Raw genomic sequence first — 373,160 nt, 5'->3', positions numbered from 1 at the left:
CCGTCGCTAAACACATCAAAGTTTGGATCGGACGGGTCGGCGTTTGCGTCTGATACGCTGGCAACGGCGTAGAGGTTCTCGCTCAGCTTTACCCCACCGGCAATACCAAGGCCTTGGTTGGGCGTGTTGATTGTCGGGTTGGTATTGAAAGACAGGTTTTGAAAACCACTGTAGGGGCTTACCAACCCGTAGATATCCACAAAGTCCGTTACATCAATCTGGCCGACTTGCAGCGCCCACGACCCATTCTCAGCCCTTTGGGTCCAGAACAAATTGGTCAGAAGCAAACCGTTGTCATTGAAGGCTGTTCCCGTGATTGAAAGGGCTCCGCCATCCAGCCCGAGAAATTGCGGAGCAACGTCAGTATAACTGTGCCTGTCTTCGATCTTGAATGTCAGAGACCCCCGTTCAGTTGCCTGCCAACTGCCGTAGAACCGCGCAATTCCGCTGGCTGCTTCGCCGGTTCCCAGATCAGCATCCGTGGTTTGGCCCAATGCCAGGTAGTCAATGTTGAACCGAAAACCACCCTCAGCCAGTCGGTCTTTCCGCTGAAACCAACCCGGTGCGATGTTGCGTGGAAAATCGGAACGATATTGCGGATCGGTGAGCCCGTCTCCGGGCGCAAGATCGGCTTCGACTGAAGATGGCCCGGATAGTCCCTGAGCCGACGCTGCGCCAGCAAATGCAATGCTCAATGCGGCAACCAGAAGTCTTATCATTTTGACGCCTGTGCCCCACCGGTCTTGCGATTTCCTGCCGCGCGGATGCGATCAGCAGCACGCTGCTTCCATTCCAACCTGTCTGCCTCGGTTTCCAGAGTTTCGACACGTTCCGCCTCTAGCTGGAAAGTCGCATTCATAGGCATGAGGCCATCCACAACCATCATATTATGAACGGAAGGATCGATAGTCAGCGTGCCTGTCAGCCGAACGGGTTCGTGGAAATAGCTAGGCGCCCAGTCCCCGTTCAACCGCACACGGATCATCTGGTTAGGCGGAGGTGGAGGCATGTGGCTGCACATCCCTCTTTCTGGCACCAAATACGCCACAGGCCGGCCGTCCGGATCGCTCGGAGCAGGAATGGCAAAGCCCGCGAGTGTGATTGTTCGGCCGTCGAATTGCGGGTTTCCGCTCGTTCCAGCCTTTCTTCGACGTTCAGTCACAACCTCGCGCTGATCGAGTAACCAGTCGACGTCAATTCCGTCTGACACCAAGGCGTCTTCGGTCTCTGCTAAAAGCAATTGCCATTTCTGCCGTTCTTCGGCGCTGCCAACCTCCTGCTGCAACCTGCCGCGTATACGCACAACGAAAAGAACATCGTCGAACTGTTCAGGGCTGAGATCACGATAGGGGTCATCAAAGACCTGCGCAGACGGATCTAGCAGGTCTGCCCAGTCCAACGCGGTTCCAGGCGTCGCCGCAGCATCATAACCGCACAAAACCAACCCTGCGAATACTGCGGAGCAAAACCAATTTCGCATGAATGCTCTCCGGCTGCTTTATCTGGTCAATCCAGTGTGTTTTTGTAGATCACACCGTCCTTCATGATCAGGCGGATTGTTTCCGGGCTGTCCGGCCTCGGGTCCGCACCAAACCACTGATCACCCGTTCCGACGACAGAGAAGTCTTCGAGGGGGTTGCCGTCTATCAGCAGGATGTCGGCATAGGCACCTTCTTCGATCACACCCAGTTTGCCTTCCGGATAGGGGTTCATGAAATCACCGCTAAGTGCCGCGATCTCGCCACCTACCGAAGTTAGGGTTACCATCGACGCATAGGGGCCGAAGAAATGGTTATTCAGATGTTTCTCGTAGGCGATCTGGATGTTGCACGCTTCGACCGACCCGACGCAATCGGTTTGGAACCCTCGCGGCGCCGGGCATTCCTTCATGCTTGGAATATAGGCTTCGAAGGTCGCCGAGGCCGATTTGGCCTTCCTCAAACTGTTGGGGTTGTTTTTCACGGACGGAACATCAAGTAGGCCTGGATCAAATGCTGTGATGTTCGTCGTGATGTACGCTCCTTTTTCTTTCATCAAAGCAGAAATCTCGCAGTCAAAGTGAAATCCGTGTTCAATGGTTCTGACCCCTGCATTCAGGGCATTGATGATCGCTTCTTTGCGGTAGGAATGTGCCATGACATAGGTGCCGTACTCGTTGGCAACCTGAACAGCGGCCTCGATCTCTTCTTTCGAACCGGCGAGCAACTGCCATGGATCGAATGCCGAAATCACCCCACCTGATTGCATGAACTTCAATTGCGTGGCACCCATGCGCAGGTTGTTGCGGCCATACATGTAAATTTCGTCAACACCGTTGACCTGTTGGGCCATATTCAGAGTCCCAAAGTTGGTCACCCCACCCGGCGGAGATGTGAAGGATGCGAAATCGGCGTGACCACCACGTGTTCCGAGAAATGCCCCGGAAGGATAAAAGCGGGGGCCGACGATCTGGCCGGCGTCAATTGCGCGCCGCAGCCCGCCGCCAGCGCCCCCGGCATCGCGAACGGTCGTGAAGCCCTGCATCAGGTACATTTCGGCCATCCGGGTCCCGTGGATGGCGAAATCCTCCCAGGTCGAGTTGGTTTCCATCTCGGCAATCGATGGCCCCATGAGCATCAGGTGCGCGTGATTCTCTATAAAGCCCGGTGTCAGAGTGCGCCCACCGCCGTCGATAACCGTCGCGCTCGGCGCATCAATGGCATCGGTTGAGACGGACTTGATCAGATTGCCCTCGACCAGAACACTGGCATTTTCAATGCGTTGCTCATTCACACCGTCGAAGACATGCACGTTGGTAAACAGCGTTTGGGGTTCTTCTTGATCCTGAGCCTGCGCGGTCGCCGAAAAAGAAAGAACTGCCGCGACAATTGCCGTCGAGCAAAGAGACATTCGTAAGCCGGACATAAGTACTCCCTTCATATTCATGTTTTGCCAACTATAGTCTGGAATTCATTGGCTCGGTTGCCCCTTTTGAATTAGGATGTACGAATGTGACTGCAAAAATGGCCACTTCTTAAAGCTAATCCAACAAGGGTTATGAGCTTGCCTTTCAACTCCACCTCCCGAGAGCATAGCGAGGGCTTTGTTCGCCTCTCTTTAGCCGCTCCCTTTCTGCAATATCTCACCGAACGTAAGATCAATCCGCAACCAGCATTGGATCAGGTCGGCTTGAAAGCTGAACTGATGACTAACCCATCCGTGTTCGTTCACTCCGAGTTGGTTTACGGCTTGGTAAATGCTTTCTCAGAAGTATCAGGGGATCGATACCTAGGACTGAATGTAGGGGAAGCGTTTGACCTACAAGGATGGCCGCCCTTCGCTCAAGCCTTGCAATCTACAAAAACGCTGTTCGAGTTTTTTACCCGCTTTGTTGAGCTCGTGCCGCAGGAGTCCAATTCTGTGCGGCACAGCCTTGTCATTGAAGCAGACAAAGCGACTTATCGTATCGAGAGGCAACAGGAACCAACCGTCCCACCCATTCAGGTGACCGGTTTTGGTGCCGCAATCTATGTACGCCTATTGCAGACCGTCGTCGGAGAGTCCTGGGACTCTTCCCGTGTGCGATGGGAAAGCAGATACATCAATGGGCTGCCTATCGACTACAAAGGGATCGAGGTTGGCCTTGGGACTGATCCCGGAATGCAAATTAGTTTTCCTGTGGAATGGTTGTTTTTGCACCACGTCTCTGAGGGTTCTGCCAAGCCCATAGCATCACTTCGACAAGATGAAGAAGTAACCGTGGTGGCAGCTTTGCGATCTGTCTTACGCGACAAACTGGATGAAACCGATTTGGGACCAGAGATGGTGGCTGGAATGCTGGGAATACAACCGGAACGGTTTCTGAAAGCGCTTCAAAAACAAGGCACAACGCTACCGCGCGAAATCAAACGGCTGCGTATCGATGTCGCCAAGGAGCACCTCAAACAAAACCAGATGACAATTGCAGAGATCGGACTGATGCTCGGCTATTCTGACAAGTCCCATTTCACTCGCTTTTTCCGAGGTCAGACCGGAATGACACCGACCAAGTTCCGAAGCAAGTAAATGTGGTCGAGCCAAATGAACGCTTCGAAGATTAGGTCCTCGTGGGATCAGTTCGGAGAAGTTGTAGTGCGACGTTGAACAGGTTAGTCGACGACATGAATGGTTGGTTGCCACCGCCGATACAACCTCTGCAACTGGCCGTTTCGTTGTGTATTTCGGAGTTAGCAAAGCTTGGTTGCGAAGGTCCGCTTCGGGCTGACTGCGGCCTATCGCAAAATTTCAAAAACCGGCGACACTTACCCTTGTTAGAACTGACTTGGGGCGAGTTCTCCTCACTCATCCGCGCTCATGCTTTTTCGCTTTAGCCCATCTTCTGAGGCGAACTGAGCTGCTTTGACGAGGAGAAAGGCCACCGTAATGACGTCTACCTCGCAACGTTTCTCGAATTCTTCGGTCGTCTTATTGGGCCTTTCTTCCGACATTCCCATCTGTATCTGACGCTTTCGGGCAATTGGCTAACTTTGCATAATAATTCGTCGCTCTAGGAAAGCCAGTTCTCGGGCGTGCGAGCGCTTCTTCAGGAGAGGCTCTATTTCCGTCCTCCAGCGCAAGTGATTTGCAATGGTGTAGAAGGACGGGAGACCGGCTCTGATACTTCTCATTGTTCGTTTGGTTGGGTGTCATTTGACAATCCATCCTGCTCATCGTCAGACGTTGTTTCATTTTCCCGAATTGCCATCTCTGCGATTTTTCGAACCAGATACCAAACGCTACTTCGGCGCATGTGACCCTTAATCCAACCGGTGACATCCTTGGCCGGGATATCGAGATGCGGTGCTTCGTCTTCGAATACTCTGACCTTGTCGTCGGAGATATCCTGGTCTTCCCCCAGTGAAGTGGTCCTCCACTATGTTTAGGAAAACGGAGGGATCACATGGCCGACAAGTGACCCAAGCCAGAGGAAATTGTCACGAAGTTACGACAGGTTGAGGTCCTTACTGGGCAAGGTATGCCGCGTCTGGATGCGATCCGGCAAATTGGTGTGACTGAACAAACCTATTACCGCTGGAAGAAGAAATACGGTGGTATCCGCGAAGGCTGACCGCCCATATCGCTTGTTTAAACGAGGCGTCATGAAGCTGTAAGACTCAATTCATGACGGTTTCTACCGTGATCCGAACCATTTGCCTGTGCCTTGTGCTTGCACTCAAAGCACAGGCCAAGTCCTTGATTGCCGAGGTGATTTGCTAGCCCGCCGCCCGGATACACGAAAAACTTGAACGTCAGTTCGGTTGGGAACGCGCGGCGACCGGCACTCGCGGGCCTGAACAATTGATGGAGGTCCGGACCAGAAACCCGGTGACTGGACCATGTTGGTCACCTATGTCACCGGGACATCTTGCTTCGTGGCGATGGAACAAGACTGGTAACTCATGCCAAAGTCGACCCGGCGCGAGGCTAAGGTTCTCTAACCTTTGAAGATTGGCCAACGGCCGGTAATTGGCCGTTGGCCTGTTTTGATAACCCGCAGAATGCGGTTGTTTTACAGTGGCTTCAAATCAGCTGCCATTTGGCGGCCGTCGCGTCCGTCTTGCAGCTCGTACGAGACTTTCTGATTGTCAGCGAGCCCGGTCAGACCGGACCGTTCAACGGCCGAGATATGAACAAATACGTCCTTGCCGCCTTCATCGGGGGCAATAAACCCGTAGCCTTTCGTGGTATTAAACCATTTCACGGTGCCAGTTGGCATTTCCCGTGTCTCCTTCTACTTTCACGTTGTCCCACAAAATTGGTGGGGTAGTGGTTGACGCCGCCGCAACACATCACCGCATCGCCCACACGATACAGCCCGAATTGCGTGTTTCGTCTTTTTCAACATTGCACGGTGAAGTAAAAAATCAAGAATTACCGAAACGATCAGGCGAAATTGCCGAGAATTGAACCAGATACAGGAGAACTCCGCAGATGCGCCTCTATGGCCTGAAGACCTGTGATACGTGCCGCAAGGCATTGAAATCACTTCCAGATGCTGAATTTGTCGACGTTCGGGCCGAGGGTGTGCCGGATTCGGTGCTTGCGCGGGCTTTTGACGCCTTCGGCGAGGCTTTGCTCAACACTCGCTCTACAACCTGGCGGGGATTGGGTGATGCGGATCGCGCGCGGCCTCCGCTAGACCTGCTGGCCGATCACCCGACTTTGATGAAGCGTCCCCTGGTCGAGCGGAACGGCACGCTGTATCTGGGTTGGACGGCTGAAACGAAGGCAGGGCTTGGCGTTGCGTGAACGGGTAACTATGTGAATTGACGTAAGTTAGAGGGTTTTAAATGCGCAACGCAGCTATGATTCTAGGCGTCATTGCCGGTCTGATCGGTATGATTGTGGGCTTTTTTGGCTATGGCCGTATCGAACTGATCGAGCACATCGGAGAGATCGACGGACTACTGGAGCAGTCGAAAAACCCGGGGTTTATTCAGGCTGTGTCGATCTTGGCGCCTCTTCTGGCCATCGCAGGTGGTGCGATGGCTCATGCACGAGCCTTGGTCGGAGGCGTGTTGTTGTTGGTTTCGGCAACGGGGATGTATTACGCCTTTGGTTTCAACGTTTTCACAATGTTCCCGGTGGCGTTTGCGGCCGTGGCGGGCTTCCTTGGGCTGGCCGCAGGTAAACCGGACGAGCCCAAGGCACATTTCTAAATCACTTGATCCGCAGGACGCGGTCTAGCGACAGTGGGCCTGCGCCGTTGATCACGATCACCAGCAGTAGGAATGTCCACAGTGTCCGATCGTCCAGCAAGCTCACGGCGTTGGTAAAGTAGCTGCCCAGTTCGGTGCCATGCCCGTTGACGTCCACGATGGTCTGAACCCAGACAAACGTGACCATGCCCAAGGCTGCGAACCGCGACAGCAGACCAATCACGATCAGAGCGGGCAGCAGGAATTCGGCCCATGTTCCTGCGACCGCTATGGCCCAGTGACCAATACCCAGTTGCGAGCTGTCATAACCGACAGCTTCCATTGCCTTGGGGAAGATCTGTACGTAGGCACCGTCCGACGGGGACAGGAAGCCAAAGAAGCCGCTGCCCAATTTGGTTTTCGCCGAATTCCAGTAGTACACCAGCAATGTTGCTGCAAAGACCAGCCGGGCCAGGGTTGGTGTCAACCAGCCGGCGGTCATTTCCAACCGTCCCAGGGTGTTGTTGTGCAATGAGATCAGGGCAGTCATGTTGCCAGCCTTTCGATAGTCACAGAGGTTATTGCGCCGCCCTGCAAAAGCAGCGCCAGAGTGGCCCCAAGGTCAAAATCGGGGAATTTGGCCGCCGTTTCTTCAAACGCGTCGCCAATTGTTTGCCCGGCCTGAAGTCCCGCAATCCAATATGCACCGCCCGTCGGCAGCAGGTGTGGCGCCGGATCATAGTCGGGCCGAGTGATCAGAACGGACTCGGGGCCGGGTTCGGGTTTGGGCGCGGTCTCTTCAGTGTTGAAGTGCCAGATCGAGAAGACCGGCCAGTTCGAGTTCAGAACCTGCATCGACGGGGCAAAACCCAGCCGTGCCCGCATGATATCTTCCGGCGGCACGGCCAACGCATCTTCCGGGGCGGGTGTGCTGTCCGCCGCATGGTATGACCGCCGCAATGCCAGTTCCAAACGCGCCACGTCGGGCAGGTAGCCCAGATGGGAAAGCTGTTCCATTCCGGTCAGGAAGTCCGGAAACGCCTCGCCATAGAACATCATTAGGGGCGAAGAGGGAGGATGCTTGCGCAGAAATATTCCCGACAGACCATCCATGTTCTGCGTTCCCAAAAGCTTGGTGATCACCGGAAAGGCCTGATGCATCGCCTCTGTCAGCGACACAGCCACGTTGTTCCGGTAGACGCTGAACCGGCGTCCGGCGGGTTGAGTGGCGGCGTCCAGCAGCCCTTCGGGTATGGCTGCCGACGGGTCCAGCAGCGCGGTATGGAAGGTTGTTTGCGAAACACTCATGCCGGGATGCGGTCCAATGCCGCCTGCGCGCGGTCTGCCTCGGCCCGCAGAATGGGCCAGTCGGGGACGTCCGTGTCCCATTCGATCAGCACCGGTTTCGGGCCCGAGCGTTCCAGTACGTAATCCAGTAAGGCCCAGACCGGATCGACCACTTCGCGCCCGTGGCTATCGATCAATAACGGGTGGCCGTGGTCGTCTTCATCCTCATCATGCCCGCCAAGGTGAATCTCGCCAACCTTGTCCAGCGGATAGGCTTCGATATAGCCTTGCGGTGAGAAATCCAGATTGGTGGCCGAGACAAAGACGTTGTTCACATCAAGCAATAGACCGCAGCCCGTGCGACGCGCGATCTCGCGCAGAAAGTCCGGTTCGGACCATGTGCTTTCCTCAAACGCCAGATAGCTGGAGGGGTTTTCCAGCAGCATCTGCCGCCCCACGGTTTCCTGAACTTGATCGATATGGTCGCAAACGCGCTCCAGTGTTTCATCAGTATAGGGCAGGGGCAGCAGGTCATTCAGGAAATGGCTGTCATGGGTGGACCAGGCCAAATGCTCGGAAAAACTGGCGGGGTTCAGCCAGCCGACAAGGTGTTTCAGGCGCGCAAGATGGTCAGGGTCCAAGGGTCCTTCGCCACCGATTGACAGGCCGACACCATGGACGGAAATTGGGAACTGCTCTGACAGGTGCCGCAGCTGTGCAATTGGGCGACCGCCATCGCCCATGTAATTTTCGGCATGAATCTCAAGCCAGGCGACGGGGTTTGCGTGATCCAGAATCTGCGCAAAGTGCTGTGGTTTATAGCCAACGCCCGGAGCGGCCGGCAGCCTGTTTGGTCTGGTCGAATTGTCCAACATGTGCGCGCCCTCCAATCACGAAAAAGAGGCGGACGATATGGCCCGCCCCTTCGGTTCTCGAAAGCTTGGGCTTATGCCGGCAGGTCGCGGTCCAGCGGTTCCAGCGAACCCTTGCGGTTGTCCGGCAGTTCGATATCGGCGCAAGTGCCCGCGTCGACCAGAGTCCAGGCGTTGCCCTGATAATCCACTGTTGAGGTGCCCGCGCAGGTGGTGCCGGGGCCAGCTGCGCAGTCGTTCTGACCGGCCAGCGATACGCCATAGCATTTCTCTTTGGCTTGTGCGGTGGCAGTAGTGGCGGCGCCCGAAACGGCGGCTGCGACTGCGCTTGCGATAACCAGTGTTTTTGCGGTGTTCGACATCTCGGTAATCCCTTTTGATGACTGCGTATGTCTGCTTGTGACAATGACAAAGGTAGTGCTTGCGAGGCTGCAGTTGAATTCACGAGCCCGTGTCTCACAACCCCGTCAGGACATGACATGCCCCCTTGAAGGTTAACAAACTGTTTTTGAAATGAAAAATGGTAAATGTTTCAATCCGGCCCCAAATCCGGGGCCGGATTTCCGGCAATTTGATGCCGAATGTTACAGCAAGTCGGGCGGGGTTGCCGCCTGGGAAAGCTCATTTGTTACAACGTCAAGCGGTTGAACCTGCGTCTGTTTTTCGCCCAAACGGCGGACACTGACGGTGCGCTCCTCAACTTCACGGTGGCCAACGGCCAGAATGACCGGCACTTTGCCGACCGAGTGCTCGCGGACCTTGTAGTTGATCTTTTCGTTGCGGATATCCGCCTCGGCGCGCACGCCAGCGGCCTTGAGTGTTTCGACCACTTCCAGCACATAGTCATCGGCCTCTGAGGTGATCGAGGCCACAACGACCTGACGCGGAGCCAGCCAGAAAGGTAATTTACCGGCGTGTTCTTCAATCAGGATGCCGATAAAGCGTTCGAAAGAACCCAGCGTCGCCCGGTGCAGCATGAACGGACGGTGCTTGGCGCCATCTGCGCCGATAAAGCTGGCGTCCAGACGTTCGGGCAGGTTGGGGTCAACTTGCAATGTTCCGCACTGCCACGTCCGACCGATCGCGTCGGTCAGAGTGAATTCCAGCTTGGGCCCGTAGAACGCGCCTTCGCCTTCAAGGACCTCATAGTCATAACCGGCTGCCTTACAGGCATCACCCAGCGCCTTTTCGACCAGATCCCAGCTTTCATCCGATCCGATCCGCTTTTCCGGGCGGGTGGACAGTTTGATCGTCCAGTCGTGGAAGCCCAGATCTGCATAAACCTTGGACAGGAAAGCGATGAACTTGGCGGTCTCGGTTTCAATCTGATCCTCGGCGCAGAAGATGTGCCCATCATCCTGCGTAAACCCGCGCACACGCATGATCCCGTGCAACGCCCCCGACGGTTCGTACCGCGCGCAGGATCCGAACTCGGCCATGCGCAAAGGCAGGTCGCGATAGGATTTCAGACCCTGATTGAACACCTGCACGTGGCAGGGGCAATTCATTGGTTTAAGTGCGTTGATCGCCTTTTCGCGGGCGTGTTCCTCGTCGACTTCGACGATGAACATGTTTTCCTGATACTTGTCCCAGTGGCCCGATGCTTCCCACAGCTTGCGGTCAACGACCTGAGGGGTGTTCACCTCGACATAGCCGTCGCGCTCTTGCATCCGCCGCATGTAGTCCTGCAGCGTGGTGTAGATTCGCCAGCCGTTCGGATGCCAGAAGATCTGGCCGGGGGCCTCTTCCTGCATGTGGAAAAGGTTCATCTCGCGACCCAGCTTGCGGTGGTCGCGCTTTGCGGCCTCTTCCAACATATGCAGGTGAGCTTTGAGCTTTTCTTTACCGGTAAAAGCGACGCCATAGATACGCTGCAGCATCGCGCGGTCGCTGTCGCCACGCCAATAGGCGCCAGCGATGGACATCAGTTTGAAAGCGTCGCCAGGCAATTGGCCGGTGTGCTGCAGGTGCGGACCACGGCACAGGTCTTGCCAGTGGCCGTGCCAATACATGCGAAGTGGCTCGTCACCCGGAATGGACTCGATCAACTCGACCTTATAGGGTTCGTTATTGGCCTTGTAGAACTCGATCGCGCGCTGACGATCCCAAACCTCGGTGGTGACTGGGTCGCGCTTGTTGATGATCTCTTTCATCTTTTTCTCGATGAGGCCGAGATCTTCGGGCGTGAACGGTTCCTCGCGGTCAAAGTCGTAGTACCAACCGTTCTCGATGACCGGGCCGATGGTGACCTTGGTGGCTGGCCAAATCTCCTGAACGGCACGGGCCATGACATGGGCCAGATCGTGGCGGATCAGCTCATTAGCCTGTGCTTCATCCTTCATGGTGTGGATGGCGATATCGGCATCGGCGTCGATGGGCCACTGCAGGTCCCAGTGCTGACCGTTCACCGTTGCCGAGATGGCCTTTTTCGCCAGCGATGTCGAGATATCGGCAGCCACCTGCGCTGGCGTGACGCCTGCGTCAAAGGAACGTGCATTGCCATCGGGAAAAGTCAGAGAGACGGATTTTGAATCCAGGGCCATATCGGCTCTCCTCGTCGGTTCGGCGCCCACTGAACGCCCGGTTGCGGGTTATATGTGTTGGGCTGATTTGGCAGGTGCAGCATAACCTGTCAAGAGCGGAAGGGGCGGGTACTAACGCAGCGGGACATCTGAATTCGGGAATTGCGACCACTGGGCTGCCGTGCATGATGTCACTCAAAGAGGAAGAGGGATTTATGGCAGCGACGGATTTTCTGGAAACACCGCAGGGGCGGCGATTGGCCTATCACAAGAGCGAAGGCACTGGTCCGACCATCGTTTTCCTGGGTGGTCTCAAGTCGGATATGGAAGGCACCAAGGCCGTACATCTTGAGGCTTGGGCGCAGGCACGGGGACAAGCATTCTTGCGCTTCGATTATTCCGGTCACGGCGAAAGCTCAGGGACGTTTGAAGAAGGCAGTATCGGTGACTGGCATCAGGACACGGTGGCGGCCGTTTCCGAACTGACCGAGGGACCGCTGATTCCAGTCGGATCCTCAATGGGCGGGTGGCAGGCGCTGTTACTGGCCAAGGCGATGCCCGCGAGGATTGCGGGAATGGTGACTGTTGCAGCCGCGCCGGACTTTACCGAAGACGGCTATTGGGCGTCGTTCAGTGACGCGCAAAAGGCGGCTCTGGATACCGTCGGTCATGTGGAGCTGCCCTCGGACTATATGGAGCCCTACATCATCACCAAGCGGTTGATCGAGGACGGTCGGCAGCAACTGGTTTTGCGGGACGCGCTGGAGCTGCCATTCCCGGTCCGGTTCCTACAAGGCACGGCAGATACAGCAGTAACCACCGAAACGGCCGTGCGTTTGCTGAACCACGCCAGCGGGGAAGACATGCGCCTGTTGCTGGTCAAGGATGCCGACCATCGCTTTTCAGACGGTCCTTGTCTTGGGTTGATCGAAAACGCGGTGCTTGAGGTGATGAGGAGTACCTGATGCAGCGTTTGGGATGGATAATTGGCCGTCTGCTGCTGGGGCTGATTGTCCTCGGCGGGTTGATCTACTGGTTCGGACCGCGCGAGGAAGTTGATCTGCACCCGCGCTTTGATCCGCGCAAATTCGGGGAGGGGGTTCAGGTTTATTTCGAAAGCACCGAGTCCAGTTTTGACGACATCGTTCCGGGTGTTGAAAAACGGGTGGTCTGGCAGGACGGTTTCAAAGAACAACGTACGCCGATCTCGGTCCTTTATGTGCACGGCTTTTCGGCTTCGTCCGAGGAAATTCGGCCCGTGCCTGACTTGGTGGCCGATGCTCTGGGGGCCAATCTGGTTTACACCCGGTTGCAGGGTCACGGACGGGATGGTGCTGCGATGGCCGGGGCAACGGCGTCAGGTTGGATGCAGGACATGGCCGAAGGGCTGGCCGCGGCGCGGGCCGTTGGGGACAAGGTTGTGGTCATGTCCACCTCGACCGGCGGCACGCTGGCTGCAGCCGCCGCCTTGGATCCGGAGCTCAGCCAGGACGTTGCGGCGATGATTTTTGTTTCGCCAAATTTCGGAGTGAACACGCCCGGCGCGTGGCTTCCCGGTTTGCCATGGGCGCGCGACTGGTTGCCGTTAGTGATGGGAGAGGAACGTGATGTCTACAGCCCGGACCCCGAAAAGAACACCTATTGGACGTCGGTCTACCCATGGGAGGCCGTGGTGCCGATGACCGTGCTGGTTGAAACCGTCTATGCGCTGGACTTTTCCGGCGCACAGGTGCCAGCGTTGTTCTGGTTCTCGGATGACGATCAAGTGGTGCGACCGGATCGGACGCACAAGGTGGCTGACAGCTGGGGCGGATCCTCGACGGTCAATATTGTGACGATGGGGCCGGGGGACGATCCCGCGTCGCATGTGATTGCCGGGCGGTTGATGTCACCGGGACAGACAGACGCTACTGTGACGGGCATTCTGGACTGGCTCAAAGGGATAGGTGTGGAGTAGCGATGCGCAAGCCGGGCAGCATGTGGAGCCTTGAAACGCTTGGCCGCGTGCGCCTGTCCCGGCATTTCTTCATGCGGGATTTCCTGTATTCCGAGATCGGGAATTTTCATGAAAAACAGAACCTTCCCGACAATCCCGATCTGGCCATCGAAACCGGCCGCGCGTTTTGCCGGACCCTGCTGGACCCGCTTGAGGAAACCTTTGGGCGCGTTGCGGTCCGGTCAGGGTATCGCTCGCCCTCGCTGAACCGGTTCGGGAATGAGAACCGTCTGAACTGCGCCCGGAACGACAACCCTCTGGAATGCCATATATGGGATCGGGGGGAGGGCGATGCTCGGATTGCAGGCGCCTCGATCGTTACTCCGTGGTTTGCCGATCAGTTTGAGGCCGGGCGAGATTGGCGGGATCTGGCGTGGTGGATGCACGACCATTTGGACTACTCTGAAATCTGGTTCTTCCCCAAGCTCTGCGCGTTCAATCTGGTTTGGAGGCCCAACCCTCTCCGCCGCATCGACAGCTATATCGTGCCGCGCGGCTGTTTGCTGCGCCCGGGAGCCGAGCCGGATGAGGATTTGCGGACGCGTCGTCAGAGATACGCGGATTTTCCAACGTTCCGGGGCATAAATTACCCCTGAAGTTTAACTTGCCCGAAGCAACAAAACGTCTCATCCTGTTAGCAATGAGTACAGGCCGAAAAGGTCGAATAATACGAGGCCCCGCGTGATCGAGCCGCTGGTTTTATTGCCCGAAATGATGTGCGACGCACGGATTTTTGAACATCAGGTCAATTGTCTGTCGCGCCAGCGCGCTGTGATGGTCGCGCCGGTTTCACTGGGGGAACGAATAGAAGAGATCGCCTCGACCCTGCTGGATCAGTTGCCGCATCGCTTTGCGTTGGGCGGGCTGGGGATGGGTGGTGTGGTGGCGCTTGAGCTTATTCGCCGCGCGCCGGACCGGGTGTCGCGCCTGTGCCTGATGGCGGTGGATGCTCAGGCCGATACACCTCAACTGGCAGCCGCGCGCGAGGAACTTCTCGTCGGGGCTAAGGCGGGGCGGCTCGAGGACGTGATGCGGCGGATCATTGGGTCAGACACGCTGGCCCCCGGGCCAATGCGCATTCCCATTCTGAACGGGCTGATTGAAATGGCGCTGGATATGGGGCCTGCGGTGTTCGAGCGTCAGATCCGTGCCTTACAGCGGCGCCCGGATCAGCAGGGCGAACTGCGACGCATCACGGTGCCGACACTGGTACTTTGCGGCGCGCATGACACGCTGACACCGCAGCGAAAACACGCATTCATGGCGGACCTGATCCCCGACGCTGAGCTGAAAGTCATCGAGGGGGCTGGGCATCTGCCGACGCTGGAAGCGCCCCATGTTGTGAATGACTCTATGGCCCAATGGTTGAGAGCGCCCGCGCGGGCGGCCTATGTGTAATACTTCGCGCGCTCAGCCTTGCTGAGGATCGTTGGGGTTGCCACGGGTTCACCCTTGTCGATGTCGAAGAACGGTGTGTTTCTCCAACTGCCCGACACCCAGGATTTCGTCAGGCGTGTCAGTAGTCCAACCACCGCATAGCGCATTTTTTCTTGTGACTGCTTGCCGTCCGGCTGCGGAACAAAGCCACGAGTGGTGATCGGGCCAAGCGCGCCGGGATCGGCGATGCGTTTGACGATGAATCCGGCGAAGGGGACCTTGGCAGTTCGCGACGTCGTCGCAATAGGGGCATTGCAGCAATCCGCGTACCATCGCAGCATCCCCTTGGGGCTGAGCTGCATTAGCGCAAGATATTCTGCGCCATTGTCGATGCGGATTTCTTCGGGGCTCATTTGCAGAATATCGACGGGGCCGGGGGCCGGATCGGGTTGCCCGAAATACAGCTGAGCTGCACGGCAGTCATGGCAGTAGCACACAACATGGGTGCCGGTTCGAACACCGGCAGCCGTGATATGCCCACTCAGGGTGCCGCAAGTACAGGAGAAGGGCGTCGTCTCTGCCGCTCTCCTGCGCATGGGGGTCAGGCGACCTTGTTGCTGTTGGCGGCGCGGCGCGAAGACTTGCGGGAATTCGTATTCATGAAGTCGATCACCAGCGGTCGGATATTGTCGCGCCAGCTGCGCCCGGCAAAGATGCCATAGTGACCGGCGCCGGGTTCAACATGGCTGGCCTTTTTCGAATCCGGCAAACCGGTGCACAAGCCCAGTGCCGCGATGCACTGGCCCGGGGCCGAGATGTCATCATTGGCGCCTTCGACCGTTTTGACTGCAACATCGGTAATCTTGCCGATATCGACCTTGTGGCCGGCAACCACAAATTCATTCTTCGCGATCTCACGGTTCTTGAAGATACGCTCCACCGTAGACAGATAAAACTCGGCGGTCATATCCATGACGGCCAAATATTCGTCGTAGAACCTGTTATGGGCATCGTGATCCGAGGCCTCGTTGCGCATCACGCGCTGGATCTGGTCCGAGAACGCCTTGGAGTGGCGATCCGCGTTCATCGACATGAAAGACGCCAGTTGCAACAGGCCGGGATAGACCATGCGGCCAACACCCTTGTATTTGAAACCAACGCGCTGGATCATGGTTTCTTCCAACTGGCCCATGGTGACGCGGCGGCCAAAGTCGGTCACGTCTGTGGGGGTAGCGTCAGGATCGACCGGGCCACCGATCAGGGTCAGGGTGCTGGGCTGCGCCTTGGGCTCGAGCTCGGCCAGATAGGCGGTCGCGGCCAATGTCAGCGGAACCGGCTGGCAGACGGCCACAACATGGGTGTCCGGGCCAAGTTCTTTCATAAAATCGACAAGGTATAGAGTGTAATCCTCAACATCGAACTTGCCTTCGGACACAGGGATGTCGCGCGCGTTATGCCAGTCGGTTATGTAAACCTCGCAGTTGACCAGCAGGCTTTTCACAGTCGACCGCAGCAGCGTTGCATAATGGCCCGACATCGGCGCAACCAGCAGAACCTTGCGGGGCTGTTCTTCGCGACCGTTCACCCGGAAATGGACAAGATCACCAAAGGGGCGTTCAACGACAGTGGTGACGTCGACCAGGTGATCCTTGCCGTCTTCGCAGGTGAATGTGCGAATGCCCCAATCGGGTTTTGCGACCATGCGTTGGAATGTCCGCTCGGTCACCTCACCCCAGGCAGCCATCATGCTAAATGCGGGGTTGGGCACCATGGAGAACATAGGATAAGATGCAATGGCGCTGGCAGTTGCGCCCATCCATTGGTTGGTGTTGCGCATCGTTTCCATCAAGTCGTATGTCATCATGTAGCGCATGAAAAAGGGGCCTCCTGCGTGTCAGCCTATTATGTTCGGACCATTCGCCGCTTTGCCCCCCGAGACACACGACGTTATTCTGCATAGCAGCAAGGTTAGGGGGGAATTGTTAAAATGACAACAAGTGAAGACCAGATGCCAGAAGTGACCGAAGAAAACATTGAACGCCTTAAAGAAAACATGGAGAAGGTCGAAGAACTCTCCAAACGGTTGATCGATGTCATGGCGGTGAAAACGCCGCATACCCCTGCCTTGGACGGCCCGAATCAGGATCTTTTTGCAAAGGCAGCATCGGCCTATTGGACCGAAGCATGGCAAAATCCCGCCAAACTACTGGAGCAGCAGATAGAATACTGGGGGAAATCGGTACTGAATTTTGCCGAAGCGCAACAGGCGTTGACCAAGGGCGAGGTCGAAGACGAGGAACCCAAACCCGATGACAAACGGTTTTCCAACCCCCTTTGGGAAACCAATCCCTATTTCCGCCTGATCCGCCAGCAATACCAAACCAATTCCGAAGCCATCGCCCAGGCTGTCGCCTCGGTCGAGGATATGGATGCAAAAGACAGGCAGCGCCTGCGGTATTTCTCACAGCAGATTGTCGACATGATGGCACCCACGAATTTTCTGGCAACGAACCCGGACGCGCTGCAAAAGGCCGTCGAAACAGAGGGCCAGTCGTTGATCAAGGGGCTTGAGAACCTCGTCTCGGACCTTGAGGCCAACGATGGAGAACTGGTGGTGAAGCTGGCGGACGAAAGTGCATTCGAAGTCGGTGGCAACCTGGCGACGACCCCTGGAGACGTGGTGTTCCGCAACCGCATGATGGAACTGATCCAGTACAAGCCTGCGACCGAAACGGTCCATGAAACGCCGATCGTCCTGTTCCCGCCCTGGATCAACAAATTCTACATTCTCGACCTGAAAGCGCAGAACAGCCTGATCAAATGGGTGACCGAGCAAGGCTATACCCTGTTCGTCGTAAGTTGGGTCAACCCGGATGAAAGCTATGCGGACACCGGGATGGAGGACTATATTCAGGACGGGTTCCTGACCGCGATCGAAGAGGCCAAGAAGATCTGCAAGGTCAAGCAGGTCAATGCGATCGGATATTGCATCGCTGGCACCACGCTAAGCCTGACGCTGGCTCTGCTGAAAAAGCGCGGTGACAAATCGGTCAAGTCGGCCACATTGTTTACCGCGCTGACGGATTTCTCCGAACAAGGTGAATTCACGCCCTTCCTTCAGAACGACTTTATCGACGGAATCGAGGAAGAGGTGAACAAAGTGGGTGTGCTGCGGTCGTGGATCATGGCGCGCACCATGTCCTTCCTGCGCTCGCGCGACCTGGTCTATGGCCCGGCGATCCGCAGTTATATGCTGGGTGAGGTGCCGCCGGCCTTTGATCTGCTGTTCTGGAATGGCGACGGTGCCAACCTTCCTGCCAGGATGACGGTTGAGTATCTGCGCGGCCTTTGCCAGCGCAACGAATTCGCCACAGACGGGATTGAGCTGTTCGGGCACAAGTTGAAACTCAGCGACGTGGATGTGCCGCTGATGGCGATCACCTGCGAGACGGACCATATTGCGGCGTGGAAAGACTGTTATCGCGGTGTCCAGAAGATGGGGTCGCGGAACAAGACTTTCGTAGTTTCGGAATCCGGCCATATCGCGGGCATTATCAATCCGCCCAGCAAGAAAAAATATGGTCACTACACAAATCCGGAATTGAAGTCGGATGCCGACACCTGGCTGAAAGAGGCTGATTTCCACGAAGGCTCGTGGTGGCCCCTGTGGGAAGCGTGGCTGAAGAAACGTTCGGGCAAGCAAGTGCCCGCCCGCGATACCGGTGATTCGGACCATCCTCGTTTGGCCCCGGCACCTGGCACCTATGTTATAGCCAATCCAAACGGCTGATTTCATTTTGAAACTTAAGAAATTCTGCGGCGCAGCAAGAAAAAACTTGAAATGCTGCGCCGCAGCATTCATATTGTCCTCAAGCTGATGAAAGCCGGGGTGGGCCCGGTTCGGCAAGAAGGATTAATACAATGGCAAAGACTCAAGACTTTACCGCGACCATGAAAGAAATGATGGGCGCGTTCCCCGTTGACACGACTGCTCTGGAAGGTGCTTTCAAATCGACCGCTTCGCTGAACGAAAAGCTGTCGGGCGTTGCTCTGGAAGCTGCTGAAAAGTCGGCTGAAATCTCGAACAAATGGACCAAGGACACCCTGGCCAAACTGACCGAGATGTCGAAAGCAAAGGCCGAGCCGGCTGACTACGCAAAAGCCGCAACCGATTTCGCCAGCGCTTCGGCTGAAGTTGCTGCTGAAAACATGGCTGCTTTCGCTGAAATCGCGAAAAAACTGCAGACCGAAACCGTCGAGCTGCTGATGGCTGCAGGCAAAGAAGCTGCTGAAGACGCAACCGCCGCCGTCAAGAAAGCAACCAACGACGTGACAGCTGCTGCCAAGAAAGCTGCAACTGCTAAATAAGCAAGGCCGCGAGGCGCACCCGTTCCTCCCATCTGGTGCAATCGCGTTGGGCAGGTCTTTTGACCTGCCCTTTCTTTTTGTTCTGCACTCGCATAATCTCTGCTGCAACGCATCATCCTTGGGGAGGGCAAACGGTGTCACAACAAGAAAAGCCACTGTTGATCAAACGCTATGCAAGCCGTCGGCTGTATAACACCGAGACCAGCGACTATGTAACGCTGGAGGATATCGCGGCCTTTATCCGCGACGGGCGTGAGGTGCAGATCATCGATCTGAAAACCGGGGACGATCTGACCCGGCAATACCTGCTGCAAATCATTGCCGAGCACGAAAGCCGCGGCGAGAATGTTCTGCCGGTGAATGTGCTGAATGATCTGGTACGTAGCTACATGATCCCGGGCGGTGGGATGATGCCGCAATTCTTGCAAAGCTCGTTCGAGATGCTGCGCGAGAGCCAAAGCAAGATGATGGAAAACATGAACGCCATGAACCCGATGTCGCAGATGCCGGGGTTCGAGGCGATGCAAGCGCAGCAACAGGCATTTCTGAAGGCGATGACGGGTGGTTTGTCGGGCAACTGGTCCGGGCCGGACAAGGATGGCGACGACAAACCAGAGTCAAAAGAAGATCTGGACGACATCAAGAAGCAGCTTGCTGAGCTGCAGAAGAAACTCTCCAAGTTGAACTGACCGCGCCAAGGATGCGCTGGCTGGTTCTGAGTATCGCGTTACTTTGGATGCAGCCCGCGCTGTCGCAGGGTGTCTATTCGGAAAACTGGTCTCCGGTCTGCAGGCTGGGTACCCAGTCCGGGGCGGGGTGTGACGCTATTCGCAGCCGCGAGATTCTGGATGCGGATCAAGCCCCGTGGCGCGCCATCGGGCGGATCAACTTTGCCAGCCGGGATCAGAGGTCCCATTGCACCGGTGTTCTGGTGTCGGATCGGCTGGTTCTGACTGCTGCTCATTGCCTGTATAACACCCCACGACAGCGGTGGATTCCGCCCTCGAGCATCCGGTTCGCCGCCGGATATCAGCGCGGATCAGCCGCCGCGGTGTCCGAAATAGCAGGGTATCGGTTACATCCCGAGCAGGGCATTGACGGGGCGTTCGACGATCGTGCTGATCTGGATTGGGCGGTTCTGGAACTCAGCGAGCCGATAGGTCAGCAGGTCGGGTTTTTGCCGCTTGCGAAAGCTGAGAATAATTCGGCCTTTGTCTCAGGGTATCCTGGGGTGCGGCCACATATACTCAGTCGAACCGAAGCCTGCCCGCCGCGCCGATATCAGGGCGGCGTTATGTCGGCGATCTGCCCTGTGATGATGGGGGATTCCGGTGCGCCGCTTTTGGTGGAAACGGCTACCGGTCTGCAGGTGGCCGCAATCCTGTCCCGAGTTGCCGCAACCCCCGACGGTGTCACAGCGTTTTTCCTATCGACCGAACTGTTCGATCTCGGCTCGCAATAGCCGTCAGGTGCCGTAGACCGGGACCGGACCAGTCACTTCACCCACCGAGGCCAGCAGGATATCGGCGATCACGTCCAGTTCTGCGCGTGTCAGACGAACCGGCAGACGCACATCGCAGGCCTTCATCAGCATGTCGCGTGTCTGCGGCAACTCGAAGGTCTCGGGCAGGAATTGCCAGTTCCAGAAGGCGCGGGCGTTGTCCTCGCTCAGCCCGAAGACCTGAACCTTTACACCGCGTGTTTCAGAGGCCGCGGCAAAGGCGCGGATTTCCGCCTCATCCATTCCAATCAGATTGAACTGGATCGAGTCCGGCGCGCGGCGCTCTGGCGCCAGCGGGGCAGGAACGTCGATGTAATCCGACGTGTTCAGGCGATCCGCCACATAGTCGTGGTTCGCCAACCCGTCCCGCACGCGGCGTGCCAGTTCCGGGATTTGTGGCCGGATCACAGCGGCACTCAGGTTGCTCATGCGCAGGTTATACAGCGGCAGTTGGTTCTGCCAGCGGGCGAAAGCCTGTTCCAGCTCGGGCGAGTTGTCACCGTGCGGGCCTTTGTGTTTCTTCCAGTTATGTTCATAAGCGCCTGACATGATCACAGCGCGGGCCACCAGATCGGCGTCGTCAGTGATCAGGATGCCACCTTCGCCGGCGTTGATCATCTTGTAGGACTGGAACGAGAAACAGCCGACCTTACCAATGGTGCCAATATTCTGCCCGTGCCAGGTAGTGCCCAGCGAATGGGCCGCGTCCTCGATCACCGGTATGTCGCGCTCGTTGCACAGGGCCATGATCGCGTCCATGTCGGATGTATGGCCGCGCATGTGACTGATGATCACCGCCTGCACGCCGTCCAGCTTGGCGGCGAAATCCTCCATGTCGATCCGATAGTTCTCACCCACTTCACACAGAACAGGAACGCAATCCGCATGCACGATTGACGACGGCACGGCGGCAAAGGTGAAGCCGGGGATCAGAACCCGCGCGTCCCGCGGCAGGCCTAGTGCTTTCAACGACAGGAACAAAGCGGCCGAGCAGGAAGAAACCGCCAGCGCGTATTTCGAGCCCAGCAGTGCGGCGAATTCCGCTTCAAGCAGCGCGACCGGAGCATCCTGCGGCGCGGTATAGCGGAACAGGTCGCCCGACTGCATCAGGGCGTCGATGGCTTCGCGGGCGGCTGCGGGGATGGGTTCGGCGTCATGAACGTTTGGAGGAAGCGTCATATTTGGTTTTCCCGAATTCTATATTTGGGAAAGATAAAGCTAATTATCGGGCAATAAAACCCCTCAATCGCCTTATGGGCGAAATTTCACCAATCTGTCGCAATTTCTTAAGGTCAGACCCCGAGGCGATCCCGCAAGGCGAACCACGTCATTGCCAGCACCAGCAGGGGACTGCGCAGGGCGGGGCCGCCGGGGAAAGGCAGGGCGGGCACGCGGGCCATGGCGTCGAACCCTTCGGCCTGCCCCTGAATGGCCAGCGCCATCAGTTGCCCGGCATGGGTCGCGGTGCCGACCCCATGGCCGGAATAACCCGAAGCGGACAGGATGTTCGGTGCAACCCGCGCCAAATAGGGCATCCGCCGCATGGTAATGGCCAAAGTTCCGCCCCAGGCGTAGTCGATCTTGATGTCGCGCAGATGCGGGAAAATCTCGGTCATCGGTTTGCGAACCTTGGCCGCGATGTCAGTGGGGAAGCGGTAGCCATAGCTCTCGCCGCCGCCGAACAGCAGACGGTTGTCAGCGCTTAGGCGGAAGTAGTTTACCACGAACTTGGTATCGGCGACCGCAACATCGCGGGTCAGAACGCGGGCGGCGTCTGCGCCCAGAGGCTCGGTCGCCGCAATGAAGTTGTTGATCGGCATGACGCGCGTCGCCACTTTGCCGTTCAGATCGCCAAGATAGCCGTTACAGGCCAGAATGACGTGGTCGGCGGTCACTTTGCCCTGCGCGGAATGCAAGATGGCCTGAGTGCCTTCCTCAATGCCTGTGACCTCGGTGCATTCGTGGATGCGTACACCGGCTTTCACGGCGGCTTGAGCCAGCCCCAGTGTGAAATTCAACGGGTGCAAATGCGCGGCCCCCATGTCCAGATAGCCGCCGCGATAAGCTGGCGAGGGGCACAGAGCGTGGCCTGCGCCTTCGTCCAGCAACTCCATCTGGTCATAGCCGTACCGGTCAGACAGATGCGCCGCATGGTCATGTAGTTCTTGTTGCTCGCCACTGCTCAGGCCCAGAACCGCCACGCCGGGTTTCAGGTCACAATCGATCTGATGCTTGGCGATCAGTGACTTGACCAGATCCTTGGCATCCTCGGCCAGATCCCAGAGCTTCGCTGCGTCGTCGTTTCCGACCAGTCGCTCAAGGTCTTCCTGATCCATCCGTTGTGCGCTGCCCAACTGACCGCCATTGCGGCCCGACGCGCCGAACCCTACCCGATGCGCTTCAAGCAGCACAACATCGAACCCGGCTTCGGCCAAATGCAGCGCGGCGGAGAGGCCGGTATAGCCTCCGCCCACAATGCAGACATCTGCTTTCACTTCCCCCGTCAGCGCGGGATACTGGTCGATCGGATTGGCCGTCGCGGCATACCAACTGGCCGGATACTCGGCTTTGCGGTCATTGGAATAAAGCAGGTTCATCGTGCGCCTCAGACGTTCATCAGCAGATGCTCACGCTCCCACGGAGAGATGACCTGCAGGAATTCCTCATACTCGGCGCGTTTGACTATGCCGTAGACGCGGGCGAACTCGGGGCCGAGAACTTCGTGCAGCGCGGTGGCCTCGTCGAACAGGTCCAGCGCATTGCCCATGACCTGCGGGATATCTCCGTCGCCTTCATAAGCGTCGCCATAGAACTGACGGCGCGGGCGTTCCTGCTGAGTCAGGCCCAAATAGCCACAGGCCAGCGACAGTGCGATTCCCAGATAGGGGTTGCAGTCCATTCCGGCGATGCGGTTTTCGACACGGCGTGCTTCGGGGCCGGACAGCGGCACGCGGATGCCGGTGGTACGGTTATCGCGCGCCCATTCCAGATTGATCGGCGCGGCGTGGTCCTTCACATAGCGCCGGTACGAGTTCACATAAGGTGCCATCACCGCCAGACCCGCGGGCAGGTGGTTCTGTAGCCCGGCAATGAAGTGATAAAAGGCGTCTGTCTCTCCGCCTTGTGGCCCCGAGAAGATGTTTTGCCCGGTTTCCATTTCAATGATCGAATGATGGATGTGCATGGCCGAACCCGGTTCATCCTCGATCGGTTTCGCCATGAAGGTGGCAAAGCAGTTGTGGCGCAGGGCGGCTTCTCGGATCAGGCGTTTGAAATAGAATACCTCATCGGCCAGCTTGACCGGGTTGCCATGGCGCAGGTTGATCTCCAACTGGCCCGCACCGCCTTCCTGAGTGATGCCGTCGATTTCGAAACCCTGATGTTCGGCGAAGTCATAAATGTCGTCGATCACGGGGCCAAATTCGTCCACTGCGGTCATCGAATAGGCCTGACGTGCCGCCGCCGGACGGCCCGAGCGGCCCATCATCGGCTTGATGCCTTGCGCCGGGTCGACATTGGGCGCGACCAGAAAGAACTCCATCTCAGGCGCGACAACCGGCTTCCAACCCTTGTCGTGATACAGCTGTACAACGCGTTTCAACACGTTGCGCGGGCTGAAAGGGATCGGGTTGTCGTCCCGGTCATAGGCGTCGTGGATCACCTGCAGCGTCCAGTCGCCGGTCCACGGCGCGGCGGAGGCGGTCGTAAAGTCGGGTTTCAGGATCATGTCCCGCTCGATGAACCCGTCCTCGCCCGCAGCCTCACCCCAATCGCCAGTGATGGTCTGGTAAAAGATGCTGTCGGGCAGGTGGAAATAGGCCTGTTTCGCAAATTTTGACGCAGGCACCGCCTTGCCGCGCGCGATGCCGGGCAGGTCCGAGATAATACACTCGACCTCGTCCAGTCTCTGACCTTCAATGTAGGTCCGGGCTGCCTGTGGCAGCTGATCTTTCCAGTCGGCCATCAGGCCCTCTCTTTCTTCAGAAACATTGCCATATGTTGCCCGATCTTGGGGTTGTCATCCTTGGCGGGCAGACGGTTGGTCGCGGCCTGCATCAGGTCATCGGGTACTACGCCCTTGCCGCGTGTGTCCATCAGGCCCTTGATAAAGCCGTCACCGTATTCCGGGTGCGCCTGAACGGTCCAGATCGTGTCACCATAGGCCACCATGGCATTTCGGCAGAAGGCGTTCGAACCGGTCACCTCGGCACCTTGGGGTAATTCGACGACCTGATCCTGATGCCAAGCGTTCAGGGACACGGTCTGCCCTTCATAGTCATAATCCGTCCGCCCGACGGCCCAGCCGCCCGAGAACTTTTCGACTTTGCCGCCAAGTGCCTGCGCGATGATCTGATGGCCGAAGCAAACGCCGATAAGGGGCTGCCCGCCTTTCTGGATTTCGCGAATAAGCTTTTCAAGCCGAGGAATCCACGCGTGGTCCTCGTAGGCTCCGTGACGCGAGCCGGTGATGATCCAGCCATCTGCCTGATCCGCGCTTTTGGGGAACTGGTTATCCACGACCGCAAAGGTCTCGAACTCAAAGCCGTTGCCGTCCAGAAGCGTGCGAAACATCGCGTCATAGGCGCCGAACTGGTTACGCAATTCGTCAGGCGGGTGGCCGGTCACTAGGATGCCGATTTTCATGGGTCACCAAATTTGATCAAATTTATTCTAGCCCACCGAATTAAGGCGGGCAAGGGGGTCAAACCGCTTCGAGATAGCTGAGCCAGTGCTCATCCGGCGGGCGCTCATCAAAGCGACGGATTTCCTGCCTTTTGGTCATAGCGAAAAAGCGGATCAAGTCGGTGTGAAAGATGCGCGCGACCAACGGGTCACTTTCAAAGGCGGCGATCGCCGAGGCCCAGTCACCAGCCAGTTGCGGCAGGCCGTCGATTTCATATGCGTTGCCTGATATCGGGGTGGGCGGTTCGGTCTCGCCCTCAATCCCGTTCATCGCGGCACCCAGGACGGCGGCCAGCATCAGGTAGGGGTTGATATCACCGCCCGCAACGCGGTGCTCGATCCGCCGCGCGGCGGGAGCACCGCCGGGGATGCGGATCGCGGCAGTACGGTTTTCATAAGCCCAACTTGCTCCGGTCGGGGCGTGCGCGCCGGGAACAAGGCGGGTGTAAGAGTTTCCGTGCGGTGCGAAGATTAACGTACATCCTGGCATTGCAGCCAGACATCCGGCAACCGCCCAACGCAGCAGATCGGTGCCCTCGGGGCCGCCATTGTCGAACACGTTTTGCCCTTGATCATCCACGACCGAGAAATGCACATGCATTCCGTTGCCCGCATCGTCTGCGTAAGGCTTGGACATGAACGTGGCGGTGAACCCGTGCTTACGGGCGAGGCCGCGCGTCAAGGTCTTGAAAAGCCACGTATCATCCGCGCAGCGCAGGGCGTCCTGATGATTCAGGTTGATCTCGAACTGGCCGATGCCGCTTTCCGAGATCGCCGTCTGCGCGGGAATGCCCATCGCGGCGCAGCCGTCGTAAAGTTCGGTGAAAAAGGCGTCGAACGCATCCATCTCGGCCATCGACAGGACCGATTCACCCACCAGCCTGCGCCCGGTCACCGGGTTGATCGGAGGCTGTGGCTGCGCGCCTGACGCATCCAGCAGGGTGAATTCCAGCTCGGTTGCTGCGATGACGGACCAGCCGCGCTGGGCGTAGCGCTGCAATACCGTGGCAAGAGCGTGCCGGGGGTCACCTGCAAACGGCGCGCCCTTGTCATCGTACAGACACATCGGTACCAGCGCGGTATCCGCCGCCAACCACGGCATCGGTACCGGGCCACGATCCGTCGGCAGCAACATTCCATCAGCATCGCCGGATTCGAAAACCAGAGGACTGCCGTCGATGTCTGCGCCCCACAGGTCCACGTTCAGCGCGGAAAACGGCATCCGCACCGTCCCTTTGCTGAGCTTGTCGGCGTAAGAGGGCGGCACGCGCTTGCCGCGCATCTGACCGTTGAGGTCACTGGTGGCGACGCGAAAACTGTGCAGGGCGCTCAGGTCCATTGGGGTCTCCATCACTCGGGATGTCCGAGATGTAATCGAGACCGCGCGCCTTGTCACGAAATTTGATCAAATTATTCGATCGCGTTTTTCAAGCGATACGCTCCGCGCCAGAGGGGGATGGCGCGGAGCGAGAGGGCGTCAGACGAAATTGACGCCGTTTTCCACCATCGGCAGAGAGGTAACCTTGACGCCCGAAAGCGCCCGGATCGCGTTGGCAAGGGCAGGGGCCGAGGGAGGGGTGCCGGGCTCGCCAACTCCGGTCGGTGCTTCGGCGGACGGCACGATATGGACGTCGATTTCCGCAATGTCACCGATCCGCAGAGGCTCGTAATCAGGGAAGTTGAACTGGTCTACGGCCCCACCGGTCAGCGTGATCTGGTCGCGCATGACGTGGCCGATACCGTAGCCGATGCCGCCCTCCATCTGCGCCCGCACCACGTCGGGGTTTACGGCGATGCCGCAATCCACGGCACAGGTGACCTTTTCGATCTTGATTCCGTTTTCCGGATCGCCCGAAACCTCGACAACCTGCGCGGCAAAGGACCCAAAGGACTTGTGCACGGCAATGCCCTGTGCCCGACCTGCCGGAGGGTTGCCCCATCCCGCCTTTTCAGTGACCAGTTTCAGCACTCCCGCTTTGCGTTGCTGATCCGCGTCGCTGGTGTCGGCCAGATGCGCCAGGCGGAACTCGACCGGGTCGCGGCCTGCGGCTTCGGCGACCAGATCCATCATGGTCTCCATCGTATAGCCGGTGTGGGTATGGCCAACCGAGCGCCACCACAGAACCGTCGTGGCTTTCGGTGTATCGGTCAGCCCCAGCGACATGCCGGGGATCATGTACGGGCTGTCGGCAATCCCTTCGATCGAACTGTGATCGATACCGTCATGCACCAGAGCTGCCTCGAACGGTGTACCTTTAATTACCGATTGCCCGGCGACCTGATGCTGCCATCCGACGATATTCCCGTCGGCATCCAGACCCACGCGGACCTTATGGCCGAAGGCGGGGCGATAGTAACCGCTGCGGATGTCATCTTCGCGCGTCCATACCAGCTTCACCGGGCGCGAACGATCAGTGACGGCAAAGGCCAGCGCGGCCTCGACCTGATAATCCGCGTCCGGGGTTGCGCGACGTCCGAACGAGCCACCGGCCAGCATCGTCTTGATGTGAATTTTTTCGGGTGGCAGTTGGAATATCTGCTGATAGGCCATATGCGGCCCGGTCGGCATCTGCGCGCCATCATGCAGAACGATATCACCTTCGGCGGTCTGCTCGATGGTGCAGTTCAGCGGTTCCATCGGCGCGTGGGCCAGCAGCGGGAAGTAGAAGGTCTTTTCGACGACCTTGTCCGCCCCGTCGATAGCCGCCGACACCGCTGCCATATCCGCCTTGTTCACGTTATAGGTGGGTTCGGCGTCCAGTGCGGCCATGATCTCGGCTTTGATCTGGTCCGAGTCGCGGGTCTCAGAACCGGACATGTCCCATTCGACTTCAATCGCGTCGCGCGCCTGAATTGCGGCCCAGGTGTTTTCGGCATAGACCGCGATGCCTGCCTGATTGGGCAGAACGGCGGCGTTGATATAGCCTTTGACCTCTTTTGATGCGCTGTCATCAAAGCCCTTGGCAATGCCACCCTTCGATTCTGGTCGCTTGATCATAGCAACCATCTGGTTCGGCAGGTGAACGTCCATGGCGTACATCGCCTGGCCGTTCCCTTTGATCGCCGAGTCCTTGCGGCGGACGGCTTCGTTGCCGATCAGACGGAACTCGGACGGGTCTTTCAGGCGCGGTTCGGTTGGGGCTTCCAACTGCGCGGCGGCGGCCACGAAGTCCGCAATCGGGGCCGACTTGTCGCCTGCCTTGACGATGCCTTCCTCGATGGTGATGCCGGATGCATCAACGCCCCAACTGTGGGCGGCGGCGTTGATCAGCATCTCGCGTGCGGCAGCACCGGCCTGGCGGTATTGCAGCCACGAGTTCGCCATCGCGGTCGAGCCACCGGTTCCCTGGAAGGGGCCGAACAGCAGGTTGTTATAGACGTTCGGATCAGAGGGCGCGAATTCGTATTCGATCTGATCCATGGTCAGGCCGATTTCCTCGGCAATCAGTGTCGGCAGGCCAGTCGCAGGACCCTGACCCTTTTCAAAGTGTTTGACGATGGCGGTGACGGTGCCGTCCGCATCAATCTTCACGAACGGGTTGAACTGAGCGGTCTCGGATGTCGCCGCCGCAAGCGCCCCATCAGGGCGCGCGCCAACCAGCAGAACGGCACCGGCAGCAGCGGCACCTTTCAGAAATCCACGGCGGGAGGTGTTGATGGTCATGGATCAGGCCTCCAGAATTTCAGATGCGCGTTGGATACCGGCGCGAATGCGTTGATAGGTGGCACAGCGGCAGGCGTTGCCAGACATGTATTCGTCAATTTCTTCGGCTGACGGTTTCGGGTTTTCCGACAGCAGGCCGACCGCCGACATCACCTGACCCGACTGGCAGTAACCGCATTGAATCACGTCCAGCTCGACCCAGGCCTGCTGGACGGCCGCACCAATCTTGTCGTCACCGACCGCTTCGATCGTGGTAACCTCGGCATCTTCGACGTCTTCCACAAAGGTCTGGCACGAGCGCACAGGCTCACCATTCAGATGCACGGTGCAGGCACCGCAGGATGCAACACCGCAACCGAATTTGGTTCCGGTCAGCTTAAGTTCATCCCGGATCACCCACAGCAGGGGTGTGCCGGGTTCGGCATCGACCGTGTGGGTCTCGCCGTTCAGTTTCAAGGTCAAGGCCATGAGGGGACTCTCCATGTTGGGCTGGTTACCTGAGTCGGTAAACTGGCGGGTTTACCATATGCTACGTTTCCTCCAGTGTAAACCCGTGAGTTTACCTAGTGTTTGACCTTGCTCTGTCAATGGGTCTATAGCTTTGAAACATGAGCGATTGTTGCGCACCGAACGCGTCCAAACAGGCCCAGATCATCGAAGCCGCCGTGGCCGAATTCCAAGAGAAGGGGTTCGCAGCCGCCAGCATGGACCGCATATCCACCCGCGCCGAGGTTTCCAAGCGCACGCTGTACAAGTACTTCGAGAGCAAGGAAAACCTGTTTCGTTCGATCGTGATCGAACTGTCCAATCGGTTTGCTGCCGTGCTCGACATCAGGTACCAACCAGGCCGAGATATCCGCGAGCAATTGACCGAGCTTGCCTGGGCCGAGGGGCGGATTCTGATGATGCCCGAGGTTATCGCCATGGCGCGGATGGTGATCAGCGAAACTTTGCGCAACCCCGAGATGGCGGCAGTAGCTCAGGGCAAGCTGGATAAGACGAGGATCTTTGTCGCTATGCTGAAAGATGCCGCAGATGACGGGCAACTGCAGATCGAAGACCCGGAACGAGCCGGGCAGGAATTCATTGGCCTGATCAAAGCCAAGGCCTTCTGGCCGATGATGTTCACCGGTGACGTGCTGAGCGAACCGGAAATGACCGCCACCATCGAAAGCAGCGTCGACATGATCCTCAGCCGCTATGGTTCACAGGTGTCAAAGTAGGTGCGCTGTAATCAGCCCAGTCCTTCCATGCTCAGAAACCAGTCCGTCTCAACGTTAAAGAGCAGGAAACCTTGCCGCAGCTAAACGACGGGATCTACTCGTCGGCTCCGTTGCTGAAAAGCGAAGACGCCGTGTTTGTGTCGGCGGCGGTGTTTATGTCGGTCCGCTACTTTCAGGCCGATCCAGGCTGAACACCCGAGGATGTGTTGGACGTGCATCACGTTTTGCTGAACCTGAATCCCAAGCCGCACGGTGACATTCGAAAACGAAGATGCAACGCTGTCGGACATGCTCATCCTGCCCTAGTGAATGAGGAGCAGAAACTGCCGGTCGTTGTCGTGACCGCTGCCTGGACATCCGCGGTGCCGCGAACGCCGTTGGCCAGATCATCCAGGCAGCCGGTCCCGAAGATGCCGAATGCACCAAAGCCATCGTGCGCGCCTTTCTAAAGGCTTAGGAAGCTGAAGATGCGGCTGTCGTTGCCGCTTTTTTTTGCTGAGGGGGAACGTACATATCACCGCCTATCACTGCGGTGTCTTTCCAACCGGCGCCAAAGGTCGATTTGCGATTTAGGCCTGTTAGTCGCGGACCTTCTCGAACTTTGAAGGCATGATCTTCCCGGTCCACGAGCTCTGCGCGATGGATTACGGGCAGGGGGTGTTCGTTCGCAACACCGGTCAGATCAAGCTGAAGAATCACGCGGGTTGGTGCAGCAATAAGTAATACTCAACCTTCAAATTCAACAAATCCGATAAGATCATGGAATACGTTGAGGTTTTCAATCCGGTTGTAGCCGCGCAGGGGGTTGGTCTGATGGACCAGTTGGTCGGGCAAGGCTGGTCGCTTGTTTACTTCGATTTCGGAGAGGGGAAAGCCGGTTCGATCACGGTGAAGAAATCCCGAGTTCAATACCTGTTTCTTAAAGTGAGAATGACGACGGGAGGTGCGGTGCCCTGCACCGGTGCCCGCCGTCCGCTCCCGGTAGATACCGGAATGCATCACATTTTTCTCAGGGGAGAAGGAGCAACGAAACGCAGCTTTCGATTGCTGCCCTGTGTCATTTCGAAGGTTTCCCGATTGCCGAGGCACAATGTGCACCAAAGTCGGACAAGTCATCGCCCAAGTCGCTGTCACCGGTCTCGGCAGCCATTCGGTCGAAGAAAGGAACGTAGGCCACCGCTTCGGACCGCGCCACTTGGCAGAAGAAATCATTCAGAATAGTGGCGTCGCAAAGCTCGGTTCTGTGACAGAAAGTCACCTGACTGTAGAAGTTGTCCAACAGGACAAGCGCTTCGCGTATCTGGTGATCGGCCTCGTGCCGGAAAACCTCCTGGCTGAGAGCGGCCCGGTAAGCCCTCTCTGAAATTCTGCCATTTATCAGCAACTGGACCAGTTCCGGACGCTCGGACCAGAATTCATGAAGGGCCAGACGGGCTGCCACATATCTCTCGCTGCCATATTCTTCGATATAGGACAGGGATCTGCTTTGGGCTTCTTTATGAGCGATCTCGCTGCGCTCCTGAAAATAGCGTACTCCGCCAAAGCAAATCGCTATGATGCTGAAAACTTTGAAGCAGATGTCTGCGATCTTGTCGAAGCTGGCGAGTGGTTTGCTCATGGTGCCCTAACCACCACGCGGCAGCCATCTGGATAAAAGGCGACGAGGTTTGCAACGACTGGCAAGGTTTGACCCGCGATACAGGCGAGGTCTTCGCGGGTCAGAACAACGACTTCGTCGGGAATATCCTGCTCTTCAACGATCCTGATGTCTGGCGCGGCATTCAACGTCATCTCCATGAAGCTAATAGTCTCGCCGGTTCGCTCGGATCCGCAGTCACCAGGCCTGATGAACAAAGTGTCCTCAGAGGAAGACAGGTAGCGGTCCGCATTTCTGGCAAGGCAATCGATTTGAGCGCCAGACATGAGGAAGAATGCGTCGTCCTGTGCGGCGGCAAGGCCCGGCACCAGAGTTGTGGCGCTCAGCAGTAAAATCCTGACAGAAGATATCATTCTGTAAACTCTTCCATGGACTTGTATCCGGCCACGCTGAAGCTGCCGATGCAAAACATGCGCTCCGTTGCGCTGCTTAGCCAACAATCTTTGTTGAGCCAGCCATCTTCAGGAGCAGTCAGGGTCTGGGCCGCATCGTTGATCGCCTTGTTTGTTTCTTCCGGCAGGTCCCAGCTCTCGATTTTTTGCGCCGGTGATCCGTTCAACGTGTCGGCCTGACTGGTCCCGGATATAGCCTTTTCCACAACAGTCTGGCTGCCCGATGGCCAATGGAACCGCCAGACGTTTTCTACGGACAAATCAGCGAGCCTGGTCTTCACGGCCTCCCAACGGCAAGGGTCCTGATCACTCAACCTGCCATCGGCGAAAACCAGGCAAACAGCCTCGGCATCTATGCTTTTTTCAATTCTCGCAATTCGGGCAGGTGGCTTACCATCGGGGTTGTAAAGCGTGGTGATCGGGGTTTGCGGATCGTACATTTGGTAAGGATAGACCCCTTCATACTCGGTGATCGAGTGGATTGCGCGATGTGTCAGAGGCCCATAGCGATCATATTCCGAGACTGCTGACTGGAAGATTTGGCAAGGCATCGCCCGCTCTCCGCGAAAACCGTCGGGCAGCGTGCCGGTCGTCGCCGAGCCTTCGCTTTGGATCGCCACTTCTTCTGCTTTGGCAAAAATCGGCAACAGGTTGTCCTGGAGAAAATATTCATGGTTGTAGCAGGCATTGATCACTGAGACCGCATCAAGCTTGTCTTGCGGCGCGACAGGGGCGATGGCAATACCCCAACGTGAGGCTTCACCAACGGTTCTCACGAAAAGCATGTCGTCGCTGGGCGTGTTCAGCATGCGCAAGACGAGACTGCGCTGAATGTTCATCTGATCTCCTCGTTCCAAGAGGAAGCCAATGTTTGCCAGCGCCACTTCGAATGCCTGCTGAACAATCTGTGCCGAGTACTCCCGCTCAGGGACCTCGATAAAAGGTGCGTGGAAGCCCAAGCTGCCAAGTGGATGCAATTGGCGGAAGGGAATTGGGCCCCCATCGCCTTGCGTATCATTTGTTCCACCCATAAACGCCACCGCGCAGGCCGAAAGGCATTGGGCATCTTTTGGAACGGCACTTCCGATCTGCTCGCTCAACAAATACTGGGCGATCTTCACACCTTCTGAAAAACTCCCCCCGGGGCTATCGAAACAGACTTTCTTCCAGCTGTTCATCGAATTGGGGTAGTAAAGGTTTGCCTCTTCGGGGTGGTCGGCAGAAAAACTTGCCATGGCTTCGCGAATTCTGTCAGCGTCTCCTGCTTCGATCGGACCTTGAACCGACAGATAACAACGCATTTCCTCATTCGGGGTTTTGGCTAATTCTGCGGCATGAACGGTGGCGAGCGGGAACAACGTGGGTAAAAGAAGAGCGGTCGAAAGATAGAAGCGATTGGTCACAGAATAGTTCTCTTCCTTTTTGGCATGCCTTTGCTTCTAAACGCGAAATCTGAATGGAATCAACCATACATTGCAATGGCGGGAGGTAATCATCCCTTTCGTGAGGGTTTGAATTTGCTTAAATTGCTTTGCGTCGGTGGCACACTAGTTTCGCTATCCCACGCATGATGCTGTCATCCATCGCATCACGCGTTGCCGCCTCTTCCACGACGTGCCGGATACTCAGACGGGTACATCTTGTTGGTTCTTTGCTGGGCAAGGTGTTTTCGCGGGAGGTATGACAAAGTCCTGCAGAAACACCTGCACTTCAAAGTCCCGCCAACTGAATCTTGTCTTACAGTAGGAGATTGGACGGAGCACGGATCTGCAACAGCGGTTTGGCGGCTTCGCGAAACATGCGCTTCGGGGTGTCACATTCGCCGAAGGAGCAGCCTCGATTTTGGAAACATCCGTCAGCGCGCAAACGCTGGTAACTGGGTCGCGTTCTCGGCCACGAGTACCATTGATGGCCCTAAAGCATTTGAAGTTGGACCGTTCCCGGTGGGGGCAATCAGTCTCAGAGTCGACACGGAAATGCAAATTCAGGAATAACTGAAACCGAGTCCAAAAGCGCACGTTTCTCAGAGCGCCCGCAATTGCCCTTTGCAAATACGACATCCTTTCCCCAACCTGTACTTCGATAGTTTGCGTCAGATGTCTAAAATTGGGATTTTCTGTCCGGCACCTACTGTTAAGCGAACGACCAATCTGCGCATTCTACTATGAGTTTCGCGGTCAAAGCGTACGTCCATAGGACGTGGTCAACTGAATAGTCGTTGGGTCTACATCTTCCGGTTTTCAGCTTTCTCACTAACGATCTCGAGTATCCTGTTTCTTTGGATTTTTCCCGAGGGGCCTTTGGGAAGATCAGACAAGATATGAACTTCATCGGGGGACTTGAAACGACCCAGTTGATCTTCGCAAATTCTCGATAGGCTTTGCGGCGTCAGTTCAGAACCCTCTCGAATTTTTACAGCGGCTTCGACAGTTTCACCGTAGCTTTCGCAGGGGCGTGCAAAAGCTGCGGCTTCAACAACGTCGGGATGAGAATAAAGTGCCTCGTCTATTTCACGCGGCGCGATGTTTTCACCGCCCTTGATGATCAGCTCTTTCAGCCGACCGGTGACAAAAACGTAGCCGTCTTCGTCCATGCGTGCGAGATCACCGGTTCGCAACCACCCATCGGAACTAAACGTGCCTGCAGTTGCATCGGGGTCGTTGAGGTACTCCAACATCACATTTGGCCCACGAATGACCAATTCACCTTCCGTTCCGTGAGGAACAGGTTGAAGGTTCGCGTCGAATACTGCTGCCTCGTTCCCAAATGCGATACCCGGAGAACCAATCTTGCGAACGCCCGGTGGCAGAGGATTGGACAGTATCTGCGCGGCGGTTTCTGTCAGCCCCATAGTTTCCACAATCGGTATTTCGAAACGGTCTTCAAAGGCCCGCTGCACGTCCGGTGCCAATGCTGATGATGCAGAACGACCGAAACGCACACGTTGGCGGGTGTGCGTATCCGGATTTGTATCCGAGTGCAGCAAGTGAGAAATGATGGTTGGTACGACCGAAAACCATGTTGCCTCAATCTTACCCAGATTGTCCCAGAACCGACTGGCAGAAAATCGTTCGCACATGGCCAAAGACCCGCCTGAAACAAGCGTTCCCATGATTGTCACACACAGCCCGTTAATGTGGTAGATCGGCAATACGCAAAACCCGCGATCAACCTCGGTCAACTCGTGAGCAACTGCCGTCGTCCAGCCCCCTGCCAGCAGGCTGGAATGCGTGTGAACCACGCCCTTGGGACGCCCGGTTGTTCCGGATGTGTACATCAACAGAGCATGACTGTCGGACGAGATGCTGTGCAAGTTACCATCGGCATCGGCAACGTCTGTAACGTGCAACTGGGTGATTCCGGAGGGATCGGCTGTCCGTTCGAACAATTCCATTTGTCCGGGATGCACAAAGGCACAACGTGCCCCACTATGCTCCAGCGCATAGGATACGGCGCTGTCGCCTGCGACAAGGTTAATCATCGTTGCCCGGAATCCGCCGTAGAGAACGCCGAACAAGACCTCTAGCGCTTCGCGGCAATTGGGGTAGAGGATCGCAACGCTTTCACCTTTTGCCACACCTGATCCGGTCAACATGACCGCTATTCGGCGGGCTGTTTCGCGCAATTCACCCCAGCTCAAGTCCGGTGCCCCATCCGGGAAAACAAAACCGGTTCCTCCCTGGGTAGCTCTGTATTCCAGCCAATCTCGGACAGTTCCTTTGGGCGGTTCCATCATCGGCCGACCTCCGACCAATAGTCGCCAAAAATCTCCTTCAAGTCTGGTTCACGCGGAGGCGTTTCACGCACGATCTTGGTGGTTTGGACGAAATGCCGCCAATGCAGGTTGGTATCGATGGAATTCCCGCCCCAACTGCCGCAGCCCATCGAAAGCGAAAAGGGCATTCCATTGGTGAAACTGCCACCTGTGGCAAAGGTATGCGCCTGGTTTACGATGACCCGACAGGTGGGCAAGTCACGTCCCAACCCAACAGCGCGGGTGTCGTCATCCGTGTGGATGCCGACCGAATGTCCTGCCCCCTGATGCTCCAGAATGCGAGCGGCAATTCCCTTGGCCTCTTCGAAATCTGCCGCGCGATAGAGAGCCAAAACCCGACTAAGTTTTTCGCCGGACAGTGGATGATCCGGACCTATCCCGTCCGTCTCCACGGCCAAATACTTGGTCCCTTCAGGCACTTTTCCCGCCATCCCCAAAGCTTTGAGCATTTTGTCGGCATCCTGCGCTATGGCAGAACGGTTGAGATGACCATTAGGCCAAAGCCGGGCCACGATGTCACTTGCTTCGGAGGATGGCACCAAGGCACCGCCTTCGCTGGCCATCGCGGCAACGAACACATCATAGATTGCATCAACAACGACCAAGGCATTTTCAGAAGAACAGGACGTCGCGTTGTCAAAGCACTTTGAGGCCGTAATCTTGGCCGCGGCCGCCTGCAAGTCAGCAGTCTCGTCAACAATCACTGTCACGTTGCCAGCACCAACCGCCACAGCTGGCGTACCGCAGGATTGCGCGCGGTGAACATTGTTCTGGCTTCCAGTGCAGATCACCCGATCAACAGTTTCCATCAACCGTTGCGTCTTAGTCTTGGATCCGGGCGCGGGGATCATCTGCACCAGATTGCGATCCAACCCCAGCTTGTCGAATTCAGAGTGGATGTAGTCAATCAACATCTCGCATGACGCCACGCCTTTGGGTGACGGTGCCACCACGATGGAGTTGCCGCTTTTGAGCGCATTGATGATATTGTTCGCAGGTGTTGCCGCAGGGTTAGTCGATGGCACAACCGCGCCGACCACGCCAATAGGACGCGCAATCTCGGTAATGCCGGTTTTCGGGTCGTCGCTGATGATGCCGTGGGTTTTTACTTCAGCGATATCTCGCAAAAGACCCAATGTCTTACGGTGGTTTTTTGTGATCTTGTCGAGAACATTACCCAGCCCGGTGGTTTTAACGGCGGTCTCGGCCAACCTCCGGTTGCGTGCTGGCTCCATAGTGGCCCACCCCACTGCGAGAGCTGCTTTGTCATAAAGCCCCTGACTGCCATGAGCTTCAAAGGCCTCCTGGGCCGCACGAGCTTGCGTTACGATACGATCTACTTCAGCGATTTCTGGGGAAATCTCGTCCTGAGCGTTCATCTTGGTCCTCGATTTTTTGTTCGGGGCGGATCTGCTCCGCCCCGTTTTGATCACCGGATCAGAGGCCGGCCAGCAATTCGTTCAGCGTTTGTTGGCGCTTTGCCCACATCTCGATCACTTCATCACGTGTCATGATGTGCATGGGGGACCCACCGGCCTCCATTTTTTTAGCCACACGGTCGTTGGCAAACATCTCCGGGACCGTCGCCGCCAGTTTATCGATCACCTCAGGCGGTGTACCTTTTGGCACCATCACGCCCCGGAAATTGACCGATGAGTTGTCAACCTCCAGCCCCTGTTCCATCATCGTCGGAACGTCCGGCAGGAACGTGTTGCGTTCAAGATCTGCGACACCAAGGATTTTGACGTTGCCCGCCTCTTGCGCGCGGTACGCATCCGACAGGTTGTTGATACCGCCCATGACTTCACCCGCGATCACTGCTTTCATGGCCGCGGCCCCGCCGCCTTTGGTCGGAATGTAAGCCATTTTGGTTCCTGCTGCTTTGTCGATCTGCAGGGCTGCAATGTGGTGGCCCACAAACAGGCCCGCTCCGGATACCGTCAGCTTGCCGGGGTTGTCCTTTGCATATGCGACCACATCTTCCATCGAGTTGAACTCGCTGTCGGCACCCACAACGAAGACTGCCGGGTCGGCGCCCCAGTTTGCAATGGGCTCAAAGCTGTCGGTCGAATATTCCACACCGCCTTTGATCGACTGGGCGATGAAATGCGGGACGTTATAGGCCGCCAGTGTATAGCCATCCGGGTCGGCTTGAGTTGCAAACCAGTTCCAACCCACGCGCCCGCCTGCTCCAGGTTTATTGATGATTGCGATGGGCATTCCCAGCGCATCCTCGTTCCCGGACGTCATGGTGACAATCCGCGCCTGAAAATCTGTCGCACCGCCCGCGCCATAGCTAACCATCATCATGATCGGTCGTTCGGGGTATTCTTCGGACGCGACGGCACCTGTCAGGCCCATGAGGGCCAATGCGGCTCCTGCAAGTATTTGTTTCATTTGCGTTTCCTCCCTTATTTAGCTCACCCGCATCCTGTGCGGTCAGAACAGAATTTCCCTTGGCGTGTAAACGTTCAGAAGCATGGCGAAGAGCCCGTACATGACCGCTACAAAGACTGCGGTGATGACGCCGCGCTTGACCCAGGTTTTGGCTTCGGAATGCGGGGCTGGATCATAGATTGACAGCAGAATGAAAAACGCGATGGTCGTCGCGGTGTAGAAACCCAGCGATTTTGCCGCCCAGAAAACGTAGATCAACGTTACGATCAGCCCCGGCAGCATGTTTATGAACATTGTACGCGTCAAGCCGTTCCCAACCTTGGACAATCCCAACACCGCTTTGCCAAAGGTCCAGCCAGCCAGAACCACAAAAACCGATGCAATAAGACGCGGGAAAAGGAACGCCTCAGCGGGTTGCTGGGTATAGCTGACCCAAGTCACCCAAAGGCCAACAGCAAAGACCAGACCGGACCCAATCATATGTTGCGAGCGGTTCATGCCTGTGCCTCCTCTTTGGTGGTGTAGCGACGGTGGCGCAGTTCCATCCAAACCGAGTAGGCGATTGAGGCCAGCACCACTGCGATCAGCAACAGGTTCAACCCACCGGTCAGGAAATACGAAGCTTTGCCCACGGTCGCATCAGCGATCATCCCGCCTTGAATGAAGTTGGCTTCAGCGATGGGGCCAAGGATCAACCCCAACACCAGTGGTGCTGCTGAAAAACCAAAACGCTCAAGGAAAAACATGCCTATACCAAGGCAGGCCATGACATAGACATCACCCATCGAGCCCTGCACCGAATAGGCCCCGAAGACCGACAGCGCCAGAACGATGGCTGCCATAACCGACTGTGGAACCTGCGCGACGCGGGCGGCCAGACCGGCGACATAGAGGCCAAAGATACACATCAGGACTTGGCCGATCAGCATGGAATTGATGAAGGTCCAGGCCACGTCAGGGTGGTTGTCGAAGAGGTCCGATCCCGGAAAAATTCCATGGATTAGTAACCCACCGAGCAGAACGGCGGCTGTTGGGCTACCCGGGATCGACAAGGTTAGCAACGGCACCAAGGACGGGCCGACCATCGCATTATTGGCGGATTCCGCAGCAATCACGCCTTCGGAATGGCCCGTACCGAACCTGTCTTTCTCGGCTGAGAATTTCTTGGTCTGATCATAGGCGACCAACCCGGCGATCTGTCCACCAACGCCCGGGATCAGGCCGATGATGGAACCTGTCAATGTGCCGATGCTCAGAGCGCGGGTTCGGCTGAACAGTTCGCGAAACGCAGCGAGGATCGAATGGCGCTGCACTTCGATGACTTCGGCGCCCGTGTTACGGCGACCCTTTGCAAACATCGTCAGCACCTGGGGGATCGCGAACAGACCGATCAGCGCGGCGATAATGTTGATGCCTCCACCCAAAGCAGGGTGAAAGATGAAGCGTTGCGCCCCCATGATGTCGTCAAACCCAATGGTAGCCAGCCACAACCCGATACATCCCGAAAGCAAACCTTTGACCACCGAGGAGGAATCCAGTGTCCCGATCACCGTAACACCCAGAATGGCTAACCAGAACAAGTGCGAGGGACCGAATGCCAGCGCCCATTTGGCCAAAACCGGGGTCAGAAAGATCAACAGGAGCACACCAAAGATGCCGCCCACCGCCGATGCCAGAAACGACAGTTGCAGCGCCCGCGCACCCTGACCCTGTTTAGCCATGGTATGTCCGTCCAACGTCGTCGCTATGTTGGCCGGCGCGCCGGGGATCTTGAGCAATATGGCGCTAACCGCACCACCAGCAACGGTCGAGGTATAGGCGGCGCCCAACAGGATTAGCCCCTGTGCCGCCTCGAGTTGGAAGGTGAAGGGGATCAGAAGAGCGACCGCCATCGTAGGTGACAAACCCGGCGTCGCCCCCAGAATCAGACCCCCAATCGTGCCGCCCAACAGCAGCAAAAACGACAGCGGCGTGAATACGTCTCCGAAGTAATAAATGAATTCCATTCAGGGCCTCCCAACCCGTCGGTCCACACTTTTACTTTTGTTGACAAATCAGGGTAGGCGATGAAAATAGTATTGCAAATGTTTTCATAAATTCGACTGGATGGAAGAATATTATGGCTATTTTTCAAAAAGGTAAGGTAGATATTGTAGCGGTCGCAAAGGCCGCAAAAGTATCGCCATCCACGGTTTCTCGTACCTTCAATCACCCTAACTTGGTCAGCCCGGCGACTCGGAAAAAGATCAACCGAGCGGTGCAAAGGCTGGGGTATATCCGCAATCGGGCTGCGCAAACGATGCATGGCAAGCGATCAGGCACTGTCGGTCTCGTTGTTCCTACGATCAACCACGCCATTTTCGCCGAGGTCATTCAGGCCTTTTCAGATTCCATCGATAAAGCCGGGTTCAGCCTGTTGCTGGCGTCGCATGGGTATGACCTCGATCGGGAATACGCGATGGTTCGCAAGCTTCTGGAGCATCGTGTGGACGGAGTGGCTCTGGTCGGATTGGAGCATTCCGAACCTACCGCGCGGCTGATCGAACAACAGAAAATACCTGCTCTTGCCATTTGGAACTATTCGGAGAATTCCGATCTTCCCTGCGTTGGAGCTGATAATCGGCTGGCGGGGCGTCTGGCGGCTGAGCATCTGCTGGACTTGGGGCATCGCGATATTGGGCTGATCTTTCCCAAAACCTCGGGCAATGACCGAGCTCAACATCGGTTATCTGCCGTCCGTGATGCGTTGAGCGAAATTGGTATTTCCGTTCCCAGTGAACATGAGTCGGAGGCCCCGTACAGTGTATCTCAGGCCAAGCAGGCAGCCTTGTCCCTTTTGTCTGAATGCTCTCGCCCTACGGCTCTGCTGTGCGGGAATGACGTCATCGCACAAGGTGCACTGTTTGCAGCCCAGAACCTTGGTTTGAAGGTTCCTAATGACCTTTCAATAATCGGTATTGGTGATTTCAAAGGGTCCGCGGACGTTGAACCGGGGCTCACCACCATTCGCATCCCTGCAGAAACCATCGGAAAGCTGGCTGGCGAAAGGTTCACTGACTACATTACCTCAGACGATCCAGAGCCATTTAGAATCTGCTGCGAATTGGAGCGTGTCGTGAGAGGAACATCTGGTCCGGTGGCGGATTGTTAATCGTCCAAGGCAAGTCAATTTCCCCGTGGAACATACGCGGATTGAACGCTTGGCTAGAAACAACAAACAATCGACTTGGTATGATTGATTGACTGGAAAACTAATGAATTGAATGTCGTTATTATTGTCGAGCCAAGTCTTGTTACACTTGCAGTAATTGTCAGGTTCCCGCCCTGCGGTGACAAGTTTGCATGTCGGCTTTTTGGGGGGGTAGCAGCCCTATCGGTGGGCGAGAAAACAGACGCTTTGTTATGCGATGCATAAGTTTGCTTGGCCTCTCACCTCGCGGGGAACGATTGGAAGTATAGTGGGTTGCGACCGCAGTATTTAGGTTGGCTAATTGATGTCGGTTCTGGGCCGACTTAAACCTGATTGCAGAACTGGAGTGCGTTAATTGATTTGGACCACCGATATGTTTGAGAAACGGAGGACCAAGAATGGTAAACAAGAGAGACAAGCCGCTAGAAATAGTTAAAAAGCTGCGGCAAGTTGACGTGCTTGCCGAACCGACGAAGGCAAAGCGTTCCGAACGTTGAACATTGAGCAGCCTCATCTGACTGGACCAATTTGATTGTTAGTGCATCATTGGCCGGTGATCCATCAGGATGTCGCACGGCTCGGCCAAACTTTCTAGTGGGGTTGAAGCTCTTGTTGTGTTCCATGAAGAACCACAATGAGGTGCCAAACCTCGCAGGCGTATTTGCCACTTCGCGTTCATAGAGTTCCGCGAGGCGCTTGTGAAACCCTGCCATGAGTTGTTCGAGATGCACTGAACCTTCGCGATTGCGGTCAAGTAGATGCGTTCTCAAAGTGGAACCGCCAAAGGCCCGGATGTACCCAACACAATATTGGGCATAGGTAGGGAATCGTCGGTGTGATCTTTGAACAAGTCGCAGCCCGCGACCTGGCGGCGTATCAGGGGCTGGAAACGGCAGGAGTTTCCAGGGTCGCCGTCGCCTACGTCAGTGCAAATCCGGTCAGGATCATCAAAGGTGCCGTTATTGTCAAAGCTGCGACTCGTGCTTCCGTAGCTTCCCAGACTGCTTTTCATCGTTTGATGGTGATTGAGGTGCGAGCATGACAAGTGGTCTCTACGACGGTTTGAGACGACAAGCTACAGAAGCCGGAGGAGTTAGGCACAATTGCTTGCGTTGAGCGATCGGGTACAACCGTAAGCTTTATGGGCGGAGCACATGCACCGAACACCGAGCGTGGCGAACGACGAGGGCTGCAGTTGATCCCAGAAAGAACTCCTTCATCCCGGGTTTATGCGACGCAAGGACAATACAGTCGATACCATGCTTGTTCGCGTACTCGGTGATTGCCCGACCGGCGGATTGACTCTCAAGAAGAACTGAAGAAACCTCGGTTTCGTCCTTCAGGCGTTCAGCTAAGCGCGCCTTTGCTTTTTGGAGAGATTTTTCGGCGATCCCGTCATCCATATAGTACATTATCTGTCTGTTTGGTGGTTCGTGAATATGTGCCGCTATGATCTTTCCACCTTCGGATACAAGGGCGTGTGCCGCCGAAAGTGCGTGATCACTGATGCCATGCTCAAGAGACAGCGCTACCAAGATGTTATTGTACATTTCTAATCCCTTGTTGAAGGTTTTCGGTTTTCGTCCACAAGCAAGTCTCTCCGCACTTCCATTTTGAGAGAGCTCTCACACACCCCAACCGTAAGAACGGGGTGCGCGCTTTTTTGGTTGTCTTGCGTTTGTTGGTTTTCCCGCGGCTACCTACTGAGCAGCAGGTCCGGCAAGAAGAGAGCCAACTCTGGTACGAAGGTTGTCAGCATCAAGGTTGGAAGCCAGGCAAAGACAATGAAGATTAATGTCGGCCACAACATGCGGGAAACCGGCTCATCACAAACCTGAGCACCAAGATAGAGCAGGGGTGCTGTGGGGGGTGTAATGTTCGCCATACCCAGGTTCACACCAATCACAGCCGCGAAATGGATCGGGTCCATTCCAGTGCTCTGCGCAATGGGCAGCAAGATCGGTGTCGCCAGAAGAAGACCCGAAATGTCATCCATCAGCATCCCGATTAGGATCATCACGACGTTGATCATCAGAAGTATGACGACCGGGTTGTCCGACACGGAATAGACCAGGTCCTTGGCCAGCTGAGGCGCGCCCTGCGAGATCAGGTTGTCCGACACGATCAGAACCATGAAGATCATGACCATGACCACGCCAATCGTAACACCTGAGTTCTGGATAGTCTGAGCCAGCGTTTTCCAGGTCAGGCCACGGTAGAAGTAAATCGCGATCGGGATCGAGTAGACCACTGCAATGCCCGCAGCCTCAGTTGGCGTCATGATGCCTCCATAGATACCACCCAGAATGATCAGCGGCATCATCAAAGCCGGGCCGGCCAAGCGCGCCTGTACCCCGAATGTCGGCAGAAACGGCTTGGGGCGTTCCGTCAGATTGATGCCGTCGTATTTCCGCAGCATGAACTGATTGACCACAATCAGAAGCGTGATCAGGATGATGGCGGGAATGACTGTGGACAAGAAGCATTTCAGTACGTGCTGTTGCGCAACCCAGCCATACAGGATGTGCGACGAGCTGGGCGGGATCAACAGGCCCAACGGACTGGCCGCCACGATCAGCGCAGCCGATTGCCCACCGGGATAGTTGGCCTTTTTCAGGTGGGGCATCATGATGCCGCCAATACAGGTCAGCGTCGCATTTGCACTACCAGAGATGGAGCCGAAAACCCCACAGGCCAATACCCCCGCGGCGCTCAGACCGCCTTTGATATGGCCAATGAACATTTCAGCCAGTGAGACGAGCGGGGCGGCAATTTTACCTTTTTCCATGATGCCACCTGCAATCATGAAGAGCGGGATCGCCAGAAGTACCAGTGAGCGGATGCCTGTGGAGCCGGTCGGCAAATAACCGGTGATGGATTGATCCCCGACAATGGCGATGAAAATCAAAACCGATCCGAATGCTACATATACGCTGACGCCCAATAGCAGCATGAAACAGACAATAAGAAGACTTCCTCCGATGATCATTGGGTTTCTCCTTTTTGCATTTCCGATCTCAAGGGAAGGCCAAGCCCCTTACGGATATGCACGTACAAGTATGCAGCCGTGAACGTTGCCATGAAGCCAAAGGCAATCATGATTCCAATCCGCCAGGTCACAAACGGAATACGCAGCACCGGGGTTGCGCGCAGTCGAGGGAAAGAGAAGTCATCGATGAGCGAGACGTAACACGCATACATAAGAAACAGAATTACCAGCACCTCGACTGTCAGAACGACAAAGCCGCGCCACCAGATCAATCGGGGGTTTTGGATCACAATGCCAAGAATGTCCGCGTTGATATGCAGGTTGCGGGCAGAAGCCAGAACAGCACCTGCAAAAAAGCCGATGATGCTGATGCCCAGAAGCCATTCTTCATAGGCAAAAAGATCGCCACCAAATCCATACCGGATGACAACAACGGCCCCAAACGTGAATGCCATCAGGAAACCTGAAAACATAACGATCTGTCTCATGACGAACGCCACTGCTTTCAATGGATACCCAATTACGACCGGCAGCTCGTCAGTGATTTTTTGAGAGCTTTTCTTTTCTGCGCTTTCGACGACCAATGGACGTTCAGCTTCTGTACTAGACATCTTTCTCCCTCCCTTTGTTGAGCTAAAGACCAAAAAAGGGCCAACTGATTTGCTGGCCCTTTTCTTTAGGTTTATTGCTGTTCTTTAGCTGCCAGCAGGCGGTCGACGATGTCCTGACCGACGTTTTGTGCCATCGCGGGCCAGACCGTTTCCTGAACATGAGCGGCCATCGCAGCCTGTTCTTCGTCGCTCAGGCGCAGGATGGTGTAGCCTTTGTCGAGCAATTTCTGACCGAAGACTTCGTCATTCTCACGGTTGTATGCAAAGAAGTCTTCCGAGGCTTTGGTCATCGCAACTTGCAGCGCGGCACGCTGTTCGTCGTTCAGTTTGTCGAGTGTCCGCTGCGACGCGTAGAATGTAGTCAGCTCTGAGATCGAGTTGTATTCGACAAAATGGGTGCCAACATCCGACTTGGCGAAGATTGAGTAGGTCGCGGTCTTGGTGCAGCAGATCGCCCCATCGACGATACCGGCCTGAAGTGCGGGAAAGATGTCGCCCCATGCCATGGTTGTTGCCTGGTAACCCAATTCTTCAACCATCGACTTCACGACGCTGGACGACCAGACACGAATGTTCATGCCCTTGTCGTCAAACGTGTTCCAGTTCTCGGGCTCTTGCGACGAGACAATCCCAATGAAGCCTTCAGGGTTCTGCGCCATCACGCGGACACCGTATTCGTCGGTGATCTCTTGCAGGATGGTGTTGAATTCGGAATCCATGTTGAGCATGGTATTCTCCATGTCATCCCAACCCCCAAGCAGGAACGGCATGGATAGAAACTCAAGACGCGGATCCGTGTCGGCATAGATAAACGCCGAGGCCAGATCGATATTGCCACGTGCAACATCTTCGAACAGCGCCTCACCGGAACCCAACTGGTTTGCCGGGAAAACCTCGACCTTCAGGCCGACATCCGCAGCTGCAACATCCGCTGCGACCTGTTCCATCATCTTCGTGCCCTGATGATCGATCGGGAATACGCCGGCAAAACGCAGGGTCATGTCTTCCGCGAATGCAGCAGTCGACATTAGGGCGCTCAGTGCTCCTGCTGCCATACCTGTGGTAAACTTACTAAAACTCATCGGTTATCTCCTCCTGGTTGACGAGTAACGCCCGCCCAGCGGCGTGCTGGAGCGGGCGTTGATTTGCTGATGTCAGCAAAGTTCCGGGGCGATGAACTCGTATCCAAGGTCATCGGCCACAGCCTTGTACGTCACCTTTCCGTGGGCCACGTTCAGGCCATTCATCAGGTGACGATTGTCTGCAAGCGCCTGCTTCCAGCCATTGTTGGCGATGGCCAGAGCGTGCGGGAGCGTTACGTTGTTCAGTGCGTAAGTTGACGTTCGGGCGACTGCGCCCGGCATGTTGGCGACACAATAGTGAACAACATCGTCGACAACATAGGTGGGCTCGGCATGAGTGGTGGCTTTGGACGTTTCAAAACAGCCGCCCTGGTCGATCGCCACGTCCACGACGACCGCACCGGGTTTCATTTTCGAAATCAACTCACGTGTGACCAGCTTGGGTGCAGCAGCACCCGGGATCAGAACCGCACCCACAACCAGATCTGCGTTGGTGACCTCTTCTTCCAGTGCAGCCTTGGTCGAATAGACAACTTTGGCCGACGCCTCGAAATGGTTCTCCAGCTTTTCCAGAACCGCAGGGTTGCGGTCCAGAATGGTGACGTCCGCGTGCAGGCCGACGGCCATCTGGGCCGCGTTGAAGCCAACGACACCACCGCCGATAACCACGACCTTGCCGGGCTTCACGCCGGGCACCCCACCCAGCAAGACACCCAGACCGCCCTTTGCCTTTTCCAAAGCACTTGCACCGGCCTGGATCGACATGCGACCGGCAACCTGGCTCATCGGTTTCAGCAATGGCAGCCCGCCATTGTCGTCTGTGACGGTTTCATAAGCAATGCAGACCGCGCCCGAATTGACCAGATCCTTAGTCTGCTCCGGGTCGGGTGCTAGGTGCAGGTAGGTATATAAAATCTGACCTTCACGCAGCATGGCGCGCTCTACCGCCTGAGGTTCCTTCACCTTCACAATCATCTCAGCATTGGCAAAGACGTCGCCTGCGGTTGCGGCGATCTCCGCACCAGCGGCGCGATACGCCTCGTCATCCGCACCAATACCAGCCCCGGCATTGGTTTCGACAATGACGTTATGACCATGCGAAACCAATTCCGCGACACTCTCGGGGGTCAAGCCAACACGGTATTCGTGGTTCTTGATTTCCTTCGGAACACCAATGAACATGTTCTTCACTCCTCTGACCGAATGATCATTTTGCGGTTGGCATGACGAACTCGGCACCGTCCGAGATGCTTTCGGGCCAACGCTGCATGATGGATTTCTGCTTGGTGTAGAAACGAACGCCTTCTTCGCCATATGCGTGCATGTCGCCGAACAGGCTCTTCTTCCAGCCGCCAAAACCATGCCAGGCCATCGGAACCGGGATCGGAACATTGACGCCGACCATGCCGACCTGAACCTGCTTACCGAACTCACGCGCTACATTGCCGTCACGGGTGAACAGTGACACGCCGTTGCCAAACTCGTGGTCGTTGATCAGTTGCAGGCCTTCCGCGAAACTCGAGACGCGGACGCAGGACAGAACCGGGCCAAAGATCTCTTCCTTGTAGATCTTCATGTCCGGCGTAACGTTGTCGAACAGGGTGCCGCCAAGGAAATAGCCTTCCTCGTGCCCTTCGACGGTATAGTCGCGGCCATCGACCAGCAGATCCGCACCTTCTTCGACGCCATAGTCTATGAACCCTTTAATCCGGTCCCGCGCGGCGGCGGTGACAATCGGGCCCATCTCGGCGTCTAGCTCAAGACCGTTTTTGACCTTCAAGGTTTCGGCGCGTTCTTTCAGGACCGGCATCAACTTGTCGGCGGCATCGCCAACCAGCAGGGCAACCGAGATCGCCATGCAGCGCTCTCCGGCCGAGCCATAGGCCGCGCCGATCAGTGCGTCGGCGGCTTTGTTCATGTCAGCGTCCGGCATCACCAGCATGTGGTTCTTTGCGCCACCCAGCGCCTGAACGCGCTTGCCGTGACGCGCACCGACCTCGTAGATATAGTTGGCAATCGGTGTCGAACCGACGAAGGACACAGCCTTGACGTCGTCATTTTTCAGCAAAGCATCAACGGCGACCTTGTCACCCTGAACGACGTTGAACACACCGTCGGGGAAACCAGCCCTCTGCATCAGGTCCGCATAAAACAGGGATGCGGACGGATCGGTTGGTGACGGCTTCAAGATGAACGTATTGCCTGCGGCGACGGCGATCGGGAACATCCACATCGGCACCATGACCGGGAAGTTGAAGGGAGTAATCCCGGCGACAACACCCAACGCCTGACGCGTGGTCCAGTTGTCCATGCCGGTGGATACTTGCTCTGTGTAATCGCCCTTGAGGAGTTGCGGAATGCCGCAGGCAAACTCGATGATATCAATACCGCGCTCAACCTCGCCCTGAGCGTCGGTGAACACCTTGCCGTGCTCGACCGTGATGGCGCGTGCCAATTCGTCCTTATGTTCGCGCACCAGGGCCAGGAAGTTGTTCATCAGGCGGGCGCGGCGGATCGGTGGTGTGTTCGACCATTTTGGGAATGCCGCTTTGGCGGCGGCCACTGCATCGTCCACCGTTTGGACACTCGCCAGTGAGACTTCACCGGTTTGAGCACCGGTTGCGGGGTTGAACACCGGCTGAGTGTTTTCGCCGGAAGGAACAGTGATTTGGCCATTAATGTAGTGGCCGATCAAAGCGATCGGGGATGCATCTTTCATGATGTCAGTCCTTTTTGGGGTTAGTGGTCAGAGGTCATGGCAGGTCAGCCAATACCTCTCCAAGCGTTTGGCAAAGGGTCATTATTTCAGGTTCAGAGATGATCAGTGGCGGTGACAGGGCGATGATGTCACCAGTAACTCGGATCATGATTCCAGCTTCCCAAGCGCGCTTCATTGCATCATAGCCTCGGGCGCCCGGAGCGCCGTCACGTGGCGCGAGTTCGATGGCTCCGACAAGGCCCAGATTGCGAATATCAGTGACATTCGGCAGGCCTTTGAGGCTATGAAGTTGATCTTCCCAAGGCTGAGACAGCAGGGCGGCGCGTCGGAACAAATCATTCTGTTTGTAGCTTTCCAGAGTCGCCAGCGCTGCGGCACAAGAAACCGGATTGGCGGAATAGGTATAGCCATGGAACAGCTCGATTGGCGCATCGGCGTTTTCCATGGCCGAGTCATAGATCTTGTCGGACACTATGACCGCGCCCATCGGAATAACGCCATTGGTCAGGCCTTTGGCGGTCGTGATGATGTCGGGCTTTACATCAAAATACTCTGATGCTGTCGCTGTACCCAAACGACCAAAAGCAGTAATGACTTCGTCGAAGATCAACAGGATACCGTGACGGTCACAGATTTCCCGCAGCCGCTTCAGGTATCCTTTCGGCGGCAGAAGCACACCGGTGGACCCGGCCATCGGTTCGACGATCACCGCTGCAATGGTCGAGGCATCGTGAAGCGCGACCAATCTTTCCAGGTCATCCGCCAACTCAGCGCCATGTTCCGGGCAGCCGCGTGAGAAGGCATTTTTCTCCAGGTCATGCGTATGACGCAGATGGTCAACTCCAGTCAGAAGCGTTCCGAAGTGCATGCGGTTCTTGACGATGCCGCCAACCGATATGCCGCCGAAACCAGTGCCGTGGTAACCCCGCTCACGCCCTATCAAACGGGTGCGCGCGCCATCGCCGCGCATCCGGTGGTAGTGCAGCGCTATCTTGAGCGCCGTATCCACGGACTCGGAGCCGGAGTTGGTGAAGAAGGCGTGGTTCAATCCCTCAGGCATCATCGCTGTCAGTTTTGCCGACAACTCAAACGCCTGAGGGTGGGAGAACTGGAAATTCGGTGCGTAATCCAGCTCGTGCACCTGCTTCTGCACCGCTTCAACGATCAGCGGATCACGGTGACCTGCGTTAACGCACCACAGTCCGGCGGTCCCGTCCATGACCTTGCGACCATCAGAACTGGTGTAATACATCCCCTCGGCTGACTGAATCATGCGGGGCTCGCGAAGGAAATCACGATTGGCCGAAAACGGCATCCAAAATGATGACATTGTGTTGGGTTGATCGAGCACGTCCATTCCTCGTGAAGCAGATTTTCATTTGGTGCCAAATCCTTGCAGAGTTACGGCGTTCCGCACACCCGGCTTTGTGGGTTTCTGTAAGTCATTGAAAAACAGACCCACCCCTCCTAAAGTGCTTTCGATCAAAAGCAGGAAATCACGATGGCTGACTCTTCGACATCTGATCTGGAAACAGCCCGGCGGCTACGATTGATTCGAACTTCAAAGGGCCTCAGCCAGCGCGAGATGGCCAAGCGCGCAGGAGTAGGTAGCGGGACGATTTCCCAGATCGAAAGCGGGTCAACTCAGCCTTCCGTGGCACTGCTCAAGAAGATCCTCGCGGGCGTTGATGTCAATCTGGGGTTCTTTTTCAGCTTCGAACTCAAGAACGAGGACAGCTTTTATTTTCCCCACAGCAGCATGCGCGATCTTGGATCAACAGGTGTTTCGTATCTTCTTGTTGCGGGTGAACGCCGAAATCGGAAGTTGCAGATGCTGATAGAGGAGTACGATGTCGGTGCTGACTCGGGTCGGGCTGAACTGTCGCACGAAGGAGAGGAATGCGCGGTTGTGATAGAAGGTCGCCTTGAAGTGACCGTAGATGGGCAGTCCAGGGTGCTGGGCCCCGGAGACGCATACTATTTCTCGAGTATACTGCCGCACAGGTTTCGAAATGCAGGAGACACGCCTTGCAAAGTTATTAGCGCGTGCACTCCTTCGTCGTTCTGATGGATCACAAGCTCCCTATTCCAAGGATGTTTCTTAATCTCAGAACAGGCACAACTGATGAACATTTCAGAATGAAGTAGTAAATTCCACGTTTACGATACTGTGGTCAGAAGCTCGCGCCCAGACCGGCGCGCGGAAGATACCATTTAGGCGGGCAGCGGCATGTACCAGGACCACGCCTATATCTTCATCACATATGCTCGCAAGATTGCCCTGCCAACGCGCTATGTCCCGGGCTACCTGATGATGAGCGAAGCCGAGACGCAGGATGCGGTTCATGCCTGGGTAGAGGTACACCAGGATGGGGTGGGCTGGGCCGGTTTCGACGTTTCGAACGGAATTTGACCTGATGATTGGTATGTTGCTGTCGCAACTGGTCTGGACTATGCGCAGGCTTCCCGGTTGTAGGAAGCAGAATTCGGGCAACGGGCGAGCAATTGACGGTACAATAGAAGGTCGTACAGCAGCAACGGAGTCTTCTATGACCTACGCATTGGGTGTGCGGTTGAACTGCGGGCTGGTTTTTATGTCCGACACACAGGGACGAATGCGGGTGTCGACAACATTTCTACCTTCAACAGAGTGTTTAACTGAACGGTAGAAGGTGACCGGGCCATAATCTTGTTGGCGGCCGGTACTCTGACAACAACTCAGGCCACGATCAACTTGATGGGAGAACGAAGGGAGGTACCGGAAGAACGCTCGCCATCGGTCCTTGAAGCACCGACCATGTTTCAATTCGCACTGTTGGTGGCGGAAACCTTGAACGGTGTAGTTGAACAGCTCGCTCGAACTGATCAGCAGGCTGTCGGCACATTTCACGCCACTTGTGTTTTGGGTGACCAAATCAAAGGCGGGCCGTCGCGTTGACAACTGCATTGTTGAACCTTCCAGAATAAGCTTCGCTGGCGAAGTAAGCCGATAGGATATCCTTTTGGTTCGTGATCGTCTTTTTTTGGAAGGGCTCGTCATTAGGTGAACAAAGGGTTTGTGAAGCTCGCGCCCAGGAATAATCAATCGCCTTCAAGTACTTAGAGGCCGTCCCGAGGTCATTCGTCTTTCCGGCCGGAAAACCGGGTCTGGTCAGTATTGCCTTGGCGTCGGAATGTCGGTTCCCCCATATGATGGTTGGGGGCATGGGACACTCTGCAATAAGAGGGGCTGGTGGTGCACCGCCTGAGCATGAATTGTTTGGACAGTGCGCGCAGCAGGTTAGTTGCGGTCTGCTCGGATGAGGTCGGGTTCTGACCGGTTGTTAATGAAATACCTTAGACCACGTGGGCGCCGTGACGGCAGAGGCTGTTTGGGGTGTTTTTTTGATGCAAACCTAGCCCAGAGTCCCGGTTCACTTTTTTCATTTCCTTGCCGATATTTTTGTCGTCCAAGCGCATACTTGATTTGATGTCGCGGTCTGTCACTATATCAGCCGCAATGCCTATAACGCGCAACAACACCAAATTGCTTTACGACACAGGCGATGTCGACTGTGCAGAAATCATCGAGTCGCTTTGTGAGAAAAACGCGACCTATCTCAGGCGGCGTAGACTTCTTGATGGGCCCGGTGCTCATGCAAAAGACCTGGTGATCGAATGTGCAGAAACCATAAAGAAAAACAACGATCAGGGTTTGTTGAATCGGTTTGTCGCACAGGTATTGAACAACGCGACAGAGCACGAGATTTTGACTCTGTTGGTCGCCGGGTGGCTCGAGCTTCAGAAGGGGAAATGGCAGGCAACCGAAACACTTGGGCGCGAGGTCGTAAGCCGCGATCACCATGACCTAATGGCGCAGCGGCTCATTGATGCTGCCCGCGAGACGTCGACGGATCTGGAAACCGAAACCGACCGCTGGCTTCGGACGCGCACCTGCCCGGCGCCTTTTCGAGAAATGGAAACGCGGACTAACGGTGAAGTGCATTTTTGCTGTTCGGCATGGCAACCGGTTCCGATCGGTCGCCTAGAAACGGCGGACGAGGGCGGATTCTGGAATTCCGACAGGGCACGTGAAATCAGGCGATCCGTCCGTGACGGTGATTTTTCCCATTGCAGCCGGTGGCATTGTCCACAGATTGCCGGTCGCAGGCTCCAGGCCCGCACCCCGGAAACGCAAAACTTGAAACTGGAGCTGGAGCAAGGTCCCGATCGGGTCATCCTGTCTCATGACCGGTCCTGCAACATCTCTTGTCCCAGTTGCCGAACGCAGTTGATCAACCTGCCGCACAAAGACACGGAACGTTTGAATCATGTCTTTGAAGACCACCTTCTGCCGCTGGTCAGCAAGGCCACGAAAATCAAGGTCACCGGGTCGGGTGATCCATTTGGCAGTAGGCACTTTCGCCATCTCCTGGGGAGGCTTTCTCAGTCAGGCCCGCCCGGGCGGCGCATTCAACTGCACACCAACGGGTTGCTGGCCAATGAAAGGGCATGGAACGATCTAGCGCTATGGGACAAGGTCTCGTCTGTCTGGGTGTCCATCGACGCGGCGCAGGCCGACACGTACAGCGTGCTGCGCCGTGGAGGCAATTTCTCGATACTGAGAAGGAACCTGCGCTTCCTCGGTGACCTGAACGCGCGTGGTGATATTGACACGTTGCGTTTGGACTTTGTCGTGCAGACCGCAAATTACAGAGAAATGCCTGCCTTCGTCGATCTTGCCCATGAAATGAACGCTGATGGTGTCTACTTCCTGAGGCTGCGCAATTGGGGGCATGTCACACCGCAGGAATTTAAAACCCAGGATGTGTGTTCATCCGACCATCCTGAACATGAAGACCTACTTGAGGTGCTGGCCGACCCGCGCATGGCCTGGAGCGGTGTCGACCTGGGCAGCCTGAACTCCATTTGATCGGTTGTCTCGTTTAGGGGACGCCGGTTCAATACTCTTTTCGGATCAGGACGTCGGCCAGAAATGAACAGGAGTCCTTTGCACACCGCAGACACCTCGGTAGATATCGCCATTCCCTCTGACCCGAAGTGGGTCCAGCCCGACACTGCAGCTGAAAACGCGTCAGCGGTTCCTGCCCCTGAGAAGGAACTCATTTGGGGGCAACGTCTTGCACTGCCCGGACCGTATGGTCGCGCGCATCAGAGAGTGCGGCTTTTCGTCAAACGGAGCGTATTTCGAGGGCAGTCCTTCCGAAAGTACCCGCATCTGGTCATCGGCGTAGTCGTATATCTTTGCACCGAGTTCCTGCCGCAACGGCTTTAACGAGATCGACGCCGTCGGCAGCGCCGCGCGCAGCACCCGGGCGTCTTCAAGGGTTTGGTCAAAGCGGTCCGGGTGCATCGTGACGTTGATATGGACCACCATCATTTTCGCTAAGCGGATGAAGTGGGTCAGCTCCACGAACTCTGCGTGATAGGTTAGGATTAAGCTGTTCAGACACTCGCCTATCTTTTCCGAAAACCGGGGTGTCCGCGACGCATTGCTGATCAGGCTGACTTTGAAATCAATTGCTGACGCCTGCGCAACAGAACGATGTTGCGGAAATGCATTGTGGGTTCGCCGCCCGTGAACCGGATCCAGACAGTCTCGTCCCGCTCATCCACATAGTGACGTTTCATCCAGTGAAAAAATGCAAACGTCCTTGGTCTTTTGCCGTCTGACCGAGCCGTCAGGCAAAGACTCGGGGCAAAAGCTGCACGCGTTCCACAGCACCCTATCCACCACGACCACTTTGGCATGAACGGAATCGGAGTGATGATCAGAGTAAGTGCATCCAGTTCGTTCCGAATTGGGTCCATTCATACCCAAGTGTTTTGAGAATTGGTTACCCAAACAACTCCAGGAACGGCGCAACAGCGTTCATGTGGCTCTTACCCTTTACCTTAGCCAAGCTTGAAATTGTCGTGAGACTAAAAAACTACGCTGAAATTGGGGTCTGGCGGGGTAAGCTCAGCAATCCTGACCTTGACTGGGGGTGTTCACATTCTGTTTGGCGGAACCGGTTGACTTGTCAGAGAGCGGTCAGTTTTTTATACTCCACACTATATTTTTTAGCATTTTTGACGCGCCGGCCTGTGCTCGGGATTGCCAGGCTACAACAGCTTAGAGCTTATTTCGCCGGCCAGTCGGGGGTAATTCATGACGAAGGCGAGCGGCCAAAAGACTCGACCAGAAGTTGCCAAGAAACGCGCTGCTCAGGCGCCGGGTAACTATGACTTCGTTCAATCCCCTGAATGGCAGAAGGTACTTGAAAAAGCTCGGATAGAGCGAGAGAAGAACATTTCGGCGCGCGGTCAGAAAAGCAAGGAGACGCAAGCCCCCAAACCGGGTCAACGTAACGATGCTCAATCAACCACAGGTGAGCCATCTCCGGTCGGGCAGAAAGCGTGGTCAACTCAGCTTGAAGAAGCCAGGAAGAAAAGAAATGCGGCGTTTGCCGGGCGCAGGGGTGAGTCGGAAGAACTCGAGTCCGGTGTGCCTAATGGTGACCGTAAGACCAAATCTGTTGAAAAAGCCGGAGGAACTTTCAAATCCCGGAGAGGCGATAACAGCTCGGCCGACGCCGATCAGACAGATGCAGGACTGAGTTTAAGGCTTTCCAATGAAGAGATTGACTTTCGCCTATCCAAGAAGATTCTTCAAAAACTGGAAATTCAACAACGCGCGCGCCGAAAGGTTAGATTGGGTTTAATCGCCCTCGGCTGCGCCATTGGTGCGGTTGCCTCTTCTTCGGTGTTTTGGGTTCTTTCTGGACCAGACCCACGAGTGGCAACTGGATCAGAAGCTGCGGGTGTCGAGATTAGCTCTCCGTTGCAAGATGAGGGCGTCGCTCCGTTGCAGCCTGATTTGTCGACGTCCGCGCAAAGTGAAATCGTCATTTCAACCGATGTGGTCAACACTTCGGCCCGATCGGCTTCGCCCGATAGCAGTTTGGCAGAGGGAGAGGATCTGAACAGTACTGCATTGCTGACACCCCCTGTTTCGGGTTTGACCGAGGCGGCAGAGCCTCCCGAACTGAAAACACCAAATGTCGCTCCACGCGTTCTGGCGTATGTTCCTGCCCTTGAGCAGCCGTTTTTGCCCGTGAGTGGACCCGGTTATCTGCCAACTCGAGAGGCGAACCCAAGTTTTCTGCCCTATGAAAACGTACCTGAGATTTTTAACCCGGTGGTCGCGCTGGCTGCTGTAGCTGCAGAAGGATTTGTTGATCCCATGGAAATAGCAGCAGATGCGTTTACTCCACCGGTGCGATCGCCTGATCTTGCGATTCAGCCCGTCTTGTTCAGACAACCTGCGCTTCTGCCACCCGCGGCAGAGCCTGGGTCTCTGTCAGAACAGATTTGGGCCATCCAGCCGGATTTGCCCATATCGGTCGATCCGATTGAAAACGCATTGACGACCGTGGCATTGGACCCATCGGCGCAGATTGAAGAACCCGGAGTTGGCCCGGAGGCGCTGCAAACACCCATTCAGACGCCGCGAGCTGAGCCCTCGGGTTCAGTGCAATTTGCGGCGCTGCCTGGCGCTGATGTCGAGCCACCAGAAGCGAGTTCCGGCGCAACGGGCGCGGCGTTCAGACTGTATGCACCCAACAAACTGCCGCAGGATGTAGTAGATTCTGTTGTTACCGATCTAACAACGACAGGTCATGAGTTGAATGGGACGGCGCGCGTTGGGTACAAGGTGTCCCAGTCCAACGTTCGATTCTATCACAGGCAGGATGCCGCCCAAGCCGCGGCCCTAGCAGAAGATGCCGGCGCGTTATTGCGCGACTTCACCAATTCGAAAACCAAAACTACCAGCGGAGTGGTGGAGTTATATCTGGCCGGGAACGGCTATAGCAGTTCTCCGATCAAGCGAACAACCAAACGAAGCAGTCAAAGCGCTACGGCAAACAACCCGATCAACCAGCTCAGAAGCCAGGTTCTGAAAAAACTTCGGGCAACATCGAACTAAAATCGCTATTCTTGTTCATGAGTGCGAAAGACTGAAACAGATGGTGAGTGTAGTTAACAAGTATTGATAAGGTTCTTTTAAATGACTGATAGCAGACTCGTCGGCATTGTAACTGCGCTACTTATTTTAGCGACGACAGGGGGTGCGCGTGCTGAGATCACGCTTGAGCACCTGATCGCTATCGATCAGCTGTTGTCAACCAACGACACGAGGGCGCTGCGATCCTATCTTGAGAGGAACCCGGAGTTGCTGACGGGCGATGATGAGCTATCGCGGGAATTGCGCGATTTTTATGGCGCCGCGTCTGCCGGCAGTTTGGATTTCGGCTATCCCGCCAATGTGCCGGACAATCCGTTTGACACCCCGACTGGGACAACCGCGCGCGCAAGTTCGCTGCAGCACTAGGCCCCATGTCCGTGTTTGACACCATCAGCTGTCCCTCGCGCCCGAAAATCGCCTACATCATTGAACCACGGTTTTCCGGCGGTACGTCGGCGGCTGTCGCTGCCGAACTTCGAGTGGCCATTGAGTTCGGAGAGTTGGAGGTTCACGCGGTAACCTCAAGGACGTTCGGAGACGACCAGTACATAGCGCCGGTGCTGCGTCGTGTACTTGACGAGCTGCGCATTCCGCTGATTTGGGATGCTCCTCGGGTTAGTGCAGATTTTGTGATCTTGCACAATCCGGCATTTCTGAAGTTTCAGGACGCTTTGAGTACAAGAATTTTTGCGCGGGACCTGATCGTGGTAACGCACGAGAATTTTTTGCGTCCGGGCGGAGAAGAAGGGTTCGACGTTTCATCCTGCCTGAACCAGATTGAGGCGGCGGCTCTTGCGCTCAGAAAAACGCTTGCACCGATTTCGCCGTATAATCGGAAAACCGTAACCGATTGGTTGGTCGGGTCCCGTGTGGCCCGGCAATGGGAGGTTTTGGGTGCGGACTGGTTCAACATCTGCGAAACCGAGATTGAGTCCCCGTGCGACGTGCCCGAAGACCGCCGCGGCAGGCATTCACGCCCCGGGTTTGAGAAGTTTCCGACTCTGGCCGATCTCGACAGGTGTTTTCCCGAACATGCGCAGAACAACGTTATCCTGGGTGCGGACGCATTGCTGGATGCCAGTGTCTTCCGCCCGCATTGGACCTTGCTTCCTTTCAACGCCATTCGGGTGGACGAGTTTTTTGAAATGATTGACTTTTTCGTTTACTTCACCGCACCGACTTGGCAGGAAAGCTTTGGCCGTGTCATTGCCGAAGCTCTGACCGCTGGCAAAGTGGTTCTTACCAATTCGGAGATAGGGGTCACGTTTGGCGACGCAGTGCTCAGTTGTCGCCCAAAGGACGTAGACGGGATTATTACCGGTCTTATCGCGCAGCCGCATAGGTATCACGAACAGGTATCCAAATCGCAATCAGCGCTGGCGCGCTACTCCGCCGACAACTTCAGGGCGCAACTGTCCAATGTCATTCCCGCTGATAGCGGGGTCCTGAAATGATTTTCGTTGAGGCCGGTTCGCGTTCCTTACGATCCTTCGATGCGCAGTTGATCTTTGCCGAGCAACTTGCCGCGAGCGGTTTCACCTGCTGTATCGATGCCGAGTATCTGCCGGGAAACGCAGGACGCGGTAGAGTTTATGAGGCGGCCAGATTTCTTGTCGATCCGGCAGAGCACGAGGCTGAATCCGTCTTTGTGCTTGGTGCCGAGGATATCGATGATCTGCTTCTTGCATCCCTTCGACAAAAGCAGCTTGATACCGACGTGCCGGTGATTGCTACGGGTCGTTTCCTGAGCCAGCAAAGCTACATCGGGGCAAAAGCGCGTCTGGCCTATGCGCTTGGGCGCGAGGCAACGGTGATCGACCTTACGGATTTTCAGCCGCGTTCGGTGATGCCTTCGGCGATCAGCCCTCTGGTTGCGGACGTTCGGCCAACGCCCCGGCCCGCACGTGGGATGCCGAATGTGACGGTTGTTTTAGGCTCCATGGAACTGGACAATCCCGAGACTCTGTCCTGCTTTTCCCGAATGAGTAACCGGGGGGGATACAATCTGCGACTGGTCGTAAGCGGGGCGCAGAACGAGGCGATCAATGCGTCGCCGTTCCATGATTTGCCGACCAACCTGTATACCGATCTTTCATCGCTTACGCTGGCAAATTCGACGGACATTCTTGTGATGTTCGGTCACGGCATCGCCGGCGTTCGTATGGCGGCGTTTGCAGTCGAATTGATGGCTACTGGGGGCGTTGCGATAGATTGCACGGATGACGAGGCTCTGGTGTCCTCCGGCGCGCCCGCGTTGCTTGGGCCCAAGACGCCATTTTCTCTGGATGGGTATCTGACAGGTAAAATACTTGGCAACACGTCGCAAATCGCGGAACAGGCCAGAAAATCTCAGTGGCTTCATAATGTGGACATTTCCCGTCTGGAAAGCGCTGCAGGTCTTACACCCAAAACACGCGAACCTGTTCGGACCGCACAGAGAACTTTGTTCTTTCCGACAAATGGCGTGGGATTGGGGCACGCTCAGCGGTGCGCCGTGATCGCGAACGCATTGCCGGACAACATGCCGTCGGTATTTGCGGCCTTTCCCAGTTGCGTGCCGCTTATCCGCCGCGAAGGCATTGATTGCATTCCGTTGGTTTCGCGGATCGATATGTCGGATAATCCTGACGGCAACGATATCCTGACATATCGTCGACTTGGTGCCGCGTTGCAGGACAACGACAGCCTGATCTTTGACGGCGGCCATGTCTTCGATTCCGTCTACCGCGTAATTCTCGAGCGAAACCTGTCGGCAGTTTGGATTAGACGGGGCCTGTGGCCCGACGGGCGACCCCGACAAAAGATGCTCCGACGAGAGGGTGTGTTCGATCGTGTCATCGTACCCTCCGAAGCCTTCGACGAACTGAACGATGCCTACAGCTATGGCGACCACGTCCACTACGTCGGTCCGATTTTTCGCAAGGTGGTTCAGTCCGAAAACGAGCGTGACCGGCTTAGGGAGCGGCTGGCAGAACGGTTCGGGCGAGAGTTCAAACAGTTAGTTGTCAGCATGCTGGGTGGCGGTGTGGCGTCTGATAGATCGGCTCAGCTGCAAGCGATATCCGGGATGCTGGAGGATCGGACGGACTGCCTGCATCTTGTCGTGACGTGGCCGGGCAGCAAGGTTCAGCCTGCCACGTTCGGCTGGACAAATACACGCGTGGTCCAGACGTTTGAGGCAACATCCCTGTGTCTGGCCGCGGACCTGGTAATTTCAGCGGCGGGGTACAATTCCGTTCTCGAAATTCTTTACCACCAAATCCCCGCGATCCTGATCCCGCAATCGGCCCCCTATTTGGACAATCAGGAGCGACGCGCCAGAGCTTTGGCTGATCGCGACCTTTGTGCGATCATCACCGAAACAGACCTCATGAAGCTGGAAAGGACAGTCTCGGAATGTCTGGATCACGATGAGGTGGAACGCTATCGGTCTGCGTTGAATGGGATTCAACTACCTGAGGCGGGGGCGTCGAGGGCAGCTGAAATCCTAGCAGAGGTTAGGCGCGAAAAATGACAGACATCTCTTGGTTCGAAATTCTTGGCAGGACATCGCCAAAGCGGCCGGTTCAACTGGATGCTTTGATCACGGACAATCGCAAATCCAAGCCGTACGGGAAAGTTGTGTTCCCCGAGATGGACCTGACACCATCCATTGCCCTTTGGGAGCATGACAAGGCCGGCCCCACGTATATTGGTATTCGGGTTCTGAAACCTCTTGAATCCGCACATAATGTCGCGAGGCTTCTGGCCGCTGCGGCACTGGAACGAGAGGTCTTTCCGGTCATACTAAGCCGTGTCGAGTACAGCGGGTTCGAACAGTTTGGGTTTCGTGTCGAGCGCGTCCCCGACGAACCGGCCGCGGCGCTGGCCGCCGAAGCGGAAATCAGAAAGTTCTGGGATCTCGCGATCATTATCGACGGAGACGAAATCGGTTTTTGGTCGGGCCAGAAAAACGGAACCTGATGCGGGTAGGGACCCTGTCTGAATACCGAAATGGCCAGCTTTTTTTCAAGGGCATCAAAACACAAGTCTTGAAATCATCTGCTGTGTGGTAGTGCTGTGATTCATGACACGATCGGAATTACCCCAACCTGAAACAACACCAAGAACGCGTGCAAAAGCACGACATATTCTGGATAATTACTATATCGGACCTGCTCGAAACGCTTCGGTTCTTGAGATCTGGGGGTATACGGATCGCATGACCTATGCCCCGGGTGACCTGCTGGCATTGCGGGTGTCCACCACGGCAGAACGCTGGAACCTTGAGATTGGCCGTGATGGTGCGCGTTACGAGCCGTTGTTCTCGGAGACGGATATCGCAGGGGTGCATCAGACTACACCCGAGGATTGTTCGGTTGTCGGCTGCGGGTGGGATGTCGCTTACGAGTTCACGATCCCCGATGACTGGCGCGCAGGTGGATATCTGGTGACCCTGACCGCTGAACGCGACGGGGACCGCGTCGAGGAACACCATCTCTTTATGCTGCGCCGCGCGGTCAGCAAGCCGCCTGCACCCTATGTATTGATCTGCGCCACGGGAACCTGGCTGGCCTATAACTGCTGGGGCGGGTCCAACCACTACGAAGGGATAACCGGCCCGGACAGCAATGCGTTTTCTCCGGTGGTTTCAACACAGCGCCCGTGGACGCGGGGGTTCTGCAAGCTTCCCGAAGGAATACCACGCGCGGTGCCCGACATGCCGCACCAATCGGGCACCATGGTTCGGTATCCCTATATGGAGTGGGCCTATGCCTATGGGTATTCCAAGAAGTACGCCTCGGCCGGATGGGCAAGTTACGAACGTCACTTTGCAGCTTCGGTTGAAGAACAAGGGTTCGAGTTCGATTTCGCCACACAGCATGATCTGGAGGATGATCCCGAACTTTTGAAACGCCACAGATGCGCTGTCTTCGTGGGGCACGACGAGTACTGGTCAACAAACATGCGCGACGCGGTTGATCGGTACACCGCCGAGGGTGGCCGCGTGGCACGGTTTGGGGGCAATTTCCTCTGGCAAACCCGCATCGAGGATGAGGGGCGCACCCAGGTTTGTTACAAGTACACGGCTGATCAGGACCCGCTTGTCGGTTCGGATCAAGAGCATCTGGTAACCACCGCATGGGAAACCGCCCCGGCAAACCGTCCGGGCGCGCAGACCTTTGGGGTCAACGGGCTGAAAGGGGTTTATGCCGGTCTGGGGCGCTGTGTCGGGCAGGGCAGCGGGGGCTTTTCGGTGTATCGGCCCGGCCATTGGGCGCTGGCGGGTACTCAGTTGGGGTATGGCGATCAGCTGGGGGCCGCGTCCCGAATACTCGGGTACGAAGTCGATGGGGTGGATTATCGGATTGAAGACGGCCTTCCCATTGCCACCGGATCGGATGGGGCTGACCCAACGCTTGAGATTGTGGCGATGGGTTTGGCGACCAATATTGAGCCTACGCAAGAGGTTTGGGGTGAGACCGCTTATATCGCGGACGCGGACGCGATGTTCAATGCCCGCGCCCTGTTCGGAGAGATTTCGCCCGAGACATTGGATCGCAGCAGCCGCGGCAACGGCGCGATCGTGCATTGGCACCGGGGAGAGGGCGAGGTCTTTACCGCAGGTACTTGCGAATGGGTGATGGGTTTGACCCGGCGGGACTGGCAGGTTGAACAGGTCACGCGCAACGTACTTCTAAGGTTTGGCGGTGCGGACAGGACTGCGCCTTAGACGAACCAGTAGATGCGGTTAAGGTTCACGCTCGAGCAGATCCAGATTTTGATCCAGTATCGCGCGGACCTGCGCTCCGATCTGCGGTGCCTCGGACGCTCGGGGACCCGCGATGTTCAGAACCGACGATTGGGTGGATTGCAGCCATTCTCGTACTTGCCGCGTGCAGGCTGACGTTCCATCCCTGATATTGACTACCAGATGAGGTTTCCCGGCCTCTTCGGCGAACGCGATAGTTTGCTGCGTTCCCGGGCTTGGCGACTCATCGACAAAGATCAGCGTGGCATCGCTTGAAACGACATTGGCGAGGGTTCTTTCTACAACTTTTTCGGTTTCCGTCTCGGTCAGGCCGGTGAAATACTCCGGAATCCGACCCGCTTCATTCGTGCGGCCATTGGGAACCCATCCACCATAAGCCAGGCCGTTTTGCCGCGCGAATTCCAATGCCGCCATATCCACACCGGTTTGCCCGCCAGAGACGATTTTCATAACGCATGCCTTTGTCCTGAGAAGAGCTTATCCGGTCAAAGCAACACGAGGAACTGGTGGAATTCAGGACTTGTGCCGTGGGGCTTAAATCCGGTTCATGAGTTCATGAATGGCACGGGGCAGCGACGCGAAATAGCACGTCCCAGACCTTAGTTTTGTCATAATAGAATTCGTATCTGGCTAAGAGCGGAAATTTACGGGAACAGGAATTGTTAAGCGCCATTTTCAGCGCCGCATCTCAGCGCTACATGGATGTACGTCTGAACGCCTCGGGCGGGTATCGGGTTCGCATAGTTGAACGCCCGAGTCTGTGGATGTCTCCGTCCGAATTGGATGAGCTGGTTGCAGACTTGCGTCGGGTAGCGTCGAAAACGCTGCCCGCCGGAGAGTTGAGCTATGGGGTCTTTGCCGGTGATCGCGACAGGCTGGGGCAGTCGGTGATCACGCTCGTATCGCGCCGCGACGATCAAACGCCGGTGGCCTTCAATGCTCTGGCCCTGATGGAGGTCGACCTGGGGCACCGGTCCGAGGAAGTGCTGCATCTGGGGTTGGTCATGGTTGATCCCGGTCTGCGCAGTCAGGGGCTCAGCTGGGTGTTGTACGGGCTGACCTGCGTGTTGATGCTGTTTCGCAATGGGATGCGGCCGCTTTGGATTTCGAATGTAACGCAGGTGCCAGCGGTCGTGGGGCTGGTTGGTAGCGGGTTCGCGCGTGTTTTTCCGGCGCCGGAGGGCGGGGCGCAAAACCGACGCAGCCTTCTGCATCTGTTGCTGGCCCGGGAAATCATGCGTCACCACCGCCATGTCTTTGGTGTCGGCCCCGAGGCCGGTTTTGACGAAGACTGTTTCGTGATCTCCAACGCTTATACGGGTGGTTCGGACCATTTGAAGAAGACCTTCGCCGACGCCCCCAAGCACCGGGATCAGGTGGTGAATGACTATTGTCGGGATCAGCTGGATTACGATCGGGGTGATGACGTTCTGCAATTGGGTCAGATGGATACGCCAACCGCGCTGTCCTATGTTGGGCGCGAGGTTCCGCGCGGCTCATTCGCTGCTGTCGCGCTGGCCGTTTTTGCGGCTGTATTGCAGCGTCTGGCGATGCCGTTGTGGCAATGGGCCGACACACACCGGGATTTCGGCATTTTGCGCGCCAGGGAACAGGGTAAATGAGCACGTTTTCATATCAGGAATTCACCACGCGCAATATCGGCTTTGTCTCTCAGGCCGAGCAGGATGGACTGCGCAACGCTTGCGTTTTTGTCTGCGGCACCGGGGGGATGGGTGGCAGTGCGATCATGACCCTGATCCGTGCGGGGGTTGGGCGCTTGATCCTTGCTGATCTGGACAGTTTTGAGGTGTCGAACCTGAACCGGCAAATGTTCGCAACACTGGGAACGATCGACCGAGACAAGGCGATTGCGACCCGCGACCAGTGTTTGCAAATAAACCCCGAGGCCGAAATCGAAGTGCTGGGTGCGGATTGGCCGGAATACGTGGACCGGTTGGTGCAAACCGCTGATGTTGTTATCAACGGTACAGATGATCTGAGCGCCAGCCTGCTGCTGTATCGTACGGCGCGGATCAGTAGGCGGGTGGTGATCGACGCCTATGCCTCGCCCTTGCCATCGGTTTACGTCACGGGTTCAGGTGACCCGATGCCGGAAGAACGTCTGGACTACCCCACGCAAGGCACCCTCTGGAGCGCGCTTACGCCGGAGATGCGCGATGCGGCCGCTGCCGCCGAGGCTGAATATGTACTGACCCATTCGTCGTCCCGGCACCATGTGGATCTGGCCCTGGCTGGTGAAGTCATTGCCGGCACCCGCAGCCGGATGTCCTTTGCGCCAATGGTAATCATGGCTGGGGCGCTGATGGCAGGCGAGGCGCTACAGACCGTACTGGGGCGCCCGCATGGCGCGGACTATCGCGGCTGGTTCCTGAACCCCTATACGGGCAAGGTCGAGCGTCCTTTGCCGGGTTTTCTGGCCACCCTGGTGCGGCCGTTGGTTCGGCGGCAGATGAAAAGGTTGTTGGCCTCATGACCGATACGGCCGCATTTCTGGCGGACACATGGGTGTCGATCTGCGCTGCGCTGGGCGCAGTGGTTGTATTGCTGCATCTGGACGATCTCGTGCAAAGGTCCGAAATTGCCAGACGGTTTCGGTTCTGCCTGTGGGTGCTGGTGGCGCTGATGCTGTCCCGGATCGGGCACTGGGGTGGCTGGGGCTGGCTTTTCTCTGCTGTTGCAAGCTGTTGCGCGGCACTGTTGCCCTTGGCCGCTTTGGTTCTAGCCGAGGGCTTGCTGCGCCGTCACGCGCCGCCCATCCTGAAACAGATCTGCGCGTGGGGGGCGGTCGTCCTTGGCCTGCTGGGGTTGCTGCAGTTTAGCAACCTTGAGGTTTTACGACTGACCGGATTGCTGTTGTTCCAACTGATCGGGCTGGGTGGCGTTGCAGCGTTCGTGCTGCGGCGCGACAGGTGCAGCCTGTCTCCGACCGAGAACAGAACCGTCAACAGAATGAGCCTGTCCTTCCTGTTGATTCTGCCTTTTATAGCAACGGATTACATGCGCGAGGCAGTGGTTGATGCTCCGGTCAGGCTGGGTGGTGTGGCCGTCCTGGTGCTGTGCTGGCTGTCGATTGGGATGTACCGCTCGGGGTTGCGGGCCGCGGATATCCTGCGCAGCTTCGGGATCGTGTTTCTGGTGACCGGACTGTTGACCCTGACCCTGTCCGGGCTTGTCCCGCTGGATCTGCGGGCCGGGATACAGGTCATGGCGGTGATCGTTTCCACGCTGATCCTGTTGGCGATATGGCAGGCCGCGATTGCCCTGCGGATTGAGGACCGCCAACTGGTTGCCCTGCGCGAGATTGCCGAGGCAAGGGGGCAGGGGCCGCAGGCAGGCATGACCTTGTTGCGCCGCGCTGCCGGGGCCCCGGACGCGGTGCTGGTGGAAGAGGCCGATTTGACTGGTATGAACCTGGACGACCTGCGGTTCCGGTTAAGTGAAATGCCTGTTCAACAGGTGGGTACTACGGATGACGAACAGGTCAACTGGCTGTTCTCCCGCTTTGATGCCACTCATGCCGCGTTGCTTTCGGCTGAACCGTTGAGGGTGGTAATGCTTAGCAACCCGGATATCGCGACGATGGACAGCACCGGCGCCGCCCTGCGTGCGGTGCAGCGGATGGCAGGTGTTCTGATGGCCGAGGGGCAGGCATGATCGAACTTCTGGAACGGGATTTCCCGAGTTTCTTTGTCGCCCCGTTCCATGCCTATGGTCCGGATACCCTTTACGTGTCACCGATGAAGGCGGATTTGAAGCGGTTCCTGTCGGCTGCAAACCCGCTGTTCTCCGGGGTGTCGGACTTTACCTATTTCACCGCTCTACGGCAGGGTAAACCGGTTGGCCGGATCACGGCACATCTGCACCGGACCTCAAACGACTTGCATCATGAGGCCCGGGGGTGCTTTGGGTTCTTTGATTGCGCCGACGATGCTGAGGCCGCCACGGCCCTGTTGCAGGCTGCGGAAAACTGGGTCCGCGAAAAAGGCATGACGCGGCTAACCGGCAATTTCAACCTGACAGCAATGCAGCAGGCCGGCGTCATGACCGGTGGGTTCGATCAGGCGCCTTTCACAGACCAAGTCTGGGGGCCGCCTCACCTGCCGGGGTTACTTAAGTCGAACGGGTATAAGCCGCATTTTCCCATGACAACTTTTGAGCGCCGTCTGAATGTGACGCCCGCTCCGCAGGTCTTGCACGACATTCAGCGTGCGCACTTGCTGGATCAGGGGTTTTCCTTTGCCCCCGTCACTCGCGCGACCATTGCCGAGCGGCTTGAGGACGCGCGAACCATCCTGAACCGCAGTTTCAAAGACAATCCAATGTTCGTTCCAGTCACGGCCGAAGAGTTCCACTTTCAGGCCAAAGACATGAAATGGATCATGGACCCGCGCATATCCAAGGTGGTGCACTATCAGGGCAAACCTGCCGGAGCAGTGATAGCGATCCCCGATCTCAACCCGCTGTTACGCCGGGTTGGCTCCCGGATGCGCCTGTCCCTCCCGTGGCATTTTCTGCGTTACAAGGCCCGCAGGAACCGCGCTGTGGTGGTTTTCCAGGGCGTGATGCCAGAGTTTCAGGGCCGTTCGGTCAATCCCCTGATGCTCAGCGAAATGACACGCGACATGATCGCGGCGGGGTATGAAACGGTCGGCGGCACCTGGATTGCTGACGAAAACACGGCCAGTCTGCGGCAAACCGAAAAGGTCGGGGCGGTGCCGTTGCATCGGCTACACCTGTTTTCCAAGGAGTTGACGTAATGGACCGGGTGGAATTCGAAGCCGTTGTGGCGCAGGCGATGCTGGCCCCCTCGGCCCATAATACACAGCCAGCGCGCTGGGCGTTGCGTGATGGCGGCATCGACGTCCTCGCCGACCTGTCCCGACGCCTTCCTGTGGGTGATCCGACGGATCGTGACTTGGAGGTCTCATGCGGTGCAGCAGTTGAAGGTACGGTTCTGGCTCTTGCCGCGCGTGGGGTAGGGGCCAAAGTAATTCTGTCTGAAGGGGCAGGGGTTAACGGTTTGCGGCCCGTTGCTCGGGTCGTGCCTGGAGGCACCGCGGTCCCGGAAGATATTGCTTTGGCGGCGGAGATGCCTAAGCGCCTGACACATCGGGCAGGGTTTTCACCTGCGCCAATCACCGCCTTCGACAAATGGGCGAGCGCGGAAATGACACTGGTAACGGAGGTGGCACAGATCGACTGGTTGGCTGGTCAGATCGACAACGCTTCGGCGCGAATCATGCGGCCAAGACCCTTTCGCGCTGAGTTGCTGCAATGGATGCGGTTGCGCAAGGATGACCCGAAATATTATTTCGACGGCCTAAACCGGGACGTTCTGGCCTTGGACGCGTTCACCGCAAGACTGGTGCCGACGGTTCTAGGCAGCAGGGTCTACGACCTGTTGTCAACGCTGGGCCTGGGGCCGCAGCTTTCGGGTGAAGCCGCGCGCAGCAGAGCCGCAAGCGCGGTCGTATTGTTTCACTGGCCCGAAGATGGGTCGATGATCAACGCTGGACGGGCGTTTTACCGATCCTGGTTGCAGGCTACGGCCCGAGGGTTGGTGGGCTGGCCCGCAGCAGCGCTGGCGGATGATCCAGTCACGCGCGCGGCTATTTCGGATCGGTTCAATGTGCCCGGCGACCGGGTGCTCTTCAACGCATTGCGGCTGGGGGTTGCCAACAGAGCCACCCCCAGCCGCGCGCGCCTTTCCCTGAGCGATGTGATCGTTTAGGCGGCGATATTGTCGCCCACTTCTTTCAGCAGTTTCTCGGTCTTTGCATCTTCGATCCGATTGTGCAGACGCTGGGATTCTTCGCGGTCACGCAGCGTTTTGGTGATCGAGACGGTGGTGTGTACCAGCATCAGCGCGGACATCGAGTAGAACCCTTTCGCCGCAAAGCTGGCCTCGAGGAAATAGATGCCGCCTGCCATCATCGCAGCTGCGACAATAAATGAAGCGATGGTGAACATGTTCCATGCGTTCGATTGGGGCAGGTTCAGGGTTTCTTCGGTGTTCATTGGTCTATTCCTTTCAGTTTATCAGTACGTTGAATTCGGATTCTGCTGTCAGGTCGACTTCGACTTGCCGGATTTTTTGGCCTTCTTTTTCAGGCGTTCGAGAACCTCATCCGCGTTAGAGCGCAAGGGCTTGCCACAGCCGGCTTCGGCCAGACGGTCGCGGATGTTCTCAGCAGATCCGGTGGTCTCCAACTCTGTCATGGCGCGGGCGGTGGCATCCATTTCGCTTTGCCGCTCCTGCAGGCGTTGCAGGGTGTCTTCGGCCTCGCGCAATGTGGACAGGCCGCTGTCAGGGGCCACCTGCTGCAGGCGCTGCGTTTTGTCCGTTGCCGTGGCCAAGCGTTGACCGCGCTGCAACTGCCGCAGCCGGGTTTCAGCTTCGCGCAGGACGGTGCGCAGCCGGGAAATTTCCGTATCGAACCGGACTTGAGCTTGGGTGGACACGTCGCGTTCGGCCTCGAGATGTGCGATGGCGTCGGCGGCGTCACGGGCCAGATCCTCGCGGTTCTGTTGCAGTGCATCCAGCGTTCGGGCCTCAAGGTCGGCAATCTGCTGGGTCAACCTCGCGTGCTGTTTCTTCTCTTGCTCGTTCTGGGCCATCGTCACGGCCACGGCCTTGCGCGACATCTGAACAGCATGGGCGCAATCCCGGATTTGCTGCCGCAGAATGGGTAGGGCATGGCGGTCCGTCACAACGGTTGCCGCCTCATAGGCCCGGCCCCTTAACAAAGTGGCAAACTGTTTGAACATCTTCGGCTCCTCGTTTATGAACAGTGTTCATGAGGCGACTATGCAATGATTCTGAACGTTGTTCAACTTAAAAATTGAACGATGTTCATTCTATTACCGTTGAGGGAACTTAAGTGGCAAAAAACAAAAGAGAAATTTTGAAGGAAAAACTTCTGAACGCAGCCGAAGACAGGATAAAGTCGCACGGGTTGGCGGCTTTGCGTGCTCGTGATATCACCAAAGATGCGGGATGCGCGCTGGGTAGCCTGTATAACGCATACGAGGATCTGGACCTTTTGGTTCTGGCGGTGAATTCCCGCACGCTGGCGCGATTGCATACGACCTTACAAAGCGCGTCGGCCTCACAGGAAGTACCCGAGGAAAATCTGTTGGCGCTTGCGCTTGCCTATCTTGAATTCGGGACCGAGAACCCGAACCTTTGGGCCGCCCTGTTTGATCACAGGATGCCACCGGGCGTGCCAGTGCCGGAGTGGCATCTGGAAGAACACGCAGTACTGATTGCCGAGGTGATGACTCCGTTGTCGCGGTTAAGTCCGGGGCTGGATGAGGCCACCTTGGCCTTGCGTGCGCGTACCGTGTTCTCGGCGGTCCATGGCATCGTCAAATTGTCGCTTGAAGGTCGGTTTGTGGCTTTAGACACTGATGCCGTGCGGTCAGAGTTGTCGAGATTTGTCCTGCAGTTCCTGCGCGGGTATCAGGCAGACCAATTAGAATAATGCGTTAACCTCAGCTGAAAACTCTCCCCGAGATTGCCGTTGCATCACCGGAGGAAACGCGGGCAAATTGGCCAGAGGGGCAGGGGCTGAGCTACACATGGCAACACAATCCGAAGCTAGAGCAGTCTTTCTGACGGGTAGCCTGATGGGCCATGTTACCCGCATGTCGTTAACCACCAGCATTGGCCTGATGGCGATTTTCGCGGTGGATTTCGTTGACATGATTTTCATTTCGATGCTGGGTAACGATGCGTTGGCCGCTGCGGTCGGCTATGCCGGAACGCTTTTGTTCTTTACCAATTCAATCAATGTCGGCCTGTCGATTGCCGCTGGTGCCTTGGTGGCACGGGAGTTGGGGGCCGGTCGGCATGAACAAGCGCGTCAATTCAGCACCAGCGTTGCGGTTCTGGGTGCTCTCGTCGGGTTGATCGTCTCAGTGATCGTCCTGTTCAACCTGACATTTTGCCTGTCCCTGCTGGGCGCAGAGGGCGAAGTGCTGGGATTGGCCGCCCGCTATGTTTCGATCATCCTGCCGACCATGTGGGTGATGGCGATTGCAATGACGGGCATGGCAGTGTTGCGCGCCTATGGGGATGCGCGACGCTCGATGCAGGCCACGATTTACGGCGGTGTGGCTAACGCGGTGCTGGATCCGATCCTGATCTTCGCCGTTGGGTTGGGGCTAGATGGGGCGGCCATTGCTTCGGTCATTGCGCGGATCTGCATGTTGATTGCGGCGGTCAGACCGGCAGTGCGCGTGCATCGTGGTTTCGCCCGACCATCGCTGCGGCAGTTGGCGGCAGATGTTCGACCTGTTCGTGCGATTGCCGTGCCCGCCGTCCTGACAAATATTGCCACGCCCATCGGCAACGCCATTGTCATCCGCGAAATCGCTCAGTTCGGAACGGAAGCTGTGGCAGGCATGGCGGTGATCGGGCGGCTGATGCCGGTGGCATTTTCGGTTGTGTTCGCCCTGTCCGGGGCCATTGGGCCAATCGTCGGGCAGAACTTCGGCGCAGGGCAGTATGACCGCGTGAAAGCGACCTTTCTGGCTGGAGTGAAATTCACTGCCGTGTATGTCTGCCTGATGGCAGCAACTCTGTTCGTGCTGCGCGCGCCGATTGCCGATCTGTTTCAGGCGCAAGGGCAGACACGGGCGCTGATCTATCTGTTCTGTGGGCCTCTTGCGCTGGCCTCATTCTTCAACGGTGTAATCTTTGTCGCGAATGCCAGCTTCAACAATCTGGGTCACCCGATTTATTCGACCTGGGTGAATTGGGGGCGGCACACACTGGGCACATGGCCCTTTGCAGTCGCCGGGGCCCATATCGCGGGCGCACCCGGCGTGTTGCTGGGGCAGGCGTTGGGAGGAGTCATCTTCGCCGTGATCTGCTGGATTTTGGTCCGGCGGGTTGTTGCGAATCTGGCGGCACCGCAACCTGTCGACCCTTTTGCCGAGCAGACGCGCTTTCAGGCTCTGTTCGGGCGTCGCGGCTGGTAGTCAGTTCAGTTGCCCTGATTACGCGCTTCCAGCCGTTCGAGGTTGACCACGGTCGACAGCATCAGACGATCATGGCTCCAATCCTCAGTCTGTTGGACCGACGCAGCGGCCAACCCAAGGACAAGCGCGAACAGGATCGAAAGACCAAGGAACGTGAACGGCATCGACGATTGCATCGCGGGCGAATCCGCCAGCGCAATTACCCGTTGTCGCAGAACGCGTTTCGCCTTGCCACTGGTGACCAGAGCCACGTTCAGAACGCGCGGGCTGCCGCGCGTGACGGTGCGGGCACAATAGTCCAGCAGGCAATTGGTATAGTCGCGTGCATCGATGTTATTGCGTGCCACGACCGACTGATCGCAGGCCAGTTCGCGCAGGCGGTCGAACTGATACTTCAACACCAGATAAGCGGGGTTCCAGAACAGCAGAGGCCGCAGGAGTTCGAACCCAAGCTCCCATTCAACGTCTCCGGCGCGCACATGCTGAAGCTCATGCGCAAGGGCGAAGCGCAGCTCACGCGGGGTGTCCAGCAGGTGGCTGGGCAACACGACATGACGCCGGCGCAGGCCTCGGACCGCGAAGGGCACGGAGATGCGGTCGGACAGGCGGATATCCACCTTCGCCGAACGGCGCCACAAAAAGCTGGTGTTGACCGTTTCGCGGATCGCCAGCCCGTCGCGGATCACGCGCAGGGCATAGGCCAGCGATGCAAGCGCCATCAGCGCAAGGATCGCGGATACAACCGGGTAGTCCCCGCTGAACAATACCTCAACCCAGCGTTGGCGCGTGTTCAGCAGCGCCTCGAACTGGGTGGCGGGCATGGCGATGTCACCGCGCAGATAGGCCGCCACGGCGATGTCGCCAATGGCCACGGTGCCTTTGGCCTGGGTGAGTGTGGCCAGCGCAGATATCCCCAGTGCCAGCAACGGGCTGATGACGATGCACAAGCAAAGCGCCTTGAGCGCCCGCAGCTGCGCCACAAACCCGTGACTGAATGAGGTCCGGGACAGAAGCCACCGGGCAACCAGCCAGAGAACAGCGGCCAAGCCGAGGACAAGATTCCATTCCAGATATGCGTCGAGAACCGGTTTAACCGCTGTCATTTTGCAGTCTCCTCTCTACCAGTGCCCGAATTTCCTCCAGATCGGCTTCGCTGAGGCCTGCATCGTCAACCAGACGCGCGACCAGCGTGGCAGGTGTGTCGTCGAACAGGGTCCGCGACAGGTTCTGCAGCGACCGTGCCTGATATCTGTCTTTCTCCAGAAGCGGCGTATAGATCAGCGTTTTTCCGTCCTTGTGGCTTTCGACAAACCCTTTGTCGTCGAGAATCCTCAGGATGGTTGCGCCGGACGTATAAGCCAGGTTTCGCTCTGGCGGCAGGCGATCAAGCACGTCACGGACCGAGCCCCGACCCAGCGCCCAGAGCTCGTTCATGAACTCAAGTTCCACTTCGGTCAGCAGGTTTGTTGTTTTTTTCTTTCGCATCGGTCTTTCGTGTCGCATTTCTTAGTATACCTGACAGACAAGCATCCTTTCGCTGTTTCGCAAAGCTTAAACTTTCCAGAAGACGAAGATGCCCCAGCCGATCGACAGGAAAAGGGGTATCCAGACGGGCTGACCCACCAGCCCGAGCCAAGCCAGGAAGATATAGGCCGAACCTAGCAGGGTGATGAACAGCCGATCACCCAGCGTGGTCGTCAGCCCCAACACACCGCGCCGCTCAATCCCGTCGCGGAATTTGAAGCCTTCGAGAACGCCAATCAGGGCGATTGCCGAGAAAATGCCTACAAACAAAGCCAGAGTCGCCGGGGTCCAGGCCATCCAGAAATCTGGCCACAGAGGGTCGGTCCACGAGAACCCCTTTTCCTCTTGCTGGCCGACATTGCCCCATCCGGCCTGTGCTTGGGCAAAGGCCGTAGTGGGTAGGAAGGGAAGGGTGAGAAGTAGTTTACGCATATCGAACCTCACACACGTCCCATCGCGAAACCACGCGCGATGTAGTTGCGGACAAACCAGATGACGATGGCGCCGGGGATGATTGTCAGGGTTCCCGCAGCCGCCAGAAGACCGAGTTCATACCCCGCGCTGGAGGCCGTCCGGGTCATCACGGCAGCGATGGGCTTGGCCTCGACCGCCGTCAGGGTTTTGGCCAGCAGCATCTCGACCCATGAGAACATGAAGCAGAAGAATGCCGCGACGCCCACGCCCGCTTTGATGTTGGGCAGGAAGATTGTCACGAAGAAGCGTGGGAAAGAGTAGCCGTCGACATAGGCCGTTTCATCCAGCTCTTTCGGGATACCGCGCATGAAGCCTTCCAAAATCCACACCGCAAGCGGCACGTTGAACAGTGTATGTGCCAGCGCCACGGCCAGATAGGTGTCGAACAGGTGGATCGACGAATAGAGCTGAAAGAACGGCAGCGCGAACACCGCAGCCGGGGCCATCCGGTTGGTCAGCAGCCAGAAGAACAACTGCTTGTCCCCCAGAAAGCGATAGCGCGAGAACGCATAAGCCGCAGGCAGGGCCACACAGACCGAAAGCACTGTGTTGATCGTCACATAGATGATCGAGTTGATGTAGCCCCAATACCATGTGGGATCGGTGAAGATGGTGATGTAATTCTCCAACGTAAAGGTCTGGGGAAACAGGGAAAAGCCCGACAGGATCTCGTTCGTGGTCTTGAAGGACATCGCCACCAGCCAATAGATCGGCAGCATCAGGAACGCGATATAGAGGATCGGGATGAGGGACCGCTTCTTCATTGCGCGTCATCCTTTGTCATCAGAGTGTAGAAGACCCAGCTGACCAGCAGCGTGATCGCGAAATAGATCAGGCTCATCGCGGCCGCGGGGCCAAGGTCGAACTGTCCCAACGCAATCTTCACAAGGTCGATCGAAAGCAAGGTGGTTGAGTTGCCGGGGCCGCCGCCGGTCAGGACGAAGGGCTCGGTATAGATGTTGAAACTGTCCATGAACCGCAGCAGAACCGCGATGGTCAGGACGGTCTTCATCTTTGGCAGTTGGATATAGCGGAACACCGACCACGGGCTGGCTCCGTCGATTTTAGCAGCCTGATAATAGGCGTCCGGGATCGAAACGAGACCCGCATAGCACAGCAGAACCACCAACGAGGTCCAGTGCCAGACATCCATGACGATGACCGTGATCCAGGCCGAGATCGGCTGTTGCGTCATGTCATAGTTGATGCCCAGAACGTCATTCAGGAAGTATCCCAACAGGCCGATCTTGGGCAGGGTGAAGATGTTCCACATTGACCCAACCACGTTCCACGGGATCAGCATCGGCAGGGCCATCAGCACCAGACAGACCGGCACCCAGAAGCCTTTGCGGGGCATTGATAGGGCGACGATAATGCCCAGGGGCACCTCGATCAGCAGAATCAGGAAGGTGAACAGGAATTGTCGACCCAATGCGGCCTGAAACCGGTCAGACCGCAAGATCTGCTCGAACCAGCCCAGACCTTCCCAGAAGAACTGGTTGTTGCCGAAGGTTTCCTGCACCGAGTAGTTGACCACCGTCATCATCGGCACCAGCGCGTTGAACGCCACCAGTGCCAGCACCGGCAGCACGAAGAACCATGCCTTTTGGTTTTCTGTTCTCATCTGCCGCGCTCCTCGGTTGCGATCCAGCCGTCGCGATAGACGCGGGATTGTTCGGGTTTGAATTGCAGGAACACTTGGGAACCCGGCTCAGGCACGCTGTGTTCCGTAACGGCCTTGAGGGCGGTGTTGCCGACCATCGCGCTGACCACATAGTGACGACCAATGTCGGACACTTTGGTCACATGCGCGGGAATACCTGTGTCGCCAAAGCCGACATATTCCGGGCGGATACCCAGATCGGTGCGGCCTCCGTCACCATGGGTCGGCCCTTCCAGCCTCACCTCGTGCCCTTCGAACACAGCGCGGTCGCCTTTCGTCTCGCAGGGCAGGACGTTCATGCCGGGCGAGCCGATAAAGTGTCCAACAAACGTGTGCTGAGGGCGTTCGAACAGTTCGACTGGGGTGCCGATCTGAACCACTTCGCCCTCCTGCATCACCACGACCTCATCAGCGAAGGTCAAAGCCTCGGTCTGGTCGTGAGTCACATAGATCATTGTGGCTTTGACGCGCTGGTGCAGTTCTTTCAGCTTGGAGCGCAGCTTCCATTTCAGATGCGGGTCGATCACAGTCAGCGGTTCATCGAACATCACCGCGTTCACGTCGTCACGCACCAGACCGCGTCCCATCGAGATCTTCTGCTTGTTGTCCGGGCTCAGACCCGAGGCGCGGGTGTTCAGCATGTCCGCGACATCCAGCATCTCTGCAATCTCGTCAACGCGGCGCTTGATCGTTGCGGGGTCGACTCCTCGGTTCTTCAGCGGAAAGGCAAGGTTTTCGCCTACGGTCATCGTGTCGTAGATCACCGGGAACTGGAACACCTGCGCAATGTTGCGCTGATCGGGAGGCAGAGCGGTTACGTCCTGACCGTCGAACAGAATTTGCCCTTCGGAGGGCATCAGCAGGCCCGAGATGATATTGAGCAACGTGGACTTGCCACAGCCCGACGGGCCAAGCAGCGCATAAGCCCCGCCGTCGCGCCAGGTCACGTCGATTTCCTTCAGCGCATAGTCCTCGGGGCCTTTCGGCGACGGCATGTAGCTATGGCGGAGGTTTGAAAGCTTGATCTGTGCCATGTCAGGCCACCCTTTTGCCGTCTTGGCCGAAATACCGGCAATGGGCCGGGTTCATGTAAAAACTGTGATCCTCACCGACCTGATAGGGGTGCACACCTGCAGCGAGAGAAACCCACGCTTCATCGCCATGCTGGAAATGCGCGCTGGAGTCCGAGCCCGACAGTTCGGTCACGATCACGCGGCCCGTCAGTTCCACATCCGCGTCAGACGTGCGGAAGGGCGTCACCCGATGCGGGCGCACGGCGACCATGTAGTCTCCGTCGGCCATGTCTGTGACCGACCAGCCGCCGCCACCAGCCAATTGCGCCTGGGCGCCGGACACAGTGATGCTGGCCACGTTGATCGGTGGATCCGAGAAAACCCGCGCGGCGGCGATGTTCTCGGGGTTGCGATAGATGTCGGCGGTCGGGCCGAATTGGGTCACGCGACCGTCTTCCATCAGCGCTGTGTAACCGCCCAACAGAAGGGCTTCTTCTGGTTCTGAGGTAGCATAGACCACCACGGCCCCGCGTCCGGCAAATAGATCAGGTAGCTGTTCGCGCAGTTCCTCGCGCAGTTTGTAGTCGAGGTTTGCCAACGGTTCATCCAGAAACACCGCGCGGCTCTCCTTGGCAATCGCACGGGCTAAAGCGGTACGCTGTTGTTGCCCCCCCGACAGCTCATGCGGGCGACGGTGCAGCATCGGGCGCAATTGTAGCAGGTCGGCTGCTTCTTCGACGCGGCCCTCGATCTCGGATTGCGCCATACCAGCCACGCGCAGGGGCGAGGCGATGTTATCGAAAACACTCATATGAGGGTAGTTCACGAAGAACTGGTGCACGAGGCTGATCTGCCGCTTCTGCGTGTTCAGCCTTGTCACGTCCTGCCCATCCATCAGGACCTTGCCTTGGGCGATCGGGTCCAGCCCGGCCATCATCTTGATCAGAGAAGTCTTGCCCGAGCCGGTCGCGCCCAGCAGCACATTGAAATGGCCGGTCTGCAGCTTCAGGGTCGTGGGCTTGATATGGATAACATTGCCAACCCTTTTGGTGGCGTCTTGTAATTCGATCATGTCCGTGGGTTCCGGTCCTTCAGTGCAGCGCACTGGTCTTCGGGGTGGGGATGCCTGAACCGGCACCCCCAGGTTTCAATGGTTCACTGAGACTGCCAGCGTTGAACCAGTTCGTCATAGTTGACGGTCTGCCCCTGCGGCTTTTCGTTCTCAAGCTTGGCCTTCGGCGAACCGGCTTTTTCCAGCCAGAACTCCGGGTCCTGCGGTTCGTTCAGACGGGGACCACAGCCACCGTAGACACCGGCGCTTTCATCCGCGGCCTGCATACGGGCCATGGTGATGTCCATCTCTTCGGCCAGACGGTCCATTGCCTCTTGCGGGGTAAACGCGCCAGAGTTCACGTCACCGATCTGCTGCCACCAGATCTGGGCCAGCTTCGGATAGTCCGGCACGTTGATTCCGGTCGGCGACCATGCCACGCGGTCAGGTGAGCGGTAAAACTCGACCAGACCACCCAGCTTGGGAGCGCGTTCGGTGAACGACTCGTGATTGACCGAGCTGTCGCGGATGAAAGTCAGACCTACGTGGGACTTCTTCACATCGACAGTCTTGGATGTCACGAACTGGGCATAGAGCCAGGCAGCTTGAGCACGATCCGCTGGGGTCGACTTCAGGAAAGTCCAGGAACCCACGTCCTGATAACCAACCTTCTGGCCTTCTTCCCAGTAGGGGCCGTGCGGGCTGGGCGCCATCCGCCACAGCGGTGTGCCCTCGTCATCCACGGTGTTGTTGCCTTCGGACTTCGGCTTCACCATGTCGGCGGTAAAGGCGGTGTACCAGAAGATCTGCTGGGCCACGTTGCCCTGGCTGAGCGCCGGCAGCGACTGATAAAAGTCATAGGATGCTGCACCCGGAGGGGCATAAGCCCGCAGCCATTCGTCCCACTTGCGGATCGCATAGACCGCAGCCGGGCCGTTTGCAGCACCACCGCGGGACACGGATGCACCAACAGGGTTACAGGTGCCCGCTTCCATGCGGATGCCCCATTCATCAACCGGAATGCCGTTCGGCTCGCCGACGTCACCGGCACCGGCCATTGACAGCCAAGCATCGGTCATACGCCATCCAAGGTCAGGTGCGCGCTTGCCGTAGTCCATGTGGCCGTAGATCGCTACGCCGTCGACCTCTTTCACGTCGTTGGTGAAGAACTCGGCGATGTCCTCATAGGCCGACCAGTTGACCGGAACGCCCAAATCATAGCCGTACTTTTCTTTGAACGCGGCTTTGTTTGCCTCGTCATCGAACCAGTCCTTGCGGAACCAGTAGAGGTTCGCAAACTGCTGGTCGGGCAGCTGATACAGTTTGCCATCCGGACCGGTCGTGAACTGAATACCCATGAAGTCATCCAGATCCAGCGTCGGCGAAGTTGTCGCCGCCCAGTCGCCTGCCATCATATCGGTCAGCGGATATGCCTGTTGCAGACGCGAGTGGGTGCCGATCAGGTCACTGTCATTGACATAACCGTCATACAGGTTCCGGCTCGTTTGCAGTTGGGTCTGAACTGCCTGGACAACCTCACCTTCACCAAGAATCTGGTGATTGACCTTGATTCCGGTGATTTCCTCGAACGCCTTGGTCAGAACCTCGGATTCATACGAGTGGGTGGGGATGCCTTCCGACAGGACGTTGATTTCCATGCCAGCATAGGGTTGTGCAGCTTCGATGAACCACTTCATCTCGCTCATCTGTTCGTCTTTCGACAGGGTCGATGGCTGGAATTCGTCGTCGATCCAACGTTGTGCTGCGGCTTCGTCGGCCCAAGCGGACCCGTGCCCCGCAATGACGGCAGCCGCCGCCACTGCGGAAAGTAGATGTCTCCGCATCTGTCTCCTCCCAAAAATTATGGTTTCCGGCGCGAACCGGATGGCGAACAGCATCAGCGATTTCTTGCGTATGTGTCAAACTAAATTTTTAGTAATTGATGAATTTGAGGGTGGCGCAACGACAAGGCATCCTCGGTTGTCAATTTGTGAATTCGTTGTAAGCTGCACCCGCGATTACAAAAAATGCCGCTGACGAACGTTTCGCTGATTGGCAAAATCACTAGGACGCATGAGGATAGGCAATGTCCCAGAGTCTGTTGAAATACACGCGTGTACTGGAAATTGTAGGGGATACGATCAAGGTCAGGGTGCCGTTGGACGGGTCTACAGACGCTGCGGTTCGGTTCAATGACCTGGCGGTGATCGAGACGGTCGATGGGCATAAAACCTTGGCGCAGGCGATTTTCATCGACCACGATGTGGTGACGCTGCAGGTGTTTTCCGGCACCAAGGGGATCTCGACCGAAGCAACCGCAACCTTCCTTGGCCACCCGATGCAGACGCCGTATTCAGCCAATATTCTGGGTCGTGTGTTTGACGGGGCAGGGGTGGCGATTGATGGCGGGCCGGACTTGTCGGCTGAGCCTCGAATCGATATCGGAGGGCCGACTGTAAACCCGGCTGAAAGAGCGGTCCCGAATAAGATGATCCGCACGGATGTGCCGATGATCGACGTATTCAACACGCTGGTTGAAAGCCAGAAAATCCCGATCTTTTCAGTGTCGGGCGAGCCGTTCAATGCGTTCCTCAGCCGAATCGGTATTCAGGCCGATGCCGATATCGTGGTGTTCGGCGGGTTGGGTTTGATCTTTGATGACTACCACACATTCCGGACGTCGTTCGAGGATGCGGGCGTGTTCTCGCGCACGGTGATGTTCGTCAATCAGGCGATGGATCCTCTGGTCGAACGCCTGTTGGTGCCCGACATGGCACTGGCCGTGGCCGAGAAATTTGCGGTGGAAGAGGGTAAGCGCGTTTTGGTCCTGTTGACCGACATGACCGCCTTTGCTGATGCGATGAAAGAGGTTGGCATCAGTCAGGAACGGGTCCCTTCGCAGCGTGGGTATATGGGCGATCTATACTCTCAGTTGGCGCGTCGGTACGAGAAAGCCTGTGATTACACCAAGGGAGGATCGGTGACGGTGCTGACCGTGACCACGATGCCCGGCAATGACGTGACACATCCGGTTCCGGACAACACCGGCTACATCACTGAAGGGCAGATCTATCTGCACTCGGGTGTGATTGACCCGTTCGGTAGCCTCTCGCGCCTCAAGCAGAACGTGATCGGCAAGACCACCCGCGAAGATCACGGCCAGATCATGAACACGATGATCCGGTTCTATTCTGAAAGCCGTGATGCCGCGCAGAAACAGGCGATGGCGTTTGATCTGTCTGAATACGATCACCAGCTGCTGAAATTCGGCGCGTTGTTCCGCAAGCGGTTCATGGACATCAACGTATCGATCCCGCTGGAAGATGCGCTGGACCTGGGATGGAAAACGCTGGCCGAGTGTTTCCAGCCCGAACAGTTGCTGATGAAACAGGTTTTGGTCGACAAGTACTTCCCGAAGGATGCTGATGGCGCGGTTGCAGCTGAATAAATCTTCGCTGGCCCGCCAGCAGACGCAGCTGAAAAGCTATGAGAGGTTCCTGCCGTCGCTGGACCTGAAGCGCCAGCAGTTGATGGCGGAACGCGCGAAAGCGCGCGAAGATGTGCGATGTCTGGAGGAAGAGGTCAAGGAACTGGCGCAACAGGTCGGGGCGAAGCTGCCGATGCTGGCGCAGCGGGGTGTGGATCTGGACGGGCTGGTTGAACTCAAGGACTATCAGGTCAAAGAGGTCAATGTTGTCGGTGTGAAAATGCCTGCGCTCGACCGGATTGAGGTTGCCGTGCGACCTTATTCTTTGCTGGCGAAACCCCATTGGGTCGATGCCGCTGCGCAGTTGTTGCACGACATGATCGAAGCGCGCCTGCGGGTTAAAGTGGCCGAGGAGCGGGTGAAGATTTTCGACAAGGCCGTTGCCACGATCACCCAACGCGTCAACCTGTTCGAAAAGGTTCTGATCCCGCGCGCCAAGGCCAATATCAAGAAGATCCGCATCTATCTGAGTGACGAGCAAATGCAGGCCGTCGTGCGCTCGAAAATCTCCAAACGCAAACACGCGCAGGAGGCCGTGTCATGAGTGTTGCGCGTCTAAAGAAACTGTCGCTGGTCGGACGCGCACGGCAGAAGACCGAGACACTGGAGGCGTTGCAGGATCTGGGATGTATGCACGTCCTGCCGCTGGCTCCGCCACCGGCCGAGCCCGAAAAGATCAGCGAACGTGGTGCAAGACACGCCTATAAGGTTTTGAGGTATTTGACAGACGTGCAAGAGCCGCGCCGCCAGATACAGCGTGACCCCGATTTTGACATGGACCAGTTCGTCAGGGACGTTTTGGACCTGATGCAGCGCACACGTGACATGACCGATCGGCGGGACTTTCTGGCCCATCGGATCGCTCAGGTGCGACCATGGGGAGACCTGGACTTTCCACCCGATGATGTGTTGGCGGGCAATCGGCTGTGGTTCTTCCAATTGCCGGTGAAGCATCGAGATGCGCTGTCGGACCTGACGCTGCCCTGGGCCATTCTGGAGCAGGATCATCGGTTCATCTACGCCGTCCTGATCGCCCCGGAAGAGCCCGCCGACGACATCCTGCCGGTAGCGCGCACTCATACCGGTTCGCTGCCCATTCACGAGTTAGAGGCGCAGCTGGAAGAGGCCGAGATCGCCATCGAAGCGCTTGAGGCCGAACGGGTTGCGCAGACGCGCTACCTGACGCTGATGCGGCGGAATTTGTCCGTGGCAGAAAGCGCGGCGGAACTGGCCCATGCCACACAGAAAGTGCGCGACGAAGAGGAGATGTTCGCCCTGCAAGGCTGGGTGCCCGAAGATCGCATTGAGGCCGTGCTTGAAATGGCTCAGGCCAAGGATGCCGCCGTCTTGATTGAGGAGCCGGGGCCAGACGACACGCCGCCTACGCTGTTGGAACAACCGGAAAAACGCAGTGCTGCCGTGGACTTGGCGCTGTTTTATCAAGTACCCGGCTACAAGGATTGGGACCCGAGCGTCATCGTCGCTGCCTCGTTTGCGTTCTTTTTCGCGATGATCGTGGCCGACGCGGGATACGGAGCCGTCATCTTGCTGGGCCTGCTGCTGTTTTGGAAGCGGATGGGAGGGACCGTCGGGCAGAGATCGTGGCGGCTTTTCGGGCTGATCATCTCGGGTGCGACGATTGTGTACGGCATTCTGGTCGGAAGCTATTTCGGAGTGTCGCCGCCGGATGGGTCAATCTGGGCCAAACTCAAACTGCTGGATATGAACAATTTCGGGGCCATGATGATGGTGTCGATCGTTGTTGGGGTCCTGCACCTTGTGCTGGCCAATGCACTGGCCGCGCGGGCGGCATGGGGACAAAGGAAAGCCATTGCCAATCTGGGTTGGGTTGCGGCGCTGATCGGCGGGTTCGTCCTGTGGCTCAGCTACATGAAAGGGAACTCCCCGACGCCGGGGGCGGTGATCCTGATCGTGGGGGCTCTGACGATCCTGCTGTTCTCCAGCGAGCGGGAGATCAAGAAACCCACCGACTGGGCATGGCGCCTGATCGACGGGGTGCAATGCCTTGCCGGGGCTATGGGGGCGTTTGGGGACGTGCTCAGCTATATGCGCCTGTTCGCGCTGGGTCTGGCCTCGGCTTCACTGGCGATCACCTTCAACGATCTGGCTATGTCGGTGATCCACGCGCTGAAAGGGCCGGGCATTCTGTTCGGTCTGTTGATCCTGATCATCGGCCACATCCTGAACTTCGCCCTCGCATTGATGAGCGGTGTCGTTCACGGGTTACGTCTCAATTACATCGAATTCTTTAAATGGGGTCTGCCGGATGAAGGCATCGTCTTTCGCCCGTTTGCCCGCAAGGAGGTTCAGGAATGAATGAGCTTGTTCTGACATTGGGTTGGCTGGGGATTTACGCTCCCATGGCTTTGGGTGCGGCAGCAAGCGCCATTGGTTGTTCGATTGCGGGTATGGCCAGTATCGGCGCCATGACCGAGACAGAGGGCGGCTATGGCCGGTTCGTCGGTGTCTCGGCCTTTCCATCAACCATGGTGATCTATGGCATCGTCATCATGTTCACGCTGAACCGCGACGTGACGCCGGAAAACGCGGGCGGGCTGTTCGGGATCGGTATTCTGTCGGGCATCGCGCTGATGTATTGCGGTATCTGGCAGGGCCGCGCCTGTGCGGCAGCTATCAACGCCACTAAAGAAAAACCGGAAATCTTCGGCCTTTCGCTGGCTCCCGCCGCGATTATTGAAGGTTTTGGTGTCTTTGCCTTTGTCTTTGCCTTGGTCATAAGCGCGGGGATCAGCTGATGGCGCAGGATGGGATGATCTCGCACGGTGTCGACGCTCTGATTGACAAACTGCGCAATGATGGGGTGGCGGCTGGGCAGGCGGATGCGGATAAGCTGCGCGCGGATGCCAAGGCCGAGGCCGCAAAGATTCTGGCTGACGCCAAACGCAAGGCGGATGCGTATCAGAAGAAGGCCCGCAGCGAATCCGACAATTACCGTGCAGCGGGTGAAGAAGCGCTGAACACTGCCATGCGCGACGCGGTCTTGACCATGAAAGCAGGCCTGACGGACCGGTTCCGCGAAGATGTCGAACGTCTGGTCACCAAGGAAATGGCCGATCCGGAACTGCTGAAACAGATGATCCTTGAGGTGGTGGGCCGTGCCGCCACCGAGGCGAAGCTGGACGGCAAGGTGCAGGTCATCCTGCCCGCCAAAGTCGCAACGCAAGAGGATATCAAGCAGAACGCCGATGACATTCAGTCGGGCAAACTGACCAAATACGTTCTGGGCCTGACCGCTGACATGTTGCGCGAACAGGTCGAACTGCACGCCTCGGACAACGCGCAGGATGGCATCAGAGTGCGAGCCGAAGATCAGGGTGTAGTTCTGGACCTGACCGACAAGGCCGTGGCCTCGCTGCTGATGGAGCACCTACAACCCCGCTTTCGCGCGGTGTTGGAAGGGGTGATCCGGTAATATGTCGGACCCCGACGCCTATATCGCGCTGGTCAGCAGTCTTCCGGGCTCGGAACGATTGTTTGTCGCCAAACAGCCACCCTTGTCGCGGTTGCGACTGGATCGGCGTCTGACGGCGCTGACGCCTGAGGATGCGCGTGTTTTGAAACTGTTGGAGTATGCGCTGCACTGGGGTGACTACGGTATGGACGTCACCGATGCTCAGGCCATCGAGCGCTGTAAAGAGGCGTTGCGCGACATCCCGCAGGCAACGCTGCGCACATTGTTTCTTGAACGGATGGATCTGCGCACGACAGTCGCCGCGTTGCGCCTGCGCAAGCAAGGAGGCAGCCCGTCTTCCGGGACGTTTGGCATGGGGCGTTGGGCGCGGCACATCCCGGCCAACTGGACCGACCCAACCTTTAAGCTGGACGGGCCAATGCGCTGGATCAAGGAGGCCAAACAGTTGCTGGACGCAGAAGACCCGCTGGGACTGGAGCGGTTGCTCTTGTCGGTCAGCCACAAGCAGCTGAAAAAGCACGCCGCCCGCCACCTGTTCGATTTCGAGGCCGTGGCGATCTATGTGCTGATATGGAATATTTTCGACCGCTGGGCGCAAAGCAATGCGCAGGACGCAGCCAAGAGATTTGAACATTTGGCGCAGCAGGCCATGGCCGGTATCGCCGATATTGGTTTTGATGGAGCAAGCGCATGACAGCCCCAACCGCCACCACGCAGACCGCCACCGCCCGCGTCGTCTCGGTGCAGGAGGGGCTGGTGCAGATACAGGCCAATCAAGGTGCTTCGGGGCAACCTGGGCAACTGGTCAAGAACGAGGTTGTTTTCATTCTACCCACACGCCCCGGTCCGGGTGGACGCCAGGAACGCCTGAAGGCCGAGGTGCTGCGGGTGCGCGGCGACAGGGCGGACGTGCAGGTGTACGAAAGCACTGACGGGGTGGCTGTGGGCGATCCGGTTGAACAGTCCGGGCAATTACTGTCGGTTGAACTGGGGCCAGGTCTGCTGGGGCAGGTCTTTGACGGCTTGCAATCGCCGCTGCCCAAGGTGGCCGCCGAATTCGGTACCTTTCTGCCACGCGGGGCGGATGTAGCTCCGCTGGACACGCAGGCCAAGTGGTCGTTCACACCGTCGGTCAAGGTTGGCGACACAGTCACGGCGGGCGACAGCATTGGGACCGTGCCCGAGGGCCATTTCAACCACAAGATCATGTTGCCGTTCAACTGGGTGGGCGATTACAAGGTGGTTTGGGTGCAAAAGGGTGCTGCCACAATCCACGACATCGTTGCACGCCTTGAAGATGAGCAGGGTGGCGAGCACACACTGACCCTCTCGCAGAAATGGCCGGTGAGGCGTCCACTGCCAGAAAGCATCCTGAAACGCGCGCTGTCTGAAAGGCTCTATCCGACCGAGCCGGTTCTGACGTCTCAACGTCTGATCGACACGTTCTTCCCCATCGCGCGTGGCGGTACGGCCTGTATTCCGGGGCCGTTCGGGGCAGGCAAAACGGTGCTGCAGAACCTGATCGCGCGAAATGCCAAGGTGGATATTGTGATCGTTGTTGCCTGCGGTGAGCGCGCGGGCGAGGTCGTTGAAACGATTCACGAATTCCCTAAGATGACCGACCCGACGACAGGTGGCAGCCTGATGGATCGCACGATCATCATCTGTAACACGTCCTCCATGCCGGTTGCTGCGCGCGAAGCATCGATCTTCACCGGCATCACCCTTGGCGAGTATTACCGCCAGATGGGCTATGACGTGCTGTTGATCGCAGACAGTACCAGCCGCTGGGCGCAGGCGATGCGCGAAACCTCTGGCAAGTTGGAGGAAATCCCGGGTGAGGAAGGCTTCCCCGCCTATCTGGAAAGCTCGATCAAGGGCCTTTACGAGCGCGCTGGTGCCATGAAGACCAACGATGGCGATCTGGGAAGCCTGACCCTGATCGGCACGGTGTCACCTGCGGGCGGAAACTTTGATGAGCCGGTTACGCAATCGACGCTATCCACGGTGAAGTGCTTTCTTGGCCTGTCCTCCGAGCGTGCCTACAAACGGTTCTATCCCGCGGTCGATCCGATGCTCAGCTGGTCACGCTATACCGATCAGCTGTCGGACTGGTACGACAAAAACGCTGAGCCAGGCTGGACCGGCAAAGTGCGCGAACTTCTGGACCTGATCGAAAAGGGTGAGCAGGTCGACCAGATGATGCAGGTGACGGGCGAAGAGGGGGTCACCATCGAGGACTTTGTCACCCAGCAAAAGGCGCTGTTTGTGGACATGGTCTACCTGCAGCAAGACGCCTTCGACAAAGTGGACGCAACCGTTCCGCTTGCGCGTCAGAAGATGACCTTCAAGCTGGTCTATGACGTGACCCAATCGACGGCAGAGTTTGGGGACAAGGCCGAGGTGCGGCAGGTGTTCACGCGACTCACCGGTTTGATGAAGAACTTTCACTACGTGGCGGAAAATACACCGGAATTCAAATCAATCTGGGGGCAGATTCAGGATCTGTGCCGAGATAAGTTCGGTACGTGAAAGAAGAGCAGTATTCGGGATCCGCGAGCTTCGAGTTTTTTTCGTTTCTGCAGCTAGTTTACCCCGTCCCGTCGCAGTTTTGGGGATTCGACTTCTCGAGCAAATACGGCGTTGCAATACCACTTACCATTCAGAGCCTGCTTGGTTTTATTCACCCTGCGGACGGGTTCTATAATGTCGGTCAACCGGTAATTGAATGGGTGCAAGAAGTGAATAAACCGCTCCAGATGCGCGTGGAACCGGTTGTCCAGGTTCATCGAACACTACACCTGCAAATAAGTAATCCGGCCTTTTCGCAACATGTCAGAAAAACCAAGAAGAACATCTAGGTCGTAGCCTTCAGCGTTGACCTTTAAGTAGTCGCCGGTTACGAATTCGACTTGTATCTCATCTTTTGAAAGCTGCTCTCCTTCGGGAACCTTGTGATTTCCCGTGTTGAGGTCGGAAGTGAATCGTACCTGTCCAACTTTCGAGGCCAGACCCATTTGGTGGGCAAAAGCCAACCTGTCGCCACTCACGACTTCTTCCAACCGAGAAAACGTTTGTGGAACCGGCTCGAAGCGGTAGATTTCAGCTACTGGAAGCAATTTCCGAAACAGCAGAAAAGACTGACCAACGTTTGCTCCCACATCGAAAACAGTCAGCTTTCCAAAACCGTTTGTTGCAGACTTGGTCTTGGAAAGAATCTCCGTAAGTGGTCGGTTCTCCATTGCGTACAAACCCATGAGAAACGTTTAATGTTTTTATGGCTTTATTGAATGCAGTTCTTTTTTGGTTGAGCTATTCAGAATTGAAAGGACATGTCAGACAAGCAGTTATTCCCTTATGAATGAACACTTTTTGGGATCGCTGGATGTGACAATGGTAGCCCGTAGGGGAATCGAACCCCTCTTTCCAGGTTGAAAACCTGGCGTCCTAACCGATAGACGAACGGGCCATTTGTCAATGGCACAAGCACAAGTGGTAGCCCGTAGGGGAATCGAACCCCTCTTTCCAGGTTGAAAACCTGGCGTCCTAACCGATAGACGAACGGGCCACGCTGGCTTGTGGAGGGCCTTTTACGGTTTCACCGTGACCCCCGCAAGCCGAAAAACGCAGGGATGTGAAAGTTTTTTCCCGAGTCTGAAACTGGGCTCAATTTGCCTCAGCAGCGTCTTCGAGCCTCAGTTGCACGCTCTGCCGACCGCCCCATGTGTTAACCTCGAGCCGCCCGGCGAAATGGAACCGCGCCCCACCATGATTGGACAGCTTTTCGCCCATTGGCCCGTCAAAAGCCCCAAACGCGATGGCGTCCAGACCGCCGCCAACACCGTCGGCCAAGGACAGTTTCAGATGGGAGTCGCCGACTCGCTTGGCAAACCGCACCTGCAGGTCCGGCAGGGCGTATCGAGGGGCAGGCGCGCTGGCGCCGAACGGGCCCGCCTTTTCGATCTGTTCGATCAGGTCGGTCGTCGCCGCGCCCGGCATCAGGGTTCCGTCCAGTTTCAGATCGGCCGGTCCGCCTTCGCCCGCGCCCTGTTTGGCCAGCAATGCGGATAGCCGCTCCATCGCGGGTTCCAGCTGATCGCGCATCACGGTCAGGCCGGCTGCCATCTTGTGACCGCCGCCCTTGACCAGCAGCCCCTCGGCGGCCAAGCGCTGGATCGAAGCTCCCAAATCAACACCTGACACTGAGCGTCCCGAGCCTTTGCCCTCATCCCCATCAAAGCCAATGACAATTGCCGGGCGGTTGGCGTTTTCTTTCAGGCGCGAGGCTACGATGCCCACAACGCCAGGATGCCAGCCCTCTCCCGCCGCCCAGACCAGGGGCGCGTCCAGACCACGTTCCTCGGCCTGTTCCAACGCGGCCGCGCGTACGGCGTTTTCGATATCGCGGCGCTCGGTGTTCAATTCGTCCAGACGCAGCGACAGCGCCTCGGCCTCGTGCATCGAATCTGTGCTGAGCAGCCGTGCCCCTAGATCGGCCTGCCCAATTCGCCCACCCGCATTTACGCGCGGACCAAGCAGAAATCCCAGGTGATAGCTGTTAGGCGCTGTGTCCATGCGTGCCACGTCGGACAGGGCCACCAGACCCGGCCTCAGTCGTTGGGCCATAACCTTCAATCCCTGACGAACCAATGCCCGGTTCGCGCCGATCAGCGGGGCGACGTCCGCAACCGTCGCCAGCGCCACCAGATCTAGCAGTGATATCAGATCGGGGCCTTTGACCCCGGCCTCGCGCAGTTGTCGCCCGGCCTCGACCAGCATCAGAAACACAACGCCAGCCGCGCAGAGATACCCCAGATCGCCGCTTTCATCCTGCCGGTTCGGGTTCACCACAGCCACGCAATCTGGCAGGGTTTCACCGCCCAAGTGGTGGTCCAGAACGATGACGTCCGCGCCCGTGGCAGCCGCGATAGGCTCATGGCTGAGCGTTCCGCAATCCACACAGATGATCAGGTCGTGGTTGGTTGCCAGTTCCTGCATGGCGGGGACATTGGGGCCATAGCCTTCGTCAATCCGGTCGGGCACATAAAGTGTTGCTTGCAGGCCCATCTGACGCAGCCAGACCAGCAGCAAGGCGGCTGAGCTGGCCCCGTCCACGTCATAATCCGCAAAGACCGCGATCCGTTGCTTACTTCGAACCGCAGACAGAAACCGTGTTGCTGCCGTTTCCATGTCTTTCATGGATCGCGGGTCGGGCAACAGCTCCTTTAGCTTGGGTTCCAGAAACCCGTCGGCCTCCATCGCCGGAACGCCGCGTCGTGCCAGCACCTGACACACCGCGCGGGGCAGGTCGGCCTGTTGTACCAGCATCTCGGTTGCGCGTTCCACTTCAGGCGTTGGCCCGATCCAACGCCGCCCGGTTAATGACTGTTCAACCCCTAGAAAACTCATGGCCTGCCCCTGATGTGCCAAGGCCGGACCCTCTCGGACCCGGCCTCATTGTCTTTATGGATAGCCTCGCGCGCGGTTCAGGCGCAAGCGGTTAGGCGTTGTCGTGCGGCCACATCGGTGTGCGATAGCTCATGCGCCGTACCGAACCGGTTTTCGACCGCATAAGCAGGGTGGTGGTTTCAACCCAACCGGGCTCACGCTTGATGCGCGGCAGCAGCGAGCCACCGGTTACTCCGGTTGCGGCAAAGATCACATCCGCCGTCACCATTTCGTCACGGGCATAAACGCGGTCCAGGTCGGTGATGCCCGCCTTGGCGGCGCGGCCACGTTCGTCGTCGTTGCGGAACAACAGGCGGCCAAAGATCTGGCCACCCATGCATTTCAGCGCAGCTGCGGCCAGAACACCCTCGGGCGCGCCACCCTGGCCCATATACATATCGATGCCGGTCTCTTCGCTTTCGGCGCAATGCATGACACCGGCCACATCACCATCGGTGATCAGGCGGATCGAGGCGCCGGTTTCGCGCACCTCTGCGATCATCGCCTCGTGACGCGGACGCTCCAGAATGCAGACGGTGATGTCGGCAGGCTCGCAACCCTTGGCCTTGGCCAGAGCTTCGACACGCTTCCGGGGGCTCATGTCCAGATTGACGACACCCTCGGGGAAGCCAGGACCGATGGCCAGCTTGTCCATGTAGACGTCGGGCGCGTGCAGCATCGATCCACGCGGGCCCATGGCGATCACTGTCAGCGCGTTGGGCATATCCTTGGCGGTCAGCGTGGTGCCTTCCAGCGGGTCCAGCGCGATGTCAACTCCAGGGCCTTCACCAGTGCCGACCTCTTCGCCGATATACAGCATCGGCGCTTCGTCGCGCTCGCCTTCACCGATGACAACGACACCTGCGATGTCCAGCAGGTTCAGCTGTTCGCGCATGGCGTTCACGGCTGCCTGATCGGCGGCTTTTTCGTCGCCGCGACCGACCAGCGAGGCAGAGGCCAGAGCAGCCTGTTCCGCCACCCGCGCAAGGCCCAGAGACAGCAGGCGGTCGTTAAAATCTACTTTGGCAGCACTCATGTTCTGTATCCTCAGGTCAATAAAGGCGTTTTGTCCGGCATAGCCTGCGTTTCATGCAGGCCGCAAGGGTCAAACCTCTTCAATCCGCAATGCAACGGGTTCGCCGGCCACCACGTCGGTCTCGCGTAGCCCACCGAGGGCAACGTCCAGCGTGGCGCGTGTGGTCTTGTGGGTCACGATCAGGACCGGTGCGGTGCTTTCCGAATGCCCGTACTGCCGCATCCGGTCGATCGAAACGCCCGCATCGCCCAGGATCGCGGCGACTTTTGCCAGCGCACCCGGTTTGTCGAACAGGGCAAGACGCAGATAGTAGGGGGCGGGGAGACCGGTCACGGCAGGCTGCGCGTCCTGTAGAGAGGTCGCGGGGCGGCCAAAGGTCGGGATCTGCAGCCCGCGCGCCAGATCGCAGACATCGCCCATCACGGCACTGGCCGTGGGGCCTTCTCCAGCGCCGGGGCCGCGCAGGACAACCTGCTCGACCGCGTCGCCTTGGATCACCACCATGTTGGTGCCACCTTCCAGTTGCCCAAGGGGCGAGCTGCTGGGCACCAGGCACGGCTGCATCCGCTGTTCCAGACCACGCGCTGAGCGCTGCGCAACGCCCAGCAGCTTGATGCGATAGCCCATGTCGTCGGCCTGATGGATGTCATCCAGGCTGATATGCTGAATGCCTTCGATCTGGATGCCGTCGAAATTCGGCTTGGTCCCGAAAGCGATCGAGGATAGCAGCGCCAGTTTATGCGCCGCATCGATACCGCCGACGTCCAGGTTCGGGTCGGCTTCAAGATATCCCAATTCCGCACATTCCTCGAACAGGGCATTATAACCCAACTCCTGCGATTGCATCCGGGTCAGGATGTAGTTGCAGGTGCCGTTCATCACGCCCATGACGCGGGTAATCTCGTTTCCGGCCAACCCTTCGGTCAGAGATTTGATGACCGGGATGCCGCCGGCCACGGCAGCTTCAAACCGGATCACGCGACCGGCGGCCTCGGCTTTTTCGGCAAGTTCCTGACCGTGGATCGCCAACAGCGCCTTGTTCGCGGTGACCACATCCTTGCCGGTGGCAAGTGCCGCCTCGACCGAGGCTTTGGCGGGGCCATTTTCGCCACCGATCAGTTCGACGAAAACGTCTATGTCATCACGTTTTGCCAGCGCAACCGGGTCTGTTTCCCAAGCATAATCGGAAAGGTTCACACCCCGGTCTTTGTTGGCATCGCGCGCCGATACAGCGATTATTTCAACAGGCCGCCCCGTACGCGCCTGCAGCAGGTCCGCGTGGCGGCGGATGATCCTCACGACACCCACGCCAACCGTTCCCAAGCCCGCAATTCCCAGCCGCAGCGCCTGTGTCATCCCGTGGGTTCCTTTCCGCTCGAAAACTTCATCGTATCAGGCCTGTTGCCCGTTCAGCGCTGCCTTAGCGGGTTCGGCGCTAGGGTGCAATGCGTCGCGGCCCGGCGCGGACCCTGAATCGCAAAGGGTCAGTTGATTTCCGCAGCCTGAAGTTCTTCTGCCTTTTTCTCCAGCGCTTCACGCCGGGCAACAAGGTCCTCTTCGACCTCTGCGGCCTCGTTTGCGGGATCAACCGGCGGGCCGAGGTTTTCCTGAATGGGAATGAGTTCTGGATACCGGGCTGATTTGACACTTGGTTGCTCACGCCCTTCCAGTTCCGGAAAATCGGCGCATCCGGCACAGATGAGCATCAGGATCAGCATAGACAGGGGCTTCATTCAGATCCCTTTCACGGTGGATTGTAAACGTGATGCACCTTTTATGGCATTGGTTCAAGCGGGGTTCTATCTGAACATACGTTCAGATACGGTGCGGGAATGGCACGTACTCAAGGTTCACATTCAGATATCACCGGCCCACGTATCCGCAAGGCGGCGCTGGCTTTGTTCGCCCGCCACGGCTATGCCGCCGTATCCATGCGTCAGATTGCGGGTGAGGTCGGGGTGCAGGCGGGGGCGCTGTATAACTACACGCCCGACAAGCAAAGCCTGCTGTTTCGTCTGATGCACGAACATATGCAGGACTTGTTGTCCGCCTATGACGATCAGCATCAATCCGCGGATGCGTCCGAAGCCTTGCGTCAATTCGTCGGGTTTCACATCCGCTTTCACCTAAAGCGCCCGGACGAGGTGTTTATTGCCTATATGGAATTGCGCAACCTGACACCCGAGAATTTTGCAGAGATCGAAGCGTTACGCCGCCACTATGAAGACGCGCTTGAGGCGATCCTGCGCGCGGGGCAGGCGGCCGGAGTGTTTGATATCGCCGATACCAAAATCGCAACTTTGGCGGTGATTGCCATGCTCAATGGTGTCATGACATGGTACCGAGCCGGCGGGCGCTTGTCGCTGGAGGAGGTCGAACAGGTCTATTGGGACATGGTCCGCCGGTCGGTTTCGGCTTGAACGGCCTAATGCGCAGGGCGAATGAAAGTGCCGTTGCGAAGGTCTCGAAAGGCTTGCTCCAACTCCGTCCGCGTATTCATGACGATTGGGCCGTGCCAGGCGACCGGCTCGTCAATCGGCGCGCCCGAGATTAGCAGGAACCGGACACCTTCAGGCCCGGCCTGAACAGTGATTTCATCCCCGGTACCAAACCGGACCAGCGTCCGGTCACCGGACATGTCGCGGATATTGACCTCTTGTCCGGCGACTTCTTTTTCCAGCAGGATGCCAGTAGGTTGCGAGGCGTCGGCAAAGGCAGCACTACCTTCGAACACATAGGCAAAGGCGCGGCGGTAGGTATCGATTTTGAGCGTCTTTTTAACCCCTGCCGGGACATGGACATCCAGGTATTGCGGATCGGCGGCGATCCCGTCGACCGGGCCGGTCTTACCCCAGAACTTACCCACGATCACACGCACCTTGGTGCCATCATCATCGGTGATTTCCGGGATGTCTTTGCTTTTGACGTCCTGATAACGCGGCGCGGACATTTTTTTCGCCGAGGGCAGATTACCCCACAGCTGAAAGCCGTGCATCTGGCCTAACGGATTCCCAGCCGGCATCTCCTGATGCAGAATCCCGGAACCGGCGGTCATCCATTGAACGTCTCCAGCGCCAAGTGTGCCGCTGTTGCCCAGCGAGTCCGAGTGTTCAACCGAACCGGTCAGAACATAGGTGATCGTCTCGATCCCGCGATGGGGATGCCAAGGAAACCCGGCCTGATAATCCTGTGGACGCTCGTTTCGGAAATCATCGAACAGCAGAAACGGGTCAAGCTCGGACGGGTCCTGAAAACCGAACGCGCGGTGCAGTTTGACGCCTGCACCTTCCAATGCGGCGATGGCTTTCCGGGTTTCCAGAACGGGTCTAAGGGACATGATGGCCTCCTTCAGTTGTGGTCACCATGTATTTTCGACTGGGACAGCGTCAATCGGCAGAAAAGAACGGGGAATGTGCGAAAATCGGCAGTAGCAGCCCCCCTGTTTTTTTCCACCAGAAGTCGGTAAACCCACGGGGTAACAACAGGGGTTCACATGCAGCAAGACATTCTGGCCACTATTAGGCCTTCACCCGCCAGACGTTGGCTCGGCGTCGGGATGCTGAGCATCGTCGGCGCTTTGGTTTTGTCTGTAGCACTGGTGCAACCGCCCGAGCCCCTGTGGCTGGTCTTTCTGCTTGCGGTTGGCGGCGCGGCGTTCTGGCTGGCGTATCGCATGTGGCACGCGACGAACGACTGGATCGAGTTGACGTCTTCCGAACTCCGAACCGGGGCAGGGCACCTCATCGCCAAAGTAGAGGATATCGAGGCCGTCGATCGGGGGGTATTCGCATTCAAACCTTCGAACGGGTTTCTGCTGAAAACACGCGTTAGTGGGGAAAATAGCTGGGCGCCCGGGCTATGGTGGCGTGTCGGGCGCCGGGTGGGCGTCGGCGGAATGACCGCCGCCGCCGAAACCAAATTCATGACGGATGTGCTTAGCTCGTTGTTGCTACAGGCACATCCAGGTCATTTTGCTGACAACCCTGCACGGAAACGTTCCCAGGGATCAGATCGGTGAAACGCGGGCGCGTGAAGACAAAGTTTTCGAACTTGCGCTTTCCGTTCAGCCAACCGTTCAACAATGGCGGTTTGAACACAGGATCATAGTCGTTCGTGGTTTCGACGATGATCAGTGTGTCCAGGTCAGACATCGGTGGAAGCCTGTCGCGAATTAGGTGAATGTTGTCATTTCGCCACTCGAATCCAAAACCGCAATCTGATGACCAGTCGACATAATGGCGATCGTCTTCCTCTTTAAACATTATGAAAGTCATGCGCATTTTCAACGGTGCCTGGTTACCAACCATTTGGCGCAGCATGACATACATCGACGACACATACGGGTCCGTGATGGTATTGGTCTCACGCGAAACTAGGTCGCCCACTGTGTAAGAAGCTTTGAGGTTAGCAGTGCTCTGGCGGAAAGCGTCATATAGCGAAAAGGTTACCGTGACGGTCCAAACAAGCATAGGGAACAAAACAATAGCTTCTAAGGACAGAGTGCCATCCTCGCGACGTACAAAGTCGCGGATAAATCGCTGTATGCGTGCAAATATAAGCGTCATATCAAGGCTCCTGAACAAAGGCTGTCGTCGCCGTCAGCGTAACCAGGCCATCATCAGTCGTTAGCGCTCGCCCAAAGGTGGTTGTGGCGAGAATCGGATTAACCTTTGCGCAGGCACGTAGAACCATCAGCTCGTTCGATCCGCCATTTGAGAATTCTCGTACAGGTTTGGCCGGTTCCGCCCTGTCAACACAATCCACTGTCGGGTCGATATTGATGCCGGCGTAGGGGTCCTGAACCACCATCTCCAACCGCAAATTGGCAGAGCAGTTGTTGATAATGCTGGATCTGCTGCAGATCGCATCTTTGATCGAGTCATGCGTAGGCCCTGAGCCGGTTCCAAGGCGAATGTCGCGCACCACTAGATCTACCGATCGTTCCAACATCGATTGCTGGATCGAGACCATCGCGTACTCAATGGCCCCCAGGATGAAGAACATGTACAGGGGGAAAAGGATAACGAATTCAACGGTTAATGACCCGTCTTCAGCCTGCTTGAAACGAACTATTTTTCGTAGTGCTTTTCGTATCATTGCGTCAGCCTCAGGCGCTTGATCGACGAAGCGATGGACTCGAATGCTTGCTCAAGCGTCAGGTCTTCTTCCCCAAGGTTACCGTTTGAGTTGACCTCGTAGACGAAAGCAGGACCACTGGCGCAATTTTGGATCGTAGCGAGACCGGTTGACGGTGCTTCGAAGGCGATGCCGTAGATTTTGACTTTTTTGCTTTCTTTTATCTTTGAGCAGATAGAGGCTGTGCGGGTATTTTTTGTGCCTGAGTAAATGTTGCTGTACGCATTTGCGTACCAGTCGTTATAGTGGTTGGGGTCCCACTCATAATTGTTTACAGCATTCCAATAAAGCGACGCTTGGTTGAACAATTCTGGATAGGTCAGCCGTGTCGCTGTACCTGGTTCGTCCTCCAAGTCACCATAGCGGTGATCGTTGCCGTCCAGTTCCTGTCGTGTCCAGTAGTATTCTTGCGGGCTCTCCGACGAGAGGACGCTGTATTCGTCACCAGTGACGGTTCTGGTTTCCCATCTCCCACGCCTTCTATTGTAGTACTCCTCCGTCCACTCAGTGGCGGGGTTGTACCAGACATCTGACAGTCCATCACGCAGGTCTGATCTTAGTACTGCTTGGGAAGTATTCTGACCATCGGTCATAACGATGATGATTTTCTGAACATCTGCATCGTAGTCCATGGGGCGATTGTCGAACGTTTTAGGTACAACAGTTTTTGCATCCAATTCAGTCGAAGTAGGATCCACTTTCTGTCGGGTTAATTGTTGGATGATGGGCCGAATTTCAGGGTCAACCAATGCGGCGCCCCATTTCATACCGATTTCAATGGACGTGTTTCCCGATGCAGTAAGAGCGTCAATCTGATCATTCAGGTCCGAAATAACATTGGTGACCGGGGTGATGTCACTTCCGGCCCTTGTTGGACAAACCGTCATGAGGTTGCTTCCTGATCGACCAGTGAAGGGGTCGAAATGAGCCGCTCTGATCAAGCTGGTCGAGGGGCTCAAGCCTTTTTCCGAATACTGGGCTGTGGTGAAGTTCACGCAATGCGAATAGCTATGTTCAGATGTTGCATTCACGAATTTCCCCAGGATGTTTTCCCCGGCGTTCACCTGTGTTGCATAAGGAATAATCGAAATTGATATCTTGTCCGGGTTTTCCTTTGCGTACATTGCCGCAACGAATTTCTTGGCCGCTTCACGCAGAACCTGGATTTTTGTTTTACCCGCCTCAGCAGACGGGTCACCCATTGAGCCCGACATATCCAGAACCAGCGAAATCTCGATCGACCCAACGGACTCTTCCGCTGTGCTGCTTACCACAGAATGCAACTTGGGAATGCCAGCAAGGTACATAAATGCAGTGTGGACGGTCACTTCAGCGTCTGCCGTCACACGTCTTGAGCCGATACCAGCGACAACTTCGGGTTCTTTCGTCAGCTTGCCCCGCACTCCGGACTTCTCAAAGTATTCTTTAACAACATCCGCTGGGGGAAGCTCCTGATCAAGGTCAGCGGCAGCGAGAACCGCGCGGTCCAGCGTGGCCTGAAGATTTGCCCGGTCGCGCTCGAAGTGCATCATGTCGACGCCCATGCCCGTCAAACAGATGATTATTAGAAAGCCCGACACTACAAGTATTGTGAACACGCCACCATCTTCGTCCCGGGCGAAACAACGAGCCGAAGTGATGAAGCTCTTAATTTTCTTAGAGCCGCTTCTGAAAACGCGCATTACCATATTGATGACCTCGCTGAGCAGACATCCAAACTGCCAAGGAAATATTAACTTTCAAAAATTAACGCCGAATCGTGGCGGGATTTAGGCGAAAAAGCCGCTGTCTTGACCGGTTTGCTGGAAAAAGCGGGATAATTTGAGGGTGTTAGGCGCTTCTGTTGTCGTATAGGCGACAATTTCAAATGGGTGTTCATGGTCGGGCGACTCAGGGGCTTCGAAAAAATATCTTCGGGTTTCGTCGGTTTTATTTTCGCTTAAATATTGATCGTTTACGTATTGGGTGCGACAAAACGTCAGAACGTAAGTCGTTCGCTGGCACGGAGGATTAAATGACGGCCATCAAAGAACCCAGCTTTCGCGAGAGTGTGGACCTCATGTTCAACAGGGCGGCGTCCCTGATGGACTTGCCTCCAGGGCTAGAGGAAAAGATCCGGGTCTGTAACGCCACTTACACAGTGCGGTTCGGTGTACGACTGCGGGGCGAAATTCACACCTTCACAGGCTATCGCTCGGTTCATTCCGAACATATGGAGCCGGTCAAGGGCGGTATTCGCTACGCCTTGGCGGTGAACCAGGACGAGGTCGAGGCGCTGGCGGCGCTGATGACCTATAAATGCGCGCTGGTCGAAACGCCGTTTGGCGGCTCGAAAGGTGGCCTGCGCATCGATCCCCGCCAATATGAAGAGCATGAGTTGGAGCAGATCACCCGGCGCTTTGCCTATGAACTGGCCAAGCGCGATCTGATCAACCCTTCTCAGAACGTGCCCGCGCCGGATATGGGGACAGGTGAGCGTGAGATGGCCTGGATGGCCGACCAATATGCCCGCATGAACACCACCGACATCAATGCGCGCGCCAGTGTGACCGGCAAGCCGTTGAATGCCGGGGGTATCTCGGGGCGGGTCGAGGCGACCGGACGGGGCATTCAATACGCTCTGCGCGAATTCTTCCGCCACCCCGAGGATGTGCAGAAGGCGGGCCTGTCGGGCAAGCTGGATGGCAAGCGTATTGTCGTGCAGGGGTTGGGCAACGTGGGATACCACGCGGCGAAGTTCCTGAGCGAGGAGGACGGCTCGCGCATTGTGGGTATCATCGAATGGGATGGCGCGTTGTATAACCCCGACGGGATTGACGTGGAATCCGTTCGGCAGTGGATTGTGAAGCATGGCGGGGTCAGCAACTACCCGGATGCGACACATTCGGCCGAGGGGGCCGATGTTCTTGAAGCGGAATGCGATATCCTCGTCCCGGCTGCGCTTGAGGGGGTGATCAACCTGTCCAACGCCGAGCGGATCAAGGCGCCTCTGATCATCGAGGCGGCGAATGGTCCAGTAACGGCAGGCGCGGATGAAATCCTGCGCAAAAAAGGTACGGTGATCATTCCGGATATGTATGCAAACGCGGGCGGTGTGACGGTTTCCTATTTTGAGTGGGTCAAGAACCTCAGCCATATTCGTTTTGGCCGGATGCAGCGCCGTCAGGAAGAGGCGCGGCATGAGTTGATCGTCAGTGAGTTGGAGCGGTTGGACCGTTATCTGGGTGACGCGTGGTCGATGTCTCCAAACTTCAAGGCCAAGTACCTTCGCGGCGCAGATGAGCTGGAACTGGTGCGTTCAGGTCTGGATGACACCATGCGCATTGCCTACCAGTCTATGCGCGAGGTGTGGCACAGTCGCGACGATGTCGAGGATCTGCGGACGGCGGCCTATATCGTGGCCATTGACCGCGTCGCGAAAAGCTATCGCGCCAAGGGTTTGTAACTTTCGGCGTTGGCGGCGGTCGGGTTGCGGCCCGGTCGCCCCTGTTGCCGCTCTGCTCCTAACGACCGCGCGCGGTGAAAAGGGTGATAGCGGGCGATACTTCTGCCGGGTAAGCTGCCGCGAAAGAAACGATTCCGGGAGACCCCCATGTTGCGTATCGCCGTTGCGGCCCTGTTGCTGGCCACACCTCTGGCAGCTCAGGAAACCAAAGAACAAAGCTGCCAGTATCAGGCCGATGTCGTTGCGGCGATTCAGAAAGCACGCCTGGACAGGGTAAAAGAGCGCGACGTGCCACAGGCGGTGGCCGACACAGGCCCGACATGGCCTGAAAGCTACAATAACGCCATTCCGCTGATCACGCCTTGGGTTTACGAGCAAAAGATGCGGGATGTCCGCAAAAAGGATCTGGGTGCGGCGTGGCTGGAGTTGTGCCTGCAGCAATAATCCACAGGCCCGTCATTTCCCTGTGGACAACCGCGCGTCATCCCCTTGGCGCGGGTTATCATTTCTGGCAGGTTTGACGAATGTCTTTGCCCCCCGGATTTCTGGATGAACTGCGCACCCGGCTGAGCTTGTCTCAGGTTGTCGGGCGCAAAGTCATGTGGGACCAGCGCAAGTCCAATCAAGGCAAGGGCGACATGTGGGCCCCGTGCCCGTTTCACCACGAAAAGACTGCATCCTTCCATGTCGATGACCAAAAGGGGTTCTATTACTGCTTCGGCTGCCACGCCAAAGGGGACGCGATCAGCTTTGTGAAAGAGACCGAAAACGTCTCGTTCATCGAAGCTGTTGAAATTCTGGCGCGTGAGGCCGGTATGCCGATGCCCGCGCGCGACCCCAAGGCGCAGGAAAAGCAGGATCGCCGTGCGCAGTTGGCCGAGGTGATGGAGCGGGCGGCGCAGTTCTTCCGTCTGCAGCTCAAGACCGGGGCAGGGGGCGCCGCGCGCGACTACCTGACCCGTCGGGGTCTGGACGTTCAGGCGTTGGAGCGGTGGGAGATCGGATTTGCTCCGGACGGCTGGCAGGCGTTGTGGGATCATCTGCGGGGCAAGAATGTCGCCGAGGACCTGATCCTCGGGGCTGGTTTGGCCAAGCCGTCAAACAAGGGCAAGAATCCCTATGACACCTTCCGCAATCGGATCATGTTCCCGATCCGCGACCCGCGCGGGCGGTGTATTGCCTTTGGCGGCCGGGCGATGGACCCAAGTGACAACGCCAAGTATCTGAATTCGCCCGAAACCGAGTTGTTCGACAAGGGTCGCAGTCTTTACAACCACGGCCCCGCACGTCAGGCGTCGGGGAAGGGGCAACCGCTGATCGTTGCCGAGGGGTATATGGACGTGATTGCTCTGGCCGAGGCCGGGTTCGGCGCTTCGGTTGCGCCCTTGGGCACGGCGATCACGGAACATCAACTGCAACTGCTCTGGCGCATCTCGGACGAGCCGATCATCGCGCTGGACGGCGACACCGCCGGTTTGCGGGCTGCGATGCGGGCGGTTGATCTGGCGCTGCCTCTGCTCGAGGCTGGGAAATCTCTGCGCTTTGCCCTGATGCCCGAAGGTAAGGATCCGGATGACCTGCTGCGGGCCGAAGGGGCCGGGGCGGTTCAGGCTGTGCTGGATGGGGCCATCCCCATGGTCAAACTGTTGTGGCAGCGCGAAACCGAAGGCAAAGTGTTCGACAGTCCGGAACGTAAGGCAGCATTGGACAAGGTGCTACGCGACAAAATCAAACTGATCCGCGATCCCTCGATCCGGTCGCATTATGGGCAAGAGATCAAGGACCTGCGCTGGCGGCTTTTCCGTCCGCAGCGGCAGCCGCAGAACCGCCAGTGGCAGCCACGCGGCAAGTGGCAACCGCAGAAACAGCCAGCAACACCCGGTGCGCGATCCTCTTTCCTGGCCTCATCCGAGGGGGCGGAAATCCAGCTGCGTGAAGCGGCCATACTGGCCATCGCAGCGCTGAACCCACGGGTCGTCGTGCAATTCGAGCACCAGCTGGAAGAGATGGAGTGCCGCGACCCCGACCACGCGGTTCTGCGCCATGCCATTCTGCGTCACGCGATTGATGATCCGGATCATCTGCAGGACCACATTGCCGAAACTTTGGGGGCCGAAGCCCTTGAAAACCTGCTGGCCCTTCGCCATGTCGCAGTAATCCCCTGTGTGTACAAACCAGGCGACGTTGAAAAGGCCGAGATGACACTGGCTGAGGAACTCGCAAAGATCAAAGCGCTCCGGGGGTTGGATGCTGAGATTGCCGAAGCTGCAGAGGAACTGTCCGATCTGGCTGATGAGGCGCTGACATATCGGCTGGCGCAGGCCGCCGAAGAGCGCAACCGCACGAGCCGCAGCCAGAACGAGGACAGGGCCGTTTTCGACATCGCCGACAACGGCGCAAGAATCAACCGCGACGAGAAAGACGCGTTCAAGGCAATCATGTCCGGGATCAATTTCGAACGGAAACGCCGCTAAACTGGTGTTTTCGTAAGGCACTGGAAAAGAAAAACAGGTAAACGGGTGGCCGAATCACTTCTACGCGCTAATGATTCGGTGCAAACGAATCACCCATCCCTGCAGGAGCATTGAATGGCCGCCAAAGACACGACCGAAGATCGCAAGTCCGACGAGCAGGAACAGGAAATCTCGCTGGACATGAGCCAGGCCCAGGTCAAGAAGATGATCGCTGAGGCCCGCGAGAAAGGCTACATCACCTACGACCAGCTCAACCAGGTGCTGCCGCCGGATCAGGTCAGCTCGGAACAGATCGAAGACGTTATGTCGATGCTGTCCGAAATGGGCATCAACATCATCGAAGATGAAGAGGCCGAAGAGGAAGAGAATAAAGGCTCGACCGAACTGACCACCACTGATAGCAACCGCGAGGTTGCGCTGGCCGGAGCCGCAACCGAGAAACTGGATCGCACTGATGACCCGGTTCGCATGTACCTGCGCGAGATGGGTTCGGTTGAACTGCTGAGCCGCGAAGGCGAGATCGCCATCGCCAAGCGGATCGAAGCCGGTCGCAACACCATGATTGCCGGCCTGTGCGAAAGCCCTCTGACGTTCCAGGCGATCACGATCTGGCATGACGAATTGCTGTCTGAAGACATTCTGCTGCGCGACGTCATCGATCTGGAGGCCACATTCGGCAACCAGATGGACGAAGACGGCGGTGTCGAGGAACCTGTCGTTGACACTTCGGCTGTTCAGACTGCCAAACCAGCCAAAGACACAGGGCCGGAACTCGACGCTGATGGTAATCCGATTGCCAATGACGATGACGATGACGACGACGATCAGGCCAACATGTCGCTTGCCGCGATGGAAGCGGCCCTGAAGGATCAGGTGCTGACCACGCTGGAGCGCATCTCGACCGACTTCTCGATGCTGTCGGAGATGCAGGACAGCCGGATATCTGCCACGCTGAACGAGGACGGATCATTCAGCGAAAAGGATGAAGACACCTATCAGAAGCTGCGCGCCGAGATTGTCGAGCTGGTAAACGGGTTGCACCTGCACAACAACCGGATCGAAGCGCTGATTGACCAGCTTTATGGCATCAACCGCCGGATCATGTCGCTGGACAGCTCGATGGTGAAACTGGCCGATCAGGCTCGTATCAACCGTCGTGAGTTCATTGACGCTTATCGCGGTCGCGAACTGGACCCGAACTGGCTGGCCGAGATGGCAGAAAAGCCTGGTCGCGGTTGGCAGATGTTCATCGAACGCTCGACCGCGAAGGTCGAGGAACTGCGCAACGATATGGCTCAGGTCGGTCAGTATGTCGGTCTCGACATCCCCGAATTCCGCCGCATCGTGCAGCAGGTTCAGAAGGGCGAGAAAGAGGCGCGGCAGGCCAAGAAGGAAATGGTCGAAGCCAACCTGCGCCTGGTGATTTCGATTGCCAAAAAGTACACGAACCGCGGCCTGCAATTCCTTGATCTTATTCAGGAAGGCAACATCGGCCTGATGAAAGCGGTGGACAAGTTCGAATACCGCCGCGGTTATAAATTCTCGACATATGCGACGTGGTGGATCCGTCAGGCGATCACGCGCTCGATTGCGGATCAGGCGCGCACGATTCGTATTCCGGTCCACATGATCGAGACGATCAACAAGCTGGTCAGGACCGGCCGTCAGATGTTGCATGAGATCGGCCGCGAGCCGACGCCGGAAGAACTGGCCGAAAAGCTGCAGATGCCGCTTGAGAAGGTTCGCAAGGTGATGAAAATCGCTAAAGAGCCGATCAGCCTTGAAACGCCAATTGGCGACGAGGAAGACAGCCAACTGGGCGATTTCATCGAGGACAAGAATGCTGTGCTGCCGTTGGACAGCGCCATTCAGGAGAACCTCAAGGAAACGACCACACGGGTTCTCGCCTCGCTTACTCCGCGTGAGGAACGAGTTCTGCGGATGCGCTTTGGCATCGGCATGAACACCGACCATACGCTGGAAGAGGTAGGCCAGCAGTTCAGTGTGACTCGTGAGCGTATTCGCCAGATCGAGGCAAAAGCGCTGCGCAAGCTCAAACACCCCAGCCGGTCGCGAAAGTTGCGATCTTTCCTGGATCAGTAAAGTCAAAGGCGCCTCAGACGAGGCGCCTTTTTTCTGGCAGCTGAAACCTTCACATTGGCCGGTTCAGCGATCAATTTGGCGGCAACTCGCAAGTCCCACCCCATATGCACCTTTATATCTTTGGCGTCCACTCATGGGACAGGCCGGGGCGAGGTGGCGACGCCGATGACCCCCGGCCACCCGGCTCAGGGGATTTCCGGAGGATCCAAACGGCTGCGGAACGTGCTGGGTGCCCGCCCGGTCCAGCGTTTGAAGGCAGTCGAAAATGCTGGTTGATCTGAATAGCCCAGGGAAAAGGCGATCTCTGACAGGGGCATTCCGTTAGTGATGAAAGTCTGAGCCAAATCGCAGCGCAAGTCATCGACGATATCGCGATAGCTGACGCCCTCATCCTTGAGCCGCCGGGCAAAGGTGCGCGGACTCATTCCCAGGCTGGCGGCGGCTTCGTCGGCATTAATGACCGTACCGGGCATCGACCGGGTGATCAGCCCTTCGACCTGCGCGCGTAGTTTTTGCTTGGGCGAGCGCCGCTCGGTCAGAACGCGTTCTCCGTATTCCAGAAGATGCGCCCGCAGGTTCGGGTCATAAGTCGGAACAGGCATATCCAGAGCCGAGGGCGCAACGACGATCTCAAGCCGTTCCGAGCCAAATACAACAGGGCACCCGGCAAGTTTCTGAAAACTCTTCTGGTTTCCGCCAATCTCGTGCTGAAATCTGATTTCTATGGGAAAGAAATTCGTTTGCGTCAGGGCTCGCATCCGGGCCAAACCGCTGAACATCAGGAACTCGGTTCTGCGATGGTAGCGGGCAAAGCTGGCGTCTTTCCAATCGGCTTCGATGGTGGCGAAGTTACCGGCAAGCCGCAGGCTAAACATCAGCGCGGGGTCAATGATCCTGTGAAACCGGGACGTATTCTCCATGACCTGCCGCAGGTCCCGTGAGTATTTGCTGATATAGGCGGTGAGGCTTGAGGCGGATTTGAACTGCAACCCGGCCTGAGCCGCAAATGTGATGTCCCCCAACGCGTCGCAGGCATAACGCACGAACAGAGCCTCTTGATGCGCGGTATAGGTGGTGGCTGGAGGCGAGATGGTTTCCCGCGTCAGATTACATTTTTTTAGGATGTGGTCAGACACTTCAGTGCCGTTCGTTCGTTGATCAAGCGCTCGGGTCAGCAACTGGATGCGGGCGATATCAACTTCCATGGCCTTTCCCACCGTATTTTTAATGTGCTTTTACGCCAAAGTGACAGGATGCGCAGATCCTGTCCTAAGCAAATGTCTGTTGTCTGGAATTCGAATGGTTTTGGCGTAAGAACACAAGACCCAAGGTCAGCAATACACTATTTTTCGCCCGTTGTCGGGTAAGCGCCTTGCCGGGGATGGGGGCAGAGCCCTGGAAGCCTCACCAGTCCGGTGGCTCCCCGGCACGTTCCAACTTTGTGATTATCTGGACGTCCTCTTGTCGCATTGCCGGGTCAAGCCCGGGGTGAAAGGGTTGAAGTCAAGATTTAGCGGACCCGAAAGATATACCTATCCTTGTTTCTGCAGACTTCAAGGGCATTCAGGATGCCATTGTATTTGATGGGGAATGTGTCCTGTGTTCGGGGTTCTTTCACTTTATGCTGGTGCGGGACAAAACGCAGCGCTTTAAGTTTGCGACGGCACAATCCCCTCTAGGGCAACGGCTGTACCGCGATTTTGGTTTGCCAACGCGGGATTTCGAAACCAATCTGGTCATTGTGAATGGCAGAGTGCATCAGCGCCTTGATGCTTTTGCCGCTGCAATGAAAAGCTTGCCGGGGTGTTGGCCAACTCTGTCTCTGTGCAGGTTCCTGCCAGGATGGGTCAAAGACCCGCTCTACCACTTGATTGCCCGCAACAGATACAAGATCTTTGGCCGCACGCAGGCCTGCTTGATCCCGGATCCCGCACTGCGGGCCAGGTTTTTGCCTGAGGGGTTCTGAGTGCGACCCGACCCCTTTTTGCAGGCCCTGCCTTTGGGGGCTGACGTGCCTAGGGCTGTTCGGCGCTTGCACGAAGCTCCGGGGATCTATGCTGGACGGTGCAGTGTTGTCGAGGGCAGGGGGTGGCTGATCGCTCTGGCCTTGCGTCTTGGGCGTTTCCCCCGGGGCGCCGAAGATATTCCGGTGCAGATCAGGATCGACCGTGATGGGCAGGAATGGCGATGGGTGCGGGATTTTGACGGTCACACCACGCGGTCTCGGCTGACTTTTGATCACGGTGCCGAATGTGTTCGTGAGCAACTGAGTTGGTTGTCCATTTGGCTGATGCCCGAGATTTCTGACGGACGTCTGCTGATCCACATACGGCGCCTCAGTGTCTTGGGGCTGCGCTGCCCCGCTTTCCTGCTACCGCGATCTTCCACCGTGGAATGGCAGGACGAAACAGGGCTTTTTTGTTTTGACGTGTCGGCTGATATGCCCGTGCTGGGACTGCTGATCCGGTATCGCGGCTGGCTGGCACCCGTTCACGACCCGCAGAACTTGGGCTGAATTCATCGTGAAGCGGCTTTGTCTGGTTTTAAAGTAAACTAGGTCAATACTTACCTCGAAACAGGAAAGAGTATGGTTATGAAAAAGGTTATGACTTACGTGGCGCTTGCCGCGATTGTATTGGGCTCTTCGGCATCGGCCTCGTTCGCCCGATTTGGGTATCAGACCGTTGCTTTGAACCAAACAGAATTTGAAGTGATTCCAAGAGGGCGTACAGATGTGGACGGGTATTGGTGTGCAGCATCCGACTTTGCGCGAAGAACGCTGGGGGCGAGCTGGCAGCAGCGTATCTACGTCAAGCGTGGTTACGGCCCTAGTGAGGCGACGGGTCGCAGAACGGCCGTGCAGTTCTCGCTCTCGGCGCCAGAAGGGGTGCCGCAGCAAAGCAGTGGTGTTTTCTCGGCAGGGTTTCAGCCGGGTTTCAGCATGTCCGTTTCAGCCGCCAATGGTCGGTGCAACATCCGCCCCTTCTTCGACTGATACATGGCTGCTCGCCTGATGCAGACCGAATTCACAATCTCAACGCACGGTTCGGGGCTTTATGAATTCACCTCGGATGTGCGTCACTGGATGAAACCGGCCGGAGGTGATGGCGTGCTGACACTATTCGTGCGGCACACCTCCTGCTCGCTGGTTATTCAGGAAAACGCGGACCCCGAAGTGCAGACGGACTTGCGCGCCTTTTTTGATCGACTTGTGCCGCCGTCGGATCACCCGGCGATGGCGTATCTGCGGCACACCTATGAAGGCCCGGATGATATGCCTGCTCATATCAAGGCCGCGCTTTTACCTGTGTCGCTGTCGATCCCCGTTGTGTCCGGACAGCCGGTTCTGGGTACGTGGCAAGGTGTCTACCTGTTCGAGCACCGCACCGCGCCACATCACCGAAAGATTGCGGCGCATTTCGCATAGATTCACGATATAGCGGTGAAAAATTCCGACTACCCAAATCCTAGCGGCTACCCTATAGTTGTGGATAAGTAAGCGGCATAGCTTACAAAAAGAGGCCGAACCAGGGACGAGGAGACGGCGGATGCGCTGCCCGTTTTGCGGAAATATCGACACTCAGGTCAAAGATTCACGCCCGGCAGAGGATCACGTCGCGATCCGCAGACGCCGGTTTTGTCCCGCATGTGGGGGGCGCTTTACCACGTATGAACGCGTACAGCTGCGCGATCTGGTGGTGATCAAAACCAATGGAAAACGCGAAGACTTCGACCGGGACAAGCTGGAACGCTCGATCCGGATTTCGATGCAGAAACGCCCGATTGAACCAGATCGGATCGACCAGATGATTTCCGGCATCGTCCGCCGTCTGGAAAGCATGGGCGAGACCGACATCCCCTCCAGCAAGATCGGTGAGATCGTCATGGAAGCTCTGGCGCGGATCGACACCGTGGCCTATGTTCGCTTTGCGAGTGTGTACAAGAATTTCCAGGCGGCCGATGATTTCGAGGAGTTTGTCCACGAACTGCGCCCGCCGCAGCCTTCGACGGACGAGTGAGCGAAACTGATAAGCGATACATGGCGCTGGCCTTGTCTTTGGGTCAGCGCGGTCAGGGCACGTGTTGGCCCAACCCGGCCGTGGGCTGCGTGGTTGTGCGTGACGGCCGGATTATCGGGCGCGGCTGGACCCAGCCCGGAGGTCGTCCGCATGGCGAAACTCAGGCGCTGGCGCAGGCCGGCGAGGCTGCGCGCGGGGCAACGGCCTATGTCTCGCTGGAGCCCTGTTCCCATCACGGTCAGACCCCCCCTTGCGCCGAGGCGCTGATCAAGGCCGGCGTGTCGCGCGTGGTTTCGGCGATTGAGGACAGCGATCCGCGTGTGGCCGGGCAGGGCTTTGCCATGCTGCGCGAGGCCGGGATCGAGGTCACTACCGGCGTTCTGGCCGAGCAGGCTGCGCGGGACCATGCGGGGTTCTTTCTGAAGACAGAACAGGGGCGGCCATTCGTAACGCTCAAGTTGGCCAGCAGTTTCGACGGGCGGATTGCAACCTCCAGCGGTTACAGCAAATGGATCACCGGGCCAAAAGCGCGTCGCGCGGTCCACGCCATGCGCGCGCGGCATGATGCGGTGATGGTGGGGGCAGGAACGGCGCGGGCGGATGACCCATCGCTGACGGTCCGCGATCTGGGGATCGAAGTGCAGCCGGTGCGGGTTGTCGTCTCACGCCATCTGGACATCCCGCTAATGGGGCAACTGGCCCGTACAGCGTCGCAAATACCGGTCTGGCTCTGCCATGGCCCGTCCCCGGACCCCGAGCGCGCCCGCGCGTGGGAAGGGCTGGGCGCACGTCTGATCCCTTGTGCATTGGAAGAGCATCACATTGATGCCGCCGACCTGCTGCAGCAGTTGGGGCAGGCCGGGCTGACGCGCGTCTTTTGTGAAGGTGGATCGGCGCTTGCTGCGTCCTTGCTGGCCGATGATCTTGTGGATGAACTGGTAGGATTCAGTGCGGGTCTGACAATCGGGGCCGAGGGTCTGTCTGCCATCGGATCGTTGGGCTTGGAAACACTGGACGCGGCCCCGAGGTTTGAGTTGATCGAAGCCCGAGCCGTCGGGCCGGACGTTCTGCATCGTTGGGCGCGGTCGCTGCGCTAGCGGCTGCGCCACAGATGCGCGTGCGTGGCAAGTGCGCCCTGCAATTTTGAAAGCAGACGGAGGGGCCGGCCCCCTTGGCGCTCAAACCCTTCGGTCAGGTGTTTCACCGCAACCTCGACGGGGCACGGTTGCCCGGTGACCGGGTCCAAATAGCGCGGATAGTCGATCAGGGCCGCGTGCACCAATCCCAGCATCGACGGTCGCCCCCCCCGCCGCACCGGGACCGTTCCCAGATCTTGCGTCAGACCCCAGCCAGCATAGAAAGGCGCGCCAAGCGTGGTAACGCGAACTCCGCGCAACAGGGCCTCGAACCCAAGCAGAGAGGTCATGGTCCAGACCTCCTGTACCTGCGGCAGCAAGGCCGCAGGATCGGTGTTGCTGGCGATCACGTCGGCAAGGCTTTCGTCTTCGATCTCTCCTTCGCGCAGCCCGGCTTCGACATCGGGGTGCGGCTTGTAGATCAGGATCGCATTCGGGTTCGCCTCGCGCGTTGCACGCAGCAGGTCAGTGTTGGTGCGCACCGTGGTGGTGCCCAACAGGATCGAGGCATCGTCGTGAACCTGTCCCGGCACCAGAATGCGGTGTCCTAGGGGCAGGTCGGGGACCGCGCCTCCGGTATTGTATTTGCTGAGCTGGCCCGCAAGTATGTGCGCCACAAGACGCTCGGCCCGCAGCTCCTGATCCGGGCGCAGGGTTTCGCGCATGGCAATCAGTTCTTCCAGCCTGCTGGGATGTGTCGGGTCGTAGTAGATGCCCAGATCATCAGTCGCCAGCGACAGGGGCGGCACCAGACTGGCGCCCAGCCCACGTGATCGCAGAAACCCGTCTTCGATCCGGGTCGCGTCTTCGGCGCCACGGGCGTGGCTGGCCCAGACCATATGCGGGCGGCCAAGTACTTCTGGCGGTTCAGACGTGAATCGGATTTTCTTCTCACGCCCGAACATCTGTTGCAGGTGCTTACGCTTCCACATGCGCATTCCCGACGCGGTCCAGCCCTTGTGATCCTGCCGCCATGCGCGCGTTTGCGCCTCGAGCGTGTCCAGAACGGTCTCCAGTTCGCAAAGCTGGTCCCCGAATGGGTCGTGCCAAGTGGGATAGAGGATCATTGCTGCCGCAAACAACTGCGCCCGGGTCAGATTGCGCTGGCGACGTGGAAAGTGCACCTCGTCCTGTGTCAGGCCCCACCCGGCATAGAACGGCTGGCCAAAGACACGCGGTTTGTGCCCGGCCAAAATCGCCTCGAACCCAAATTGCGACGACAGGGTGTAAACGCCCGTTGCGCCTTCCAGCAGGGTCCAGGGGCTGATGGGCGTATCTATGAACGAGACCCTGTCGGACAGGTCCTGATCCGAGAAATATCCATTTCGGTATCCGGCAACGGTTTCCGGATGTGTTTTAATCAGAATGTGGGCGCCGGGGTTTTCCTCTTGCGCCATGACCAGCATCTCGCGGAACCGCGCGTGGTCGCCGTTGCTGGCAATCACCGAGGCATCGTCATGGGCCTGATCGACCACCAGAACATAGCCGGGATCCGGTGGCCGCAAGGTGGGGTCGACGGCCGAATACTTGCTCAGGTGCAATTCGCGCACCCGGTCAATGCCATTTCTGGCACGGTTCAATAATGCAGTGTCGTCCAGCGGGTGGGTGATCAATAACGTTTCAAGATCGGAAGGCTGTGCCGGATCAAAATGTACCCCGGACCGGTCGAGCAGAAGACCCATCGGAGGCTCGCCGGCTCGCCCCGGATGCAGCGAACGTAGAAATGCGTCCTCGACCCGCAGGATGGGCGACCCGTGCCGGGCCGCAATAGTCAGACCGCGATGGGCCGTCGGGCTGATGCCCCAAACGCCAACAACATCCCCGTCGCCGGGAAAGCCCAGACGAATGTCATAGCCGGAGAGGTTCAGAATACGCCGGACGCGGCGTCGGGTCAGGAAACCACCGTTATAGACATACAGCCGGGTACGCTGAGCCCCGGCTGTCGCTTCGGGTAGCATCAGCCGCCCGTCAGAGTGGTGACATTTGCAAGCGGTGTCAGGCCACCCGCGATCAGTGAAATCGACTTGCTCCACTGTGCATAAGGCGCTTCGGTGACATAGATCGTGTCATCGTCCCGAATGACGAAATCGCGGGCGATGAACAACCCGTTGGGCGCGGTGAGGTTCAGCAGGTAGATCATGCGCTGATCTCCCCGCAAATCTTGGCGCCCCATGACCGAACGGGCAATGTCTTGCCGTTCGTTGCGCAAAACGAAGATGCCAGTCGGGTCAGAGGACAGCGATTGCAACCCGCCCACCTGTGCCAGGGCTTCAAGAGCGGAAAGGTCTTGTGTGTCAAAGGCCACGCGGGATTGGCCCGTTGCGCCCAGCGCGATGTAGGATCTGCTGTCCGCTTCAACCAGAATGCGGTCACCGCCGCGCAACGCTACGTCCAGTCTGGGGTTGCGGAAAAGGTCGTCATACCAGACGGTGCCGCGGTCATTTCCACGGATCAGGGTCACAAGCGCGATGTCCGATCCAACAGCGACGCCGCCGGCCTGCGACAGCATTCCAAGCAAGGTTCTGCTGGGCCGTTCGATCGGATACACACCGGGCGCACCGATTTCTCCGGTCAGCGAGACGGTCGATCCGTTGCCTGCGGTGCGGCGCACTTCGACTTGTGGGTCGGGTGTCTGATCCTGCAGTTTGCTGGTGATCAGCTGGCGCAGTTGCTCGGGCGTGTTGCCGGCGGCGCGAATTCGTCCGGCATAGGGCACAAAGATGAAACCGTCGCTGTCCACCTGTACCTGCTCAAGCGCAGTGGCTGCGCTGAGTTCGCCGGACAGCAGACCATCATCGACGTTTTCCCAGATCGTCAGTCCCAGAATGTCGCCAGCGCGCACCGTGTCCGCAGTCAGGTTCGGAGCACTGCTGAAGGCGGCTGAGAACCCGTATTTGGGGATAGCGGACGTTGCCTGTGCAACCCGGTCATCGACCTCGACCACGAAGGCATTACCGCCATTCGCCGTCGAACCCGACAGAATCTCGGATTTGTTGGGGCCCGCTTTAGGAAGTTGGCACGCGGCCAACAGGCCAATTGCGGCCACAAGGGACATCCCCCGTATCCATCGGATTGGAAAACGCTGCACTGCCGGTTATCCTCAGTCGTCTTTGTGTGGTCTTTTGTTTGGCGCAGGCTATCCGGTTCGCACGATAACTTCTAGCGCCAACCAGTTTAATTCACTCAACCAGTTTCAACTGTGGCGCCAGCGCCTCTTTGTGGGTCAGGACCGATTGATAGGGGTCCTTGGTATCCAGCATCATGTCCGCCACGCCCCGAAGAAGTTGCCGCCGACCTCTGTGCGAATAGAATCCACCGGGCAGTTGGCTGGTTTTCAGCAAGAACCGGCGATAGCTTTGATAGGCCCCCCGGTCCGGGGGCATCGGATCAGCGAAGAACGCGGCCAGAGGCTGGCGCGACACGAATTCGGGCTTGTCGTAAACCGACCTGCCGAAAATGCGCAGCGGGATGCCGCGCCACAGAACCTGCTGCCCGGCGGTCGAGTTGATTGTGACGGCCGAGTTGGCCCCATCCAGCAGTTTCGCGAGTTTTCCTCCGGGCACGTAATGCACACGATCTGCGATACCATGCACCTTTGCCAACTGACGCACGCGGCGGTGTAGGGGTTCGCGATGGTTTTCCAGCGGATGCTCCTTAACCACCAGCCGGTGATGCACGGGGGCGCCATCTGCGAAGCCCCGGAACACGTCCTCTAGGAAATCGGACATGCAGGAATAATCCGAATGCGCCTGAACCGAACTGTCATGTCCCAGCTGCAACAAAACCAGATGGTAGGGATGACCGTTGCCCAACACTCGCGCTGTAGCCCAACGGCGTTGAATTCGATGAAACGGCATCAGGGCCAGACGTTTGAAATACAGCCTGAATTCCTTTGAGACGGGAAGGTCCCTGTGCCGCCTAAAGCTGCGGTAGCTCTGGTTCAGGAACAGCACGAACCAATGATACAGCGCACCGTAGAAAATATGCTGCCGCATATCCCCCCAATGCGACGGTGGTGGTGGTACCTGCAAAACTGACTGATCCAGAGCGCGCCGCATCTGACCGACGTCCAGTGACATCAGGCGCGAGTTGCCGTTCGAGCCGTGCCGCTCGTAGGTTATCCACCAAGGGCGCAAGTAACCTTCTTCGAAGACATGGACAGTGACGCCCTTGGCCCGCGCAACCTTCACCGCACTGGCATGAACTGGACGCGTGTCGCCATAAAGGACGATATCCGTGATGCTCCGTTCGTCGATCAGATCCGACAACCTGTCCGGCCATAGCTCGGGCGTGTCGCGAAAAGGGATGTAAGATGACTTGTCAAACCAGAAGACCTGATCGCCGGCATTGAAGCCGACGCGCCAGACGTCAGCCCCGGTGGATCGCAGCATCCTGCCAAGCCCACTGAAAAACGGACCATGCGGCCCCTGTAGAAACAGGAAGGCACGGCGTTTCGGGGCTGTTGCGGGGGATGACATTAATACTGCTCTGGCCGTTTGTTGATGAAATTATGCCTGTTTCGGGTTTTCGCGGCAAGGTGGGGCTTGCTCGTAAGGCTGGTTGGGCTTACCTCGGCGGGGAACATTGGACCAGGTCAGGAATAAGGGTTAGCGGAATGTTTACAGGGATCGTCACCGATATCGGCACCGTCACCGAGTTGGATCAACAGGGCGATCTGCGGGCCCGGATCAAGACGGATTATGATACGGCGGGCATCGATATCGGCGCTTCAATTGCCAGCGATGGTGTCTGCCTGACCGTGATCGCGCTGGGCGATGACTGGTACGACGTCCAGATCAGCGCCGAGACAGTTTCGAAGACCAATCTGGACAGTTGGCAGGTCGGCAAACGTGTTAATCTGGAGCGTGCCCTGAAGGTTGGTGACGAATTGGGCGGGCATATCGTGTCAGGGCACGTAGATGGCGTGGCTGAAGTAGTCGCCGTTCAGGACGAAGGCGACAGCACTCGTGTCACCCTGCGCGCGCCCAAGGAACTGGCCCGGTTCATCGCACCCAAGGGATCGGTTGCGCTGAACGGAACCTCGCTGACTGTCAACGATGTGGATAGATGCGACTTCGGGATCAACTTTATCCCGCATACCAAAGAGGTCACCACCTGGGGTGATGTCTCGGTCGGCGACAAAGTAAATCTCGAGATCGACACGCTGGCCCGCTACGTCGCGCGTCTGGCCGAGATGTCCTGAAGCACCAGAGCAACGTCGCGTCCTGACCGGGCCTTGCCGTCTGCGGGCTGGCCTTTGGGCGCGTCGTGGTCTATCCACCCGTTCAAACATGCTCTGCGAAAGGCTGCCTCATGAGCTTTGAAACCCCCGGACCCGTCGAAGCGCAACTGCGCGACGCGATCAGCCCGATCGAAGAGATTATTGAAGAGGCGCGCAAAGGCCGGATGTATATTCTGGTTGACCATGAAGATCGTGAGAATGAAGGCGATCTGGTAATCCCCGCTGAATTTGCGGATGCCGAGGCGATCAACTTCATGGCAACCCACGGGCGCGGGCTGATTTGCCTGCCTATGACTGCCGAGCGGATAGAGGCGCTGGGCCTGCCGATGATGGCGGTGAACAACTCCTCCCGCCATGAGACTGCATTCACCGTGTCGATCGAAGCGCGCGAGGGCGTGTCGACCGGTATCTCTGCTGCCGACCGGGCCCTGACCGTAGCGACAGCGATCAACGAACAGAACACGATGGCGCGTATCGCCACTCCCGGCCATGTCTTTCCCTTACGCGCAAAGCGGGGCGGGGTGCTGGTACGCGCGGGCCATACCGAGGCTGCCGTGGATATCTCGCGCTTGGCTGGGCTGAACCCATCCGGCGTGATCTGTGAGATCATGAAGCCAGATGGTACCATGGCGCGACTGCCTGATCTGGTGGAATTCGCCAAAGAACACGACATGAAGATCGGTACGATCAGTGATTTGATCACCTACCGCTCGCGCAACGACAACTTGGTGGTTGAGACGTCTCGTGAAACCGTCACCTCGGAGTACGGTGGCGAGTGGGAAATGCGTCTGTTCACCGACCAGACCCACGGCATCGAGCACGTCGTGATGATCAAGGGCGATATCACTACGCCCGAGCCGGTCCTGACCCGTACCCACGCCCTGCACGAAGCGCCGGACATTCTGGGCCTTGGTCCCAAGTCGTCACGCGAACTGCCGCGCGCGATGGAAAAGATCGCTGAAGAGGGCCGCGGTATCGTTTGCCTTTTCCGCCAGCCGCGCAACTCGCTGTACGCGGCCGAGGACGAAGGCCCCCGTACCATCAAACAAACCGGCCTTGGCGCACAGATCCTGTCCAAGATGGGCATTCAGGAACTGGTGCTGCTGACCGACTCTCCGGAAACCGTATATCTGGGGCTCGACGCGTTTGGCCTGTCCATCGTCGGTACCCGCTCCATTCTCAAGGATGACTGATCGTGGCTGAACAAGACAAACACGGGGTTCTGCGAACTCCGACCTTTGGCAAGCCGGTGAAACTGTTGATCGTGGTGGCTCCGTTCTATCGCGCAATCGCCGACAATCTGGTTGCCGGTGCCACGGCCGAGATCGAGGCCGCAGGCGGCACCTGCGAGGTGGTCGAAGTTCCCGGCGCGCTGGAAATCCCCACCGCCATAGCCATGGCTGACCGTCAGTGTAATTTCGACGGCTATGTCGCGCTGGGCTGCGTTATCCGCGGCGAGACCACGCATTACGAAACCGTCTGCAACGACTCCAGCCGCGCCATTCAGCTGATGGGCCTGCAGGGCCTGCTGATCGGCAATGGCATCCTGACCGTGGAAAACGACGATCAGGCTGAAGTCCGCGCAAATCCCGAAAAGATGAATAAAGGTGGTGGAGCAGCCGCTGCGGCCTTGCATCTGATCGCACTCAGCCGTAAGTGGGGCGCTTCGAAAAAGGGCGTCGGCTTCAAGCCCCCGTCCGAGTCCATCCTTGTGGCGGGCGATAGCAACGGACCCACGACAGCATGACCCAGACAGACGCGCCGAAACCGGCCAACCAGAAACGCCTGATGAAATCCGCCGCCCGGCTTTATGCGGTGCAGGCGCTGTTCCAGATGGAACAGTCGGGCCAGACGACCGAACAGGTTGTGAACGAGTTTCTGGATCACCGGTTTGGCGCTGTCTATGAAGGCGAGGAAATGCTGGACGGCGATACCCGCGTCTTCCGCAAGCTGGTTGAGGATGCCGTGAACTATCAGGCCCCGATCGACCAGATGACGGACCGCGCGCTGGTGGCCAAATGGCCCATCGCGCGCATCGACCCAACCCTGCGCGCCACCTTTCGCGCTGCAGGTGCAGAACTGACCCAAAGCGATACGCCACCCAAGGTGGTGATCACAGAATTCGTAGATGTGGTCCGCGCCTTCTTTCCCGAAGGCAAGGAACCGAAGTTCGTCAATGCCGTTCTGGATCACATGGCGCGCGAGGCCCAGCCCGAGGCGTTCTGACGCCTTTACCTCGGACTTACATGCGCTAAACTGAATGTTATAGCGCAAGGAGAGTCGCCATGCCCAAACTGATCCGGTTGTATATCACTCAGGTTGTCTGGGGATTTGTGATCTCGGCAGTGTTTGTCGGTGTTCTTCTGGCTCTGAACGTCGCAAATCTGCGCCATCTGATCACAAGCTCGGAAATGGGCCTGGTCGCGCTTGGCATGATCTGGTTCATGAACGGGATCGTGTTCGCCGGGGTGCAATTCGCCTATGCGATCATGAGCATGGCCGAGAAACCGCAGGGTCCGCGCCGCGGAACACCGGTGGCCGTTAAATTCGAACCCGTTACGGTCAAGGCAGAAAACAACTGACACCCGAAACAGGGCTGGCGGGCTGAGAGCTTGTTTGCCTTGCCGACCTTTACGCGCTGATCGGGTGCAAATCGCTTGAATGTCGGAACATGTTGCCATCTGATGTCGGCCAAACACACCAACCGGCAGCGAAAGAGCATATCCTGTGAACATCAGCACTTACGAAGAGGTCGTCGCATCTCGGGCTTTTCGCGCGGATCTTGAAGACCTGAACCATGCCATTGCAGAGGGGCTGACGCAGGCAGGTGAACCTGTCGCCATCAATGGAAATGTTTGCTACGGCCATATGCAGCGGGACTTCCATTTGAGTGATCTGGAGCCCGGTATGGAACCCAAGCGGCGCGCTCTGCACCTGTTGGCTCAGGACAGTTCCTGTTTTGTCGAGGTCGGCGTTGCCGGGGGGCATGCAGCCTTGCTGGCGTTGCATTCCAATCCCGCTCTCACGTTTATCGGAATTGATCTTGGGCAACGGCTAAGGGCGTCCTGGCCGCCGGTCGATATCTATGTTCCAATTGTCTTCAAGTGGTTGGAAGACAGGTTTCCAGGGCGGGTAAAACTGTACATGTCAGACGCCATAGACGGGCTACGTCAGGTGGCAGCAGAACAACCATTTGGTCAGGTTGACTTATTGCACCTGGATGCCTTGAAGAAAACCAGGGTTCAGGAAGTTGAGGCTGTATGGCCTGGGTTGGCTGGACGCTGCTTGCTGCTGCAGGGCGACAATAAGAACGGCCATGTTCAGGCCAGCTCCGAAAAAATGATTGCAGAGGGGCGCGCGCGCCGGATTACCTCTTCAACCTTTGAGGATATTCAAAGTGCCACCTATGATGTGTTGATGATCGGTCCTGATGTTATCGTGGGAGAGGTCAGTCTCGAAAACCTTATAGGCCAACGGATATTGCTTTGTGTTTGCCATCAGGATGACGAGACTTTGTTTTGTGGCTCGACCCTGTCACGCCTGAAGGGCAAGGCGGATGTGACGGTTGCCAGCTTCTTTCGACCCGCGCCCAACCGCCGTGATACAAACACGCGCGAGGCAGCCATGCAGCGCGTATGTGATGCGGTCGGGGCTCGGAGGGTTCAGTTTCCCTTTGCCGTCGAAGAGGATCACAGGCGGTTGCGGCGCTTTATTCAGATGCCGTCCGAGCCTGCGGATAACCCTCCTGAACTGCTGCGGCCTTTACGCCGCCACCCTCTGTTTGAGCTGCTGAGCGGATCGGCGTTCGCCCTTATGCAGCAAGTCAGGCCATCGACCATCATCACTCACAACCACGTGGGGGAATACGGTCACATCGAACATGTCTTGTTGCATCATGCGGTTCTTCAGGCAGCACGACGGTATCAGGGCGCAAATGTCCTGAGCTTTGGTGTCGGGTTACCCGATGTGGATCTCGTCGTGCCGTCCTGGCCCGAGCGAAAGAACCAGCTTTTCGACGAATACATGCCGCAGTGGAAGGGGCGCAATCTCTATGATTTCGCGCTGTCGGACGAGGGGTTTGCCAAACAGGACCTGTCGGTCGACGACTAGGGTGGTGATGTGGCGGGACCACCAGTCAACCGTGCGGTGTGATTCCCGAGGACCTGTATGTACAGGTGGGCGCCAGGTAATCAGGCCAGGACCTGAACAGAGCCAGCCCCCTCGGAATTGCTTAAGGCCACCAGAATGCTACCGGTCACAAGAAGGGCAGAACCCGCCACGCGCCTAAGTAGGGGTTGCGGCGGGTTTGCACAAGGGGTCAGGCATCAACTGTTTCGTGCAAGGCGGTGCGCATTTTGCCGAAATGCTCATCCCAGCCGCTATCGAGCGACAGGATCAGGCCAAAGGCCTCGGCCCCCTGTGGCAGGCCTTCGTGGTGCAGGGCCAGCCGGGTGCCTCCTGCGACCGGTTGCAGCGTCCATTTTACTACGCTGACAGCCTCGCCCATGGGTTTGATGGTGAATGTGTATTCAAGATACTCCGGCCGCCGGGCAACGCGCACCTCGCCCCAGATCAACAAGTCGCCACTAGTCGTTCCGAACATCTCAAGCTTTTGACCGGCAGCCAGGGGGCGTTCGGGTTTGTGAAACCACTCGGCCAGCCGGTTGGGATCGGTCAGGTAAGCCCAGACAGTTTCCGGTTCAGCTCGTAGAAAGATCGTTTTTTGCAGAACGGCATGGGTCATCTGTCTTTCCTTTCAATGGCTTCTTTCAGGTTGTTCAGGCGTTCGTCCCAGAATTGGTCGAAATAGCTGAGCCAGTCCAGAACAGGGGCCATGCCCTGCGGTTCCAGTCGGTTGATACGTTCCCGCCCGCGCGTCTCGACCGTGATCAGACCGCCATCTGACAAGACGGTCAGATGCTTTTTGACTGCGGCACGGGTCATATCGAACCGCTGGGTCAGTTGTGCGATGGTCATGTCCTGCACAGCGAGCATCTGTACGATGTCCCTGCGGGTTGGGTCGGCCAGCGCACGAAATGCGTTTTGGGTTTGAGACTGCATTTGCGTCACCAGTAGAGATACCTTTTGGTATCATATATTTGGAGTACCAAATGGTATCATGTCAAGCGTGAAGTGGTTCTTGATTTATGTTCACGAATTGTTCACATTGCTCATATGACCCTTGATCTGCAACCCGGACAGAAACTGGCCCGTGGCGTAGCGCGCCATTTATGGGCACATGGTTTTGTTTCTGTTGAGGAATTTGTGCCGACCCGCGGCCTGCGCGTCGATGTCATGGGGTTGGGCCCCAAAGGCGAGCTGTGGGTGGTCGAATGCAAGTCCAGCCGCGCGGATTATCAGTCGGATTCCAAGTGGCAGGGATATCTTGAGTGGTGCGATCGGTTTTTCTGGGCCGTCGATACCGATTTCCCGACCGATCTGTTGCCGTCCGAGACCGGGCTGATTATTGCTGACGCCTATGATGCCGAGATCGTGCGCATGGCGCCGGAAGATAAGCTTGCGCCGTCCCGGCGAAAGAAGATGATCCAGAAATTCGCAGGTGATGCCGCCCGCCGGTTGCAGGCGCTGCGTGATCCCCGGGTCTGAAGGCTCAGCCTTTTACTGCGCGAGCCGCTTGCGCCGCTGCGCGGATTTCGTCCGCGATTTCCTCGGCTTCTTCGGGGTCGAAATCCATCGGAATCTCGATGCCATCGGCCTCGATGAACAACCGTATCATGCCCTGATCGGTAGGGCCGATCTGCAGGTTTGCCTGAATGTCTCGTTCGGTGTTGATGCCCATGTTCGCCTCCGGGACTGAGTGTTCGTGCTAGCGCGCAAAGGGTTGAGAATCAAGCTGCCTTTGCGGTCAGATGCGTCATGGAGAACGTTCGGATCAGACCCTTTCGCGCCACAGACACGCCTTGGTTAGTAAAGCAGCACCATCGGCTTTACATGCGGGACGAAGGGTTCGATGCCTCGTTCGGTGCTCTGGTCCAGCGCATTCTGGACGACTTTGCCACCGATCACGATTCGACGCGCGAGCGCGGCTGGATCGCGGAGAAGACTGGGCAAAGGTTGGGCAGCATCTTCTGTGTCGCGCTGGATGACCAAACTGCAAAACTGCGGCTCTTTCTGCTTCTGCCAGAGGTCCGGGGGCAGGGGTTGGGAAAGCGGATGTTGGATACCTGCACGGGTTTTGCACGCAGTGCCGGGTATACGGAAATGCGGCTGTGGACCCATGAAAGCCATCGGGCGGCTTGTGCGCTGTATCGGGCGAAAGGATGGCAGTTACTGGACAGCAAATCTGTGCATTCGTTTGGGGTCGATCTTGTCGAACAAAGCTGGAGAATTCAGCTTTAATCCTCTTGCATTCCCCCGGCGCGTTCGGTACATCGCCCCTCACGAGTGCCGCCTTAGCTCAGTTGGTTAGAGCGCTGGATTGTGGATCCAGAGGTCCCCTGTTCAAGCCAGGGAGGCGGTACCATCTCCCTCCATCGGCACTTGATACAGCGCGTGTGACGCGCATGGGTTTGCTGTTTCTTTTTCAGATGGTTCTGGTCCAAGAAACCGGTGGCGCGCCCGTTATCAGCGCGCCAGGTTCAGTCTCAGCTTCATTTTGGTTCGTTTAGCCGCAGGCAGGTGCCGGTTCAAACGCTTATTGACCACGCCAAACCCCCAAATGACCACGAGGGTCAGCAGGATGAAGTAGAAAGCCAGAATCGGGTAGGGGATGAACGGGTTGAACGTTTTGTCCGCGAAATAGCCCGCGTAGTACAGCGCATCACCTCGTTGCTGCCACACCGGGAAAGCCGAAAAGAAGACCAGCGTGGTGGCGTGGAACAGGAAGATCGCTTCATTGGTATAGGCAGGCCACGCCAGTCGCAGCATGGTCGGCCAGATGATGCGGCGGAAACGGAACCAGCCGGTCATGCCATAAGCATCTGCGGCCTCGATATCGCCCTTGGGGATCGATCGCAGCGCGCCATAGAAGATCTCACCCGAATAGGCTGCTGTATTGAAGAACAGCACGATCAGTGCACCCAGCCATGCCGAGGTCAGCGCGTCGAAGAACGGAAAGCTCTGCTTCAGCGACAGGAAGAGGAAGTAGGCAAAGAAGAACTGGATAAACAACGGTGAACCCCGGAAGAGGAAGATGAACCATTCCGACGGTTTGCGTAGCCATTTGTTCGTGGATGCTTTACCAAGGGCGAGGGTGGTGGCCAGAAAAAATCCAGTCGCCAGCGCCATTATTCCGAAATAGATGTTCCAGATCATGCCTGAACCGATCAGGGTGAACTGCTCACACAGGGTGAAATCGTTTCGGGGCAGCAGACGTTCGCCAATTCCGATCGAGCGCAAGCCATAGTCTTGGATCGTTTGCAAGCAGCTCATGCGGTGGTCTCCTTGCGCAACAGTTCCCCGCCCGAGGTCGCCTGACCGTGAGACAGGCGGCGCATCAGCCGTTCAAGACCAATCTCCGACACGCGGGTCATGCCCAGGTAGAACACAAGCAGGGCGAGGAAATACCACATGCGCCAGTCGCCATGCGGGTATTGGGTGAATTTCGGGTTCTTGTAACCCCCCAGCTCGCGTGCCCAATAGACGATATCTTCGATGCCGAGCAGGAACAGCAGCGGCGTAGCCTTGATCAGCACCATCCACAGGTTCGACAGGCCGGGCAGGGCATAGACCCACATCTGCGGCACCAGGATGCGCCAGAAGGTCTGGCGGCGGGTCATGCCGTAGGCCTCGGCCGTTTCCAGCTGGGCGTGCGGGACGGCGCGCATACCTCCGAACAGGACGTTGGCGGCAAAGGCGCCGAAAACGATGGAAAAAGTAATAACAGCGAGAAAAAAGCCGTAGGTTTCGTGCACCCATTCCGGGGCGGTCCCCAGCGGCAGTTTGGCGGCCTGACAGACGATGAAGTCATTGCCCTGTCGGATAGGGTCAGTCCATTCCGGGCACAGAACCTTGTGACGGGTCCATTCGAACGCCTGATCCAGCGCGATCACGAAAAACATGAAGAAGGCAATATCCGGCACGCCGCGAACGATGGCGATATAGCCCTTGCCCAACAGGCCGAGCGGCGGGAAATGCGACCGGGCCGCCATGGCGCCCAAAAAGCCAAAGCTCAATGCGACCGGAGCGGTAATCGCAAGCAGTAGCAAAACCTTGAAGAAGGACAGGTAGAACGCCCAATGCACGCCGTTGGTCAGATAGCAGGAGAACCAACGGAACGTGCCGAGCGTTTCGGGATCAGTACAGAACGAGAAGATGGCGGGCCTCTTTGACTGGCGAGGGCTCAGAAGCGGCGCGCCCTAGGGGCAGGCGCGCCGCAGAGTGTATTAGAAGGTCGAGGACACTTCCCACTTTGCGATCAGCTCGTTCAGGCTGCCATCGTCTTTCATTGACTGGATAGCTGCGTTGAACTTTTCTTTCAGCTCACCGTCGGATTCACGAATGCCCATGCCGACGCCACCGCCCAGCGGAACGTCGTCACCTACGAAGAGCAGACCCGAGCCATCTTCGCTGAAGGGCACAAGAAAGGACTTGTCCGCCAGAACCGCGTCTGCTTCGCCGTTGCGCACGGCAGCGATGGTTTCTTCGGGAGTTGCAAACTCAACCAAAGTGGCGCCGGTATCCGCAACATAACCAGCCTGAATGGTGCCAGTTTGTGCCGCGATTACACCGCCGGTCACGTCTACACCATCGGACATGGCCAGATAGGCCGACGGATCTGGCGGCGTGTAGTTTTGAGTGAAGTCTATGACCTCATCACGTTCGTCGGTGATCGACATGCCTGCGATGATCGCGTCGTAGTTGCCGGACACCAGATTCGGAATGATCGAATCCCAGTCGTTCTTGACCCATTCGCATTCCAGGCTGGCGCGTTTGCACAGCTCATCACCCAACTCGCGCTCGAAGCCGTCGATCTCGCCCGCGTCGTTGATGAAGTTCCAAGGTGCATAAGCCCCCTCGGTACCCAGACGGATGGTGTCCGCCATAGCCATGCCAGCGCCAAGCGCCAGAGCCGCAGTGGTCAGAATCAGTTTTTTCATTGGATACTCCCCAGTTTGTTTTCTGTCCTAAAGTTAAGCCGCCTTTGTGGCGGAGAGAAAGCCCCGAAGTCGTTCGGATTCGGGGGACGTGAATATATCTTCCGGCAGACCCTCTTCTTCGATCAGGCCCTGATGCAGGAAGACGACATGGCTCGAGATGTCAGCGGCCATTTTCATGTCGTGGGTCACGATGATCATAGTGCGGCCTTCAGCGGCCAGATCCTTGATCACCTTGATGACTTCCTGCTCAAGCTCGGGATCCAGCGCCGAGGTCGGTTCGTCGAACAGCAGCGCCTCGGGTTCCATGCACAGGCCGCGGGCGATGGCGGCGCGCTGTTGCTGGCCGCCGGACAGTTGCGCCGGATAGACATCGCATTTGTCACCGATGCCTACTTTTTCCAGGTATTTGCGGGCGCTGTCTTCAACCTCTTTCGGGTCGCGGCCCAGCACGGTGACGGGGGCTTCCATCACGTTTTGCAGGATGGTCATATGGGACCACAGATTGAACTGCTGAAACACCATCGACAGGTTTGTGCGGATGCGCATCACTTGTTTCGGGTCAGCAGGACGACGGTGGTGCGCGTTGCCGGACCAGCGCACCGGCTCGCCCTTGAACAGAATCTCGCCCTGTTGACTGTCTTCCAGAAGGTTACAGCAACGCAGCAGAGTAGATTTGCCTGAACCGGACGACCCGATCAGCGAAACAACGTCCCCGCGTCTTGCTGTGATATCGACGCCTTTCAGCACTTCCAGATTGCCGAAACTCTTGTGGAGATTGTTGATTTCGATGACGGGAGTGGAATCTGTCACGGATGGCCCATGTGTTGTCTGTGTTGGTGCGGTACTAGGGCTTAAAAATCGGGGCAATGCAATGCGCAATTGACATCATCGGGGGCTGAAACGGCCAAATTGACCATAGGTATTGACCAAATCGGTCAGCAAGCAAGCCCGGTTGTCTAAACCTGAGACGGATTTGGAACCGACAGGTAGTCACCCGCCGGGATGTCGATCAGACCGCGAAGATGAAGCAATTCGCGATCTGGCTGTGGCAGGTCGCCAATCGCGGCGCGAACGGCACGGGCGATTGCAGCGGCGTCCTGGCCCGTGGCGGTGATATAGGGCAGGGCGGGTGTCGGGACCGTGTTTCCGGCTTCGCGCAGTACCGCGCCAAGGTTGGTGTGTGCCTTGAGCAGTTCCCAAGTCAGCGCGTCCAGAGCGGCGAAATCTGCCTTACCTTCTGCGACTGCGTATGCCGATTGCGCATGGCCACCGGTTGCGATGATGGCGTTGGGTTGCTGGCCGCGCGTTTCAAGATGAACCATCGGCGCCGCCCAGCCCGATTGTGACAGATTCTCGTTATAGGCAAAGGTGCCCCTCGCCAGCTGACCAAGATCGCGGGGGTCATCCTGACGAGAAACAAAAATGGATCGGTAATAGCCGGGCGGGCAGCCTGCCAACCCGTAGTCGGGCGTTCCGACTAGTTGAACCTTGCCGTGAAGGCGGGTGCGATAGGGCATTCCGCAGGTCTGGGCAAAGGTCAACTCGGGGTTCAGCCAGACGTGCCAGACATCCGTATCTCGGGTCAGGTGGTCGGGGCCATACCCAAGGTGGTTTCGAATCAACGTCCAGAACCGGTCATTCGCCGGTTGCAGCGCGGGCATGTCATACATGCCCAGCATCGCGATCACGATTTGGCAGCCTTTTGGCGGGCCAGAGCAGAATCCACGTCGCTGACGCCCAACAGGCTGACCACTAGTCGCAACAGCGAGTCTTCCTCGCCGGTGCGGTGCCCGTCGGCAAGTGCAACTGACCACATCGCCTGCACCACGGCGAGCCGGTCGTCATAGGCAATGGCTTCCTTGATCGCGCGAGTAAAGCGGACTGTGTCGGGGGCTTCGGCCTCAAGATCCTCGGCCCGGGCGCGCAGGGCGGCGGCCTCGAACGGAGACAGACCATAGCGTTCGGCGGAAATCTTGTCGATTCGGGCCATCTCGGTGTCGGCATAGTCGTTGTCGGACCGCGCAATGCGTACCAGCAGGGCCGTCAGGGCAAGGCGGGCATCATCATCGGCAAGCGGGTCGGGGGCGGGCTGTGTCAGCCGGGCCAAAAAATCACTGAACATGAATTAGATATAGAGGGGGACTAACGCTCTTCCAAGCGCCTTTGCACCCGTTCACGCGCGGCTTGGCTGTCGTTATAGCTCAGCCCCATGGCAACACGCGCCTCTTCCACGATCTTCATTTCGCCCTCGTCGGAATTGCCATCGGCCAGAACAACCTCCCACAAGGCGTCCAGCGCGGCCAGACGTTCGTGCAGATCAGTGGTTTCACGGATCAGCTTGCCGAACGTGTCGGTGTCGGGCGCGGCGGCGTGCAGCTTTTCACAGGTGGCGCGGACCTTGGCGGCCTCGATCGCATTATGCTGATACAGTCGGGCAAGGATTCGGTCGATCAGGCTGATTTCCTCAAGCTTATAATCCCGATCCGCCTGCGCCACGCGCACCATAAGCGCCCCCAGCGCCAGTTCGGCATCCGGGTCAGCAAGGGTGTCGTGTTGCGGTGGGCGAAAAGCCTGCAAGAACTTCTTCAACATGCCGTGAGGATATTCCATATTTTGTAGCCCGCCAAGCGCGGACTACCTGTCATAGCAGCAAATTAGGGGTGGGTTTCCCAAAGCGGCAAAAACACGCTGAGCATGATCCCCGTGCGAAAGGATCAACCGGCCTGAATGGCCTGTTTCGCCTGCTCTTGCAGCCATCCCAGCATCAGCCGATACGGAACGGGGCCATAGCTGATCCGTGCCACACCCAACCCGGCTAGAGTGGCCGTATCGGGCGTGCCGGGCAGGGCGATTATGTTGACCGGCAGGGTAGTCGATTCGCACAACCTTGCGATCATTGCCTCGTCCTTCAGTCCCGGCGCAAAGAAGCCGCTGGCACCGGCATCGGCATAGGCTTTCGCCCGGGCAATCGCTTCGTCTAACATGGCGTCGGAGTGGGTTTCCGGCTTGGCCTTCAGGAAGATATCCGTGCGGGCGTTAATAAAGGCGGGAATACCAGCGGCATCGCAGCCTTCGCGCATGGCCCTGACGCGGGCTTCCTGCGTTTCAATGTCATAGAGGTTGCTGGTGCCAACAATCTGATCTTCGAAATTGAAGCCGATCACACCGGTCTCCAGCGCGCGCTGAACATTTGCAGCTACGCCCAGCACATCCTCGGTATAAGCCCCTTCGAAATCCAGCGTCACCGGCAGGTCAACCGAGGCGACGATCCGGCGCGCATTGTCCAGCGCGGTTTCTATTGGAATATTCTGGCCGTCGCCGAACCCTTGCGCCATCGCGACCGGAGCGCTGCCAGTTGCAATCGCCTTGGCCCCGGCATCACGCACAGCACCGGCACTGCCTGCATCCCAGATGTTGTAAAGAATGACCGGCTCGCCCTTTTTGTGCAGGGCTGCAAATGTCTCCGCTTGGGTGATCTGACTGGTCATGGACGGCCTCCTGTCGCTGGGTTGCGGACAGTTAACCGTGGAAAGGACGGGTGCGTATAGGTTTTTTTGCACCCGCCGTCACAATGCGGTGACTGGTTCGCGATCAGACCAGTCGCGAGCTGTCCTTCGCAGCGCGCACGAAGTCGCGAAACAGGGGGTGCGGATCGAACGGTTTGGACTTGAGTTCCGGGTGATATTGCACACCGATGAACCACGGATGATCCGACCATTCGACTATTTCCGGCAAACGCCCGTCCGGCGACATGCCCGAGAAGTTCAGGCCCGCCTTTTCCAACTTTTCTCGGTACTTGATGTCGACTTCATAGCGATGACGGTGGCGTTCTTCGATCTGAGTGCCGCCATAAACCTCGGCCACTTTCGAGCCGTCGGTCAGCACCGCATTGTATGCACCCAGACGCATGGTACCGCCTTTGTCGTCGCCCACTTTGCGCTCGACCTTGTGGCTGCCCTGTACCCATTCCTTCAGGTGATACACGACTGGCTCGAAGCGTTTCTTGCCGGCTTCGTGGTCGAATTCCTCGGACCCCGCTTCCGCGATGCCTGCGACGTTGCGGGCAGCTTCGATCACCGCCATCTGCATACCCAGACAGATTCCCAGGTAAGGCACTTTGTGCTCGCGGGCGTATTGCGCAGCCTTGATCTTGCCCTCGGTGCCGCGCTCGCCAAACCCACCGGGTACGAGGATTGCATGGAAACCTTCCAGATGCGGTGCGGCGTCTTCGGTGTCGAAAACCTCGGCATCGACCCACTCGACCTTGACCTTGACCCGGTTGGCCATACCGCCATGAGTTAGCGCCTCGGCGATCGACTTATAAGCGTCTTCCAACTGGGTGTATTTGCCGACGATGGCCACCTGCACTTCGCCTTCGGCGTTGTGGATACGGTCGCTGACGTCTTCCCATTTGGCCAGGTCCGGTTTGGGGGCCGGGCTGATCTGAAACGCGTCCAGAACCGCCTGATCCAGACCTTCGCGATGATAGGCCAGCGGGGCATCGTAGATGGTGCTCAGGTCCTGCGCCGCAATCACACTGTCGGGGCGGACGTTGCAGAACAGGGCCAGCTTATCGCGCTCTTTCTTCGGGATCGCACCTTCGGACCGGCAAACCAGAATATCGGGGGCCAGGCCGATCGAACGCAGCTCTTTTACCGAGTGCTGGGTCGGCTTGGTTTTCAGTTCTCCGGATGCCTTGATGTAGGGCAGCAGCGTCAGGTGCATAAAAATGCACTGCCCGCGCGGCTTGTCCTGGCTGAACTGACGGATGGCTTCGAAGAAAGGCAGGCCCTCGATGTCGCCGACGGTGCCGCCGATTTCACAGAGCATGAAATCGACTTCATCTTCACCAATGGCGATGAAATCCTTGATCTCGTTTGTGACGTGCGGGATCACCTGAATGGTCTTGCCCAGGTAATCGCCGCGGCGCTCTTTCTCGAGCACGTTCGAGTATATCCGCCCCGAGCTGACCGAGTCGGTCTTGCGCGCCGCCACTCCGGTGAAACGCTCATAGTGCCCAAGGTCCAGATCGGTCTCAGCGCCATCGTCGGTGACAAACACCTCGCCGTGTTCAAATGGCGACATTGTGCCCGGATCGACGTTCAGGTAGGGGTCCAGCTTGCGCAACCGCACCGAATATCCCCGGGCTTGCAACAGTGCTCCCAAGGCCGCCGATGCCAGTCCTTTGCCCAAGGACGAAACCACACCACCAGTGATGAAAATAAAACGCGCCATGTTTTTCGGCTGCTCCCGTGAGACGTCAAAATCAGCTGCCCGGCGGCTCCGAAAAACCGCTGCATCACGGGACTTCACGTATAAAGGATTCGCGCGCATAGCGCAAGAGAACCGCAAGATGCTGTTGCAGCCCTCTTTCAGATTTCTAAGTGTAGTGAATCAGTCGGCCTGAGGGATCAGCGGCGCGTTGTCGCCCTGAGCCGGAGGCAGAAGATCATCCGCCGACGGGGTTGTTGCCGGTGTGCTTTCTTCGGTCGCTGCCGGGGCAGGGACGCCCAGACGGTCGATCACCGAGCTGCCCGAGGATTTCTGCGCCGCCAGAATTGTCAGCGTGATCGAGGTGACGATAAAGCACGCCGCCAGAATCCATGTGACTTTCCCCAACGCGGTTGCCGCCGCGCGGCCTGTCATGGCGCCACCGCCGCCACCGCCCATACCCAGGCCACCGCCTTCGGACCGCTGCATCAGAACAACCGCGATCAGGCCCAGAGCCAAGAGAAGGTGGATGATGAGAACGACGTTTTCCATGGTGGTCCTGTACAGCGTGGCGTGTATCGCGTGGTACTTATGCAAGTTTGCCAGCGGGGGCAAGGGATGAGTTCGCATCATAACATGTGATGGGCCATATCACATCAAAGAGACTGGACAGGTGGGCAATTGCTGACGCAGGCTGCGACCCATGCCGCATGACGATCCCGAACACCCGCACGCCTTGTTGCCGCCTGACCCTGCGCTGCGCGTCAAGGCGCTTGAGACGATTCTGACCCGCAAAGGGTTGATCGACCCGGCTGCGTTAGATGAGATCATCGACACCTATCAGAACAGGATCGGTCCTCAGAACGGCGCGCGTGTCGTTGCAAAAGCATGGGTAGATCCGGAATTCAGGAAAGCTCTGCTGGCAGACGCAACACCGGTTGTCGCTGATCTCGGCTTCTACGGCCGTCAGGGCGAACATATCGTTGCCGTGGAAAACACGCCCGACTTGCACAACATGGTCGTCTGCACCCTCTGCAGTTGCTACCCTTGGCCTTTGCTGGGTATCCCGCCGGGGTGGTACAAGTCCGACGCATATCGGGCCCGCGCCGTGCGAGAGCCGCGCAAGGTTCTCGCCGAATTTGGGGTAACGCTGCCGCCCGAGACGGCTGTTCGCGTCTGGGATTCAACCGCCGAAATTCGTTATCTGGTGCTGCCCATGCGCCCCGAAGACACCGATGGGCTGGGCGAGGATGATCTGGCTGCTCTCGTTACCCGTGACAGCATGATCGGCACGGGCCTGCCCGGGGTTCTCTCGTGACTCGTGTGCACGATATGGGCGGCCGCTTTGGCGATGGCGCGGTAAAGCCCGAGGCTACAGATGCTCCGGTCTTTACCGAGGACTGGCACAAACGGGCGCTGGCGGTGACGTTGGCTGCCGGGTTTCTGGGGCAATGGAATATCGACGTCTTGCGCCATGCGCGCGAAAGATTGTCGCCCAAGGACTACGCGCGGTTTTCCTATTATGAAAAATGGATATCGGGCCTTGCTGATCTGCTTGTGGAATCGGGTGTTCTGACTGTGGATGATCTGTCCGGGGCAAGTTCGGACGATGTGCACCCATTGTCGACCCGCGTTCTGAAAGCCGAATCTGTTGCTGCGGCCCTTGCCAAGGGCGGGCCTGCAGATCGGTCGTCAGATATACCTGCGCGGTACGAGGTTGGGCAGAATGTACGCACCCTGCACCCGGCCGCCAATCGACTGGTTGATGGCGGGCATACGCGCCTGCCGATTTACGCATCTGGTGCGATGGGGAAGATCATGCGGCGGCACGGCACGCATGTGCTGCCGGACTCGAATGCGCACGGGTTTGGCGAGGCACCAGAGCCGCTCTATGCGGTAGTCTTTCCTGCTTCGGAATTGTGGGCGGACCCGGAAAACCCAAAGGACGAAGTCGTACTGGACCTTTGGCAAAGCTACCTGGAACCTGCATGAACGATTGCGCCAATTATTCCGCACCTGAACCTGTTTTTGCCGAACCTTGGCACGCCCACGTGTTCGCGGTAACCGTGGCCTTGAACGAGGCTGGGCGCTTCGATTGGCACGACTGGGCCGCACGTTTTTCGCAAACGCTAAGGCGCCACGGGCTGGAACGGGATCTGGACGGGGGCAACGACTATTTCCATGCGTGGCTGGTCACTCTCGAGCAGTTGCTAGACGAACTGGGCGCAGCGGTTCCGGGGGAAGTCGTGCACTATAGAAATGCGTGGGAAGAAGCTTACCTGACAACACCTCATGGGAAGCCCGTGCGTTTGGTCGCAAGCGGTTAGGGGGCTGCCCCCGCAGCACTTCCCGGGCGACTCTGCCGGGATATTTTGGGGTCAGATGAACTGGGTGTACTTTTATTCATCTGGCCAATAGTGTCCCAGCCCGTGGCACCATGCGCAGCACGGTTCCTATCTGCGGCGAAATACCGGTTTCCCTGTCGCTTTGTCCTCGTTATACGAGCCGAGTTTGGTAATTCAGCGCAAAAGGACCGGATATGGCCAATGTGGTTGTTGTCGGCGCCCAGTGGGGTGACGAAGGAAAAGGCAAGATCGTCGACTGGCTCAGCGAGCGAGCGGACGTGATCGCGCGTTTTCAGGGCGGGCATAATGCCGGTCATACGCTGGTCATTGACGGTGAGGTCTATAAGCTGCATGCGCTGCCCTCGGGCGTGGTGCGTGGCGGCAAGCTGAGCGTCATCGGAAACGGCGTTGTGCTGGACCCGTGGCATTTGATCAAGGAAATCGGAACCATCCGCGCGCAGGGCGTCGATATCTCGCCTGAAACGCTGATGATCGCCGAGAACACGCCGTTGATCCTGCCCATCCATGGTGAATTGGATCGCGCACGCGAAGAGGCCGCCAGCAAAGGCACCAAGATCGGAACCACTGGCCGTGGCATAGGCCCAGCGTACGAAGACAAGGTAGGGCGCCGGTCTGTTCGTGTCGCTGATCTTGCCGACGAGGCCACGCTTGAGGCCCGCGTGGACCGTGCATTGCAGCACCATGATCCCCTGCGCAAGGGATTGGGGATCGAACCTGTAGACCGGGACTCGCTGATTGCTCAATTGAAAGAAATCGCGCCGCAAATCCTGCCCTTTGCCGCTCCGGTCTGGAAGGTTTTGAACGAAAAACGCAAGGCGGGCAAACGCATCTTGTTCGAAGGGGCACAGGGCGCGTTGCTGGATATCGATTTTGGCACCTATCCGTTTGTTACCTCGTCCAACGTGATCGCCGGTCAGGCGGCAACAGGTGTAGGTATTGGTCCGGGGTCGATCGATTTCGTTCTGGGCATCGTCAAAGCCTACACGACCCGTGTGGGTGAAGGCCCGTTCCCGACCGAGTTGGACGATGCAGACGGCCAGCGCCTCGGTGAGCGCGGGCATGAGTTCGGCACCACTACCGGGCGCAAGCGTCGCTGTGGTTGGTTCGATGCCTGCCTGGTGCGCCAGACCTGTGCGACCAGTGGCGTGAACGGGATTTCTCTGACCAAGCTGGACGTACTGGACGGGTTTGAGACGCTGAAGATCTGTGTCGGCTATCAGCTGGATGGTGAACGCCTGGACTATCTGCCCACTGCGGCCGATCAGCAGGCGCGCTGCACGCCGATTTACGAAGAAATGCCGGGGTGGAGCGAATCCACAGAAGGCGCGCGCAGCTGGGCTGACCTTCCTGCAAATGCGATCAAATATGTGCGCCGCGTCGAAGAACTGATCGAATGCCCCGTAGCCCTTCTGTCCACCAGCCCGGAGCGGGACGACACCATTCTGGTGACTGACCCGTTTGCTGACTGATGAGTGACGACGGAAAGACCGGCCTCAGCTACAAGGCCCGGCGCCGCTGGTCGCTGGTGCTGCTGTTGATTGGGCTGCCGGTCTATATCGTGGCGGTTGTTACAATTGTGAATTGGCTCGACCGCCCGCCGATCTGGTTGGAACTGCTGGTCTACATCGCTTTGGGTATTGTCTGGGCACTGCCGTTCAAATTCGTGTTCAAAGGCGTCGGCAAAGAAGATCCGGATCAGCCGCTAGAGTAACATGTCCGGACGCTGCCCGGAGCGACAGTTTGGGACAGTTCACCCCGGATTCCGATCCGGCCCGGGCCAGCTAAGGATTGCGCGCGCCATTGCGTGGTACTCGCCGGAAATCTCTTCAGCAACGCTGAGCGGGGTAGGCCAGGGCGCGGTCAGAGTTGCCTGAATCTGCCCTGTCACCAGGTTCAGGTCTGCATCATGCTTTGCGGCCAAGCGGCGCATTTTCTGGTTGGTGGCCAGGCAGACCATGTGCACTTCTCGAATTCCGCGGTTCCGGGCTGCTGTAATTATCCGCGAAAACAGAGCATCCCCGATGCCGCGATCCTGCCACGGGGTTTCGACAGTAAAAGCGGCCTCGGCCACATGCGCCTGATTGTCCGGCAGAACGCGCAACTCCCCCACGCCGCGCAGATAGGAATCCGGGAAAGCGCCGAAGATCAATGCCGCGTTGCCAAACATATTGGACAAATAGGTCTGGACAAATGCGGCACTGACCGGAGCACCAAATCGTGATGTCAGAGCTTCGGTGTCCAGGCTGTTGAAATGACTCTCTATTTTTGATCTGTCGTATACTCTGAGGCGTCGAATAGGCAGTTCATACATGGTGTGGCCCTTGTTTGAACGGGAGCTGGATAAGCTGTCACCCTACGCCTGATCGTACCATTTTTCTGCGCTGCGGCATAGCGGGCGCGCCTGCAAAAGAAGAAAAAGGGAAAAGCGATACCTTTGTGCAAGAAAAATGGGCCGAAGAAATCTCCGGCCCATCGTCAATTGGTTTAGTTGGGATTAACCTGCGGCGCGCGCGTCATCCGGGCGGAACCCGATCTGCGTCGAGGCTGCGAAACGCCCGCCGCCTGCCTTTTCGATCTTGCCGTCGCGCAGCAACTGACCGAACGAACGCAGGCTTTCCTCACGATTGAATTCATCCTGCTTGAGCGACCGAATCTTGTTCATCAGTTGCGGTCGCGAGAACTGCTCCTGCCCTTCGATGAAGGACAGATAGGCGGCCGCCGCTTCCAGCAAATCCGGCAGTGATTGCGCACCTTGTTCCTGAGCGAACTGGGCAAATCCACCTTCTTCCGCAGCACCTTCCTCGTCCTCGGTCTCGGATGTCACGCGACGGGGGGTCACTGGTCCGGCATCCTTGGTCTGGTTGTCAATGCGCTGCTCAGCCACCAGCTTGAGCGGCGCCGATGTATCATTGGTCGGGCGTTTGCTGGTGACTTCAACTTCTGGACGGCGCGGGCTGACGACCGAGGACAGATCGCCGCGGTAGTCTTGATCACCATCCTTCTGATCGGTCTGACCTTTTTCACTGCGTTCGGCCTCGGTTACCGCAACCGCTGCACGCAACTGAGAGTAGGCTTCGCGATTGTTGCTTGTGTCCGGGTTGTCCAGATGCTCGCCGACCTTGTCCATCAGGCGCGAAACATCATGTTCCAAGTCCGGCTTCTCTGCGCCCGAGGTGCCGGCACTATCGGCCAAGATGGATTCCACACTGGAAATCTCATCCAGCAGAAGGATCTCGTCCTTTTCCGTCATGACACCTTCAGGAGTGGCCTCAACGGGGTCTGCGTCAGCGCCGGCATCGCTGAGTATGTTGGTCACCTCATCGCCTTCGGGTTCGCTCTCGTCGCTCTCGTCGAGATCAGAGAACAAGGCATCCGGTGCGGTCGCTTCATCTTCGACTTCTTCCTCTATTGCCACAGCCGGAGTTTCGGGTTGGGTTTCCAGAGCTGGAGCGGCAGATTCTTCGACCTCGCCCTCGACTTCAACGGCCGAGAACTCCGGTTTGATTGCCAAGGGCCGAGCGGCTGGCTCTTCGGCCTCTGACATTGCCGGTTCAGCTTCGGATGTTTCGGACAGTGCGTCGACCTCTTCGGTGGTTTCCAGATCGTTCGGGTTCAGCGAACCCGCCGCAAAAGCCGCCGCGACCGCGTCTGACGGACCAGCCGTGCTTTTCATCAGGGCCGTTTCCTCGTCCTCGGTGTAAATGACCGAGTTTTCCTCGGAATGGGATACGACGGCGCGGATGCGCTGTAGCTTGGCGGCGATGCTGTCACCGGCAGGGGGAGGCGCGTCCTCGACGGCTTCGGCGTCGGTGAACACGGGGCGAGTGGGGGGCGAGGGGGGGGGAGTGTTGATAATGTTAAGGTCCGGCGTGTTGGTTGCGGGTTCGTTTGTGGCACGGATCAGCAGGCCAGCGTCGCTCTGGCTGGCTTCGACCTTGCGGGACGCGTCGCGCTGCGCGATTTTCGTCAGCATTTCTGTGTCAGGTTGCGGAGGTTCAGAACCGAAAAACCGATCATCGGCGGCAAGATCGCGAAAGTATTCCGTAATCGCTTTCATCGTCTCAAAGGAATCGTCAAAACCTTCTAAAGTGCACGAGAAGGTTCCATAGGAGACGGTTAATACCTTGTTATTCTGTACCATCAGACGCACGTCCTTTACAAACTACAAGAGCCATTCACCCGGCGAAGGGCACACCCATGGCTCGCAACTCTCAGCATGAACCTATCATTTTGTGGTCTCAATGTGTCCAAATCCGGGAAAAATGATCAATCTTCAAAAAAATATCCAAATTGTGCTCTCTGAGGCGCCAATCGGGCTGGTCGGGGGTGGTGAAATCGGTCCCGACGACTTGAATCTGATGCTTGTTCGCGTCAATACTGTCGTGGCAGCGGATGGCGGAGCGATTCCAATTATGGATTCGGGGCGGATCCCGGACGCGGTGATCGGTGACTTTGATTCGCTGAGCGGCACGTATCTTGACCGGATACCCGCAGACCGCCTGTTTCCGATACGTGAACAGGACAGCACGGATTTCGACAAGGCCCTGCGCAGCATCGACGCCCCCCTTGTGCTGGGGATCGGGTTTCTCGGCGGTCGGCTGGATCACCAGATGGCAGTGCTCAATGCTCTGGTACGGTTGCGGGATCGGCCGTGCATCCTGTTAGGAGAGCATGAGGTTGTTTTCCACGCGCCCCCGCAGATCGGGTTAAACCTTACGCCCGGCGATGTGATTTCATTGTTTCCGTTTCAGCGCGTAACCGGCCACTGCACCGGGTTGGAGTGGCCGATTGACGATCTGGTGCTGGAACCGAATGGCCGCGTTGGTACGTCCAACCGGGTCATGGCGGATGTGGAACTGACCGTGGACGGACCGGGCCTGTTGGTGATGGTCCCGCGCGAAGCTTTGGATCAGGTCATTCAGGCGTTTCTGTCGGGTCAGACTCGGCGCTGGCCCGCCCCACGCTGATTGATGTCGGGGCAGATCGGCTTGCTGCGGACCGCGCTTAGGGCAAGGGCTGGACCTTGGTATAGTCGGGCCCGATGCAGGTGGGCAGGTCGTCACCCAGTTTCAACCAGCGCAGCTTTTCCTCATGCGCCACGTGCAACGTGGGTTCCAACTGGCTCGGGTCCTCTAGTGTCGCCACGTACAGGTGCAACACGCCCGACATCGATTGTGAGCGGAATGACATAGGCGTACCGCAGTTCGGGCAAAAGCTGCGCTCGACCCCGGGGGAGGAGTTGAAGGTTTTCGGCGCGTCGCCGGTCCAGCGCCACTGGCCGTCGCGTACGCCGAAATAGGTCGTCATCGGAGCTGCACACTGCCGTCTGCAACTGTCGCAATGGCAGGTGACGCAGGACAGGGTCGGAGGATTAACCTCGTATCGTATGGCGCCGCACAGACAATGACCCCGCATGATATCCCCTCCTGTTATAGCGTCAGCAGTTGGGTACGTTCACCGCCAGGCCACCCAGAGACGTTTCCTTGTACTTTTCGTGCATATCATGCCCGGTCTGGCGCATGGTTTCGATCGCCGCGTCCAGCGGCACGAAATGCTGACCGTCACCGCGCAGCGCCAGCGAGGCGGCCGAGACCGCCTTGATCGCCGCCAGCCCGTTGCGCTCGATGCAAGGCACCTGCACCAGTCCTTTGACCGGGTCACAGGTCATGCCCAGATGATGCTCCAATGCAATCTCTGCGGCGTTTTCCACCTGTTCCGGTGTGCCGCCCATCACGGCGCACAGACCTGCCGCAGCCATGGCCGAGGCACTGCCGACCTCGGCTTGACACCCAGCTTCTGCTCCAGAGATCGAGGCGTTGTATTTGACCAGACCGCCGATGGCGGCAGCGGTCAGCAGGAAATCTTCGATATGGCTTTCCGAAGCACCGGGAACGTGGTCGAGATAATAGCGCAAAACCGCAGGCATCGTTCCTGCGGCCCCGTTGGTGGGGGCAGTGACGACCTGTCCGCCGGCAGCGTTTTCCTCGTTCACCGCCATGGCATAGACGCTCATCCAGTCATTGATGGTGTGCGGCGCGTTCAGGTTCATGCCTCGTTCAGACAGAAGAGCATCGTGAATGCCCTTGGCGCGACGGCGCACATTCAGGCCGCCGGGCAGGATGCCATCGGTTTTCAGGCCGCGTTCGATGCAGTCGTTCATGACTTCCCAAAGGCGTGCAGTACCCTTGGCGAAACTGATCGGGCAGCCGCGCGCGACTTCGTTTTCGCGTTTCATCTGGGCGATACTCTTGCCGCTGGCTTTTGCCATCTCCAGCATCTCTGCCGCCGATTTGAACGGGTAGGGCACGGGCGGGCCGTCATTGGTGTCTTTGCCCTCGGCCAGTTCCTCTTCGGTCAGGACAAAGCCGCCGCCGACCGAGTAGTAAACCTGCCGCAGGATCACATCGCCCTGCGCGTCGGTGGCCATCAAGATCATGCCGTTGGCGTGACCGGGCAGATTGTTTTCATAATCAAAGATCAGATCGGCCTTTGGGTTGAACTGCAGCGTCGGCAACCCTTCGGGCGTCACCGAGTGCGTCTCGGAAATCTCGGCCAGTGCGGCCTCGGCCTTATCATTGTCATAGGTGTCGGGCACAAATCCGGCCAATCCCAGAATGGTGGCACGGTCGGTGGCATGACCGACCCCTGTAAAAGCCAGCGATCCATGCAGCGAGCCGCGTAGCCCCGTAAATTCGAACGGGGACGCGCGCATCATGTCCAGAAAACGCGCGGCGGCCACCATCGGCCCCATGGTATGAGACGAAGACGGGCCGATGCCCACTTTGAACATATCGAAGACAGATAGAAACATGTCAGGTAGCTGAGCCTTCTTGAGGAGTAGCGTAACTCGGGGATGTGAATGGTGTAACCCCCAACCCTTCGGCTGCGATTGCGGCTTGGGTTGCGGGGCGGTTTTCAAGCCGTGTCAGGATCGCTTGCAGATGAGGGGTATCCGACAACTGAAACCAGCTGCGGTCGGCGCTGGCGGGGTACAGCGCCATCCACCGCATCTGGCAGGCCAGATAAATGGTCAGAACCGAGGGCTGCTCAGAGTGCAGCCAGGTTGGTGCGTTCTCCGCCTCAGAATCCAATACCTGCAAATGTCGGCGCAGGCGCGGGCGGATACCGGCGCGCAGATTGTCGGCCTGCGCGGCGTCGATGTATTTCTCGGCGTAGAACAGAATGCGGAGGTCCGCGTGCAGAGTGTTCGATGCAAAGAACAGCCATTTCAGAAATGCCGCCCGTTCTGGGGCTTCGGGCGACGGGGCAAGGTGCCCATGCATATCAGCCAGCCACAACAGGATGGCCGCCGTTTCAAAGATTGGTCCCTGTGGGGTGTCCAGCACCGGAATCAACCCGTTCGGGTTCAACAGCCGGTAGGCCGCACTGTCTTGCTCGTTCCGGCGGCGGTCCACCAATACAGCATCATAAGGCAGGCCCATTTCTTCCAGCGCCAGTCTGATCACCAGAGAGGCGTTGTCGGGGGCATAGTGCAGACGATACGGCGCGTTCATAAAATCTATGTACATCGCCGGAACCACACAGGAAGCCTCGATTGCGACGTTTCCAATCGGAAACGCGTATTTTCGAGATATGTTTGCGCGCCAGTGGGTCGATTTGGCTCTCGCAGTTGGCGATTGCATTCCGTATAAACCCTGCAGCAATACAGGGAAACGCTGCCATGACCCGAGATATGTCCCCCATCGACAAAGCCAAATTTGTCGCCGCCCGCCGTGCCGCCGATATGGTTCAGGATGGGATGCGTGTCGGGCTGGGGACCGGATCGACCGCCGCCTGGATGGTGCGCCGATTGGGTGAGAGGGTGCAGACCGAGGGGCTGCGGTTAAAGGGGGTTCCGACCTCGATCCGCACCGCGCAACTGGCCCGCGAGGTCGGAATCGAGGTGGTCTCGCTGGATCAGGCAGGATGGCTGGACCTGACCATCGATGGCGCTGATGAGTTCGATGGTGAGCTAAACCTGATCAAGGGCGGCGGCGGCGCGCATCTGCAGGAAAAGATCGTGGCAACGGCCAGCGATCAGATGGTGGTGATCGCCGATGCCGGCAAAGAGGTTGAAACGCTGGGTGCGTTCCCCTTGCCGGTCGAGGTGATCCCGTTTGGCTGGCAAACCACGCGGACCCTGATCCAAGAGGCCCTGGACACAATGGATGTTCTGGGCAACTCGGCGATGCTGCGGATGAACGGTGAGGCGCCTTTTGTGACCGACGAGGGCAACCACATTCTGGACCTGCACCTGCAGCGTATCGGTAACGTGCGCCAGTTGGCATTGGTACTCAATCAGGTGCCGGGCGTGGTCGAAAATGGACTGTTCATCGACATCTGCGACAAGGTTGTGATCGGCCATGGCGATGGCCGGGTTGAACTGCGCGATATCAATGCTGGCACCACCGAACTGGACCAGTTGGTTGAGAGTGGCGACAATCTGTTCTCGGATTTGGCCGATTGAGACCTGAAACTGACGCCACGACATATGCGCAAACCACACTTGGTGGCACTGCCTTAAGTAAAGTTTACACACCTAAAAGGGTTGGCAGCGCGTCTTTCGACCCCAGATAATCATCGAATTTTGGCCTGACGAAATAAAGGAACTCAGGATGAGCTTTGACTATGATCTGTTCGTCATCGGAGGCGGCTCGGGCGGGGTCCGCGCGGCACGTGTGGCAGCCGGTGAGAACGGCGCCAAAGTGGCACTGGCCGAAGAGGACCGTTACGGCGGGACCTGCGTCATCCGAGGGTGCGTGCCCAAAAAGCTGATGGTCTTTGCCAGTGAATACGCGGATATGGTCAACGATGCGCAGGCCTATGGCTGGGATGTCAAACCTGGTGCGTTTAACTGGGACATCTTCCGCAGCAAGCTTTATGCCGAGCTGGACCGACTGGAAGGCATCTATCGCAACATCTTAAAAAACAACGGCGTCGAAAGCTTTGATCAGCGCGCCCATGTGGTCGATGCGCATACGGTCGAACTGGCCGATGGAACCCGCAAGACGGCCAAGCACATTCTTGTCGCCACTGGTGGCCGTCCGGTCGTGCCCCAGTTTCCGGGCTCGGACCTGGCTATCACGTCAAACGAGATATTCCACCTGGAGAAGCTGCCCGAAAGCATCCTGATCGTCGGCGGTGGTTATATTGCCAGCGAATTCGCCGGGATCATGAACGGGATGGGCGTGAAGACCACTCAGTTCTATCGAGGTGCGCAAATCCTGCGCGGGTTCGATGAAGAAGCACGCGGCCTGATCAGCGAGGAGATGTGCCAGAACGGCATTGATCTGCACCTTGGTACAAACGTGCTTGAGATGAAAAAGCAAGGCGACAAAATCTGGGTCAAGGCCACCAACGGAACGGAACAGGTTTTTGACGTGGTCATGTACGCTACCGGGCGCGCTCCAAATGCAGACAACCTGGGCCTTGAAGCAATCGGAGTTGAACGTGGCCGCAAGGGCGAGATCGTGGTGGATGAATACAGCCAGACCGGAGTGCCGTCGATCTATGCCATCGGTGACGTGACCGACCGCGTGAACCTGACACCAGTTGCGATCCGCGAAGGCATGGCCTTTGTCGAAACCGTGTTCAAAGGCAACCCGACACCCGTGGATCACGAACTGATCCCAACCGCGATTTTCACCCAGCCGGAATTCGGCACCGTGGGCCTCAGCGAGGAGGAGGCCGCGGCGCAGGAACCGATCGAGGTCTATGCAACTTCTTTCAAGCCGATGCAGAAGGCATTCGCAGGCGGGACGCAGCGTGTCTTGATGAAGCTGATCGTCAGTCAGGCCACCCGCAAGGTGCTGGGTTGTCATATCGTTGCGCCGGGCGCGGGCGAGATGATCCAGCTGGCGGGGATTGCCGTAAAGATGGGTGCAACCAAGGAAGATTTCGACCGCACAGTTGCCGTTCACCCGGTCATGGCCGAGGAACTGGTAACACTGCGGCAACCTGTGCGCACTGCTTGATTTGCAAGTACGCGTACACAAGTTACAAGGGAAACCGTGATCACACGGTCCAACACAAGGAATAGATACATATGGCGGGCAACAGCGGTGGCCCCTGGGGGGGCGGAGGCTCATCCGGTGGCGGAGGAAATCGGGGTAACAACGGGGATGGGCGCAAGCCCCCCGAAGGCGACGGCCCGCAGATCCCCGAGATCGACGAACTGATGAAAAAAGGCCAGGAACAGCTGCGCGTTCTGATGGGCGGGCGCGGTGGCGGTGGCCGTGGCGGAAGTCAGGGCGGCGGTGGAGGCGGTCCGATCTTTACTAAGGGGACCGTGGCGATTGGTGTACTGGTTGCGGCGGGCTTATGGGCGGCTGCGAGCTTCTACACCGTCAAACCCGAAGAACAATCGGTTGAGCTGCTTCTGGGTGAGTTCTCTTCGGTCGGGAATCCCGGTCTGAACTTCGCCCCTTGGCCTTTGGTGACGGCCGAGGTTATCCCGGTCACACGCGAACAGACCGAAGATATGGGCGGTACGCGTGGCAGCGACGACGGTCTGATGCTGACTGGCGATGAAAACGTGGTCGATATCGACTATCAGGTTGTATGGAACATCAACGATCCGGCAAAGTTTCTGTTCAACCTGCGCGACCCGCGTCAGACAATCCGCGCCGTGTCTGAATCAGCGATGCGTGAGATCATTGCGCAAAGCGAACTGGCCCCGATCCTGAACCGGGATCGTGGTGTGATCGCGGACCGCCTGCAGGAGCTGATACAGGCAACCATGGACAGCTACGATTCGGGTATCAACATCGTCCGTGTGAACTTTGACAAGGCCGACCCGCCGCAAGACGTGATCGCTGCATTCCGCGACGTTCAGGCCGCAGCGCAGGAGCGTGACCGTCTGCAAAACGTCGCTGACGCGTACGCAAACCAGGTTCTCGCGGAAGCCCGCGGTGAAGCCGCGCAGGTTCTGGAACAGGCCGAGGCCTATCGCGCCCAGCAGGTCAACAGCGCCCAGGGTGAAGCCAGCCGTTTCAGCGCTGTTTTGGAAGAATACTCCAAGGCTCCCGACGTGACCCGTAAACGCTTGTATCTGGAACGTATGGAGCAGGTTCTGGGGGATGTGGACAAGATTATCCTCGACGAAAACTCGACCGGTTCGGGGCAGGGTGTTGTACCTTATCTGCCTCTCAATGAACTGCGCCGCAATCAGACCGAGGAGAGCAACTGATGCGTAAGTCACCCATTATCCTCATCCTCGTCGTGATCCTTGGCGTGATCGGCCTGTCCTCGATTTTTATTGTGGATGAACGGGAACGTGCACTGGTTTTGCAGTTCGGTCGTGTTGTCGACGTTAAGGAAGAGCCCGGACTCGCGTTCAAGATACCGATCATTCAGGAAGTCGTTCGTTATGACGACCGCATCTTGTCGATTGACGTGCAGCCGCTGGAAGTCACGCCTCTGGACGACCGCCGTCTGGTGGTCGACGCGTTCGCCCGTTACCGGATCGCTGACTTGAACCAGTTCCGCCAAGCTGTTGGTGTCGGCGGAATCCCGGTGGCCGAAGATCGTCTGGACCGTATCCTGCGGGCCGAAACCCGCGAAGTTCTGGGTTCGGTTTCATCTCGTGACATCCTCAGCTCGGATCGTGCGGCACTGATGCTGCGTATCCGCAATAGTGCGATTGCCGAAGCACGCGCGCTGGGCGTCAATGTGATCGACGTGCGTCTGAAAGCGACCGACCTGCCGCAGGCCAACTTGGAGGCGACCTTTGATCGGATGAAAGCCGAGCGGGAGCGTGAGGCAACTGACGAACGCGCCCGTGGTAAGGAAGCGGCGCAGCGTATCCGCGCGCAGGCCGACCGGACCGTGGTCGAGTTGGTGTCAGATGCCAACCGCGAGGCCGAGATTATTCGTGGTGAGGCTGACGCCGAACGCAACGCGATCTTTGCCGAAGCATACGGCGCAGACCCTGAATTCTTTGAATTCTACCGCTCGCTTTCAGCCTATGAGCAGGCGCTGCAGGGTGGCAACAGCTCGCTGGTACTCAGCCCGGATTCTGATTTCTTCAACTATCTGAAATCGCCTACCGGACAGGGTGGCCGGTAATGGGCCTGATCCTTCTGGCTTTCGGGCTGGTACTGATTGTCGAGGGGCTGGCCTATGCGCTGGCCCCTTCGCTTATTGAACGTATGCTTGAAGCACTGCGGTCGCTGCCCGAACAGGCGCGTCGGCTGGCGGGGCTGCTGTGTGTCGTCAGCGGTCTGGTGTTGCTTTGGGGCGCGTATCAGGTCGGGTTTTAGTACAGTCATTTCAATTGCCGGTGATTTCCCTGCGATCCCGAGTTGCGGGCTTGGACAAACTGACTACATTGGTTGCTAAGAAGGGTTGCCGAGGGGCGGCCAAAGAAGAATTGTCGACAAGGAGTTCCCAAGTGCAGGCACAAGCACGAAGTATTTCGGTCCGGCGGGACGATAGTGTTGGTTTCATGCGGCTGATGTGGCTGGCTTTCGCGGGGATGCTGCTTGTTCTGGCGCAGACCGTCGCTGCTCAGGCGCGGGGCGAAAGCTTGGCGCCGCTGGCCGAAAAGATCAGTCCGGCAGTGGTCAACATCACCACCACAACCCTGATCGAAGGGCAGACGGGGCCGCAGGGGATTGTGCCCGAGGGCTCTCCGTTCGAGGATTTCTTTCGCGAGTTTCAGGACCGCAACGGTGACGACGACAACCGCCCGCGCCGCAGCAACGCGCTGGGTTCTGGCTTTGTGATTTCAGAGGACGGCTATATTGTTACCAACAATCACGTCATCGCCGAAGCTGATGAAATCCTTGTGGAATTCTTCCCCGGTGACGGGCAACCCAAGAAGGAATTGCCGGCCAAAGTGATCGGTACGGATGAAAAAACCGACATCGCGCTGCTCAAGGTCGAGGCCACGAGTCCTCTGCAATACGTGAAATTCGGCGATAGCGACATTGCGCGTGTCGGTGATTGGGTGATCGCTATGGGCAACCCGCTCGGGCAAGGCTTTTCGGTCTCGGCGGGCATTGTCTCGGCTCGAAACCGCGCGCTGAGCGGGTCGTATGACGATTACATCCAGACCGATGCGGCCATCAACCGCGGCAACTCGGGTGGTCCTCTGTTCAACATGGATGGCGAAGTGATCGGCGTGAACACGGCGATCCTGTCGCCTAACGGTGGTTCGATCGGGATTGGCTTCTCGATGGCCTCCAATGTGGTGGTCAAAGTAGTCGATCAGCTGCGCGAATTCGGGGAGACCCGCCGCGGCTGGCTGGGCGTGCGCATTCAGGACGTGACCGAGGATATGGCCGAGGCGATGGGGCTGGACAAGCCCGGCGGTGCGCTGATCAGTGACGTGCCGGATGGTCCGGCCAAAGAGGCGGGTCTGCTGGCCGGTGACGTGATCCTCAGCTTTGACGGTGTCGAGGTCGAAGATACGCGCGGTCTGGTCCGTCAGGTTGGCGAAACCACCGTTGGCAAATCAGTTCGCGTGGTGGTCCATCGTGACGGTGGCACCCAGACCATTCTGGTGACGCTGGGCCGGCGTGAGGACGCAGAGCGCGCCGAGAACGGTGACGAAGAAACGCCGGACATTCCGGCCGAGGAAAACGCCGATGTTCTTGGTCTGACAATTTCGCCTTTGACCGATACGTTGCGCGAAGATCTTGGTCTGGATGCGGATGCTGAAGGGCTGGTTGTGACCGAAGTGGACGAGGCGTCCGAAGCCTTTTCCAAGGGTCTGCGCGCCGGTGACCTGATCACCGAGGCCGGTCAACAGAAGGTCAGCTCGATCGAAGATCTGGAAGCACGCATGGACGAGGCGCGCGAAGCAGGGCGTAAATCGCTGCTGCTGCTGGTGCGCCGCGGTGGCGAACCCCGCTTTGTGGCGTTGAGCCTTGGCGAGTAAGTAACCTGATCAGAAACGAGATTAGGCCGGAGCTTATGCTCCGGCCTTTTTTGTGCTGCGAGATAGTGAGCCACGCACCGGGGAGGTGCGTGGCTCTGGTACAGGGAGAGGTCAGTGGACAGATATCGGGGATGATTCTCTGACCTCCTACGGTAACAACTATGACGATAGGCTTAACGCCATCCATGGTCTGTGAAGCAGGTCACAGGGCTCAGATCAGGTCGGAATCGGCCAATTCCCGCAGCGCAGCGAAATCCTGAATCATCAGCCCGCCGCGCGACGCTTCGACCACGTTATCGCGTTTCCATGTGGAAATGGTTTTGGATACCGCTTCCCGAGTGGCGCCCACGAACTCGGCCAGTTCGCTTTGCGACAGGGTAATCCGTTTGGATGGATCATCTTGCAGTTCGGACAGGTGCAACAACTTGCGGGCCAGGCGGATCGGCATCGGCAGAAAGACCTGCTCGTTCAGTTGTGATCCCATCCACCGCATTCGCAGGCCGGCCAGACGGATCAGATCAACCGCAAGGTCGGGATGTAGCCGGATCTGATCCATCACATCGCCTTGCCGCACCCGCAACACGCGTGAATGCTCTGCCGCCGCAATGGTGGCAGTGCGTGGGCCGCTGTCAAACAGGGCAATCTCGCCAAAAACCTCTCCGGGCCGCATCAGGGTCAGTGACAGTTTTCGGCCGCTCATAGCCAGAAAGGAAACCTCGAGCGTGCCTTCGAGAATAGCAAAGAGGGCGTCGCCTTCGTCGCCTTGCTCGAACAGAACCTCTCCACGTTCCAAAGTAATTTCGGTCGCCTGCGCGGAAAGCATGGCTTTGAGCCTGTCAGATGCCTCGGACAGAAAGCCGCTGTCTGGAAAAGCCGTCATGAGTTTCTGGTGCTCCGGCTGTGAGTGGTGCCACAACTTTCCACAGCTTTGGCGTTTAGCCAAGGATTTTGTCTGTTTGTTCCTGTGTTACGTCTGGGAATAAACAAAATTCCGTTACCGCATGAGGCGAAAGGGGGCACTTATTTTCCCCTATTGATGGTCAGGATCATCCATGTAGCTTTGCAGCAGATTGAATTGCAGCATCAGGAACACCATCAGCGCGATTGGGAACCCGAAGGTTTCGATCTTGACCCAGAGGTCGGTCGACAACGTGCGCCAGACGAATTCGTTGGCCACTGCCAGAACCGCAAAACAGCCGCAAAGCCGTCGGGTCAGGATCATCCAGCCTTCGTGGCGCATTGGCAGCATCTCGTCCAGGACATAAGCGAGGTAAGACTTGCCCTGCAGCAGGCCGATGCCAAGGATCACCGAAAAGAACCCGTAGACAAGCGTGGTTTTCATCTTGAAAAATCGCTCGTCATTGAACCATGCAGTCAGGCCACCAAAGAATATGACCATAAATGCCGTGAATATTTGCATCCGGCTGAGCTTGCCGGTCAGGTACCAGAGGATAGCCATGGCGGCCAGCATCAGCGGGACAAAGATGATAGTGGCGACGATAAAGCCGGAGTATTCAATGCCGCCGATCAGAAAACTGTCGTCACGCAGACGCAGGTAAATGAAGAAGAAAGCCAGTGGAGGGCCAAGCTCCAGCACCTGCTTCAGAAACGGGTTGATCTCTTTTTTGCCTGTCATAACGGTTTCCTGCTGCTTACCCGCCCATTTCAACTATTACGGCGCCAAGTGCAATCAATGCCATCAACCCGATCCGTCTTGGGCCCACGGTTTCTTTTAGAACCAGCCAACCGATCAGGGCGGCAAAGACAGTCGAGGTTTCCCGCAAGACGGCGGCTTCGCCGACCTTGTCGAGCCTTGTGGCCAGCATTATCGCCCCGAAAGACAAGGGGGCGATGATGCCGCCGGCCAGTCCGCGCAACATCAGCGGGCCGATGGCCGGGCGATTGATCATCGCCCGCCATCTGAGGAAGGCGTAGATCGGCATTGCCGCCCCGTCGATCATGAAGAACCACGCCAGAAAGGTGAAGGGGTCGGCGGTGGCGCGGATGCCGTAGGCGTCATAGGTGGTGTAGAGCGCCACGAAAAGGCCGGTTGCGACGGCCAGCACCAATGCGATGCCCAGTGTTTCGCGGTTGGTTTCGAGGAAGCGAAAATTATAGGCGGCCAGTCCGAAAATGCCGGCCAGCAGGACGGCCACACCGAACCATTGGGTGCCGGTGAAGGTCTCTCCGAAAAGCAGATAGGCGCCGATGACGGTGAACAGCGGGCCAGTGCCGCGGACAACCGGGTAGACGACCGTGTAGGACCCCTTGGTATAAGCCATGGCCTGAAGGGTTTTGTAGGCGATGTGGATTACCCATACGGTCGCAAAAATCGGCCACATATAGGGTTCGGGCCAGGGCACCACGAAAAACGCGAAGGGGGCAGCCAGAAGACAATAGCTGGCGTCGATGGCGCCGCGCGACATCCATGGATCGTGGCGGCCTTTTTGCAGGGCGCCGAAAACCGCGTGCAGGAAAGCCGCCATCAGTGCAAGCCCGAGGGCGAGTTGGTGGCCTGCTTCGGTGCCTTCCAGAGAAATTAGCCAGTCACTCAATTCTTAGACCGGGAAGATGAAATTGTTGACAATGCCTTCGACCGTTTCGACCGTGTCCAAACGATCTACCAAAAAGAAGATACGATGTCGCGTCGCTTCACCGACACGAACGTTTGGGAGTTCTTTGCAAAAAACACCACTTACAGTGTCATGTGACTCGAGGTAGTCGACGGCTGATTTCGGATCTCCTGATACGTCCACGAAAAACTTGAACTGTGTCCCAAGTCGTTTGTGAACCTTGAGCCTCACTCGGATTGGACCGTCATTATCGGTTGGCCGTTCAGGCACCCGAACGATCTTGTTCTGCAATCGTCCGTGGTAACGCTCTCGATCGCTAGCAAGCTGCTCAAGGTATTTGTCGTTCCCGTATCGAATAACGAGCAGGTTGAGGTTGGTGATACTCTCCGGTGCTTGGCCCTTAGGGTTTAGCTCGAATTCGATTTGTTGTGTTCGCAGGGATAGTAAGAAATAAAGTTCTTGAGCGATTTTCCTGGCAAAAGTCCAAACAACGCCTGCGATTGCCACCAGTAAGGTGACATCGAAGTAGAACTCAAAAGACCCGAATTTGGCTATCAAATTATCAAAGACCAAAGGCTACCTTCTTTCCAATCCAGTCAGCGCGGCGGCAAATTCATCGGGGTCAAAGGGGGCAAGGTCGTCGATTTGTTCGCCGACGCCGATGGCGTGGATAGGCAGGCCGAACTTGTCCGCCAGTGCCACCAACACGCCGCCCTTGGCGGTTCCGTCGAGCTTGGTCATGACCAGACCCGAGACGTCGGCCAGATTGCGGAAGGTTTCCACCTGGCTCAGCGCGTTTTGGCCTGTGGTGGCGTCCAGCACCAGCAAAGTGTTGTGCGGTGCGGTTTCGTCCTTCTTGCGGATAACGCGTACGATCTTGGCCAGTTCTTCCATTAAGTCGGCGCGGTTCTGCAGACGACCGGCGGTGTCGATCATCAGCAGGTCGGCGCCGTCTTCTTGCGCCTTGGTCAGCGCGTCGAAGGCAAGGCTGGCCGGATCGGACCCTTCTGGCGCAGTCAGAACGGGCACACCTGCGCGCTCGCCCCAGACTTGAAGCTGTTCGACAGCCGCGGCGCGGAAGGTATCTCCGGCAGCAATTACGACTTTTTTGCCAGCGGCCTTGAACTGACTGGCCAATTTGCCGATCGTTGTGGTCTTGCCCGACCCGTTCACGCCGACGACCAGCACCACCTGCGGGCGTTTTGGATAGATCGGTAGGGGCTTGGCGACCGGCTCCATCACGCGTGAAACTTCCTGCGCCAGAAGCTGTTTGATTTCCTGGGTCGAGAGTTTGCGGCCATAGCGCCCCTCGGCCATGTTTGCGGTGACGCGCAGGGCGGTATCGACGCCCATGTCCGAGGCGATCAGCAGCTCTTCGAGCTGCTCCAGCATGTCGTCATCCAGTGTACGGCGTATTGCGGTTTTGGTCTCGCTGCGACCGAACAGACGGCCCAGCACGCCCTTGGAGGGCGCATCCTCCGGTGGGGGCGGCGTAGGGGTCGGATCGACGGGCGCGGGCTCGGGCACCTCGACCGGCTGTGGTGCCGGTGCGGGTTCCGGCACTTCGGGAACCGGTTGCGGAACTTCCGGCACCGGTTCGGGCTGCGGCTCGGGCTCGGGGATGATTGGGTCGGGTGCGGTCGTTTCCTCTCCACCGTCTTCGACGATGGCCTCAAGCCCCTGTTCGAGGCGGGACGAGGATTTGAACAGCTTGTCCTTGAGCTTTGAGAAAAACGCCATTTTTGGTCTCCGCAGGTGTTCCCTTCACCTAATGCGGAATTGCGGCAGTTGCAAAGGGTCAGAGAAAGGCAATCAGCAAACCGGCCTGCGCACCCCAATAAAGCGGCCAGACCAGATAGGGCGTGACCCTCAGGGCGGGGTGGTTTGCGGGCAACAGGAACTTTTCGGTCGCCAGGATCAGGTCGGACGCGATAAAGGCCAGGGCCGCAGGCAGGGCCCAACGCAGGGCACCGGTTTCTGGCAGGGCCAGGACGGTAATGCCCATCCCCAGAATGATCGGGATATAGCCCAGCACCGGGCCTTTGAGGTCTCCGGCGCGCGGTGCGAGCAGGGTGGCGGCAATAATACCAAGGAGGATGAGCAACCAGAAAATACCGGGCCTGTCGAAAATCAACGCGGGGTCGCTGGCGGGATGGGTCAGGAACAGCGCGATATAAGCCAAATGTCCGGCAGCGAAAGCTCCGATGCCTGCCATGAAAGTGCTGTCGGTTTCGCGCGACAACAGCGCGTCGCCAAGGGCGCACAGGGCTAGCGCCAAAACCAGTAAAAGCGGTGCTGCGTCCAGCAAGGCAATCAGGGCCAGCAGGGCCACCGATGCGGTTTTCAACAGCGACCGCAAGGCGCTGGCAGGACGCGGCGACAGGGGCAGATAGGCCAGAGCACAGATAGCTGCGAGCCAGAACAATGCAGTTGTCATGAATACCTCTCCCGTTTTTTGCAGCATGTTACGGGTTGTCGGCTCACCTCAACCGGTGACGTCAAGGCAGGTGGTTGTGCGGAAATGGCAATGGCACCGGATAACCGCATCTGACACAATGTGATCATGTTCAGATATCTAGCGATTCTCCTCTCGTTGCCCGCGTATTCAGCTTTGGCTCAACCAGCGCTGACGGCGTCGGATTTCGACGAGTATACGCGCGGAAAAACCCTGTATTATGGCTTTCAGGGAAAGGTCTACGGGGTCGAGCGTTATTTGCCCAATCGCCGCGTCGTCTGGTCGTTTCTGGATGGCGATTGCAAGGAAGGCGTCTGGTATGAGCAGGACGAACAGATCTGTTTCATCTACGAAGATCGTCTGGCCCCACAATGCTGGGTTTTCACCCGGTCTGGGAATGGCCTGATCGCTCAGTTCGAGGGCGACCCGGCGCAGACCGAACTCTACGAGGCCGAAGATATCGGTGAAGAGATGATCTGCTACGGGCCGGATGTCGGAGTATAATCTGCACTCAGAACAGTGAACCCTGATCCGGTGCGTCTTTTTTGGGTGCTTTCTTCGGAGCCGGTCGTTGGGTGGTGGATTGCCCGGTGGTCAGCACGCCATCGGCAAACTCGATTTGCAATGCCTCGTGTTTCTCGGCCTGCTTTTTGGTTGTCAGAACGTGATCGTCGGCGCGTACCACGGCATAGCCCCGTTGCAACGTTGCCTTGTAGCTGAGCGTTTCGCGCAGCCGGTCTGTCGCGGTCAGTTGTTGACGCATCCGATCCAGGCGGGTTGTCTGCGCTACGTTCATCCGTTCGGCCAGCCGGGTGATGGTTTGGTGCTGTATCTCGATCTCTCGCTGAATGGGACGCAGGGACAGGCGCGAGGATAGGTTGCGCACCGCTTCCTGACGACTAGTGACGAGGTTGCGCAGGGTCGAAGGGCGCAAGTGGGCAGACAGTTTCACCACTTGCAGGTGGCGGTTTTGCACGCCGCGCTCTAGTGCTGGGGTCAGGCGATCGGCAATCAAATCAAGCCGTTGACGTGGAGTGTTCAACAAGCTGTCCGGGCGTGGCAAGGCACGGGAAAGATCACGCAGGCGCTGCGACCTCCGCTGCACCGCATCTGTCGCAGCGCGGGACAGGCGCGCGCCCTGTTCACCGGTCCAGGCCAGCAGTTCCATCCGCACGGGCACGGCCAGTTCGGCGGCGGCGGTTGGGGTCGGTGCACGGCGATCCGAGACGAAGTCGATCAAGGTGGTGTCCGTCTCGTGCCCAACGGCTGAAATCAGCGGAATGTCCGAGGCCGCAGCGGCGCGGGCCACAATCTCTTCGTTAAAGCCCCAAAGGTCTTCGATGGACCCGCCACCCCGAGCGACGATGATCAGGTCAGGGCGGGGCAAGGCTCCGCCGGGTGTCAGTTTATTTAAGCCTTCGATCGCATTGGCGACCTCGGGAGCGCAGTTCGATCCCTGAACGGCCACTGGCCAGATCAAAACCTTGCGCGGAAAACGATCACGCAGGCGGTGCAGAATGTCCCGGATCACCGCACCCGAAGGCGAGGTCACCACGCCGACGATTTGTGGCAGATAAGGCAGCGGCTTTTTGCGTTCGGGTGCGAATAACCCTTCGGCCTCAAGCTGTTTCTTGCGTTTTTCCAGCAAGGCCATCAGCGCGCCTTGTCCGGCAACCGCAACCTCATCGACGTTCAGATTGTATTTCGACTGAGCACCGAAGGCAGTGAGCCGACCAGTGACGACGACCTCTAGCCCTTCCTCTGGGACAACGGACAAGCCCGAAACCTGACCCTTCCACGTGGTGCAGGCCAACACGTTCCGGTCGTCCTTGATGTCATAGTACAAATGCCCCGAGCGGGCCTTGAACACGCGCCCGACCTCACCGCGCACTCGGATTCGCCCGAAGGTGCCTTCGAGCGTCCGTTTCACTTCGCCCGAGATGTCCGAAACAGTGTATTCAGGAGTGTTTTGGCCGGGAATGGGGTCGTCAAGCAGGTCGGACATTTCAGCGCCTTGTGTCAAATGCCCGCCCAGCTTAGAACGCCCGCAAGGCGAGGCCAAGCAGATCGGAGAGCAGTCATGAATATCCTCATTCTCGGCAGTGGTGGGCGGGAACACAGCCTGGCCTGGGCGGTGATGCAGAACCCCAAATGTGACCGTCTGATCGTGGCGCCGGGCAATGCCGGAATCGCGCAGATCGCGGAGTGTGCCGCGCTGGATATCGAAAACGGCGGGGCCGTTGTCAGCTTTGCCGAGGCAAACGCGATTGATTTCGTGATCGTTGGCCCCGAGGCACCACTGGCCGCCGGTGTGGCGGATCGTCTGCGCGAGGCGGGTGTGCTGGTGTTCGGTCCCTCGGCAGCAGCGGCACAGTTGGAGGCTTCGAAAAGCTTCACCAAAGAGATTTGCGATGCGTCGGGTGCTCCGACGGCGGCTTACGCACGGTTCACCGAGGCCGAACCGGCGAAAGAGTATATCCGCGCACAGGGCGCGCCGATTGTGGTCAAGGCCGATGGTTTGGCTGCAGGCAAAGGCGTGATCGTGGCGATGGACGAGCAAACCGCTCTGGAGGCCATCGACGATATGTTCGGCGGCGCTTTTGGTGGGGCCGGGGCAGAGGTCGTCATTGAAGAGTTCATGGAGGGCGAAGAGGCGTCGCTTTTTGTCTTGTGCGATGGTGAGGACATCCTGTCCGTTGGCACTGCGCAGGACCACAAGCGGGTGGGTGAGGGTGATACCGGCCTGAACACCGGCGGCATGGGCGCCTATTCCCCGGCACCGGTTCTTAGCGCCGAGATTGAAGCCCGCGCGATGGAAGAGATCATCAAGCCCACCGTGGCCGAGATGAAACGGCGCGGAATGCCATTTCAGGGTGTTCTCTATGCCGGTCTGATGATCAAGGACGGCCAGCCGCGTCTGGTGGAATACAACGTGCGCTTTGGCGATCCCGAGTGCCAGGTTTTGATGATGCGCCTTGGCGCGCAGGCGATGGACCTGATGCACGCCGCTGCCGAAGGTCGACTGGGTGAGGCTCGGGTGAACTGGGCGGATGATCATGCCCTGACCATTGTGATGGCGGCAAATGGGTATCCGGGTTCGTATGAGAAGGGCAGCGTGATTAAAGGCTTGGAGGACCTGCCCGAGGATAGCGGGAACATGGTGTTCCATGCCGGAACCAAAGCCTCGGACGGGCAGGTGCTGGCCTCGGGTGGTCGTGTCCTGAATGTCACCGCGCGGGGCGAGACACTGCAGGAGGCGCGGGATCGGGCCTATGCAATGGTGGACGGTATCGACTGGCCCGATGGGTTCTTCCGTCGCGATATCGGTTGGCGGGCGCTCTGATCCCAAAGCCTCCCGCGCCCTGACGCTGCATCAAAGATGCGACGTCAAAGGCCTTGGGCCGGGCAGCCCGCTGGCGCGGGCTGCGGTTGGGCTTAGCGGGAGCAGGCTATTACTCGGTTCATTGCGTCAGCTGAGAAGGGGCCTAATTCGGTCCGTCGCCAGCCTTCAGCGAAATGCACACTCACGATGTCATTCCAATCACCGCTGGCGACAATGAGTTCAGGGCCTAGTCCGCAATCTCGGATCCCGCCGGTGATGAAGTCTTCGCCGATGCGATGGTTGGTCAGGCCGGGCAAAGCGGCGATCTCGGTCAGGTCGCCATCCTTGAAACGCCAGATGCGCAGGGTCTTCGCAAGGTGGGGTCGGTCGATATAGGCGACCTCTACGAAGCCATCGCCGTCCAGATCCGCTGCGCCAACGGGCGCGAGCCAGCGAAATCGGGTGCCGATGTAAGGCGTTGCGGCAACTAGGCCACCGCCATTATAGATCGCAAGCCGTGCACCCTTGTCGCGGTGGCTTTCGACCACCATGGCTTCGCGCTTGCCGTCATTGTCTATATCGACGAGACGTGGATTGATGTCTTCAAAAACTCGTTCTTCGGGCAGCCGGATCGTATATTCAGCCCATCCGGGCAGGTATTGCAGAACCAGCGCACCATATTCAATCTGATCGCCGAGAACCCAATGCGGGTAACGCGCCGTAGGCTCGGAGTATTCCGCCGAAACTAACGGCTCGTTTTGCCAGATTTGCTGGGGCCGGGCCGCAATGGGACAAACGCAGAGGGCGATTGCTAGTGCGGCGACCGGCCGGGGCGTCATTAGATCTGCTTTTCGGGCATCTGGACCACCAGACCGTCCAGCTCATCCGTGACCTTGATCTGGCAGGTCAGGCGTGAACGCGCTGGGTCGGGCTCATAAGCGAAGTCCAGCATGTCCTCTTCCATGTCGTCCTTGGCCGGAACCTTCTCTACCCAATCGGGGTGGAGGTAGACATGGCAGGTCGAGCAGGCGCAGGCGCCGCCGCAATCGGCCTCGATGCCGGGGATGTTGTTGTCACGGGCGCCTTCCATGACGGTCAGTCCGTTGGCGACCTCGACTGTATGCTCGGTACCGCTGTGCTCGACATAGGTGATCTTTGCCATTGCGTGCGTCTTCCTTTTTCGATTGTCGGAGTCTTCCTTAGTGAAGGCATTTAGGTCTTTCCAGCCTCATTTGCGACTCATCACGCCGCGTCTGGACTTTCCCGCCGTTTGTTCTATCTTTGTTCTTATGCTTGTTACCCCTGTTCGCCCTACGGTTTCAAACCGGGACTGGCCGCGCCCGCCTTCCTGTTTAACTTCTGACAGGCTGGACGACCCGCCCGAGGGCGCGCGCGTGACGGTGGCGGGGCTGGTGGTTTTGCGACAAAGGCCGGGGACGGCCAAAGGGGTGATATTCGTCACGCTTGAGGACGAGACCGGAATCGTAAACGTGGTGGTCTGGCGCAAGATCTATGAACAATTCCGCCGCGCGGTGATCTCGGGGCGGTTGCTGAAGGTCACCGGCCGGATGCAGCGGGCGCATTCGGTGACCCATGTGATCGCGGAAGAGATCGAGGATATCTCGGGGATGCTGGATATACTGGTGCGGGGTGCGGCAAAATCCGGGTACAACTCTGCGCGCAGGTGGCATGAAACTCCTGCGCCGTCACTATTTCGCCAAAGTTGAGTGCATTCTGAAAGTACAATTCAGGGATGTTAATTTATGCAAAACAAATATTTGTACCGCATTTACCGTTTGCGGCGGTTGATAGTCACCAGTCTGATTTTACTGTTCGTGCCATGGGCCATTGGTTGGCAATTGTTCGGCCCATCCGCATTGCTTGAAAGCCCAGCTGCAAGTGCCGGTGTCGCCGTTATCTGCACGTCGATTATTCTGGGCCTAGTGCTGGTTTACCCTCGGGTGTGGTGGGAAACAGTGACGACCGCGTTTGTCTTCGGGTTCGTGCTGATGTTCCTGCCGGTCACAGAAGCGATACCTGAACTGGCGCCAACTGCTAATCGTGGTGCAATTACGGCATGGCTCATATTCGGAGTCGTCTTTGGCAATATATTCCTGTGGTTGGGCCTGAACTGGTTGCCCGCGACCTTAATTAACGTTCCACTCGGGCTGCGTGAGTGGAAGTCACGCATCCGATACGACATGACAGCGGACCGGGCGTTCCAAACCCTAAAAACAACTCCGGACAGTTTTGATGGGAAATACAAAACCGCCCCGGTGGGCAATGACGGGCTGTTCACGGTTTCCTCAATCATAAACACGGTTAACCCGGGCACCTTGGACCCTGAGAGAGAAGAGTTTCTTTATAAATGCAAGATCGAACAGGAAGGTGAAACCACTCAGGTGATCTCAAGTTATTATACGATCGAGGGTGAAGCCCGCGTGGACGTTGAACGTCTGACCGTGCGGCCAGCCGGGCAAGGCGCGATTTGTGAAACGTGCGTAGTAAAAAGTCGCCGTAACTTCTATGAAGATCTTGGCTTTTGGCTGCAGGAATTCGGTGCAGATCATATGTATAGCAGGTTGGAACGGTCAGAGGGGCGGCCTTCGGTCGCTTTGGTGGACTTGCCTTACATTACGCCGCTGGTCGGATTGGCCCGGTTCTTCGAGCAATTCAACGAGGACCCTCCGGGGGCGCAGCGGTAGCCTGTTCCAACGACAAAGCGAGCGTCTAAGTCAGAGTATCTGGAAAGTTCACCGCCTAAACAACACCCCCTGTTCCTGCCTACCCCGATGATCCCCGCGCAACTCGGCGTGTAGGGCGCGTCCTGCCTGTACTGCCGGGCGGGCACTGACTGTCTCCAGCCAGCGGGTGAAGTGGGGTTTGTCGTCCAATACCTGTTGTTGGCCCTCCCACAGGCTGGCCCAGCCCCAGATCGATATGTCGGCGATGGAATAGAAATCGCCCGCGACGTATTCGTTCTCGGCCAGTCGTCGGTCGAGCACGCCGTAAAGACGTCCGACCTCGGCACGGTAGCGGTCTTGGGCGTAGGGCAGGTCCTGCGGCGGGTCCAGTTGCGGAGCGTATTTCAGGAAGTGGTGCGCCTGACCGGCCATTGGACCGACGCCGCCCATCTGCCACATCAGCCATTCTTCGACGGCGATCCGGTGGCGCTCGGTTTTACCGTAAAACAGCCCGGTCTTGCGCGCCAGATAAATCAGGATCGCGCCGCTTTCGAAGACCGAGACAGGCGCGCCATCCGGGCCATCGGGGTCAACGATGGCGGGCATCCGGTTGTTGGGGGAAATCTTCAGAAACTCGGGGTCGAACTGATCGCCTTTGCCGATATTGATCAGGTGGGTGGTGTAGGGCAGCTCCATCTCCTCCAAAGCGATGGATGCCTTCCAGCCATTCGGCGTGGGCCAGAAATACAGATCGATCATGGTGCCTCCTCAGGTTGAGAGGATCATGCGGTATTCTGCGTAATCGGCAAGAGGGTGTTACGAAAGCGTGACAGCGCGGCGACCGGGCTTGACGGCCAAGTGCGCGCGGCGTATTTGCGTCGCAGAAGCTACGTGGCGATTTGTTACCGGATTGCGGGCCACGCTAAACAACACCGCTAAAAGGTCAGGATGAAAGGCCCCTTTCGCTTGACCGCGTCTGGGGTTTTTTTGATGCCCTTGCCAGACAAGGGTCGAGAGGAATGACATGAGCGAGAGCTGGAACAAACGCACCCAAGCCGTCCACGGCGGCATCCGTCGCAGCCAATATAACGAGGTGTCTGAGGCGATCTTTCTGACGCAGGGCTTCGTCTATGAAAACGCCGAACAGGCCGAGGCCCGGTTCATCGAGACCGGCCCGGATGAGTTCATCTATGCCCGTTACGGCAACCCGACGGTTTCGATGTTTGAACAGCGCATCGCTGCGCTTGAAGGGGGCGAAGACGCTTTTGCTGCAGCGTCGGGCATGGCGGCTGTTAATGGTGCGCTGACCTCGATCCTGAAGGCGGGCGATCACGTCGTGTCCGCCAAGGCGCTGTTCGGGTCGTGCCTGTATATTCTGGAAAACATCCTGACCCGCTATGGCGTTGAGGTCACCTTTGTCGACGGCACCGATCTGGGCGCGTGGAAAGCGGCGATCCGCCCGGACACCAAGGCGGTGTTCTTTGAATCCATGTCGAATCCGACGCTCGAGGTGATCGACATTGCCGCCGTTTCCATGCTGGCCCATGCGGTCGGGGCGCTGGTGGTTGTCGACAACGTCTTTTCCACCCCGGTCTTCTCGCGCGCGATCGAGCAGGGGGCCGATGTGGTTGTCTATTCTGCGACCAAGCATATCGACGGGCAGGGGCGCGCGCTTGGCGGTGTCATCATCGGCACCAAGGAATTCATCCGCGGCACAGTCGAACCGTATATGAAACATACCGGCGGTGCGCTCAGCCCGTTCAACGCCTGGATCATGCTGAAGGGGCTGGAGACGATGGCCCTGCGGGTCAACGCACAGGCCGAGACGGCTCAGATCGTGGCCGAAGCATTGGAAGGTCACCCTGCGCTGGAGCGGACTCTGTATCCGGGGCTGAAAACCCACGCGCAGAATACGCTGGTTCAGACGCAGCTGGGTGGCAAGGGTGGTACGGTACTGTCGTTGGACATCAAGGGCGGAAAGGGCGCGGCGTTTGCGTTTCTGAATGCCCTAACAATCCCGGTGATCTCGAACAACCTGGGCGATGCCAAGTCGATAGTGACGCACCCGGCCACAACGACGCATCAGCGGCTAAGCGATGAACAGAAAGATGAACTGGGCATCACGCCGGGATTGATCCGCCTGTCCATCGGGCTGGAGGACACAGGCGACCTGCTTGCCGATATTAAGCGCGCATTGGACGTTTCCCAGCGCTGAGACCAGTCTATATCCAGCTATACCCGGGGTCGAATCCGACCGTAGGGGCGCAAATTCACGTGTCCCTTGCGGAAATTCGATCCGGGCTGTGTTTCGGCGCGTATACAGTTACACTGGAAAACGCGCCGAACCTGTATATAGTCCGGCGACCAACCCGAGGAGCCCCGATCGATGAACGTGCACCCCCGCAGCATTGATGACGCACCTGACCATGATGAGGCCGCCGCCGCGCTGAAAACACTGCGCAAGTGGGCCGAAACCGCGACCGAAGCCGAGATCAGCCAGCTTGATCCCGCCATCGCGCGCCTTGTGCCGGGGCTGGCTCCAACGAATTACCCGTCGCTTTCGCGGGAGTACCCGGAAGGGTTTGAGGCCGACGACGCCTATCGTGCGACATTGCCGGATCTGCAGAACGGCCCGTCCAGCCTGATCCGCGGGGCCAAACAGCAGATTCAGCATGTGGGCATCTCGAACTTTCGCCTGCCGATCCGATTCCACCGTAAGCATGGTGACGACCTTACGCTGGAAACATCCGTTACCGGCACGGTCAGCCTCGAGGCTGAAAAAAAGGGCATCAACATGTCCCGGATCATGCGTTCGTTCTACAAACATGCCGAGCGCACGTTCAGTTTTGAGGTCATGGAGGCTGCGCTGAATGACTATATGACCGATCTGGATAGTTTTGATGCGCGTATCCAGATGCGGTTCTCCTACCCGGATCGCGTCAAAAGCCTGCGCTCGGGTCTGGAGGGATACCAGTATTACGACATCGCACTGGAACTGGTTGAACAGAAGGGTGTGCGTCAGAAGATCATGCATCTTGACTACGTTTATTCCTCGACCTGTCCTTGCTCACTGGAACTTAGCGAACACGCACGGTCCACGCGTGGTCAGTTGGCGACGCCGCATTCGCAGCGGTCTGTTGCGCGTATTTCGGTCGTTGTCGATTGTGACGCGGACTGTCTGTGGTTCGAGGACCTGATCGCGCTTTGTCGTCGTGCGGTACCGACGGAAACACAGGTGATGGTCAAGCGCGAAGACGAACAGGCCTTTGCCGAGTTGAACGCAGCCAACCCGATCTTTGTCGAGGATGCCGCCCGCCTGTTCTGTGCCGAGCTTCAGGCCGACCACCATGTTGGTGATTTCCGTGTGGTGGCCAGCCATCAGGAAAGCCTGCACAGCCATGATGCAGTGTCGGTTCTGACCGAAGGCCCGACCTTTGTCTCGGCCAGCCTGGACCCGCGCCTGTTCTCGACCCTCTTTCACATCGGGTGACTGAGAAGGCGCACTTGAAGTCTCGAAATCAGACAAATGGCGAATTTTTGCCGCACCGCAGCGAAAATTGCTGCGGCAGCACTTCCTTTGACGTAGAGTAAGGGAGATTGCAGCCGTGGCACACGCGTTTTCGAACCGTTTCGCCACACTGAGAGGAAGCCGAGACGTGAGACGCCCCGGGACTTCAAGCCTTAGCAATCTGCCCGAGACATCAGGGCGGAGCAGGGTGCTTCTTTTTGAAGGTTGCATCGCTTTCACAGGAGAAACGACTAATGAATCCGATTACCCAGCCGCTGGAATTTCAGGCGGCGGCCATTCGTATGGCCGGCTACGCGGTTAGCAACCAACTGAAGATCATGCAAATTCTGGCCACCTCCGCCATGGAGTTGCCGTTTGCACCTGTACATGCCTTGCACGCGTCGTCCGCACGTCCAGCGCCAGCAGCTGCAAAGCCGGAATTCAAGTCCAAAACAGCCACAGCCACGCCCAAACTGGCGGCAGCACCAAAGGCCAAGCCGGTCGCGCGGGCCAAGGCGGCTGTGACGCCAAAGGGCGAATCGCCTAAACCTGCCGCGGCCAAAAAAGCGACCGCTTCGGCCAAGAAGGCGGCCGCCCCAGCCAAGGCAACGGCTGAACCGGCAGTATCAAAGCCCGCTGACGCAGCAATACCGCAAGAGGCCAAACCTGCAGCTGCCGCGCCCAAGTCCCAGGCGCGCACCCGCGGAACGGCTACTGCGAAGCCCGCGGCCGCCAAGCCCGCACCCAAGGCACAGACGCCCGAGCCCGCCACGGCCAAAACGGCTGCTAAACCCGCAGCGGCTAAGGCTCCGGTAAAAGCGGCATCGCCTAAACCTGCGGCCCCTAAAGCTGCCGCCAAGCCCGTGGCACCCAAGGCACAGGCCGCGAAAACCGAAGTCCCGAAGGCTGAGATTGCCGAGCCGGTTGCGCCTGCGGCAAAACCTGCTGCACCTGTGGCCCAAACCGCTGCACCTGATGCCAAACCTGCCACCGCTGAGGCTGAGGTCAAACCGGTCGCGCCCAAGACAGAAGCCACCACGCCGGTAGCGCCTCAGCGCCGGACGCGTGCGCCTTCGAAGCCGCCCTCGATGCCCACACCCGCCAGTAAAACGGACGAGTAAACGGGACATCCGCTTGACACGGTCGTGCAGGCGCGCCAACGCTGCGCCTCATGACGGACATGCGCCCGGTTGGATATGTGATTGGCCTGTTGGTCGCCATTCTTGGGGCGACCATGCTGCTGCCCATGCTTGCGGATCTCATTGAAGGCCGGGGCGAATGGCACGTATTTCTGGAGAGCGGCGTCATCACCATGCTGACGGGTGTTGTCCTGTCCATCAGCTGTTCGAACGGGGTGGGCGAAGGTCTGACGATCCGTCAGACCTTTTTGCTGACCACCGGCGTCTGGGTGGCGCTGCCGCTTTTTGGTGCCATCCCGTTTTTGTTCGGTGAGACAGAACTGCGCTTTGTCGATGCCTATTTCGAGGCGATGTCAGGGCTGACCACCACCGGTTCGACCGTCATATCCGGTCTCGATGACTTGCCACAAGGTCTGCTGCTGTGGCGCGGCGTGCTGCAATGGCTGGGCGGGATTGGCATCATTGTTGTCGCCATGGTGTTCCTGCCCGAACTTCGGGTGGGCGGTATGCAAATCTTCCGCTCGGAAGGGTTTGAAACCATGGGGAAAATCCTGCCGCGCGCGCAAGAGATCGCGGGCCAGATATCCCTGATCTACGTTTTTCTGACTTTAGTCTGCGGCTTGGTCTATGCCGGTCTGGGGATGAGCTTTTTCGACGCCGTCGTGCACGCGATGACCACCATCGCCACAGGCGGGTTTGCGAATTACGATTCCTCCTTTGCGGTGTTTTCAGGACCAACCGAATACGCGGCTGCGGTCTTCATGATCCTCGCTGCGCTGCCGTTCGTGCGATACGTTCAGTTCGCCAACGGCAATACGAACTCTCTATGGCAAGACAGTCAGATCAAGACCTTTCTGGCGACGATCCTGGTGCTTGTCCTTGTCATGGCAGTATTCCTGATCTCGGTCTTTCCGCATCATTGGGAGCAGGCGTTCCGAGAGTCGCTGTTCAACATCACCTCGATCATTTCCGGTACGGGCTATGCCAGCGTCAACTATATGACCTGGGGCAATTTCCCGGTCATGCTGTTCTTTCTGATCGGGCTGATTGGGGGATGCGCGGGATCGACCGCCTGTTCAATCAAGATCTTCCGCTATCAGTTGCTGTTCGCCTCGATCAAAACCCAGATCAGCCGTATCCGGTCGCCGCATGGTGTGTTCAACCCGCGCTATGACGGGCGTACAATCGGGCCGGATGTTCTGAGCTCGGTGATGAGCTTTTTCATGTTCTTCGTGCTCTCGATGGGCGTGCTGGCCTGGGCGCTGGCATTGACGGGTCTGGACTTCATCACTTCCGTCTCGGGCGCGGCGACGGCGCTCGCCAATGTAGGGCCGGGGCTGGGGAATCAGATCGGTCCTGCGGGCAACTTTGCCGGGCTGAGCGATACGGCCAAGTGGTTGCTATCCATCGGTATGCTGGTCGGGCGGCTGGAACTGCTGGCCGTCTACGCGCTGTTTACTGTCCAATTCTGGAGAAGTTGATGAGAAGACCTCTGGGTGCCCAGATTTCGCATATGTTGAAAGACAGGGGTGTTGATGTGATTTTTGGTATCCCGGGCGTGCACAATCAGGAAATGTACCGGGGCATCGAAGAAGCGGGCATCACGCATGTTCTGGCCCGTCACGAGCAGGGGGCCGGGTTCATGGCTGATGGTTATGCCCGTGCAACCGGCAAACCGGGTGTCGCATATGTGATCACCGGGCCGGGGCTGTGCAACATCATGACGCCGATGGGGCAGGCCTATACGGACTCGGTGCCGATGCTGGTGATGTCATCCTGTTTGGAAGAGACAGGCGCAACGCAGGGCCAGTTGCACCAGATGAAGGATCAGCGCGGTGCTGCCGAAACCGTGACGGACTGGTCCCGACAGGCAAACACGGCACAGGCGGCCTATGGGCTGGTCGAGCGCGCCTTTGAGGAGTTCGAACTCTCCCGCCCGCGCCCCAAGCATATTCAGATACCAATCGCACAGCTTGAGGCCGAGGCCGACCCGGCACCGTTTCCAAATCAACCCGGTTTACGATCCAAAGCGGTGCCGCCTGATCTGGCGCCGCTTATGTCCTTTCTGAATATCTCGAAGCGGCCGCTGTTCATTCTGGGGGGCGGGGCGCGGTCCAATCTGTGGCGGCAGATACTGACCCAGTTGGGGGCCGCGTGTTTCACCACTTATGCCGGTCGCGGGATGGCGGGGCAGGGTTATGCGCTGGATTTCGGTGCTACGCTGCCGCGCCCGGGCAGTGCTGATGTGATCGGTTCGGCCGATCTTGTGGTCGCAGTGGGCGCGGAACTGGGGGAGGTTGATCTGTGGCGCAACACGCTGGGTCATACCTCTCATCTGGTGCGGGTTGATCTGGATCCGCAGGTTCTGTCCGATCGTCACCGCGCGGGGATCAAGCTGCAGGTCGATGGCGAAAGCTTTGCCCATGCTCTCTGGGCTGCGATTGACGCCGTGAAACCGGCGACGGGCTGGAGGCCCGAAGAGGTAGCCGAGGCCCGCAAACGCTGGCGGACGGAATCCGATGCCGAACGTCCGGGGATCGTACCTGTGCTGGATGCCCTGCGCGAGGCAATGCCAGCAGACACGATGATCTATTCCGACATGACCCAGTTTGCCTATGTCGCGAAAGAGGTCTGGGACATGGCCTATCCCTATCACTGGCACCACCCGACCGGGTTCGGCACGCTGGGCTATGCGCTGCCCGCAGGTATCGGAGGAGCGGTCGCGCGTCGGGGCAAACCCACGGCTGTGATCGCGGGGGACTACGGGTTTCACTACACGATGATGGAGCTTGGTGCGGCGGTCGAGTTGGGCCTGTCTCTTCCCATCATCCTGTGGGACAACGCCAAGCTGAAAGAGATAGAAGACAGCATGGTCCGCAGCCAGATTGCCCCGAATGCGGTAGTGGCCCGCAATCCCGATTTCTGCAAACTGGCCGAGGCCTTTGGGGCCTTGTCCGCCGCGCCGGTAAACTTGGAAGAGATGCAGGCGGCCGTACGAGCCGCGTTTCACGCGCCTGTTCCGACGTTGATCCGGGTGACTCCGGATATCACCTAGACAAAAAACGCCGCGCGAAGGGGCGGCGTTCTTTGTTTTTCAGAGATCAACCTAGTCCCAGCAATGCACCAGAACGGTCATCCCGTTGGCCCGTCGGCTGAGTTCATTGGGTGATATTTCCGCAGTGGACTGGCCGGGTTGACCGGATACACCGGCCTTTTCCAGAACCGCGTTCAGCCGATCCACGGTTGCGGCCAAACTGACCGAAGCTGGCAGGGTGCGCCCCTCGGACGGGGTGGGCAACAGCATTCCAACAACCTGTCCGCTGTCGTCGAAGACCGGACCGCCCGCGTCACCGGGTTGTGCCGCCAATGCCAGACGTTTCACACCGTCTTCGCCATTCAGGCCTCGCACATCGGTGATCTGGCCGTAGGTTAGCGTCGGAGCGCCCAACGCGCCTTCATATGAGAAGCCGGAAACCGCGACCTCGGACTGAATGCGCGGTTTGGCGGCGCTGAATTCGGCAATGCCGATCGGCACGAGGTTGCGGCGGGGGCGCAGCACAGCTACGCCAAGATCGGGATCTGCCCAGGCCACCTGAACCTCTTGGTCGTCGTTGAGCGTGATCCGGGTACAACTATCCGTGGCCTCGGAAACGGTCAGGACCGTGCCGTCTGCATCGGTAAAGAAACCGGACCGGGACAGACGAGGTTTGCGCACCTGCAGGCCCGAAATCAGATCGATCCTCTGATCGGCTTCCGCACCGACACCGGCGTCCAGAACGGCGTCATTTGTGGTGAAGCTGGCCTTGATTGCGGCCAGGACCCGCGCGCGACGGGCCTCATCACCCTCGGGCCAGACCAGCGTAAAGCCCTTAATCTGGTCGTCTTTCAGCGCTGCTTCGGTATAGGATACGATCCCGTTACCGCGACCTTCCAGCGTGAAACGGTCACCACGCAGTTGCCGCGGACCGTCCAGAGGTACAATCTCCAGCGATTGCATCACTTCATAGAGTGCGCGCAGTGTGGCCTTGTCGCCTTTGTGGCTTATCAGCAACGCCTTGGCGTCCATATCAGTGGTGCCATTGAAATGCGCAAAGGGCGCTTCATAACGGTCAAAGGCGATGACACCCAGCGGCAGGTCCAGTTCAATGCCCGCCTGCGTGTCCGAGTGACGTTCCATGCCGACGCTTATCAGCGGGGCGTTATAGTCATCCATTAGCACCTCGCGCTGTGCCGTTGTCAGGACACCGGTGGGCTCATAGCCATTAAAACTCTGCCAGTTCCCCATCGAACGCCGGGTGCCTGCACCAAACGCGCCATCGATGGTCGAACTATAAAATCCGGCGGCTTGCAGGGCGGTTTGCAGATCCTTACGCTCTTGCGCGGTCAGCAGACGTTCGGATTGAAGCGCCTGCGACCGTGTCTCATCTGAGGGCTGAGGCGTCAGACCGGCGGTGGATTGGTCAGGTTGTGGTGTGGGCTCAACGGGCGGGGTCACTGCATCCTGATTCAGAGAGCTCGAACCAATGGGCCAGAACTGCTGTCCCAGAGAATTTGAAAACGCGATGTAGCTGTCCGCCGGGATTTGTCCTTCAGCCCGGTAAACGCGCAGGACCTGTTCGGCGTCGCTGCGCAAATAGGGCCCGATAACAATGGCATACCAGCCAGAGTTCAAGCGGAACCCGTTCACATCGGGCAACACACTCGCATAGGCCTGCGCGCGCTCCTGCGCCTGGCGCAGCGACGGTCGGGCTTCGACCTGTACCCAGACGCCCGCCTCCTGCTGTGCAAAAACGGCGCGCGTGCCGAAGAGAAAAAGAAACAAAATTACAGTGATTACTCGTGTCATTGTCTGCCCGTATCCGCGGTGTTTTGGCTTTGCCGCAGATTACGCGATTTGAGGCGCGGAATGCCATGCCTGGAGTACGGGGATTTTCCAGTGTGGCTGTGCAGTGACAGCCAGACCCGATTGGCCCGTTGACGCTCCTTGGCCCCTTGCATAGGAAGGACAAAACCGACCGGAACCGGGCGCATGCGCGCCCAAAGGGAATGTCATGACCGAACCGTCCAGCGCACCACGTTCTTTTCAAGAAATTATCCTGCGCCTTCAGTCCTATTGGGCCTCGAAAGGCTGCGCCATTCTACAGCCTTACGACATGGAGGTTGGGGCAGGGACGTTTCACCCGGCGACCACGCTGCGTGCTTTGGGGTCCAAGGCGTGGGCTGCAGCCTATGTGCAGCCGTCGCGTCGTCCGACCGATGGACGGTATGGCGAGAACCCGAACCGGTTGCAGCACTATTATCAGTATCAGGTGCTGATCAAACCCAGCCCGCCGGACCTGCAGGAACTGTATTTGGGCAGCCTCGAGGCCATCGGTATCGACATGAACCTGCATGACATCCGCTTTGTCGAGGATGACTGGGAAAGCCCTACTTTGGGTGCATGGGGGCTGGGTTGGGAAGTCTGGTGTGACGGCATGGAAGTTAGCCAATTCACCTATTTCCAGCAGGTTGGCGGCCATGACTGTGCACCGGTTTCGGGCGAGTTGACCTATGGTCTGGAACGACTGGCGATGTATGTCTTGGGCATCGATCACGTGATGGACATGCCCTTCAACGACCCGCAGTCACCCAGCCCGCTGAGCTACGGCGACATCTTCAAACAAACCGAAGAGGAATACGCCCGTTGGAACTTTGACGTGGCCAACACCGAAGTTCTGCTGCGCCATTTCGAAGAGGCTGAGACCGAGTGCGCTGCCATTCTGGCGCAGGAACATGACGATCCGAAAACCGGTAAACGCATCGTTATGGCGCACCCGGCTTATGATCAGTGTATTAAAGCGAGCCATGTCTTTAACCTGCTGGACGCCCGTGGCGTGATCTCAGTGACCGAACGGCAGGCCTATATCGGTCGAGTACGGGCGCTGGCCAAACAATGCGCCGACGCGTTTCTGGTGACCGAGGCCGCCGGGTTCGAGGCCTGATGGGGCGTTCATGCCAAACCGGGCAACAGCACTTTCAGGCCGTCCGCGATCATGCTGATAGCGATGGCCGACAGGATCATGCCCATGAAGCGGCTCATGATAACGCGCGCATTGCTCGACAATCGCTTGGCCAAAGCAGACGCGTTCCAGAATGTGATGAACAGCAGAAACAGAACTGCCACGAAGACGCTTGCATAGATGATGGCATCCATGGGCTTGGAAATATGGTGAGCATAAAGGATCAGCGTCGTGATCGTGCCGGGCCCCACCAAAATGGGGAAGGCCAACGGGTAGAAGGCAACCGTAGCGGGTTCGGGGTAGTCCTGTTTTTCCCCCTCGGTGCCGTGGTGCGTGGTGCTTTCTTTGCCGCTCAGCATGTTCAGGCCGATCATCAGAACAACAAGACCACCCGCTACGCGCAGATCGTCCACGCTGATTCCAAACAGGCCCAGCGTCTGGTTGCCGACCGCGGCGAAAGCTGCGCCGAGGATCAGGCAGTACGTCGCTGTCTTCGCCGCGACCTTGCGCTGGTCGGCGGGTGTCAGACCATCGGTGACGCTCAGGAATACGGGCAGGTTGGTGATCGGGTTCATGATCGCAAACAGCGCGCCGAAAAAACCAACGGCAAGGGTCATGTCCATTCCAACAACCTCGTTCCAACCTGTATCAGTTTGGAAACTGGCCCATTTCCCGTGAAGTTGAAAGAGGCCGCGTGATCAGGATGTCCAAAAGATGACCGGAAAACTGCTTGCAATCATCCTCGTCGTATCGGCGGCTTTGGCCGGTTTCGGCATGTATTATTTGCAGGTCTATGGGTTCTACTACGATGTCCCCTCTCAGCCTGGTCAGGATGTTTCCATATTGGTGGAAGGGGCAGAGGTCCCGCAGCCAATCCCGTATTCGGCGTTTCAGGCGATTGACGCTGACAGTTCTCCGATCCGGTACCGGGCGTGTTTTTTTACCGATCTGAAGGCCGAGGACCTGGCGACATTCCGGCGAGTTGAAAACCCCGAACCGTTGACTGCACCGGGCTGGTTTGACTGCTACGATGCCGTGGCCATTGCAGAAGCCCTGAAATCCGGGCAGGCGCAAGCGTTCATCGGGGCTAAAAATATCCATTATGGCGTAGACCGCATTGTTGCCGTGACCTCGGATGGCAAGGGCTATGTCTGGCACGCACTGAACAATTGCGGTGAAAAGGCCTATGACGGGACGGTAGTGGGCGAGGAATGTCCGCCCCGGCCTGAAAACTGAGGCTATCATGACCGACGCAGCGCTTCACGTTCCCAATTTTCTGACCGCCACGCTTGGCATTGCGGTCTATCTGATTGGGGCCGAGATCAACGCGCGTGTCGCGCTGCTGCGTCAGTTTAATATCCCCGAGCCTGTCACCGGCGGGTTGCTGGCGTCACTTGTGTTGCTGTTTCTGTATCTCGTGGCAGGGCTTGAGCTGACCTTCGATCTCGCCTCGCGGGATTTTCTGCTGATTGTGTTCTTTGCAGGAATTGGTTTGAACGCTCGACTTGCGGATTTGATTTCCGGCGGCAAACCTTTGTTTTTGCTTCTCATATTGACGCTGGTTACGATCGTTGCCCAGAATGTCGTCGGTGCGGTCGGCGCCGTCGCCTTTGGTTACCCGGCGCAGGCCGGGGTTCTCTTCGGATCAGCTTCTCTGATCGGAGGGCACGGCACAGCTATCGCTTGGGCCCCCGAGGTCGACGCAGTGACCGGTCTTGGCGGCGCGACCGAATTGGGCGTGGCCGTGGCGACGCTGGGCCTTGTGCTGGCTGCTCTGGTAGGCGGGCCGATTGCCCGCTTTCTGGTCGAAGGCAAAAACCTGACCCCGGAACGCCCTGGCGAAGAACACACGGTCGGGCTGCCGGATGATGCCACTGAGGCCGAGACCAAGATCGATCACCTAACCATCATGCGCGTGCTGCTCTATCTGAATCTGGCGATCATCTTTGGTTACATTCTGAGCGAGGCCATTGCAGCCACCGGGCTGAAACTGCCCTTGTTCGTGCCCTGCCTGATCATGGGCATCGTCATTGCCAATATCCGCACTGCACTGGCGCCCAAGGCTCCGCCAGTGTCGCGCACGCCGTCACTGGCGCTGATCTCGGAATTCTCACTGGGCGCGTTTCTGGCCATGTCGCTGATGAGTCTGCAACTTTGGACCATTGCCGAGCTTGGTCTTGCCATAGCCGTCATCATGACCGCGCAAACCCTATTTGCCGTGGCTTTTGTGATCTGGGTGCTGTTCCCGGTGATGGGCGGTAACTATCGCGCCGCTGTGTTGTCAGCCGGGTTCGGTGGCTTTGCATTGGGCGCGACGCCGACCGCCATTGCCAATATGACCGCAGTTACCAAGCGATATGGCCCGTCTCCTATTGCCTTTATTGTGCTGCCCCTTGTATCCGCATTCTTTGTGGACATCGCCAATGCCATCGTCATTCAGACGATCGTCAATTTCTAAGGACCGAAAATGCCCGACCTGCTGATCGAACTGTTTTCCGAGGAAATCCCCGCCCGCATGCAGACCCGCGCGGGCGAGGACCTGAAAAAGCGGATCACCGACGGTTTGGTCGAGGCTGGCCTGACCTATGCTGGCGCTGCCGCCCTGACCACGCCGCGTCGCCTGACGCTGGCGATTGAAGGGCTGCTGGCTGAAAGCCCGACCATCCGTGAGGAACGCAAGGGGCCGAAAGTTAGCGCACCGGACAAGGCCATCGAAGGCTTCCTGCGTGGCGCTGGCCTGACCCGCGATCAATTGGAGGAGCGCGACACACCCAAAGGCGCGGTCTATTTCACCACCATCGAAAAAGCCGGACGCCCCGCGGCTGAGATCGTGGCCGAAGTGCTTGAGGCCACCATTCGCAACTTTCCCTGGCCCAAGTCGATGCGCTGGGGCGGTGGCCCGCTGCGCTGGGTGCGTCCGTTGCATTCGATCCTGTGCATCCTGTCCGACGAAACAGGCACGCAGGTGGTGCCGCTTGAGGTCGATGGCATCACATCCGGCGACACCACTGCAGGCCACCGTTTCATGGCGCCGAACCGGTTTTCGGTCACGTCCTTCGACGACTACGCCGCCAAATTGAAGCGCGCCTTTGTGGTTCTGAACCCCGGCGACCGCGCCGAGCATATCTGGAACGACGCGCAGAACATGGCCTTTGCCGCGGGTCTGGAAGTGGTCGACGACAAGGGCCTGCTGGCCGAGGTCGCTGGTCTGGTCGAATGGCCCGTGGTGTTGATGGGGCAGATCGACGAGGAGTTTTTGGAGTTGCCGCCCGAGGTGCTGCAGACCTCGATGAAAGAGCACCAGAAATTCTTCTCGGTCCGCAATCCCAAAACCGGGCGGATCGAGCGGTTCATCACCGTCGCCAACCGCGAAACCGCCGACAACGGCGCGACCATTCTGGCTGGCAACCAAAAGGTGCTGTCCGCCCGTCTGGCCGATGCGAAATTCTTCTGGGAGAACGACCTGCGCGTTGCCAAATCGGACATCGCCCAATGGACCCGCGCGCTGGAGAACGTCACCTTCCACAACAAGCTGGGCACACAGGCCGAACGGATCGACCGCATCGCCGCGCTGGCCCGCGAACTGGCCCCGGTGACCGGAGCAAATGCGGATCAGGCCGAGAAAGCCGCGCGTCTGGCCAAGGCCGATCTGAGTTCTGAGATGGTCTATGAATTCCCCGAACTTCAGGGGCTTATGGGTCGCTATTACATCGAAGCCGAAGGCGAAGACGCCGCCGTGGCCGCCGTGGCGCAGGAGCATTACTCGCCGCTTGGTCCGTCAGACGACGTGCCGACCGCGCCGCTCTCGGTGACCGTGGCGCTGGCCGACAAGCTGGACACGCTGACTGGGTTCTGGGCGATTGATGAGAAACCAACCGGGTCGAAAGACCCGTTCGCGCTGCGCCGCGCAGCGTTGGGGGTTATTCGATCGGTCTTGGAGAATGACCTAAGGATAAAATTGCACGATTATCAATCAAATCAGTTTAAGAGAGAAAATGCTTCAATCGGTTCTGTGATCAAACGCCGCAAGGACGAAGCGGCTGATGAGTTTGTGAGTCAAACTGATGGTGGGGCTATGTACGTTGGCACTCCAACCGCGATTGTTACCAAACATGTAGACGGCAGGGCTATTGACGCAAGATCTGAAGAACTCCTCTCTTTCTTCCACGACCGCCTCAAAGTTTTTCTCCGAGACGAGGGCATCCGTCACGACATCATCGACGCCTGCATCGCGATGGAGGGCAATGACGACCTCAACCTGCTGGTCAAACGCGCCCGCGCTCTGAATGCGGTGATCGCAACCGAGGATGGCGAAAACCTCGTGCAGGGCTTCAAGCGCGCCAACAACATCCTGACGCAGGCCGAAGAGAAGGACGGCGTCGAATACTCCTATGGCGCGGATGTGAAATTTGCCGAGTCGGACAGCGAAAAGGCACTGTTTGCCGCTCTGGACGCGACGCAGGGCGAGATTAACGCGGCGTTGAAGGCCGAAGACTTCCCGTCAGCCATGTCCTCAATGGCCGCGCTGCGTGGTCCGGTGGATGCGTTTTTCGAAGATGTTCAGGTCAATACCGACAACGACATCCTGCGCCGCAATCGCCTGAACCTGCTGAGCCAGATCCGGCAGGTCTGCTCCAGCGTGGCCGATCTCAGCAAGATCGAAGGCTAAGCTATAACGCCCTTGCGCCATTGGTGCAGGGGCTTATGCTGCGTGCAAACCAAAAGGTGCCGCAGTGCAGAATAACCCACATACCACTCTGATCACGTCCGAAGCGCCCGTCACCGCCAACACCCATGGCGGGCGAGCGAAATGCCTGCAACGTCTGGTCCGCCTAGACCTGCCGGTGCCGCGAACTGTGGCGCTGTCCTTTGATGCGGTCCATCGGATTGCGGAGGGTCATGTGCCCGATATCGCGGCGATCCTTGAACAGTTCGATCAGACAGCGCTGCTGTGTGTGCGGCCCAGTTCCGAAGACCCCGATTGGGGCGGCCCCGGCGCTATCCTGAATATCGGCATGAACGACGCGCGTTACGTAGACTTGTCAGATTCGATGGGGGCCGAGGCCGCTGCCGCGCTGTATCTGCGTTTCGTCCAAAGCTTTGCCATCCATGTGGCCCGTCTGGACGCTGATGTATTTGATGATATCGACGCGGATGGCAGGGAGGGGTTGCGCCAGTCCTTGCGGGCCTATGAGGATGAAACTGACGAAGCCTTCCCTCAGGAACGGGGTGAGCAACTGATTGCCGTTCTAAGGTCGATGGCTCGAGCATGGGACGGAACCTCGGCTCGGTTGCTGCGGCAGGCAAAGGGCGCACCTGCGGATGCAGGGCTGGGCTTGGTCATTCAGGAGATGATCCCAGGAGTGGGGCAGGGTGAATGCGGCTCGGGTGTATTGCAACTGGTGGATTCCACAACGGGAATGCCGCAGATCACTGGCCGATACCTGAGCCAGAGTCAGGGGCGGGATGCCTTGGGCGATGGTGTGGCCGCGCTCTATCTGGAAAAGGATCCGCGCGGGAAGTCGTTGGAAGAAGTGGCGCCAGAAGCCTTTGCGAACGTCAAGGCCCATGCCGCACTGATGCGCACCAAACTGCGCGAGGAAATGCAGGTCGAGTTCGTGATCGAAAACGACCATGTACACATTCTGGATGGCGTGCGGGTGCAGCGCAGCGCGCGCGCCGCGCTGCGGATCGCAGTTCGGTTGGCTGAAGATGGCATCATTCCACCGCAGGAGGCAGTGATGCGGGTCGATCCGCATTCTTTGAACGAGATGCTGCACCGGCAGGTCCACCCTGAGGCGCACCGCGATGTTTTGACCACGGGTATCGCTGCCAGCCCGGGGGCCGCGACTGGTAAGATTGTGTTCACCGCCGCCGAGGCGCAGGCCAGTGCCGCGCGCGGTGAGCCTTGTATTCTGGTGCGTCGCGAGACAGCGCCCGAGGATGTGCGCGGGATGCACGCGGCCGTCGCGGTGCTGACCGAAAAGGGCGGCATGACCAGCCACGCGGCGGTGATTGGCCGCGGATTGGGTCTGCCCTGTATCGTCGGCGCATCCGAGATGAGGTTCCAGACCAAGGAAAAGCTGCTGACCGCGCCTGATGGACGTGTTTTCACAACCGGCGACACGCTGACGATCGACGGGAGCTCGGGACAGGTATTGGCGGGGCAGCCTGCCATGCTGGAAGCTGCACTGGATGACTGTTTCCAGACGTTGATGAGCTGGGCCGATGATGAGCGTGATATCGCCATCCGCGCCAACGCGGATACGCCGGCTGATGCGCAGACCGCGCGGAATTTTCTGGCGCAGGGGATCGGCCTTTGCCGGACCGAGCATATGTTCTTTGACCCCGGCCGCCTTATCGTGATGCGCGAGATGATCTTTGCGCAGACGTCCTCGGGCCGTGCGGCGGTGCTGGAGCGTCTGCTGCCGATGCAGCGTGAGGATTTCGTGCAATTGTTCCGGATCATGGAGGGGCAGCCGGTCTGTATCCGCCTGTTCGACCCGCCTCTGCACGAATTCCTGCCGACCACACGCAGTGGACAGCGTGAACTGGCCGAAGCTCTGGATCTGCCGGTCTCGGATGTCGAACGGCGCGTGGCGGCGATGACCGAATACAACCCGATGCTGGGTCTGCGCGGTGTGCGTCTGGGTGTAACCGTGCCTGAAATCTACGACATGCAGGCCCGTGCAATCTTTGAGGCAACGCTTGAGGCCAGCAAGGACGGTGCCCCCGTGGTGCCCGAGGTGATGATCCCGCTGGTTTCCGCCAAGCGAGAGGTGGAACTGGTCAAATCCCGTATCGACTCGGTCGCGGCCTCGGTCGCCAGCGAACGCGGAGAAGAATTTGAATATCGCCTTGGTGTGATGGTCGAAACGCCACGGGCTTGTCTGCGGGCTGATGAAATTGCGCCACACACGTCGTTCCTGAGTTTCGGCACCAACGACCTGACCCAGATGACCTATGGCTTGTCGCGTGACGATGCGGGCCGGTTCATGTCGGCCTATGTGCAGCAGGGTGTCTTTGTCGAAGATCCGTTCCATGTCCTCGATCCGGACGGGGTCGGAGAATTGCTGAAACTCGGGGCCGAACGTGGGCGCCAGACGCAGCCGAACGTTACCCTTTCGGTATGCGGTGAACACGGTGGTAACCCCGAATCAATCGCCATTTGCCGGGATCTGGGGTTTGACTATGTGTCATGCTCACCCTTTCGGGTGCCGGTCGCTCGGCTGGCTTCCGCTCAACTGGCGATTTCGTCCAGACTTGGGGGTTGACACAGGCCAAATGCCCTAGGATTAGTGGTTTTCAGGCGACCTTGTGACGGAATTATTTTTTCGCACGGGCGATTTTCCACTTGCGTTTTCTTCCGAACTGGACGTCCCGGCCAGACTGCGTTAAATGCCTCGTCGCGCCCGCCGGGGGAGGGTACGGCGCGATTTGTGCCTGTGCGAGGTTATCTGATGCTACGATACATACTGGCTGCTGCCACATTGGCGGCAACCGTGCTGCCAAGTGTGTCTTTCGCTGAAAGGGAAGCCACCAATACCGCCGAACGCGAACTTGTTACCCGGACCGATCTGCCCGGACAGAACTTTCGCGACTATCTAACCCTGTTCAAGCCCCGCAAAGAGCTTGAGCCTGTAAAAGTTTCGTATTCGAAGGCTTGGCTGGACCAACAGCCAAAGGCCAAAGGGGACGTGAACTTTGAGTGCTTGGCTGAAGCGCTGTACTTTGAAGCGCGCGGCGAAAGCGTGCGCGGTCAGTTCGCCGTGGCCGAGGTCATTCTGAACCGCGTCAAAAGCAACCGTTTTCCGAATTCGCTGTGTGGCGTGATCAAACAGGGAACGGGCAAAAGATATCAATGCCAGTTCACCTATACCTGTGATGGCCACAAGGAAGTGATCCGCGAAAAAAAGGCCTATGAGCGTGTGTCCAAAGTTGCGCGTGCCGCAATTGACGGCGTCGCCAAGGAACTGACTGAAGGGGCCACACATTACCACACCACTGCGGTGAGACCGTCGTGGTCGCGCGTTTACAAGGAAACCGCGCGCATTGGTGTGCATATCTTCTACAGGCACAACTACCGCACCGCGAGCAACTAAAAGGCATTCCCGCGCTGCCATCTAAGCAGCGCGGGCTGTCGAACTCGGCTGATTGTGGGCCTACAAGCTGGACCCGCCGGCGGTCACGAATTCCGATCAGAGTGGCGTGAATCGAAATGCCGGGGCAGGGCTTAACGGGTGGATTGATCCGAATTGGCTTTCCCCAACGCCGCATTCGGTGTCTGGAATGGCGTTTGAGGCGGTGTTATATGCGCGCGCACCGTATAGTTTTGGCTGATCAGCCCACCAAGCCCGAAAAGGTCCGTTGCATGAGCTCTGAAGTCCGTCTTGCCTTTGCGCACCCGTCCGAGCGGTCCGAAGCGACCGCCACGCGCGGCCCGCTGGACCGCATTTCATTGCGGGATCATATTGTCGAGGTTGAGATCGGCGCGTTTCAGGCCGAGCGTGGCACGACACAGCGTATCTGTTTCAACATCGTGGTCGAAGTGCGCCCGCTGACCGACCCGATTGACGATGACGTGGACCGCATCCTGTCCTATGACCGCGTGACCGAGGCGATTGCGCATGAACTGGCCGCCGAGCGACTGAACCTGCTTGAGACATTGGCGGATCGCGTTGCTGAGCGTATTCTGCTTGAGCCTCAGGCTGTAAGGGCTTTTGTCAGAATCGAAAAACTGGATCGCGGCCCTGGCGCCCTGGGTGTTGAAATTGTTCGCGGCAGGGACGCGATCCATCACGACGTGGTCGAGGAAGAGCGCCCCCATCCGCGGTTGGTGTTTCTGTCGAACGAGGCAATTGCTTCGTCTAATCTGGCCGGGTGGATTGACCAGTTGGAAAACCGTCAACGTCCCCTGATTCTGTGCCTGGGTGCTGCGGATATGGATGTCCCGCAAACCGGCCACGCGATGACGCAGCGCCGAATTGACTTGCTGGCGATTGAACAGAACGCCTGGGTTCTCGCTGCGAAAGATCATCGCTGTGTGGTGGTGTCAACTCGGACCGAACTGGACTGGGCGATGAAGAACGGTCAGATCTGCGTTTGGGCTCCTTCCAAGATCGTGCTGGATGCTGTGGACGGCCCCTCCGCCGCACCTTCGGACGCTGTCGCCTTGGCGGCGTGGTTCGCGGCCACTTTTGAAGCCAGTGAAATGATGGTGATCGGCGGTGCTTTGCCGAAAGCGCCTAAGACACCCCTGCGTGCCATTTCAGTGGATCAGGCGCAGCTGTGACAGAATACTTCCGACCGCTGGTGCAACACGGCCCGGCCCGCCCGACTGGTGCGATGCCTCTTGCGGGACAGCCTTTGTGGTTCACACATGCCGAACGTCTGACGCGAACGGAAACCCCGATTGTTGTTGCGGCACAGGACATTCCGAGTGATGTGCTTGCACGACTGACCGGGCCGCGCGCTGAGATTACGGGGTTGGCGATGGATCGGCCTCAGATCATGGGCATCCTCAACACGACACCGGACAGTTTTTCCGATGGCGGCGTGCACAATTCGGTCGAGGCTGCAACGGTCGCCGCGGATCAGATGGTGGCGCATGGGGCCAGCATTCTGGATATCGGCGGAGAATCCACCCGTCCAGGGGCTTCTTACGTACCTGATGATGAAGAAATCGCGCGAACCCAACCTGTTGTCGAGGCCATCCGCGCCAACACGCAGGCGCTGATCTCCATCGATACACGCAAAGCCAGCGTTGCGCGGGCGGCGTGGGATGCGGGGGCCGGGCTGATCAACGACGTCTCTGGTTTCACCTTTGACCCGCAACTTGCATCGTTTTGCGCCGAGGTTGATGCCCCGGTCTGCGTGATGCACATGCAGGGCGACCCGGCTACAATGCAGGACGATCCTCAATATGACGACGTTCTGCTGGATGTGTACGATTTCCTTGACGGGATGGTCGCGCAGTTGCAGCAACTGGGCCTGAACCGCGACCGAATCGTGATTGATCCGGGAATCGGGTTCGGCAAAACGCAGGCGCACAATCTGGCTCTTCTGCAAAACCTCAGCCTGTTTCACGGCATCGGATGCCCGATTCTGCTGGGAGTGTCTCGCAAGGGGCTCATCGGGCAGATCGGTCTGGAGCCGCGCAAGGACGCCCGCGCGCCGGGATCAATCGCCGTGGCATTGGCAGGATTGTCCCAGGGCGTGCAGATCCTGCGGGTTCATGACGTGCCCGAGACCGCTCAGGCCTTGCGTCTGTGGGCTTCCGTCCGGTAATCCCGTCACAGGCAAGAAATTACGGAGTGACACGATGCGCAAGCTGTTCGGAACCGACGGGGTGCGGGGCACCGCCAATACCCATCCGATAACGGCCGAGATGGCCCTGCGTATCGGGGCTGCCGTTGGGCGGTATTTCCGTCGCAATCAATCCGGCGCGCACCGGGTGGTGATTGGCAAGGACACGCGCCTGTCCGGGTACATGTTGGAAAACGCGCTGACCGCCGGGTTGACCTCGACCGGTATGAACGTGCTGTTGCTGGGTCCGGTGCCAACGCCCGCCGTGGGGCTGATGACCCGGTCAATGCGTGCGGATCTGGGCGTGATGATTTCGGCCAGTCATAATCCGGCAGAGGACAACGGCATCAAGTTCTTTGGCCCCGACGGATACAAGTTGTCCGATCAAGCCGAGCTTGAGATTGAGCGTCTGATCGAAGAGGGTGTCAAACCCACGCAGGCTCAAAATATCGGCCGCGCGCGTCGGGTGGATGATGCGCGGTTTCGATACGGTGAACGGGTGAAGTCCTCGCTGTCCCGCGACCTGCGTCTGGATGGACTGAAAGTGGTGGTCGACTGTGCCAACGGCGCCGCGCACCGCACCGCCCCCGAGGTTCTGTGGGAACTGGGCGCCGAGGTCATTCCGGTCGGGATCGCGCCGAACGGCAAGAACATCAACCTGAATTGCGGCTCGACCAAACCTCAACTGGCGGCCGAAACGGTTGTGGCCCATGGCGCTGATGTTGGGATCTGTTTGGACGGCGATGCCGACCGCGTCGTGATGGTCGATGAGTGCGGGCACGTGGCTGATGGCGATCAGCTTATGGCGCTGCTGGCGACCAGTTGGGCCAAGGCGGATCGCCTTGAGGGCGGCGCGCTGGTTGCGACGGTGATGTCCAATCTCGGGCTGGAACGGCACCTGGCCGCGCAAGGGCTGCGGCTGGAGCGGACGGCTGTTGGCGATCGCTATGTCGTTGAACGGATGCGCGAAGGCGGGTTCAATCTGGGTGGAGAACAGTCGGGCCACATCGTTATGAGCGACTATGCCACCACCGGCGACGGTCTGATGGCTGGGCTACATTTTCTGGCCGAGATGGTGCACTCGGGCCGCAAGGCCTCTGAACTGTCGGTGCAGTTCGAATCCGTACCTCAGTTATTGAAGAACGTGCGTTATCAGGACGGGCAGAGCCCGCTGGAAGCGGGCAGCGTTAAAGCCGCCATCGCCGATGCCGAAGCGCGCCTGAACGGGCAGGGTCGTCTGCTGATCCGGAAGTCGGGGACGGAACCCTTGATCCGCGTGATGGCGGAATGTGAGGATGATGCCCTGTTGACGCAGGTTGTCGATGGCATCGTGGCCGAGGTCGAGGCGGTCGCGGGTTAACGCCCGATCAGCATCTTGCGCAAGCTGAACCACTGGCTGATCGCCAGCCCGGTTAGGATCATGATCAACGCGATGTAGAACCGAAGGGGCAGCGCCTCGGACAGAATCCATGCGCCAAATATCATCGACCAGATCGGCACCTGATAGTTGACCAGCGTCAGGAAAACAGACCCGGCGCTGCGAATGATCGAAACGCGCAACAAGGTGGCGAAGGCGGTGGGTAAAAGGCCCAGCGCGATGATCGCCAGGCCGGGGCGCGTACCTTCCCAGTGGGGGAGGCCCTCGGTCACCAGCATGATGGGCAGCAAGAGCGCCGCGCCAACGACCAGTGACAACGCGGCCAAAGCGACGGGATCAACGGGTGGGCAGCGCCGGGTGAAGATCGACGCGCAGGAATAGCACAGGGCGGCTCCGATACAGGCTAGCTGAGCCAAGGGTTCCGCCCCCTGTCCAATTTGTGCCAGCCCCGGGCCGATCAGTACAAGTGCACCACAAAAGCCCAGAGATACCCCAAGGAGCCTGCGCAGGTTCAGCGGTTCGTCTGAAAAGAAATGCGCCAATGGTAATACCATCAGCGGTATCGCTGCCATCGACAGGCCCGCAAAGGCCGAGGCCACATATTGCTGCCCCCAACTGAGTAACAGGAAAGGCAGCGCAGTCGACAACACGCCAATGATTGCGATGTAACCCCAGAGTTTCGGACTGCCCGACGGCAACTTACGCCCGGTCAGCGCCATCATCCCCAGCAAGGTCAAGGCGCCAAGGGTGGTGCGCGCAGTGGCAACAGTGACTGGCCCGTATCCTTCCAACGCCATGGCGACGACCATGAACGTTCCACCCCAGATGAGGCCCAAAGTTATAACGCCGCTCCAATCGCGGGATGTGGGTTGGTCAACCATGTTGGGCCTAAAAATCAGGAGGTGTTGAGACAAAAAAGGGCGGCCGTTTGGCCGCCCTTTCGCAAAGAACCGTCAGGATCAGTTCTTTTCCTTGTCGACCATTTTACCAGCCGAAATCCAAGGCATCATAGCGCGCAGTTTCGCACCGGTTTCCTCGATCATGTGCTCGTCATTGGCACGGCGCGAAGCTTTGATGGTCGGCTGACCAACAGCGTTTTCCAGCATGAAGTCACGAACGAACTTGCCCTGCTGGATGTCGTTCAGAACCTCTTTCATACGCGCTTTGGTTTCGTCGTATTTCAGGATACGCGGGCCAGTGACGTACTGGCCGTACTCGGCAGTGTTCGAGATCGAGTAGTCCATGTTCGCAATGCCGCCTTCGTAGATCAGGTCCACGATCAGCTTCACTTCGTGCAGACACTCGAAATAGGCCATTTCCGGCGCGTAGCCTGCCTCGACCAGAGTTTCAAAACCGCAGCGGATCAGTTCAACCAGACCGCCGCACAGAACAGCTTGTTCACCGAACAGGTCGGTTTCGCATTCTTCACGGAAGTTGGTTTCGATGATGCCCGAACGGCCGCCGCCGATGGCCGAGCAGTAGGACAAACCGATTTCCAGCGCTTTGCCGGTTGCGTCGTTGTTGACGGCAACCAGGCAGGGCACGCCGCCGCCTTTGACATATTCGCCGCGCACGGTGTGGCCCGGGCCTTTGGGGGCCATCATGATGACGTCGACGCCTTCTTTCGGCTCGATCAGGCCAAAGTGGACGTTCAGACCGTGGGCGAAGGCGATGGCCGAGCCGGGCTTGATGTTGTCATGCACGTATTTCTTGTAGGTCTCTGCCTGCAGTTCGTCGGGCATGGTGAACATGATGACGTCGCACCAGGCCGCCGCTTCGGCGATACCCATGACTTCCAGACCTTCGGCTTCGGCTTTCCTAGCCGATGCGGAACCTTCGCGCAGAGCGACGACCAGGTTCTTCGCGCCCGAGTCGCGCAGGTTCAGCGCGTGCGCGTGACCTTGCGAGCCATAGCCCAGGATGGCCACTTTTTTGTCTTTGATCAGGTTGATGTCGCAATCGCGATCGTAATAGACGCGCATTATTCCGGTCCTTTCTGTTACGGTTGCTGCGCTTTTAATTCGGTGTGGCTTGGTTGGCGAGCGTTGAAGCATTGAGTATTTGGAAAAAAGGTGAAAAGTTATTCGCGAAAGTACGAATTAGAGAATAAATCATGCTTGATGACATGGACCGGCGCATTCTGCGTCATCTACAGACCGAACCGACCCTTTCCATGGCCGAACTGGCCGAGCGGTGTGGGGTCAGCCAGGGCGTGTGCTGGCGCCGGGTCGAGAAGATGCAGGCGTCGGGCGTCATTCAGGGACAGGAGGCTGTCCTTGACTGGACCGCGCTTGGATATGCCGTTGAGGTCTCGTTGCGTGTGACACTGGACAAGACCCAGCCCCGTGCCTTCGATGAATTCACTGCTGCTGCGCGCGATGTATCAGAAGTAATCGAAATCCAGACTTTTCTGGGCCGTGTGGATGTTCGTCTTTCGGTGCTGGCACGCGACATGTCACACTATCAGAAAATCTACCGCGACCGCATTCTGACCTTGCCGCACATCGCCGATATCGAGGCGCTGATGCATATTGCGCGAGTGAAGCGCAACGAGGTTCTACCGGTATGATTGAGCTTGATGAAACAGACCGCCAAATCCTACGTGCGCTGGTGCAGGATGCTACTCAGAGTGCTGGAGCCCTGGGTCGTAAACTTGGATTGTCGCAGCCTGCGACCTGGCGGCGTGTCAGGCGGTTGGAAACGGCAGGAGTAATCCGGGGGCGTCGTCTGCGCCTGAATGCCGAGGCGTTGGGGTTCGGCGTGACAGTCTTTTTGGGGGTCAAACTGGCCCGCAAAGGTCAGGTCAGTCTGGAAGATTTCGAACGTGCCGTCAGCGCCATCCCCGAGGTTCAGACGGTCGAGCACGTCCTTGGCCTGTACGATTATCGCCTTCGGGTTGTCGCCCGCGACCTGTCCGACTTTGAGCGGGTTCTGCGGCGGCGGATCATGACCCTACCCGGTGCCGGGGACGTCGAAGCCAACGTCCTGCTCAGCGAAGAGCGATTACCCGGTCCGATCGGTTAGGGTCAGTATCTGGTGCGAATGCAATAGCCGGGATGGTGGGTCATTCGGGCGAAGGCCATCGGCTCACCATCTTTCCAGGTCGTGCGTTCAAGTTGGATCATCGATGTGCCGGCCGTGGTTCCCATGAATTCGGCCAATCTCCCGTCGGCGGAAATCGCACAGAACGCAACCTCTGCTTCAGTAAAGGGGGCTATGTTCAGCAGCCATTCATGCGGGCCTTGCGAGGTCAGATCGGCATTCTCGACCTCGGGTACGGTATCGATGTTGATCCAGCGCTCTTCCAGCTGAAATGGGCGGTTGTCGGCATAGTGCATGCAGATCACATGCAGCACGCGCGCGTCTGGTGAGACACTGAGTTGCGAGGCCAGCCAACCGGGACTGGACACTACATTACGTTCGACAAGAGCATAACGATAAGTCGAGTTTTGGTTCTCAACGGCCTGGCGCGCCAGCGAAAACTCGAGTTTCGCGTGTTTGCTGGGTTCTTTTTTGACCCGCGTGCCGCTTTTGCGCTTACGCTCAACAAATCCTTGATCGGATAACTCCCGCAGGGCGCGATTTACGGTCGCGCGCGCGCAATTGAATTCTTCGGCAAGCTGCGTTTCCGTTGGCAGCAAAGATCCCTGAGGCCAGATTCGGCTTTCAATGCGACGTTTAACTTCGTCCCGTACAACCTGAAAACTGATCCGCTTTTGAGCAGTCACGAGGAGCAAAACCTTTCTTCTACAAAGTGTATGTATCTGTTCAGAAACACCTCTGGGTGTAAAGGGGTGGTGACACTATTTGGCGTCACTTCGGGGGTTATATGGTGCAGTTTCGAACCTAAAATTCACGGGGAAATAAAGTTCCGTGGCGTCAATTGTCGGCGCAAGAAAACTGCTTTACCAATCTCGCCAGAAGATTCACGTTGCCCGAGTACTGTTTGAAAGGACAAATCATGCCGGCGCTTTTGGATAGCATTGACCCCAATGGGCTCGAGGAGTTCTCGGTTGTTTTCACCGACCGTTCCCTGAACCACATGTCGGCCCGGTTTCAGACCGTCATGCGCGACATCTCAAACATGCTGAAAGATGTCTACAACGCGGACGGTATTGCCGTAATCCCGGGCGGTGGGACCTATGCAATGGAGGCCGTGGCCAGACAGTTCGCGCGCAAAGCCAACGTTCTGGTCGTGCGTAACGGATGGTTTTCCTATCGTTGGAGCCAGATCGTCGAATCCGCAGATCTGACGGCGTCGGCCACGGTGCTCAAGGCGCGCCAAACCGGCAATTCGAGCTCATCTCCGTTTGCACCAGCACCGATCGAAGAGGTGGTATCAACTATTCGAGAACAACGTCCGGATGTGGTGTTTGCTCCGCACGTTGAAACCGCAGCAGGTCTGATTCTGCCGGATGACTATGTGACCGCCATGGCGGCGGCTGCGCATGAGGTTGGCGCATTGATGGTGCTGGACTGCATCGCCTCTGGCTGTGCTTGGGTCGATATGAAGGCAACTGGAGTGGACGTCCTGATCTCAGCCCCGCAGAAAGGGTGGAGCGCTTCGCCCTGTGCCGGTCTGGTCATGCTATCTGAACGGGCCGAGGCGCGATTGGAGGAGACGACCTCTGATAGTTTCGCCGTTGACCTGAAGAAGTGGCGTCAGATCATGCAGGCCTATGAGAATGGCGGGCATGCTTATCACGCCACGATGCCGACTGACGCGCTGCAGGCGTTCCGGGATACGATGAACGAGACCCGCGATTACGGTTTTGAAAAGCTACGCGATGCGCAATGGGCTTTGGGCAACGGTGTACGGGCGATGCTGAAGGACAAGGGCATCGTGTCTGTGGCCGCCGATGGGTTCGGTGCGCCGGGGGTTGTGGTCAGCTATACCTCGGATCCCGAGATTCAGAACGGCAAGAAATTCGCCGCCTTGGGTATGCAGATCGCTGCCGGTGTTCCGCTGCAATGCGATGAGCCCGAGGGGTTCAGTACCTTCCGTCTGGGTCTGTTCGGGCTGGACAAGCTGTATGACGTAGATGGCACAATTGCTCGACTCAAGCGCGTGCTGGATCAGGTACTGTGATCTTCTGAGTGACCTGGGGGCCTCAGCGTACGCCGAGGCCCATCTGCATCAACGTCTTGCGCACAGGAGGCAGAGAATAGAGCGCATTCAGCCCCATCGCCCGCGCATCGCGCAGTGGCCGTGCCTCGATCATCGAGGCGCGGTTCAGCAAGTCGATGCCTTTGACGCGCATCTCGATCTCCGAGTGGCGGGCTTTGTGGTAGGCGTCCAGCATTTGCGCATCGCCCAGACCTTCGGGTCGAGCCTGGGCGAGGTCCAACAGAGTGCGCAGATCACCTAGTGACATGTTCAATCCTTGCGCACCGATGGGTGGCACCACGTGGGCGGCCTCAGCCATCAGGGCGATGCGCTCGCCCGAAAGGCGTTCCGCCGACTGACTTATAATCGGCCAGATGGTTCGGCGCGATGCCAGTTTCAACGGCCCGAACAGCCCGCAGGATCGTTCGGTCATCAGAGCTTCGAACGCCTCGGCATCGGTGTTCAACAATTCAACCGCGCGAGGACCGCGTTCCATCCAGACAATCGCGGATGAGGGCTGACCCTGCCAATCGGGCAGGGGGACCAGTGTGAACGGCCCGCCCGAGCGGTGTATCTCGGTCGAGACGTTTTCGTGCGGGATCGGGTGCGTAACCGCAAATGCCAGCGCCTTCTGGCCATAACGAGTGGTGTGCACGTTGATCCCCGCGGCCTCGCGCATCGGGGAATTGCGCCCGTCCGCGGCGACCACCAGTTTGCAGCGTATACGGCTGCCATCGCTCAGGCCCACGCGGGCCTCGGCGGTGCGCGTGAACAGGCTGACGGTGCCTGTGCCGGGGCGGAAATCGACATTGGGCAGTTCGGTCAGACGGGCCACCATCTCGCGCCGCAACAGCCAGTTGGGCAGGTTCCAGCCAAAGGGCAGGTCCGAGATATCGGCGGCGTTGAAATCGCGCACCACGCGGGGTTCGGGCACATCGCCGCCCGCATCCACGATGCGCATGATCTGCAGGGGGGCGGCGTGTTCATCCAGTCGCTGCCACAACCCGCATTGTTCCAAAAGCCCATGCGCCGGTTGCAGAAACGCCGTAGTCCGTAGGTCGGATCCGTCCACGTCACGCTCGGTAATGGGCGGAGTGGGGTCGACGCAAACTACGTCGAACCCGGCAGCTCCAAAGGCCGCTGCAGCGGTCAGTCCGGCGATTCCTCCGCCGGAAATAAGGATGTCACAGCTGTCTTTCATGGCCTTGGTCTCCGAAATCTTGGGCAGAAACTAGTTCGGTTACAAGGTGGGTGCCAAGTGACATCCTGTCCCGTGTGTCAGCCGCGTGAGATCAGGATGAGGATGAGGAACATCACCGGCACCATCATGACCGCAGGGATATATAGCCCCGGCAGGCCAAACAGCAGGGCCGAGCATCCCCACATGCTGACAATCGCGGCGGCCGTGTAGTACCAGTCTTCGGCCTCGCCATTGGCGGCATCTTTTGCCAGCCAGCCGAAAACGGGGATTGCAAAAAACAGGCGCTGCCAGATGGGCAGGCGCCGAGGCATCTCGATCGCGCTCATGGAAATCTCCGGTTCTGTTCGTCGCTGAGGCGCATATAGGGGTGATGCTGCACCTGCAAAATGTGCAGATCGTCGCAGTGTGACAGCCTATCGCAGAAGCGCCAGAAACGCGGTCAGATCGTCTGTGTGATGGTGTATATGGTCGGCCTCGTGCGGTTCGGGTGCGACGTGAACGGTGCGCATTCCCATCGCGTGCGGAGCGGCCAGATTGCGCGGATCATCCTCGAACATCGCAGCCTTGGTCGTGTCGATTCCATCTTGGGCAAAGATCGCCTCGAACGCGGCTTTTTCCGGCTTTGGCCTATAGTCCGCGTGTTCGACCCCATAGATCGCGTCGAACAAGCCACTAAGGCCGCGCGCGTCCAGAACGCGTTCGGCGTAGGGCGCGCTGCCGTTGGTGTAGACAATGCGACGCCCGGGCAGGGATCGGATGTGATCGGCCAGATCCACGTCTGGGTCCATGTGGCTCATGTCAACCTGGTGAACCGCGTGCAGATATGGGTCCGGGTCAAGATCGTGCTCGGCCATCAACCCAGCCAGCGTAGTGCCGTATTGCCGCCAATAGTGCGAGCGAAGACGATCCGCCTCAGCCCGGTCCACGCCAATGGCTTGCACCACGTAATCCGTCATCAGCACCTCGATCTGATCGAACAGGCGCATATGTGGCGGGTAGAGCGTGTTGTCCAGGTCGAACACCCAGTGGGTGACGTGAGAAAAGGCAGGTTTGACCATGGGTTTGGTTTAGGGTGCTGGGCATCGGTTTTCAATGCCGCTCTTGATCCCGGGGGCAAGTGACGGATAGACATGTTCGAACGAGGAGACAAACCACCCGATGCCCCAATCCAGACAGCCGTCCAAAGACGCCTACAGCCTAATTCTCGAAGCGATTGACGTGGGCGTTTACAAGCCCGGCAACCGTCTGGTTGAAAGCGAGCTGGCCGAACGGTTCGGGGTGTCGCGCACGCCGATCCGCGAAGCGCTGCAGCGGCTGGAAACGCAATCCCTGCTGGAACGCGACGGGCGCTCGCTGATTGTGGCTTCGCTGGACCACAACCAGATGGCCGAGCTGTATGTGGTGCGGCGCGAGTTGGAGGGTCTGGCCGCGAAATTGGCCGCCAAGCACGCCACCGAAGAAGAGATCAAGGTTCTGCAGGAAATGGTCGCCGCCGATGACGCGTTGGTCGATGACCCGACGGCCTTGTCACGGGCGAACCGGCGGTTTCATGAACAGATTCATCTGGCCTCGCATAACCGTTATCTGGTGCAGCAACTGGACCTTGTACATCGCACCATGGCGCTGATGGCAACGACGTCGCTGGCGGCGCAGGGCCGGGGTGAGATTGCGCAGAGCGAACACAAGGGGATCGTCGAGGCAATCGCAGCCCGCGACGAAGAAGCCGCCGGACGCGCCCTCAAGGAACATATCTCGGTCGCCTTCATGACGCGCCTGAAACAGGATGCTATCCGGCGCGAGAGCTGACCGTCAGTGCGGCAGGTCCTCTTCGCTGGCCTGACCGTGTTGTGTTTTGTCCCAGAAGAACGGGTCTAGCAGTAGTTCCCACAAGGCCTTGTACGCAGCCAGGACGCCCAGCGGAAAATACAGCGGCATTGTCGGCACCCACGGCAGCAGGAAACGCCGTTCGCGCGCGGACACTGCTATGGCGCCAACAAGAGTATTGACGGCCTCTGCAAACAGGAACAGACCGAACAATGCGCTAAGCCCGGCATCGGCAAGGATCGGATGAAGCGGGCCGGGCAGGCCAAAGGTCGACAGCCAGAACAGCCACAGGACCGGAGCCAGCAGGAATTGTCCAACTGTCCCAAGGAAGAATGCCTGTACGCCAAAAAATCGCCAAGGGCCGAGTTCCCTCAGCAATCGCAGCGGCGACCGCATGTGGACAATGTAGGTGACCATGAACCCCTTGAGCCAGCGAGAGCGCTGCCGTACCCATGGCCAGGCGCGAAAGTTGGCCTCTTCGAAAGTGGCGGTATCGGCCATTTCAGTACGATATCCCGCCCGGCTAAGTCTTACACCCAGATCGGCATCTTCGGTGACGTTGTGGGCATCCCAGCCGCCCAGCTCCAACAGCTTGTCACGGCGGAAAAAGAACGTGGTCCCGCCCAACGGCACAACAAGTCCAAGCCGGGCAATACCTTGCAGGATAACCCGGAACCAACTGTTGTATTCGATGGTAAAGCAGCGTGATCGCCAGTTGGTGCGGGGGTTATAATAATCCAGGACACCCTGCAGGCAAACCACATCGTCGCCCGCCTGAGCAAAGTGCCGGACGACGCGTTCGATCTGGTCTGGCTGCGGCGCATCTTCGGCATCCCAGACGCCCAGAATATCGCCCCTGCAGAAATCCAGCGCATAGTTCATGGCCCGGGGTTTTGTGGTCAGGCCGTTCAGGGCAGGCACCTCGACGGTTCTGATCCAGCTGGGCAGATCAACCTGCGCCAGTGTGGATCGCGTCACCTCGTCGGTTTCTTCCAGCACCAGAATGATATCCAGCAGTGCCTTGGGGTAGGTCAGCCGCCGCAATCGCCGGATCAGGGCATCGGCAATTTCCCTCTCTTTATAGAGCGGCACCATAATGGACACGCAAGGCAAAGCCAGCGGCGGGCTGGGGGGGCGGGCTTTGGTGGAGCGTGTCCCGTGATGCCAAATGAAACTCAGCAGACCGGCCAGGCGCAGAGTCAGAAACAGGATCAGGCTGATCACGGCGGCCGCCACCAGAATGGCGAACGCGGTTAGGGGAAAGGTGGCAAACAGGACCACAAGGCCCGCAAGCGCGGCCGCAGGTCGGGCACGGGATTTAGGGGTCCAGGATCGGCAGCTCTGGTCAAGATCTACACGGGATTCGGCCGCTTCGGCCAAAGGGGTGGAGAACACGTGCGCGATGGCGCTATCGATCTGATCTGTGTCGGTTAGTACCGGGATAATGGTGTACCCGGTATGCCCAAGTTCTCGTTTCACATCCGGAAACAAATCGGGCCGCGCTGTGGCGACCAGCAGAATGGGCCCCAAGCGACGCCAGGGGATGACGTTATGAGACAGCCAGAAGTCAACAGGCTTGATCTGGCACAGATCGGTAGATGGCGGCGAGTTGTCCAGATCAGCGATCTGCAGGCCGGTTTGCTCGGACAGGGCGCTTAGAACGTCCTGACGGCTGACCCAGCCCTCGGCCACCAGAATTTCACCCAACGGGGCCTGTTGCCAGGATTGCAGGAACAGAGCTTCGTCCAGCTGCGCCTTTGTGATCAGGCCACGGTCGACAAGACAAGCCCCCAAAGGCTTGCGTTCCTGAGCAGGTATCGGCGCGGCGTGCGCGAAATGCTGCAGGTTCAGTTCGACCATAACGAAACAACCCTGACGCTGTTAGCAGGCGTCAGGGTTGCTCAATTAGGGTTAACAGCGGGTTAACTCTGATCATATCGCCGCATCAGGCGGTTGCTTTCTTGTCCGCCATCGCGTCGGCAAAGCGTTCGAACAGGTAGAAACTGTCCTGCGGGCCGGGCGAGGCTTCGGGGTGGTACTGCACCGAATAGACCGGGCGGTCGGTCATGCGGATGCCGCAGTTCGACCCGTCAAACAGCGACCGGTGGGTCTCAATCACACCCTCGGGCAGAGACTGCGCGTCTACCGCAAAACCGTGGTTCATCGAGGTAATCTCGACCTTGCCGGTCTCCATATCCTTGACCGGGTGGTTCGCGCCGTGGTGGCCGTGGTTCATCTTGACAGTCTGACCGCCCAAAGCCAGCGCCAGCATCTGGTGGCCCAGACAGATGCCAAAGACGGGCAGGTCGGTGGTGTCCAGAATCTCTTTGATCATCGGAACGGCGTATTCACCAGTGGCTGCCGGATCGCCCGGACCGTTGGACAGGAAAACGCCATCAGGGTTGTGCGCCAGCACTTCTGTTGCGGTTGCGGTGGCGGGCAGAACGGTTACATCACAGCCAGCCGAGGCGAGGCAGCGCAGAATGTTGCGCTTGGCGCCAAAATCGACGGCAACCACCTTGTGCACCGGGGCTTCCTGGCGGGTATAGCCATCGGGCCAAGCCCATCGCATCTCATCCCAGCGGTAGCTTTGGGCACAGGTGACCTCTTTGGCCAGATCCATGCCCTCGAGTCCAGCAAAGCCACGTGCGGCGCTAATCAATGCCTCAATGTCGAAACTGCCTTCGGGATCATGGGCCAGTGCCGCATGCGGCGCGCCTTGCTGACGAATGGCGCGGGTCAGGCGGCGAGTGTCCACACCACCGATCGCGATTCGACCACGGCGGGTCAGCCAGGTTTTCAGCTCTTCGGCCGAGCGCCAGTTGGATGACTCGGTCGGGTCCCATTTGACGACCATACCTGCGGCAACCGGATCACCAGTTTCGTCATCTTCTGGGTTCACGCCGACGTTGCCGATATGGGGGAAGGTGAAGGTCACAATTTGTCCGGCATAAGAGGGATCGGTCATGATCTCCTGGTATCCGGTCATGGCAGTATTAAAGCATAACTCGGCCACGGTCTGACCGGTGGCACCGAAGCCCATCCCGTAGAACAGTGTACCGTCGGCCAATGCCAGACATGCGGTGGGCTTGGACGGGGCGTTCTGGGCCATCGGGCGACTCTCCTGCTGGGTAAATCGGCGCATAACTAAGGGGGTTGTGGCGCTGGGTCAAGTCTGTTCAAATTTTGCGCTATTGTGGAAAATCAATGAGTTAGCAATATTCACTTCCGGTTGTGTCGCGCTTTTTGTTTCGATATGGTCGGGGTTCCTTTTCCATGGGGATGGACAGATCATATGGATATGCGATCACGGGTGAACTCTGCCCTGAAGCAAGCAATGAAAGACAAAGATGCCGAGCGCCTGTCGACGCTGCGGTTGATCAACGCTGCAATCAAAGACCGCGACATCGCTTCGCGGGCCTCCGACAACGAAGAGGCCAAGGGATGCGGCGATACCGAGGTTCTTGAAATCCTTGGGAAAATGACCAAACAGCGCAAGGAAAGCGCCCGCGCCTACGAAGAGGGCGGACGCCTGGATCTGGCGGAACGGGAACTGCGCGAGGTTGAGGTTATCGAGGAATTTCTGCCCAAGCAGTTGGATGATGACGAGGTTTCAAAAGCTATCCAGACGGCGATCACCGCGACAGGAGCAGGATCGATCCGCGACATGGGCAAGGTAATGGGCGAGCTCAAGACTCGTTATACCGGCCGGATGGATTTCGGCAAAGTTGGCCCGATGGTCAAAGACCACCTCTGCGCCGCGTCGAACGGCGGTTGCTGACACCTGATAAATTCCGAGACTGCTATTGCTGCGCGACCGGTTCGCGCAGTTTTTGCGTCAGGTCATCGTATAGCGCGATACGCTCGTCTTCGGACAGGAACGCTCCGATTTCCACTTCGCGCCCGTCTCCGGTCAGCGTGACATAGTTTGGAACTGGCCCGCCGTGCTTGTGCATCTCAGGCCGGGCCCAGTAGCGGTTGCAGGTCCATTCTTGCCGGCCGCTTCGTGGGTTATGGTGGACCAGATGCGCCTTTGTGCCGGTCAGGGTCAGAATCTCGAACACGCTACGGGCGCGATAGTTGCTCTGGATGGCCAGCCACAGGCCCAGAACGGTCAGCAGCAGAAAAGGCAGCAGGCCCCACAGGATGACCGACCCCAGCACCGCCAGAAGTGGAATCAGCCCAAACAGAAAAACCGACAGGATCACGATCATCGCCCCGCGGCGCGGTAGCGAGTTATGCGGCCAAAGGCGCAGTTCCTGTTCGGTTGCAGAGGTATGTTTCCATCGGTAGGGCATGGCGGAAAACTAGCGTAATGTAGTTGCTTGTCGAAGCGAAATGATTAGGCCACATGCCCGACGCGCGCCCATGACAGCGCATCGTCCAGCCGGTCATCGCCCCAGAAAACCTCACCGCGGACGACAAGGCTGGGAGCGCCGAACACCCCCAGTTTTGCGGCATGATCCGTTTCGGCTTCAAGGGCTGCCACAGTATCGGGGCTGCGAGCGCGGGCCAGCACCAGCCTTGGGTCCTGCTGACACCTGTGTAGCGCTTCAGTGATGGCGGTTTCGCTGCCGGCTTCGACATTCTCTTCGAACCAGATGCGATACAGCGTCTGGGTGAAGTTCTTGCCCCACCCGTCGCCCATTCCCAGCAAGGCGACCTGATTGGTCAGCGCCAGGTCCGAGATCGGGTAAGGCGCGGGCAACTTGGCGTGAATGTGGTACTTTGCGGCCCGACGCTCGATATCCCGCCACATATACGCGGATTTCACTGGTTTGCCTGTAAACGGAATATTCTGCTGGTCCTTCATCACGCTGCGCACATTGAACGGCCGCCACCTGACTGAGACCTCATGCTCATCGCACCAGTCGTCCAGACGCATGATGGTCAGGAAACTGTATGTACTGCCGATGGAATACCAAAAATCAATTTCGGGCATGTGATCACTCCGATCCCAGAGTTTCAATTCGTATCATATCCTAAAACGGTCGGTTTTTCGAACTTTGCTTGAAATGCGAGACTGGCCAGAGTGATGTTGCGTGTTTTAAAGCAACGCTTTTTCGACGGCTTGCGCGGTTGGATGCGGATCACTGAAACCGGTCGTCTGGCGCATATCGATCTCGATTGTTCGACACAGTGCCGAGCCCGGTACATCGGTGACGTTCCTTTCAAACGTGTGTTCCGTCGACGCGCTGACCCTGGGCAGCCGTAAACCGAGCCAGTCAATCCATCAGGGCCACGTGCCAGAACCTGTTGATTTACCGCTGTTGTGCCTTTTCCGATAACCGTCTGGCCTGGAGATTCACAAGTCACGCGACGCGACTGGCCTTGCCTTCCAATTGGGGAAATCAGACTGCCGCTGATGGTTCTGCCAGCTTTACGGCAACTGTTTTTTTGCAGGTGCGTCATGAAAATCAATTTCTGAATACAATTCTCAGGGAACCGGATGTGTCTACGCAACTGCTGGCCAAGTGGGGAGGAAAAACAAAAAAGCCCCGCACGAGGCGGGGCTTTCCGTGTTTTCCGAACAGCGGGATCAGTGCGCGTGGCCTTTGTCCCAGTCTTCCTGCTTGGGCAGCTGCTCGAACGTATGCTCGGGCGGCGGCGAGGGCAGGGTCCATTCCAGCGTGTCCGCGTACTCGTTCCACGGGTTCGGACGCGTCTCTTTTGCACCACGCAGCAGTGCATAGATTACGATGCCGAAGAACAGCAGGAACGAGGCAAAGGAAATGAACGCACCAATCGACGACACGAAGTTCCACTGAGCGAAGGCTTCGGGGTAGTCGATGTAGCGGCGCGGCATACCCTGACGGCCCAGAAAGTGTTGCGGGAAGAAGGTCAGGTTGGCGCCGATGAAGAACAGCCAGAAGTGAACCTTGCCCCAGAACTCCGAGTACTGACGGCCAGTCATCTTGGAGAAGTAGAAGTAGACCCCAGCAAAGATCGCAAAGACGGCACCTAGCGACATCACATAGTGGAAGTGCGCAACCACATAGTAAGTGTCGTGATAGGCGCGGTCGATACCCGCCTGCGACAGCACCACACCGGTCACACCGCCAACGGTGAACAGGAACAGGAAGCCGAAGGCGAACAGCATGGGCGTCTTGAACTCAATGGAGCCGCCCCACATGGTCGCGATCCACGAGAACACCTTAACCCCGGTCGGAACTGCGATGACCATTGTGGCCAGCATGAAGTATGCCTGCTGACGTAGCGACATGCCGACGGTGTACATGTGGTGCGCCCATACGACAAAGCCCAGAACACCGATCGCGATGATCGCCCAAACCATCGGCAGATAGCCGAAGATCGGCTTGCGCGCGAAGGTGGCGATCACATGGCTGATGATGCCAAAGCCGGGCAGGATCACGATGTACACTTCCGGGTGGCCGAAAAACCAGAGGATATGCTGATACAGGATCGGGTCACCGCCACCGGCCGGGTCAAAAAAGGTGAAGCCGAAGTTGCGGTCCATCAGAAGCATGGTGATCGCGCCCGCCAGAACCGGCAGAGACAGCAGAATCAGCCACGACGTGACGAAGATCGACCAGCTGAACAGCGGCACCTTGAACAGGGTCATGCCCGGGGCACGCATATTCAGGAAGGTGGTGATCATGTTGATCGCGCCGAGGATCGAGGAGGCGCCCGATACGTGTACGGCAAAGATCGCAAGGTCCATGGACATGCCGCCCTCGGTCGTGGACAGCGGCGGGTACAGAACCCATCCCACGCCCGAGCCGGCTTGGTCATTGCCGCCCGGCGCCAGCAGCGACGCAACACCCAGCGAGGTACCGGCGACGTACAGCCAGAAGGACAGGTTGTTCATCCGCGGGAACGCCATATCCGGCGCACCGATCTGCAACGGCATGAAATAGTTGCCAAATCCGCCGAACAGGGCGGGGATGACAACGAAGAACATCATCAGAACACCGTGATAGGTGATCATAACGTTCCACAGATGCCCGTTGGGGGTACATGGGTCGGCCATGAAGCCTTCCAGGCACATGTACTGAACACCGGGGTGCATCAGCTCGAGCCGCATGTAAACAGTCATCAAAACCGAGATCAGACCGGCCAATGCCGAAACGACCAAGTAGAGAATCCCGATGTCCTTGTGGTTGGTCGACATGAACCAGCGCTGGAAAAAGCTGCGCTGGTCTTCATGGCCGTGACCATGAATGGCTGCGTCTGCCATTATAGGTGCCTCCTGTTGCAACTGACCGCGCTGCCGAACCTCTCCGGTGCGCGGTATTACTGCTGGTTTTAGAATGCGAAAGAGGCGCCTTCAATGGCCGAGTTTGATCTGGATCAAGATTAATTGTCGCGGGTTGGAGGAAAACCCGCGAGTTCTTGGCCCTGAACAGGGCATATCTGGCGATTGTCTCCGTAAATTCAAGGGGCCGCTAACATCCATTCGCGCGGCGCGGCAGAGTTCCGCCTTGACCCAAAGGGGTGAGGGTCGCAGAACTACCCTCAATACCCGAAATCGGAGACTTGATATGGCCGCTTACGATACCGACAACATCTTCGCCAAGATCCTGCGCGGAGAAATCCCCTCGACCCGCGTGTATGAGGACGAAGATACGCTGGCCTTCATGGATATCATGCCACGGTCGGACGGACACCTGCTGGTGATCCCGAAAACGCCCTGCCGAAACCTGCTGGACGCATCGGCTGAGCAACTCGTCGCCGTTACCTCAGCCACACAGAAGCTGGCGCGGGCGGTGGTCAAGGCATTTGACGCGGACGGAGTCACTGTCCAGCAATTCAACGAGGCCGCAGGCGGGCAGGAGGTTTTCCACCTGCATTTCCACGTCCTGCCGCGCCATGAAGGCGTATCGCTGCGTGCCCCGGGCCAGATGGGTGATTTCGATCTGATTGCGCAGCACGCGGAAAAGATCAAAGCAGCTCTGGCCTGATCAGCCCTTACCATCATGCGGCCCCAAACAAGCGCTGTGGTCGCCAAAAGTGTGGAGCACAGCACAGACATGATCGTGCCCACCGTCACAGGCTGAGGCGATACGAGACAACTCCGACTCAAGCCTGCGCAATTGAGAAATTCGCGCGCGCAAGTCTGCAAGTTGACGTTCGGCGATCTCATGCGCCCGGTTCAGATCGGTGCCCCGGGCGCCTTCCAGTGACAGCAATGCCTCGATGTCGGCCAAGGGCAACCCAAGGTCCCGTCCATGGCGAATGAACTGCAACCGTTTTAGCGCGGCATCGTCAAAGCGGCGTTGGTTTCCGGCTGTTCTTTCCGGCTGTGGTAGCAACCCTTTGTCTTCGTAAAACCGGATTGTGGGCACCTTGACGCCGGTTCGACGGGAAAGCTCTCCGATTGAGTACATTTTTGTGCTCTCATCTCTTGAACCTCTAGTGACTGGAGGAATTACATAGGCTGTGCAGCCAAAACAAGGAACAAAGGCACTATGGCACACGATCACAGCCACGAGGGACACACCCATCATCACATAGACCCGGACGCGGGTGATTTGCGTGTCGCAGGAGCGATTGCGGTGAACATGTTGCTAACTTTGGCGCAAGTTATTGGCGGCATTCTTTCGGGGTCTCTGGCGCTTGTCGCGGACGCGTTACACAATTTTTCGGATGCAATCGCCCTGATCATCGCATTCTTCGCGCGCAAGATTGCCCGCCGCCCCGCTGATCCGCGCATGAGCTTTGGCTATGGTCGCGCTGAGGTGGTGGCGGCACTGGTCAACTACACCACACTGATAGTGCTGTCGGTGTATCTGTTGTACGAAGGCGTGATGCGGTTTTTCCAGCCCGAGCCTGTCAACGGATGGATGGTCGTCTGGATCGCGGCTCTTGCTCTGGTCGTCGACCTCATCACTGCCGCGCTGACATATACGATGTCGAAAGATAGCATGAACATACGTGCCGCTTTTATCCACAATGTGGCTGACGCGTTGGGGTCGGTTGCTGTCATAGTCGCCGGAGCCGCCGTAATCCTGTTTGAATGGACATGGGTCGACCCAGCGGTGACGATCCTGATCTCGGTTTATATTCTGTGGCATGTTAAATCCGAGATTGGGGAAACCATCCGAGTGCTGATGCTGGGTGCACCGCCCGATCTGACGCCCGAAGTCGTAGCCTCCGCTATCGAAGAAACAGAGGGTGTGGCTGGCGTCCACCATATCCACTTGTGGAGCATGCAGGAGCGGGAAGCGGCGCTGACTGCGCATCTTGAGATCGACACCCTGAACTGGACGGACGCTGAAACCATAAGGCGGATAGTAAAAGACACCCTGAAGGCACGGTTCGAAATTGGGCATGTCACGTTGGAGTTGGAGCGCGCCGACCAAACGCGTGCGACATTGCCCCGATTTGGGCATGAAAATTTGCAAGGGTCCTGAAAAGGAATTGCCGTTCCGATTTGGGGTCGGAACGGCAGACTCGTAACCAAACACTTTACCGAATTCCCAGTTTCCCGAGATCACCGGTTTAACACACCACTCACTCTAGAACGGTAAGGATAGCATACCCGTTAACGCGCGACTTGTATTCCTCGGAGTGAGCTTTCATCCAATTAAACTCAAAACTTTTAGGCAAATTGGTGAAATGCGCGTAGGTTCGGAAACAAAAAAACCAGAGGCGAGAGATTGTTAATCCCTATTTCGACGAACAGCGATTCGAATCCGGATCAGGCTTCGACCGGTTGAAAGCAATCCGAAAACGTTTTCTGCAATGCGATATCGACATCTTCGATCGTTACCGGCAAACCGAGATCGACCAGCGACGTGACCCCGTGCTCGGTAATGCCGCAGGGAACGATGCCCGAGAAATGCTCGAGATCCGGTTCGACATTGATGGAAATGCCGTGAAAGCTGACCCATTTGCGCAGGCGCAGACCGATGGCTGCGATCTTGTCTTCGGCGGGCTGGCCGGTGGCGGTCAGGGGCTTGTCATCCCGGCGCACCCAGACACCGACGCGACCGTCGCGGATTTCACCCTGCACATTGAATTCCGCCAGCGCGGCGATCACCCAGTTTTCAAGTCTTTTGACAAAACCCCGCACGTCCTTGCCGCGCTTGTTCAGGTCCAGCATGACATAGGCAACGCGCTGACCGGGGCCGTGATAGGTGTATTCCCCGCCGCGTTTGGCTTCATAAACCGGAAACCGGTCAGGATCTGTCAGGTCCTCGATCCGGGCTGAGGTGCCTGCCGTGTAAAGCGGCGGATGTTCCAGCAACCATACGCATTCGTCCGCTTCGCCCGCAGCGATTGCAGCCACCCGCGCCTCCATGAAGGCAACAGCTTCGGTATAGTCGGTTAACCCGTCGGTGATCTTCCATTCCATGGCGGTTCCATATCGCGCAGATGTGGCAAGGAAAAGGGGTCAGGCGACCTCGGCCAGGCAGCGTTGTAGAATCTGTGCGTAAGTGTCTGTGCCCTGCGCCCCGGTTACAAGGTATTTACCGCCAAACACCATCGACGGAACGCCCGAGATACCCTTGCTGGTCCAAAACTCCTGCTTTTGGCGGACTGCGGTGACATGCGCACCGGATTCGAGCGCTGATCGCGCGGCGTCAGCGTCCAGCCCGGTCGCAGTAACCGCGTCAAGCAGGACATCAGTTTGCGAGATGTCCTTTTGGTCGGTGAAATACGCTCGGAACAACGCCAGTTTCAGCGGATGTTGACGGCCCTGGGTTTCAGCCCAGTCCAGCAATTGGTGCGCCGCAAAGGTATTCACCATTCTGCTGTCATCGTCGAAGTTGAACGCAAACCCCAGCTCTGCGCCCAACTGTTTCAATCGATCCCGGGCCTGCTGGCTCTGCTCGGCCGTCGTTCCGTATTTCTCCATGATGTGCTCGCGCAGGTTTTGACCTTCGGGCGGCATCGTGCGGTTCAGTTCGAACGGATGCCACCGCAGGCGTGCTAGTACGTTTTCCTGTTTCAGAGCCACGTCAAGCTGTCGAAAACCAACAATGCACCAGGGGCAGACGACGTCGGAAACAATGTCAATCTGAACGACGGGTCGGGGATCGGTGGTGGTCATGTCCGGGCTCCTGTCGGTGTGATGGGGATACTGTGCAGCTAATGGTATGGGCGCAGGAAGGGAATTCAAACCGGCGTGTTTTTTGCCTCTTCACATCTCGATCTTCAGCGTCTATACGCGCCTCTACCAAGTCACTTGCAGTGCGGTCGTGGCGGAATTGGTAGACGCGCAGCGTTGAGGTCGCTGTGGGGTAACACCCGTGGAAGTTCGAGTCTTCTCGACCGCACCATTCTCATCAGACAATCTGGCGATTGGCCCGTTGGGGCGGGTAGAGGTGCACCAGTTTGCCCTGGATTATCCTTGTCGTGATTTCCTGTCTCGCCCACGCCCTCGGGGTTGTGTATGACGAACGTCAATATAAGTCGGGAAGTTTTGATGTCGCAGGCCATAACCGTATTCACCACGATGAAGAACGAAGGCCCCTACATGCTGGAATGGGTCGCGTTTCATAAGACGTTGGGTGTCGATCACTTTGTGATTTTCACCAACGACTGCGATGACGGCACCGACGATATCGCCCGCCGATTGCAGGAACTGGGGCTGGCCACCCATGTCTCGAACGAGGTTAAAGAGGGTGGAAACCCGCAGCATCAGATGTTGCGGCGGGCGCGGCGCCAGCCCAAGGTGAAGGAAGCCGATTGGCTGATGTGTCTGGACGTGGATGAGTTCTGGAACATTCGCCATGGCGACAACAGCTTTGACGCATTGATCGCCGAGGTCGAAAGCCGAGCAGGTCAGCCGGTGGATGCGATCTCATTCGCGTGGAAACTGTTTGGAAGCTCCGGAAATATTAGCTTTGAAGACCGGCCTGTAACCGAAGCCTTTGCGATGGGGGATCAGGAGTTTCCCTATCACTCCGGCAGGGCCTATGGTTTGAAAACCCTGTTCCGCAACAATGGCAAGTTCACCCGGTTCGGGCCGCATCGTCCGAAGGGTGTGGAAGAGGGCAAGGAAGGCGAGGTCGCTTGGTCGGATGCCGGAGGTAAACTGTTCCCAGCCGAGAAGGTTGGCTGGCGTGCATGGCGCAATTTCGATCATTCGCTTGGTCGTCTGCACCACTATTCGGTCCGGTCTCTGGACGGTTTTCTGATCAAGCGCGACCGGGGCCGGACCAACCATATCAAGGTGGATCAGGGACAGTCCTACTGGCAGGACATGAATGCCAACAAAGAAACCGACCCGTCCATTCAGCCCATCGCACGGCGTGCGGCACCTCTGCTGGCGGAGCTGAAAGCAGACCCGGTGCTGCGTGAATTGCACGCGCAGGCCTGCGATTGGCACCGCGCAAAAATCGCCGAGATCAAAACGCGCCCGGATTGGGTGGATTTCCGGATGTGGTTGGCGGATAATCTCACCTGAGGATCATGGCAGACGACCTTTCGAAAGAGCAGCTTAAGCCAGAACACCCCGACCGCAAGACGGGGTACGAGCGTATTTTGACCGATCCCGCGCCGCCGTGGTTTGTTGAGCTTTATCCGGGGGGCGACGGTTCCGGGTTCCTGCAAAAGCTGGAACGCCATTCGGTTTTGTTTCACCAGCGTTCCGCGTCACAACTGGTTGTCAGTTTTGACAATATCGCCAATGCCAACGATCTGTCTTTTGCGCGCGAACCCTGGGGCTGGAAGTTCTTTCGTGATGAAGGCTGGTCTCATATGGGGGTCTTTGCGCGCACCAAGGCGTGGTATCGCGACCCCGAGATCATCTCGTATTTTCAGAGCCGCGCGGCTGAGGGGTTTTTCGACAACTTTGATCAAGTCGTCTTTGCCGGTGCTTCGATGGGCGGCTTCGGGGCGCTGACCTTTTCCGAACTGGTGCCCGGCGCGCATGTGGTTGCGTTCAACCCGCAGACCACGCTGGATGAACGTCTGGTGCCGTGGGAAACCCGGTATCGTTTTGGTCAGGTTCAGGACTGGGACCTGCCTTTGGGGGACGCAGCGCAGACGGTGAAGGCGGCGGGTAGGGCCTATGTGTTCTATGACCCCTTTTTCGAGCTCGACCGGCGGCAGGTCACGCGGTTGCAGGGGGAAAACGTCATTTTGCTCAAGACGTGGTTTTCGAACCACTTCGCTGCACCGATGCTGCGCAAACTGGATATCCTCAAGCCGGTAATGCTGAAGGCGATGGACGGTACGCTAACGACGGGTGAGTTTTACCGGATGATGCGCGCGCGCCGCCGTTTGCCCATGGTTATGCGCGCCATCGAGGCGCAGGCAGGCGAGAGTCACCCGGTATTGGTGCGGCAGGCCCGCCAGAGGTTCCGAACGCTGCGTCGCGCTGCATTGGACGGGAACTCCTCATGACGCGAGAAAAAGGGGTATTCATCGGACAGCGCAAGGACCGCATGGGCGCGCGCCTGTTGATGATGCTGACCTGCATCCGTCTGGCCGAGGATTTTGACACTTCATACAAAGTGAACTGGTTTCCGCAGGGATCGGACGCGCCCGAGCTGGATCAGCCGCAGGAACTGTTCGCGCAGGACTGGATGAATGCGCGCTTTCTCAGCGCCAAGGCATTCGACCGCCTTACCAGAAAGGCCCTGCCCATCTGGACCTTTCAGGGCGAAAAAACTCCGGATCGCCTGATTGCACATCTCAATGCGGGCCGCTCGGTTCTGGTCGAGGAAGGGTTCGAGGTGCTGGCCTTCCCCTGGGAGGATATAGAGACGATCCGCCCGCGATACCGGGACTTTATCCATCAGATCGGCTTTACGGACGAGATCCGCGCCATGATGGCAAGCGCCGATGAGAAACTGTCCGGGCAAGGGGTGTCGGCCTACCACATCCGGCGGGGTGACATTCTGAACGGGTTGCCCTGGAAGCACACGACGTGGCCCGCCAAGATCGAACCAGAAGAGTTGTACGAGGCGCATCTAGAAAAAAACTCCGGGCAAACGGCCATCATGTTTTCAGATCAGCCGGAGCTGATCACCCGGTTTCAAACGCGGTACCCTAAGCTATTGCGGATGTCAGACATCGCGGATGTCTCTGATCTGACGCGGGCGCAGCGCGATTTTCTTGAACTGTACACGATGTCACGGGCCGAGCAGGTGGTCGCGCCTTACATATCGGCGTTTTCAATGGCCGCTGCCCGGATATCGGGGCGGCAACGCCTGGTGTTCAAGGATGTCCTGTCCGACGATGAAATCTCTGTTGCCAATCATCGTGTGGTTGATCGTGTTTCCAAGGGGCCCAATGCCTTTTTGAACCCGTCTGAGGCAGCACATATTTATGCCAAGGCCGCTCAATATCTGTGCGCGCAGGATGAAATAGAAAAAGCCTACGAACTGGCGCGGCCCATTTTGGACGAAGATGCCGACAACGCGTTCATGCCGCTTTTGCAGGCCATAAATTGTTTCTACCTGTCAAAGTGGAAGGAATGCGAAAAGCTGGCCGCGGCCGGGCTGGCCAACGGGAACCTGTGGTCCGAAGACTATGCCGTATTGCTTGCATTGCGCGCGGCCACACTGGGGGCGCAAAAGAAACGGTGGTCTGCCAGCCGTTATTTGGCGCGCGCGTTCTGGGGCAAGCCATTACGTCCCGATGTTGCAGTGCTGGCGTCCCGAATGCTGTACCGCGATCAGGTTTCCGCCCGGCTGTTTCCACCAACGGACTGGCAGGTTCAGAGACAGGTTCGTCGACGGCGTTTCCCACCATTCAACAATCTGTACTTGGTGCAGCACAAGGTACTGGTCAGGCAGCCCTGCAATTTCGATTTCATCTTGTTGGATTGGGCCGATCTAGCATTGGATCAAAAAGCTCGCAGGATTCTTGATGATCGTTCTCGTTTGGAGCGCTTGAGCGAAGGGTTCGACGGTTTTGTGGGTACAAGTGCTGATAACCCGGGTGTTCTGGCGGGCAGGGCTGTACTGCACTGGCAATTGGACGCCATTAGCCTATCGCAAGCCATTGATGCTATGCGGAAAATTACGTCCGACTGGCCGGAAAACCCGCTCTATCATAAAAGGCTGTCAGTGCTTTACGAAGCGGATGGTGATTTGCCCCGCGCCCGGATGACACTGGCCGAAGCTGTGGCGTGTGATCCCGGAAACCCGTTTCTGGTTTTCGCGATGGGGAAGTTTCTGGAAAGGAATGAGACCGTCGAGCAAGGGCAAAACCAGATCGTTCAGGCGGCTGACCTCGATGACAACTCAGCGGTTATTCAGGGGGAAGCCGGTCAAATATACCTGCGGCGGGGCAAAAAGGGCAAGGCAAGGTCTTACCTGCAAAAAGCGCATGACCTGTTTCCGCCATTCAAGCGTTTTGCGAACCAACTGGCCCGTACATGATGAGAAAGACGCAGGTCTTCAATACGATGCTTATTACTCTTGGCTGTTGTGCCCAGTAAGCCTAGGCTGTGGCCCGAGCGAAAGCCGCAGGGTTTCGGGCGCAGGTTCAATAAGCGGTAAAACACGAGGCGAATAAGTGTCTGACCACGATCCCCGATTTATAAGCGTGACCCCGATGAAGAACGAGGGTCCCTTTGTGCTGGAGTGGGTGGCCCATTGCCGTACAATCGGTATCGACCAGATTGTCGTGATGACCAATGACTGCACCGATGGCACGGACGCCCTGCTGCAGCGGTTGGATGAAAGGGGCATCCTGACCCATGTCGACAACAATGCACGCCGCCAGAGCAATCCGCAAAAACGGGCCTACAGGAAATTCCTGAAGATGGAGATCGCGCGGCCTCAGGACTGGGTTCTCGTGATTGACGCCGACGAACACATCAACATCAAAACCGGGAATAACACGCTGAGGGCGCTGACCGATGCGATTCCGGACGCGAAAATGATCTCGATGACGTGGCGGCTGTTCGGGAATGCAGGTGTCGTTCGGTATGAAGACCGATTCCTGTCGGATCAGTTTCGACGCGCGGCACAGCAGAAAAAGCACCGACCGCCGCAAGCCTGGGGGTTCAAGACAATGTTCCGGCGTGAGCTTTGGAACACCCTGGGCGTTCACAGGCCAAAGCGGCCCACGGTCGAGTCCATGGAAGAGTGCCATTGGTACAACGGATCGGGGCAGTTGATGCCGGACCGGTATTTTACCGGCAGCTGGCGGTCTGCGCGGGATTCCATTGGCTATGATCTGGTCCAGATCAACCACTATGCGCTGAAGTCCTGCGAAAGCTACCTAGTCAAGAAACTACGCGGCCGCGCCCACCATACGGGGGAAAGCCTTGGCATGGAGTATTGGGACATGATGAACCATAACGCCAAGGAAGATGGCTCGATTGATGCCATCCTCGACCGCAAGCGCGAGCAGTATTACGAACTGCTCTCAGACCCCGAGACGTCCCGTTTGCACCGCATGTCCTGCGACCTGCACAGACAGAAGATTGCGCAGCTGCGTGAACAACCCGAGATGCAGGGCCTGATGCAGCGGATGACGGCGGGTTTTACGGCCAGTCACAGCGAATGATCGGGATCAAATCTGAAACAGGAGGCATCTGATGCTTTGGCTGCATTTGGGTATGCCCAAGACCGGCACGACTGCGCTTCAGGGATATGTGCAGCAGAACAGGGTACAGCTTGCCGATGTAGGGTTGCGCTATATGGAAACCGGGCGGCGGCGCCGTGAAGGCCAAGGCCGTCTTGCGATCAGCCACAACATCATTGCCTTTCACATGAACCAGACCAATCAACCGATGGACTCGTTTCGTGAGGCAATGGCCATCGAATATGACGCGCACAGAGATCAGACCTGCCTGGTGTCATCCGAAATGTTCTATAACTGCGACCTGAGCAGGTTGGCGCAGGTCTTTGCGGAAATCCCCTCGCGCGAGCTGCGGGTCACCTACTATTGCCGCAGGTATTCCGATTTCCTCGAAGCTGACTACAAGCAACGTGCCAAGAACGGCCGGTTGGGGGGGAGTGCAACCGACTATGTCGGGAACTTGCTGAGCAGGATCAAGGCTGATCCGGGGATTTACAGCTTTTCGGCAAAGCTGGATCGAATCCGTCAGGCTTTTCCGGGGGTCGCCATCGTGCCGGTTCTTTATGATCGTTCTCAGATGGTGCAGGGGAATGTGGTCGACGATTTCATGTCGCGTATCGGTGTGTCTTTGTCCGGCGAAGTGGTGGTCGAACAACCTTCGAACCTGTCGCATTCGCGAGCCGCCAGCGAGGCCTTTGGCATCGTGTCCAGGGCGCTCGGGCGTCAGGAAAGCCGTCGTCTGCGCCGACGCGTGGTCGAAGATCCGGTCATGATCCGGCGGTACGACGTTTTGGAACCGGATGAGCGGGCCTGGCTGGACGAATTCGTAGCCAGCCACGATGTCGCGTTCCGGCAAGAGTTTTTTCCCGAACGCCCTCAGATGTTCGACCCGGTTGAGTTGAGCGACGAGGATCAGAAATTCCGTCGTGACACGGCCCAGGAATACGATGCCCTGCGCCGCGCTTCCGAGATCGTGTTCCGCATGGCGCTGGAAAACTGAGAGTCAGGGCTCGATAGTGATTTCCTGACGCTGGCGGCCGGTGGTCTTGTCAAAGATCAGAATGCGGTTGTCATCCGTCACCACCGCGTACCAGTTGTTGCCGATGGTTACGGCCTGCGCCTTCGCGCCATCGGGCAGTTCGACTTGTTCCGGCAGGGCGGGGGTTCTATCCGATAGTCGGATGACAATCAGCGCGAATGTCACTAGAACCCCGCCAATCATCACCGCGGTCAGCAGCATGACCATTCTCCGTAGCAGGCGAAGCTGCGGCGTTTCCTGCGGTTCTTGGGGTTCGGAAGGGACAGTCATGAGCACCCGTCAGATTGAGTTTCATATCGCGGCCGATCCGCCGCCACGCCTTGATAAGGCGCTTTCGCGCGATGTGCCAGCCGAGGAAAACCTGTCACGCACGCGATTGGCCAAGCTGATCGATGAAGGCGCCGTGCGGATCGACGGGACCGTGGTGCGCGACCCCAAGGCTAAGATGGCGGAAGGCACAACCGTGGTCATCACTGTGGCCGAGGCCGAGGACAGCCATATCGGTCCCGAGGATATCCCGTTGGAGGTGGTATTCGAGGACGCTGATCTGATCGTTATCAACAAACCGGCGGGTATGGTCGTGCACCCTGCGCCGGGTTCTCCGAACGGGACACTTGTGAACGCGTTGTTGCATCATTGCGGCGACGACCTGTCTGGCGTTGGTGGAGTGAAACGCCCCGGAATCGTGCATCGTATCGACAAGGAAACCAGTGGCTTGCTGGTGGTCGCGAAATCGGATGCGGCACATCATGGGCTGGCGGCGCAGTTCGAGGCGCACACAGTCGAGCGGTATTACCGAGCCATTTGCTACGGCGTGCCTGATGCGATTGACCCGCGTCTGCGTGGGGTGAAGGGGGTTAGCTTCGAGCCTGGAAACATCATGCGTCTGACCACTCAGTTGGCGCGGCACAAGACCGACCGGCAAAGACAGGCAGTGCTGTTTCACGGTGGTCGCCACGCGGTTACTCGGGCGCGCGTGGTCGAGGCATTCGGCATTCCGGCGGGGTTGGCGCTGATCGAATGCTGGCTGGAGACCGGCCGCACGCACCAGATTCGCGTCCACATGGCCCATGCCGGGCATGGGTTGGTGGGTGATCCTGTCTATGGGGGTAAGCGCAAACTGGCGGCCAAGGCGTTCAGCGCCGTAACCTCCGAAGCCGTCCGCGCCTTCCCACGCCAAGCACTTCACGCTGCCGTTTTGGGTTTTGAACACCCGGTGACGGGGGAAAACCTGCGCTTTGAGGCCGAATTGCCGGAAGACATGCAAAAACTGATTGAACAGCTTCGCGCGCCGCTGACATAATGCGCAAAGTTCCGTGAATAAGACTTTCTTAGGTTTCCTTTATCAATCGTTAATTCCAAACTGTTAACGGTACCTCTTGAACGGATTGGGAAGACCTCCCATATCCATGTTAACGACTTAAACATTTGTCGGAGGGACATGAAACATGGCAAATTACGCAAATCTCCCCGCGCCGACGCCGGAAGGCGGTCTGAACCGCTATATGCAGGAAATTCGCAAGTTCCCGCTGCTGGAACCGGAAGAAGAGTACATGCTCGCCAAGCGTTGGGTGGAAGAGCAAGATACTGAATCGGCTCATAAAATGGTCACCTCGCACCTGCGACTGGCGGCCAAGATCGCTATGGGGTATCGCGGTTACGGCCTACCGCAGGCCGAGGTGATTTCCGAGGCCAACGTGGGCCTGATGCAGGCGGTCAAACGGTTCGACCCGGAAAAGGGTTTCCGTCTGGCGACCTATGCGATGTGGTGGATCCGCGCCTCGATCCAGGAATACATCCTGCGGTCGTGGTCTTTGGTGAAACTGGGAACGACCTCGGCGCAGAAGAAGCTGTTTTTCAATCTGCGCAAGGCCAAGGCGCGCATCGGTGCGCTGGAAGAGGGTGACCTGCGACCTGAAAACGTCGCGCAGATCGCCAATGATCTGGGCGTGACCGAGGAAGAAGTCATCAGCATGAACCGCCGGATGTCCGGTGGCGATGCTTCGCTGAACGCGACCGTCGGGTCCGAGGGTGAAGGCACCATGCAGTGGCAGGACTGGCTTGAGGATGAAGATGCCGACCAGGCTGGCGACTATGAAGCGCGTGACGAACTGGATGCGCGGCGTGAGTTGCTGGCGGCTGCTTTGGACGTGCTGAACGATCGGGAAAAGGATATCCTGACGCAGCGCCGTCTGATGGATCAGCCCGTCACGCTGGAAGAACTGAGCACGCAGTACAATGTCAGCCGCGAGCGCATTCGCCAGATCGAAGTCCGTGCCTTCGAGAAGCTGCAGAAAAAGATGCGTGAACTGGCGCGTGAAAAAGGAATGCTGGGCACGGTCTGAGACTTGCCCAAGCTAAGAAAGCCCGCCTTTCACGGCGGGCTTTTTTTGTTACGCGAATACAAAATCGCTCTCGGACAACTGGCCGGCCCGCACGCCAAGCAGGTCTATGCTGTCGCCATCTCCCAACTCGATGGTTGTGCTGAAGAAACCGCCCGAGATATGGTCTTCGATGTCCTCAAAGCTGTGAATGCCGTCATAGGCGCTGAGGTCGATTTTGTCCTTGCCAACCTGGAAGTCGAGGATGAGGTCTTCTCCGTCGCCATCGTCGAAGAAGAAGGTGTCGTGCCCGCGACCACCAACCAGAAAGTCATCGTCGGCTCCGCCATCGATCAGATCCTTTCCACGACCGCCAAAGATAGAGTCGTCGCCTTCATCACCGCGCAGGATGTCCTTGCCGCGGCCACCAAAGATGGTGTCGTGCCCTGTGCCGCCCAAGGCGACATCATTGCCGCGCCCGGCAACGATAAAGTCACTGCCGCCGCCGCCATGCACAAAGTCCTGACCGCGTCCGGTAAAATGAAACTCGTCCGAGTCGTCACCAATAATGAAGTCTGTGTTCTTCTGCCCCAGAATTCCGGTAACCGAGACCGGAAGCAGTACGCCGTCAAGCACGTGGATGATCCCGTTCGAAGCTTCGACGTCGAAGGCAATGAGACCCGGGTCCGCAATGCCCGGATCCGCGTCTTCCAGGCTTGGAGGCGAACTCAGCAGGTTCAGTTCCAGACTTGTTCCCAGCAAGGTTTCGATCTGGGCGCCGTCACCAAGACTGACAACGGCATCTTTGGTGAAAGAACCGTCAACGACGTGGTATTGCAGGATATTGGTCAGCAGGGGCAGGGGGTCACCGCCGCCCAGCAGGGTCAACGCTTTAACGATGTGCCCAAGCGCCCCGGCCTCATCCGTGCCGCCAAAGCCCAAGGTCTGCGCCAAGGCCACGAAGGCAGCATCCGTTGGTGCAAATACGGTCAGATCGACCGCGTCGCTGTCCAGTGTCCCTGCAAGTCCCGCCGCGATGACGGCTTCACGGAGGATGTCGAAATCCCCGCCGTTGTTGTCAAATGTTCCCGGGTCTCCGCTGATCTGAATAACGCGTTCCGTGATCGTAGGTCCGTCTGTCATTTCTGGCATTTCGGTTCATCTCCCACCCTATTTGCCACCTTTGACAGGGAAAGGGCTTGCAAAAGCACCTCATCCCGTCGGCGATACATTTGGTACGGAGAGAGCGGAAAAACGGATCACGAAATTCGGATGTCGAGATTTGAAACAGTGGGGTTACCCACCGGTTCTTGAGTGAATCCCGGTCGTGAAATCAAGCGGTTACGGCGCAAGATTCAGCTAGTTCAATTGTTGTCTGAAAACGCGCACCATATTCTCACCCATCACCTTGCGAACCTGCATTTCGGTCAGACCCTGCGCCAGCAAAGCTGACGTCAAGGTGGCCAGTTCAGAGGTGTCAAACGCCGTTTCAACCGAGCCGTCATAGTCCGAACCCAGCGACACATGATCTTCTCCCACGGTATCGATCGCGGCCTTGATCATCCTGGCGATACCGGTCGGAGTGATGTCGCCGCAGGTCACATCCGCCCAATAACCCATGCCAATGACGCCCCCGGTTGCGGCGATGTCCTGCATCAGGTTGTCCGGAAAATTGCGTTTGACCGGGCAGAACCCGTGAAGACCGCCATGGCTGACAATCAGGGGGACGTCGGTCATTGCGATCACCTCATGAGCGACCTGCGGGCTGGAATGGGCAAGGTCGATGACGACAGGGCGCTGCGCCAGTTCTGTCACGACTTGACGGCCAAACTCAGTCAGGCCGGTTTCGCCGTAGCCATGCAGCGACCCGCCCAGTTCATTGTCGAAAAAGTGGTGCAGTCCAAAGACGCGGTGCCCGGCATCGAACAGCGTGTCCAGATTGCTCAGGTCACCTTCCAGCGCGTGTGCGCCTTCGATGCCCAGAATGCCTCCGACAACCGACTGACCCGCGGCACGTGCGGCCAATACGGTGTCCAGGTCAGCGCGGGTTTTGATAACCTTCAACTGGCCGTCCGAAGAAGCCTCGAACTGGTGCAGCTTTTCGGCCTGATAGACGGCGCGTTCTTTGAGGCTGTCCCAGGTGCGTAAGGGCCAAAGCTGCCCGATCGCCAGAAGGGTGATGTTGTCGAACGCCTCGACCGAGTTTGCCTCATAGTTCTGTCCGGCGGGGGATTTGGTCACAGCGGTAAAGACTTGCAAGGCTACGTTGCCTTCGATCAGACGGGGGATGTCGACTTGACCCCGTGTGCCGCGTTCGTTCAGATCTCGGCTCCACAACAAGGGGTCTGCGTGCAGGTCGCCGACAATCAGGGTTTCGTGTAAGGTGGCAGCGTCCCCCGATATTTCAAAGGGTGCGTGGTCGATCACGCTGTTGCGTTTCGCTTCGATGTAAGACGGCAGAAATCCGAAAAACACCACAGCACCGACGATCACCGCAAACCCGAGCAGAACGCCTATCCATTTGAAGACCCGCTCCATTCTCACACCCTCCCGACCTGTACGGGCAGATTAGGGTGGTTCCTTGCAGATAAAAGCCTGACTTAACGTCGGAAGGTTGCTAGAAGGGCGAGAAACTGTCTGTTAGCGTTAACTTTCGGGTTCAGCTGAGATCACGCATGTCGGAGGAGAATATGCAAAAACCAGTTCAATGGGGTGTTCTGGGCGCTGCCAAATTTGCGCGCCAATTCATGGCGCCGGCTATTCACGCAGCCAGCGGCGCGCGTCTGGCTGGGCTGGCTACATCCAGCGCGGCCAAGGCCGAACCGTTCCAGGCCTATTGCCCCGATCTGACGGTTTACGACAGCTATGAGGCTCTGCTTGCCGATCCTCAGATCGAAGCCGTTTATATCCCGCTGCCCAATCACCTACATGTGGAATGGGCCCTCAAAGCGCTGGATGCGGGGAAACACGTGCTGTGCGAAAAGCCCATGACAATGACCGCGACCGAGTTTGCACCGCTGATCCAAAAGCGGGATGAAACAGGTTTGCTGGCGGCCGAGGCCTATATGATCGTGCATCATCCTCAGTGGCAGTTGGTACAAAAACTGATCGCGGACGGAGCTATTGGAAATCTTACGCATGTGACCGGTGCGTTCAGTTTCGACAATCGTGCGGATACTACGAACATCCGCAATCGCGCCGAAACAGGTGGTGGGGGGCTGCGTGACATCGGCGTCTATGTGATCGGCGGTGCGCGGTTTGCGACAGGTCAGGAGCCGGTGCAGGTCGGTTCCGCGATCCGGTGGGAAGATGGTATCGACACCTTTACGGAAATCCGCGCGCAGTTTCCGGGGTTTACCTATTCTAGCTATGTCTCGATCCGCATGCACCCGCATCAGGAAATGGTGTTCCACGGAGAAGGCGGTGTAATCCGCCTGACTGCGCCGTTTAACGCGCGGGTCTTTGGCGAGGCACGGGTGGAGTTGCACCGCCCGGGGCTTGAGGTTCAGGTCATGCGTTTCCCCGGCGACGACCACTACAAACTGCAGGTCGAGGCATTCTGCCGCTCGGTGCGCGAAGGGGCGGTGTATCCGTGCCCTCTGGAATTCTCGCGTGGAACGCAGGAAATGATTGATCTGGTTCTGGAAAGGGCCGTGCCACTCTGACTTGCCACGCTACGCACCGCCGGGCTAATCTGGCCGGTACCTGATCAGGAGAGAGGCCCATGGCAGGCGGCTGGGCGCGCGATGGCGCGGTGAGTGAACAGATTGAGGCGTCCATATCGGACGAGTTGGCCCGGATGCAGGCGCAAAAGCGCCCGGTAGGGGAAAGCCTGACCCATTGCGCCGAATGCGAAGAGCCGATTCCAGAGAAGCGGCGGCTGGCCTTGCCGGGCGTCAAGCTGTGCCTCGATTGCCAGCAGGAACGCGACGGAGCCTTCAAGGCGCGTTCGGGCATTAACCGGCGCGGCTCCAAAGACAGCCAGCTGAAGTAAACGGGGCAGTGGGATGCCTAAAGCCAGCCTTCTGCAAAACGGTCTGGTTCTGGGGTTTCTTGCTGCGTTTCTGTGGGGCACGCACAGTGTCATCGTTCGCTATTTAACCGCTGATCTTGGGGGGATGCAGATCGCGGTGACCCGCCTGTTCATCGCCACGCTCACCATATTCGGCTTGTTGCGGGCGATGCACATTCCTGTGTCGATCCGACTGGGCGACTGGAATTTCCGTCTGGCTGTTTTGTCGACAGTGGTCAACTACATCCTTTTCCATATCGGGCTGGAGCATACCGGTGCAGCCAACGCTATGGTGCTCGAAAATACAGCTCCTTTCTTTGTTCTGGTGTTCCTGTATTTCTTTGCGGACACCCCGGTCACACGCACCGATTTTCTGGCCACAGCTTTGGCCATTCTGGGCGTTTTTCTAACAGTTTACCGGGACTTCCAGGGAGGCGGAGAGCCCTTGTTTGGTGATCTGCTTGAGATTGGCGCAGGACTAAGCTGGGCAGTGTTTCTGATCTCCAGCAGCCGCGCAATGCGGAGTTCTGAATCGACCGGCGATCGATTGAATTTCCTGTTCGGAATCTTTCTGTGTTCGGGCGTTCTGCTGGTCCCTGTGGCTGCGTTCTCGCTGCAGCTACCTACCACCAATGACGTGGTGTTGCTGATTCTGTTGGGTGTACTGCCAACCGCTTTGGCCTACTACCTTTGGTACGAGGCTGCTGCGCGGGTGTCGACATTGACGGCGACCTTGATGTTTGCCGCTTCTGTGGTGTTCACCTTTGTCAATTCGGCTTTGTTTCTGGGGGCCGCAATCACACCGATTGCAGCCCTTGGAGCCGTGTTGATCGTGGCCGCCGTGTTCCTGACGACCAAAAGCGAGAAGTGATCAGCCTTCCATTGCTTCCAGTTCGTCGATGAAGCCTGAAATCATCGATAGGCCCTTGTCCCAGAACTTAGGATCGCTCGCATCCAGCCCGAACGGGGCAAGCAGTTCCTTGTGATGTTTGGACCCGCCAGCGCGCAGCATCTCGAAATACTTGTCCTCGAACCCTTCCGATCCGCTTTCGTAGACGGAATAGAGCGCGTTCACCAAGCCGTCGCCGAAGGCGTAGGCATAGACGTAAAAGGGTGAGTGAACGAAGTGCGGTATATAGGCCCAGAAAGTTTCATACCCATCCATGAATTCAAACGCCGGGCCAAGGCTTTCGGCCTGAACGCTCATCCACAGGGCATTGATGTCGTCCGGGGTCAGTTCGCCTTCGCGGCGGGCGGCGTGGAGCTTGCATTCGAAGTCGTAGAAGGCGATCTGGCGGACTACCGTATTTATCATGTCTTCGACCTTACCGGCCAACAGAACCTTGCGCTGTTCCGGCGTTTCGGCCTGATCCAGCATCTTGCGGAAGGTCAGCATCTCACCAAACACCGAGGCAGTTTCTGCCAGTGTCAGAGGTGTTGAAGAAAGCATCTCTCCCTGGTCGGCGGCCAGCACTTGATGGACGCCGTGGCCCAACTCGTGCGCCAGGGTCATCACATCGCGCGGTTTGCCCAGATAGTTTAGCATCACATACGGATGCACTTCGGTCACGGTCGGATGTGCAAAGGCACCCGGAGCCTTGCCCGGTTTTACAGCTGCGTCGATCCAGCCTTTCGAGAAGAACGGCGCTGCAATCTCACCCATGCGGGGATCGAAGGCGTTATAGGAATCCATTACGGTCTTCTCGGCTTCTTCCCAGCCGACAACCCGGGTGTCTTCCATCGGCAGCGGCGCGTTGCGGTCCCAGACCTGCATCACATCCAGCCCCAGCCATTTGCGTTTCAATTCATAATAACGATGGCTCAGCTTAGGATAGGCGGCCACAACGGCCTCGCGCAGCGCCTCGACCACTTCGGGTTCGACGTCGTTGGACAGGTGACGGCCGGTCTGCGCAGTCGGCATGTTGCGCCAGCGGTCGACGATTTCCTTTTCCTTGGCCTGCGTGTTGTGCACACGGGCGAAGGTCTTGATGTTGTCTTGAAACACAGCAGCCAATTCGCGCGAGGCGGCTTCGCGTTTGCTGCGATCCTGTTCCGTCAGCAGGTTCAGGGTACCCTCGATATTCAGCTCTTCACCGTCGACGGTGAAGGTCAGACTTGCGATGGTTTCGTCGAACAAACGCTCCCATGCGTCGCCAACAACACCCAGATCGTGCAGGAACTTCTCCAGTTCGTCCGAAAGCTGATAGGGTTTCATTGCCCGGATGCGGCGGAAGACCGGCTCATAGCGTGCCAGATCGACATTTGCATCGAAACGCGCCTTTAGCGCGTCATCGTCGATCCGGTTGATTTCCAGCGTGAAGAAAACCAGAGGCGTAGTGAAGATGGTAATTTTTTCCTGCATGTCCGACAGGAACTTGGCGCGTTCGGCATCGGTGGTCAGCTGGTAATACCGCAGACCGGCGAATGACATGATGCGACCGGCAATCGAGTTGATCTTTTCGTTGCGCTGGACGCAAGTCAGCAGGCCTTCGGCATCCAGATCCGCCAGCTTACCCTCGTAGTCGGCTGCAAAAGACGCGCATTCGCCCTCCAACCAGTCCAGATCGCGGTCCAGCTCCGGCGCTTTTTCCGAACTGTAGAGGTCGGTCAGATCCCATTCCGGCAGGTTGCCAAGATCGCCGGCTCCTCCGGCTGCGTTTGCGTCTCGGACGGGAAAGGGAAGGTCGCGCATGGATCACCTCGGAATATCTGCTTTCGCAAACATCTAGGCGCGGGCGGCCCGGATCACAAGCCGCCATTGCGTGAGTGTATCTTTAGTTCGAGAGGGCAGGCGCAGGTGCAGCGCCCGATTGCGCGGCTAGAAAATGCGCGGCCAACTGGTCGTAGACAGGGCCACGCACCTCAGGCGGCTCCATCAGCACCTCGTGTTCACCGTCGGGGATTTCCACCAGCGTACCGTTGGGCCAGTTCGCCATCCGCGCGCGGATCGCCTTCCGGTCAACGATTTGCTCATGGCTGCCCAGGATGGTCAGGGCGGGTGTCGCGGGGGCGGTTTGTTCCATCAACCAGGCGCATTCGTCCAGTGCTTCGCGCAGCCAGATCGTCGACGGCGCACCGAGGGCCAGTTCGGGGTGCGCAATCAGTTGATCCTTCATCATCTGGTACATCGCCGGATCACGTGTCAGCACGTTGCCGTCAAAGGGTTGCGAGGCAACGTAGCTTTCCAGCGACGTGGTCGGAGGGGTCTTTTCCCCCAGCCCGATGCGCGGCCCCCAATAGGCGGTCAATCGGCTGAGCGGTTTCATGATCGGAGTGAAAAAGATGCCCCACATGGGGCCGGTAAAGGCGCAGGCGGTAAAACAGTCGCGCTCAAGAACTGCGCGCAGGCCAATCGCGCCGCCCATCGAATGGCCGATCACGTACCATGGCTTCGGCAACTCAAGTTGCTCGGCCAGATCCAGAGTGGACTTCACATCCTGCTGATAGTCGGTGAAGTGCTCGACATGTCCGACGCGCGGGTCTTCAAGCAGACGGTCTGCCAGCCCCTGACCACGCCAGTCAACGGCCAGACAGGCAAAGCCGCGACCAACAAATTCAACTGCGGCATCGCCATATTTCTCGATGTATTCCGTTCGACCGGGGAACAGCATCACCGTGCCGTTTGCCTCGCCTTCGGGGCGCCAGTGGCCTACGCGAATCCGAATGTTGTCCGAAGTTGTCACCCAGTGAGCGGCACCACCGGCGGGTCCGCCGGCCACGTCTTCATAAAAAGGGGCCGGCGAGACCTGCATCAGGCCAGCACCGAAGCGAGTTTCATGGCAACACCCATGTCACCGTCCACGCTCAGCTTGCCCGACATGAACGCACCGGTGGGGTTCAGGTCGCCGCTGAGGATCTGTTCAAACGTGTCTGCATCGGCGCTCAGGGTTACGTCGGTTTCTTCGTCGCTGACGCGTGCGCCGTTTGCGTCCAAAACGATAGCGCCCAGATCGGCAATGGCAAACTTGGCCGATGCGTCGAAATCGCCGCCGGTCAATTTTTCGTTCAGCGCGGCCGCGGCCTTTTCAAGAGTGTCGCTCATTGTGTTCCTCATATTGTTTCTGCGCCGTGAATGGACATCCCCGGTCGCAACGCTACACTGAACATTGTTATGGGCATTGCAATCAACAATCTCAAAGGTACCGTTGCGGCATTTTTTGTCACAGTCATGTTTTCCACCAGTTCCGCCGCGCAACAGGCGGACCTGCGGGATGAGGTCGCGCTGTTGCAGCAACTGGCGCTGGCCACACCGGAACAGGCGATTGGATTGGATCGGCAGCTCAAGGCGCTGTGGTCGCAATCCGGCTCGGCTTCGGCGGATTTGCTGTTGGAGCGCGGGCGCGAGGCTCTGGAAGACGGAGATACTTTAACCGCTATCGAACACCTGACGGCGCTGACCGATCACGCGCCCGGATTTGCCGAAGGCTGGCATTTGCGGGCTTCGGCGTTTTTCGGAATGGATCGCTTTGGCATGGCGGCAGCCGATCTTGAGCACGCGCTGACGTTGAACCCGAATAACTACGAAGCGATCTACGGTCTCGGGCTGATCTTCGAGATCATCGAACAGCCCGACAAAGCGCTCGACGCCTATGAGCGCGCGCTGGCTATACATCCTCATCATGAAGAAGTAACCAATGCGGTGAATCGACTGAAGCCCCAGGTCGAGGGCTCGGCCCTCTAAGAGACGGGGCAGGGGGCAAAGGTGAGCGGGTCATCCCGAATCGTGGCCGTACTCGGCCCGACCAACACAGGAAAAACCCATTACGCTATCGAGCGGATGCTGGGGTATCGGACCGGTGTAATCGGTCTGCCGCTGCGTCTGCTGGCGCGCGAGGTTTATGACAAGATCGTCGCCATTCGCGGCCCGTCCGTTGTGGCGCTGGTCACGGGTGAAGAGCGGATCGTACCGCCGCGCACCCAGTACTGGGTTTGCACAGTCGAGGCGATGCCCGAGGGCATGGGCGCGGATTTTGTGGCCATCGACGAGATCCAGCTCTGCGTCGATCCCGAACGCGGCCATGTCTTCACCGACCGCCTGCTTCGGGCACGCGGAACCAATGAGACGCTGTTTCTGGGATCAGACACTATGCGCGGCTCCATCGCGGCGCTGGTGCCCGAGGCTCAGTTTGTTCGCCGTGAACGGATGTCGCAGCTCGTCTATGCGGGCTCGAAAAAGATCAGCCGAATGCCGCCGCGCAGTGCGATTGTCGGGTTCTCAGTCGATAGTGTCTATGCGATTGCCGAGCTTTTGCGCCGCCAAAAAGGCGGTGCGGCCGTGGTCATGGGGGCGCTCAGCCCGCGCACGCGGAACGCGCAGGTGGACCTGTATCAAAATGGCGAGGTCGACTACCTGGTCGCCACCGATGCCATTGGCATGGGGCTGAACCTGGATGTTGATCACGTCGCCTTTTCCTCCCTAAGCAAATTCGATGGCCGCCGGATGCGTCCGCTTGCTCCCAATGAGTTGGCCCAGATCGCAGGCCGCGCTGGTCGCGGGATGTCGGATGGCACGTTCGGCGTGACCGGTGAGGCTCCGCAACTAGAGGAAGGCGTGGCGCAGGCCATCATGGACAGCCGGTTCACGCCGATGAAAAAGCTGAACTGGCGGAATGCCGCCCTGCGGTTTGGCTCGGTTGCGGCGCTGATCGACTCGCTTGAGGTCAGTCCAAACGACGAACATCTGATCAAGGCACGGCCCGCGGATGACCTGAATGTGCTGAAATCACTGTCGCAAGTGACCGAGGTAGCGGCACGCGCCAGTGACCCCCAATCCGTCCGATTGCTGTGGGATGTGTGCCGAATCCCGGATTTTCGCGGCATAAGCCATGCCGAACACGCCAGCCTGCTTGAAGTGATCTATGGTCACTTGCATGAACGCGGATCGATCCCGGATGATTTCATGGCGCGGCAAATCCGTCGAATCGACCGCACGGATGGGGATATTGATGCATTGTCCAAAAGGTTGGCATATATTCGCACTTGGACATATGTTGCGCAGCGAAACGGTTGGGTGCGTGACGAATCACATTGGCGTGACGAAACGCGCACTGTAGAAGACAGGCTGTCGGACGCATTACATGACCGACTGACACAAAGATTTGTGGACCGGCGCACATCTGTGCTGCTGCGCCGGCTCAAACAGAAGGAGGCCCTTTTGGCCGAAGTAAATGACAAGGGTGAAGTGACCGTCGAAGGCGAATTCGTCGGTCGTCTGGAAGGGTTCCGGTTTAGCCCGGACAAAAGCGCGCAAGGAACTGAGGCGAAAGCTCTGAAATCGGCCTCCCTGCAAGCTCTCGCGCCGCAATTCCATCTGCGCGCCGATCGCTTCTACAATGCGCCCGATACCGAAATTGATTTCACCGATCAGGGTGGCCTGATGTGGGGCGAGTATGCCGTCGGCAAACTGGTTGCCGGGGCAGAGCCTCTTAAGCCGTTGGTCGAGGTTTTTGTGGACGAGGCCGCAGGACCGGATGTCGAACAGAAAGTTCAGCGTCGGTTGCAGCATTTCATCGACCGCAAGGTCGCAGCGCTGTTCGAGCCGTTGCTGAACCTGTCGCGCGACGAAGAACTGACCGGTCTGGCCAAGGGTTTCGCCTTCCGCATGGTCGAAGCACTGGGCGTGCTGCCCCGCGCGGGCGTTGCACAAGAGGTCAAGGACCTGGATCAGGACGCCCGCGGCGCGCTGCGCAAGCACGGCATTCGCTTTGGCCAGTTCACGATCTTCATGCCGCTACTGCTAAAACCTGCTCCGACGCGTCTGCGTCTGGTTCTGTGGGCACTGGCCAATGGGCTGCAGGAATTCCCCGAAGCACCGCCTCCCGGGCTGGTCACCGTTCCGGTCGCCAAGGACGCGCCCGAAGGGTACGACACCATGTGCGGCTACCGCGATGCAGGTGAGCGCTCGATCCGGATCGACATGCTGGAACGTCTGGCGGACATGCTGCGAGCCGAAGACAGCCGTGGTGGATTCGAAGCGAAGCCTGACATGTTGTCGATCACCGGTATGACGCTGGAACAGTTCGCCGACCTGATGCAGGGCCTGGGCTACAAGGCTGAACGTGGTGAGCGTGAAAAGGTGAAACCTGCTCCGGCAGAGCAACCCAACACGGAAGCGACCGAACAACCGGTAACCGAAGAAACCCCGGCACCGGTCGCGGAAACCGAAGAGGTCGTCGCCCCCGCCGAGGCGCCAGCCGAGGCCACCGAAAGCACCGAGGCGGTAGCTGAGGTTCTGGAATCAGAGGAACCCGGGGTCGAAGTATTCTACACCTTCACCTGGGGTCGTCAGCGCCAGGCCAACCGGGGCCCGCGTCGTGAACAGCGGCAGGGGCAGGGCAAAGGCAAACCGCGCGGGAAGCCTCAGGACGGGCGCGGCAAGCCGCAGGGTAAGAAGGGGGGCAAGCCGCAAGGTGCTAAGTCCTTCTCGTCCCGTCCGCCCAAGAAGGAAAAGGCTATCGATCCCGATAACCCGTTCGCAGCAGCGTTGATGGGTTTGAAGGACGGTAACTAAACGCCGATGGCCGAGGCCAAGCTGCGGATTGACAAATGGCTGTGGCAGGCGCGGTTCTTCAAGACCCGCAGCCTGGCCGCCAAACAGGTCAGCGGAGGCCACGTCCGGCTGAACGGAAACCGGATCCTGAAACCGGCGCAGGCCGTAGGACCCGGAGACGTCCTGACCTTCCCACAGGGTCGCATCGTGCGGGTGGTTCGGGTCGAAAAGCTCGGCGAGCGACGCGGCCCGGCGCCCGAGGCGCAGACGTTGTATTTCGATATGTCGGAAAAACGGGACGCCCCACCCAAAAATCCGGGATTCGAAGGAAAAGGTCGTCCGACCAAGAAAGATCGGCGCGCGCTTGATCTTTCTCGCACCAAAGAGGGCTGATCTTCCCTTGAAGACAATGCAATACTGGATTAGCTAACGCCCAAAGCGCAAATGGGAATCCGACCATGACCTACGTTGTCACTGAAAACTGCATCGCCTGCAAATACACCGACTGTGTCGAGGTGTGCCCGGTGGACTGTTTCTACGAAGGTGAGAACACTTTGGTCATTCACCCCGACGAGTGTATTGACTGCGGCGTGTGCGAACCTGAATGCCCCGCCGACGCCATCCGCCCCGACACCGAACCGGGCATGGACCAGTGGGTCGAATTCAACCGGAAATACTCGGAACAATGGCCGGTGATCGTGACCAAGAAAGACCCGCTGCCCGAAGCCGAAGAACGCGACGGTGAAGAAGGTAAAATGGAGAAGTATTTCTCGGAAGCGCCCGGCGAAGGTGGCTGAGCGATTCGCTCTCTGAACTTGTTCGTTCAGGTGTAATAACAGGTTGCATTGCTTTGAAAAGCATAGGCTTTCAAGGCTGCAAATGGACGTGGCCTTTCGGGCGTCGTAATTTTGTGATATAATCGTAAGCTGAATGATGACTGAGATGGGGATGTGCTCCGTAAGTATGACTGCTTTGGAGTTCTGATTTAATTACAAACCAGCCGCTTGGCGGAGCCGAAAAAGGCTCCGGCTCAGGTTTTTTTGTTGTCCCGTATCTCGCTCTGTAACCAAGGATGAACCTGTATGTCTAAGTCGAAAAAGCTTGAGTTCCGCCCGAACGACTATGTTGTTTACCCTGCGCATGGCGTGGGTCAGATCATCTCGATCGAAGAGCAGGAAGTCGCGGGATACTCGCTTGAGCTGTTCGTCATCTCCTTTGAAAAAGACAAGATGACCCTGCGAGTGCCGACCAACAAGGTCACCGAATCCGGCCTGCGGTCACTCAGCTCGCCGGATGTCATCAGTCAGGCGATGAAAACCCTGAAAGGCAAGGCCAAGGTCAAGCGTGCTATGTGGTCCCGCCGGGCGCAGGAGTACGAGCAAAAGATCAACTCGGGCGATCTGATTTCGATCGCCGAGGTGGTTCGCGACCTGCACCGCACTGACGATCAGCGCGAGCAGAGCTATTCCGAGCGTCAGCTGTACGAAGCCGCGCTCGAACGCCTGACCCGCGAAGTGGCTGCTGTCTCTGGCGCTGGCGAGGTTTCGGCTGCCAAGCAGGTGGATGAGGTCCTGACCTCGCGCGCTGCCTGATCGCTGCCAACACGGAATTTGGGGCCGCTCCTGCAAGGGGTGGCCTTTTTCGTCTCTGGTCTTGGTGAATTCTGCGTTTGCCGCTAATTTTCCTGTAACCAGAGGCGGATACATGATCGGGATAAAGCAAACCGTAAAGTTTCTGTACGTTGCGCATGAACCGGTTTCGGTCTGGTTCCGCTATGGTCTGATCCTGTTCGACGCGGTGTCGATCGTGTTTTTTGTGGCCACGGCAAACATCCCGCATGGTCCGGGGATCACCATTGCCAGCCTGTGCGTCGGGTTTCTGATTCTGCTGGATTTTCTGGCCCGGATGTGGATTGCAAAGGACCGGTGGAAGCTGCTGCGCAAGGTCTACACGCTGGCGGATATCGTCGTGATCTCCTCGCTGCTGCTTGAGCCTTTCTTGCCAGGGAACTTGGCCTTCGTGCGGATTTTGCGTGCCTTGCGTCTGATCCATTCCTATCATCTGTTGCGCGACCTACGGCGTGACAGCCAGTTTTTCCGGACGCATGAAGACGCCGTTATCGCAGCGATCAACCTGATGGTGTTCGTGTTCGCGACCTCCACGGCGGTTCTTGTGTTCTTTATCCCCGACAACAGCCAGACCGCGTATATCGATGCCCTCTATTTCACCATGGCAACGCTGACCACGACCGGGTTCGGTGATATCACCTTGGCGACTCCGGGTGGTAAGTTGTTTTCGGTGTTCATCATGGTGGTGGGCGTGGCGCTGTTCGTACGGTTGGCCCAGGCGATCTTTTTGCCACAGAAAGTCCGGCACAAATGCCCAAGCTGCGGACTTTACCGTCACGACCCGGACGCGGTGCATTGCAAGCATTGCGGCGAAACCCTGAGGATCGAAACCGGCGGTACGACCTAAAGTGCCGCCACAGTTATGGCCAGAAAGGCCAGTTCGGCCAGTTGTTGCGTCGCACCCAGAATGTCACCGGTTTGGCCGCCGATTTTGGTTTTCGCGACCTTCGCAAGCACAGCGACGACCATAGCAGCAATGAGGACGGGAAGGGTGGCTGCGAACCCCATCAAAAGCGCGGCGCAGAAAACGGCCAGTACAAGCCCGGCCGCAACTGTTGTGCCGCGTGGCCCACCGACTGTATGGCTCAGGCCGCTGTTGCGGGCGTTGGGCAAGGTGCTCATCAGAACCGGCATGAACGCGCGGGACGCGATGCAGGCGGCGAGAACGGCACCGTAGGCTCCAGCCGTCAGCAAGGCTGCGATCAAAGCGACGCGCATCAATTGGGTGAAGATCAGCGTCAGAACCCCATAGGACCCGATATGGCTGTCCTTCATGATTTCCAACCGGCGCTCCCGCGTGAACCCGCCCCAAAGCCCGTCTGCTGTGTCAGCCAACCCGTCTTCGTGCATGGCGCCGGTTGAAATCACCAGCGTTGCGGTGACGAGTACAGCAGCGACCATTGCAGGCAAGCCCAATGCCATCGAAATCCAACCAACGGTGCAGGCCAGCAGGCCCACCACCAGTCCTACCACGGGAAAAGCCCAGGCGGAATCGGCCTGACGTGCAAAGGTTTTTTCGGGCAGGCGCGGTACCGGCAGGCGAGTCAGTAGCACCAGCGCCAGCGGAATATCCCATGCGGAAATCAGGGTGTTGTCGTTTTTATACACTCCCGCGCCTTTCCGGGTCTTGTTGGATTGAACGCTTCGGTTAAACACACAGGACCACTCTGATGCAACGAGGCTTTCGATGCTGCCTGAACTTAATGATCTGAAAACACTCCGTGATACTCTGAGCCAAGCACCCGCTCCGGATGAAACTGCACTGCAACGGGCGGTTGACCGCAATGGACAGCTGACCAAGCCGCCGGGTGCGCTGGGTAGGCTCGAGGATTTGGCTATATGGTATGCGGGGTGGCGCGGGGATGCGCGCCCGCAGGTTAGCTCTCCGCAAGTGATTGTGTTTGCGGGCAATCATGGCGTCACGGCGCAAGGCGTCTCGGCCTTTCCACCGGAAGTGACCGTGCAGATGGTAATGAACTTTGAACACGGTGGCGCGGCGATCAACCAGTTGGCCAAGGCTGCCGGTGCCACGATGGATGTACACGCGCTGGATTTGGATGCGCCCACCGCCGATTTCACCGCAGGTCCGGCCATGTCCGAGGATGAGTTGTTGCAGGCGCTGTGCACCGGTTGGAATGCCGTTGATCCCAAGGCGGATCTGCTGGTTGTGGGAGAGATGGGGATTGGAAACACCACCCCGGCTGCTGCGATCGCCTGTGCCCTGTTCGGCGGAGACGCGTCTGACTGGACCGGGCGGGGAACCGGTGTGGATGATGCCGGACTAATCAACAAAACCCGCGTCGTGGCCGAAGGCGTGGCCCTGCACGCAGGGGCTGGTGACGGTCTGGAGGTTCTGCGTCGCCTCGGTGGGCGCGAGATTGCTGCCATGGCCGGTGCCATCGCCGCCGCGCGTGTTCTGCGCATTCCGGTCATTCTGGACGGTTTCATCTGCTCGGCGGCTGCGGCCTGTCTGGCAAACGTCTCCGCAGGAGCCCTGGATCACGCCATTGCCGGGCACCAGAGTGCAGAAGGCGCGCATGGCGCTGTGCTGGAAAAGCTCGGCAAGGAACCGTTGCTGAAACTCGGCCTGCGATTGGGCGAAGGCTCGGGCGGAGCGCTGGCGATCAACATTTTGAAAAGCGCGGTAGCCTGCCATTCGGGCATGGCCACCTTTGCCGAGGCCGGAGTTTCAGACGGATAAACTTAACGGCCTGACCCGCATTTCAGGGTCAGGCCGATTTCTGGGCGTGCTTCTCGGCCAGTTCCAGAAGCTCTGTTTCCAGATCTTTCTCGAACTGTTGCGCGCGTTCGATGTATTTTTTGTTTTCCGCCGTCGGCATCCCGGGGATCCAAAGCTCGGCAAGTTCGCGGATCGATGCGCGGTCGTGGCGGTAGAATGTCTGTTCGGCCTGCGCGGCCTCGTATTCACTGAGGCCGATATTTTCGAGGACATAACGCCCGGCTCGCAGTGAACTGTCGAACATCTCGCGTACGATATCGTTCGCGCCTGCCTGATACAGCTCGTACACATGGGTTCGGTCATGGGCGCGGGCGATGATGTGCAGGTCCGGGCGCTGACGTCGGGCAAAGCTGACCAGACGTGTCACCTGTTTGCGGTCATCCATCGCGGCAACAAGCACAGTCGCTTTCTCAAGCCCTGCGGCGCGCAACAACTCTGGCCGGGTCGGATCACCCAGAAACCCTTTGACGCCAAAGCGACGCATCAACTGGATGGTGTCGATATTATGATCCAAAACGATGGTTTTGAAACCGCTGGCGCGGACCAGACGGTTCACGATCTGACCAAAGCGGCCGATGCCCGCGATGATCACGGGGCCTTGCTCATCTATTTTATCCGGTTCCGGCTGCGGACCGCTGTCCCGAATCCGGCGGGAGAGCAGATCGTAGATGATGAACAGCAGCGGCGTGATCAGCATGGTCAGGGCGATGATCATCAGTAGTTTCTGCGACAGGTCGGACGGGATGACATTCTGCTGCGTCGAAAAAGCCAGCAGGACAAAGCCGAACTCCCCCGCCTGTGCCAAGCCTAACGTGAAAAGCCAGTGGTCCCGTCCGCGCAGCTTGAAGGCGCGGCCTACGAGGAAGAGAATGATCCCTTTGAACAGAATTACCAGAAGGGCCAAACCGAACAGTTCGAGCGGGTCATTAAAGAAATAGGCGACATCGATCCCGGCGCCGACCGTGATGAAGAAAAGGCCCAGGAACAAGCCTTTGAACGGCTCAAGGTCGCTTTCCATCTCATGCCGGAATTCCGAGCTGGCCAGAACAACGCCCGCCAGAAAGGCGCCAAGGGCAGGCGACAGGCCAACAAGCGTCATCAGGAAGGAAATCCCCACCACGATCATCAATGCCAGCGCGGTATACATCTCGCGCAGGCGGGTGGCGTGGATAAAGCGGAACAGGGGCCGTGTCAGGTAGACGCCCGCAAGGATCACGAAGGCGATTGCACCGATGGTGACCAGTGTCACGGCCCAGCCCGGCAGGCCTTCGACCAGAGACAGGCTGTGATGGCCTGCATCGTGCAGGTCTTTCACGCCCCGGTCGATCGACCCGTCGCTTTTCAGATGCGGTATCGAAGGCAGTGCAAGCAACGGCAGCAGCGCCAGAATTGGGATGACGGCGATGTCCTGCGTCAGCAGCACCGAAAACGTGGCGCGGCCGCCATTGGTCTGCATCAGCCCTTTTTCCGACAGCGTTTGCAGTACGATTGCGGTCGAGGATAGGGACAGGGTCAACCCGACTGCCAGCGCAACCGACCAGGGATGGTTTGCATACATGGCGACGCAGGCGATGGCAGCTGTCGACAGACCGACCTGCAGACCGCCCAGGCCCAGCAACCTGTCACGCATATCCCACAGCGCACGCGGCTCAAGCTCCAGCCCGATAAGGAACAGCATCATGACCACGCCAAACTCGGCCACGTGTTGTAGGCTTTCGGTTTCGGCACCGACCAGGCCGAATACGGGGCCGATGACGATGCCCGCGGCCAGATACCCCAACACGGACCCCAGCCCCAGACGCGCCGACAGGGGCACGGCAATCACGGCGGCTGCCAGATAGATTGAGGCCTGATAGAGGAAATCGTCCATGTCGGTCCTTTCGGTCAGGTCAGGTGGGTAAAGGGGCGTCGCGCTTGAGCTGATCCATCACGATTTGGCTTTGCACCCGTGCGACCGCAGGATGCGGCAGTATCACCTCGTGAAGCAAGCGGTTGAGCGCAGTTAGATCGTCGCAATAAACGCGCAGCAGGTAATCCGCCTCACCGGTCATCGTCCAGGCGCTGGTGATCTCGGGGCGTGAGTGGACCATGCGGGCGAAACTCTCCGATTGTTCGGGGCCATGTGTGCCTAGGTGCACCTGAATGAACCCCTGAACATGTAGACCCAGCTTCAGCGCGTCCAGCCGCGCGGTGTATCCGGTGATGTAGCCCTCAGCCTCCAGCCTTTGCCGCCGCCGCCCGGCCTGGCTGGGTGACAGGTTCAGCATTTCCCCCAGTTGATGCGCGGTTAGATGGGCATTCTTTTGCAGGGCAGAGAGCAGGCGCGTGTCGGTAGCATCCAGCATATGCGGACTTTCTTCGTTTTTGCTCGAAATAATGCAGCTTCTGCGCGTACTTTAACAGGATACACGAAAACAATGCGCAGAAACAGCGTTGATTAAGGCGTATTTTAGAATCAGCAAAGAAATTCCTGTTTTAATGAGGTGCACCATGGGTCCTTTCCCGCACAACGCCCCGAAATCTGTCATCAGCAAGGAAAACCCGGTCGGTACCGACGGGTTTGAGTTTGTGGAGTTTGCGCATCCTGAGCCTCAGGAACTGCGTGATCTGTTCGCCAAAATGGGCTTTGAACAGGTTGGCTACCACACGGACAGGCCTGAGGTTGAGCTGTGGCAGCAAGGTGATGTAACGTACATTCTGAATGCCGACACCGAAAGCTTCGCCGCGCGGTTTGTTGCCGAGCACGGCCCCTGCGCATCCGCGATGGGCTGGCGTGTCGTGGACGCAAAAAAGGCCTATGATCACGCGGTGTCCAAAGGCGCAGAACCCTATGATGCTGCAGACAAGACCATGGATGTTCCCGCAATCAGGGGTATCGGCGGGTCGCTGATCTATTTCATCGACCAATACCATGACACTTCGCCTTATAATCAGGAGTTCACCTGGACTAAGCAGTCCAAGCCGCGCGGCGACGGGTTTTATTACCTCGATCACCTGACGCACAACGTCTATAGCGGGAATATGGACAAGTGGTTTAAGTTCTACGAGACCCTGTTCAACTTTCGCGAAATCCGGTTCTTTGACATTCAGGGCAAATATACCGGCCTTTTCAGCCGCGCCCTGACATCGCCTTGCGGCCGCATCCGCATTCCGATCAACGAAGATCGTGGCGAGACCGGGCAGATCGTGTCCTACCTGAACAAGTACAAGGGTGAAGGCATCCAGCATATCGCGGTAGGCAGCGATGATATCTATACTTCGACCGATGCCATTGCCGAGAAAGGGTTGAAGTTCATGCCCGGACCGAACAAGGCCTATTATGACATGTCCAAGGATCGCGTCACCGACCACGACGAGCCGCTGGACCGGATGATGAAACATGGCATCCTGATCGACGGTGAGGGTGTTTTGGACGGCGGCGAAACCAGAATCCTGCTGCAGATCTTCTCGAAAACCGTGATCGGACCGATCTTTTTCGAGTTCATTCAGCGCAAAGGCGATGATGGGTTTGGCGAGGGGAACTTTCAGGCCCTGTTCGAGTCCATTGAACGAGAGCAAATCGAAAGCGGCGAAATTTCAGCAGCTTAATATCATAAGTTAAAGCGGGCGTTCTCGTCCGCTTTAACCTCGTGGCATTTTTAGCGTCAGGTTCCGGCCCTTTTTCTGATAGCGCAGCTCGCTGTCACCGATTGCAATAACTTTGCCCCCGTCCAACCTGTCACCCACTTTCAGTTTCATGTAGCGGCCGCTGGGCAAGCGCACCAGCGCCCGACGGTTGGCGGGCGTGCCATAGACGCCGATCAGGTTCAGCTTGCGCAGGTTCAGCGCATTGTCGATCGTTGCTTGCCGCGCAACCGAGGCTGATGACGGAATCTTGGGCGCCACGGCCTTGGGCTGGAAAGATCCGGTTTCGACCTGACCAATACCGGCCGTCGAACCCAAACTGGCAGTTTGGGTGCTCGACGAAGGGGCAAGACCCGTAGGGCGTGTTTTTGGACGCGGTACGCGCAGTCCCCCCAGCACAGCAGGGGCAGGTGTTTCTTCAACCTCTGGTCGCTGCAGCGACGCAGGGCGAGTTTCGGGGCGCAGCGCCGCCAGCTCCTCGCGAGACCGTCCACCCAGTTGCTGACGCTCGAACCGCTCGATCAGGTCACCAGGGCGCGGTTTCGGGCGCAGCCCGGCCAGACGGTCTGAGGGCTCTTCAAGGGTCGGTTCCTGCTCGAACCGGACGGGGGGTGGTGGCGGTGCCTTGGCAGGGCGCCCGAGATAGACGGCAATCCCCTCGGGGTTCAATGTTCCCTCAGCACTGGGAGCGACAAGCCCTCGTTCATCCAGGTCAAACCGGGAACCGGCAACGCTGGGTAGGGCGACCTGATCAAAAGGTACGTCGGTGGCAAAGCTTTCAACGGAAGGCTGGGCAATTGCGTCGTTGGACAGGTTGGATTTGTCGATGGAGGCCAGATACAGCTCGTCCTGCGGGGGCAGAACCGGGGGCGTCAGAGGGGCGGGCGTGATGATCTCGATGCCGGGTTGTGCTGGGGTGTCTTGCGGTTCGGGGTCGCGATCAATATCTTCGACAACCGTTGGCGCCACATTTAGCGCTTCGAGAATCGCGTTATCCGTGGGGGAAAGCTCAGGTACATCGACAGGAGGGACATCCGGTTCACGCCCGGCTGTTTCAGCGGGCGGCGCTTCGGGTTCGGCCGGAACTTCCGGCTTGGTGTCACTGACCTGAATGTCAGGCTCGGGCAGGGTGATTCCGACCTGCGCCGTTTCGGGCTCTTCGTCACTGTCCGGCGCGATCAGAGCCCATGCCCCTAACGCCACCGCAGCGGTGATCGCAGCTGCCGCCGGTACGGCGTATCGTTTGGCAAGCGCTTCAAAGTTCGCCTTGGGCGTCTCATCATCGGACGGCGCGCGGAACAAGTCCGGAGCCGTTGTGTCGGCGATAGCGTGGACGTTGGATGCAGGGATATCCCTGTCCTGCGGTGCCGCCAGGCTTTCGCTTTTCTCGTCCGAAAACAGGGGCTCGGTCGGGAACTGGGCCTGATCGGTGTCCGCCGTGAACTGAACTGGAATAAACCCGTGTTCGGTTGTGAAATCGCGTGCTTCGCCCAGCGTCTGTCTCGCGATGGCCGCAACGTGGGCGGTGGAACCGACCGTTGCGACGTCAAAAACCAGATCATCGACCGAGTATGGTGTTGCATCGGCCAGCGCGGACCGGGCCTGTTTTGTGCGTTCTTCCGGCGTTTCTCCATCTGTTTCCGTTGACAGGAACCGGACCTGATCTGCCGGAATCACGACCTTGCAACTCAGGTTGTTTTCCAGCGCGAACGCCTTGTCCCGCAAGGCATGAAGCTGAGCGTTCAGGTCTGGCGCATCCAGTGCGACCTCACCAATGCAGTACCAGTCGTCATCCGATTGGTGGTGCACAGATATCTTGGTCGCAGAAAAAGACAGCGCAAAGGCGGGTTTCATATTCCCGAAGAACCATAATTGTCAGCATCAATGCAAACGACATCTCGTCCGCAGAGTGACATTAAAGCAGGTTCCCGCCGAGGGAAAGAAAAAGCCGGATGTTCCCCTTGTTTGATCGGCCCTCACATCCCCATGTTGGTTCTGGAGAAATTGGAGGGAAGACCTTGAAGAAAATCGCTTTTCTGGCCGCGATGATGGCCGTGACCGCAGCGGGCATGGCCCATGCGGAAGAACGTCGCATCACGGTGGATGCGGCCGGAACCGTTCAGGCCGCGCCCGATATGGCGACCATAACTCTGGGCGTTACAAACGAAGATGCCGAGGCGTCGAATGCCATGCAGGCGACCTCTGATGCCGTTGCACAGATTTTGAAGCGGCTGGAGGATATGGGCGTCGAATCCCGCGATGTGCAGACCCGTGATCTGTCGCTGTCGCCGGTCTGGTCCGGGCGCAACAACCCCAGCGGCGAACGGCCCGAGATTTCCGGCTTTGTCGCCTCGAACAACGTTCAGGTGCGTGTGCGTGATCTGACCAAGCTGGGTTCCATCATGGATGCGGTCATTCAGGACGGCGCCAATGATTTCGGCGGGCTGAGCTTTGGTGTACAGGACCCCGCGCCGCTGCAGGCAGAGGCGCGCGCCAAGGCCGTGGCCGAAGCCACTGCAAAAGCTGAGCAATTGGCTCAGGCAGCCAGCGTGACTCTGGGGCAAGTCCAGACGATCAGCGAACAAGCTGGCGGCATTCGTCCCGCGCCTCAGATGCGTGCGATGAGCATGGCCGAGGCCGGCGGCGTTCCGGTTGCGGGGGGCGAGATTTCAGTCTCGGTCAATGTGACGATGGAATTCGGGATTTCCGACTGAGCCGGCAGCTTTGGCGCGGGCCTTCAGCGGTTGTCGCTGCTGGCCCGTCTGGTCGAAATTGTCAGGTGACAGCCAGGCCTCGAACGCGGTCTTGATGCGCGGCCATTCACTGTCGAGGATCGAATACCACGCCGTATCGCGGTTGCGACCCTTGTAATGGGTTGCCTGCCGGAAAATGCCCTCGAAGGTAAAGCCCAACCGCTCGGCGGCGTTGCGGGATACCTCGTTCAGAGCATCGCATTTCCACTCGTATCGACGATAGCCCAGTTCGTCGAACACACGGCGCATCATCAGGTACATAGATTCGGTCGATTGCGGGCTGCGCTGCAACAGGGGTGAGAAGTGGATATGGCCGACCTCGATCACACCCGCCGCGGGTGCAATCCGCAGAAACGAAGCCACGCCGACCGGCGTTTCATCACTGTCGAGCACCGTGTGGAACATCGGGTCGGCATCCATGCAGGTCGCGCGAGCCCATTCAACAAAATCGTGTTCCGAGTCGAACGGCCCATAGGGCAGATAGGTCCAGTTGCGACCGTCCGTATCGTTGGCAAACGCCCGGTATAGTCCGGGCGCGTGCCGATTCACGTCCAAGGGAACGACAGAACAATACTGACCCTCCATTGGCGTATAGGGCGGCGTCGGACGAGGGAAGTCGCCCGGAACCGGCCTGCCGATGGGTTGGCCCTGATCGTTGGTGTCGTGTCCGCTCATCGATCAGGCCGATGCTTTGGCCAGCGCCTGATCCAGATCGGCGATCAGGTCGTCGGCGTCTTCGATGCCGATGGACAGGCGTACCACGTTCGGCCCGGCACCTGCCGCCTCTTGCTGTTCCGGGGTCAGCTGACGGTGGGTGGTCGATGCCGAGTGGATGATCAGCGACCGTGCATCGCCCAGGTTGGCGACGTGGCTGAATATCTCGAGCGAATTCACCAGCTTGACGCAGGCGTCATAGCCGCCCTTGACCGCAAAGGTGAACAGCGCGCCAGCACCCTTCTTGTACTGCGCCTGAACCCGGTCATAATAAGGCGAAGAGGGCAGGCCCGCATAGGTTACATAGTCCACACGCTCGTCGGCCTCGAGCCAGGCAGCGATTTTCTGGGCGTTCTCCACATGGCGCTCCATCCGCAGCGAGAGGGTCTCGATCCCCAGCAGAGTGTAATGGGCGGCTTGCGGGTTCATAGTCATCCCCAGATCACGCAGACCAATGGCGATGCCGTGGAAGGTGAAGGCCAGCGGGCCGAAGGTCTCGTGGAATTTCAGACCATGATAGGCGGCTTCCGGTTCGCTGAGCGAGGGGAACTTGTCATTCGCCGACCAGTCGAACTTGCCCGAGTCCACGATGCAGCCGCCGGTGACGGTGCCGTTGCCGGTCAGATACTTGGTGGTCGAATGCACCACCAGAGTAGCTCCCTGTTCGATAGGGCGGCACAGGTACGGCGTGGCCGAGGTGTTGTCGACGATCAAAGGGATACCCGCTGCATCTGCAATATCGGCCATCGCACGGATGTCGGTGACGTAGCCGCCCGGGTTGGCGATGGATTCGCAGAACACCGCGCGGGTGTTTTCGTCGATGGCATCCTTCACGGCGTCCAGATCGTCGGTGTCGACGAACTTGGCCGACCAGCCAAAGCGTTTGATGGTCTGGCTGAACTGCGTGACCGTACCGCCATACAGACGGGTCGAGGCCACCACGTTGCAGCCCGGACCCATCAGCGGGAACAGCGCCATGATCTGGGCTGCGTGACCCGAAGAACAGCAAACCGCGCCGACGCCGCCCTCAAGCGTGGCGATACGTTCCTGCAGAACGGCCACGGTCGGGTTGGTCAGGCGGGAATAGATGAAGCCAACCTCTTGCAGGTTGAAAAGGGCGGCCGCGTGGTCGGCATCGCGGAACACATAGGCGGTGGTTTGGTAGATCGGAGTCTGACGCGCACCTGTCGCCGGGTCGGGCCGCGCTCCCGCGTGAATTTGCAGTGTGTCGAAACCGTAAGTCGGGCCGTCAGACATCGTCGAAATCTCCTGTTGGAATGTGTGTTGCTGAATCTCTAGGCGATCCGGCGCGCGCGCACAACAATCCTGTCAGCGCATCCACAGGCCGTTGTTGCGGATCGTGTTGCGAATGGCCTGCTCGCGCTGGGGCAGGTTTTCCCGGTCGAACAGGTCGCGGATCTTGTGGCCCTTGCGTTGCAGAACCAGCTTTTTGATCGGCTCATACCCTTTGAGCACTTTCTTGACCCGGTTGGGGGCCGCGACGGTTTCCAGCACTTCGACCACGTGGTCGCTCTCACGCGCATAGAGCAAAGGGAACAGGCGATAGTGGCAGCTGACCGATCCGTCCAGCAGGCCGGGGGGCAGCGCATCACGCCCGCCACCGAGGGAATGGATGACCAGCGGCAGGGCGGCCTGATCCAGCCAGGGGTCAAGGTTCTGCCCGGCCAACTCAGGGATTTCCTCATCCCGGATCGTGCGGGCATAGTCCAGAAATCGCTCTCCGAACTCGCGCGGGCAGGAATAGAAGAAATAGCCCGCGTTGAAATACAGATACCGTCGCCAGTAATCCATCGGCTGGCTGGCGTCCTGCGAGCTTTCGAAATCCAGCTCAAATCGTCGGTACAAAGCGCTCCAGATGCCATCGAAACCGGGGCCATAGAGCGTCGGCTTGGGCCACGTGCCCTCGACCTTTTGCGAGGCGCCGGGGCGGTCGAAGTCAAACGGCACCGAGGTCAGATCGCCGGTGATCAGAGTATCGCTGTCGAAGAATACGAAGGGTTCGCCTTCGGGCAAGGCCAACAGGGCCTCGATCTTGTTGCCATAGGGATAGCTGTCGCCGAAGACGTGAGAGTCAAAGGGCAGAATCTCGGCATTCAGTTGTCGCAGGGCTTTCAGGATATCTTCGTTTTGGATGCTCGGGTCCTGACGCCAGCGCGACCCGGGCTGAGGGACGGCGACAAATAACCGCCCTGAGAAATTCGGTGAGCTGTGGCGCAAAGAGGCTGCAAACAGCAGGGCCTCGTATTGCAGCCGATTGTTTTGCCCGATGATGACGATGTTGAATTTCGAAGGGCTGGCCTGCATCGGGTGACTTTCACGTATAAGGCCGCTGTTCGGCGCTGCTCGGGTTCTTCTTGACCTACAACACGCCGTAAAGCCCGTCAAAACCAGATACGGGGAATCTTCGGTTTCCCTGCAGCCAGAGGCCGTTTGGGTGCGGTGCATTTGCCGCGAGTCTTCAGAATGCAAGAAAATCGGGCGTAATCGCCTGCGAAACCCGGGGAATCCACCCTGGATTTGCGGTTTTTGGTGATTTTCCAAATTTTACCAATTGATAAAAAATAAGATTGTGGCAAGCTGAGATTATAACAAACATATCTACAGGGAGTAGAGCGATGGCACAGGGCCAGATTGCCCCCGGCATTGTCTCCGGGCGGCTTTCCAGCGATGAGCTGACCTCGAATTTTACCGATCTGCATCCGCCATTGGCCGCGCATGAGGCCGCTGTGGCGGCAGACCGGTGCTATTTCTGCTATGACGCGCCATGTGTGACGGCCTGTCCGACGGATATCGATATTCCGTTGTTCATGCGTCAGATTCAGGCCGGGCAACCCGAGGCGGCAGGTGAGACCATTCTGGCGCAGAACATTTTGGGTGGCATGTGCGCGCGCGTTTGTCCGACCGAGACACTGTGCGAAGAGGCCTGCGTACGCGAAACTGCCGAGGGGGCTCCGGTCGAGATCGGTCGCCTGCAGCGCTATGCGACGGACAGCGTAATGGCTGCAGGGGGCCACCCGTTCGAGCGTGCCGCGCCGACTGGCAAAACCGTTGCCGTGATCGGGGCAGGGCCTGCGGGCCTGGCCTGCGCGCATCGTCTGGCGATGCATGGGCATGACGTGGTGATTCACGAAAGCAAGCCCAAGCCCGGCGGTCTGAACGAGTACGGTATCGCCGCCTACAAATCGACCAATGACTTTGCACAGGCTGAGGTGGACTGGCTGCTGAACATCGGCGGCATCACGATTGAAACCGGTTCGGTTCTGGGTGAGAGCGTTTCTCTGGACGGCCTGGTTGAAAACTACGACGCTGTTTTCCTGTCCATTGGTCTGGCCGGGGTGAATGCCCTGCGCGCGGAAGGGGCCGAGATGGAGGGCGTGCGCTTTGCCGTCGACTTCATCTCGGACGTGCGTCAGGCATCTGATCTGGCGGACCTGCCAGTGGGTCGCAACGTCGTCGTCATCGGTGGCGGAATGACAGCCGTGGATGCGGCGGTGAAATCGAAACTGCTGGGTGCCGAGCATGTGACCATCGCCTATCGGCGCGGCCGCGAAGCAATGGGGGCCAGCCGTTACGAGCAGGATCTGGCCTCGTCGCATGGCGTCAAGATCATGACCAATGTGCAACCCGTTGCCGTTCACGGAAACGGTGCGGCGGCCGAGGTCGAATTGGAGTATACTTCCAGTCACAACGGTCAGCTTGCGGGCACCGGAGAAACGGTCCGCCTGCCTGCAGATCAGGTCCTCAAGGCGATCGGTCAGACACTGGAAGGCGCGCCGGAAGGGCTGAAGCTGGACGGCAACAAGATCGCCGTGACCGGGGCTGGTCGAACCTCGGTGGCTGGTGTCTGGGCCGGGGGCGACTGTGCGGCCGGTGGCGAAGACCTGACCGTGACCGCCGTGGCCGAGGGCCGCGACGCCGCAATGGATATCCACGCAAGCCTGACCGCGTGAAACTCAAAGACACAAAGATGCTGAACTGCATCAGGGAGGCCGGATAAATGGCTGATTTGAAGACGAACTTTCTAGGTATCGAAAGCCCGAACCCGTACTGGTTGGCCTCGGCGCCGCCGACCGATAAGGAATACAACGTCCGCCGTGCCTTCGAGGCCGGATGGGGCGGCGTTGTGTGGAAGACGCTGGGGGCCGAGGGCCCTCCGGTCGTGAACGTGAACGGGCCGCGCTATGGCGCGATCTATGGCGCTGATCGTCGGCTGCTGGGCCTGAACAACATTGAGCTGATCACTGACCGCCCGCTTGAGGTGAACCTCGAAGAGATGGCGCGGGTCAAGGCCGACTACCCGGATCGCGCGCTGATCGCCTCGATTATGGTGCCGTGCGAAGAGGAGGCATGGAAAGCCATCCTGCCGCGTGTGTCCGAGACTGGTGCAGACGGGATCGAGCTGAACTTTGGCTGTCCGCACGGGATGAGCGAACGCGGTATGGGGTCCGCAGTGGGGCAGGTGCCGGAATATATTGAGATGGTGACCCGCTGGTGCAAGCAATACTATGACCGCCCAGTCATCGTGAAGCTGACGCCCAACATCACCGATATTCGCAAGCCTGCCGAAGCCGCCAAGAATGGTGGCGCGGATGCAGTGTCGCTGATCAACACCATCAATTCGATCACCAGCGTCAATCTGGACACGTTCAGCCCTGAGCCGTCGATTGACGGCAAGGGCAGCCATGGCGGTTATTGCGGTCCGGCAGTGAAGCCGATTGCTCTGTCGATGGTGTCCGAGATTTCGCGGGCTCAAGCCACGCATGGCCTGCCGATCTCGGGTATCGGTGGCGTGACCACGTGGCGCGATGCGGCAGAGTTTATGGCGCTGGGGTGCGGCACCGTTCAGGTCTGCACTGCGGCCATGACCTATGGGTTCAAGATTATCGACGAACTGACCGCTGGCTTGTCCAAGTGGATGGATGAAAAGGGCTACAAGGACGTTTCCGAAGTCGTCGGCCTGGCTGTTCCGAACGTGACCGACTGGCAGTATCTGAACCTGAACTATATCGCCAAGGCCAAGATCGATCAGGACCAGTGCATCAAATGCGGCCGTTGCTACGCGGCGTGCGAAGACACCAGCCACCAGGCGATTTCGATGTCCGAGGACCGGGTGTTCGAGGTCATGGATGATGAATGCGTCGCCTGCAACCTTTGCGTGGATGTCTGCCCCGTGGACGGATGTATCTCGATGGTGCCGATGGCGGCCGGAGAGGTCGATCCGCGCACCGGCTTGGAGGTGCAGCCCGACTATGCCAACTGGACAACACACCCGAACAATCCGATGGCAAAGGCCGCCGAGTAAAACAAATTGCAGAATAAGAAAGGTCCGGTGAATAGCCAGTCCTTTGCCGTATGTGTCGCACGCGTGACCACAGGCCTATGGGTTCGTTATTCTATGTCGAGCAAAGCTCCCGGAGATTTCTTCGGGAGCAGAGTAGTGAGGTCCGGTTATGAGACAAAGCAGCCTTGTGCATGAGCAGCTATCGCTGACGCACCACAGCCAGTGCGGCAACTCAGTGTGTGTCACCAGAGCCGACATTCAGAGTGCCATTTTCAGGTGTTTGAAACTGTCCTTTCGCCGCACTCAGGTTCGATATTTGAGGAACGCAATTTTCCCTTCATTCCTAAAACAGCCCGAACTGACGCTGACGGCCCGAAGCCGGTGATCGTGGTGCCGCAGCGCGATCCGCCGGGACGGTTGTCAGCTGTAACTGTGGAATCAAGGGTTGCTCGAACTTTGGTTTTGCGGTTCTGCGAATACCCAACGTTACAGTGATTTAGCCACCAATCTGGTTCATTGTAGCTTGAACCGCATGATATCTTTGAGCGTTGGGCGGATGCGTTCCTAGAAAGCGATCACCAGGATCAGGAACTCGCGCGAAGTACAGAGCACCTTTGAGTGGATCATAGCCCGCATTATAGGCTATTACCGTACCTAGTTGATCAGCTTCCAATTCAAAGTTCTTGGAATAGCTGCGCCCGCCGACAAAAGCTCCCAGATCTTGAGCTGCGGCAATGTCATTCGGTCCAGTCCCGGCTATTGTTGCCAGGCCAGCCAAAATAACTGCACCAGCGGCCGCGTTTTGAGCGCGTCGCGCTAAATGACCTTGAATGTGGTGAGCGGCTTCATGCGCCATAACAAATGCAAGCTCATCGGTATTGTTCACATTTCGTGTCAGCGATTGGGTCATTGTGATCACCGGGCGCCCCGACTTACTTAAACTTTGATAGGCGTTTGAGGGCGCTTGTTTATTTGGATCAATGCGGATCAAAAAATCGCAATTTACGCCCGCAGTGCGGCGGCGGCATTCTTGCTCTGCCACGGGTTCTATTCGAGAGGCGACCTGACGGAATCTTGTTTGTGCATGCTGTGAGCTAACGGGGGCGCTCGCGCGACCGGGGTTTGGTATAGGTGCCGATGGAGGAGTGGTCGTTGATACGCATCCCACCTGCACCAAAATAGCAAATACCAATACAGTTCGCTTCATAAACGCACCTTTCCAACAATTTAGAGTACCGAAATACAGTCCGTATTCTTCGATAAACCAACATTTAAATCCGAGACTAGGGCCTGTGTGAGTTGTTATTCAATAACAGAGGAAATTGTCTCTGGTCGCACCCGGATTTGCTGCCGCTAAAATGGTAAGCACCGCAAATGGCGTTGAAACGAACGGCCAATCGGGCTGCGGACCCCGACACTAACGACCTGAACCGCGACAACAACTGCTATTCCCGCTGCACAACGGCTTGAAACCTATCTGCTTTGCGGCGAAGGGAATGTTTCGAGTGCACACACAATTCAATGGGTGCTTCCGGTATGGGCTCGAAATGGACATTAAGTTCCAAGCTTCACTATCGGCCGCCTGCACCACATACTGTGAAGGGTCGGGTGAACGGCCCCTTATTTAGGGAGTGAGCAGTTTGCGATAGAGTGTGTCGATAAACGGTTCCGCGCCCTCGAACGGGTCCTCGTCGCCAAGAATTGCGCGAACCTGCACATCGAAATCGGCGTAATGCTGGGTCAGCGCCCAGATCGAGAAGATCAGGTGATAGGGATGAACCTGCGCGATTTTGCCGTCGTCCATCCATTGCTTCAGGACCGCGGTCTTCTCATCCACCAGCTGTTTCAGATCCTGCGACAGCGCGTCGTGAATGCGCGGCGCACCCTGGACCAGCTCATTGGCGAACAGGCGGCTTTCACGTGGGAGCTCGCGGCTCATCTGCAGTTTGCGGTGGATGTACGAGAGGATTTCCTGCATCGGGTCGCCAGCCTCATCCAGATCGTGCAGCGGTGCGAGCCAGACGTCCAGCAGACCGGATAGCAAGGCAGTGTGAATCGCCTCTTTCGACGGGAAATAGTACAGCAGGTTTGGTTTGCTCAGCCCGGCTTCGGCCGCGATCTGATCAACGGTCGAGCCGCGAAACCCGTGTGCCGAGAACACATTCAGGGCGGCTTCCAGAATCGCTGCTCGGTTTTTCTTCTGAATTCTGGTTGGGGCGCGATCTTTGGGCATGTTTTCAGGTTGTCTCTTTTTCCGGCAAGCAGGCGCCGTTTATGCCAAAATTATCGACGGCGTCTCGCAATTTCTTGACTGATGACCAACCCGTGATAGCGTGAGTTTGACCAGATGGTCAAATCAAGACACCAAAAGCGAGCCAAATCGCAAACAACAGGGAAGAAGAAAATGGCAGCTCCGGCGCAGAATCTCAGGATCAATGGCGACAGGTTGTGGGACAGTCTGATGGAGATGGCCAAGATCGGCCCCGGCGTCGCGGGCGGCAACAATCGCCAGACCCTGACGGACGAGGATGGCGAGGGGCGCGCATTGTTTCAGAAATGGTGCGAGGACGCGGGCTGTGCCATGGGGCTGGACCAGATGGGAAACATGTTTGCCCGACGTGATGGTACTGACCCCGAGGCGCTGCCGGTCTATGTCGGCTCGCATCTGGACACACAGCCGACGGGCGGAAAGTATGACGGTGTGTTGGGTGTTCTGGGCGGGTTGGAAATTATCCGCACTTTGAACGATTTGGGGATCAAGACCAAACATCCGATTGTGGCGACCAACTGGACCAACGAAGAGGGCACGCGGTATGCGCCAGCGATGTTGTCCTCGGGCGTGTTTGCAGGTGTCCATACTCAGGATTGGGCCTATGACCGCGAGGATGCCGAGGGCAAGAAGTTCGGCGATGAGTTGCAGCGCATTGGCTGGCGCGGCGACGAAGAGGTCGGTGCCCGCAAGATGCACGCTTTTTTTGAATTGCACATCGAGCAGGGGCCAATCCTTGAGGCCGAAGGCAAGGACATCGGCGTTGTCACCCACGGTCAGGGCCTGAGCTGGACCCAGATCACAGTGACAGGCAAGGACGCCCATACCGGTTCAACCCCGATGCCGATGCGTAAGAATGCCGGTCTTGCGATGGCTCGGATTCTTGAGAAGGTGGATGAGATCGCGTGGTCACATGCACCCCATGCGGTGGGCGCCGCGGGGCACATCGATGTGTATCCGAACTCGCGCAATGTGATCCCGGGCAAGGTGGTATTCACGGTCGATTTCCGCTCACCCGAGCTGGACGTGATCACCGATATGGAGAACCGTCTGCGTGTCGCTGCTGAGAGCATCGTCGATGAGATGGGTCTGCAGATCGAGTTCGAGAAGGTCGGCGGTTTCGATCCGGTAGAATTCGATGCAGGTTGTGTGGCAGCCGTGCGCGATGCGGCCGAGCGGCTGGGCTATTCGCACACGGACATCATCTCGGGCGCGGGGCATGATGCGTGCTGGATCAACCGCGTGGCACCGACTGCGATGGTGATGTGCCCCTGCGTGGATGGGCTGAGCCACAATGAGGCCGAGGAGATCAGCAAGGATTGGGCTGCGGCCGGCGCAGATGTTCTGTTTCATGCAGTCGTCGAGACGGCGGAAATCGTAGAATAGGGTCACCGTCCCCGTCGCCGACTGGGTGACTCCCCCGGGATGCTAATGACCAGATAAAGCAAGCGGCACAGACCGCAACAGGGAGATTAAGATGAGCACTGTTATCAAGAACGGGACCGTCGTGACCGCCGATCTGTCTTACAAGGCGGATGTTTTGGTGGAAGGTGGGGTGATCACCGAGATCGGAATGGACCTGAAAGGTGACAAGGAACTGGATGCGACCGGGTGTTATGTGATGCCCGGCGGGATCGACCCGCACACCCATCTGGAAATGCCGTTCATGGGTACCTATTCCAGCGATGATTTCGAAAGCGGCACACGCGCGGCATTGGCCGGGGGCACTACGATGGTGGTGGACTTCGCGCTGCCGAACCCCGGTGAGGGCCTGTTGGATGCCTTGAAGCGCTGGGATAATAAGTCGACGCGGGCGAATTGTGACTACTCCTTCCACATGGCAGTGACCTGGTGGGGTGAGCAGGTCTTCGACGACATCAAGACAGTGATCGAGACGCGCGGCATCAACACCTTCAAACACTTCATGGCCTATAAAGGCGCGTTGATGGTGAATGACGACGAGCTTTTTGCCTCGTTCAAGCGACTAGCCGAGTTGGGTGGCATCGCCATGGTGCACGCCGAAAATGGCGACGTCGTAGCCGAGTTGCAGGCCAAGCTGATGGCCGAAGGCAACACCGGCCCCGAAGCGCACGCCTATTCGCGTCCGCCACAGGTGGAAGGTGAGGCCACCAACCGCGCCATCATGATCGCCGATATGGCGGGTGTGCCGCTCTATGTGGTGCACACCTCCTGCGAAGAGGCGCATGAGGCCATTCGCCGGGCCAAGATGCAGGGTAAGCGCGTGTGGGGGGAACCTCTGATCCAGCACCTGACATTGGATGAGAGCGAGTATTTCCATCAGGACTGGGACCACGCGGCGCGGCGGGTCATGAGTCCTCCGTTCCGGAATAAGCAGCATCAGGATAGCCTGTGGAACGGTCTGCATTCCGGCACGCTGAGTGTTGTGGCGACCGACCATTGCGCCTTTACAACTGAGCAAAAACGCTATGGCGTGGGTGATTTCACCAAGATTCCGAATGGCACTGGCGGTTTGGAAGACCGGATGCCGATGCTGTGGACGCATGGGGTGAACACCGGGCGTCTGACGATGAACGAGTTCGTAGCAGTTACGTCAACCAACATCGCCAAGATCATGAATTGCTACCCGAAAAAAGGTGCGATCCTTGTTGGGGCTGATGCGGATATCGTAGTGTGGGACCCTGAAAAGACCAAGACGATCAGTGCGGACACGCAGCAATCCTCGATCGACTACAACGTGTTCGAGGGTAAAGAGGTCAAAGGTCTGCCGCGCTTTACCCTGACACGCGGTCAGGTGGCGGTGCATGACGGCGAAATCCGCACTCAGGAAGGGCATGGTGATTTTGTGGCCCGTGAGCCCAACGGTCACGTGAACAAGGCGCTGAGCACCTGGAAAGAGCTGACCGCGCCGCGGCCGGTCGAGCGGACGGGTATCCCGGCGACGGGCGTCTGATTGTGCGCGGGCCGTCGTCTGAGCGGCCCAAAGCCTAACCTTTTCAAGGCAATGGAATGAATACTGAAAGCACTACCCAGCCCGTGATCGAGGCAAGGCAACTGGATCTTACTTTCCAAACCAATGACGGACCGGTTCACGCGTTGAAAGACGTGAATCTGACAATCGACAAGGGCGAGTTCGTCAGCTTTATCGGCCCCTCGGGCTGCGGCAAAACCACCTTTTTGCGCTGTATCGCGGCGCTGGAGACACCGACAGGCGGTGCCCTGACCGTCAACGACATGACCCCGGATGAGGCACGGCGGAACCGGGCCTATGGGTACGTGTTTCAGGCGGCTGGCCTGTACCCTTGGCGCACGATTTCCAAGAATGTCAAATTACCGCTTGAGATCATGGGCTATTCCGCAGCCGAGCAGGAAGAGCGGGTAAAGAAGGTCCTGGAACTCGTTGACCTTGAAGGGTTTGGCGGTAAGTTTCCATGGCAGCTGTCGGGCGGGATGCAGCAGCGCGCAAGTATTGCCCGGGCGTTGGCCTTTGATGCCGATATCCTGCTGATGGACGAACCTTTCGGCGCTCTGGACGAAATCGTGCGCGACCACCTGAATGAACAGCTTCTGGCACTTTGGGCACGGACTGAAAAGACCATCGGTTTCGTAACGCACTCGATCCCCGAGGCGGTGTATCTCAGCACCAAGATCGTAGTCATGAGCCCGCGTCCGGGGCGGATTACGGATGTGATCGACAGCCCTCTGCCGAAAGAGCGTCCTTTGGATATCCGCGATACTCCAGAGTTTATCGAAGTAGCCCATCGCGTGCGCGAGGGCTTGCGGGCGGGGCATTCGGATGACTAGCGCAGGGATCAGAGCTGTCTTGGCCGTCTTGACCGTTGTGGCCGTCATTATCCTGTTCTGGTACGCCGCCAGCGTGCCGATGAATATCAAGGGCGTTCTGAACGAATTCGAACGAGCAGGTGAGCAGGTCGATCCACCCAAGGCGGTTGATCGGCGCGACATGAGCGAGTTTGAGCTGGTCATCGACAACCCTTACGCCATCGACGAAACTTGGGAGCAGGACCGACCTCGTCTGCCCGCTCCGCATCAGGTGGCTGAGGAGTTATGGGACACAACAGTCGAGAAGAAGATCACCTCGAAGAGGTCGTTGATCTATCATTCTTGGGTAACACTCAGCGCGACGATGCTGGGCTTTGCGATTGGTACCGGGCTGGGCATCCTGTTGGCCGTCGGGATCGTGCACAGCCGGGTAATGGATCTTTCGGTTATGCCGTGGGCCATTGTCAGCCAGACCATTCCAATCATCGCTTTGGCGCCGATGATCATCGTGGTTTTATATTCGGTCGGCATTCAGGGGATTATTCCCAAGGCGATCATCTCGGCCTATCTCAGCTTCTTTCCGGTTGTAGTCGGCATGGTCAAAGGCCTGCGCAGCCCGGATGCGATGCAATTGGACTTGCTGCGCACCTATAATGCCAGTAGGTCGCAAGGGTTCTGGAAGCTGCGCTTGCCGGCGTCGATGCCGTACCTGTTCACCTCGCTGAAGATCGGCATCGCGGCCTCTCTGGTCGGGGCCATCGTTGGTGAGTTGCCGACAGGGGCGGTTGCCGGATTGGGAGCGCGCCTGCTGGCGGGCAGCTATTACGGTCAGACGGTGCAAATCTGGTCGGCCTTGTTTGCCGCAGCCATTCTGGCGGCCTGTCTGGTCGGATTGCTGGGATTAATTGAGCGGATGGTTCTCAAGCGGATGGGGATGGCGCAATGATCCTTGTTTTCTGTGCAATCCTATTGTGGCTGTTCGGCTGGTGGTTGAATGGGCGTCTGGCCAGCGGGCCTTATGCCGATACGCGGATGGTGCGGTTTGTGGCACCGCTGGTGTTTGGCCTGACCGTGATCGGCATTTGGGAACTGGTGGTGCGCGGGCTTGAAGTGCCGTTGGTCATCTTGCCAGCCCCCTCGGTGATCGCGGTGCGCTTTGGTGGCAGTCTGCCAGTCCTTTGGGCCGACTTCGTGCAGACCATCATCAAAGGCGCGCTCAGTGGCTACATCATTGGCTGCGGAGCGGCTTTTTTGATGGCGATTGCCGTAGACCGCTGGGATTTCCTGCGCCTTGGGTTGCTGCCGGTCGGGAACTTCGTAGCGGCGCTGCCGATTGTGGGCACGGCGCCCATTCTGGTGATGTGGTTCGGATTCGACTGGCACTCCAAGGCTGCCGTGGTCGTGGTGATGGTTTTCTTCCCGATGCTGGTGAACACCGTGGCGGGGTTGCGAGAGGCCACGGCCATGCAGCGCGACCTGATGGAGACCTATGCGGCGACCTATTGGCAGAGCTTTATGAAACTCCGTCTACCAGCCGCGATGCCGTTTGTTTTCAATGGCCTGAAGATTTCTACCACTCTGGCCCTGATCGGCGCTATCGTGGCCGAGTTCTTTGGTTCGCCAACCCTGGGTATGGGGTTCCGGATCTCAACCAGTGTCGGGCAACTCTCGCTGGATATGGTTTGGGCCGAGATCGTCGTGGCCGCATTGGCTGGGACGGCGTTCTATGGGGTTGTCGCAATGATCGAAAAGGCGGTGACCTTTTGGCACCCGTCACAACGCGGATAACAAGACTTCAACAGACCCCGAAAACGGGGCACCAACAACAACCAGGAGATATGAAGATGAACAAGTTACTCAGCGGGGCGGTCGCCGCTTTCAGTCTGGCAGCCAGCGCGGCGCTTGCGGCAGATGAGGTGACCTTGCAGCTCAAATGGGTCACGCAGGCACAGTTTGCGGGCTATTACGTGGCTAAGGACAAGGGGTTCTACGAAGAAGAGGGGCTAGACGTTACCATTTTGCCGGGTGGCCCCGACATTGCTCCGACGCAGGTGATCGCGGGTGGCGGCGCCGATGTGACTGTTGAGTGGATGCCTGCCGCTCTGGCCGCGCGCGAAAAGGGTCTGCCGCTGGTCAACATCGCGCAGCCGTTCAAAAGCTCAGGCATGATGCTGACCTGCTGGAAAGACGCCGGGATCTCCTCACCCGAGGATCTGAAGAACCGCACGCTGGGCGTTTGGTTCTTTGGCAATGAATTTCCCTTCATGAGCTGGATGAGCCAGCTGGGTATCGACACCGGTGGCAAAAGCGAAAGCGGTGTCGAGGTTCTGAAGCAAGGCTTCAATGTCGATCCGCTGCTGCAGCGTCAGGCCGATTGTATCAGCACCATGACCTATAACGAGTACTGGCAGGTAATCGACGCTGGCGTCAACCCGGACGAACTGGTGACCTTCAAATATGAAGATCAGGGCGTCGCCACGCTGGAAGACGGTCTGTATGTTTTGGAAGAAAACCTCAGCGACGCAGCTTTCGCTGACAAGATGGAGCGCTTTGTTCGCGCTTCGATGAAAGGCTGGAAATATGCCGAGGAACACCCGGACGAGGCCGCCGATATCGTGCTGGAGAATGATGCCACCGGTGCCCAGACCGAAGAGCATCAGAAGCGCATGATGGGCGAGATCGCCAAGCTGACCGCCGGTTCGAACGGTGCGCTGGACCCTGCGGATTTCGAGCGCACGGTGGGCACATTGCTGGCCGGTGGGTCTGATCCGGTGATTACCAAGCAACCCGAGGGTGCCTGGACGCATCAGATCACGGATGCTGCTCTGAATTAATCCAGCCCCAATCCGGAAACATGCGCGGTCCCAATCGGGGCCGCGTTTTCTTTTTCAGATGTCGGAATCGTGTCTGTACTTGGTGCGTAGGCAGGTTAGTATTATCCTGAAATCAGGTGCAATTCATACGATTAGTCGAAATACAGGAATAAAATGCAGGGATTTGCATCAGAATTCAGTTCAGCCTTGTCTTTGATCCTCCAAGGGGATGCAGAGCTGTGGGCGATTGTGCTGTTGTCCTTGAAAGTTTCAATCTTTGCGGTCCTGATTTCGGCTCTGATTGGTATGCCCGTGGGGGCCGCGCTGGCGGTCGCGCGTTTTCCGGGGCGGCGGGCGCTGATAGTGCTGATGAACGCCTTGATGGGGTTCCCGCCGGTTGTTGTGGGTTTGCTGGTCTATCTGATGCTGTCGCGCACGGGGCCGTTAGGTGTTCTTGAGCTGCTTTACACGCCGACCGCGATGATCATAGCGCAGGTGGTTCTTGTCACGCCAATCATCGCGGCGCTGACCCGGCAAGTGGTCGAGATGCTGGCCGAGGAGTACTCGGAACAGCTGCGTTCGCTGGGCGTGTCCCGGCTGGCCTCGGTACCGGTGCTGCTGTGGGATGCGCGGTTGGCGCTGGTGACTGCACTGCTTGCCGGGTTTGGCCGCGCGATTGCGGAGGTCGGGGCGGTAATCATCGTTGGCGGCAATATCAACCATGTGACCCGGGTGATGACCACGACCATCGCTCTTGAGACATCCAAGGGCAATCTGGCGCTGGCATTGGCGCTTGGCGCCATCCTGATTGGAATTGCCGTAGCGGTTAACGCCATAGTCAGCTCGCTTAGCCTGCGGGCCGAGCAGGAGGGTTTGCGCCATGCGTGATCTGGTTTCGGAAATGGCTAGCTGCCTGTCGGTGGATGGAGTGCGGATCACCCGCAAAGGCAAGGTACTGCTGGACGTGCCGCACCTGGCGCTTGATGGGCCGGGGCCGACCCTGATCCTTGGGCCGAACGGGTCCGGTAAAAGTCTTCTGCTGCGTTGCCTGCACGGGCTGATCGTGCCTGACCGCGGGCAGGTCAGACAGGATGAGGTGGCCCTGAACGCCGAACACAAGGCGCGGCAGGCGATGGTTTTTCAACAACCCGTGTTGTTGCGCAGGTCGGTTGCGGCCAATCTGGACTTTGTTTTAAAGCGGCAAGGTCTGCCCCGAAGCGACCGTAAAGCCCGTATCGAAGAGCTGCTGGCCGAAGGTGGGCTGGACGGTAAAGCCCGGCAATCAGCGCGGTCCCTTTCCGGGGGCGAGGCACAGCGGCTGGCCATCTTGCGCGCCCTTGCTTTGGATCCTGAAACGCTGTTCCTGGACGAACCCACCAGCGCGCTGGATCCAAACGCGACGCAGATGATCGAACAGATGGTCCTGCGCGCCTCGACCTGCGGAGTGCGCATCGTCATGGTCACACATGACATCGGGCAGGCTCGGCGGTTGGCCGCCGATATCGTAATGATGCAGGGTGGCCATGTGGTTGAACATGGGGCGGCCAAACAGATACTTGATACCCCTGAAAGCGACGCCTCACGCCGGTATTTGGCTGGTGGGCTGGTGACTTAATCAAAAAAATATGGAGATCGAAATGATCCGGAATATTGTTCGGGCAGCATTGGTAACTATTGGCCTGACCGCAACGTCAGTCAGCGCCGAAGAACCGTTTATCGTCGTGCAATCGACAACATCGACCCAGAACTCGGGCCTGTTGGATTACATCCTGCCGGGGTTTGAGGCCGAGACAGGCATCGACGTACGTGTCGTTGCGGTTGGCACCGGTCAGGCGATCCGAAACGCGGTCAACGGCGATGGTGATGTGTTGCTGGTGCACGCAAAACAGGCCGAGGAGCAGTTCGTCGCTGATGGTTGGGGCGTTGAGCGGTTTGACGTGATGTACAACGATTTTGTCCTCGTCGGGCCAACATCGGACCCTGCAAAGGTGAAAGGTGGCACAGATATCGTAGCGGCTCTGAGTGCCGTGGCCGAGGCCGAGGTGCCATTTGCGTCACGTGGTGATGATAGCGGAACCCACAAGGCCGAGATGCGCTTGTGGGGAGTAGCGGAAACTGATCCGACCAAGGCCTCGGGCGAGTGGTATCGTGAGACGGGCTCGGGTATGGGTGCGACCTTGAATGTGGCCAGCGGGATGGACGCCTATGTCCTGACAGATCGTGCGACTTGGCAGTCCTTTGGGAATAAAGGCAACCTTGAGGTTCTGGTAGAAGGTGATCCGCGCTTGTTCAATCAGTATGGCGTTATCCTTGTGAACCCAGAAAAGCACCCGCGCGTGCGGGCGGCCGCCGGGCAGAGGTTCATCGACTGGCTGATCGGCCCGGACGGGCAGGCGGCAATAGAGTCATACAAGTTTGATGGTGAGCAGCTGTTCTTTCCCAACGCCAAGTGACCGAGGCTAACCGCTTGCGCCATTGTGGTGGACCGTGCCCAGACCGGACAGATCATACCCACCGAATTCGGTGGCGCGGGTAGTAAAGCGGTCCGATTGCACGAACCCAAGCAGTTTGAGCATCGGGTCATCGAAATAGGCCCGCCGCCAGATCGCAAGGTCCAGGCGTTCGGAATGGGTTGGGGTAAAATTCAGATCATAGAAACCCGCCAATGCGCCCAGGCCGAACCCGACCTCGGCCTTGCCGTCATGCAGGGCTATGGCCAATTCCTCTTCGGTGCGGGCGCACGTGGGCAGGGCGTCCAGGTCCTCGCGCGACAGGCCATGGATCTCGAGTTGTGTGTCGAACAGCCGTTGGCTTGCGGCACTGTCCTGACGCAGGATCACTCGGCGACCCTTCAGGTCTGCAAAGCCAGAGATACCGGTCACACCGGGGGCCAGCAGCAACCCGCGCTGTCTGTGTGCTATCTCGTACAGAACAACCGGGGCTTCACCCAGCGTGTCACGCAGGGCTTGTGTGTTGAACCCGTCGTCTTCGTGTATATGCAATGCGGCGGCTTGTGCGCTGCGATCCTTCAGGCGATTCAGGCCATCGAACGAACCGTCGTAATAGGTGGCCAGTCCCGAACCGCTTTCGCGCAAGGCCCAGTCAAGCAGCGGATCGTGGCTACCGGCGACAATAGGGGGCAGGGGCGGTTCGGCCACCTGTGGTCCGGATCGAGAGGCGTTCAGCCACGCGATGACCTCGGCCCGGGGAAACAACAGTTTGCCCATGGCGCGGACGCAGGGCACCTCGCCGGAGGAAGCCAGATCATAAGCCTTGCGCTCACCAATGCGCAGCAGGTCGGCCAGTTCTTTGGTCGTCAGATATTCGGACATTCAGTCGAGCCGCACCGCCGCACCAGAGCCCGCGTCAGCGGCGCTGAACCCGATCTGTTGCAATGTGAAGGGCGCGGCGACGGTGATTGCGACCATTGCGGCCACAGCGGCAAGAAAGGCTTTCATTGGTCTCCTCCGGTTCCGTTTTCCGGTGCTGTCGCACGGCGCAGAAAAGTGATCAGGTCGTCCCGGTCGCTGGCCTGCGTGATCCGCTGCATCGGCATTTTTGACCCCGGTATGTAGTGGTCTGGCCCCTGATGGAAAAGGGCGTTTATCGTTTCGTCATTCCAAATGATATCAGAGTCTTGCAGCGTGTCCGAGTAGAAATATCCCGGCAGCGTGCCAGCCTTGCGGCCAAAGATGCCATGCAGGGTTGGACCAGCGCGCCGTTGCCCGTCGGGCGTCAGGCTGTGGCAGATCGAGCATTTGCGGGCGAACTGTCGCTCTCCGTTGCTCATCTCATCAGGGTTTTTCAGAAAGCTGGGTTCGGCGGCGGCCATCTGCGTCTGGTCGCCAAGCGCGGTGACGGGCCAGCTGTACATCGCCTCATCAAGACCGCCTGCGTGCAGGTTCTGGCCGTCGGGCGAAAAGGCCAGCGCCCAGACTGGCCCGCGCAGGGTGGCGCGGAAATCCTGCGCGATACGCCATTCGGCGGTGTCGATCACCATGATGTAGCCCTGACCATCGCCCACAGCCAACAGGCTGCGATCTGGGTTCAGCGCCAGGGCCAGAATAGGGCGGCGGTCGAGCGTAAAGTCCCGCACATCTCCGGTAATCAGGTCCAGAATGCGCGTGACGCCATCCACGGCGCCATAAGCGATCCAGTTGTCTTGGTCGTTCAGAACCAGTTCGTTAATACCAAACCCATGTTCGACCAGTCGCTGGATTTCCTGCCCGGTGGCTACATCCCAGGCCCTCAGCGTTCCGTCCATGTCTGCCGAATACAGCGTCGCGCCATCCGGGGAGAACGTCACGGCGTTCACGCCGCTGTCCGCCTCAAGCACTTTCGGGGCCGATCCATCCTCGGGCCACAGACCAATCGTGCCGTCCCAGCTGGCAGTAGCCACGTGTGTTTTCGAGGCCGCAAGCCCCACGATCTTGCCCTTGTGCTGGCCGACAATCTCTCCGCCCGGCCAGCGGCGCAAAGTGAAGTCATCTCCGGCCGAATAGATCGCGCGCCCGTTGAAGGCGACAGAGTTGACGGCGGCCTCGTGCCCCTCCAGCCATTCGGGCGTGCGGTCCGACCAAAGACCAACGGAATTGTCGAAACTGGCAGTGGCGATCCGCCCGTCGGGCGCAGCGGCGATTCCCATGATCGGCCCGCCGTGGCCCTTGAGCGTGAAAAACTCGGCCAAGGCGGGCAGGGGAGCCAGCGCCAGTGCCAGAGCCAGCCAGCGCATCTATTCGGCGGGTGAGGCCGCAGCCTTGCCAGCCTCTTTTTCCTGCACCTCTTCCAGCCACAGCGAGTGATGCTCGCGTGCCCATTGCTCTTCGACCTCGCCCGAGCCCATCGCATCGAACGCGCCTTCCATGCCGACCGAGCCGAGGTAGATATGGGCGATGATGATGGCGATGAATACATAGGCGACCATCACGTGCCACACCTGTGCATACTGCATCTCTTCTTGTGGTGACATCTGCGTTGGCAGGTTCAGACCCAGCATCTGAGGAATACCGGTGGAGTTGGCGATCTCGAAAGTCTTGGCAAACATAGGCAGCTCGAACGGGAAGAGCAGAGACAGGCCCGACAGGCTGATCGAAACGCCCAGCAGGATGCAGGCCCAGAAGATAACCTTTTGGCCCGCGTTGAATTTCCTGGCAGGCGGGTGGCTGCCCTTGGTGAACAAGCCTCCCCCGGCTGCCAGCCATTTCAGGTCAGTCCGATTGGGGATATTATGGGCGATCCAGTTCACGGTGACGATGATCAGTCCCAGCATAAAGGACCAGGCCAAATTGTTGTGCAGCCATTTGCAGCCTTGTGCGATGGTCGCCAAACCTTCTTTCCCTAAGATCGGGATCAGGAAATCCCGGCCATAGAGGGTCAGCAGTCCAGTTACCCCAAGTACCAGGAAAGATCCGGCGAACAGCCAGTGTCCGAAGCGTTCAAGGCCATTGAAACGGGTGACTGTGCGGCCGGTCTTTTCTCCGTCTATGCGAATTTTCCCGCGGATCAGGAAGAACAAAGCGATGATGGCGATCATCCCGCCAAGAATATAGGTTCCATATTCACGCAGCGGCCCAGTGCGGAAGTTCAGCCACCACATACCGCCATCCTGAATCAGAACCCCCGCTGCGGGTCCTTTGGACGAAACGGTGGTATCGGCCGAGCCATAACGTATGGCGCGGTAAACATCGCTGTCAGAGGCCACGCCGCGTGTACCCAGTTGCCCTAAAAGGCCCTCGGCATTCCCCTGTCCGGTGTTATCCGAGCGGTAGCTATTGTCGACCTTTTCACCCCGTTGGCGGGCCAGAATGTCTTCCAAAGTGGTTGCGCCGCCGGTCGTGCTGCGGTCAGATTCCTGAGGGATGTCCACACTTTCCTGAGCCCAGGCGAAACTTGTAAGAAAAAGGGGGATCAGCAGCATTTGGATCAGGCGCATCTGTCGAATCTCCTGTGTCGTTCGTGTTTACCGGTCAAAGCCGCCGACTTGCTTGTGAAAAGTCGCACCAACGGGTGTAAGCGCTGCGCGCAGGTCTTCTTTTGCGGGTCCGTAAACGTCTAACTGGGTCGGTGTTAGAATTGCTAGAAAACGATCGGCGAAATTTGCCCCGAAGTTCTGCATATGGATCATCGCGTCATCGGAACTGGCGTAACGTTCAAAGATGTGAACAGCCGATCCGCTGCGATGCCATTCATAGGATTTTGCGCCGCTTTCCTTCAGTGTTGCCTCTACCATTTCAGCCATCAGCGCATCGAAAGTGATATCCTGATTTGCCTGCAGGTCGAGTTTCAGCAGCCAATAAACATCTGAAGTCATAGAAGGTTCCTCTCGGACACGTCACGCCTACATATGCTCGGCCAACAGGTTGTGACCGGGCTTAGGCGACCCCGTGGCTGACACCGCGGAGCCGCCATTTTTGAACGGAGTTAACCGTCTTTTTGGTCGTAGGCCGTGCCCCAACCCCATGCGCCCGAGCCAAATCCGCGTGCAACAACTCGCTCGCGGTAAATAGCCGAGACCACATCACCGTCTCCGGCGAGCAGGGCCTTGGTGGAACACATTTCGGCGCAGAGGGGCAGTTTGCCCTCGGCGATCCGGTTGCGACCGTATTTGGCGAACTCTGCGGTCGAGTGCGTTTCCTCGGGACCACCAGCGCAGAAGGTACATTTGTCCATCTTGCCGCGCGATCCGAAGTTGCCCGCCTGCGGATATTGTGGCGCACCGAACGGGCACGCGTAGAAGCAATAACCGCAACCGATGCACAGGTCCTTGGAGTGCAGGACGACCCCTTCTTCGTTCTGATAGAAGCAGTCGACCGGGCACACCGCCATACAGGGCGCATCCGAGCAATGCATGCAGGCAACCGAGATCGAGCGTTCGCCCGGATTGCCGTCATTGATCGTCACCACCCTACGGCGGTTGATGCCCCATGGGACCTCGTGCTCGTTCTTGCACGCGGTGACGCAGGCGTTGCACTCGATGCAGCGTTCAGCGTCGCAGAGAAACTTTGCTCTAGCCATTATCGTCCTCCTTACGCTGCCGAGATTTTGCAGAGAGTCGCTTTGGTCTCCTGCATCTGGGTTACCGAGTCATAGCCATAGGTCTGGGCGGTGTTTGAACTTTCACCCAGAACGTAGGGATCGGCACCTGCGGGGTATTTCTCCCGCAAGTCCTGACCCTGGAAATGGCCGCCAAAGTGGAACGGCATGAAAGCCACTCCGGCACCGACCCTGTTGGTCAGCATCGCCATCACCTTGACCTTGCCGCCTTCGGGACCTTCGACCCAGACCTGTTGCCCGTCACGGATACCAAGGTTGTTGGCGTCGCGGGGATTGATCTCGACGAACATGTCTTGCTGCAGCTCAGCCAGCCACGGATTTGACCGCGTCTCATCACCGCCGCCTTCATATTCGACAAGACGACCTGACGTCAGGATTATTGGGTAATCCTTTGAAAAATCGTTCTTTTGTATCGAAGCATAAAGGGTGGGCAGGCGGTATGCCTGACGGTCCTCGTAGGTCGGATAGTCCTCCACCAGATCGCGCCGGTTCGTATAGAGCGGCTCGCGATGCAGTGGGATCGGATCCGGGAAGGTCCAGACGACCGCGCGGGCTTTGGCGTTCCCGAAGGGCGCGCAGCCATGCTCGATCGCGACCCGCTGGATGCCGCCGGACAGGTCTGTTTTCCAGTTGGTTTCAGGTCCTGCAACAGCGTCGATGGCCGCGCGTTCCTCGGCCGTTAGATCGCCATCCCAACCAAGGTCCATCAGCATCTGCATCGTGAATTCGGGATAACCATCCTGAATTTCCGACCCGGCGCTATAGACCCCTTCGGCCAGCAGGTTGTCGCCATCGCGTTCCACGCCAAAACGGGCGCGGAAAGTCAGGCCGCCTTCGGCCACCGGTTTGGACATATCATAGAGATTCGGTGTCCCCGTATGACCCATTTCCGGCGTTCCCCAGCAAGGCCAGGGCAGACCATAATACTCGCCGTCGTTTGGTCCACCAATGGCTTGCAGCGTGGTTCTGTCGAACGTGTGCTGGTTGGCCATGTGGCTTTTCAGACGTTCCGGCGACTGACCAGTATAGCCGATGGTCCAGAGGCCCTTGTTGAACTCACGCGTGATGCTTTCAACATTCGGGGTTTCCGGGTCTTCCATCTCGATATTGCGGAAGAATCGATCCGCCCAGCCGAACTTGTTGGCGAACTTGGCCATGATGACTTCGTCCGGCAAGCTTTCGAACAGCGGATCAACCACCTTGTCGCGCCATTGCAGCGAGCGGTTCGACGCTGTGACTGAGCCACGGGTTTCGAACTGCGTACAGGCGGGCAACAGATAGACGCCATCGGTTCGGTCATGCAAAACGGCGGAAACGGTGGGATACGGGTCGATTACGACCAGCATGTCCAGCTTCTCCATCGCCGTCTTCATCTCCGGCCCCCGTGTTTGCGAGTTCGGAGCGTGACCCCACAGAACCATGGCGCGGACGTTGTTGTCCTGATCCATGTTGGCCGGATCTTCCAGAACACCGTCGATCCAGCGCGAGACCGGGATGCCGCGCTCGTTCTGTAGCGGTTTGTCCTTGCCTTCCTTGTCCTTGATCGTGGCGAACTGACCCGCCAGCCATTCGGAATCTTCACCCCAGACACGACCCCAATGACCCCATGCCCCTTTGGACAGACCGTAATAGCCGGGCAGGGTGTGGGACAGAACACCAAGGTCCGTCGCGCCCTGCACGTTGTCATGGCCGCGGAAGATGTTGGTGCCACCACCCGAGGTGCCCATGTTGCCAAGCGCAAGTTGAAGCACGCAGTAGGCGCGGGTGTTGTTGTTGCCGTTGGTGTGCTGAGTACCACCCATACACCAGATCACCGTACCAGGACGGTTGTTGGCCATGGTGCGGGCCACGCGGCGCAACTGCGAACCGGGAGTGCCGGTGACGCGCTCGACCTCGTCCGGGTTCCACTTGGCAACTTCTTCACGAATCTGGTCCATGCCCCAGACCCGGGTTCGGATGAACTCTTTGTCCTCCCAGCCGTTATCGAAGATATGCCACAGAATACCCCAGACCAGAGCAACGTCGGTGCCGGGACGGAAACGGACATATTCATCCGCATGCGCCGCCGTGCGCGTAAAGCGCGGGTCGCAGACGATCAGCGGGGCGTTATTCTGCTCTTTCGCGCGCAGAACATGCAGCAGCGAGACGGGGTGTGCCTCGGCCGGGTTGCCGCCAATGATGAAGATGGCCCGCGAGTTATGGATGTCGTTGTACGAATTGGTCATGGCGCCGTAGCCCCATGTGTTCGCAACACCCGCAACGGTGGTTGAGTGGCAAATACGGGCCTGATGATCCACGTTGTTCGTGCCCCAATAGGCGGCGAACTTGCGGAACAGGTAGGCCTGTTCGTTGTTATGTTTCGCAGAACCCAGCCAGTACACGCTGTCCGGCCCGGATTCTTCGCGGATGCTCATCATACCGTCGCCGATCTCGTTGATCGCCTCTTCCCAGCTGATGCGCTTCCACTCGCCGCCTTCCTTTTTCATCGGATATTTGAGGCGACGTTCGCCGTGGGCGTGCTCGCGGACCGAGGCTCCCTTGGCGCAATGTGCTCCCAAATTGAACGGGCTGTCCCAACCGGGCTCTTGCCCGATCCAGACGCCATTCTGCACTTCGGCGACGACTGTACAGCCGACCGAGCAGTGGGTGCATACGGATTTGATATTCTCAACGGCCTGGTTTGCGGCTGTCTGGGCGCTGGCAGGCGTCACGGTTCCACCCGTGGCGCTGATCGCGGCGAGGCCGCCGATCGTCAGGCCCGAGCCACGCAGGAATGCGCGGCGATCGACGGTTTTTTCGCCGACCTGGGACAGGATACTTGTCCGCTGGGGGCGTCTCGCAACCCCGTTGGTCTTTTTCCTTAGCATTGGTTTCCTCCCTTGCTCGCCATGTAAGCCATGGCTGGCTTGGTACTGTGAGTGCCGACATCAGGGCCAATCGCAACCGTCCGTCGGGTAGGTGACATCGTCCGGTCAGAGAACCGGGCGCAGTCGAGGCGGCTTAGAAGCGCGCGCTGTCCAGGTAAGCGCGGGTATGCGCTGTGTCCTGCATGCGGGTTTCATCCGTGGGCAGCTCGGCTGCTTCGGCTTGACCGCTCAGGCTGGCGGCGGCGACGGCAGCGGGCGCTGCCGTTCCGGCCAGTTTGAGGAAGTCGCGGCGTGTGGCGCCTTCTTCCTTGGTCTTGCTCATGGGATCCTCCTTTCCCAATTGCAGTTTAACGCCCCTAAAGACGTTGGCGAATGACAGCGCTTCACGCTGTCGTCATTCGGAATGCCTCGCGCTCGATCTCCATGAATACCCGTCCGGCCGTGCCGACCGAAGCATAAAGAACCGATGCATCGGCAGCTTCCAAATCCGAATAGAAATGCATGGCCCAGGGGCCGATATGCTTGTTCCAGAACGCTTTCTGTTCCTCCAGAGAGGCAGGAGTGCCGAAACGGCCAACGATCATGCCCGCCATCATCTCCATCAACGATGCGATATTGTCCTCGGGTTCGAATACGTTCTGTGCCCGCGTAATTCCGCGTGCAGCCATGTCGTTGCGCAGTTGGGCTAGTGGTTTTTCGTTTAGGAACCCGGTCAGGTAAAAACTAGCATAAGGCAGTAACTCACCACGCCCCAGCCCGATGAACAAGGCGTTGAACTCCCGCTCGGCCGCGGCAGGCTTCGTGACCTTGGCCACGCGCGCCATCGCCTGAATGGCCTGACCCAAGTCGGTACCATCTCCAGTCAGACTGGCCACCTGATCCAGCAACATCTGATCCGGCGGAACCGCCAACAGCAGCCCAAGAAAATTGTAGAAATCCGCGCGCAGGCGATCTTCGGCCGAAACATCCATTTGTTGCGCGTTGCCTGCGGTCATGGGGCTATCCTTCGAACTCAAATTTCATGCGGCGCGGGGTGGGGGGCAGATCAACTTCTTCAAGGTCTTCAGGCTCTGCCATGACGACCGGTTCAGGCGTTGGCTCCTCGACCACCTCTGGTTCCGGTTCCTCAGTGAGGCATTCTGGCTCGATCTCTTCGGCTTGTGCCGCCAGTGCCTCGATATGGGCCAACATGCCCTTTCCGACCTGATAGGCAGTGGGGATGTTTTCGATCACGCAAGCCGCGTCGGTAAAATCCTCGCCATAATCAACCAGCCCATCCACATTGGCCAGCACCGGGTTCAGTCGCCACAGCCTCCGCAATGCGCGACGGCGCAGACGGTCGGGAACTGCCTTGGCCATGAAGCCTGAGACATCATCGCCTGCCTGCAATTCGTCCGGGTCGGGCAAATTGAACTCGGCCAGAATCTCGGCATCGGATTTCTGCTCCAACTCGGCTTGCTGGGTAGCAAGTACCTGTTCTTCAACCGCGATGACCTCGGCTTCGGCTTCGGCCTGCACCGCCGCTTTGCGACGGGACCAGAAATCGCGGGCCTGCGTCATTGCACGATCCTCCGCGGGGCGCGGTAGACATCCGAGTCCTGACGGATACGCGCATCTCCTTTGCCGTCCTCGACCAGATCGGTGCGTTTCTTGTCACGGCGACGTTTGACGAAAATCTCTTCGCGGTGATGTTCCAGAGCGAAATCCCGGACCCATGCGATTAGCCCTTCGGTCATCGGAATCTTCTCGACAATCTCTTCGCCGGTATCTGCGTAGTCCTGCCCTTCGAATGGAGATGCAGTGACAAGCACCGCATCCATCGGGCGTTCACCATCCAGCGCGTCACGCAGAACCAAGTAGATTGAGGGCTGACCGTCGGAGAGGTTGACCATGTAGGCCTCGGTTTCATCAACCCAGAGGGTCAGGGGGAGGGTAGCGGCGTGATACTCCACAGCCTCGCCTTCGCGGCGCAGTTCCTGCCAATCGGCAGGCCCCGCACCGGGCAACACTGCAACGGCGCGCCAGTTCCACTTCGCCCAGCGGGTGACACCGGGTGTTTTGCGCACGACGACGCCGATTGGCATTTCAATCTGGCTTGCGGCCTTCGCCACTTAGTCCTCCCCGGAAGGTTCTCCCCTACCTTCCACTGCGTCTACTATGGTACACAAGTTAGCTTTCTGCCAAGCCTGAACTTTTTGGCCACGGACGCGATCACCGTTTGTTTATGAGTCTGAGCCATTTCACCGGCCTAATGCCGAAAGTAGTTTGGTCTGCAGGGATTGCCACTTTTTGCATACACCCTAATCTGATCCCGAGATGGGGAGACGTCCGGGAGGGGTGGCTATGGGCACAAAATTTCTGTTATGCGACTGTGCAGGGACACAAAACTTGAACGCCGAGAAAATCGCGTCCACCTGCAAAGCAGAGTGTTCCAAGGTTCACACGGCCCTGTGCACCGCTGAGTTGGAAGCCGCAGCATCGCTGATGCAGGACGGGGAAGTCGTGATTGCCTGTGGTCAGGAACAGGAGGTGTTCAGCGCGCTTGCCGAAGAGTTGAATATAGAAACGCCGGGCTTTGTCGATCTGCGCGACCGTGCCGGGTGGTCCGAGCAGGGTGAGGACGCCACGCCCAAGATGGCCGCACTGGCTGCCGAAGCGTTGCTGCCGCAGCCGATCACGTCCAGTGTGGATGTGTTCAGTGAGGGTACATGCATCATCATCGGACCGGGTGAGTTGTGTTTTGATCTGGCCGAACGTCTGGCGACCACACTGGCGGTTACGGTGATGGTCACCGATGACGCCCAGCCGATCTCGCGGGCTTTTGACGTGGTGCGCGGGCAGATGCGGTCTTTGACCGGCGCGCTCGGAGGGTTCTCGCTACGGTTGGACGCCCTGCAGCAGATCGAACCCGGCGGGCGCGGTGCGTTTACATGGTCCGAACCTCGGGACGGAGCGAAATCGGCCTGTGACATCGTAATCGACCTGACCAGGGGAACACCGTTTGTGCAAGCCCCTGCCAAGCGTGAAGGGTACTTGCGTGCCGACCCCAAGGATATGGTCGCTGTCGAGCGCCTCGCATTCGAGGCGGTGCAACTGGTCGGGACGTTCGAAAAACCGCTTTATGTGCGAATGGAAGAGACGCTCTGCGCCCATTCCCGCGCCGAACAGGTGGCCTGCACCAACTGTCTGGATATCTGCCCAACAGGTGCGATCACTCCAGCTGGTGAGCATGTGACTATCGATCCAATGATCTGCGCCGGGTGCGGCGAATGCGCGGCGGTGTGCCCGTCAACGGCGATCACCTACGAGGACCCGCCGGTTTCAGCCCTGTTGTCACGGATGCACATTCTTGCGCGCACTTATCAGCGTGCAGGGGGCACCGCTCCCCGGTTGTTGGTGCATGACGCCGACGGGGCCAAGATGATCCGGCTGGCCGCCCGGTTCGGTCGCGGCCTTCCTGCAGATGTCATTCCGTTGGAATTGAACGTGATCTCGGGCTTTGGCCATGCCGAGATGTTGGCCGCACTGGCGCACGGCTTTGCCCGGGTCGATGTGCTGCTGGCTCCGGCCACCGAACGCGACGCGCTGGTCCGGGAACTTGAACTGGCGCAGGCGATTTCCGGGCCGGGTAAGATGGAGCTGATGGATGAGGCCGACCCGGACGCGATGGTGGATTTGCTATACGCGCAGAAAGTCCCGCCACCTCCGGCCAATCCGGTGCTGCCCTTGGGCAACCGCAGACAAATCGCGCGACTATCGGCGCAGGCGCTGAATCCGCAGGCGGAGACTCCGTTGCCGTTGCCCGAAAACGCGCCTTACGGGGCCGTGGCAGTGAATACGGATGCCTGCACGTTGTGCCTTAGTTGCGTCTCGCTCTGCCCGTCGGGTGCTTTGGTTGATAACCCCGACAAGCCGCAGTTGAACTTCCAGCAGGATGCTTGCCTTCAATGCGGATTGTGCAGAAGTATTTGTCCCGAAGATGCGATTAATCTGGTTCCGCAACTCGATCTCAGTGACGCAGCGCTGTCGCAGCAAGTGCTGAACGAAGAAGAGCCGTTCGCCTGTGTCGAATGCGGTGCTTTGTTCGGTGTGAAATCCACGGTCGAGCGGATAATGGAGAAACTCTCGGGCACACATCCGATGTTTGCGACCTCGGACAAGGCCCGGATGATCCAGATGTGCGACAATTGCCGTGTGAACGCGCAGTTCCAGCAGCAGGACAACCCGTTTCAGTCAAACCCAAAGCCCAAGGTGATCACGACCGAGGACTATTTCTCAAAACGCAAGGATCACTGAAGTTGTAGTGGCGCGCCCAGATCGGCTGCCTTGATGACCGAGACGAAAGCCAGGATGGCGTCCAGCTCTTGCACGGTCATCTCGACCGGATGAATGGGCGAGGGGCGTGCGGGATCGAAAGGCGGGGTCAGTCCGTCGATCTGAGTGAAGGCAGGATGTGGGTTCAGCGCAAAGAACGCCTCGAACCGTTCCGACCAGTCGGGCATCGCGCGCAGCACGGCAAAAGAGGGTGTCGAGCCCAACCCGTTCATGCGGTTCTTTGGCCCGATTACGTGGCATCGTCCGCAATGGGTCATCGACAGTTCCTCACCGAGGGCGGTGTCGCCATCGATTACCGGGTCGGCTTGTGTCGCCGTGGACTCGAAACGGGTAGAGAAAGGCGCGCCCTGTTCCGGGATAAAGCTCTCAACCGTGTTCTTGCCGATATCGGACAACAGCCAGTCGCGGAACCGTTCGTGTCTGGCGTTGTCTCCGATCCGCAGGTGATAGACCACGCCGTCGCGGGCAAAGACCGGATCGCCCGGTGGCGCGGTTTCCAGCACCAAAACGCCCGCATCATCTGCAATAACGCGTATCCCGGTCTTGAGAGAGAAGCGCGGAAGGATATGTTGCAACAGACCAGAGTCTTTTACCTCGGCCGGAGCGGCCAGACCCAATGCCTCCTGCGACCAAGAGGGACTGGCAGAGAGCGTCAGGCTCAGGCACAAGAGGACAAAGCGCATGGCCCAGCCTAACGGTCCGGCCCCGAATGCGTCAATTGGACTGAACAAGACGGAGACACATGCAATGAAACGCAACCTCGTGGTGGGGCAAGTCAAAGGGGTAACGGCATGAGTATTCGTGACGCGGTTCTGGCGAACCTTAAGAAGATCACTGATCCTGTGTCCGGCCAGGATATCGTCAGCGCGGGAGTGGTGCGTGCGTTGAACGTCGAGGGCGATACGGTGCGGTTTGTGCTGGAGATTGACCCGAAACACGCCGAGCAGATGGAGCCGGTGCGCGCCACCGCCGAGAAGGCGGCGCAGATGGTGGACGGGGTGGCCAAGGTCTCGGCGATGATGACCGCGCATTCCGACAAGGCGCCGCCGGATCTGAAACCCAAACCCAAACCCTCGCAAACCGGTCCGCAGGCCGTTCCGGGCGTGGACCGGATCATTGCCGTAGCTTCGGGCAAGGGTGGTGTCGGTAAATCCACCATTTCGGCAAACCTCGCCTGTGCCTTGGCGGCTGAGGGTCGTCGTGTGGGTCTGTTGGACGCCGACGTCTACGGCCCGTCGCAGCCCCGGATGCTGGGCGTCTCAGGCCGTCCGGCCAGCCCGGATGGCAAGACCATCCTGCCGCTGCGCAATCACGGCGTCACCATGATGTCGATGGGGCTGATGACCAATGAAGGACAGGCGGTTGTCTGGCGCGGACCGATGCTGATGGGCGCGCTGCAGCAGATGATGAACCAGGTGCAATGGGGCGCGCTGGACGTGCTGATCGTTGACCTGCCGCCCGGAACCGGTGACGTGCAACTGACGCTCAGCCAAAAGTTCAAGGTGGACGGCGCCATTGTTGTTTCCACCCCGCAGGACGTGGCCTTGATCGACGCCCGCAAAGGGATCGACATGTTCAACCAGCTGAAGACGCCGATCTTTGGGATGATCGAGAACATGTCGACTCATATCTGTTCCAACTGCGGGCATGAGGAACACGTGTTCGGTCATGGCGGTGTTGCGTCCGAGGCCGAGGCGCTGGGCGTACCGCTGCTGGGCGAAATCCCGCTTCACTTGAATATCCGGGTTGCCGCCGACGGAGGTGCCCCCATCGTCGTCAGCAAGCCTGACAGCCCGCAGGCCGAAGCCTTCCGCAAGATCGCTCGGGACATGATCGCTAAGGGCAACGCATGAGCGAGCCAGTTTTCCCGCCCTTGCTGTCGGGCCATCCGGTGCAGGGTGGGGAAGACCCGTTCGAACGCGCGCAAGCCATGGCAGCGCTGGGCTGTGATGCCGGATCGGTCGTGTACAACATTCAGGCCGACCGGCTGCGTGTGGCGATTGTCTTCGCGCCCGAGGTTCCCTTGCAGGATGCCATGGCGATGCTGCCGCTATGCGCCGTGGGGTTCCAGAACGCACTGGGCGTACTGGCCCCGCCCGAGGTCGCCGTGCATCTTGGCTGGGACGGGTTGATCTGCGTGAACGGCGCGAAATGCGGTGAGTTTCGTGTTTCAGCGTCCACGACGATCCCGGACGAAGAACCCGACTGGTTGGCCGTAGGATGGGAATTGACGCTGATGCAAACCAGCGTGGCACCGGGCAAAACGCCGGATATCACGGCGTTGTATGACGAAGGCTGCGCCGAGGTTTCGCCATTACAACTGGTCGAGAGTTGGTCGCGGCACATGCTGACTTGGCTCAACCGCTGGCAGGAGGACGGTAATGCGCCTCTGCATGGCGAATGGATGGGGTTGCTGCGCGGTGTCGGAGAACCCTGCGAGACCGGCGTTTTTCTGGGAACGGATGAGCGGTTCGGGATGCTGATCCGCGAAGGTGCCGAAACCCGCCTGCGCCCTTTGACCGAACTGTTGGAGAACGGATAATGAAACTGGCCCGCGCGATCCATTTCGATGAAAGCGACACAAATGTCTTCCATTCCCCGGCCCGGACCGGAGAATGGTGCATCTCGGGCGGGTTCGAGTTTTCAAATTGGGGGCAGGCTGATCTGGAGGGCAAGGCACGGCAGGCCTTTTCAAACGGCTGGCTGGGCGTTGAGACTTTTGGGCGCGTGACTTTTGTCGCCGTCACCCAGATCCAACAGGCGGAAATGGATCAGATCGCGCGGAACCTGGCCGAACATTTCGTGCAATTCTACGGCGCGCCCTCGGTCGAGGCTGCGTTGGGTGTGGCGCAGACCGAGATCGTCCATATGGCTGAACTATGCGAGGAACACGCCCCCAATACTCTATTGACCGTAGCGCGCGAATTGTCCGACAGCGGCGTACATGAGTCGTTTCGCATCATCACCCCGCAGGAAACACAGCTTGAGGCGCTGGCCGTCCACGGCTCGTTGGACGATTAAAGCAGGTCCGCAAACCCGCCGAATTGACCGCGTTTGAAGATCAGGCCTTTGCCGGTTCGGTACATCACTTGTTCGACCTCACCAACCAGGATCAGGTGATCACCGGCCTCGTGCTTGGCATGAAGCTGGCAGTCGAACCGGGCAAGACAGTTGGCCAGTTGCGGACGGCCCTTGTGATCGGTTTCCCAAACGGCATGTGAGAAATCCAACCCGTCGCGCGCGAACCGCAAAGCCTGATCCTGCTGTTCTTCGGCCATCACGTGAATGGAATAGTGTTGGCAGGCATTAAAGGAACTGAACCTGTGCGAATCCTTGGCCAAACACCATAACACGAGTGGCGGATCCAGCGACACAGACGAAAAAGAGTTGACAGTGATCGCGCGCGGTCCGTTTGCCGAATGCGTCGTAACGACGGTGACCCCGGTTCCAAAACACCCCAATGCTTCGCGAAACGCGGGGCTTTGATCCGGGGTGGGGATGAAGGTTTTTTCCGTCATTACGCGCTCGTGCAGTGGCCGGGCATCAGGTGCCATGGCCAACTGTGATTGTCCATGAAAAGCTGAATTCTATCTGAATATTTTGCGGTTAATTCAGATCTTCCAGCAAACGACCATGCTGACGGGTGGCTTCGATGACAGCGCCAAAGGTGGTCATGCCGCGCGCATTCAGCATCGGCAGCATCTTGACCAGCGCCTGCGCCGTGGCGACCGCATCCCCCAGTGCCGTGTGGCGCAGCTCGTGCGGGATGGTGATCTCCAGTCTGTCGCACAGGGCATCCAGCGTGTGTTTGTCGCTGGCGCCAAACAGAACGGCGGACAACAGAACCGTGTCCAGAATGGGGTGATCCCATTCGACATCCATGTGTTTGGCGTGACGCCGCAGAAACGCCATGTCAAAGGGTGCGTTATGCGCCACGATCACCGCATCTCGCGCGAACTGGTGAAAGGTGCGACCGGCTTCGGCAATGTCCGGCGCGCCTTCGACCATGCGGTCGCTGACCTTGTGAACCTTGGTCGAGGCTGGCGGGATGGGCATGCCGGGATTGACCAGCATATCCAGCTTCTCACCCGCGACAATCCGGCCGTTCACCACCCGCACCGCGCCGATCTGGACGATCTCGTCCTTGTGCGGCAGCAACCCGGTGGTTTCGGTGTCAAAGACGACAAAGCACAACTCCTGAAGCGCGAGCGTTTCGAATTGTCCTCCGGCTGCGCTGTTGAGCAGGTCGAAATCATAGACCAGCGGCCGCGCGGCTTCGGGCTCGATATTGGCGGCACTTTCGTCAAAGATCAGCAGATAACCGGGCGCGTCGCCCAGCGGTTTCATCCGGGCGGCATAGGTCTGCGCGCCGTCAATGCTGGTCAGTGTACATTCGACCTCAAGCCCGGTTTTTGACAGTTTTTCATAGGCTTCCTGCAGAGGCACTGGCTGCAGGTATTCGAATAACGAGGCGTTCAGACGGGGATGCGCGATCTGGGCCAGAACCCCGGCGGCCTGACCGTCATAGAGAACGATCTTATGAGTGGGGCTGGCCAGCACCATTGCCACGGGTATCTCGGTCAGCAACGCAGTTAGCCGTTGTTTTTCGGCTGACAGATGCGCGGTTTCCGCAGCCACAGCTTCGGCGACATCCATTGTCTTGCCCGACAATTGATCCGCCAACCCGGCTGCCGCAGGGGCCAGATCTCCCAGATAGCGCGCAGCCTGCATATCGACATCTGTACTGACCCCAGCATGGGCGCGGGCGCGCAGCTGGGCCGACAACCTCTCGATCGGTTTGGCGACGTTGTCGTCAAACAGCAGCCATACCCCTACGATTAAACCGACAACACCGAAGGCGATGAGGATTTCGGCAAAGATGAAAGCGTTCGCAAGGGCCGGGTCCGCAGCGCGCTTGTAACTGATCCACAGTGCCAGAGAACTGACCACCACGCCGCCCAGGGCAAGCAGGCAGAAGAACAGAAAAATGCGAATCCGCAGGCTCAACCGGGTCAGCATGTTACACTCCGCAGGTTGCCTCAATTATCGGGTCACCGTCGCCGACACTCAGCCAATCGACGTTCTGTAAATGGCCATCATCACCGAACTCGACACCATCGGCCAGACTGGCGCGGTTGTTGGCGGCGCAATCGACGGCCACCGGCAGTTTAGAAATCGGAGCCCAGCGGCCAAAGAAGTACATATCGACCAGCCGTTGTTGCGGAACCTGCTCGTTGGTGCGAACCGAGACCGTGTCAATAGCGGCGAACCGATCAACAAAGGGCACCGCATAGGTCCACGGGCGATAGAAGGCCCGGCTTTCGACTTCCTGCACGATCTCCATACCATCTGGCAGGGTCTCAACAGTGCGGTCATACCAAGAGTACTCGCTGGCGATGGTCATGCCAATCATGCCCAGGCCTGCAGCGACCGGAGCCGCCCAGCGGGGCAGGCGGCCGCCCGTCAATTTGTTCACTACCATCACCACACCTGCGAAGGCAAAGCCCGCAAAGATGGTACCGATCAGTTCCAGAAACATGTGTCACTCCAAATTCCAGACGCTTGCGTCCGTTTTGTTTTTTCTGGCCTAGCCCAGCATACCCTTGCCATGACCCACCGCGGATTGCATCGTTTTTACGACAACGAAGGCGTCGCGCAGATGGCTCCTCTCGAAATCCGACAAGGCGGATGGTGGGAGATAATTGTCGGGCTTTTCACCGGATTTGATCAGCCTTACCTGATGTTCCAGCCTCGCTTCTGCAATCAGGTCATAAGCGTCAAGAATGTCACGCGCGCCTGAGGGGCTTAGCACTTCGGCGGCTTCGGCGGCCTTCAGGCGGGCACGGGTGTTGGCCTCGGTCAATTGGCCCTGCAGGCTGTAGACACGGGCCAGATCGACCACTGGAACCACGCCGTTGTGCTTCAGGTCCAACGTGTTGCGATGCTCGCCCGAGCGGATGGTGGCGAAACCACGCAGCAAGCCAAGTGGCGGGGTGTGTTTCAGTGAGTTTGAGATCATGTGCGCCACGAAGATCGAATTCGAATTGGCTGCGGCCAGCGTGTCGGCCTGAAGATCGGTAAACAGTTCGAACGCGCCGCCGATTGGGCGCAGATCGAACATGACCGAAGCCAGCATCTGCGCCTCGGGGTTCGGTTTCGCGATCCAGCCCTTGAAATAGTCGCGCCAGACGCGCACCGGCTGACACCAGCGAGGGTTGGTCGCCATCATGTCTCCGGGGCAATAGAAATACCCGCAGGTATCCAGCCCGTCAGAGACGAATTTCGCAAGTTCCGCAAAATAGGGCATGTCGGCCTCGGTCACGCTGTCATCCAGCATCAGGCAATTGTCCTGATCCGATACGCCTGTCTGCTCCTGCCGTCCTTGCGAGCCGCAGGCCAGCCACAGATAGGGCACTGGCGCTGGCCCCAGTTTTTTTTCAGCCAATGCCAGCAGTCGGCGTGTTGCCGTGTCGGCGATGTCGGTGATCAGACGGGTGACGATTTCGTGGCGGTTGCCCGCGGCAACCAGTTGCATCAGCAATTGCGGGATTTCGACCGTGACCTGAGCCATTTCATCTGCCGAATTGGCAAGGGCGATCTGACGAACCAGTTCAGCTGAGCTGACGGCTTGATAGTGCGTCAGATCGGTCTGTGTCACGATGCCGACCAGCTTGCCACCCTCGGCGATCGGGATGTGACCGATTCCGCGCTCCATCATCACATGCAACACATCCGAGCCGATATCGGTGGGCGACAAGGTGATCGGATCAACCGTCATGATCGCCGAAACCGGAGTGGTGTCGGGCATGGCGTCTGCCACGTATTTGCCCGAGATGTCGCGTAGCGTGGCGATGCCCAACAACGAGTCGCCCTCGGTCACGCACAGGGATGAAATGTGGCGGTCACGCATCAGCCGCGCCGCCTCCTGAACCGGCATGGCCGCGGGGCAGGTGGCCGGATTGCGCGCCATCAGGACATCAATCGAACTGGTTGCCAGGCTTTGCGGGCCGGAACGCTCGCCGCGCGTCCGGTTAAAAAACTTGGCGACGAAATCATGATTGTCGATCAGTTGACGTACCACTGCCGAAGGCAGAATAAACACTACCGACGGCGTATCCGCGTGCGCATGAGTTGCCGCTTTGCCGTCTTTCAACAGGCCGCGCTCGCCAAAAGAGTTTCTGAGCCCGAGATGAGAGACGACCGCGCCGTTTTCATCTGTGATTTCGACCTGACCTTCGTAAATCAGGAAGACACCGGGCAAGGTATGTCCCAGCGTGTACACCGGAGAGCCTTCATCAACCTCTCGCACCTCGATCTGTTTGGACAGATCGTCCAGTGCTTCAGAGGGCAGGGCGTCATAAGGATGTACGGATTTCAGAAACCGGGTGATCTGGTCGTGAGAGAGAGGCATCAAAAAATCCTGGGCGTCTGGTTGAAAAATCCCGCCCGGTGGTGTGCCGGACGGGAGTAGTAGATCGAAAAATGCGGCACATGGAAGTTAGCCAGATGCCGCATCATGCTCATTTGTTCTGAGCTGCGCCCGCGCCACGGGGAATGCGAACGCTTTCGACCAATTCGACGATCTCCCGCGGAGTCTCTTTGGTCATTCCGGCGACAACATATGCGACTGCAAAGTTGATCATCGCACCGATAGCGCCGAACGAGGTCGACTTGATCGGACCCAGCAGCGGGTCAGCATCGGTGAACGAGTTGGTGTCCGGAATGAACAGCCAGCCTTTGTGCAGGAAGATGTAGATCAGCGTAACGGTCAGACCTGCCAGCATACCAGCAACCGCGCCGGTGTTGTTGATGCGGGTCGAGAAGATCCCCATCATCAGCGCCGGGAAGATCGAGGCTGCTGCAAGACCGAAGGCCAAGGCCACGGTTTGAGCCGCAAAGCCCGGTGGGTTCAGCCCCAGATAGGTGGCAACAACGATAGCCACAGCCATTGCGATCCGAGCGGCCAGCAGCTCTCCTTTTTCAGAGATTTGCGGGTTGATCGCACCTTTGACAAGGTCGTGGGACACCGCCGACGAGATCGCCAGCAACAGACCCGCAGCGGTCGAAAGAGCAGCCGCAAGACCACCGGCAGCGACCAGACCGATCACCCAACCCGGCAGGTTGGCAATCTCGGGGTTGGCCAGAACCAGGATGTCACGGTTGAACTTGGTCAGCTCGTTGCCGACCCAGCCTTTTTCTTCCGCAATCGCCTGCATGTCGGCGTTTTGGTCGTTATAGTACTGGATCTTGCCGTCGCCGTTCTTGTCTTCCCAATCCAGAAGACCGGTTTTCTGCCAGGTTTTCATCCAGTCATAGCGCGGATCGGTGTCGATTTCCTCGACCGAGACAGCGCCACCTTCGATGCCACCGTTGGGCCACATCATGTCGGTGATGTTCAGACGCGCCATTGCGCCAACCGCGGGGGCGGTCAGGTACAGCAGGGCGATGAAGACCAGCGTCCAGCCAGCCGACCAACGGGCGTCAGCCACGCGCGGTACGGTGAAGAAGCGCATGATCACGTGCGGCAGACCGGCGGTACCGATCATCAGCGACAGCGTGAACAGAACCATGTTCAGCGTATTCGAATGGTGCGCCGTGTAGTCAGCAAAGCCCAGCTCGGTCACGATCGCGTCCAGTTTGGTCAGCAGGGGTTCACCGCTGGCGGTGTCACCAAACAGACCCAGGGCCGGGATCGGCGTGCCGGTCAACTGCAGCGAGATGAAAATCGCCGGGATGGTGTAGGCCGTGATCAGCACGCAGTACTGAGCAACCTGGGTGTAGGTCACACCCTTCATCCCGCCGAAAACCGCGTAGGCAAACACGACACAGGCACCGATCAGCAGACCGGATGTGTTCGACACCTCGAGGAAGCGGCCAAAAGCCACGCCCACGCCGGTCATCTGACCAATCACGTAGGTCACCGATGCGACGATCAGACAGATAACGGCAACGATGCGTGCGGTCTGGCTGTAAAAGCGGTCGCCGATGAACTCCGAGACGGTGTATTTGCCGAACTTACGCAGGTACGGCGCAAGCAGCAGAGCCAGCAGCACGTAGCCACCGGTCCAACCCATCAGGAAGGTCGAGTTGTCATAGCCGGTAAAGGCAATCAGGCCCGCCATCGAGATGAACGAGGCCGCGGACATCCAGTCCGCCGCTGTCGCCATACCGTTGGTGACCGGGTGAACGCCGCGACCGGCGGCGTAGAATTCCGATGTGGAACCCGCACGGGCCCAGATCGCGATGCCGATGTATAGCGCGAATGAAGCGCCAACAAACAGCAGGTTGATGGTAAACTGATCCATTTTCCCCGCTCTCCCTTATTCTTCGTCCACGCCGTATTCGGCGTCTAGCTTGTTCATGCGCCAGGCGTAGTTGAAGATCAGCACAAGAAAGACCAGGATCGATCCTTGCTGAGCGAACCAAAAGCCCAGATCGGTTCCGCCGACGGCGATGCCCGACAGCAACGGACGCAGCAGAATGCCGAATCCAAACGACACCAGCGCCCAGATCGCGAGGCTGATGTAAATGAGGCGCAGGTTGGCCTGCCAATAGCCCTTGTCGGCTTCGGCAGTCTGCGCGGAGTTTGTTGAATGATCCGCCATTGCGGGTTCCTCCTTCGCTTCCTCGTTGGGCGGCCCGTCACCCAACTCCTCCAGTGCGCCGGGCCGCTTCTCGATTGTGCCGAACACCGGATTGGTGTCAGGCAAAACTCCACCGGTCCGCCAAGGCGGTTCCTTTGAAGTATCCTTCTGTAGGATCAAAGCCCGGGGGCTTATCTCCTCCCCTTAATTCATGACCTCGTGCACGAGCCCTTGCAGGTCGTTCGCGATGTCATCGATCTGACCCATGGCGTCGATGCCTTTCAGCACACCCTGAGCCTGATAGTATTCGATCAGCGGTGCAGTCTGCGCGTGATACGCAGCAAGGCGGGACGCAACGGTTTCAGCGTTGTCGTCAGCGCGGCGCTTGAATTCGGTGTGGCCACACTTGTCGCACTTGCCCTCTTCGGCAGGCTGTTTGAACTGATCGTGATATCCTTCACCGCAGCCGGCGCAGGTGTAGCGGCCCGAGATGCGGATCACCATTTCGGCGTCCTGAACCTCAAGGCTGATCGCGGCACTGATCTTTTGATCGGCGGATGCCAGTAAGCCATCCAGCGCCTCGGCCTGAACCGTGGTGCGGGGGAAGCCGTCCAGAATGACGCCCTTGGTGCAATCCGGTTGGGCCATGCGGTCTCGCAGGATGGCGATGACGATTTCATCGCTGACCAGATCACCGGCCTCCATGACGGCCTTGGCGGCAAGACCGGCCTCGGTGCCGGCAGCAACTGCTTCGCGCAACAGATCACCGGTGCTGAGCTGAACCAGCCCGAACTGGTCTTCCAGCATACGCGCTTGCGTACCCTTTCCGGCACCCGGAGGACCGAGAAGGATCAGAACGGCGGGGGTAGTGGTAGCGGCAGCGTCCATCACATCCTCACTTGTTCGCGCGGTTTTCGATCAGGTCATCGACCACCGACGGATCGGCCAAGGTCGAGGTGTCACCCAGCGAGCCGAAGTCGTTCTCGGCTATCTTGCGCAGGATACGGCGCATGATCTTGCCCGAACGGGTCTTGGGCAGGCCCGGGGCCCACTGAATGACATCCGGTGAAGCGATCGGACCAATCTCGGTCCGGACCCAGGTGCGCAGCTCTTTCAGCAGCTCATCCGACGGCTCTCGGTCATTCATCAGAGTGACATAGCAATAGATGCCTTGCCCTTTGATTTCATGGGGGTATCCAACCACGGCGGCCTCGGCCACGGCGGCGTGTGCCACCAGTGCGCTTTCGACCTCGGCAGTGCCCATGCGGTGGCCCGAGACATTGATCACGTCGTCGACGCGGCCGGTGATCCAGTAATCTCCATCTTCGTCACGGCGGCAGCCGTCACCGGTGAAGTAGTAGCCTTTGTAATCCGAGAAATAGGTCTTCTCGAACCGCTCATGATCGCCCCAGACGGTGCGCATCTGACCAGGCCAGCTGTCCTTGATGCACAGAACACCCTCGACGCCATTGCCGTTGATCTCGACGCCCGATTGCGGGTCCAGAACCACAGGCTGAATGCCAAAGAAGGGCTTCATCGCGGCACCGGGTTTCATCGCGTGTGCGCCGGGCAGGGGGGTCATCAGGTGTCCCCCGGTTTCTGTTTGCCACCAAGTGTCGACGATGGGGCAATTGCCTTTGCCGATAACGTCGTTGTACCAGTTCCAGGCTTCTGGGTTGATCGGTTCACCCACGGTGCCCAGCAGACGCAGGTCGCTCAGGTCGTGTTTTTCAACGAACTCGTTGCCTTGGCCCATCAGGGCGCGGATGGCTGTCGGAGCGGTATAGAACTGATTGACCTTGTGCTTGGCGCAGACTTCCCAGAAACGACCCGCATCCGGGTAGGTCGGGACGCCCTCGAACATGACCGAAGTCGCGCCGTTGGCCAGCGGGCCATAGACGATATAGCTGTGACCGGTGACCCAGCCCACATCCGCGGTGCACCAGTACACGTCACCTTCGTGGTAGTCGAACGTGATCTCGTGAGTCAGTGCGGCATAAACCAGATAGCCGCCGGTGGTGTGCACAACGCCTTTCGGCTGACCGGTCGAACCTGAAGTATAGAGGATGAACAGGGGATCTTCGGCGCTCATCTCGGCGGGTGCGCAATAGTCATCCGCTTCCAGCGCCATTTCGTTATAGTCGTAGTCGCGACCGGAAACCCAGGTGGTTTGGCCACCGGTCCGTTTGACGACCAGACATTTCACCGTGTCCTTGCAGTGCAGCAGCGCGGCATCGGCGTTCGACTTAAGCGGTGTTTTGCGACCGCCACGCGGCGCTTCGTCGGCGGTGATGATAACTTTGGCATTGCTTCCGTTAACACGTGCGGCCAGAGCGTCAGGAGAGAAGCCAGCGAATACGATCGAGTGGATCGCGCCAATGCGGGCGCAGGCCAACATCGCATAAGCCGCTTCGGGGATCATCGGCAGGTAGATGACGACACGATCGCCTTTGCGCACGCCCATCGATTCCAGAATGTTTGCCATGCGGCAGGTGCGGCGGTGAAGTTCCGCATAGGTGATGTGCTGCGCCGCCTCAGACGGATCGTCCGGCTCCCAGATGATGGCGGTCTGATCGCCGCGTGTTTTCAGGTGACGGTCCAGACAGTTGGCAGAAACGTTCAGCGTGCCGTCTGCATACCAGTTGATGTTAACCGAACCGAAGTCATAGTTGACATCCTTGACCTGGGTGTACGGCTTGATCCAGTCGATCCGCTTGCCTTGTTCACCCCAGAACGCAACGGGATCTTCGATCGATGCCTTGTACATTTCGTTGTACTTGTCGGCATCGACATGCGCGCGCGCAACGGTCTCGGCGGACGGCGGAAAAACGTTGGCATCTGCCTGGGCAGCGGTTGTCATTCTGAGGCTCCTCCCTCTGGACTGAAAATTCTGGACCAATACTTGCCCGACGCACGAGCACTGTCGATCCGCTTCCTCCCCGACATGGATAATACGGAGAACTGAAAACAATGAAATAAATTACCGAAATCTCAGCATTTGTTTGTAAAAAAATTTTACCCGCTTGGATAAATCAGTAAACAAAATGCATATAAACTCAAAAAACAAAATAAAAACAACTAAATATGTGTAACGAAATTAACCCGCGTCATGGTGGGGTGGTTTCGGGTTTTTCCGCGCATTCGATTCACCTTTCGGTTGTTAGCGCTGGCGCGCACCGCTGCGACGGCCGGACCGGGGTTGGCACATTTCGATGTTGGCGCTAGCTTGAATCTCAAGCGCTTGCACAAGAAGCGCAGCAAAGGGAGAAATCATGATGAAAAAGATATTGAGCGGCGCTGCCGTCGCCGCCTTGGGTGTTGCATTCGTTTCAGAGGCCGCAGCAACCGAATGGAATGCGTCTGTCTGGGGCAAGCGGCGCGCCTTCACCGAACATGTTGAAAAACTTGCTGAACTGGTCAGTGAAAAGACCGGTGGTGAATTCACCATCAATGTCAGCTATGGCGGTTTGTCCAAGCCCAAGGAGAATTTGGACGGCATCGAGATTGGCGCCTTCGAGATGGCCCAGTTTTGTGCCGGTTATCATCGCGACAAGAACCGCGCCATCACCGTGCTGGAACTGCCGTTTCTGGGTGTGAACACTCTGGAAGAAGAGGTAGCTGTCAGCCATGCTGTATATGATCACCCGGCAGTCAAGGATGAGATGGCGCAGTGGAACGCGCGCATTATCATGACCTCGCCCATGCCGCAGTACAATCTGGTCGGCACCGGCGATCCGCGCGATGAGCTGGGCGACTTCGACGGGATGCGCGTGCGCGCCACGGGTGGTCTGGGCCAGGCGTTCGAAGCGGTCGGAGGTGTGCCGACCTCAGTGCCCGCAACCGAAGCTTTCAACGCAATGGAGTCTGGTGTCGTCGACACGGTCGCCTTTGCCCAGCACGCCCACCTGTCATTTGGCACCATTAACGAGGCTGACTGGTGGACCGCGAACCTGAACCCCGGCACCGTCAACTGCCCGGTTGTGGTCAACATCGAGGCCTACGAGGCGCTGCCCGCCGAACATAAAGAGGCGCTGAACAGCTCGATCGGCGAGGCGATTGATCATTACCTTGCGAATTATGGCGGGCTGCTTGAGAAATGGGACAGCGTTCTGGATGAAAAAGGTGTCCAGAAAGTTGAAATCGACGACGCCGTGATCGAAGAATTCCGAACCAAGGCCGCCGATCCGATCCGCGAACAATGGATCGCGGACATGTCCGCTCAGGGGCTTCCGGCACAGGATCTCTATGATCTGGTCCAGACAACGCTGAAGCAGCAACGCGGCGGCAACTGATTGCCCGATCCGGGTGCCTGATCGGGCACCCGGACACCAATCAAAAGACAGGGGGTCACCGGAATGGCAGGACAGGCCACGGTGCTTGAGGACGGTAGCCGTCTTAGTCGGTTGGATCGCAATCTATTGAAGTTAGAGCAGTTTCTGGCGCTGATCAGCGGGCTCGCCGTGTTCGGACTTATGGTGTTGGCTGTGGTCTCGGTCAGTGGGCGTAATGCGATCAACGCGCCGTTGCCGGGGTATGTGGACTGGATCGAGCAGGCCATGCCCTTAATCGCCTTTCTGGGCATTTCCTATGTGCAGCGCGAAGGCGGCCACATCCGTATGGACATTGTCATCTCGCGCCTGCATGGCCGGGCGTTGTGGCTGTTCGAGCTGATCTCGGTGATCCTCATCCTTGTTCTGATGCTGGCGCTGGTTTGGGGCAGTTGGTCCCATTTCGACCGCTCTTTCGACTTTGGTGCTCCGATGTGGAGCCGCGACAGTTCGATTGACATCGGAATCCCGCTCTGGCCCGCCAAGCTGCTGGCGCCAGTGGCCTTTTCAGTCCTGTGTGCACGGTTGGTGCTACAGGTTTGGGGATATGGTCGCGCCTTTGTATTGGGTCTAGAGCATCCTGTGGCAGTACCGCTGATCCAAGATGCGGCGGCGCAAGCCGCTGCTGAAGCTGAGCAATTCGAGGGGCAGGACTAGCGTATGGACACGATAGACATTGGTCTGTGGGTCACTGGTGGCCTGCTGCTATTGGTTGTCACAGGAATGCGTGTGGCCTTTGCGGCCGGGCTTGCCGGGTTGGTCGGACTGGTCTGGATTTTTTGGGCAAAATTCGGATACGACCCCGATCGCTTTGGCAAGGCACTGACGGTCGCGGTCAAAACGGCCGGGCAGGTGCCGCATTCCAAAGTTGCCGCCCATACGCTCAGCCTGATCCCAACCTTCATCCTGATCGGTTATCTGGCCTATTACGCGGGTCTCACCCGCGCGCTGTTCGAAGCGGCCAAGCGCTGGGTGGCGTGGGTGCCGGGTGGGCTGGCGGTTTCGACCGTGTTTGCGACTGCCGGGTTCGCCGCGGTATCGGGTGCGTCGGTCGCCACCTCTGCCGTCTTCGCCCGGATCGCCATCCCCGAGATGCTGAAGGTCGGTTACAATAAGCAATTCGCCGCCGGAGTCGTTGCCGCCGGGGGCACTCTGGCGTCGTTGATTCCGCCTTCGGCCATCCTGGTGATCTACGCCATCATCGTTGAGCAGGACGTGGGCAAGCTGTTGCTGGCCGGTTTCATTCCAGGGGCGTTCTCGGCCGTGATCTACGGGCTTTTGATCGTCGGCATTGCTGTGTTCTTCAAAACTGTCGGCCCCCCTGTCACGGGCTTCACGTGGAAACAACGCTTTGCGTCCTTGCCCGGTGCCCTCCCGATCGTGGCCGTGATCCTGATCATCATCTGCTTTGTTTACAACCCTTTCGGAGAACAGGCCTGGGGCACTCCGACCGAAGGCGGCGCCATCGGAGCCTTCATTGTCTTCTGCTTTGCCCTGTTTCACGGGATGCGGTGGACCGAGTTGAAATCGGCGCTGCTGGAAACCGCCAAGTTGACAGCCATGATATTCACGATCATCTGGGGTGTGCTGATCTATGTGCGTTTTCTGGGATTTGCGGATTTGCCGGGGGTGTTTTCGGATTGGATTACCTCATTGGAAATGTCGCCGATGCTGATCCTGATCTGCATCCTTCTGGCCTATGCGGTGCTGGGCATGTTCATGGACGCCATCGGTATGCTGTTGCTGACTTTGCCGGTGGTCTACCCGGCCGTTATGGCCCTGAATGGGGGCGAAACTGTCAGCGCCGCTGAAAGCACGTTTGGCATGTCCGGCCCGATGTGCGCGATCTGGTTCGGAATACTGGTGGTCAAAATGGCCGAGTTCTGCCTGATCACGCCCCCAATCGGCCTGAACTGCTTCGTGGTCGCGGGTGTGCGCCCGGACCTGAGCGTTCAGGACGTGTTTAAAGGCGTTACGCCATTCTTCATCGCAGACGGCGTGACCATCGCGCTGCTTGTGGCATTCCCGAGCATTGTTCTCTACCTGCCATCTCTTGCCGGATAGAAAAAGCCCCCGGGGGTTAACCGGGGGCGAGGTACTGCTTTTGCGGGTTCTTCAGCTTGCCCGCATGAGCATCCCAAATAGATCACGCGGGTCATCTGGGTCGGCCAGCATGTCCAAAGGCTCAAAGAAGTCTGTGCCTTCGATGGCAGATTTGATGTAACGCAGAGCCGAAAAATCCTCGATCGCAAAGCCAACACTGTCGAACAGGGTGATCTGACGATCATCGCGGCGCCCTTCGGCCTGTCCGGTCATGACTTGCCACATCTCTGTCACCGGGTGATCGTCCTCCAGCGCCTGAATTTCGCCTTCGATCCGCGTTTGCTCGGGGTATTCAACAAAGATATCCGAGCGCAGAAGGATATCGCGATGCAGTTCCGTTTTGCCGGGGCAGTCACCGCCGATGGCGTTAATGTGGACGCCGGGGCCGACCATGTTGTCGGTCAGGATCGTGGCGTATTTCTTGTCAGCCGTGCAGGTCGTGATGATAAGCGCGCCCTCGATAGCCTCTTCAGGGGTGGTACAGGGTACGACGGTCAGGCCCTTGCCCTGCAGGTTAGCGGCACATTTGCTGGTTGCGTTACTGTCGGTGTCATACAAACGCACGGTGGTGATCCCGCACATCGCCTTGAAGGCCAGACACTGGAACTCCGACTGGGCACCGTTGCCGATCATCGCCATGACGGTTGAGGACTTTGGTGCCAGATAACTACCGACCAATGCCGAAGTTGCCGCTGTTCGCAATGCGGTCAGCATGGTCATCTCGGTCAGCAGGGTAGGATAGCCGGTGTAAACATCCGCCAACAGGCCAAAGGCGGTCACCGTCTGCAACCCCTCTGAGGTGTTCTTCGGATGGCCGTTGACGTATTTGAACCCGTAAGCCTCGCCATCCGAGGTGGGCATCAACTCAATTACGCCATGCGGCGAGTGGGCCGGGATGCGCGGGGTCTTGTCAAAGCTCTCCCAGCGTTTGAAATCGGATTCGATCTGGGCTGCGATCTGGGTGATCATCCGCTCGACCCCGACGTGATGCACCAGACGCATCATGTTGTCGACGGACACGAAGGGCACAAGCGCCTTGTCAGAAGGTTGCATCGGGGTCTCCTATCGGCGGGACAGGTGGATGCCTGCAATCATGCAGCGCACGGATCCACCGGCAGTTTCAATTGTCGGAACCGAGAGCGGCAGCGGTGTGGCGCTGGCCTCGATTGTGGCGATTTGTTCAGGAGTGAGCGCGGCGAGCGCGCGACTGGACAGGGCCAGCACCAGGCCGTCGCGACCGCTGAGTTCAATGGCATTGCCGGCGAACTCGGCGATCTGCTCGTAGCTCAGATCAATCACGGTACGACCGCTTTCCTCAAGTCGCGCCTTGACCGTCGCGCGCCGTTCCGCGTCTGTGATCATATCCAGACAGATCAGCGCGTAGTTGGTGCCAATGCCCATCAGAACATTGGTGTGATAGACATCGCGCCCCTCTGCATCCTTTGCCTCGAACACGATGGGTTCATAGTTGAAATGGGTGCAGAACCTCTCCAGCAACACGGGATCGGCGCGATTGGATTTGACCGTATAGGCGACGCGGCCGATGTGATCCAGAACCATGGCGCCAGTACCTTCCAGCGCCAGCTTGTCCTGTTCCAACCCGGAATAGTCGATCACGTCCTGAACGCGGTATTCCTGTTTCAGCATTTCGATCACGTCTGCCCGGCGTTCGCGTCTGCGCGACGGAACGTACATCGGATAGATCGCCACATGCCCACCGGGATGGGTCGAAAACCAGTTGTTCGGGAAAACGCTGTCTGGTGTGTCAAGATCGCCGAGATCGTCGAAGACGTGAACTCTCACACCAGCGTCCCGCAACTGAGCGACCGCTTTGTCATGTTCCGCGCGTGCCGCGGCCGAGGGTTCGGACGAGCGCGTGGCGAGTGTCTGGAACGCGTTGTCGCCCTGCGTCTCGGGGTTTGAGGTAAAGGCATGGGGCCGGATCATCACAACGGCTGAAGGGGCTTGCAGGGACTGCATTAGAAACTCCGGGTTGGGCGGTCAAAAATGCGGCGCCCCAACAGTGAGGCGGCCAGATCTACCATAAGTTTTGCGGTACGCCCGCGTTCGTCGAGGAACGGGTTCAACTCGACCAGATCCAGCGAACAGACGAGGCCGCTTTCGTGCAGCAGTTCCATCACCAGATGCGCCTCGCGCTCGGTTGCGCCGCCAGGGACGGTGGTGCCGACGGCGGGGGCGATGGAAGGATCGAGGAAATCGACATCCAGCGACACGTGCAGGATGCCGTTGGCAGCCCGAACCCGATCCAGGAACGCTATTAGAGGCGCTTTTATCCCGTGCTCGTCAATGCTGCGCATATCGGCCAGCATGGCGTGGTCCTGCTCCAGCCGGGCACGTTCGGCCGGGTCGACGGAGCGCAGGCCGATCATGCCAACGCGGTTGGTTGGCACCGGGGCTGTTACAGGCGGGAAGGCGTCGAAACCGGGCTGGCCTGTGAAGTACGCCACGGGTGTGCCATGCAGGTTGCCGCTGTCTGTGCTGTCGGGCGTATGAAAATCGCTATGAGCATCCAACCAGAGTACGAAGAGCGGTCGTCCGAGTTTTTCAGCATGGACTGCCATTCCTGAGACGGTACCCATCGATAGGGCGTGATCACCGCCCATAAAGATTGGCAGGCCTTTCGGTGCCATGTCCTTCGCCGTTCGGCTTAAGGCGCTGGTCCAGCCGATTACTTCGGGCAGGGCGAACAGATGTGTGTGCTTGGGGGTTGCCGTTTTGTCCGGGATGATGTCACCCAGATCGGTCACCCGGTGTCCCAGATCCGCCAGGGCCTGATCCAGACCCGCCACGCGATAGGCATCAGGCCCCATCCGGCAGCCCTGTCGCCGCTTGCCAGCGTCCATCGGAGCGCCGACCAATACTACGTGTTTACTATCCATATGACTATTTAGGGCTGCGGGCCGGGTTGCGAGAAGAGGGCAAATTGTTCAAAATGAAACTTAGATATACAAAATGAGAAACTATCATGGACGATTTGGATAGCAGACTGCTGAATGCTTTGCACCGAGACGCGCGGGCATCGCTGTCCGAGTTGGCCGAAACGCTTGGCGTTACCCGCACGACTGTCCGCAGCCGCCTGCAACGCCTGAAGCAATCCGGTGAGATCGTGGGCTTTACCGTCCTGACCCGGCAGGACGTGGCGGAAAGCCCGGTGCGAGGGTTGATGATGCTGGAGATCGAAGGACGCGGAACCGAACGGACGATGGCCCGTATCGCCGCCCTGCGTCAGGTCCGCGCCGTGCATACGACCAATGGCAGTTGGGACCTGATCGCCGAAATCGGAACCGAAACTCTAGCCGAACTGGATGAGGTTCTGTTTCAGATCCGGAGGATGGAAGGGATCACCAAGTCCGAGACCAATCTGTTGCTGTCCACGCGCAAGGGTCGCGTCTGATCCGCCCATAGTGCTTTGAGGATCAAGGAAAATGTGCAAGAGTTCCCTCGCGCGGCCGATCCGCCCGCGGGATCATTGCAGCACCTCAAAGCAGGGAAAAACCATGACCACGCAGGAGACAGGCAAAGAACTCTGGGCTGTACGCTGGGCTGAGCGGGTTACCGGGTTTCTCGAGAAACCTCTGGTTAGGATTGCGGTGCCGATCCTGGTCACCCTGATCGCGCTGGTGGTGCTGCACGAGTTGTCTCATCATGTGAAATGGGGGGACGTGCAAACGGATGTGGCGAACACCTCGTGGAAGCTGCTGTTCATTGCCTTCTGCTGGACATGTTTCAGCTTTCTGTCTCTGTCCATGTATGACGTGCTCGCCGTGCAGAGTGTGGCGGACGGAGAGGTGCCTTTACCAGTTGCAGGCATGGCCGGGGCCAGCGGTTACGCCGTATCCAACTGTCTTGGGTTTTCCTACATTACCGGGACGGCCATCCGGTATCGCATCTATGCCTCGCTTGGGCTGGACCTGAGCCGTGTTGCCGGAGTCATAGCCACCTCGTGGATCGCGTTCTGGTCAGGGTTGGTTTTGTTGCTGGGTATCCTTCTGACCTTGCACCCCGACGGGATTTCCAACGTTCTGCCAATCAGTGACACGATTGAAACCGTGATTGGTATGTGCCTGCTGACGGCGGTCGTTGTCCTGTTCCTCTGGCTCGCAAAGGGGGGGCGCAGGCTGGCGTATGGCGGGCTTGGGTTCAATTTGCCCGGTGGCAAGCTGGCCGGTTTGCTGACATTGGCCGCGATCGGAGACCTGTTTGGTGCCTCGATGGTGCTTTATACGCTGATGCCCGATGATATTGGGGTCGGCTATCCTTATTTCTTCACGATCTATATCGGGGCGATTGCCGTTGGCATCGTCAGCCACGCACCGGGTGGAATCGGCGCGTTTGAGGCAACGCTGATCGCCGGGCTGGGGGCTTCGGGCCGGTCTGACGTGATCGCGGCCTTGCTGCTTTACCGGTTGGTCTACACCTTCCTGCCCTTTGCCATTGCCAGCCTGTCAATCGCTGTCGCCTCGGCGCTGACGCATCGCCACCACATCAGCGGAGCGGCAACTTGGGTCTATCGTGCAATCCGACCGATTGTTCCGATGGTGGCCGCAGGCGTAACTGCGGTGGCGGGAATCATCCTGCTGGTTTCGGGCGCTTTGCCGTCCAGTACGCAGAACCTTGGCGTCTTGCGGGACTTCCTGCCTTTGTCCTTTGTCGAAGCTTCCCATTTGGCTGGCAGTGCGGTTGGCGTTCTGCTGATCCTTGTCTCGCGCGGGCTGTTCCGCAAGCTCTATCGCGCGTGGATCGTGGCGATGTTGCTGATGGTGGCTGGGTTTGTGGCCTCACTGACCAAAGGGCTGGATACGCATGAGGCGATCGGCATGTTGGCCTCGATCGCCGTATTGGCGACCTTCCGCGGGGCGTTTTACCGCGTCAGTGGCGCCTCGATCTTTCGCCTGAACATCCCGTGGTTGGTCAGTGTCATCGCATTGCTGGCTGTCATTTTCTGGATCGGTCTGTTCGCCTATTCCCACGTCGAATACCAGAACGCGCTGTGGTGGGAGTTTGCATGGAACGGCGACGCCTCGCGCTTTCTTCGGTCCAGTCTTGTGGTGGCGGTCATTCTTGGGGTGGTGGCGGTGAATTCGTTGTTCGGGCGGGAAATTCCCCAGTTGAAGCGCATCGAAATTCCGCCAGCCGTTGAACGACTTGCACTGGAAAGCGAAGATACCGAGGCACAGATTTCACTGACCGGAGACAAACAATTCCTGATCGCACCGGATGAAAGCGCGTTTCTGGCCTATGCCGATACCGGCAACGCGCTGATCACCAAGGGAGAGCCGGTTGGGGATGAAAAAGCCGGCCAGCAACTGATCTGGCAACTGCGGGAATTGGCGGATCGTGAGGGCAAGCTGTGTGCGTTCTATAGTGTTTCGACCAAGTATCTGCCGACCTTTCTGGACCTTGGTCTGTCGATCCTGAAAATCGGTGAGGTCGCCCGGGTGCCGCTGAAAGACTTCTCATTGGACGGTAAATCCCGCAAGCGGTTCAGACAGGCCAAGCATCGTGCGGAACGCGAAGGTTATGTTTTTGAGGTCATTCCGAAAGAGGAATTGTCACCGGTCCTGCCCGAGCTGCGCAAAGTTTCCGATGACTGGCTTCAGCAAAAGGCGGGCGAAGAGAAGGGGTTTGCCCTTGGCGGGTTCGACGAGAAATACCTGTCCTATTTTGATCATGCCGTGCTGCGAAAGGGCGACACAGGCCAGATCGTTGCCTTCGCCAACCTGTTTCAGGGCGGGCACAAATCCGAATTGTCGTTGGACCTGATGCGGTATGAGCCGGACGGCTCGAATTTCATCATGGACGCTTTGTTTGCCGAGATGATGTCCTGGGGGGCGGAGCAGGGGTTCCACTGGTTCTCGCTGGGGGCGGCGCCGTTTTCGGGGATCGAGAACCGGCAGCTGGCGTCATTCTGGAACCGCGTCGGCGGGTTCGTCTATGAGCATGGTGAGCAGTTCTATCACTTTGAAGGGCTGCGGTCGTTCAAACAGAAATTCGACCCGGAATGGAGCCCGAACTACTTGGCCAGCCCGGGCGGTTTGGCTGCGCCGCGCATTCTTTACGAGGTCAATGTCCTGATATCCGGCGGGCTGCGCGGGCTGACGAAGTAGGGGTCAGTTCAGGCTGGCGCGGGTCGGGGTTTCCTGCAGCAGATCGCCCCAATCTGTGCGATAGGCCATTTCGGCCAGAACGGTCTCGGGCAGGAACTCCCGATTTTGACGGATCTGCCAGCCACCGCCCAGACCCTTGTACACCGCCACCAGATTGCTGGACACCTGCTGTCGCGACTCGATCAGATTGGCCTGCGACCGTAGCAGCGCAGTTTGCGTGTTCAGGATGCGGGAATAATCAGCAATGCCGTCGCGGTATTGGTCCACAGCAATCTCGGCCGCTTTGCGCGATGCCGCCACGCTGTTCTCATAGAACCCAACCTGCTTGCGCGACTGGGCATAGGCAACCATCGCGCTTTCAACCTCGGAATAGGCAGTCAGAACGGTGTTCTGGTAATTCGCGATCAAGGCCTGATAGGCCGCGTCCTGAGCGCGGACGTTATTCTTGATCCGGCCATAGTTCAGCACGTTCCAGACCACACCTGCATTGGCCAGACTGGTGGTGCTAGCCGAAGAAAACAGATCCCGCCCGCCCGAGGCTTGCAGACCGATGGACCCCGAAAGAATGAATTGGGGGTAGAGATCGGCCATTGCAATTCCGACCTGGGCCGACTGCGTTGCCGCCGCCAGTTCGGCTGCGCGCACGTCCGGGCGGCGGCGCAACAGCTCGGCCGGAACACCAACGGCGACGTTGGAGCGGGCCGAGGGGATGCGCCCGGAATTGCCCAGCAGGCTGGTCATCCGCGACGGAGTGGTGCCCAGCAAAACGGCTAGCGCATTCTTGGCTTGCTGTATGTCGCTCTCAATCTCGGGCACCAGAGCCTTAGTGTTGTTCAGCAGGGCCGTGGACTCCTGCACGTCCAACTCGGTTGTTACGCCGTTGTTGAAACGCAATTCGGTCAGGTCAGCGGATTCTTGTTGCAATTTGATGTTTTCACGTGCGACGGCTAGGGACTCTTGCAAGGCGCGGATATTTACGTACAGCGCCGCGACGTCGCCGGTCAGCGTAACCAGTGCGTCGTCATAGTTTGCCACCTGCAACGCCAGATTTGAGCGCGCGGCCTGAACACCGCGGCGTTGTTGGCCCCAGACGTCCAGTTCCCATTGTGCATCGAAACCAACTTGCGAGGTAGAAAACTCGGTATCCAAGGGAATGATCCGTTGGATATCGGAAATCGGTCCGAGGTTATCGCTGATCTGCCGCCGCTCAATCGATCCTCCGATAGCCTGCGATTGCGGGTACAGCTCTCCGAACGCAATCCCCAACTGCGCGCGGGCTTGCAGAACGCGGGCTCCTGCGACCTGCAGATCGAGGTTCTGCGCATAAGCCTCGGCGATCAGTTTGTTCAGGGTGGGATCGTTGAACGTCTCCCACCATTTAACCACCGGCGCACTGCGCGAGGTCAGGCCGCTAGGACCGGTGCTGGGGCTGTTGACCTCAATCCATTCTTTCACGACCGGAGAATTCGGACGCACGAAATCCGGGCCGACAGGTGCGCAGCCGACCAGCAGGGTCGCGCATAGGGCAGTGCCGATCAGTGTGCGGTGAAGCTTGGCCCGGGTCATGTCATGCGTCCTCAGATATCCAAAGGTCTGATGAAGTTGGCGAAAGAGTAAAGGCGGATGTTGATGCGCCGCAGAAACTCGAAGCTTTTTCCCTGACCGGTATAGATTGCCACCGCCGCATGTCCGCCTGCGGGGAAAGTGTGACCATCCGGGATATCGACCGAGATCTGCACCGCGATGCGCCCCGGCAGTTTTGGTAGTTCAAAGCCGGGCAGGCGGCCCGAGGGCAGGTACTGACCCTGACGGGTTGCCCACCAGATCGCCTCGACCCTGCCGGTGAGAATCTCGCCGGGATACAGGTCCAATGCCACTTCAACCGGCTGACCGACTTCGACGAATTTCAGGTTCTGCTGGCGGTAGGTGGCCAGGATATAGGGGTTGTCCTTGGTGACAAAACTGGCGATTGCACCCAAACGGATATCACCCACAACCAGACCCGGACGGGCTTGTTGTGATACGATCATACCGTCTTCGGGTGCGTAAATCGTTGTGTTATCAAGGAAGTACTGGGCTTTTTCCAACTGAGCCTGCGCCTGAAGGATGCCGGTGTTCACTCCGTCAATCTGAGAATTCAGCGCCAATTGCGCTTTTTCCAGATTGGCTTCGGCCTCTTTGATCTGCGCCTGATCCTCGGTGACCTGTTCATTCCAACGATCCAGCTCATCCTGACGTGCACCGCCCGCAGGCACGAGGTTTTCATAGCGCGCTTGTTGCGTCAGCGCATAGGCCAGTTGCGCGTTTGCGCGTTCTACGTTTTCACCCGCGACAATGACATCCTGTTCCAAGATCTTGGCGTTCTGCTCGGCTGCGACCAGTTGCGCGCTAGCCTCCTCGACCTCTAGCGCGAACACGGTGTCGTCAAAGCGGTAGAGGGGATCGCCCTTCTTGACCTCGGTGTTCGGTTCGACCAGCACCTCGGTCAGAATGGTCGGTTCGGTCAGCCGCGGCACGATCTGAATGGTCGAACGGACAACGTGGCTGTCGATCGAGAACGGCTGAAAGAACCGTAGCGCCACCAGAAACACCAGCAACAGGTGTGCACCAATCCAAAAGGTGACAATCCCCCAGGTGATGTTGAACTTCAGCCATTGAACTTTGAAAAAAATGAACCAGACGAAAATGATGTAGAACAGCGTAATGCCGAGGGCGACGAACATAGTCTGTGAATTCCTTTGGCTTTAGCTCTTCTGTGTGTCGTCCGGGTCCAGCGGGTCGCGGTATTCTTCGTTTACCGTACCGCCCAACCGTTTGATTTCCTTGCGAATGGCATCCTTTTCGTCATCAGGCGTACGGCGAATGTCAACGGTAACGCCATCGTGGAATGCCCACATGAAGGCATGAACCCAAGGAACAACTGCCAGAAACCCCATCCAACCCATGATCTTGACTGCTTCGGCGTGTGGATGGTTGCGTTTGATCGCGATCCGCCCCGGCAGCCCCATGATGAACAGAAACAATGCCATCACTGCTGCCAGCAGCAATATCAGTGCCACGAAGGTCAGATAGTCGTAAAAGCCAAGCGGCTGTCCCAGTAAACCCATGCTCGTGCCTCCTTTTGGGAAGGTTACCTCATCCTCAGCCGTTGCCACCCATTTCGTCAATCAATTTATAGCTGGTGGGAGGATCGGCGCAGATACCCGGCCCGCATTCCACCAAGGTCGAGACCGCATTCAGCGCGGCCAAACCGAACATGATGAAAAACGTGGTTTTCGCCAGCTTGCTGCCGCCGAAACGGGGCTGTGGCTCTTTGTTGAACTGGCGGTCAAACAACAGCATGAGTGCCGTGCCCAGCAGGATCAGGAAAAAACAGATCGCGGCCCAAGTGTAATAATGCAGCCCCAGCACGGGCGAGCCGTAATGCCCGGTTCCCGGCACGATATGCAGCAGGATCTGGCGCACGGAAACACTGCCGCCGAACAATGCCGCGAGCAGTATTATTGCGTAGTGCCGGGGGCGGGCACCGTAGAGCAGGTTCAACCCCAGTCCCACGCCCACAGCGACGAAGCCAACCCTCTGCAACAGACACAATGGGCAGGGCAGTTCGTATAGTTTCAGCTGATAGATATAGGCCAGCAACAGCACCAGAGATACCGCCAACATGCCAAGCGCGTTCAGGCTGCGTGAGAGTTCCGGTGTCATCTCAGCCCTCCTACAACTGGATCGTCAGTTGGCTGGTGGCGTGGAACTTAAACCAATACACACTCAACGCCAGCGTGAAAAAGAACAGCACATTGGCGGCTGTGGTGCGATTGAAATAATTCAGCCCCATCGTGGCTGTAAGTAACGCAAATAAAAGCGCTATCATGGCCCGGTTCTCCCCTCCCGTGCGACGATTGCTGTATGGGGCGAGTGTGTCAGGTGATAGCCGGTCTGGCAAGAACCTGCGTTCAGGATTCACTTTTAATGAGAGTTACTTAACGTTAATCGCAGAGTTTGACGTGGGTTTTCCACTCCTTGCATTTCCAGGTCAGCTCATCGGGCAGGGCGTGGTCGGTGTAGAGCACATCAACATCGGACAGCGAGGCAATCCGCGCCGGGGCGGCGCGCTGGAACTTGGACTGGTCGGCCACAAGACAGGTCCTGCGCGCCTGCATGATGATGGTCTGGCTGACCCGCACTTCCTGAAAATCGAAGTCCAGAAGGTCTCCGTGAATGTCCAGCGCGGAACAGCCGATGACCGCATAGTCAAACTTGAACTGTTCAATGGTCGATATCGTCAGGTTGCCGATCAATCCACCGTCGGATCGTCTCAGCACGCCACCGGCCACAACTATCTGACAATCTGGGTTGTCCACCAAGATGTTTGCGACGTTCATGTTGTTGGTCACCACCATCAGGTCTTTGTGGTTCAGCAGTTGCCGGGCAACGGCCTCGGTCGAGGTGCCGATGTTCAGGAACACAGACGCACCGTTTGGGATATCCTGCGCACATGTCTGAGCGATGCGCGCCTTGGTGTCGGCGTTCAGAGCGCGGCGATCCTCATAGCCGATATTCGACACACCCGAGCGCAGGACCGCGCCGCCATGTACCCGGTCGAGTTTGCCCATGTCGGCCAGTTCGGACAGGTCACGGCGGATGGTTTGAACCGTGACTTCGAACCGCGTGGCCAAATCTTCAACCATCACGCGGCCGTCCTGTCTGGCGATGTTCAGGATATCTGATTGGCGAAAGGATAAGGACACGGCTGGCTCCGAATACGGTGTTTTCGTTTTTGTTCTGTTTTTAGAAATTTTCAACTCATTGAGGGATGGGAAAAGGTTATCCGCGTGAATATGTGACAAAACGAACATAAACGAAAACAAACGTTGACGAAACGAGGGTGCGTAAGGTTAATGAACGCGCGTTTTCCACCAATGGGGAATCATCCGGATATGAAACAGACACAGGATCAGATCTCCGATCTCTTTATCATCGGCGGCGGTATCAACGGGTGCGGTATTGCCCGCGATGCTGCGGGGCGGGGGCTGTCGGTGACATTGGCCGAGATGAACGATCTCGCCTCGGCGACGTCTTCGGCCTCGACCAAGCTGTTTCACGGCGGGTTGCGGTATCTGGAATACTTTGAGTTCCGCCTTGTGCGTGAGGCGTTGATCGAGCGCGAAACCCTGCTGCGAGCGATGCCACATATCAGTTGGCCGATGCGGTTTGTGCTGCCGTATCACGAGGATATGCGGTTTGACTCGGAAACCCCGACCTCGCGCCTGCTGAGCATGGTGATGCCGTGGATGAAAGGGCGGCGCCCGGCGTGGCTGATCCGCCTCGGCCTGTTCTTGTATGATCATCTGGGCGGGCGTAAAATTCTGCCCGGCACGGATGCGCTGGACCTTAAAATCGCACCCGAAGGGCGGCCGTTGCATGACAAGTTCGAGACGGCCTATGAGTATTCGGATTGCTGGATCGAGGATTCCCGGCTGGTTGTTCTTAATGCCCGCGATGCCGAGGCGCGCGGGGCAAAGATCATGATCCGTACCGAGGTTCTGTCGGCGGAACGTGTAGGCGACCTGTGGGAGGTGACGGTACGGGATCGTGACAGCGACGAGACATGTGTTGTTCGGGCCAAAATGCTGATCAACGCGGGCGGTCCGTGGGTCGGGGACATCATCCAGACGAAAATCCGCGTGAATTCGCGTGAAGGCGTTCGGCTGGTGCGCGGTAGTCATATCGTGACCCGCAGGCTGTTCGACCACGATAAATGCTATTTCTTCCAAGGCGAAGATGGTCGCATCATCTTTGCCATCCCGTATGAGCGCGACTTCACCCTGATTGGCACCACGGATCAGGATCATCCGAATCCGTCCGAGCCTCCGATCTGTACTGCAGCCGAGCAGGATTACCTGTGCGCCTTCGCAACGAAGTATTTCAAAAGCCCGGTGACCCGCGATGATATCGTCTGGACCTATTCCGGCGTGCGGCCCCTGTACGATGATGGGGCCAGCAGTGCGACGGCTGCGACGCGGGATTATACCTTGAAGGTCGACGCGCAGGGCGGAGCACCGGTGCTGAACGTCTTCGGTGGCAAGATCACCACCTATCGGCGCTTGGCGGAGAGCGCGCTAGAGAAAGTTGCTGAGCATTTTGCAGACCTACCTGGACCCTGGACGGCAGGGGTTGCTTTGCCCGGTGGGGACTTCGCTGTCGATGGAGTGCAGGATCTGGTGGCTGGACTTGAGGCTGATTTCAGCTTTCTGGATCGCGCCTGGGCTGAACGTCTTGTACGGGCCTATGGTACCGAGGCCCGCGCTATTTTAGGCGATGCCAAATCCGCGGGCGATTTGGGAGAGGACTTTGGTGCCACTCTGACCGCGAGGGAACTGGAATGGCTGATGGACCAGGAATATGCGCGCAAGGCTGATGATGTCGTCTGGCGCCGAAACAAATTGGGCTTGCGGCTGACTGCCGATCAGATTGCCCGGATCGATGATTGGATGTCGCAGCGCTGCGCGCAAGCCGCTGCCTAAGAAAAAGCCCCACCTGTCTGGCGGGGCTTTTTGTTGAGTTACGCTGCTTCCTCGGAAGGTCCCGGATCATTCTTTGTTCCCTTGATCCATTCCCTGAGGCTTTGCATCAGGGCATACAGAACCGGAACCAGAATCACACCGACCAGCGTGGCCGCCAGCATGCCGCCAAACACGGCGACGCCGATGGCTTTCTGGCTGGCCGCACCTGCGCCGCTCGCTGCCAGCAGCGGCACAACACCCAACAGGAAGGACAGCGCGGTCATCATCACCGCGCGGAACCGCTGGAATGCGGCCTCGGCGGCGGCGTCCTTGATCGAAAGACCGTTGGCCCGCTGCTCCATCGCAAACTCAACGATCAGAATGCCGTTTTTCGAGGCCAGACCAACAAGCATGATCATCCCGATCTGCGTATAGAGGTTGATGTCACTGCCCACGATGGCCACGGCAGCCACGGCCCCGAACAGGGCGACAATCACCGATAGCAGGATCGAAACCGGCATCGTCCAGCTTTCATATTGCCCGACAAGGAACAGATAGCCGAACAGGATAGCCAGACCCAGAATGACGATCACGAGACTGCCCGAAGCCAGCTGTTGCTGCGCAGTCCCTGTCCATTCGAACGCATAGCCTGGGGGTAGGGCGGTCGCTGATTCCTCGGTCATGACATTGATCGCATCGCCCGTCGAAAGCCCCGGCGCAGGAACTGCCGTCACAGTCGCCGAGCGGAACAGATTGTGGCGTTTCAGAAGCACCGGACCCAGCACGTTTTCAACATCGACCAGCGTTCCAAGCGGAACCATCTCACCCTGTTGCGAGCGGACATAGAGGTTTGAAATGTCCTCGACGTTGTCGCGATAGCTGCCGTCGGCCTGGATCATCACGCGATAGACACGGCCGAACAGGTTGAAGTCGTTCACGTAGTAGGACCCCAACTGCGCCTGCATGGTCTGGAACACTTCGGCCACGGATACTTGCAGCGTCTTGGCCTTCTCACGGTCCAGATCGACGAAAAGCTGCGGCACGTTTGCTCGGAAAGTGGTGTAGGCCTGTCCGATCTCGGGCCGCTGGTTCGCCGCATAGACGAACGATCCCACGGCCGAGGCCAGATCCTGAGGCGTTCCGCCCCCGGTCTGCTGGACCTCCATCTCGACACCTGCAGACATGCCCAAGCCTTGAATGGGCGGCGGGTTGAAGGCCACGATCGAGGCCGCGGACTCACCATAGGCGATGGCCAGTACCTTTTGCAGGATCGCCTCCGCGCTCAGGCCGTCTTCCTGACGCTCATCCCAGTTATCCAGGTTCACAAAGATCGCAGCGCCGTTAGTCGTGGTGCCATTCAGGATCGAGAACCCGTTGATCAGAACGGTGCTGGCCACGCCGGGGATCTGCTGAATCTGATCATCGACCCGGGCGGAGACAATCTCGGTACGTTCCAGCGTCGCCGCATCGGGCAGTTGAATGTCGACAAACAGATAGCCGTTGTCCTCAAGCGGCAGGAACCCGCTGGACGTATTTGACATGATTGTCCCGGTACCCATAGCCAGCGCGGCAATCACACCAAGGCCAATGACCGGAAGGATCAGCAGCTTGCGCACGATGGCCACATAGCCGCCACGAATGGTGCCAATGAAATTCTCAAACACCGCCAACAGCCCCTTTGGCGGACCCGAGCGAGCACGCAGAACCAGCCCGCACAAGGCCGGTGACAGGGTCAGCGCGTTGATTGACGAGATCACAACAGCGGTCGAGATCGTCACAGCGAACTGCGAATAAAGCCGCCCAGAGATACCCGGCATAAAGGTCACTGGTACGAACACGGCCAGCAGAACCAGCGTGGTCGCGATGACCGGGCCGGTGATCTGACCCATGGCCTTTCGGGTTGCCTCGGCAGGGGGCAGCCCCTCGTCGGCAATGATCCGTTCTACGTTTTCAACCACAACAATGGCGTCATCCACCACGATCCCGATGGCCAGAACCAACGCGAACAATGAGATCGTGTTCAGCGACATGCCGAAAAGCAGCAAGAAGGCGAATGTACCGATCAGAGAAACCGGGATTGCGACAGCGGGAATGATCGTGGCCCGCCAACTACCCAGAAAGATGAAAACAACCGTGATCACCAGCGTGAAGGTCATGATCAGCGTTGTGACCACGTCGTTCAGCGACTGTTCCACAAAGTCAGTTGTGTTAAACGGCACGGCGAATTCCACATCCGTGGGAAAGCTGCGCGACAACCGCTCCAGTTCGGCCTCGACCCGATCAGATACTGCCAGCGCGTTGGCGCCGGGGGCCTGATAGATGCCAATGACGGTTGCCGGAACACTGTCAAAGAAACCGGAGGCCGCATAGTACTCCGCGCCCAGTTCTACCCGTGCGATATCCTTGACCCGCACAATTGAACCGGCATCACCGGTCCGAATGACAATCTCACCGAACTCATCGGCCGAAGTCAGGCGGCCTTTGGTTTTGATCGTGTATTGAAACGTTTGCCCCTCGGGCACCGGAGGCGCACCGATCGAACCGGCTGAAACTTCGACGTTCTGCTCGCGGATGGCGTTGATCACATCCCCGGGCGTGATGGACAAGGCCGCCATCTGATCAGGGTCCATCCAGATCCGCATTGCGTATTCCAGATTGGTCAAAACGTCCGCGCGACCCACACCCTGAACCCTCGCCAGAGCGTCTTTCAGGTTGATCGAGGCATAGTTCGACAGAAACACACTGTCATAGGTGCCATTGGGTGAGGTAAGAGTGACCAGCAACAGCATATTGGTCGATGCCTTCTGCGTGACCACACCCGAGGACGTCACCTCGGCCGGCAACGAGGACATCGCCTGCGCCACGCGGTTCTGCACATTGACCGAGGCGATATCGGGGTCGGTTCCGACTTCGAATGTGATGTTCAGCGAGTAGGAACCGTTATCGGACGAGGTGGACGTCATATAGATCATGTCGTCCACACCGTTCACCTGAGCCTCAATAGGCGCAGCGACGGTGTTTTCCACGGTTTCGGCGTTAGCGCCGGTATAGGTGGTGGTCACACTGACCACTGGCGGCGTGATGTCCGGGAACTGGGCGACCGGCAAAACCAGATAGCCTATCCCGCCCATGATGGTCAGGACCAGCGAAATAACAAGCGCCAGCTTGGGCCGGCTAATGAACAGGGCAGAGAACATCTGTTACTCTCCCGGCTGCTCAGAGGCCACGACCGCATCCACGGCCACGCCCGGACGAACCCTTTGCAGGCCCTCAACGATCACGCTTTCTCCTTCGCGCAATCCTTCTTTTACGATGATCGCCGAGTCGACACCATCTCCGGTGGTGATATAGCGTTGTTCGACCATCTGCTTGTCATTTACGACCAGCACAAAATCGCCTCTCTGGTCACGTTGCAGCGCGGCCTGAGGGATCAGAACCTCGAGAGTGGGTTCAAGCGCCTCTATGTGCACGTTCAGAAAGGCTCCGTCGACGATCAGTCGGCTGTCATTGTCAAACTCGGCGCGCATCGTGATTGCGCCGGTCAGGGGATCGATCCGGTTGTCGACGAAAACGATCTTTCCTGTCTCGTCCAACTCGGTCCCGTTCGGCAAAGTCACGCGAACAACGGGGCTTTTCTGGCTTTCAGCCAGCGACGAGGCGTTTTCGCCTACGGTTTCAAGAACGGTCGTAAATTGTTTCTCATTCAGGGAAAAATTAACATAGATTGGGGCTTCGCTGACGATATTGACCAGCGGAGGATTGGTCGGTCCGACAACGTCACCGACACTAATCGCAACCCGACCGATGCGGCCCGAGAACGGGGCATGGATCTTGGTATAGCTCAGGTCCAGCTCGGCCTGTTGGATGGCGGCCTTGGCGGATTTGACCTCGGCCTCGGCGACCAGTTCGTTGGCGCGGGCGATGTCCCGTTCGGATTCCGGCGTGGCATCGCGTAGGTAGAGTTCTTCCTTACGGGCCAGTTCGACCTTGGCGAGTTCCAGGTTGGCTTCGGCCCGGTCCAGATCGGCATTGCGGGCTTCCAGTGTCGCTTCGTAGAGGTCGGGTTCGATGGTGAACAGAACGTCACCTTGTTTTACCAGCGCCCCGTCTTCCACGTCCTGACTTTCCAGAAAGCCGCTGACACGTGCCACGATGTCCGCTCTGTCCAAGGCTTCAGCCCGCCCGATGAACACGGCTTCATCGGTGATTTCCTGCGTATAGGCCGCAGCAATGGACACTTTGGGCGGTGGTGCGTCGCCTTGATCCTGTGCCAGGGCCGCATGTGCCATGCCCATGCAGACCAAAGCCGCAATGAATGGCCCGCAGAAGCGGGATCGGGAAATCTTCAATGCAAGGGACATGGCAGGCGCCTCGTTAAAACTACGGTTTTTGCGCCGAGGCAGGCTGAGCACCCCGACGAGTCGATTGAATTCTTGGTCAGGATGGCGGTTTTGCGTGTATATCTCAAGCTTCTTGAATACGATTAATTTATCCCGGTTCGCGGAATTTTTCGCGCCATCCGGTCAACTTAGACCGGCTTTCTTAACCGCGCGTTTCAAAATTCACGTCGGGATTACGAAAATGGGGGCCGTGTATGCCCCCGTTCCACGTTCAATATCAAGTGTTCGATCAGTTGCGTGTGCCGGCAAATCTGGTCTGCCAGTCTTCGCGCTGTTCGTCGGTAATTTTGGCGAACAGAACGTCGGGCACGGTAAAGGCGTGCCCGGCGGGCAGGGCGCTGAGTGCGGCCGCGACATCATCGGGCCAGTTTGTGTCCAGCGTGTTCATCGCGCTTAGCATTTTGGCCGAGGTTTCGGGGATGAAGGGGGCGCTTAGAACGGCATAGAGACGGATCAGGTTCAGACCCAAGCGCACCTGAGCTGCGGCCTGTTCCGGGTCTTCCTTGAATGTCGACCACGGAGCGGCGGCTTGCAGGTATTCGTTACCTGCCACCCAGATCGCCCGCAGTTCCTGCGCGGACTTGCGAACCTCCATTGCCTCCATATGCCCTTCATAGGCGCGGACGCGACGGGTGAGCTCCTCGATCAGTGCCTGTTCACGCTCGCCATAGCTTCCGCCTTCGGGCACGGCTTCTGAGAATTTCGAACGGCAGAACTTGGTGATCCGGCTGACAAAGTTGCCCAGCACATCAGCCAGATCTTTGTTCACCGACTGCTGGAAGTTTTCCCAGGTGAATTCGCTGTCACTGCTTTCCGGCGCATGGCTCAGCAGCCACCAGCGCCAATAGTCGGCGGGCAGAATCTCCAGCGCCTGATCCATAAACACGCCACGGCCTTGGCTAGTCGAGAACTGACCGCCATCGTAGTTCAGATAGTTGAAGGATTTCAGGTGGTCGACCATCTTCCACGGCTCGCCCGATCCCAGAATTGTGGCCGGGAAGGACAGTGTATGGAATGGCACGTTGTCCTTACCCATGAACTGCACATATCGCACGTCGTCGGCGCCTTTGTCGGTACGCCACCAGCGCTCCCACTCGGCATCGGACTTGCCATTGGCATCCGCCCATTCCTTGGCACAGGCGATGTATTCGATCGGCGCGTCGAACCAGACGTAGAAGACCTTGCCTTCCATGCCCGGCCATTCCTGATCACCTTTCTTGACCGGAACACCCCAGTCCAGATCGCGGGTAATGCCGCGATCCTGCAGGCCGTCGCCATCATGCAGCCACTTCTTAGCAATCGAGGTGGTCAGGATCGGCCAGTCAGCCTTGCCATCGATCCACTTATCCAGTTGATCCTTCATCGCGGATTGCCGCAGGTACAGGTGTTTGGTCTCTCGCACCTCCAGATCGGTTGAACCGGAAATGGCCGAGCGCGGCTCGATCAGATCGGTTGGGTCCAGCTGCTTGGTGCAATTCTCGCACTGATCCCCGCGTGCGCGCTCATAGCCGCAGTTGGGGCAGGTGCCTTCAATGTAACGGTCGGGCAGGAAACGGCCATCAGCGTTGGAGTAGACCTGTTTTTCACTGACTTCGCGGATCAATCCGGCATCATCCAGCTTACCCGCGAAATGCTGTGTCAGACGCTTGTTCTGATCACTGGACGAACGGCCAAAGTGATCGAAACTGAGGCCGAAACGGTTGGCGATATCCGCCTGAACTGCATACATGTCGGCGCAGTATTCGGCCACTGGTTTGCCCGCCTTGGCAGCAGCCAGTTCCGCCGGCGTACCATGTTCGTCGGTCGCGCACAGGAACATGACCTCATTCCCCCGGCCACGCTGGTAGCGCGCGTACAGGTCGGCAGGCAATTGCGAGCCGATCAGGTTGCCGAGGTGCTTGATCCCGTTGATGTAAGGGATCGCCGAAGTGATGAGAATCCGAGCCATTTTGCGCTTCCAAGTATCTATCTGCGCGCCCGTCTACCTTATGTGACCCGCCAGCAAAAGCCCGGTTTCACCGATAAGCGCCTGAAAAGAAGTGTATGCGCATGTGCGCGTGGCTTTCGCGTGATGGCCCCTGACCATGTATAATGGGCGCGCAATTCGTTCACGGGGGATAAAATGAAACTATTCTTGGTTCATCGCCTGATACAGGTGACCGCAATTCTCTGTCTGATCAATTTCCTGGCGCCGAGCGTTCAGGCAGACCAAGGCGAAGCCATGGATGCGATTGACAGCTTTGACAAGGCGATGCTGTCGATTTTCCGCCGTGGTCAGGATACGCTGACGTCGCAGACACGCCCGGTCATGGTGATCGCACGGGATGTTACGGTCCTGTCCGAGCATGGGCAGGTGTCGTTTCCCAGGGACGCGCCAAACTACCTGATTTTCAAATCTACATCACACGTTCTTCTGGGGATTATCGGTGCTGTGACCCCGTGGCCCACGGAATATGCCGATGGCGCAAGATGGAAAAAGGATTTTGCGGCCATCGCGCAGGAAATCGATACGCTGACGCCGTGGATAGAGAAGCTCGACCTGCCAAAAGAGGAGATTGCCCGGCAACGTCAGATGCTTGAGGCCGCGCGTAGCTTTACGAATATGGCGGTCCAGCGCGGAACCCTTACACGACAAGACGTCTCAAGAGTGATCAACGACATGCGTCCCATCTGGGCGGCCAACATGCGCGAGGCGGCGCGAGCTGAGCTTGCCTCGTTGCACAAGGCCGTGACTGAGGCGCGTGCGGCAATCAGCAAAGAAGACTGGGATAAAATGTATGTGGTTCATCACGGCGGGTCCAATGTAACGGGGATCAATGTTGTCGAACTCTATCTGGAGCGCGTGATGCCGCAGAAAGTTCTGACGGGTCAGGTTATGTTTGCCGAAAATGCGCATGGCAACAAGGCGATGGCCGATTACGTCGGCTATGAGAAGATGCAACGTCTTGTGGGCGCTTGGGCATTCGGGGATCCGGGGCGCATGGAGGTTGATCTACTGGGCTATGAAGCAGGCTCGCTTCTCGATGAAATGATCCCGTCCGTGCCGCCGCCGGAGTAGCGTTCGGGGCTCTATTCCTCGCGCGACCGTTTCAGCAAACGCCCGATGGTGAACGAGGTGCGCGGGGCATAGACATAGTTGGTTCGCTCTTCCGGTGTCGGACGAGAGCGCATCCGCGCCACGCCGAATACGATCAGAACCAAGTGTCCGGTGGCCACAAAGGCGAACAGGGCACCGGGACCAAATTGCTGGATCAGCGTGGATGAGATGTAAGGTGAGGCAATTGCCCCCAGCGCGTACCAGAACATCAGCGCGGCTGACAGTTCCACCCGTTCCTCCGTGGTAGCAAAGTCATTTGCGTGTGCAGAGGAAACCGAGAAGATCGGAAAGGTCGTTAGGCCAAAGATTCCAGCGGCCAGCATAACACCCAGCGTACCGGTGCCGCTTGCGGCCATCGTAACACCACAACTGAGCACGGCAGCACCGGATAGCCAGATCAGCACCCAGCGCCGGTCATATTTATCGGCAAGCCATCCCAACGGGTATTGGGCCAGAGCCCCTCCCAAAACAAATGAGGCGAGGAAAAACGCAATCTGATCCACGACCAGCCCTACCTCTTGCCCGTAAACGGGGCCGACCATACGGAACGAGGCCGAACTAAGCGCCGCCACGATCACTCCCGCCACCGCCAGGGGGGAACTGCGCCAGGCCAGTTTCGGTCTCAGGCGGGGGGCGTCAGGTGTGATCGGCTGGCTGGCGCGGGTCAATGTCAGCGGCAATAGCGAAGCGCAACACAGGATCGCCAACAGATTATAGGACACGTACGAGGCGGGCGGCAGCACGGCAATGATCAACTGCGCACCCAGCGACGCCCCCATGTCGACGAACCGATACGTCCCCATGGCGCGCCCACGGGTTTCGTTGGTGACTTTGGCGTTCAGCCAGGCCTCAATCACAGTGTAGCTGCCTGCTACGCAGGTGCCCGAGGCGATCCGCAATAGGGCCCATAAATAAGGGTTGTCAGTCAGAGTATGCCCGATCAGCCCCATCGCCCCCAAGGCTGTACAGACGGCAAAGGCCCGCGAGTGGCCGACGTTCCCCATAAGCCGTGGAGCCCACCAGCAGCCAATAAAAAAGCCAAGGAAATGCGATGATCCCAACAGACCGATCTGCTCGGTCGTGAAATCCAGTGTAATGCCCGAGATGGCGTCCAGTGGTCCGACGCCGCCGGTGGAGAGCTGCAGCAGAATGACAGAAAGAAAAAGGGCGGCAAAGGAAATGATCGTGCGCATGATGGGCTCACCTTTACCCAATACGCCAGTAATGCGCGCGCCTTATCGACGCGCAGGCGTCGTTTTTTGGCTATCCTGCCTTTTTGATTTCGGCCCGGATGTTCAGCCCGACGGTGTCCTGCACCAGATCGGGGTATCCGGACGCGCCGAAATCGTGGCGGTTCAGCGCGCCGGTCAGGCGGATGGACAGCATGTCGAGATTGTCAGAGGTGCTGCCTGGCGGGCGAAAGAGGTCGGCTTGCAAGGCGATCGGTTTCGTGACGCCTCGTAGGGTCAGGTTGCCGGTGATTTTCGCCCCGCGGGAGATCCGCCCGCCGTCACCCAGCTGTACCCGGGTCGATACGAAGTGAATGGTCGGGAACCGTGCGACGTCCAATACGCTTGCACCCAGCATCGCGTTCCTGGCGAATGGCAGTTTGGTGCGGGCTTCGGCGGCGTTCAGGGTGACACTGACGCGACTGTTGGTCAGGTTGCTCAGGTCGATCCGGATATCGGCCGAGTGGATCGGCATGGTGCCGGATTGGGCAAGGCCCGACAGGTCAAAGGTAAAGTCCACGGATGTGCCCTTGGGCACCAGCACGTAGGTGCTGAGGTCCGCATGGGCCGGGCGGGTCAGAGGCAGAATGGCCAACCCGGCCAGAAGTGTGCGCCGGGTCAGGTGGGTCATGCCAAGGCCTCCTGCCTGCGCGGGCGTGAACGGTTCAGCAGCACCAGCAGGATGGCAATGTTCAAGCCGTTCCACAAAATGCCGTTGATGAAGGCCAGTTGGTAATTGCCGGTCACGTCGTAAATCCAACCGGACATCCAGCCACCCAAAGCCATGCCCATGATCGTCATCATCATGACGAACCCGACGCGGGCGCCAGCCTCTTGCGGAGGCATATACTCGCGGACCACCAGTGCATAGCTGGGCACGATACCGCCCTGCGCCAGCCCGAACAGCAGGCTGATGACGTAAAGCGAGACCATCCCGTCATAAGGCAGGAACAGGAACAGGGCGATGCATTGCAGAACCGAGCCGATCAGCAGGGTCATCACCCCGCCCAACTTGTCGGCCACCAGTCCCGAGATCACGCGGCTGACCACGCCGCCCAACAGCATCAGCGACAGCATCTCGGCCCCGACGGCCGGACCGTATCCCAGACCGACGCAGTACGAGACGATGTGAACCTGCGGCATCGACATGGCCACGCAGCATCCGATCCCCGCCAGACCCAGAATGTATTGCAGGGCGCGTGGCGATATTCCAACGCTGCGGGCTTTGATCTGCGCGTTGGCGGCGGCGGTGCTGTGCGCCTCGACCGGGACCTGACGGCGTAGAAGAAGGGACAGGGGGATGACGACCGCCAAAGTTATGACTGCCAGCGTCAGATAGACTTGCTGCCAGCCGTCGCGGGCCAGAATGCCCGACAGGAGGGTGGGCCAGATCGCCCCGGACAGGTAATTCCCGCTGGCCACCAGCGCGACGGCGATCCCGCGCCGCCGCATGAACCAGTGCGAGATATCGGCGATCAGCGGCCCGAACCCAATGGACGTGCCCAGCCCCAGCAGCAGATGCGCCACCGACAGCAGCAGGATGTTCGGTGCCCATGTCGCCAGCAGGTAGCTTATTGCGCTTAGAATTGCGGCTCCGATCAGCGCCTTGGTCACGCCCAGCCGGTCGACCATTTGGCCCAGCCACATGTTCCCCAACGCAAAGCCGATCATGGCCAGAACGTAGGGCAAAGAAGCCTCGGCCCGTCCGGCCCCGAACTGCGCCTCGACGGCGGGCATCACCACGATCACCGCCCACATGCCCACATTTGCCACCATTGCTATGGCGAGCGTGATCAGAAGGCGAAGCCAGGAGTAGCGGCTGTCATGGATCGGATGGCTCATACGGAAACGCTAGGGCCGGGGTCGGGCTTTGGCCAGTCACATGTTTTGTGATCCCGGTGAGGTGTCACCCCAATACATCTTGCGTTTCGATCCGGGTCAGGTTCAGCCCGGCGCGCGGTTTGGTCTGGGTGGCCTGCCAGCTAACCGGGGGCAGGGCGCGGGCGCGGCGGCGGGTCAGGGTCCAGCGGCGGGCCTCTCCCTGATGGTTCGCCGCCATGTGCCAGCGAGTCTCGACCCCTTGCGCGCCGCCATCGCCGGGTGTCAGTAGCAGGCCCAGTGGAGCCCGCCCCATCGCGCCACCCTGTTCGGCGGCCAGATGCATTCGCCGCACCGGCGTCAGCCCCGGCGCGCCGGGCAGGTCGCCGATGATGAGCGGGATCGCTCCGCTGCGCAGCGCCTCTTCCATGCACCACAGCAGATCCTCGGCACGGGTGGGACGGACGAAGATAAACCGGGCAGGATCGGCAAAGGGCATCATCCCATCGGGGTTTAGTTGGCCGGGCTCCCACGCGGGGGAAATCCACAGCACCGGCCCTTGTGCTTGGCCCGCTAACCACATGGCAAAGCTGCGCCGGGCGGGGCCGCAGGCCTCGTGCACGCGGCCCAGTTGCAGGGTGATCTGCGAGTGTAGGGCCAGCCCCGGCGCTTCACGCGCGGGCTTGCGGCCAAGAAGATTTGTAGACATGCCGCCAGCCTAGCATGTTCTCATTTTGTTCTCAATCTGGGAATGCTGCCATGAACCCGTTACCGGGACAGAATCATGCGGCCATCCGTGAATTGGATGTTCGAGAACCGATGTAGGTAGTCCATGCCAAGCAGAGACTGACGCAAATCGCCTTCATTGACCCAGGCCGCAACGCCATGATCGGTGATCGGGCCAAGTTCAAGACTGTCCAGCCGGATGGGCGCGGTGCGCACCTCTCCGTTCGCAGTCGAAGCGCGACCAAGGTAATTCAGCTGGTCGGGGTCAACGCCGATACGCCGGGCGTCCTTTTCGCTGAACACAATCTGGCTTGCACCGGTATCGACAAGGAAGTTGATTGGCTCTCCGTTCACGACAACAGGCAGATAATAATGTCCGTCATAGGCACGCGGAACTTCGATGGTTTCGCCGGTGACGGTCATCTGCGGGGCAGGGGCAACGGTCGAGCGGATGTCCTCCCACAAGCCGACAACGGCGATTGCACCGACGAAGATGAACACCCAAGCCATAGCCTGCTGCATGGTTTTGTTCAGCGACTGGCGGTTCTGCGAGACAAACCAAAACACCACCGCCGCGCCAAGCACGACCAGATACACCAAACGCCCAATGCTGTCGCCATCCATACCGTTACCCTAACTGAATTCACTCTTAGGTATATGGGGATTTAAGACGCAAAACCAAAGGCCTTCAGGCCATCCAATATGAACTGAACCGACAGCGCCGCCAGTAGCATGCCCAGCAACCGGGTCAACACGTTCAGGCCGGTTTTGCCCAGAATACGTGCAATCAGGCCACCGGACAGGAAGAACGTCAGAACCACGGCCATCACTGCAAGCATCACCAGAATAGCTTCAAAGATGCCCAGAATGCCCGGATGTTGACCGGCCAGAAGAATGATGGTCGCAATCGATCCCGGGCCGGCGACAAGCGGAATGGCCAGAGGGAACACAGATGGGTCGGGGTGTTCTTCTTCCTCTTCGACACGGTCTTCGCGGCGTTTGGTGCGGCGTTCGAACAGCATGTCGAGAGCGGTCAGAAACAGCAGCGCTCCACCGGCGACTTTGAATGCCTCCATCGAGATGCCGACAAAGCCCAACACTGCCTCGCCAAAGGCCGCAAAAGCGATCAGGATTCCCGAAGCCACGGCACAGGTGCGCAACGCCACCTTGCGCCGCGCGCGCGAATCCATACCCTGCGTCAGCGCCACGAAAATCGGGGTGGTGCCAAAGGGGTCGATCACTACGAACAAGGTGGTAAATGCAGTAATGAAAAAGGCCAGATCCATCATGCGGCATTCTCGGCGTTTTCAAGGCGTTCGGCGGCGGCGACCCAAAGCGACTCCGCCTTTTGCATCGCTTCGACTACCTCGGCGAACTTACGGTTCCAGGTTTCCAGATCGTTGATCTTGTCGTCTTCGTACAGGGCAGGGTCTGCCAGCTTGGCCGAGAGTTTTTCGTGCATGTCCGATAGCTTTTCGATCCGGTCCTCGCACTTACGCAGGTCGGCGCGCAGGGCTAAAACAGTCTCGCGCGAAGCGCGTTTAGGTTTCTCCACCCGAGGGTTTTCTTTGACCGGTTTGTCGCGGGCCAGCAGCATGGCGCGATAGGCTTCGAGGTCACCGTCGAAGGGTTTGACCGTGCCGTCCGAGACCAGCCACAGTCGATCTGCTACCAGCGACAGCAGGTGCATGTCGTGGCTGACCAGGACCACCGCGCCGGAATAGGCGGTCAACGCCTCGACCAGCGCTTCGCGGCTTTCAATGTCCAGATGGTTGGTCGGTTCGTCGAGGATCAGCATATGTGGCGCATCGATGGTCGCGATCAGCAGCGACAGCCGCGCCTTCTGGCCCCCGGACAACCGCCCGACCAGAGTTTCCGCCTGATCAGCATTCAACCCGAACCCAGCAAGGCGCGACCGCCATTTGCCCGGAGCCTCATCCGGGCGCAGCCGACGTAGATGGTCCAGTGGTGTTTCGTCCACATGCAACTCATCGACCTGATGCTGTGCAAAATATCCGATACGCAGCCTGTTGCTGCGGGTCATCTTGCCCGCCATGAGGGGCAGGCGGTCGGACAGCAGCTTGGAAAGCGTTGACTTGCCCTGACCGTTTTTCCCCAGCAGCGCGATGCGGTCGTCCTGGTCGATGCGCAGGTTCAGTCGGCGCAGAACTTCAGTCTCACCATAGCCGGTCACTCCGCCCTCGATCTGGATGATCGGCGGCGAAAGCTCCTCGGGTTCGGGGAAAGAAAACGCGCGTAGGGCGGCCTCTTGCGGGGTCGAAACCAGTTGGATGCGTTCGATCATTTTCAGTCGCGACTGGGCCTGCACCGCCTTGGATGCCTTGTAACGAAAACGGTCAACAAAGCTCTGCAGATGGGCTATGCGGGCCTTGGCCTTGGCGTTTTCCGATTCTGCCTGGGCCAGACGTTCGGCGCGACGCTCGGCGAACTTGTCATAAGGCACCGCGTAGTAGGTCAGCTTGCGGTCTTCCAGATGCAGGATCGACCCTACCGCACGGTTCAGCAGTCCACGGTCGTGAGAGATGATGATGACCGTATGCGGGTACTTGGCCAGATAACTCTCCAGCCATAGCGCACCTTCGAGGTCCAGATAGTTGGTCGGCTCGTCCAGCAACAGCAGGTCGGGCTGAGAGAACAGTACCGCAGCCAGCGCGACACGCATCCGCCAACCGCCTGAGAAATCGGAGCAGGGGCGCAACTGGTCCTCATCATCAAACCCCAACCCTTTGAGAATCGAGGCCGCGCGGGCTTCAGCCGACCAAGCGTCGATATCCGCCAAACGGGTCTGAATCTCTGCAATCCGCGCGGGATCTTCGGCGCTGTCGGCCTCGGCCATCAAAGAGCTGCGTTCGGTATCAGCCGCCAGCACCGTGTTGATCAGCGACACGTTGGACGAGGGTGCCTCTTGTGCCACGCCCCCGATCCGCGCCCGTTTCGGTAAAACGATATTGCCCGATTCCAGCGCCAACTCGCCCCGGATCAGGCGGAACAGAGTGGTCTTGCCGGTGCCGTTCCGCCCCACCAGACCAACCTTGTGGCCGTCGGGAATGGTGGCGCTGGCACCGTCAAACAGGGGGCGGCCCTCGACCGCAAAGGTGATGTATTCGATCCGTAGCATAGGCCGAGCACTGCGGCACGGCCTGACGCTTGTCAATGGGGTGAATCGCCGATGGCCTGTCAGTTTAGTTCTGCGGCCACGTCTTCAAAGGGGTACGAGGCAAAACCAACCAAAGCCTGGTCACCTTCTTCGCTGAATGCAAAGACGTGAACTTCGTCGTGGTGCAACGTGGCACGGCAAAACACACCCGACTGAGACAGGTTTAACGGGCAGGTTTCCAGATCGGTGTGAGCAACCGCTGTTTCGAATAGTTCGTAGTTCATCGGCACGGGCGCCGGATCGGCTACGGCGGTTGAGGCAAGGATGCAGGCGATAGCCGCAATTTTCGGTGTCATCAGAGTGGCCTTTTTGTTAACACTTTCTGTCCGCACAGCAAAATAACTGACAGAAAAAGTCAGGCAATAAAATCGATTTCTTTCAACCGCGTCATTCTTACGCGCTATCCCTTTGGCGCATTGCGCGTTTAACCTTGTCCGAGACGCCCACACCTACAGGCTTTGCGCCAAGTGATTGGCATGGGCACGACGCGGACCTTGTGATAGCTCTGCCGTGATTTGCATTTCTAGCCGGATTTCTTCATGCGCGCGGCACAATCACCTCCATCTCTGGTAACACTGGTTTTTGCGACTGCGTTGTCAGTACTGTCGCTTAACATGTTCCTGCCGTCGCTGGCGCGGATGGGGGAAGACTTTCAGGTCGATTACGCGCTGGTGAACTTGTCCGTGGCGGGATACCTGGCGGTGTCTGCCGTGCTGCAACTGATCATGGGACCGTTGTCCGACCGGTTTGGCCGCAGACCTGTTCTGCTGACCTGTATGGTGGTCTTCGTCGCCGCGTCGGTCGGCTGCGTGCTGGCCGACGCGATCTGGGTTTTTCTGAGTTTCCGCCTGATGCAGGCCGCCGTGGTAGCCGGGCCTGTTCTGTCCAGCGCCGCCATCCGCGACATGTACTCGCCAAACGAGGCCGCCAGCAAACTGGGCTATGTGGCCATGGCGATGGCGCTGGCCCCGATGCTGGGGCCGATGCTGGGCGGTGCGCTCGACAGTGTGTTTGGATGGCGCGCTGGCTTTGTTCTGTATTCCGTGCTGGGGGCAGGAATGCTGCTATTGCTTTGGGTCGATATGGGCGAGACGAACGACAACCGGTCCTCGACCTTCGCCGCGCAACTGAGGGAATACCCGCACCTGTTCCGCGCGCGCCGGTTCTGGGGATATGCCCTGTGCGCGGCCTTTTCGATCGGCGGGTTCTATAGCTTCATCACCGGAGCGCCCTTGGTGGCAGCAGCTTGGTTTGATCTCAGCCCGGCGATGCTGGGGCTTGGCATCGGGATTATCACCGGAGGGTTTATGGTGGGGAACTTTATCACTGGACGGATCGCGGTGCGTACCCGGCTAACCACCATGATTCTGATCGGGCGCATTATTGCCTCGACGGGACCGCTGGGTGGTCTGTTTCTGTTCCTTGCCGATCTGGGTTCGGTCTGGGTGTTTTTCGGTTCGGCAATCTTCGTCGGCTTTGGCAATGGTCTGACCAATGCCAATGCATCCGCCGGGGCGATGTCCGTCCGCCCCAAACTGGCGGGCAGTGCCGCTGGCCTGTCCGGCGCAATGATCGTGGCACTGGGGGCCGTTCTGACCTCGCTCACCGGTATTTGGGTTAGCCCCGAAAACGGTCCGTTCCTGGTTCTGGGCATGATGTGGGCGTGCAGTTTCGCCGGGCTGTTGGCGGTGCTGTATGTGCGTTGGGTTGACCGCCATGACCCACTGCCCGAAACGATCTGAGCCGTAGCGCATCATAGTGCTTTTCATATGAGACAGACCATGCTAGGCGGCGCGCGATGGATTTCGGCGCGATCCCGCGCCTTATGTTAAGGAGAGGCCGACATGGCACTGGAACGCACATTCTCGATCATCAAACCCGATGCAACCCGCCGCAACCTGACTGGCAAAATCAACGCCAAGTTCGAAGAAGCGGGCCTGCGCATCGTTGCGCAAAAGCGCATCCACATGACCAAAGAACAAGCCGGCAAATTCTACGAAGTACACGCTGAGCGTCCGTTCTATGACGAACTGTGCGAATTCATGTCGTCGGCTCCGGTTGTTGTTCAGGTTCTGGAAGGCGAAGGCGCCATTGCAAAGAACCGCGAAGTCATGGGCGCAACCAACCCCGCAGACGCAGCCCCCGGCACCATCCGCGCCGAGTTCGCTGAATCGGTTGGCGAAAACTCGGTCCACGGCTCGGATGCTCCGGAAACCGCAGCTGTTGAGATCGCCTACTTCTTCTCGGGCATCGAACTGGTCGGCTAATCTGCTGTAAGATCTGAATTTCAGGCCGCTCCCGGCAACGGGTGCGGCCTTTTTCATACCGGCTTGAGGTCGTCCACTGACACCCGCACGCCGACCGCATCCAGATCCGAAATCATCTTGGTTTCGGGTGTGGCCCTGACACTGGTCTTGATCGCATCAAACCTCTGACGCAGGGCTTTTTTCTCCTCACCCTTGCAATCGTTCCATGGGCGTCCTTGCAACCCCATCACCAGAACATAATAGCCGATGAAATGCGGCCGGGTTCCGGCGCGCACCAAGCGGGCATATGCCTCATCGGGGCCCAACTCACGCAGTTGCTGCGCCGAGTGGATTCCGGCACGGGCACACGCCTGTTCGAAAGCGGGGCCAAGGTTGCGGATCGAAGAGACGGGATCGGACATGCCCAACTTCTAGCCCTGTGGTGCAGTGATGTCGACCTGACGCCGGGTTAGAGCAACATCGGACTTGCCAGATGGGATGGCGTGCGATTTCATGACGTCATGCTGTCATAAGGTTGCCCATGTCGAAGAACAAGGAACCCGGGGGAAAATCCGACAAAAGCAAAAAGAACACCTCGCTGAGGTTGGATGGCAAGACTTTGAAAGCCCTCAAGATCCGGGCAATCGAAGAGGGGACCAGCGTTCAGAAGATCATCGAGACACTGGTGAATGACTATCTTGATACGTCGAAAAAGGGTCGTTCGTGATGGGGCAGAAAAGCGGGTTTTTCATCGTTCCGGGCAAATTCGATCTGGCGGGGTTTTCCGACGCGCTCAAAGGTCTGTCGCCCGAATTCGAAACACCTGCAGCCGCACGCCCGTTCGACCTTTTGGACTGTCATGATCAATCGCTGCGGGCAGAAGGGCGGTTGCTGATCGAGGTCGACGGCGCATTACAATTGCTTCAAGCCGACGGCGATGTTCTGGCTCAGGCCTGCAGCGGTAAGGAGAAGTTCGTTCAAGACCTGCCGGACGGCCCTGTAAAAGCGGCGGTGAAGGGGTTCCCCAAACTGCGCGCGTTGATGAGCATAGGCTCGGGCCTGATCGAATCCGGCAGTTTTGCGGTGCTGGATGACCTGCAAAAGACGCAGGTCCGGGGCAGCGTCGTGACGTTGTCCACGGATAAGGGGCGGGCGACCATTCTGAACGTACAGCCGATGCGCGGCTATGACCGCGCCTTTCACGCTGTGTGCGCGGCGTTGAAGACTATGGCGGTATCTGGATTTGACACGGTGTTCTCAAACTTGTTTCCCGACTCCACCCCCTATGACGCCAAGCCCGATGTCCCATTAGGCACGCAGGAGCCTTCCATCGAAGTGGCAGCGGATATCATTCGGACCTATCTGGCCGTCGCGCGCCAGAACGAGGCGGGTGTGATCGCCGATATCGACACCGAGTTCCTGCACGACTACCGCGTCTCGCTGCGCAGGGTCCGGTCAGTGTTGAGCCTGTTCAAAGGCGTGTTCTCACCGGAACAGGCCGACGCGCTGAAACGCGAATTCTCGGATCTGATGGCCCCGACCGGGCGAGTGCGGGATCTGGATGTCTATCTTCTGGAAAAAGAAATTTACTTCAATCTGATACCGCCCAACCTTCATCAAGGCGCCGAGGCCATGTTCGCGCAGTTCGCGAAGGAGCGGACCCGCGCTCTGACCGCGCTGTCGCAGCGCTTTCGCAGCGCGGCATACAGCAAAAAGATGGATGAATTGGCGGCGTTGCTTGCTGATGTGAAAGGGTTGGAACCCGGTCCAAATGCAGATCGTGGGGCTTATGGCTATGCCTGTGCGCTGATCTGGAAACGGTATCGCAAGGTGTGCAAGCTGGCCCGCGGCATCACCCCGGAAACGCCGGATAAGGTCGTGCATGACCTGCGGATCGACTGCAAGAAACTGCGCTACCTGATGGAGTTCTTTGGTCCTCTGTTCGACAAAAGTGATTTTAAAACGCTTATCAAGCCATTGAAAAAGCTGCAGGATAACCTTGGCCTGTTCAACGACTACTCGGTCCAGCAAGAGGCGCTGCTGGAATTCGTGGCGACCCAAAGCAACGCGCAAGGTCGGGTAAACGCCCAGCTCGCCATGTCCGTCGGTGGGTTGATCGCCGTTCTCGACCAACGCCAAAAGGCAGAACGCGACCGTGTGATCGCAAATTTCCAGCATTTCGACAGCCCGGACATCCAGAAACTGTTCCGAACTCTGTTTCACCACAAGGAGGATTGAGGAGTGAAGATCATTGCCTGCTACAGCAACAAGGGCGGAGTGGGAAAAACCGCGACCTCGGTGAACCTGGCCTATGCCTATGCGCAAGCGGGGTACACCGTGCTGCTATGCGATCTCGATCCTCAGGGGGCATCGGGGTTCTATTTCCGGGTGAAGCCGTCGAAAAAGCTGACGGACGCACGGTTCTTCGAAGATGTTGAACGGTTCACCAAGTCGATTAGGGCCAGTGATTTTGATGGGCTGGACGTATTGCCCGCCAACCTGACGTTTCGCGATTTCGATGTGTTCCTCTCGCGCATGCGGAACAAGCGGTCGCGGCTGAAAAAGGCCTTGGCCACCGCGGGCAGTGATTATGACGTGATCATTCTGGATTGCCCGCCGAACTTCTCGACCCTGTCCGAGAACATCTTCAAGGCCGCCGACCAGATTCTTGTGCCCGTCATCCCGACGACACTATCTGAACGAACGCTCGAGCAATTGGTGAGTTTCTTCAACGATCACAAGTTACCCAAGAAAAAGCTCAAGGCGTTTTTCTCAATGGTGCAGCGGCGCAAAACCCTGCATCTGGAAACAATGGAGAAGATGCGCAAGGCGTACAAAAAGCGGTTCCTGCAATCCGAGATTCCCTTTGCCGCGGATATCGAGCGTATGGGTCAGAACCGCGCCCCGGTCAGCATCTATGCCCGGCGCAGCGCCGCAAGTGCTGCTTATCAAGCGCTGTTTGGTGAACTGGAAAACGGAGTGATTTCAACCAAATGAGTACCGAGATTGAACGCAAGTTTCTGGTCGCGGACCTGCCTGACTTGAGTGGCGCGGAAAAGGCCGTTGTGCGTCAGGGCTATCTGACGGCCCCTGACGACTCCACTGAACTCCGTCTGCGTCAGAAAAACGATAGGTACTTTCTGACGCTGAAAGGCGGTGGCGCTTTGGTGCGGGTCGAGCGTGAGGCTGAAATCTCGGCCGAGCAATTTGATACCTTTTGGCCCGAGACAGACGGGCGCCGGGTGGAAAAGGAGCGCCACACAGGGCAATTGCCAGATGGTCGGGTGTTTGAACTGGACGTGTTTCTGGGTGATCTGGCGCCGTTGCGTTTGGTCGAAGTTGAGTTTCAGACCCAAGCCGAGGCCGAAGCCTATACTCCACCCGAATGGTTCGGCGCCGACGTGACGGCGGATAAACGTTATAAAAACAAGACGATGGCTACTAAAGGGGTTCCTGCCTAACGATTGCGAGCCAGCTTGATCACCACCTCAAGTCCCGGATCGCAATTATGCGCCTCGAATGCGCCTCCATGCATTCGGGATATTGCGGCAACCAGGGCCAGCCCCAACCCGGCATTACGCTCGGTCCGGGCCGGGTCGAGCGTGACAAATGGCATTTGCAGACGTGGCAGGTATTCTTGGGGTACGCCGGGCCCCCGGTCGCGGACGCTGAGGCTGGTATAGGGGCCGTCTTCGGACAGGTTGATCGTGACCGTCGTGTTCTGCGGGGCATAACGCAGCGCGTTTTCCAGCAGGTTCGACAGGGCCTGGGACAAAAGGGGGCGGTGCCCGGGAATGGAACCCGCGCTGCCCGTGACCTCTAGCCGGATACTCTGATCGTCGGCGACAGGGTCGTATAACTCGGCCACATCCGCCACCAATTGCTGCAGGTCCACCGGTTCGAACTGTTCCCGGCCAACACCGGCCTCGGCGCGTGAGATTTCGGTCAATTGCCCTAGCACGTGTAACACATGGTCGATTTCGGTGCTGGCACGCGCAACATCTATCTCACGCTCCTGATCCGTTTTGCCCGGGTCTGACAGCGCCTCAACCCGTTGTTTCAGCCGTGACAGGGGCGAGCGCAGATCATGTGCGATGGAATTCGACGTGGTGCGCAGGTTGCTGACCAGTTCCTCGATCCGGTCCAGCATGGTGTTGAGCGTACCGGCCACCTGATCGAACTCATCACCGGTCCCACGTAGTGGCATTCGGCGGGACAGATCACCCGAGACGATGTTCTCGGCGGTGCTGGCGATATCGGACAAGCGGGAAAAGACCAGGCGGGTGAACAGCCAGCCGGTCAGCACGCTCAGCGCCAGCGCAATCGCCAGTGCAATGCCAACCGACCGCAGCAGTACCCGATCAAATTGCTGCCGGGCCAAAGCGTCGCGCCCGACCAGCAGGCGTTCGCCGCCGGGCAGGCGGATCGAGGCGGCCGAGATGGGCACCAGTTGGTCATTGTCAGCGCGGCGGAGTTCAAGATCGACCCAGCCGCTGCCCGCAGTGATTCCTTCGGGCCATTGTTTGAGGTTGCCCGCCAGTTTGGAACCGAACCGATCAGTCAGCAGATACAAAGCATCCCGTTCCGAGGCGGTAGGAATGCGCCGCTCGATCGCGGTCAGCAGCCCGATCAGACCGCGGCGTTCATATTCGTCCGCCAAACCGGTCAGTTCTGCCGACACGACCGAGCGGGTCTCGACCTCGATACTGCGGTTGGCGGTGACATAGACCAATGCCAGTACAGTGGCCGTCAGCAAGGTACTGAGAACCATGCTGGCGAGGACGAGTCGTGTGCGTGAATTGTTGAAGGAAAGCCTAAGGTTATCCATCAGACATCATGTAACCCGCGCCCCGGACCGTTTCGATCATCGGCGCCTCACCGCCTTCGTCCAGCTGTCGGCGTAGCTTAGAGATATGGACGTCGACCACGTTGGTATTCGGGTCGAAATGGTAATCCCAAACACCTTCCAGCAGCATGGTGCGTGACACAACGCGGTTCTTTCTGCGCAGGAAGAATTCGAGGATCTGAAACTCGCGCGGTGTCAGCGTGATCTCGCGCCCGTTGCGGGTGACCTTGCGGGTTAACAAATCCATCTCGAGGTCGCGGCAGGTTAGGGTGGGGCTTTCCTCAGCTTCTTGCGGGCGGCGCAACAGGGCCTCGATCCGGGCGTGCAACTCTTGAAACGAAAACGGTTTGACCAGATAGTCATCGGCCCCGGCACGCAACCCTTTGACGCGTTCGTCCACCGCGCTCATCGCGGTCAGCATCAGAACTGGTGTATTCACACCCGCCGCGCGCATCGATTTGATCAGGGACAGCCCGTCCAGCCCCGGCAGCATTCGGTCCAGAACCACAGCGTCAAATCCGCCGTCGGTGGCATGGTACAGACCCTCGCGGCCGTCTTCGGCTGCCTCGACAACATAACCTTCCTCGCCAAATCCCTTGGCGATGAACTCCCGGGTGTCTTCGTCATCCTCGACGATCAGCAGGCGGCGGCTCATGATGCGAGTTCCTTTCTTTCGGGAGTTAAGCACAAATCTCGGGCAAAGCACATGGTTTTGCTAAGTAATCTGCCGGGTGCGGAGATGCGCACCCGGCAGTCCCGGCGGTTTGCGGACAATTCAAACCCGCCAGGGAGGCGCCCGCCAGATTTCCCCATCACGTGGCGCGCGCTGGTGTCAGATCAGGCGATTTCCACCGCCACGAAGATCTGGTTTCCGCCGCGATTGATCAGCACAAGCGCGGGATCGGTCTTTTCGCTGTCCAGCGCGGCTTTCAGCGCGTCCGGAGTTGCAGTTTCCTGACCTCCCAGCTTCACGATCACATCGCCGCGCTGCAGACCAGCCTTAGCCGCTGGGCTGTCGGGCTTGAGGTCGGTGACGATCACGCCGTCGACATTTTCGCTCACACCCATCTCGGCACGGTTCGTGTCGGTCAGCGGGGCCACGGTGACGCCCAATGCGGTGCCCGAGACAGATTCGTCCACCGACTTGTCGAACTCGGCCGAGGCGCTTTGATGCTGACCGATGGTCAGCTCGATCTGCTGTTCGGTGCCATCGCGCAGAACGGTCAGAACGCTGTCAGTGCCCACCTTGGTGGTGCCGACAAGGATCGGCAGATCGCTACTGGAACCGACGGCCTCGTCATTGAAGGTCAGGATGACATCCCCCTGTTCCAGCACACCATCCGCCGGGCTGCCATCAACAACGTCTGCGACAAGTGCGCCGTGCGAGGCATCGATGCCCATGGCTGCGGCGATCTCGGGGCTGACATTCTGGATCGATACACCCAGCCAACCGCGGCTGACCTGACCGTCATCGCGCAGGTCGGCGGCGATGTGTTCCACGATGTTCGAAGTCACTGCAAAGCCCAGGCCCACGGACCCACCGGTGGGGGAGTAGATGGCCGAGTTCACGCCAACCACTTCGCCTTCCATATTGAACAGTGGACCGCCCGAGTTGCCCTTGTTGATGGCCGCGTCGGTCTGAATGAATTCCGCGTAAGGCCCAGCCGAGATATTGCGACCTTTGGCCGACACGATCCCGGTCGTGACCGTCGAATGCAACCCGAACGGGTTGCCGATGGCCACAACGTCCTCTCCCACACGGATGACGTCGCTATCGCCCAGTTGCACGGCTTGCAGCGCCCCGTCCGCGTCGATCTTCAGAACGGCGATATCGGTCAGCGGGTCAGTGCCGATGACTTCGGCTTCATAGGAACGGTCATCGGCCATGCGTACCGTTACGGATTCGGCATTGTCGACGACATGGTGATTGGTGACGATGTACCCAGCCTCATCCAGGACAAATCCAGACCCTAGCCCCTGCGCCGGCCCGCGCTGCGGGGCGTTGAAGCCGTCGGGTGCGCCAAAGCGTTTGAAGAATTCCCCAAATGGGTGCTGGTCAAAGTCAAACTCTTGCCCCTGCGCCGGAACGGGCGTTGCGCCTTGTTCCGCGATGATAGTGACAACCGACGGCGAAACGTTTTCGACCAGATCGGCAAGCGCTTCATCGGCCATCGAGGGCAGGGCGGTGGTTGTCAGCAATGCGGCGCTCAGCGCGCTGGCGCCAATCCAACTGGCTGTCCCGGGCAAAAGAAGAGAGGATTTGCGGATGCTCATTTTTTTCTCCTGTTTACATCACGCGGTTGCGACCGCGCGTTGGAACAGGAGATGCGCGCTCAGTCTGTGTGTTTCCTGAGCGAAATGTTAAGAAATCTTAATTTTGCCACAAACGGACGGTTCTATGCCGCCAGATCAAAGGCAGAAATCGGAGGATTTGTGCGAATCAACGAGCACGAATCGGTGGATTGTTGCCGGTTTGGGCGCTTGGGTGCGAAAAGAGTTGAATTGAATCATTTTTGTTAACAAAGCAGCGGCAGATTTTTTTCGATATTTGACCCTCCCCTCTGGGTTGTGGCAAAGTTCAAACTTGAACCGGATTTTCGAAAACAATTTATAGCAAATGCGTATTATTTCCCAATAGGTTTGCACTTAATCAGATATGATGTGACGTCAATCAAATCATATAATCATCTTTAAGTTGATTTTTGTCTGGGAAATGTTGCGCAAAAACCATCCTGAAGGGTGCAAAATTAACTGTTCTCTCCAATTTTACGTTGTTTGATCGCATCGGATCGGTGACGATGAAAGAGCCCAAGCGAGGGGGAGCCAGTGGCACTAGGGGGTGCCTCAGGCTTGTCACAGTCACTGGAAACGCTGAGCGGCATGTTAACGAGGGGGTCTTGTTTAGGTTCGGCGGCGGAATAGCCAGGATGTCATTAGGCATTGTTGGCCGCGTTTCCGGGATTGATGAAAAGTGGTAGTCCTGTTTTGGGTACCGGCCCGGTCGATATCGACCGGGCCGTGTTACTTTCAGGTGCTGCGTTTTGCGCGCCACTCTGCCCAATCTTCTGGAGTGTCCAGATCCAGCAGGGCGTTTTGACCGGGTAGGGTGTGCAGATGCACTTTGTCGGCATTGGCGCGGATGACGGACTGCGCGCCTTCGTCGCCCGTCAGACGGTTGAGATGATCAAACAGGCTGCAATCGAACACGACCGGGTGTCCCGGTTTGCCGCCAGTTGTCGCGCCACGCCAGATCAGTTTATTCGGGTGGGACTGAACCGAACCGAGAACGGCCGCCAGATCCTCGGTTGTGATGTCGGGCAAGTCCGCCAGCAAAACCATCGCAGCGCGCGCATTGGCTGATACATGCGCGAGGGCTCCGCGCAGACTGGCATTCATGCCTTCGCGGGCATCCGCGATACCGATCCTGTGCAGGTCCAGCCCGTCCAGCACGTCATGCCGTGGATGCGGGGCCTGGGGCAGTGCAACGATCACTGGGGCCGCGCGTCGAGCGATCTGTGCCGAGCGACGCAGCAAAGGTTGGCCATCCACGATTTGCAACAGCTTGTCCTTGCCGCCCATGCGGCTGGATTGCCCGGCGGCCAGCAAGAGGATGGGTATATCCGTCATGCCGCCACCATGCCGCCGTATCCGTGCGGTGTCATCCCCGCATACGCGCCCCGTCCGCATCGAACAGAGGTTCAGAGATCACCTTGGCTTTACGCAATTGGCCAAGGATTTCGATTTCAACCTCCAAACCGTCCGTTGCCCGATCTGCAGGCAGGAACCCGAGCGCAATTGACTTTTCGGCATAGTGCGAATACCCGCCCGATGTGCAGAATCCCACGACTTTGCCGTCCAGCCAGATCGGCTCACACGCGTTTACATCGGCGTCGTCCGCTTCGACCACGAAAGCCACCAGTTTGCGTGCTGTTGGTTGGGTCCGTTCCTGTTCGGCAGCGACCCGGCCGATGAAATCGGCGGTTTTAGAAAACGCAATAAACCGATCCAGCCCCGTTTCGGAGGCGAAGTAATCGGGCGAGAATTCCCGCATCCACGAGCCAAAGAATTTGTCCAGACGCAGGCTCATCATCGCGCGCATGCCAAAGGGCACCATGCCGTGCGGCTGTCCGGCTTGCCACAGCGTCCACCAGAGCTGCCTTTGCGCCATAGGATCGCAGTAAATCTCATATCCCAGATCGCCGGTATAGCTGACGCGTTGCACGATGCAGTCGGTCATGCCAACCGTCATACGCCGCACGTCAAGGAACCGCAGGTCCGAGGTATCGTCGCGGGTAGATGCGGCCAGCACGTCAGAAGCCTTTGGTCCGGCGATCTGAAATCCGTTCAGGCGGTCACTGACGTTCTCGATGGTCACACCATCTTGCTGATGTTGCAGGAACCAGCGCATGTGAAAGGCTTGTGCACCGTATGAAGCGGTCAGTCGGAACTCGGTCTCACTCAGGCAGGAGACGGTGAAATCTCCGATCAGCCTCCCCTTGGGGGATAGCATAGGTGTCAGAGACACTCGCCCGGGCTGCGGGATGCGCCCGGCCATGAGCCGATCCAGCCAGGCGCGGGCTGCGGGGCCGGTGATACGGTACTTGCCGAAATTGTGGACCTCGTTGATACCAACGCCGTTGCGGACGCCGCGCACCTCTCGACCCGTTGCGTCAAAAGCGTCCGAACGGCGGAATGAGGGTGTCTCGTATCCGGGTTCGCCGTATTGCGCGAAGTAGTTCGGCACCTCAAGCCCATATTGCTGACCCCAGACCGCGCCCAGATCGCTGAAAATGTCGTACATTGGAGTTGTGCGGTTGGGACGCGCGGCAGGTAGCTCCTCGTTGGGGTAGGCGACGCTGAATCGTTTCTGATAGTTCTCGATCACCTTCGGTCGGGTGTAGCCCGGGCTTATCCAGTCGCCGAACCGGGACACATCCATGGCAAAGACGTCGCGTTCGGGTTCACCCTCGATCATCCATTGCGCCAGTGTCAGGCCAACACCGCCACCCTGACTGAACCCGGCCATCACACCGCAGGCCGACCAATAGTTGCGCATCCCCGGCACCGGCCCGACCAGAGGGTTTCCGTCGGGAGCAAAGGTGAACGGCCCGTGGATCACCGATTTCACGCCAGCCTCGGCCAGAACGGGAAAGCGTTTGTATGCGAATTCGATACTGTCGGTGATCTTGTCGTAGTCGTCGGGCAGCAGTTCATGCCCGAACTCCCACGGGGTTCCGTCCACGGCCCAGGGTTTGCAGGGCTGTTCGTAAAACCCGATGCACAGGCCGCGCCCTTCCTGCCGCAGATAGCTTTCCCCGGCAGGGTCCATCACATGCGGGTGCTCGCCCCCGGCGTCAATGATTGCCTCGATCTGGGGGATCGAGTCCGTGACCAGATATTGATGCTCCATCGGGTGCAGCGGGAAATAGACGCCCGCCATCGCACCCACCTCTCGCGCCCAGAGGCCGCCTGCGTTGACCACATGTTCGGCGTGAACGGTGCCCTTGTCGGTGACCACGTCCCAGGTGCCATCGGGGCGCTGGGTTGTTTCGCGCACCATGCAATGGGTTTGGATGGTCGCGCCGCCCATCCGGGCCGCCTTGGCATAAGCATGGGTGGTGCCCGAGGGATCAAGGTGACCGTCCAGCGGATCGTAAAGCGCGCCGATGATGCCGTCGGTGTTGGTGATCGGGGCGATGTTCTTGATCTCCTCCGGGCCGACGATCTCGGTTTCCAACCCCATGAACCGGTGCTTGGCGCGTTCCGCCAGTAGCATGTCGAACCGGTCCTGATTGTCGGCCAGCGTCACGCCACCGACATGATGCAACCCGCAGGACATGCCAGTGATCTCTTCCAGTTCTTTATACAGGCGGATCGTATAACCCTGCAGCGCGGCCATGTTGGTGTCGCCGTTCAGGGTATGGAACCCACCGGCCGCATGCCACGTTGAACCGCTGGTCAGTTCCGACCGCTCCAGCAGCATGACATCCGACCAGCCCAGCTTGGTCAGGTGATAGAGCACCGAACACCCGACAACGCCGCCCCCGATGACTGCTACCTGAGTTGTGGTCTTCATGTGTCGGCCTCCCGTTCATTTTGGTCAAAGACTGCAAGCGCAAGGCAAGGCTGACTGCTTCGTTCGCGACACTGCCTGTCGCAGACCGAAGGTTACAGGGGGCGAATTTTCAATTCGGTGATCCGATTGCCCTCTCGCGCGGTGACCTCGAAACGGAATCCGTGGAACGAGAACACCTGTCCGGTCACCGGGATCATCTGCGCCTCGTGGATGACCAACCCGGCAATCGTGTTGGCCTCTTCGTCGGGTAACGACCAGTCCATCGCCCGGTTGGCATCGCGGATGGTCATCGCGCCTTCGACCAGATACTGTCCGTCCTCGGTGCGGGTGACGGGGACGTCTTCTTCGATATCGAACTCGTCGGCGATTTCACCAACGATTTCTTCGAGGATGTCCTCCAGTGTGATCAGGCCGCGCAATGAGCCGTATTCGTCCACCACCAGCGCAAAGTGGCTGTGCATGCGAAGAAACTCGCGCATCTGGTCGTCCAGCGTGGTGGTTTCGGGCACAAAGTAAGGGGCATTCGCTACCTTCGAAATGTCGAATGATTTCAGCCGGTCGCTTTCTTCTTCGCTGGCATCCGCATGTGCATACATGGCGCGGAACAGGTCCTTTGCGTGCACCACGCCCACGATGTTTTCCGGCTCATCCCGGAACACGGGCAGGCGAGTGTGTGGGCTTTTCAGACATTGCTGCAGAATGGCCTCGGGCGCGTCGTCGGCATCGATCATCTCGATATTTGAGCGGTGCAGCATGATTTCTTCGACCGTGCGGTCGCCCAGATCAAGCGCGCCCAGAATACGGTCGCGGTCTTCCTTTTCGACCACGCCTTCCGAGTGGCCAAGATGTAGCGCGCCGGCGATTTCCTCGCGCACGGCAAGGATGTTGCTGTCGGGATCGATCTGCACGCCGAACAGGCGCAGAACGCCGCGCACCAACAGACGCACCGCAGCGACCACGGGTGAGAAAACCGTCACCACAACGCTGATGATCGGCGCGACAGCGGCTGCTGCTTTTTCTGCGTTGGTGATGGCGTAGGTCTTGGGCAGAACCTCGGCAAAGATCAGAACCAGAAGGGTCATTACCAGTGTCGCCAACGCCACGCCGCTTTCGCCGAACAAGCGCGTGAATAGCGCAGTCGCCAGCGAAGCCGCGAGGATGTTTACGAGGTTGTTGCCCAGCAAGACCGAGCCGATCAACCGTTCGTTGTCATCGGTGATATCCAGCGCCTTTTGCGCCCCGTGCGAGCCCTTGTCGGCCTGCGCCCGCAACTTGCCGCGCGACGAGGCGGTCAATGCCGTTTCGGAACCCGAGAAAAAGCCTGACAAGACAAGCAAAAGCAGAATGGCGCCAGTGGTAAACCAGAATGCGCCGTCGATCAGAGAAGAAGAGGGTTCCATCGGTCCTTGGTTATTGGTGTTGCTGCATCCGTTATGGGGTCGCGGCCCCTGCGGATCAAGGGGTTAGCCTTTGTCTTCGGGCTCTTTGGCCAGCGGGTGATGCTCCAGCACCAGTTCGGCCAAACGTTCATCCAGAACGTGCGTATAGATTTCGGTGGTCGCCACGTCGGCATGGCCAAGCAGCGTTTGGATTGACCGCAGGTCGGCCCCGTTGGCCAGCAGATGCGTAGCGAAAGCATGGCGCAGCGTATGCGGCGTGACCTTTTCTGGCGAAACCCCGCCCTGAACCGCCAATTCCTTGACTAGCAGAAAGAACATGTGGCGGGTGAGATGCCCGGATTTCCCGCGCGAAGGGAACAGGAACTTGGACCGCTGACCGCCTTCGGCGACCAGTTGATCCTCGGTTTCATCCCGAACCATAAGCCACGAAGCCAGCGCTTCCCGGGCAGGGGGGGAGAGCGGCACCATCCGTTCCTTGCCGCCTTTGCCCAGAACCAGCAGCATCCGTGGATCGCCCCGCGCAGATGAGACAGGCAGCGAGACCAACTCGGTCACCCGCATTCCGGTGGCATAAAGCACCTCCATCAGGCAGGTGTTGCGCACCCGGTCGCCTTTGGTGCGTCCGGTCTGGCGGGCGGCCTGCAACAGCCGGTCGACCTCTGGCACGTCCAGCGTTTTGGGCAGGCGTTTTTGTCGTCCGGGACCTTTGATCTGAATTGCGGGGTTGGTTTCGCGCCAACCTTCCTCGAAAGCGAAACGATAGATTTGCTTGATCGCCGACAGCCGCCGCGCGCGGGTGGATTTTGCCAGCCCCAGCGCATCACAGTCGATCAGATAGGCCTCGATCTGATCACGCTCGGCCTCGGTAAACCCGGTTTTGCGGCGCTCCAGCCAGGTGGCAAAATCCTTAAGATCGCGACCATAGGCGAGCAGGGTATTGTTGGCCGCCCCCATCTCAGCGGCTTGGGCCTGCAGGAAGGTGGAAATCCACAGATCCGAAGTTGCCGGGGCCACCATAGTCACGTGTCCTGCAGGATCAGAAGGTTCAGCGCCGCACGGCGGGCGGTGTCCTCAAGACCCACACGGCGCAGGGTTGCCACCGCGGCGGTCAGATCGACAAGGTTGCCGCGCGCACCGTGGGCGAACAATTCCATCGTTTCCAGAATGGCCTCGCCTAGCTGACCGTTCGCCAGCATCGCATCAATGTCTGACGGAACTGGCGCAGCCCAGGCAAAGCCTTCGGCTACTGCATCGGCCATTGGTGATGGTGACTTAGCCCGCCCCGGATCGCCCTGCGCCAGTGCGGTTAGGAACTGCGTCTTCACCGATTGATCCGGTGGCGACAGCGCGGCGGTTTCATACAGCTCGGACAACAACAAAATCCGCCACCGCAGGTTTTCGGCGGCCGTATCGGGCAGAGTCATCTGCGACAAACGGCCTGCGAACAGTTCGGCAAACGGAACTTCCAGCCCAACGCTGCGCATCTGTTCCCAGACTTTGGGCAGCGCCTTGGCAACCGCGCCCGGTTTGCCAGTTTGCAGCGCGCTCTCAAACTTTTGCACTGCCGCGACCCGATCCCAGACCGCGCCGGACGCGGCAGGGGATCGCTCAGTATATAAGCCGAGCAATTGGTTGGGTGTCAGCGCCCCGATCCGCGTAAGCCGCTCGGCGGCCTCGATCTGTGCCTTCCAACCGGCCACATCGCGTAGATCGGCATTTGCAAAGGCGCGCGGCAGCGGGGTGGAGGGCAAACGCTCACCAATTGCTTCGAACAAGCGAAAACTCAGCGGGTCGGGGTCGTCAGGCTGCGGCAGATACTCGGCGTCTTCGTAGAGTTCGGGGCTGAGGAACCGGTCCAGCACGTCCAGATCTTCGGGCGGCAAAATCTGCAGCGCGTGGGCGGCCTCAAGCGTCAGAGCGGCGGATTCCCAATCGCCCCGGCGAGCCTTGCAGAAGATTTGCGCCGCATAGTCCTGGGACAGATGCGGCTGGGCGATCAGCGCAGTACAGCTTCGATCCTCATCTCCGGTCAGCAGCGTCGCGTCGAACCAGCGTTGAAATCGCTCGCGGCTGTCGGTGGGGCCGGCCAATTGCACCAGCGATTGCACCGGATCGGCCGCACCCAGTTGCATCAGCCGGTCGAGTCGTGCCAGCAGCAAAGGTTCCTTCGCGTTCGGACCCGCAGGTGCGCGGGCCTCGGTCAGCAGCAGGGTAAACAGCAGGCGCTGCATCGCCGGGTTATACTTGACGGGCACACGGGCGATCAGCTGCGCCAGACGGGCGGGATCGCTGTTCTGCCACAGGTCCACGGGCAGCCCGGTCACGGAGGACGACACCAGCCCAAGCGGCGGCGACAGCGCCTCAAGCGGCGTGACCTCGACGTCCGGCTGAACGCCGGTCTCCGTCACAGGCGGTTCCAGCAACACGGTCCCCGGCAGGTTTTCCGGCGGGTCGCTCAGCCAATCAATGACAGAAAGAGGTTCCTGCTGCGCCTGCGCCGATCCGGCCATAAACAACGCAACCAGTGCGGCCTTATTCGACATTCAGGATTACCGGCTCTCGAATCTCGTCTTGCGGTGCCGAAAAGTCGGCGCCGAAGAACGGGCCCAGATAGGCGTATGCCACCAGCCCGATGAAACCCAGGCAAATCAGATATAACAGGAACTTGATCAGACGGCCCATTGCTCAACGCTGCCCCAATTTTCTCTTTTGTCATAGTTATAGCTAGCATTTTTCCTAAGATCACGTCATTCACGGTGAAATGAGCGAAATTAAGCATAACTCTTCGAGCGTGGGCCCGGATACAGGCTTTGAACTGCACAAAACAGTGGTTCTTGTCGGCATGATGGGGGCAGGAAAGACGGCTGTGGGCCGTGCGTTGGCCGCGCGGCTGGGCGTTCCCTTCCTCGACAGTGATGCCGAGATCGAATCGGCGGCCAATATGACCATCCCCGAGATTTTCGCTCGCGACGGAGAGCCGTTTTTTCGCGCCAAAGAAAGCCAGGTTATCGGGCGTCTGCTGGATGAAGAAAAAGGCATTCTGTCCACTGGTGGCGGCGCCTTTCTGACCGAGCAGAACCGTACGATGATCACCGAGCGCGGTGTGTCCGTCTGGTTGCGCGCCGATCTTGAGGTCCTGTGGAACCGGGTCAAGCACAAGGACACGCGCCCCTTGCTGCGCACCGCCGACCCGTATGCGACCTTGCGCGCCTTGTACGAGGACCGTGTACCGGTTTATGGGCAGGCCGACCTGATCGCTGAATCGGACGGCGAAACCTCGATCGAGAATATGGTGAACCGGGTGTTGGATTCGTTGGCAACACGCCCCGATGTTTTGGAACGGAAGTAAATGCACCAAACCGTACATGTAGAGCTGGGCGAACGCTCGTATGACGTGGAAATTGGCCCGGACCTGCTGGCGCAGGCCGGGGCACAGATTGCGCCATTGCTGCCCCGCCCCAAAGTGGCCGTTGTCACCGATGAGAACGTGGGCGCGCTGCATTTGGACGCCCTGCGGGAGGGTTTGGCTGCCACCGGCATCGAAATGACGTCCCTGGCCTTACCTCCGGGAGAGGCAACCAAAAGCTGGCCGCATTTTGAACGTACCGTAGAGTGGTTGCTGGCGGAGAAGGTCGAGCGCCGGGATGTGGTTGTTGCCTTGGGTGGCGGAGTTATCGGCGATTTGGTCGGCTTTGCTGCTGCAGTGCTGCGGCGCGGAGTGCGGTTCGTGCAGATCCCGACCTCGCTGCTGGCACAGGTCGACAGTTCGGTGGGTGGCAAGACCGGGATCAACGCGCCGCAGGGCAAAAACCTGATCGGCGCGTTCCATCAGCCATCGCTGGTGTTGGCCGATACCTCGGTTCTGGGAACAATGACCCAGCGCGATTTCCTGTCGGGTTACGGCGAGGTTGTGAAATACGGTTTGCTGGGCGATGCCGCGTTTTTCGAGTGGCTTGAGGGTAATGGAACGGAGGTTTCGAGCGGTGATATGGCCGCCCGGGTGCGGGCCGTGACGCGCTCGGTTCAGATGAAGGCGGATATTGTCGCGCGTGATGAAACCGAACAAGGCGATCGCGCGCTGCTGAACCTAGGCCATACATTCTGTCATGCGCTTGAGGCCGCGACCGGATATTCCGACCGTCTGCTGCACGGGGAAGGCGTGGCCATCGGCTGCGCGCTGGCGTTCGAGTTGTCATCGCGTCTGGGGCTGTGCTCGCAGGAAGACCCAAGCCGCGTCCGTGCCCATCTGCGGGCAATGGGGATGAAAACCGATCTCGCCGACATTCCGGGCGAGTTGCCAAGTGCCGAGGCGCTGGTTGAGTTGATGGCGCAGGACAAGAAGGTTATCGACGGCCAACTGCGGTTCATCCTGGCGCGCGGAATCGGTGAGGCTTTTGTCACCTCGGACGTCCCGCGTGAGGCAGTGATTTCAGTACTGGAAGACGCCTTGGCGACGGTCTGATCAACGGCCGCGGATCACCATCAGCTCTCCGATGTTTTCGCGGGTGATGTAACCGACCATGTTCCCGGCCTGCGTACAGACCGCGATGGCCGGGGCACCTTTGTGCAGCCCGTCCAGAACCATCTCGAGTCCGCTGATCAGTTGCACCTGTGGGATTTCCGTCACCATGATCGAGGTCGCCGGGTCCGAGCGCGGAGTTTCCCCCGCCAGCGCCGAGAACAAACCGTTGCGCGTAACGAAACCCAGTAAAGCGCCCGCTGAGTCCAGTACCGGAAATTCATGCTGCGTGGTGTGAATGACGGCCTGCGCTGCGGTGGCCAGCGTGTCGGTCGGGGACAGGGCGTGAAACTCGGTGATCATCGCATCCCGGGCTAATACCCGCCGCGCGATCGAGCGCATAGCAACATCGTGGCTTTCGGAATTGGCTGCGATGAAGACAAAAACCGCGATCAGAACCAGTATCGGGTTGCCCACGCTCAGCCCCCAGAAACCGAACGCGACAGCGACGATCTGTCCGGCAAGGGCGGCGACTCTGGTGGCCTTGACCCGGTCCATCCTCAGACACAGCAGGGCACGGAATACGCGCCCCCCATCCATTGGAAAGGCCGGTATCATGTTGAATGCCGCCAGCAGCAGGTTCACATAGGCCAGCCGGTTCAACAACCCGGGGCCGGTCGAGTCAATCTGGGCCATCGTCTCAAGCGGCATCCCGGCCCCTAGCACGACCAGTACCACCCAGATCACGATATTCACGGCAGGTCCCGCAAGGGCGACCCAGACCTCTTGCATTGGCTTCTCCGGCATCCGCTCCAGCCGGGCCAACCCACCGATGGGCAGCAGAGTGATGTCAGGGGTCTTGATCCCATAGCGTCTCGCCATCAGTGCGTGGCCAAACTCATGCGCGACGACGCAGGCAAACAACGCCAGCACAAAGATCAGGTTTTCGATGGCGGCCGGTAGGCCTCCGCTGGAATAGGCGGCGAAACCGACCCAGGCCAGCAGCAGGAAGAAGGTGACATGGACCCTCAGTTCCGACCCCAGTATCCGGCCGAGTGAGAAGGACCATGTCATATTTTGCCTCCGTTTGACTTAGAACGGGATCTCGTCGTCGTCGATACCGCCGGATGCCGGGGCAGGGGCGCTGGATTGACCACCATAGGGGTCGCCATAGCCGCCACCGGCCTGACCACCGCCGTAGCTGCCCGACTGGCCGCTAAAACCGCCGCCGCCACCTTCACCGCGGGCGTCCAGCATCACCAGAGTCGAGCCGAACCCCTGCAAGACCACCTCGGTCGAGTACCGATCCTGACCCGATTGATCCTGCCATTTGCGGGTCTGCAACTGACCTTCAAGGTAAACTTTGGACCCTTTACGCAGGTACTGTTCGGCCACGCGGACAAGGCCTTCGTTGAAGATCGCGACCGAGTGCCATTCGGTGCGCTCGCGGCGTTCACCGGTGTTGCGGTCTTTCCAGGTCTCGGACGTTGCGATGCGCAGGTTACAAACCTTGCCACCGTTCTGGAATGTCCGGACCTCGGGATCGCGGCCAAGATTTCCGACCAGAATGACCTTGTTGACTGAACCCGCCATGTACTTCCCCGTTTTGAATTGACGTTTGCGCGCCCGAATCTGGCGCAGAGTTTCCCAGCGACCCTATACGGCCTGCGTCGTGGTTGAAACACGGTTCATGTAGGTAACACTCAGCAAGAATATACCGGGGCTCGGTTTACCAAGCTTTCATTATTAACTGAAATATCTATACTCCATAGAGTTCCTGAACGAGCGAGATTGGCGTTAATGCGATTTCTGGTTAGTTGTTTTTTGGTTACGTGCTTTGCTCTGGTCTCGGTCCCGGTGACTGCGCAGACGTTGTCGACGAAAAGCCGGAAGGACATTTTCCTAAAACAATCCAAGATTTTAGATTCGCGTGCCGCAACCCAGTATCGCGACTCCGAGCGGTTGAAACCCAAGAGGGCAAAGTCCAGTGCCAGTTTCAACAAACGCTACACGGGTAAGTACCGGGGGCAGTATATGACTCTGGCCCGGCAGGCCGCGCGCAAGCACAATGTCCCGGAAGAGCTGTTCTTGCGTCTGGTGCAGCAGGAAAGCGGGTGGAACCCGCACGCGAAATCCCACAAGGGCGCCTTGGGGCTGGCTCAGTTGATGCCCGGCACTGCGCAGCTTTTGGGGGTGAACCCGCATGACCCGAAGCAGAACCTGGAGGGTGGGGCGCGGTATCTGTCCTGGCAGTACCGTAAGTTCAAATCCTGGCGTCTGGCACTGGCGGCCTATAATGCCGGGCCGCAGGCCGTTGAAAAACACGGCGGCGTTCCCCCGTACAAAGAAACCCAGGACTATGTGAAAGTGATCTGGGGCGGTTAAGCGATCCTTTTTGTCACGTCGCACCGACTTCGCGGCGCTTGCGGAGTTTGGCCGTAATCAGCAGAACTGCCAGCGCGCGAAATCGGGCAGACCGGCCTTGCGCACGTAAAGCAGGGTCAGGGCGCCGCTGCACAGAACATGCGCCGTTGGCAAGCCGTCACAGCCAACCGCGACAACCGGTCGGCACCGGAACCGGGCTGTTGTGGTTTCTTTGCCACCTCAGTCCGCACCCCATTGCCCGGTGAAAAAATCCTGCGCAGGACCTGTCATCCACCCCAGCGAAGTCATCGCACTTAGCCACGCGTTGAGTGAAGATTTATCGATCCTGTAGCGCCCGGCGCTGATGTGGCCAAAGCCGTTCATCATCGATAACGAACTTTTTCTGAGGTTGAGCCCCAGCACCCCGACCGAGATCTGCATTCTGGAAGACGGCAAGATCAGAACCGACATCAACGCGATCACATACACTGGGATGGATGCATGGATCAGCGGCGCAAATCACTGACCGCTGCCCAACCGTGCTGCAAAGCTGCGGTTGAGCGTGACCGTCAGAAAGACAGCCAAGGAGCTGTAATCACTGATACTCCAGGGCAGGCGACCCAACTCCTGCACGATTTAGAATGGAAAGAACGGGGCCGTCGTGCTGGTGCAGAACGCGCCGGGCATGTGCGGGCCCAATACAGCTCGCGCGCGACCGTTGGTGACGACCGGCATAAAGTGCTCACTATAAAACTGTGACCATCTATTGCATACCGGCAGAGATCCGAGCGCTATTTGCGCTACGAATAAGAAAGCTACGTATTAGAAAGATGACAAGGGCGTCGGTGCATTTCCGGCGCCCCTGAACTGCGGTTGACTGGCTTATTCGGCCGCGATCTTGATCACCGGTTCCATGCGGGCCAGAATTTCTTCGGACAGATGGCATTTGACCTGATGCCCGTCGGCCAGATTTTTTACCGGAGGCACGTCGCGCTCACACAACCCGCCCGCCACTTCCGACTTCCACCGGCACCGGGTTTGGAAAGGGCAGCCCGGAGGCGGGTTCATCGCCGACGGGATATCCCCTTCCAGAACGATATGCTGCTTTTCGATTGACGTGTCCGCTATGGGAACAGCGCTCAGCAACGCTTCGGTATAGGGGTGATAGGGCGGCGCAAAGACCTGATCGGTGGTCCCTAACTCGACCACATGGCCCAGATACATCACCATCACCCGGTCGCTTAGATAGCGCACGATAGAAAGGTCGTGGCTGATGAACAGCAGCGTGGTTTTGTGCTCGCGCTGTATTTCCATAAGCAGATCTGTCACAGCGGCCTGCACCGACACATCGAGGGCCGACACCGGTTCGTCTGCGACCACAATCCTGGCGTCCCCTGCAAAGGCGCGGGCGATCCCGACACGCTGCTTTTGCCCGCCCGACAATTGTCTGGGCATGCGCTCGGCAAAGGCACGGGGCAGTTTCACCAAGTCCAGCAATTCCAGCATTCGCTTCTTGCGCTCGGCCTCGGATTTGCCCACGCCAAAGATTTCCAGCGCGCGTATGATCTGACGGCCGACGGTCATTGATGGATTCAACGTGTCAAACGGATTCTGGAAGACCATCTGAACTTCGCCAACTGTTTTGGCGTCGCGTTCCTCGATCGGGACATCTTCGATGTTGCGGTTGTCCAGCAGGATTTGGCCGTCTGTTGCCGTTTCCAAACCCATCAAGACCTTGGCAAAGGTGGATTTACCGCATCCGGATTCGCCCACAATGGCAAGCGTTTCGGATTCGTGGGCCTCAAAACTGAGCGTCTCGTTGGCTTTAACGACCTTCTTCTCACCACCGCCGAATAGGGCGTTGGCGGCGACCTCATAGTATTTCTTAAGGTTGTCCATCTTTAGGACAACGCGGCCAATTTCACCTTTATCCTTCTGTTCGCCCAAAGTGATCGGCGCGTTCCAGTCGATCTCCTGGAACTTCAAGCAGCGCGTGTGGTGGCGATCATTGCCGGGCACTGGCTCCATCAGAATGCTCTGCGCGTCGCAGCGGCCTTCCTCGAAATAGTCGCAGCGCGGGCCAAAATTACATCCCGGCGGGCGTTCGTGAGGCAGTGGAAAGTTCCCGGGGATTGCCACCAGAGGCCGCGCGTTCTTGTCTGCCCCCGGCAACGGGATCGAGCGGAACAGCGCCTGCGTATAGGGGTGCTGCATCTCGTCGAATACGTCGTGGATCGAGCCGCGCTCGACCGCCTCACCTGAATACATCACACAAAGTCGGTCGCAGGTTTCCAGAACCAGTCCGAGATTGTGTGAAATGAACAGCATCGAGGTGCCGTACTTCTTACCCAGATCCTTGACCAACTCGACCACGGCAGCCTCGACGGTCACGTCAAGGGCTGTGGTTGGTTCGTCCAGGATCAACAGCGCCGGTTTCGACATCAGAGCCATGGCGATGACGATCCGTTGTTGCTGACCACCCGACAACTGGTGCGGGAAAGAGTTTAACATCCGCTCGGGGTCGGGCAGGCGCACGTCAGTTACGACTTCGAGGGCGCGGTTGTAGGCTTCTTCAGTGCTCACGCCCTCGTGGATCATGGGCACTTCCATCAGTTGCTTGCCGATTTTCATCGCCGGGTTCAGCGAGGCCATCGGTTCCTGGTAGATCATCGCGATTTCATTGCCGCGAATGTCGCGCAGTTCCTCGGTTGTCATCTTGGACAGATCGCGCCCCTTGAACTTGATCGAGCCACCAACGATCCGTCCGTTCTTGCCAAGGTCCTGCATGACGCCCAACGCAACGGTGGACTTGCCGCAACCGGATTCTCCAACCAATCCCACGGCTTCGCCGGGTTGCACACTGACCGAGAAATCCATCACCGCAGGGATTTCCCGCAGGCGGGTAAAGAAGGAAATCGACAGCTTGTCGATCTCAAGAATTGGCCCGTCATATTCCGCCAGTTTGTTCATCTGTGTTTCTCCTCGCGAGAGTCAGGGACGTCCCATCATCTGGCTAAAAATCTCGGGGAACCGGGGGGCTGCCCCCCCGGCCTCGATCACATCAGTCCTTAAGACTTTCCTCGCGCAAACCGTCGGCCAGCAGGTTCAGACCAAGAACCAGTGACAACAAGGCAAGCGCAGGCGGAAGGGCGGGGTGCAGGTAGATTGACAAGAGTTTACGCCCCTCGTTGATCGTCGAGCCCCAGTCCGGGCTTTCCGGGGGCAGGCCCAGCCCGAAGAAGCCCAATGTCCCCAGGAGAATGGTGGTGTAGCCAATCCTCAGGCAAAAATCGACGATTAGCGGACCACGTGCATTGGGCAGGATTTCCCACAGCATGATGTACCATGGACCTTCACCACGCGTTTGGGCCGCCGCCACGTAGTCCCGCGTTTTGATGTCCAAGGCCAATCCCCGAACGATACGGAACACGGTGGGCGAGTTCACGAAGACAACCGAAACGAACACAACGAGGATGCCGCCGGGAATATCGAACAGGTCCAGATACGTTGGCAGTCCCCAGATGCGATAGCTGTCGGTATTGATGATGTAGCCACCGGTCGTGATCAACGACAGGTACAGCCAAAGCGCGATGCCCAACACTCCGATCAGCAACGGGGTGCGGAAGTTCGGCCTTGTATAGAACCGTGAGTTCAGCAGAACGCCTAGGAACAGGATTGGGAATACGAACAGGACTGCCGCCATATAGTTCGGCACTCCGGTTGCCACGATCTCCGGGGTGACCAGCAGGTAGAACAACAGGATCACCGGGAAGGCGAGGATCAGATTGGCAAGGAATGAAAGGAGCGTGTCCAGACGGCCGCCATAGAACCCGGCGGGCAGGCCCAGAGTGATCCCGACCATGAAGGCAAACATGGTCGCCAAGGGTGCGATCTGCACCACGATCCATGCGCCTTTGACCATGCGGCTGAATACATCGCGTGCTAAATTGTCGCCGCCCAGCAGGTACCAGGCGTACGCACCCTCCTCTGTGGACGGCAAGGGTGTTCCGGGGACTTTGTTCTTCATGCCCGATACTTGGTCCAGAGGATTGTGGGTGATGATCAGGTCCATGGCGCCGAAGATGCCTGTAAAGACCCAGAACATCACAAGGCCGAAGCCGATCATGCCAATGGGGCTGTCAAAAAGTTTGCCGTAGAGACCCAGCTTGCGCTTAAAGGCAATCGACATGGCGAACAGGATGATGAGCGACAGCCAGACAGGCAGGAACTGCTGCGAGATCGCGCCGATGATGCCCGCGCTGGTGCCCATTAAGATACCCAGCACGATATAGGCCAACGCCAACGCTACACAGGCTGCAAAGCTGTATTGCAGTGCTTTTTGGGTCAGGCCGCGCAGGCCCGAGCCAGAACTGATCGTTCCGTCGACATTCACGCTGACCGGCGTTTCCGGCAGCACGATGCTGCCTACAATCCAGACGACGATCGACACCAGAAGTGCCACCAACGCGATCATCAGCAACGGGTTCAGGAGGGCGATAGAGCCGGTCCAGGTAAGTGGTTCCATGTTCTATCCTTCCTTACGAAATGCGAATGCGCGGGTTGAGGTAGACATAGCCGATATCCGATATCAGCTGCGTCACCAGCACCACAAAGACCGACACGACCGAAATCGCCAGCAGCAGCTGAATGTCGTTGTTGCCTGCCGCCTGAACCAGTGCCCAGCCGAAGCCCTTGTAGTTGAACAGGGTCTCAACGATCACGACACCGTTCAGCAGCCACGGGAATTGCAGCATGATGACGGTAAACGGCGCGATCAGCGCATTGCGCAGCGCGTGTTTCATGACGATGTTCGAGAATGACACACCTTTGAGGCGTGCAGTCCGTATGTACTGTGCCGTCATCACCTCGGTCATCGACGCGCGGGTCATCCGGGCGATGTAGCCCATCCCGTATAGCGCAATCGTTAGAACCGGTAAGAAGAAGTTCTCAAAGGTCGGGTTCTCCATCGCCTGCGTTGCGGTGCCCTTGAACCATTTCAGGCCCACAGCGGACGAGGTGAAAATGGCGATGAAAATCACACCCGACACGTATTCCGGTGTCGCCGTGGTGGTGATCGCAAAGGTCGAAAGGGTCCGGTCGGTGGCGGATCCTTCTTTCATACCAGCAAGAACGCCAAGGATCAGCGCTGAAGGGACCATCAGCAACATCACCCAGAACATCAACCTGCCAGTCAGGCCAAGACGGGTTCCGACAACGGTAGAAACTTCCTCTTTGAAGACAGTGGAATAGCCCCAGTACCCTTGCAGAATGCCGCAGAATTTCGGGGCATCTTCTGCAGATTCACCCGGTAAGATACATCTGCCCTGAACAGAGCCGTCCTCATTTGTATGCCGATAGGAGGGCAGAACGCCCAGCCATTCGCCGTATTTGACCGGCATCGGCTGAAGATATCCGTTTTTTTCCAGAAAGCTGGCAACCTGTTCATCCGACATCCGGAAATTGCCCTGCGTTTTCGCGAGCTTTTCGAGGTTGGGATAAAGGTTGGTTAGGAAAAAGACCAAGAATGTCAGGCACAATGCTGTAATGAGCATGATGCCTACACGCTTTAGAATGAAAAGTCCCATGTTGGCCCCTGTTGGTAGGCTAGCGCGAAGGTCATCTGGTTCCACGCATTGCTGTTTTTTTGTGTCGCCGCGTTTAGGACGAAAAGGCCGCGCCTTCGAGGCGCGGCCTGATAAGTTTGGGCTTAGCTCAACAAGCCAAATTTATAGAGCTGGGGCAGGTCTGCGATGTGCTTTTCGACACCGACCATGTTGTCGCGGTGATGGCGCATCGCGGTCCGCCAATAGGGCTGGATGACCACACCTTCGTCGATCATGATCGCCTGCAGCTTGCCCATTACTTCGCGGCGTCGGTCCACATCGGAAATGGAGTTTGCTTCGGCCAGCAATGTATCGAACTCTTCGTTCGAGAAACCGGACTCGTTCCATGCAACGCCTGACTTATAGGCCAGCGCAAGGATTTGCGTGCCAAGCGGGCGGTGGTTCCAGTTTGTCGAAGAGTACGGGTATTTTGTCCAGTCATTCCAGAAGGTCGACCCCGGCAGAACCGTGTGTTTGGCCTTGATGCCCGCGTCATTGAGCTGGGCAACAACTGCCGCAGTAGTGTTCCGGCGCCAATCGTCATCGATGGACTGAACTTCGTGCTCGAAATCACCCATACCGGCTTCGTCCATCAACGCTTTGGCTGCGGCTGGGTCATATGGAATACGAGGCACTTCCGAGTTGTATTCAGGATGCATCGGACCAACGTGGCTGTTTTCGGCAACAATACCGTAGCCGGACATGCCAAGCTCCAGACAGACCGCGTTGTCGACAGCCATCGCAAGAGCCTGACGTACGCGTTTGTCGCCGTAGATTTTGTTACCGTCTGCATCTTCGGCCAGCTGGTTGGGACGGATGACGATGGTGAAGCCCGACGGGATTTCCGAGCGAACAAGGCCGATGCCGTCAAAGATATCGACGAATTCACCGACCGACTCCCAATTCATGTCGATTTCTTCGGCCTCATAGGCAGCAAGGAAAGCGGCAGGGTCGGTGCCGTAATCGATGAACTCAATCCTGTCGATATAGCCGCCTTTACCGGCTTCATATCCCCACCAGTCAAAGTCTTCATTGCGAACCAGAACACCTTTCACGCCAACTTCGTGGCTTTCAGGCAGCATGAAGCCGGTGCCGATCGGGTTGTCCAACATTGTGTTGGGATCATGGCTGCTGTGCACGATGGCGCCGGGATAGTCGGCCATGCCGGGGATGATTGTGATGTCCGGGGCGTTACACTTCAGCTTGACCGTGTGGCTGTCGACAACAGTAATAGCACCGTCTGCGGCTTGCTGGGTGCTCTCGTCGATCAGAGACGCCATCCGTGAAGCCATCGAGTTGCCCTCGACCGAGGAATCGCACCATCCGGTGATATTACGCGCAACATCTTCGGCGGTGAAATCGTCACCATTGTTCCATTTCACGCCCTGACGAACGTTTAGGGTGTATTCGGTGGCGTCGTCATTGGCTTCCCAGCTTTCCAGAAGCATAGGCTTGAACGAGCCGTCGTTGTTATACTCAACCAGGTACTCGAGCCATCCCGCGGTGAAGGTAGCGATTTGTGTCCAGTCATAAGTCCGCGGATCTTTCAGCGCGCGAACTTCCATCTGATAGCGAATGGTACCGCCTCGTTGCGGCTCCTGCGCCGCAGCAGGTGATTGCAGGCCGATCATACCGTAGGCCGCTGGCACGGCAACACCCAGCGCGGTGGCGCGCGCCAGAAATTCTCGCCGGTTCAGTTTGCCGTCACGATACTCCTGAGCGTGCATTTCTGCGGCCCAGTGAATCGGGGCTCCGGTGATGGTTTGGTTTTTCATCAATGTCTCTCCCTGATGACATATTTTGTTTTGTATGAAGATTGGAACCGCTCGTACCGGTCAGCTTCCGGCAGCAGGTTCACGGTTTTTTTGAGTTCTGCATGTCCCCATAGGTCCATTCGGCCCCAGAATTTGTATGAGGTCAATGTTCGAAATCGTCATTAATGGTACAAAAGCGACATGGTCGGGGATTGTTATAAGGTCCGCAATGCCCGGGTTAAGGTGTAATCGCGATGTATACAGTGGTGAACCGGCGGATTCGTCCTTTTCGGAGAATCGCTCAGAAAAACCGATCAGGAGACTGGTGTATCATTTTGAGAAATCTACCCGATTCCAATTCCTCATCCGCGCGCGGAACCAGGTGCGCTGGCGTTTGGCGAACTGACGGGTGGCAATTGTCGCGCGTTCTCGGGCGGCGTCCAAGCTCATCTTACCGTCCAGATAAGCCTTCAGTTCGGGCACACCGATGGCCTTGAAGGCGGGCAGGGACGGATCATAGAGGTCGCGCATCGCCTCGACCTCTTGCAGCGCGCCGGAGTCCAGCATTTGATCGAAACGCCGGGTGATGCGGTCCAGCAGCCATTCCTTGTCCACGTCAAACACGATTGGAATCGTGCCAGACAGGTCTAGAACCGGAGGCGGAGTGTCGGCCTGCCAGTCGCTTAAGCTGCGCCCGGTGGCATGCAATACTTCCCACGCGCGTTGAACACGGGCGCGGTTTTGAGTGTCGATCCGGTCCAGCGTCCTCGCGTCCACACCAGCGATCAGCGACGGCAGGTCCATTGCGTCAGCGTCAGCTCGAACCTCGGGCGGTGTGGCGGGGATATCGGCCATTCCTTCGGTCAAGGCCGAGAAATACAGGCCGGTGCCGCCGACGATAATTGGTCGCCGTTCACAGGACAGCAGCGGTGTTACCTCGCGCAGCCAGTGGCCGGTGGAATAGTCCTGGTTATAGGCGATATGACCATACAACAGATGCGACGCGCGGGCTTCTTCTTCGGCTGATGGTCGCGCCGAAACCACCCGCCAGCAATCATAGACCTGGCTGGCATCCGCATTCAGGATCACACCGCCGAAGGTCTCTGCGATCTGCAAGGCCAGCGCCGATTTTCCCGAGGCTGTCGGCCCCGCGATCAGCACGGGCTGATCCTCATTTATCGGGGGCAGGCGGTCCCAAATCTGCGAACTTTCGTTGTTGGCCATCCGGGTACGCCCCAATCCTCACCATCCGCATTGAACCTGCGGAGTTTTTGCTTCATTTTGCGCCGGAAATTAACCCCGTGCCAGCCCGGAGCGCAACATGAGCCTGACCGAAACACTCGAAACCACCGAGACCCCCAAAACAAAGTACAGCCGCGTGATGCTGAAAATCTCGGGCGAGGCACTGATGGGGGATCAGGGGTTTGGCCTGCACCCGCCCACGGTTCAGCGTATCGCGCAAGAGGTCAAGTCGGTGCACGATCTGGGCGTTGAGATCTGTATGGTGATCGGAGGTGGCAACATCTTCCGCGGTCTCAGCGGCTCGGCACAGGGGATGGAGCGCACAACCGCTGACTATATGGGAATGCTGGCAACTGTAATGAACGCGCTGGGTATGCAGTCGGCATTGGAAGAGATCGGCGTGTTCACCCGCGTCATCTCGGCCATTCGTATGGATGAGGTCTGCGAGCCCTACATCCGCCGACGGGCCGTACGGCACCTTGAAAAGAAGCGCGTTTGTATCTTTGCCGCCGGGACCGGCAACCCGTATTTCACCACCGATACGGCTGCTACTTTGCGGGCCAACGAGATGGCGTGTGAGGCGATCTTTATGGGTAAGAACGGTGTGGACGGCGTTTATGACAAAGACCCCAAAGAACACGCGGACGCGGTGCGGTATGACACGGTCACTTACGATGACGTGTTGGCCAAGCGGCTGCGCGTAATGGATGCCTCGGCCATCGCGTTGGCGCGGGACAACAACCTCCCGCTGATTGTCTTTGGTCTGGATGAGCCCGGCGGCTTCCGGGGCATTCTGGCGGGTGAAGGCACCTACACCAAAGTTCAGGGCTAGTTCGAACAAATTGAATGTGCGGGCCGGGTTTTCATCCCGGCCATTTCTGTGCGGTGATGACGATTCTGCAGGCTCGCAACAGACACAATCCGCAAAACGTTTTTTGCGAGCTTTGTCGTTTTCTCTATATATGTGGTCTTCTCAGCCAACCCTCTTCGGCAAGGGATATTGAATGTCCTGAGCATCGAAGAAGGAAGGAAGAGGAACTATGTCCGAAAACTCGGAGACCGACTATGAAGCCGGTCAGGATAACGTCCAAATCATGGGACTGGACGTTCACAATCCTGTTTTTGCCGTTTCAGGGCTTACCATCATTGCATTCGTGTTTTTCTCGCTCGTGTTCCGCGAGCAGGCGAGCGAATTCTTTGGGTGGCTTCGTCCGGCACTGACCAGCCAGTTCGACTGGGTGTTCATGATCGCGGCCAACATCTTTGTGGCGTTTTCGCTGCTGCTGATCGTCACGCCTTTTGGCTCGATCCGCCTGGGTGGCGACGATGCCAAACCGGACTACAGCTATGCCGGTTGGTTCTCGATGCTGTTTGCTGCGGGCATGGGCATCGGCTTGGTTTTCTGGGGCGTGGCCGAGCCGATCTCGCACTATGGGTCATCGATTGGCGGTGTTGCCGTCGGTGAAGAAGGGTTGCGCACCGACTGGGCGCCGTTGGGGGCAGGGCTGGAAGACCCGGAAGCCTCGAAAAAGCTGGCGATGGCTGCGACCATATTCCATTGGGGTATGCACCCCTGGGCCGTTTATGCCGTCGTGGCGCTGGCGCTGGCCTTTTTCAGCTTTAACCGGGGTCTGCCGCTGACCATGCGTTCGGTGTTCTACCCGCTGTTTGGCGAGGCGACCTGGGGTCCGCTGGGGCACATCATTGACGTTCTGGCGGTATTTGCCACCATCTTCGGTCTGGCGACCTCGCTGGGTCTGGGTGCGACGCAGGCGCTGGCCGGTCTGAACTATCTGTTCGACGTTCCGATTACCGATGGCATGAAAGTGCTGTTGATCGGGCTGATCACGGTGTTTGCTCTGATCTCGGTTGTTGCCGGGCTCGACAAGGGGGTTAAACGCCTGTCCGAAGCCAACATGATCCTGGCCGCAGCTCTGCTGCTTCTGGTGCTGATCGTTGGCCCGACCGTCGCAATTCTGACCGGCTTTTTCGACAGCATGATCGAGTACTTCATTGCGTTGCCTGCTCTGTCTAACTGGGTCGGTCGCGAAGACACCAACTTCATGCAAGGTTGGACCACCTTCTATTGGGCGTGGTGGATTTCCTGGTCGCCTTTTGTTGGCATGTTCATCGCCCGCATTTCGCGTGGCCGGACCGTTCGCGAATTCGTGACCTGCGTGATCCTGATCCCAACGGTAGTCGGCGCGCTGTGGATGAGCGTATTCGGTGGCGCGGCGCTGGATCAGGTGATGTCCGGTTCGGGGCAGGGCCTGTCGGACGCGGCGCTTGAGCTGAAGATGTTCAAGATGTTCGAAGCCTTCCCGATGACTGGCCTGCTGTCCTTTGTTGGCATCATCCTGGTTGTCGTGTTCTTCGTGACCAGCTCGGACTCGGGTTCGCTGGTGATCGATACGATCACAGCAGGCGGCAAAACCGATGCCCCGACGGCGCAGCGCGTGTTCTGGTGCATCCTTGAGGGTGCGATTGCTGTCGTGCTGTTGCTGGGCGGCGGGCTTGGCGCCTTGCAGGCCGCCGCGATTGCAACCGGTTTTCCGTTTGCGATCGTGCTGGTGCTTATGTGCGTATCGATTTTCATCGGTTTGGCGAACGAAAAGCGCCGCCGCTGAGTTAAGCCTTATCACGAAAAGCCCCGGCCATGCGTCGGGGCTTTTTTCTTTCGGGCCGGGTTGACCGATATCCTCGTCCTTGTCTAAGTACCCGCGTCCTTAGGGTGGCCCGTTCTGCCCGGAAAGACTGCCCATGTCTTTGGTTTCAACCGAGGCTGTGGTTGGGCTGGAAGACCTGCCGTGATTTCCGAGTTGTCCGAAATCATGCGCGGGCATCGTATCGGAACAAGCTGCATGAATGAGGAGAGGTGTGCCATGAGCACTCTGGATATCAATTTCGTTCGGGCTCAGTTCCCGGCTTTTTCCGAGCCCAGTCTGCAAGGACAGGCGTTCTTTGAAAATGCGGGCGGGTCGTACACCTGCAAGCCTGTACTGGACAGGCTTACGCGCTATTACACACAGCGCAAGGTGCAGCCCTATGGCCCCTATGACGCCAGTCGTTTGGCCGGAGAAGAGATGGATGATGCCCGCACCCGCATGGCTGCGGTTTTGGGTGTGGATGCTGATGAGCTAAGCTTTGGGCCTTCTACAACGCAAAACACCTATGTGCTTGCGCAGGCGTTTAGGCAGTGGATGCAACCCGGTGAAGCCATCGTGGTGACCAATCAGGATCACGAGGCCAATTCCGGACCATGGCGGCGTCTCGCCGAGGACGGGATCGAAATCCGCGAATGGCAGATTGACCCGGAAACCGGATCGCTGAACCCGCAGGACCTTGAAAACCTATTGGATGAAAAAGTCCGGCTGGTTTGTTTTCCGCATTGCTCAAACGTGATTGGAGAGATCAACCCGGTCACGGACATCACTGCCATTGCCCACGCGGCGGGGGCGTTTGTCTGCGTGGACGGCGTGTCCTACGCGCCGCATGGGTTTCCGAATGTCGGTGATCTGGGGCCGGATATCTACCTGTTCTCGGCCTACAAAACTTATGGCCCGCATCAGGGCTGCATGGTGATCCGACGATCTCTTGGGGAATTGCTGCCCAATCAGGCGCATTTTTTCAACGGCGATGTGCTTTACAAGCGGTTCACACCGGCAGGACCCGATCACGCGCAGATCGCGGCCAGCGCGGGTATGGCGGACTATGTCGATCTGCTGTGTGATCACCACAATGGACCCGTCGGGGGTGCAACCCAACGCGGAGCGTTCGTGCATGACCTGATGCGCAGTCAGGAAGTGGCCTTGCTGCAACCGGTTCTGGACGCGGTCAAGGATCGCAATACTGTTCGACTGATAGGGACATCGGACGCAACACGCCGCGCGCCAACCGTTGCACTGGCCCTGAACCGGAACGCCGAAGCCGTCGCGGCCGATCTCGCAAATCACGGGGTCATGGCGGGTGGCGGTGATTTCTACGCCGTGCGCCCGCTGCAGGCGATGGGAGTGGATGCGACTCTAGGTGTGCTGCGGGTCAGCTTTACGCACTATACCTCTCAACAGGAAATTGATCAGTTATTGAACGCACTTGACGCTGTTTTGTGATCCGGTTTTCGTTCGGCTTCGTAATGCGAAGAAAACAACCGGGCGGATATGAAAAACACTCAATCTCCGATCATCATGTGGTTCCGGCGGGACTTGCGCCTGTCGGACCATCCCGCGCTAAGTGCTGCGGTTCGAACTGGGCGTCCTGTCATTCCGGTCTTTATTCTGGACGACCTTGTCGAGGCATTGGGCGCGGCACCAAAATGGCGTCTTGGGCTTGGGCTCGAGGTCTTGGCCCAGTCCCTTGGAAAGGCTGGCAGTCGCTTGATCCTGCGGCGCGGGGACGCTTTGATTGAATTGCTGAACCTGATCGAGGAAACTGGGGCGACCGCTGTTTACTGGTCCCGGACCTATGATCCGGACGCAACTGCCCGCGACACCCGTATCAAATCGGCTCTGAATGGGCCGGGTATCGAGGCCACGTCCTTTGCGGGCCATTTGTTGTTCGAGCCGTGGACCGTGGCCACCAAGACCGGTCAGCCCTTCCGGGTTTTCACTCCGATGTGGCGGGCTGTTCAGAGGCGGGACGTTGCCGCTCCCGAGGCTGCGCCTTTGGCGATCCCGGCGCCTCGGAAATGGCCAGGGTCCGATGATCTGGCCGCATGGAAATTGGGTCGGGAAATGAATCGCGGGGCAGAAATTGTTGCCGCATATGTGCGGCCTGGTGAAAATGCGGCTTTTGAGGCTCTGCACGGGTTTTTGGACCGAATCTCAGGCTATTCAGCAGATCGGGATCGTCTGGATTTGGATGGCACATCGGATTTGTCCGAATATCTGTCCTTGGGCGAGATCGGTCCGCGCAGCGTCTGGCATGCGGTCCAGCGTGCGGCAATGACGGGTGCGCAGGGCACCGAGGCCTACCTGCGCCAACTGGTCTGGCGCGAGTTTGCCTATCATCTGATGTTCCACGCACCGCACTTGCTGACCAAAAACTGGAAACAGGAATGGGACGCTTTCCCGTGGAATACGGATGCAGGCCACCCCGAAGTCGTCGCGTGGCAACGGGGTCGCACCGGCGTTCCGGCGGTGGATGCCGGCTTGCGGCAGATGTATGTGACCGGTCGCATGCATAACCGGGCCCGCATGATCGTGGCCAGCTATCTGACCAAGCATTTGATGACGCACTGGAAAATCGGTATGGACTGGTTTGCTGAGTGTCTGATCGATTGGGACCCAGCGTCAAATGCGATGGGGTGGCAGTGGGTTGCAGGCTCGGGGCCTGATGCCGCGCCGTTCTTCCGGATATTTAACCCGCAGACTCAACAGGAAAAATTCGACCCTTACAGAGCCTGTTTTAAACGTTGGATTGCCGAAGGGCAGGCTACGCCCTCGGCTAGTGCACTGTCGTACTTTAAAGCGGTGCCACGCTCATGGGCGCTTGATCCCACATCTGAATACCCGGAGCCGATAGTCGATCTTGCCGTTGGCCGGGCGCGGGCTTTGGCGGCCTATGATGGCCGAAAAACCGGGTAAGGAACTGAAAACTTGCCATAAACACAAACTCGACCTAGCTTTGAACCAAGGCCGCACAGGGGAGAGCGGATGATCCTAACGACAACGGAAGGGCAGAAAGACCTGCCCAGGTACTTTGGTCAAGTTTTCAAGATGCTGAACCGGATGGAGTCCGGTCGGATGGATATTGCGTTGCCCGACGGCCGAATTTTTCGGTCCGAAGGGTCCAAACCCGGGCCGGTCGCTCGGGTTGATATCCACGACCCGGACGTTTTTGCTCGACTGATCCGCGAAGGAGAACTGGGCTTTTCCGACGCCTACTTGGAAGGCGACTGGAGCACCCCGGATCTGCGATCCTTCATGGATCTGGTGCATCTGGGCACCGAGACTGTATATGACGATTTCACCGGTAAGTTCCTGGTGCAGGCTTACGAACGGCTGCGTTTCTGGCTGCATCGGAACCATCGTCGACAGGCCAAAAAGAACATCTCTTATCATTACGACTTGGGGAATGACTTCTACGGTTTGTGGCTGGATGAGACGATGACCTATTCCAGCGCGTTGTTCGAGACAGGGCAGGAAAGTCTGGAAAAGGCGCAAACTGCGAAATACGCCAGCCTCGTCGATGAAATGGGCGCAAAGCCCGGCGATCACATCCTTGAGATCGGCTGCGGCTGGGGTGGTTTCGCCGAATATGCCGCGAAAGAACGTGGCCTTCGGGTCACAGGTCTGACGATCAGCCAGGAACAGTTGAATTTTGCGCGGCAGCGCATTGAAAAAGCGGGACTTTCCGACCTTGTTGAACTCAAGTTGCAGGATTACCGCGATGAGCAGGGCCAATATGACGGGATCGCCTCGATCGAGATGTTCGAAGCCGTCGGACGAAAATACTGGCCGGTTTATTTCGAAACCGTGCGCGAGCGTCTGAAACCCGGTGCACATGCGACGTTACAGATCATCACCGTTGCAGATCACCGTTGGGACATTTACAAGAACGGCGTTGATTTTATTCAGAAATATATCTTTCCGGGTGGAATGCTTCCGACACCTTCAATCCTGAAAGAGCAGGTCTCGGAGGCGGGGTTGAACGTGGTGAAATCTCGGGAATTTGGCAAAAGCTATGATCTGACGCTGCGCCGTTGGTACGATACGTTTAACGAAAAATGGGACGAAATTGCCGAAATGGGGTTTGATGAGCGTTTCCGCCGCATGTGGAATTATTATTTGACCGCATGCGGCGCAGCCTTTGACACTGGTAACTGCGATGTGACACAGATCACTATAGCAAAACCCAGTTAACAAACGGAAATACCGAATGCCTAGTGCTCCGCGTCTCGTTGCTGCAATTTGCCTGTTGGTGGTGGCCTTTATCGTTTCAGGCATGATCATCGACAACGGCGAAGAGGGTAAGGATTATGGCGCGTTCACGACAGTCAACATGATCATTGGGTTGGTGTGTGGCTGGATGATCATGGGAAAGCGCGTTGGCAGGGGCTGGACCGGTGCGGTCAATAACGGGCTGACAGGCATCGCCGCACTTGTATTCTGGGGTCTATTTGTACAGGGCTGCAATGAGATGTTCCGCCTGGCCATGCGCCATCGGTATGATGGGCCGTTCGATGCCCTGATCGGTATTTTCAAAAACGGGATCGAATACAGCCAGTTTCTGCTGGCGCCGGAAATTCTGTGGACTTTGCTGATCGGAGCACTTATCGCCGGTCTTGCAACCGAAGAAGCCAGCCGCCGCTGGCGATAATCCTCCGGATTTCAGCGCGAGTTTCAATCCAGTGTCCGATATGTTTTTTTATGGCACGCTCAGGCATCAGCCGCTGCTTGAGCTTGTGATTGGCCGCCCTTTGTCGCAATTGACGGTGTCGCAGGCCAGCCTGCCAGATCACGCAGTTTACGCCGTTGCTGGGCAGGCTTTTCCGATGATCTTGCCGCAGAAAGGCAGCGAGGCCGAAGGTCTGCTCGTGCAGGGATTTACCCAAGAGGACCTGAACAGGCTGGCCTACTACGAAGGCGGGTTTGACTATGATCTCAGTCCGCAAAATGTCCTGCTTGCGGACGGATCAAAGGCTGGTACCAGCGTGTTCTTTCCCGAGCCGGGTCTCTGGACCCCGGAGGGGCCGTGGTCACTTCAGGGTTGGGTCGATGAATGGTCCGAAGTGACTCTGCTGGCCGCACAGGAAGAGCTTGCCTATTACGGCAGGGTCGATGCGGCAACGATTGCTCGCAATTTCGCGCCTATTCGTACCCGCGCATGGGCCAGACTGGCTGCGCGTAAGCGTCGGACAGGTGATCCGCGCGACACGGCCATGGACGTTATCGTGCAAAGCCACAAGCGCGCCTATGTAAACTATTTCGGCATCGAAGAACTGGAGGTTCAGCACCGTCAGCATGACGGGACCATGGGGCCGGTTCTGCACCGAAGCGGACTGATGCAAGGGGCCGCCGTGGTCGTGCTGCCCTATGACCCGGTCCGTGATGCTGTTCTGCTGGTCGAGCAATTCCGAGCGCCGGTTTTTTTGATCGACGACCCCGAGCCGTGGATGTGGGAACCGGTTGCTGGCATGATCGACCCCGGAGAGTCCCCGGAACAGGCTGCATACCGTGAAGCGCAGGAAGAGGCGCAGGTCACACTGGACGCGTTGGAATACGCAGGTGGGGCCTATTCCTCAAGCGGGTCGTCGACCGAGTATATCTACCTCTATGTTGGACTGGGTGATCTGACCCGGACCATCGACAACGGCGGGCTGGAATCCGAAGGCGAGGATATTCGCACGCAAATCCTGCCCTATGACACCTTTATGCAGAAGGTAGACAGCAACGAATTCAAGGATTTACCTCTGCTGTCGCTGGCCAACTGGTTGGCCCGGCATCGTGACCGTCTGCGGGGGTGAGGATCGCCGCTTGTGGTTGTCGCACGGCATCTGTAAATCTTCGTTGATACGTAATGATATGAGGGCGCCATGCGCATTGCACGAGACCTTGCCGACGCAGTCGGGAAAACACCGCTGATCCGGTTGAAGCGCATCAGTGAAGAGACCGGGTGCGAAATACTCGGCAAGGCCGAGTTCATGAACCCGGGTCAGTCGGTCAAGGATCGCGCGGCGCTTTACATCATCCGTGACGCTGTCGCGCGTGGTGAGCTGAAACCCGGCGGAACAATTGTCGAAGGTACAGCGGGTAACACCGGCATCGGTCTGGCGCTGGTCGGCGCGTCGATGGGGTTCAAGACGGTGATCGTGATCCCGGAAACCCAGTCGGAAGAAAAGAAAGACATGCTGCGACTGGCGGGCGCCCAGCTGGTGCAGGTTCCGGCCGCTCCGTACCGAAACCCGAATAACTTTGTGCATTACTCGCGTCGCCTGGCCGAGGAACTGGCGCAGACAGAACCCAATGGTGCGATCTGGGCAAACCAGTTCGACAACGTTGCCAATCGTCAGGCCCATGTCGAAACCACCGGTCCGGAGATTTGGGAACAGACAGACGGCAAAGTGGATGGCTTTGTCAGCGCGGTCGGCTCGGGCGGTACGCTGGCCGGTGTGGCCGACGCGCTGCAGCCCAAAGGCGTGAAGATCGCTTTGGTCGATCCGATGGGGGCGGGGCTCTATTCCTACTACACCACCGGTGAGATCGCGATGGAGGGCAGCTCGATCGCTGAAGGTATCGGACAGGTGCGGATCACCAGGAACCTCGAAGGGTTCAAGCCCGACTATGCCTATCAGATGACTGACAACGAGGCGTTGCCTTACATCTTTGACCTGCTGCGCGAAGAAGGTCTGGTCATGGGTGGCTCGACTGCAATCAACATGGCCGGTGCCGTGCGTCTGGCCAAGGATCTGGGGCCGGGTCATACCATCGTGACGATCCTGTGTGACTATGGCACGCGCTACCAGTCGAAACTGTTCAACCCTGAATTCCTGCGTGAAAAAGAGCTGCCGGTGCCGGACTGGATGACCGAAGCCCCACGCAGCATCCCCGGCGTGTTCGAGGACGTATGATGCTGCGGCAGGTCCGCCTGTTTCTAGCGCTTTTTCTGGTTTGCTTTGCCATGCTGGGCGGCCCAGTGGCAGCCGAGCTGACCGATCAGCAAAGCGAGTTCTACCAGAATTGGCTGGCAACGGCGGACCGTGCCGAGACCGAGATCGAAGCCGACAGAACGTCGAACGCGGCGCTGGAGAACCTGCGGTCCGAAATCCACAACTATCGTGAACGTTTTAACCAGGCGCGCAGTGCCAATACGGATCGCATCCAGACGCTGGATGCCCAGATCAAGGCGCTTGGACCCGCGCCCGAAGGCGACGCGACCGAGCCCGAAGAAATCGCCAAATTGCGGGCCCACCTTGAGGATCAACTGACCAGCCTGCAGGTTCCGCGGATCATCTCGGAAGAGGCCTTCAGCCGCGCCAACGGTCTGATCAGCGAGATCGACCGGTTGTTGCGCGACAGGCAGAAAAAAGAGCTGCTAGAACGCGGACCATCTCCGATCAACCCGGTTTATTGGGGTCCGGCCTGGACCGACATTGTCGAATCCGTACGCGGCCTGATTGGTGAGTCGGTACAAAACCTGAAGGCCAATATCGTACAGGACCGTCTGCGGGATCGCGGTCTGGGTATCCTGTTCCTGACCCTCGCTGCGGCTGTGTTGCTGTATTACGGGCGCTACTGGTCCGAGGCCGCGGGTGAATACATGCGCAGCCTTGGCGGGCGCGGTATCGGCGTCTGGTCGTTTCTGGTTTCGCTGCTGCGCATACTGCTGCCATGGCTGGGTGTTTGGCTGCTGGTTCAGGCGATCATCATGACCGGTCTTCTGGGGCTGCGCGGCACATTGCTGATCCAGAACGTGCCATATTGGGCCGCCCTTATCTTTTACTATGACTGGATCGGACGTCAGCTGTATCTGGCGCAGGCGGCGCAGAACTTCAATCGCCTGTCCCGCAAGAATGTCACCGAGCTGCGGGTGTATCTTGATATTCTGGCGATCTTTTTGATCGCATATGAATTCGGGCTGTTGTTCGATCAGATCGAGAACATTTCAGACGCAACTCGGGCAGTCATCAGCTTTCCGGTGGTTTTTGGCACCGCTATGATCCTGCTGCGTATCCGCCGTATACGAACCAGCAGGCCGGCGGAGGACGACGCCGAAGCTAGTGAAACGCCACGCGGTGCCGGTCTTACTCAGATCATCGAGTTTCTGCGCCGCGCTCTATTCCTGTTGGGGATGGCAAGCCCGATTCTAGCGCTCGTCGGCTATACCAATGCGGCCGAGGCGATTGTTTTCCCGGCGGTGAAAACGCTGGTGCTTTTTGCGGCGCTGGCGATCTTCCACCGATTCCTGACCTCGGTTTATGGTTGGCTGAGCGGGCAGGGTGAGTCCGCGCGGGACTCGCTGTTTTCAGTGTTGGCCGGCTTTGCCATCGCCATCCTGACCCTGCCGATTCTGGCGCTGTACTGGGGCGCGCGGCGAACCGACCTGCTCGAAGTCTGGTCTCGACTGCTGCTAGGGTTTGACATCGGTGGCGTCACGATTTCACCCAGCAACTTCTTTACCTTCCTGGTGGTGTTCGCCATCGGCTTTGGCTTGACACGGTTGCTGCAAAGCGGCCTTCGCAATTCGCTGCTGCCGAAAACCAGCATCGATCCGGGCGGGCAGAACGCAATTGCGGCGGGCACCGGTTATGTCGGGATATTCCTTGCGGCGCTGGTCGCCATCATGGTGGCCGGGTTCGACCTGTCGTCGCTGGCCATCGTCGCCGGTGCGCTGTCGGTTGGTATCGGTTTCGGCCTGCAGACCATCGTATCAAATTTCGTCTCGGGCATTATCTTGTTGGTCGAACGTCCGATCTCGAAAGGGGACTGGATCGATGTGAACGGGATGATGGGCTATGTGCGCGACATCTCGGTGCGATCTACGCGGATTGAGACGTTTGACCGGACCGACGTGATCGTCCCGAACTCCGACCTAATCAGCGGCGTAGTCACGAACTACACCCGCGGCAACACCATTGGGCGGGTCATCGTGCCGGTGGGAGTGGCCTATGGTACCGACACCCGCATGGTAGAGAAAATCCTAGGGGAGGTAGCGAACTCGCACCCGATGGTGCTGGCGCATCCGGCTCCCAGCGTGGTGTTTCAGGGTTTCGGTGCAGATTCACTGGACTTCGAGATTCGTGCCATTCTGCGTGACGTGAACTGGGTTCTGTCGGTGAAGTCCGACATGAACCACGAGATCAATCGCCGCTTTGTCGAGGAAGGGATCGAGATCCCGTTCGCGCAGCGCGATGTCTGGCTGCGCAACCCTGAGGCCTTGGAGGGTAAACCATCGGTACTGCAGCAGAAACCAGAGAGCGACACGGCGAAACCGTCTTCAAATCCGCCATCCTCAGCACCCGTCGAGATGACCGAGGCCGATCTGAGCGACGGGGACGGCGACGAGGTTTAACCGCGTGTGTGGCGGATGTGCGGAAGGTTGAATTTTCGCTTTAATCGCCCCTTGCAAATCCCCCGGCGATGGTCCAAATATCGCGCCCACGGAGAGGTGGCCGAGTGGTCGAAGGCGCACGCCTGGAAAGTGTGTAGGCGGGAAACCGTCTCCAGGGTTCGAATCCCTGTCTCTCCGCCACAAACCCCAGCTGAGGTCCCTGCCATTATTGTGGTCGATTCTATCTCGCCATAGCAGTTGCTTTCGGTTGGCTGACTACATTGCAGACATCTGTACTACGAACGGTAAACCCGGTCTTTTGACTTCCATCTCACCTGAGTGAGTGGGCTTGGGGCGCTCCCGAGAAATAATGTGAAAGTGCTGAATGGATTTGCACGCAAAGTGGATGTTCGGAAATAGCTTAGACTTGGTTGCGAGCGATGATTGACTGTTGAGCCTTTGCAACGTAACACGCGTGGCCACAGTCGAGGAGGCTACTTTGGAAGACCGAGTTTTGTTCTTTTGCCACATCCAAAAGACTGGAGGTCAAACGATATGCAATTTGATCCAGCAGGCCTTTGGTTGGGAGAATTGCCTAAAGGTATGGGATCCTGCATTCGGTGCTGATGTTTCGCCGTTAGATTTTGCGGATTTAGAACCCCAAGAGTTAAGAAGGTACAAAGCGATTGTCGGACACCTTCCTATTGGTGTGTTTCTTAGAAATCGTACCGCCAGAAAGCTATTTTACGGTGGGAAGATCCTGATGGCTGCAAGCGTCAGAGAGCCCGTTGCAAGAATAGTCAGTAACTACAACTATCAGTTGTTAAACCCGCACCTGAAGGGCACTTCATATGAAGTCACACAGTCTCTGGATGAATTTGCGTTGGACGTGCCGGAAAACTTCCAGTCAAGATATCTAATGGATGACCCGTGGGTGAGCATTGACAATATGTTGAAGAGATTCACGGTGTTTCCGATTGAAAACTCAATCCACGGAGTCTCGAGCGTTCTTGAAAAGGAATTTGGATGTCCTCCCGTGGAAACGGAGATTAGGAATCGGACATCAGACTTAGTGGGTGACCAGCGCCTTAAGACAAAACAAGACCTTTCGAGGGCTACACATGCCAAACTGGTCGAAAGGCACTGTGCTGACCGTGAGTTGTATGAGAGGGCAGGTGGAAAGATTGATCTCGACCCGGTGAAATCGACACTATGGTCGCGGTTCCAGAAGCGCTTTGCCGGCTGAGTTACCCTTTTGGGCATTTGCCAGCGAGTTCGGAGAAAAACGTCGAGAAATATCTGACCTGTTGAGGTTAAAAGAAAGAACGGCTGATCGTTTCCCCTGAGACTGGTTGTAATTTGTCTGACTATACTGCCATCCCACCCATTTCATTGCGCTAGCGTGGCCGACGTCAGACTGATCGTGTGATGCCGCCGTCGACGCGGATGTTTTGGCCGGTGATGTATCCCCCACCCTCCGAGGCAAGAAAGGCGACGGTGGCGGCGATCTCGTCATAGGCCTTGCCATAGCGCTCCATCGGGATGCGGGCCTTCCATTCCGGGATTTCGGGCAGACTGTCGATGAAACCCGGAAGCACATTGTTCATCCGCACGTTGTCGGGGGCGTATTTGTCGGCAAACAGCTTGGCATAGGCTGCAAGTCCCGCGCGCATCACGCCCGAGGTTGGGAAGACCGGGTCCGGCTCGAACGCGGCAAAGGTTGAGATGTTGATGATCGCGCCGGATTTCTGACCAATCATGATGGGCGCGACGATCCGCGTGGCGCGTACGGCGTTCAGGAAATAGACCTCCATCCCCTCGTGCCAATCTTCGTCGCTGATTTCCAGAACTGGCGCGCGGGGACCGTGCCCGGCCGAGTTTACCAACACATCCACGCGGCCCCATTTGTCCAGGACCGCATCCACCAGTATTTGCATATCTGCGCTGGACCGGTTGGTGCCGGTTACGCCAATGCCACCAAGATTGGCAGCCAGGGCTTCTCCTTTTCCTGAGGACGACAGGATTGCGACGTTGAACCCTTCGGCCGCCAGTCGTCGCGCGCTTTCCGCCCCCATGCCGCTACCGCCGCCCATGATGATCGCGACTTTCCTCTCAGACATGTTTCACCTCCGTTCGATTAATGCAAATGCTCAGAAACCAACATGGTGTGAGGCGCGACGTTTGACCAATCAGTAATTCTGCCTTAATCCTGTAGAAAATCTATTGAATAGGATGTTCGGGTAGTGCGCAAATTACCGCCCTTGAATGCGCTCAAGGCTTTTGAGGCCTCTGGGCGCCATCTGAATTTCAGCCGTGCTGCTGAGGAGCTTGGCGTCACGCAGGGTGCTGTTGCTCAACATGTTCGGTCGTTAGAGGAACTGTTGAATATTAAACTCTTCGACCGAAAGCCCAGAGGTTTATCCCTGACGGATGAAGGTCGGAAATACCTTGCTCCGATCCGCCGGGCCTTTGACGTGATGACCGAGGCAACAGCCAATCTGTCGCCGCAGAGCGCCGTTGCTACAATCAGTACGACACCGTCTTTTGCTACACGCTGGCTGGTGCCAAGACTGGGAGCGTTTTCGCAGGATCATCCGGACATCCGGCTCCGTCTGGACGCGTCAAACGCGCTGGCAAACTTTCAAACGGATGGGGTGGATATCGCGGTGCGGCAAGGGAAGCCTCCGTTTGGGCCGGGGCTGATCTCTGAGCCTTTGTTTGCCGCCGACCTGATTACAGTGTGCCATCCCGATCTGGCTTCGGGAGGCAGTCCAATCCGGTCACCCGCAGATTTGCTCGACCATATCCTGCTGGAAGATACGCATGGCCAGTGGCCCCTGTTTCTGGAGGCCGCACTGGGCGAAGTGCCGCCAGCCGGTTTGAAAACCATGGTGTTCAGCCAGACCTCTCTGGCCATCGATGCCGCGATTGCCGGGCAGGGTGTGGCGTTGGCCAACCGTGAATTTGTTGAGGGTGATCTCCGGGCAAAGCGACTGTGCCAGCCCGTCTCGTTTTCGACCGAGGTGCAGGAGGGGTATCACGTCGTTATCCCGCGTGCCCCCAGAAATCTACGGATCGTTGCCGCCGTACGTGCATGGCTGCGTGCGCAGGTCTGACACACCTTGGATTAATCAGGCATCACGACGTGCGAACACCCGATCAATGACGCAAGAAAGGCCTATTGCTGCCATATCCCGGGTGCAAAACAGTGGCAGAATAAAGTGCGGTCACCTTCATCGCAGGTTTTCGGGCCGGGTTTATGTGTCGCGACGGTAACGACCCCCCGAAATCTCGTGCCAACCAATTAGCGAAAGCCGATTGTTGGGATATCAAGAGCCGCAACTAAAAGTGAAACAAAAAATACGAGCAGCCAGTTCCGAAAAAAAATGCGATCTGATCGCGCGAATTCGGACGAAAAACTCGGTCGGAGGTTCAATGTTATTGTCCGTTGTCGTCCCCTGCATGAACGAAGAGGCCTCGATACCCATGCTGGTCGAACGGTTGATCGCTGCAACCGAAGCTTGGCAGGGCGACTCCGAGATCGTGCTGGTCGATGACGGATCGACCGATGATACGTGGAACGCGATCTGCGCGCAGTGCAAGGACCATGCCGCGATCCGTGGTCTGAAACTGTCGATGAATCGCGGCCATCAGGTAGCCCTGACAGCGGGTCTGATGGCAGCCAAGGGCGAGCGGATATTCATGCTCGACGCCGATTTGCAGGACCCGCCCGAGTTGTTGTCGGACATGATGGCGATGATGGATCGCGGCTATGACGTTGTTTACGGGCGCCGCAGTGAACGGAAGGGTGAAAGCTGGTTCAAGAAGGTGACAGCCCACGGGTTTTATCGTGTACTGAACAGGCTGTCCGATGTGCCGATTCCCAACGATACCGGCGATTTTCGTCTGGTCACCCGTCGGGCGTTGGACGCGGTGCTGCAAATGCCTGAACGCGCGCGTTTCATCCGTGGGATGTTCGCCTGGGCCGGGTTCCGGCAGATCGGCATCGAATATATCCGCGATCCGCGTGTGGCCGGCGAAACCAAATACCCGCTCTCCAAGATGATCCGGTTCGCCTTTGACGCGTTGGCAAGCTTCTCGATCAAGCCGCTTCAGATCGCGACGCGAATGGCCTTTCTGACCCTCATTGTTGCCGCCCTTATGGCCGTCTACGTGTTCGGATCACTCATTCTGTACAATACGGTCGCCGGTTGGGCCTCGACCGTTCTGATCATCAGCTTTTTCTCGGGCATTCAGTTGCTGACTCTTGGCATCATGGGTGAATACCTGGGCCGTCTTTATGTCGAGGCCAAGGGCCGGCCGCTGTTCTTTGTCGACGAGCAAGCCGGGGATGCGGTCGAGCCCGTCGTAGAACACATAGCAAGACAACAATGACCGAACGCCGCCGCATATTTCGTTTTGCGGTCGTCGGGACCGGGGTGGCTGCCTATTACATGGTGGTTTATCTGGGGTTGCTTCACCTGTTGGGTTCACCCTGGATCGCCAACCTGATTGCCTTTGGATCTGCCATCCTGATCCAGTATGTCGGCCAGACCGCCTGGACCTTTGGCAAGCCTTTGGCGATCCCGGCACAGTTCGGGCGCTTCCTTTGCATGATCGGGGTCGGGTTGGTCGTGTCTTCGGCAATTACCGGGATCATCGGGCCACGTATGGGGTTGCCCGAGACCGTCTCGGCCGCCTCGGTTGTCGTGGTCCTGCCGATCCTCAACTTTGTGATCCTTCGCCTTTGGGTCTATCGCGAGCGAAATTCAATCTAGAGATCAGTCATGTCGCATATCTATTCCAACGAGTTCTTTGACTATATCGATCAGGGCGCGCGGCGTTCCGCCAACAGCCTGATCCGCTGTCTTCAGGCGTGGATCAAACCGGAAAGCGTTATCGATTTCGGATGCGGTCGGGGGGTCTGGCTGTCGGAATGGTCGGCGGCTGGCTGCACCGATATCGCAGGTGTCGATGGTGACTACGTGGACCGCGAAAGGCTGGCCATCCCCACAGATGCTTTTTTCGGTAAAGACCTTGTTCAGCCGATTGATCTTGGGCGGCGGTTCGATCTGGCCCAGTCGCTGGAAGTCGGAGAGCACCTGCCGAATGAGGCCTCGGTCAGTCTGGTCCAAAGCCTGACGACTCATGCCGATCTGGTGTTGTTTTCGGCAGCGGTGCCGGGACAGGGGGGCGAGTTCCATATCAATGAGCAACCGCTTTCATTCTGGCAGAACCTGTTCGCCGACCGTGGGTACACGGCCTATGACTGCCTGCGCCCGGTGCTGTTCGGCGACACCAGCATCGAGCCCTGGTATCGTTATAATTCTGTGCTCTACGCCAACGAATCCGGTGCAGCAAAGCTGCCGTCCGAGGTGCTGAAGACCAAAACTGACGGGGCGCTGAAAGAGGTGGGCTCTTTAGGCTGGAACCTGCGGAAGATGGTCGTACGCCGTTTGCCGCGCACGACAGTCACGGCGATCGCACAGGCTCGGGCGTCGATCATTGCACGATCCTACGGGGGCAAGGAATGAACACCCGCCCCCTGGAGAATGAGTTCGCACGTCTGTTCGTGCTGTGCTTTTCTTTGCTGGTCCTGGTGTATCTGCCGTTGATCGAGGATCCTTTCGTTCGGCATGATGACTTTCCTGCGCTGCTTGGCACGCGCAAGGCAGCGTTGTTGAAGACGTTGGATGAGGGGCGGTGGTTGAACTACTGGTGGCAATTCCGCCCGGTTTTCCTGCCATCACCGGTCCATTTTATCCTCTATCTGACAGGATGGTCGCTTTTTTCTGCCGCGACAGCGCTGAGCCTTTTGGATCGTGAAGTTGATGGCTGGTACAAGGGGTTTCTTGCCATTTTCGTGGCTCTTTCGATCCCTGCCTATCTGATGTCGTTCTGGTTCAATACGCTGTTGCCGGGTGTTTGGGTGGTCGCGCTTTTTGCGGTGGCGGTCGTCTTTCTTCCGCATCGCACGGTGCTTGCTCTATTGGTTGTGGCAGTGCCGTTGTCCTTTATGGCCTATACGACCTATCCGTTTCTGTTGCTTACCCTGGTTCTGTTGTCCCGCAAGGCGCCCAAAACCTATAAAAGCATGGCGATCACGCTGGGAGTGTTCGTTGTCAGCCTCGCCCTGGGTGTTTTGGCGGTGTACTCGCTGAACTACATCTATCACGGGGTTTTCGGCATTCCGGTCGCCCAATGGCGCGAACCGACCGAAGTGCATTCCTTTGCCGATCTGCTGGCGAACATCGAAAAACAGAAGGATTACCTCTACAAAGCTCTCCAACAGATGGGTGGGGGCGTCGCGAAGCACGGTGTCGTCATTCCGCTTATGTTCCTGGCCGCTTGGCTGGCCTTGTTCATTTGGAACCGGTTTGTTGCCGTTGCTGTTCTTGCCGCCGTTCTGGCGGGGCTGGCACCGCTTGTAGGCAAAGCCCTGATGTCAGGCGTTCAGGTGCCGCTGCGAACGCTGGGCTGGGTGTGGATTTTGTTTGGGTTCTGTATTGTCTCGGTTGCTGTTCATCTGTCGAAGTCCGGCGGCAGGTGGTTGAGTCTTGCCCGCATCGCGATCCTGTGCGTGCTGTTGTTCAACATGCTGGCGATTGCGAAGACCTCGTACTTTGCTTTGCCGCCGTGGCAGTACACCACCAAGGAAATGGCCAACGCTGTACCGGAAGGTACTGAAACCATATATGTCTATGGCGACTACATGGCTATTCACGGTGCGCGGAAGGCGGCAATTCAGCAAACCCGAGGGTTGCGGCTCAGGCTGGCCTATCTGACGGGGGCCACGGTGGTCCTCTGTGACGAAAAGCCAAAGGGTTGCATGGATGTTGAGCCACCTTTCGACGCGAAAGGTTCGGAAGACGTCCCGATCGTCCAACCCGAGGGACAAGATGTGTTCATTCTGTTGCCCGCGCCCGACGCCGTTTCCTGAAACTGTTCGATCAGCGTCCCGTTTGTCGGGCCGGTAAAAGGCCAATTGTAACGGATTTAAGAACGATTTATGTAGAGGGCTGATTTCAGAACCATCGCCCTGACAGGCGTGCGTTTTTGGTTAACAGGACCCGGTAAATATGATTGACCTGAGTGGCCTAACTCCCTTACGGGAAAGCCGCAATTACAAGATTTTCCAGCACCCTGAGATCGAGGGAGCGTTGTTGAAGGTTCGCGTTGATGAGCCGGAACGCAAGCACCCGTTGCCGCGCTATTCGGAATGGCGCTACGGTAATCTCAGGCAATGGAACCGCGAGGCGAATGAATACCTCGCCGCGCTGAACCGGGGGTGTCCTGAAATCGAACGTCTGGCGCGGTTCGCGGGCTATGCTCCGACTTCATTGGGGCCAGCTATCGCGGTGGAAAAGCTGACCGGACCGGACGGGGGACTTGCGCCGACTCTGCAATCTGAACTGGTGAAGTTCAATAAAGACCGGGCGGGGCGTCAACGGTTGCACCAAGAGTTCATGGAGTTGCTGGACGATCTTGAACGGGGCCAGATCGTCGTTGGCGATATGGGGTTTGAAAACATCGTGCGTGCGCAAGAGCGTGGTGGAAAACTGGTCATCATCGACGGTCTGGGTGAAAGGGTGATGTTCCCGCTGGCCCTGTTCAGCAATTGGGCTTTCCGCAAATCGATCCAACGCCGCCGGGAGCGCATGACCAAGGGGTTCAGGCTGGACGTCCCGTGACAAAACGCCGGGCTCAGCCTGCGATGCGCAAAGGTATGGCGCTTTCAACCTCTTTTCGGATTTCTTCGATCAGTGCCGTCGCCGCAGGGTTTCGCCTTTTCAGGTGCGTCCGCGCGACATAGGCAATCCTGGGCGGGGTGGGGAACAGGCCGTCAATGATCTCCATATCCGGGGTGACGTGCAGGCCGTTCAGCAGAGCCACGCCCAGCCCCGAGCGCACCGCCGACTGGATGCCGGCTGCGCTGGGGCATTCCAGAACATTGTCGAACCTATGCGGTCCGTGACCCATGCCCCAATGCCGATAAAAGCACTGACTGTCAAAGGACAGGAACGGAACCGAGGCGGTTAGGTCGACACGAAACTCCGGCGATTTGACCCAATGCAGGTTATCTTCGAACAGGATTAAGTCGTCGGGCATTACGTCCTGACGAAAGATCTGCATGACCGCCACATCCAGTTCACCGGCCTTGAGCCAGGCCTGCACGTTTAGGCTTTGACTGGTTCGCGTGCGAACGTGCACTTCGGGGTACAGCCGTGTGAAACGGCCCAGGATGCGGGCGATACCGCTGGTGGTGGTGTCCTCGGTCATGCCCAGGCGGATGGTGCCGGACAAGGGCTTCCTGCCCAGGGCTGCCAGGGCTTCGTCATGCAGTTCGGTGATCCGGCGGGCGTATTCGCACAGCCGCTGACCGGCGTCGGTGAACAGCGGGCCACCGGCGCGGCGGGCCAGAAGATCGCAGTCCAACGCGTGTTCCAGCCTCCGTATCTTGTGGCTGACCGCCGATTGCGACAGTGCCAGATGTTCCGCCGCCCGCGTTACGCCGCCGTGGGCCGAGATGGCGAGCAGTGCGCGAAGGGCATCGATTTCCAGACGTTCATTCATGTTATTAGCCATGACATATTCTAATTGAAAAATGACAATCATTCATTTGAGTCACATACTAACGGCGGTCTATTCACGGTGAAAGACTAATTACCGGAGACCAACCATGTCACACCTCGTCACCGACCACGCTTTGATCAACAACACCCGCATCTCGCATGGAACCTATGGCGCGGGCGAACCCGTCGTGCTGATCCACGGTACGCCATCCTCGTCCTATATCTGGCGAAACGTGCTGTCTGAACTGGTTGCCGCTGGCTACAAGGTTCATGTCTACGACCTGTTGGGCTTTGGTTTGTCCGAACGCCCCTGGGATCCGTCAGTTGATACTTCGGTTACCGCACAAGTTCCGATCCTCGAGGGGCTGCTGGATCTGTGGGGGCTGGATGACCTGCACGTGATCTCGCACGATATCGGTGGCGCGGTTGCTCCTCGATTTGCCGTTCAGTCGCCTGACCGGATACGGTCGCTGACCATGATCGATGTCGTCAGCTTTGACAGCTGGCCCTCGAAACGGACCAAAGAGCAGATGCAAGCGGGCCTGCAACACCTGATCGATGCAGACGATACCCAGCACCGGGCGTATTTTCGCGAGTGGCTTTCCTCGGCCGTTGTAAACAAACAGCGCCTGGTCGATACGGCGTTAGAGACGTATCTGGACTTTATCAGCGGACCCATCGGGCAGGGTAGCCTGTTCCAGCATCAGGTTCGCCACTATGAACCCAAACACACCAACAGCATCGATTATGCAAAACTCGGCGCCTTGCCGGTTCAGCTGATCTGGGGGGTGAATGATGCGTGGCAGGTGGTCGACTGGGCGTACAAGCTACATGACGCCATTCCGGGCTCTGAACTGATTATTCTGGAAAATTGCGGACACTTTGCGATGGAAGACCAGCCAGAAAAGATATCGGCCCTGCTGGTCGACTTCCTTAAGCGAAAGGGGTGAGTCATGACCAAGATCGAAACCCCTCGCCGCAGTCTGACGACCGTGTTTGAAGTTACCGGGTCGGTTCTGGCGATGGCCTACGCACTGCTGATCGCGTCGAATACTGGGGCGGAACTGCTGGGCTTTGCACTGTTGCTTTTGTCCGCTGGCCTGTTTGCCGCTTGGGCCGTGATCGACCGGCGTTGGACCTTTCTGCTGCTTCAGGGGTTCTACGCGACCTCGGCCGTTATCGGGCTGATCCGCTGGGCGTAAACTTCGCATAGGGCTACCGTGCGTTTCCTGCTAGGACAGCCCTATGCGCATGGAAAAAAGAATCGAGATAGGCTTTCTACTTTTTGACGGCTTTCCCATGGCCTGCCTCACCTCGGTGATCGAACCGTTGCGGGCGGCCAACGAAATCGCCGGGCAAGAAGCGTTTTGCTGGTCGCTGATCTCGGAACACGGTCAAAAGGTTCTATCCAGCGCCGGCGTCGGCTTTGAGGCCGAACGATCGCTGGCGGAATACAAGGACATCGACATTCTGTTCCTGCTCAGCAGTCCGACCTCGGTTTTCGACAACTCGACGTCCGGAAATGGCATGTTGCGCAGCCTTGGCCGACACGGGACGGTTCTTGGTGGCATCAGCGCAGGCGTTTTCCCCTTGGTGCGATCCGGGGTCATGCAGGGTCATCCTGTATCAGTCCATTGGTGTTATGAAGCCGCGTTCGAGGCCGAATTCCCTGACATGGATGCTCGTAGCGAAGTGATTGTCAGGACCGCCAGCCGTTGCACCGTGTCCGGTGCCGCAGCGGGTTTTGATCTGGCGCTGCATCTGATTCAGGACCGGCTGGGCGGAGATGTCGCCCATGAGGTCGCCTGTTGGTTCCAACACCCGATGATGCGCGGGGCGGGGGTCCGGCAGCAGGTGCCTAGCGCAAATGCGCCTGGTACGGGTGACAGTTTGCCGCCGCTTGTGTCGCGCAGTGTTGCGCTTTTTGCTGCTCATATGAGTCAGCCGATTTCGATTGCAGACGTGGCGCGGCAGGCGGGTGTGACACCCCGCCAGATCGAGCGCGCCTTTAAGCAGGCGACGGGGCAAAGTCCAACCCACTATTACCGCGCCATGCGTATGAAAGCGGCCCGGCAGATGGTGGTTTATACCAAGGACCCGATCCCCGAGATCGCCGAGGCTGTTGGATACAGCTCGGTCTCGCCGCTGGTAACTCATTACCGCGCGGCATTCGGGCTGAGCCCCAGCGAGGACAGGCGCCGCATAAACCGGTTTCGGGTCGAGGACAACGCGCCACTTCCCTCGGTTTGATAGTTACTTTATAGCGCCGCGCGCATTGCTGTTACGATGGCGTGGTACAGCGATCCGGCCGAGGATCGCGGACCGTATATGCTGACCATTTCGGGCGACCGGCACAGTACGAAGCAGCCCACATGATGGATCGAACAGCGCGCGGCGCTACCCTCATCAAACTTGCGCAGGTCGAGTTGGCACAACAGTTCCAGCACCGTTGGAATGCCGTCGCCGCTCAGATCAAACCGTGTCCACGCGTCCGTCTGTTCCGTGACCGAAGCCGTATTCCCGACGGTCGCCTTAACCTGATCTGCAAGCTCTTCATGGCTGTCAAATGGGGCCTCTATCATCCATTGGTCCGATCCAGCCCAAAACGCTTTGACCGTCGTTCCGGCCCAGCGGCCAATATCCGGCGTTGGCGCGTCAACCAGCTTGGCAAGCGCCTGGGCAGCGTTGGGTTCCTGTCCCATGCGCGCGGCGACCGACGCCAGCGCCACCTCGGGAACTTCGGTGCATGTGACACCCCCTACGGTGTCCACACGCGGCTCAGCTCCGCCCAGGGCGGTTATCGCAATAAGATCATGCACGCAGACGCTCTCCTTCAGGGTCGACGAAATGGGCCGAGACAATCTCGACCTCAACCGTCAGATTGGTCAGGGGAGAGACCAGACGCATTTTCTCGCCCAGCCGTTCCGAACCGTTTTTGACCAGACCCAGCCCAATATTGCTGTTCAGGATGGGCGAGTAGACAGCCGAGGTAACATAACCCTGATCATGCGCCGCATCGACCGGGCCATCGGCATTCATCAAGTGTCCGCCCGCGGTGACCTTATCCTCTGACTGTAATGGTTTGATCCCCACAAGCCGCAGGCCATCCGGTTCGACCAGAGCTTCACGTTCCGACAGGACCGAGCCGATGCTGTCCTTCTTTTTGGACACCATTTTACCTAAGCCAAGGTTCAATGCCGTGGTAGTGCCGTTCAGCTCGTTCCCGGCGGCGTGGCCTTTTTCAACCCGCATCACACCCAGCGCTTCGGTGCCATAGGGGATAACGTCGAACTCTTCGCCCTCGGCCATCAAACGTCGCATCAGCGCATCGCCATAACGTGAGGGCACCGCGATTTCATAGGCCAACTCGCCCGAGAACGAGATCCGGAACAGCCGCGCCCGAAGCCCGCCGCACACGGTGATGTTGCCGCAAGCCATGAAGGGGAAGGCCTCGTTCGAGATGTCAAACTCCGGGTCCACGATCTTTTGCAACAGCTTGCGCGCGTTGGGTCCGGCCACCGCGTATTGGGCCCAGGCTTCGGTGGTCGAGATCAGCTGGACGTCCATGTCCGGACACAGGCATTGGCGCACAAATTCCATGTGACGATAGACACTGACGGCGTTTGCGGTGGTCGTTGTAACAACGAAGTGATCCTCGGCCAGCCGCGCCGCGGTGCCGTCATCCATAACCATGCCATCTTCGCGCAGCATCAGGCCATAGCGGGCCTTGCCCACGGTCAGTTTGGCGAAACCGTTGGCGTAGATGCGGTTCAGGAACTCGGCTGCATCGGTGCCCTGCACGTCGATCTTGCCCAGCGTTGTGCAGTCGCACACCCCGACCGAGGCGCGGGTCTGGCGCACTTCGCGATCCACCGATTGCCGCCAGTGCGTCTCACCGGGCAGGGGGAACCACTGCGCGCGCAGCCAGTTGCCGGCCTCTACAAACACCGCACCGCGCTCCTTGGCCCAATAATGCGAGGGTGTCAGGCGGGTCGGATGGAATTCCTTTCCCTTCATCCGGCCCGCAAAGGTGCCAATCGGGACCGGTGTGTAAGGCGGGCGGAAGATGGTTGTCCCAACTTCGGGGATCGACTTTCCGGCCACTTCGGCCATGATCGCAAGCCCGGTGATATTCGAGGTCTTGCCCTGATCGGTGGCCATGCCCAGCGTGGTATAGCGTTTAAGGTGCTCGACTGAACGGAAACCCTCTTGGTAGCTCAGCTTCACATCCTTGACCGTCACGTCGTTCTGCTGATCCACCCAGGCGCGCTTGCATCCCTGGACGTACCAGAAGGGCGCCTGCGCGACCGGGGTGTCCTCGACCTCGGGTAGGGCGGGCAGGGCACCTGTCAGGTCGAGAGCTTTGGCTGCGCCTTCCGCGCCGGACAGCAAGGCGCCGTGGGTCGACATGATCCCGTTCGCCGCGCCTGCGACCGACATGCCGACAGGCAGTTCGGCGCCGGGGACAAAGGCGGCCAGGAGTTCGTTCCAGACCGGGCGCCCACGTTGATGGCAGGTCAAGTGAACATTCGGGTTCCATCCCCCGGACACGCCCAGCGCGCCGCAATCCAGCATGCGGGTTGATCCGTCCGGCATCGCAACGTCGACGAAGCTCAGCCCGAGGCGACCCCTGGTGTTGACGACTTTTGCGCCTTTAAGGACTTCGTAATCATAGCTGGAGGGTGCATCCTCGCGCACGTCCACCACAGCAGCAACCTTGACGCCCTTGGCGTGCAAATCCGATGCGGTGCGGTGGCCGTCATCATTGTTGGTGAAAATCGCCACGCGCTGCGACGCTGTAACCGCGAAACGGTTGGCATAGGTCCGCAAGGCGCTGGCCATCATGATACCGGGGCGGTCGTTGTTTTCGAACGCAATCGGACGCTCGGTCGCCCCGGCACAAAGCAGCGCCTTTTGCGTATAGATGCGCCACAGAATCTGACGGGGTTTGCCTGCGGGCAGGGTGGACAGGTGATCCCCGGTCCGTTCCACTGCGCCATGAATGCCGTGATCAAACGCGCCGATCACGGTGGTGCGCGGCATCAGCCGGACGTTGGGCAAAGACGATAGCTCTGCAACCGCTTGAGCCGCCCAATCCGAAGCGCTGTGATCTCCCAGCGCAAAGGTTTCGCTGTTCAGACGGCCACCAAGGGCGAAATCCTCATCTGCCAGAATGACGTCAGCTCCGGCACGCCCAGCGGTCAGAGCAGCCATCAAGCCGGCAGGTCCGGCACCGATGATCAGCAGATCGCAATGACGGAACCCTTTGTCATATTCGTCCGGGTCGTCCTCTTGCGACAATGATCCCAAGCCGGCGGCACGGCGGATCATCGGCTCGTACAGCTTTTCCCAGAATGCGGCGGGCCACATAAAAGTTTTGTAGTAGAATCCAGCAGACAGAAAATTCGAGAACATATCATTCACGGCCAGCGCGTCGAATTTCAGGCTGGGCCAACGGTTCTGCGACTTCGCCTCAAGCCCGTCGAACATCTCAATCGTTGTGGCACGGGTGTTGGGTTCCTTCCGCGCACCGGTGCGCAGCTCGACCATGCCGTTGGGTTCCTCGGACCCGGCGGTCAGCAACCCGCGCGGGCGGTGATATTTGAATGAGCGCCCGATCAAGCGCATGTCGTTCGCCAGAAGGGCCGAGGCCAGAGTATCGCCGGGATGCGCGGTATAGCTGCGCCCGTCAAACCGGAAGGAGAGAGAGGTGTTGCGGTCGATCTGGCCGCCATTAAGCCGGTTTTTTTGGGTCATTTGGATCGCCCCCGTGCGCGGGCCACGTCACGGGCCAGTTCCACCTTTGAGATCTCATGTGTCAGCGTATTACGCGTGACGACCAGCCAGGATCGGTCTCCGGCCTCGTGATACCACAGCTCTTGGTGCTCACCAGCCGGGTTGTCGCGCAAATAGCCGTATTCATAAAACGCCTCAGGCGCGTTCTCGGCCTGCCAGTCGGGGCGGTCGATCAGCGAGGCATCACCCAGATAGGTGAACTCCGATGCATCGCGTGGGCCCAGAAGGGGATGGTTGATAATCATTGAATGGTCCCCCTCAATGCAGGTTGGGCTGGTTGCCCACGCCTTTTTCGTCGATCATTCGGCCCGTCTGGAACCGGTCGAGGCGATAAGCGGTGGCGACCGGGTGAGGCTCGTCTTTGGCCAGAAGATGCGCGAAACAATGGCCCGAGGCCGGGGTCGCCTTGAACCCGCCGTAGCACCATCCACCGTTGAAATAGAGCCCTTCGACCGGGGTGCGGTCTATAATTGGCGAGCCGTCCATAGACATGTCCATCACACCACCCCACATCCGCAGCAGACGGGCGCGACCGATCATTGGCATCAGGGCCATACCGCCTTCACAAACATCCTCGACCACGGGCAGGTTGCCGCGTTGGGCGTAGGTGTTATAGCCGTCAAGATCGCCGCCAAAAACCAGCCCGCCCTTGTCGGACTGACTGACATAGAAATGCCCAGCTCCAAAGGTGATGACGCTGGGCAGGACCGGTTTCAGGCCCTCGGAAACAAAGGCCTGCAGGACGTGGCTTTCGATGGGCAGGCGCATCCCGGCCATTCCCATCACGCGGCTGGAACTGCCGGCAACCGCGCAACCCACTTTGTTCGCGCCGATGAAGCCCTTGGTGGTCTCGACCCCCAGACATTTTCCGTTCTCGATCCGCAGACCGGTGACCTCGCAATTTTGGATGATGTCGACGCCGTGCAGGTCAGCCGACCGCGCAAAACCCCAGGCCACCGCATCGTGGCGGGCAGTACCTGCGCGACGCTGAACCAGGCCGCCCTTGATCGGAAAGCGGGCATCGTCGAAATTCAGGTAGGGATGCTCCTTTCGCACCTGGTCGGCATCCAGCAACTCGGCATCTGCCCCATTCAGGATCATCGCGTTGCCGCGCCTTGTATAGGCATCGCGCTGTCCGTCGGTGTGGAACAGGTTGAGGATCCCGCGCTGGCTCATCATTGCGTTGTAGTTCAGGTCCTGTTCGAGACCTTCCCACAGCTTCATCGAGAACTCGTAGAACGGTTCATTCCCGTCCAGCATATAGTTCGAACGCACAATCGTCGTGTTCCGCCCCACATTGCCGCCGCCGATCCAACCTTTTTCGACAACAGCCACGTTACGATGACCATAGACCTTGGACAGGTAGTGCGCCGTCGCCAGCCCATGACCACCGCCACCTATGACGATGATGTCGTAATGCGCCTTGGGTTCGGGCTCGCGCCAGACCGGTTTCCACCCTTTGTGGCCGGTAAGCGCCTCTTTAATAACTCGAAAGCCGGAATATCGCATGAATCGGACCTTTTTCGCCAGAATTCACTATTCTGCGGCGCTTGGATATCCTCAGATGCGACATTAACGTGGTTGAATCAGACTTGGTTGCGTGTCTCTTGCCGCTGAATTTTGGTAAACCACTGCGCAAAGGCATCAACCTCGGGCGAGCGGCGCTGAACCGCCAGAAAGTACCCTTCACTGGCCGGGGCGGAGGCTTCGGATGCAAGTACCACCTGACCGGAGTGCAGAGCGTGGTCGGCGATCAGGGCGTTGACCAGAGCAACACCATTGCCGGTCGTGGCCAGTTGCAACGCAAGCCCATAGGAATCGACATTTAACACAGGGGCACCAACTTGCAGGCCGGTCGCTTCGGCCCAAGACCCCCAATTGTCCGAAGTGCCGACAGTTCCGATAAGTGGCAAGTCTTGAAAGCCGCCCAAAAGCTTCGGTGCTTTCACCGCAATCAGGTGGTTGGGCCACAATGCCGTTGCATCCCGGCCAACCTGCTTTTCCGAGCCGAACCGGATCTCGACATCCGCGCGCGATGCGGCAAATTCATCAGGCCAGATCGTACTGACGAACCGCACAGAGGTATCGGGGTTCTGTTGCTGAAATCGCGGAAGGGCTGGGGATATCACCCATTCTAGCACACTGACCGAGGCCGCAACGGTAATATGCCGCGCCCGTTCCTCGGCCAGATAAGGCGAGGCGGCGGAATGCAACATCTCAAGCGCGGCTTCGACCTGTGGCAACAGCTTGCGACCTTCGTCGGTCAGGGACAACCCACGCGCGTGGCGGTGGAAAAGCACCACCCCCAGCCGCGTTTCCAGCGATCTGATCTGCTGGCTGACGGCGGATTGCGTAAGCCCGATCTCCTCGGCGGCGGCGGTCGAACTCAGGCGTCGGGCCGCGGCTTCGAACGATCTGAACCATGTCAGAGGGGGCAGGGATTTCGACATTGGTAACCTACATATTAGAGTCACTAATACCTAAGACCAAAGTTCTTTCGTTTGTCAAAGCGGCCCTCGGGCGTGGATAGTTTGCCAACGACAGAAAAGGGGGCGCTCGTGAAGCCAAGTATTCGGAAAATCGTGACCTATGACGAAGAGGTTCTGGTCGAAGGGTTTCGCAAGGCCGAGCGCCCGTGGCGCATGTTCGCAGTGGCCGCCGTTGTGTCGAACCCCTGGGCGGGCCGCTATGTCGAAGATTTGCGGCCCGAGATTTTGAGCTTTGCCCCGATCCTGGGCGAAGAGCTGACCCGCCGGATGATTACCTTGGCAGGAAGCGGTGATGCCATCGAAGCCTATGGCAAGGCCGCAGTTGTGGGGCTGGATGGTGAGGTCGAGCACGCCTCGGGCCTGATCCACACGCTGCATTTCGGTAATCACTTCCGCCAGGCGGTGGCGGCGAAATCCTATCTGTCCTTTACCAATACAAGGGGTCCGGCAAATGCACCGATCATGGTGCCGCTGATGGACAAGAATGACGCCGGTCGCCGGTCTCACTACCTGACGCTGCAATTCGCCATTCCAGACGCCCCGCGCGCGGATGAGGTCGTGATAGTGCTGGGTGGCGCGACCTCGGGGCGCCCTCACCATCGGATCGGGGATCGCTATCAGGATTTGAAGGATCTGGGTCATGACGTGGACAACCCGGCTTCGGTCTGAGTTCAACGGTCTGGCCGCGATAGAATTGGGCACGGGGCCGCTGGTGGTTCTGCTGCACGGCGTCGGTTTGCGGGCCGAGGCATGGGGCGGACAGATCGGACCGCTGGTCTCTGCCGGGTATCGCGTGCTGTGTCCGGATATGCCCGGGCATGGCGAAACCCCGTTCGCGACGGTCTGTGGGTTGGACAGCTATACCGCGCCGGTTGCCGCGTTGATACAGGAACCTGCCGTAATAATCGGGCATTCGATGGGAGCACTGATTGCGACCCAGATTGCAGCCTCGGGCAATCCGAATCTCATAGGTATTGCCGCCCTGAACGCAATATTTCAGCGATCGGAAACAGCTCGGCAGGCCGTCCTGTCGCGGGCGCATTCCCTGGATGAGCAACAACCGAATGATCCAACGGCAACTTTGCAACGGTGGTTTGGCAAGGATGCATCGGCTGAGCGCGACGCCTGCGCGCGCTGGCTGCAAGAGGTCAATCCGCGCGCCTACAAGGCCGCTTACACAGTGTTCGCCGAAAGCGATGGTCCGACCAAGGCGCAGCTGGCTGCAATTGCCTGCCCGGCCTTGTTTGTGACTGGCGCGGATGAGCCTAACTCAACCCCTCGGATGTCGCGCGACATGGCTGAGTTGGCAACACAGGGGCAGGAGGAAATCATCCCAAACGCGGCGCATATGATGCCGATGACACATGCGGCTGAGGTCAACGATATCCTGTTGCGCTTTCTGCAGGAGTGCTTGTCATGACGACGCTAGATCCGCGCGCCCTGCGTGATGCCTTTGGCAGCTTCATGACCGGTGTGACGGTGGTGACAACACGCGACACAGCCGGCACCCCGGTCGGCTTCACGGCGAATTCCTTTTCCTCCGTGTCTCTTGATCCGCCGTTGTTACTGGTCTGTCCGGGGAAGTTCCTGTCCAGCTATGAGGTCTTTACAGGCTGTCGATATTTTTCCGTCAACATTCTTGCCGAGGGTCAGCAGGAGGTCTCGAATACCTTTGCGGGATACAAGGGAGATCGGTTCGCCAAGGTACCGCATCGGAATGGTACCCATGATCTGCCGCTGATCGATGGGGCACTTGCGCAGTTCTGCTGTGAAACGCACCAAGCAATCCCAGCGGGCGACCACACCGTCCTGATGGGCCGGGTGCTTGAGTTCTCGCACGTTGCGGGTGACGGCCTCGGTTACGTGTGTGGCTCGTACTTCAGTCTTGGACTGGAACGAGAAATGGACTCGAAGGTGCCGACGCTGTGCGGGGCCATCATAACGTCAAAGGACAAAGTGCTGCTGGAACATCACGACGGCCGCTTTCGTCCGGTTCAGGTCGAAGGGGCGGAACCCGGAGGCCAGCGGAACAGGCTGGCGCAAGGGTTAGCCGAACGGGGCATCCACGCGCGGATCGATCAGGTCTATTCCGCGTTCAACGATGCGGACACCAAGCTGCACTACACGTTCTTTCTGGCATCTGCCGGTCCAGCCGCGTTATCCGAAAACACCCGCTGGATTGCGGTCAAAGACCTTCCCAACCTGACCTATGCCACCCCCGGCATTCACCACATGATGACCCGCTTCGCGCGTGAAGCCCAGACCGGCGATTTCGCCTTGTATCTTGGCGACGCCGAACGGGGTGACATTCACAGTTTTCGCTAAAGGAGCCGGATGATGGAGTTTTCCCTGTTTGCCCATATGGAGCGTCTGACGCCTGACCAGCCTCATGATGTGCTCTACGACGAATTCGTGGGTTTGGCGAAGATGGCCGATGAAGGGGGTATGCGTGCGATCTGGACCGGTGAACATCACGGAATGGAGTTTACCATTGCGCCCAACCCGTTCCTGCCTCTGGTCGATCTTGCGCATCATACCAAAAATGTGCGGCTGGGTACCGGCACAGTGATCGCGCCGTTCTGGCACCCGATCAAACTGGCCGGGGAGGCTGCGGCAGCGGACCAGATCACCAAAGGTCGCATAGAGTTGGGGGTGGCGCGCGGGGCGTATTCGTTTGAATACGAGCGGCTGGCGCCGGGCATGGACGCATGGGAGGCCGGGCAAAAAATGCGCGAGTCCACGCCTCTGTTGCCGAAGATCTGGCAAGGGGATTGCGCGCATGAAGGCGAGTTTTATTCGTTTCCTGCGACAACGTCGGCCCCTAAACCGCTGCAGGCCGGTGGCCCACCGATCTGGATCGCGGCGCGTGACCCCAACAGTCACGAGTTCGGCGTTCACAACGGCTTTAACATTCAGGTCACCCCGTTGTGGCAGGGGATGGAAGAGATCGAAACGTTGATTGGCCGTTTCAATGATGCTTGTGACAGCTATTCCGGGCCGCGCCCCAAGATCATGCTTTTGCATCATACCTATGTCGGCAACGATGATGCAGATGTTGCGCAGGGCGTCGAGGATTTACGGCGCTACTATAATTATTTCGGCGCGTGGTTCCTGAATAAGCGACCCATTCAGCAAGGGCTGATCGAACCGATCTCGCCCGAGGAAATGGACGCAAATCCGATGTACACTACCGAGAAACTGGGCCGAGACCTGACTGTCGGGACGGCGCAGCAGGTGATTGACCGGATCAAGCGTTACGAGGATCTGGGCTATGATGAGTTTTCGTTCTGGGTTGACAGCGGTATGACCAACGACCGCAAACGCGCCTCTCTGGCGCGGTTCATCGACGATGTCATGCCAGCCTTTCAGTGAGGATCACTATGGGAAACCTTCCGCATTTTCAGCTGTTCATTGATGGCGAATGGACCGAGGGGTCAGACGCTCAGGTCATGACATCCGAAAACCCGGCGACCGGACAGGGGTGGGCAACATTTGCCTGCGCCTCGGCCGCCGACGTTAATCGCGCTGTCGCTGCTGCCAGACGGGTTCTGGATGATCCCGTGTGGCGGGATATGACTCAGACTGCGCGGGGAAAGCTGCTTTATCGTCTGGCCGATTTGGTGGCCGAAAACGCTGCACGATTGGGAGAGTTGGAGACCACCGACAGCGGCAAGCTGCTGGCGGAAACCTCGGCGCAAACGGGCTATGTGTCTGACTACTACAGATATTTTGCCGGGCTGGCGGACAAGGTGGAGGGTACAGTTCTGCCCATCGACAAGCCCGACATGCACGTCTTCACCACGCGCGAACCGATCGGCGTTGTTGCGGCCATCGTGCCGTGGAATGCACAGATGTTCCTGACGGCCACCAAGCTGGGCCCGGCCTTGGCGGCGGGGTGTTCGGTGGTTCTGAAAGCCTCGGAAATCGCGCCAGCGCCGATGTTGGAGTTTGCCCGGTTGGTCGAACAGGCCGGGTTCCCACCCGGTGTCGTCTCGGTCATCACCGGCGACGCCGAGAATTGCGCCATTCCACTGACCCGCCATCCAGATATCGACCGGATCGCCTTTACCGGTGGGCCAGAGACCGCACGGCATGTGGTGCGCAACTCGGCTGAAAACTTTGCGGTCACTTCGCTGGAACTGGGTGGCAAGTCGCCGATCCTTGTGTTTGATGACGCCGATCTGGATGGCGCGGCGAACGGGTTGATTGCCGGAAACTTTGGTGCGTCCGGTCAAAGCTGCGTGGCGGGAACGCGCGGGTTGGTGCATCGATCCATTCTGGAGCCGTTGATTGAACGGATCGAACAGAAAGCCAGCGCCATTCGGCTGGGCGATCCGCTGCAACCCGATACGCATGTCGGTCCGCTCTGTACCGCCGCACAGGTGCGCAAGATCGAGGCCACATTGGCCACAGTGCAGGGTCAGGGCGCGGTGATCCGCTTTGGTGGTGCGCCTGCGGATCGTCCGGGGAACTACATGACGCCAACACTGGTTCAATGCGCTTCACCCGAGACCGAAACGCTTAAGGTTGAGATGTTCGGGCCGGTCATGTCTTTGCTGCCATTCGACACTGAGGAAGAGGCCATCGCGTTGGCAAACAGTACACCCTACGGGTTGGGTTCTGGTGTCTTCACGCAGAATCTGGCGAGGGCGCATCGGGTGTCGAAACGGATCAGGGCGGGGATTTGCTGGGTGAATACCTACCGCGCGATCTCTCCGATTGCGCCTTTTGGTGGGTTCAATCAGTCGGGCTATGGACGAGAGGCCGGGGTCGAGGCGATCCTCGACTATACCCGGACCAAAACCACCTGGATCAGCACCGCGCAAGAGCCGATGGCGAACCCGTTTATAATGCGCTAAGCCTGTGTAAACGCAGGGGAGGGCGCTAATGAAACTGGAAGAACCGAACTTCAAGGCACCTGTGGACGCGGATGAGCGCAAAGCCATTCCTCCGGTCATCTGCTACCCGCCAGAAACGTTGGATCAGCCGGATTTGGCGACACTGGCCAAACTGCGAAAGGGCGCATCCAAGACTGCCGAAGCCACCGCCACCCCTCGGGACGCCACCTGCATCGACGTGCCCGCCGGGGCGTTTGTTCGGGTATTGTCGGTCGATGGTCCACAGGTCGGCGATCTGAACATGTGGAACAAACACGACCTGACCGAGCGGTTCTATTCCGGCAAAACCCGGGCGCTGCATGGCACGCACCTGTCGACCGGAGACCGCATGTGGTCAAGCTTTCCCAACATGCGCCCCATGGCGACCATAGTTGACGACACGTTGGACTGGTACGGGTTTGATGCCTTTGGTGGCTCGGTCCATGACGTGATCGGTACGCGCTGCGATCCCTATACCGGGCGGTTGCTGTCTGGCGACGACTACCACTATTGCTGCCATTCGAACCTGACACGCGCGCTGGCCAGTCATTGTGACCTGCCACTGCACGAGGCCGAGATGCTGGTGCATGATGTGCTCAATGTCTTCATGTGCACCGGCTTTACCCGCGATACCGGTCAATACTTTATGAAGGCCAGTCCGGTGCGTCCGGGGGATTATCTTGAACTCTACGCCGAGATCGACCTGATCGTCGGGCTCTCGGCCTGTCCCGGCGGCGATTGTTCGTCCGAGCATTCGTCGGACGTCGCCGCCTGTTACCCATTGGTGATGGAGGTCTATGATCCGGGTGAAGACGCCCGCGCGGCGCATGTTCAGCCGCCGCGATCCGCCTATGACCGGACACATGGAACGGGTTAAGACGTCAGGCGACGCCCCAAACGGTTCAACATCCGGTAGCACAGATCGAGCTGTTCGATATCGACATACTCATCGGCCTTGTGTGCCTGTGTGATCGAACCCGGCCCGCAGACAATTGCGTGCACACCCAGTTGCTGGAACAACCCGGCCTCGGTAGCGAAGGCAACGACACCTGTGCCATTGGCGCCGGTCAATTCAGCAACAAGGTCTCGGGCTGCGTTGACGTCCATGGGTTCCAACCCTTCGACCTCGGCCACAGCCTCTTGCGTGATGCCGGCGTCCGGGTGAACCGCCTGCATTTCCGGCAGGAGAGTGTGCTGCACATAGTCGGACAGGGTATTGCGCACCAGTTCTGCATCGCTGGATTGAACCGGGCGCATTTCCCACGCAACTTCGGCCTTGCTGGCGATGACGTTATGGGCGACGCCGCCCGAGATGCGACCGACGTTGACCGTGGTCCATGGTGGCTCGAACGGGCTGCCCTTTGGCGCGCGGGATTTCAGGATGTGGCGTAATTCCAGCAGCTTGCCGATATAGCGCGCCGCGTATTCGGCGGCGTTGACACCGTCATCGGGGGCCGAGCTGTGCCCTTCGAGGCCGACAAAGCTGGTGGTGTATTCGAAGCACCCCTTGTGCCCCTCGATCACCCGCATCTCGGTGGGTTCGCCGATGATTGCAATGTCTGGAACAATGCCGCGTTCAGAGAGGTCATTGACGAGGTTTTGAGCGCCCAAACAGCCGGTCTCCTCATCATAGGTGAAGGCGAAGTGTAGCGGTTGGGTTAGCTTGCCGGGATCCAGTTTCTCGGCAAAGGCCAGTGCGGCAGCAATGAACCCCTTCATGTCGCAGGTGCCGCGACCAAAGAGCTTCCCGTCCTTCTCGGTCATCTGGAATGGGTCTGTCGTCCAGTCCTGATCGGCTACCGGAACAACATCCGTATGGCCGGACAGCAGAATGCCGCCGGGCATGTCCGGTCCAAGCGTGGCGAAGACATTGGCCTTGGTCCCGGTGGCATCCCGCGTTTCGATGCACCTAGCGCCGAGCGCCTCAAGCCGATCAGTTAGATATCGAATGATCTCAAGGTTGCTATCGGCGGACACCGTTTCAAAGGCAATCAGGTCGGCGAGGATTTCGGTGGTTCTGTCCAGGGTCATGGTTTCACGAATAATTTTCGGGACCGATCGCAGAAACATTCGGCAGGTCCGGTTTCGGTGATCAGGATCGTCTCTGTAATCTCAAGGCCCCAATCGTCCATCCAAAGGCCGGGCATGAAGTGAAAGGTCATGCCGGGTTCCAGAACGGTCTCATCCTCGGGGCGTAGGGAAATAGTGCGCTCTCCCCAGTCCGGCGGATAGCTGAGCCCCACCGGATAGCCGCAGCGTGCACCTCGTTCGATCCCGGCGCGTTCTAGTGGTGCGGCAAGTGCCAGGGCTATGTCGTGCGCTTGGTTGCCTGCGCGGGCAGCGTCCAAACCGGCCTCAAGACCTTCGACCAACGCCGCCTCGGCCCGCAACAAATGGTCTGGCGGCTGGCCCAGAAAAACTGACCGGCAGAACGGTGTGTGATAGCGACGGTAACAGCCGGACAGTTCGAAAAATGTGCACTCTCCGGGTTTGAAGGGTGCGCCATCCCATGTCAGATGCGGGGCTGCGGCATCCGGACCCGAAGGCAACAGAGGTACGATAGCAGCATAATCCCCCCAGTCGTTCCCAACTCCCGAGATGGCATCATGGTAAATCTGCGCGACCAACTCATTCTTGCGTAGTCCTGGTTCGACCCGCTCCAGCACCCCGTCGATTACGTGTTCCGAGATGCGGGCAGCCTTGCGCATCAGAGCGATCTCTTCACCGGATTTCACAGCTCTTTGCCAATTTACCAGCGCATTCGCATCGACCAACTCAGCCTGTGGAAGTTCCGCCAGCAAGGTTAGATGTGCTTTGGCCGAGTAATAGTAGTTGTCCAGTTCAACCCCGATCCGCCCCAAGCCCAGGCCGCAGGCTCGGATCAGCGCTGCGAGGTCCTGCATCGGGTGTCGGACGGTCGATTGCACGTAGTGGTCCGCATAACCGTATATCCGTTCATCTGACATCCAGACCGTCCGCCGCGCGCCGTTGGCATCCTGATTGCGGCCCCACCAAATAGGGTCTTGGTCATGCAGGACCAGCACGCCCTGGTGTACGTAAAAGGACCAGCCCTCATACCCCGTCAGCCACGCCATGTTCGACGGGTCCTCGACAAACAGCGCATCCAGCCCTGCCTTTGCCATGGCCGCGCGCGTCTTTGACAGCCGACGGTCGTATTCGGCCTGGCTGAAGGCCGGATCGGCATGGGCCATGGGCTGCTTCCTTCGGTGACTGAGTTTTGTTGACAGAACTAGACGAATCCGATCACGTCAATGGGCAACACAGGGAAGACGCTCAGTTGAAAATCACATCCAACCCGTATCGCGCCGGTCAGAAACTGATCGAGGGCGCACCGTTTCCGTCCACGAATGTGGCGCGCGCCTCGGAATTGATCACGCGTTGCCTGTCGGCTGACGAAACCCCTTTGACCGATGTGCACGGGTTGGCGGATGTCGCAAGCCTGTGGGTGAAAGATGAGCGTGGACGGATGGGGCTGGGGTCGTTCAAGGCATTGGGGGCCGCATATGTCATCGCGCGTCATGCGGCAGAGATTGCTGAGACGCCCGACGCCACAACGCTGTCGGGTCGCACCTATGTCACGGCCAGCGCAGGCAATCACGGGCTCAGCGTGGCCTCGGGCGCGCGCAGGTTCGGAGCTGACGCAGTGGTCTATATCGCCGATACTGTGCCCGAGAGTTTTGCAGATCGCCTGCGCGAACAAGGTGCAATGGTTGTGCGGGAAGGCACAGATTACGCCGCCAGCATGAACGCCGCCAGCAAAGCGGCGCAGGACAACAACTGGATATTGCTCTCCGACAGTTCGTGGGAGGGGTATTTCGACCTGCCGCATACTCTGATGGAGGGGTACTTGCAGATGGCGGCCGAGGCCGTTCGACAATGCCCTCAGGTGCCGACCCATATCATACTGCAGGCCGGTGTTGGTGGGATGGCTGGAGCGGTTGCGGCCTACGCGCGAACCGTCTGGGGGGATGCGCCGCAGATCATCGTGGTCGAACCCGAAGCGGCCCCGGCGTTACAAGCCAGTATCAAGGCCGGTGCCTGCGTTTTCGCCGACGGCCCCGACAGCGTGATGGGACGGCTCGATTGCAAGGAGCCGTCGTTGATTGCTCTGAACGGGTTGGCCCACGATGCAGACAGGTTTCTGACTTTGTCCGATCAGCAAGTGACCGAACATCTTCCGGCCATGGCCTCGGCAAGTATAGCCACCACCGCGTCAGGCGGGGCGGGTGTAGCCGCCGTCATGAATGATCAAGTGCGCGAGGCTCTGGGTATCGGACCCGATGCCCGTGTCTTGTGCTTCCTGTCCGAGATCGCCGAATGAGGGGCTTTGAGTCGTCCGAACTCCGCGCGCGCGATCAGAACGCCCGCAGCGTCGGATAGAGCGGGCGGGTCTTTCGGCTTTGTTGCTGACGACCGAGCCTGAAGTTCGTTGTTTCACCGGCTACCTGACCCGTTTCTGGGAAAGCCCGACACGCCCTTGGTTCCTGATACTTCCCGTTTCGGGCAAGCCGATAGCCGTCATCCCGTTGATCGGGGCTGCACTGATGGCGCAGACTTGGGTGGATGACATCCGTACCTGGAGCGCGCCCGATCTGGACGACGACGGTGTAAGTCTGCTGACTGATACTCTGCGCGAGGTTTGTCCGGAGGATGCGATGATTGGCCTGCCGGATCGGCACGAGACGCATATCCGTATGCCTTCGGCTGATCTGAGCCGGTTACCATACGTGCTGGGTGCGCGCCGTGTAAGCGGTGACGAGGGTATTGACCGCAACTTTGGATGGTCAAATCCCCGGCTTAGATTACCAAGATCGAAACCGCCTGCGCCATTGCCGGGCGGGCCTTTCGGTGCATGCCCGAGATTGCCAGAGACGGCGTCGCGTTGGATGAGGTCTTTCGCCGGTTTCAGTGTTGTGTCTGGACGAGGGCGCGGATTGGGTGCCGTACCTTGCTGGCGGAGCAGAGTAGGGTGGATATACCGACGTGATCTCGCCGGCCCGTGCCACCGCACTGAGCCCCGGTAATGTTCTGATGCTGGATACCGGGCTGGTTTGGGACGCATATTTCTGCGACTCGACCGCAACTGGTCGGTCGGAGCAGCCAGCCAGCAGGTTCACGATGCCTATGCGACGCTGATAGAGGCCTCGGACGCCGCATTTGATGCTGCGCGCCCCGGCGCAAAGGGGCAGAGCTGTTTCACGTCATGAACAAGGTTCTGTCTCGCACCTTGGGTGAGACTGGCGCAGGGCGACGGGGGCATGGGCTGGGGATGTCGTTGACGGAATGGCCGTCTCTGATCCCTACCGATCATACTGTACTGGAGCCGGGAATGATTCTGACGCTGGAACCCGGCATAGCGGTAGGCGGCAAAATCTTCGTTCACGAAGAAAACATAGTTATCACCGAAGGGGCGCCGCGCTTCATGAGCCCCAGAGTCGGTCCGGAGTTGCCCGAGATATGAACTTTTTACCCAACACGTTGGACAAAGACGATCCCGACGCTACGCCAATGGGTTTGATAGTTCTGCAAACCGACGAGACGATCGAGCCCGAGTTCACGGCCTACTTCTCGGACCGCCGCGTTCCGATCTATGTTTCGCGCATTCCCAGCGGGGCAGAGGTGACAAAAGATACGCTGGCGGAAATGGAGAAAGCCCTGCCTGCCGCAGCGGACCTTCTGCCCAAGATCCGCCCCTACAAGGTGGTTGGGTACGGATGTACGTCGGCCAGTTCGGTTATCGGATCTGACCGGATTGAACGGATGATCCGGAAATCCTGCAACGTGGCGGAGGTCACGAACCCTCTGCGCGCAGCGTCCGCCTGTGCGGCGCATTTTGGGGTCTCGAAGTTTGCGTTACTGTCGCCTTATATCGAAGAAGTGAACGAACCGCTGCGGCAGGCTTTTGCTGAAAATGGGGTATCAATGGATGTTTTCGGCTCGTTCGGAGAGGCGGAAGAATCAAAAGTTGTACGCATTTCACAGCGTTCAGTGGTTGATGCAGCGCTGAGACTTGGGGCCGATCCAGCGGTTGAAGCTGTTTTCATAAGCTGTAAGAATTTAAGAACTTTTGATACAATTCCAGAAATCGAAAGCCGTTTGAAAAAGCCGGTTTTGTCCAGCAATCAAAGCCTTGCATGGCACATGCGGGAACTGAATTCCGCTTAATGGTAATGCAGGCACAATCGAAAATGTCTGACCTTTGTCACATTTTGGTTGCGTGCCGCGTCTCGCATGTCCTTTAATGAGGGCAACAGGTCTTTGAGATCCGGATAAACCGGGCAAACAACAGACCACACAGGGAGCCAAGTCGGTATATGTCCAATGACGCAGCGTTCGTCGAGTTTCAGCGTGTCCAAAAGTCTTATGATGGCGAAATACTCGTTGTAAAAGATCTAAACCTCTCAATGCCAAAAGGTGAGTTTCTGACAATGCTGGGCCCATCGGGGTCCGGTAAGACAACCTGCCTGATGATGTTGGCCGGGTTCGAAACCGCCACTCATGGTGAGATCATGTTGGATGGACGTCCAATCAATAACATCCCTCCGCATAAGCGTGGTATTGGAATGGTGTTCCAGAACTACGCCCTTTTCCCGCACATGACCGTGGCCGAGAACCTGTCCTTTCCGCTGGAAGTACGGAATATGGGCAAGGATCAGCGCGAGGAAAAGGTAAAGCGGGCGCTGGATATGGTGCAGATGGGGGCCTTTGGTAGCCGTCGTCCAGCGCAATTGTCCGGGGGTCAGCAACAGCGGATCGCGCTGGCGCGGGCGCTAGTGTTCGAACCCGAACTGGTTCTGATGGACGAACCGCTAGGCGCGCTGGACAAACAACTGCGCGAACATATGCAGTTCGAAATCACTCGTCTGGCGCACGAACTGGGGATCACTACCGTTTACGTGACCCACGATCAGACCGAGGCGTTGACTATGTCGGACAGGGTTGCGGTATTCGACGACGGCCGCATTCAGCAATTGGCGCCGCCGGACCTTCTGTATGAAGAGCCCGAAAACAGTTTTGTCGCGCAATTCATTGGTGAAAACAACACATTGGAAGGTGTTGTTAAGTCGATTGACGGCGATTCATGTGTGGTGGCTCTCGATGACGGTTCCGAGATTGATGCCAAACCCGTGAACGTCCACAAGGCGGGCGAACGAACTAAAGTTTCGATCCGCCCCGAACGCGTTGAGTTCAACAAGGACCGTCTGCACGCCGATGCTCATACGCTGAAGGCTACGGTAAAAGAGTTCATCTATATGGGCGACGTGTTCCGCTTCCGCCTGTCCGTGGCCGGAAACGATGATTTCATCATCAAGACCCGGAACGCGCCGGATGCGGTCAAGTTGCGTCCAGGTCAAGAGGTCGAGATCGGCTGGCTGGCCCAGGACTGCCGCGCGCTTGACGCCTGATACAGAAAATCCCCGTGTGATCCGCCCGGGTGCGCGGGACATCAGTTGATCGGGTTGCCCCGTGATCCGGTCTTCAAAGTTAAAATTAACGGGTAAAACAGGGAGTTAACAATGAAAGTTACTAAAACCACTCTTTTGGCGAGTGTAGTTGCCGCAGTTGCCGGTGGCGCGATGGCCGAAGAGATGACGATCGTTTCGTGGGGCGGCGCATACTCCAAATCGCAGCTCAAAGCCTATCACGAACCCTATTCGGAAAAGACCGGCATTACCATTTTGAATGACGACAGCTCGAATGAAGCGGTCGCCAAACTGCGCGCGATGAACGAAGCGGGCAACATCACCTGGGATGTGGTTGACGTTGTGGCCTCGGACGCGATCCGCCTGTGCGACGAAGGTCTGGCGCTTGAGATCGATTTCGACACCCAACTGGCCCCGGCGCCGGATGGAACACCGGCCTCTGAAGATTTCGGCGACCTGCTAGTCAGTGACTGCTTCATCCCGCAGATCGTTTATTCGACTGCATTCGGCTATCGCACCGATCTGGTTGGCGACACCCCACCCACCGATATCTGCGCTGTATTTGATCTGGAAACCTATCCAGGCAAGCGTTCGCTTGAAAAACGTCCAATCAACAACATGGAATGGGCGCTGCTGTGTGATGGCGTAGCCAAGGACGACGTCTACGATGTTCTTGCGACCCCGGAAGGGCAGGATCAGGCGCTGGCCAAGCTGGGCACTATCAAAGACAGTGTTGTCTGGTGGTCTGCTGGTGCCGACACGCCGCAGCTGCTGGCCGACGGTGAGGTTATCATGGGGTCGACTTATAATGGCCGCCTGTTCAGCGTGATCGAAGAGCAAAAGCAGCCCGTCGCCATGTTGTGGGACGCGCAGGTGTTTGATCTGGACGGCTGGATCATCCCGGCAGGTCTGAGCGAAGAGCGTCAGCAGCGTGCGCTGGACTACATCATGTTCGCGACCGACACGCAGCGTCTGGCGGATCAGGCCAAGTACATCTCGTATGGTCCGGCCCGTGCCTCGTCGGCACCTTTGGTTGGCCAGCACGCCGAACTGGGTATCGACATGGCACCGCACATGCCGACCGATCCGGAGAATGCCAAGAACACGTTCCTGTACAACTACGAGTTCTGGGCTGACTACCGCGACGATATCGACGCAAAATTCCAGGCATGGCTGGCACAATAAGCCTGTCTTGAAACGCAAGGTCGGGGCCGCCAATGGCCCCGACCCACCAAAGACCAAGGGACGCAGATGACTGACGCTACTCAATCAGGTCCGATGCTGGCCGCC

361 protein-coding genes, 5 tRNA genes, 2 pseudogenes and 1 riboswitch (1 of these 369 running past the window's edge) are annotated in these 373,160 nt (G+C 58.3%); of the genes and pseudogenes, 181 read left to right on the top strand and 187 right to left on the bottom strand.

The window, feature by feature from the left end; genetic code table 11:
* The 3 genes and pseudogenes from ACR0IK_RS05820 to ACR0IK_RS05810 form a co-directional block, all read right to left on the bottom strand.
* Positions 1-719, bottom strand: a pseudogene (locus tag ACR0IK_RS05820) (carbohydrate porin); the annotation flags it as partial.
* Positions 716-1,480 carry a DUF3299 domain-containing protein gene (locus ACR0IK_RS05815; RefSeq protein WP_170798132.1) on the bottom strand — a complete coding sequence of 255 codons (765 nt, stop codon included), beginning with the start codon at positions 1,478-1,480 and terminating at the stop codon, positions 716-718. The pseudogene ACR0IK_RS05820 and the gene ACR0IK_RS05815, both read right to left, overlap by 4 nt.
* A 26-nt stretch (positions 1,481-1,506) precedes the next feature.
* Positions 1,507-2,904, bottom strand: coding sequence for an amidohydrolase family protein (locus ACR0IK_RS05810; RefSeq protein WP_170337131.1), 1,398 nt, complete (start codon positions 2,902-2,904; stop codon positions 1,507-1,509).
* Between the two features lie 132 nt (positions 2,905-3,036).
* On the opposite strand from ACR0IK_RS05810, the gene ACR0IK_RS05805 reads away from it, so the two are divergent.
* Positions 3,037-4,044 carry a helix-turn-helix domain-containing protein gene (locus ACR0IK_RS05805; RefSeq protein WP_170357373.1) on the top strand — a complete coding sequence of 336 codons (1,008 nt, stop codon included), beginning with the start codon at positions 3,037-3,039 and terminating at the stop codon, positions 4,042-4,044.
* A gap of 904 nt (positions 4,045-4,948) precedes the next feature.
* Positions 4,949-5,077: pseudogene (locus ACR0IK_RS05800) on the top strand (IS3 family transposase); the annotation flags it as partial.
* Positions 5,078-5,527: 450 nt separating this feature from the next.
* Here ACR0IK_RS05800 and ACR0IK_RS05795 read toward each other — a convergent pair.
* The gene (locus ACR0IK_RS05795; protein WP_008758035.1) at positions 5,528-5,734 is read right to left on the bottom strand and encodes a cold-shock protein; all 207 of its coding nucleotides are present in this window, start codon (positions 5,732-5,734) and stop codon (positions 5,528-5,530) included.
* A gap of 215 nt (positions 5,735-5,949) precedes the next feature.
* On the opposite strand from ACR0IK_RS05795, the gene ACR0IK_RS05790 reads away from it, so the two are divergent.
* Together ACR0IK_RS05790 and ACR0IK_RS05785 are read left to right on the top strand one after the other, a co-directional pair.
* Entirely contained in the window at positions 5,950-6,267 is a 318-nt protein-coding gene (locus ACR0IK_RS05790) for an arsenate reductase family protein (RefSeq protein ID WP_480595564.1), read from the top strand.
* A 41-nt stretch (positions 6,268-6,308) separates the two neighbouring features.
* The gene (locus tag ACR0IK_RS05785) at positions 6,309-6,677 is read left to right on the top strand and encodes a hypothetical protein (RefSeq protein WP_480595563.1); all 369 of its coding nucleotides are present in this window, start codon (positions 6,309-6,311) and stop codon (positions 6,675-6,677) included.
* Position 6,678: 1 nt separating this feature from the next.
* Here the strand turns inward: ACR0IK_RS05785 and ACR0IK_RS05780 are convergent, their stop codons facing one another.
* The 5 genes from ACR0IK_RS05780 to thrS all read right to left on the bottom strand — a co-directional run bounded on the left by ACR0IK_RS05780 (position 6,679) and on the right by thrS (position 11,358).
* Positions 6,679-7,206 (bottom strand): DoxX family protein, encoded by a 528-nt coding sequence (locus ACR0IK_RS05780; RefSeq protein ID WP_480595562.1) that lies wholly within the window; start codon positions 7,204-7,206, stop codon positions 6,679-6,681.
* Positions 7,203-7,964 carry an HvfC/BufC family peptide modification chaperone gene (locus tag ACR0IK_RS05775; RefSeq protein WP_480640764.1) on the bottom strand — a complete coding sequence of 254 codons (762 nt, stop codon included), beginning with the start codon at positions 7,962-7,964 and terminating at the stop codon, positions 7,203-7,205. Before ACR0IK_RS05775 ends, ACR0IK_RS05780 begins: the two co-directional genes overlap by 4 nt.
* A complete protein-coding gene (gene bufB / locus ACR0IK_RS05770) occupies positions 7,961-8,818 on the bottom strand; it encodes an MNIO family bufferin maturase (protein WP_480640763.1) in 858 nt (285 codons plus the stop codon). The genes ACR0IK_RS05775 and bufB overlap by 4 nt, the downstream gene beginning before the upstream one ends.
* Before the next feature lie 71 nt (positions 8,819-8,889).
* Positions 8,890-9,177 (bottom strand): BufA1 family periplasmic bufferin-type metallophore, encoded by a 288-nt coding sequence (locus ACR0IK_RS05765; protein WP_170325388.1) that lies wholly within the window; start codon positions 9,175-9,177, stop codon positions 8,890-8,892.
* A gap of 222 nt (positions 9,178-9,399) precedes the next feature.
* Positions 9,400-11,358: a threonine--tRNA ligase gene (gene thrS / locus ACR0IK_RS05760; protein WP_480640762.1), complete on the bottom strand. Its 1,959-nt coding sequence runs from the start codon at positions 11,356-11,358 to the stop codon at positions 9,400-9,402.
* A 194-nt stretch (positions 11,359-11,552) separates the two neighbouring features.
* Here thrS and ACR0IK_RS05755 point away from each other — a divergent pair, with 194 nt between their 5' ends.
* From ACR0IK_RS05755 to ACR0IK_RS05740, 4 genes are all read left to right on the top strand, one after another.
* The gene (locus ACR0IK_RS05755) at positions 11,553-12,302 is read left to right on the top strand and encodes an alpha/beta fold hydrolase (RefSeq protein WP_480640761.1); all 750 of its coding nucleotides are present in this window, start codon (positions 11,553-11,555) and stop codon (positions 12,300-12,302) included.
* Entirely contained in the window at positions 12,302-13,294 is a 993-nt protein-coding gene (locus tag ACR0IK_RS05750) for an alpha/beta hydrolase (protein WP_480640760.1), read from the top strand. The genes ACR0IK_RS05755 and ACR0IK_RS05750 overlap by 1 nt, the downstream gene beginning before the upstream one ends.
* 20 nt (positions 13,295-13,314) lie before the next feature.
* Positions 13,315-13,929 (top strand): hypothetical protein, encoded by a 615-nt coding sequence (locus ACR0IK_RS05745; RefSeq protein ID WP_480595587.1) that lies wholly within the window; start codon positions 13,315-13,317, stop codon positions 13,927-13,929.
* 85 nt (positions 13,930-14,014) lie between these two features.
* Positions 14,015-14,731 (top strand): alpha/beta fold hydrolase, encoded by a 717-nt coding sequence (locus ACR0IK_RS05740; RefSeq protein ID WP_480595556.1) that lies wholly within the window; start codon positions 14,015-14,017, stop codon positions 14,729-14,731.
* On the opposite strand, the gene ACR0IK_RS05735 is transcribed toward ACR0IK_RS05740, so the two are convergent.
* Positions 14,722-15,306 carry a DUF6151 family protein gene (locus tag ACR0IK_RS05735; protein WP_480595555.1) on the bottom strand — a complete coding sequence of 195 codons (585 nt, stop codon included), beginning with the start codon at positions 15,304-15,306 and terminating at the stop codon, positions 14,722-14,724. The genes ACR0IK_RS05740 and ACR0IK_RS05735 overlap by 10 nt on opposite strands.
* A gap of 5 nt (positions 15,307-15,311) precedes the next feature.
* Complete coding sequence (gene phaZ, locus ACR0IK_RS05730; RefSeq protein WP_480595554.1) at positions 15,312-16,583, bottom strand: polyhydroxyalkanoate depolymerase; 1,272 nt, start codon at positions 16,581-16,583, stop codon at positions 15,312-15,314.
* 114 nt (positions 16,584-16,697) lie between these two features.
* Here phaZ and ACR0IK_RS05725 point away from each other — a divergent pair, with 114 nt between their 5' ends.
* The 4 genes from ACR0IK_RS05725 (at position 16,698) to ACR0IK_RS05710 (ending at position 20,540) form a co-directional block, all read left to right on the top strand.
* Positions 16,698-18,500 carry a PHA/PHB synthase family protein gene (locus tag ACR0IK_RS05725; RefSeq protein WP_480595553.1) on the top strand — a complete coding sequence of 601 codons (1,803 nt, stop codon included), beginning with the start codon at positions 16,698-16,700 and terminating at the stop codon, positions 18,498-18,500.
* A 131-nt stretch (positions 18,501-18,631) separates the two neighbouring features.
* Positions 18,632-19,078, top strand: coding sequence for a phasin family protein (locus ACR0IK_RS05720; protein ID WP_480595552.1), 447 nt, complete (start codon positions 18,632-18,634; stop codon positions 19,076-19,078).
* A gap of 134 nt (positions 19,079-19,212) precedes the next feature.
* Positions 19,213-19,767, top strand: a complete 555-nt coding sequence (phaR, locus tag ACR0IK_RS05715; protein ID WP_480595551.1) for a polyhydroxyalkanoate synthesis repressor PhaR — start codon at positions 19,213-19,215, stop codon at positions 19,765-19,767.
* Positions 19,768-19,778: 11 nt separating this feature from the next.
* The gene (locus ACR0IK_RS05710; RefSeq protein WP_480640759.1) at positions 19,779-20,540 is read left to right on the top strand and encodes a trypsin-like serine peptidase; all 762 of its coding nucleotides are present in this window, start codon (positions 19,779-19,781) and stop codon (positions 20,538-20,540) included.
* A gap of 3 nt (positions 20,541-20,543) precedes the next feature.
* On the opposite strand, the gene ACR0IK_RS05705 is transcribed toward ACR0IK_RS05710, so the two are convergent.
* The 7 genes from ACR0IK_RS05705 to ACR0IK_RS05675 all read right to left on the bottom strand — a co-directional run bounded on the left by ACR0IK_RS05705 (position 20,544) and on the right by ACR0IK_RS05675 (position 29,394).
* Entirely contained in the window at positions 20,544-21,758 is a 1,215-nt protein-coding gene (locus tag ACR0IK_RS05705; RefSeq protein ID WP_480640758.1) for a DegT/DnrJ/EryC1/StrS family aminotransferase, read from the bottom strand.
* Between the two features lie 113 nt (positions 21,759-21,871).
* Complete coding sequence (locus ACR0IK_RS05700) at positions 21,872-23,176, bottom strand: NAD(P)/FAD-dependent oxidoreductase (protein ID WP_480640757.1); 1,305 nt, start codon at positions 23,174-23,176, stop codon at positions 21,872-21,874.
* Positions 23,177-23,184: 8 nt separating this feature from the next.
* On the bottom strand, positions 23,185-24,543 hold the full coding sequence (locus ACR0IK_RS05695) for a glutamine synthetase family protein (protein ID WP_480640756.1): 1,359 nt from the start codon (positions 24,541-24,543) through the stop codon (positions 23,185-23,187).
* Complete coding sequence (locus ACR0IK_RS05690) at positions 24,543-25,223, bottom strand: type 1 glutamine amidotransferase (RefSeq protein ID WP_480640755.1); 681 nt, start codon at positions 25,221-25,223, stop codon at positions 24,543-24,545. The genes ACR0IK_RS05695 and ACR0IK_RS05690 overlap by 1 nt, the downstream gene beginning before the upstream one ends.
* 58 nt (positions 25,224-25,281) lie before the next feature.
* Positions 25,282-26,601 carry a glutamine synthetase family protein gene (locus tag ACR0IK_RS05685; protein WP_480640754.1) on the bottom strand — a complete coding sequence of 440 codons (1,320 nt, stop codon included), beginning with the start codon at positions 26,599-26,601 and terminating at the stop codon, positions 25,282-25,284.
* Positions 26,602-26,739: 138 nt separating this feature from the next.
* Positions 26,740-28,926 (bottom strand): xanthine dehydrogenase family protein molybdopterin-binding subunit, encoded by a 2,187-nt coding sequence (locus ACR0IK_RS05680; RefSeq protein ID WP_480640753.1) that lies wholly within the window; start codon positions 28,924-28,926, stop codon positions 26,740-26,742.
* A gap of 3 nt (positions 28,927-28,929) precedes the next feature.
* Positions 28,930-29,394: a (2Fe-2S)-binding protein gene (locus ACR0IK_RS05675; protein ID WP_480640752.1), complete on the bottom strand. Its 465-nt coding sequence runs from the start codon at positions 29,392-29,394 to the stop codon at positions 28,930-28,932.
* Between the two features lie 140 nt (positions 29,395-29,534).
* Here ACR0IK_RS05675 and ACR0IK_RS05670 point away from each other — a divergent pair, with 140 nt between their 5' ends.
* On the top strand, positions 29,535-30,149 hold the full coding sequence (locus tag ACR0IK_RS05670; RefSeq protein WP_480640751.1) for a TetR/AcrR family transcriptional regulator: 615 nt from the start codon (positions 29,535-29,537) through the stop codon (positions 30,147-30,149).
* 726 nt (positions 30,150-30,875) lie between these two features.
* Here ACR0IK_RS05670 and ACR0IK_RS05665 read toward each other — a convergent pair.
* The 9 genes from ACR0IK_RS05665 to ACR0IK_RS05625 all read right to left on the bottom strand — a co-directional run bounded on the left by ACR0IK_RS05665 (position 30,876) and on the right by ACR0IK_RS05625 (position 40,376).
* Entirely contained in the window at positions 30,876-31,148 is a 273-nt protein-coding gene (locus ACR0IK_RS05665; RefSeq protein WP_480640750.1) for a hypothetical protein, read from the bottom strand.
* A gap of 58 nt (positions 31,149-31,206) precedes the next feature.
* Complete coding sequence (locus ACR0IK_RS05660) at positions 31,207-31,767, bottom strand: hypothetical protein (RefSeq protein WP_480640749.1); 561 nt, start codon at positions 31,765-31,767, stop codon at positions 31,207-31,209.
* Positions 31,764-32,159 carry a hypothetical protein gene (locus ACR0IK_RS05655; RefSeq protein WP_480640748.1) on the bottom strand — a complete coding sequence of 132 codons (396 nt, stop codon included), beginning with the start codon at positions 32,157-32,159 and terminating at the stop codon, positions 31,764-31,766. The genes ACR0IK_RS05660 and ACR0IK_RS05655 overlap by 4 nt, the downstream gene beginning before the upstream one ends.
* Positions 32,156-33,601, bottom strand: coding sequence for a COG3904 family protein (locus tag ACR0IK_RS05650; RefSeq protein WP_480640747.1), 1,446 nt, complete (start codon positions 33,599-33,601; stop codon positions 32,156-32,158). Before ACR0IK_RS05650 ends, ACR0IK_RS05655 begins: the two co-directional genes overlap by 4 nt.
* 821 nt (positions 33,602-34,422) lie before the next feature.
* Complete coding sequence (locus tag ACR0IK_RS05645; RefSeq protein WP_480595537.1) at positions 34,423-35,934, bottom strand: class I adenylate-forming enzyme family protein; 1,512 nt, start codon at positions 35,932-35,934, stop codon at positions 34,423-34,425.
* Positions 35,931-37,352 carry an acylating sulfoacetaldehyde dehydrogenase gene (gene sauS / locus ACR0IK_RS05640; RefSeq protein WP_480595536.1) on the bottom strand — a complete coding sequence of 474 codons (1,422 nt, stop codon included), beginning with the start codon at positions 37,350-37,352 and terminating at the stop codon, positions 35,931-35,933. Before sauS ends, ACR0IK_RS05645 begins: the two co-directional genes overlap by 4 nt.
* Before the next feature lie 58 nt (positions 37,353-37,410).
* Complete coding sequence (locus ACR0IK_RS05635; RefSeq protein WP_480640746.1) at positions 37,411-38,370, bottom strand: Bug family tripartite tricarboxylate transporter substrate binding protein; 960 nt, start codon at positions 38,368-38,370, stop codon at positions 37,411-37,413.
* A 42-nt stretch (positions 38,371-38,412) separates the two neighbouring features.
* Positions 38,413-38,868: a tripartite tricarboxylate transporter TctB family protein gene (locus ACR0IK_RS05630; RefSeq protein ID WP_480640745.1), complete on the bottom strand. Its 456-nt coding sequence runs from the start codon at positions 38,866-38,868 to the stop codon at positions 38,413-38,415.
* On the bottom strand, positions 38,865-40,376 hold the full coding sequence (locus tag ACR0IK_RS05625) for a tripartite tricarboxylate transporter permease (RefSeq protein WP_480640744.1): 1,512 nt from the start codon (positions 40,374-40,376) through the stop codon (positions 38,865-38,867). The genes ACR0IK_RS05630 and ACR0IK_RS05625 overlap by 4 nt, the downstream gene beginning before the upstream one ends.
* 113 nt (positions 40,377-40,489) lie before the next feature.
* Here ACR0IK_RS05625 and ACR0IK_RS05620 point away from each other — a divergent pair, with 113 nt between their 5' ends.
* Both ACR0IK_RS05620 and ACR0IK_RS05615 read left to right on the top strand, forming a co-directional pair.
* The gene (locus ACR0IK_RS05620) at positions 40,490-41,521 is read left to right on the top strand and encodes a LacI family DNA-binding transcriptional regulator (RefSeq protein ID WP_480640743.1); all 1,032 of its coding nucleotides are present in this window, start codon (positions 40,490-40,492) and stop codon (positions 41,519-41,521) included.
* Between the two features lie 874 nt (positions 41,522-42,395).
* Positions 42,396-42,602: a hypothetical protein gene (locus tag ACR0IK_RS05615; RefSeq protein WP_480640742.1), complete on the top strand. Its 207-nt coding sequence runs from the start codon at positions 42,396-42,398 to the stop codon at positions 42,600-42,602.
* A 97-nt stretch (positions 42,603-42,699) separates the two neighbouring features.
* Here ACR0IK_RS05615 and ACR0IK_RS05610 read toward each other — a convergent pair whose 3' ends face one another.
* The 7 genes from ACR0IK_RS05610 to aptA all read right to left on the bottom strand — a co-directional run bounded on the left by ACR0IK_RS05610 (position 42,700) and on the right by aptA (position 50,318).
* Positions 42,700-43,110, bottom strand: a complete 411-nt coding sequence (locus tag ACR0IK_RS05610; protein ID WP_480589501.1) for a universal stress protein — start codon at positions 43,108-43,110, stop codon at positions 42,700-42,702.
* A gap of 146 nt (positions 43,111-43,256) precedes the next feature.
* Entirely contained in the window at positions 43,257-44,549 is a 1,293-nt protein-coding gene (locus ACR0IK_RS05605; protein WP_480640740.1) for a TRAP transporter large permease, read from the bottom strand.
* Complete coding sequence (locus ACR0IK_RS05600; protein ID WP_480589503.1) at positions 44,546-45,160, bottom strand: TRAP transporter small permease; 615 nt, start codon at positions 45,158-45,160, stop codon at positions 44,546-44,548. The genes ACR0IK_RS05605 and ACR0IK_RS05600 overlap by 4 nt, the downstream gene beginning before the upstream one ends.
* A 71-nt stretch (positions 45,161-45,231) precedes the next feature.
* Entirely contained in the window at positions 45,232-46,242 is a 1,011-nt protein-coding gene (dctP, locus tag ACR0IK_RS05595) for a TRAP transporter substrate-binding protein DctP (protein WP_480640738.1), read from the bottom strand.
* A 72-nt stretch (positions 46,243-46,314) separates the two neighbouring features.
* Complete coding sequence (gene ald, locus ACR0IK_RS05590) at positions 46,315-47,424, bottom strand: alanine dehydrogenase (RefSeq protein ID WP_480640737.1); 1,110 nt, start codon at positions 47,422-47,424, stop codon at positions 46,315-46,317.
* Between the two features lie 25 nt (positions 47,425-47,449).
* Positions 47,450-48,961, bottom strand: a complete 1,512-nt coding sequence (locus tag ACR0IK_RS05585) for a CoA-acylating methylmalonate-semialdehyde dehydrogenase (protein WP_480640736.1) — start codon at positions 48,959-48,961, stop codon at positions 47,450-47,452.
* Between the two features lie 34 nt (positions 48,962-48,995).
* Positions 48,996-50,318 carry an omega-aminotransferase AptA gene (aptA, locus tag ACR0IK_RS05580; protein ID WP_480640735.1) on the bottom strand — a complete coding sequence of 441 codons (1,323 nt, stop codon included), beginning with the start codon at positions 50,316-50,318 and terminating at the stop codon, positions 48,996-48,998.
* A gap of 144 nt (positions 50,319-50,462) precedes the next feature.
* On the opposite strand from aptA, the gene ACR0IK_RS05575 reads away from it, so the two are divergent.
* From ACR0IK_RS05575 to ACR0IK_RS05565, 3 genes are all read left to right on the top strand, one after another.
* The gene (locus tag ACR0IK_RS05575) at positions 50,463-51,029 is read left to right on the top strand and encodes a cupin domain-containing protein (protein WP_480589508.1); all 567 of its coding nucleotides are present in this window, start codon (positions 50,463-50,465) and stop codon (positions 51,027-51,029) included.
* A gap of 162 nt (positions 51,030-51,191) precedes the next feature.
* Positions 51,192-51,374: a transglutaminase-like domain-containing protein gene (locus tag ACR0IK_RS05570; RefSeq protein WP_480640734.1), complete on the top strand. Its 183-nt coding sequence runs from the start codon at positions 51,192-51,194 to the stop codon at positions 51,372-51,374.
* A 1,086-nt stretch (positions 51,375-52,460) separates the two neighbouring features.
* On the top strand, positions 52,461-53,873 hold the full coding sequence (locus tag ACR0IK_RS05565; protein WP_480640733.1) for a radical SAM/SPASM domain-containing protein: 1,413 nt from the start codon (positions 52,461-52,463) through the stop codon (positions 53,871-53,873).
* A gap of 162 nt (positions 53,874-54,035) precedes the next feature.
* On the opposite strand, the gene ACR0IK_RS05560 is transcribed toward ACR0IK_RS05565, so the two are convergent.
* Positions 54,036-54,374, bottom strand: coding sequence for a hypothetical protein (locus ACR0IK_RS05560; RefSeq protein ID WP_480640732.1), 339 nt, complete (start codon positions 54,372-54,374; stop codon positions 54,036-54,038).
* A gap of 738 nt (positions 54,375-55,112) precedes the next feature.
* On the opposite strand from ACR0IK_RS05560, the gene ACR0IK_RS05555 reads away from it, so the two are divergent.
* The 6 genes from ACR0IK_RS05555 (at position 55,113) to ACR0IK_RS05530 (ending at position 62,682) form a co-directional block, all read left to right on the top strand.
* On the top strand, positions 55,113-56,930 hold the full coding sequence (locus tag ACR0IK_RS05555; protein WP_480640730.1) for a hypothetical protein: 1,818 nt from the start codon (positions 55,113-55,115) through the stop codon (positions 56,928-56,930).
* Between the two features lie 81 nt (positions 56,931-57,011).
* Positions 57,012-57,335 (top strand): hypothetical protein, encoded by a 324-nt coding sequence (locus ACR0IK_RS05550; RefSeq protein ID WP_480640729.1) that lies wholly within the window; start codon positions 57,012-57,014, stop codon positions 57,333-57,335.
* A 5-nt stretch (positions 57,336-57,340) separates the two neighbouring features.
* A complete protein-coding gene (locus ACR0IK_RS05545) occupies positions 57,341-58,423 on the top strand; it encodes a glycosyltransferase (protein WP_480640728.1) in 1,083 nt (360 codons plus the stop codon).
* Entirely contained in the window at positions 58,420-60,483 is a 2,064-nt protein-coding gene (locus ACR0IK_RS05540; RefSeq protein ID WP_480640727.1) for a glycosyltransferase, read from the top strand. The genes ACR0IK_RS05545 and ACR0IK_RS05540 overlap by 4 nt, the downstream gene beginning before the upstream one ends.
* Positions 60,480-60,932 carry a hypothetical protein gene (locus ACR0IK_RS05535; protein WP_480589517.1) on the top strand — a complete coding sequence of 151 codons (453 nt, stop codon included), beginning with the start codon at positions 60,480-60,482 and terminating at the stop codon, positions 60,930-60,932. Before ACR0IK_RS05540 ends, ACR0IK_RS05535 begins: the two co-directional genes overlap by 4 nt.
* A 238-nt stretch (positions 60,933-61,170) precedes the next feature.
* Positions 61,171-62,682 (top strand): N,N-dimethylformamidase beta subunit family domain-containing protein, encoded by a 1,512-nt coding sequence (locus ACR0IK_RS05530; protein ID WP_480640726.1) that lies wholly within the window; start codon positions 61,171-61,173, stop codon positions 62,680-62,682.
* Between the two features lie 18 nt (positions 62,683-62,700).
* Here ACR0IK_RS05530 and ACR0IK_RS05525 read toward each other — a convergent pair whose 3' ends face one another.
* The gene (locus tag ACR0IK_RS05525) at positions 62,701-63,171 is read right to left on the bottom strand and encodes a putative molybdenum carrier protein (protein WP_480640725.1); all 471 of its coding nucleotides are present in this window, start codon (positions 63,169-63,171) and stop codon (positions 62,701-62,703) included.
* Between the two features lie 209 nt (positions 63,172-63,380).
* Between ACR0IK_RS05525 and ACR0IK_RS05520 the strand changes: the two genes are divergently transcribed.
* Genes ACR0IK_RS05520 through ACR0IK_RS05500 form a run of 5 tightly spaced genes read left to right on the top strand, consistent with a single transcriptional unit; the run spans position 63,381 to position 68,473 of the window.
* Positions 63,381-64,343, top strand: a complete 963-nt coding sequence (locus tag ACR0IK_RS05520) for a hypothetical protein (protein ID WP_480640724.1) — start codon at positions 63,381-63,383, stop codon at positions 64,341-64,343.
* Positions 64,340-65,215, top strand: coding sequence for a HesA/MoeB/ThiF family protein (locus ACR0IK_RS05515; protein WP_480640722.1), 876 nt, complete (start codon positions 64,340-64,342; stop codon positions 65,213-65,215). Before ACR0IK_RS05520 ends, ACR0IK_RS05515 begins: the two co-directional genes overlap by 4 nt.
* Positions 65,212-66,396, top strand: coding sequence for a hypothetical protein (locus ACR0IK_RS05510; RefSeq protein ID WP_480640721.1), 1,185 nt, complete (start codon positions 65,212-65,214; stop codon positions 66,394-66,396). Before ACR0IK_RS05515 ends, ACR0IK_RS05510 begins: the two co-directional genes overlap by 4 nt.
* Entirely contained in the window at positions 66,393-67,499 is a 1,107-nt protein-coding gene (locus ACR0IK_RS05505; RefSeq protein WP_480640719.1) for a hypothetical protein, read from the top strand. Before ACR0IK_RS05510 ends, ACR0IK_RS05505 begins: the two co-directional genes overlap by 4 nt.
* Entirely contained in the window at positions 67,499-68,473 is a 975-nt protein-coding gene (locus ACR0IK_RS05500) for a hypothetical protein (protein ID WP_480640718.1), read from the top strand. Before ACR0IK_RS05505 ends, ACR0IK_RS05500 begins: the two co-directional genes overlap by 1 nt.
* On the opposite strand, the gene ACR0IK_RS05495 is transcribed toward ACR0IK_RS05500, so the two are convergent.
* Together ACR0IK_RS05495 and ACR0IK_RS05490 are read right to left on the bottom strand one after the other, a co-directional pair.
* Complete coding sequence (locus tag ACR0IK_RS05495) at positions 68,470-68,760, bottom strand: YiaA/YiaB family inner membrane protein (protein ID WP_475159424.1); 291 nt, start codon at positions 68,758-68,760, stop codon at positions 68,470-68,472. The two genes, ACR0IK_RS05500 and ACR0IK_RS05495, sit on opposite strands and share 4 nt — an antisense overlap.
* A 48-nt stretch (positions 68,761-68,808) precedes the next feature.
* Positions 68,809-69,510, bottom strand: coding sequence for a PspA/IM30 family protein (locus tag ACR0IK_RS05490; RefSeq protein ID WP_480640717.1), 702 nt, complete (start codon positions 69,508-69,510; stop codon positions 68,809-68,811).
* A 137-nt stretch (positions 69,511-69,647) separates the two neighbouring features.
* On the opposite strand from ACR0IK_RS05490, the gene ACR0IK_RS05485 reads away from it, so the two are divergent.
* Positions 69,648-70,226: a TetR/AcrR family transcriptional regulator gene (locus tag ACR0IK_RS05485; protein WP_480640716.1), complete on the top strand. Its 579-nt coding sequence runs from the start codon at positions 69,648-69,650 to the stop codon at positions 70,224-70,226.
* A gap of 97 nt (positions 70,227-70,323) precedes the next feature.
* On the top strand, positions 70,324-71,727 hold the full coding sequence (locus ACR0IK_RS05480; RefSeq protein ID WP_480640715.1) for an MATE family efflux transporter: 1,404 nt from the start codon (positions 70,324-70,326) through the stop codon (positions 71,725-71,727).
* Positions 71,728-71,732: 5 nt separating this feature from the next.
* On the opposite strand, the gene ACR0IK_RS05475 is transcribed toward ACR0IK_RS05480, so the two are convergent.
* From ACR0IK_RS05475 to ACR0IK_RS05440, 8 genes are all read right to left on the bottom strand, one after another.
* Positions 71,733-72,830: a M56 family metallopeptidase gene (locus ACR0IK_RS05475; protein WP_480640714.1), complete on the bottom strand. Its 1,098-nt coding sequence runs from the start codon at positions 72,828-72,830 to the stop codon at positions 71,733-71,735.
* Positions 72,817-73,212 carry a BlaI/MecI/CopY family transcriptional regulator gene (locus ACR0IK_RS05470; RefSeq protein WP_170324448.1) on the bottom strand — a complete coding sequence of 132 codons (396 nt, stop codon included), beginning with the start codon at positions 73,210-73,212 and terminating at the stop codon, positions 72,817-72,819. Before ACR0IK_RS05470 ends, ACR0IK_RS05475 begins: the two co-directional genes overlap by 14 nt.
* Before the next feature lie 66 nt (positions 73,213-73,278).
* The gene (locus tag ACR0IK_RS05465; RefSeq protein WP_480589862.1) at positions 73,279-73,548 is read right to left on the bottom strand and encodes a DUF2160 domain-containing protein; all 270 of its coding nucleotides are present in this window, start codon (positions 73,546-73,548) and stop codon (positions 73,279-73,281) included.
* 143 nt (positions 73,549-73,691) lie between these two features.
* Positions 73,692-74,489, bottom strand: coding sequence for a carbohydrate ABC transporter permease (locus ACR0IK_RS05460; RefSeq protein ID WP_058280831.1), 798 nt, complete (start codon positions 74,487-74,489; stop codon positions 73,692-73,694).
* Positions 74,486-75,349, bottom strand: a complete 864-nt coding sequence (locus ACR0IK_RS05455) for a carbohydrate ABC transporter permease (protein ID WP_058280832.1) — start codon at positions 75,347-75,349, stop codon at positions 74,486-74,488. Before ACR0IK_RS05455 ends, ACR0IK_RS05460 begins: the two co-directional genes overlap by 4 nt.
* The gene (locus ACR0IK_RS05450) at positions 75,346-76,422 is read right to left on the bottom strand and encodes an ABC transporter ATP-binding protein (RefSeq protein ID WP_480640713.1); all 1,077 of its coding nucleotides are present in this window, start codon (positions 76,420-76,422) and stop codon (positions 75,346-75,348) included. Before ACR0IK_RS05450 ends, ACR0IK_RS05455 begins: the two co-directional genes overlap by 4 nt.
* 1 nt (position 76,423) lies before the next feature.
* The gene (locus tag ACR0IK_RS05445; RefSeq protein ID WP_480589531.1) at positions 76,424-77,473 is read right to left on the bottom strand and encodes an ABC transporter ATP-binding protein; all 1,050 of its coding nucleotides are present in this window, start codon (positions 77,471-77,473) and stop codon (positions 76,424-76,426) included.
* Positions 77,474-77,556: 83 nt separating this feature from the next.
* On the bottom strand, positions 77,557-79,296 hold the full coding sequence (locus ACR0IK_RS05440) for an ABC transporter substrate-binding protein (protein WP_480589532.1): 1,740 nt from the start codon (positions 79,294-79,296) through the stop codon (positions 77,557-77,559).
* A 242-nt stretch (positions 79,297-79,538) separates the two neighbouring features.
* Here ACR0IK_RS05440 and ACR0IK_RS05435 point away from each other — a divergent pair, with 242 nt between their 5' ends.
* From ACR0IK_RS05435 to ACR0IK_RS05405, 7 genes are read left to right on the top strand one after another with little or no spacing between them, the layout of a single operon-like run.
* On the top strand, positions 79,539-80,900 hold the full coding sequence (locus tag ACR0IK_RS05435; protein WP_480640712.1) for a V-type ATP synthase subunit B: 1,362 nt from the start codon (positions 79,539-79,541) through the stop codon (positions 80,898-80,900).
* Positions 80,878-81,483 carry a V-type ATP synthase subunit D gene (locus ACR0IK_RS05430; RefSeq protein ID WP_480640711.1) on the top strand — a complete coding sequence of 202 codons (606 nt, stop codon included), beginning with the start codon at positions 80,878-80,880 and terminating at the stop codon, positions 81,481-81,483. The genes ACR0IK_RS05435 and ACR0IK_RS05430 overlap by 23 nt, the downstream gene beginning before the upstream one ends.
* Positions 81,480-83,276, top strand: coding sequence for a V-type ATP synthase subunit I (locus ACR0IK_RS05425; protein WP_480640710.1), 1,797 nt, complete (start codon positions 81,480-81,482; stop codon positions 83,274-83,276). Before ACR0IK_RS05430 ends, ACR0IK_RS05425 begins: the two co-directional genes overlap by 4 nt.
* Positions 83,273-83,716, top strand: a complete 444-nt coding sequence (locus ACR0IK_RS05420; protein ID WP_170324458.1) for an ATP synthase subunit C — start codon at positions 83,273-83,275, stop codon at positions 83,714-83,716. The genes ACR0IK_RS05425 and ACR0IK_RS05420 overlap by 4 nt, the downstream gene beginning before the upstream one ends.
* A complete protein-coding gene (locus ACR0IK_RS05415) occupies positions 83,716-84,393 on the top strand; it encodes a hypothetical protein (protein ID WP_480640709.1) in 678 nt (225 codons plus the stop codon). The genes ACR0IK_RS05420 and ACR0IK_RS05415 overlap by 1 nt, the downstream gene beginning before the upstream one ends.
* Position 84,394: 1 nt before the next feature.
* Complete coding sequence (locus ACR0IK_RS05410) at positions 84,395-85,087, top strand: hypothetical protein (protein ID WP_480640708.1); 693 nt, start codon at positions 84,395-84,397, stop codon at positions 85,085-85,087.
* Positions 85,084-86,925, top strand: a complete 1,842-nt coding sequence (locus ACR0IK_RS05405) for a V-type ATP synthase subunit A (RefSeq protein ID WP_480640707.1) — start codon at positions 85,084-85,086, stop codon at positions 86,923-86,925. The genes ACR0IK_RS05410 and ACR0IK_RS05405 overlap by 4 nt, the downstream gene beginning before the upstream one ends.
* Positions 86,926-87,188: 263 nt before the next feature.
* On the opposite strand, the gene ACR0IK_RS05400 is transcribed toward ACR0IK_RS05405, so the two are convergent.
* The 7 genes from ACR0IK_RS05400 to ACR0IK_RS05370 all read right to left on the bottom strand — a co-directional run bounded on the left by ACR0IK_RS05400 (position 87,189) and on the right by ACR0IK_RS05370 (position 92,610).
* Positions 87,189-87,650 (bottom strand): FkbM family methyltransferase, encoded by a 462-nt coding sequence (locus ACR0IK_RS05400; RefSeq protein ID WP_480640706.1) that lies wholly within the window; start codon positions 87,648-87,650, stop codon positions 87,189-87,191.
* A 137-nt stretch (positions 87,651-87,787) separates the two neighbouring features.
* Positions 87,788-87,862, bottom strand: a tRNA-Glu gene (locus tag ACR0IK_RS05395).
* A gap of 24 nt (positions 87,863-87,886) precedes the next feature.
* Positions 87,887-87,961 (bottom strand) — tRNA-Glu (locus ACR0IK_RS05390).
* Between the two features lie 98 nt (positions 87,962-88,059).
* On the bottom strand, positions 88,060-89,802 hold the full coding sequence (recJ, locus tag ACR0IK_RS05385) for a single-stranded-DNA-specific exonuclease RecJ (RefSeq protein ID WP_480640705.1): 1,743 nt from the start codon (positions 89,800-89,802) through the stop codon (positions 88,060-88,062).
* Positions 89,803-89,893: 91 nt separating this feature from the next.
* Positions 89,894-90,877, bottom strand: a complete 984-nt coding sequence (glpX, locus tag ACR0IK_RS05380; RefSeq protein WP_480640704.1) for a class II fructose-bisphosphatase — start codon at positions 90,875-90,877, stop codon at positions 89,894-89,896.
* A 69-nt stretch (positions 90,878-90,946) separates the two neighbouring features.
* A complete protein-coding gene (locus ACR0IK_RS05375; protein ID WP_480589543.1) occupies positions 90,947-92,233 on the bottom strand; it encodes a homoserine dehydrogenase in 1,287 nt (428 codons plus the stop codon).
* Between the two features lie 128 nt (positions 92,234-92,361).
* Positions 92,362-92,610 (bottom strand): hypothetical protein, encoded by a 249-nt coding sequence (locus ACR0IK_RS05370; protein ID WP_480640702.1) that lies wholly within the window; start codon positions 92,608-92,610, stop codon positions 92,362-92,364.
* A gap of 99 nt (positions 92,611-92,709) precedes the next feature.
* On the opposite strand from ACR0IK_RS05370, the gene ACR0IK_RS05365 reads away from it, so the two are divergent.
* Positions 92,710-93,297 (top strand): TetR/AcrR family transcriptional regulator, encoded by a 588-nt coding sequence (locus tag ACR0IK_RS05365; protein WP_480640701.1) that lies wholly within the window; start codon positions 92,710-92,712, stop codon positions 93,295-93,297.
* 5 nt (positions 93,298-93,302) lie between these two features.
* On the opposite strand, the gene ACR0IK_RS05360 is transcribed toward ACR0IK_RS05365, so the two are convergent.
* Positions 93,303-94,214 (bottom strand): pirin family protein, encoded by a 912-nt coding sequence (locus ACR0IK_RS05360; RefSeq protein ID WP_480589546.1) that lies wholly within the window; start codon positions 94,212-94,214, stop codon positions 93,303-93,305.
* Positions 94,215-94,370: 156 nt separating this feature from the next.
* On the opposite strand from ACR0IK_RS05360, the gene ACR0IK_RS05355 reads away from it, so the two are divergent.
* Entirely contained in the window at positions 94,371-94,895 is a 525-nt protein-coding gene (locus ACR0IK_RS05355) for a hypothetical protein (protein WP_480589547.1), read from the top strand.
* Here the strand turns inward: ACR0IK_RS05355 and ACR0IK_RS05350 are convergent.
* From ACR0IK_RS05350 to ACR0IK_RS05340, 3 genes are read right to left on the bottom strand one after another with little or no spacing between them, the layout of a single operon-like run.
* Positions 94,813-95,442 carry a TadE/TadG family type IV pilus assembly protein gene (locus ACR0IK_RS05350; RefSeq protein ID WP_480589548.1) on the bottom strand — a complete coding sequence of 210 codons (630 nt, stop codon included), beginning with the start codon at positions 95,440-95,442 and terminating at the stop codon, positions 94,813-94,815. The two genes, ACR0IK_RS05355 and ACR0IK_RS05350, sit on opposite strands and share 83 nt — an antisense overlap.
* A gap of 1 nt (position 95,443) precedes the next feature.
* A complete protein-coding gene (locus ACR0IK_RS05345; RefSeq protein WP_480640700.1) occupies positions 95,444-95,974 on the bottom strand; it encodes a TadE/TadG family type IV pilus assembly protein in 531 nt (176 codons plus the stop codon).
* Complete coding sequence (locus ACR0IK_RS05340; RefSeq protein ID WP_480640699.1) at positions 95,971-97,701, bottom strand: Tad domain-containing protein; 1,731 nt, start codon at positions 97,699-97,701, stop codon at positions 95,971-95,973. The genes ACR0IK_RS05345 and ACR0IK_RS05340 overlap by 4 nt, the downstream gene beginning before the upstream one ends.
* A gap of 326 nt (positions 97,702-98,027) precedes the next feature.
* On the opposite strand from ACR0IK_RS05340, the gene ACR0IK_RS05335 reads away from it, so the two are divergent.
* The 4 genes from ACR0IK_RS05335 to rpoD all read left to right on the top strand — a co-directional run bounded on the left by ACR0IK_RS05335 (position 98,028) and on the right by rpoD (position 104,035).
* On the top strand, positions 98,028-99,458 hold the full coding sequence (locus tag ACR0IK_RS05335) for a Glu/Leu/Phe/Val family dehydrogenase (protein WP_480589551.1): 1,431 nt from the start codon (positions 98,028-98,030) through the stop codon (positions 99,456-99,458).
* A 147-nt stretch (positions 99,459-99,605) separates the two neighbouring features.
* The gene (locus ACR0IK_RS05330) at positions 99,606-99,902 is read left to right on the top strand and encodes a hypothetical protein (RefSeq protein ID WP_480589552.1); all 297 of its coding nucleotides are present in this window, start codon (positions 99,606-99,608) and stop codon (positions 99,900-99,902) included.
* An 80-nt stretch (positions 99,903-99,982) separates the two neighbouring features.
* The gene (gene dnaG / locus ACR0IK_RS05325) at positions 99,983-101,932 is read left to right on the top strand and encodes a DNA primase (protein ID WP_480640698.1); all 1,950 of its coding nucleotides are present in this window, start codon (positions 99,983-99,985) and stop codon (positions 101,930-101,932) included.
* Positions 101,933-102,046: 114 nt separating this feature from the next.
* Positions 102,047-104,035: an RNA polymerase sigma factor RpoD gene (rpoD, locus tag ACR0IK_RS05320; protein ID WP_480589554.1), complete on the top strand. Its 1,989-nt coding sequence runs from the start codon at positions 102,047-102,049 to the stop codon at positions 104,033-104,035.
* A 185-nt stretch (positions 104,036-104,220) separates the two neighbouring features.
* Here rpoD and ACR0IK_RS05315 read toward each other — a convergent pair whose 3' ends face one another.
* Positions 104,221-105,240: a helix-turn-helix domain-containing protein gene (locus ACR0IK_RS05315; RefSeq protein ID WP_480640697.1), complete on the bottom strand. Its 1,020-nt coding sequence runs from the start codon at positions 105,238-105,240 to the stop codon at positions 104,221-104,223.
* A gap of 323 nt (positions 105,241-105,563) precedes the next feature.
* Here ACR0IK_RS05315 and ACR0IK_RS05310 point away from each other — a divergent pair, with 323 nt between their 5' ends.
* From ACR0IK_RS05310 to ribD, 6 genes are all read left to right on the top strand, one after another.
* Entirely contained in the window at positions 105,564-106,001 is a 438-nt protein-coding gene (locus tag ACR0IK_RS05310) for a thiol-disulfide oxidoreductase DCC family protein (protein ID WP_480640789.1), read from the top strand.
* Positions 106,002-106,550 carry a DUF4166 domain-containing protein gene (locus tag ACR0IK_RS05305; RefSeq protein WP_480640696.1) on the top strand — a complete coding sequence of 183 codons (549 nt, stop codon included), beginning with the start codon at positions 106,002-106,004 and terminating at the stop codon, positions 106,548-106,550.
* 78 nt (positions 106,551-106,628) lie between these two features.
* Positions 106,629-107,030, top strand: a complete 402-nt coding sequence (locus ACR0IK_RS05300) for a hypothetical protein (RefSeq protein WP_480640695.1) — start codon at positions 106,629-106,631, stop codon at positions 107,028-107,030.
* Positions 107,031-107,048: 18 nt separating this feature from the next.
* A complete protein-coding gene (locus tag ACR0IK_RS05295) occupies positions 107,049-107,462 on the top strand; it encodes a secondary thiamine-phosphate synthase enzyme YjbQ (RefSeq protein ID WP_480640788.1) in 414 nt (137 codons plus the stop codon).
* Positions 107,463-107,583: 121 nt separating this feature from the next.
* Complete coding sequence (gene nrdR, locus ACR0IK_RS05290) at positions 107,584-108,054, top strand: transcriptional regulator NrdR (protein ID WP_170324479.1); 471 nt, start codon at positions 107,584-107,586, stop codon at positions 108,052-108,054.
* A complete protein-coding gene (gene ribD, locus ACR0IK_RS05285) occupies positions 108,051-109,151 on the top strand; it encodes a bifunctional diaminohydroxyphosphoribosylaminopyrimidine deaminase/5-amino-6-(5-phosphoribosylamino)uracil reductase RibD (protein WP_480640693.1) in 1,101 nt (366 codons plus the stop codon). The genes nrdR and ribD overlap by 4 nt, the downstream gene beginning before the upstream one ends.
* On the opposite strand, the gene ACR0IK_RS05280 is transcribed toward ribD, so the two are convergent.
* The 3 genes from ACR0IK_RS05280 to ACR0IK_RS05270 all read right to left on the bottom strand — a co-directional run bounded on the left by ACR0IK_RS05280 (position 109,148) and on the right by ACR0IK_RS05270 (position 113,668).
* The gene (locus tag ACR0IK_RS05280) at positions 109,148-111,148 is read right to left on the bottom strand and encodes a capsular polysaccharide biosynthesis protein (protein ID WP_480640692.1); all 2,001 of its coding nucleotides are present in this window, start codon (positions 111,146-111,148) and stop codon (positions 109,148-109,150) included. The two genes, ribD and ACR0IK_RS05280, sit on opposite strands and share 4 nt — an antisense overlap.
* The gene (locus ACR0IK_RS05275) at positions 111,148-112,245 is read right to left on the bottom strand and encodes a polysaccharide biosynthesis/export family protein (protein WP_480589561.1); all 1,098 of its coding nucleotides are present in this window, start codon (positions 112,243-112,245) and stop codon (positions 111,148-111,150) included. The genes ACR0IK_RS05280 and ACR0IK_RS05275 overlap by 1 nt, the downstream gene beginning before the upstream one ends.
* Before the next feature lie 124 nt (positions 112,246-112,369).
* Positions 112,370-113,668 carry a capsule biosynthesis protein gene (locus ACR0IK_RS05270; RefSeq protein WP_480640691.1) on the bottom strand — a complete coding sequence of 433 codons (1,299 nt, stop codon included), beginning with the start codon at positions 113,666-113,668 and terminating at the stop codon, positions 112,370-112,372.
* 137 nt (positions 113,669-113,805) lie between these two features.
* On the opposite strand from ACR0IK_RS05270, the gene ACR0IK_RS05265 reads away from it, so the two are divergent.
* The 6 genes from ACR0IK_RS05265 to ACR0IK_RS05240 all read left to right on the top strand — a co-directional run bounded on the left by ACR0IK_RS05265 (position 113,806) and on the right by ACR0IK_RS05240 (position 118,542).
* The gene (locus ACR0IK_RS05265; protein ID WP_480640690.1) at positions 113,806-114,393 is read left to right on the top strand and encodes a riboflavin synthase; all 588 of its coding nucleotides are present in this window, start codon (positions 113,806-113,808) and stop codon (positions 114,391-114,393) included.
* A 110-nt stretch (positions 114,394-114,503) separates the two neighbouring features.
* Positions 114,504-115,625 (top strand): 3,4-dihydroxy-2-butanone-4-phosphate synthase, encoded by a 1,122-nt coding sequence (ribB, locus tag ACR0IK_RS05260; protein WP_480589564.1) that lies wholly within the window; start codon positions 114,504-114,506, stop codon positions 115,623-115,625.
* A gap of 2 nt (positions 115,626-115,627) precedes the next feature.
* Positions 115,628-116,179 carry a 6,7-dimethyl-8-ribityllumazine synthase gene (locus tag ACR0IK_RS05255; RefSeq protein ID WP_480589565.1) on the top strand — a complete coding sequence of 184 codons (552 nt, stop codon included), beginning with the start codon at positions 115,628-115,630 and terminating at the stop codon, positions 116,177-116,179.
* Positions 116,176-116,658 (top strand): transcription antitermination factor NusB, encoded by a 483-nt coding sequence (gene nusB / locus ACR0IK_RS05250; RefSeq protein WP_480589566.1) that lies wholly within the window; start codon positions 116,176-116,178, stop codon positions 116,656-116,658. The genes ACR0IK_RS05255 and nusB overlap by 4 nt, the downstream gene beginning before the upstream one ends.
* Positions 116,659-116,717: 59 nt before the next feature.
* Positions 116,718-117,014, top strand: coding sequence for a hypothetical protein (locus ACR0IK_RS05245; RefSeq protein WP_480589567.1), 297 nt, complete (start codon positions 116,718-116,720; stop codon positions 117,012-117,014).
* Between the two features lie 145 nt (positions 117,015-117,159).
* Positions 117,160-118,542, top strand: coding sequence for a PIG-L family deacetylase (locus ACR0IK_RS05240; RefSeq protein WP_480640688.1), 1,383 nt, complete (start codon positions 117,160-117,162; stop codon positions 118,540-118,542).
* 208 nt (positions 118,543-118,750) lie between these two features.
* Here ACR0IK_RS05240 and ACR0IK_RS05235 read toward each other — a convergent pair whose 3' ends face one another.
* Both ACR0IK_RS05235 and ACR0IK_RS05230 read right to left on the bottom strand, forming a co-directional pair.
* On the bottom strand, positions 118,751-119,176 hold the full coding sequence (locus ACR0IK_RS05235) for an SRPBCC family protein (protein ID WP_480640687.1): 426 nt from the start codon (positions 119,174-119,176) through the stop codon (positions 118,751-118,753).
* Positions 119,173-119,493 (bottom strand): ArsR/SmtB family transcription factor, encoded by a 321-nt coding sequence (locus ACR0IK_RS05230; RefSeq protein ID WP_480589570.1) that lies wholly within the window; start codon positions 119,491-119,493, stop codon positions 119,173-119,175. Before ACR0IK_RS05230 ends, ACR0IK_RS05235 begins: the two co-directional genes overlap by 4 nt.
* A 114-nt stretch (positions 119,494-119,607) precedes the next feature.
* Here ACR0IK_RS05230 and ACR0IK_RS05225 point away from each other — a divergent pair, with 114 nt between their 5' ends.
* Positions 119,608-120,039 carry an MmcB family DNA repair protein gene (locus ACR0IK_RS05225; RefSeq protein ID WP_480589571.1) on the top strand — a complete coding sequence of 144 codons (432 nt, stop codon included), beginning with the start codon at positions 119,608-119,610 and terminating at the stop codon, positions 120,037-120,039.
* 4 nt (positions 120,040-120,043) lie between these two features.
* Here the strand turns inward: ACR0IK_RS05225 and ACR0IK_RS05220 are convergent, their stop codons facing one another.
* Complete coding sequence (locus ACR0IK_RS05220; RefSeq protein ID WP_068334412.1) at positions 120,044-120,232, bottom strand: DUF6324 family protein; 189 nt, start codon at positions 120,230-120,232, stop codon at positions 120,044-120,046.
* 77 nt (positions 120,233-120,309) lie between these two features.
* Between ACR0IK_RS05220 and ACR0IK_RS05215 the strand changes: the two genes are divergently transcribed.
* Both ACR0IK_RS05215 and ACR0IK_RS05210 read left to right on the top strand, forming a co-directional pair.
* Positions 120,310-120,792, top strand: a complete 483-nt coding sequence (locus ACR0IK_RS05215) for a GNAT family N-acetyltransferase (protein WP_480640685.1) — start codon at positions 120,310-120,312, stop codon at positions 120,790-120,792.
* Between the two features lie 47 nt (positions 120,793-120,839).
* A tRNA-His gene (locus ACR0IK_RS05210) sits at positions 120,840-120,916 on the top strand.
* A 101-nt stretch (positions 120,917-121,017) separates the two neighbouring features.
* On the opposite strand, the gene ACR0IK_RS05205 is transcribed toward ACR0IK_RS05210, so the two are convergent.
* The 10 genes from ACR0IK_RS05205 to secG all read right to left on the bottom strand — a co-directional run bounded on the left by ACR0IK_RS05205 (position 121,018) and on the right by secG (position 129,254).
* Positions 121,018-121,824 (bottom strand): ABC transporter permease, encoded by an 807-nt coding sequence (locus ACR0IK_RS05205; RefSeq protein WP_480640684.1) that lies wholly within the window; start codon positions 121,822-121,824, stop codon positions 121,018-121,020.
* Positions 121,821-122,708, bottom strand: coding sequence for an ABC transporter permease (locus tag ACR0IK_RS05200; RefSeq protein ID WP_480640787.1), 888 nt, complete (start codon positions 122,706-122,708; stop codon positions 121,821-121,823). The genes ACR0IK_RS05205 and ACR0IK_RS05200 overlap by 4 nt, the downstream gene beginning before the upstream one ends.
* 69 nt (positions 122,709-122,777) lie before the next feature.
* Entirely contained in the window at positions 122,778-123,491 is a 714-nt protein-coding gene (locus ACR0IK_RS05195) for a transporter substrate-binding domain-containing protein (protein ID WP_480640683.1), read from the bottom strand.
* A gap of 33 nt (positions 123,492-123,524) precedes the next feature.
* The gene (locus ACR0IK_RS05190) at positions 123,525-124,301 is read right to left on the bottom strand and encodes an ABC transporter ATP-binding protein (protein WP_480589575.1); all 777 of its coding nucleotides are present in this window, start codon (positions 124,299-124,301) and stop codon (positions 123,525-123,527) included.
* Between the two features lie 146 nt (positions 124,302-124,447).
* Positions 124,448-125,170: a phosphate/phosphite/phosphonate ABC transporter substrate-binding protein gene (locus ACR0IK_RS05185; RefSeq protein WP_480640786.1), complete on the bottom strand. Its 723-nt coding sequence runs from the start codon at positions 125,168-125,170 to the stop codon at positions 124,448-124,450.
* Positions 125,171-125,175: 5 nt separating this feature from the next.
* Positions 125,176-125,613, bottom strand: a complete 438-nt coding sequence (locus ACR0IK_RS05180) for a tellurite resistance TerB family protein (protein ID WP_475210207.1) — start codon at positions 125,611-125,613, stop codon at positions 125,176-125,178.
* Positions 125,614-125,633: 20 nt separating this feature from the next.
* The gene (locus ACR0IK_RS05175) at positions 125,634-126,083 is read right to left on the bottom strand and encodes a tellurite resistance TerB family protein (protein ID WP_480589870.1); all 450 of its coding nucleotides are present in this window, start codon (positions 126,081-126,083) and stop codon (positions 125,634-125,636) included.
* A 122-nt stretch (positions 126,084-126,205) separates the two neighbouring features.
* Positions 126,206-126,979 (bottom strand): isocitrate lyase/PEP mutase family protein, encoded by a 774-nt coding sequence (locus ACR0IK_RS05170; protein WP_480640682.1) that lies wholly within the window; start codon positions 126,977-126,979, stop codon positions 126,206-126,208.
* Between the two features lie 103 nt (positions 126,980-127,082).
* Complete coding sequence (locus ACR0IK_RS05165; RefSeq protein ID WP_480640681.1) at positions 127,083-128,726, bottom strand: CTP synthase; 1,644 nt, start codon at positions 128,724-128,726, stop codon at positions 127,083-127,085.
* Between the two features lie 159 nt (positions 128,727-128,885).
* Complete coding sequence (secG, locus tag ACR0IK_RS05160; RefSeq protein ID WP_480589578.1) at positions 128,886-129,254, bottom strand: preprotein translocase subunit SecG; 369 nt, start codon at positions 129,252-129,254, stop codon at positions 128,886-128,888.
* A gap of 151 nt (positions 129,255-129,405) precedes the next feature.
* Here secG and nthA point away from each other — a divergent pair, with 151 nt between their 5' ends.
* The 5 genes from nthA to ACR0IK_RS05135 all read left to right on the top strand — a co-directional run bounded on the left by nthA (position 129,406) and on the right by ACR0IK_RS05135 (position 132,779).
* Complete coding sequence (nthA, locus tag ACR0IK_RS05155) at positions 129,406-130,020, top strand: nitrile hydratase subunit alpha (protein ID WP_480589579.1); 615 nt, start codon at positions 129,406-129,408, stop codon at positions 130,018-130,020.
* Positions 130,017-130,694 carry a nitrile hydratase subunit beta gene (nthB, locus tag ACR0IK_RS05150; protein WP_480640680.1) on the top strand — a complete coding sequence of 226 codons (678 nt, stop codon included), beginning with the start codon at positions 130,017-130,019 and terminating at the stop codon, positions 130,692-130,694. The genes nthA and nthB overlap by 4 nt, the downstream gene beginning before the upstream one ends.
* Entirely contained in the window at positions 130,691-131,029 is a 339-nt protein-coding gene (locus tag ACR0IK_RS05145; protein ID WP_480640679.1) for a nitrile hydratase accessory protein, read from the top strand. The genes nthB and ACR0IK_RS05145 overlap by 4 nt, the downstream gene beginning before the upstream one ends.
* A gap of 212 nt (positions 131,030-131,241) precedes the next feature.
* On the top strand, positions 131,242-132,537 hold the full coding sequence (locus ACR0IK_RS05140) for an adenylosuccinate synthase (protein ID WP_480589582.1): 1,296 nt from the start codon (positions 131,242-131,244) through the stop codon (positions 132,535-132,537).
* Positions 132,537-132,779 carry a DUF2842 domain-containing protein gene (locus tag ACR0IK_RS05135; RefSeq protein WP_480640678.1) on the top strand — a complete coding sequence of 81 codons (243 nt, stop codon included), beginning with the start codon at positions 132,537-132,539 and terminating at the stop codon, positions 132,777-132,779. The genes ACR0IK_RS05140 and ACR0IK_RS05135 overlap by 1 nt, the downstream gene beginning before the upstream one ends.
* 39 nt (positions 132,780-132,818) lie before the next feature.
* On the opposite strand, the gene ACR0IK_RS05130 is transcribed toward ACR0IK_RS05135, so the two are convergent.
* The gene (locus tag ACR0IK_RS05130; RefSeq protein WP_480589584.1) at positions 132,819-133,379 is read right to left on the bottom strand and encodes an N-acetyltransferase family protein; all 561 of its coding nucleotides are present in this window, start codon (positions 133,377-133,379) and stop codon (positions 132,819-132,821) included.
* Between the two features lie 183 nt (positions 133,380-133,562).
* Positions 133,563-135,209 (bottom strand): hypothetical protein, encoded by a 1,647-nt coding sequence (locus tag ACR0IK_RS05125; protein WP_480640677.1) that lies wholly within the window; start codon positions 135,207-135,209, stop codon positions 133,563-133,565.
* A 121-nt stretch (positions 135,210-135,330) separates the two neighbouring features.
* On the opposite strand from ACR0IK_RS05125, the gene ACR0IK_RS05120 reads away from it, so the two are divergent.
* A complete protein-coding gene (locus tag ACR0IK_RS05120; protein WP_480640676.1) occupies positions 135,331-136,035 on the top strand; it encodes a thiamine diphosphokinase in 705 nt (234 codons plus the stop codon).
* A gap of 37 nt (positions 136,036-136,072) precedes the next feature.
* Here ACR0IK_RS05120 and ACR0IK_RS05115 read toward each other — a convergent pair whose 3' ends face one another.
* Genes ACR0IK_RS05115 through ACR0IK_RS05105 form a run of 3 tightly spaced genes read right to left on the bottom strand, consistent with a single transcriptional unit; the run spans position 136,073 to position 138,582 of the window.
* Positions 136,073-136,483, bottom strand: a complete 411-nt coding sequence (locus ACR0IK_RS05115) for a GFA family protein (RefSeq protein WP_480640675.1) — start codon at positions 136,481-136,483, stop codon at positions 136,073-136,075.
* 22 nt (positions 136,484-136,505) lie between these two features.
* Positions 136,506-137,879, bottom strand: coding sequence for an L-serine ammonia-lyase (locus ACR0IK_RS05110; RefSeq protein ID WP_480589588.1), 1,374 nt, complete (start codon positions 137,877-137,879; stop codon positions 136,506-136,508).
* A 1-nt stretch (position 137,880) separates the two neighbouring features.
* A complete protein-coding gene (locus ACR0IK_RS05105; RefSeq protein ID WP_480589873.1) occupies positions 137,881-138,582 on the bottom strand; it encodes a glutathione S-transferase family protein in 702 nt (233 codons plus the stop codon).
* Positions 138,583-138,749: 167 nt separating this feature from the next.
* Between ACR0IK_RS05105 and rpiA the strand changes: the two genes are divergently transcribed.
* The 6 genes from rpiA (at position 138,750) to ACR0IK_RS05075 (ending at position 144,950) form a co-directional block, all read left to right on the top strand.
* Positions 138,750-139,535: a ribose-5-phosphate isomerase RpiA gene (gene rpiA, locus ACR0IK_RS05100; RefSeq protein ID WP_480589589.1), complete on the top strand. Its 786-nt coding sequence runs from the start codon at positions 138,750-138,752 to the stop codon at positions 139,533-139,535.
* 148 nt (positions 139,536-139,683) lie between these two features.
* Positions 139,684-141,042, top strand: coding sequence for a glutathione-disulfide reductase (gene gor / locus ACR0IK_RS05095; RefSeq protein WP_480589590.1), 1,359 nt, complete (start codon positions 139,684-139,686; stop codon positions 141,040-141,042).
* A 71-nt stretch (positions 141,043-141,113) separates the two neighbouring features.
* The gene (hflK, locus tag ACR0IK_RS05090) at positions 141,114-142,256 is read left to right on the top strand and encodes an FtsH protease activity modulator HflK (protein ID WP_480640673.1); all 1,143 of its coding nucleotides are present in this window, start codon (positions 141,114-141,116) and stop codon (positions 142,254-142,256) included.
* Positions 142,256-143,134: a protease modulator HflC gene (gene hflC, locus ACR0IK_RS05085; RefSeq protein WP_480589592.1), complete on the top strand. Its 879-nt coding sequence runs from the start codon at positions 142,256-142,258 to the stop codon at positions 143,132-143,134. The genes hflK and hflC overlap by 1 nt, the downstream gene beginning before the upstream one ends.
* Positions 143,134-143,328 carry a DUF2065 domain-containing protein gene (locus ACR0IK_RS05080; RefSeq protein ID WP_170324515.1) on the top strand — a complete coding sequence of 65 codons (195 nt, stop codon included), beginning with the start codon at positions 143,134-143,136 and terminating at the stop codon, positions 143,326-143,328. Before hflC ends, ACR0IK_RS05080 begins: the two co-directional genes overlap by 1 nt.
* Positions 143,329-143,459: 131 nt before the next feature.
* On the top strand, positions 143,460-144,950 hold the full coding sequence (locus ACR0IK_RS05075) for a DegQ family serine endoprotease (protein ID WP_480640671.1): 1,491 nt from the start codon (positions 143,460-143,462) through the stop codon (positions 144,948-144,950).
* Between the two features lie 211 nt (positions 144,951-145,161).
* Here the strand turns inward: ACR0IK_RS05075 and ACR0IK_RS05070 are convergent, their stop codons facing one another.
* The 6 genes from ACR0IK_RS05070 to ACR0IK_RS05045 form a co-directional block, all read right to left on the bottom strand.
* Positions 145,162-145,830, bottom strand: a complete 669-nt coding sequence (locus ACR0IK_RS05070) for a Crp/Fnr family transcriptional regulator (protein ID WP_480589594.1) — start codon at positions 145,828-145,830, stop codon at positions 145,162-145,164.
* 150 nt (positions 145,831-145,980) lie between these two features.
* Positions 145,981-146,586: an inner membrane-spanning protein YciB gene (locus ACR0IK_RS05065; RefSeq protein WP_480589595.1), complete on the bottom strand. Its 606-nt coding sequence runs from the start codon at positions 146,584-146,586 to the stop codon at positions 145,981-145,983.
* 16 nt (positions 146,587-146,602) lie between these two features.
* The gene (locus ACR0IK_RS05060) at positions 146,603-147,505 is read right to left on the bottom strand and encodes an EamA family transporter (RefSeq protein WP_480589596.1); all 903 of its coding nucleotides are present in this window, start codon (positions 147,503-147,505) and stop codon (positions 146,603-146,605) included.
* 3 nt (positions 147,506-147,508) lie between these two features.
* Positions 147,509-148,096, bottom strand: a complete 588-nt coding sequence (locus tag ACR0IK_RS05055; RefSeq protein WP_480640670.1) for a hypothetical protein — start codon at positions 148,094-148,096, stop codon at positions 147,509-147,511.
* A 3-nt stretch (positions 148,097-148,099) separates the two neighbouring features.
* Entirely contained in the window at positions 148,100-149,263 is a 1,164-nt protein-coding gene (ftsY, locus tag ACR0IK_RS05050; RefSeq protein WP_480640669.1) for a signal recognition particle-docking protein FtsY, read from the bottom strand.
* A gap of 58 nt (positions 149,264-149,321) precedes the next feature.
* Entirely contained in the window at positions 149,322-149,960 is a 639-nt protein-coding gene (locus ACR0IK_RS05045; RefSeq protein ID WP_480640668.1) for a lysoplasmalogenase family protein, read from the bottom strand.
* Positions 149,961-150,086: 126 nt separating this feature from the next.
* On the opposite strand from ACR0IK_RS05045, the gene ACR0IK_RS05040 reads away from it, so the two are divergent.
* Positions 150,087-150,482: a hypothetical protein gene (locus tag ACR0IK_RS05040; protein WP_480589600.1), complete on the top strand. Its 396-nt coding sequence runs from the start codon at positions 150,087-150,089 to the stop codon at positions 150,480-150,482.
* 7 nt (positions 150,483-150,489) lie between these two features.
* On the opposite strand, the gene xseA is transcribed toward ACR0IK_RS05040, so the two are convergent.
* Positions 150,490-151,983 carry an exodeoxyribonuclease VII large subunit gene (gene xseA / locus ACR0IK_RS05035; protein WP_480640667.1) on the bottom strand — a complete coding sequence of 498 codons (1,494 nt, stop codon included), beginning with the start codon at positions 151,981-151,983 and terminating at the stop codon, positions 150,490-150,492.
* Positions 151,984-152,058: 75 nt separating this feature from the next.
* Between xseA and purD the strand changes: the two genes are divergently transcribed.
* Positions 152,059-153,321, top strand: coding sequence for a phosphoribosylamine--glycine ligase (gene purD, locus ACR0IK_RS05030; RefSeq protein WP_480640666.1), 1,263 nt, complete (start codon positions 152,059-152,061; stop codon positions 153,319-153,321).
* 92 nt (positions 153,322-153,413) lie between these two features.
* On the opposite strand, the gene ACR0IK_RS05025 is transcribed toward purD, so the two are convergent.
* Together ACR0IK_RS05025 and ACR0IK_RS05020 are read right to left on the bottom strand one after the other, a co-directional pair.
* A complete protein-coding gene (locus ACR0IK_RS05025; RefSeq protein ID WP_480589603.1) occupies positions 153,414-154,139 on the bottom strand; it encodes an FG-GAP repeat domain-containing protein in 726 nt (241 codons plus the stop codon).
* Positions 154,139-154,462 carry a 2Fe-2S iron-sulfur cluster-binding protein gene (locus tag ACR0IK_RS05020; protein WP_170324526.1) on the bottom strand — a complete coding sequence of 108 codons (324 nt, stop codon included), beginning with the start codon at positions 154,460-154,462 and terminating at the stop codon, positions 154,139-154,141. Before ACR0IK_RS05020 ends, ACR0IK_RS05025 begins: the two co-directional genes overlap by 1 nt.
* 127 nt (positions 154,463-154,589) lie before the next feature.
* Here ACR0IK_RS05020 and ACR0IK_RS05015 point away from each other — a divergent pair, with 127 nt between their 5' ends.
* Complete coding sequence (locus ACR0IK_RS05015) at positions 154,590-155,027, top strand: OB-fold nucleic acid binding domain-containing protein (protein WP_480640665.1); 438 nt, start codon at positions 154,590-154,592, stop codon at positions 155,025-155,027.
* A 36-nt stretch (positions 155,028-155,063) separates the two neighbouring features.
* Positions 155,064-156,005, top strand: a complete 942-nt coding sequence (locus ACR0IK_RS05010) for a hypothetical protein (RefSeq protein ID WP_480589605.1) — start codon at positions 155,064-155,066, stop codon at positions 156,003-156,005.
* 48 nt (positions 156,006-156,053) lie between these two features.
* Here ACR0IK_RS05010 and ACR0IK_RS05005 read toward each other — a convergent pair whose 3' ends face one another.
* Positions 156,054-156,743, bottom strand: coding sequence for a glutathione S-transferase N-terminal domain-containing protein (locus ACR0IK_RS05005; RefSeq protein WP_480640664.1), 690 nt, complete (start codon positions 156,741-156,743; stop codon positions 156,054-156,056).
* Positions 156,744-156,865: 122 nt separating this feature from the next.
* A riboswitch (SAM riboswitch) is annotated at positions 156,866-156,943 on the top strand.
* 65 nt (positions 156,944-157,008) lie between these two features.
* On the opposite strand from ACR0IK_RS05005, the gene metZ reads away from it, so the two are divergent.
* The 5 genes from metZ (at position 157,009) to ACR0IK_RS04980 (ending at position 163,686) form a co-directional block, all read left to right on the top strand.
* Positions 157,009-158,199: an O-succinylhomoserine sulfhydrylase gene (gene metZ / locus ACR0IK_RS05000; RefSeq protein ID WP_480640663.1), complete on the top strand. Its 1,191-nt coding sequence runs from the start codon at positions 157,009-157,011 to the stop codon at positions 158,197-158,199.
* Between the two features lie 171 nt (positions 158,200-158,370).
* On the top strand, positions 158,371-159,474 hold the full coding sequence (gene folE2 / locus ACR0IK_RS04995) for a GTP cyclohydrolase FolE2 (RefSeq protein ID WP_480589608.1): 1,104 nt from the start codon (positions 158,371-158,373) through the stop codon (positions 159,472-159,474).
* A 272-nt stretch (positions 159,475-159,746) separates the two neighbouring features.
* The gene (locus ACR0IK_RS04990) at positions 159,747-160,613 is read left to right on the top strand and encodes a hypothetical protein (RefSeq protein WP_480640662.1); all 867 of its coding nucleotides are present in this window, start codon (positions 159,747-159,749) and stop codon (positions 160,611-160,613) included.
* Between the two features lie 50 nt (positions 160,614-160,663).
* Positions 160,664-162,112 carry a TrkH family potassium uptake protein gene (locus tag ACR0IK_RS04985; RefSeq protein WP_480589610.1) on the top strand — a complete coding sequence of 483 codons (1,449 nt, stop codon included), beginning with the start codon at positions 160,664-160,666 and terminating at the stop codon, positions 162,110-162,112.
* On the top strand, positions 162,112-163,686 hold the full coding sequence (locus ACR0IK_RS04980; protein ID WP_480640660.1) for a thiamine pyrophosphate-binding protein: 1,575 nt from the start codon (positions 162,112-162,114) through the stop codon (positions 163,684-163,686). Before ACR0IK_RS04985 ends, ACR0IK_RS04980 begins: the two co-directional genes overlap by 1 nt.
* A gap of 51 nt (positions 163,687-163,737) precedes the next feature.
* Here the strand turns inward: ACR0IK_RS04980 and ACR0IK_RS04975 are convergent, their stop codons facing one another.
* The gene (locus ACR0IK_RS04975) at positions 163,738-165,477 is read right to left on the bottom strand and encodes a serine protease (RefSeq protein WP_480640658.1); all 1,740 of its coding nucleotides are present in this window, start codon (positions 165,475-165,477) and stop codon (positions 163,738-163,740) included.
* 205 nt (positions 165,478-165,682) lie between these two features.
* Between ACR0IK_RS04975 and ACR0IK_RS04970 the strand changes: the two genes are divergently transcribed.
* Positions 165,683-166,612: a glycine--tRNA ligase subunit alpha gene (locus tag ACR0IK_RS04970; protein ID WP_480640657.1), complete on the top strand. Its 930-nt coding sequence runs from the start codon at positions 165,683-165,685 to the stop codon at positions 166,610-166,612.
* A gap of 8 nt (positions 166,613-166,620) precedes the next feature.
* Here the strand turns inward: ACR0IK_RS04970 and ACR0IK_RS04965 are convergent, their stop codons facing one another.
* Positions 166,621-167,253: a MarC family protein gene (locus ACR0IK_RS04965; RefSeq protein WP_480589614.1), complete on the bottom strand. Its 633-nt coding sequence runs from the start codon at positions 167,251-167,253 to the stop codon at positions 166,621-166,623.
* A gap of 91 nt (positions 167,254-167,344) precedes the next feature.
* On the opposite strand from ACR0IK_RS04965, the gene ACR0IK_RS04960 reads away from it, so the two are divergent.
* The 8 genes from ACR0IK_RS04960 (at position 167,345) to glmM (ending at position 178,295) form a co-directional block, all read left to right on the top strand.
* On the top strand, positions 167,345-167,866 hold the full coding sequence (locus tag ACR0IK_RS04960; protein ID WP_480640655.1) for a DUF6446 family protein: 522 nt from the start codon (positions 167,345-167,347) through the stop codon (positions 167,864-167,866).
* 7 nt (positions 167,867-167,873) lie between these two features.
* Entirely contained in the window at positions 167,874-169,088 is a 1,215-nt protein-coding gene (gene gltS / locus ACR0IK_RS04955) for a sodium/glutamate symporter (protein ID WP_480589616.1), read from the top strand.
* Positions 169,089-169,097: 9 nt separating this feature from the next.
* The gene (gene glyS, locus ACR0IK_RS04950) at positions 169,098-171,299 is read left to right on the top strand and encodes a glycine--tRNA ligase subunit beta (protein WP_480640654.1); all 2,202 of its coding nucleotides are present in this window, start codon (positions 169,098-169,100) and stop codon (positions 171,297-171,299) included.
* Between the two features lie 64 nt (positions 171,300-171,363).
* The gene (locus tag ACR0IK_RS04945; RefSeq protein WP_480640653.1) at positions 171,364-173,904 is read left to right on the top strand and encodes a putative PEP-binding protein; all 2,541 of its coding nucleotides are present in this window, start codon (positions 171,364-171,366) and stop codon (positions 173,902-173,904) included.
* A gap of 186 nt (positions 173,905-174,090) precedes the next feature.
* Positions 174,091-174,732 (top strand): cell wall hydrolase, encoded by a 642-nt coding sequence (locus ACR0IK_RS04940; protein WP_480640652.1) that lies wholly within the window; start codon positions 174,091-174,093, stop codon positions 174,730-174,732.
* A gap of 269 nt (positions 174,733-175,001) precedes the next feature.
* On the top strand, positions 175,002-175,922 hold the full coding sequence (locus ACR0IK_RS04935) for a dihydroneopterin aldolase (RefSeq protein WP_480640651.1): 921 nt from the start codon (positions 175,002-175,004) through the stop codon (positions 175,920-175,922).
* Positions 175,919-176,917 (top strand): dihydropteroate synthase, encoded by a 999-nt coding sequence (folP, locus tag ACR0IK_RS04930; protein ID WP_480640650.1) that lies wholly within the window; start codon positions 175,919-175,921, stop codon positions 176,915-176,917. The genes ACR0IK_RS04935 and folP overlap by 4 nt, the downstream gene beginning before the upstream one ends.
* A 34-nt stretch (positions 176,918-176,951) precedes the next feature.
* Positions 176,952-178,295, top strand: coding sequence for a phosphoglucosamine mutase (glmM, locus tag ACR0IK_RS04925; protein ID WP_480589622.1), 1,344 nt, complete (start codon positions 176,952-176,954; stop codon positions 178,293-178,295).
* On the opposite strand, the gene ACR0IK_RS04920 is transcribed toward glmM, so the two are convergent.
* Together ACR0IK_RS04920 and ilvC are read right to left on the bottom strand one after the other, a co-directional pair.
* A complete protein-coding gene (locus ACR0IK_RS04920) occupies positions 178,292-179,194 on the bottom strand; it encodes a DMT family transporter (RefSeq protein ID WP_480640649.1) in 903 nt (300 codons plus the stop codon). The genes glmM and ACR0IK_RS04920 overlap by 4 nt on opposite strands.
* A 78-nt stretch (positions 179,195-179,272) precedes the next feature.
* A complete protein-coding gene (gene ilvC, locus ACR0IK_RS04915) occupies positions 179,273-180,295 on the bottom strand; it encodes a ketol-acid reductoisomerase (protein ID WP_480589624.1) in 1,023 nt (340 codons plus the stop codon).
* Between the two features lie 131 nt (positions 180,296-180,426).
* Here ilvC and ACR0IK_RS04910 point away from each other — a divergent pair, with 131 nt between their 5' ends.
* Entirely contained in the window at positions 180,427-180,882 is a 456-nt protein-coding gene (locus ACR0IK_RS04910) for an Lrp/AsnC family transcriptional regulator (protein WP_480640648.1), read from the top strand.
* Positions 180,879-181,337 (top strand): Lrp/AsnC family transcriptional regulator, encoded by a 459-nt coding sequence (locus ACR0IK_RS04905; RefSeq protein ID WP_480640647.1) that lies wholly within the window; start codon positions 180,879-180,881, stop codon positions 181,335-181,337. Before ACR0IK_RS04910 ends, ACR0IK_RS04905 begins: the two co-directional genes overlap by 4 nt.
* Positions 181,338-181,339: 2 nt before the next feature.
* Here ACR0IK_RS04905 and ACR0IK_RS04900 read toward each other — a convergent pair whose 3' ends face one another.
* Complete coding sequence (locus ACR0IK_RS04900) at positions 181,340-182,041, bottom strand: GntR family transcriptional regulator (RefSeq protein WP_480589627.1); 702 nt, start codon at positions 182,039-182,041, stop codon at positions 181,340-181,342.
* 233 nt (positions 182,042-182,274) lie between these two features.
* On the opposite strand from ACR0IK_RS04900, the gene ACR0IK_RS04895 reads away from it, so the two are divergent.
* Entirely contained in the window at positions 182,275-183,402 is a 1,128-nt protein-coding gene (locus ACR0IK_RS04895; RefSeq protein WP_480640646.1) for an aminotransferase class V-fold PLP-dependent enzyme, read from the top strand.
* 22 nt (positions 183,403-183,424) lie between these two features.
* Here ACR0IK_RS04895 and ACR0IK_RS04890 read toward each other — a convergent pair whose 3' ends face one another.
* The 3 genes from ACR0IK_RS04890 to ACR0IK_RS04880 all read right to left on the bottom strand — a co-directional run bounded on the left by ACR0IK_RS04890 (position 183,425) and on the right by ACR0IK_RS04880 (position 185,679).
* Complete coding sequence (locus ACR0IK_RS04890) at positions 183,425-184,621, bottom strand: UbiH/UbiF family hydroxylase (RefSeq protein ID WP_480589629.1); 1,197 nt, start codon at positions 184,619-184,621, stop codon at positions 183,425-183,427.
* Positions 184,622-184,698: 77 nt separating this feature from the next.
* Positions 184,699-184,947: a hypothetical protein gene (locus ACR0IK_RS04885; protein WP_480589630.1), complete on the bottom strand. Its 249-nt coding sequence runs from the start codon at positions 184,945-184,947 to the stop codon at positions 184,699-184,701.
* Between the two features lie 87 nt (positions 184,948-185,034).
* Complete coding sequence (locus ACR0IK_RS04880; protein WP_480589631.1) at positions 185,035-185,679, bottom strand: pyrimidine 5'-nucleotidase; 645 nt, start codon at positions 185,677-185,679, stop codon at positions 185,035-185,037.
* Positions 185,680-185,779: 100 nt separating this feature from the next.
* Here ACR0IK_RS04880 and ACR0IK_RS04875 point away from each other — a divergent pair, with 100 nt between their 5' ends.
* The gene (locus ACR0IK_RS04875) at positions 185,780-186,427 is read left to right on the top strand and encodes a GntR family transcriptional regulator (RefSeq protein ID WP_480589632.1); all 648 of its coding nucleotides are present in this window, start codon (positions 185,780-185,782) and stop codon (positions 186,425-186,427) included.
* Between the two features lie 3 nt (positions 186,428-186,430).
* Here the strand turns inward: ACR0IK_RS04875 and ACR0IK_RS04870 are convergent, their stop codons facing one another.
* Both ACR0IK_RS04870 and carA read right to left on the bottom strand, forming a co-directional pair.
* Positions 186,431-188,305, bottom strand: coding sequence for a glycosyltransferase (locus ACR0IK_RS04870; protein WP_480640645.1), 1,875 nt, complete (start codon positions 188,303-188,305; stop codon positions 186,431-186,433).
* An 85-nt stretch (positions 188,306-188,390) separates the two neighbouring features.
* On the bottom strand, positions 188,391-189,557 hold the full coding sequence (carA, locus tag ACR0IK_RS04865) for a glutamine-hydrolyzing carbamoyl-phosphate synthase small subunit (RefSeq protein WP_480640644.1): 1,167 nt from the start codon (positions 189,555-189,557) through the stop codon (positions 188,391-188,393).
* A 183-nt stretch (positions 189,558-189,740) separates the two neighbouring features.
* On the opposite strand from carA, the gene ACR0IK_RS04860 reads away from it, so the two are divergent.
* On the top strand, positions 189,741-190,226 hold the full coding sequence (locus ACR0IK_RS04860) for a GatB/YqeY domain-containing protein (RefSeq protein ID WP_480589635.1): 486 nt from the start codon (positions 189,741-189,743) through the stop codon (positions 190,224-190,226).
* A 22-nt stretch (positions 190,227-190,248) separates the two neighbouring features.
* On the opposite strand, the gene ACR0IK_RS04855 is transcribed toward ACR0IK_RS04860, so the two are convergent.
* The 3 genes from ACR0IK_RS04855 to ctaD all read right to left on the bottom strand — a co-directional run bounded on the left by ACR0IK_RS04855 (position 190,249) and on the right by ctaD (position 193,643).
* On the bottom strand, positions 190,249-190,743 hold the full coding sequence (locus ACR0IK_RS04855) for a DUF2244 domain-containing protein (protein ID WP_480640643.1): 495 nt from the start codon (positions 190,741-190,743) through the stop codon (positions 190,249-190,251).
* 44 nt (positions 190,744-190,787) lie between these two features.
* Entirely contained in the window at positions 190,788-191,387 is a 600-nt protein-coding gene (locus ACR0IK_RS04850) for a DsbA family protein (RefSeq protein WP_480589637.1), read from the bottom strand.
* A 597-nt stretch (positions 191,388-191,984) separates the two neighbouring features.
* Positions 191,985-193,643 carry a cytochrome c oxidase subunit I gene (gene ctaD / locus ACR0IK_RS04845; protein WP_480589638.1) on the bottom strand — a complete coding sequence of 553 codons (1,659 nt, stop codon included), beginning with the start codon at positions 193,641-193,643 and terminating at the stop codon, positions 191,985-191,987.
* A gap of 304 nt (positions 193,644-193,947) precedes the next feature.
* Between ctaD and ACR0IK_RS04840 the strand changes: the two genes are divergently transcribed.
* Complete coding sequence (locus ACR0IK_RS04840; protein ID WP_480640642.1) at positions 193,948-194,367, top strand: HIT family protein; 420 nt, start codon at positions 193,948-193,950, stop codon at positions 194,365-194,367.
* Here the strand turns inward: ACR0IK_RS04840 and ACR0IK_RS04835 are convergent, their stop codons facing one another.
* Entirely contained in the window at positions 194,368-194,793 is a 426-nt protein-coding gene (locus ACR0IK_RS04835; protein WP_480589640.1) for a MerR family transcriptional regulator, read from the bottom strand.
* Between the two features lie 81 nt (positions 194,794-194,874).
* Between ACR0IK_RS04835 and ACR0IK_RS04830 the strand changes: the two genes are divergently transcribed.
* A complete protein-coding gene (locus tag ACR0IK_RS04830; RefSeq protein WP_480640641.1) occupies positions 194,875-195,819 on the top strand; it encodes a cation diffusion facilitator family transporter in 945 nt (314 codons plus the stop codon).
* A gap of 287 nt (positions 195,820-196,106) precedes the next feature.
* Here the strand turns inward: ACR0IK_RS04830 and lipB are convergent, their stop codons facing one another.
* Positions 196,107-196,763, bottom strand: coding sequence for a lipoyl(octanoyl) transferase LipB (gene lipB / locus ACR0IK_RS04825; protein ID WP_480640639.1), 657 nt, complete (start codon positions 196,761-196,763; stop codon positions 196,107-196,109).
* Positions 196,764-196,802: 39 nt separating this feature from the next.
* Positions 196,803-197,462: a DsbA family oxidoreductase gene (locus tag ACR0IK_RS04820; RefSeq protein WP_480640637.1), complete on the bottom strand. Its 660-nt coding sequence runs from the start codon at positions 197,460-197,462 to the stop codon at positions 196,803-196,805.
* Between the two features lie 142 nt (positions 197,463-197,604).
* On the opposite strand from ACR0IK_RS04820, the gene ACR0IK_RS04815 reads away from it, so the two are divergent.
* The 6 genes from ACR0IK_RS04815 to ACR0IK_RS04790 all read left to right on the top strand — a co-directional run bounded on the left by ACR0IK_RS04815 (position 197,605) and on the right by ACR0IK_RS04790 (position 203,897).
* Positions 197,605-197,691 (top strand) — tRNA-Leu (locus tag ACR0IK_RS04815).
* A gap of 146 nt (positions 197,692-197,837) precedes the next feature.
* Positions 197,838-198,821 (top strand): glycosyltransferase family 2 protein, encoded by a 984-nt coding sequence (locus tag ACR0IK_RS04810; protein WP_480640636.1) that lies wholly within the window; start codon positions 197,838-197,840, stop codon positions 198,819-198,821.
* A gap of 5 nt (positions 198,822-198,826) precedes the next feature.
* Entirely contained in the window at positions 198,827-199,762 is a 936-nt protein-coding gene (locus ACR0IK_RS04805) for a hypothetical protein (RefSeq protein ID WP_480589658.1), read from the top strand.
* Positions 199,759-201,747, top strand: a complete 1,989-nt coding sequence (locus ACR0IK_RS04800; RefSeq protein WP_480640635.1) for a hypothetical protein — start codon at positions 199,759-199,761, stop codon at positions 201,745-201,747. The genes ACR0IK_RS04805 and ACR0IK_RS04800 overlap by 4 nt, the downstream gene beginning before the upstream one ends.
* Before the next feature lie 175 nt (positions 201,748-201,922).
* Positions 201,923-202,882 carry a glycosyltransferase family 2 protein gene (locus ACR0IK_RS04795; protein ID WP_480640634.1) on the top strand — a complete coding sequence of 320 codons (960 nt, stop codon included), beginning with the start codon at positions 201,923-201,925 and terminating at the stop codon, positions 202,880-202,882.
* 31 nt (positions 202,883-202,913) lie between these two features.
* A complete protein-coding gene (locus tag ACR0IK_RS04790; protein WP_480640633.1) occupies positions 202,914-203,897 on the top strand; it encodes a hypothetical protein in 984 nt (327 codons plus the stop codon).
* Between the two features lie 3 nt (positions 203,898-203,900).
* On the opposite strand, the gene ACR0IK_RS04785 is transcribed toward ACR0IK_RS04790, so the two are convergent.
* Complete coding sequence (locus tag ACR0IK_RS04785) at positions 203,901-204,206, bottom strand: DUF6476 family protein (protein WP_480589662.1); 306 nt, start codon at positions 204,204-204,206, stop codon at positions 203,901-203,903.
* On the opposite strand from ACR0IK_RS04785, the gene ACR0IK_RS04780 reads away from it, so the two are divergent.
* Both ACR0IK_RS04780 and rpoH read left to right on the top strand, forming a co-directional pair.
* Positions 204,205-205,239 carry an RluA family pseudouridine synthase gene (locus tag ACR0IK_RS04780; RefSeq protein ID WP_480589663.1) on the top strand — a complete coding sequence of 345 codons (1,035 nt, stop codon included), beginning with the start codon at positions 204,205-204,207 and terminating at the stop codon, positions 205,237-205,239. The two genes, ACR0IK_RS04785 and ACR0IK_RS04780, sit on opposite strands and share 2 nt — an antisense overlap.
* Positions 205,240-205,384: 145 nt before the next feature.
* On the top strand, positions 205,385-206,281 hold the full coding sequence (gene rpoH, locus ACR0IK_RS04775; protein WP_170324581.1) for an RNA polymerase sigma factor RpoH: 897 nt from the start codon (positions 205,385-205,387) through the stop codon (positions 206,279-206,281).
* Between the two features lie 48 nt (positions 206,282-206,329).
* On the opposite strand, the gene ACR0IK_RS04770 is transcribed toward rpoH, so the two are convergent.
* Positions 206,330-207,409 carry a fasciclin domain-containing protein gene (locus ACR0IK_RS04770; RefSeq protein WP_480640631.1) on the bottom strand — a complete coding sequence of 360 codons (1,080 nt, stop codon included), beginning with the start codon at positions 207,407-207,409 and terminating at the stop codon, positions 206,330-206,332.
* 207 nt (positions 207,410-207,616) lie between these two features.
* Positions 207,617-208,795: a dipeptidase gene (locus ACR0IK_RS04765; RefSeq protein WP_480640630.1), complete on the bottom strand. Its 1,179-nt coding sequence runs from the start codon at positions 208,793-208,795 to the stop codon at positions 207,617-207,619.
* 152 nt (positions 208,796-208,947) lie between these two features.
* Here ACR0IK_RS04765 and ACR0IK_RS04760 point away from each other — a divergent pair, with 152 nt between their 5' ends.
* From ACR0IK_RS04760 to ACR0IK_RS04750, 3 genes are read left to right on the top strand one after another with little or no spacing between them, the layout of a single operon-like run.
* Positions 208,948-209,922: a Gfo/Idh/MocA family protein gene (locus tag ACR0IK_RS04760; RefSeq protein WP_480640629.1), complete on the top strand. Its 975-nt coding sequence runs from the start codon at positions 208,948-208,950 to the stop codon at positions 209,920-209,922.
* A gap of 59 nt (positions 209,923-209,981) precedes the next feature.
* The gene (locus tag ACR0IK_RS04755) at positions 209,982-210,251 is read left to right on the top strand and encodes a DksA/TraR family C4-type zinc finger protein (RefSeq protein WP_480589667.1); all 270 of its coding nucleotides are present in this window, start codon (positions 209,982-209,984) and stop codon (positions 210,249-210,251) included.
* Between the two features lie 13 nt (positions 210,252-210,264).
* Positions 210,265-211,140, top strand: a complete 876-nt coding sequence (locus ACR0IK_RS04750) for a DMT family transporter (RefSeq protein WP_480640628.1) — start codon at positions 210,265-210,267, stop codon at positions 211,138-211,140.
* Here the strand turns inward: ACR0IK_RS04750 and ACR0IK_RS04745 are convergent, their stop codons facing one another.
* The 3 genes from ACR0IK_RS04745 to ACR0IK_RS04735 all read right to left on the bottom strand — a co-directional run bounded on the left by ACR0IK_RS04745 (position 211,141) and on the right by ACR0IK_RS04735 (position 214,311).
* Positions 211,141-212,961 (bottom strand): M3 family oligoendopeptidase, encoded by a 1,821-nt coding sequence (locus ACR0IK_RS04745; RefSeq protein WP_480640627.1) that lies wholly within the window; start codon positions 212,959-212,961, stop codon positions 211,141-211,143.
* Between the two features lie 82 nt (positions 212,962-213,043).
* Positions 213,044-214,021, bottom strand: a complete 978-nt coding sequence (locus ACR0IK_RS04740; protein WP_480640626.1) for an alpha/beta fold hydrolase — start codon at positions 214,019-214,021, stop codon at positions 213,044-213,046.
* A complete protein-coding gene (locus ACR0IK_RS04735) occupies positions 214,021-214,311 on the bottom strand; it encodes an SCP2 sterol-binding domain-containing protein (protein WP_480589671.1) in 291 nt (96 codons plus the stop codon). Before ACR0IK_RS04735 ends, ACR0IK_RS04740 begins: the two co-directional genes overlap by 1 nt.
* Before the next feature lie 30 nt (positions 214,312-214,341).
* Here ACR0IK_RS04735 and ACR0IK_RS04730 point away from each other — a divergent pair, with 30 nt between their 5' ends.
* The 6 genes from ACR0IK_RS04730 to ACR0IK_RS04705 all read left to right on the top strand — a co-directional run bounded on the left by ACR0IK_RS04730 (position 214,342) and on the right by ACR0IK_RS04705 (position 220,233).
* Complete coding sequence (locus tag ACR0IK_RS04730) at positions 214,342-214,950, top strand: tetratricopeptide repeat protein (protein ID WP_480589672.1); 609 nt, start codon at positions 214,342-214,344, stop codon at positions 214,948-214,950.
* Positions 214,951-214,971: 21 nt separating this feature from the next.
* Entirely contained in the window at positions 214,972-217,779 is a 2,808-nt protein-coding gene (locus tag ACR0IK_RS04725; protein WP_480640625.1) for a helicase-related protein, read from the top strand.
* A 6-nt stretch (positions 217,780-217,785) separates the two neighbouring features.
* Positions 217,786-218,151 (top strand): RNA-binding S4 domain-containing protein, encoded by a 366-nt coding sequence (locus tag ACR0IK_RS04720; protein ID WP_480640623.1) that lies wholly within the window; start codon positions 217,786-217,788, stop codon positions 218,149-218,151.
* A 65-nt stretch (positions 218,152-218,216) separates the two neighbouring features.
* The gene (gene fdxA, locus ACR0IK_RS04715) at positions 218,217-218,555 is read left to right on the top strand and encodes a ferredoxin FdxA (RefSeq protein WP_170324594.1); all 339 of its coding nucleotides are present in this window, start codon (positions 218,217-218,219) and stop codon (positions 218,553-218,555) included.
* 285 nt (positions 218,556-218,840) lie between these two features.
* Positions 218,841-219,350, top strand: coding sequence for a CarD family transcriptional regulator (locus tag ACR0IK_RS04710; protein ID WP_170381457.1), 510 nt, complete (start codon positions 218,841-218,843; stop codon positions 219,348-219,350).
* A gap of 112 nt (positions 219,351-219,462) precedes the next feature.
* On the top strand, positions 219,463-220,233 hold the full coding sequence (locus tag ACR0IK_RS04705) for an ion channel (RefSeq protein ID WP_480640622.1): 771 nt from the start codon (positions 219,463-219,465) through the stop codon (positions 220,231-220,233).
* On the opposite strand, the gene cobS is transcribed toward ACR0IK_RS04705, so the two are convergent.
* Positions 220,230-220,994, bottom strand: a complete 765-nt coding sequence (gene cobS, locus ACR0IK_RS04700; protein WP_480640620.1) for an adenosylcobinamide-GDP ribazoletransferase — start codon at positions 220,992-220,994, stop codon at positions 220,230-220,232. The genes ACR0IK_RS04705 and cobS overlap by 4 nt on opposite strands.
* A gap of 79 nt (positions 220,995-221,073) precedes the next feature.
* On the opposite strand from cobS, the gene cobT reads away from it, so the two are divergent.
* The gene (cobT, locus tag ACR0IK_RS04695) at positions 221,074-222,087 is read left to right on the top strand and encodes a nicotinate-nucleotide--dimethylbenzimidazole phosphoribosyltransferase (RefSeq protein WP_480640619.1); all 1,014 of its coding nucleotides are present in this window, start codon (positions 221,074-221,076) and stop codon (positions 222,085-222,087) included.
* Positions 222,088-222,115: 28 nt separating this feature from the next.
* Here cobT and ACR0IK_RS04690 read toward each other — a convergent pair whose 3' ends face one another.
* Entirely contained in the window at positions 222,116-223,996 is a 1,881-nt protein-coding gene (locus tag ACR0IK_RS04690; RefSeq protein ID WP_480589678.1) for a monovalent cation:proton antiporter-2 (CPA2) family protein, read from the bottom strand.
* Positions 223,997-224,015: 19 nt separating this feature from the next.
* Complete coding sequence (locus ACR0IK_RS04685; protein WP_480589679.1) at positions 224,016-224,471, bottom strand: Lrp/AsnC family transcriptional regulator; 456 nt, start codon at positions 224,469-224,471, stop codon at positions 224,016-224,018.
* 145 nt (positions 224,472-224,616) lie between these two features.
* On the opposite strand from ACR0IK_RS04685, the gene hppD reads away from it, so the two are divergent.
* Positions 224,617-225,714, top strand: coding sequence for a 4-hydroxyphenylpyruvate dioxygenase (hppD, locus tag ACR0IK_RS04680; protein WP_480589680.1), 1,098 nt, complete (start codon positions 224,617-224,619; stop codon positions 225,712-225,714).
* A gap of 33 nt (positions 225,715-225,747) precedes the next feature.
* Here the strand turns inward: hppD and ACR0IK_RS04675 are convergent, their stop codons facing one another.
* Positions 225,748-227,604, bottom strand: coding sequence for a hypothetical protein (locus ACR0IK_RS04675; protein WP_480640618.1), 1,857 nt, complete (start codon positions 227,602-227,604; stop codon positions 225,748-225,750).
* Positions 227,605-227,768: 164 nt separating this feature from the next.
* On the opposite strand from ACR0IK_RS04675, the gene ACR0IK_RS04670 reads away from it, so the two are divergent.
* Positions 227,769-228,464 carry an SIMPL domain-containing protein gene (locus ACR0IK_RS04670; RefSeq protein WP_480589682.1) on the top strand — a complete coding sequence of 232 codons (696 nt, stop codon included), beginning with the start codon at positions 227,769-227,771 and terminating at the stop codon, positions 228,462-228,464.
* Here the strand turns inward: ACR0IK_RS04670 and ACR0IK_RS04665 are convergent.
* The 3 genes from ACR0IK_RS04665 to ACR0IK_RS04655 form a co-directional block, all read right to left on the bottom strand.
* Positions 228,420-229,178 (bottom strand): GNAT family N-acetyltransferase, encoded by a 759-nt coding sequence (locus tag ACR0IK_RS04665; protein ID WP_480640617.1) that lies wholly within the window; start codon positions 229,176-229,178, stop codon positions 228,420-228,422. The genes ACR0IK_RS04670 and ACR0IK_RS04665 overlap by 45 nt on opposite strands.
* A 3-nt stretch (positions 229,179-229,181) precedes the next feature.
* Positions 229,182-230,474 (bottom strand): O-acetylhomoserine aminocarboxypropyltransferase/cysteine synthase family protein, encoded by a 1,293-nt coding sequence (locus ACR0IK_RS04660; protein WP_480640616.1) that lies wholly within the window; start codon positions 230,472-230,474, stop codon positions 229,182-229,184.
* A 72-nt stretch (positions 230,475-230,546) separates the two neighbouring features.
* Positions 230,547-231,542: a hypothetical protein gene (locus ACR0IK_RS04655; RefSeq protein WP_480589685.1), complete on the bottom strand. Its 996-nt coding sequence runs from the start codon at positions 231,540-231,542 to the stop codon at positions 230,547-230,549.
* A 311-nt stretch (positions 231,543-231,853) separates the two neighbouring features.
* On the opposite strand from ACR0IK_RS04655, the gene ACR0IK_RS04650 reads away from it, so the two are divergent.
* Both ACR0IK_RS04650 and preA read left to right on the top strand, forming a co-directional pair.
* On the top strand, positions 231,854-233,188 hold the full coding sequence (locus tag ACR0IK_RS04650) for an NAD(P)-dependent oxidoreductase (protein ID WP_480640615.1): 1,335 nt from the start codon (positions 231,854-231,856) through the stop codon (positions 233,186-233,188).
* A 47-nt stretch (positions 233,189-233,235) separates the two neighbouring features.
* On the top strand, positions 233,236-234,540 hold the full coding sequence (gene preA, locus ACR0IK_RS04645) for an NAD-dependent dihydropyrimidine dehydrogenase subunit PreA (RefSeq protein ID WP_480640614.1): 1,305 nt from the start codon (positions 233,236-233,238) through the stop codon (positions 234,538-234,540).
* A 475-nt stretch (positions 234,541-235,015) separates the two neighbouring features.
* On the opposite strand, the gene ACR0IK_RS04640 is transcribed toward preA, so the two are convergent.
* Entirely contained in the window at positions 235,016-235,561 is a 546-nt protein-coding gene (locus ACR0IK_RS04640) for a M48 family metalloprotease (RefSeq protein WP_480640613.1), read from the bottom strand.
* Positions 235,562-236,143: 582 nt separating this feature from the next.
* On the bottom strand, positions 236,144-236,752 hold the full coding sequence (locus ACR0IK_RS04635; protein ID WP_480640612.1) for a TetR family transcriptional regulator C-terminal domain-containing protein: 609 nt from the start codon (positions 236,750-236,752) through the stop codon (positions 236,144-236,146).
* Positions 236,753-236,923: 171 nt separating this feature from the next.
* On the opposite strand from ACR0IK_RS04635, the gene ACR0IK_RS04630 reads away from it, so the two are divergent.
* The 9 genes from ACR0IK_RS04630 to ACR0IK_RS04590 all read left to right on the top strand — a co-directional run bounded on the left by ACR0IK_RS04630 (position 236,924) and on the right by ACR0IK_RS04590 (position 245,816).
* Positions 236,924-238,174, top strand: a complete 1,251-nt coding sequence (locus tag ACR0IK_RS04630) for a Zn-dependent hydrolase (RefSeq protein WP_480640610.1) — start codon at positions 236,924-236,926, stop codon at positions 238,172-238,174.
* Positions 238,175-238,265: 91 nt separating this feature from the next.
* On the top strand, positions 238,266-239,720 hold the full coding sequence (gene hydA / locus ACR0IK_RS04625; RefSeq protein WP_480640609.1) for a dihydropyrimidinase: 1,455 nt from the start codon (positions 238,266-238,268) through the stop codon (positions 239,718-239,720).
* A gap of 56 nt (positions 239,721-239,776) precedes the next feature.
* Positions 239,777-240,571 carry an ABC transporter ATP-binding protein gene (locus tag ACR0IK_RS04620; RefSeq protein WP_480640608.1) on the top strand — a complete coding sequence of 265 codons (795 nt, stop codon included), beginning with the start codon at positions 239,777-239,779 and terminating at the stop codon, positions 240,569-240,571.
* A gap of 7 nt (positions 240,572-240,578) precedes the next feature.
* A complete protein-coding gene (locus ACR0IK_RS04615) occupies positions 240,579-241,496 on the top strand; it encodes an ABC transporter permease (protein WP_480640784.1) in 918 nt (305 codons plus the stop codon).
* Positions 241,493-242,338 carry an ABC transporter permease gene (locus ACR0IK_RS04610; protein WP_480640607.1) on the top strand — a complete coding sequence of 282 codons (846 nt, stop codon included), beginning with the start codon at positions 241,493-241,495 and terminating at the stop codon, positions 242,336-242,338. Before ACR0IK_RS04615 ends, ACR0IK_RS04610 begins: the two co-directional genes overlap by 4 nt.
* A 56-nt stretch (positions 242,339-242,394) precedes the next feature.
* Complete coding sequence (locus tag ACR0IK_RS04605) at positions 242,395-243,384, top strand: ABC transporter substrate-binding protein (protein ID WP_480640606.1); 990 nt, start codon at positions 242,395-242,397, stop codon at positions 243,382-243,384.
* A 153-nt stretch (positions 243,385-243,537) separates the two neighbouring features.
* On the top strand, positions 243,538-244,251 hold the full coding sequence (locus ACR0IK_RS04600; protein WP_480589696.1) for an ABC transporter permease: 714 nt from the start codon (positions 243,538-243,540) through the stop codon (positions 244,249-244,251).
* Positions 244,244-244,978, top strand: coding sequence for an ATP-binding cassette domain-containing protein (locus ACR0IK_RS04595; protein ID WP_480589697.1), 735 nt, complete (start codon positions 244,244-244,246; stop codon positions 244,976-244,978). Before ACR0IK_RS04600 ends, ACR0IK_RS04595 begins: the two co-directional genes overlap by 8 nt.
* Before the next feature lie 22 nt (positions 244,979-245,000).
* A complete protein-coding gene (locus ACR0IK_RS04590) occupies positions 245,001-245,816 on the top strand; it encodes an ABC transporter substrate-binding protein (RefSeq protein WP_480589698.1) in 816 nt (271 codons plus the stop codon).
* Between the two features lie 6 nt (positions 245,817-245,822).
* Here ACR0IK_RS04590 and ACR0IK_RS04585 read toward each other — a convergent pair whose 3' ends face one another.
* The 11 genes from ACR0IK_RS04585 to ACR0IK_RS04535 form a co-directional block, all read right to left on the bottom strand.
* Positions 245,823-246,695: a substrate-binding domain-containing protein gene (locus tag ACR0IK_RS04585; protein WP_480640605.1), complete on the bottom strand. Its 873-nt coding sequence runs from the start codon at positions 246,693-246,695 to the stop codon at positions 245,823-245,825.
* Positions 246,696-246,821: a hypothetical protein gene (locus ACR0IK_RS04580; RefSeq protein WP_480640604.1), complete on the bottom strand. Its 126-nt coding sequence runs from the start codon at positions 246,819-246,821 to the stop codon at positions 246,696-246,698. It abuts the gene before it with no gap.
* Complete coding sequence (locus tag ACR0IK_RS04575; protein ID WP_480640603.1) at positions 246,818-248,095, bottom strand: c-type cytochrome; 1,278 nt, start codon at positions 248,093-248,095, stop codon at positions 246,818-246,820. Before ACR0IK_RS04575 ends, ACR0IK_RS04580 begins: the two co-directional genes overlap by 4 nt.
* Complete coding sequence (locus ACR0IK_RS04570; protein WP_480640602.1) at positions 248,096-249,295, bottom strand: formate dehydrogenase subunit gamma; 1,200 nt, start codon at positions 249,293-249,295, stop codon at positions 248,096-248,098.
* A gap of 27 nt (positions 249,296-249,322) precedes the next feature.
* Positions 249,323-249,673, bottom strand: a complete 351-nt coding sequence (locus tag ACR0IK_RS04565; protein ID WP_480640601.1) for a putative quinol monooxygenase — start codon at positions 249,671-249,673, stop codon at positions 249,323-249,325.
* Positions 249,674-249,783: 110 nt separating this feature from the next.
* Positions 249,784-250,377, bottom strand: a complete 594-nt coding sequence (gene fdh3B / locus ACR0IK_RS04560; RefSeq protein ID WP_170324620.1) for a formate dehydrogenase FDH3 subunit beta — start codon at positions 250,375-250,377, stop codon at positions 249,784-249,786.
* Between the two features lie 11 nt (positions 250,378-250,388).
* Entirely contained in the window at positions 250,389-253,283 is a 2,895-nt protein-coding gene (locus ACR0IK_RS04555; protein ID WP_480640600.1) for a formate dehydrogenase subunit alpha, read from the bottom strand.
* 133 nt (positions 253,284-253,416) lie between these two features.
* Entirely contained in the window at positions 253,417-253,605 is a 189-nt protein-coding gene (locus ACR0IK_RS04550; protein ID WP_142634359.1) for a ubiquinol-cytochrome c reductase iron-sulfur subunit N-terminal domain-containing protein, read from the bottom strand.
* 61 nt (positions 253,606-253,666) lie between these two features.
* On the bottom strand, positions 253,667-254,278 hold the full coding sequence (locus ACR0IK_RS04545) for a TorD/DmsD family molecular chaperone (RefSeq protein ID WP_480589704.1): 612 nt from the start codon (positions 254,276-254,278) through the stop codon (positions 253,667-253,669).
* 4 nt (positions 254,279-254,282) lie between these two features.
* Positions 254,283-254,843 carry a DUF3306 domain-containing protein gene (locus ACR0IK_RS04540; protein ID WP_480640599.1) on the bottom strand — a complete coding sequence of 187 codons (561 nt, stop codon included), beginning with the start codon at positions 254,841-254,843 and terminating at the stop codon, positions 254,283-254,285.
* Positions 254,840-255,394: a DUF3305 domain-containing protein gene (locus ACR0IK_RS04535; protein WP_480640598.1), complete on the bottom strand. Its 555-nt coding sequence runs from the start codon at positions 255,392-255,394 to the stop codon at positions 254,840-254,842. Before ACR0IK_RS04535 ends, ACR0IK_RS04540 begins: the two co-directional genes overlap by 4 nt.
* A gap of 232 nt (positions 255,395-255,626) precedes the next feature.
* Between ACR0IK_RS04535 and ACR0IK_RS04530 the strand changes: the two genes are divergently transcribed.
* Positions 255,627-257,579 carry a 4Fe-4S binding protein gene (locus ACR0IK_RS04530; RefSeq protein ID WP_480640597.1) on the top strand — a complete coding sequence of 651 codons (1,953 nt, stop codon included), beginning with the start codon at positions 255,627-255,629 and terminating at the stop codon, positions 257,577-257,579.
* Here ACR0IK_RS04530 and ACR0IK_RS04525 read toward each other — a convergent pair.
* Positions 257,573-258,301 (bottom strand): c-type cytochrome, encoded by a 729-nt coding sequence (locus tag ACR0IK_RS04525; RefSeq protein WP_480640596.1) that lies wholly within the window; start codon positions 258,299-258,301, stop codon positions 257,573-257,575. The genes ACR0IK_RS04530 and ACR0IK_RS04525 overlap by 7 nt on opposite strands.
* Before the next feature lie 108 nt (positions 258,302-258,409).
* Between ACR0IK_RS04525 and ACR0IK_RS04520 the strand changes: the two genes are divergently transcribed.
* Genes ACR0IK_RS04520 through ACR0IK_RS04510 form a run of 3 tightly spaced genes read left to right on the top strand, consistent with a single transcriptional unit; the run spans position 258,410 to position 260,639 of the window.
* Positions 258,410-259,471 carry an Mrp/NBP35 family ATP-binding protein gene (locus tag ACR0IK_RS04520; protein ID WP_480640595.1) on the top strand — a complete coding sequence of 354 codons (1,062 nt, stop codon included), beginning with the start codon at positions 258,410-258,412 and terminating at the stop codon, positions 259,469-259,471.
* A complete protein-coding gene (locus ACR0IK_RS04515) occupies positions 259,468-260,160 on the top strand; it encodes a biotin/lipoate--protein ligase family protein (RefSeq protein WP_480640594.1) in 693 nt (230 codons plus the stop codon). Before ACR0IK_RS04520 ends, ACR0IK_RS04515 begins: the two co-directional genes overlap by 4 nt.
* A complete protein-coding gene (locus ACR0IK_RS04510; RefSeq protein WP_480589711.1) occupies positions 260,160-260,639 on the top strand; it encodes a DUF6505 family protein in 480 nt (159 codons plus the stop codon). The genes ACR0IK_RS04515 and ACR0IK_RS04510 overlap by 1 nt, the downstream gene beginning before the upstream one ends.
* Here ACR0IK_RS04510 and ACR0IK_RS04505 read toward each other — a convergent pair.
* The 8 genes from ACR0IK_RS04505 to acs all read right to left on the bottom strand — a co-directional run bounded on the left by ACR0IK_RS04505 (position 260,636) and on the right by acs (position 270,062).
* A complete protein-coding gene (locus tag ACR0IK_RS04505) occupies positions 260,636-261,136 on the bottom strand; it encodes a flavin reductase family protein (protein ID WP_480589712.1) in 501 nt (166 codons plus the stop codon). The genes ACR0IK_RS04510 and ACR0IK_RS04505 overlap by 4 nt on opposite strands.
* 88 nt (positions 261,137-261,224) lie before the next feature.
* Positions 261,225-262,637 (bottom strand): 3'-5' exonuclease, encoded by a 1,413-nt coding sequence (locus tag ACR0IK_RS04500; protein ID WP_480640593.1) that lies wholly within the window; start codon positions 262,635-262,637, stop codon positions 261,225-261,227.
* A gap of 1 nt (position 262,638) precedes the next feature.
* Complete coding sequence (locus ACR0IK_RS04495) at positions 262,639-263,157, bottom strand: hypothetical protein (RefSeq protein WP_480640592.1); 519 nt, start codon at positions 263,155-263,157, stop codon at positions 262,639-262,641.
* A gap of 48 nt (positions 263,158-263,205) precedes the next feature.
* Positions 263,206-265,029: a DUF294 nucleotidyltransferase-like domain-containing protein gene (locus tag ACR0IK_RS04490; protein ID WP_480640591.1), complete on the bottom strand. Its 1,824-nt coding sequence runs from the start codon at positions 265,027-265,029 to the stop codon at positions 263,206-263,208.
* 109 nt (positions 265,030-265,138) lie between these two features.
* Complete coding sequence (locus tag ACR0IK_RS04485; protein WP_480640590.1) at positions 265,139-266,923, bottom strand: sodium:solute symporter family protein; 1,785 nt, start codon at positions 266,921-266,923, stop codon at positions 265,139-265,141.
* Between the two features lie 15 nt (positions 266,924-266,938).
* Positions 266,939-267,223, bottom strand: a complete 285-nt coding sequence (locus tag ACR0IK_RS04480; RefSeq protein WP_480532861.1) for a DUF4212 domain-containing protein — start codon at positions 267,221-267,223, stop codon at positions 266,939-266,941.
* 183 nt (positions 267,224-267,406) lie between these two features.
* A complete protein-coding gene (locus tag ACR0IK_RS04475; RefSeq protein ID WP_480640589.1) occupies positions 267,407-268,090 on the bottom strand; it encodes an adenylate kinase in 684 nt (227 codons plus the stop codon).
* A 7-nt stretch (positions 268,091-268,097) separates the two neighbouring features.
* Positions 268,098-270,062 (bottom strand): acetate--CoA ligase, encoded by a 1,965-nt coding sequence (acs, locus tag ACR0IK_RS04470; RefSeq protein ID WP_480589719.1) that lies wholly within the window; start codon positions 270,060-270,062, stop codon positions 268,098-268,100.
* A gap of 415 nt (positions 270,063-270,477) precedes the next feature.
* Between acs and dctP (ACR0IK_RS04465) the strand changes: the two genes are divergently transcribed.
* The 3 genes from dctP (ACR0IK_RS04465) (at position 270,478) to ACR0IK_RS04455 (ending at position 273,594) form a co-directional block, all read left to right on the top strand.
* Positions 270,478-271,494 carry a TRAP transporter substrate-binding protein DctP gene (gene dctP / locus ACR0IK_RS04465; RefSeq protein WP_480589721.1) on the top strand — a complete coding sequence of 339 codons (1,017 nt, stop codon included), beginning with the start codon at positions 270,478-270,480 and terminating at the stop codon, positions 271,492-271,494.
* Between the two features lie 63 nt (positions 271,495-271,557).
* A complete protein-coding gene (locus ACR0IK_RS04460; RefSeq protein ID WP_480589723.1) occupies positions 271,558-272,187 on the top strand; it encodes a TRAP transporter small permease subunit in 630 nt (209 codons plus the stop codon).
* A 3-nt stretch (positions 272,188-272,190) separates the two neighbouring features.
* Positions 272,191-273,594 (top strand): TRAP transporter large permease, encoded by a 1,404-nt coding sequence (locus ACR0IK_RS04455; protein ID WP_480589725.1) that lies wholly within the window; start codon positions 272,191-272,193, stop codon positions 273,592-273,594.
* A gap of 51 nt (positions 273,595-273,645) precedes the next feature.
* Here ACR0IK_RS04455 and ACR0IK_RS04450 read toward each other — a convergent pair whose 3' ends face one another.
* From ACR0IK_RS04450 to rocF, 3 genes are read right to left on the bottom strand one after another with little or no spacing between them, the layout of a single operon-like run.
* On the bottom strand, positions 273,646-274,686 hold the full coding sequence (locus tag ACR0IK_RS04450) for an ornithine cyclodeaminase (RefSeq protein WP_480589727.1): 1,041 nt from the start codon (positions 274,684-274,686) through the stop codon (positions 273,646-273,648).
* 9 nt (positions 274,687-274,695) lie between these two features.
* Positions 274,696-275,613, bottom strand: a complete 918-nt coding sequence (ctlX, locus tag ACR0IK_RS04445; RefSeq protein WP_480640588.1) for a citrulline utilization hydrolase CtlX — start codon at positions 275,611-275,613, stop codon at positions 274,696-274,698.
* Positions 275,613-276,533, bottom strand: coding sequence for an arginase (gene rocF, locus ACR0IK_RS04440; RefSeq protein WP_480640587.1), 921 nt, complete (start codon positions 276,531-276,533; stop codon positions 275,613-275,615). The genes ctlX and rocF overlap by 1 nt, the downstream gene beginning before the upstream one ends.
* An 86-nt stretch (positions 276,534-276,619) precedes the next feature.
* On the opposite strand from rocF, the gene ACR0IK_RS04435 reads away from it, so the two are divergent.
* Positions 276,620-277,048, top strand: a complete 429-nt coding sequence (locus ACR0IK_RS04435; RefSeq protein WP_170324645.1) for an Lrp/AsnC family transcriptional regulator — start codon at positions 276,620-276,622, stop codon at positions 277,046-277,048.
* Between the two features lie 103 nt (positions 277,049-277,151).
* The gene (gene mprF / locus ACR0IK_RS04430) at positions 277,152-279,761 is read left to right on the top strand and encodes a bifunctional lysylphosphatidylglycerol flippase/synthetase MprF (RefSeq protein WP_480640586.1); all 2,610 of its coding nucleotides are present in this window, start codon (positions 277,152-277,154) and stop codon (positions 279,759-279,761) included.
* Between the two features lie 3 nt (positions 279,762-279,764).
* Here the strand turns inward: mprF and ACR0IK_RS04425 are convergent, their stop codons facing one another.
* The 6 genes from ACR0IK_RS04425 to ACR0IK_RS04400 all read right to left on the bottom strand — a co-directional run bounded on the left by ACR0IK_RS04425 (position 279,765) and on the right by ACR0IK_RS04400 (position 284,509).
* Positions 279,765-281,327: an efflux transporter outer membrane subunit gene (locus tag ACR0IK_RS04425; protein ID WP_480640585.1), complete on the bottom strand. Its 1,563-nt coding sequence runs from the start codon at positions 281,325-281,327 to the stop codon at positions 279,765-279,767.
* An 11-nt stretch (positions 281,328-281,338) separates the two neighbouring features.
* The gene (locus ACR0IK_RS04420) at positions 281,339-282,484 is read right to left on the bottom strand and encodes an HlyD family secretion protein (protein ID WP_480640584.1); all 1,146 of its coding nucleotides are present in this window, start codon (positions 282,482-282,484) and stop codon (positions 281,339-281,341) included.
* A 21-nt stretch (positions 282,485-282,505) separates the two neighbouring features.
* Positions 282,506-282,868 (bottom strand): DUF3302 domain-containing protein, encoded by a 363-nt coding sequence (locus ACR0IK_RS04415; RefSeq protein ID WP_480589740.1) that lies wholly within the window; start codon positions 282,866-282,868, stop codon positions 282,506-282,508.
* A 34-nt stretch (positions 282,869-282,902) separates the two neighbouring features.
* A complete protein-coding gene (locus ACR0IK_RS04410) occupies positions 282,903-283,466 on the bottom strand; it encodes a disulfide bond formation protein B (RefSeq protein ID WP_480640583.1) in 564 nt (187 codons plus the stop codon).
* A gap of 10 nt (positions 283,467-283,476) precedes the next feature.
* A complete protein-coding gene (locus ACR0IK_RS04405; RefSeq protein ID WP_480589746.1) occupies positions 283,477-283,632 on the bottom strand; it encodes a DUF5993 family protein in 156 nt (51 codons plus the stop codon).
* Between the two features lie 115 nt (positions 283,633-283,747).
* Positions 283,748-284,509, bottom strand: coding sequence for a DeoR/GlpR family DNA-binding transcription regulator (locus tag ACR0IK_RS04400; RefSeq protein WP_480640581.1), 762 nt, complete (start codon positions 284,507-284,509; stop codon positions 283,748-283,750).
* A gap of 189 nt (positions 284,510-284,698) precedes the next feature.
* Between ACR0IK_RS04400 and glpD the strand changes: the two genes are divergently transcribed.
* A complete protein-coding gene (glpD, locus tag ACR0IK_RS04395) occupies positions 284,699-286,285 on the top strand; it encodes a glycerol-3-phosphate dehydrogenase (RefSeq protein WP_480640580.1) in 1,587 nt (528 codons plus the stop codon).
* 38 nt (positions 286,286-286,323) lie between these two features.
* On the opposite strand, the gene ACR0IK_RS04390 is transcribed toward glpD, so the two are convergent.
* The 3 genes from ACR0IK_RS04390 to metG all read right to left on the bottom strand — a co-directional run bounded on the left by ACR0IK_RS04390 (position 286,324) and on the right by metG (position 292,612).
* On the bottom strand, positions 286,324-289,461 hold the full coding sequence (locus tag ACR0IK_RS04390) for an efflux RND transporter permease subunit (protein ID WP_480589754.1): 3,138 nt from the start codon (positions 289,459-289,461) through the stop codon (positions 286,324-286,326).
* A 3-nt stretch (positions 289,462-289,464) separates the two neighbouring features.
* On the bottom strand, positions 289,465-290,625 hold the full coding sequence (locus tag ACR0IK_RS04385; protein WP_480640579.1) for an efflux RND transporter periplasmic adaptor subunit: 1,161 nt from the start codon (positions 290,623-290,625) through the stop codon (positions 289,465-289,467).
* Between the two features lie 268 nt (positions 290,626-290,893).
* A complete protein-coding gene (gene metG / locus ACR0IK_RS04380; RefSeq protein WP_480640578.1) occupies positions 290,894-292,612 on the bottom strand; it encodes a methionine--tRNA ligase in 1,719 nt (572 codons plus the stop codon).
* Between the two features lie 174 nt (positions 292,613-292,786).
* On the opposite strand from metG, the gene ACR0IK_RS04375 reads away from it, so the two are divergent.
* Positions 292,787-293,722, top strand: a complete 936-nt coding sequence (locus ACR0IK_RS04375) for a hypothetical protein (protein ID WP_480589762.1) — start codon at positions 292,787-292,789, stop codon at positions 293,720-293,722.
* Between the two features lie 11 nt (positions 293,723-293,733).
* Here ACR0IK_RS04375 and ACR0IK_RS04370 read toward each other — a convergent pair whose 3' ends face one another.
* The 8 genes from ACR0IK_RS04370 to ACR0IK_RS04335 all read right to left on the bottom strand — a co-directional run bounded on the left by ACR0IK_RS04370 (position 293,734) and on the right by ACR0IK_RS04335 (position 301,008).
* The gene (locus ACR0IK_RS04370) at positions 293,734-294,954 is read right to left on the bottom strand and encodes an MFS transporter (RefSeq protein WP_480589764.1); all 1,221 of its coding nucleotides are present in this window, start codon (positions 294,952-294,954) and stop codon (positions 293,734-293,736) included.
* A gap of 70 nt (positions 294,955-295,024) precedes the next feature.
* The gene (locus tag ACR0IK_RS04365; protein WP_480589766.1) at positions 295,025-295,621 is read right to left on the bottom strand and encodes a YceI family protein; all 597 of its coding nucleotides are present in this window, start codon (positions 295,619-295,621) and stop codon (positions 295,025-295,027) included.
* On the bottom strand, positions 295,618-296,832 hold the full coding sequence (locus ACR0IK_RS04360; protein WP_480589768.1) for an MFS transporter: 1,215 nt from the start codon (positions 296,830-296,832) through the stop codon (positions 295,618-295,620). The genes ACR0IK_RS04365 and ACR0IK_RS04360 overlap by 4 nt, the downstream gene beginning before the upstream one ends.
* Before the next feature lie 64 nt (positions 296,833-296,896).
* Positions 296,897-297,517, bottom strand: coding sequence for an ImuA family protein (locus ACR0IK_RS04355; RefSeq protein ID WP_480589771.1), 621 nt, complete (start codon positions 297,515-297,517; stop codon positions 296,897-296,899).
* A gap of 59 nt (positions 297,518-297,576) precedes the next feature.
* Complete coding sequence (locus tag ACR0IK_RS04350) at positions 297,577-298,158, bottom strand: retropepsin-like aspartic protease family protein (protein ID WP_480589774.1); 582 nt, start codon at positions 298,156-298,158, stop codon at positions 297,577-297,579.
* Positions 298,159-298,199: 41 nt separating this feature from the next.
* Positions 298,200-298,823: a MarC family protein gene (locus ACR0IK_RS04345; RefSeq protein ID WP_058281008.1), complete on the bottom strand. Its 624-nt coding sequence runs from the start codon at positions 298,821-298,823 to the stop codon at positions 298,200-298,202.
* Positions 298,820-300,673 (bottom strand): ABC-F family ATP-binding cassette domain-containing protein, encoded by a 1,854-nt coding sequence (locus ACR0IK_RS04340; RefSeq protein WP_480640577.1) that lies wholly within the window; start codon positions 300,671-300,673, stop codon positions 298,820-298,822. The genes ACR0IK_RS04345 and ACR0IK_RS04340 overlap by 4 nt, the downstream gene beginning before the upstream one ends.
* 59 nt (positions 300,674-300,732) lie before the next feature.
* Complete coding sequence (locus ACR0IK_RS04335; protein ID WP_480589779.1) at positions 300,733-301,008, bottom strand: hypothetical protein; 276 nt, start codon at positions 301,006-301,008, stop codon at positions 300,733-300,735.
* 243 nt (positions 301,009-301,251) lie between these two features.
* Here ACR0IK_RS04335 and ACR0IK_RS04330 point away from each other — a divergent pair, with 243 nt between their 5' ends.
* Both ACR0IK_RS04330 and ndk read left to right on the top strand, forming a co-directional pair.
* The gene (locus ACR0IK_RS04330) at positions 301,252-302,454 is read left to right on the top strand and encodes a multidrug effflux MFS transporter (RefSeq protein ID WP_480640576.1); all 1,203 of its coding nucleotides are present in this window, start codon (positions 301,252-301,254) and stop codon (positions 302,452-302,454) included.
* A gap of 102 nt (positions 302,455-302,556) precedes the next feature.
* Positions 302,557-302,979 (top strand): nucleoside-diphosphate kinase, encoded by a 423-nt coding sequence (gene ndk / locus ACR0IK_RS04325; RefSeq protein WP_068334875.1) that lies wholly within the window; start codon positions 302,557-302,559, stop codon positions 302,977-302,979.
* 53 nt (positions 302,980-303,032) lie between these two features.
* On the opposite strand, the gene ACR0IK_RS04320 is transcribed toward ndk, so the two are convergent.
* Positions 303,033-303,380, bottom strand: a complete 348-nt coding sequence (locus ACR0IK_RS04320; protein ID WP_480640575.1) for a TfoX/Sxy family protein — start codon at positions 303,378-303,380, stop codon at positions 303,033-303,035.
* 119 nt (positions 303,381-303,499) lie between these two features.
* On the opposite strand from ACR0IK_RS04320, the gene ACR0IK_RS04315 reads away from it, so the two are divergent.
* Genes ACR0IK_RS04315 through ACR0IK_RS04300 form a run of 4 tightly spaced genes read left to right on the top strand, consistent with a single transcriptional unit; the run spans position 303,500 to position 306,419 of the window.
* Entirely contained in the window at positions 303,500-303,685 is a 186-nt protein-coding gene (locus tag ACR0IK_RS04315; RefSeq protein ID WP_480640574.1) for a hypothetical protein, read from the top strand.
* The gene (locus ACR0IK_RS04310) at positions 303,685-305,196 is read left to right on the top strand and encodes a CHAD domain-containing protein (RefSeq protein ID WP_480640573.1); all 1,512 of its coding nucleotides are present in this window, start codon (positions 303,685-303,687) and stop codon (positions 305,194-305,196) included. Before ACR0IK_RS04315 ends, ACR0IK_RS04310 begins: the two co-directional genes overlap by 1 nt.
* Before the next feature lie 3 nt (positions 305,197-305,199).
* Complete coding sequence (locus ACR0IK_RS04305) at positions 305,200-305,955, top strand: ParA family protein (RefSeq protein ID WP_480640572.1); 756 nt, start codon at positions 305,200-305,202, stop codon at positions 305,953-305,955.
* The gene (locus tag ACR0IK_RS04300; RefSeq protein ID WP_480589793.1) at positions 305,952-306,419 is read left to right on the top strand and encodes a CYTH domain-containing protein; all 468 of its coding nucleotides are present in this window, start codon (positions 305,952-305,954) and stop codon (positions 306,417-306,419) included. Before ACR0IK_RS04305 ends, ACR0IK_RS04300 begins: the two co-directional genes overlap by 4 nt.
* Here ACR0IK_RS04300 and ACR0IK_RS04295 read toward each other — a convergent pair.
* From ACR0IK_RS04295 to ACR0IK_RS04255, 9 genes are all read right to left on the bottom strand, one after another.
* Complete coding sequence (locus ACR0IK_RS04295) at positions 306,416-307,786, bottom strand: ATP-binding protein (protein WP_480640571.1); 1,371 nt, start codon at positions 307,784-307,786, stop codon at positions 306,416-306,418. The genes ACR0IK_RS04300 and ACR0IK_RS04295 overlap by 4 nt on opposite strands.
* Positions 307,779-308,459 (bottom strand): response regulator transcription factor, encoded by a 681-nt coding sequence (locus tag ACR0IK_RS04290; protein WP_480589799.1) that lies wholly within the window; start codon positions 308,457-308,459, stop codon positions 307,779-307,781. Before ACR0IK_RS04290 ends, ACR0IK_RS04295 begins: the two co-directional genes overlap by 8 nt.
* A 182-nt stretch (positions 308,460-308,641) precedes the next feature.
* A complete protein-coding gene (locus tag ACR0IK_RS04285) occupies positions 308,642-310,078 on the bottom strand; it encodes a Do family serine endopeptidase (protein ID WP_480640570.1) in 1,437 nt (478 codons plus the stop codon).
* 753 nt (positions 310,079-310,831) lie between these two features.
* A complete protein-coding gene (locus ACR0IK_RS04280; RefSeq protein WP_480640569.1) occupies positions 310,832-311,431 on the bottom strand; it encodes a nucleotidyltransferase family protein in 600 nt (199 codons plus the stop codon).
* A 31-nt stretch (positions 311,432-311,462) separates the two neighbouring features.
* Entirely contained in the window at positions 311,463-313,880 is a 2,418-nt protein-coding gene (locus ACR0IK_RS04275; protein ID WP_480640568.1) for a GcvT family protein, read from the bottom strand.
* A gap of 92 nt (positions 313,881-313,972) precedes the next feature.
* The gene (locus ACR0IK_RS04270) at positions 313,973-315,280 is read right to left on the bottom strand and encodes an HlyC/CorC family transporter (protein ID WP_480589807.1); all 1,308 of its coding nucleotides are present in this window, start codon (positions 315,278-315,280) and stop codon (positions 313,973-313,975) included.
* 63 nt (positions 315,281-315,343) lie between these two features.
* On the bottom strand, positions 315,344-316,297 hold the full coding sequence (locus ACR0IK_RS04265; RefSeq protein WP_480640567.1) for a site-specific tyrosine recombinase XerD: 954 nt from the start codon (positions 316,295-316,297) through the stop codon (positions 315,344-315,346).
* 2 nt (positions 316,298-316,299) lie between these two features.
* Complete coding sequence (locus tag ACR0IK_RS04260; protein ID WP_480640566.1) at positions 316,300-317,823, bottom strand: hypothetical protein; 1,524 nt, start codon at positions 317,821-317,823, stop codon at positions 316,300-316,302.
* Positions 317,813-317,962, bottom strand: a complete 150-nt coding sequence (locus tag ACR0IK_RS04255) for a hypothetical protein (RefSeq protein ID WP_170348465.1) — start codon at positions 317,960-317,962, stop codon at positions 317,813-317,815. Before ACR0IK_RS04255 ends, ACR0IK_RS04260 begins: the two co-directional genes overlap by 11 nt.
* 79 nt (positions 317,963-318,041) lie before the next feature.
* Between ACR0IK_RS04255 and ACR0IK_RS04250 the strand changes: the two genes are divergently transcribed.
* Entirely contained in the window at positions 318,042-318,629 is a 588-nt protein-coding gene (locus tag ACR0IK_RS04250; RefSeq protein WP_480640565.1) for a shikimate kinase, read from the top strand.
* Positions 318,630-319,742 carry a 3-dehydroquinate synthase gene (gene aroB / locus ACR0IK_RS04245; protein WP_480640564.1) on the top strand — a complete coding sequence of 371 codons (1,113 nt, stop codon included), beginning with the start codon at positions 318,630-318,632 and terminating at the stop codon, positions 319,740-319,742.
* Here the strand turns inward: aroB and ACR0IK_RS04240 are convergent, their stop codons facing one another.
* Both ACR0IK_RS04240 and ssb read right to left on the bottom strand, forming a co-directional pair.
* Positions 319,743-320,813: a site-2 protease family protein gene (locus ACR0IK_RS04240; RefSeq protein ID WP_480640563.1), complete on the bottom strand. Its 1,071-nt coding sequence runs from the start codon at positions 320,811-320,813 to the stop codon at positions 319,743-319,745. It lies immediately after the preceding gene.
* Positions 320,814-320,831: 18 nt separating this feature from the next.
* A complete protein-coding gene (ssb, locus tag ACR0IK_RS04235; protein WP_480589822.1) occupies positions 320,832-321,332 on the bottom strand; it encodes a single-stranded DNA-binding protein in 501 nt (166 codons plus the stop codon).
* A gap of 207 nt (positions 321,333-321,539) precedes the next feature.
* Here ssb and ACR0IK_RS04230 point away from each other — a divergent pair, with 207 nt between their 5' ends.
* The gene (locus tag ACR0IK_RS04230) at positions 321,540-322,124 is read left to right on the top strand and encodes a lytic transglycosylase domain-containing protein (protein WP_480640562.1); all 585 of its coding nucleotides are present in this window, start codon (positions 321,540-321,542) and stop codon (positions 322,122-322,124) included.
* Between the two features lie 219 nt (positions 322,125-322,343).
* Here ACR0IK_RS04230 and ACR0IK_RS04225 read toward each other — a convergent pair whose 3' ends face one another.
* The 6 genes from ACR0IK_RS04225 to miaA form a co-directional block, all read right to left on the bottom strand.
* Positions 322,344-322,574, bottom strand: coding sequence for a hypothetical protein (locus ACR0IK_RS04225; protein WP_480640561.1), 231 nt, complete (start codon positions 322,572-322,574; stop codon positions 322,344-322,346).
* A 411-nt stretch (positions 322,575-322,985) separates the two neighbouring features.
* Complete coding sequence (locus ACR0IK_RS04220; protein WP_480640560.1) at positions 322,986-325,073, bottom strand: dipeptide ABC transporter ATP-binding protein; 2,088 nt, start codon at positions 325,071-325,073, stop codon at positions 322,986-322,988.
* Between the two features lie 91 nt (positions 325,074-325,164).
* Positions 325,165-326,628, bottom strand: coding sequence for an ABC transporter permease (locus ACR0IK_RS04215; protein WP_480589836.1), 1,464 nt, complete (start codon positions 326,626-326,628; stop codon positions 325,165-325,167).
* A gap of 13 nt (positions 326,629-326,641) precedes the next feature.
* Positions 326,642-327,688, bottom strand: a complete 1,047-nt coding sequence (locus ACR0IK_RS04210) for an ABC transporter permease (protein ID WP_480640559.1) — start codon at positions 327,686-327,688, stop codon at positions 326,642-326,644.
* 122 nt (positions 327,689-327,810) lie between these two features.
* The gene (locus tag ACR0IK_RS04205) at positions 327,811-329,481 is read right to left on the bottom strand and encodes an ABC transporter substrate-binding protein (RefSeq protein ID WP_480589841.1); all 1,671 of its coding nucleotides are present in this window, start codon (positions 329,479-329,481) and stop codon (positions 327,811-327,813) included.
* Between the two features lie 309 nt (positions 329,482-329,790).
* On the bottom strand, positions 329,791-330,684 hold the full coding sequence (gene miaA, locus ACR0IK_RS04200; RefSeq protein WP_480640558.1) for a tRNA (adenosine(37)-N6)-dimethylallyltransferase MiaA: 894 nt from the start codon (positions 330,682-330,684) through the stop codon (positions 329,791-329,793).
* 97 nt (positions 330,685-330,781) lie between these two features.
* On the opposite strand from miaA, the gene pyrH reads away from it, so the two are divergent.
* The 11 genes from pyrH to ACR0IK_RS04145 all read left to right on the top strand — a co-directional run bounded on the left by pyrH (position 330,782) and on the right by ACR0IK_RS04145 (position 343,936).
* Positions 330,782-331,534, top strand: coding sequence for a UMP kinase (gene pyrH / locus ACR0IK_RS04195; RefSeq protein ID WP_480589845.1), 753 nt, complete (start codon positions 330,782-330,784; stop codon positions 331,532-331,534).
* Between the two features lie 208 nt (positions 331,535-331,742).
* The gene (locus tag ACR0IK_RS04190) at positions 331,743-333,329 is read left to right on the top strand and encodes a BCCT family transporter (protein WP_480640557.1); all 1,587 of its coding nucleotides are present in this window, start codon (positions 331,743-331,745) and stop codon (positions 333,327-333,329) included.
* 255 nt (positions 333,330-333,584) lie between these two features.
* Positions 333,585-334,811, top strand: coding sequence for an aminotransferase class V-fold PLP-dependent enzyme (locus ACR0IK_RS04185; RefSeq protein WP_480640556.1), 1,227 nt, complete (start codon positions 333,585-333,587; stop codon positions 334,809-334,811).
* A 48-nt stretch (positions 334,812-334,859) separates the two neighbouring features.
* Positions 334,860-336,284, top strand: coding sequence for a cryptochrome/photolyase family protein (locus tag ACR0IK_RS04180; RefSeq protein WP_480640555.1), 1,425 nt, complete (start codon positions 334,860-334,862; stop codon positions 336,282-336,284).
* 69 nt (positions 336,285-336,353) lie between these two features.
* A complete protein-coding gene (locus tag ACR0IK_RS04175; protein ID WP_480589854.1) occupies positions 336,354-337,562 on the top strand; it encodes a class I SAM-dependent methyltransferase in 1,209 nt (402 codons plus the stop codon).
* Between the two features lie 16 nt (positions 337,563-337,578).
* A complete protein-coding gene (locus ACR0IK_RS04170) occupies positions 337,579-338,019 on the top strand; it encodes a TrgA family protein (RefSeq protein WP_480589856.1) in 441 nt (146 codons plus the stop codon).
* 40 nt (positions 338,020-338,059) lie between these two features.
* On the top strand, positions 338,060-339,166 hold the full coding sequence (locus ACR0IK_RS04165) for an NUDIX domain-containing protein (protein WP_480640783.1): 1,107 nt from the start codon (positions 338,060-338,062) through the stop codon (positions 339,164-339,166).
* A gap of 69 nt (positions 339,167-339,235) precedes the next feature.
* Positions 339,236-340,270, top strand: coding sequence for a cysteine synthase A (locus tag ACR0IK_RS04160; RefSeq protein ID WP_480589858.1), 1,035 nt, complete (start codon positions 339,236-339,238; stop codon positions 340,268-340,270).
* A complete protein-coding gene (locus ACR0IK_RS04155) occupies positions 340,270-342,711 on the top strand; it encodes a DUF3772 domain-containing protein (protein WP_480640554.1) in 2,442 nt (813 codons plus the stop codon). The genes ACR0IK_RS04160 and ACR0IK_RS04155 overlap by 1 nt, the downstream gene beginning before the upstream one ends.
* Positions 342,712-342,801: 90 nt before the next feature.
* Positions 342,802-342,891 (top strand) — tRNA-Ser (locus ACR0IK_RS04150).
* 274 nt (positions 342,892-343,165) lie between these two features.
* Positions 343,166-343,936: a sulfotransferase family 2 domain-containing protein gene (locus ACR0IK_RS04145; protein ID WP_480640553.1), complete on the top strand. Its 771-nt coding sequence runs from the start codon at positions 343,166-343,168 to the stop codon at positions 343,934-343,936.
* A 166-nt stretch (positions 343,937-344,102) separates the two neighbouring features.
* On the opposite strand, the gene ACR0IK_RS04140 is transcribed toward ACR0IK_RS04145, so the two are convergent.
* Positions 344,103-344,810, bottom strand: coding sequence for an SDR family oxidoreductase (locus tag ACR0IK_RS04140; protein ID WP_480640552.1), 708 nt, complete (start codon positions 344,808-344,810; stop codon positions 344,103-344,105).
* A 123-nt stretch (positions 344,811-344,933) separates the two neighbouring features.
* On the opposite strand from ACR0IK_RS04140, the gene gcvA reads away from it, so the two are divergent.
* From gcvA to ACR0IK_RS04110, 6 genes are all read left to right on the top strand, one after another.
* Positions 344,934-345,806: a transcriptional regulator GcvA gene (gene gcvA / locus ACR0IK_RS04135; protein WP_480590562.1), complete on the top strand. Its 873-nt coding sequence runs from the start codon at positions 344,934-344,936 to the stop codon at positions 345,804-345,806.
* Positions 345,807-346,125: 319 nt separating this feature from the next.
* Positions 346,126-347,085 carry a glycosyltransferase family 2 protein gene (locus ACR0IK_RS04130; RefSeq protein ID WP_480640551.1) on the top strand — a complete coding sequence of 320 codons (960 nt, stop codon included), beginning with the start codon at positions 346,126-346,128 and terminating at the stop codon, positions 347,083-347,085.
* Positions 347,082-347,468: a GtrA family protein gene (locus tag ACR0IK_RS04125; RefSeq protein ID WP_480640550.1), complete on the top strand. Its 387-nt coding sequence runs from the start codon at positions 347,082-347,084 to the stop codon at positions 347,466-347,468. The genes ACR0IK_RS04130 and ACR0IK_RS04125 overlap by 4 nt, the downstream gene beginning before the upstream one ends.
* A 9-nt stretch (positions 347,469-347,477) precedes the next feature.
* The gene (locus ACR0IK_RS04120; protein WP_480590571.1) at positions 347,478-348,224 is read left to right on the top strand and encodes a methyltransferase domain-containing protein; all 747 of its coding nucleotides are present in this window, start codon (positions 347,478-347,480) and stop codon (positions 348,222-348,224) included.
* On the top strand, positions 348,221-349,630 hold the full coding sequence (locus tag ACR0IK_RS04115) for a hypothetical protein (protein WP_480640549.1): 1,410 nt from the start codon (positions 348,221-348,223) through the stop codon (positions 349,628-349,630). The genes ACR0IK_RS04120 and ACR0IK_RS04115 overlap by 4 nt, the downstream gene beginning before the upstream one ends.
* Before the next feature lie 139 nt (positions 349,631-349,769).
* Positions 349,770-350,381 carry a YrbL family protein gene (locus ACR0IK_RS04110; protein ID WP_480640548.1) on the top strand — a complete coding sequence of 204 codons (612 nt, stop codon included), beginning with the start codon at positions 349,770-349,772 and terminating at the stop codon, positions 350,379-350,381.
* Between the two features lie 13 nt (positions 350,382-350,394).
* Here ACR0IK_RS04110 and ACR0IK_RS04105 read toward each other — a convergent pair whose 3' ends face one another.
* Complete coding sequence (locus ACR0IK_RS04105) at positions 350,395-351,276, bottom strand: LysR family transcriptional regulator (RefSeq protein WP_480640547.1); 882 nt, start codon at positions 351,274-351,276, stop codon at positions 350,395-350,397.
* Between the two features lie 94 nt (positions 351,277-351,370).
* Between ACR0IK_RS04105 and ACR0IK_RS04100 the strand changes: the two genes are divergently transcribed.
* Genes ACR0IK_RS04100 through ACR0IK_RS04090 form a run of 3 tightly spaced genes read left to right on the top strand, consistent with a single transcriptional unit; the run spans position 351,371 to position 353,513 of the window.
* Positions 351,371-352,213 carry an alpha/beta fold hydrolase gene (locus tag ACR0IK_RS04100; RefSeq protein WP_480640546.1) on the top strand — a complete coding sequence of 281 codons (843 nt, stop codon included), beginning with the start codon at positions 351,371-351,373 and terminating at the stop codon, positions 352,211-352,213.
* A 3-nt stretch (positions 352,214-352,216) separates the two neighbouring features.
* Positions 352,217-352,465: a hypothetical protein gene (locus tag ACR0IK_RS04095; RefSeq protein WP_480640545.1), complete on the top strand. Its 249-nt coding sequence runs from the start codon at positions 352,217-352,219 to the stop codon at positions 352,463-352,465.
* A gap of 49 nt (positions 352,466-352,514) precedes the next feature.
* Complete coding sequence (locus tag ACR0IK_RS04090) at positions 352,515-353,513, top strand: GlxA family transcriptional regulator (RefSeq protein WP_480590588.1); 999 nt, start codon at positions 352,515-352,517, stop codon at positions 353,511-353,513.
* Between the two features lie 8 nt (positions 353,514-353,521).
* Here ACR0IK_RS04090 and ACR0IK_RS04085 read toward each other — a convergent pair whose 3' ends face one another.
* The 5 genes from ACR0IK_RS04085 to ACR0IK_RS04065 form a co-directional block, all read right to left on the bottom strand.
* Entirely contained in the window at positions 353,522-354,082 is a 561-nt protein-coding gene (locus ACR0IK_RS04085; RefSeq protein WP_480590591.1) for a sarcosine oxidase subunit gamma, read from the bottom strand.
* Positions 354,075-357,020, bottom strand: coding sequence for a sarcosine oxidase subunit alpha family protein (locus tag ACR0IK_RS04080; RefSeq protein ID WP_480640543.1), 2,946 nt, complete (start codon positions 357,018-357,020; stop codon positions 354,075-354,077). Before ACR0IK_RS04080 ends, ACR0IK_RS04085 begins: the two co-directional genes overlap by 8 nt.
* The gene (locus tag ACR0IK_RS04075; RefSeq protein WP_480640542.1) at positions 357,017-357,304 is read right to left on the bottom strand and encodes a sarcosine oxidase subunit delta; all 288 of its coding nucleotides are present in this window, start codon (positions 357,302-357,304) and stop codon (positions 357,017-357,019) included. The genes ACR0IK_RS04080 and ACR0IK_RS04075 overlap by 4 nt, the downstream gene beginning before the upstream one ends.
* A gap of 13 nt (positions 357,305-357,317) precedes the next feature.
* Entirely contained in the window at positions 357,318-358,568 is a 1,251-nt protein-coding gene (locus tag ACR0IK_RS04070; protein ID WP_480640541.1) for a sarcosine oxidase subunit beta family protein, read from the bottom strand.
* A gap of 77 nt (positions 358,569-358,645) precedes the next feature.
* A complete protein-coding gene (locus ACR0IK_RS04065; protein ID WP_480640540.1) occupies positions 358,646-359,509 on the bottom strand; it encodes a LysR family transcriptional regulator in 864 nt (287 codons plus the stop codon).
* A gap of 108 nt (positions 359,510-359,617) precedes the next feature.
* On the opposite strand from ACR0IK_RS04065, the gene ACR0IK_RS04060 reads away from it, so the two are divergent.
* From ACR0IK_RS04060 to ACR0IK_RS04035, 6 genes are read left to right on the top strand one after another with little or no spacing between them, the layout of a single operon-like run.
* Positions 359,618-360,217 (top strand): amino acid synthesis family protein, encoded by a 600-nt coding sequence (locus tag ACR0IK_RS04060; RefSeq protein WP_480590606.1) that lies wholly within the window; start codon positions 359,618-359,620, stop codon positions 360,215-360,217.
* Positions 360,189-360,968 (top strand): alpha/beta fold hydrolase, encoded by a 780-nt coding sequence (locus ACR0IK_RS04055; RefSeq protein WP_480640539.1) that lies wholly within the window; start codon positions 360,189-360,191, stop codon positions 360,966-360,968. Before ACR0IK_RS04060 ends, ACR0IK_RS04055 begins: the two co-directional genes overlap by 29 nt.
* Complete coding sequence (locus ACR0IK_RS04050; RefSeq protein ID WP_480640538.1) at positions 360,965-361,873, top strand: flavin reductase family protein; 909 nt, start codon at positions 360,965-360,967, stop codon at positions 361,871-361,873. Before ACR0IK_RS04055 ends, ACR0IK_RS04050 begins: the two co-directional genes overlap by 4 nt.
* Before the next feature lie 12 nt (positions 361,874-361,885).
* On the top strand, positions 361,886-362,920 hold the full coding sequence (locus ACR0IK_RS04045; protein WP_480640537.1) for an LLM class flavin-dependent oxidoreductase: 1,035 nt from the start codon (positions 361,886-361,888) through the stop codon (positions 362,918-362,920).
* Positions 362,921-362,928: 8 nt separating this feature from the next.
* Positions 362,929-364,407, top strand: coding sequence for an aldehyde dehydrogenase (locus ACR0IK_RS04040; RefSeq protein ID WP_480640536.1), 1,479 nt, complete (start codon positions 362,929-362,931; stop codon positions 364,405-364,407).
* Positions 364,408-364,435: 28 nt separating this feature from the next.
* Entirely contained in the window at positions 364,436-365,302 is an 867-nt protein-coding gene (locus ACR0IK_RS04035; protein WP_480640535.1) for an urea carboxylase-associated family protein, read from the top strand.
* Here ACR0IK_RS04035 and argE read toward each other — a convergent pair.
* A complete protein-coding gene (argE, locus tag ACR0IK_RS04030; RefSeq protein ID WP_480640534.1) occupies positions 365,299-366,456 on the bottom strand; it encodes an acetylornithine deacetylase in 1,158 nt (385 codons plus the stop codon). The two genes, ACR0IK_RS04035 and argE, sit on opposite strands and share 4 nt — an antisense overlap.
* Positions 366,453-367,637 (bottom strand): M24 family metallopeptidase, encoded by a 1,185-nt coding sequence (locus ACR0IK_RS04025; protein WP_480640533.1) that lies wholly within the window; start codon positions 367,635-367,637, stop codon positions 366,453-366,455. The genes argE and ACR0IK_RS04025 overlap by 4 nt, the downstream gene beginning before the upstream one ends.
* 86 nt (positions 367,638-367,723) lie before the next feature.
* Here ACR0IK_RS04025 and ACR0IK_RS04020 point away from each other — a divergent pair, with 86 nt between their 5' ends.
* The 8 genes from ACR0IK_RS04020 to ACR0IK_RS03985 all read left to right on the top strand — a co-directional run.
* The gene (locus ACR0IK_RS04020) at positions 367,724-368,767 is read left to right on the top strand and encodes a pyridoxal-phosphate dependent enzyme (RefSeq protein ID WP_480640782.1); all 1,044 of its coding nucleotides are present in this window, start codon (positions 367,724-367,726) and stop codon (positions 368,765-368,767) included.
* 79 nt (positions 368,768-368,846) lie between these two features.
* The gene (locus ACR0IK_RS04015) at positions 368,847-369,470 is read left to right on the top strand and encodes a hypothetical protein (protein ID WP_480640532.1); all 624 of its coding nucleotides are present in this window, start codon (positions 368,847-368,849) and stop codon (positions 369,468-369,470) included.
* 27 nt (positions 369,471-369,497) lie between these two features.
* A complete protein-coding gene (locus ACR0IK_RS04010) occupies positions 369,498-369,653 on the top strand; it encodes a hypothetical protein (protein ID WP_480640531.1) in 156 nt (51 codons plus the stop codon).
* Positions 369,650-369,907 (top strand): M24 family metallopeptidase, encoded by a 258-nt coding sequence (locus ACR0IK_RS04005; RefSeq protein WP_480640530.1) that lies wholly within the window; start codon positions 369,650-369,652, stop codon positions 369,905-369,907. The genes ACR0IK_RS04010 and ACR0IK_RS04005 overlap by 4 nt, the downstream gene beginning before the upstream one ends.
* On the top strand, positions 369,904-370,611 hold the full coding sequence (locus tag ACR0IK_RS04000; protein WP_480640529.1) for a maleate cis-trans isomerase family protein: 708 nt from the start codon (positions 369,904-369,906) through the stop codon (positions 370,609-370,611). The genes ACR0IK_RS04005 and ACR0IK_RS04000 overlap by 4 nt, the downstream gene beginning before the upstream one ends.
* 149 nt (positions 370,612-370,760) lie before the next feature.
* Entirely contained in the window at positions 370,761-371,852 is a 1,092-nt protein-coding gene (locus ACR0IK_RS03995) for an ABC transporter ATP-binding protein (RefSeq protein ID WP_480640528.1), read from the top strand.
* A gap of 111 nt (positions 371,853-371,963) precedes the next feature.
* The gene (locus ACR0IK_RS03990) at positions 371,964-373,055 is read left to right on the top strand and encodes an extracellular solute-binding protein (protein ID WP_480640527.1); all 1,092 of its coding nucleotides are present in this window, start codon (positions 371,964-371,966) and stop codon (positions 373,053-373,055) included.
* Positions 373,056-373,121: 66 nt separating this feature from the next.
* A protein-coding gene (locus ACR0IK_RS03985) for an ABC transporter permease (protein WP_480590641.1) crosses the window boundary here: on the top strand, positions 373,122-373,160 show its beginning. The gene runs 1,233 nt beyond the window's last position; only the first 39 of its 1,272 coding nucleotides appear in the window; it begins with the start codon at positions 373,122-373,124; its stop codon lies off the right edge, out of view.

The organism is Ruegeria sp. BF7, assembly GCF_056538605.1.
This window is presented reverse-complemented; position numbering and strand designations above follow the sequence as displayed.

What these genes read in the sequence shown, in the direction of transcription:
- ACR0IK_RS05815 (WP_170798132.1), bottom strand. Translation starts at nt 1,480, where the DNA reads ATGCGAAATTGGTTTTGCTCCGCAGTATTCGCAGGGTTGGTTTTGTGC.
- ACR0IK_RS05810 (WP_170337131.1), bottom strand. Translation starts at nt 2,904, where the DNA reads ATGTCCGGCTTACGAATGTCTCTTTGCTCGACGGCAATTGTCGCGGCA.
- ACR0IK_RS05805 (WP_170357373.1), top strand. Translation starts at nt 3,037, where the DNA reads ATGAGCTTGCCTTTCAACTCCACCTCCCGAGAGCATAGCGAGGGCTTT.
- ACR0IK_RS05795 (WP_008758035.1), bottom strand. Translation starts at nt 5,734, where the DNA reads ATGCCAACTGGCACCGTGAAATGGTTTAATACCACGAAAGGCTACGGG.
- ACR0IK_RS05790 (WP_480595564.1), top strand. Translation starts at nt 5,950, where the DNA reads ATGCGCCTCTATGGCCTGAAGACCTGTGATACGTGCCGCAAGGCATTG.
- ACR0IK_RS05785 (WP_480595563.1), top strand. Translation starts at nt 6,309, where the DNA reads ATGCGCAACGCAGCTATGATTCTAGGCGTCATTGCCGGTCTGATCGGT.
- ACR0IK_RS05780 (WP_480595562.1), bottom strand. Translation starts at nt 7,206, where the DNA reads ATGACTGCCCTGATCTCATTGCACAACAACACCCTGGGACGGTTGGAA.
- ACR0IK_RS05775 (WP_480640764.1), bottom strand. Translation starts at nt 7,964, where the DNA reads ATGAGTGTTTCGCAAACAACCTTCCATACCGCGCTGCTGGACCCGTCG.
- bufB (WP_480640763.1), bottom strand. Translation starts at nt 8,818, where the DNA reads ATGTTGGACAATTCGACCAGACCAAACAGGCTGCCGGCCGCTCCGGGC.
- ACR0IK_RS05765 (WP_170325388.1), bottom strand. Translation starts at nt 9,177, where the DNA reads ATGTCGAACACCGCAAAAACACTGGTTATCGCAAGCGCAGTCGCAGCC.
- thrS (WP_480640762.1), bottom strand. Translation starts at nt 11,358, where the DNA reads ATGGCCCTGGATTCAAAATCCGTCTCTCTGACTTTTCCCGATGGCAAT.
- ACR0IK_RS05755 (WP_480640761.1), top strand. Translation starts at nt 11,553, where the DNA reads ATGGCAGCGACGGATTTTCTGGAAACACCGCAGGGGCGGCGATTGGCC.
- ACR0IK_RS05750 (WP_480640760.1), top strand. Translation starts at nt 12,302, where the DNA reads ATGCAGCGTTTGGGATGGATAATTGGCCGTCTGCTGCTGGGGCTGATT.
- ACR0IK_RS05745 (WP_480595587.1), top strand. Translation starts at nt 13,315, where the DNA reads ATGTGGAGCCTTGAAACGCTTGGCCGCGTGCGCCTGTCCCGGCATTTC.
- ACR0IK_RS05735 (WP_480595555.1), bottom strand. Translation starts at nt 15,306, where the DNA reads ATGCGCAGGAGAGCGGCAGAGACGACGCCCTTCTCCTGTACTTGCGGC.
- phaZ (WP_480595554.1), bottom strand. Translation starts at nt 16,583, where the DNA reads ATGCGCTACATGATGACATACGACTTGATGGAAACGATGCGCAACACC.
- ACR0IK_RS05725 (WP_480595553.1), top strand. Translation starts at nt 16,698, where the DNA reads ATGACAACAAGTGAAGACCAGATGCCAGAAGTGACCGAAGAAAACATT.
- ACR0IK_RS05720 (WP_480595552.1), top strand. Translation starts at nt 18,632, where the DNA reads ATGGCAAAGACTCAAGACTTTACCGCGACCATGAAAGAAATGATGGGC.
- ACR0IK_RS05710 (WP_480640759.1), top strand. Translation starts at nt 19,779, where the DNA reads ATGCGCTGGCTGGTTCTGAGTATCGCGTTACTTTGGATGCAGCCCGCG.
- ACR0IK_RS05705 (WP_480640758.1), bottom strand. Translation starts at nt 21,758, where the DNA reads ATGACGCTTCCTCCAAACGTTCATGACGCCGAACCCATCCCCGCAGCC.
- ACR0IK_RS05700 (WP_480640757.1), bottom strand. Translation starts at nt 23,176, where the DNA reads ATGAACCTGCTTTATTCCAATGACCGCAAAGCCGAGTATCCGGCCAGT.
- ACR0IK_RS05695 (WP_480640756.1), bottom strand. Translation starts at nt 24,543, where the DNA reads ATGGCCGACTGGAAAGATCAGCTGCCACAGGCAGCCCGGACCTACATT.
- ACR0IK_RS05690 (WP_480640755.1), bottom strand. Translation starts at nt 25,223, where the DNA reads ATGAAAATCGGCATCCTAGTGACCGGCCACCCGCCTGACGAATTGCGT.
- ACR0IK_RS05685 (WP_480640754.1), bottom strand. Translation starts at nt 26,601, where the DNA reads ATGGACCTGAGCGCCCTGCACAGTTTTCGCGTCGCCACCAGTGACCTC.
- ACR0IK_RS05680 (WP_480640753.1), bottom strand. Translation starts at nt 28,926, where the DNA reads ATGACCATCAACACCTCCCGCCGTGGATTTCTGAAAGGTGCCGCTGCT.
- ACR0IK_RS05675 (WP_480640752.1), bottom strand. Translation starts at nt 29,394, where the DNA reads ATGGCCTTGACCTTGAAACTGAACGGCGAGACCCACACGGTCGATGCC.
- ACR0IK_RS05670 (WP_480640751.1), top strand. Translation starts at nt 29,535, where the DNA reads ATGAGCGATTGTTGCGCACCGAACGCGTCCAAACAGGCCCAGATCATC.
- ACR0IK_RS05665 (WP_480640750.1), bottom strand. Translation starts at nt 31,148, where the DNA reads ATGCATTCCGGTATCTACCGGGAGCGGACGGCGGGCACCGGTGCAGGG.
- ACR0IK_RS05660 (WP_480640749.1), bottom strand. Translation starts at nt 31,767, where the DNA reads ATGAGCAAACCACTCGCCAGCTTCGACAAGATCGCAGACATCTGCTTC.
- ACR0IK_RS05655 (WP_480640748.1), bottom strand. Translation starts at nt 32,159, where the DNA reads ATGATATCTTCTGTCAGGATTTTACTGCTGAGCGCCACAACTCTGGTG.
- ACR0IK_RS05645 (WP_480595537.1), bottom strand. Translation starts at nt 35,934, where the DNA reads ATGATGGAACCGCCCAAAGGAACTGTCCGAGATTGGCTGGAATACAGA.
- sauS (WP_480595536.1), bottom strand. Translation starts at nt 37,352, where the DNA reads ATGAACGCTCAGGACGAGATTTCCCCAGAAATCGCTGAAGTAGATCGT.
- ACR0IK_RS05635 (WP_480640746.1), bottom strand. Translation starts at nt 38,370, where the DNA reads ATGAAACAAATACTTGCAGGAGCCGCATTGGCCCTCATGGGCCTGACA.
- ACR0IK_RS05630 (WP_480640745.1), bottom strand. Translation starts at nt 38,868, where the DNA reads ATGAACCGCTCGCAACATATGATTGGGTCCGGTCTGGTCTTTGCTGTT.
- ACR0IK_RS05625 (WP_480640744.1), bottom strand. Translation starts at nt 40,376, where the DNA reads ATGGAATTCATTTATTACTTCGGAGACGTATTCACGCCGCTGTCGTTT.
- ACR0IK_RS05620 (WP_480640743.1), top strand. Translation starts at nt 40,490, where the DNA reads ATGGCTATTTTTCAAAAAGGTAAGGTAGATATTGTAGCGGTCGCAAAG.
- ACR0IK_RS05610 (WP_480589501.1), bottom strand. Translation starts at nt 43,110, where the DNA reads ATGTACAATAACATCTTGGTAGCGCTGTCTCTTGAGCATGGCATCAGT.
- ACR0IK_RS05605 (WP_480640740.1), bottom strand. Translation starts at nt 44,549, where the DNA reads ATGATCATCGGAGGAAGTCTTCTTATTGTCTGTTTCATGCTGCTATTG.
- ACR0IK_RS05600 (WP_480589503.1), bottom strand. Translation starts at nt 45,160, where the DNA reads ATGTCTAGTACAGAAGCTGAACGTCCATTGGTCGTCGAAAGCGCAGAA.
- dctP (WP_480640738.1), bottom strand. Translation starts at nt 46,242, where the DNA reads ATGAGTTTTAGTAAGTTTACCACAGGTATGGCAGCAGGAGCACTGAGC.
- ald (WP_480640737.1), bottom strand. Translation starts at nt 47,424, where the DNA reads ATGTTCATTGGTGTTCCGAAGGAAATCAAGAACCACGAATACCGTGTT.
- ACR0IK_RS05585 (WP_480640736.1), bottom strand. Translation starts at nt 48,961, where the DNA reads ATGAAAGATGCATCCCCGATCGCTTTGATCGGCCACTACATTAATGGC.
- aptA (WP_480640735.1), bottom strand. Translation starts at nt 50,318, where the DNA reads ATGGACGTGCTCGATCAACCCAACACAATGTCATCATTTTGGATGCCG.
- ACR0IK_RS05575 (WP_480589508.1), top strand. Translation starts at nt 50,463, where the DNA reads ATGGCTGACTCTTCGACATCTGATCTGGAAACAGCCCGGCGGCTACGA.
- ACR0IK_RS05570 (WP_480640734.1), top strand. Translation starts at nt 51,192, where the DNA reads ATGTACCAGGACCACGCCTATATCTTCATCACATATGCTCGCAAGATT.
- ACR0IK_RS05565 (WP_480640733.1), top strand. Translation starts at nt 52,461, where the DNA reads ATGCCTATAACGCGCAACAACACCAAATTGCTTTACGACACAGGCGAT.
- ACR0IK_RS05555 (WP_480640730.1), top strand. Translation starts at nt 55,113, where the DNA reads ATGACGAAGGCGAGCGGCCAAAAGACTCGACCAGAAGTTGCCAAGAAA.
- ACR0IK_RS05550 (WP_480640729.1), top strand. Translation starts at nt 57,012, where the DNA reads ATGACTGATAGCAGACTCGTCGGCATTGTAACTGCGCTACTTATTTTA.
- ACR0IK_RS05545 (WP_480640728.1), top strand. Translation starts at nt 57,341, where the DNA reads ATGTCCGTGTTTGACACCATCAGCTGTCCCTCGCGCCCGAAAATCGCC.
- ACR0IK_RS05540 (WP_480640727.1), top strand. Translation starts at nt 58,420, where the DNA reads ATGATTTTCGTTGAGGCCGGTTCGCGTTCCTTACGATCCTTCGATGCG.
- ACR0IK_RS05535 (WP_480589517.1), top strand. Translation starts at nt 60,480, where the DNA reads ATGACAGACATCTCTTGGTTCGAAATTCTTGGCAGGACATCGCCAAAG.
- ACR0IK_RS05530 (WP_480640726.1), top strand. Translation starts at nt 61,171, where the DNA reads ATGACCTATGCCCCGGGTGACCTGCTGGCATTGCGGGTGTCCACCACG.
- ACR0IK_RS05525 (WP_480640725.1), bottom strand. Translation starts at nt 63,171, where the DNA reads ATGAAAATCGTCTCTGGCGGGCAAACCGGTGTGGATATGGCGGCATTG.
- ACR0IK_RS05515 (WP_480640722.1), top strand. Translation starts at nt 64,340, where the DNA reads ATGAGCACGTTTTCATATCAGGAATTCACCACGCGCAATATCGGCTTT.
- ACR0IK_RS05510 (WP_480640721.1), top strand. Translation starts at nt 65,212, where the DNA reads ATGACCGATACGGCCGCATTTCTGGCGGACACATGGGTGTCGATCTGC.
- ACR0IK_RS05505 (WP_480640719.1), top strand. Translation starts at nt 66,393, where the DNA reads ATGATCGAACTTCTGGAACGGGATTTCCCGAGTTTCTTTGTCGCCCCG.
- ACR0IK_RS05500 (WP_480640718.1), top strand. Translation starts at nt 67,499, where the DNA reads ATGGACCGGGTGGAATTCGAAGCCGTTGTGGCGCAGGCGATGCTGGCC.
- ACR0IK_RS05495 (WP_475159424.1), bottom strand. Translation starts at nt 68,760, where the DNA reads ATGAACACCGAAGAAACCCTGAACCTGCCCCAATCGAACGCATGGAAC.
- ACR0IK_RS05490 (WP_480640717.1), bottom strand. Translation starts at nt 69,510, where the DNA reads ATGTTCAAACAGTTTGCCACTTTGTTAAGGGGCCGGGCCTATGAGGCG.
- ACR0IK_RS05480 (WP_480640715.1), top strand. Translation starts at nt 70,324, where the DNA reads ATGGCAACACAATCCGAAGCTAGAGCAGTCTTTCTGACGGGTAGCCTG.
- ACR0IK_RS05475 (WP_480640714.1), bottom strand. Translation starts at nt 72,830, where the DNA reads ATGACAGCGGTTAAACCGGTTCTCGACGCATATCTGGAATGGAATCTT.
- ACR0IK_RS05470 (WP_170324448.1), bottom strand. Translation starts at nt 73,212, where the DNA reads ATGCGAAAGAAAAAAACAACAAACCTGCTGACCGAAGTGGAACTTGAG.
- ACR0IK_RS05465 (WP_480589862.1), bottom strand. Translation starts at nt 73,548, where the DNA reads ATGGCCTGGACCCCGGCGACTCTGGCTTTGTTTGTAGGCATTTTCTCG.
- ACR0IK_RS05460 (WP_058280831.1), bottom strand. Translation starts at nt 74,489, where the DNA reads ATGAAGAAGCGGTCCCTCATCCCGATCCTCTATATCGCGTTCCTGATG.
- ACR0IK_RS05455 (WP_058280832.1), bottom strand. Translation starts at nt 75,349, where the DNA reads ATGAGAACAGAAAACCAAAAGGCATGGTTCTTCGTGCTGCCGGTGCTG.
- ACR0IK_RS05450 (WP_480640713.1), bottom strand. Translation starts at nt 76,422, where the DNA reads ATGGCACAGATCAAGCTTTCAAACCTCCGCCATAGCTACATGCCGTCG.
- ACR0IK_RS05445 (WP_480589531.1), bottom strand. Translation starts at nt 77,473, where the DNA reads ATGATCGAATTACAAGACGCCACCAAAAGGGTTGGCAATGTTATCCAT.
- ACR0IK_RS05440 (WP_480589532.1), bottom strand. Translation starts at nt 79,296, where the DNA reads ATGCGGAGACATCTACTTTCCGCAGTGGCGGCGGCTGCCGTCATTGCG.
- ACR0IK_RS05435 (WP_480640712.1), top strand. Translation starts at nt 79,539, where the DNA reads ATGTCCCAGAGTCTGTTGAAATACACGCGTGTACTGGAAATTGTAGGG.
- ACR0IK_RS05430 (WP_480640711.1), top strand. Translation starts at nt 80,878, where the DNA reads ATGGCGCGGTTGCAGCTGAATAAATCTTCGCTGGCCCGCCAGCAGACG.
- ACR0IK_RS05425 (WP_480640710.1), top strand. Translation starts at nt 81,480, where the DNA reads ATGAGTGTTGCGCGTCTAAAGAAACTGTCGCTGGTCGGACGCGCACGG.
- ACR0IK_RS05420 (WP_170324458.1), top strand. Translation starts at nt 83,273, where the DNA reads ATGAATGAGCTTGTTCTGACATTGGGTTGGCTGGGGATTTACGCTCCC.
- ACR0IK_RS05415 (WP_480640709.1), top strand. Translation starts at nt 83,716, where the DNA reads ATGGCGCAGGATGGGATGATCTCGCACGGTGTCGACGCTCTGATTGAC.
- ACR0IK_RS05410 (WP_480640708.1), top strand. Translation starts at nt 84,395, where the DNA reads ATGTCGGACCCCGACGCCTATATCGCGCTGGTCAGCAGTCTTCCGGGC.
- ACR0IK_RS05405 (WP_480640707.1), top strand. Translation starts at nt 85,084, where the DNA reads ATGACAGCCCCAACCGCCACCACGCAGACCGCCACCGCCCGCGTCGTC.
- ACR0IK_RS05400 (WP_480640706.1), bottom strand. Translation starts at nt 87,650, where the DNA reads ATGGGTTTGTACGCAATGGAGAACCGACCACTTACGGAGATTCTTTCC.
- recJ (WP_480640705.1), bottom strand. Translation starts at nt 89,802, where the DNA reads ATGAGTTTTCTAGGGGTTGAACAGTCATTAACCGGGCGGCGTTGGATC.
- glpX (WP_480640704.1), bottom strand. Translation starts at nt 90,877, where the DNA reads ATGAGTGCTGCCAAAGTAGATTTTAACGACCGCCTGCTGTCTCTGGGC.
- ACR0IK_RS05375 (WP_480589543.1), bottom strand. Translation starts at nt 92,233, where the DNA reads ATGACACAGGCGCTGCGGCTGGGAATTGCGGGCTTGGGAACGGTTGGC.
- ACR0IK_RS05370 (WP_480640702.1), bottom strand. Translation starts at nt 92,610, where the DNA reads ATGAAGCCCCTGTCTATGCTGATCCTGATGCTCATCTGTGCCGGATGC.
- ACR0IK_RS05365 (WP_480640701.1), top strand. Translation starts at nt 92,710, where the DNA reads ATGGCACGTACTCAAGGTTCACATTCAGATATCACCGGCCCACGTATC.
- ACR0IK_RS05360 (WP_480589546.1), bottom strand. Translation starts at nt 94,214, where the DNA reads ATGTCCCTTAGACCCGTTCTGGAAACCCGGAAAGCCATCGCCGCATTG.
- ACR0IK_RS05355 (WP_480589547.1), top strand. Translation starts at nt 94,371, where the DNA reads ATGCAGCAAGACATTCTGGCCACTATTAGGCCTTCACCCGCCAGACGT.
- ACR0IK_RS05350 (WP_480589548.1), bottom strand. Translation starts at nt 95,442, where the DNA reads ATGACGCTTATATTTGCACGCATACAGCGATTTATCCGCGACTTTGTA.
- ACR0IK_RS05345 (WP_480640700.1), bottom strand. Translation starts at nt 95,974, where the DNA reads ATGATACGAAAAGCACTACGAAAAATAGTTCGTTTCAAGCAGGCTGAA.
- ACR0IK_RS05340 (WP_480640699.1), bottom strand. Translation starts at nt 97,701, where the DNA reads ATGGTAATGCGCGTTTTCAGAAGCGGCTCTAAGAAAATTAAGAGCTTC.
- ACR0IK_RS05335 (WP_480589551.1), top strand. Translation starts at nt 98,028, where the DNA reads ATGACGGCCATCAAAGAACCCAGCTTTCGCGAGAGTGTGGACCTCATG.
- ACR0IK_RS05330 (WP_480589552.1), top strand. Translation starts at nt 99,606, where the DNA reads ATGTTGCGTATCGCCGTTGCGGCCCTGTTGCTGGCCACACCTCTGGCA.
- dnaG (WP_480640698.1), top strand. Translation starts at nt 99,983, where the DNA reads ATGTCTTTGCCCCCCGGATTTCTGGATGAACTGCGCACCCGGCTGAGC.
- rpoD (WP_480589554.1), top strand. Translation starts at nt 102,047, where the DNA reads ATGGCCGCCAAAGACACGACCGAAGATCGCAAGTCCGACGAGCAGGAA.
- ACR0IK_RS05315 (WP_480640697.1), bottom strand. Translation starts at nt 105,240, where the DNA reads ATGGAAGTTGATATCGCCCGCATCCAGTTGCTGACCCGAGCGCTTGAT.
- ACR0IK_RS05300 (WP_480640695.1), top strand. Translation starts at nt 106,629, where the DNA reads ATGAAAAAGGTTATGACTTACGTGGCGCTTGCCGCGATTGTATTGGGC.
- ACR0IK_RS05295 (WP_480640788.1), top strand. Translation starts at nt 107,049, where the DNA reads ATGCAGACCGAATTCACAATCTCAACGCACGGTTCGGGGCTTTATGAA.
- nrdR (WP_170324479.1), top strand. Translation starts at nt 107,584, where the DNA reads ATGCGCTGCCCGTTTTGCGGAAATATCGACACTCAGGTCAAAGATTCA.
- ACR0IK_RS05280 (WP_480640692.1), bottom strand. Translation starts at nt 111,148, where the DNA reads ATGCTACCCGAAGCGACAGCCGGGGCTCAGCGTACCCGGCTGTATGTC.
- ACR0IK_RS05275 (WP_480589561.1), bottom strand. Translation starts at nt 112,245, where the DNA reads ATGTCCCTTGTGGCCGCAATTGGCCTGTTGGCCGCGTGCCAACTTCCT.
- ACR0IK_RS05270 (WP_480640691.1), bottom strand. Translation starts at nt 113,668, where the DNA reads ATGTCATCCCCCGCAACAGCCCCGAAACGCCGTGCCTTCCTGTTTCTA.
- ACR0IK_RS05265 (WP_480640690.1), top strand. Translation starts at nt 113,806, where the DNA reads ATGTTTACAGGGATCGTCACCGATATCGGCACCGTCACCGAGTTGGAT.
- ribB (WP_480589564.1), top strand. Translation starts at nt 114,504, where the DNA reads ATGAGCTTTGAAACCCCCGGACCCGTCGAAGCGCAACTGCGCGACGCG.
- nusB (WP_480589566.1), top strand. Translation starts at nt 116,176, where the DNA reads ATGACCCAGACAGACGCGCCGAAACCGGCCAACCAGAAACGCCTGATG.
- ACR0IK_RS05245 (WP_480589567.1), top strand. Translation starts at nt 116,718, where the DNA reads ATGCCCAAACTGATCCGGTTGTATATCACTCAGGTTGTCTGGGGATTT.
- ACR0IK_RS05235 (WP_480640687.1), bottom strand. Translation starts at nt 119,176, where the DNA reads ATGACCCATGCCGTTCTGCAAAAAACGATCTTTCTACGAGCTGAACCG.
- ACR0IK_RS05230 (WP_480589570.1), bottom strand. Translation starts at nt 119,493, where the DNA reads ATGCAGTCTCAAACCCAAAACGCATTTCGTGCGCTGGCCGACCCAACC.
- ACR0IK_RS05225 (WP_480589571.1), top strand. Translation starts at nt 119,608, where the DNA reads ATGACCCTTGATCTGCAACCCGGACAGAAACTGGCCCGTGGCGTAGCG.
- ACR0IK_RS05220 (WP_068334412.1), bottom strand. Translation starts at nt 120,232, where the DNA reads ATGGGCATCAACACCGAACGAGACATTCAGGCAAACCTGCAGATCGGC.
- ACR0IK_RS05215 (WP_480640685.1), top strand. Translation starts at nt 120,310, where the DNA reads ATGGAGAACGTTCGGATCAGACCCTTTCGCGCCACAGACACGCCTTGG.
- ACR0IK_RS05205 (WP_480640684.1), bottom strand. Translation starts at nt 121,824, where the DNA reads ATGAGCTGCTTGCAAACGATCCAAGACTATGGCTTGCGCTCGATCGGA.
- ACR0IK_RS05195 (WP_480640683.1), bottom strand. Translation starts at nt 123,491, where the DNA reads ATGAAAAAACTGATTCTGACCACTGCGGCTCTGGCGCTTGGCGCTGGC.
- ACR0IK_RS05185 (WP_480640786.1), bottom strand. Translation starts at nt 125,170, where the DNA reads ATGCTGGGCATGTATGACATGCCCGCGCTGCAACCGGCGAATGACCGG.
- ACR0IK_RS05180 (WP_475210207.1), bottom strand. Translation starts at nt 125,613, where the DNA reads ATGTTCAGTGATTTTTTGGCCCGGCTGACACAGCCCGCCCCCGACCCG.
- ACR0IK_RS05175 (WP_480589870.1), bottom strand. Translation starts at nt 126,083, where the DNA reads ATGTTGAAGAAGTTCTTGCAGGCTTTTCGCCCACCGCAACACGACACC.
- ACR0IK_RS05170 (WP_480640682.1), bottom strand. Translation starts at nt 126,979, where the DNA reads ATGACCAGTCAGATCACCCAAGCGGAGACATTTGCAGCCCTGCACAAA.
- ACR0IK_RS05165 (WP_480640681.1), bottom strand. Translation starts at nt 128,726, where the DNA reads ATGGCGCGTTTTATTTTCATCACTGGTGGTGTGGTTTCGTCCTTGGGC.
- secG (WP_480589578.1), bottom strand. Translation starts at nt 129,254, where the DNA reads ATGGAAAACGTCGTTCTCATCATCCACCTTCTCTTGGCTCTGGGCCTG.
- nthA (WP_480589579.1), top strand. Translation starts at nt 129,406, where the DNA reads ATGCCGCATGACGATCCCGAACACCCGCACGCCTTGTTGCCGCCTGAC.
- ACR0IK_RS05145 (WP_480640679.1), top strand. Translation starts at nt 130,691, where the DNA reads ATGAACGATTGCGCCAATTATTCCGCACCTGAACCTGTTTTTGCCGAA.
- ACR0IK_RS05140 (WP_480589582.1), top strand. Translation starts at nt 131,242, where the DNA reads ATGGCCAATGTGGTTGTTGTCGGCGCCCAGTGGGGTGACGAAGGAAAA.
- ACR0IK_RS05135 (WP_480640678.1), top strand. Translation starts at nt 132,537, where the DNA reads ATGAGTGACGACGGAAAGACCGGCCTCAGCTACAAGGCCCGGCGCCGC.
- ACR0IK_RS05130 (WP_480589584.1), bottom strand. Translation starts at nt 133,379, where the DNA reads ATGTATGAACTGCCTATTCGACGCCTCAGAGTATACGACAGATCAAAA.
- ACR0IK_RS05125 (WP_480640677.1), bottom strand. Translation starts at nt 135,209, where the DNA reads ATGGTACAGAATAACAAGGTATTAACCGTCTCCTATGGAACCTTCTCG.
- ACR0IK_RS05120 (WP_480640676.1), top strand. Translation starts at nt 135,331, where the DNA reads ATGATCAATCTTCAAAAAAATATCCAAATTGTGCTCTCTGAGGCGCCA.
- ACR0IK_RS05115 (WP_480640675.1), bottom strand. Translation starts at nt 136,483, where the DNA reads ATGCGGGGTCATTGTCTGTGCGGCGCCATACGATACGAGGTTAATCCT.
- ACR0IK_RS05110 (WP_480589588.1), bottom strand. Translation starts at nt 137,879, where the DNA reads ATGTTTCTATCTGTCTTCGATATGTTCAAAGTGGGCATCGGCCCGTCT.
- ACR0IK_RS05105 (WP_480589873.1), bottom strand. Translation starts at nt 138,582, where the DNA reads ATGAACGCGCCGTATCGTCTGCACTATGCCCCCGACAACGCCTCTCTG.
- rpiA (WP_480589589.1), top strand. Translation starts at nt 138,750, where the DNA reads ATGACCCGAGATATGTCCCCCATCGACAAAGCCAAATTTGTCGCCGCC.
- gor (WP_480589590.1), top strand. Translation starts at nt 139,684, where the DNA reads ATGAGCTTTGACTATGATCTGTTCGTCATCGGAGGCGGCTCGGGCGGG.
- hflK (WP_480640673.1), top strand. Translation starts at nt 141,114, where the DNA reads ATGGCGGGCAACAGCGGTGGCCCCTGGGGGGGCGGAGGCTCATCCGGT.
- hflC (WP_480589592.1), top strand. Translation starts at nt 142,256, where the DNA reads ATGCGTAAGTCACCCATTATCCTCATCCTCGTCGTGATCCTTGGCGTG.
- ACR0IK_RS05080 (WP_170324515.1), top strand. Translation starts at nt 143,134, where the DNA reads ATGGGCCTGATCCTTCTGGCTTTCGGGCTGGTACTGATTGTCGAGGGG.
- ACR0IK_RS05070 (WP_480589594.1), bottom strand. Translation starts at nt 145,830, where the DNA reads ATGACGGCTTTTCCAGACAGCGGCTTTCTGTCCGAGGCATCTGACAGG.
- ACR0IK_RS05065 (WP_480589595.1), bottom strand. Translation starts at nt 146,586, where the DNA reads ATGACAGGCAAAAAAGAGATCAACCCGTTTCTGAAGCAGGTGCTGGAG.
- ftsY (WP_480640669.1), bottom strand. Translation starts at nt 149,263, where the DNA reads ATGGCGTTTTTCTCAAAGCTCAAGGACAAGCTGTTCAAATCCTCGTCC.
- ACR0IK_RS05045 (WP_480640668.1), bottom strand. Translation starts at nt 149,960, where the DNA reads ATGACAACTGCATTGTTCTGGCTCGCAGCTATCTGTGCTCTGGCCTAT.
- ACR0IK_RS05040 (WP_480589600.1), top strand. Translation starts at nt 150,087, where the DNA reads ATGTTCAGATATCTAGCGATTCTCCTCTCGTTGCCCGCGTATTCAGCT.
- xseA (WP_480640667.1), bottom strand. Translation starts at nt 151,983, where the DNA reads ATGTCCGACCTGCTTGACGACCCCATTCCCGGCCAAAACACTCCTGAA.
- purD (WP_480640666.1), top strand. Translation starts at nt 152,059, where the DNA reads ATGAATATCCTCATTCTCGGCAGTGGTGGGCGGGAACACAGCCTGGCC.
- ACR0IK_RS05025 (WP_480589603.1), bottom strand. Translation starts at nt 154,139, where the DNA reads ATGACGCCCCGGCCGGTCGCCGCACTAGCAATCGCCCTCTGCGTTTGT.
- ACR0IK_RS05020 (WP_170324526.1), bottom strand. Translation starts at nt 154,462, where the DNA reads ATGGCAAAGATCACCTATGTCGAGCACAGCGGTACCGAGCATACAGTC.
- ACR0IK_RS05015 (WP_480640665.1), top strand. Translation starts at nt 154,590, where the DNA reads ATGCTTGTTACCCCTGTTCGCCCTACGGTTTCAAACCGGGACTGGCCG.
- ACR0IK_RS05010 (WP_480589605.1), top strand. Translation starts at nt 155,064, where the DNA reads ATGCAAAACAAATATTTGTACCGCATTTACCGTTTGCGGCGGTTGATA.
- ACR0IK_RS05005 (WP_480640664.1), bottom strand. Translation starts at nt 156,743, where the DNA reads ATGATCGATCTGTATTTCTGGCCCACGCCGAATGGCTGGAAGGCATCC.
- metZ (WP_480640663.1), top strand. Translation starts at nt 157,009, where the DNA reads ATGAGCGAGAGCTGGAACAAACGCACCCAAGCCGTCCACGGCGGCATC.
- folE2 (WP_480589608.1), top strand. Translation starts at nt 158,371, where the DNA reads ATGAACGTGCACCCCCGCAGCATTGATGACGCACCTGACCATGATGAG.
- ACR0IK_RS04990 (WP_480640662.1), top strand. Translation starts at nt 159,747, where the DNA reads ATGAATCCGATTACCCAGCCGCTGGAATTTCAGGCGGCGGCCATTCGT.
- ACR0IK_RS04985 (WP_480589610.1), top strand. Translation starts at nt 160,664, where the DNA reads ATGACGGACATGCGCCCGGTTGGATATGTGATTGGCCTGTTGGTCGCC.
- ACR0IK_RS04980 (WP_480640660.1), top strand. Translation starts at nt 162,112, where the DNA reads ATGAGAAGACCTCTGGGTGCCCAGATTTCGCATATGTTGAAAGACAGG.
- ACR0IK_RS04975 (WP_480640658.1), bottom strand. Translation starts at nt 165,477, where the DNA reads ATGACACGAGTAATCACTGTAATTTTGTTTCTTTTTCTCTTCGGCACG.
- ACR0IK_RS04970 (WP_480640657.1), top strand. Translation starts at nt 165,683, where the DNA reads ATGACCGAACCGTCCAGCGCACCACGTTCTTTTCAAGAAATTATCCTG.
- ACR0IK_RS04965 (WP_480589614.1), bottom strand. Translation starts at nt 167,253, where the DNA reads ATGGACATGACCCTTGCCGTTGGTTTTTTCGGCGCGCTGTTTGCGATC.
- ACR0IK_RS04960 (WP_480640655.1), top strand. Translation starts at nt 167,345, where the DNA reads ATGACCGGAAAACTGCTTGCAATCATCCTCGTCGTATCGGCGGCTTTG.
- gltS (WP_480589616.1), top strand. Translation starts at nt 167,874, where the DNA reads ATGACCGACGCAGCGCTTCACGTTCCCAATTTTCTGACCGCCACGCTT.
- glyS (WP_480640654.1), top strand. Translation starts at nt 169,098, where the DNA reads ATGCCCGACCTGCTGATCGAACTGTTTTCCGAGGAAATCCCCGCCCGC.
- ACR0IK_RS04940 (WP_480640652.1), top strand. Translation starts at nt 174,091, where the DNA reads ATGCTACGATACATACTGGCTGCTGCCACATTGGCGGCAACCGTGCTG.
- ACR0IK_RS04935 (WP_480640651.1), top strand. Translation starts at nt 175,002, where the DNA reads ATGAGCTCTGAAGTCCGTCTTGCCTTTGCGCACCCGTCCGAGCGGTCC.
- glmM (WP_480589622.1), top strand. Translation starts at nt 176,952, where the DNA reads ATGCGCAAGCTGTTCGGAACCGACGGGGTGCGGGGCACCGCCAATACC.
- ACR0IK_RS04920 (WP_480640649.1), bottom strand. Translation starts at nt 179,194, where the DNA reads ATGGTTGACCAACCCACATCCCGCGATTGGAGCGGCGTTATAACTTTG.
- ilvC (WP_480589624.1), bottom strand. Translation starts at nt 180,295, where the DNA reads ATGCGCGTCTATTACGATCGCGATTGCGACATCAACCTGATCAAAGAC.
- ACR0IK_RS04910 (WP_480640648.1), top strand. Translation starts at nt 180,427, where the DNA reads ATGCTTGATGACATGGACCGGCGCATTCTGCGTCATCTACAGACCGAA.
- ACR0IK_RS04905 (WP_480640647.1), top strand. Translation starts at nt 180,879, where the DNA reads ATGATTGAGCTTGATGAAACAGACCGCCAAATCCTACGTGCGCTGGTG.
- ACR0IK_RS04895 (WP_480640646.1), top strand. Translation starts at nt 182,275, where the DNA reads ATGCCGGCGCTTTTGGATAGCATTGACCCCAATGGGCTCGAGGAGTTC.
- ACR0IK_RS04890 (WP_480589629.1), bottom strand. Translation starts at nt 184,621, where the DNA reads ATGAAAGACAGCTGTGACATCCTTATTTCCGGCGGAGGAATCGCCGGA.
- ACR0IK_RS04885 (WP_480589630.1), bottom strand. Translation starts at nt 184,947, where the DNA reads ATGAGCGCGATCGAGATGCCTCGGCGCCTGCCCATCTGGCAGCGCCTG.
- ACR0IK_RS04880 (WP_480589631.1), bottom strand. Translation starts at nt 185,679, where the DNA reads ATGGTCAAACCTGCCTTTTCTCACGTCACCCACTGGGTGTTCGACCTG.
- ACR0IK_RS04875 (WP_480589632.1), top strand. Translation starts at nt 185,780, where the DNA reads ATGCCCCAATCCAGACAGCCGTCCAAAGACGCCTACAGCCTAATTCTC.
- ACR0IK_RS04870 (WP_480640645.1), bottom strand. Translation starts at nt 188,305, where the DNA reads ATGGTCGAACTGAACCTGCAGCATTTCGCGCACGCCGCGCCGATACCT.
- carA (WP_480640644.1), bottom strand. Translation starts at nt 189,557, where the DNA reads ATGGCCCAGAACGCCCCGTCCAAGCCCACCGCATGTCTGGCATTGGCC.
- ACR0IK_RS04860 (WP_480589635.1), top strand. Translation starts at nt 189,741, where the DNA reads ATGGATATGCGATCACGGGTGAACTCTGCCCTGAAGCAAGCAATGAAA.
- ACR0IK_RS04855 (WP_480640643.1), bottom strand. Translation starts at nt 190,743, where the DNA reads ATGCCCTACCGATGGAAACATACCTCTGCAACCGAACAGGAACTGCGC.
- ACR0IK_RS04850 (WP_480589637.1), bottom strand. Translation starts at nt 191,387, where the DNA reads ATGCCCGAAATTGATTTTTGGTATTCCATCGGCAGTACATACAGTTTC.
- ctaD (WP_480589638.1), bottom strand. Translation starts at nt 193,643, where the DNA reads ATGGCAGACGCAGCCATTCATGGTCACGGCCATGAAGACCAGCGCAGC.
- ACR0IK_RS04840 (WP_480640642.1), top strand. Translation starts at nt 193,948, where the DNA reads ATGGCCGCTTACGATACCGACAACATCTTCGCCAAGATCCTGCGCGGA.
- ACR0IK_RS04835 (WP_480589640.1), bottom strand. Translation starts at nt 194,793, where the DNA reads ATGTACTCAATCGGAGAGCTTTCCCGTCGAACCGGCGTCAAGGTGCCC.
- ACR0IK_RS04830 (WP_480640641.1), top strand. Translation starts at nt 194,875, where the DNA reads ATGGCACACGATCACAGCCACGAGGGACACACCCATCATCACATAGAC.
- lipB (WP_480640639.1), bottom strand. Translation starts at nt 196,763, where the DNA reads ATGGAATGGAAGATCACCGACGGGTTAACCGACTATACCGAAGCTGTT.
- ACR0IK_RS04820 (WP_480640637.1), bottom strand. Translation starts at nt 197,462, where the DNA reads ATGACCACCACCGATCCCCGACCCGTCGTTCAGATTGACATTGTTTCC.
- ACR0IK_RS04810 (WP_480640636.1), top strand. Translation starts at nt 197,838, where the DNA reads ATGTCGCAGGCCATAACCGTATTCACCACGATGAAGAACGAAGGCCCC.
- ACR0IK_RS04805 (WP_480589658.1), top strand. Translation starts at nt 198,827, where the DNA reads ATGGCAGACGACCTTTCGAAAGAGCAGCTTAAGCCAGAACACCCCGAC.
- ACR0IK_RS04800 (WP_480640635.1), top strand. Translation starts at nt 199,759, where the DNA reads ATGACGCGAGAAAAAGGGGTATTCATCGGACAGCGCAAGGACCGCATG.
- ACR0IK_RS04795 (WP_480640634.1), top strand. Translation starts at nt 201,923, where the DNA reads ATGAAGAACGAGGGTCCCTTTGTGCTGGAGTGGGTGGCCCATTGCCGT.
- ACR0IK_RS04790 (WP_480640633.1), top strand. Translation starts at nt 202,914, where the DNA reads ATGCTTTGGCTGCATTTGGGTATGCCCAAGACCGGCACGACTGCGCTT.
- ACR0IK_RS04780 (WP_480589663.1), top strand. Translation starts at nt 204,205, where the DNA reads ATGAGCACCCGTCAGATTGAGTTTCATATCGCGGCCGATCCGCCGCCA.
- ACR0IK_RS04785 (WP_480589662.1), bottom strand. Translation starts at nt 204,206, where the DNA reads ATGACTGTCCCTTCCGAACCCCAAGAACCGCAGGAAACGCCGCAGCTT.
- rpoH (WP_170324581.1), top strand. Translation starts at nt 205,385, where the DNA reads ATGGCAAATTACGCAAATCTCCCCGCGCCGACGCCGGAAGGCGGTCTG.
- ACR0IK_RS04770 (WP_480640631.1), bottom strand. Translation starts at nt 207,409, where the DNA reads ATGCCAGAAATGACAGACGGACCTACGATCACGGAACGCGTTATTCAG.
- ACR0IK_RS04765 (WP_480640630.1), bottom strand. Translation starts at nt 208,795, where the DNA reads ATGGAGCGGGTCTTCAAATGGATAGGCGTTCTGCTCGGGTTTGCGGTG.
- ACR0IK_RS04760 (WP_480640629.1), top strand. Translation starts at nt 208,948, where the DNA reads ATGCAAAAACCAGTTCAATGGGGTGTTCTGGGCGCTGCCAAATTTGCG.
- ACR0IK_RS04755 (WP_480589667.1), top strand. Translation starts at nt 209,982, where the DNA reads ATGGCAGGCGGCTGGGCGCGCGATGGCGCGGTGAGTGAACAGATTGAG.
- ACR0IK_RS04750 (WP_480640628.1), top strand. Translation starts at nt 210,265, where the DNA reads ATGCCTAAAGCCAGCCTTCTGCAAAACGGTCTGGTTCTGGGGTTTCTT.
- ACR0IK_RS04745 (WP_480640627.1), bottom strand. Translation starts at nt 212,961, where the DNA reads ATGCGCGACCTTCCCTTTCCCGTCCGAGACGCAAACGCAGCCGGAGGA.
- ACR0IK_RS04740 (WP_480640626.1), bottom strand. Translation starts at nt 214,021, where the DNA reads ATGCAGGTCTCGCCGGCCCCTTTTTATGAAGACGTGGCCGGCGGACCC.
- ACR0IK_RS04735 (WP_480589671.1), bottom strand. Translation starts at nt 214,311, where the DNA reads ATGAGCGACACTCTTGAAAAGGCCGCGGCCGCGCTGAACGAAAAATTG.
- ACR0IK_RS04730 (WP_480589672.1), top strand. Translation starts at nt 214,342, where the DNA reads ATGGACATCCCCGGTCGCAACGCTACACTGAACATTGTTATGGGCATT.
- ACR0IK_RS04720 (WP_480640623.1), top strand. Translation starts at nt 217,786, where the DNA reads ATGGCCGAGGCCAAGCTGCGGATTGACAAATGGCTGTGGCAGGCGCGG.
- fdxA (WP_170324594.1), top strand. Translation starts at nt 218,217, where the DNA reads ATGACCTACGTTGTCACTGAAAACTGCATCGCCTGCAAATACACCGAC.
- ACR0IK_RS04710 (WP_170381457.1), top strand. Translation starts at nt 218,841, where the DNA reads ATGTCTAAGTCGAAAAAGCTTGAGTTCCGCCCGAACGACTATGTTGTT.
- ACR0IK_RS04705 (WP_480640622.1), top strand. Translation starts at nt 219,463, where the DNA reads ATGATCGGGATAAAGCAAACCGTAAAGTTTCTGTACGTTGCGCATGAA.
- cobT (WP_480640619.1), top strand. Translation starts at nt 221,074, where the DNA reads ATGCTGCCTGAACTTAATGATCTGAAAACACTCCGTGATACTCTGAGC.
- ACR0IK_RS04690 (WP_480589678.1), bottom strand. Translation starts at nt 223,996, where the DNA reads ATGGACGATTTCCTCTATCAGGCCTCAATCTATCTGGCAGCCGCCGTG.
- ACR0IK_RS04685 (WP_480589679.1), bottom strand. Translation starts at nt 224,471, where the DNA reads ATGCTGGATGCTACCGACACGCGCCTGCTCTCTGCCCTGCAAAAGAAT.
- hppD (WP_480589680.1), top strand. Translation starts at nt 224,617, where the DNA reads ATGGGTCCTTTCCCGCACAACGCCCCGAAATCTGTCATCAGCAAGGAA.
- ACR0IK_RS04675 (WP_480640618.1), bottom strand. Translation starts at nt 227,604, where the DNA reads ATGAAACCCGCCTTTGCGCTGTCTTTTTCTGCGACCAAGATATCTGTG.
- ACR0IK_RS04665 (WP_480640617.1), bottom strand. Translation starts at nt 229,178, where the DNA reads ATGAGCGGACACGACACCAACGATCAGGGCCAACCCATCGGCAGGCCG.
- ACR0IK_RS04660 (WP_480640616.1), bottom strand. Translation starts at nt 230,474, where the DNA reads ATGTCTGACGGCCCGACTTACGGTTTCGACACACTGCAAATTCACGCG.
- ACR0IK_RS04655 (WP_480589685.1), bottom strand. Translation starts at nt 231,542, where the DNA reads ATGCAGGCCAGCCCTTCGAAATTCAACATCGTCATCATCGGGCAAAAC.
- ACR0IK_RS04650 (WP_480640615.1), top strand. Translation starts at nt 231,854, where the DNA reads ATGGCACAGGGCCAGATTGCCCCCGGCATTGTCTCCGGGCGGCTTTCC.
- preA (WP_480640614.1), top strand. Translation starts at nt 233,236, where the DNA reads ATGGCTGATTTGAAGACGAACTTTCTAGGTATCGAAAGCCCGAACCCG.
- ACR0IK_RS04635 (WP_480640612.1), bottom strand. Translation starts at nt 236,752, where the DNA reads ATGCCCAAAGATCGCGCCCCAACCAGAATTCAGAAGAAAAACCGAGCA.
- ACR0IK_RS04630 (WP_480640610.1), top strand. Translation starts at nt 236,924, where the DNA reads ATGGCAGCTCCGGCGCAGAATCTCAGGATCAATGGCGACAGGTTGTGG.
- hydA (WP_480640609.1), top strand. Translation starts at nt 238,266, where the DNA reads ATGAGCACTGTTATCAAGAACGGGACCGTCGTGACCGCCGATCTGTCT.
- ACR0IK_RS04620 (WP_480640608.1), top strand. Translation starts at nt 239,777, where the DNA reads ATGAATACTGAAAGCACTACCCAGCCCGTGATCGAGGCAAGGCAACTG.
- ACR0IK_RS04610 (WP_480640607.1), top strand. Translation starts at nt 241,493, where the DNA reads ATGATCCTTGTTTTCTGTGCAATCCTATTGTGGCTGTTCGGCTGGTGG.
- ACR0IK_RS04605 (WP_480640606.1), top strand. Translation starts at nt 242,395, where the DNA reads ATGAACAAGTTACTCAGCGGGGCGGTCGCCGCTTTCAGTCTGGCAGCC.
- ACR0IK_RS04600 (WP_480589696.1), top strand. Translation starts at nt 243,538, where the DNA reads ATGCAGGGATTTGCATCAGAATTCAGTTCAGCCTTGTCTTTGATCCTC.
- ACR0IK_RS04595 (WP_480589697.1), top strand. Translation starts at nt 244,244, where the DNA reads ATGCGTGATCTGGTTTCGGAAATGGCTAGCTGCCTGTCGGTGGATGGA.
- ACR0IK_RS04590 (WP_480589698.1), top strand. Translation starts at nt 245,001, where the DNA reads ATGATCCGGAATATTGTTCGGGCAGCATTGGTAACTATTGGCCTGACC.
- ACR0IK_RS04585 (WP_480640605.1), bottom strand. Translation starts at nt 246,695, where the DNA reads ATGTCCGAATATCTGACGACCAAAGAACTGGCCGACCTGCTGCGCATT.
- ACR0IK_RS04580 (WP_480640604.1), bottom strand. Translation starts at nt 246,821, where the DNA reads ATGAAAGCCTTTCTTGCCGCTGTGGCCGCAATGGTCGCAATCACCGTC.
- ACR0IK_RS04575 (WP_480640603.1), bottom strand. Translation starts at nt 248,095, where the DNA reads ATGCGCTGGCTGGCTCTGGCACTGGCGCTGGCTCCCCTGCCCGCCTTG.
- ACR0IK_RS04570 (WP_480640602.1), bottom strand. Translation starts at nt 249,295, where the DNA reads ATGCGCCTGATCCAAATGCTGCTGATCCCCCTTTTTCTTACAAGTTTC.
- ACR0IK_RS04565 (WP_480640601.1), bottom strand. Translation starts at nt 249,673, where the DNA reads ATGACTTCAGATGTTTATTGGCTGCTGAAACTCGACCTGCAGGCAAAT.
- fdh3B (WP_170324620.1), bottom strand. Translation starts at nt 250,377, where the DNA reads ATGGCTAGAGCAAAGTTTCTCTGCGACGCTGAACGCTGCATCGAGTGC.
- ACR0IK_RS04555 (WP_480640600.1), bottom strand. Translation starts at nt 253,283, where the DNA reads ATGCTAAGGAAAAAGACCAACGGGGTTGCGAGACGCCCCCAGCGGACA.
- ACR0IK_RS04550 (WP_142634359.1), bottom strand. Translation starts at nt 253,605, where the DNA reads ATGAGCAAGACCAAGGAAGAAGGCGCCACACGCCGCGACTTCCTCAAA.
- ACR0IK_RS04545 (WP_480589704.1), bottom strand. Translation starts at nt 254,278, where the DNA reads ATGACCGCAGGCAACGCGCAACAAATGGATGTTTCGGCCGAAGATCGC.
- ACR0IK_RS04540 (WP_480640599.1), bottom strand. Translation starts at nt 254,843, where the DNA reads ATGACGCAGGCCCGCGATTTCTGGTCCCGTCGCAAAGCGGCGGTGCAG.
- ACR0IK_RS04530 (WP_480640597.1), top strand. Translation starts at nt 255,627, where the DNA reads ATGGGCACAAAATTTCTGTTATGCGACTGTGCAGGGACACAAAACTTG.
- ACR0IK_RS04525 (WP_480640596.1), bottom strand. Translation starts at nt 258,301, where the DNA reads ATGCGCTTTGTCCTCTTGTGCCTGAGCCTGACGCTCTCTGCCAGTCCC.
- ACR0IK_RS04520 (WP_480640595.1), top strand. Translation starts at nt 258,410, where the DNA reads ATGAGTATTCGTGACGCGGTTCTGGCGAACCTTAAGAAGATCACTGAT.
- ACR0IK_RS04515 (WP_480640594.1), top strand. Translation starts at nt 259,468, where the DNA reads ATGAGCGAGCCAGTTTTCCCGCCCTTGCTGTCGGGCCATCCGGTGCAG.
- ACR0IK_RS04510 (WP_480589711.1), top strand. Translation starts at nt 260,160, where the DNA reads ATGAAACTGGCCCGCGCGATCCATTTCGATGAAAGCGACACAAATGTC.
- ACR0IK_RS04505 (WP_480589712.1), bottom strand. Translation starts at nt 261,136, where the DNA reads ATGACGGAAAAAACCTTCATCCCCACCCCGGATCAAAGCCCCGCGTTT.
- ACR0IK_RS04500 (WP_480640593.1), bottom strand. Translation starts at nt 262,637, where the DNA reads ATGCTGACCCGGTTGAGCCTGCGGATTCGCATTTTTCTGTTCTTCTGC.
- ACR0IK_RS04495 (WP_480640592.1), bottom strand. Translation starts at nt 263,157, where the DNA reads ATGTTTCTGGAACTGATCGGTACCATCTTTGCGGGCTTTGCCTTCGCA.
- ACR0IK_RS04490 (WP_480640591.1), bottom strand. Translation starts at nt 265,029, where the DNA reads ATGCCTCTCTCTCACGACCAGATCACCCGGTTTCTGAAATCCGTACAT.
- ACR0IK_RS04485 (WP_480640590.1), bottom strand. Translation starts at nt 266,923, where the DNA reads ATGGATCAGTTTACCATCAACCTGCTGTTTGTTGGCGCTTCATTCGCG.
- ACR0IK_RS04480 (WP_480532861.1), bottom strand. Translation starts at nt 267,223, where the DNA reads ATGGCGGATCATTCAACAAACTCCGCGCAGACTGCCGAAGCCGACAAG.
- ACR0IK_RS04475 (WP_480640589.1), bottom strand. Translation starts at nt 268,090, where the DNA reads ATGGACGCTGCCGCTACCACTACCCCCGCCGTTCTGATCCTTCTCGGT.
- acs (WP_480589719.1), bottom strand. Translation starts at nt 270,062, where the DNA reads ATGACAACCGCTGCCCAGGCAGATGCCAACGTTTTTCCGCCGTCCGCC.
- dctP (WP_480589721.1), top strand. Translation starts at nt 270,478, where the DNA reads ATGAAAAAGATATTGAGCGGCGCTGCCGTCGCCGCCTTGGGTGTTGCA.
- ACR0IK_RS04460 (WP_480589723.1), top strand. Translation starts at nt 271,558, where the DNA reads ATGGCAGGACAGGCCACGGTGCTTGAGGACGGTAGCCGTCTTAGTCGG.
- ACR0IK_RS04455 (WP_480589725.1), top strand. Translation starts at nt 272,191, where the DNA reads ATGGACACGATAGACATTGGTCTGTGGGTCACTGGTGGCCTGCTGCTA.
- ACR0IK_RS04450 (WP_480589727.1), bottom strand. Translation starts at nt 274,686, where the DNA reads ATGCAACCTTCTGACAAGGCGCTTGTGCCCTTCGTGTCCGTCGACAAC.
- ctlX (WP_480640588.1), bottom strand. Translation starts at nt 275,613, where the DNA reads ATGCAGTCCCTGCAAGCCCCTTCAGCCGTTGTGATGATCCGGCCCCAT.
- rocF (WP_480640587.1), bottom strand. Translation starts at nt 276,533, where the DNA reads ATGGATAGTAAACACGTAGTATTGGTCGGCGCTCCGATGGACGCTGGC.
- ACR0IK_RS04435 (WP_170324645.1), top strand. Translation starts at nt 276,620, where the DNA reads ATGGACGATTTGGATAGCAGACTGCTGAATGCTTTGCACCGAGACGCG.
- mprF (WP_480640586.1), top strand. Translation starts at nt 277,152, where the DNA reads ATGACCACGCAGGAGACAGGCAAAGAACTCTGGGCTGTACGCTGGGCT.
- ACR0IK_RS04425 (WP_480640585.1), bottom strand. Translation starts at nt 281,327, where the DNA reads ATGACCCGGGCCAAGCTTCACCGCACACTGATCGGCACTGCCCTATGC.
- ACR0IK_RS04420 (WP_480640584.1), bottom strand. Translation starts at nt 282,484, where the DNA reads ATGTTCGTCGCCCTCGGCATTACGCTGTTCTACATCATTTTCGTCTGG.
- ACR0IK_RS04415 (WP_480589740.1), bottom strand. Translation starts at nt 282,868, where the DNA reads ATGGGTTTACTGGGACAGCCGCTTGGCTTTTACGACTATCTGACCTTC.
- ACR0IK_RS04410 (WP_480640583.1), bottom strand. Translation starts at nt 283,466, where the DNA reads ATGACACCGGAACTCTCACGCAGCCTGAACGCGCTTGGCATGTTGGCG.
- ACR0IK_RS04405 (WP_480589746.1), bottom strand. Translation starts at nt 283,632, where the DNA reads ATGATAGCGCTTTTATTTGCGTTACTTACAGCCACGATGGGGCTGAAT.
- glpD (WP_480640580.1), top strand. Translation starts at nt 284,699, where the DNA reads ATGAAACAGACACAGGATCAGATCTCCGATCTCTTTATCATCGGCGGC.
- ACR0IK_RS04390 (WP_480589754.1), bottom strand. Translation starts at nt 289,461, where the DNA reads ATGTTCTCTGCCCTGTTCATTAGCCGGCCCAAGCTGGCGCTTGTTATT.
- ACR0IK_RS04385 (WP_480640579.1), bottom strand. Translation starts at nt 290,625, where the DNA reads ATGTCCCTTGCATTGAAGATTTCCCGATCCCGCTTCTGCGGGCCATTC.
- metG (WP_480640578.1), bottom strand. Translation starts at nt 292,612, where the DNA reads ATGGCTCGGATTCTCATCACTTCGGCGATCCCTTACATCAACGGGATC.
- ACR0IK_RS04375 (WP_480589762.1), top strand. Translation starts at nt 292,787, where the DNA reads ATGAAACTATTCTTGGTTCATCGCCTGATACAGGTGACCGCAATTCTC.
- ACR0IK_RS04370 (WP_480589764.1), bottom strand. Translation starts at nt 294,954, where the DNA reads ATGCGCACGATCATTTCCTTTGCCGCCCTTTTTCTTTCTGTCATTCTG.
- ACR0IK_RS04365 (WP_480589766.1), bottom strand. Translation starts at nt 295,621, where the DNA reads ATGACCCACCTGACCCGGCGCACACTTCTGGCCGGGTTGGCCATTCTG.
- ACR0IK_RS04360 (WP_480589768.1), bottom strand. Translation starts at nt 296,832, where the DNA reads ATGAGCCATCCGATCCATGACAGCCGCTACTCCTGGCTTCGCCTTCTG.
- ACR0IK_RS04355 (WP_480589771.1), bottom strand. Translation starts at nt 297,517, where the DNA reads ATGTCTACAAATCTTCTTGGCCGCAAGCCCGCGCGTGAAGCGCCGGGG.
- ACR0IK_RS04350 (WP_480589774.1), bottom strand. Translation starts at nt 298,158, where the DNA reads ATGGATGGCGACAGCATTGGGCGTTTGGTGTATCTGGTCGTGCTTGGC.
- ACR0IK_RS04345 (WP_058281008.1), bottom strand. Translation starts at nt 298,823, where the DNA reads ATGATGGATCTGGCCTTTTTCATTACTGCATTTACCACCTTGTTCGTA.
- ACR0IK_RS04340 (WP_480640577.1), bottom strand. Translation starts at nt 300,673, where the DNA reads ATGCTACGGATCGAATACATCACCTTTGCGGTCGAGGGCCGCCCCCTG.
- ACR0IK_RS04335 (WP_480589779.1), bottom strand. Translation starts at nt 301,008, where the DNA reads ATGACACCGAAAATTGCGGCTATCGCCTGCATCCTTGCCTCAACCGCC.
- ACR0IK_RS04330 (WP_480640576.1), top strand. Translation starts at nt 301,252, where the DNA reads ATGCGCGCGGCACAATCACCTCCATCTCTGGTAACACTGGTTTTTGCG.
- ndk (WP_068334875.1), top strand. Translation starts at nt 302,557, where the DNA reads ATGGCACTGGAACGCACATTCTCGATCATCAAACCCGATGCAACCCGC.
- ACR0IK_RS04320 (WP_480640575.1), bottom strand. Translation starts at nt 303,380, where the DNA reads ATGTCCGATCCCGTCTCTTCGATCCGCAACCTTGGCCCCGCTTTCGAA.
- ACR0IK_RS04315 (WP_480640574.1), top strand. Translation starts at nt 303,500, where the DNA reads ATGTCGAAGAACAAGGAACCCGGGGGAAAATCCGACAAAAGCAAAAAG.
- ACR0IK_RS04310 (WP_480640573.1), top strand. Translation starts at nt 303,685, where the DNA reads ATGGGGCAGAAAAGCGGGTTTTTCATCGTTCCGGGCAAATTCGATCTG.
- ACR0IK_RS04300 (WP_480589793.1), top strand. Translation starts at nt 305,952, where the DNA reads ATGAGTACCGAGATTGAACGCAAGTTTCTGGTCGCGGACCTGCCTGAC.
- ACR0IK_RS04295 (WP_480640571.1), bottom strand. Translation starts at nt 307,786, where the DNA reads ATGGATAACCTTAGGCTTTCCTTCAACAATTCACGCACACGACTCGTC.
- ACR0IK_RS04290 (WP_480589799.1), bottom strand. Translation starts at nt 308,459, where the DNA reads ATGAGCCGCCGCCTGCTGATCGTCGAGGATGACGAAGACACCCGGGAG.
- ACR0IK_RS04285 (WP_480640570.1), bottom strand. Translation starts at nt 310,078, where the DNA reads ATGAGCATCCGCAAATCCTCTCTTCTTTTGCCCGGGACAGCCAGTTGG.
- ACR0IK_RS04280 (WP_480640569.1), bottom strand. Translation starts at nt 311,431, where the DNA reads ATGACGGATATACCCATCCTCTTGCTGGCCGCCGGGCAATCCAGCCGC.
- ACR0IK_RS04275 (WP_480640568.1), bottom strand. Translation starts at nt 313,880, where the DNA reads ATGAAGACCACAACTCAGGTAGCAGTCATCGGGGGCGGCGTTGTCGGG.
- ACR0IK_RS04270 (WP_480589807.1), bottom strand. Translation starts at nt 315,280, where the DNA reads ATGGAACCCTCTTCTTCTCTGATCGACGGCGCATTCTGGTTTACCACT.
- ACR0IK_RS04265 (WP_480640567.1), bottom strand. Translation starts at nt 316,297, where the DNA reads ATGGTGGCCCCGGCAACTTCGGATCTGTGGATTTCCACCTTCCTGCAG.
- ACR0IK_RS04260 (WP_480640566.1), bottom strand. Translation starts at nt 317,823, where the DNA reads ATGTCGAATAAGGCCGCACTGGTTGCGTTGTTTATGGCCGGATCGGCG.
- ACR0IK_RS04255 (WP_170348465.1), bottom strand. Translation starts at nt 317,962, where the DNA reads ATGGGCCGTCTGATCAAGTTCCTGTTATATCTGATTTGCCTGGGTTTC.
- ACR0IK_RS04250 (WP_480640565.1), top strand. Translation starts at nt 318,042, where the DNA reads ATGAGCGAAATTAAGCATAACTCTTCGAGCGTGGGCCCGGATACAGGC.
- aroB (WP_480640564.1), top strand. Translation starts at nt 318,630, where the DNA reads ATGCACCAAACCGTACATGTAGAGCTGGGCGAACGCTCGTATGACGTG.
- ACR0IK_RS04240 (WP_480640563.1), bottom strand. Translation starts at nt 320,813, where the DNA reads ATGACATGGTCCTTCTCACTCGGCCGGATACTGGGGTCGGAACTGAGG.
- ssb (WP_480589822.1), bottom strand. Translation starts at nt 321,332, where the DNA reads ATGGCGGGTTCAGTCAACAAGGTCATTCTGGTCGGAAATCTTGGCCGC.
- ACR0IK_RS04230 (WP_480640562.1), top strand. Translation starts at nt 321,540, where the DNA reads ATGCGATTTCTGGTTAGTTGTTTTTTGGTTACGTGCTTTGCTCTGGTC.
- ACR0IK_RS04225 (WP_480640561.1), bottom strand. Translation starts at nt 322,574, where the DNA reads ATGTCGGTTCTGATCTTGCCGTCTTCCAGAATGCAGATCTCGGTCGGG.
- ACR0IK_RS04220 (WP_480640560.1), bottom strand. Translation starts at nt 325,073, where the DNA reads ATGAACAAACTGGCGGAATATGACGGGCCAATTCTTGAGATCGACAAG.
- ACR0IK_RS04215 (WP_480589836.1), bottom strand. Translation starts at nt 326,628, where the DNA reads ATGGAACCACTTACCTGGACCGGCTCTATCGCCCTCCTGAACCCGTTG.
- ACR0IK_RS04210 (WP_480640559.1), bottom strand. Translation starts at nt 327,688, where the DNA reads ATGGGACTTTTCATTCTAAAGCGTGTAGGCATCATGCTCATTACAGCA.
- ACR0IK_RS04205 (WP_480589841.1), bottom strand. Translation starts at nt 329,481, where the DNA reads ATGAAAAACCAAACCATCACCGGAGCCCCGATTCACTGGGCCGCAGAA.
- miaA (WP_480640558.1), bottom strand. Translation starts at nt 330,684, where the DNA reads ATGGCCAACAACGAAAGTTCGCAGATTTGGGACCGCCTGCCCCCGATA.
- pyrH (WP_480589845.1), top strand. Translation starts at nt 330,782, where the DNA reads ATGAGCCTGACCGAAACACTCGAAACCACCGAGACCCCCAAAACAAAG.
- ACR0IK_RS04190 (WP_480640557.1), top strand. Translation starts at nt 331,743, where the DNA reads ATGTCCGAAAACTCGGAGACCGACTATGAAGCCGGTCAGGATAACGTC.
- ACR0IK_RS04185 (WP_480640556.1), top strand. Translation starts at nt 333,585, where the DNA reads ATGAGCACTCTGGATATCAATTTCGTTCGGGCTCAGTTCCCGGCTTTT.
- ACR0IK_RS04180 (WP_480640555.1), top strand. Translation starts at nt 334,860, where the DNA reads ATGAAAAACACTCAATCTCCGATCATCATGTGGTTCCGGCGGGACTTG.
- ACR0IK_RS04175 (WP_480589854.1), top strand. Translation starts at nt 336,354, where the DNA reads ATGATCCTAACGACAACGGAAGGGCAGAAAGACCTGCCCAGGTACTTT.
- ACR0IK_RS04170 (WP_480589856.1), top strand. Translation starts at nt 337,579, where the DNA reads ATGCCTAGTGCTCCGCGTCTCGTTGCTGCAATTTGCCTGTTGGTGGTG.
- ACR0IK_RS04165 (WP_480640783.1), top strand. Translation starts at nt 338,060, where the DNA reads ATGTTTTTTTATGGCACGCTCAGGCATCAGCCGCTGCTTGAGCTTGTG.
- ACR0IK_RS04160 (WP_480589858.1), top strand. Translation starts at nt 339,236, where the DNA reads ATGCGCATTGCACGAGACCTTGCCGACGCAGTCGGGAAAACACCGCTG.
- ACR0IK_RS04155 (WP_480640554.1), top strand. Translation starts at nt 340,270, where the DNA reads ATGCTGCGGCAGGTCCGCCTGTTTCTAGCGCTTTTTCTGGTTTGCTTT.
- ACR0IK_RS04140 (WP_480640552.1), bottom strand. Translation starts at nt 344,810, where the DNA reads ATGTCTGAGAGGAAAGTCGCGATCATCATGGGCGGCGGTAGCGGCATG.
- ACR0IK_RS04130 (WP_480640551.1), top strand. Translation starts at nt 346,126, where the DNA reads ATGTTATTGTCCGTTGTCGTCCCCTGCATGAACGAAGAGGCCTCGATA.
- ACR0IK_RS04125 (WP_480640550.1), top strand. Translation starts at nt 347,082, where the DNA reads ATGACCGAACGCCGCCGCATATTTCGTTTTGCGGTCGTCGGGACCGGG.
- ACR0IK_RS04120 (WP_480590571.1), top strand. Translation starts at nt 347,478, where the DNA reads ATGTCGCATATCTATTCCAACGAGTTCTTTGACTATATCGATCAGGGC.
- ACR0IK_RS04115 (WP_480640549.1), top strand. Translation starts at nt 348,221, where the DNA reads ATGAACACCCGCCCCCTGGAGAATGAGTTCGCACGTCTGTTCGTGCTG.
- ACR0IK_RS04110 (WP_480640548.1), top strand. Translation starts at nt 349,770, where the DNA reads ATGATTGACCTGAGTGGCCTAACTCCCTTACGGGAAAGCCGCAATTAC.
- ACR0IK_RS04105 (WP_480640547.1), bottom strand. Translation starts at nt 351,276, where the DNA reads ATGGCTAATAACATGAATGAACGTCTGGAAATCGATGCCCTTCGCGCA.
- ACR0IK_RS04100 (WP_480640546.1), top strand. Translation starts at nt 351,371, where the DNA reads ATGTCACACCTCGTCACCGACCACGCTTTGATCAACAACACCCGCATC.
- ACR0IK_RS04095 (WP_480640545.1), top strand. Translation starts at nt 352,217, where the DNA reads ATGACCAAGATCGAAACCCCTCGCCGCAGTCTGACGACCGTGTTTGAA.
- ACR0IK_RS04090 (WP_480590588.1), top strand. Translation starts at nt 352,515, where the DNA reads ATGGAAAAAAGAATCGAGATAGGCTTTCTACTTTTTGACGGCTTTCCC.
- ACR0IK_RS04080 (WP_480640543.1), bottom strand. Translation starts at nt 357,020, where the DNA reads ATGACCCAAAAAAACCGGCTTAATGGCGGCCAGATCGACCGCAACACC.
- ACR0IK_RS04075 (WP_480640542.1), bottom strand. Translation starts at nt 357,304, where the DNA reads ATGATTATCAACCATCCCCTTCTGGGCCCACGCGATGCATCGGAGTTC.
- ACR0IK_RS04070 (WP_480640541.1), bottom strand. Translation starts at nt 358,568, where the DNA reads ATGCGATATTCCGGCTTTCGAGTTATTAAAGAGGCGCTTACCGGCCAC.
- ACR0IK_RS04065 (WP_480640540.1), bottom strand. Translation starts at nt 359,509, where the DNA reads ATGTCGAAATCCCTGCCCCCTCTGACATGGTTCAGATCGTTCGAAGCC.
- ACR0IK_RS04055 (WP_480640539.1), top strand. Translation starts at nt 360,189, where the DNA reads ATGACGTGGACAACCCGGCTTCGGTCTGAGTTCAACGGTCTGGCCGCG.
- ACR0IK_RS04050 (WP_480640538.1), top strand. Translation starts at nt 360,965, where the DNA reads ATGACGACGCTAGATCCGCGCGCCCTGCGTGATGCCTTTGGCAGCTTC.
- ACR0IK_RS04045 (WP_480640537.1), top strand. Translation starts at nt 361,886, where the DNA reads ATGGAGTTTTCCCTGTTTGCCCATATGGAGCGTCTGACGCCTGACCAG.
- ACR0IK_RS04040 (WP_480640536.1), top strand. Translation starts at nt 362,929, where the DNA reads ATGGGAAACCTTCCGCATTTTCAGCTGTTCATTGATGGCGAATGGACC.
- ACR0IK_RS04035 (WP_480640535.1), top strand. Translation starts at nt 364,436, where the DNA reads ATGAAACTGGAAGAACCGAACTTCAAGGCACCTGTGGACGCGGATGAG.
- argE (WP_480640534.1), bottom strand. Translation starts at nt 366,456, where the DNA reads ATGACCCTGGACAGAACCACCGAAATCCTCGCCGACCTGATTGCCTTT.
- ACR0IK_RS04025 (WP_480640533.1), bottom strand. Translation starts at nt 367,637, where the DNA reads ATGGCCCATGCCGATCCGGCCTTCAGCCAGGCCGAATACGACCGTCGG.
- ACR0IK_RS04005 (WP_480640530.1), top strand. Translation starts at nt 369,650, where the DNA reads ATGAACAAGGTTCTGTCTCGCACCTTGGGTGAGACTGGCGCAGGGCGA.
- ACR0IK_RS04000 (WP_480640529.1), top strand. Translation starts at nt 369,904, where the DNA reads ATGAACTTTTTACCCAACACGTTGGACAAAGACGATCCCGACGCTACG.
- ACR0IK_RS03995 (WP_480640528.1), top strand. Translation starts at nt 370,761, where the DNA reads ATGTCCAATGACGCAGCGTTCGTCGAGTTTCAGCGTGTCCAAAAGTCT.
- ACR0IK_RS03990 (WP_480640527.1), top strand. Translation starts at nt 371,964, where the DNA reads ATGAAAGTTACTAAAACCACTCTTTTGGCGAGTGTAGTTGCCGCAGTT.